Below are 461,373 nucleotides of genomic sequence, written 5' to 3'. Positions count from 1 at the left end.
GGCTGTATACAGAAACAAGCTCTTGACGGAATTCCCGAACGGACTGTATGCCACTCCATTATCCGATCCTGACTTCGAATGGAACTTCAGGCACATGCCACTCCTACAGGATTCACTCTATAATGCCGCTTACAATGCTTATCAGCAGGCAGATGTAAATACGGTAAGAGAGAATTATCAGGCAATGAAATCGAAATACCCGTTGACGGATATGATGCCTAAATTTGCATTCCTCAATGCATTATCCTATGCGCAGACCCGTGATGTAAAAGGATTAGGCGACAACCTCACCGAATTGATTAACAAATATCCGAAAGCGGATGTAACACCTATGGCTACCGAAATACTGGAACGGATAAAAGAGGGCAAAATCATCTTATCCGACGGCACCCCTATAACCCAGTTCGATTGGAGCAAGGCATATCTAGGGGATAATGAACTGACGGATGAGAAAGGAAAAGTGCTGGCTTACAGCGACAGTCTCGATACCGAATATTTATTACTACTAATGTCTAAATCGAATACAATAGACCGGAACGAACTGTTGTATCAGGTGGCAGATTATAATTTCTCCAATTATGTGATACAGACTTTTGACCTTAGCTTCGATACCGATCCGCCATATGATATCCTACAGATAAAAGGCTTTGAGTCGTTTGCCAATATTCGTTCGTATATGAATAAGGCATTCGCTGCGGGCGGACTGATGCATAAAATGGACACATCTATCCTTGCATTGCCTATTTCAGTGATGAATTACACGGATATGCTGCCTCGCCTCGGACTGAATCAATATATGGAATTCTTTGCTGAGCATTTCCAGAATCAATTACCGCAATTAATTGCTTACTGGAATGATAAGGGTACGATAGAAAATCTGGCTGAACAACAACCGGAAGTAGCTGAGGAAGTAGAAGAACCGGAAGAAACACTTGAACCAAAAACTCCAGTAAAACCTGTAGCTCCGGAGAAAGAAGATTTAGCTAAGGCAGAACCGGAAAAACCTGTCAACCACAAACAAATAAATGCCGATGATCTTCTCAGCAGGGAACAACTCGATAAACTGGGAGATGTAAATGACATTATAGAATCGGTTGAAGATATTGTAAATAATCCTGTCGACGGGCTAAGAGGTCTGTTTAACCAGTATAAGAACAGAAATAACCTGACCAAAGAAGAAAAGGCCGAGTTGAAGGAACAACAACGTCAGGAAAAACAGCGGAAAAAAGAATTGAAAGCTATAGAAAAGGCTCGCACAGACTCGATCAATAAAGTAGAAAAGTTACGCGCCGATTCTATTTCAAGGGCTGAAAAGGTTATCGAAGATTCTATAAAAGCCGTTGAAAAACAGAGGCAGCAGCAAATTGAATTGGAAAAACGACAGAAAGAAGAAGCTGCTAAAGCAGCCATAAAAGCCAAAGGAGAAGAACGTAAGCAAAAAGAAGAAGATCGCAAAGCCCGTATCCGCGAGCAGGAAGAACGCCGTCGCCAACTTGAAAAAGAAAGGAAAGAGAAACAAAAACAACGGGAAGAAGAGCGTAAAGAAAAAGAACGACTGCAAAAGGAACGCCGACGCCAACTCGAAAAAGAGCGTGATGAAAAAATAAAAGCCCGTGAAGCCGAACGCAAAGAAAAAGAAAAACAAGCGGAAGAAAAGAGGAAACAATAGACAAAAAGAAAAAATAAATTCCGTTTTTGGTTACCTTAGTTAAAAAACTTTGCATTAATAGTTGAAATGACAAAAAAAAATGATTAATTTGCCATGCGAAAAACATAAGGTATTACCTTCATCCATAAAAAACTGAGTATATGAACGAGAACCTAGAGCCCAAATTGCCTGCGGGAAACCCTTCTGACGAAATCAAAGCTGAGGAAACAACACCACTGGAAGCAAAGATTGATGCGGTAGACGATGTATCTGCTGAAAAAGAAGGGACGGTTGAAGAACCACAAGCAGCAGAAGAAGTTCAGCCTGTAGCTGAAACTGTGCAACCACAAGAACCGGAACCTGCAAAAGAAACTACCGATGCAACAACTACAGAACCCGCATCGGAAGAAGAAGTTGCGCCTGTCGAAAAAGAAGAAGAACAGGCCGAAACTACAAAACCTGCAGAACCTCCGGTCAATAATGCTGAACCTGCGAAAGAAGAATCGAAAGAAGAAAGCAATCCTGAACAGGAAGAGACCGGCCTAGAGACTCCTTCGGCAAAACATGCGTCTTTGTCAAAGGATGAGATAATTGAAAAACTTAAGAATCTGGCTTCGCAGCAGGAACTACCTTCACGTGCAGAAGTAGAATCGCTGAAACAGGCATATTATAAGCTGCGTTCGGCGACTGTTGAGGCAGAAAAGGCTGCCTATACAGAGGCCGGCAACGATGCCGAAAGCTTTACCCCTACCCCCGATCCAAGTGAAGATGTGGTAAAGACTTTCCTGAATGACATAAAAGAAAAACGTGCAAGTCATGCAATAGCTGAAGAGCGGCAGAAAGAAGAAAATTATACCAAGAAACTTCAGATAATAGATTCGATCAAGAATATTACAGAGAGTTCCGACGATTTCAATAAACTGTATAAAGAATTCAAGGATCTGCAACAACAATGGAACGAAATAACGTTGGTTCCCCAGTCGAAGGTTAAAGAATTATGGAAATCATATCAGATCTATACCGAAAAGTTCTACGACCTGATAAAGATCAACAATGAATTCCGCGATTACGATTTCAAGAAAAATCTTGAACTGAAAAATTCCATCATTGAGGCGGTAGAAAAATTACTGGACGATGCAGATGCAGTATCTGCTTTTCATCAGTTACAGAATTTCCATCAGCAATGGCGCGAAATAGGCCCTGTGGCAAGGGAATTGCGTGAAGAAACATGGACACGTTTCAAAGACGCATCAACTGCTATCAACAAAAAATATCAGACTCATTTCGAATCTCTGAAAGGTAAGGAAGAGGAAAATCTGGCTGAAAAGACGGCTATCTGTGAAACGTTGAAAGCAATCGACTACTCCACTCTCAACTCATTCAAAGACTGGGATGAGAAGAGTAAGGAAGTAATTGCTTTACAGGCTAAATGGAAAACAATCGGATTTGTTCCTAAAAAGGTAAACACCCAGATATTTGAAGAATTCCGCGCATTGTGCGATACTTTCTTTGAGAAGAAGAGCGAATTCTTTAAGGGAATAAGGGATGAAATGGATATCAATCTGGAGAAGAAACGCTCTCTCTGCGAACAGGCGAAGATGCTTAAAGACAGTACCGAATGGAAATCTACTGCCGACAAGCTAATAGCCATTCAGAAAGAATGGAAAAAGATAGGCCCTGTTCCGCGTAAATATTCAGATGCTATCTGGAAAGAATTTGTAACGGCATGCGACTATTTCTTTGAACAAAAGAAGAAAAACGAGTCTACCCAGAAAACTGAAGAACTCGAAAATCTGGTAGCAAAGAAAGAAATCATCGAAAAAATAAATAATATAGACCAGTCTCTGGATGCGACCGAAGCAATAGCACAGGTCCGCGCCCTTGCTGACGAGTGGCACAAGATCGGATTCGTTCCGTTCAAAGAAAAAGACAAAATCTATAAAGAATTTCATCAGGCTGTAGATGCTCATTACGACAGGCTTAAAGTGGACAAGACTGAACGCAGGTTCGAATCCTTCAAATCCAATATGAAAGATATGTCGAAGCAGGATAATCCTAAGCGGGCTTTATACAAAGAAAGAGACCACCTGATGCATCAGTACAATAAGGTGAAAACCGATCTGCAGACATATGAGAATAATATGAATTTCCTCTCTATCTCGTCTAAAGGCGGCGGCGGTTTGTTGAAAGACATTACGCTCAAAATCGAAAACCTGAAGAATGAAATGGATTTACTGGTGAAGAAAATCGAAGCGATAGACGAAAGTCTGAACGAACTGGAGAAATAACAAATACTCTTCTATAAAATTAAGGGATACTTCAAGAAAGTATCCCTTTTTCATATACCGGAATACCGTCCTGTTCGGAATATTATTCTATATTTGCTTTCTGTTAATATTATAATATTTTGAAATCTTATGAAACAAACATCTGTTATTTTATCTTTATTTGTGTTTCTATTCTTACTATCGTGTAATACCAAAAATAAACAGTCGGCTGAAAGCACTTCCGCTGAGCCTGCAGCTTTTCAAAATCCTCTACCCGTAGCATTCGGCGATCCTTTTATACTGAAAGCTTCTGACGGGAAATATTATATGTACGGCACAGATAACGTAATGGACGGATACGGTGTCAGTATATCTACAGACCTTGTGAATTGGGAAGACGGAGGACGCATCTACAGGGGAAATACTCCCGAATCGTGGACGGTTTCCAACTTCTGGGCACCGGAAGTTTATGAAATAGACGGGAAGTATTATATGCTGTTCAGCGCCGACTGGAAACATAATCCGACAAACGAACTTGAAAATTTCCGTATCGGAGTAGCTGTATCGGATAGTCCGACAGGACCTTTCAAAGAAATGATGGACAGACCTATATTCGACCCGGGCTATCCTGTAATAGACGGTAACCTGCTTTTCGAAGATGGTAAAGTATACCTGTACTATTCCCGTTGCTGTTACAAACACCCTGTAGAAAGTGAAATTTCGGAATGGGCAAAGAAGCAGGGATGGTATGATGAAATAGAGGAAAGCTGGATATACGGAGTCGAAATGAAGCCTGATTTCTCCGATATTATCGGCGAACCGCAATTGCTACTACGCCCGCCTGTAAAAATGGACGACAAGCAGGCCGAATGGGAAAGCAGATCGGTGACATCGCATGAGGTAAACCGCAGATGGACAGAAGGCTCGTATATTTTCAAAGAAGGTGATACTTATTATATGATGTATTCTGCCAATTACTTTGGCGGTAAAAATTACGCAGTAGGTTATGCTACTTCAAAAAGTCCTTTAGGGCCGTTTACAAAGGCTGATAATAATCCCGTTCTCCAGAAAAACACCGAAGCAGGAGGTGTAGTTACAGGAACCGGACATTGCATGATGTTCAAGAACAATGACCAGATGTATTGCGTTTACCATGGACGTACCGAGGCTACAGGAGAAGAGCGGCTTGTGTTTATCGATAAAATGGAAATACTTCCCGACGGGAAACTGGTAGTACATGGGCCTACGACTTCCCCGCAATCGATAAATCCTTAAAAATTACGGCGCAAAATATAAGAAATCAGCCTTCATCCGAGCAAAACTTAGATCGGTATTTAAGATATTATAAGATATAAAATCTTATATTTTACTTACATTTGTATATATCACTTATTAGAACTGTCTGTATGGAAAATAATAAATTTCTCACTCTCATCCGCGACGGAATATGTAATAACTGGGAGCGTCCCGCATTGACTGATTACAATGGAGAGACATACTTATATAAGGACTTTGCAAAGAAGATGGCTCAACTACATATCTTATTCGATAATCTTGAAATACAGAAAGGCGATAAGATTGCTATATGCGGCCGAAATTCGGCTAACTGGGCTGTAGGCTTTTTCGCTTCTCTTACCTATGGAGCGGTTATTACAACTATACTCCACGATTTCAGCGGCGAGAGTATCCATATGCTGGTAAACCACTCCGAAGCCAAAGTTCTCTTTGCCGACGAATATGTATGGTCGAAACTCGATCCTGTAAAAATACCCACCGTGTCGACAATCATTATGATAGATGATTTCTCGGCGCAAAAATCACGTTCTGCCAAATTTTTGGAATCCTGTTCCAATCTCGAGCAGGCTTTCACCCGTAAATATCCTGACGGATTTACACAAAACGACGTGGTTGTACATGACGAGTCACCTGAAGAACTGGCTGTCTTGAACTATACATCGGGGACTACAAGTAATCCGAAAGGGGTTATGATACCTTATCGCAGCCTGTGGTCAAACACCCGTTTTGCTATCGATATGATCCCGTTTGTAAAGGAGGGTGACGGTATCGTGTGCATGCTGCCGATGGCGCATATGTACGGGTTGGCTTTTGAGGTATTACTCTCGATTGCCAAAGGATGCCATATCCACTACCTTACGCGTGTTCCTTCACCGCAAATTATCATGGATGCCTTTGCTAAGGTAAACCCTACGCTGGTGCTGGCAGTGCCTCTTATCATCGAAAAGATTATACAGACAAGGGTATTTCCTCAATTCAAGAAGCAGCCGGTAAAATTCCTGTTGAATATTCCTTTTGCCAGAAAGAAAATATACAAGAAAGTTGCTGAGAAACTGATACCCGTCTTCGGAAATAAGCTGGTAGAAGTAGTTATCGGCGGAGCAGCTCTGAATAAAGAAGTGGGTGCTTTCTTATCAGAAATACGTTTCCCATATACTGTGGGATACGGCATGACCGAATGCGGCCCGCTAATCTCCTATGAATACTGGGAAACATACAAACCGGGTTCCTGCGGACGTCCTGTAGACCGGATGAGTGTACGCATAGAATCATCGAATATGGAAACCGAAGCAGGTGAGATCATCGTAAAAGGACAAAACATTATGCTCGGTTATTACAAGAATGAAGAAGCTACCAAGCATGCATTCGATGCAGGCGGATGGCTACGTACAGGCGATCTCGGAGTGATGGACAGGGATAATTTCCTGTTTATACGCGGACGTAGCAAGACAATGATACTTAGCGGATCGGGGCAGAATATTTATCCGGAAGAGATAGAGGATTATTTCAATAACTCGCCATATGTTGCCGAATCGCTTATTATAGAGGAAAATGGCAAGCTAATAGCACTTATTTATCCTGATAAGGATTATTTCAAAGCTCACGATGTAAAAGAAGAAGATTATTCTGCTATTTTTGTGGCGGAATTGAAAGCGATAAACAAACGCCTGCCCGGATATAGTCAGGTGGTGAATTTCAGACTACAGGATCAGGAGTTTGAAAAGACGCCGAAAAGGAGTATTAAGCGGTTTTTGTATCAGAAATAAGTATATGAGTTATAAGTTATGAATTATAAGTTATGAGTGTAGTAAAAGACAAAAGCTTTACTTTCGCAATTCAAATCGTCGATACTTATAAATTCTTAACTGATAACAAAAAAGAATATATACTTAGTAAACAGTTGTTACGAAGCGGTACTGCTATCAGAGCGTTGATTCGGGAGGCTCAAAATGCAGAAAGTAAAGCCGATTTTGTACATAAAATGGGTATTGCCCAAAAAGAATGTGATGAAACGATATATTGGATTGAATTACTAAAAGAAACGGAATATTTGGACATAAACAAATTTAAAACTTTGCATTATAATGCTACCGAAGTATTAAAGATGCTCCGAAGTATAATAGTAACAACAAAAAAAACTTATAATTTATAATTCATAACTTATAACTAATATAATGTCTGACGATAAAAAAATTATTTTTTCAATGATTGGCGTAGGTAAAATATACCCGCCACAAAAACAAGTATTAAAAAACATTTACCTTTCTTTCTTTTACGGGGCAAAAATCGGTATCATCGGTCTTAACGGATCGGGTAAATCAACTTTGCTGAAAATGATAGCCGGACTCGATAAGGAATATCAGGGTGAAATAGTATCTGATAAAGGATATTCGGTAGGATACCTTGAACAGGATCCGAAACTCGATCCCACCAAAACAGTAAAAGAAATTGTTCAGGAAGGTGTGCAGCCAATCATGGACATTCTCAAAGAATATGAAGGCATCAACGAAAAATTCGGATTGCCTGAATATTACGAAGATCCTGACAAAATGGATTCCCTTTTTGCCCGTCAGGCGGAGTTGCAGGATAAAATAGATGCTTCCGATGCATGGAACATAGATAATAAACTGGAACGTGCCATGGATGCATTACGCTGTCCGCCGGAAGACCAGTTATGTGCAAACCTCTCGGGGGGAGAAGCACGCCGCGTAGCACTTTGCCGCTTGTTACTACAAGAACCGGATGTATTACTACTCGATGAGCCTACCAACCACCTCGATGCTGAATCTATCGACTGGTTGGAACAACATCTGCAACAATATAAAGGCACGGTTATCTGTATCACGCACGACCGTTACTTCCTTGACCATGTAGCCGGCTGGATTCTCGAACTCGACCGTGGCGAAGGTATCCCGTGGAAAGGAAACTATACTTCTTGGCTCGAACAGAAGACCAAACGTATGGAGCAGGAAGAAAAGCAGGCCAGCAAACGCCGTAAGACACTGGAGCGGGAGCTCGAGTGGGTACGCATGGCCCCTAAAGCCCGTCATGCAAAAGGTAAAGCCCGTCTTAACGATTACGAAAAGATGCTCAATGCCGACCAAAAGGAACGCGAAGAAAAACTCGAAATATTCATACCTAACGGCCCACGCCTTGGTAATAAGGTTATCGAAGCACATGGTGTAAGTAAGGCTTTTGGTGATAAACTGTTGTTCGATAATCTCGAATTTATGTTGCCGCCTTCCGGTATTGTAGGTATTATAGGACCGAATGGTGCCGGTAAAACTACATTGTTCCGCCTGATACAGGGATTGGAAAAGGCAGATAAAGGTACTTTCGAAGTGGGTGAAACGGTGAAGATCGGATATGTAGACCAGTCTCATACCGATATAGACCCGAATAAGAGTGTTTATCAGGTTATTTCAGGAGGAAGCGAATTTGTCCGCGTAGGCGGAAAAGATATAAATGCCCGTGCCTATCTGTCGCGTTTCAATTTCTCGGGAGGAGATCAGGAGAAGCTGACAGGTGTACTTTCCGGTGGAGAGCGTAATCGTCTGCATCTCGCTTTAACACTTAAGTCGGAAGCAAATGTACTTTTACTCGACGAACCTACCAATGATATAGACGTAAATACTTTGCGCGCATTAGAGGAAGGTTTGGAGAACTTTGCAGGCTGTGCAGTTGTTATATCTCACGACCGCTGGTTCCTCGACCGTATATGTACGCATATTCTGGCATTTGAAGGGAACTCGGAAGTCTTCTTTTTCGAAGGAAGTTACAGCGAATACGAAGAGAACAAAAAGGCCCGTATGGGTAATGTGGAACCAAAACGTATCCGTTATCGCAAATTGATAAATTAAAAAATAGTAACTTTGTGCAGCTATATCAGAGTTACGGACATCTAATATATATGAAAATCAAGGGCGGATTGACTTATATTTGCTCTTGATTTTTATGAATTATAAATAGGACAATGGCTAAACCTGTTTCAAACTTTATTATGAATATATCCCGCTCCCGGCCCATCGGTTTATACCCGGCCAAAGAGAACGGATTGCCGATGCAGGTAAATTATCCAACTATTCTTTCAGGAAGACAACATTTACATTTTGTACGGTTAACACTTAAGATGCGAATCTTAACATAAATAAAAGCAACAGATAATCAGATGATTTATACATCACAACATAATATGAGCAGAAAGATGATACTTTTATTATCTTTCTTTTGCATTGCCTGTTGTACCATGTTTGCGCAATCGCTTACTGTAGTGCGTGGTGTTGTCCGCGATGCAGTAACAAGAGAGAAACTGCCATTCGTAACCGTATCTTTCGACGATACATCTATCGGCTCTTTTTCAGATGAAGACGGAGAATTCAGAATAAGCAACAGGGGAAATCATACATCTATTACAGCAAAGCTCCTTGGCTATAAAACAGAAAGAATTTCGGTACCTGTAGGAAAGACAACCAGTCTTGAAATTAACCTTATACCTGAAGACCAAGAACTGAAAGAAGTAGTCGTACGTCCGCAGAAGGAAAAATATTCGAAGAAAAACAATCCGGCTGTAGAACTCATAAAGAAGGTAATAGCCCGCAAAAAAGAAAACAGTATATCGGATCTCGAATACTATCAATATAAAGAATATGAACGGATATTCTTTGCCCTGAACGATTATCACCCGGATATGCCGTTGCTGAAAAGGTATAAATTCTTACCTAATTATGCGGATACATCCTTAATCGATAAAAAGATCATACTTCCTTTTTCGGTAAGGGAAAAAATAACGGATGTATTTTACAGAAAAGAACCGGAATCTGCCAAACGCATTGTGAAAGGCTATCATATCGAGGGAATCGACCAGACTTTCGACACGGAAGGTCTCGATGCTATTATTAAAGAAGTATTTAAGGATGTATCCATATATGATAATTCCATTAATTTGTTATTACAACCCTTCGTAAGCCCATTAAGTGACCACAATGCTATAAACTTTTACCGCTGGTATATATCAGACACTGTAAAAATAGAGCAGGACAGATATGTAAAACTGGACTTTGCACCATTCAACTCACGCGATATCGGTTTTACAGGAAACCTCTATATATCTCTCGATAGCATGTTTGCAGTAAAACGCGCAGTAATAAGGACGCCTAAGAAAATGAATATAAACTTTGTTCAGGAGCTTATTATCTGGCACGATTTTAAAAAGACGGCAGAGAACAAATGGATTCCTATGGAAGAGCGGATGGCGATAGATGTCACGCTGGTAGATGCAATAAAATTCTATATAGACAAGACTAAAACCTATCAGGATTTTGCTGTAAACCAATCTATGGAACCTGTCTTTCTTCTATCGGCACCGGAAGCTTTCGAAAAGGATTATGAAAACAGACCGAAAGAATTCTGGACTGAAAACCGTCCGCCCGAGCATAAAAAGGATTACAAGATGGACCAGATGCTCGAAGATATCAATAAAGTAGCCTTATTTAAAGTTCTATTGAAAGCCGGGAATATTATATCCAGCAGCTATTTCCCTACATCTAAAAATCCCGATGACAGTAAAGTAGATATAGGAACTATCCCTACTTTCTACAGTTATAACAAGACAGAAGGAAACCGTTTCAGATTGACATTATCCACCACGAAGAACCTGCATCCTCATCTGTATTTCTATGGCTACGGGGCATATGGAACCCGTGACAAGAAGTTCAAATATTATGGTGAAGCTACCTGGGCTTTCAATAAGATAGAGAAGCATAAAGACGAGTATCCGAAAAACAACCTGATCGTAGCCTATAAGTATGATATAAATACACTTGGGCAACGGTACACGCAGGCCGAAAGGGATAATATACTCATGTCGATACAAGCATCAGGCAAGTCGAAAATGACCTATAACCGCCAGACACAGATAGCATGGGATAAAGAATTTTACGGAGGATTTTCATTCAAGCTTTCAGGGCAGACATTCGACGAGCGACCAGCCCGTAATATCATCTTTGAGAAGAGGGATGAGAACGGTAATATCTATAATGTGGACAGGGTAAAGACTACAGAAGCTATGCTTGCCCTGCGTTATGCCCCTAACGAGAAATTTTTCCAGCAACGCAGGAAGAGACATTCTATTCCTTCTCCGAGGCTGGTAACCAATCTGACCCATACAATGGCCTTGGAGAATTTTCTTGGAGGCGATTATCATTACAATAAGACTTCTTTTTCTTTAGCCAAACAGTTTTGGGTAGCGCCATATGGTAAGTTGTACCTTAATGTGCAAGGTGAAAAAATATGGGGTGAAACTCCATTCCCATTCCTGATTACTCCGAGTGCAAACAACTCATATACCATCCAACGCGGTAATTACTATCTGATAGAGCCGCTGGAATTCGTCCACGATGCACAGGCTTCGTGGGAGATCTATTATCATATGGGTGGGTGGTTATTCAACAGGGTACCTTTGCTTAAAATGCTGAAATGGCGCGAAGTATTCGGATTCAGAGGCTTTATCGGTTCTTTGAGCCATAAGAACAATCCGGAATACAACAATAATCTCTTACTGTTTCCTCAGCATACTTTTACAACATCAAGGGGGCCTTATATGGAATACAATGTAGGTATAGAAAACATCTTTAAGCTCTTCCGTATCGACTATGTACGCAGGCTCAGTTACCTGAGTCATCCCGATATAGACAGGGACGGCTTCAGAATATCATTCGAACTGAACTTCTAGCAAAATGGGATCTATATTGTCTCCTCAACATTTGCCCTATGGTCTTTGTTTAGGCTTAGCAAATTTGCGACAATTGTAACTATCAAATATTCAATTTTCCTTTGCGCCCTTGCCTAATCCCAAATTATAATTAAAAATGTTATTCCTTTACCAATTTACTGATTAATCGCTGTGCTAGCTCTGTGTTTCCTTTAAATATTAGCTTACCCTCTCTATCAAAAATAAGAAATGTTGGGAAACATGGGATTTCGATTTTTTGCATAACTGGGTCTTCAATATCAATTGATAAAGAAGGAATCTCAAACCCACTCTCAGAAAGAATTTTTGCGCCTGTATATGTATTTTCACCTTCATTTTCCATCCTGAAATGCAGGGCATATATCTTAACAGATGGATTATCTTTATACTTCTTACTTAGAGTCTCAACTCCGGGAAATTCCCTATAACAAGATCCGCAATAGGTATACCAGCAATCTAAAAGAACATACCCACCCTTATAATTAGCTAAGGATAAGGTATCTCCTTGCGGATTTTGAAATGTCAGTTTATACTGCTCACTGTTCTCAACTTTCCCGGTATATGTTTTAAAATTCCATTTATTATCCCACATATTATTTCCGTCAACTGACAACCATATTCCACATATAAACCCTACCGTACCAATTATAAAACGATATTTCTTATTTGAGACATATGTTAAGAATCCAATTAAGATACCCAATTGATGAATCAGGTAATCTAAAAAAGTTAAGTATGTTCCATAAAATGAAATAATACGCATTGGCAGTTGGAAAAATGAGCCTCCAATGAATATTGCTAAAAGGATATGTGTTTTTGGTAATTGTCCACTATATTTATATAAAATATAGAAAGTATAACAAAAATATAATGAAAAACCAGCTAGGGAGCATATATTAGAGCCATTTAAAAAGCCTATTCTGAAATAATCTCCTCTCAATGGTGAAATTACCACCATAATAATAAGAGAAAATAATCCAATAAGGAAATAGAGGTATTTTTTCTTTTTTATCATATTTCTTACATATATAGGTACCCGGTTTCGGGTACCCGTGAAAATTAAAACTTAAGCTTATCAATTTTAGTCATATATAATACGGGTAATAACACATTTCTTATCACATGTTCCTAACCATAAAAAACCACAACCTTTTGTTTTGCAGGTGCTTTCTTGACATTCATAGTAATATGAAGGATTAATTGGACAATCGTTTGCCAATGCACCTGTACCACAGTCTCAATCTTTTGTTTCTGGACCTTCAGAGCCCGTTTTTAAAATGGGACCATTTGAAGTATATCGCTTCATTTCACCTCTAATATTTACCATTTCAGCGCCATCTTGAGCAATTCCCCAAATGATATCATTGTTCCAGCCCAATTCTTCTTTTGCATACTCCATCCATTTATATGAAAATATCTCATCTTCTTTTGTTAGTTCTCTTTCATATATATCTTCATTTTCAAGTAAGAAGGTATAAAGTAGCTGAATATGCTCTTTTTCCTTTTCCTTCCATTCCAATGTTAATACCTCTTGTATTTTTTGCTTCCAGAAATTAACTTTTTGTTCAGGAGTAAATGCTACAAAAGCAGCCTTTTGATACGAGCCATCACTTACATTCAGCCAATCATCTGAATTTTGACTATAATGTGTTAAGACCTATCATGTTCATGTCTAATATCTCCTGTCATATCTAATGTTCTGTTTAGGAGTGTGGGGTTAAAGTTTAAACAAGATGTCAACAATGAGAAGTCTAAAACCAAGTATAGGTATTGATCTTTTATAATTCTCCACATATCTTATTATAAAAATCAGTTATACAGTAAACTGAGGGCATTGTATTTACATTTGTAAATATAAGTAAAAATAATTAAAAAAAGAGTTATTATAATATTTAGGATTTAAATTCAAAGAGGAATGAAGGAATGATGTAATGGTCCATATGTGTTGAATAAGGTTATCGATTGTTATAAAAAACTGGTAATGAGCAAAACGCATTATTTATCTTCACCGCTTGATAATGGTAGTACAAAACGTTGGTATTTCAAATAAAATGGAGCCTGTTTTTGATCCATCATATTAATATTACAAATTAGAAGAATGTATCTGCTACCCGCATCAGTATTTCTTGCGGGTCGAGTGGATTTTTCTTAGGCAGGTCTTTAGGAACAAGCACTTTCAAGCCTTTGGGTATTATTTTCACGTGTATTTCAGTACCCATTTCTACAGGGTCACCGTCGATATGCATCACTCCGGCCGATTCGCGTTTTATAGTAGCTTCATTGGTGATAAGCTCAATCATTTTATTGTTCTCGTCTATCTTTTTTGCAAACAATTGTAGTGAAGTCTGCGGAACATCCAATATAGATAAAGGCTTGAGTATGGCAATATTCATCATCCCATCCTGAATATCGGCATGGGGAGCTATATGAGCATTGTATCCGTACTGCGAAGCATTAGCACATGTAACCACAAAAGCTTCATCCTTTATTGTTCCTTCAGGACAAATGATCTCATATGTCTGAGGCTTTTGCTTTATAAATGTCTCCAGCATATTTTTGATATACATGAAAGAACCCCGACTCTTCTTACCGGAAGACATGGCCGCCACTTCGGCATCGAATCCCATTCCACAGGTACAGAAGAATATACGCTCATTATTTACCTTTCCATAATCTATCGAGATTATGTTTTCTTCAAGAATGGTATTCATAGCTTTCTTGGCATCGACAGGAATATTCAGATCGCGTGCCAAACCATTACCTGAACCTAAAGGAATGATTCCCAAAACAATATCAGAATCAACCAATGTACGGGCAACCTCATTTACCGTCCCGTCGCCACCGACAGCAACTACATAGTCCACTTTGTCTTCAATTGCCTGCTTGGCAATTTCCGAACCGTGGCCTGCATAGCCGGTAATAAATATATGAACATCAAACTTATGAGGATCAAAAGTTTCTGCTATCTTCCGCGGCAGATTTTGCTTCGACGATGTACCTGATTTAGGGTTGATTATTACATATATCTTCTTCTTCGCACTCATTTTCTGGAAACTTAACGAAATTATAATACAAATGTAATATATTAACAACGACAGTCCAAATAGTAAGTCTGCTTATAAACGAGAATATCAGGATAAATACTCATCTATCCTGATATCTACTATTAAATTGAATTTATTTATTCATTATAACAATCTGCTGTCTTACAGACTCTTCATGTATAGCCTCTAATACAACGCGCATAAATTCGGGATTCATGCCCATACCTTCCGCCTGCGAAATGCGTTTACTCAATATTTCATCATACCGATCGGTTTGCACGATAGTCATGTTGTGCTCTTTCTTGAAAGTACCGATCTCGCATGAAATGCGCATACGTTTTGCAAGCAGTTCTAACAATTGTTCGTCGATTTCGTCAATCTGCCTACGCAATATAGACAAATCTTCTGTCGATTGTTTGCCGTCGCGTATAATAAGGCCGTCAAGGATTTCCTTAAGCCTTTCTGGAGTCACCTGCTGCGAAGCATCGCTCCATGCGTTATCAGGGTCACAATGTGTTTCAATAATCAATCCTTCGAAGTTCAGGTCCATAGCTTGTTGAGATAATGGCTGGATAAGGTCGCGCTTACCACCGATATGGCTCGGGTCACAGATGATCGGCAAATCTGGGTAACGGCGTTTCAGTTCGATAGGTATATGCCATTGCGGCAGGTTGCGATAAATCTTTTTATCGTATGAACTGAAGCCGCGGTGTATAGCACCCAGCTTAGTAAGCCCCACATTGCTTAGGCGCTCCAATGCTCCGATCCAGAGTTCGAGGTCTGGATTCACCGGATTCTTTACCAGTACCGGAATATCTACTCCTTGCAAAGCCTCTGCTATTTCCTGCACAGCAAAAGGATTAGCCGTAGTACGGGCACCTATCCAAAGCATATCGATGCCGTATTTCAGAGCTTCGTAAACATGCTTCTGTGTAGCTACCTCAGTAGAAACATACATGCCTGTTTCCTGCTTCACTTTTTTCAGCCATGCAAGACCTTCGCTACCCACTCCTTCGAAGCCTCCGGGCTTTGTGCGGGGTTTCCATATGCCTGCACGAAGAATTTTTATACCGTCAGCCGCAAGTTGACGGGCTGTATTCATTACCTGCTCTTCTGTTTCGGCACTGCAAGGCCCTGCAATTACCAAAGGACGTTTCGGGTCGATACCCGGTAGTAAGATTGATTCCAGTTTCATTGTTTCTATTTTTTATGATTATTATTTTACATTTAATGACATTAATATATTATCTGAATAGTTCTCATTTCCATTCCTGAAATAGTTTTTGCGTACACCATCAACAGTAAATCCCCATTTTTTATATAAATTTATTGCAGTCAGGTTATCGGAGAATGTTTCTAAAACCAATATCTCCAATTCAGGATTCTTTTTTGCCCATGATATCATACTCTCGAAAAGTATATTCCCTAAACCATTTCCGCGCCAATCTTCCAATATACTGATACCCAAAACAGCAACATGCTTCATCTTTCGGTTTTGATAGCCTGTAGCATTGAATGTTGCCAGAATCTTTTCATTATCTACAGCAACCAGTAAAAGGCTGTTCTCTTTCTGATGAGATTTAATCCAATCGGCTTCTTCTTCCGGTGTAGGATTAAATTCATTTTCATACGAACACATATAATCGCTGGTTCTCAGATAAGATTTTGCAGCGTCAATTAAAGCCTGCGCATCTTCGCAAACCGCTTCACGGATTACGATATTCTTACCATTCTTAAGAGTGATATGTTGTGGTGCAAATCTCATTCTTCCAGTTTCTTAATTCTGTTTAAAGCCTCTCTAAGCATATCTTCATTACAACAAAGCGAAATACGGATATACCTCTCTCCTTTACTGCCGAAAATAAACCCGGGGGTAAGAAATACTTTCGCATTATATAATATGTTATCTGCCAGTTCTTCGCTACTTTTTAGGGTATCCGGAATTTTACCCCAAAGGAACATCCCTACCTGATTTTTATCGTAAGTGCAACCCAGTACATCCATTATTTCGCCCGCATATTTACGGCGACGGGCATAGAGTTCTATATTATTCTTCCTATGCCACTCGTCCGAATTGTTTAAGGCGGCAATAGTAGCCAATTGCATAGGTTTCAGAATTCCGCTTTCTATATTGCTTAATACTTTCAGAATCCAGCTTATAAATTGTGCATTTGCTACGACCAATCCTATACGCCAGCCCGGCATATTATGCGATTTACTCATCGAGTTAAGCTCTATACATATATCTTTTGCCCCCTCTACCTGCATAATGCTAAGCGGATTTTCGTTCAGTATCAGGCTATACGGATTATCATGAGCAATTATGATGCCATGTTTTTTACCAAAGGCTACCAGTTTTTCAAACAGTTCTAATGAGCCGTTTGCCCCCGTAGGCATATTCGGATAGTTAACCCACATCAGTTTAATACCTGACAAATCCTTATTTTCCAACGCTTCGAAATCGGGTTGCCAGTTGTTATTCTCATCCAAATCGTATGTATGTATCTTTGCACCCACCATTTTACTTACCGATGTATATGTCGGATAACCCGGATTCGGTACCAATACGCCATCGCCCGGATTGAGGAATGCCAGCGAAATATGTAGAATTCCTTCCTTAGAACCGATAAGCGGCTGAATTTCTTTTGAAGAATCAAGAGTCACATCATACCATCTTTTATACCAGTCGGCAAAAGCTTCTCTTAGTTCGGGCAATCCTACATGCGGTTGGTAACCGTGAGCATCACTTTTTGCAGCAGATTCACTCAATGTATGGATTGTTTCTTCCGAAGGTGGCAGGTCGGGGCTGCCTATTCCCAGACTAATTACATTTTGTCCGGCGGCATTCATTTCCGCTACTTCCCTTAGTTTCTTTGAGAAATAGTATTCCTGAACGGTATTAAGCCTGTCGGCGGGTATTATTCGTTTCATATTTTTAGCTGTTAGCTATTAGCCTGTAGCCTCTAGTTTTTGTTTTACAATAATTAACTATATTTAGTTAAAAGGTAACAAAAGTAACGTTTTTCGCACATTTCTGTATTCCATTACTTTTTAACTTAATTATCTGTTTTACATATAGATAAATATCTTTTTTATTCTTTACTAAGTTTTTCTTTATAAAAGACAGCCTACATCTCGCTTTGTCTGCCTTCGGGATATTCACCCAATGTTTTCAGTTCGCTAATCAACGGACGAATAGCATCGAGAGACTGATGATAACGTTCGATATCGGTGAATTTAAGGTCTACATAAAACTGGTATTCCCATTCGTGACCGACAATCGGCAACGACTGTATCTTTGTAAGGCTGATACCGTAAAAGGAAAATACAGATAATACTTTCGACAGGCTGCCTTCGCTATGAGGGAGTGTGAATACGATAGATGATTTATTTATAACATCATTCTTTTGTATCTCTTCCACAATCCACTTATTACCAAAAACAAGAAAGCGAGTAAAATTGTGCTTATTCGTCTCAATTCCCCTCGCCAGTATATTCAATCCATACATTTCTGCCGCTCTCACCCCACATATGGCCGCCATGCCGGGCAACTGCTTCTCTGCAATATCTTTCGCAGCAAGAGCCGTATCGCCATATTCCACAACCTTTACACCCGGTAAGGTATCCAGAAAGTTTGTGCATTGCATCAGTGCGATAGGATGCGACTGTATTTCTTTGATATCGTGTATAGTCTGTCCTGGAAGAGCAGCCAGACAATGGGAAATGCGCTGTTTGAACTCACCTGCAATGGGAAGTTTATTCTCTTTCAGCAAATCGTAATTACCTAATAGGCTGCCTGCTATGGTATTCTCGATAGCCATTACACCGACTGTATTCGGCTCCTTCTTAATGGTGGTAAAGATATCCCTGAAAGTTGCGCATGGCACGATTTCAACTTCCTCTTCGAAATAATTCTCTGCGGCAATGCCGTGATAGGCTCCTAATTCTCCTTGTATCGCTACTCTTTTCATATGGTTGTGTAATTGTCAAAAAAAAATCCCGTCATATCTGACAGGATTCTATATATCTGATTGTTTTATTTCACTCTCATTTATTACATACAAAATCCTGTTTCACCTTGCTAAAAAAGTAAAAGTAAAAAAAGAAAAAGTATGTAGAAAAGTTCTTCATTTCAATAGTTGTTATTCTATTATGGATACAAAAGTAATATTTTTTTGAATAAAACAAACGTTTTATCTTTTTTATTTGACAAAAATTAAAATATGGCAGTTATAACGCTCCTGAGTAGCTTTTCACTTCCACTTTGCTACATGCTGCACTCTCTGCCCGTCATCATAGGTATACTGACTTAAAGAATGCTCTTTGGACTGTATTACCATATAAATCATCGGTTCGTCGGAAGAATTCCTCATACTCCTCTTCCCAGCCGGCGCAACGCGAATCACACTACCTTCGGTAACAGGAAAGCAGTCGTCATCTACCTGAAAATCGCCTGAGCCTTTCAGTATAATATAAGTTTCCTCATCCTGCGTGTGTATATGAAAATAATTTAAATCGGCATGTGGCGGAAGCGAATTGAAGGAGATTTCGGTTCCCGTTGCTTTCGTTGCATCTTTGAGAAATACCTTACCTTTAATCTCCTGTCCTATCTTCGGATGCATAAGAGAATAATCAGCTAACTGTTCAAGACTTCCGATATTGATAGCCGTATAATTCGGATTTTCCGATAGTTTCTTTATTTCTTTCATATTTTCTGGATTAAAAGATAGAACTAAGTTAAAAACAATAATCGGATAATATAGAAAGAATAATTGCTTTATATGCAAGTGAAATAGTAAATTAAACCAAATGTGACAATATTTAAATATTTATCTAAATAATTTGCTATTTCAAAAAATATAATAACTTTGCATTTCAAAGTTCTTTTTAAAACATAATATAAAATGAAAGTAAAACTAATACTTCCCGCTTTAACAGAAGCCGAGAGCCCGTTCTGGAGACCGATAAAATACTCGCTATTTCCTCCATTGGGCTTAGCTACACTGGCTGCATTCCTCTCGCCCGACGATGAAATCGATCTGCAGGATCAACATGTAGAACACCTCAATCTGGACGATGAACCCGATTTAGTACTTATTCAGGTATATATTACAAATGCATTCCGTGCATACAAAATTGCCGACCACTATCGCGCAAAGGGAGCATATGTACTCCTCGGCGGGTTGCATGTAACTTCATTGCCCGACGAAGCTTCACAACATGCTGATACAATATTTCTTGGTCCTGCCGAGGAATCTTTTCCGCGCTTTCTGGAAGATTTCCGAGCAAAAAGGCCGCAAAAAGTATATCGTTCATTTGTGCGAACTTTGCATGGGTTACCGCCTTCCCGACGCGACCTTATTAAAAGGAACCGCTATCTGGTGCCGAATTCGTTGGTAGTGACACGCGGTTGTCCGCATCATTGTGATTTTTGTTATAAGGATGCTTTTTTCGTTGGGGGAAAATCTTTCTATACACAATTAGTGGATGATGCCTTAGCTGAAATAGAGCGGTTACCCGGAAAGCATCTCTATTTCCTCGATGATCACTTGCTGGGAAATCCGAGGTTTGCCGATGAACTGTTTGAAGGGATGAAAGGTATGAACCGTGTATTTCAAGGGGCGGCAACAATAGATTCGATACTCAATGGCGACCTGATAGAAAAAGCAGCGGAAGCCGGACTAAGGAGCGTGTTTGTAGGGTTTGAAACTTTCTCTCCCGAAAATCTCCGTATGAGCAATAAGAAGCAAAACATAGCCAGAAGCTATACCGATGCAGTCAACCGCTTGCACTCACTCGGCATTATGATAAACGGTAGTTTCGTCTTCGGGCTCGACCACGATGACAAAGATGTATTCCGCCGCACTGTGGACTGGGGTGTGGAGAATGCTATAACCACTTCTACATATCATATTCTTACGCCTTATCCGGGCACACGCTTGTTTAACGATATGGAATCGGCAGGGAGAATCCTTTCCCGCAATTGGGATCGATACGATACGCGGCATGTTGTATACAAAACGAAGGGATTGAGCGCAATAGAACTTGAAGAAGGTTATAACTGGGCTTATAAAGAATTTTATAGCTGGTCAAATATATTTGCAGCCTCCGGTAAACACGAATCGATAAAACATCAATTCAAGCACTTATTCTATACGGGAGGATGGAAAAAATTCGAGCCGTTATGGAATTTCATTATTAAAACGGGAGGGCTTAATACTATGTTGCCTTTACTGGAGTCATTATTAAGTAAAGTAAATAGTAGAAAGACAGAGCCTGTATTTGAGAAAAAGCTTATCGGTGAAAAAATCTGATAATAATCTATTCTACAGCAACTTCTTTATTTTTCAGGAGTTTAGAGAATTCTTCCTTAGTCCCGTTAAATACATTCAGGTCTACCACTGTATGTATTCCTTTAACCCTGCCGCGATTGGTAAATTGCCAGAACATCCAGTCGCGCTTATCCGGTAGATTAGGCTTGGATAATATATTACGTATCCAAATAGGATTATCAGGAAAGCGGTTTACAAGATAATTACGGTAAAATTCGTTGGTAGTATATATAATAACTTTCTGTTGATAATGATCTTCGATTATTTCAAAATACTTTGTTATTTCACCTATCAGATCCTCCTTACGGTTTTCAGCTGCACAATTACCTCCATATTCCAGATCGATTATAGGCGGTAAATCTATACTATCGCGCGGTACATAATGTATATAATTGCGTGCCTGCTCTTCACCGTCTTTACAGAATGTAAAAAAATGGTATGCACCCGAAAGTATTTTGTTCTGACGCGCTTCGCGCCAGTTGAGCTGAAACATGGAATCCTTGTGATTACCTCCTTCGGTAGCCTTGATAAAAGCGAACTGCACCGATTTTTTATCCAGCTTGTCCCAGTCTATCTTTTGCTGATGGTGTGATACATCGATTCCCTGCACCGGATATTCGGTGAACGAGGGATAATTAAGGCGTATATATCCGTTCATGAAAGCCATATATACTCCCGCGCCGATGACAACTATCATAGCAACAACCGATATAGAGTATAATGTAATCTTTACTCGCATAAGGGATTATTTCATTGAACAACGAAGTTATGATTATTTTTTCTTTTCGCATATTATATTTTTGTATATATTTGAAGAGTATTAATAATCTTTTTTAACAATAAAATTGTAATTCCATGACAGAATACAGCAATCAAGGCTATCAGGAACCTGTGCAGCAGACTAATAGCTGGGAAACTCCAACTAAGCCGCCAAGGCCTAACAATAATTTAATCTTAGCTATACTAGCAACAGTTTTCAGTTTGATCACCTGTTGCGGCTATGTTAGTTGCATCGGATTCATTTTAGGGATCATTGCAATAGTGTTCTCTACGCAGGTAGATTCCAAATATTTTGCAGGCGACTATGCCGGAGCCGAAAGTGCAGCCAAGAATGCCAAACTTTTGTCATTGATCGCTATCGGTACCATAGTACTTTCAGTAGTATGGATCATTGTTTCCATTATTCTTGCAGGCGGTATCTCTGCTATAATGGATCAGTATCAGACCATAATGGATCAATACAGCTAATCAACATCTTAACATTTTAAATACAGAAAGGTAATTTCATCGGAATTACCTTTCATTTTTTTATGAAGAAATACATCCTGCTTATACTTGCCATATTATTCCCTATTATTATAATTGTCGTATATTACGCCATGTATAATATAGCAGGAGATAATTCTGCCTGCACATTCAAATCAGCTACAGGATTGGAATGTCCGGGATGCGGCGGGCAGCGGAGCTTACATTTCCTGTTACACGGTGATGTCCTACAGGCTATAAGATACAATGTGTTTTTTGTGGTTGCAGGGCCTTTCCTTGCTTATTTTTACTATCTGGCTGTCAGGGTATATATATTAGGACAGGAGAAGTATTTGAAAAGCTTCATGTTCAAACCCTGGTTCGGCTATACATTATTGATAACGGTTATCTGCTTTTTTATTTTAAGGAATATCCCCGTATGGCCGTTTACTTATCTGGCACCCCCACAATAAAAAAAGTGGCCGAGGCCACTTCCTGTTTATATTATATTACTTTCTTAAATCTTTCCAAAAACACTTTAGCCTGATCAATGGTGAGACAGAGCGGAGGAAGCAAACGGAATACATGAGTTCCGGTAGCACCTGTAAATACTTTCTCTTCGAATAAAAGTTTCGTGCGTTTTTCTTTTATCGGTTCATCAAACTCCATACCTATCATAAGCCCACGACCGCGCACTTCCTTTATTTGAGGAAATTTTCTCAATTCTTCCATCAGAAACTGACCGACATTGTAGGCATTCTCAACAAGTTTTTCTTCCTTCATAATATCGAGAACCGCAATTGCAGCAGCACAGGCCAGATGATTCCCCCCGAATGTAGTTCCCAGCTGCCCGTATACAGCCTTAAACATCGGATGAATAAGTACGCCCGACATAGGGAAACCGTTACCGATACCTTTTGCTACTGTTATAAGATCGGCTTCTATTCCTGCATATTGATGAGCGAAAAACTTACCGCTACGCCCGTATCCGGATTGTATTTCGTCTAAAATAAGTACCGTGCCTGTTTCGGTACAAACTTCACGAAGTTTTCTCAGAAAATCATCGTATGGAATCTGAATACCTGCAACTCCCTGAATACCCTCGATAATTACCGAACAGTATTCTTTACTTGCTAGTTCTTTACGTACAAATTCGATATCATTGAACGGAGCAAACACAACATTATCGGACTGGTTCACCGGAGCAGAGTATGCCGGAATATCCGTCGTAGCTACTGTAACGGATGTACGTCCATGGAATGCTTTTTTGAAAGACAGGACTTTCTTACGCCCGTTATGAAATGAAGCCAGTTTTATAGCATTTTCGTTAGCCTCCGCGCCCGAGTTTATCAAGAACAGGTTATAATCAGGGTAACCGCATTGTTCTCCTAACTTCTGAGCTACTTCTCGCTGAAGCATATTTATAACGGAGTTGGAATAAAAACCGATTTTATTCAATTGCTCCGTAACCTTTGCAACATAATACGGATGTGAATGTCCTACAGAGATCACAGCATGCCCCCCGTAAAGATCGAGGTATTCATCACCCTTATCGTCGTATACATAACATCCCTCGCCTTTTACGATATTGATATCGAACAGCGGAAATACGTCAAATAGTTTCATTTCTTTATATGTTAGTTATTGATTTCTTTTATTGTTTCTATAAGTTTTTCCTGATTTAAAATATACATTCCCAGTCTGTCTTCCGATATTCCGTCTTTCAATTTGTATGAATAACGAGGTTGGTCATCCTCTCCGGTTATTTCCATATACCTGAATTGAATATTCGAAATATGCCTCAATTTATCTGCCACTTCAACAATATGCGTAGATATTGCAGAATAAGAATTTTGAACTTCTGTAAAGGCGGAAATAACAGCCAGAGAACCGTCATATGCATCTTTTACATTTGTCCCGCGAAAAAGTTCGTCAAAGATAACCAGCATATTATTACCCTTTAGCCTTTTTGCTATATGTTTTATCCTCAATACCTCTGAATAAAAATGGCTAAAGCCGGTATTCAGGCTATCGGATATATTTATAGTCGTATATAATCCCGTAAACGGACTGAAAATCATTTTAGCAGCAGGAACGGGAAAACCCGTATGAGCCAGATAAAAAGCGATTCCTAAAGATTTGAGAAATGTTGATTTGCCTGCCATATTAGGACCCGAAATAAAGAGCAGATTATTTTCAGAATTAAGCCTTACATCGTTCTTTACCGGAGACTCGATAAATGGATGAAAGATGCCTTCAATATAAATATTATACTCTTCATTTAATTCGGGGTATGAGAAATTATACTTTCGGGCGGCTTTTGCCACTGCCCTGAATACATCGTATTCGTATATCAAATTCAGGAAAAAGAGTACTTCTTGTTTATGAGTATAACGAAACATATAATCGAACTGTGCTATCTGGAACATTCCCAGCTTTTCCATGCTCCCGATTTTCGCTATCTCCACATATTCATCTAATTTAAACAGACGAAAAATCTCCTCATTATTTTTGAGGATAAGAGCAGGACATTCCTTTTCGGAGAGCGTCTTTGCAAAATTGTGCAAAGTATTCATCAACTCGATGAAATAATCAATCCCCCTCTCTATAATATAATAATCATTATTGGGTTTGATTTTATAGGCTATTCCTTTCTCGATAGCAAAAAATCTAGATGGAGCCTGTGTCGGATAATTGCCGTAATTGAGGTAATGTTCGATAAAGTCAAGCGAATTTTTATCTATATCTAATGTTTTTGCCTCTTCCGAAAACTGGAAGAAAGCAATAGCGCCTTTTCTTTCCTTTATCTTATCATAATCACTTAAAGGAGCTTCAAGAAAGCTGTAAAGCTTATTTTTACCACCAATACTGACCGCAAAATTGAGCATATCGAACAGAGATTTATTATTTTTAATTGTCTTAAAAATTTCCAAATCCTTCAAAGTCTGATTGTCAACTTCAAATCCCATGTCTAATTATTATTTACAGAAAATATTATTTTTCTATCCCGTCGATGAGTTCTATCAACCCTTCTTTTTTAATTATATACATGCCTAAACGCACATCTGATATACCGTCCTTCAGTTTGTAAGTATACACAGGATGACCGTCTTTTTCCAGTATCTCGAAATAAGAAAACTCGATGCCTTTATTTGATTTCAGTTCTTTCGTTACTTCTACAATATGTGAAGAAACCACAAAGAATGAACTTTTTATCTTGGTAAAAGCATTTACTACGGCCAATGTACCGTCGTATGCATCTTTTACGTTCGTACCCCTGAATAACTCGTCGAAAATGACGAGCATATTTCTGTTCGTCTTCAACCCATAAGCTACATCTTTTATCCTCATCACCTCGGCATAAAAATGGCTATAGCCCGAACTCAGATTATCGGAAATATTTATCGTAGTGCATAGTCCGGACAACACGCTTAGCCTCATCTTCTTGGCAGGAACGGGAAAACCGACATGTGCCAGATATGCCGATAGGCCAAGTGCCTTAAGAAATGTGGATTTGCCCGCCATATTCGGCCCTGATATAAATAAAAGGTTCGAAGGCTGTATAAAACCCATATCATTCGGAATCGCATTTTCCACAAACGGATGATAAAGACCTTCTATTTCGAATGTGCTTTCATCCGCGGGAAGCATTTCTGCATATGAAAGCCCGTATTTCTCTGCAGCTTTGGCTATGGATAAAAATGCATCGTATTCATATATCAAGTCGAGAAAGAATAAAATCTCTTTCTTATGTGTCGAACGAAACATATAGTCCAATGTAGAACTGTCATATGCCTTTATCTTCTTTATATTAAGCACTTCTTTAAATTCCGGTCGTGAGAATATCTTTAAAACCTCTTCATTGTTTTTTTCCAGTAACTTCGGAAAATTGTTATTCTTAATAACTTTTGCCAGTGTCAGTGAAAATTTATGAATAGTCTTCAATAGGTCCACTGTCGACGTTACCCCTTTCTGTACCAGATAATATTCCGTATTCGTACTTATCTTATCTGCAATCATACGCTCGAAAGCGGTAAACCAAGTAGGTATACGGGTAGGATAATCACCGTGCCGGATGTAATATTCCGTAAAATCCAATGAATCTTTATCCACTTTTAATCCTTCAGGCAAATGCTTCTGAAAAAAAGCGATTGTATCCGTACGTTCTGTTATCTTTTTCAGGTCGGTCAAAGGATTAGATAAGAAACCGTAAAGCACTCTCCGCCCGCCATAGCACTGAGTGAAATTGAACAGGCTGAATACAGATGTACCGTCCTTGACTGTGTCAAAGATTTCCATATCTTTCAGGGTTTGTGAGTCTACTTCGAATTTCATATCAATAATCCTTTCATATATTTCGTTATTGTATCCATGGTAACATCCCAGTTTAAACGGGATTGGGAATCAAGGTAAGCAGATAATGCCATTTCTTTATAGAGTATCTCATTATGAAATATTCCATAAATTTGCTTAGAATATTCTTCCGGATAGACATTCGGGTTTAAGATAACACCGTTTGATTCGTTGATAATAGACGCTATTCCACCTGTTTTAGCAGAAATACACGGTACCCCGTATGACATTGCTTCTGAAAAAACAACTGGTGTACAATCGGCTCTCGACGGCATAAATAAAAAGTGGCTTTGTTGAATTATGCCTTCCAGCTTTGCCATACCCTCTTTTGTACTTTTATCTATCCGTCCGTGATTAATTATATATGGCGGAAAAGATGATTCATCAGGGATTTCATCCAGACCCACAATATGTAGCTCTGTCGGCTGATTCATTTTTTCATTCAAATACTTAACAGCCTCAACTGCTATATCTCCGCCTTTACGATGCCATTCTACACCAAGAAAAAGTAATTTGCAAACATCATATTGTCTTTTTTCAATAACAGCCTGTATATCTTCAAATGATAAATGAGTTGACACATTCGCCCCGAACGGAACAACTTTTATCTTATCCGGATCGATACCATAATCATTTACAGCGCTATCGGCTGCCCATTGCGAACTATAGATAATTAAATCGCAATTTAGTAGAGCATGTTTTTCCGACTCCATTCCTTCTTTTATATACTGTAAACTTGCGTTATCAAACCAATGGTAATAGTTTAGCATAGAAGCGAAAGTGGCATCTGTAAAAAACACTTTCGGTATTTTAGTTTCCAAATAAGCCAAAGGAATAGAACTAGGTGAAAATATAATATCCGTATCAGGTTTTAATTGATCTAAAATCTGATACGCATAACCTTTCCCAACTTCAGGAGAACGATCTGTCCAATATAATTTATTGCGTCCGTATATTTTTTTTCTTAGTCTTACCGAAAGGGGAATATTCTCTTTCAGATCAGTTATGTAATCGACATTCGCTCTCTTTTCCAGATTCTTGGCCATGAACCATACCAATCCCGACCAATATTTAATATCGATTGATGGAAAAGTAGTAACGAATGTTATATTCATAATATCTTTTTGTTTTTTAGAAAGCCGAAGCTTTTAGCTTCAAACCTTCAGTTTCTTCCAGCCCGAATATCAGGTTCATATTATGTACTGCCTGTCCCGATGCTCCTTTTACCAGATTATCGATACAGGAAAGGATAAGCAGTTTATTGCCATGCTTTTCGAGATGCAATGCGCATTTATTTGTATTTACAACCTGTTTTAGATCGATATTCTTATCGGAGATTACTACAAACGGGCTGTCTTTATAGAAATCCTTATATAACTTTTCGGCATCTTCGAATGTACCCTCAAAATTCAGATAAGTAGAAACAAATATTCCTCTTGTAAAATTTCCACGGACAGGGATAAAGTTAATATCCTGATTAAAGTCAGCTTGTAACTGGCTCAAAGATTCCCGTATCTCGGTCAGATGCTGATGTTCAAAAGCCTTATATACAGAAATATTATTTTCCCTCCAACTAAAATGAGAGGTAGCCGAAGGCTTCACTCCTGCCCCGGTCGAACCTGTAATTGCATTTATATGAACTTCAGAATTCAGTAATCCGGCTTTTGCTAACGGCAGTAACCCTAATTGTATAGCTGTGGCAAAGCATCCGGGATTAGCGATATTAGATGTTTTTTTTATTGCTTCTTTATTCAGTTCCGGTAAACCATAGGTAAACTTATTACCTTTAGCTTTGTGACGGTAATCGGTTGACAAGTCGATGATTTTCAGATGTTCCGGAACTTCGTTCGCTTCCAGAAACTTCTTTGTATCGCCGTGAGCAGTACAGAAAAACAATACATCAATTTTATCATATGGTAACTGGTCGGTAAAACTCACATCAGTATCTCCTAACAATCCGCTATGAACGTCGGTGAGTTTGTTCCCTGCGTTGCTGGTACTGTTTACAAATACTAAATCGACTTGTGGATGATTGAGTAATACCCTTATCAGTTCGCCGGCAGTATAGCCTGCCCCGCCTATTATTCCTGCTTTTATCATGGTTATATTTTTATTGGAACACAGAGTAAAAAGAGTAATAGGAGTATTTTTCTTTATAAAGCTCTTTTCTACCCTTTTTACTCTGTGTTTATAAAATAAACTTATATCGAATATCTTTTTATTCCGTCTTTCAACGATTTCACATTAAAATTAATTAAATAGCCGATTCTACATCCCGATAATTTCAGATATGTAAATAATTGTGCTGTATGAATTGGATGTAATTCCGCAACTGCCTTCAATTCCAGAATAATTTTATCTTCCACAAGTAAATCTATTCTGTATCCCGCTTCTATCTCAATCCCCTTATATTCAATAGGCATTTCTTCTTGGCGTGTTACAGACAATCCGCTTTCCGCTAATTCATAGAAAAGACATTCTTCATATACTTTTTCAAGCAGTCCAGGACTTAAGGCTGTATGTACTTCATATGCACATTTTAATATCCTCCCTGTCAGTTCTTGTTCTTGAAACATAAAAAACTCTTTTCTACTCTTTTTACTCTGTGTTTAATTAATCCTCCTACTTCCCGTTCTTCTTCTGCACGCTATGAAATATCTTCGTTGGAATGCCGTAAATTTTAGTAAAACCTTTTGCATCGTCAGATGTCCAAGCTTTATTTACTTCACCGTATTCCCCGAAATCGGCTTTCATCAAATCGAAATCACTTTCTACACCTATAAGGACATAATGATAAGGTTGCAATTTTATGCTTACCCTACCCGTTACATTCTGCTGCGAACTGCTAAGGAAAGCCTCTATATCGCGCATCACAGGTTCTAGATATTGCGCCTCGTGAAGAAACATACCGTACCAGTTGCCAACCTGCTCTTTCCAATATTGCTGCCATTTGGTAAGCGTATGCTTTTCCAGCATTTTATGCGCATTGATAATCACAATAGGCGCAGCAGCCTCAAAACCGACACGACCTTTGATACCGATAATCGTATCGCCGATATGCATGTCGCGCCCAATAGCATATGCCGAAGTGATTTCTTCTATCTTTTGAATAGCTTTTACCTTATCTGTATATTTTTCACCGTTTACAGCGGCTATTTCACCCTGTTCGAAATCGATAGTCAACACTTCCGAATCATGTTTTTTCAACTGTGACGGATAAGCTTCTTCGGGTAAAGTCTGTTCCGATTTCAATGTTTCCTTTCCCCCGATACTCGTCCCCCAAAGCCCTTTATTGATGGAATATTCCATTTTAGTGAAATCGGCCTCGTAGCCATGCTCTTTGAGATAATTAATTTCATATTCACGGGTAAGGATCATATCGCGGGTAGGCGTAATAATTTCTATACCGGGAGCAAGCACATCGAAAGTGAGATCGAAACGCACCTGATCGTTCCCTGCACCTGTACTCCCGTGAGCAACGGCATCTGCACCGATTTCCTTTGCGTAATTGATTATGGCAATTGCCTGAAAGATACGCTCAGAACTTACAGATATCGGATATGTACCGTTACGCATTACATCCCCGAAAATCATATATTTGATACTCTTTTCGTAATATTCCTGAGTGATATCGAGGCTCACATGCTTTACAGCGCCGAGTTTATAGGCTTTTTCCTCAACTACTTTCAATTCTTCAGGAGTAAAGCCTCCGGTATTGGCAATGGCTGTATATACATCATATCCCATATCAGCAGACAGGTATTTGGCGCAAAACGATGTATCCAATCCCCCGCTGAATGCTAAAACGACTTTCTTTTTCATATATGTGTGTTTATTTTAATTTCTTTTTTAATTCCTTTATCAGGTCTTTCACTTCTTTCTTTTCTTTCTGCTTAGCAGGATCGAAAAGCATAGCCGTACAGATACAGTACTTCCTGTCGGTACGGGTCAGTATATCATAATTGACGCAGCCCTGACAGCCCCGCCAGAATGCTTCGTCATCGGTAAGTTGAGCGAACGTCACAGGAACATAGCCCAGTTCGGTATTTATTTTCATTACCGCAGCGCCAGATGTGAGCCCGAATACTTTTGCTTCAGGAAACATTGCGCGCGCTAAAGAAAATGCATGTTGCTTGATTTTCTTTGCCAAACCGTGTTGTCTGAATTTATCAACTACTATCAATCCCGAATTAGCTACATACTGTTTGTTTCCCCATGATTCCACATAGCAAAATCCGGCAAATTCATCACCCATAAGGGCAATGATAGCCTTGCCCTCTTTCATTTTCAATTCAAGATATTCCGGCGAACGCTTTGCAATACCGGTACCGCGCACTTTGGCAGCGGCTTCTATCGTATCAAGAATAGTCTGTACATATCCGATATGACCTTCGTTGGCTATTTGTATAGTGAGTTGTTGCTCCATTGGCTTTTCTACCACAAGTTCTTCTAAGTTGTTCATCGACGTATCGTTATTCAATATTCGGTATAAATACAGAAAGCGAAGCCATTACTTCCTCTCTGCTTATATTCTCTCTCGGAATGAGGAGTATGGTGTCGTCACCGGCTACCGTACCCAGTATATATCGTGTTGACTTACGGTCAATCTCTCCGGCAATAGCCATTGCATAGCCCGGACGGGTTTTGATAACAGCCAACTGCCCCGAGAATTCGATGCTGACAAAACCGAATGAAGACAATGGGATGTCATCATCCTGTAAGTTCTGCATTGATTCGGATAATTGATATACATAACTGCCCTTTGCCGTCGGCACCTTTACTATTTTAAGCTCTTTAATATCGCGCGACAATGTGGCCTGAGTCAATTCAAAGCCTTTATCTACAAGCAATTTCAAAAGCATATCCTGACTACCTACTTCATTAGCCTGTAGCACTTCCTTTATTATCTTGTGTCTGTATTTCTTTGTCATAAGGTATAAATATACAATATAAAATGCAAAAATATACATTTAACTGCATATTTAAAAACTTTAATGTATAAAAATTGAGAAAATAGAATAATAAAATTGGATATAAACGACGTCTATGAAAGAATATATTTTACTTCTTTGAATGCAAATTTATTTATAGTTCCGTCTTCCGTTTCCAGAACAAGCATTCCATCAGATTGCACATCTAAAATACGGGCTTTAAAATCATGAGTTCCGTCATTGTATAAATAATAACCCTTGCGACGGAATAATAATTTTTTATACTTATCTATGACATCGGATATCTTTCGATCTTTTACCTCACGGTAATAATGAAAAATTTTATCCCTGACATTTTCCAGAATAATTTCCAGATCAAAATCAGTTCCTGTTATCTGCTTCAATGAAACAGGATTCGGAGCATTACTTACAAATTCTTCCTGATTTATATTTATACCTATTCCCACAACAGACTGTCCGATATATTCGCCGAGCAATGTATTTTCAATCAGTATACCGCATATCTTTTTCTCCTGCCAGTATATATCATTAGGCCACTTTATAGATATATCTTTTGTATATTTCTGCAAACATTCCGCTACACCTAAAGAAACAAACTGCGAAATAATAAACTGTTCGCTTGCCTTTATCGTATCCGGATAAAAAACAATACTGAACAAAAGATTTTTACTCCTTTCCGACTCCCAGCCGTTTCCTCTCTGCCCTTTTCCTGAAGTCTGAAAATCTGCATAGATAACAGTTCCCTCTTCCAGCTTTTCTTGCAACAAAAGTTCTTTCAAACAATTATTTGTAGAATCTGTTTCTTTTATATGCATAATCGGCGGCATTACGATATTCAGATATTTTTCATATTATGATATTCTATCTGCTTTACTTTCGGCAATTTCTTTATCACCTCATCGACCGAATGCTGAATAAGCTCATGAATAAGTGAATCGGGCACATCGCTCTCTATCACAATAGTATTCCAGTATTTCTTATTAGAATGATAACCCGGTCTTATACCGTTATAACGTTCTCTTAAATCGATAGCTTTTTCCGGATCGCATTTTACATTTAGCCAAATCTCCCCATCTCTCGATTCCAAACCCATATAGGCGAACATTTTATCCATTACCTTGAATACCAATGTATCGTCACCGAAAGGGAATGTTTCAATAGCACCTTTCATAGAGATACATGCCTCTCTTGCTTCTTCTATATTCATATATTATCAGTTTACGGGCGCCAGAAAGGCATCATCTATATGTTGTATTTCAAATTTCTTTCCTGTCCAGATCGAGGCAATTACATCGAAGCGGGCGGGCAAATCTATATCATATTCCCTAAGGTAAAAGTCTGCAGCCTCAACAATACGCTTTATCTTTCCTTTCGAAACCGCTTCTTCGGGATTTCCCCATTGGTCGGAACTACGCGTCTTTACTTCCACAAAAACGATATACTCGTCATCTTGGGCGATAATATCGATTTCGTATCTCTCATATAACCAGTTACGTTCGATTATCTCATAACCATTCTGTCTGAGATAGTTCTCCGCGGCGTCCTCTCCTTTTTTACCTAAATCGTTATGCTCGGCCATGTATGGGAGTTATGAATTATAAGTTATGAGTTATGAGTTATGAGTTATGAGTTATGAGTTATGAGTTATAAGTTATAAGTTATCAACTTTCCATTCGCATAAACCGGAACCAGATTCACCGTATTTTCAGTCAGACAATAATCTACCGAGTCCTGCAGATTATTTGCTTCCAAACGTTTGATATGCTCTGTACGATCGATATATTTACGCACATCGGGCAATGCTTCTTGCCACATTGAAAGGGCAACCTGCACAGCATCCGAAGCGGAAGTATAGCCTTTATCTATCAATTTTGCTGCTAGTGCTCCGCCAAAAAGCGTATCTTCGATATTAAATCGGTTATTCCATCCGGCACAAAGTACGATTACATCTTTCTGCTTACTTACACAAAAATCAACCAACGCATCGATATTCGAAAAAGCGCCGATAGTCAATATATCCGAGTCCTTAGCCATATCAATTGCCTGTGTGCCGTTTGTAGTGGTGAACACTACATCCTTTCCATTTACTTTTTCAGCCGTATAATCGAAAGGTGAATTCCCGAAATCGGCAAACTCGCAACGCTTCACATTGCGTTCCGCCCCCACCAGAAAACCTCTTGATTTATAATCCTGCGCCTCTTCTATCGAAGCAACCGGAATAATAGATTTCGCTCCGTTTTTCAATGCAGCGCACATAGTAGTAGTTGCCCTGAATATATCGACCACAACTGAAATATGATTATTATCGCTAATGTAATAAGGATAAAGAGCCGGTGAAAAACAAATCTCTACTATCATTCTTTCAATGCCGCTTTTATTCGTGTCAGTTTTATCATAAGTCCTTCCAGTTGGTCTAGAGGAAGCATATTTGCCCCGTCGGACAAAGCATTTGCCGGATCGAAATGTGTTTCGATAAACAATCCGTCTACCCCTGTCGCAATTCCGGCCTTGCACATTGTTTCAATTAACTGCGGCTGCCCCCCTGTCACTCCTGAAGCCTGATTGGGCTTTTGCAGACTGTGAGTAGCATCGAGTACTACAGGAAATCCAAACTCCTTCATTTCAGGGATTCCACGGAAGTCCACAACCAAATCGGAATATCCGAACGACGTTCCCCTATCAGTAATTATCACATTATTATTGCCCGAATCTACCACTTTCTGAGCAGCAAATTTCATACCTGACGGAGCAAGAAACTGCCCTTTTTTAATGTTTACTATTTTTCCCGTTTCGGCAGCGGCTATCAGTAATTCTGTCTGTCGGCAAAGGAATGCAGGAATCTGCAATACATCTACATATTCGGCAGCAAGGGCCGCCTCATGCGTTTCGTGTATATCAGTAACTGTAGGGATGCCGAATGTTTCTCCTACTTTGCGTAATATCTTTAAAGCCTTTTCATCACCAATACCCGTAAAAGAATCGACACGGGAACGGTTAGCTTTACGGTACGATCCTTTAAATACATAGGGTATATTTAGTTTCGAAGTTACATCGACTACTTTCTCGGCAATGCGAAGCGCCATTTCTTCTCCCTCGATTACACAAGGGCCCGCAAGCAGGAAGAAATTATCATTCTTTAAGTCTGCAATATTCATTTTAGTCTGATTAGAGTATTTTGTTAAAACTGTATCAAAGATACAAAGATTATGCCTTTCTACGAAGCCGTGCATTACTTTTATGGCAGTCTGTTGATTATCAGCACATATCCATATAAAGTCAGATTTATTGTCATAAAAACGGATATGGCTAAAATAACAAATATCATTTGGCCTTTTAAGCAAAGTCAGATAACCTTTCCGTAATTTGCCTGTTAAAAATAAATTCTTTTTATTTACATATTAAATTTAAAAAAGCCTTATGAGTAAATCGGATACTATTGTTTACAACTACATGGATACCTTTTTCTGCTGTCATGTGGAAAAAGACAAGCTTTGCGAAGAGATGGTTACAGAACATATGCTGGTGTATATCTGTTCCGGTGAAATGATCCTGCAGACCAGAGAAAAGCGCATGACATTTAAAAAAGGCGATGCCGTGTTTATGAAGCGTAATCATCTGGCAAAAAAGACAAAAGCACCTACAAAAAGCGGAGAACCATTCAAAGGCTTATTTCTGCAGTTGAGAACTCCGTTTCTTAAATCGCTATTGGCAGAAGCAAAATTTCCCGTATCGATAAATTCTTATTCTACAAACAGGGATAAAAATTATAAGCTATTGCCGAAGCATCCTTTTATCACGGGACTGTTTATGTCACTGGAACAATATTTCGATTCACAGACTTATCCGTCGAAAGAACTGATGACCATAAAGCTTAAAGAAGCTGTGCTTGCACTTTTGGAAGCCGATCCTTCTTTGGCCAGCGTATTATTCGACTTTGCCGAGCCGTGGAAAATGGATCTGTCCGATTTCATGAACAAAAATTACCGATGTGATATGTCTTTAGAAGAATTTGCGCACTATACAGGGCGCAGCCTGACTTCTTTCAAACGGGATTTCTTCAATATATTTCAGGAAACACCGGGCAAGTGGCTGGTAAAACAAAGACTGCACGATGCTTACAACCAGATTGTAAACAGAAAACAGAAACCTTCGGAAATATATCAGGAAGTCGGATTCAAGAATTTATCACATTTTTCTAAGGCTTTCAAGAAAGAATTCGGACGTTCGCCGGCAAATATGGACTTTTAAGCAAACACACATTGAGCTTATAAGCAAAATTAGTTTATACTATTTTATTTACATTTGCCATTGGTATAATAAGTGCTATATCTTAAGGAAGTTAAAAAAAACGCTTGTTTTTTGTTAAATTGAAGAATATTATATAGCATTGTATCTGTTTGTAAATATCATGAACACAGATAATAGAAGAGATTTGGTCATGGAAATCATCATAAGCGGTAGCTATAGTAAAAAGAATCAATTTGCTCTATAAATAAAACACTTATCAAAAATTTGAATATCATTATGGAAACATCAGTAAAACTTTATTCACTGAGTTACAAAGAGGCAAAAACTTATATGTTTGCTCTTCTGTTCATAGCCGGGAATATAGCTCTCCCTCAACTCTGCCACTTGGTACCGGGCGGAGGCCTTACATGGCTGCCAATCTATTTCTTTACGCTGATTGCTGCATATAAATACGGATTCCGTGTGGGTTTGCTTACAGCTATTCTTTCTCCGCTGCTAAACAATGTGTTATTCGGTATGCCTCCGACTGCCGACCTTCCTATCATATTAATCAAATCTTCATTGCTTGCAGGCGCTGCCGCATATGCCGCTCACCGTTTCGAAAAAGTATCACTATTAGCAATCCTAGGCGCAGTATTGGCTTATCAGATGGTAGGAACACTTGCCGAGTGGGCTATCAAGGCTGACTTTTTTGTTGCTTTACAGGATTTCCGTATCGGCATTGCGGGAATGCTTGTTCAGGTATTCGGTGGTTTTGCAGTATTGAAAGCAATTTCTAAACTCTGATTGAATAATAACAATGTACGATAAAACATTCGAAGAAGTATTGGAGCGGTTCCGCACAATTGCTTTTTCCGAACAGTTCGATATGATTGTGGCTATTGCTAACGGAGGTATCATTCCCGCGGCAATAATCAATCAGCGATTCGGTGTAGAGATACAGTTATTGAAAATCAATCTCAGGGACAGTAATCAGAAACCTCTGTACGACAGTCCGCAACTGATGGCTCCTATCGATTTTGAGTATAAAGGCAAAACAATCCTGCTTGTTGAAGACAGGGTAAAAACCGGAGCATCTCTCACTAAAGCGTGCGAACTTCTTAAAGAAGCTAAACTAATTAAAACATTCGCTGTGAACGGCAAAGCAGACTATTCGTTATACGACGAAAGCTGTTTTAAGTTCCCCTGGCTATTATAAAATTTATGCAAAAAATATACCTTGTTATTGCATCGCTGTTTCTGTCTATACAAAATATTTCTGCCGACGAAACACCCGATGCAGTGGTTCGTGATTCCATACAACTGGGAGAAGTTATAGTTACAGGCAGTCGCCCGGCGGTTAGTGTAAACAATCTGCCGATGAGCATTACTGTTGTAGGAACCAGACAAATTGAAAATCGTTTCGAACCGTCGCTCTTGCCGATTATTACAGAAGAAGTTCCCGGACTATTTATCACCTCGCGTGGAATTATGGGATACGGTGTTTCCAACGGTTCGGCGGGCGGGATGACAATACGCGGCATAGGAGGAAGCCCGACGGGGCAAGTGCTGATGCTGATAGACGGACATCCGCAATATATGGGATTAATGGGGCATCCGTTGGCTGATTCCTATCAGACGCTGATGGCTGAACGGGTTGAAGTTGTACGCGGGCCTGCATCTGTTCTTTACGGGTCGAATGCGATGGGCGGCGTCATCAACATAATTACCAAAAAGCAGTTATATGACGGTGTAAAAACCGGTGTCCGCACCATGTACGGCTCATATAATACGCTTAGTACGGAAGTCAACAATGCCGTACGTTCGGGTAAATTTAACAGTTATGTTTCTCTAAGTTACAACCATACCGACGGTCATAGATTGAATTCGAATTTCGACCAGTATAGCGGATATGCAAAGATCGGTTACGATTTTAACCCTAACTGGAAATCATTTGTAGACCTCGACCTGACAAAGTTCGATGCTGCGAATCCGGGTACGGAAGCCGTTCCGATGATAGATAACGATGCAAAAATCACCCGTGGTGTAACATCGTTTTCTTTAGAGAACAGCTATGACAGGACATCCGGCGCACTAAAGTTCTTTTATAATTTTGGAACGCATAAAATAAACGACGGATATACAGCAGGCAAACAGCCTTTGATCGAAAGATTTAAATCAAATGACAGGATGTTAGGCGTAACATTCTTCCAGACATATAGCTTTTTTACAGGCAACCAAACAACGGCAGGCATCGACTATCAGCATATCGGAGGCCATGCATGGAATACATTTCTCGACGGACGTGAAAATGCGGATATTGTAAAGAAAAGTTTCAACGAAATAGCAGGGTATCTCAATTTTCAGCAAACGTTCATCGAAAAGCTGGTATTCAATGCAGGAATCAGGGTCGACCACCATGCACATACAGGCACGGAATGGATTCCCCAGTTCGGATTGAGTTACATAGCCACCGGCAATACAGTTGTGAAGGGTATTGTAAGCAAGGGATTCAGAAATCCTACTATCCGCGAAATGTATATGTTCCCGCCTCAGAATCCCGATCTGGAACCTGAGAGTTTGATGAACTACGAATTATCCGCTTCGCATAAGATGTTGAATAAGGCTCTGAATTTAGATTTGAGCCTCTATTACATAAAAGGCGATAACAGTATAATAAGCGTACCAAAATCAGGAAGTGCAGGAATGATATATATGAACACGGGAGAGATAGAAAACTATGGAGTAGAATTTGCTGCCCGTTACCATATCAACCCGCATCTGAATATATCAGCTAATTACAGTTGGTTGCATATGGAAAATAAAGTAGTTGCGTCACCCGAGCATAAGCTATATGCCGGAATAAATTATTCGAAAGACAAATGGAGCCTTTCGACAGGTATACAGTATATCAACAATCTGTATACGCAGCTTGCCAACGAAAGGACAAAGACACCAGAGCTCAAAGATTCATTTGCTCTTTGGAATGTAAGAGCAGCCTATAAACCGGTAAGAATGGTAGAACTATTTGCCAAAGGTGAAAACCTGCTGGCACAGAAATATGAAATAAACGCAGGATTCCCGATGCCACGGGCAACCGTATTCGGCGGTGTGAATCTGAATTTTTAATTAAACAAATAAACCAAAATTATATAAATTATGGATAGAAGGAATTTTTTAAGAGCAATAGCACTCACAGGAGCTGCCGCCACAATAAAGGCGAGCGGAAATATCAGCATATTATCAGAAAAACTTGTTAGTTCCGAATCGGCTGCCGCAGTAGATATGGTTGCCGTAATGGGTGGTGAACCCGAAGTGATGTTCAGGCGCGCCATGACAGAATTGGGAGGAATGGGTAAGTTCATTAAAAGAGGCTGGTCGGTTGTTGTAAAACCGAATATCGGCTGGGACAAAACACCGGAACAATCGGGTAATACAAATCCGAAGCTGGTAAGCGAAGTTATCCGCCAGTGCCTTGCAGCAGGAGCTAAAGAAGTTATCGTATTCGACCACACATGCGACGACTGGCTCAAATGCTATAAAAACAGCGGAATAGAAGCTGCCGCTAAAGCCGCAGGCGCAAAAGTTCTCCCTGCACACGAAGAGTCTTACTACAAAAGTGTATCATTGCCAAACGGCGTGAAACTGAAAAGTGCGAAGATACATGAAGCTATCCTCAATTGCGATGCATGGATAAACCTGCCTGTACTGAAACATCATGGTGGAGCGAATCTTACGATGTCTATGAAAAACTACATGGGTATCGTTTGGGACAGACGAATTTTCCATAGTACAGACTTGCAGCAATGCATTGCAGACATATGCACATACCCGAAAAAGCCCGTACTGAATATTGTGGATGCATACAGGATAGTGAAGACTAACGGGCCTCAGGGACGTTCTACTTCCGATGTGGTAAATCCGAAAGGTTTATTTATTTCACAGGATATAGTAGCCGTAGATACGGCCGCTGCCAAATTTTTTAATCAGGTAAGAGATATGCCTCTCGACCATGTAAAACATCTGTCTCATGGGCAGACGATGAAACTTGGTACTATGGATATCGATAAACTGAATATTAAGAGAATTAAAATCTAATCTTATTAAAGATCAACTATGCTAAAAAAACTTCGGGTAGGTATTTCTGTTATCCTATTCGCCCTGATAACGTTCTACTTCCTTGACTTTGCCGCGCTGATGCCCGATGCATTCCATGCGCTGGCACATATACAATTCATACCTGCCATATTGGGAGGAAGCTTCATTATACTGGCGGTATTGATTGTATTTACCTTACTTTTCGGACGGGTTTACTGTTCATCAGTCTGTCCAATGGGCATCTATCAGGACATTGTAGCGTGGATATCTAAAAAGACGGCAAAAAAGAAGAAAAGATATAAATTCAGCAAAGCGAAGAATATATTAAGATGGTCGGTAGTAGTTTTAGTACTGATTACATTCTTTGCCGGATATCCTGTCCTGTTAGGATTGGTAGACCCGTATAGCGCATACGGACGGATTATCACCAACGTTTTCAAGCCGGTTTATATGGCAGGTAACAATGTGCTGGAATCTATCTTTACCAGCTTCGGCAATTACACATTCTATAAAATGGATGTAGTGATTCTCAGCATGTTTTCTTTTATCATTGCTATTATAACTTTTCTGGCTATCGGTTTCTTTGCATGGAAATACGGCCGCACGTTCTGTAATACGATATGTCCTGTTGGTACTTTACTCGGATTTATCAGCAAATTTTCATTTTTCAAGGTACGAATGAACGAAAATTTGTGTAACAACTGCGGCAAATGCGCTATGAAATGTAAAGCATCGTGTATCGATGTTAAGAATCATACTGTAGATTATAGCCGTTGCGTAGATTGTTTCAATTGCTTAGATAGCTGTTCCCGTAATGCTATAAAGTTCGCTCCATATAAGAAAAAGGTAGTAAAAACTGAGATAGTAGAAACAACCGATACAGGTAAGCGTCAGTTTCTTGCCACTGCAATTACTACAGCTGTTTCCGTTCCCGCGGTGCTGGCTCAAGAGCAGGTAACTAAGATAATAAGAGGAGAAAATATTCCGACACGGCAAACTCCTTTGACCCCTCCCGGTGCTCAAAGTCAGGAACATTTGTTGCATCATTGTACATCCTGTCATCTATGTATCAGCCGTTGCCCATCGAGGGTTATCAAGCCTGCCTTTATGGAATATGGAATAGGCGGAATCATGCAGCCGGTAATGACTTACGAGAAAGGTTTCTGTAATTATAATTGTACAGTGTGTGCAGATGTATGCCCAAACCGAGCCTTACTTCCGTTGACAATGGAAGAAAAGCATATGACTCAGATAGGACGTGTTGTGTTTGTAGAAGATATCTGCATCGTTAAAACAGAAAACACCAATTGCGGGGCATGTGCCGAACATTGCCCTACTCAGGCTGTGACTATGATACCATACGAAGGACATGAGGGATTGACGATACCGCATACTACTCCCGATATTTGTGTGGGCTGTGGTGGTTGTGAGTTTATCTGTCCTGTACGGCCTAACCGTGCTATCTTCGTAGAGGGAAATGTTGTTCACCAGCAAAGAAAGGCTTTCGAAGTAGAAGAAAAAGTAGAAGAAAAGATAGACGATTTCGGTTTCTGATATTTTTTTCACAAGAATAAAAGCTCCTGTTATCTATTGGTAACAGGTGTTTTCCTTTATACAACAATCAAATCATTAGTCTTTTGTTCCCGACATAATACCCGAATCGATATCGCTGTTATTAATCCGTTTATTTGCACTTCTAAATTGTTTCCCGAAGTTTATATTGAAATTACACTTTACAAAAAACATCTGTGTCATATTTTTTGTATGAATCTGTGATTTTACCGGATTGAGAGCAGACCAGTTTTCATTATCCGCTTTATAGGTCTTGGTGAAAGGGCAGAATACACCTAACATCACCGTCCAGTTCGGTTGCTTATATCCGGCGGTAACGGTAGTCATCAGCTCTCCTTTACTCAATTGCTCGCCGTACATAAACCGGTTAGGAGGAGTTATCGTTGAGAAATTCAAGAGATAATTTTTGTAGGAGAAATCCAGATTTACACGAAGTTCTTTTATTGTATAAGTATGCAGGTAATTATTCCCTTCGCTTATATAGCGATTTATCTTCGGTGTAACGGACAAGCTTATATAATCCTTCCACGGCTTCAACTTCAATGTCAATTCAGCCGACAGATTCTGAAAAGCCTTCTGATTTTCATAAGTACGGACGAACAATCCGCTTTCGTAAATTACCGATTCCATTATCGGTTTATACTGATAGTCATATGTCACCAACAATTCCGCTCCCCAGATTCCCTTATCATAACCAGCCGTAAAGTTTTGCCCCAATGAACGGAACGATTTCAGATTTGGATTTCCTTTACGCTCCTGCATCGGATCTATTATCTGTGCCACATCATTCAGATATGCAAGAGAGGGAATATTGTTCTGCAGCCCGATGCGATACCGGAAAAACAAGTCATTATCTGCACTATATGTAACTTGTGCCGTTGGCTGAAATGAATATTTACTCGTACCGTTTCCGTCCTGACTGTAATAAAATCGCGATACTGTAAGGTTCGCCATATATCCGAAATGTCTTATTTTCCCCTGATATTCGGCATAGGCACTGCTTTCGGCCTGCCTCATGGCAACATCGGCAACAGTAGTACCGCCATATTGATTTCCGGTATAGGCTTGAAGGTGTTTCAATCCGCCTGTAAATTTGCTACTACCTATGTTTTTTTCATAGATACCTTCGGCTATCAGGGAATATTTATCTCCAGATATCTTTGAATATATATCCGTTTCCGTTACACTTTCGCGTTGTTCCTGATATATTCGGGTATTCTTAGTGCCAATATATGTACCTACAACATTAAATATAAGCAACTGGTTATCTTTCATATTCTTCTGAAAATATAAATCGAGTGCGGGAGAATTTGAGCGCTCGGTAGTATGGTCGTAAACCGAGAGAGGAATATCACTGCCGGAAGTATAGAGTTTGCTCCTGCGGTCTTCGTATGCTGCGGGAAAATCAAGGTAAGTATATCTCAGCTGGGCATTAAAGAAATAGCTTTCTTTTTTCTGGAGGCTGTAATTCACATTCGAAGTCAGTTTACTTTTATCGAAAGCGGTAGGCTCTCCTATTTCCAGTCGATTTACCTCATGGTCGGGATATACAAAAGTTTCGTCGTATTCTCGTGTCCAATCTTGTTTACGGCGCTGATAACTGATATTCGCGGAAAACTCGGATTTCTTATTATTGAACTTCATAGATAACATATCGTCAGCGGATGTCTTCTTAGAACTGAGCCCATGCATCGAACCTCCCCTGATATTACCACCCGATTCGGAATGGCGCGTAATATAATCGATTACAGCCGAAGCATTTCCATAGCGTGCGCCGGGTGAATCGTGATATTCCACACGCACAACGTCCTCGGGCTTAATGGCAGTTATCTCGGTGCTGGTTACCTGTATACCGTTTATGCGTAATTGTACTTCACCATTGCCCGATACCATTACTTCGCTGGTAATAGGATCTATCATAATGCGAGATAATTGCATTTTCTTCAACAGATCCAATCCGTCTGTTGAAGATTTTATGAGGTTTTGCGATGGCAAAATGAGTTTACGGTCAACTTTATTTATGATTGATTTAGCGGCAATCGTTACTTCATTTAGCATTATAGATGATGGATGCAGCATGATTTCGAGAAAACTTCCGGAAGCATCAAGTACCTGAACAGGTACATATGAGGTCTTATAGCCTATAAAAGAAGTTGAAAGTAAATAATTTCCGTTCAATATATTCGATATTTTGAACATTCCATTCTCGTCGCTAGTTACCCCGTCCACAAGAGTTGAATCTTGCTTGAGTAAAGAAATATTAGCAAATTCTACCGGGCATTTGTCGTTCGCATCCAAAACTTTTCCTTTGATACTTAACTGTTGTGCAGAAAGAGGCTGTAACAGGATAAGCACAGCCGCAAAAAATGATAAAAGTGATTTTGTTTTCATATTTGTTGATTATTATGTTTTATACCGACCGTTTGGTTTAAATTGCATTTGAAATTTATATAAAAAAGTTATAAGTAGTTATGAATAAAATATATGATTAATTGTTATTTTGTACTATTTGCTGAAAACCGACCAAACGGTCTGTAATTGTTCAAAAAAAAGCTGCTGTTTGCTAATAGCAGCCGTGAAATTCGTAAGAATCTATTTCAAGCCTTTTATCTGAATGTCCGTGACCTATATAAGATCGATACTTGGACGGATTAAGAGTCCATTCCAATTCGAGTTCTTCCAGTAAACGGATAATCAGATAGATAAAGGTTTGTTTCATGTGTTGTATGTTTTTTCTCAGATCCATCATCGTAATATTATTTAAATGGTTTATAGTTTTCGGATAAAACATCCTCTACCATTTATGACGAATGACTGGATTACATATTTTAAGTAAAAAGAAGTTTTCTTTGAAAAAAATTTCAATTAAAATATATACAGCTGAAAAATTGAATTTTAAATTCAGTAAACAGACAGCCCCCAGCCCACAAGCAACTTATACAGGTTATCCCAACTTCTTTTCAGTTCGGATAGCGTTTCTTCATTCGGTTTGTGACTGATAGTAGATAGGGAAACTCCATCACTCAGGTAAATAAACATTCTAGCTATGTCCTCATCGGGCAAGGCGGATTTGATCTCTTTGTTTTTCTTCGCCCGAAAAACGGCACTACTCCATGCCTGAAGTTCCTTCTTGCGCTGGGCATTGTGGATTTCCGTAAAACGGGGAACTTTACGGGATGCTTCGGAAATAAAAACAAATAAGTTAGCTTCATTATCTCCCAAATCATCTATTTCATCGGACGGCTGATTTAAACGATCAAGGTATGTATGATAAAAATCTTTTAGTGAGGTAGTGGGAAAACCGCTATAATCGGTAATTATCTCATGGTTATAGAAATATTTTACAACCTCCTCGAAAACAGCCTCTTTACTCTCGAAATAATGGTAAAATGCACCCTTTGATAATCCGGTTTTATCTACGATTTCTTTCATTGTCACCTCTTTGAAGCTTTTCTGAAGAAATAACTGAAACGATTTTTTAAGAATGTAATCCCTTGTTTCTTTCATAATCCGACCAATTGGTCTGTAAATATAAATATATTTATAAAAAATAAAAAGAGACTTCCGGCTGAAAGCCTCTTTAAATACATCGTCTTTTTCTTCTATCTGTTTTTGTAAACCACTTTACATTCGATACGCCACTGTTGTGGAAACAGATTTTCTTTCATATACCTATACGGTCGGCCATTTGCCAGCGACATAAGTTTACGTTCACGTCCAGCAAAAATTCCGGTATTGTTTATAATGGTAAGGGCTTCCGATTTGTAGTCCATATCAGATTGCTTGATAAGGTCTTCGAGCCCGCTCCAGTCTTCACCTTTCCAATCAATGAAGAAGAGAGATTCCGGACAATCGATACCCCTGTGTATCTGATCCTTAAAATCAAAGGCCTGCTTCATTGTCATATTCTCATTGTCAATATAGATACCATCCACAGAAGTAAAAGCAGTTATATAAATACCCATCAGCGACTTAGTGTTGTCTTCAATGATCTGCTTCACTTTATGCCTTATGGTTTCTATATCATTGGGATCGGCAAGCCTGTATGATCCCGGATTTTTTTCCGGCAATTGTATATCATAAAGAGTAGCTTCTCTAACCTCAGCCTCAGAACTTATTACCGGACGGGAAGTTTTCAGTTCTGCATATTCAACAGGCAGGCTGGCAGGAACCTGCTCGTACTTTACTTCTTCCCTTATCTGGTTCTCTACAAGATGAGAGTAATTATACAAAGGAAATCCTCCTATTTGATTCAATTCCACCCTCATATCCAGCATAGAATTGTCCATCCACGATTCGTACGGAACGCTTGTCTGATAGAATATATTCTTCTGCGGATTGAGGCTGGCAACCGGTATTCTGAACGACTGTTCGGCATAGTTCATATCCGAAAGATAGAAACCCTGCTTCCCTTGTCCGATTAACACCACATTCTGGAGAGGTAGCATATTGGTTGTCGATCTGATGATAGGAGTTAAAGTCAATGAATCACCCACCTCGACATAATAGTCCTGCAAATTTAAATACATGCTGATGTTTACATCTTTATTATCATGCTTAAATTCGACATCTTTAAATTTAACCCCGCTACTACCCTGGGCTAATACGCTCAATTGTATGCAACATAACATTGCTAATGTCAGAGCAAAAATAATCTTCTTATTCATACAAAAATTATATGGGCTTGTTGTCTTCCGCTCCTTTTCAGAAGCTATTATTTACTTGTTTTGTCTTACACTTTTGTAAATATATAAAAAATTGGAATATACCGGATATATTCTTCACATAAAAATAGTTGTGAATCAGTACTTGTTGCTCTCTTACTTACGGCATAAAGATAATATTTTTTTCGAAAAAAGAACGTTAAACAGATCAAATCGGCTATATTTATTGTTATATAATAAATTGTAATTGTATATGAGCCGGAAAAAGAAAAAGAATTTCGTACTGGATACGAACGTAATACTGCACGATTTCAGATGCTTAGACAACTTTGAAGAAAACGATATATACCTTCCGATAGTAGTACTCGAAGAACTGGATAAGTTTAAGAAAGGCAACGATCAGATAAACTATAATGCACGCGAATTTCTCCGCCAATTGGATGCGATAACAGATGACAATTTATTCAGCAAAGGAACCTCTCTCGGCAGCGGTATGGGAAACCTGTTTGTTGAAACAGGTATAAAGGCACAAAGTCAGGTATATGAAATATTTCCTGAAAGAATTCCCGATCACCGTATACTCTCGGCTGTGCTTGAGATAGCAGAACGCGACCCTAAAACGAAGACCATACTGGTAACGAAAGATATAAACCTGCGGATGAAAGCCCGGGCTATGGGATTACTGGCCGAAGATTATATCAACGATAAGGTCGCGGATGTATTCCTTTTCGAAAAACAGCACGAAACATTCACCGATATGGATTCTTCGGTCATTGATAATCTATACGCCCATCCGGAGGGAATAGATTTCAATGAATTTGATTTGAAAAATCCGGTCATTGCCAATGAATGTTTTGTGATGAAAAACGGAAAAAAAAGTGTGCTCGCCCGTTATAATCCATTCACCAATAAGATTAAGAAAATAGATAAGCAAATCTGCTATGGCATACAGCCCCGTAATGCAGAGCAAACATTTGCAATGGAAGTTTTGCTCGACCCCGATATTAAACTCGTAGCGCTTACCGGTAAGGCCGGAACAGGAAAAACGTTACTTGCTCTTGCTTCTGCACTGAAACAAAGTGAGAATTACGACCAAATTCTTTTAGCCCGCCCTATTGTTGCCTTAGGTAATAAGGAGCTCGGATTTCTTCCCGGTGACGAAAAGCAAAAAATAGCACCTTATATGCAACCCTTGTTCGACAATCTGGCCGTCATAAAAAATCACATTGCTTATGGTGGTGCCGAATACAGGAATATCGAAGAGATGCAGAAAAACAAAAAGCTGGAAATAGAAGCTTTAGCTTATATCCGCGGACGGAGCCTCTCGGAAATGATTTGCATTATCGACGAAGCGCAGAATCTTACTCCGCACGAAATAAAGACTATTATCACCCGTGCCGGAGAAGGTACTAAAATGATTTTTGCAGGGGATTTACAGCAGATTGATTCCCCTTATCTTGATGCTCAGTCTAATGGATTGGCATATACGATAGATAAGATGAACGGACAGGATTTATTCGCGCATGTCAACCTTGTAAAAGGAGAACGGAGTAAGTTGTCTGAGATTGCAAGCACTCTATTGTAAATTCAACAAATAAAAGCGATACGTTTTATTTCAGATTGTATCTAATCTTGTATCTTTGCACGGATTAAAAAGAAACAGGATATGAGAATTTTGATACTTGGCGCCGGAAAAATGGGCTCTTTCTTCGGCGATGTTTTAAGTTTCGACCACGAACTGGCCGTATATGATACCGACCCGAGAAGATTACGGTTTATCTACAATACTGTAAGGATGAGCGATCCGAAAGAGATTGCAAACTTCGACCCCGAACTGGTTATAAATGCTGCAACTGTAAAGTATACAATCGACGCATTCAAATCCATATTGCCGTATATCAGCAAGGGTTGTATCATCTCGGATATTGCTTCGGTAAAGACGGGGTTGAAAGAATTTTATACAACAGTTGAGCAGCCGTTTGCATCTTCACATCCGATGTTCGGCCCTACCTTTGCCGACCTGCGCAACCTGAGTACACAAAGCGCTATTGTAATATCAGAATCAAGTCCTGCGGGTAAAAAGTTCTTTTTAGATTTATACAGAAGCCTGCATCTGCGGGTATTCGAATATACATTCGAAGAGCATGACGAAACAATCGCCTATTCACTATCTATACCTTTTGCTTCCACCCTTGTCTTTGCCTCTGTGATGAAACATCAGGAAGCACCGGGAACTACTTTTAAGCGTCATATGGATATTGCCAAAGGCTTATTATCAGAAGATGATTACTTGTTGACAGAAATCCTTTTCAATCCTTATACGCCTACGCAAGTAGAAGGCATACGTAAAGAACTGAAAGATTTATTAGAGATAATAGATAAAAAAGACAGTGCTGCTATGCTGCAATTCCTTACTAAAGTGAGGAAAAACATCGAAGAAAAAGAATAAATCAAATGTGCCGATTAGCAAATATGCCAATGTCCAATGAGTAAGAAGATAAGTTAATTACTTCTTATTATTACTTTTTTTCGATGATAGTATTGCAGCATGTTAAGCAATACAGATGTTACCATTAATATTTCGAATGGGAAACTGAAACGTGAATTTGTTCCGTAAGTAGCAAAAGCCTGAAGTAAAGATGCCGTCAATACTATAAGAGAAATAAAAGCTTCGGGTTTCATCTTTCTTTTCCGGCAGGCAATTATTATGTTGTAAGGGATAAGCAATACAAACAGAATTTTAATAAGCTGCAATACTATCCGTTCTCCATAATTCACATACATTACAATATCCATCGATTCAGGTACGGCAAAATTATATGCCTCCCAATATAAGGATGTTTTCCAAAAGTCGCGCCATGAAATAAATACCTGTCCTAAATAATCCACAGGATTTTTCTTTATGGTAGCGATGCTGTAATCATATAATTCTTTCGACAAATCGGGAAAAGAAAGCCCGGTAGTCGCTTTCAGTTCGGGATATGCTTGCCAGATAGTCATGGCAATTTCTCTATTCCTGATCGTGTCCGATCTGTATTTGACATAGATGTCTCCTATTTCCTGATATTCGGGGGTAGTATTACCAGCAAACCGGACGCAATTCTGAGCAAGATTGAAGCCATAGAATGTAGATGAAACGAAATAGCCTGTATTGAGTTTGTTTACATAAGACCAGCCTAAAAAGAAAAACAAGGGCATAAGTAATACCATTATATACTTTTTGAAGCCGGATTTCAGCGACTTTCGATTATGCCACACCAGTAAGACAAACAGTATTACGGCCAGATTGATATAAAATACCTTTATGAATACAAGATAACAGCATAAAAGGCTAATCCATATATATCTTCTACCCCGCGTCTTTCTCCCTTTAATAATACCGAGAAACAGATAAAATATCAGTGTAATAACCAGTAAGGTAAAAGTTTCTGTCAATATGGCAAATTCAAAGAAAACCGCAGGCAAATAACTTACTCCAAATAAAGTGGCAATTAAAGCTAGCCGCTTATCTATCTCTAAAACCAACAGTGTCTTATAAGCAAAGACAAGAGTACAAACACCCATCACCAACTGAAAAAAGACTACAACCAAATCGGACATACCGGCAAAGCACATCAACAGAGGATAACCCGGTGGACGTTCACCTTCATATCCTTCCAAATCAAAATTCATCAAACGTACAGCTAATTTGCGGTAATCTTCACTATCCGGATATTCGGTTATATGACCGTATAAGAAAAAAATTAACAGGCGAACAAATACGGCTGCGATAATAATCGTCTTTACAGGATTATTAATGCACGATTGCCATATTTTACTTAGTTGACTCAAATTTATCTATATTATAATTCAAAAATAATAAGAATTTATTCCGGAATTGATGAAGTATAAATAAAGTTCTCAAAAAACATTTCTAATAAACCCCTAATACTTTATATCTTTACAAACACAATTTTATAAACATGCTGATAGTACTTATATCATGGTTCATAATTTTCTTCGTGTTATTTACATTCGGAGATATTTTTGTTTCCCTGTATAATAAAATATGCAAACGTGAAGAAGCTTATTCAGTTTTAGATACAGTGCTATTGGGCATTTTTTTTACCGTCCTGCCACTTTCAATCATTTCGTTTTTTCTGCCGTCAAATCATTATATATTATTTGTATATATAATTATATCAGCAGTTTACTGGATATGGAAAAAGGAGAAAGCTGTATCATTCTTTAAACGCTTAAAAGAACTATCGGGCAGCATATCATTCTATCAGAGAATAATTATTGCACTCCTTTTTATCTCCATTGTACTTATAGCCCTTTGGTCGCCCAACGGTTTCGATGCCATGTCGTACCATTATGCCAATATACGCTGGAATGAGGATTATGCTGTTACACCGGGCATTGCTAACCTTGAAGACCGTTTCGGGTTCAATTCAAATCTGTTTTTGCTGGATGCCATTTTCACTTTCAGAGTATTTCTGGGTTATCCGGTCTATACGCTTCAATCCTTATTTGCAATACTTATTTTTTCATGGATATTGATTGAAGTATCCAGGTCGAAATTCGATTTAAAAAGAGTCGTCCTATTCGTTATTTCTGTCGCCTATTTCTATTACGAACACAGGGCTATCAGCGATACATCTACCGATATACTACCCGGATTGATAACATTTTATCTTGTAGCAAAGATTATTCTTTATCCTGATACATTCAAGCGGAATTATTTATTGTATATCTTTATTCCGTTTGCACTCGTAGGATTTAAGCTGTCTGCTGCCCCATTCACATTATTAAGTATCTTCCTTGCTGTAATAATTATCAGGGAAAAAAAATATAAGCCGTTAATCTTTATAGGTTCAGTTTTAGCTGTTTATTTTGCCCTGTGGATTACACGCACTGTTATTATTTCCGGATATCTTATTTATCCGTTACACGAAGTCAATCTGTTTTCTTTCGATTGGCAGGTGCCTGTAGAAACGGCGATGAAGCAACGCTACCTTATCGGCTATTATGCCAACGAATATATGGCAGAGGCTTTTCGTACGGGAATAGCCGTCCGAAACAAATATTATATCATCCTGTTATTCATTTATTTATTGACATTTATATCGATAATCATTTCATTATATAAAGCCTTTAAAAATAAGAATACGCTCCATAAATATATTTTAGCAACCCTTATCCTTTGCCTCTGCTACTGGTTCTTTTTTGCACATGATTTTCGCTTCGGAAGCGGATATGTATTCGCAGCAATATTTTTGGGATGCGTATCTTTATTAGGAGCAAAAAGATATGTTTTTCCGAAATTGAGTATAGCCGTAATATCCCTGCTGATTTTATGGATGACTGTATTTTCATTCCGCTTCGCATCCTACTACGATGAATGTTTATCGACCCAATTACATATTTCAGAAGCAAGCGACCGATTCGTACGCATGCTGATACAACCGTACTCTGTAAAAGACAAAATGGCCGCATTGAAAAACGGGGAGTCTCCCGAAGAAAATTTCTCCATTACACAATACAAATTAAATGATTCAGTATCAATCGGCATCAGCACCTACCCAAGCGGATGGTACGGCGACAGCATCCCTTGCATAGCCAATAAGGAAGGAACTCCCGATTTCTGGACTATCCCCGATATCCGGCAGATAGAAGCACGCGGAAACTGTATTAAAGACGGTTTCAGAACAAAAAAGGGATTCGTAAGTAAATAATTTATCTCCTATTCCACGAACTTTTTTCATTCTGATTGTTTTAATATATACACAGCTTGAATTAAAAAACTTAACTCGATGTTTGATAACGAAAAAAGGGCTTTTATAGCTATAGCACAAGATACAGAAATCTGCCTCGTACCCAAAATGGCAAACCGTCACGGACTGATTACCGGAGCTACAGGAACAGGAAAAACCGTCACCCTGCAAACAATGGCCGAAACGTTCAGCGAAATGGGCGTAGCCGTATTTGCTGCCGATGTCAAAGGCGATTTGTCGGGCGTGGCTGCCATGGGTGGAAACAAAGACAGCGTAACACAACGTGTAGAATCATATCATCTTACAGATAAAGGATTTAAATTTCAGGCATTTCCCGTACAGTTCTGGGATGTATTTGGTGAGCAGGGCGCACCAATCAGAGCGACCGTGGCCGATATGGGGCCATTGCTGCTTAGCCGTCTGCTTTCTCTGAACGACATACAATCGGCAGTACTAACAATCATTTTCAAAATAGCAAAAGATGAATTTTTGGAAATTATCGACCTGAAAGATTTACAGAAACTATTGGAATATGTCGGTAATAATTCTAATAAATTTACTACCTCATACGGGAATATTTCCACCGCCAGTATCGGGGCAATCCAGCGCGGATTGATAACACTTGAGAACGACGGTGCAGACTTGTTTTTCGGAGAACCTAACCTCAACATCGACGACCTCTTACAAACTGACAGCAACAAAGGAGTTATCAATATCCTTGCTGCCGACAAGCTGATGAATTCGCCGAAAGTATATACCACATTTCTGATGTGGCTGATGACAAAACTCTTCGAAGTGATGCCCGAAGTCGGCGACCCCGACAAACCGAAAATGGTTTTCTTCTTCGATGAAGCACATCTGCTTTTCACCGATGCACCGAAAGCTTTGCTGGAAAAAATAGAGCAGGTTGTACGCCTCATTCGCTCGAAAGGAATAGGAATCTACTTTATTTCTCAGACACCTGCCGACATTCCGGATTCTGTACTCGGACAACTGGGTAACCGTGTACAGCACGCACTGCGGGCATATACCCCGAAAGACCAGAAAGCGGTGAAAGTAGCCGCACAGACATTCCGTGCAAACCCGGCATTCGATACGGAAACTGCAATTTCGGAATTGGGAACGGGCGAAGCCCTTGTATCTTTCCTCGATGAAAAAGGCCGTCCCAATCAGGTGGAAAGGGCATACATATTACCGCCCGAAGGCCAGATAGGTCCATTGGATACTGCTGAGAGACTAAAAATGACACAAGATTCGCTACTTTACAGACATTATGCACAAACACAGGACAGGGAATCGGCATACGAAATCCTTACCCAACGCCTGCAAGGCACTTTAAGTGAAAAAGAACAGGCTGCACAGGAAAAAGCTGATGCAAAAGCTCTGAAAGAGCAGGCAAAAGTTCAAAAAGAACAGGAAAAAATAGAACGGCAGGAAAATGCACAAAAGAAAAAATTCTGGGGTGCATTAGCAACTACGGTTGTTGTTCCTCTGGCAAAACAGGTTATTAATTCTTTCTTTAAGGGGTCGAAGAAAAAGTAATACACACTTATTCTTTATGCAGCGAAATTTAACTTTCAATCATCATAGTTAAAAGGTGTAGCAGATACATCTTCGTTGCAATAATAACCTAAAAAACATGCTATGCATAAACACTTTGCATGGGGAATGCTTATAATATGCCTACTCTCCACATCATGTATAACATTAGTCGGTAAAAAGAATATGGATGTATCCATTTATACCGAAAATCCGATGGAAGTTGTATATGAATCCGACACATTACAATCGGAAGAAATTGAAGAGTATAACTCCGTTAAGTTAACTGTTCCCCGAAGTAAGGATTCTCTACGTTTCACTATAAAGAAGGACACTATAATTAAAGATATAAGTATAAAATCTAAATTATCAGGCCTTTACTATGTTAATATTGCATATCCGCTCCTATGGCCGGGAATGGGTATAGATCTCCTTTCCTCAAAAAGATTCTCATATAAAAACACTCTTTTATTTGATGATAGCCTGAACTTATTATCAGCTACTAATAAGGCTAAAAATATGAGACGTGATCAGAAAATAAATTTCCTCAGGCAAAAATATAAATCGGATAAAAAACTAATTAAAGAGAGGTACTTTCCACAAAAAGGTGATATTTATTTCAACCTTTCTTTCCCTCTCCTTTATCCGGGATATACCATACTGAAGCCAACCCCGACTTCTTATATGGAGAGAGGGTCGGCTCTCGGCTTTGCGGGAGGATTAGATTATTACTACAGAAATAACAGATTTGTTAACCTCTCTGCAAGCGCTACTTTTGGGGGAGATATTACTATCGGCTGTGGAGATGACGGATATGATGACAAAAGAAGGTTTAACATGTATCACATTACAGCTTCCCATAACCACCGGTTTAAAAAATTTTCATTTGGTTATGGCTTAAATCATGCATATACAGATTGGTGGAGTACTCAATATTATATTCCGGATATCTGGATTAACAAAAATGGCTATAACCAGGAAATCGCAGAACCATATACAACCAAACGTAAATACGCAACATTCGGTATGGTTTTCAACGGATATATTTATTTTTTCAATACTATTACTTTCGGTATCGTTTATAAACCTACCTTTGTAAGATTAAATTCCATTATGGAAAAAAGATTTTGTTACGAACATCAAATTAGTTTTGACTTGGCTGTCAAAATTAGACTTAACAGGAGAAAATGAATCTGCAATTATTAAAACCGACATACTGGACTGATTACGAACTGATCGATTCGGGAGAATACGAAAAACTGGAACGATTCGGCAAATACACTATCCGCCGACCCGAGCCTCAGGCTGTGTGGAGAAAATCTCTGAGTGAGCTGGAATGGGAAAACACAGCTGACGCAACTTTCAAAAGGGAAAAAAGCAAAACCTCGCAGGACGGGAACGATAAAGGCACATGGATACAAAAGAAAGGTATGCCCGACCAATGGTTTATCAGCTACAAGTATAAGGAAATGAACCTGAAATTCCGGCTTGGATTGACCTCATTCAAGCATGTCGGTATATTCCCTGAACAGGCCGAAAACTGGAATTTTATCTACGACACTATCAAAGCTACGAAAAACGCAGAGTCAAAGGTCCTCAATCTTTTTGCCTATACCGGTGGTGCATCCATTGCAGCGAAAAGTGCAGGCGCAGATGTCACTCATGTGGATTCCGTACGGCAGGTTATTACATGGTCGCGCGAAAATATGGAAGCATCTGGCCTCGACAATATCCGCTGGATAGTGGAAGATGCTCTGAAATTCTGCCGTCGTGAAGTCAAGAGAGAAAAGAAATATAACGGTATCATACTCGACCCGCCTGCATACGGACGTGGCCCTGACGGTGAAAAATGGATACTGGAAGAAAATATAGCCGAACTGATGGCGCTTTGCAGCAACCTGCTCGAAGCTAAAGATTCATTCCTTATTCTCAATCTTTATTCTATGGGATTCTCGGCCGTGATAGCTGAAAATCTGATTAAAGATTATTTTCCAAATGCAAAAATTTGTCAGTTTGGAGAACTGATTGTGCCTGAAAAATCGGGAAAACACTTACCTTTGAGTGTATATGCACGGTTTAAGCAATAAAGAATGAGCCTTAACCTTTACAATATATCAAAAAATCAAACCACAGTATTCAAAGGGATAGGAATGTTGTGTATAGTACTGCATAATTTTTTCCATTGGGCAAATACCATCGGAGAGAATGAATTTACATTCGAAAATGAACATATTTATACATTATTAATTCACCTCAAAAACGATCCGGGAGGCTTTATAAATTACTTCTTTACATACTTCGGTCATTTCGGCGTGCAGATATTCATTTTTGCAAGCGGATATGGTTTAGCAAAACAGTTTATGAATAATAAGCCCTCCGGTTATGGGAGATACATAACACCAAAACTACTGAAAATATATGTTTTAATGGTGTTTGGACTAATGTGCTATTTTGCTATCCTTTATCCTTTCGGCAGGATCAATACGGATATTTTCTTTTCGTTCGCTTCCTCAACACTCCTACTATATAATAATTTTTCATACGACACTATTCTGTATTATCCACATTCAGGCACATGGTGGTATTTCAGTCTCATAATCCAGTTGTATCTGATATTTCCGCTATTATATAATTTACTGAATAAATATAAAATGAAGGGATTTTATATTAGCTTGGTCGGCTCTGTTATTTTGATATACGTATTATTGCCATTAACAGAAAGTTTCAATTTTCCTATTTTCGGGAATTTTGTAGGTCACCTGCCTGAGTTCATTTTAGGAATAGGACTTGCCATGTTTAAGGATATACGGTTAAAATATAAAACTGTATTGCCTGCTGCTCTTATCGTATTTATTTTATCCAATTTCTATCAGTATATTCATCCCTTGAGTTTTCTTTCCGCAACAGTACTTATAATGATTTTATTATATCCGCTATGCGATAAATTACCGAAACTGATAGAAAAACCGATATACTTTATTGGTACCATCAGTATGTTTATGTTCGTAATAAATAGTATGGTACGTGCCTATACTTCCATTTATATATACGGTAAAAGCCAGTTATACATTTTTGTACTGGCACTCATACACTTATCCATAGTTATTTTTATATCATATATTGCCTGCATTATATATAAAATAACATTTTCTCCTTTACTAAATAAGGCTATAAAAGCCATTCAGAAACGTTAGTCATATATTCCTTTAATTTCATTTTTGCATCCTATATTTCCCTTTTCTTTGAAAAATCAGTACCTTTAACATGTTTTTCGCCCTATTTTTAGAAGAAAAACGCAAACTTTACGTTTATAAACAGGAAGATACAAACACAAGAAATTACAAAAATCAGATCATATGAAAAAAGCACTTACTATTGTAGGTATAATATTGGCAGTTATCATAGTAGCTATGATTTCCATACCTTTTCTTTTTAAAGACAAGATTAAGACCGCAGTATTGAATGCTGCAAATGAGCAACTGAATGCAAAAGTAGATATCAAAGATTTCGGTCTGAACCTATTCTCCAACTTTCCCAATGCAACTTTATCACTCGACGAAGCCAGCATTATCGGTGTAGGAGATTTCGAAAAGGACACCTTATTACAGGCAAAATCGGCAAGTGTGACTATCGATATCATGAGCCTTTTCGGAAGTAATTATAAAATATCCAAGATAAATTTGGATAAAGCTTCAGTTTATGCCAAAATACTGGCCGACGGGCGCGCCAATTACGATATCATGAAAGCAGATTCTACTGCTACTGAAGCCGAAGTGGAAAGCAGTACACCATTTAACCTGAGTTTGCAGAAGATAACGCTGAATGATTGCAATGTTATCTATCAGGACGATTCTACCAAAATGAAAGTTATCCTGAACAAGCTGAATGCTAATATATCGGGCGACTTTTCTGCAAGTGAAACCACTTTAAATATAGGTTCAACCATCGATGAAACGTCCTTTATTATGGACGGCATACCTTACCTGAGCAAAGTAAAAGCAAAGGCTGATGCCAAACTGAATGCCAACTTCGATAATATGAAGTTCACATTTACAGAAAGTAATCTGCAACTGAATGAGTTGAAAGCATCTATCGACGGCTCTTTTGCTATGATAGGAAAAGATTATGAAGGTATGGATTTCGATTTGAAACTGAACGCACCCGATACTCAGTTTAAAGACATTCTTTCACTGCTTCCAGCCATGTATACCAATGACTTCAAAGACATTAAAACATCCGGTACAGCATCGCTGGATGCATATATCAAAGGTCTGATGCAGGACGAAACCTATCCGGCATTCGATGTCAAGATTATGGTAAACGATGCGATGTTCCAGTATCCGTCATTGCCTAAGGCAGTAAACGATATCAATGTTGCGGTAGCAATAAATAGTAAGGGTGGTTCACTCGATAATATGGTTGTAGATATTAGTAAGTTTAGCTTCAATCTGGGCGGGAATCCTTTTAGTGGAAATCTAAACATCACTACGCCAATGAGCGACCCGAACCTTAAAGCACATGCCAATGGTACCATTAATCTGGCTATGATTAAAGAAGTTTATCCGCTCGATAAAGGAACCGAACTGAACGGTATTATTTCGGCCGATATAAATGTTGCCACAAGGATGTCAGCTATCGAGAAAGAACAGTATGAAAGCGTATCGGCATCCGGGAATCTGAAACTGAACAATATGGCATACAAAGCGACCGATATGCCGGAAGTATGGATTAATAATGCTACACTCGAATTTACACCACGTTATGTAAATCTGCCTTCTCTGGATGTGAAAATTGGCAAGAACGATATATCTGCAAATGGCCGTCTCGAGAACTTCATAGCTTATGCATTGAAAGACCAGACACTGAAAGGTCAGCTAAACATTAAATCGAGTTATCTAAATGCCAATGATTTTATCAGCAGCGAAACAGCAGGTACTGCAGCGGCCGATACAACGGCAACTTCCGAAGATATAATCATACCGAAGAATATAGACTTTGCACTGAATGCAGCATTAAACCATATCATATACGGTAAGATCAACATTACCAATATGGCGGGCGGTATGAGTATCAAAAACGGAATTTTATCACTCAATAATGTAAGTGCAAATGCATTGGGCGGTTCGTGTAAAGTGAGCGGCTCTTACAATACTTCCGACCCAAAAAATCCTAAAGTTGATTTCGATCTTGCTTTGTCTAAAGTATCTTTTGCCGAGACATTTAAATCGGTCGAATCTATTCAGAAATTCGCCCCTATCTTCGAAAATATGATAGGTACTTATTCTATGAATCTGAAATTTAATACATCTCTCGGACAATCTATTATGCAAACCCTCGCCAGCCTTACCGGAAACGGGGCACTGCAGACCAGTGACGTAAAAATAGAAAATGTGGCTGCACTGACTGCCTTATCATCGGCACTTAAGACGGATGCATTGAAGTCATTCTCTACCAAAGACCTGAATCTGCCATTTACCATTAATAATGGGCAGATTACCACTAAGCCGTTCAATATAAATATCGGTAACGGAGGCATGATGAAACTGGAAGGTTCGACTGGGCTCGACCAAAGCATCAATTATAAAGGAACTGTTACTTTACCGAAAAGCCTTGCCAATAATTATATAAACAACGTACCTATTACTATCGGCGGAACATTCTCCAGTCCGAAAATCGGTGTTGATACCAAAGCACTTGTAGGCGATGCTGCATCATCGATCATCGGTGGACTGCTCGGAGGAAAAGACAGCGATGGCAATACTGCTTCTCTTGGAGAGGAAAAAGCCAAGCAGATAGAAAAGATACGGACTGAAACAGATAATGCCGCGAAAAAATTAGTGGAAGAAGCTAAAAAACAATCGGACAACCTGATAGAAAAAGCAGGCAGCAATCCATTGGCAAAAGCAGCAGCAAAGGGTGCAGGCAAAAAACTTGTAGAAGAGGCCGAAAAACAAGCAACGAATATGAGGAATAAAGCAGAAGAGCAGATTAAGAAACTGGAAGGGGAATCAACTCCTGCCGAATAATAAAAACCTAATATATAGTTGAAATGCCGGATGTTTATCCGGCATTTTTTTGTATAAAACCATTAGCTGTTTATCTATAATGTATGGTTATTTACTGTCTGCTCTTTGAAATTTTAAATAATAAGTAAATGGTGGAATTCTGTTACTTTTGTTACTTTTGCGAATGAGTGCCTTTGCGAGATAATCATTGTTCACTGATAACTGTTGACTGCTAACTGAAAAATCCGTTACTTTTGTTACCTTTTAACTAAATTTTGTTAATGAATGTAAAATTAAAACTTTGTATCTGCTCTCAATTAAATTACCTACTTTTGCATAGATTTTAAAAAATATACATTGTGATTTCAGTAGAAGGACTAACGGTAGAGTTCGGAGGATTTACCCTTTTCGACAGCATATCGTTTGTTGTAAATAAAAAAGACAGGATAGCGCTCGTAGGCAAAAACGGCGCAGGTAAATCTACCATGCTTAAGATATTTGCAGGTATTCAGCCGCCTACAAGAGGTAACATTGCCTATCCGAAAGATTTAACTATCGGCTATCTGCCCCAGCATATGACGCTCAAAGAAGGCAATACTGTCTTTGAAGAAGCATCGCTTGCCTTTGAGCACATACAGAAAATGGAAGCTGAATTGGAATATGTGAATAAACAACTGGCAGAAAGGACAGACTATGAGTCGGATGCCTATCATAATCTGATAGAGAGATCATCTTATCTCAATGAGCAGTTTATGATGTCGGGAGGAAATAACTTTCAGGCGGAGATAGAAAAGACCCTTGCCGGGCTTGGATTCAAGCGCACCGATTTTGACCGTCCTACCAGCGAGTTCAGTGGTGGCTGGCGTATGCGTATCGAGCTGGCAAAGATATTACTCCAACGGCCTGATGTATTGCTGTTGGACGAACCGACCAACCATCTGGATATAGAATCTATCCAATGGCTCGAAAATTTTCTGGCAACGAGGGCGAATGCCGTTATCCTCGTATCACATGACCGTGCATTCCTCGATGCCGTTACACTGCGTACTATCGAGATATCTCTGGGGCGCATTTACGATTATAAAGTGCCTTATTCCAAGTACGTCGAATTGCGTAAGGAACACCGCGAGCATCAGATGCGTGCCTTTGAGAATCAGCAGAAGCAGATACAAAAAACAGAGGAGTTTATAGAACGGTTCCGCTACAAAGCGACTAAGGCCGTACAGGTGCAATCCCGCATAAAACAACTGGATAAGTTGGAACGGCTCGAAGTGGACGATGAAGATAATGCCATGCTACACCTCAAATTTCCTCCGGCGCCGCGTTCAGGTTCTTATCCGGTGATAGCAGAGGATGTAGAGAAAAGCTACGGCGACCATCTGATATTCAAGAATGTAACATTCACAATCAACAGAGGTGATAAAGTGGCTTTTGTGGGTAAGAATGGTGAGGGTAAGTCTACACTCGTAAAATGTATTATGAATGAGATAGATTTTAAAGGAAAGCTGGAACTCGGACATAATGTAAAAATAGGATACTTCGCTCAGAATCAGGCACAACTATTGGATGAAAACCTGACCGTATTCGAAACTATCGACTATGTAGCGGTTGGCGATATCCGTACAAAAATAAGGGATATACTTGGCGCTTTCATGTTTGGAGGAGAGGCTTCGGATAAGAAAGTGAAGGTATTATCAGGGGGTGAACGCAGCCGGCTGGCAATGATTCGCCTATTGTTGGAGCCGGTAAACCTACTCATTCTCGATGAACCGACCAATCACCTCGATATGCGTTCTAAAGACGTATTAAAAGGTGCTTTGAAAGAATTCGAGGGTACAGTAATAGTTGTATCGCACGACCGTGATTTCCTTAACGGATTGGTGGACAAAGTATATGAATTCGGAAATCAACAGGTAAAAGAACATCTTGGCGGCATCTATGAGTTCCTTGAAAAGAAAAAAATGGATAGCCTGAAAGAATTAGAGATAGGTACATCTAATTCTGCTTCAAAAGCTAATAATGAACAAAAAACAGTAGAAAAGCCTGAAATCAAGCTGTCGTATGAAGAACGGAAAGAACTCAGCCGTCAGATAAAACGTGCAGAAAAGCAGATATCGGAAATAGAGCAGCTTATAGAAAAGAAAGAAACCGAAAAAGCTGAAATAGAAGCTAAGCTTGCAACACCCGAAAGCGCCGCTGATACTTCTCTATTCGAAAGGCACGGGCAACTGACTAAAGAACTGGAAAATGATATGAAGCAATGGGAAGAGTTTACAACGGAACTGGAAGAGTTGAATAAAAATCAGCCATAATTCTGTACGGATAGAACTATATTCCAATAGATTTGTTAAAATGAAACTTACATACTAATAAATTAAAACTAAAAGATGAGAACAATTTATTATTTACCAATTGCTGTTCTCGCCTTTGCTTCAATAAGTTGCAAAGACAAGACTAACACTCAGACGAAAGTGGAAACAAAAAACTTTGATATTGCCAATCTGGATACGACAGCTATCCCCGGCAATGATTTTTATCAATACGCTACAGGCGGCTGGGCTAAGGCTCATCCGATAAAAGACGAATATTCAAGATATGGTTCTTTCGAACTGTTAATAGAAAACAATCAGAAACAGATTAAAGGACTTATCGAGGAACTGGGTACCACTGAGCATAAGCAAGGATCGGTAGAACAAAAAATCGGTGACCTATTTGCTTTAGGTATGGATAGTACCAAGCTGAATTCAGAAGGTGTACAACCTCTGAAAGAGCAGCTGGATGCAATAAATAAAGCATCGAGCAAAGAAGATATTATAAAGCTAGCCGGAGAATTGAGAATGTATGCAAATTCTCCTTTTTTCACTATTTATGTAGGAGCAGATGATAAAAACAGTTCGATGAACATAGTTCAGCTATATCAGGGCGGCTTGGGACTTGGCGAGCGTGATTATTACCTCGCTACCGATTCAACATCTGTTGCATTACGCAAAGGCTACTCCGAACTGATTAAAACACAGTTCGTAAATGCCGGCTACGCAGATGCAGATGCTGCAAAATCGGCAGACGCCATACTTAAAATCGAAACTGCACTGGCTAAAGACCACTTCAAGAAAGAAGACACCCGCAGGCCGGAACTTAACTATCATAAGATGAAGGTGGAAGACCTTAACAAATCTGTGGCTGCATTTGATTGGCAAATGTTTTTCGATGCTGCGGATGTCAAAGGGTTTACAGAATTGAATGTATGCCAGATAGAGCCGGTTGCTACAGCTGTAAAACTAATACAAACAGCTCCTATCGAAGACCTGAAAGTTTATCTTTCGTGGAATCTGATAAATGCAGCGGCAACTTCCCTTAGCGACGATTTTGTAAATGCTGATTTCAATTTTTACGGAAAACAGCTGAGTGGTCGTAAAGTATTGCAGCCACGCTGGAAACGAACTGTAAACATGGTAGACAATTCACTTAGTGAGGCTGTAGGGCAAATGTATGTTGCGAAGTACTTCCCTGCCGAAGCGAAAGATAAAATGCTTAAGTTGGTAAAGAACCTACAAAGCACATTAGGTGAACGCATCAATAATCTCACATGGATGAGTGCCGAAACAAAGGAAAAGGCTCAGGAAAAGTTGAATACATTTAATGTAAAAATAGGATATCCGGATAAATGGAAAGATTATACTAGCCTTGAAGTAAAGAAAGATGACAGCTACTGGGCAAACATCGTCCGTGCAAACAAGTTCTCATACAATGAGATGATAAAGAAAATCGACAAGCCTGTCGACAGGTCGGAATGGCATATGCCACCGCAAATGGTAAATGCATATTATAACCCGACAACTAACGAAATATGTTTCCCTGCCGGAATATTACAACCGCCATTCTTCTATATGGATGCTGACGATGCTGTCAATTACGGAGCAATCGGGGTAGTTATCGGCCACGAAATGTCGCATGGCTTTGACGACCAGGGCAGCAAATACGATAAAGACGGAAACCTTGCCGACTGGTGGACAGCCGACGATTCCAAGAAGTTTACCGAAAGAGCGCAGGTATTGGTTCAGCATTTCAATAATATAGAAGTATTGCCGGGGGTATTTGCCAACGGAGATTTTACCCTTGGTGAGAATATTGGCGACTTCGGCGGATTACAGATATCTTACAATGCTTTTGAAAAAACAGACCAAGCTAAAGCCGGAGAGAAAATAGACGGATTCACCCCTGAGCAACGATTCTTCCTTTCTTATGCCGGAGTATGGGCAGGAAATATCCGCGATGAAGAAATGCTTCGCAGGACAAAAACCGACCCTCATTCTCTTGGCGAATGGCGCGTAAACGGGCCTCTTCCTCATATGGATGCATGGTACAAAGCATTCGGAATATCAGAGAAAGATTCACTGTACATACCGAAGGAAAAACGTGCCGATATCTGGTAATTAACCTAAGAATACAGAAAAGAGGATGCCCGCGGACGGCATCCTCTTTCATCTCCACAAAGCGAGTAGTAGTTTAGTATATTGCTCCGCTAATTTTTAGCCAAACCTTTAGCCGTTTCCACCAGACGGACAAATTCCCGTCTGTATCCTTGTGAGTCGCTTCCGAAACCGGATTGTGCCAATTCGATAGCCTTATCATAAGAACCTTCTCCCTTGTATTCGGAATCTTTCATAACTTGCCCGAACATGGCAACAGCAGCAGCAAAGCGAAAATCATCCGATACTTCATTCCGGTAATTATCGATTAATGGCAGCTCTATTTTCTTGCTCTTATCTCCATTGGGTTGTTTGTATCTTAGCTTCACGGTAAGAAGGTCGGGATACATGCTGTTATCCAATTGTCTTTGAAGTGGCGACTTATTCTCAGCCTGATATTTCAACGGGTCAACATTCCCGGCCACATTCATTTTGACGCCTACAGGTACCACTTCATACAAAGCCGTTACGGTATGTCCGGCGCCCATTTCTCCGGCATCTTTCTTATCGTCGTTAAAGTCTTCTTTATTCAGCATGCGGGTTTCATAACCTACTAAACGGTATGCCTGTACTTTCTTCGGGTTGAATTCTATCTGTAGTTTCACATCTTTAGCGACAGTATACATAGTCGCTCCGAATTCATTAACAAGTACCTTATTAGCTTCCTGCAGATTGTCGATATAAGCATGATTTCCGTTGCCGGCCTGCGAAAGAGTCTGCATCTTACTATCCTTATAATTACCCATGCCATAACCGAGTATGGAAAGGAATACGCCGGACTTTCTCTCGGTTTCTATCATTTGCTGTAAACCCTCATTGCTGGATACTCCCACATTGAAGTCACCGTCTGTACATAATATGATACGGTTATTGCCTCCTTTAATGAAGTTCTGCTTCGCTATCTTATATGCCATTTGAATGCCTGCTCCTCCGGCTGTAGAACCTCCGGCTGATAAGTTGTTCAAAGCCTCTTTTATCTTTTGTTTGTTGGCACCCGATGTCGAAGGTAGTACCTCGCCTGCCGAACCTGCATATACTACAATGGCAACACGGTCTTTCTTCCGCAGGTTGTTCACCAAGAGTTTAAGAGATGACTTTACCAGATCGAGGCGTGTAGGCCCTCTCATAGAACCCGACACATCGATAAGGAACACAAAGTTAGAAGCCGGAAGATTATCCGAAGCCAGACTTTTAGCTTTCAGCCCTATCCTTACTAATCTATTCTGCGGATTCCAAGGACATGCGCCTATTTCCCCTGCTATTCTTACAGGATCTTCGCCCGTCGGTTCAGGGTAATCATAACTGAAATAGTTTATCAATTCCTCAATCCGTACGGCATCCTTATATGGCAACTCTCCCCGATTGATAAAGCGCCGCATATTGCTGTAAGATGCAGCATCCACATCTACGGAGAAAGTCGAAAGCGGCTCTTCTTTTACCATATGGAATTTATTCTCTGCAAACTGGCTGTATTCTTCATTCCGTTGCCTGTCGTAGGATGATTCGCGAGGCGACTCCACATAGCAAAAAACCGCTGGGGCTTCGCTTTCTTCAACAACTATTTTATGATTCGTTAATTCTATAATTTCAATTGCATGTTTATCGTCCGAAGCTTTAAGCTCGTTTGCTGACATCTGTATTTCATCCTGATCGGATATTACTTCATCATTCATTACAACAGGGGGCGCAAATATTTCTGCCTGAGGGGGCGGAGGTACAGGGTCTTCTAAAATATCTGACTGAGGTTCCACCTGAGCAATTGGAGTATCGGTAGGCGACGTAGTTTTCGTATTCTTATTACCACACGAAAACAGCATTATTCCTGATAAAACGGCTATACAAATTACAGAAGCTTTCATAGGTTATATATTTAAAATGAATATTTGTGTTTATCTCATAGATAGATTTTTGAGCCATATTCCATAACCTGTCTTCATATTTTTTTACAAGCACTTAACAAATCCGGATAATAGAATTAACTTTGATTTCAAAACTAAACGATATGGACTTCACTTTACGGGAATGGAAAGATAGCGACTTAGAAAGTCTGACAAAACATGCCAATAATTATAATATAGCAAGATTTCTAACCGATGGTTTTCCTTATCCTTATACTATAGCTGCCGGAGAAAGATTTCTGTCCAAAATAGCAATCCAAAAGCCGGCTCAAATATTCGCTATTGACGTTCATGGAGAAGCAGTAGGTTCTATTGGCATATTTCCCCAAACCGACATCCATAGTAAGAATGCAGAAATGGGCTACTGGCTATCGGAAGAATATTGGGGACACGGCATTATGCCAAGAGCAATTAAAGAGATTGTAGAATACGGATTCATAACATTCGATATCAACAGGATATTTGCCCGTCCTTTCGGCACAAATATTCAATCGCAACGTGTACTGGAAAAAGCCGGGTTTGTACTTGAAGCCGAGCTGGAAAAAGTCCTTTATAAGAATGGAGAATATTTAGATGAACTCATATATGCAAAGCGAAGGAACGATTAGAATAATAAGAGTAGAGAAGGATGATAAGGATTTTCAAAAGCTGGTATCTAACCTGAATGAAGACTTGGATTCCCGTTACGGCACAGAATATCAGTCGAAGATGAATGAGTTTAATTCTACTTCTATTCTCGATGCTGTAGTACTTGCATATAGAGATAATATAGCTGTTGGTTGCGGCGGCTTCAAGATTCTGGATGAAAGAACAGTTGAATTAAAAAGGATATATGTTAGTCCTGAATTCAGAGGTAAAGGCATTGCCGGAAAGATAGTATCCTATTTAGAGGAACAGACAGCTAAAGAGAAATTTACGATTGTTGTACTGGAGACAGGCAGTAAACAAACAGAGGCTATAAACTTATATCTGAAACAAGGCTACTCACAAATCCCAAATTTCGGGCAATATAAAGGAAATGCAAACAGTATATGTATGAGCAAAGAATTGAGCTTATGAATGGAATTGAGAACTTGAACGAACTACTGAAATCACTGGAACCGGAACTACACACGGAGGAGTTTGTGTTTTGCACATTTCCTCATGAATCGTTATCTGATAAAATGTATTTGAGCCCGATAAGTTCTTTCCAAGAAAAGGAAGGACTGACCCTGATTATTACAAAAGAATGCGCTATAGCTAATAGTATTCCTTTTGAATCGGTATTCAGCCTTATCTCACTGACTATTCATTCCAGTCTGGACGCAGTCGGACTAACCGCTGCAATAGCGGGTAAATTAGCATCAAAGAATATAAGCGCTAATGTAGTTGCAGCATATTATCACGACCATATCTTTGTCCAAAAAGAAAAGGCGAAAGAAGCTATAAAAGCGCTCAAAGAATTACAACAAGAAAGTATGAATTGAAAAAGCCTGCAACGATTTGCAGGCTCTCAGTATTTAAATCTTACAATCCACATATCTTGTACGGGCTTCTGTAATCGTACCTGTACAACCTGTGGTTTTCGGCTTCTTTATCGTCGACGAATGTCAGTGTTGCCGGATTCCATTTTACAGGACGTTTCAGTTCCGTAGCTATATTTGCCAGACAGCAAAGCGTATTAGTACTGCAGCCGACTTCTACCGAGGCAACCGGTTTCTTACGCGAACGGACACAATCTATAAAATTCTGCATGTGCGGCGAACTCACTTCAAATTCCCCGGCCTTTACTCCTTTGGTCGTCTTTTCATCTTCTTTCAGTAAAGATGGATCCGAGCAGGCGATAAATCCGCGTGAGACCTGAATCCAGCCTTTATCTCCAATAAATTTTATACCCTGACCTCCATTATCATCCCTGTAAGGCTGTTCGGTCATAATAATTCCATTCGCATATTTCATAGTCAGATACTCAGCCCCCTTATATCCCTTTGGAATATATTCCACAGGTCCTGAACCGTCCATACCTATAGCTGCTTGTGAAATATCGAACATATGTGCTCCCCAGTCTGCGGTATATCCGTTCCCGGTTTCATGGAACCAACGCCATTCTGCCCAGAAGTTTTCATTCTTCTCAGGCTCTAGCGAAATAGCAGGACATAGTGCCGAGTTATAATGTACTTTCGGGTCGTTTAACGGCCCCAGCCATTGATTAAAATTGAGATTATCGGGTACAGGTTGTTCCGGTAAGTCGAATGGTCTTGGCGGTTCACCAACCTTGGCATATATTTTTTCTATATGTCCTATCTTTCCGGCCTGCACCAGTTCTATTGCCTTGATAAATTCTTTGCTCGAACGTTGCTGGCTTCCTACCTGCAATACACGTTTATTATCCTTAACGGCTTCCACCATAGCAAGACCTTCGGTAATAGTATAAGCGAGCGGTTTCTGGCAATATACATCTTTTCCGGCACGGCAGGCCATTATTGCAGTCAGCGCATGCCAATGGTCAGGTGTAGCAATAGATACGGCATCTATATCCTTGCGATTGAGTAGATCTTCATAGAATTCGTATTTGTCGCAGCGAACAGGCATCCCTTTTTCTTTCTGCCATGCTTCGATACGCCTTCTGAATCGTTCTGTTTTTAGAGAATCGACATCACTACCGGCTACAACCTGAACTCCCGGGCAACTGCTGAAACTGGAAAAATCGGAAAGTCCCTGCTGGCCTAAACCGATAAAACCTAATACAACCCTGTCGCTGGGAGCAATACGCACTCCGTTCATCGACCAACTGGGAATAATCGTCAGACTGGCCAAACCTAAGGCTGACAGCCGGAGAAATTCCCTGCGGTTAACATCTTTCTTTTCGTCTTTTTTCATGATTTTTAGATAGATTAGTTCTGTTTATTATGGCATTATGCTGTAAATATACAATAAAAATCTTAAAGAATGATATTAGTGGTATAACAAAATAAGGCTGTATAATAACAAGATTATACAGCCTTTTCACACTACGAAATAGGACTGATATTAATTTATAATATACAGCCTATACCTAAACAACCTCACCTTAAAATAACCTAAACAACCTTTTATTTCTTATGATTAAAGAGCCATGGCACCAAACCCTTTTCTTCAAAAGCATTTAACCAACTGCCATGATTTACTCCTTTATATTCTGTATATTCGGCATCACATCCCAGTTCTTTAAGCCGCGCATAAATATCCCTCGAATTCTGTACCGGAACTATCGGGTCTTCATCTCCATGAAAAAGCCAGACTGCAGTCTGTTTCGCATACAACGGAAGCTTACTTAGATCTGTTCCACCGCATATCGGAAATGCAGCTGCAAAAGTCTGAGGCATACGCCAAAGCATTTCGAGCGTTCCCATACCGCCCATCGAAAGTCCGCCGATGTAGACCCTGCTAACATCTATCTTACCTGACGCCAACCAATCCTTTACAAGCCACATAGCTGTTTGCATTGCCTGCGTAGGCTCGTCTGTGAGGCCGAAAGTCAACTTCATCTTATTATCTATCTGATGCCTGATTACATTCGACCAGTAATTCTTAGCCGGACATTGAGGCACAATAACAATGGCAGGATAAGCAGATAGAAAATGATCTGTAAGAAACTGTTTACCGTGTACCAATTGCTTTTGATTATCATCACCGCGCTCGCCTGCGCCATGGAGCATTACTACTAATGGGTACTGTTTCGTTGCATCGTAGTTTTCGGGAAACATTACCAGATATGGTAACTCATACCCGTTTACCATGAACGACGCATTCTTAAACTGTGCAAAACCGGATACCGTACATAAAAGCAGTACAAAAAGGATATAGCTTTTTTTCATAGTTAAAATATTAATATTAAAGCTTAAAGATAACTATAAAGCTTCTCCCCTCACCCATTCCGATGTGCCGTTTTCATTAATGGCTTCTATAGCGAAATAGTAAGGCTTCGTTTTATCCATACCCGGATAGTAATACTCATTCGCATTGTGCACCATTACACAGTTATATAATTTATCCGGATCGGTACCGATATATATATTATATGCATAAGCATTATCTACCACCTGCCATTTAAACCACACATTACGTCTGTCCGTATCTCCTCGCAATGGAATAAATTGCTTTACCTTATCAGGTTTTTCTCCTGACCCAAAACCGAATGCGCGGAATCCCGATATGGCAAATTTCCCTGTCGGGATATGTATATTCTCCATCTTCAGGTAACGCGCTTTTACGGGTTTATCCAGTTCTACATAGTCGTGCGGAACGTCTGTTGTATTCTTGCTCTTATCAATCAGAACTTGCCACTTTTTCCCATCGAGGGAATAATAGACTAGATACTGATGATGAATATCTTGTTGCTTACCCATAAACCCGGCATCCTGATCGGCATAATTTATCTGTAAGGCATGCACAGTAGAAACATCTCCCAAATCGGAAATCAACCATTCGCCTTTATCGGCAGTCTTTGCACTCCAGTACGTCTTTATATCTTCATCGACTATATTATTTGCATAGAAAGTACCCAATGTAGAAGATACCTGCACAGGCTTATTATAGTTAAGAAGCATCCAACCTGTGAAACGGCTTTCTAAATGGTTAGCTTCCCCGTTAGGTATATAATGCGGATAATCTCCGAATGCCGTATTACAATACATCACATCATCCTTATCGAAGCCTGCAGGCCAGATACCGATACGCCGCTCAAAGTTATTCTTTACATTCACAACCATAGTCGACGTATGCCAGTAATTGCCCCATCTGTCTTCAAAGGTAGCCCCATGCCCGGCACCACGGATAAAACCACCTGCTTTCATACTTAATGGCAGTGACACATGCTCGAAATGCCCGAGTGGACTATCACCTATTGCTACTCCGTCACCATAATGACTGAACTCCGTTCCGGGACCTCCCCATTGCAGATAATACTTTCCGTTGTGCTTGGTCATCCATGCCCCTTCCATAAAAGGTTTTAGGAATGTATTATCCATATGTTCCCCGAAACGGTGCCAGCCGATCTTCTCGTAATCTAAAAGTAGTAGTTCTTTGCGTGTGCCTATCGGTTGAAAAGTTTGTCTATCGAGTTCTATACCATATAACGGATATACATTGCTGCTCCCGTTATACATATATAGTTTATTATCGTCATCTACAAAAAAAGCAGGATCCCAGCCTCCGATATCCAGTCGGTCTATAGCCTTACTCCACTCGTTTGCCTTAGGATTGGTACTTACCCAGATAGGAAAAAGACGCGAATAGGTAGAACCGAATACACAGAGCGAATCGCCTTGTACCCATGCAGCCGGGGCACACAGATCGTCCCATTTGTTAGGAACCTGTGCTTTTAAATCTTCAGTTAGGAATTGCCGCGAAACAAAGTTCCAATGGAGCATATCGCTACTCCACCAGTAACCTGTCTGATTCGTCGAAAAAAGGTAATAATCCCCTTTATAATTTACAATAACAGGGTCGGCAGAAGTACGGTGTTTACCCCATTTCACAGAATCGGGTATAGGGCCGTAACCATAATCTATATTGATTGGGTTACAGTATGTTTTCTGCTGGGCCGAAAGTTTCCCGACAGTGAATATTAATATAAAGATAGCGACAATGCTTACGCTTGTTCTTTTCATAATGTGTTTTAAAGAATGATTAAGAGAGCAGATTACACGCCCCCTTAATCAAATAAAGAGTATTTAATATAATACAGACGATTCAAATCCTAATTTCTTCAAACCGCTTTTTACATCAGGATGACTCATAAAGAGATTCCATAGTAATTGCGAGCGGTAATTTTCAATCATTACGGCAATAGGCCCCTGGTCTATTGCCAGATAGCGCTGCGGATACCAATCCTCAGTTTCGCTGTATGCATCATAGAAACCGTATTGTCCCCACACCTTATCACCCAAATTGTTATATAGATATCTCATTACTTTCATTGACTCTTCCGGAGTATATACAATGGAAGACAAAGCCGCAGTAGGCGAAATCACCCCATGGTCACCTTTTTCTTCCGGCTCATGGGCTGCATATCCTTTTACAGAATAACTGGCTGTAAGCCCCCAACTGTCTTCTCCATAACCTTTATAACCTTTAGGATTGCGGATACAGTAAGCACGGTTTATAAGCGTATAGTTCTTCATTTCCTGAAAGTAGTCAGCGTATTTGTCTTTCAGTCCTGTAGGATTTAGTCCAAGGAAAGAATAATGTGCCCAGAATAACGGCCCTACTCCGCTCACACTTTGATAATGCATATTCAAAGGATAACCTTCCAGTTCGTGAGGCTCGATTATCTTACCGCCCTCTGCCCAACCTTCATGGTATACCTCGGCAGGAACACCATGGGTAGGAGAACAAGCAGCAAGTACATATGTTATCAGGCATTCATTGTAGCCGCGTATCGGGAAGTTCATCTCCCACGAATGCTTTGGACTCCAATGCCAGTACAATACGTTTTTGCTATTGCGGTGCCAGTTCCAGTCTGCATTCTTCCATATTTTGTCGATACGTGCGGCCAATGCCTTTTCGGCATCCGAACCATCTACATAATACTGATGTAAGGCAAGTAAACCTTGTAAGAGAAAAGACGTTTCCACTAAATCGCCACCGTTATCTTTCTCACTGAAGCCTTTCACTTTGCCTGTCTCGCCATCCCACCAGTGAGGATATACCCCGTGGAACGAGTCAGCTTTTTCAAGAAAAGAAACAATCTTTGTCATCCGTTCCAGGCCTTGCTCACGGGTAACATAGCCACGGTCGATACCTGCAATGAGAGCCATAATACCGAATCCACTACCTCCTGCTGTTACTGTATTTTTATCATTCAGAGGATATTCGCCATCCACATGGAAGCGCTCACGGGCCATTCCACTGGTTGGTTCGGCACCATCCCAGAAATAATTGAATGTACGGCGCTGAACGCTGTCAAGCAATGCCTCGTCCGATATTTCGCTCTTTTTATCCTTATCATCTGTAGTGTTGGCAGCAGGCTTCGGTTTGCAACCAATAATTACTAGCAGCATACACAAAATAAAAGGAATATATATCTTTTTCATATTAGCTTCTTTTAGAGAATTAGTTCAGCGTAAAGCGTGCCGATTTTACATCCCGGCTGTTACCGCCTATCATCACATCAAAGTCACCCGGTTCGAAAACATAATCGAGGTCATAGTTATAAAACTTCAACAGTTCAGGTGTGATTTTAAAACTGACAGTCTTCGATTCTCCGGCTTTAATAAATACCTTTTCAAAACCTTTCAGTTCTTTTACAGGACGGGTAACACTTCCTACAATATCGCGGATATATAGCTGAACGACTTCCGCACCGTCTGCTCTACCGGTATTAGTCACCATTACACTGGCTGTAAGTTCACCGTTGCTGGTTATAGAAGTTGAACTCAGTTTTACATCACTGTAGTTAAATGTTGTATAGCTAAGTCCGTAACCGAACGGATAAAGAGGCTCGTTGTCCACATCGAGGTAATTGCTGCGGAACTTTTCAAACCATTTACCTTCCTGTAACGGACGGCCTGTATTTTTATGATTATAGAACAATGGAATCTGTCCTACATTCTTCGGGAAAGTAGCTACTAATTTACCACTAGGGTTTACATCTCCGAATAGTACATCACCTATTGCTTCAGCCGCTTCCGTGCCACCAAACCACACGTTAAGGATAGCAGGTACATTCTCATCTTCCCAAGTAAGAGTTACTGGACGGCCTGTGAATAATACTAGCACTACAGGCTTTCCGGTCTTCAATAACTCCTTTAATAAAGTCTTTTGCACATCGGGAATATCCAATTCTGTACGGCTGCTCGATTCACCGCTCATTTCGGACGATTCGCCTAATGCTGCAACAATTACATCGGCATTTCTTGAAATATCCAGTGCTTCTTTCAGCATTTCTTCATTCGAACGTGTTTCTTTATCCCGGTTCAGTGTGCGACCAAACATAGTCGCTCTTTCTTCATAGGCTGCATCGCTAATCAGGTGACTGCCTTTCGCATAAACCACCTTCGCATTACTTCCTGCAACAGCCTGTACACCTTCAACTACTGTTTTAGGCACATCCAGATTTACGGCGACGCTCCATGTACCCGGCATATTGGAACGACTATTTGCCAAAGGACCGACAACAGCGATAGTGCCTTGTTTTTTCAAAGGAAGCGTATTATTAGCATTCTTAAGCAATACAAAACTTTCAGAAGCAGTTTTACGTGCGATAGCACGATGCTCGGGTTTATATATATCTTTCTTGGCACGGTTTACATCACAGAATTTATATGGATCTGCAAATAGTCCGAGTTTATACTTAGCCTCAAGGATGAGACGGCATGCACGGTCTATCTCAGCCTGATTTACTTTTCCTTCCTGAAAAGATTTTCCTAAAGTAGCAAAACCTTCACTTACCATATCCATATCGATACCTGCTTTCAAGGCACGGGCAGATACCGTTTGTAAATCACCGATACCATGGTCAACCATTTCCAGAATTCCTGTATAATCGGTTACTACAAAGCCTTTGAAGCCCCATTTATCGCGTAGTATATCCGTCATCAGCCATTTGCTGGCAGTAGCGGGTACTCCGTCCACTTCGTTGAAAGAAGCCATAACGCTACCTACTCCTGCATCCACGGCTGCCTGATATGGATACATATATTCATTGAACATGCGGATACGGCTCATATCCACCGTATTATAATCGCGACCTGCTTCACCTGCACCGTAAAGGGCATAATGTTTTACGCAGGCCATTATATTTGAATTCAAAGTGTACGCCTTATCTCCTTCTCCCTGATAACCGCGAACCATAGCTTTTGCTATCTGTCCGCCCAAATAAGGGTCTTCTCCGCTACCTTCCGAGAAACGTCCCCAGCGTGGATCGCGGGAAATATCGACCATCGGACTGAATGTCCAGCTTATACCGTCAGCACTGGCTTCGATAGCGGCAACACGGGCTGATTGCTCGATAGCAGCCATATTCCATGTGGCAGCAAGTCCTAATGGTATGGGAAAGGCTGTTTCGTATCCGTGGATAACGTCCATACCGAAAATCAACGGGATTTTCAAGCGGCTTTCTTCTACGGCGATGCGCTGTACATCTTTAATCTTTTCTACTCCTTTTATATTAAACAGTCCGCCGACTTGCCCCTTCTTTATCTTCTCGGCAATATTACTACTCTTTGCTTGTCCGGTAGTAATATCCCCTGAACTCGGAAGGTTCAGCTGCCCGATTTTTTCTTCCAATGTCATTTTACCCATCAGATCGTCGATGAATTTATCCATCTTCGCATCTTTATTCTGCGCCTGCATGCAACCGACAACAGCCATACACGCCAGAAATACCTGTAATAATCGTCTCATCTTCATTTTTCTTATATTTAATCCTTATTCCTTTTACCTTCAATTTTCACAATTCAGGACTCTGAAAACCCAGTTTTCTCAGTCCGTCCTTAATTTCCTGATCAGCCATAAACAGGGACCATAATAAGCCTGTCCTGTAATTTTCTATCATAACCACTATCGGCCCCTGATCGATGGCAATCTGCTGGTTGTCGTACCATTGTTCGGATAAGTTGAATGCATCAATAAATCCATAGTCCGACCATAATTTGTCCCCAAGTTTGTAGTAGAAGAAGTGTAAAGCCTTCATCGATTCTTCCGGTGTATATGGCATGGAAGATAATGCCGCTGTAGGTGCAATAACACCTCTATCGTTTGTCGGAGAATGGGCGCTGTAGCCTTTATCCCCGTCGCTGGCGGTAAGCCCCCAGCAATCTGCACTGTAACCTCCGTATCCTTTTGGATTGGCAATACAGTAGTTATAGTTTATTAATGTGTGATTTGTGTTTTGTGTCCAGTAATTAGCATACTGGTCTTTCATATCTTTCGGGTTTATTCCCAAAAATGAATAATGGCTGAAGAACAAAGGACCTCCATTGTCTTCTCCTAACAGAAGCTGATAACCATAAAAAGATTTTCCGTTAGTAAAAGCACCGTTCCTCGTCCAGCCCTGTTTATATACTCCTGCTGTAATAGGATGAGTCGGTGATGATGCAGCTAAAGCATAAACTATAAGCGCTTCATTCCACCCTGATACCTTCATATTCATCTGCCATCCATAATTAGGGCTCCAATGCCAGTAAAGAGCATTTTGTCCGTCTCGTTGGAACCATGTCCATTCTATAGCTTCCCATAGTCGGGTAATATCTTCTCTTAGTTTAGTTTCCGCAGTGGTATTCGCTTTGAAATATTGTCTGGCTGTAAGTAATCCCTGAAATAGCAGCGCCGTTTCTACAAGGTCAGCCCCATCGTCATATTGGCTGAATGGTTGAGTGGCACCGGTGGCACCGTTGACCCAATGGGAAAAGACTCCGTGATAACTAGTACATTTTGTATCTAGGAATGTTACTATCTTCTGTATACGAGATAATGCATCATTTTTTGAAACAAAGCCTCTTTCGGCTGCAACAATCATTGCCATTACACCAAAGCCTGTCCCTCCTGTGGTAACGACATCACCTGATGTCGTTCTTTCGCGTGCCATGCCTGATACCGGATGACCGAATTCCCAGAAGTATTTGAATGTCTGGCTTTGTACTAAATCCAATAAATCTTCATCGGGTATGCGTGGAAATTTATCGGTCATGTCAATCGTGGTGGATATGTCATAATTCTTACCTGTGGAAAGAGTAACCCCGGCTGTAGATTTTAATCCCGGCCAGATAGATAATGTATATTTCGAATAAGAACTTAAGTTTGCAACCGGTTTTAAAGTTACTGTTTTATTATCCCCGTAGGTATATGATAATTTGATTTGCTGATTACCCTTATCCTTCAATATGATATTTCCATCTACAGTACTTTTATCAACCGCAGTAGAGAATTTCAATTCTACAGATAAATTCTGCGGATCGATATTGCTGAAAGCCTCTTGATTTGTCTTACCGTTTATGGTAATTTCTTCGAGAGTGAAATTCTCAATCGGTGGAGTATTATCATCACTACTACAAGCCTGAAGGAAAATTCCTATAAGAAGAATATATGAATAAAACCACTTCAACATATCTATTTACTTTTGTTTCAATATTATATAAGTCTTCTGTCCTAAATATTTCGGGACAGAAGACTTATATGCAATAAATTATTCAGATTCGTTTAAAATAATAATCTTGACTTCTTCCAGAGTCAATGTCCTGTTAAATACGCGCAACTGATCAATCGAACTATTATCAGATAAATGTCCCCATTCAGTAAAACGCGGAGCACCTGAAGCTATAGACATGATATCACATCCCTGCCAGCTAACCTCAGTAATATCGCCTGAAGCTGCCTCTACACCATCTATATACATCACTGCCTTTCCTTTAGTAAGGGTAAATGCAATATGTTTCCATCCCGCTACAGCAGGATCTAAATCGGCATTTTCACTATCGAGCCAACCATCAGATGTTCCATTACCGAAGTTAGCTTTGATACGCTGTTTATTTCCGGCCTGTTCGCGGAACAGCCTGATTCCGGCAGTTCTATTATTCTGTCCTTCCGGACCCATATTCGGAGTAACCGGACCTATGCTTATTATACCGGCACGATCAGGACTAGAATTCAATTTATACCAAAAAGCAACGGAAAAGTCTGCTCCTAGTGCTTCGGGAAAATCTGCGGTTTTAAATGTCAGATAACTATCTGCAGCTCCGGCATAGCATTTACCTATTCTGCCATTCGAAAAGCCCGGAGTTCCTACTACTGTTAGGTCACTGCCACTTATTTCATCTTTATAATTATCTTCGAATGTCAGATAAAGTATTTGCCCCTCTTCATTAATTGGTGGCTTAGCTGGTTCCTCCGGATAGTTGAAAGCAGGGTGGTCCATATCCTGAAAGCAGGACTGTGCTGTAAACATTAATAATGTAGCAGCCAATATCGGGTATATATATTTTTTAAGTTCCATAGTAATCTTTATTAATAGTTAGGATTCTGAACCAATACTCCATTTGATTTATCTATTTCAAGTTGAGGAATCGGCAATAATGCATGTTTGTCCTCATAGTTAGTCTTACCGGCCGCATGCAATACATCTTTTGCAATACCCCAACGTACAAGATCATAGAACCTGTCAAATTCCATAGCCAGTTCGATACGTCTTTCGTGACGAATGGCATTTCTCAATTCTGCCTGATCGGTAGTAGTTACTTCAGGCAATATTGTGTTGTCGCCTCCTCTGGCACGTGCACGAATTCTTTCCAGTAATTCCAGAGCTTCATCGGTTTTACCTCCCATTTCGTTAGCCGCTTCTGCAGCCATCAATACCACATCGGCAAATCGGATAATCCGAATATTAACCCATCCACCCTGTCGCGATGCAGAAGCATACTTATCCCGTAATGCAGGGTCGGTATAAGCCTTCTTATTAAAGTATTTTGCTATAACAGTTCCATAGGCAATAGGTTTCTCTCCCCAAGGTTTATTAGCTATAGCTCCCGGAGCATCAGCTTCAGCCTGTGATTTGTAGAAATACAATAGCGTTTCATCTTTTCGGGGATCATTCGGTTCGAAAGCATTTGCCAAAATCTCTGTCGGTGTGTGCCATCCCCAGCCTAAATCCCATTCACCGCCACCTCTGACACCTTGTGCCTGAGAAAACTGGCTGCCATATTTGTTTATATCGCTTTCAGAAGCGACTGCAGTACACTGAAACTCTAATACCGACTCGCTCGAGTTTTCCCCCGATTCTCTGAAGATCTGATTAAAAGGGGTATCCAAATTATAAATGCCTGAACTTACTACATCCATCGCTGCAGCATAAGTATTCGGCCAATCGTTGCGAGTAAGGTATGTCTTTGCATGTAAGGCTCTTGCAGCGCCCCAAGTCAAACGGCCAATGAATTTCTTCTCCCACGAAGTAGGCAATCCCTCTTCCGCAATTTTCAGGTCATCATCTATTTGCTTATAAATATCTGCTATAGAGGATTTAGGAATATTAGCCTTGGCTTCTTCACCTTCATTAATTTTAAAGTTTAACAATGGAACCTCTCCGAAAGCCCGTACAAGATTAAAGAATGCAAACGCTCTGAAAAAGTGAGCTTCAGCATAATTTATAACAAAACGGTCATTTTGCTCTTCAACCGGTACGGCCTTCATATCATCGATAACGGAATTTGCATTCTGAATCAGTTCGAAATGTGCCGACCAGTAACCTTCAATCATACCAACTTTATTGTACTGAAAGTTATCAAAATAATTGGCTTCGTTGTCGCCATCATCCGCAGAACTACCCTTTTCGGCATCTTCCGAACGGAAACCCTGTATAGCCAGAACCGGAGTTCCACTGCTTATGCTCCATCCACGGGCTTTTCCATAAAGGCCAAAAATCTTTGATTCGAATGTACCGCTAGTATCAGTTGCCGTACCCTGAGGTTTTTGGTCCAACATATCATTACATGCTGTATATGTTAATACAGTAAGTATCAGCACGAATGAAATACAAAGTTTATTTATAATATATTTTTTCATTTGTCGAGTTATTAGAAAGTTAGATTTATACCAAATGTATATACAGCAGGCATAGGATATGCGCCATTTTCGCCCACCTGATCTATGCCGAATGCCGTAGCAGTACCTCCGAGCTCAGGTGTATATCCTGTGTTCTTTTTCCAGGTCTTCAGATTCTCTATATTTGCATATACTCGTAATGATTTTACAAATATCTTATTAAGCAGGCTGGAATCGAAAGTATAACCTAATTGCAGATTTTTGATACGGAAGAAACTACCGTCTTCAATATAGTAATTCGATATCTGCCGATTTACGTCTCTTAAAAGCAATATAGGATCCCAATTGGAAGTACCTTCCCCATGCCATCTATTAAGATCGTGTTTCATATAATTGATACGGGCAAAGTTCTGGTTATCCCAATCCCTGTAAATTTCATTACCATATACACCCATCATATCTATAGAAAGGTCGAAATTCTTATATCCGAGATTGATATTAAAACCATATGTGAAGTCCGGTGTAGGATCACCTATTTTAGTTCTGTCATTTTCGTCAATCTTGCCGTCCTTATTTACATCTACAAATTTAAGATCGCCTGGAGCAACAGGGAACTGAGTATTAACAGGAGATTGTTTTATATCTTCATTATTCTGGTACACTCCTTCAACCTTATATCCGAAAAAGTGTCCGATAGGGAAACCTTCCTTGGTCCATGACATCTTACGGGCTGATGTTCCATATTGCAATGGTTGATTACCTAACAGCTTTTTCACTTCATTATTGATAGTTGTTAAATTAGCACCTAATGAATAAGTGAAATCTCCTATTTTGTCATTCCACGAAGCTGATAATTCAAATCCTTTATTCTCCACTTCTCCAATATTGGATAAAGCCGGTCTTAAACCTCCTGATCTTGGCACTTCAACTAAAATATCTTTTGTAAGTTTGCTGTAATACACAGGCTCGATACGTAATCTGTTCTTTAAAAGATTCATTTCGAATCCTACTTCCCAAGAATATGTTTTCTCCCAGCCTAAACCCATCGGGGCAACATATTTCGGTACTTTTCCCTCAATAATATTATCTCCGAATATAGCAGCACCTTCACTTACCAGCAATGGATAAGCCGGATAATCATATCCTCCGGTAGCCTGACTGCCAAGAACACCCCAAGAGCCTTTGATTTTAAGGTAATCTATGATATTCTGATCCTCCATGAATTTTTCTTCAGAAACGATCCAACCACCCCCGAAAGAGTAAAAATTGTCCCATGTATTATTTGTACGTTTAAATGCAGATGCACCGTCACGTCTGAAAGAAGCATTGAACAGATAACGGTTCTGATAATTATATAAAGCCCTTACAAGATAAGACATAGTATATTTACGGTATTGCTCTCCGTTATTGTTACGCCCTTCACCACCAAATATGCTTATCCACCATAAATCCGGATCGTCTGTAATTTCAAAATCGGAATTCGGATCCTGACTGCGTGTACCTTCTAGCCTGGAATATTCATCATAGTTGGTAGTAATACCTCCTGTAAGAGTCAGATTATGATCATCGTTGAATTTGCCCTGATATGTGAGCAAATAATCCGATTGCGCAGCAAAGCGGGTTGCTTTTGACTGGCTGACAGATGCAACATCCATGCCTGTAGGAGAGTATATTCTTTTCTGTACAGGATCGTATACTTGTACAATAGGTTTAAGACCTCTGGATTCTTCTATACCATAGTCTAAAGAGAAAGTAGCACGGAATGTAAGATTTTTCAAGATATCGAGTTCTCCGTATACATTACCGACTATGCGGTGATTAACAGCACGTGTATGTCTTGCCCGCTGCTCTACATCTACAAGGGGGTTGGTAACCTGTTGCTGGAAATCAGGAGCTGCATAAAAATATGATTTACCTGTTGTAGGGTCTTTATATTGCCCGGCAGGTACTATAGGAGCTTCCCATACAGCTGCCTGAACGCCTTTTCCGTCAGGAGGTAAGGTCTTAGCTCCGTTTACCTGAAATCCGAAACGTAAGGCTTTAGATACATTATATTCACTACCTAAAGAGATTGATACTTTACTCAACTTTTCATGCTTAATGGTACCTTCTTCCATTGTATAGCCTGCTCCCAGATAGAATCTATTCTTCTCTGAGGATCCGGTAATACTGATATTATGATTTGTAATTATACCATCCTGAAAAATTTCCTTCTGCCAGTCGGTATCTCCTGTCCAACCTGAAAAATCGTAAGGATCTGCACCCTGATACCATAGTTGTTCACTATACAATTCTTTAAATTGTGCAGCATTCACCAAGTCTATCCTATCGGCTACATGTTTGAAACCAATGGATGAATTTATATTCACCATTGTCTGTCCTTCTTTTGCTTTCTTTGTAGTGATAATTACAACACCATTCGCACCGCGTACCCCGAAGATAGCAAGAGATGAAGGGTCTTTCAGTATCTCCATAGATTCTACGTCTACAGGATTGAGGAAGTTAATATTATCCGTAAATAATCCGTCAACAACGTAAAGAGGTTTGTATCCATTAATGGAATTAGTACCACGGATACGGATTTCAGGGTCCTGTCCTGCACGGCCTGTATTCACAACCTGAACCCCTGCAATCCTACCCTGCAAATTCGCCAATGGGTTAGAAGCCGGCCTGTTTGCAATGTCCTCTGCTTTTATACTCACAATAGAACCGGTAAGGTCGCGTTTTCTGGCAGTACCATAACCGATTACTACTGTTTCAGTAAGCATTTGGGCATCGTCTTCCAATATTATATTCAATGTTGTTTGTGAACCGACTGTTACAAGTTGTGCCTTCATACCCACATAAGAGAACTCTAATATGTCGCCTGTACCGGCAGATATAGAGTATTCGCCATCGACATTAGTAATGGTTCCCGTCGTTGTGCCTTGTATACGCACGCTGACTCCGATCAAAGGCTCATCGGCAGTGTCCGTAACCTTACCGGAGATAGTCTTTGTCTGAGCATAAATACTTACAGTACCCGCCAGTAATAAGCAGGTAAGGAACAGAAAGCCTCTCATGAGAAAGGATCCTGACCCTGATGTAATTAATGTTCTTTTTGGTTTAATTTCCATAGTTTTACTTTTTATTTAAACACACATTTTCAAATAAAATCTACTATGAACGACTGAAACAGGAAGGGTAATAATTCTTTAAGATTTTTTAAGGCGTTTTTCCGTTGTTGTTTTCTTGATATAAAATTTTAGATTACCATAACTCTTTCTGGGTCGTGATATTAGATTTGCCTTCAAAATTAGGGATTATGACAAAAGTGTTTCTAAAAGTTAATACATCCTAAATACACCTATCCTATTTTTAACAATACCACCACCTCACTATCACCTCTCAAATAAAAGTAATAATCTATATATCAAATATTTAAAAACATTAATCTATATCAAGGAAAAATTCGTTTAAATTTTGTGAAGGCTGTATGTTTAACTTTTTTCGTAATCTGTAACGGCTGTTTTCTACAGCTCTGACCGATAAATTCATTAAAGAAGCAATCTCTTTTGTCTCCAGATTGAGCTTGAGGCAGGCACAAAGACGAAGGTCGGTATTGGTCAATTGTGGATATAACATCTTCATTTTTTTGAAGAAATTTGTATGTTTTTCCTCGAATTTTATCAGGAATGTTTTCCAATCGTCTTCCGAATTCATGCTATTATTTAACAGTGCATTTATTTTCTGATAGAGAGGAATCAAGGCGCTTGTTTTATTCTTCGAATAGAAATCGTCAATTATATCTTTAATCTTAAGTATTAATTCATTTTTTTGAATAATAAACGATGTTTGCGTGAGAAGTTCCGCACTCTTTTGTTCCACTTCCTGTTGGAGTTCATTGGTCAGTACCTTCAATCGTCTGGTTTCACGCAGGCGGATTTTCTGTAAATGAAGATTTCTATATCGCCGGAGGATCAGCAACCAGATGATGTATAAGACAATCATAATTAAAATCGTATACAGCATATATGCCCAGATATTCTGATACCATGGTGCTAATACCTCAAATCCGTACTCAACCGTATCTGAATAATTTCCCAAATTATCAACCGTACGCAAGATAAATTTATACTCTCCTGTCGGCAGACGAGGATATGATACGCTGCTGATTTTTTGAGGGGCAGACCATTCTTTGTCTACATTCTCCAGCATATACTGAAATGACAAATCGGAAGCAAAGGCATTGCTGGATGTAAAACTAAATGTAACGGTGTTGAAATCGTAGTGAACCTCGGAAAAATGAGCAATATCTTTATATTCTATATTACCATCCATATTATATGTACGCATTGATTCTAAATATGGCGACAATAAATAAGCATTTGTCCGGCTTTCGTCTTTTCTATGATATAATAAGAAACCGTTGTCGAGGCAAATCAGGCTGCTGGAATCACTCAATATAGATATATTCTCATACCCATTGACCAAGGATAAATTCCTACCCAGATTATAGTCTTCCAGAATAGATGCCTCATATCCATCGTAAGAAAACTTATAAATGGAAGCGCTGGTGACCGCCCAGAATAAATTATCTTTAATCGGGATTATCTGTTTCAGATTCCTGACATTATTGAAACATTTATTTAACTGTATACTCGGCACAATCTTATTTGCTATATCATCATAAGTATAAAATTGACTGTTTCCCAATAACACGATGCGTCCGCCGACTTTAAATATCTTCACCTTATAAGGGAGATCGTCGCTATTATTTCCTCCATAATATGAGAAAGTTCTGAATCCCGAGAAATCGTCTTCCAGTTTACATCTATACATTCCTCTGTTGAAATGTTCCAGCCAAATGTTTCCCAAATGGTCGAACTGTGCATTAATAATAGGCTCGGATATCTGTCCGGGACTATAAACCTGCTTTGTCTTCCGGTCAACTATTTTTATCGAACTATATGTTGATAATATAAGTAAATCCTGATCTTTTACAGTAGCTTCCGATATGTTAAATACTCCGGTACGGATTGAAAAAGCATCTGATACAGATAAGTTCTTATGTATTTCTTTCAGGCCTTTGTTATGGCAACAATATAATACATCATCTATAATTTTTAATGTCCATACCTGTCCCTGAGTACCTTCTATTAACTTCATATCTGATAATGCGTCAGAGGTTTTTAAGCCGTCATGAGTAGTATAGAAAACACCCTGATTAGTTCCGATGAACAGCTTATCATTCCAATATACACCGCTGTATACGGCACCTGTATTGCCTGTCGGATCGGTATAGCAACTCATGTTTTCTATGTATTGAATATACGCCAGCCCCCTGTCCAAAGCTGTCCAGACATTACCTAGATTGTCCTCGTACAATGAAAGTATCGTGTTGTTCTGAAGCATATTAGCAGAAGATATATGGTCCACTATATTGCCCTCAACATTGACCTGATAAATACCATCTAGAATAGTTCCGAAAAAATATATACCTTTCGAAGATAGTATTCCGCAATTCAATTCCGTAGCATGCAGCACTCCGGATAATGTCTTATTCCATTCACGGAATTCTTTACCATCGTATATATATAAGCCTTTGGTTGCCGTACCAATCAGATATTGATCTTCCTGATAAGGAAGAATAACCCGAACGTCTGTGTTATTAAAGATATCGCTTCCTTCTATTTTTTCCAGATAATCTCCTTTTAGACTGAACAGCGGGCCATTCATTTGCTGCACAAGAAATTCATCTCTAACTTTGGTCAAAAAGAGAAATCCTTTTTCGGAAGGGATTCGCTTTACTTCATTGTAATCATATACATATATAGAGTTAAACGACTGGAAATAAACATGATCATTTGTCACCCATATCTTCCAGAAATCGTCATTTTTGAAAAGTGCCTTATCTACATGATCGCTCAACGATGTATATACAAGCTTACCCGAAATATCCCTGTCCCATCTGCCAAACTCCTCATAACTTCCCGTAAATATAGTTTTATGAGATAAAACGGCAACCGAACGCGCTATAAGAGAATTCGGAAGTCGATTTAGATTCCATTCTATACCGTCGAATTCCAAAAGGCCTATATCATTACCGAAATACATAACTCCCCTTTCGTCCTGCCCTATCGACCAGTTTTTATTATCTGCGCGATATTGCTCTCTATGTAGATTTATAACATGGGGTTTGTTGGTAGAAGCAGATAATGAGATTTGGGCTAATATAGCAAAGATAATATATATCAATAATCGCATCATAATCACTCTTTAGTATCTCAAAATTACGATTTTTTTATCAAAACAACACAACGGATGACTCTTGGTTCAAACTTTAAATGTGAAACATTAACAAGAAAGGGCATTCACTTTTTATCAGAATACCCTCTCGTAAAAGACTTTATAACTATCTGATTATCGCTCCCATTGCTGCAATTCGCCTGCTGCCAACTGATAGTCTCTTTCGGTTTCGAGATACTTATCAATTGTTTCGTAATATACAGAAAGCTCCAGCAAATAATTGATAAGAGATAACTGCCCTTTATCCAGTGCTTTCTTTAATAATTCGCGGCTGTTGGTAACTTTGAGCGTCTCCTGATATTCATTGAGTAAGACGGATAGTCTGGCGGCCTTATCATATTGATTTTTAAGTGTATTCTGGAATTGCAGCTTTGTGTCGGCATGTTGCATCTGCAATGCTACAGTTTGGGCTTTCTGATGCTTTACAGTATTCTTTCCTTCCCAAAGGGGTATCGATACACCAATAGAAAAGCCCTGCAACGTAGTTCCCGAAATACGCTCACTGGTATACCCCGCCGATATCTTCGGCAGATTTAATGCTTTTGTCAGTTGCTCCTGTTTTTTGCTTAGTACAATCTCCTGCTCGGCAAGCCTGAGCGAGGGATTATTTTCCTTTACTCTTTCAAACCATTCGGCAAAATTCGGTGGAAAGAGATATACCGGATACTTATTTAGTGCAATATGAAATGACTGATCGCCGTTCATTCGCTGCAATTCGGCTTTAAGTGTATTGATTTCAACTTCATTCATCTGCAATGCCTTTTCTGTATTCAGTAAATCCAGTTTTGTCTTATTACGTTCCAGAATGTCAATATCACCCTCATCAAAACGCTTTTGATAAGCATCCGATAGTTCTTTAGCATAGGCAAGACGTTCTTTTAACTGTTCATTTACTTTTGTCTGATAAGCAAGTTCAATACAAAAATTGCGGGCTTCTTTCAATACATCCCTGCGCTGTTGATCGTAGGTCAAGTCCACTTGCCTGTTCTTACCGTCGGCCAATTGTGATTTATAACGGTAAGCTGTCGGAAAATCGAATGTCTGCGTAACTCCCAGATCGGTACGGTTTCCTTCTTCGGCAGGACTTCCCCAAAGATAGCCGAATTCGACTTCGGGATTAGCCAGATTTATTCCTGTCTTATTCCCTATCTTATCGGCATTAGCTTGTTCACGATACGCTTTCAATGTCGTATTATTGGCTTCGATGCTCTGCAAAATATTATCAAATGTATCCTGAGCATTTACAGGAAAAATACAGAGAACCGATAGTACTATTATATATATTATCTGTTTCATAACCAAAGTCTAATTTTAAACCGTTTCTATTTTTGCAGCCTTACGCTTTTTCAGTATCCTGTAAATGATAGGTACAATGTACATATTCAACATGGTAGAAGTAAGCAATCCTCCCAGAATCACTTTTGCCATAGGGCTTTGAATCTCATTTCCCGGAAGATCGCCCTGCACAGCCAGCGGTATCAATGCCAATCCTGACGACAAAGCGGTCATAAGTATAGGATTCAATCTGTCAAGCGAGCCTTGTAAAATACTCTTATTAACCGAATAACCCTTGCTGCCCAAATCGTTATAATGCGCCATAAGAAGTATTCCGTTTCGCGTAGCTATACCGAACAAGGATATAAAACCGATAATAGCCGGAATACTGATTTCCCCGGATGTAAACAGAATGGCATATACTCCTCCTATCAATGCGAGAGGCAGATTAAGCAAGATTACTGCCGATTGTGTAACATTCCTAAACTGGTTGAATAACAAAAGGAATATTATCAATATGGCAAATACAGAAGCAATCAGCAAAGTCCGCGATGCTGCCTGCTCACTCTCAAACTGTCCCCCGTATTCGATATGATAACCCTCCGGCAAAGTGATATCCGTATTTACTTTCTCCCTAATATCATTTACCACACTGCGCAAATCCCTGTCGGCAACATTAGCTGAGATAACTATCTTGCGCTGGGCATTCTCGCGATTCACCGTATTCGGGCCTGTTGAAGAAGCTATATCGGCTACATATTCGAATGGAATCTTCTTATCGCCGGCATCTATCATCAGGTTGCGTATCTTATCGGCCTTATCTTTATAATCGTCCGCTGCTTTCAATGTAAGGTCGAAGCTTTTTCCATCTCTGTAAACTTGAGATACAACTTCGCCCGAAAGCATTACAGTTACAAAGTCGGAGAATTGAGGCAACGTAATCCCGTATTTCGCCATCATTTCGCGTCGTGGAGTAATTTTAAGCTGTGGGCGTTCTACCTGCTGCTCAACAGTCAGGTCGGCCACACCATCGATACCTTCTATCGAGGATTTTATCTGATTCCCTAAAGAGTACATCCTGTTAAGGTCAGTTCCGAAAAGCTTGATAGCAATATTAGCTTTAGTTCCTGACAACATATGGTCTATACGGTGTGAAATAGGTTGACCGATTTCTACACTTATACCGGGAATGGCATTCAGTCTTTCGCGAAGTTCGGCAATCATCACTTCCTGCGAACGGTCTGAGAGAATGAACGGTGCTTCTATTTCCGAAGTATTGACGCCAAAAGAATGCTCATCTAGTTCGGCACGGCCTGTTTTCCGTCCTACAGTCTGGATTTCAGGAACGCTCAGCATCGCCTGCTCTGCCAATATACCTATCTTATCGGATTCCTCCAAAGATATCCCCGGCAATGTGTTGATAGTAACGGTAAATGAACCTTCATTAAACGGCGGAAGAAAGTTACGCCCGAATGTAAAGAACAGCACAATAGCAGATACAAGCAAAGCTCCTGTTATTGCTAACACCAGCTTCTGCTTCTCGAGTGCCCAATGCAGGCTCTTTTCATACACCGCCTTTAGCTTTCTTACGAAAGCCGGTTCCTTTTCCTCTTTATCTGTTTTGTTCTTTCCCAGTAAATAACTGCACAAAACCGGCGTAACCGTAAGCGCTACCACTGTAGAAGCGAACAAAGCTACAATAAAAGCGATACCGAGAGGTACCAGCATACGCCCTTCCATCCCGCTCAGAAAAAACAAAGGGATAAAGCTGGTTACAATTATCAGCGTGGAATTCAATATCGGCATACGTACTTCTTTCGATGCTTCGAAAACAACGGTTAGCACGCTTAGCTGTTCTTCTTTCGGTTTTTGCCTGTTTTCCCGCAAGTGCCTGAATACATTTTCCACATCTATAATAGCATCATCGACCAACGATCCGATAGCTATAGCCATACCGCCTAGGCTCATTGTATTTATGGTAAGTCCCATCATCTTCAATGCTAAAATGGATGAGAGCAAAGATAACGGTAAAGCCATAAGGGAAATGAAAGTAGTACGACCGTTCATCAAGAAGATGAAAAGGATGATAACTACAAATATAGCTCCCTCGTACAATGATTTCTGCACATTACCGATAGAGTTATTTATAAACCTTTCCTGACGGAATATATCAGTAGATATTTTTATATCGGCCGGAATATTCTTTTGCAAGTCTGCCAGTGAGGCATCCAGCTTCTCCGACAGCTCGATTGTATTTGTATTGGGTTGCTTAGTGACCGTAACCAATACGGCAGGCTTTGTCTTTTCAGAAGCCAAACCCAATTTAGGTGTCTTTGCGCCAATCTTTATTTCTGCAATATCATTCAGAAGAATAGGGCTTTCACCCGTTTTCTTTATCACCGACTTACCTAACTCCTCTGCATCAGTACTTTGTAATGCCCCTCTTACAATATATTCATTTCCATATTCATACAGGATACCTCCCGATGCATTCTGGTTCATATTCCGTGTCACCTGCAACACTTCATCAAGAGTTACGCCATAATGTTTCATCCGTCCCGGATCGAGAAGAATCTGGTATTCCTCTATATCGCCGCCAATTACTGCAACCTGTGCCACTCCGCCTGTAGACAACAGTCTCGGGCGTATTGTCCAGTCGGCAATCGTACGCAAATCGAGCAATGAGGTAGAATCAGAAGTAAGGCCGATTATCATCACTTCACCCAATATGGAGGATTGGGGGCCTAATGTAGGCTGTCCGACATTTTCAGGCAAAGCATCTCCTAGTGCGGCAAGCTTCTCCGTTACAATCTGCCGTGCTTTATAAATATCCGTTCCCCAATCGAATTCGACCCACACAACAGAAAATCCCGTAGTAGATGACGACCTTACACGGCGAACATCTGTCGCACCATTCACAGCCGTTTCGATAGGGAAAGATACAAGACGTTCCACTTCTTCGGGAGCCATTCCGTTTGCTTCCGTCATTATCACAACAGTAGGTGCATTCAAATCGGGAAAAACATCGATCTCCATATTCTTTGCGGTATACAATCCGCCGACAAGCAGGAGTACCGCCCCAATCAATACAACCAACCGGTTGTTGAGAGAGAATTGTATTATCTTATTCAACATAATCCATTCCTCCTTCTGTTAGTGTTCATGTGCATGAGGAATGGAAGATGATGCCGAGGCTAACTTGACATGATATGCTCCGTGGCTTACAACTATATCTCCCTCTTTTAAGCCCGAAATTATTTCGACAGACCGGCCGTCATTCACACCCGTTTTCACTTCTTGCTTTTTATAAGCATCGGGATGCACCTGAAGATATACGTAATACAGCCCCTGCTCTTCAGTCAATGAAGAAATCGGTATCGATAATACATTTTCCCTTGGCTGTCCTAAGAGGAAAACCTCGACATACGAACCGGATACAACCTGACCGATATTGTCAAACTCAAAATTAGCAGGCAGGTAAAACTCCTGACTATTTGTAGAGCGTCCGTACGAAACCAGCCTTCCGTTAAGGTCAGATAAACGATAAACGGTATTATCGTATGAAGTCTTGAAATTCGCTGATGTAATGGTTCCTAAATCTTTATAGTAACGCTCCGAAACATCTGCTCGAAGCTGAAGCTTTCTGTTCTGTGTGACAGTCATCAAAGCCTGCCCTATATCTACATATTGTCCTTCGGCAACCAGCTTTGTCTTGATAAAACCGCTTATAGGTGTAGATATACTTATACCCCTCGCCGTAGAACGCGATCCGGTAGCCTCATATGCAACCTTGGCATTCTCATAGTTGAGCCTGATTTCATTATACTCTTTTTGTGAAATCAGCTTATCCCCTATCAGCGATTCTGCCCGCTGGTATTCGCGTTGGGCTATTTCATAAGCCGTTTTGGATTTTAAAGTAGGATCCCCGTCAACCATGTTGCGGGAAGAAATGCTTAACAGAGATTCTCCTCCTTTTACGGCTGCCCCTTCATTTAATGATGCTTTGTTAAACGAAACAATCCCGCTGGAAGTAGCGGATATGGTAACTTCATCACCTTGTGCCGACAATATTTGCCCGCTAGTCTTTATCACCTGATGAAACTTATCAGGCTTTACTGATACAACTTCAAGTCCTACAGCTTTAGCCTGCTCCGGTGTAAATATGATTTCATCGGTATGCGCCGCTTCACTTGCCTCTGCATGGCCGTGGTCATGTGGACACTCTTCTCCTTCGGCATGCTCATGTTTATGATCGCTTGAATGATCGTGATCATGCCCTCCATGTGATTCTTTAGCATGATTATGTCCTTCATGATTGTCTGCTTTTTGAGAGGAACTACATCCCCATGATATTGCCAGCAGACAGGCAAAGTATATAATTTTCTTCATTGTGCTTATTTCTTAGATTTAGAATGCATATTGCTATAAAGGTACTCCCCTATAGAACAATAAAATAGAATACTTGTAAGACAAGTATTAACCTAGGAAATAAGACACGGGAGGTGCACGCAGGCTTCTGATCGTGCCTACGAACGGTGGAGTATAATTCTCTATATAAGGCTTCTCCTGGAAACGCTCACCGAATGCAGGAGCTTCCAGATAGAGGGCATTTAAGGTATATACAGTGAACAGTAAAGACAGGCAATTGGCGCAGGGAAGAATATCTTCGTGACTGTCATTAGCCTGACGAAGTACGATTTCTTTCAAATCACAATCTTCATGCTGATGATGATGCTTTCCCTCATGATGACAAGCGCAATCGGTTACATTATCCGTACAATGCAGATGCCTATGAACCTCATCGTGTGAGAAGCAGACAATACCGTCGTGATGAGAATGAGGCATAACAGCGTGTGCCAATAATAGCATACTGGCCAGTATCATTACAGATAGAGTGAAGAGCTGTTTTACCTTTTTCATTCTGCAAATATATGAAATTCTGTTTAACATTTTAGTTAAATCGGTGATTTAGCTGAACAATCTGTCATTTTATTACATTATACTTCTTTTATGAGAAGTTATTGATTATGTTAGCCCTTTGATTGCGGTTCATAATTTCCTACTAATTACAAATTGACACGTCATGAATAGAACAGAAAATGATTTGATAGGTAGTCTCCCTATTCCTGCGGAAGCTTATTACGGCATCCATACACAACGTGCGATGAACAACTTTCAGATTTCGGGTATAAAATTATTGAACTACCCCGAGTTTGTAAAAGCATTGGCTTATGTCAAATGGGCGGCTTCAGAAACCAATTGCCAGTTGGGAACATTGGATAAGAATATTAACGATGCTATTGTAAAAGCGTGCAAAAAGATCATTGACGGCGAATACCTCGACCAGTTTCCGAGCGATATGTTCCAAGGCGGTGCCGGAACATCTACAAATATGAACATCAATGAGGTGGTCGCAAATATAGCCTTGGAGATAATGGGGCATAAGAAAGGGGAATACCATTACTGCTCTCCTTATGACCATGTTAACCTTTCTCAGTCTACCAACGACGCATACCCTACAGCCGTTAAACTCGGCATATTATTCTATAACATAAAAGTAGAAGATGCATTGAAAGGACTTATTGAGGCTTTGAAAAAGAAAGGCGAAGAGTTCAAACATGTAATAACCATGGGGCGTACCCATTTACAGGATGCCATCCCGATAACATTAGGACAAGAACTCGATGCCTATGCTGCTACACTCGAAAAAGAGATAGAATCACTGACCCAAAATGCAGAGCAATGTCTGGAAATAAATATGGGAGCGACAGCCGTGGGTACAGGACTAAATGCTATACCCGGTTATGATAAGCTATGCGCAGAAAACCTGTCGAAAATTACAGGATTAAGATTCTACCATGCAAAAAATCTTGTCGAAGCTACTTCTAATACAGGCAGCTTTGTCGCTTACTCCTCCGCACTTAAAAAGCTGGCGACTAAGTTATCGAAGATAGGTAATGACCTACGTCTGTTAGCTTCCGGTCCACGCTGCGGCTTATTCGAGATAAATCTTCCGCCAAAGCAAGCCGGCTCGTCTATTATGCCGGGTAAAGTGAATCCGGTGATTGCGGAAGTGACATCGCAGGTATGCTTTAAAGTCATTGGGAATGATCTTGCCGTAACGCTGGCTTCGGAAGCGGGACAATTACAGCTAAACGTAATGGAACCGGTGATAACATACAGCATTCTGGAATCTCAGAATATATTGGCCAATGTGATGACCTGCCTGCAAAAGAATTGTATCGAAGGTATTACTGCCAATGAAGAGCATTGCAAAGAATTAGTAAAGAACAGTATAGGCATAGTGACAGCCCTCAATCCATATATTGGATATGAGAACAGTACAGCTATAGCTAAAGAAGCACTGGAAACAGGGCAAAGCGTATACGACCTTATATTAAAGAAGAATGTGTTGTCAAAAGAGGAGCTTGACAGGATTCTGAATCCTGAGAATATGACGGGAGTAAAATAAACGACTTATATCCAGAAATATAAAACGGAGCAAACTATTGAAGTTCGCTCCGTTTTCATTATACAAGATTATTTAAGCATCTGTTAATCTTCCTCTTTCTGGCTTGCCTCGTATTCTTTCAGCAACTTATCCTGAACATCGGACGGTACAAGCTCGTAACTTGCAAACTTCATTGTAAACGAAGCGCGCCCTCCTGTCAGTGAACTAAGTGAGATAGAATAGTTAGACATTTCTTTCAATGGTACTTTAGCATTCAGTATCTCTATTCCCCTGTCGCTTTCCATACCCATAATCATGGCCCGACGTCCCTGTAAGTCACCCATTACGTCACCCATCTTATCTGACGGAACAGTTACTGTCACATCATAAATAGGCTCGAGAATCTTCGGCCCTGCATTCTTAAATGCTTCACTAAAGGCGTTACGTCCGGCAAGCATAAAGGATATCTCATTTGAGTCTACCGGGTGCATCTTGCCGTCGTATACTACTACACGCACATCACGGGCATACGAACCTGTCAACGGGCCTTGCTCGAGGCGCGCCATAATACCTTTGAGAATAGCAGGAAGGAAACGTGCATCGATCGCACCACCCACAATACTGTTTACAAAGACAAGCTTACCACCCCAGTCGAGATCGTAAGTCTGTACATCACGTGCCTGTACTTTAAACTCCTGTCCGTTAAACTTATATGTTTCCGGCACAGGCATACCTTCTATGTATGGTTCTACCACAAGATGCACCTCACCGAACTGTCCCGCGCCCCCCGACTGCTTTTTATGGCGGTAATCGGCACGGGCTGCTTTCGTAATAGTTTCACGATACGGTATCTTCGGTTCGGAATATAGTATCGCAATCTTATCGTTGTTTTCAATCCTCCATTTCAATGTCTTTAAATGGAATTCTCCCTGACCTGAAACAATCAGTTGCTTCAACTCTTTTGAATTCTCAATCACCCACGTAGGGTCTTCCTCATGCATACGTTGTAACACTTCGTTCATTTTCTCTGTATCCTTTTCACTCTCTGCTTTTATCGCACGGCGATATTTAGGATCCGGATACTTTATGAAATTGAACTTGTTATCTGTTCCTTTAGCATTCAGTGTATTACCTGTACGCACATCTTTCAATTTCACTGTCGCACCGATATCTCCGGCTTCAAGTTCGTCGATTTTGGAACGTTGTTGCCCGGCAGGACAAAATAATTGTCCGATGCGCTCTTTCGAACCTCTGTCGGCATTCAGGAAGTCGTCCCCTTCGTGTACTTTTCCACTCATTACTTTGAAGTAAGAAACTTCACCTACATGCGGCTCTACCATTGTTTTGAAGAAGAACAGGCTGGTAGGCGCGCTACTATCCGGCTTCACTTCTTTACCTTCGGTATTTACCGGTGCCGGCTGGTCGCGAACGTAAGGAACAACATTACCAAGGAACTCCATTGTACGGCGCACGCACATATCTTTTTCGGCAGATACGCAGAAAACCGGATACAGGTCTCTGTTTACCAATCCCCAGCGTATACCCATACGCATTTCATCTTCTGTGAGTGTACCCTGGTCGAAGAATTTCTCCATCAGCGATTCTTCATTTTCGGCAGCAGCCTCAATCAGCTTCTGCTGCAGTTCGGCAGCTTTTTCCTGTTCTTCTGCCGGTATATCGAGAACCTCAGGAACTCCGCCTTCGGGTTTCCATCGGAACATCTTAAATTTCAATACATCGATAACTGCATTAAATCCTTCGCCGCAATTGACAGGATATTGGACTAATACAGCTTTTTCGCCATAATCGGCTTTAAGTTGTGAAACTACATTGTCGAAATCAGCTTTCGGATGATCCAACTGGTTCACAATAAATATCACTGGTTTGTGTAATTTCTGAGTGTATCTCAATTGGTTTATGGTACCTACTTCCATGCCATACTGAGCATTCAGTACCATCAGTGCGGTATCTGTTACATTCAGTGACGTAACTACATTTCCGACAAAATCGTCTGACCCCGGACAATCAATAAAATTAAGTTTTCTATTCATCCATTCCACAGAGAAAATGCTGGAAAAAACGGAATATCCGTATTCTTTTTCCACGGGGAAATAGTCCGAGACAGTATTTCCGTCCTTGACACTTCCTCTGCGTTTTATGACACCCGCTTCATAGAGCATGGCTTCGGCGAGAGTGGTTTTGCCAGCTCCCGAACTACCAAGAATAGCTATGTTCTTGATTTCTTGTGTTTGGTAAGTTCTCATGGCTAAAAATGTTTTACATGGTTAATATTCATATACCTTTTTACCAAATTGCCTCATTTTGAGGCGATGTTTCCAAAATTAGTGAAATGTTTCAGGAAATTGTCATTTTTATAGATTTAAAATAGCGGAATATGTTAAAAAATATCTTTTTTATTTGACATAAAAAATGAGTATATTAATTAAGCAAATATGCCCGGTACATCAATTATACAAATTACCCAAACTTAACTTCCATTTTACATTCATTAACAAAATATAGTTAAAAGGTAACAAAAGTAACGGAATTTGTAGCTATTAGCTGATAGCTTTTAGCCGTTAGCTTTTTGTATTGTAAAACTAAAAAGTAACAAAAGTAACAGGATTTACAGTTAACAGTAGTCATAAGTCAACGATAACAAGCTTGCACCTTTGCGAAGTTCTTTTTGTTAAAAGGTAACGAAAGTAACAGCATCTAAGTATTAATTAATTTATGAACATTAAAATTCTGTAACCCGTAACTAACCCATTATTTCAAAGAGCTAAAAGCTATCAGCTAACGGCTAAAAGCTATAAACAATATAGATAAAGTTTTCCTCTATATCTACCATATAAAGCCAACTTTACAATTAATCAATCAAATGAATTAAAAATATTTTTTAAAATAATTATTTAATCATTTGTTTAAATCAAATTTTCAATTTACATTTGCATTATCAACAAAAACCAGCGGCATATGGAAAAAGACATTTCAACAGAGGAGAGAATAAAGCAGGCAGCACGCAAAGTGTTTCAGGAAAAAGGATACGGACAGGCACGCACACGCGATATAGCAGACGCAGCAGGAATAAATCTGGCATTATTGAATTACTACTTCCGCAGTAAGGAAAAGCTGTTCGACATCATTATGGAAGAAAGTATGCAACAGGTGTTCGGATTGATAGTAGGTCTTGTCAATGATGAAAAGATAGGCTTGTCTGAAAAAATAGATTTGATAGTAAATCGCTATATCGATTCATTATGGGAAAACCCAAACCTGCCATTGTTTGTTCTTAGTGAAATACAGGCAAATCCTCGTAAAGTAATGGAAAAGGCAGGGTTGTCAAATCATATTATAGTGGGTAACTATCTTTACAAACAGGTGCAGGAGCAAATCGATATTAAAGGTATTAAAGGGTTGACGCCGTTACATGTTTTTGTGAATATAGTATCGATGACTGTCTTCCCTATTGTCGGCAGACCGTTATTGCTGAGTATGCATAGTCCTATGACAGATGAGGAATATAAGGATTTTGTAGATGGGCGTAGGACTCTTATCCCGATGTGGATAAAAGCTATGCTGAAAATGGATGAGTAATTTTATAGCTTATGAAAAAGTTTCTATTATTAACAATATCTCTTTCGTTGCTCCCGCTATGGGTAGCGGCTCAGGAAGTTCTTACACTGGATGCCTGCCATCGCAAAGCGAGGGAGAATTATCCTCTTATCAGGCGTTACGAACTGATTGATAAATCGAAAGAATACAATCTGTCTAATGCCGGAAAAGGCTATCTGCCTCAGGCTTCCCTTTCGGCAAAGGCGTCTTATCAGTCGGAAGTAACAAAAATTCCTATATCCGTTCCGGGCATTAATATAAAAGGCCTCAGCAAAGACCAATACTCGGCTACCATAGATGTCACACAATCGATATGGGATGGCGGTGCTATCAGTGCAAAAAAAGATATGACAACAGCCTCTGCCAATGTAGAGGAAAAACAGTTGGATGTAGATATGTATTCTATCAACGACAGGGTAAATCAGATGTATTTCGGAGTGCTTTTACTGGATGCAAAGCTGAAACAAAATGATTTATTACAGGACGAATTAAAAAGGAATTACGATCAGATTTCGAGTTATATCGAATATGGAGTAGCTAATCAGGCCGATCTGGATGCTATAAAAGTGGAACAGTTAAAGGCTGTACAGAATAAGGCGCAATTACAATCCAATAGAAAATCATATCTGAATATGCTCGCTGTAATGATCGGCGAATCGGTAAATGACAATGTAATATTGCAGACTCCGCAGGGTGAAGACCTTATTTCTTCACGGGTGAACCGTCCCGAGCTGGAACTGTTCGATGCTCAGCTGAACAGTCTCGAGGTACAGAAGAAATCAATAAAGACCGGGTATATGCCGAAGCTGGGATTATTCGTTACAGGCGGATATGGTAAACCCGGACTGAATATGCTGGAAAATGAATTTTCGCCTTATTATATCGGCGGTATACGCCTTTCATGGAATTTCGGTAGTCTGTATACTCAGAAGAACGATAAGAAACTGATTGAAGTCAATCAAAGCAATGTAATCAATCAACGTGAAACATTCCTCTTCAACACTTCTCTCGAAACCACACAGGAACAACAGGAAATACAGAAGAATCGCGAACTGCTCAAATACGACGACGATATCATATCGCTCCGTAATAATGTAAAAAAAGCTGCAGAAGCAAAAGTTGCCAACGGTACAATGACCGTCCTCGACCTGATGCGAGAAATCAACAACGAAGATATGGCAAAGCAGGATAAGATACAGCACGAAATAGAACTATTGCTATCCATATATAATCTGAAATTTACAACAAACAATTAATTATATGAAAACAATAAAACATACACTTTTCTTCGGCTGTATTCTCCTTTTGTCGGCTTGCGGCAGAGGCGACGGCGATTACGATGCATCGGGCGTATTCGAAACCACGGAAGTAATCGTATCGGCCGAAGCGAACGGAAAGATAATGCAACTCAACCTCGAAGAGGGACAACTGCTCGATGCCGGAAAAGAAGTCGGGTACATAGATACCGTACAGCTATATCTGAAAAAGATGCAGTTAATGGCAAACATGAAATCTGTCAGAACACGCTACACGGATGTTCCTCGCCAGATTGCAGCCACAAAACAACAGATATCAACGCAGAAGAATGAACTGACCCGTTTCGAAAACCTCGTAAAATCGAATGCTGCCAATCAGAAACAGGTAGACGATATTAATGCTCAGATTCTGGTATTGGAAAGGCAACTGGCTGCCCAGACCGAAACACTGGAAAATAATAACAGAGGCGTATCGGAAGAAAGTTCAGGACTGGATGTACAGGTAGCGCAATTGAACGACCAGTTGCAGAAATCCATTATCACCAGCCCGATAAAGGGAACCGTCCTATCGAAATATGCCGAGCAGGGCGAACTGGCTTCGCAGGGTCGCGCATTGTTTAAGATTGCCGATATGGACAATATGTTTCTGCGGGCGTATATCACTTCCAGCCAGCTTACCGAACTGAAAATAGGACAGCAGGTGAAAGTGTTTGCCGATTTCGGTGAAAAGGACATGAAAGATTATTCGGGCACAGTTACATGGATATCCGACAAGTCGGAATTCACCCCGAAAACAATTCAGACGCGCGACGAACGTGCCAATCTCGTATATGCGGTGAAAATAGCCGTAAAGAATGACGGTTATCTCAAAAAAGGGATGTACGGAGAGTTGAAATTAAATTAAACCAACTTAAAAATGACAGCTATGTTGAATAATCTCATCGGCTCCGATGCCGGACTCATATGGAAAGTCCTTTCCGAAAGAGGGATGATGACAATCGATGAACTGGAGAAAATAACAGGATACAGGCAAATGTACGTCTACCTGACTCTTGGCTGGCTATCGCGGGAAAATAAGATACATTATCTCGAAAAAAACGACGATCTGTATGTCGAATTGAACGGATGAAAGCAGTTTCGGTACAAAATATAAGCAAGACATACCGTACGGTAAAAGCCCTGAACGGTATCAGTTTCGATGTCGAACCGGGTGAGATATACGGTATTATCGGCCCTGACGGTGCAGGCAAGACGAGCCTTTTCCGCATCCTGACTACCATGCTGCTGGCCGATAGCGGCACCGCTACAGTCGACGGATTGGATGTAGTGAAAGACTATAAAGAAATACGCAGCCGTATAGGTTATATGCCGGGACGTTTCTCTCTGTATCAGGATTTGACGGTAGAAGAAAATCTCGAATTCTTCGCAACAGTTTTCAATACAACCATTGAAGAGAATTACGAACTGGTGAAAGATATTTATCAACAAATAGAGCCGTTCAAGAACCGCCGTGCAGGGAAATTATCAGGTGGTATGAAGCAGAAACTGGCATTGTGCTGCGCCCTGATCCATAAGCCGACCGTACTATTTCTCGATGAACCGACTACAGGTGTAGACCCCGTTTCTCGCAAGGAATTCTGGGAGATGCTCAGGAAGCTGAAAGAACAGCATATAACGATTCTTGTTTCCACGCCTTATATGGATGAAGCCACGCTTTGCGACCGAATCGCCCTCATTCAGCACGGACAATTCCTGCAAGTGGATACACCACAGAATATTATAGACGGATTTAAGGAAATACTTTGGTCGGTAAAAAGCAATCAGATGTATAAACTGTTGACTGATTTGCGGAATTATGATAAAGTAAAGACCTGTTTCACATTTGGCGAAACACATCATATCACCGTAGACAAAACACTCACAGAAGAAGAACTGAAAGAATACCTCATGAGTAAACAGCATGAGGATATAGAAATCAAGCCGATAAAAGCCAGTATTGAAGACTGCTATATGCAGCTGGCACAAAACAATGAATAATGGAAGAACACGCTATATATACGGAAGAACTAACTAAGAAATTTGGCAAATTTACGGCTGTCGACCATATTTCTTTCAGTGTGGAAAAAGGTGAGATATTCGGCTTCTTAGGAGCCAACGGTGCAGGAAAAACAACAGCTATGCGCATGTTGTGCGGACTGAGTTATCCGACGTCGGGCAAAGGCTTCGTGGCGGGTTTCGATATCGCAAAACAGCAAGAAGCCGTAAAGAAGAATATCGGCTATATGAGCCAGAAGTTTTCCTTATATGAAGACCTGAAAGTCTGGGAGAATATGCGCTTATTCGGCGGTATATACGGGATGAAGGACAAAGAGATTGCGAAGAAAACCGACGAGATACTTACCGAACTGGGCTTTATGAATGAACGCGATACCCTAGTTAAGGAATTGCCGCTAGGTTGGAAACAAAAACTGGCGTTCTCCGTTTCCATATTTCATGAACCGAAAATCGTTTTTCTGGATGAACCTACCGGCGGAGTCGACCCTGCTACGCGGCGACAGTTCTGGGAACTTATTTATCAGGCATCCGACAGGGGAATAACTGTTTTTGTAACCACCCACTATATGGACGAAGCGGAATATTGCCGCCGGGTTTCGATAATGGTAGACGGACGTATAGATGCTCTGGATACTCCGGAAAATCTCCGGCAACAATATAATGCAAAGAGTATGGATGAGGTGTTTCAGCAGTTGGCAAGGAAAGCAAAACGGGGAGAGAATTGAAAATTAACAGTTAATAATTAACAATTAATAATTTGGAATGATGAAGCGGGAAAATGCTATAAAGGATAAATCTTACTGTTTTGCTTTAAGGATAATAAGGGCTTATAAGTTTTTGAGTACAGAGCACCGTGAATTTGTTTTATCAAAGTAGATGTTGAGAAGTGGAACTGCTATCGGTGCTTTAATAAGAGAGGGCGAATATGCACAATCAACATTAGATTTTATACATAAATTAAGTATTGCTCTAAAAGAAGCAAATGAAACGGAATATTGGCTGATGCTATTAAAAGACAGCGAATATATAGATGAAAAAAGTTATGATTCTATAAAAGTAGATTGTGTAGAATTGATAAAACTGCTAACAAGTATCATTAATTCTACAAAAAGTAAATTAGAAAGGTAATTATTAATTGTTAATTATTAATTAATGAGGCAATTTTTGAGTTTTGTCAAAAAAGAATTCTTCCACATATTCCGCGATAGGCGTACTATGCTGATTCTGTTGGGGATACCTATTGTGCAGATAACGCTTTTCGGGTTTGCTATCAGTACGGAAGTGAAGAATACCAAAGTAGGTGTATTCGACCCGTCAAAAGATGTTTCTACACAGCGTATTACAGAGCAAATCAATGCCAGTGAATATTTTACCGTAACCGAAGCACTGAATAATCCCGATGATATAGACAGGGTATTTAAAGAAGGAAAAGTGAATCTCGTTGTTGTTTTCGGTGAAGATTTCAGCGATAATCTGCTGCACACGGGCGAAGCATCCATTCAACTTATTACCGACGGAACTGACCCCAATCAGGCATCTATGATATCGGGCTATGCAACCAGTATTATTTCTTCTTACCAGCAGGAGTTGATGAGAGAATACAATATTCCTTTCCAGATAATACCCGAAGTAAGAATGTTGTATAATCCACAATTGAAAAGCGCTTATAATTTTGTGCCGGGAGTAATGGGACTTATACTGATGCTGATATGCGCCATGATGACATCCATTGCCATTGTCCGCGAAAAAGAAATGGGAACAATGGAAGTGCTGCTCGCCTCCCCTATTAAGCCCATCTATATTATACTGGCAAAAATGGTTCCTTATTTTACACTATCTTTTGTAAATCTGAGTACTATATTATTGTTGTCTGTTTTCGTTCTACAGGTTCCCGTGGCGGGTAGTTTATTTTGGTTGACGATTGTTTCTCTGATTTTCATATTGGTGACCTTGTCTTTAGGACTATTAGTTTCTACCCTTGTAGATACTCAGGTAGCTGCCATGCTTGTTTCGGGAATGGGATTTATGATGCCCGTAATAATGCTTTCGGGGATGATTTTTCCTTTGGAAAGTATGCCAGTGGCTTTGCAGTGGTTCGCTAATATTGTACCTGCCCGTTGGTATATTTCGGCTGTAAGGAAACTGATGATACAGGGCGTGGATGTAATCTATATATGGAAAGAAATGGCTATTCTGGCCGGTATGGCTATATTACTGATTACTGTGAGTTTGAAGAAGTTTAAAATAAGACTGGATTAATTTAGCCATCAGTCTATATCCTTTAGCTGTTAGCAAATACAGATGAAGGGAGCTATAGGCTAATAGCTATCAGCTAAAAGCTACTAAAATGATAAAGTTTCTGATAGAAAAAGAATTCAAACAGATACTGAGGAATAAATTCCTTCCCAGACTGATAATAATATGGCCTGTGATGATGATGCTTATAATGCCGTGGGCTGCCAATCAGGAAATAAAGGATATAAACCTGAGCATTGTCGATAACGACCACAGTTCCTATTCCGAACGTTTGACTAACAAAGTTACCTCATCGGGTTATTTCCGTCTGACGGATGTTTCCCCGTCCAATACAACCGCCATGCATAGCATAGAATCGGGTAAAGCGGATATAATACTGGAGATTCAGCCCGATTTTGAAAAGAATCTGGTAAAAGACGGCTATGCAAATGTAATGATCTCGGCAAATTCTGTGAACGGAGTTAAAGGCGGACTTAGTTCATCCTATATGGCTACCATACTGAATGATTTCGGCAGTGAAATACGGGGAGAATGGTTACAGTCAGCAGGTAAAAATATCATGCCTGTAATCGATATTGTTCCGCAATACAAATTCAATCCGCATCTCGACTATAAAGTATTTATGATTCCTGCCATGATGGTCATGCTGCTCACTATGCTTGCCGGATTCCTTCCTGCACTGAATATAGTAGGAGAAAAAGAGGCCGGAACAATAGAGCAGATGAATGTCACTCCTGTCAACAAGTTCACATTTATACTCGCTAAACTGATTCCTTACTGGATAATCGGATTTATAGTGCTTATGCTTTGTTTTATCCTTGCCATGACGGTATACGGGCTGTTCCCTTCGGGGAGTATATTTACTATCTGTTTGTTTGCCAGTATATATACACTGGTTGTATCAGGGCTTGGTCTGGTTATCTCGAATTATTCCAATACCACGCAGCAGGCTATGTTCGTCATGTTCTTCTTTATGATAATCCTTATACTGATGAGCGGGATGTTTACCCCTATAAACAGTATGCCTGAGTGGGCAAAGGTGATCACTACCGTAAATCCGCTGAGATATTTTATAGAGGTAATGCGTATGGTCTATCTTAAAGGCAGTTCAATTTTAGATATGACTACTCAGATATTTGCGCTGATAGGATTCGCCTTGTTCTTTAATATCTGGGCAGTTCTTAGTTATAGGAAAACGAATTGACTTTTTAGTTACGAGTTACAAGTTACGGGTTACAAGCCGTAAAAAACTCGTAACTCGCAACCTGTAACTCGTAACTATCAATTATTTATCATCGCCGAAAATACTGCCATAACGATGATACTCGTAGGCAATACTTTGCTCTTTCAGATAATGCAGTAATTCAAGACGGCCTTCTACCAACGGCTTGTTATTGGCAATGTGCTTACCCAGTTTAGCCGCTTTCAGGTAGATGACATCCGATAAATCGGAGGTACAGGTACGGATACGTTCATACCGATCCATTTCTTCTACAAACTCATTTTCGTCCTGTACCTTCACTTGGATGCCCATTAGGGTTGAAGCAGCTTTATCTATTACCTGCAATTTCTTATCTGCACCCGATATACTTACCGTAACAGGAGTTTTAGCCATAGTCGATGCTGTAAGTATCAGCAGAACATCGCATAGATTGTCTGTTTCCTGAATACGTAGTCCGACACTCTTCAACGGCAGGTAACGGAATGTATTTTCTTCGCCGTAGATATGGTTAACATCCCTCTCCTGAGAAAATTCAGTGCCCCATGCATTCGTATAGCTTTCCTGCGCAAAATTCAGTCGGGCTTTATCTTTTTCATCGGTCAGCAGTTCGGATAAAGGAGATTTAGCGGAAACAGCCGGAACTTCTTTCTCCGTAAATTCTACAAAGCAGGATACATAATTAGGCCCTCCGGCTTTTATACCGCCGCCGAATGCCGAACGCTTCATCCCGCCGAATGGCTGACGGTTTACAATAGCACCCGTAATACCACGGTTGATGTAAAGATTTCCGGCTTCTATACTGTTTTTCCACAATAATTGTTCGTCCTCGTCCAGACTTTGCAGTCCGGCAGTCAATCCGTATTCGGATGAATTGGCATATTCGATTCCCTGCTCTAAGTCATCGATACAAACAACGGACAATAGCGGTGCAAACAGTTCATTTTGGAATGTAAAGCTAGTCGGTTTCACACCCCATTTTACAGTCGGTTTCAATATATATTTCTTCTCATCGAGGAATTCCGGAGCCACAAGCCACGATTCGCCTTCTTCGAGATGCTCGATTGCATGCAGCAGTTTATCGTTATCATTGGTAATCATCGGGCCTACCATATTCATTGTATCCCAAACGCTACCTGTGCGCATGCTTATTACAGCATCTTTCAGTTTCGATTTGAAGTTCTCATCGTTATATGTTTTTTTATCAACCAATAGCAGCGAACATGCTGAACATTTCTGCCCTGCATTACTGAATGCAGAAGATACAACATTCAATATAGCATGGTCTTGGTCACCATGTCCTGTAAGGATAATTGCATTCTTACCTCCCGTTTCGGCCGAAAGTGGTGTACGCGGGCTATTCTCCAACAGACGGAATGCCGTATCCGTTCCTCCTGTCAATATCACATGTTTAACAGACGGATGAGCAGTCAGGTAATTCAACGACGAACGGTCGGCGCTGCAAACTACCTGCAACGTATCTTTCGGCACACCTGCATCCCAGAAGCATTGAGCGAATTCCCAGGCAATAGGCAGGGCGACAGTCGCAGGTTTTAGTATAACCGTATTGCCTCCTGCCAACGCAGAAGCGACTCCACCTACAGGAATTGCCAGCGGGAAGTTCCATGGCGGAATAACAAGAATAATACCTTTTGGTGTATTCGTAACGGTTTTCAGTTCATCGAAATGCTTCATAGTAATCGGATAGAATCGGCAGAAGTCGATAGCTTCCGATACTTCCACATCTCCCTCCGTAAAGGTCTTTCCTGTGATGGCAGACATACAGCCGATCAGGTCACCACGCTTAGCGCTCAGGTTATCTGCTACCTTATGCAGTATTTCGTTGCGCTTGTTGACATCCGTCTTTCTCCACCCGGATTTATCTTCTTCGGCTATGGCGATAATTTCCTTTATCTGTTCCAATGATGAGAGATTGGCTTCACAGAAACATACCTGATCGTTGCGGCTACGGTCGTAATACTTCTTCTTATTTTCGGTCAATACTTCCTTATCGCCGATTTGTACAGGCACCACAAAGTTTTTATCATTTACCAATGTACCCCATTTGCGTAATGCTTCCAAAGCCCACTCCCTATTTTCGTGCAGGTCGAGGTCGGTATCGGGTTCGTTATGGAACACATTTATATCTTTTACAGGAATCGGTTTTTCCTTTCTATTTTGCGTGCGGAAAGTCTTCGGCTGCACACTGTCTTTCAATTTATATGCCTCAAGGAATTGATTGGCAAGGAAGTTCCATTGCGGGCTATCCAGTTTCAGATTGAACGAATAACTGAGGAAGTTATCTTTTCCGGTATTTTCATCCAAGCGACGCACAAGATACGATACTGCATTCAGAAAATGCTCTTTTTTTACCACAGGAGTATACAAAATTATCTGTTTGCCGAAATTCCTCATTACACGCGGCAGGTTATTTGCCATACCTTCGAGCATTTCGAATGTAACATACTCCGAAGTGCCGTTCCTTTCACCTAACAAGTAAGCATATGCAATGCTAAAGAAATTATGTGATGCTACACCCACATGCATTGCCTTCGCATTCTCAGGCTGTAATGCTATATCGAGGATATGCATATAATTGGCGTCCACATCTACTTTTGTGGGTAATACCGGATTCGTCCATCCGCGAAGAGAGGAGATAATGCTTTCCATTTGCAGGTTCGCACCTTTTACCAGACGCATTTTCAATGGAGCGCCGCCTTCTGCATAGCGTTTCTTGGCGAATTTGAGCAGCCGCTCTTGGAATAGACCTGCGTCAGGTAGGTAAGCCTGCACGACGATACCGGCTGTATAGTTTTTAAATTGAGGCATACTCAATACTTCTTCAAATACATCGAGCGTAAGTTCGGTATCTTTGTATTCCTCCATATCCAGATTCACGAACTTAGGTTTTGTCACTCCGTCCAAATCGGTATATGGATTGTCGATTGCCTGCTGATAGATAGTAGCTACCAACTTGCACAACTCTTTCTTATTCTGCTCGTAGCTTAACGGATGGATTTGTGCATAGATACCCGATAATTTGATGGATATATAATTGATATCCGGCTCTTTCAGTGCTTCCAGATAATGCTCGTAGCGATGCCGGGCTTCCCCGTCGCCGAGGACAACCTCACCCAAAAGGTTTACATTTTGCCCTATCTTGCCTTTCCACCTTCCTGCTAAGTGTCCCGTAAGTGCAGGACGTTCTTCCGAGATAATTATCTTATCCGTTTCTTTGCGCAACCTGTCTTTGAAGAGAGGTATGGATATACCGTCGAACAAATAGCCTATACTGGTAAACAGCCTCAACTGAAAGCGGTCGAACGAACTGAAAAAGTCAGGTACACCATACTCTTCGATAAGAAGCTTCATGCGCCTTGCCAGTTTCTTATTATCGCGAATCTGCGACGATTCGTCCAGCATTTTCGACAATAAGGTCTTATTCGCCGGAGTCTGTATCAGCGAAGCAAACTTCTTTTGTTCTTTCACCTCTTCGGGTGTTAACTCTTTTTCCGCTTTGTCAAGGAATTGTTTTGCCCATTCGAGCACTTCGGTAGACGTGATTTTTTCCATAAGGTATGAACAAAGTTAACGTGATTTATTTTTCGTGTTCTAAGTTATAGTAAAAGAGTGAGATTTATGTTAATCTAAAACAAAAAAGATAGCAGAAAAATTTAAAAAAATAGCATTATAATATCAAGAACATGAAAACCTCACTTTTAATATCATTTTTCCAAAAAATAAAAAAATCAAATCTTTTAAAATATTATTCAGGCTCATTCGTCATAAGCTATAGAGATATATCTTCAATAGTAAAATAAATGAGAAAACTAAAAGAAACATGAAATGTTTAAGAGAAAAAGGCATGAAGTCATATCTTTACGAATATTTGGACGCAAATGCAGCAACTGCGGTAAATGTAACTCTGTCTGCCCTTCAAATGCAATAGAATTAATAACAAAAGAATAATATACAGATGTGCAAAATGAATAAAAAGAAAAAGTTTTTAGGAGCATTCCTCTTCCTACTGGTATTTGCCGGTGCCATAGCAATAGTAATGTTACTCTGGAATGCCTTGATTCCATCGATCATAGGCTGGTCGGCCATAAATTACTGGCAGGCTGCCGGATTAATGATACTCTGCCGTCTTTTACTGGGTGGATTCGGACGATTCGGAAAAGGCCATTTTTGGAACAGATGCGGACAGCATGACCATAAGGCTTTTCATGAAATGAAGAGTAGAATGGAGGGGATGTCGCGCGACGAAAAGCGGGAATATATCCGCGAGCGCATGAGATGCGGGCATCCTTTCAGTGACGGATTCTTCGGGGATGGTTGTAAACCTCAGCCTGAAGATAATCAGGAATAACAAATGACAGATAATATTGCGAATGAGCACAATGTTTCCGATATATTCACGAAATATCGTGCTCAACTGAAAAACTACATCGCTAAACGCGTAATATCCAAAGAGGACGGGGAAGACATCCTGCAAAATGTCTTCTACCAACTCTCCAAAATAGACTTGATAGAAAAACCTATCGAGCAGATTTCGGCATGGCTATATTCTGTTGCCAATAACCAGATCATAGACCGCAGCCGTAAGCATAAAGAAGAAGAAATGAAAACAGTGACCAACGAAAAGGGCGAAGAGATGTTCCTTGCCGAAATCACAGGACTGTTGCTGGATGAAAGCTCTTCTCCCGAGAAAGAATACTTACGTTCGCTGGTATGGGATGAACTGGAAGTTGCTCTGGCGGAACTACCCGAAGAGCAACGGCAGGTTTTTGAACTCACTGAACTCGAAGGTTTTTCTTTTAAAGAAATATCCGAAGCTACAGGAGTAACCGTAAACACTCTAATCTCACGCAAGCGCTATGCCGTATTACATCTGCGCGATAGGCTAAAAGGCCTGTACAATGACCTTATCGGAGACGATTAGTCATTTACAGGCTCTTTACTATCTATTATAACACGAAAAATGCCCATACTTCACAATAATATTCCTTTTTGAGAAAAAAGATTATCCTTTCTTAAATCTATATTATCTTTACCTTAACAATGCTATGAGCTCACGTCTCTAAAAAAATTAGATAACTGATGTTACAATTTTCCGTCTACTCCGTTACCTTATAAAATGGAGTTAGAAAAATTCAAATCTACAGTAATACCCTTGCGCGAAAAGCTGCAGGTTTTTGCAAAAGGTATGCTAAGGAACGAGGTCGATGCAGAAGATGCCGTTCAGGAAGCTTTTTTAAGGCTTTGGAATGTACGCAACCAGCTCGATGCTCATCCTAATATAGGAGGATTTGCCATGCAGACAGTGAAAAATATATGTATAGACCGGTTGAGGAGCGAGAAACATACTATCGCCATAGACAGTATGCCTGCAGCTGAAAACTCCGAAACTCCCTATACATATACCGAACAGCAGGACAGCGTAGCCATCATACGAAGAATTATCGACTCTTTACCTGAAACCCAACGAAGAATTATGCTTATGAGGGATGTAGAAGCGTACGAACTCAGCGAAATAGCAGAAATAACGGGTGCCGAAGAAAGTACTATAAGGGTAAATCTTTCGCGGGCACGGAAAACAGTAAGGGAACGATTTATCAGTATCAACCAAACTATGCATCGAATATGATGAATGAAATAGATAACATATTAGAAAAATACTTCGAAGGACTGACTTCTCTTGAAGAAGAAAAGACGCTCCGGCAGTATTTCCGCCAACCGGAAATAGAAGAACGGCATAAAATGTATGCGCCTATGTTCAACTTTTTTTCGGAAGAAAGGAAAGAAATCAGCATAGAAAAGAAAAAAAGGAAGATTCCGCTTTATGCATGGGTAAGTATTGCTGCCAGCATACTCTTACTGATTACGGTAAAATCTATTTTCTTCGATATGAATGAAGAAGTTTCCAAATCGCTGTTGTATATAGACGGCAAAAAGATTACAAACACGGAGGCAATTAACTCTGAAGCTCTTATATCTATCGAAAACGTATCGCAGTTAGACGAGGACGTTATAGATTCGCAAATAAGCATACTCGATTCATTTACAGAATAAACAGCTGATTATGAAACAAAAAATATTTATATTATCCATAGTCGTACAATTTATTTCACTGTGTGCTTTTTCGCAAAACAGCGCTCTGAAAACAGAAGAAATGTTCGACAAATACGGAAAGCGTGAAGGTTCGGTATTACTACAGTTATCGTCGGATGTGCTATCACAAGGCAGTAATATCACCTTTTACAAAAGCCTGATACTGGACGAAAATACGCAGAACAGACAGGATATCCTGAATGCTTTGAAGTCTGATACACAAGGTAAAATAACAATATCGGAGGTAAAAAAAGACGGATTGATTGAATCGGCTTCTTACTACATAGGAAGGAATAAAACCAGCAACAGTGAGTTTATCCTGTACAAAAACAAAGGCAAGAAAATCACCCTTGTTTATCTGAAAGGCAATTTTCCGTCGGGGCATCTCGAAGTCGAGTTGAAAAAACTGAAAGACCTTTTCATCTATGTGAACAATAAACGTATTAAACTATAAACACCCATATATTATGAAACAACTCTTTACTATAGCAGCACTACTCCTGTTTACTATCTGTGTAAAAGCGGATGATATAAAGCATGTTCAGGATACAATCATCAAAACCGTTGTAACCGAAACAGTGACCGACACCATTACAGGTAACATTATAACTACCCGCACCGAAACCGAAAAAATTATCCCCACGGTAACCGAGCCCGAAAGCAAAGTGATGTACGACGGTTCATCCTATAATTTCATTTTCTCATGGAAAAAGAAAAAGAATCTCAGTCCACACTGGACAGGAATCGGCATGGGGTTCATGAATTACAGCGATATTCCTCATGGACGCTTGAAAATGAGTACTTCTCACAATTTCACGGTCAATCTGTTCGATTTCCATAAACAGATAAAAAACTCCAACTGGCTTATAGTAAGCGGCATCGGAAGCGAATGGTCACGTTATCATTTCGATGATAACTCTGCACTAACCAAAAGAGACGGGATTACCGTATTCGAACCCGCGCCGAAAGGTGTGAATTATAAAGCTACGCAATTGATTGCTTATTATGTAACTGTTCCTCTCTTGCTGGAATATCAGGTCTCGCATTTTCATGTTTCGGCTGGTGTTGTAGGGTTCTTCAAATACTATTCCAAATCGCAGGTGAAATTCAAAGATGAAGAAGGAACCCACAAGGTTAGTATGGGGCAGGATTTAAATATACGTCCAGTGGATATGAAATTCAGGTTACAGGCTGGTATACGTGGTATTAATGTCTACACCTATCTTTCACCCTTTTCTATGTTCCCGAAAGACAAAGGGCCTAAACTGAAAACATACACTATCGGCCTTATGATAGGTATTTAAACTATTCGCAAAGAAGTAAAAAAGCCCTGTGATAAATATAATCACAGGGCTTTAATCATTATAGAAGGCGCTTCACTAAACTACTATATCTTATTATTCTATATCGATTTGCTTACCTTGGTAGAAATCGAGAATTTTAGCTTTAAAAATAAATTCATATTTTGCCTGTATACGTTCCGATTTACTCTTAAGCAACTTTGTCTGTGCTTCGTTGTATTCAAAAACGGTAGATTTACCTATATCGTAACGCTCGCGGGCATACTTGAAAGATTCGTCAGATGCCTCATAGGCTTTCGTTGTCGAATTAAATTTTGCCTGTGCAGCCACAGCACTCTGGTAAGCCTGTTGAATTTCTTTATAAAGTGCAAGTTTCACATTTTCCAACGCCAAATCCATATTTTCAATCTCCAGACGGGCAGCGCGCACTTTATTTCTTGTCGCAAAACGGTTAAAGATAGGAATTCTTAAACTAAAATTCAAATATTCCGAACCAAAATCCCGTATCTGGCTGCTAAAGCTTGGATTCGATTGACCGGAAACGCTTTGGTATGAAGTTCCGTATCCTGCGTTGAAACTAAGAGTAGGCCAATAGTCCGCCTGAGCAACTTTCAGACTTCTTTTGCTGCTCAACAGTTTATATTCAGCTTCGCGTATATGCGGCTTGATACCCAAAGCCATACGGTATACATCGGCCGGAGGGAGTACACTTCCCAGATTATTAACTACCATATCATCTCCTACATTCGGCTCTTCTATATCGAATGATTCATTTGAGGGTAAATTAAGAGCCTGCGAAAGATTGAGTAAAGATAAATCCAGATTATTTTCAGCCACCGTTACGTTCAGTTCATCTTCTGCCAGCTGAGCTTTCATATCATATAACTGCGAACCCGGCACTTTGCCCGATTCCACAAGCATGCTTGTACGCTCTACCTGTAAAACACTTAACGCAGCCTGATCCTGATTAGCTTTTAATATCTCCTTTTTAAACAGGACATCCAGATAAAGCGATACCACCTCTAATTCAAGGTTTTCTTTCGCCTTTTTCAATCCTTCCACAGCAGCATATAAATTCAACTGATTAGCTTTAATCTGATTAGGAATACTAAATCCGGTAAATAAAGGCACCGAGGTAGTTACATCAAAAGATGAACGGGCCGAGTTTACCGATTCCGATATATTAGAACCGAGAGTGGAACGTCCAAAATTGAAGCTCTGTCCCAGACTTGCATTCAAATCAGGTAAACGGCTGTTTTTACTCGTACTTAAATTTATTTCTGAGTTCCTGACCTCTAACGATTGCTGTTTTAAATCTAAATTATTCCGGACGGCATAGTCGACACATTGTCTTAATGACCATCGTCCTTGTGCCTGTGTAGTTAAGGACACAAGAATTAAACTACATGTAATTAAATACTTTTTCATATGTTTTGTTTAGTGTTTAGGCTATTTCTTTGCATTTGCCACAACTTCATTGCCTCGTACTTTATCTCCTTTGTTAAGGCCTTCTTTAACTTCCACTTTTATGCCATCAGAAAGGCCAATTTTTATATGTCTTCTGTCAAATACCTGTTTATGATCGGTTGTGTCCGTCAACAGGTATACATATGAGGAATCGTTGCTAAAAGTAATAGTACTTTCCGGTATTGTCAAAATTTTCTCCACTTTATTTAGCACAATCTCTGCATTTGCACTATATCCTGCCCTTACAAGCACCGTATCAGGAATACGCGCGGCTGCTTTTATCTCGAAAAGAATGGCCCCGTTTTCTTCCACTCCTTTAGGCGCTATATATTCGAGGTCTGCGTCGAACTTCTGGCCGTCTATAGCTCCTATCGATAACTTGATTGGCATACCTGTATGAACGCGGCCTACTTCCGTTTCGTCGATCTTACCGATAAATATCATATCGTTCATATTAGCTACGGTAGCTATAGTTGTACCATCGTTGAAGGAATTCGCCTGTATAACAGAGTTACCTGCTTTGATAGGAACATCGAGTATCATTCCGGTAATGGTAGAACGTATCTGTGTATTACTATATTGCGCAGTCTTTTTAGATATACCGGTTTTTATAATATCCAGATTATCCTTCGAGTTATCCAGATCTTCTAGAGCCTTTTGGTATTCGGCTTCAGACTTATCCATTTCTTCTTTGGCTATTACATTTTTAGCATATAGGTCTTTCTGTCGCAGATACTCCAGCTCGATTTGCTTAAGGTTTATTTTTGCAACATTCACACTCGACTCGGCAGAATTCAATTGTGCTATATCCGGAACAACTTTTACGGTAGCAATAATATCTCCCTGCTTCACAAAATCGCCGGCTTCTTTTAGTACTTCGTTAATAATACCCGGTACCTGCGGTTTGATCAGGATTTCGTCACGCGGAGAAACCTTTCCTGTTGCAACAGATGTTTTTTCCACATTGCCTTCATCGACAGTAACAATTTCGTATATTACTTCTTTCGGTTGATTCTTTATAAAAAGGAATACCATCGTGCCGATAAAAAGGACGCCTATAAAGATCAACAAAACTATTTTCAGAACCTTTTTCATAATATATTAGTTTTCAATTTTTCTACTCTGTATTTTGATTAATAATAATTTCATATTTTCTGTTCAGGTTCATTCATCCCTGATCGCATCTATAGCTTTGATACTCAGAGCACGCATTGCCGGCATAAGTCCCGCAAGTACTCCGGATATAATCAGTACTACCATGGCTTTTATAGCTGTGCCGAAAGATACATATGGCGGTATAAGGAATACATCATCACCCATATTCTGACTCATAGCGACATTCAATATTTCTACAAGAACAATACCCGTAAAGAAACCTAAAAAACCGGCTAAGGCTGTCAGAACAAAACTTTCGCTCAATATTTGTTTTACTATTACAAGCGGCTTTGCCCCGAGTGCCCTCCGCACTCCGATTTCGCGCGTACGTTCCCTGACGGTTACCAGCATAATATTACTGATACCGATTATTCCCGACAGTAGCGCTCCTCCCCCAACAAACCAGATAAGGAAGTTAATCCCGATAAAAAGATTATTAAATATCTGGAATTCCTTTTCTATATTGAAGCTCCGCACTGCCTTTTCATCTGTAGGCGCTATATCGTGAGATGCCTTAAGTATATTTGTCACTTCTTCTTCTACCATTTCACCCGTGTAGCCGGATTTGGTGGTACATGCAAGAAAGTGTATTATATCCCCCTGATTAAATGCACGTTGCATTGTTGTAAATGGTAAAAACACGGTTGATTCCACATCTCCTCCGATGCTAAGCTGCGACTTCGGCCTGATAACGCCAATCACCTGAAAGTAGATTCCATTGACGCGTATATATTTACCTTCTGCAGTTTCTCCCGGCTGGAAAAGCGTTTCGTATACCTCTTTACCTATTACACAAACCTTACGGTGTCCATCAACATCCATTTGGTTGAATACACGCCCCGAAAGTATATGCTGTTGCTCTACTCCGAAATGGGCAGGATATACACCACGTGTACCATATGAACCGGACTTCTGCCCGTTGACAACGTTTTTATCCCCGCTACCGCCAAATAAAACAGGAGATATTAAATCTACCGACCTTGCTTTTTGTCTTATCAGTACCAGATCGCGGTTATTCATTTGCCAATAACGTCCTTTACGGAATCCTTTATAGGCTTCGCTCGTACGGTCTGTACCAAAGAAGCATGCATTAGATGCAAATCCGTCTACATTCTTCAATATGCCCCCTTCAAAGGCATTTCCCATACCTATAAGCAGGATAAGCATGAAAAGCCCCCATGACACCCCCATTCCCGTAAGTACGCTCCGGAACTTATTGCGGGTTATTGTCACCCATATTTCTTGCCAATTGTCTAAATCAAACATTTCTATTCTTTATATTATTCGGCTCTCATTGCTTCTATCGGGCTCACTTTGGTCGCTTTTAGCGCTGGAATCAATCCGGCTACAGTACCTGCTATAACCAGAGCCACGGTTGCGATTACAACAGTTGTAAGGTCTACAGTAGGGTCTTTGAATACAGTAGGCCCGTCCGACCCGCCGCTTGCCATTGCCGAACTTACCGCCTCCGTGACCGCTATGCCGACGACCATACCCAGATATCCGGCAACAGATGTTATCAGTATAGATTCGAAAATGATGAGTTTTAACACCGATATAGGTGTAGCCCCTATCGCCTTACGTATACCTATTTCGCGCGTACGCTCTTTTACCGTAATCAACATGATATTACCCACTCCTACAATACCTGCAAGCAGTGAAGAGACACCTATTACGATAATAAATAATGTGATAACCGAAAAGATACTTTCAGCTTCCATCATTTCCTGTGCCGTATTTCTTATATATAATGCCGATCGGTCGGTAGGGTCGAAGTTATGCAGTTTACTCATTCTTTCCCGAAGCCGTTCTATAAATTTTTCATTTTTTTCGGTTGTGTTCAGACCTTTTACTGTGAAGTCAATGGCACCGAATCCCCATCCTTTGTTATATAACATTTGGGCTGTAGTGAACGGAATATAAGCAGGAGGATTGTTGCTGAATGTATTGGAATCGTCGTAGATGCCGACTACCTGATAAGCAGTATTGTTATCGGCAATGACATATTTTCCTATAGGGTCTTCGTCTTTGAAAAGCACCTTCTTTATATCCGGACTTATAACGATTACTTTGCGGCGGTTCTCTATATCCATATAATTAAGGAAACGACCCTCTCCGCTCTTAACTTCTATATTTCTGATATAAGCAGCCTCTTCTGTAACTCCAATCAGTTGCCATGCTCCGTATTCATTTCCGTTCGCCAATGTGGTATTTTGAAATATACGTACAGATACATATTCCACTTCGGGAGTCTTATTCCTTATCAGATCATAATCTTTGTGATCAAATTTTATATTTCTGTTCGAAGGAAGCCCGTTATACGGCATAGAAGTCCATCCGGGCCAGAGTGTAACCAAGTTTTTCGCCCGGTTCGAAAAGTTGGATGTAACCCCGTTGCGCAACCCGTTTCCGGCTCCAAGGAGAATAATCAGCATAAATATCCCCCAAGCTACAGCAAGCCCTGTAAGGAAAGTCCGCAGTTTATTCTTACTGATAGTTGAAAGGATTTCGCGTAGTGAATCAAAATCGAACATAGACTGATTTTTATTACATTTCTATTACAGGATTCTCATTTATCTCTATCGAACCGATAATTCCGTCCTTAATATGGATAACACGGTCGGTAGCATTTGCTACTGCCTGTTCATGCGTAACTATAAGCATGGTTATACCATCCGTACCGTTTATTTCACGGAGGAGCTCCATAACTTCCCTTGAAGTCTTACTGTCCAGCGCCCCTGTAGGCTCATCGGCCAGTATCACCTGTGGCTGTGCGATCAAAGCACGGGCAATGGCTACACGTTGCTTTTGTCCTCCTGACAGCTCGTTAGGCAAGTGATCGGCATGGCTGGCCAGTCCCATTTTATCGAGGTATTCCATCGCCAGCTTGTTCCTCTTCTTTCGGTTCATACCCTGATAGTAAAGCGGTAAGGCGACATTTTCCAATGCATTCTTAAATGCTATCAGGTTAAAAGACTGGAAAACAAAACCGATTTTTTTATTCCTCAGTTCGGCTGCGCGTGTTTCGCTCGGTTTATTGATAAGTACATTATCGAGGTAATATTCCCCGGTGTCGTAATTATCCAATATGCCCAGAATATTCAGTAATGTAGATTTGCCCGAACCGGAGGCACCCATTATCGAAACCAGCTCACCTTTTTCTATCTCTAAATTTATACCTTTCAAAACGTGCAGTGGAGCGCCATTGTAATAGGTTTTGTTCAAATTGTTAATTCTTATCACTTTGCTTACAGTTAGATATGTAAAATATGAACATTCAAATTGTTTGTTGTGTGCAAAATCAGCCTATTGCTAAACTTTTAAATATATGTCGCAAAAAAATTAAAAAGGTTACAACATTTCTACTTTTTAACATTTTATTTGTGTGTATTATTGTATATAAAAGCTGTAAAGATACTATTAACAAAAGACATAGCTATATAAAAAGGCAATTTGATTAATTGATAATAAGATTTTTCTTCCAACCGATTTGTGAATGAATGTTAAAATATTATTAAAAGAGACTTCTCATTGACATTTTAATAAACATTTCTTAGGCTTTACGGCATTGGGTGCCTATTTTTGTGGCTAAATTTAAAAAAAATCAAAATAAACATTGCATTATTAACACATCAATCCGATAAAATTAACTAAAAGAAATGAAAAATTTATTTAAACTATTCTGTGTACTAGGGATTTCTTTAATGACGATCTCTTTTGTAGCATGTAGTGACGACGATGATCCGCAAAGCAACGAAGCGAACCTTACCGAAATGAAATTCGATGATCCGATTGTTACTGTTCAGCCCAAGATAGAAGGCAACGACATCAAATTTTATGTAGCATACAACGCTACTGCCGAAGACCTGAAAGAACTGGTTCCTACTATTACCATTTCTAATAAGGCAACTGTAAGCCCGGCTTCGGACAGTAAGGTAGACTTCTCGGGTGACCCTGTGAAATTTACGGTGACTGCTGAGGATGGGACAAAAAATGTTTATACAGCAACGGCTGTTAAAACAGCAAGTCCAGAAGCTCTTATTATAGAAATGACATTTAATGATAATCCAATTATAGTAGAACAACCTGTAATTGATGAAACAAATATTAGCTTTACTGTGGCACATAATGCTACGAATGAAGACCTAAAAGAGTTAGTGCCTACAATTACAATTTCACCTAAAGCTACTGTAAATCCGGCATCAGGAAGTAAGGTTGATTTCTCTGGAAGTGAACCTGTGAAATTTGTTGTTAAAGCAGAAAATGGAGAAGAAACAGAATATACTGTAACGCTAGTAAGACAGAAAAGTAACGAATCATTGATAACCAAAATGACTTTTGATAGTGAAATTGTGGTCGATCAACCTGTAATAGAAGATACAAATATTGAGTTTTCAGTAAAGTATACTGCTAATGAAAATGACCTTAAAGAACTTGTCCCAACGATAGAAATTTCGTCTAAGGCAACAGTTAATCCTGCTTCAGGTAGTAAAGTAGACTTCTCTGGCGATGAACCTGTAAAATTTATTGTTACTGCTGAAGATGGAGAGACAAAAACTGAGTATAGCGTAAAAGTCAATAAACTAAAAAATACAGAAGCATTAATAACTGAAATAACTTTTAGTAGCATGTTTATTGTAGGAAAATCTATAATTGAAGGAACTAATATACAGTTTATTGTATCGCCATATGCTTCTATAAGTGATTTAAAAGAATTAACTCCAAACATTAAGGTATCTGATTATGCCACTGTTGATCCAGCATCAGATAGTAAAATTGATTTCTCAAAAGGACCTGTAAAATTTACTGTCACAGCACAAGATGAAAAGAACAAAACTGAATATACTGTTTCTTATAAGATTGCAAAGAATGATTTTGAAGAATGGGTAGCAGAAAACACAGGAGGAGAAGCAAATAGATATTATAAACCATTATACGGCGATTGGAGCACTTGTAATCCGCCAATTATTTTCATGAAATTATTTGGACAGGTGAATAGATATTCTGTCACAAAAACCGATCAGGCTCATAGCGGACAAGGAGCAGCCCGTATAGAAACTTTAGGTACAAAAGGAGGAAGTAAAACGTATCCCAAAGTTGTATCAGGAACATTATTTACAGGGAAATTTATAACAGACATGAGCGAGACTCTCAATAGTACCAAATTCGGAATACCTTACACAAAGAAACCTATGGCGATAAAAGGCTATTATAAATATACTCCCGGACCAGTATTTCACCGCTGCCCTGATCCAAAAAATTATAGTGTTACTGTTATAGAAGAAAATACTACAGATAAATGTTCTATTAATGCAATCTTATATGAAATATCAGGAGATGATGACGAGTACTTAACTGGATTGAATGCCTATACATCAGACAAATTGGTTGCAAGAGCTGAACTTAAAGATGGTACGGCAAAAGCCCAATATACACCGTTCGAAATTAAGTTTGAGCCTGTTAGTGGCAAAACATACGACCCTAACAAAAAATATCGGATGGCAATCATATGCTCTTCCAGTAGTCAAGGAGATACATTCAGTGGAGCTCCAGAAAGTGTTCTCTATGTAGATGATATAGAAGTTATTTCCGAATAACATAATCCTCTCAAAATATAAAAGGCTGGCAATTAAAATTGTCAGCCTTTATTTTTATCTCCAATATCCAATCACTTCAACTTACTCAACGTCTCCTTCACCCTTCTCATTGCCTCCACAATATTCTCATCCGAAGTAGCATATGAAAAGCGGATACAATCAGGCGCTTCGAAAGCCAGTCCGCCCACACAGGCTACATGGCCTTCTTCGAGCAGGAACATAGCCAGATCGGCCGAAGTATTGATTTCTCGTCCATTATATGATTTACCGAAATAATAGTTGCACTGAGGGAAAAGATAGAATGCACCTTCCGGCTTATTCACCTTAAATCCTTCAATCTCCGATGCAAGCTTTACAATAAGATCGCGACGACGTTGAAATGCAAGGCGCATATCTTCCACACACTGTTGATCACCAAGATAGGCAGCTTCCGCAGCTTTCTGAGAGATAGACGACGGGCCCGATGAATATTGTCCCTGCAACTTTGTACAGGCTGCAGCAATCCATTTCGGAGCAGCCATCCAACCAAGACGCCAACCGGTCATCGCATAAGCTTTGGATACGCCATTGATAATCACGACACGCTCCCTGATATTTTCAAACTGGGCTATACTTTCATGTTTGCCCAGATAGTTGATATGCTCGTATATTTCGTCCGATATAATTATTATTTGCGGATATTTTGCCAGTACTGCCGCCAGACTTTCCAGTTCGGCTTTGCTATATATACTTCCCGTAGGATTTGAGGGTGAGCAGAGGATAATTGCTTTTGTTTTTGGTGTTATAGCAGCTTCTAGTTGGGCAGGCGTCATTTTGAAATTCTGCTCGATACCCGCACGAACTATTACACATTTACCTTCTGCAAGCTTCACCATTTCCACATAGCTAACCCAGCATGGAGCAGGAATGATGACCTCGTCACCGGGATTGACTATAGACAGTACGGCATTACATACATCCTGTTTTGCTCCGTTAGAACAAACAATCTGATCCGGCGAATATTTCAGTCCGTTTTCTGTTTCCAGCTTCTTGCAAATAGCCTGCCTTAATGACAAATAGCCGGGAACCGGTGAATAGAATGAAAAATTATCATCGATTGCTTTCTTCGCAGCGGCCTTTATATGATCAGGTGTAAAGAAATCCGGTTCGCCCACACTAAGATTGATAACATTCACGCCCTGTGCCTTAAGCTCGTTGCTCTTCTGAGACATGGCCAGTGTTTCTGATTCCGCAAGGCTTGCTATGCGTACTGATATTTGTGACATTCTATTATAATATTAAATTGGTTATATATTTAAATTAATCGACATTGTGCAGATTATGTCCCATACGCTCCTTCTTTGTATGCATATAGAACTCATTGTATTTGTTCGGCTCCACTTCTATCGGTACGTTCTCCACCACTGTAAGTCCGAACGATTCCAAACCTTTACGCTTTACCGGATTGTTAGTCAACAGGCGCATTTTGCATACGCCCAGTTCGCGCAGTATGGATGCTCCTATTCCATAATCACGTTCATCGGCACGGTATCCCAGGTGCAGGTTTGCATCGACTGTATCATAGCCTTCTTCCTGCAATTTATATGCTTCCATCTTAGCCATAAGTCCTATGCCGCGGCCTTCCTGATTGAGATATATTACTACACCTTTACCTTCCTTCTGTATCATCTCCATCGACTTATGCAATTGCTCTCCGCATTCGCAACGTTTCGACCCGAAGATATCTCCCGTAACACACGAAGAGTGAACGCGTACAAGTATCGGTTCGTCTTTCTCCCATGTTCCTTTTATCAGGGCTACATGATCGAGTCCGGTCGATTTTTGCCGGAACGGAATCAGGTGAAAATAACCGTATTCGGTAGGCATTTTTACCTCTACACCTTTTTCTATCAGTGATTCTCTTTCCAAGCGGTATTTTATAAGGTCGGCAACGGAAATAAGTTTCAAGTTGTATTTATCAGCCATTTCCCTTAGTTCGGGTAAACGGGCCATCTCCCCATCTTCTTTTTTGATTTCGATAAGTACACCTGCCGGATATAGCCCAGCAAGACGAGCCAAATCAACGGTAGCTTCAGTATGTCCTACACGGCTGAGAACCCCTTTATCTTTTGCTCTTAATGGGAAAATATGTCCCGGACGTCCGAAATCTTCAGGTTTAGTATCTTTACGGGTCAATGCCAAAACAGTTTGTGCCCTATCGTAAGCAGAAATCCCTGTAGTAACACCATTTTTGAGTAAATCTATAGATACCGTAAAAGGTGTTGCATGCGTAGAAGTATTGTGAGTAACCATCATAGGAAGATCGAGTTCTTCGCAACGTTCTGCGGTAAGAGGCGCACAGATAAGCCCTCTTGCATGCGTTTCCATGAAATTGATTTTTTCAGGTGTAATAGCTTCTGCTGCAATAATCAGGTCGCCTTCATTTTCGCGGTCTTCATCATCGACTACAATAACAAAGTTGCCTTTTCTTATTTCGTCGATTGCTTCTTCTACTGTGTCCAGTTTTATCTTGTCCATAATTGGAGTATATGTTGTTTATTAATTCTTATCTTTTAAATAATATCGTGTCCTTTCAATAGCGTCAGGTTCTCTTCCATCTTTTTCTTTATATACCAATAAGTCAGCGGATATGCAGCAAATGCCAATAGAGAAACTATAGTATGATATACTTTCGAACTCTTTGCTACATTTGCATAAAACATAGAATAATACACAATAGAACGTATAAAAAGAGCCAAGTATGCAATTCCAAAAGAGATTGACAAACTTGATATGTCCAGTATATAAATAATAAGTGCCAAAATATAAGCGATACCTGTAAGTATTGAACTTTTAGTGAATAACTGATAGTCTTCGGAAGCTAACTTATAGTTCTGATTACCAACAAGGTCGCTTATCTCCCCTTTTCTCTCTTTAAGTAAAATCAATGAAGCTAACTGCATATTCTTTGCATAGCCGTATTGGGCATAATTCTTATGGATATCTCTCAGATGATCATTATCCATCCCCAAAAGGTTTGCCATAGTTTCATCATCTATACCTAATTTAGATATTTCAGACATAGCAGGTATAGTATCAATAATGGCATTACGTTCATTTTCTCCAATTTTTTCAGGAGTCTTTATAAAGAATATCTTCCGGAAGAATTTACCGTAGGCTTCAGGATTGAACAAGGCCGAATCGTTCATCGCCTTATACGTAAGGAAAACGCCTAACGGGAATAAGGCAAACGAACTTAGCCACATACCCTGCCATACTTCCCATACTCCGTCACGGGCCATTTTATAACCGATATTATTGATTATATAATATACAATAAAGAGCGCCACTGATACAACGACAGGCATTCCTAAGCCCCCTTTACGTATAATTGCCCCTAAAGGAGCACCGATAAAGAAAAATATGAGGCAGGCAAAAGATAACGTGAATTTTTGATGACGTTCTACTTCATGGAACCGTATATTCTTCTGAAGTCCGGCCTTTTGTGTGGATTCCAGCATATTGTAACGGTTATTTTCCGCTTCACTGGCTGCTGACATAAGGTATTGTGACATTTGATCTTTACTGTAAGAATTAAGTAAAGAATCAAAATCAACTTTCGCTGGTAATTGTTTTGTTTTGATTTCACCTCTGACAACTCGTAGAGAATCTTCCTTTCTTTGTTTTTTCACATAAGCATCCGCATTACGATAAGAGAAGAAAGTATGTTGCCCTATAATCTTTCTGTCACGAATATTTATGCTATCGAGCCGTGAACTCATCGAATCTATGGAATGTGTGAGCTGAACGATATTTTTAGATATCTGCGTACCTTCCAGATTCGATTCGTCCATACGGTCAAATCCGGTATTAAAAGGAATGATAACTTCCTTTTCCTTAAAATTCTCACGGCTATACGGTACAAACTGATTATTTCCTCTATTACTCGATGTATTGCTCATATCCGCCTGCCGGAAGTTGGCAAACTGCTGACCATGATAGAGATTCAACAAAAGAAATGTTTTATCCTCTGATCCACGCATCAATGCAGAATCGCAGACAATAACCGCCATATTATCAAACCCTTTCGAAGTATCGTATATCATAACATCGTGCAACATTTTTGTTTCACGATCTTTTTTCTTTACATAAAGATTATAATTGGGGATATCGCTGTAAAAAGAGCCTTCGGGAATTTCCAGTTCGGGCGATTTCTGTTTAATAGAATACAGTAGTGCCCTTAGTTTTACCTGTATGCGAGGCATTGCTTCATTCTGAAAGAAGAAAGCGCCTATCGATATAAAAGCGACCAGTATTATCAAAGGTCTCATGGACTTAAGCAGCGAAACTCCGGATGCTTTAATAGCAAGTAATTCAAGGCGTTCTCCCAAATTTCCGAAGGCCATCAGAGAAGCTAAAAGCAAAGATAACGGTAAAGCCATCGGAATAAGCTGGAATGCCGCATAGACAAATAACTCGCCCAGCACTGCCATACTAAGTCCTTTTCCTACCAGGTCTTCGACATATCGCCATAAAAACTGCATCAATACAATAAACAAACATATCACAAATGTCATTGCGAAGACAGGGAGGAATGTTTGTATTACGAACGTATATAGTCGCTTAATCTTTAGCATTAATGTAGACTGTCAAATTGAGTACAAAAGTAGTAAAAAGATAAATGTTAAGGCATATAATATGGCGAAAGATGCAATTCTTAAATTTTATTAGATATTTTTCTATTGTATATGAGGATATTCCATATCGAAGTGGAAATATTTCCCATATTTTTTCATATGATGCTTGTATTATCAAAAATAATCTTCTATTTTTGCACCCGCTAACAAATAGTTGGCGGGATAGCTCAGATGGTTAGAGCGCATGATTCATAATCATGAGGTCGGGAGTTCAATTCTCCCTCCCGCTACAAGCAGAAAATCAAGCGATTACGTAATAAAGTAGTCGCTTTTTTGTGTTTTTTAGCCATAAAAACACATGAAAACACACCTATTCTAAGACGTTTGTAAGCCATTTGTGACGGTCTGTTTAGAAATTGTTTAGACTTTCTAAACGCCCTGATTAAACTAATTCAATAACGTTTTAAAAGGTAAATTATGGCAACATTTAAACCAACAGTTCAAAAAATCAGAGCAGACAAAACTTATCTTGTTTACATCAGAGTAACTAATTCACTCCGTCAGGTAGGATATATTAAAACTGATAAATATATATTTCAGGATAAAGTAAAGAACGGGGAGATAAAAGATGAAGATATTCTGGGCTATTGCTGGGAGAAAATCAGAGAGTTCAATAAAAAGCTGAATAAGCAGGATGAAACCGACAAATGGAATGTGAAGGATATTATAGATTTTGTGTCAGCAGATAAGAATGGTATATCTTTTACAGATTATTGTGATAAGTGGAAAAAACGGTAAAAACGACCCCTTAAAAACGGCGGAAAATGGCCATTAAAAAACGGTCGAAACTGACCCCTTGAAAACGGATGAAAGTGATCCCCTAAAAACGTTTCAAACTGACCCCGGCAAGGGTAATTGTTAAAAAGTTGTTCAAAGATGGTATTAAAAGTGTAAGATTTTGTTAGCTTGACCGGCGACCAAAATCAGAAGATTATGCCGAACATACCAATTAAGATGAACAAACTTAGAACCATTATCCGTTTGTATGAGGAGCAAACGGGTTTAAAGACCATCGCAGCGATGGCTCGCACCTCACGTAATACAGTAAAAAAATACGTTCAAAAGTGGAACTCTTTGAAAATGACCTACGAAGAGTTTCATGGCAAAAGTGATGCCGAGCTTCACGACCTGTTTTGTGTACCGGCTTGTATGCTTCAACCTAATCCCCGCCTGGAAGAATTGGAAGGTTTAATGCCCGATATCTGCAAAGAACTTGGACGTAAAGGAGCCACTACCCTCCAGCAATGGGATAAATATCGACAGAACCATCCTGATGGCTATGGACTTACTCAGTTCCGATTGGCTATCCAGCGTTACCGGATGATTACCAACCCTTCGATGCGGATGGAGCATAAAGCCGGGGATAAAATGTTTATCGACTATACAGGAGATAAATTATGGATATATCCTCATGGGGAATCTCCCCGTCAGGTAGAAGTCTTCGTAGCTATATTGGGCTGCAGCCTGTTAACTTATGTAGAAGCGGTTTCCAGCCAGACAAAGGAAGATTTTATATCAGCCTGTGAAAACGCTTTTTATTATTACGGTGGGGTCCCTCAGGCAATGGTTCCCGACAACCTGAAAGCAGCCGTGACAAAAGCCGGACGTTACGAATCGGTACTCAATGAAGAGTTTGAGCGTTTTGCCGAGCATTATGCCGTAACCGTTCTACCAGCCCGTGTGCGTAAACCTAAAGATAAATCAGTAGTAGAGAATGCTGTAAAATTAACATACAAAGATATCTTTACCCGGATAGAACATCTGCGTTGTCCGGACTTAAAGTCATTGAATGCGGCTATACGGTCAGCCCTTGAGATACATAACTACCAGCTTTTAAGTCGTCGTAATTACTCCCGCAGGAGTTATTTTGAGGAGATTGAGCGCGATGTATTGGGTCCGCTAAATCCGATACGTTATCAGATAAAAAAGCACATTATGGCAACAGTAGGTAAAGACGGCTATGTCCGTCTGCGTGAAGATATCCACTATTATAGCGTCCCTTATATCTATATCGGTAAAAAGCTGAAGATATCCTATACGACAAGTGATGTGGAGATATTTGACGGCTATACCTGTGTGGCTTGCCATACCCGTAACCGCCTTGAGTTTAAACATACAACCAATCCTGAACATTTGTCTCCAAAGCATAAGGCTATCCTGGAATGGTCACCTGAGACCTTTATTAAACAGGCTGCCGAGATAAATGAAGATGTCGAGTTTTACATCCGTAAGGTATTGGAGAAGAAGCGCTATGTTGACCAGGCTAATAAAAGCTGTTCGGGCATCCTGTCTTTAGCCCGTAAGGTAGGTCCTCTCAGGCTGGCTGCCGCATGCCGTCTTGCCGACAGCTATGGCAGGTATAGTTTCCTTGAGATACAGGATATACTTAAAACCCAGTCTGAACTTATTGAGGTTCCCGAAGAAACGGCAGACATCCCGGAGCATGAAAATATCAGGGGGAAAGACTATTATAAATAACCTTTAATAAATAAAACAATGAACAATCAAACATTAGACAAAATGCGTCAGATGCGCCTTTTTGGTATGCACGACGCCTTCAAGACATCACTGGAAAATACATTGAAAGAACAAATGACCCAGGATCAGTTTATAGGACACCTGGTGGCCAGTGAGTTCGACAACCGCCGAAACAGGGCTATTGAAAGGGCGGTTAAAGCTGCTTCATTCCGTTACAATGCTTCGATAGAAGAGATTGATTACACCTTTGAGCGGGGACTGGACCGTAATCAGGTTGAGCGGTTAGCTGCCCTGGAGTTTGTCGCAGAAAGTAAAGACCTGTTCATAACCGGACCCACAGGAACAGGTAAGAGCTATCTGGCTACCGCATTGGGTAATAAAGCATGCCAGGATGGATATAAGGTATTATATGCCAGTACTGCAAAACTGATGAGCCAACTGAAGATTGCAAAGGTCAAAGGCTCTGTTATAAACGACTTTAAACGTATCGAGAGGATGGACCTGCTTATACTGGATGACTTCGGTATGCAGGCTTTCGACTCTCAGGCAAGGGGAATACTGATGGATATAATAGAAGACAGGCATCAAAAGAGATCTACTATTATTACTTCGCAGGTCCCTGTTAAAGGTTGGTATGACGTTATTGGTGAGAAAACAGTTGCCGATGCCGTACTCGACCGATTAGTACATCATTCCCTGAGGGTAGAGTTATTTGGAGAATCAATCAGAAAAAGGAAAACTAAAAATGAAAATATGTATCGCTGATAAATTATGTGGGTCCGAATATAGAGATGTTGGGACTTATACCTATTTTTGTAAAATCTGTGGACCCATTACCTGGGTAGACCGATAAATATTAAGTTTAACTCGGGCTTAAATCTTCTTCTTTTAGACCCCAATCCCGAGAACAACTTTTTACTGTTTGAACGGCATAACTTCAAGGGATCATTTTCCGCCGTTTTTAAGGGGTCGTTTTTACCGTTTTTTCCATATTACCAATAAACCGTATTATATAAATTAATTATTAAAACTTTAAGATTATGAACAATGAAAAAACCTTGGACAAGTTACGCCAGATGTGCGTATCCTGGACGACTTCGGCCTGCAACCCTTTGACTCACAAGCAAGAGTTACCTTGCTGGATATCATAGAAGACCGACACGGGAAGAAGTCGACATTGATTACTTCCCAGATACCGGTCAAGGAATGGTATGATATCATAGGGGAGAAAACTATTGCTGATGCTGTATTGGATAGGATTGTACATCAATCCCTGAGAGTTGAGTTACATGGTGAATCACTAAGGCGTAAAAAGCCTAACCAGGAATGTTTATATTTGTGAAATTTAATTAGTAAAAACCGACAAAAATGATGGCTTTTTACAAACAAAAAATCTCCAAGGGGGCAATTTATATTGGAGCATGGGGGGCAATTTTAGTGTTATTTCCACTTAGAGATGATAACGATTTGTTAAAATCATCGCGAAAGCAAAATTGCCTTTAATAATATCATTTTACTATTTTAATCCAAGTCACTTTTTTCCATAACAATTCTAATGGGCCGTGTCGATGCGAACGCATCCACCAGCGGCTAAAGAAGAACTGAATAAGAAACATTCCGATACCCATTAAGAAACAGACAGTGATACCGGTGTATTTATAAAGTTCCAGACCCCAATGGTAAAACAAGAACGCTCCGATCAAAGATTGCGACAGATAGTTTGTCAAGCTCATGCGTCCATAAGAAGCCAATAAATGAAGAACGTTTTTAAATTTTGTCAGGTAATAAACAATTATTACACCTGCAAACAGTATTCCTGTAAATGCAATATTTGAAAGAGATTTTAGGATAAGGGTGGAAGGCACAAGTAGTGCTTCACGATTTATAAAATCGGGGAGAATAGCCATCAACCCGTAAATAGGGAAAAAGGAAATAACGGCAATAATGAATATTTTAATCCAAAATTTTATATTTTTTTCTGAATATGGAAATAAATTGCCGCGCCCTATTAGCATACCTATCATAAACAGTGCTGCCGTTTGCGTAACTCTTCCATGCAAAAGCATCCAGCCCATATTAGCAACATTACCTGTCCATATTGTAGTTTTGCTCAACTCAAAGAAAGAAGCTTCTTTCTGGGCTGCATTTACAATTTCCCAGTAGGGAGCATCAAATTGAGAATTAATTACGTATTCCGGATTGATGAATGCATACATTATTTGTCCCCATTCAATAGGCTGCAATAAAAGAATAATTGCTATAAGCAGGACAGTACGGGTAGAAAGTCGGCACACGGCAATAAGTACATATCCTACTAATGCATAAAGTACTAATATTTCGCCGGGAAAAAGTGTTGAATTGATACATGCAAAAACCATTAATAATACCAGACGCCATGCAAAACGCCCCCGAAAATCCCGTCCCTTTTGTATCTGGGAATTATCTTGTATGAAGAAACTAAATCCGAAGAGCAATGCAAAAATGCAGTAAGCTTTGCCAGAGAAAGTAAAAAATACACTGTCCCATATTACCCTATCTGTAAACATCAGAAAGTTGCTGGTCTCTTCCGGAAAGCTATTGAGGCTGAACCGTTCGATGAAATGGATTAGAGTAATTCCCATTACTGCGAAACCCCGTAGTACATCGGCGATATCGATACGCTTATTATTGTTTAGTGTAGGAGATGAGTACATGATTATTAGGTCAAAAATGTTTAATATGGTATCTTGTCTGGGGTGCAAATATATTATAAACCTATTACATTTTCTGAAAAATACTGTTCAATAACTAAGATAATATGACCATTAAGACATTTTAGTGATAGATTATATACTCATAACAGCCATTCCAAGGTGGACAGATATCCAAAAACTACCGAATATCATGGATAATTAATTATACATCATATAAAATAAAAACAGCTGTGAAAATAAACGTAACTACAATCTGTCTTTCTAAAGAATATAAGCGCTCCGCTATACATTTTTATTGATAAGCACATCTTCATATAATGCCCTCTCATCAATTTGCCCGTCATAAATAAAATTATTATTATTCCTTATTTTGATAAAATATACAAAATAATAAGCTGCTGCTTCAATTATATAGTATATATTAAGTATAATCTTTGTATTTTTGAATAATATCAGTAAGCTAAGGAGAGATATAAATTTGTTAATACAAAACATACATACAAACTACTCTTTTTGATCTAATGATTATATTATCATTTTTCAATGAGTAAAAATCATGGCGGCAGATAAAGAAGTAAAGGATCTTGTGCTATTAGAGCGTTTATTTAATCAATATTATAAACAGCTCAGGGCATATGCATTCCGTTTTGTAAATGATCCCGACCTGTCGGAAGATATTGTACAGGACACTTTCTTCGAATTATGGCAAAGGCGTCACAGCATTCATTTTCAGGACGATGCGGTAAAATCATATCTATTCACAGCTGTATATCATCGTTCACTGAATGTACTGAAACAAAAATTGCGTGATGCATATCCATTGAAGTCAGGTAAAGAAAATGAATATCTGGAACAATACCTTTCGTCCTATATTCAGACTTCGGAACAAAGCCTGCTTCTGAAAGAATTAGAACAGGAAATTAATATCTTTATAAAAACACTTCCCCCACAATGTCATAAAGTATTTACACTGAGCCGTACATACGGTTTAAAAAACCGTGAAATAGCCGAACAGTTAAGTATCAGTATAAAAGCTGTTGAAAAACATATCAGTAAAGCACTATTTGGATTAAAGGAATACCTGATAAAAAAAGGGTTGTTTCCTATTCTCATATTTGCCATATTTGGTCTTCTCTGAATAGCATAAAAATGGCTATCCTGAATATATTATCCAAAATAGCCATCCTTAAAATCAGAACAATAATACTTACTTTATTATCCTGTGCCGCTTCTGGTGATTTATCTTTCTATAAGCAATACTTTTTCTTTGAATGGTGAAGGATAAGTCGAAATCCAGACTTCCGGCTGAAAAGACAATTTATCTTTCTCATAACCCATAACATATACTTCTATTTTCTTCCCTGCCATATCAGTAGTGAGAGGGAAATAATATGTATAATTTGAACCTGAACGGGCATTTATATATTCCCATGGATTAGATGGATATGATACCGCCCTTGAAGGTGAACCTACGAGTTTACCATCTATCTTTAATGCAGCATAGGCGCCTTCTACTCCATGTTCTCCATTTATTGCAACCGAGATATAACTATTATCTGCAACCTCGTCCAATTTAAAATTGTTAGTCCACATTCCAAAACACTCCATTTGTCCCGAGTCTGCAAAGAGATTTGATGCCCTGAATTTTTCAGGATTAATCTTTTTACCTCCGGCATAAACTTCAAGTTCGCGTATATTCGATGGAAAAGGATTTAACTTTAAATAACGCATTTTTTTATGTACCGGAATATTCATTCTCAATCCGGATAGGAACAGCGTTGACTGCCATGTTGCCAAATCGGATGATATTGAGGCATAATTACCCTCATCTATTAACAAAGGTTCCAGCTCAAATTCGTTATTTACATGGATTACAATACTATCCACATTCATCTCCTGACCTAAATCCAAGCGGAAGCAACCTTTTTTTATCCGTTGGTCGACACCATAACGTTTACTCGGCCAAAAGCCTGTATTCCTGTCTCCGTCGAACATATACTTATCCCAAAGCCCGCGTGTAATAAAAGCAGACTGATTAAAGAAGGCATCGCGTGCCGCTTTTACTTCAGGTATATTAGTTTCTCCCGAACGTTTCAGTGACCGTACTTCCAGCGCATTATTATCCGCGGCAAAAACAGTAGCCTCATATAATGCTCTGGCATCATCGGTAATAACCGTTTCATGTAAATCTACCAGTTTTCGATAGCATGGTTGGTTCAGCGGTTTGCCTTCGAAAGAAATAGTTGTAGTTTTTCCTTTGGCTAAATCCGCATGCTCTACCCCATCTATAGTAATTTTGGAACCTTTAGTACCTTTAGCCAGCTTAATCTCGTTGGTAGATCCGGGCATTCCGAGTAATTTTATTTTCAATGGCTTATTTGGAATATTCTGTATTACTTCAAAGTCAATACCCTCAACCCCCGGTTCAACATACTGATCCGAAGTGGATGCAGCTATAAGCATTGCACGATAAGGATCTACTTTTACCTTTACAGTTTCACCATAGTTGAACGTACCGATTATCCGTTCGGTAGGATGATAAGAGCGCAATTGTACTTTAGAACTTTTTGTCAATCCTATTTCGCTGTCGAGTTTTACTTCAATCTCTTTTAGTTCCCAGCTTAGGTTCCGTAAAGTTATCAGACGGGTCTTTTTATCTCCGCGCGACACTGCATACTGGCCATATTTGTCAGGTAGAGTTATACCTTCCGTCAAAATCTTGCCATATTTACGATGTAAATTGTATATGCGCGCCAATTTAGGAAAATCACGATCTGCTAACAACCACGGGTTTGCATATATCTCCGGTGCTAAAATCAAAGAGCGGTTGAAAGCCTGCAATATCAGATCGTCTTCCCAATAATCGAGACAGGATGAGAGGCAAACACCGTGATCCTCTGTCAGGCGCTGCAATCCCGGAACCAATCCTCGGGACAATGCTCCGGCACGGTTATGCGGCGCGGTTGTCGTATTAGCAGAATGTACATCGATATATGTTTCACTCCCACCCCAGAGAAATGTTGTCGCATATGGCTCGGATTTTTTGAGGCCTAACCGATGATTCAGTAAGATAAGGTCGGGGGAATAACTACGGCAGCGTTTCATCATATCGATAAAGTCATCTTCCTTATCTAATCGCAGAGGGCCGCATACCGCATCGAATTTAAAAAGCGCCCATTCATAATCGCGGCACAATCCTATGATCTGCTCTTTACGCCTTTCTGTCTCTTCTGGTGTATCTCCGAAACCGTCGGGTCCTCCCCATAGACCTAAACGGGCGCCTATACTCTTCGCTTTTCGGTATGTAGCATCCAATCCGTTTGGAAACTGCTTCTTAAAACGAGCGGAATTTATATCCCCATAAAAATTCTTTCCGTCGATAAGGCCTGCATCAAAAGCGTAGATATCCAATATCATGCCGTATTCGTCCTGCAGATATTTAAAGAAATCAAGATTGATAAGTGTCTGTTTTTCTGTAGGCCCTTCATTCGTGTTATTAATCCAACTGAAATATTGCGCGCGAGAAGGTGACTTTTCATCCGCACCCGGATAAACTTTCTCCTGCGCATTCAATGTAGCAAATAAACACGAAAGTGCCATTAATAAAATAAATAGTCTGTTCATACCATTTTCCTCACTTTATATTGCTTATATGATTAATGTATCAAAGTATTCTATTTGCTTTTTGTATAAACCGAACTATATTCTTTCCAGATACGGTTTGCTTCTTTTACTATATCTCCAGTAGGTTGATCGGGATACTTTTTCTGGTCGAGAGTCCATTGAAAGTCCATTTTACGAACTTGCTTATCAAAAACTTTCCGGTCTAACGGTTTATTTGCCTTTATGGATTCTTCAATCATGTCCATATACAATACCCAGCGCGGACGATAGTAATCTTTTAGCAAACCATTCCACAAACGACCGGCATAATCCCGCAAGTCTCCGTCTTCCCAAGGCTGCCATATGGTGATAATAGTACGGGCATTCCGGTTGTAATATGCTTTTTCGTCAGGAGTATCTCCCCAGCCGGTAGCTTCATTTAACCATTTACCCAACATAAAGTTGGCATCACATCCTGTAACTGTATCCAGATCGTCGATCAATTTCAATATTTGCTCCCGTGCTTTTTGTAAAGAATTTAAATCCTTCTTATCATAAGCGACCGACAATTCATGAATATATTTGTGAGTTAAGGCATGCAATAATTCGCGATAAACATTTGTCAGGTCGAAACGGTATGTCGAAACATCCTTCAGTTCATCAGCACAGTCCAGCAAGCATTTTGCAGCTTCAGCCAATTCATATACATTGAAATCCCATGCAAACGGGTCTTCTTCCGTTATGGCAAATTCTACCCGGTTGTGACGGATATCCTCTTTACTACCACTGAATTTAACCATTTGCGGAGTGGTTATGAATGGAGACCACATAGTACGGGTTCTGGAATATACACTTTTCAGTAAATGATCCCATGCTTTGAGTGCCTGTGGGTTCTGAGTACTATAGCGACGGGCGGCATAGTCTTCAACCCATTTATTCAAATCGCCACTTTCGGGTTTCCATGCTTTCGAGAATATGTAATCCTGCACTACAGGGTTATAGCCTATTCCTTCGGGAATTACGCCTATTCCTTTCAGGTTATTATCCTTTTCAGACTGCCATGCCCTGTCGAATTGTTCCTGCATAGCATGAAGGTGGCCGCTCATATTCACTTTCTGATCTTCATTACAGATTACACACCATATCCATGGCTGCCCGTAAAAGCTGTCTGTTTTGTCCCATGTCGGATTTTTTTCTCCGTATAGGTCTATAACAATCGCTTTATCCTTTGGTATCCCCCGAAAGAATGCTTCCCCTTGCTCTTTTTGCCAAAAGCCCTGACGGAAATAGAAGAACCATCCTTGTAAAATCCATTTTGCATCTTTATCTACAGAAGCCATCGATTCATAAATCGCGCGGCTTGTTTTTTCAAGAAATTCAGGATCTTTACTCGGCGGATCTACTTCAATGAAACAATCGGCATCATATAGATGGTCAGTACCAAATAGTTCTGTCTGTTTCTTAATAAATAGTGATCCTATTTTAGTAAACAATGGATCGGACGGGTCTAAAAAATATGTTCCCGGAATCCCTGCCCACGAATCTATCTGCATAATTTTAGCATCGGGATAAATCTGTTTCAACTCCTTTGGTACATGTCCTGTAAAAGCCTGCAATACGGGTGTCATACCTAAAGAGCGTTGACGTTCGAGAATCTGTTTTTGCAATAAAATACGTTTATCTATCCACGATTGAGGCAAAGGCCCGGCTACTCCGTCTATATTACCCATCCATCCCCAAGGCAGATGCGCAGGACCGACAAAAAAACTATCCAAATCTTCGCGGTTAACACCGAGTTCTTTATATACCTCTGTCCATACAGCTTCCTGTCCGATAATTGCCAATGGCATATTAATTCCTTTGAGAGCCATATAATCAATCATCTTTTCCCAGCAGTCAAAATTCCACCAAGGCATAGTATAACCGAATGTGCAATAATTGAAAATATACCGATACTCGAATGGTGTTTTGATTCTGATTTTTTCTGTCGGCAAAGGCAATTTCTCAGGTAAATTCAATTGGTTATAATTCAGCGAAACCTGACATTTACAGAAATTTTCCAGATAATAATTCAAGCCGGTTGCTTTAGTCAATTCCTTATTTCCTCCGATAACTATTTTTTCTCCTTTGGCCTCGATTTCAAATACATCTGATCCGTCGGCACTTTCGATTGTTTCGAAAATGAAATTATCAGCGCGTTCGTTTAATAACCTTTTTGCCAAATCGCCTGCAGGAGTCGATTTATTACCGGTATCGCAGCTTAGAAAAAATAATTGAGAGAAGAATATTAATATAATCAGTATGTTGTTTTTCATATATCTAAGCTATTTACTTTACGAACTGCTCGTAGTCACAGACAAACTGTTGCCCTATAGGTTGATCATTCACAAAAGCCTGAATTCTTATTTTTAGATTCGTATCCACTAAAATAGGTTTCTCGTATATCGAAGATGTTGAAATCGGATTCGTTCCATCCATTGTATATCGTACAACTGCACCGGACTTATGAACTGCAATATTCACCAATAATTTATCTGTAAAAATCTCTTTCTGACGGTTGAGAATACGGTCTCTTACCGGATGCAAATAACCCTGATAGCTTACAGTAAAAGGTCTCAGCTGATAGTCTATATTCTTATATCCAACTAATTGATTATCCTTATTGAAAATGCCGAAACGTACATTTTTACTATCATCCAACTGAAGTTGAATGAATTTATCTGAGTTTGCAGTCGGCATAGTTCCGTCTGTCGTAAAGGTTATAATATGTTCAGGATTCATAGGCTCAAACTTAACAGAAGCGGTATTCGCGAAGCTATTCTCGAGGTCACTATCCAAACCATACAAAACATCTTCTCCGTTAAATCCTTGTCGATTCTGTTTTACAGGGAATAACAACTGCATAAATTTTTCATCTGTCGACCGATACCTTTTCAAATAATCTTCATAATCCTTTTTTGATTCACCATTCCATATAACCTCACTGAATGCCGGAATACGTTGATGCAAACTACTGATTTGCGACTGGTCGTTCATTTCCCATGAACACATTTGCCCCCCTAATACAGGAGCATACTTCGGTAATTGGATAGGCGATTTATAGGAAGGCGCCGCATTCCAATGGTTTTCCCATCTCCGGATATTCATACTATAGATTTTCTCGGGACTCCACCGTATACCCGGTGTGATATAGTTTGGTTTCCAAGAAGCATTGATAATGGTATATCCATGGTTAAGCAAGCTTTCTGGAACCTGATAAGCAGTTTCCCATGCTATTACCAATATATCCTTAGGTATGTCAACTTTGGCGCTTCCACTACCCGGGAAACTTTCCCATACAATGGTTTGTTTTCCATTCTTTTTCACAAAGTTGTGTAAGCGTACAATGAATTCCCAATAAATATCATGTGCATCGTCATATCCTTTTTCTTTGACATATGCCTGTACGTGTTCTCTTTTTTCAAATTCGCCTAACCAAGCCTCATCGCCTCCGATATGGAAATAAGGAGAAGTATAGAAGACGTCCATCATCTCCTTTATTATGGTTTCTACAGCGACACAGGCTTCTTCTTTAGTGATATCGATAATATACATTTTTTCATCACCAAACAACTCGGGCATTCTTTTCCGCATAAGTGTGGAGTGTCCCGGCAAATCAAATTCAGGAATAATAATCACCCCCCTGTCTTTGGCAAAAGTAACCAAGTTTTTCAATTCCTCCGTCGTATAAGCGATTCCCTTATCTGCTAATTGCGGATATGCTTTTGACGGAAAAGTGAATAACTGATCATCAGTCAAATGAATTTGCATATAACGGATTTTATACCATCGGCACAACTCTACACATTGCTTTATAGTTTCCAGCTCAACCGGTTGACGTGCTACATCGAGCATAAAACAACGGTAGCCAACTTCCGGCTGATCTTTTATCGCGCCACACGGAATTATACATTTATAATTTTGCTTTGTTATCAGTTGCAATAAAGTGGTGACGCCCATATTCACACTGTGATAATCTCTGCCTGCAACAGTTACTTTTTCCGGTAAGATTTCTATTGTATATTCTTCCTCAGCCAATCGGTTATCGATTTTGAACTGAACAGAAGCTTTTTTCTGTTGAACAGTCCCCTCTACCTGATATAAAGTTTTTGCATTATCGATAAATAAATCACACAATGGCTTAAGTGTTTTCTCTGCAGAAACACTAAAATTATTCTGTAAAATGAATGAATTTGATTCCTCTATATTCACATACTTAGGAAATGGGACTACCTGTACTGTTTCTTGTGCTATAATGGGCATTTGCACAAATAAACAAGTACATAAAAATACTATTATTTGTTTCATAATTTAGATTGTTTATCTATGAAAGTCTCTACTCTCCACCGTTGAAGATAGAGATTTTATTTCATATACGCATTAAAAAAATGATTAAGAATAGATAAGACAAATAAAATTATTCAAATCAGGAGACGCCTATACGCCTCCTGATGATACTATGAATAAATTTATTTCTTTTCGTACGGTTCTATTTCCGAAACATATTTACCGCCGACTTTACGCCATACAGTCAAACCTGTAGGAGCCACATCGGTATAAGATGTAACGTCGCGTGTGCGCTTCGAAGCAAACCACAGTTTACATTCCCACATCGTATTACCGGTTATACCCATTGCATCCTGATATTCTTTGCGACGCGTATCAGACGAACCCGGATAGAAGTGTTTTTCAGGATATCCTTTTGCTATATCAGCCGCGTTGGTTCCTACCTTGAAATAATCAAGTACCGGATAACCTGTTCTTCTTATTTCCGGGTAGATATCCCTTGCCTGAAAGAACATAGCTATATAACGCTGAGTAATAATTTGTTCCAATCCGTTCTGAGCAGTAAGTTTCACTTCATTCTGCGCCAGATAAGTATCTATTTCAGTCTGAGGGATATCAAACTTGTTCATATTGGCACGGATACCGGATTGGTAGAATTGATTCGCGTCGCCTGCAATCATGCCTTTTAAGGCAGCTTCTGCTTTTATAAACATCAATTCCGCATAAGTAAGCACATATTTCTTGCAATCATATTTTGCAAAACGCACATTTACCTGACTTATCGTATCCCGTTTCAAAGGAGAATATAATTCGATATTCATAGCCATCGGAGCTCCAACATAACGCATATCTCCTTTTTTCAGGCTCGACTTACCCGGTTCGAAGTAAACTTCCATGCGAGGATCGTTCAGACGTCCGAACATATTGACCAGCCCCGAAGCTGCAGGCCATGTATATTCATTTCTGCGGAGTTCCTCTGCCAGATCATTTGCATAGGACTCGCCAGCACCACCCGGCCATGTCATACCAAAATCTTCGTCATTTGATTCTAATACAGGGAACTGTGTCGGATTACCGAATAGTTCGGCAAGCTCTCTTTTTGCGTATTCAGGGTCTGCATCCGACATACGTACCAGCATTCTTGCCCGCAACGAGTTTGCAAACTTACGCCATTTCATCATGTCGCCTTTTGCAAAGATATCACTTCCCTTATCTATTGCCAACGGACTATCCGCATCAGTCACTATCGAACTATTTGCTTCTTTTAATCTTTCATTGATATCTTTATATATTACTTCCTGAGAATCGAACTTCGGACGGAAAGCGTCCTCGCCCGCTCCCATCTTATCTCCTTGCGTTGCCTCAAAATAAGGAACAGAGCCCAATAAATCACTCATATATAAATACGCCCATGATTTAAGAATGCCGGCAATCGCGCGATAATTTGCATGAGGTGTTTCATCTGTATTACGCATTACTTCCTCTATGCTTCTCAAAGGATTTACCTGCATATCATGATAACTCCAAAAAATATCCATATCACTCTGGTGAATAGATTGCGTAGCATTTATGCTAGTGGTATAGTACTGTACCCATTTACCGAAACCGGTTTCATAAGTTTGAGTCAATGCTCTGACTAAATATATCTGGGCAGATAAGACAGCCTGGTTATTCGACATCGAAGACTGCTTATTCGGATTTGTATTCATTTCTTCAAAGTCGCCGGTACAACTAAAAAAAAGTCCGACAATGAATAATATTATTAACTTCTTCATGTTTTTAATTTTTTATTATTAAAATTCAACCTGAATATTAAAACCTAAATTACGCGTAGACGGTAAAGAATAATATTCTACTCCTGCACCACTGTTACCCGAACCCATAGTAGATGTTTCCGGATCGAATCCCGGCAAATTGTTTTGAATCAGCCATAAATTGCGCCCTACAAATGCCAGACGCGCACTGGTTAATCCTATCCCCAACGAAGAGAGAAACTTTTTAGGCACCCGGTATCCGATAGTTAAATCTCGCAGTTTTATATAATCGGCTTTATAAAGAATTTTAGTAGTCGGTGTATTCCATGCGTCATAATAACTTTCTGCATTGATCGGTATTGTATTAGGTTTGCCAGTATCGATATCTGTACCGTCATAGATAAGTCCTCCACCATTTTTTATCGGTTCGCGTATATTTACACCATTCGAGTTAAATGCAACCGTACTGGCGTCTTTACCCGATTGAATAAAGCTCATGATAGAAGAAGATGCAATATATCCTCCATGACGGACGTCTATGGTAAAATTAAGATCGAATCCTTTATACCGGAAAGTGTTTGTTATACCGGCCATCCAATCGGGTGTTGTATTTTTATTTAACGGTAGAAGGTCCTGCCATACCGTATTGATCGGATTCCCGTCTTTTGTAAAATCCTTACCGGTATTATAAGGTGTTTTCATGCCGTTTGTTAAGTTCTGAACCATCGGATTATCTCCATATTTATCCCAAAACTCCTGACTGTCGTTTATATTCACAAATCCCCAGATAGAGCCATAATTTTCTCCCGGAATCGCACGCACTTCTATTCCGTTGAATGCACTAATATGAAGGAAATCTACACCCGGATAGAGTTCTACAACTTTAGTCTTGTTTGTTGACCAGTTTGCCGCCACATCCCAAGAAAAGTCTTTGGTATTAATTATATTAGCATCTACTTTGATTTCAACTCCTCGTGTCTTTAACAGTCCGGCATTTACCATACGGTGACGGCCTCCGGCTTCCCAAGGAATTTCAGTCTTGATAATTTGATTCCTGGCTTTATCATTAAAATAAGCAATATCCAGTCCAATGCGGTTGTTTAAGAAACGTAGATCCGCTCCTATTTCCCACGATGTCTTTTGTTCAGGTTTCAAACCTATCGGCGGCAATACATTTTCAAATGCCATAACCGCCTGCTTACCTTCTGTAGAAGTCCAGTCTATACTCCGGTTTACATATCGTCCTAGCTGATATGCGCCGGTATCGTTACCTACTTTAGCCCAGTTTACACGAACTTTTCCAAAACTCAAAATTGAATTTTTGTTTTTCATTAATTCGGTAAAAATAAAGCTTCCCGATACTGACGGATAGAAGTAAGACCAATCCGTGCTCGGTAACGTAGATGACCAATCATTACGTCCTGTTACAGTCAAATACAGGAAGTTTTTATAGCCTATATCTACATAGCTTATAACAGATTGCACTTCTTTTTCCACATATTGATATGTAGTTTTAGCCTCTTGCTTAGAGTTAGCCAGATTATATACCCCCGGGCGAAGTAATCCTCCTTCTGTAACAGCAGTTCTATAACGAGCCTGCTCATTTCTGATAGCCGTACCTAAACTTGCGACCAGCGAAAAGTCGCCGACCTGCTTATTAAAGTTGACTGAAAGATCGGCATTATATTCTTTATTCATATTGTTACCCACGCTATATCTTCCATCATTCTTTTTCCATTTGGCCGTAATTTGTTCGTAATCCGTAGAATTATAATCATTATATAAGTTTGCTTGAAGATTTAAACCCTTAAGAACTTCAAATGTGAAGCCGATCTTTCCGGTAAATTTATTACGGGTAGACGGATTGAGATTTTCATAAACACTCCAATAAGGATTTGGAGTTCCGTCATCTTTCCATGTACGAGGTTCACCGAATTCATCTTTATAATTATTTTTAAACTGACGGATATCGATACTATTAGGAAACCACATCATTCCCTCCGTAGTACTTCCTCCACCCTGTCCCGAACGACTAGGGGAATCCATCTGTGACATCAGCATCATCACATCTACTTTCAACCGATTACCCAGCTTTATCTCAGAGTTGACACTCCCGCCAATGCGTGTTAATTCGGAATTAGGGACGATATCATTCACTTTATTATGTGAAAGTGAAATACGTGTATTGGTTAATTCATTTACATATGATGCAGCAACTGTAGTGTTAACATCAAGACCTGTTTCATAGAAGTTTTTAAAGTTATCTCCATAAGGCATCCAGTCTGTAGGTATTCGTTTGCCTGTAACCGGATCTATCGGCGAGTCAAATTGTGCAATTTTACGATAATTTCCGGTAGCCGGATCAATAAAGCTGGGACCAAAACTGTTACTAAACTCTCCGATACCATTTCCTTTACCGTCTACATATTCATATTCGCCCCCTGTTCCCATACCGTACATAGTTTGATATTTTGGTAGAATTAACGGCCTGCTGAATGTAGTAGTGTGGCTTAATGACATTTTCCAACCCTTCTGATCTACCGCTCCTTTCTTGGTAGTTACCAGAATGGCTCCGTTAGAAGCACGCGAACCATACAACGCGGTAGCTGCGGCACCTTTCAGGACACTCACCTCTTCTATATCATTAGGATTTATATCTGATAACGGATTACCCCAGTCATTGAAACCACTCGGTGCCCATAATGATTCGTTCAATACGCGATTGGTCTGCTGCGGGATGCCATTGACTACCCACAACGGAGAGTTGTCATTCGATAATGATGAAATACCACGAATAACTACACGTGGAGTTCCGTCCATACCACTTGAAGAGGCAGCGATCTGAACACCCGGTATCTTACCAGCTAATCCAAGAGCCATATTGGTTTGGCCTCCAGCAAGGATTTTAGAACCATCAATCTTATCGATTGCATAGCCGAGCGATTTTTCTTCACGCTTGATACCCAAAGCTGTTACAACCACCTCTGTTAAAGCTCTGTTGTTTTCCAGCAAAGTAATCTTTATATTGTTTTCTGCTCCGATAGCAATCTCTTTTGTTTCATAACCTACATAAGACACTAGCAACGTCGCATTTTGAGGAACCTCCAGAGAGAAATTACCATCCTCATCGGTCATTGTTCCGTTAGTCGTCCCTTTCACAGATACGTTTGCTCCAATGAGCGCTTCATTATTAGGATCGACTACCGTACCGGTTATTTTTCTCTGTTGCTGTACTATTGGGGCAGGTTTCTGTGTTAAGATTATTTTCTTATTATCCACCTTGTAAGCGCAATCTGGAAGAATCTCCGATAAGATTTCATTTATCGGTTTATTACTCGCTTTTACATTGACTCTACGTGTAGTATTGATCGCATCATCGCTGTAGAAAAAAGTAAGATCGCTTTTTCTTTCTATTTCTTTTAAGACCTCTTTCACGGTAGAGTTTGTCATTTCCAGACTTATTCTTGTGGTTTGGGCATAGGTCGTGGCAGAAACATTTACCAGTACAACGGTTAACATAAATAGAACAAGCTTCATGACCCGTCTGCTTTTTTTTGTTAAGAAAAGAGATAAAACACTTTCCTTATAAAAATAATTCATAATTTTATCTGATTTTAGGTTAAACAATTACCCCGCTACGTAACAAGTAAGAGGTAGTTTTTAATTAGAAATTTAATAAATAGGTAAATGTTGGCGCATTTACCTATTTTCGTAATAGATTAAATCAGTGCTTCATAGTAAAAAAGATTTGAGGTTAGTACTATCATTATTTCAATTCTATATAAATTTTATTATCTACCAACCGGTATTTGATCGGTATGATTCTTTCCATCGCATTCATAATTTCCTCAATGCTTTCCTGATGAATAGTGAAAGACAGTCGTGTTTTTGATGCAAATTTTTCCGGGCACAGTATCTGCATATTATATCTGCCTTCCATACTGATTAAGATATCGGCCAGATAATCGTTATCAAATACTAGCTTATCTTTGATCCAGTCTGCATATAGACCAGATTTTACTTTTTCGACAGCAGTTTTTTGGTCAGACTTTCGGTAAGAAAATAATTCATCAGGCTTTAGTAAAACAGGTCTTTGGATATTTTCGCCCGATATTTTCACGCTACCACTCAGCAACGCTGTTTGAATATAATCACCAACAGCGTAATTATCTACATTAAATGTAGTACCTAATACTTCGATTGAAAGATCCCCTGTTTTTACAATGAAAGGTTTCTTTGCATCCTTTGCTACTTCAAAATAAGCTGCCCCTTCCAAAACTACTTGTCTACAGTCTGCTGCAAATATTTCAGGATAAATAAGTTTAGTTTCTGAATTCAGCCAAACGACAGAGCCGTCGGGGAGTTCAAATTTTCCTTTACTGCCTTTAGCTGTTATTAATTGGTGTTGAGTATCTACAGTATGAGCCGGTTTCAAATCAGTCTGCCATTTACCCAGCCCGAAACCGGTTGCTATTAAAATTAATGCTACCGCTGCAACTTGTATTAGTCGCTTAAAAGGGATGATCCGGTCGTTAATCTTGTTGATCGATCTTTTTTGCAAACGTTCTTGTTCTTCCTGAATACGATTTTTTAGTTTTCCCAGTGCAATATCTACCTCTAATTCATTTTGAGCAGCCACATTACACGAAAGCCACAAATCGCGGGTGTTTACGAAATCAGTTCTGTTATCGTCCGACAACTTAAGCCATTCGAGCATTATCATTTTTTCATTCAATGACGCTGAGCCGTCGAGATAACGGATGATAATTTGATTTATATCGGGTAATTCGTTTTTCATAGTTCCGTTATTTATAAGTAAAACAAAAAAAACACACTTTACCCTACCTCATCACAGTATTTTTTTATCATAAAAAATTACATAACGTTTCAAATTAATACCATCTGCCTTCGGCTATTTAGTTATATTAATATTTTACAACTCAATATTTAACTATTAATCACAAACTTAGCTAGTATTTTCTTGTTTATAATATGTAATTAAAGCGGTAAACTTTAATATGTTTATAAATTAAAAATGTTAGTTATGGAATCAAAAAACAAATCTAAAAGCAGTACAGCTAAGACAAGTGCAACTCACGAGAAAAATTCAACTCACAAAAGCACAACTCCGACAGCTTCTAAAACAGACACAAAAAAGAATTCTTCTTCAAAGAAATAATTCTTTAAAGTTTAAAAACTGCAAAGTTCAACTGTGAATACAGCAGTTGAACTTTTTTATTAAATCAAATTTAAATTACTTAGTTATGGAAAAGAAAGAGAATATGCAAAATTCAGAGTTTCACGAATTCTTTGTTGATGAATTAAAAGACATTTACTGGGCAGAAAACCATCTGGCGAAAGCATTACCAAAAATGCAGAAAGCAGCCACAAGTCCTGAATTGGCTCAGGCATTCGAAAAACATACAAAAGAAACCGAAGGGCATATCAAAACATTGGAACAAGTGTTTGAACTGTTGGGCAAAAAAGCGGAAGAAAAGAAATGCGACGCAATGGACGGTTTGCTAAAAGAAGCAAACAGCATTATAGACGACACTGAAAAAGATACTTTTGTACGCGATGCCGGCCTGATTCTGGCAGCACAGAAAGTCGAGCATTATGAAATTGCTACATATGGTACTTTAAGAATCTTCGCACGCTATCTGAAGAATCAGCAAGTGGTAAAATTACTGGAACAGACACTCCAAAACGAAAAAGATACAGATGTTACGCTTACTGAACTGGCAGAAGGTTCTATAAATAAAAAAGCAGCAAGCGAGTAACATACAATTTATTTGCACAAGTAAATATAAAAAGGAATGAATCATCATTCCTTTTTTTCTTACATTGCATACACATAGTGCTTAATAATAAAATAATGGTCTCCACCAGTAACAATTTTCTCAAACAATTACTGACTTATGATAAATAAATTAACTAGAAGACATCAAAATTACATTTACAAACCAGAGACCATTCTTCTCCACGAGATCAGATTAATGTGGATTTATCCCACTATTTACAGCTTTTAGTACTGCCCATGCCATTACATTCATTTCCAATGCCGAATTATATACCCATGGAATATTAGGTGCAGTATAATTAGCATTACTATATTGTTTCGGTTGAGGTCTTAGATTACTGTCGTAATAGGCAGGAAATCCTCCCGCATCAGACTGTCCGTCATATCCCGGAGCTGTTGCACCGAAAGTATCTCCGAACATGAAGAAATTTTTGGATTCGTTATACCATACCGTAGAAAATTTAGGATTAACGCCCTGATGAAGCTTTATTGACTGAGCAGAGCATACCTGTACAGAATTGGGCGGCAGATTATACGCTATTACTGTACCATTTGTATCATTATCTTCTCCCCATAGTTTACCGGCCAGATTTCCGAAAGGCCCGTTTACAACAGGATCATTGGGCAAATTATTTATATAATAATTGTCATCATTCCCTCCGCCGTCCTGCCATCCCAGGTAAATTCCCGACCCAAAAATACCTTCTACAAGCTTTTGAGCAGTGTACAAACCATTACTATAGCTGGTACTTGAATTATTACCATTGCCAGCAGAATTGGATGCAAAGACCAAAACACCACCGTCATTTACATATTTGGCTAATGCACTGGTCAACCCTGCGCTATTAGGTGCTTCCCATGAATAATAAAGAATAATATCAGGTTTATTAGTCGATGCCAAATGAGTTACGGCCTCAGTGGCGCTGGCCGTTTGCCATAACGTTTCAAAACCATCTGTTTTGACAACACCCTGTGTGGCTCCAAAATTAGCCGAAGAATTCAGAGCTTTGAATCTAACAGTATTAGACCACCATGAATACCAACTCCCATTAATTCCGGCACTATAATATTGTCCGATAATACCTAACTTTAACCTAGGTAAAATAATAGGAACCGTAGCAGAACACTTAGTATTTCCCTGTGGTGAATTTGAGATAATATCGATAGGAAAATCGAAATTAACCGTTGGTGTTCCCATTCCCATCATTGTAACAGGTTGCATGCCTATTTGTGCAGAAGTCCATTCGCCACTGGCTGTAAAACTGACTCCGTTCACCACAGGCGTTTTTATTGCATAAGACCCTGCTGTTCTTACATTTACTAACAAAGTTATTGTATTAGTTGCATCTAAAACATGGCCTTTTCTGTATTCTCCATTGACTTTAGTATTAAAACAGTTCATGTCATAATTTGCTGCGTTTGTGACAACCTCTATTTCAGGTTCACAGCCGGCAAGCAGTTCTATACCATCAAACTTTAATTTATCAATCTGTACATTTATAGGGGTTCCCTGACTTGGAATCTGCAGAGTTACGGGTCCTTTTTCGAGTATCACACCTGACAGGTAGAAATTGTAGCCGTTACCGGAGGTTACACTAATGGCAAAAGTACCGGGTTTAATTACATTCACTTTCAATAAAAGATAATTATCGCCTGTTGTTGCTTTTCTTTCAATATATGTACCCATAGGTTCGATATTACTACAGGCTAACGGATCGAACTGAGCTTGCCCCATTCCTCCCGATAGTTTAACCCACTCTTCGATACGCCACATATAGAGGCCTTCTTCCAGGTCTACGGCATCAGTATTTATATTGTAAACAATCATACCGGTGGCTCTTAACTTTTCATCTGCCGTAGAATCATCGCCCCAGACACCAGTACCTGTATTGAGTTTCCCTCCGTAAAGCGGAGTCAATTTGTTCCATGCCTTCAAAGATACTTTTGGAAATAATAGCCCTCTATCAGAGTTTTCTAGCGTAAGAACATCATCTTTATCAGGATTCGATGCTGTTTTCTCTTTTAATTCTAGTAATGCCCCTTTCTCCGGAACCGATCCCGAACCAATAGTAACCTGTGCATGTGAAGTAAATGTAATTGTTGTAATAGCGAATAATAATACTAACATTATTATCCGATCAAGAATGTGGTTTCGCATTTTGTTTGTCTTAGTTATTATAATTGTAATCTACCCTCTCGAAAAATATTTGTCTTATCTTGTTTTGTCTTATCTTGTATAGTTTTCTATTCTTCAATACAAATTTATTCTACCTCAAGAGAATATATCCATTATAAAATTGAAACATTAAACACTTTTTTAGTCTTTATCATATTATTTAAGACAAAGCCCAAAATCACATAATAGACTAATATCCAGTATATAAAATAAGTTATATTTAAAAAATTGTTTATGAATTTTTAGGAGTACGGCTTAACACCTATCTATATAGAAAAATACTAATATTTAGCGCTTAATTGCTATTTTTGCACATCCGGTTCTTTTTTAATACTATTTGTGAAGACAAGGGCATTGCTACCCCCTGATTTATAAACGGAGATAAATAAATTAGGAGATATTTAATTAATATTCACCTGATCAGTTTCAGCATAGATTACAAAAATAGGTTTTTTAAATATCCTGTACTACATATATCAACCTTATAAGAAAAAGAATGTCTAGAGATAATTCTGAAATAGACTACACTTTGTCGAAAATATGCCGTAACTACCTATACTGCATATTACCAAATTATATTTTATTTACTCTTTATTATTTCTATCAGGGCATAAGTCCATTGGATGTTGTAACCGGCATTTACACACTGCTTCATGTACCCTTATTTTTCATACCACTTCTTAGAATTAATCTCAGGCTTTTAAAGCGCATTGTTTTCTTATATCTGGTGCAATGTGCCCTCACTCTTTTCCCAATAGTTTGCTTTTACTGGCAGATGGCACAAATAACTGCCTTCTTATGGTATATATTAATACCCATAGCTTCACTTTTGTTTTTTTCTGGACGTACTACTTTATACTGGTGTATCTGTATAATAGTTGTAATTTGCATGGTTATTATTATAGATCCTTTTTTCCCGAAGAAATACTATCCCACCTTAACCAAGGATCAGATTACTATGATCAATATTCTGACAATAGTTTGTTGTCTTTACCTGCTTTTCTTTTTTATTTATAATCTGAATAAAATCAGTCAAATGAAGGTCAGGAAACTCATAGAAGAAGAATCGGGCAGAATAGTAGATATAGAAGAGCGAAAGGAAGTGATAAACATTAAACATAACGAGATTTATAAAAGCATAATACATTATTTCGAAAAAAAGAGACCTTATTGTAATCCTGACTTTACTGCATCACAACTAGCAAGCGCTATTAACTCAAATGTCAGCTATATATCCAAAGCCATAAAAATAAATAACGATATGAATTTTAATACATTTGTAAATGTATATCGTATCAATATGGTAAAAATTATGTTTGATAACGGTGACCACAAAAGATACACAATGAAATATATTTATCTGACATGTGGTTTTAAATATCAATCGACATTCAATAAAGTATTTAAACAAATAGTGGGAATGACTCCTACAGAGTATGTAAAAATAATTGAAGAACAGAATTAAGTTTAGGCAATTATAAACTCCAAAAATTTTCCACAAAGCACACAAAACACACTATAAAATCATCAATTTGGAAAACTTTTCTACATTTTTAAAATATTAATAACCTTACAATCAATACTTTAAAAATTATTTTGGAAAACTTTTCAAAAATACACAAAATAATAATATTCATTTTTTATTATTATATCAAATAAATAATATACCTTTGTTTTGTATATGGTTCCGGTGAAAACCGGATGAAAAGGGAATCAGGTGTAAGTCCTGAACTATCCCCGTAGCTGTAAGTTTCAATGAAAAGTTAGATTCCCATGCCACTGTCTGTTAGACGGGAAGGCGTCTAACCGGAATAAGTCAGAAGACCTGCCATGTATATTATAAGATCCGGAGCTTCGGGTGAAAAGCAACAGGGCGGAGACTTACATAGACACTTCATACATGTAACACCCTTCCTGCATTCTGCTTCGAAAACGATACTTCAACAGACTTGAAATCATTTTTATAATTCAGTATATGGAGATTGTTATTATTAAAAGAGATGGAAAGAAAGAATCTTTTTCACTCGAAAAAATCAAGAATGCGGTTGCGAAGGCATTCCTTTCAGTGGGTAGTTTTGCTACCGAAGATGTGATCACAAACATACTTAGCAGGGTTAGCATCACCAACGGCACCACCGTTGAGGATATACAAAATCAGGTAGAAGTAGCTTTGATGGCCGAAAGATATTATATGGTAGCCAAATCTTTCATGCTCTATAGGCAAAAACACCTCGAAGACAGGGAAGTGAGGGATAAACTTAATTTCCTTATGGATTATTGCGATGCTCAGAATGCTGCTTCAGGCAGTAAATATGATTCGAATGCCAATGTAGAGAATAAGAATATGGCAACCCTTATCGGTGAACTTCCTAAATCGAATTTTATCCGCCTCAATCGAAGAATGCTTACAGACAAGCTGAAAGAGATGTATGGAAAAGAGGTTTCCGACCGCTATATTCAACTACTCAATAGTCATTACATATATAAAAACGACGAAACAAGTCTCGCCAATTATTGCGCCAGTATTACCATGTATCCATGGCTGATAGGCGGTACCACTTCAATAGGCGGCAACTCAAAAGCCCCAACAAATCTCAAATCTTTCAGCGGAGGGTTTATAAATATGGTATTTATGGTATCGAGTATGCTTAGCGGCGCATGTGCGACACCTGAGTTCCTGATGTATATGAACTATTTTATCGGATTGGAATACGGTAAAGATTATTACCTGAATTCCGACAAGGTAGTAGACCTATCCACAAGGCAGCGTACATTGGAAAAAGTTCTCTCCGATTACTTCGAACAAATTGTCTACTCCATAAACCAGCCTACAGGAGCAAGAAATTTCCAGGCTGTATTCTGGAATATATCTTATTACGACAAGTATTACTTCGAAAGCTTGTTCAGTAACTTCGTGTTTCCCGATGGCAGTTCTCCGCATTGGGATTCTCTAAATTGGCTTCAGAAGTTTTTCATGAAATGGTTTAACCGCGAACGTACCCGCGCTGTACTGACTTTCCCTGTAGAAACGATGGCGCTCCTTACCGAAAACGGAGAACCAAAAGATAAAGAATATGGTGAATTCACAGCCGAAATGTATGCTGACGGACACTCTTTCTTTACATATATAAGTGACAATGCCGACTCGCTTAGTAGCTGCTGCCGGCTTCGGAATGAGATTCAGGATAACGGATTCAGTTATACACTGGGTGCAGGAGGGGTTTCCACCGGTTCGAAAAGCGTATTAACCATTAATCTGAATCGCTGCATCCAGCATGCAACAAAGAAAGGCATGCCTTATCAGTTTTTCCTTGAAGAAGTGATTGACCTCGTACATAAAGTACAGATGGCTTATAACGAAAATCTGAAATATATGCAGTCTAAAGGCATGCTGCCTCTGTTCGATGCCGGATATATCAATATGAGCCGCCAATACCTTACTATCGGGGTGAATGGGTTGGTAGAAGCCGCAGAATCCCTCGGAATTGAAATCAGCGACAATCCTCTCTATGAGGAATTTGTAGGAAATGTACTCGGGCTTATTGAAGATGCAAACAAAAGATACCGTACTAAAGAGGTGATGTTTAATTGCGAAATGATTCCGGCTGAAAATGTAGGCGTGAAACATGCCAAATGGGACAGAGAAGATGGATATATCGTAAAACGTGACTGCTACAACAGTTATTTCTATATAGTGGAAGATGAATCGTTGAATATTATAGATAAATTCAGATTGCATGGCCGCAGGTATATAGACAGGCTTACAGGAGGTTCTGCGTTACACCTCAATCTGGACGAACATCTCACCAAATCGCAGTATAATCATTTATTAAAGGTTGCCGCACAGGAAGGCTGTAATTATTTTACATTCAACATCCCTAATACTGTGTGCAACGACTGCGGGCATATAGACAAACGAAATCTTAAAGAATGTCCGTCCTGTAAGGGCAAAAACCTTGATTATCTGACAAGAATTATAGGTTATATGAAGCGTGTGAGCAATTTCTCACAAAGTAGGCAGAAGGAGGCTGCACAGAGGCATTATGCTACGGTACGTCAGCTATGATATAGTATTTCAGGAAATACCGGGAGAGGTAACACTTGCTGTTAACCTCTCCAATTGCCCCAATTGCTGCAAAAGTTGCCATAGCCCTTATTTACAACAGAATACAGGCGAAATATTATATGAGTATGTTATAGATCACCTGTTAGATAGATATGGAAATTCGATCACTTGTGTATGCTTTATGGGAGGAGATTCCGCACCTGAAGAAATAGAAAAGTTCTCCATATTAATACGTCATAAATCGAATGGAAATATAAAAACAGCATGGTATTCGGGAAAGAGTAAATTACCTGAAAGTATTTCTCCTGCCAGTTTTAATTATATAAAACTCGGGCCGTATATTGAACAATTCGGTGGACTGAACAATACTGCCACTAATCAGCGTTTTTATAAGATTGAAGATGGTGGAATGATTGACCGGACATTTTTATTTCAGATCAAAAACCGCTCCGTTACTTTTTGAAAAAGAATAAGGAATGTATTGAGGTAATATTTTCTGATACAATTTTATCCCATTTCTCATGGGATAAAGAAATTAATTATAGAAAGATACTTAATGTATTTCCTGAGAAAAGAAAGCATGAGATAGTTCTGGTTTATTTGGGAAATGAAACTTATTTTTCTCCTTTATATATCTCCTTTAAGAGCCTTGAGATAGCCGAAAGAATTAAAATCTTATAATGCATAAGTAGATAAATATAAAGTGTAATGCAATAAAAGAGCAGATTCCCTATGTAATCTGCTCTTTCGTCATTAAACTTCGTAGTGTGTTATAGTATAAGAAGTATCTATTTTAATCATCAGTCAAAAAAGATGCCGCTCAAAGTTGCATTATCCCCTCTGACCTGATTTATCCTTATTCTTACAGGCTGCTTAAGATTTAAAGTTATATATTTACCCTGCTCATAGTCGCGTATCATCTGAACCGGCATAAGCAATCTTTTGTTATCCAGATCAAATACCTCTATAGCAGAACGGCGATTCTTCTTATCCCAATCTACAAAATATAAAGATATGCGATATGATTGATCTTTACGACTATATATATCGGCCGTCATAGTCTGCTTGCAAGGTATAGGATCGAGGGTATAAAATGCTCCGAGATTCCGTATCCGGTCATCAGTATCAGACAGTAAAGCTCTCGGGTCATCAGATTTTGTTGTCCAATGAACATTCCCATTCATATTAAATTTTACCTGCTCTATAAAATCTGGTAATTGCATACGGTTCTGAAGGCTATCGAAATTACAGAGAATGTATCCTTTACTTCCATATTTGCTTTTCCAGTTCCCTTGTGTTTTATTATCTTCATTCACGGCTCCGTTATCGTAATCGTATAAAAAAGGCTCGGGTTTAAATGAAATTAAATCCCCGGAATAGTCTGCTTTAACCTGATAATTCCCTGCAGGAAAATCAGCATAATAAATAAAGTTATCGTCTTCTGATAATTTCTCTTTTCCTTCTTTATTGAATGTTACTTTTCCTATTGTACGTCCGGCTTTGGGAATCGCTACAGTAGCAACGGTATTCTCCGGTACAGAGAATGAATGTTTCCCTGACTTTATATCAAATGCAACTTCTATTTTGCCATGCGGCGTAGGTGTATGACCTTTTACCCATGTAACTTCCGATGACAGATGAGGCTTAATAATAAATTTAGCGAATCCAGCTGAAGTCGGTTTTATGCCTAAGATTTCTTCACTCAGCCATTTGGTTACTCCCGCACTCCAAGGATGTGTAAAACTTGTATAACCACATTGGTTATTTATAGGTGCATCATTTGGTTTGGAAATATCGTTCCATGAAGGGCGGAAAACTTCGAAGAAAGTTGTAGCGCCATACCGGATCTGCCCTCCCCAGCAATCATCTATAGTATTTAAAGCTTTGTCATATGAATTAGCTCTAGCCAGAGCCTGAATAATAAAATATTGATTGAATGGAGAATATGATAGCCGTTGCATACGGTTAGAAAATACCCTATCTAAAAGACGGTTTTCTTCCTCTTTATTTATAAATCCGGCATTTACTGCATCTGCTCCCGAATGAACGTTTAGCTGTTCAATCCATTTATTGTCTGCCCTTAACGAATTAATTTTCTCCTCTGCATACTTTTTATATTTAGCAGCTACTTCTTGATACCCTGCCTGCTCGAGTATTTCACTATATTCATTCCATGCTCTTATCGATAGCATTTTGTAAGCATTTTGTGATTCATCGCAGCTTGCATTTTCAAAGCCTGCTCCTAAACGCTCATCCCATCCATAAAATGATAAGCGGGGATTCTTACCATAATGCTCATATGCTATATCAAGTTTATTACAGGCATTTTCATGCATTTCATCTAATAATTCTTTATCGCCTGTGTATCTGTAATAATCGATAAGACTAAGCACCCAGTACAGCGAATAGCTGGCAATCCCATTAAACTGAGTGGAAGTATACCGCAGATTTGTCTTTACAAAATCAAAGTTCCCGAATGCAACCATCGAGGCTGCCTGCGATGTATGTGCATCTCCCGTCCACGAATGACGGTCGCTGCGCTCCATCAATATAGCACCGAAATGGTCTTGTAATAAATTCAGCTTTACTGTATATGCTCCGGTATACCAGATACGTGTTAATAAAGTATCGCTACAAGCAAAGCTGCCTTCATAATTAGTTGGCTTTATCTGGCACACAAGTCTGACAGAAGAAATATGTGCGGGCTTTTTCAGTGAATGAATATGAATCCAGCCGAAACGAACCCCTTCGTATAACTGATCATTTAGTTCCAATCTGTATGTATTTCCATAACGTACCGCAACATCCGTTTTTTTCGGATGTTGCGAACCGGCATTAAATACGGCGGGTTCATTAAATTCACTTATACTCATTTCTATTTCCCCGTCCAAGTCCTCAGATTCAAACTCGAGCCATGCTGCACTCACGCGTCCAAAATCAAACATAAGATTGCAAGCGCCGGTTACGGTTAATGTCGATGCATTTTTAACCGATACATTTTCCGAATTGTCTGCCTGCACGCTTACAGGCTTTAAGACATACACTTCGAGACTATCGGTCGGTTTCGGGTCATCCCATCTCATAGCTACCAGAGGATCCGGCGACTGAGGGACATCTACTCCGGAAAAAGTACCACTCACTGCCGGATACGGTGCATCGATATCCGGCATATCGTACTTTAGATTCCTTGTATTACAAGAAAATAGAAATATGCCTAAGAGTATAACATACAATAATCTCGTCATTTTGTCTAAGATTGGAATTATAGTTCTTTTACAATGAATGTAGACGGTTTACCACTATTATGTTTGAATACAATACTGCCATCCTGCGAAGCCTTAACATTTCCGGCCTTACCATCTATGGATATCCTATAATTACCGTCAGGTCTTAATCCGGTCATTTTAAACCCATAATTATCCGTAGATGAGATTTTCCATGAATATGTTTTAGCTTTCCAGTTTGTAATTTCCATATTGACCGGAGTATCAGATTGGGAATTAATTACCAGAGTCATCTCTTCCTTATTTTCCGGATAAAATATAAGATTAGCACCCGTTTTATTCACTCCAAAATTGTTCTTACTTTTTACAGAGAACTTATCTGTACTCATTGAATAGTCATCTACACTCAATCTTAGCTGATAATCGGTTCCACGAAGAGTGTATTTAAATTCTGTACCATTAAGCGATTTAAGCATATTAGGCTCCAGTCCCATCCGGTTCCATTTCGGACGGATTCCGTAGATATCCCTGTAAAGTGCGGTAACACTTGTACAAATACCGGCTAATATATCAGAACCTAATCCCAGTTGAGTTGTTCTGTTATATCGTTGTGAAGAGAGTCCATCTTTCTTATATTGCGCTAATATATTCCGTATATATTTGAGTGCTATTTCTTTGTTGTAATCGGCATAGGCACGGATACCCATATAACCCCATGTAGGGAAAATATCCCCATTTTCGTATTTAGGGAAAGGCCAGTTACCGTATTGCACTTCTTCTCTCTTATAAGAATCGAAGCAAAGAGGCCAATGGAACAAATTTTCCGCTGCTGTTCTTCTCTCTGCCTCATCAAGTATTATTTTTATACGTTCTTTATCGTCACATAGGCCGAAAGCAATAACTGCAAAATTTACAGGAGTAACGAAATTATCGCCATGAACAGAGCCGTCTTTATCGCGCCAATAAACATACTGTTTCTTTTCCGGTGACCAGAAGCCACCATCATTTATATGTTTATTAAAGCTTTCCTTCAGACGGGCTGCTACTGCAAAATAATACTCTGACTTTTGTTTATCACCTAAAATCAATTCGCAGTTGCCCCATAGATTAAGAGCCTCATACATCTGGGCATTCACAAATCCATTCTCGAAACTAGCCCAGACTATATCCAACCAGTCACTAGCTTTTTCTTCGGCGATGGAACTGTTTACCATCTCAAATATACCGTTATCATTGGAGTCGCGCTTTATAAGCCAGTTCAATGCTTTTTCGCAACTTTCTTTATGAGATCGCAACCAATCGATATCACCGCACAGGTCGAATTGTTCGGCTGTATTGATAATGTATCCTGTCTGAGAATCGACTGTATAACCCCAGCGAGCTTCATAATATCCTGTCTTATAATTAAATGTTCCCGCCATCTGGTCTTCATCTTCGTTATGCCAGCGCGATAGTACACGACCATCCTCTGTCATGGCATAATCTCTTTCACTATCCAGAGATGATGACATATTACGGGTATAATTTTCATCATTCAACGCCATGCCTATCTGAGAAAAGAAAGGCTCATGCAAGCATTTCCAGTTGGTTATCCAGCCATTTGCACCTACTATCGTATTGTCTACAACACCATATCTGCCTGTAGTATTGAGCAACTCACGCACAGCCTCAGCATCTATCGTAGGCAGAATACCTCTCGAATATTCGGTCGCATAATCAATATATTGTATATCAAGGTTTATAGTGGTTTTTCCTTTTTGTACATCGAAAGGAAGAAAAACATCTGCTTTTCCATGAACAAAACGATTGAGATTATAGCGCGGTTCCAGTTCCGTATCCGTTACAAACTGAGTACATGTAAATTCGTCCTTTTCACTATGTGAATATTTGGCAGCAATATATTTTCCTGCATCCTGCTTAGCTGTTATCCTTAAAGCATCTCCGGAATCAGGATTCCAAAATGTTATTCCTCCGGTGTGTACACCATAAGTATCATTCGCATTTGCCAGATATTTACACCAAACCATTCCACCATTATCCATTATGCCACCTTTCCATACCGATAAGTCTGTAAAGTTCCACTGAGGGAAAGCAACTTCCTCTAATTTTGCCAGACTGCTGTATATGCGGTCGATTTTCCAGTTTATCTTATTATCGATAAGGGTGAAAGTCCATGTTTCATTTACTGTTATAGAATTATCGCCGTATATAATATTACTTAATGTCACCCCGTCGGTGGTCTCTTTTGCCGTTACGTTTATTCCACTGATAGAAGAGAAATTGCCTCCCTTTGTTCTGAATCCGGTATATACTCCCGATGAAGACAATGTATTCTTTCCTTTAATGTCTAATTGTGTAATCTTACAACCATTTGAATAATCAATCAGGATTCTAAGACTACGATTGGCATCTGCGATTTCGATTGTTTTAGATGCCGGATTGTGAATTACTTTACCACTCCCGGCTAATCCATTGTTTTGTGCAGCAAATACCGTTGATGAATACGCAAAAAGAAATACTGATGCGAACCAAATCATTAATACACGGTACATTTTCAAATAATTTTTTTTCATAGTTTTATATTCTTTTATCATAATAAGCGATATTCTCAATAGATTCAGGGTTTATCAACATTTAATATTAAACCTGTAAACAGAGAAAACAAAAATACGATTGCATAACGAAGATCAATTGGTGAAAATGATTTTAATACCATGAAAAATGATTTTTATTATTCATAGTACAGCAAAAATAAAACGCTAGTAACATATTACAAGCGTTTTATGACAGTTATCGTATTGATGATGAATCCGATTACTTCAATACGAAAACTATATTTATATAAGATGAACCGTCTACACTGGCATTTTTTACTCTATAAGTAAGATTCCCATTCACGTCAATTGATATTTGAGTTTCATCGAATACATCATCGTCGAATCCCGTCACGTAATAATACATATCTCTTCGGGGAACAAGAGGTATTTTGTTAGGTGCACCTGTACTCCACGCCTTAGGGCCGCCAAACTGCCTTTGATATTCAGCATACAAGTCAATCGGGCCGTAAGTTCCTTCCGCACTCGTATCCAATCTCATAGATGGCATATAAAAGAAGTCGACATGACGCTTTACTTCCAGCTTTATCCACTTAGCGCCATTCCATATATAAATTCCTTCTTCAATGTTCTTGGTGGCATTGGTTTCGATATTATATACAGCCAAACCTTTATGTCTTTTCTTTTGTGTGGCATAATCAGTATCGGTCTTCTTTATTTCAGTGAAGATATCAAGTTCATTAATATCGTTTAAAATTACTCTGGGTAGTAATACCCCTCCTATATCAGACGAAACTAACCCTTCGCCACCGTCTTTTGATTTTATATCCAAAAGAGCAGCTTTTTCCGGAATTTCTCCGGAACCTATCGTAACCTGACCTTTCAGTCCGGATACAACAATTAATAATACCAAAAGTAGTATTGCTTTCTTTGTCTCCATCACTTTAAGCTTTATTGTGTCTTTATTACAAAGTTAACACATTAAAAATTTCATTTTTATAGCAGAGGTTAAAGGTATTTAGTATATTTGTGTAATATTTTATTGTTCGTTTCGCAGATTTGACGAAAAATATATAGAAAAGGATCTTTTTTGCCAAAAGTGACGTTTATAAATATTTTTCATGAAAAACAAATCGTTTCATCGAACAGTAATTAATGCCCGACTACTATGAGTTATCACAATTTAAGAGAAGTTTATATTAAGAAACTTTTAGCAGCCATTCCCGCAAATATTAAGCCTGTAGATTATCTTATGGATATTCTTAACATAAGCAGGGAATCAGTGTACAGAAGAATAAAATGCAAGGTACCCTTTACCTACGATGAGATGATAGAGTTATCATTAAAATTAGGGCTTTCATTAGATGAAATAACACCACTGGCCAATAGTAACAAAGCTATCTTTTCGCATCAGGAATATATGGAGGACCCTTCCCATCTTTTTCTGAAAGTACTTAAAGAACATTCCGAGAGCATTTCTAAAGAAGTAAAGATTGATAATAGAATATCTATAACGTCGACTAATCACTTATGGTTGATACATATTGTCGGTTTTGAAAATCTGCTGAAATTTTATTATTACAAATGGATGCATCAAATGGATGTAGCATTCTTAAAAGCATCCTATTCAGACATGATATTTCCAAAAGAAATAATGGAATTAAGCCATAATATTTCTGAAAAAATGAAACCTCTGAGAAACTCAATCTTTATTATAGATAAATGTATATTCTTCAATATTATAAACGAAATCCAGTATTATTACAGGAGAGGTCTTCTCAGCGAAGACGATTTGCTGGTGATAAGTAAAGATATGGAAAGGGTGGTCTACAAAACCGAGCAGAATATCCTGAATGGTACAAATGAAAGCGGTGCACCCCGCACCTATTATCTGTCATCGTTGAATATAGACTGCAACAGCATCTATCTAGAATATGGCGACAATGTCAGATCTTTTTTCTATACATATGGAATAAGACCTTTAGGAACAAGTAGCAAAAAGGTATGTGCTTATCATAAAAAATGGCTCAATTCCCTGAAAAAATATTCAGTACTCATATCTGCGTCTAATGAAGAGGAACAAATGAGATTTTTTGACAAACAAAAGGAATATCTCAATATGTTAGCTAACGGGGATATTATATATCCATAAGAGAACTCAGCCAAGTATAATCAAATAAAATGCTCCGCCGGATATATCCGGCGGAGCATTTTATTTGATTAGTTCATATATTACATCTCCAAGTCCACATCAAACAACTCATGCCAAGGCAATCCCTGTTTGTTTAATTGTTCCATAAACGGGTCCGGATCAAATTCTTCCACATTGTATACTCCCGGTTTACGCCAAAGGCCTTTCATAAACATAATCCCTCCGATAGTCGCAGGAACACCGGTTGTATAACTAACCCCTTGTGCCCCTGTTTCTTTATAGGCGGCTTCGTGAGAACAATTATTATATATATAATATGTACGTTCTTTACCGTCCTTAAACCCTTTTATACGACAACCTATAGATGTTTCACCTGTATAATTCTCGCCGAGTTCTCCCGGATCAGGCAATACAGCTTTTAGAAATTGAATAGGTACAATCTCAACTCCATTGTATATAACGGGGTCTATACGTGCCATACCTATATTCTGTATTACACGCAGGTGTGTAAGATATTCCTGACCGAAAGTCATCCAGAAACGGGCACGTTTCAGTGTAGGGTAGTTTTTCACAAGTGACTCCAGTTCTTCGTGATATATTACATAAGACTCTTTCGGACCTATATTCGGATAAGTGAGAGGCTTATGTATAGCATGCGGCTCTGTTTCCACCCATTTGCCATCTTCCCAGTATTTCCCTTTCTGGGTAACTTCACGAATATTGATCTCCGGATTGAAATTCGTAGCAAAAGCCTTTCCATGATCACCGGCATTACAGTCTACAATATCCAGATATTGAATTTCATCAAAATGATGTTTAGCTGCATAGGCAGTAAAAATACTTGTAACACCCGGATCGAAGCCACAACCTAGGATGGCAGTCAGTCCTGCTTCTTTAAACTTGTCCTGATATGCCCATTGCCATTTATATTCGAATTTTGCTTCGTCTTTCGGCTCATAGTTGGCAGTATCCAGATAGTTTACTCCGCATATCAGACAGGCATCCATAATAGTCAGATCCTGATAAGGCAATGCGACATTGATAACCAATTCAGGCTTAAACGAATTTAATAACCGTACCAAATCATCTACATTATCAGCATCTACCTGTGCTGTCTGTATTTTATTGCCTCCTACAGCCTTGGCAATAGCATCACATTTCGATTTTGTACGGCTGGCAAGCATTATTTCAGTAAATACATCCATATTCTGTGCAACCTTGTGAGCAACTACAGTTCCTACACCTCCCGCACCGATAATTAACACTTTTCCCATTATTACTTATTTATTTTAGTTTGTAGAATTTTCCTTTTTACAAAAATACGATTTAAATAGAATAATACTGCAATATTGATTTTTCTTAATAATTTCCTAATATCTCATCCAAACAATAGTATCGTAATCGGCCTTATATTTATCGACATTCTCATTCAAGATGTCAATATATTCTTTTTTAGTCCGGAATCCGTCTTCAAGATGTTTCCCTCTTAATTCCACCGTCTTAATACTTTGAATCTTATTCCCTTGGAACGGGGCGAATGGAAGTCCACCCTTAGCTGCTGCCGGCATTTTATTATATATTCTGTGATGGCGGTCATTTGTTATATATATTATATGGCCATTCATGATATACTCATCATACACTCCTTTATATTGAGGCTGCCACGGATGCATACCCAAAGATAAAATACTGCGGTCAGTATACTCGAATCCTCTAATATGTGCTTTCTGTATATCTCTTATCAGCAAGAAACCCGAACATATTATAAGTAAAAAAATTATAAGATAATTCAGTTTGGGATAATCAATAACCTTTTGGGGAACCATTAAGATCGTCATTAAAAAAGATGAGCTAAAAATATACCCGTTCATAAATCTTAAATCAGGTGCGGATATTAAGCCAAAAACAGTACAACAAATTAATACTACAAATAAAAAAACAAGAGAAGGATTTATCTTTATCTTTCTGATCTTGGTATACAGCAGATATAGAGGAGATAAAAAAATACCAAATACCATCAGTGTAAAACTTACTGTATTAGTTAATAATATCAGTTTATTACCATTTAGCCACACATCAAATATTCTGTGTATATATTCTCCCTTATAAATCTGAATTGCCCAATTATGAATGTGGGTTTGCTGAAAAAAGATGGTCGTTCGGGGTAATTTCCAATCGAAAGAAAATAAATCAATACTGTATACAGGATATACCAGATAGCCTGAGATTATCACATTCCGTACGCACCATAATCCGACAATCAGTACTGCAGCGGTCATTAAAAATGAAAGTTTCTTATAGTTCTTTTGTCTGAGAAGAACTATTAGTATCGCTATAGCAATCATGGAAAAAACAGCTGCAGACAATTTAAAAGTAACGAGCGTAACCGGCAACAAACAGGCTAATAAAAACTTATTTTTCCACCAATCCGGATTTTGTGATGTTTTTACCACAAAATAAAAAACGAATAAAATAGGTATTATATCTGTACTAGTGTCACACAACATCGACCTGCAAGTGAGAATTATAATAAATAAGAATATAAGCAGGATTAATGATTTTATCTTCTCTACATTTCTAAAAAGTTGAATGAATGCCCACCACAAAATAAGGATAAAAAACAAGGACTGCAATGTATAAACAGCCTCTCCGAACAAAAAGCGAAAAGAGAATAATGCCGATATCAGCAAATAATTTGAATTAAATCCAAGCCGGTCTTCCAAATTAGCAAGTCCCGGAGTAATCCTATATTCTTCATTCCACTTTATATGCTGGTAATGGTAATAAGGCCCATCGAAAAGGTTGGAAGAAAACAAAACCATTACTAAAACAGTTAATGAAAACAATACCGGTAACAGAAGTTGAGTCTTTGAAATACTTCTTAATAGGGCAGTGTACTTATTGAAACATTGAACTAATCTCCCTTTATTAATACCCCAGTATATAGTACTTATAACTATATATACCAACAGCATATATTTATTAGTAGGCAACCATAATGATGTTAAGGACAATGTAATGGTTAATCCGCATATACCAAGAATAAATGCATCCAATAAACCGTAATTTTCGTTTGATCTGCATATTTTATTATACAAAGCAACAAACATTTCGCCCCATGATATGCATACATAAAAAATTAAAGCCCAAGAAACCAAAATAGCAATCATTATATTATATATTTCATTTTTTTGAATAAAATACTTAAGTAGAATAATACCTGACAAAAGTACAATAAAAAACAAAAAAATAGCTGATCGAATAATAGTTTCATTTTACAATAAAGCCCTAATATTTAATAAATAAAAACATTCTTGTTAAGTAAAGTTTAAAAATAGTAAGTATACTTATTTTTTTTGTTTTTGGTAAGAGTAATAAAAACTAATAATGTTTATATTTGCCTCGACATTGAAAGAAGTGTCTGATGCCATAAAAAAAATGTACAGAAAGGCTTCAAAACTTACAGGTTCTGTAAAAGTTTTATTAATTTTATGACTTTTATATTTTAAGCCCTGAGCAGAGGGGAACTTCGGTAGTTAAAACTTGCCGGGCATACCCTATATAAAACGAACGGAAATAATTAAAAAACAAATATAAATAGATAAGCTTATGTCACAAATTGTTGGGCATGTTTCTCAGGTTATTGGTCCGGTGGTGGACGTATTTTTTGATACTACCAATCCCTCTCTCAATCTTCCTAACATCAATGATGCCCTTGAAATTAAAAGGCCCGACGGGCATTCTTTGATTCTCGAAGTAAAACAGCACATAGGTGAAGATACGGTTCGTGCCGTAGCTATGGACAGTACAGACGGCCTCAGCCGCGGATTAGAGGTGCAGCCGTTAGGGTCACCTATCCGTATGCCAATAGGAGAACAGATAAAAGGACGGCTAATGAACGTCGTAGGTGACGCCATAGACGGTATGTCTGCCTTAGATAAGAAAGACGGGAATCCGATACATCGGGAAGCTCCTAAATTTGATGAATTGCAAACTACCCGCGAAGTTCTTTTCACCGGAATAAAAGTAATCGACCTGCTCGCTCCTTATGCCAAAGGCGGTAAGGTAGGACTTTTTGGCGGTGCCGGTGTAGGTAAAACGGTATTGATCCTCGAATTAATTAATAATATGGCCAAAGCGCATGATGGCTACTCTGTCTTTGCTGGTGTGGGAGAACGTACCAGAGAAGGGAATGACTTGTTGCGCGAAATGATAGAAGCGAAAGTGATCCGTTACGGAGATGAATTCGAAAAAAGCATGGAAGAAGGCCACTGGGATTTATCCAAAGTAGACCCTAAAGAGTTGGAAAAGTCTCAGCTTTCTCTTGTGTTCGGTCAGATGAACGAACCTCCGGGCGCACGTTCTTCGGTAGCACTTTCAGGACTTACAATAGCCGAATCGTTCCGTGATGCAAAATCGGACGGGCCTAAAGATATACTTTTCTTCATTGACAATATATTCCGTTTCACTCAAGCAGGTTCTGAAGTATCTGCCTTGTTAGGCCGTATGCCTTCGGCTGTAGGTTACCAGCCTACTTTGGCGACTGAGATGGGTGCTATGCAGGAAAGGATCACATCTACTAAAAACGGGTCTATCACATCTGTACAGGCAGTATATGTACCTGCCGATGACTTGACCGACCCTGCTCCGGCCACAACTTTCACCCACTTGGACGCAACAACGGTACTCGACCGTAAGATTACCGAATTAGGAATATATCCGGCCGTAGACCCGCTTGGCTCCACATCCCGAAGCCTCGAACCGGGAGTTGTTGGACAGGAACATTACGATACGGCTCAACGCGTAAAAGAAATACTTCAACGTAATAAAGAGTTGCAGGATATCATTGCTATTCTGGGTATGGAAGAGCTTTCGGATGAAGATAAAATAACGGTGAACCGTGCAAGACGGGTACAACGTTTCTTATCCCAGCCGTTCAACGTGGCAGAACAGTTTACCGGAGTACCGGGAGTGATAGTGGATATTCACGATACGATCAAAGGATTCCAGACTATACTCAACGGAGATGTGGATTATTTACCTGAACAGGCATTCCTTAATGTAGGAACCATAGAGAATGCTATAGAAAAAGGTAAGAAGATATTGGCACAGGCTGCCGAATAAAATAGTAGAATATGAGAAAATCAGAACTCCAACTCAATATCATATCAGCAGAAAAGAAGCTGTTTTCAGGAGCGGTATCTTCCGTTGTTATTCCGGGTATATCGGGAAAATTCGGTGTACTGCCGGATCATGCACCTTTAATTTCACCTTTACAAAAAGGAGAGATCGTATATACGGTGAACGGAACCGAGCAAACAGTGGAAGTAAATGGTGGTATAGCAGAGGTCAACAATGGAGTTGTGACAATCTGTGTAGCGTAGGAGAATGAATTTTAAAGTCAAATTAGTTATTTCGATTATCATATTCGGTATATTATTGGGAGCCGCCATACAAGCCTTATTTTATTATGTATTCCCTCAATATTATCCGAATTGGTACGAAGGTATTTTGCTCTTTTTCCTGATATTGGAATCATTGATTCTTATATATGTCGAATCGGCCAGCAATAAAGTCACATCGAGGCAGATGCTGAATACATATATGCTGACCAAAGTGGTAAAAGTATTTGCAGCCCTGATATTTGTAGGTGCGTATGCAATTATAGTCAAGGAAAATATAAAAAGTTTTGTTCTCATATTTATGGTCTTCTATCTCTTGTTTTTGGGCTTTGAAGCCTTCCTGTTCCTGAAGATAGAGAAACGCTTAAAGAAAAAACAACAATAGTATATGAAACTCTATTTGAAATATATAACAGTCGCGGTACTACTCTTTGCATTCACTGCATTGCAGCCTGTTTTGGCACAAGACAGCCATGAAGAAAAGGTTGAGGAAGAGATGAATGTAAAAGGCCTGATACTCGATCACCTTGCCGACTCTTATGAATGGCATATGGCGACATTCGGCGATTTTCACATGACTATCCCCCTGCCTATCATCGTAAAAGGCGAAACCAGCGGATGGCATATATTTATGTCTACTAAATTTCATCACGGGCATGAAGCACATGAAGGTTTCTATATCGCACCGGAAGGAAAATATAAAGGCAAGATTGTAGAAAAAAACGCAGCCGGTGAGGAAGTTCGTCCAATAGATATATCCCTGACGAAGAATGCTACAAGCCTTATTTTCAGTTCGACATTACTTATTATTCTTATAATGAGTGTTTCCCGATGGTACAAGAAACAAGCAAAAGCGGGTGAAAGAAAGGCACCGAAAGGTTTTGTCGGATTTATGGAAATGTTCATCATGAGCGTGCAGGATGATATTATAAAACCGTGTGTGGGTAAGAATTACAGAAAATTCTCTCCGTATCTGCTAACGGTCTTCTTTTTTATCTTCCTGAATAATATACTGGGGCTTATACCGATCTTTCCCGGTGGGGCAAATGTTACGGGTAATATAGCTGTAACTTTGGTGCTTGCTGTAGCTACATTCCTTACCGTCAATTTCTTTGGCACAAAGGAATACTGGAAAGAAATATTTAATCCTTATGTACCGTCGTGGCTGAAACCTCTGATGATCCCTATAGAGATTGTCGGAGTATTTACAAAGCCTTTTGCCTTGATGATTCGTCTTTTTGCCAACATTCTGGCCGGGCACTCTATTGTACTCGGATTGACCTGTCTGATATTTGTTACGGCAAATCTGGGTACGGTTATCAATAGTTCGATGACGGTTGTTTCCATTGTACTGACAATATTTATCAGCTTTGTGGAAATACTGGTGGCTTACATTCAGGCATATGTATTTACGATGTTATCAGCCGTATTTATCGGATTGGCACAAGCGGAGCCGCATCATCAGCATGTAGAAGAAAATCATTAATAATAGAATATAGAAAACAAAAAATAATTAACTAATTAAAAGTAAAAGATTATGTTACTATCAACTTTATTACAAGCAGCAGAAGCTGCAAGCTTAACAGGTTTTGGTGCTGCACTGGGTGCAGGATTAGCTGTAATCGGAGCAGGTATCGGTATCGGTAAGATCGGTAGTTCTGCAATGGAAGGTATTGCCCGTCAGCCTGACGCTGCAGGTGATATCCGTACATCTATGATTATTGCGGCTGCACTGGTAGAAGGGGTTGCCCTGTTTGCAGTTGTGGTATGTGGATTTATTCTTTAATCGAATATATAAAAACAAAAAATCATGGATTTGCTATTACCTGAATCTGGTCTTCTTTTTTGGATGTGTATATCATTCATTGTAGTAGCTATCATTGTCGGTAAATTCGGTTTTCCCGTAATTACCAAAATGGTGGACGAACGCAAGAATTATATACAGGACTCGCTCGATGCCGCACAAAAAGCGAACGAGCAGCTTGCCAAAATAAAAGAAACAAGCGATGAGATATTATCGTCGGCCAAAACAGAACAGGTGAAAATCTTGAAAGAGGCTGCTGATACGCGCGACCGTATAATCAACGAAGCACGTGAGCAAGCTAAAGTTGCAGGGAGAAAAGAACTCGAAGAAATAAGAAAGCAGATACAAGCGGAAAAAGATCAGGCTATCCGCGACATCCGTCGTCAGGTAGCCGAGCTTTCCGTCGATGTGGCCGAAAAAGTTCTTCGCGAATCTTTAAAAACCCCTAAGGAACAAATGTCAATGATTGATCGCCTGGTTGATGAAGCTATGGTATCTAAATCTTAACTGTTATGAATGAAGGGATGATTTCGAAGCGATATGCTAAAGCCTTATTGCAGTTTGCTATAGAAAGCAAATCCGAAGACACTTTGTTTTCGGAAATGAAGAAACTGGCGGCGGTATTCAGTGCCGAACCGCGATTGCGTATGGCTATGGATAATCCTACATTGACTGCAGAAGATAAACTCGGACTGATAGGTGCTGCCCTTGGCGGCAAGGTAAGTGTTGAGTTTAAAAAGTTTGTGGAACTTGTTGTAAAGAATAAGAGAGAAACATATCTTCGGAATATTGCACTGTCATATGTCGATATATATTGTGAATCGAAACATATAAATACAGGTAAGCTGATTACAGCCACTCCTGTCGACAGTGCCGTCATACAGAAGATGAAAGGTTTGTTGCAAAAGATAAAACCCGGTACTCTCGATTTTGAAACAGTTGTTGATACGGAGATAGAAGGTGGCTTTATTCTACATATCGACACCTACAGGCTGGATGCAAGCGTTAAGACGCAGTTGAAACAGATTAAACAGCAGTTTATTGCCGAAAACAGTAAGATGATTTAACCAATTAGCTAATGAGTAAATTAGCGGATTCGAAAATGTGATTTGCTAATTTCTGAATTTTCAAATTTTCAAATTAAAATTTATGTCTGAAAATATAAAAGCAAGCGAAGTTTCCGAAGTGCTGAAAATGCAGCTGGAGAATATAAGTAGCCGCGTCCAATTTGATGAAGTGGGTACTGTACTCGAAGTAGGAGACGGTGTTGTTCGCATATATGGACTTAAGAATGCGGAAGCTAACGAACTTCTCGAATTCGACAATGGCATTATGGCTGTTGTGATGAACCTCGAAGAAGACAATGTGGGAGCCGTATTACTTGGTCCGTCCGATCAGATCAAAGAAGGATTTACAGTAAAACGTACAAAGAGAATCGCTTCTATCAAGGTAGGAGAAGGGATGCTCGGACGCGTTATTACCCCTCTTGGTGAACCGTTGGACGGCAAAGGTCCTATCACAGGCGAACTACTTGAAATGCCTTTGGAACGTAAAGCTCCGGGGGTTATCTATCGCCAGCCGGTTACACAACCGTTGCAAACAGGACTAAAAGCCGTGGATGCTATGATTCCTATCGGGCGTGGCCAGCGTGAGCTCATTATTGGTGACCGCCAAACCGGAAAGACGGCTATTGCCATCGATACTATCATAAATCAGAAATCTAATTTCGATGCAGGAGACCCTGTATATTGCATTTATGTAGCGATCGGACAAAAGGCATCGACTGTTGCCAACATTGTAGAAACGCTCAAAGAAAAAGGTGCACTCCAATATTCTATTATAATATCAGCTACTGCTGCAGAACCTGCGGCATTGCAATATTTCGGTGCATTTGCAGGAGCAGCTATCGGGGAGTATTTCCGCGATACAGGCCGTCATGCTTTAGTAGTATATGATGACTTATCAAAACAAGCGGTGGCATATCGTGAAGTATCCCTGATACTTCGTCGTCCACCGGGACGTGAAGCCTATCCGGGTGACGTATTTTATCTACACTCCCGTTTACTGGAACGTGCTGCTAAAATCATTAGCCAGCAGGAAGTTGCAGAGCAGATGAATGACTTGCCACCTAGCCTTAAGGGCAAAGTAAAAGCCGGAGGTTCACTCACAGCGCTACCTATTATCGAGACTCAGGCTGGTGACGTGTCGGCATATATTCCTACAAATGTGATTTCGATTACCGACGGACAGATATTCCTCGACGGAGACTTGTTCAACTCTGGTATTCGTCCGGCTATCAATGTTGGTATATCCGTTTCGCGTGTGGGTGGCTCTGCTCAGATAAAGGCTATGAAAAAAGTGGCCGGCACACTGAAAATCGACCAAGCCCAATATCGTGAGCTGGAAGCATTTACCCAATTCGGAGGTGACTTGGATGCCGTAACTGCAATGACTATAGACAAAGGTAAAAAGAATACTGTATTGCTGGTTCAACCACAATATGCACCGATGCCAGTAGAAAAGCAAATCGCTATACTATATTGCGGAACAAACGGTCTGTTGAGACAAGTTCCGGTAGATAAAGTACATGAGTTTGAAACTCAGTTTTTGAGAACGCTGGAAATGCAATATCAAGCCGATGTGCTGGATGTTCTGAGGAAAGGTATTATCAACGAAGATATAGAGAAGATTATCAGGCAGGTTGCACAAGATACAGCCGCCCAATACAAAAGCTGATTAAATTATGGCATCTCTTAAGGAAATAAAAAACAGAATCGGTTCGGTAAGAAGTACAAAAAAAATCACTTCGGCAATGAAGATGATTGCTTCCTCCAAGCTTCATAAGGCGCAGGCTGCGATAAATAACTTTTTACCTTATCAGGCAAAGCTGGATGCCATTCTGACCAATCTCTTATCTTCGGATACCGGCTACGATTCACCTTTTACCCAAACAAGGGAAGTGAAACGCGTTGCTATAGTTGCATTCGCCTCTAACTCGTCGCTTTGCGGTGCATATAATGCAAATGTCATTAAAGAATTCAATACGACATATAGTAAATACAGTGCTCTGGGACGGGACAACATTTTGATATATCCTGTAGGTAAAAAGATAGCCGATGCCGTAAAAAAACAAGGTCTGATATCGCAGGGAGACTACAGGGAAATGGCCGAAAAACCATCCTATCCACTTGTACAGGATTTGGCAAAAGACCTGATAAAAAAGTACATCGATAAGGAAATAGACGAAGTGGTATTGATATACCATCATTTTATTTCTACAGGTTCTCAAAAACTGAGGAATGTACTACTTTTACCATTCGACTTAAGCCATAATCAACCGGATAACTCAGCTAACAATAATACGCAGACCGATTATATTCTGGAACCTTCGAAAGAGGAGATATTGGAATCGTTAATCCCGACAGTATTATATTCTCGCTTATATGCTGCCCTGCTCGATGCCAATGCCTCGGAACATGCTGCACGTACCGTTGCAATGCAGATTGCTTCGGACAATGCTGATGAGTTGGTACAAGACTTGATTATTCAGTATAATAAATCGCGTCAGCAGGCTGTAACAAATCAGCTTTTAGATATTATCGGCGGTGCTTCTGCTTTACAAGGTTAATATATTTAAATTACCTTAAATAAAAACACTTTCAGACTCGGTCTGAAAGTGTTTTCTTCTTAATTAACCCTCTATACCTAATTACTTAAATGTAATTATTTTATTTTTAAAGGAGGAAAGATATAACTCCCCTCCTTCTTAGATAACCAGAGCAATTATCTACCAACCTGGATTCTGAACCAGATTCAAATCTCTTTGCAATTCTGACTGCATAATAGGCCAGTAATAATGTTTAGGAGCCTCAAATATTCGGATTTCTTTACAAAAACGCTCCATTCTGTACTTTTTACCGCCTACTTCGATCTTACCATTAGTATCTTCAACCGGAATCATACCATTAATCATACGCTGACATTTCGGATATGGCTGATGATACAATTCCCAATATTTTTTAGATCTTTCATTATTTGTCGACCCTGCGGCAAGCCATTGTTTTTCCTTATCTAATTCGGACTGAGTAGTCGGCTCCAGATAGAAACGGGTTTCAAAAGTTCTCTTATTTTCATAGAAGAATTCTACACGACGCTCACGCTTGATATATTCACGCATCAACTCCTTATTAGTTTTACATTCAGGTGGCATCGGCGCCATAAAGGCACGTGCTCTTACTGTATTTACCAGATCATATATTTCCTGATTAGGACTTGAAATCTCATTGACTGCTTCAGCATAGATATAAATAAATTCAGGCAGGCGCCAGATTGGAGGTGCACTGATGGAAACACTTCCAACCCTATTCCATGCTTCCTGAAAATATTTGCGAAGGTAATATCCGGTTGTTGTTGCATTATTTTCTCCAATTTTATCAGCTCCTTCTGCCGTATTGGTTGTAGAAGGATTGTTATCTCCATCGCGGAATGCAGCACCATGAAAGATGATGTCACGATAGAAACGCGGATCACGCTTAACTGAGAAATAAGGGTTTCCATCATCATAACCGTCAGATATAGCTCTATTGGCATAGATAGGATAGCCATAGCCATCAGGCCCGATATATTCATATTCATCTACCTGTTCCTGAACAGGCTGCTGACGGGAACTTCCCTTCCGGCTAGGAGGATAAACATCTCCAAACCATCCTTCATACTTATCTTTCGTTACAAACCAAACAGCTTCATTTTTAAAAGCTTCTTCATCATAATACATTCTCCATAAACGTCTGTAAACGGTAGAGTTACTTGTATTCTGATTGCCGCTATCAGTAAAATCTGTATCTGATTCCTTTGTATATAATGAATAACGAGGAACTCCATCAGCCTTAAGGTCAAGAACAGCCTTAGCTGCATCGCGTGCTGCTTCCCAACGTTTTACATCATAAGCATATTCCGATTCGAACTGCCGCTGACCAGTGTAACCATAATTAGCAGCTCCATTATACAAAGGTAAAGCAGCCACCCATCTTGAGATTGCAATCAATCCAAGACAAGCACCCTGATCTACACGTGCAAAGTGGATACCGGTTTGTCTAGGAGGTAAACGCTTGATACCTTCATTGGCATCGGCTACAATTTTCTCTATGACTGAATGAACAGACTCTTTCTGAAAATCCATAGGGTCATCGACATCTACAACATAATCCATATAAGGGATTTCACCATAGATACGCACCAAAAGGTAATGAAGATAACCTCTAAGGAAATAAACCTCACCTATTCTTTTTTGTAAATCTCCGGGATTGATAGGATCGTCCGGCGTTTTATATTTCTCGATGCCGGCAAGAATAACATTTGCTCTTCTGATAGTGTTATAGATGCCTTTCCAAAACATGTCATCGTTAGGTTGTGGTATTGTAGTAGGGCTCCAGTCTCCCGTATTATAACGGTTTGTCAAATTACCTTCAACATTAGTTCCCTCCGCTTCATCTGTTAATCCTGCTGAAGAAAAGTGCGATAGCCACGTCAAGGGAGCGTTACATCTTTTAGATCTTAAATATAAATCAGTAACAAGCTGATTCACCCTATTGTAACTCTCAAATGTTTTTGCTTCAGAAATTTGATCATCCGGCTGCTTATCCAGATATTCGCTGCAAGCGGTAAGAGATACTAACATTAATGCTATTAAGCAGATTAAGATATATTTAAAACTTTTCATATTCTTACTGATTTATTAAAATGTAATATCCACACCAAAATTAAACACCTTCAATATCGGATACCAATCTCCGCCTCCGTTCTTCATTTCAGGGTCTACGTCTACATCTCCGAGTTTGTCCCAAGTTATGAGGTTCTGAGCCTGAGCATATACTCTTACATTACTCAATCCTGCTACTTTTATTAACTTGCGAGGAATAGAATAACCGAGTTCAATATTCTTTAGCCTTATATATTTGCCGTCATACATATACAAAGTGCTGTTTTCATTTTTGTTATTGGAATGAGTACCCAGATGCAAAGCCGGATATTTGGCTGTTGCTGCGGTCTCAGGTGTCCATCTATCCAGATGTAAAGGTCTTACTCTACCTATTTTATCTTGATCGAAATTAGGGAAATCAAATACAGCAGCATCTTTCAACATGATATTACAATTTGCAGCACCCTGAAATAATACACTAAAATCGAAATCTTTATATTGCAACGTTATTGGCAAGCCGAATTGTATTTCAGGGCTACGAGGATAACCCATGGCCATACGGTCATTCATATCAGTGATTTTACCATCTCCGTCGAGGTCTTTATAGACAACATCTCCAGGAATAAGAGTACCCCATGGCTGATATTTCGATGCATTTAATCTATCGGCCTCGGCCTGATCGGCAACAAAATGGTCGAATACATAAAGCATATTTACATCCAACGGTTGACCCGTTTTTCTTCTCCAGGCATATTGATATATCACTTCATTCATGTAATCTACTTTGTTGCGGGCAAATGTGAAATTTGGCCGGATATTATACCTGAAGTCTTTACCTATTTTATCGGCCCAAGTAATTTCAAATTCAATTCCGTGATTCTTTATCCGTCCTGAATTCATGCGAGGCGACTCTTTACCGATTATTTCCGGAAAGCCTAACTTATCCGCATCTTTCAGTTCTGTTATGATATCATATCTGTCTTCGTGGAAATAATCGAACGATACCCTTAATCTTTGTTTAAAGAAATTAGCATCTAATCCTATATTTAGTTTTTTTGCTTTTTCCCAGGTCAACAATTTATTTGCTAAGCTACCTTCTCTAAAGCCTCCGGGGTTAGTCCCAAATCCGTTTTCTCCAAAATCGTAACCTTCTCCACTCTGGAAAAACTGCAAGTATCCAAATCTATCGCCCGGCAATTTATCACTACCAACCAAGCCATAAGATCCTCTGATTTTGAAAAAGTCTAACCAAGATCTGGTTCCTTCCATAAACGATTCGTTAGATAAAGCCCATCCGATAGAACCTGCCGGGAAAAAGCCATAGCGTTTTTCTTTAATGAAGTTTTCGGAACCATTATAACCAAAATTGAATTCAGCAAAATAACGGTCTGAGAAATTATAAGTAAATTGTCCGGTGAGGCCCTGATATCTGTGGTCTGCCCTGACTTTATCTCCATCATATTGTCCTTCGGTAGAACGATTGAAAAGGACTAAACCCGATACATTATGCTTTTGGTTAAAAGCTTCCTGATACATCATCTTCAACTGGTAATATGATCTGTTAGAAGGATTCTTCTGCTCAAATTTATTACCCACAGACTGGTCTGCATCATATTTATTTCCGGTAGTATATGCCCCGTTATAATATCCGGGAGTTCTGAATACACCGGTTCCGCCATCCGCATTTGAAGCTGTAAATGTAGCGTAACCAGGATATTTACGATAACCTTCATCATAAGTTTCGACCTCTCTTCTTATCCATTGCTCTTCACGTGCATCATAAGAAAATGTACCTTCTACTTTTAGTCCTTTCACTATAAAATCTAAGTCATAACCCATAGAGAAACTACCTTCAAGGGTGGTAAATTTTTGAGTATGATAACCCGAACGGGACAATTCACCCAAAAGATTGAAGCGATATAATCCGTCACCGAATAACATTCCCTGAGGATTTTTGCTTATATAGCTTACATTTGCAGGATTATCATTACTGTCTAATACAATTGGTAGATACGGAGGTTGTGTCATTGCCAGATTTACCAAGCGTCCGGCACTGGAACCAATATTCGTACGATCTGTGATGCGTGCACCTAAGTCTAGTTTAACCCAAAACTTATCCGTGATATCTACGTCAATATTCGAACGGAAATTATATTTTTTAAATTTAGGAGATGTGTCAAAGTCAGAAAGATCGACATGGTCGTAGTTTGTTCCCTGATCCATATATCCGGCCATAACAAAATAGCGTACTTTGTCAGTACCTCCACGCACAGAAAGATTATAATTCTGTTGGAAAGCCGGTTTGAACATATAGTCGAAATAGTCCCAGTCGTATCCGAGTCCATTTCTGTAGTCTGCAATCGCCTGATCAGTGAAAGGAGCTACATAATTACCCAGCGAACCATTCATTATAGCATCATTACGGCTAGCTTCATTATACAATGTTGCATAATCGGCAGAACCTAAAAGATTAGGTGTTTTTCCGACCTGATTAAATCCGACAGAAGCCTTAAAGTTTACTGTTGCCCTTTCAGAAGCCTGTCCGCGTTTAGTCCTGATTACGATAACACCATTAGCCCCTCTGATACCATAAGGTGCTGTAGAAGCGGCATCTTTAAGGATAGTAAAAGAGTCTATCTCATCTGCTGCCAGATAAGACATATCGCGTTCTACTCCGTCTACGATAACTATCGGAGATTGATCGCCATATGTAGATTTACCGCGGATAAATAATTGTGCCTTATCTGCTCCGGGTTCACCTCCGTCGAATTGGTTAACAATCAATCCCGGAAGACGTCCGGCTAGTGCATTATTTATGTTTGCAGTAGGGCTTTGCACTAGGTCTTTTGTGGTAATAGTCGCAACTGCACCGGTAATACTTTCCCTTTTCTGTGTAGTATATCCCACGACAACTACTTCATCCAATGCTTTTATGTCTTCAAGAAGCTCGACGGTCAGAGTAGTCCTTCCTTCCAGGTCTATCTGCTGGGCCTGAAAACCTATATAAGAAAAGACCAGCGTTGCATCGGCATAAGGTACTTTTAGAGTAAAGTTACCGTCAACATCGGTCATTGTGGCAATATTAGTTCCTCTTACTACCACACTAACGCCGGGCAAAGTTTCTTTTGTAGTACTATCTAATACTTTCCCTGTCACTTCTTTCCGGTCTTGAAGAGTTTCATGAACAGTAGCCGAAATATACTGTGTACCACCCATAGCTAATATTGCTAATATGAGCAGTCCAGTTCTCAGGCACTTAAACACTTTTTGGGTAAAAATGTATTTCATAATAGATTAATTAAAGTTAGTGATTTGTATTTTTTTCTTTTTTGATATAGGAGAATGAATATCAATTATATGTGATGTGTTAATCTGGGTCTTTAGTATAAGATGCACATATAATGTATTATCTCCTTTTTTTCTTTTTCATTTCTCCATAGGCACAATATTTAGGTTATTAATCTGATTAACAGGTATATGTTTAATTATCAATTATAAGCCTAAACATCAGGGATAGGGATATGAAAAAGCCGCACCGGGAAAAAATCATTTCCCCCGATGCGGCTTTTGGACACAGAAAATTGATGCAGAATATTTTTTATAATACCTGCATTATTGCTTATTAAAACTTTTTTCTTTAAACTTTGTGTGCGTGAGCTTGTGTCATGCTCTCTCTCTCTCTCTCTCTCTCTCTCTCTCTCTCTCTCTCTCTCTCTCTCTCTCTCTCTCTCTATTAAAATAGTGTTAAGTGCCAAATTTTCAGAAGAAAAAATAGCATTTATAATTGTTATAATTTGTATATTTTTTGAGGTTATATACATATATAAGAAGAAAAATTTAAAGTATTTTCAGATTTATGAAACGCAAATATACATAAAAACTAAAAAAATTAACACACAATATTAATTAATATAAAAAATATAGCAGTAAAAAAACTTGCAAAAAAGAGTATATAAATGCGCCATGGCGTATTTATATACTCTTTTGGTATTTTAAGACACTTTTTTAATTCATCTCGTTAGAGAAGGAATATGGATAATCCAATTCATTTATTCCTCTGTTCTTATTAGGTGATTCGCTCATGATGTAATTTATTGTAGCGCCTTTGAGAAGGACATCATGCGTGAAATAATTCTTAGTATGAGTCTTCTTATTTACACTGATAGAAGATATATATCTATTCTTTTTGCTGTTATTATCTGTTTTGATTATTACTTTTTTCCCATTTTCGAGATTAAGTGTTACCGATTTGAATAAGGGCGACCCGATAATATATTCATCAGTACCCGGACATACAGGATAGAAACCTAAAGCCGAAAAAACATACCAAGCCGATGTCTGGCCATTATCTTCGTCTCCACAATAACCGTCAGGATTCGGATTATATAATTTATCCATTATTTCACGAACCCAATACTGCGATTTCCACGGTTCTCCGGAATAGTTGTACAGATAAACCATATGTTGTATCGGCTGATTTCCATGTGCATATTGTCCCATATCCATCACCTGCATCTCCCTCATTTCGTGGATTACTCTCCTACTCTGCATACCTTTACTTCCCGGCACAATAAATACGGAATCCATCATCGTATTGAACTCCTTCTTACCGCCCATAATATCTATAAGACCTTTAGGGTCGTGGAAGACACAGAAACTCCAGTGCCAGCTGTTCCCTTCACAAAATACGTTGCTCCAGTCTTCAGCTTTAAAATTCTTATCGAATTCTCCATTCTCGCTACGACCGGTCATTAACTTGAACTGCGGATTATATAGATTCTTATAATTCATCGCCCTATCGGCATATATCTTTATCTCGCTCTCTGGTTTACCCAAAGCCCTGCCTAATTGATATATCGTCCAGTCGTTATAGGCATATTCCAAAGTGCGGGCTCCGTTCTGTCCAATATTGACATCGTTCGGGATATAACCTAATTTGTTGTAATGCTGATAACCCAATCGTCCGGTAGCCGATACTTTCGGATGAACATTATTCGCATCATGCTTTAATGCTTCCCATAATGTTTCTATATCATATCCCCTAAGACCTTTCATATAAGCATCGGACACTACGGATGCCGAATTATTGCCAACCATAATATTACGATGCCCGGGACTGGCCCATTCCGGTAAGAAACCACTTTCTTTATAGGCATTTACCAATCCTTCCTGCATCTTTTCGTTCATCGACGGATACATCAGATTAAGAAACGGGAAGAGGCAACGGAACGTATCCCAAAATCCTGTATCGGTAAACATATATCCCGGAAGCACTTCGCCATTGTAAGGACTGTAATGTACAATATCTCCTTTCGAATCTATTTCGTAAAAGCTACGCGGGAACAATACCGAACGATAAAAACAGGAATAGAATGTACGCAGATTATCTACATTATCATCGTTAACTTCTATACGGCCTAATGTTTCGTTCCATATATTGCGTCCTTTTTCTGCTATCTGATCGAAGTTATCGCTTGCTAATTCTTTAAGGTTCAATTCAGCCTGCTCATAACTAATGAATGATGAAGCCACGCGCGCATGCACAATCTCTCCTCTTTTTGTAGAAAAACCAATAATTGCTCCGGTATGATTTTCTTTTGCTTCCAATTCATTTTTACGAATTTCATCATCACCTACTGTAGCCTTGTATGTAAATGGCTTATCAAAAATTACTACAAAGTAATTCTTGAAATTTTCAGGTACTCCCCCACTATTCCGTGTAGTATACCCTATGATTTTATTTTGTTCCGGAATGATCTTCACATAGGAGCCCCTGTCGAAAGCATCTACAACTACATATGAATTATCCGTCTCTGGAAATGTAAAACGAAACATAGCGGCACGGTCTGTCGGCGTTATTTCGGTTGTTATATCTGAGTCAGCAAGATATACTTTATAATAATAAGGCTTTGCTATCTCTGATTTATGAGAAAACCAGCTCGCACGCTTATCCTGATTAAATACAGGCTTATCTACTATCGGCATTATAGAAAACTGGCCATAATCATTCATCCACGGGCTTGGCTGATGAGTTTGCTTAAATCCTCGTATTTTGTCAGCAGTGTAGACATAGGTCCATCCGCTTCCCATCTCGCCTGTCTGCGGCACCCAGAAGTTCATTCCCCATGGCCGAGCTATGGCAGGATATGTATTTCCGGTCGACAATTCAAATTTTGATAAAGTTCCTGTCAATATGCTTACATAATCGACAGGTTCTGTTTTCTGCTGAGCATTCGAGGTCAATGCTATAAGAATCAGTCCTAATGAAAGGAAAAGTTTACTGAGAGATTTTTTTTTCATCTTTATATTATAGTTTAAGGGTAATCCACGAGATTCTTTCCAATTACAAACATATATTATTTTATCGGTTGTTATATTACATGACTATAAATTGGCACAGAGCGAAACGCTTTTGTCAGCCTCATATACTGTCTCTGTCATGGATAGAAGATACCACTATACTGAATATTAAAGCATTAAACATATCACCAACAGGAACGGGATAAAAAGATAAGCCATATATGACTAAATCTGATTTTTCAATGTCATATATATCCTTAGAATATAACCGTAAAATTTCATTCTAAAACTTAAAATGTTTATTTTTGTAAAAATTGAACAATAAATTGAAGGCTGCAGATTTGAATTTTGTAGAAATCTGGAACGATTTCAGAGAAGGAGATAATCAATCTTTCGCTTTGCTCTTCGAAACATTCTCGGATCCCCTGTTTAAATATGGAATGAAATTTGTTTCTGATGAGGATATAGTAAAAGATTGCATACAGGATTTATTTGTTAAATTATATAATAAGCGATCTTCACTATCTGCGACATCCAATCCGAAATTCTATCTTTTGCTTTCCTTAAAAAATTTATTGATCGACACTATATCCAGAAATAAACGTTTGGCTTATTTCTCGCCTGAAGATCTGCCTTTTATTGCTACCTACCAGTATGGAGACGACGATGAGCAGGAAGAAATAAATGAAGAGATAAGGGAGAAGTTCCAAAAAGTTCTGGAAATGCTAAATCCGAGACAAAAAGAAGCGATCTATCTGAGATTTCAACAAGATATGTCTTATGAAGAAATCTCGCAACTTTTGGGTATTAACTACCAATCGGCGCGCAACCTTATACACAGGTCTATTACAAAAATAAGGGAGAATATAGACTTCTCCGTATTCATCTTGATCTTTCTTAAGGTTTTCAACTAAAATTACAGATTAATCGTAGTTCAGACCTTCTTATATCAGGGAAAATCTTTCTTTTTCATTGATTCGCATTTTTTTTCAAATTATTGAGTACAATTTGATTATTCAAATCGTTTACTCATTAAATAATTATTTGGTATGTCAACAAATCATTCTGATAAAATTATTCTTTCACTGCTAGACAACGACGCATTCATCCAATGGGTAATAAACCCCACTACGGAATCAGACGCGTTTTGGCAAAACCAGATAAACAGGGATGAAGAACTAAAAATAAGCGCTGAAACATTGAAAAATATAATAAAAAAGCTCAAAGTCGTAGAACCAAAACTATCACAGGATGATAAGATGGAGATATGGAAAAAGATTGAGCAAAATACACTTCACGTTAAAACATCGCACCGCACATTCAGAAAAATATGGTTGCGTGGTGCTTCTATTGCAGCTATGATTTCCATTCTGGCCGGAAGTTACTGGGTTCTTTTTATCAATCAGAAGAAGAAGGCCGATACAGATTATGCTGCAATAATAACAGAAATGGATAAGGATGAAAACATGCTTCGTTCCAACCATATTATACTAACGCTGCCAAGCAACGAAAAAATTGCAACCGACAGTTCCAATATTGTATATGATAAGGAAGGAGCATCGAATATACATGCTGAACAGATTGCCAAGCCGGAAGATGAAAGCAAACCACAACTAAACCAACTGACGGTCCCTTACGGAAAGACTGCTTCGCTAACATTAAGCGACGGTACTAAAATTTGGGTCAATTCAGGAAGTAATCTGATATATCCTGCGGTATTTGCTAACGATAAAAGGGAGATATTTGTTTCGGGAGAAATATATCTCGATGTAGCAAAAGATGAGAATTGTCCCTTTATCATCAAGACAAATCATATAGATGTAAATGTATTGGGCACAAAACTGAATGTATCTGCATATAATAACGACTCGTTCCAGTCGGTAGTCTTGGTTTCAGGCTCGGTAGCTGTCAAAAGTAATGAGTTGAAAGGAGACTACGAGATATTACCTAACCAGATGTTGTCATACGGAATATCATCAAAAGATGTCAATATACAAAAAGTAGATGTTAACAATCATATATCATGGATACAAGGTTATTTACTCTTGAAGAGCGAAAGTCTGGATAATGTGTTACAAAAACTGGAAAGACATTACAATATGACTTTCTCTTACGACCGTAATGCAATTAAAAGCATCAAGGTAAGTGGTAAATTAAATTTAGGTGGAGGCATAGAAGAGGTTCTCAATTATATATCGATAACCGCTCCTATAAAATATATTATAAGCGAGAAGCATATAAAAATCGAATTAAAATCTTAGCATTAAAAAAATAATTAACCTGTAACTCAATACAAATCAAGTACAAACCTTAAAAAACATTTTGCTTATGATTAATTACCTGTCACCGACATAGGTTACAAGGGTTTTTTGAAGCCGGTAAAATATGTTAACTAAATTAAAAAAGAAGAAAAATTAATTAACTTTAATCTAAGGGAATTCTATGAAACAATTCTTAAGAAAAAGCAATTCATGTAAATTAAAAAAATACTTTCGAATTATGAAAATAGGTGTTTTTTTGATGTTCCTCAGCATTGGAGTGGCTTCCGCTACTCACAGTCAGAACACGATGCTCTCTTTGAAAGTTCAGAACAAAACTCTGAAAGATGTTTTTTATGAAATTGAAAACCAAAGTGAATACATTTTTTTCTACAATGATGAGGCCGTAAATGTTAATAAACGTGTAAATGTATCTGTCAAAAAAGCTACAATCAATGAAGTTTTAGACAAAATACTCGATAAAAACTATTCGGGCTATAGAATAGTAGACCGACAGGTGATACTGTTCAAAAACGGAGTTAATCCCGAAAGTATGGCCATAAATAGTATAAAAGAAGAGCAACAGAAAAATACTGTTACCGGAACTGTCAAAACAAAGACAGGAGAACCCATTATAGGTGTTACTGTTGTTGAAAAAGGTACTACAAACGGTGTGCATACCGATGCTGACGGTAGTTTTTCCATTACGGTATCCGGACCGAATGCCGTTCTCCAGTTTTCATCGATAGGTTATACTAAAGCCGAGGAAAAAGTCGGCAGCCGAACTTCTATGAACATTATACTAGAAGAAGAGTCTACCGATCTGGACGATGTGGTCGTTATCGGCTACCAATCAGTACAGAAGAAGTTTACAACAGGTACTGTAGCCAGTGTAGATGCTAAAGAATTAGCCAATCTTCCTACAGCCAGCCTCACCGACCTGCTTGCCGGAAAGGTAACGGGTGTTGTATCGATGAATCTCGGAGGTTCTCCAGGTGGTATGGGTGGTCTTCAACTTCGTGGAAATGCTGTCATCTCGGGAAGTTTGGGTGAAGCAAACCAATTCAGTAATCCTCTTTATGTGATAGACGGTGTACCGACGACACTGGAGGAGGTAGCAGGATATGGCAAAACCAATAACGATTATCTGGCCTCATTGAATGTGGAAGACATAGAATCAATAGACATACTGAAAGATGCATCGGCCGCAGCCATTTATGGTTCGCGTGGTGCAAACGGTGTAATCATTATTAAGACTAAAAAAGGAGAGGTAGGTAAGATGAAAGTAACCCTTAAAGCCTCTACCAGTATAAATGTACGCCCCGAACTAGCAAAGACTCCTATAGGTGCAGCCGAAAGGAGAATGAAAATGGGGCTTATATATGATACGTGGGGATATGAATCATGGAGAGAAGCTCTTCCTATTATCCTTACCGATAGTTTAAATCCATCGTTTAATAACAATATGGATTATCAGGATCTTTTCTATCAGACAGCTATACAACAGATATATGATGCCTCAATAAGGGGAGGTTCCGAAGATTTGAATTACCGCTTAGGAATAGGATATTATGATGAAGAAGGTATTATAAAAAATACCGGATTAAAGAGATATACCCTTAATGCGAATATATCTCAGAAACCTTGGCAAAGGGTAAGAAACCAGACAATTATAAACGCTTCGTATCTGGATAGGGAACCGGGAGCTTCAGACCATAATTCACGTGGCAATTTCCCTGTAAAACCGTCGGAAATGAACTCTTCTCTTTTGACGCTGACTCCAGAACAAATGCATTTCCTTAAAGGCTCGCTCGAAGATTATTACCGGACTGACCGGACTATAAATGTACAGGCTACAAATATCTTAAATGTAGACCTTTGGAAAGGAGTCGGATTCAACTCTCAGGTTAGTGTGGTATATTATAATCAGAAACGTAATGAATTTCAGCCGTCTACCCTGAATAAAGAAAAACTGGGAAAAGCTAAGAGTGATCAGAATGAGCGTTTAGGAACAAATATGGAACACTATCTGAATTATACAGGCTACATAGGAAAAGATCACAATTTAAATTTCCTGTTGGGTACGTCTTACGAGTATAACCGTACCGAGTCTATGACTATGGAGGCTGAAGGTGGTTCCGGCGATATGATAAAAACTATTAACGGATACAAACAAAGTGAATTAAAGAAGTATGAAACGACTATAGGTGAGAATGCGATGTTAAGCTACTGGACACGTTTGGGCTATCGCTTTATGGATCGTTACCAGTTAGATTTTAACTACCGTAGGGATGCTTCTTCAAGATTTGGCAAGAACAACCGCTGGGGTAATTTCTATTCGGGTGGTATATTCTGGATAGTAAGCGAAGAATCTTTCATGAAGTTTGCTGAAGACTGGCTATCGTTTGCCAAACTAAAATACACGATAGGACGTAACGGAAAGCAGTTCGCTGATAACTACTTACGTTATAATATGTATAAAATGGGCTATAATGGTTTCGATAAACCATATGTAGGTACCGGTAACCTGAATCCTAGCGGATATAATGGTGTACCATCCGCCATACAAAACTTCAAAAATCTTGCTGATAATAACTTATCTTGGGAAACCAGTATACAAACCGACCTCGGTATCGATCTGGAATTCTTCAAAAACAGGCTTTACGTATCAGCCAACTATTACAATAAAAATACAGAAGACTTATTATTCGATGTTAAATTCCCGGGTTATACAGGTTTCGAACAAGTAAAATCGAATGTAGCCGGAATACGTAATACAGGTTGGGAAATATCGGTAGATGCACATGTATTTCCTCGCAATAATGATTTAACCTTACAACTCACAGCAGGGCTGGCACATAATACAAATGTAATAACCAAGCTACCTAACGACAACAGGGATTACCTGACCGATAAATATGGTTATGTAGTAGGAAAACCGGGTCCTTTATTCAGAGGTTTAATCTACGAAGGTCCGTTAAGGAGCCTCGACGATCTGCCTGTGAATCCTTTCACCGGACAAGCTCTTGATCCTACAAAAGGCGGAATATGGGGTAAGGCGGTTCCCGGCTATCCTATGTGGCGTGATGTATCAGGCGACTATCTGGTATCAGACAACTCCGATCAGGACGTAGTCTTGGCAGAATACGATCCGAACCCTAAAGTTGCCGGACACTTTAACATTAACCTCGGCTACAAAGAATGGCAATTGAGAGTAAATACACATTTTGTCTTTGGCCGCGATGTTTACGATGAAGTAAATCAACAAGTACTGGACAGGTATAACAGAGGGGCAGACTGGGCGCATATGGCCATGATAAACATACCTGATTATGACTTCTGGTCTACAACAAATCCAAATGGTTACTATCCGTCGATAATACCTCATGCAGATGGATTATCTCCTACATACGCTTTCCGCAACCAATCATCGATGTGGTGGGAAAACGGAAGTTACTGGAAGATCAATGATATCACGCTTTCATATAATTTCGACCGCAAATGGCTAAAGAAAACCTTGAAATTAGACAGATTATATGTATTCGCAACTGCATATAATGTGTGGCAATGGCAGAAATCCGACAAACTTGTGGATGCTTCCATGGTAGATTCGAGGGGGTATGCTATAGGTGATGGATATCCGCAAGCTCGCAGATATACTTTGGGTGTAAATATTGAATTTTAATAATCAGGACTAATATGAAAACAAGAATAATATTATACATTTTTGCTTTATCCATGCTATTAAATACAGGTTGTAAACTTGACTATGACCCGCTGGGTGATGCATATGGCCAACAAGTATGGAGCACAGCCAAAGGATGCGAACAAATGTTATCCGGTGCATACTCGAGGCTGCGAAAAGTCTTAATAATGGACAATCCGATGTATCTTTATGGCGACCTGCCGGCAAGTACATTGCTCATGAATAATAATTATGTAAAGAAGCAAGTTGTCGAAGGTAATTATGTAGGTTCCTATATAGCATCTTACAACTGGCTCGACTGGACTTCCTATTTCCAGGTAATCAATACAACAAACACACTCTTAAGACATCTTAACGATGTTCCTTTATCCGATTTTGATTCGTCGGAAGATGAAGCCATTAAGAAACGTGACAGGATCAGGGGAGAAGCATATTTTCTCTATGCTTATACTTATTTCCATATGGTTCGTATCTACGGAGATTTACCATTAGTTCAGGAATCGTTCGAAAGTGTAGAACAAGGGCTCGACGACGGGAATACAATTCCCCGTATTCAATCATCGGAAAAAGAGGTATTGCAGTTTATACTTAAACCTATCGACGCTTCCATATCTTTACTAACATACGATAAAAAGGGCGATGATAAATGGGCAGTACAGGCAGACCGAGCAGCAGCCCTGACGCTGAAAGCACATACTTTACTATGGCTGGCCAGGGACTTGAACAACAGCACTGAAGACTTTACTAAATATGTCAGTGAAGCGGAAAAATGTCTGGATATCGTCATGAATCAGAGCAACCGTACATTAGTAAATTATGACAATCCTGATAACGTGGAGAATATGTTTGACGGACAATCGAGTGAAGGTATTTTCGAACTACATATTTCAGTTGCCGATAATGAATCGTATCGCATAAACGGAACCAGTAAGGATCCTATACATACCGTAACATGGACGGATGCAAGTAAGGAGACATTAAACAGTATAGACGACTATATAACTCTGGATCCGGCTAAAGCATTGATGTTATATCCATCTGCCGATAAAAGAAGAAACTTATTCTTCCAAAACTTTGGTAACCAAACCGATGATACTTATGCGCCTCCTTTCATGTTGAAATATGCAGCACACGTACAGGAAGACCCTAGCGATTCAAAATATTATTTCGCTAATTCCAATGTATTAATATTCAGGCTTTCCGATTGTATTTTACTACGAGCTGAAGCTTTAACAAAATTAGGAAGGCACGGACAGGCCAAAGATCTTCTGAATCTGATTCGTGAAAGGGCTGGTATTGGAAAATATATAGGAAGCAATAGCAATCTGATAAAAGAAATATTCGAAGAACGCGCTCGTGAATTAGTAGGTGAAGGACATAGCGCATATGACCGTATCAGGAATGATTATTGGGATGGCAATGATTTTATGTCGGAGGAGCGCAAAGCTAAGAAAGGTTATTACTGGCCTGTAGATATACAAAGATTACAATCTGCAAATACATCATTATATCAGGTTCCATACTGGGTTGGTAAATTGTAAGGTGTAGATTAGATAACTTAAATAATTATTGACATATGAAAAAATATATATTATCACTCATTTTAATTGTTGCAGTAGTTTCCTGTGTAGACGATGACTACAAACTGGATGGAGGTACATCTTCACCGTATGTAAACATGTCGACTTACGACTTCCTTGCTTCAAATCATCTCTTCGATACTCTGGTAATGGCTATCGACAAAGCCGGACTTAAAGATGTAGTAAACAGCGATGTAACCTTCTTCGTAACCACACATTTTTCATTTCGTAAATACATTGACGTAATGACAGTGAGAGGACGGGCAAAATACAATGAGCCTAATTATAAATACCAGTTCGACAGCATACCAGTCGATGTGTTACACGACTCTTTATCAATGTACATTTATCCCGGCAAAATAGAAAGGCACAACATGAGTAAAGAAGGGGAAGTACTCACAAATGCAATCGGTACACAGCTGAGAATATCACTCGAACCGGGTGATGACTATACCGGAGACGGTAAACCACTGGTAGAAAAACCTGAATTTGTGTTCCTCACTTACAAACGTGGTAATTACTGGGACGAATGGGATGCCAAGAATCTCCCGGCTACGGAAATTGATACTAAAGATCGCATTCAGACGTCGGGCCTGATAAGCACAACGGGCATAATACACGTATTGCCAAACCAGCATACTTTATTCTTTACCAAAAACTAATGCCTAAAAAGAAAAAAGATGAAAAAGATTTATATACTATTATTTACGATAATTTTATTTAACAGTTGCGTAGAGGATATACCTGTAGGTTTCCTTAGCGATAATATTAGAATGCGTGAAGACACAATGGAAGTTGTGAAAGGGCTTTATGTAGTGTCCGGCATTCCGATGATAGACGGCTCCACACAGCCGTTGAAATTCGAGATATTAAGGGTTAAAGACCTGAATACAGGGAAAGACGCTCCGGAGTTCTTTAAGAATTATTCCGTCAAACTATGGAAATCTCCTTATAATCCTGATATGGATAGCACAATGGAGCTGGTAAATAAAAAATTATATGCGAAGGAAGTACCTCCTATCGAGATAAACCCGGGTAGCGGACAAATTGCTTTCAATGGAGGAACGCAATATATAGACGGAGAGCTGTATGGTGTGGATATAAAGGTTTCGAATGAGTCTGATAGCAAAGAATACACAAATTACGGAAAAATCAAATTTGTTTATCGGCCTTGGGAAGACGCTAACAACTTCGGAGAATGGATATACGGGATAGTTGCTTCCGAACCGGGGAAGAACTATACTATTGAAAATAGAAACCCACTTCCGCCGGATGAAAAAGTACAGGTACATAACAATACGCATCCAAGATTCCACATCGAAAAAGTTGCCGAACGCGACGATGTTAAAATCAAGTTGACATTCTACGATTGTAATGACAATCCATTCCCTGGTAAAGCGATAAACAGGGAGCCAAGCGGATCCAGCTATAGAAATTCATGGTTTGATAATTCTATTGAAACAGAATATCTGGATGACGGTGTCATTTTCAATTTCCCTACTGTTCCTTATCCGATATATGGAAGGCAGGATCCGGGAGGGGGCAGAAACTCTATTTCTTTGTCATACTACCAGCTACACCCATCTTATTATACTGTAACAGACGAGGCTCAGGCATTAGCCGACGAATTTGCAGCAAGAGAAGGATTAACCTTCAGTGGTATAAACCTGCATGTAAAAATAGTGTATCAGATAAATGAGCCGGGAGAATGGCACGTAAAAGTTAAATTCCGTCATGCAAAAATTAAAAAATAATTATTATGTATATCGACATGAAAATAAAATATATCCTATTGATCGTTTTATTAACGGGATTCTTTTGTACCGGATGTAACGATGACGATGATGATTTAGTTACCGGAGGGATAGTTGAAATTCCGGAAAAGCTACAGGAAGGAACATATGAGGCAGAAATACAGAATTTCAAAATAACACCCAGCCTCAATATCCTGACTTTGTCATGGAATGCTCCTGCCAATACTGAAGATCTTGACGGCTATGTGGTAGAATGGCAGGGCAGTAATGTGGATAATACATTATATACGCAGGTAATAGGTAAAGATAAAACCTCCTATACAATCGGCCATGTATATAATGAACTATATAAAGTTACGGTGAAATGTATTTCTACGGGACTGGCTTATTCTACCGGAGTCGACGAGGATATCATGCCTACATTAGACAATGTACCTCCGGGGAAAGTTGAAGATCTGGAAATGAGCATCTTTGCAGTATCTGTGGCATTGAACTGGAAAAACCCTACCGACGGAGATTTTGACAAAATATTTGTAAAAGCTATAGATAAGGCCACTAATCAGGAAGTATTTTCTGCTGAACTACAGACGAATGTCACCAATTACATGCTGGAAGGATTGGAAGAAACTACGGAATATAAAGTACTGGTTATCACTCAGGATTATAATGGAAATCAGAATTCTTACGAGAGTGAAATAAAGACACTCACAGAGGTGCAAATAGATAAATTAGCAAAACCATGGACGATTCTCGACTTCTCTTCAGAAGAAAATGGAGGTGAAGGACCAGATAATGGTCATGCAAAACATGCAATCGATAATGATAACGGAACATTCTGGCATTCCAACTGGAGTAGCGGATCGTCTCTGCCTCAATGGATTGTCTTTGACATTCATCAGGAAGTATTGCCGACAGTTCTCATAAGCTTCAGACGTAATGGTAACGGAGGTTCGCAATCTATAGTAAAAGTAGAAGGTAGCTTGGACAATGCTACATGGTATGATTTCGGAACATTCAACGTTGATCCTAATAGCGATGCCGGACAGAACTGTGTACTGAAAAATCCACAAAAAGCACGCTATTTCAAGTATACTGTTATTTCATCAAGCAGTGGATATGCTATGATACGAAATATTGAACTTAAAGCATTAGTAGAATAAAAGGCCTACTATTTGATTTGTTGATTATGAAGATGAGGCGGTATCCTAAAGATACCGCCTCATTTTATTAAATTATATATATTATGAGATATATCTCAAAAAAAGTGCCTATATTTGAACCTGAAAAAAGGATTGTTATGAATAGAAGTTTTATACGCAGACAGTATTTAATACCTGAAGACAATCTGTTTATTTATTGCATCAATATTAGAATTTAAATATATATCCTCGGAAAAGTTTTCTTTTTCGGGGATTTTTTTGATATAACAGTTAAAATCTCACTATATAATAAGAGAAGCTATGTGTAAAAAAAGTCTGGTATCTATTACTGATTATTCCAAAGAAGACATTCTGAGAATCCTGAATCTGACGAAGAAATTTGACGAGAACCCCAACAGGCGATTGCTCGAAGGCAAAGTCTGCGCCACTCTGTTTTTCGAACCGTCGACCCGTACGCGCCTAAGTTTCGAAACGGCTGTAAACAGACTTGGCGGTCGTATCATTGGCTTTTCTGATGCCGCCACCACCAGTTCATCGAAAGGCGAAACACTCAAAGATACCATAGCCATGGTAAATAATTACGCTGATATTATCATCATGCGGCACCACCTCGAAGGGGCTGCCCGCTATGCTTCGGAAGTATCGGCAATACCAATTATCAATGCCGGAGACGGGGCTAACCAGCATCCTACACAGACCATGCTCGACCTCTATTCGATCTTTAAGACTCAAGGTACTTTAGATGACCTTACAATAACAGTGGTAGGAGATTTGAAATACGGCCGCACGGTACACTCCCTGATAATAGGAATGTCGCATTTCAATCCGACTTTCAACTTCGTAGCGCCCGAAGAACTGAGGTTGCCTGAAACTTATAAAAACTTTTGCGATTCACACGGCATAAAATACCACGAGTATGTCGATTTCTCTCCTGAAGTAATCAACAGTGCCGACATTATATATATGACCAGAGTTCAGCGGGAACGTTTTACTGACCTCATGGAGTATGAAAAAGTGAAGAACATATATATCCTCCGCAAAGATATGATAAGCGAAACCAAGGAGAATATGAAGATACTGCATCCGCTTCCCCGTGTAAATGAAATCCAGCAGGATGTGGACGACAGTCCCAAAGCATATTACTTCGAACAGGCAAAAAATGGTGTATTCACCCGCGAAGCCGTTATCTGTGATGCATTAAATATTAACGTCGATTAAAGGAACAACACAATATGAAAGGACAAAGAAGAGAATTACAAGTAGCTGCACTTTGCAACGGAACAGCAATCGACCATATCCCGTCAAGCGTTGTTTTCAAAGTAGTATCTTTACTGGAACTCGAGAAAATCAATAATCCGATCACCATAGGTAACAATCTCGAAAGTAAGAAAATGATTAACAAAGGAATCATTAAGATCTCCGATAAATTCTTTGAAGAGGAGGTTATCAATAAAATAGCCCTTATTGCACCCAATGTAGTTCTCAATATTATAAAAGATTATACTGTCGTTGAGAAAAAGAGAGTGATTCTCCCACAAAAAATCAAGGGTATAGTAAAATGTAATAATCCGAAATGTATCACTAATAATGAACCTATGCCGACTAAATTTGATGTGATAGACAGTGAGAAGATAGTACTGCAATGCCATTACTGTAGTGTTAAGATAAACAAGGACGAAATTATCCTGAAATGAAACAAGACTGGAAACCGGGAACATTAATCTATCCCCTGCCTGCAGCCATGATAAGCTGCGGAAGCAATCCCGATGAATATAACATCATAACATTAAGTTGGCTGGGCACTATCTGTACAAATCCGCCTATGTGCTATATTTCGGTACGCCCTGAAAGACATTCCTATAATATCATAAAGAAGAATATGGAATTTGTCATTAACATCACCACCGAAGAGTTAGCACATACAACCGATTGGTGTGGTGTGAGATCAGGAAAAGATTTCAATAAGTTCGAGGAGATGAAGCTCACCCCCGGCAAAGCATCCATCGTTAAAGCACCCATTATAGAAGAATCACCGTTGAGCATAGAATGCAGGGTGAAGGAAATAATGAGCCTAGGGTCGCATGATATGTTCATTGCCGATGTAGTGAATGTAAAAGCCGATGATAAATATATAGACAAGGCAACCGGAAAATTCAATCTCGAAGATGCGCGGCCTATTGCCTATTCGCATGGAGAATATTATAAGATGGGGGAGAATATCGGGCATTTCGGGTGGAGTGTGAAAAAGAAATAGTGTATGTCTGATCAACGCAAACTACTCAGCCAATATCATCCTGTCCTATATTTCCTAGCTGTATGGATGAGGAGGATAAAACGATACGGCGAGTGGAATCTCGACGGATATAAATATACATCGCTTCGAACCTCGGACAAACTCCCATTCAGGGTTAAAAAACATCAGTCCGTTCTTATCCGTAAGCTGGGCGATAGCGATATGCAATTGCAGGTAAATAAGGTTAGGAATCTGAGTATTGGCATTGAACAAATCAATGGAATAATAATAAAGCCGGGTGAGACTTTCTCTTTTTGTAAACTGGTAGGATTGCCTACCCGCCGCAAAGGTTATGTTGAGGGTATGGAACTTTCTTTCGGCAAGGCCCGCCCCGGAATAGGGGGAGGATTGTGCCAGATAGCCAATCTGATACATTGGATGGTGATGCACAGTTCATTAACCATAACGGAGAGGCATCATCACTCGTTCGATCCTTTTCCCGATTGTGGACGGGTTCTCCCTTTTGGCAGCGGAGCTACTGTATTCTACAATTATGGCGATTATCGTTTTACAAACAATACGCCCCATACTTTCCAGATCAACCTGTGGTTAACGGAGAAATGCCTTGAAGGAGAGTTGCGTATAGATAAGGAACTGGATTATGCCTATCATGTGTTTGAGAAAGAGCATGAGTTCCTGAAAATAGGGGATGAGTTTTACCGTAAGAATGAGATATGGCGTAACAAGATCCTGAAATTTGAAGGAGGCAGAATAATTGACACTGAGCTATTGACGAAGAACTTTGCCCGTGTAGCTTATATTCCCGATAATTATACTATAAAGGAATAACTAAGTTTTTATACCTCTATTTCCAACCCGTCATACGAAAGGAAAACATTAGGAGGCAATGTCTTTTCTACGTCGGCATGCAGCCCCATCCGATGAGACATATGGATAAAATAAGTCCTACGTGGAGCTATCTTCCTTACTTCCTCCAATGCCTGAGCGACATTGAGATGAGACAGATGCTCACTCATATGTAACGCATTTATAACCAACACATCAAGGTTCCTCAGTTTTTGATACTCGCTATCCGGTATGGATTTTACATCTGTCAAGTAAGCAAAACTACCTATCCGGTAACCGAATATCGGCAGCATATAATGCATAATATCGATAGGCTGGATCTCTACTCCCTTAATACGGAAAGTTGAATTACTGTTTACTTCGTGCAGTCTAAAAAGCGGCACACCGGGATATTTATGTTCTATAAAGGAATAAGGTATACGTGTCCTCAATGCATCTGCCGTTATGCTGTTAGTATATATATCCACATCAGAGAACCTACAGAAAGGGCGTAAATCGTCCAATCCGCCTACATGGTCGTAATGCTCATGGGTGAGCAACACTCCGTCGATAGGGGCAAATTCTTCATTTATTATTTGCTCTCTGAAGTCGGGCCCGCAATCGAGCAACAACCTTACGTCACCTGTATTAATTAAGACAGACACCCGCAGGCGTCTGTCTTTTATATCATTCGAAGTACATACCGGGCATTTACATCCGATTTCAGGAACTCCCGTAGATGTTCCCGTTCCTAAGAACTTTACTTTCATTCTATCAATGTTATCTCCTTTTATTTATTGATGTTTAATATCCATAAATCATCAAGCGGAACTCCGAAACGACTCACCCTCCTTGTTTTCGAAACACCTTCCACATAATATTTGTACACTTCTTCGAGCTTCTGGATTGCTTCCGCTTCTGTCTGGAAACTACCCAATAGAGCCAAGTACAAATTTGTATCAGTCTTTACGACTATAGAATGTTCTCCCAAACTGTTGAACGTCCTTTTAATATAATTAGCATTGTTCAGATTCCTGAAAGAACCCAAAACAATTGCATACTTTTTCAGATAAGGCTGTTCTGTCTGGTCAACAAGTTTAACATTCATCGACCTGAACAGTTTCCAGTCAGCTTCATTAAGTTCCCTGAATGGAGTCTTAGCCGGAGAAGAAGTTATAGAAGGTGCATTTGGCACCGGTATTGACGGCCTTCTTGATGCCGGAGCCGTACCCATTGCTATTATGGTAGTATGTTCCGACACTTCTGTTGGCTCGGCCGGGGTTTCTTCTGCAGTTTCCGGTACAGCACTAGTTCTTTTTATAAATTTTATTCCCTTTATTTTCGGGTCTAACATTCCTTTTCCTATATCCGGATCCCTATCGAGCGTTTCAACACTGCCAAATAAAGCTTCCGATGCAGAAGACTGTGGATCGAGCTCCAGCGTTACAACCGGATGCAATATAGATTTTCCGCCCTGCATTATATCTGTCACGCCAACCATATTATTCATTACAGAATCCAACTGGCCTACAGTAATTGTATCTATTATGACATCAGGATCTTGTATTACGTTTGCCCGCACTGGTTCCAACGCATTATACTTGTTTACGGATTTATAAAATCCTTTATAACCTTTATCTTTATTTTGCTGAGATTTGCATGGTAAAGCAAGGAAGATAAAAACCAGTAGTAAAGTTGTGTAATTCGAAATTTTCATAAAATAATGTGTTTTGTGCCAATAATTATTGCGTGCTTATCTACCATTCAACATACAAAGATAAAAAAATAAAAATGAAACAACACTCTTGCACAAAGAAAGTTAGCAAGATTTAAACTTTTAACTATCAAACATTTAAGACGATCGATATTAAGATACCCGTTGTATCATAAAAAAGAGAGGATGAAAATCACCCTCTCTTTTTGTAATATTTTGATATATAACCGAATATATTAATATTCTCTCTGAAGTATCCACCAGTCGTTAAATGGAATACCATATTTTGCTTTCAGAGTAGCAGCATCTCCCATTTCGGCGTATTTCTGCAGAATTTCATTCTTTTTAGCAACAGCCTGATCTTTAGAATCGTAGCTTGCTATGATTACACGGTACATTCCCTGCTCGTTGCGGGCAAGTATTACACTATATCCGTCATTTCCGAATCTTTCTTTCAGTGATTCTGCACCCGGTTTCATCGCCATTGCAGCTATTACCACACTGTAAGCTTTAAGGCCCGAAGCATCGCTTTCGTAAACAGGAGTAACCTTTTCTTTCCTCACAGATTCGTTAGAGCTTGAATATGTAGGTGTTGTCGCCGGTTTAGATACTGCCGATGAATTATCTGTAGTATTTTCTTCCACTTCTCTTTCTTTCGCAGCCTCATAAACAGACTTATAAGCACTTTGTTTCGGCTTACACGATCCAAAACCTATAATGCAGGCAAGAGCCAATCCGATTCCAATTAATTTTTTATTCATAACTTTTGTATAATTATATCGTAGTTTTAACAATTAACGCAAATTTAATATATTAAGTATATAAAATAACAGTTTCGCTTAGCAAATAGTTCCTTTTTCACTTTAATTAATAAATTCAAATCCCGTATACGGTATCAATGCCTTAGGAATTCGAATTCCATCTGCCGTCTGGTTATTCTCCAGTAAAGCAGCTACAATGCGCGGAAGAGCCAATGCACTGCCGTTCAAAGTATGTACCAATTGTATCTTTTTATCTGCATCGCGGTAACGGCATTTAAGGCGATTGGCCTGAAAGCTCTCGAAATTCGATACCGAGCTGACCTCAAGCCACCTTTGCTGAGCTGCGGAATACACCTCAAAATCGAATGTAAGAGCGGATGTAAAACTCATATCGCCGCCACAAAGACGAAGTATACGCCATGGTAATTCCAACTCTTCAACAATAGTTTGCACATATGCAACCATTTCTTTCAGAGACTCATATGAATGTTCCGGCTTATCGATGCGTACTATTTCTACTTTATCGAACTGGTGTAGGCGGTTTAACCCTCTAACATCTTTACCATACGAACCTGCCTCGCGGCGAAAACATGCGGAATAGGCTGTATTTTTAACAGGTAAGTCCTTTTCTTCGAGTATAACATCCCTGTATATATTTGTAACCGGTATTTCAGCTGTAGGTATCAGATAAAGATCATCGACAGTTGCATGATACATCTGCCCTTCCTTATCGGGTAAATTGCCCGTACCATAGCCCGAGGCGGCATTCACTACATATGGCGGCTGTATTTCCAGATAACCTGCATCACGCGCTTTATCTAAGAAGTAGTTAATCAATGCCCTTTGCAAACGCGCACCTTTTCCCTTATAAACAGGGAAGCCTGCACCTGATATTTTCACTCCGAGTTCAAAATCGATCAAATCATATTTTTTTGCCAAATCCCAGTGAGGAAGTGCATCTTTACCCAAATCAGGAACTTCACCTCCGGTTCTTTCCACAACATTATCTTCGGCTGTACGTCCTTCCGGAACTTCATCTGCAGGCAAATTCGGTATTAATAATAACAAGTCCTGCAAGTCCTGCTCTGCCTGACGCAAAGCATCTTCTAATGTTTTATTTTGATTCTTCAGTTCGGATACCTTGTTCTTTGCAGCCTCAGCTTCGGATTTCTTCCCTTCCTTCATCAGTTGTCCGATATGCTTGGACAGACTGTTGGCCTCGGCAAGGCTTGCATCTAAAGTTGTCTGCGTCTTTTTTCTCAGTTGGTCCAGTTCCAATACCTTTCCAATAATCTCTTGTGCTTCGAAATGCTTTTTAGCAAGTTTCTTTATAATCAGTTCAGGATATTCACTAATCGTTTTTAGCGTCAACATATATCTGTTTATTATTTTAAGATGCAAAGTTAAAAATATTTTAAGTCTCTTCTCTATTTGTTGTCATTCTTTTTAGTTAAGGTTAATCCTATGCAAGATAAAAACACATCAGGATATATCTCTTCGCCTTATTTCCTGATAATTTTCATACATTTGTCTAATAATAAATGATTCCGAACGGACAATGATTGCAATAATTGTATCTTGGATTATAATTTTTTTCATCCTGTTTTCTGCAGGTGATTTTATATCCTATTTATATAAGCTGATTTGTAAAAGCAATGGAGACTATTCCATAACTGATCGTTTTCTGATAGGTATGTGTGCAATACTAATCCCATTATCAGCCACATCATTATTTATTCCGTCAAATCATTATGTATTGTTCGCATTCGCGGGATTAGCTTTGACATACTGGCTGTGGAGAAGAAAGCATTTTGTTGAGACTTTAAAAAATATTTTTTCAAAAATGCGAAGCTTATCTGTAATTCAACTGATAATAATAGGATTAGCCATATTTTCTATTCTCGTTCTGTGCCTGTATTCATCCTTTCTTACTTTCGACCCTAATTATTACCATTATCAGAATATCCGCTGGAATGAGGACTTTGCTGTTATTCCGGGCTTGGGAAACTTTGAAGACAGGCTTGGCTTTAATTCCAATTATCTTTTACTAAGTTCGATTTTCACCTTACGGTTTATTTTCGGTCAGGCTATTTATGGACTGCAAAGCACATTAGCCGTTATTCTGGTTGTATGGATATTATACGAAACAATAAAGAGTGGTTTTGAATTAAAGCGCATAATTTTATTAGCATTATATTTCCTACTATTTTATTTTTCGAGGGAAGCAATAGCCGATACTTCAACCGATACGATTCCCAATCTGGCGGTTTTCTATCTGATGTCGAGCCTGATATTATATCCTGCCAATTTAAAAAATAAACCGTTGTTGTATGTCTTTGTGCTCATATCGCTAATAACATTTAAGCTGCTCTTTACACCTCTGTGCCTAATAAGCTTGTATGTAATTTACCTACTGATTAAAGATAAAAAGTATAAAGAGGTTTCTTTTCTGCTTATAGCTTCAGCTACAATCGTTATTCTCTGGCTAATTCGGAATGTTATTATTACAGGATATCTCATTTATCCGTTGGGCGAGCTCGACTTATTTTCCTTCGACTGGAAAATGCCTGCTTATGTTGTAGAAAAGCAACGGGAATATATTTCTGTAATAGCAAATGGTGGATTCGATTATGCTATTCCTCATTATTTCGAAGACTTTATGAAGTCTAACCCATTGCTCTCGTGGACTACATATTTCTTTCTTTCGGTAATATCTGTTTTTGTAGTGTTGTTCTTTTATATACGTAAGAGAGGAAAGACAAATTCATCTTTATATTTCGTATTCCTTATATTATGCATAAATACGATTTACTGGTTGTTGACAGCCCGTGATTTCAGGTTTTGTGCAGGAGTATTATTCTCCATGATCTTTTTTGCTGCAGCATTACTGATTAAAGAAAATTCAAAAACGGGAAGTAAGGTTGGTACTCTTATAATTTCCATATCGGCACTTCTATTATTCCTTTCTTTTGCCAAATCGGGTAGTCAATATTATCATGCTCTGAAAGGCCGTAACATCGATAATTTTGTATCTGTTATGCTGACTGCTCCGTATTCTGAAAACTACAAAATGGAAGATTCCCGCATCTTTAAAGAGACATCCTACGGCAGAGGCTTTGAAATTATCCCGTATAAAATGAACGATAGTATTACGGTCTTCATTACCACTCACCGCAACGGCTCGTGCTTTGATGTATTCCCGTGTACGGGCGATGCGTCAATTGCCAAAGAATGGAAGATGCAGGATATAAAAAAAGTAGAAGCCAGAGGAAATAAATTACAGGACGGATTCAGGCCGAAAAAATAATAGGCTTATAGTCAATTTGTATTGTACTCGTCGACTAATAAGACGTGTTCGTCGATTTTTCGTTGCAGGCAATTGTATGTAAGCATACTTTTGTAACAAAAACCCATAAAAACAATCGTCATGGAAAAAGATTTTAAAGATAAACACTTATTTAAAAGAGGTAGGGATAATGGAAGTGGCTTTGCTATACTACTTATATTTATCGGCGGATTATTTCTGTTATTCAATCTGAATATTATTTCTGCCGAATACCGGCCGATACTTCTGTCGTGGCAGATGCTCCTGATAGGTATCGGAGTATGGAGTTTGTTGAAAAGGAATTATAGCGCCGCCATAATACTGATTGCAGTCGGAGGATTCTTTATTTATCCCAGACTATGCCATATATTGCCTGAATATTTTACGTGCGTCGATATCGATTTCAAAACATACTGGCCTGTTTTGCTTATTATCGTCGGGGCATGTTTAGTACTTAGCCGTATTATTCCCTCTTCACGAAAAAGAAACGAGCATGATCACCCATATGAACAAATAGACTACGCCCACAGATCCAAATCGGCAAATAGTGAAAATAATTCTTCGGATTATAACGAAGCTGCTTATGTAGATAAAAATGTAATGTTCGGATCGGCAGAACAAATTGTACTTTCCCGGAACTTCAAAGGCGGTGAAGGCAATGTGATGTTCGGCGAATTGATTATCGATCTCCGAAGAGCGCAATTATCCGATATGCCGGGTGTACTTGAAGCTAATGTAATGTTCGGCAGCATAGTAATCTATATACCGTCAGATTGGGACGTAGAGCTAAAAAGTAACTCTATCCTGGGTTCTTTCGAAGATAAGCGTTATCGCTCCGGTAATATAGCCGAAGGCAGTCCATGCCTTATAATCAAAGGTAGTGCCATGTTCGGCAGCGGTGAAATAAGAAATTAAGAATACGGCAAAATGAAAAACCGCCAATTGATATATATACATATATTCATCGCATTGGCAGCGGCCGTTATTCTCTTTATCTGTTTCAAACCGCTGATAAATGTACCCGAATATATATTGATAACTGATTCTGCCGTATCCGGAATAGCCTTATCGGGATTATTGCTTCTGCTAAGAAATGCAGCAAAATATGTACATTTCACCTCACTGCCGGCAAAACAGCAATTTATCAACTACGGGGCAATGGCTATCCTGTTTGTGGCCTGCTGGATAGGAGTAGAATATCTCGCTCTCTATCTGTCATTTCCCGAAAATGAATGGATATTTCTGACATCTGTTATACCTTCCCGTATTGTTATAGGATTGTTGGTGTACAGCCTGACGATAGTAATATTCACACGACTGAATAATACTGAGGAGGAAATCATTTCGGATACTGCAAATGAAGTTGAAACCCCGGAAGATAAATCTGATACACAAGAGTTGGAAAACATCGAAATACTCGAACGCATCGCTGTCAAAAACGGGCAAAAAATAGATGTTGTGTTGATATCCGAAATCATCCATCTGCAGGCCGAAGGCGACTATGTAATGATACATTCCACCAAAGGAAAATACCTGAAAGAGCAGACGATGAAATCATTCGAAAGCAGCCTCCCAACGGATAAATTCGTACGGGTACACCGTTCGAGCATTGTGAATGTAGAATTTATCTCACAGATTGAATTATTTGATAAGCAAAGCCAGTTATTGAAACTCAAAAACGGCAATCAGGTACGGATAAGCCTTAGCGGATACAAGACATTGAAGAAAACACTGGGATTATAAAAAATAAAGAAGTGAAGACTCTCCAAATATAAATGTGAGAATCTTCACTTCGTTCAACATGACAAAATATTATAAAAACTTATTTCTGTTCCGAGCTTTTTTCTTTCTCGGCTTTCCAAATTCTGTATTTTACTTCATATCCCTGAGGAGCATAGACCACAATCGGTAATTTACTGTTGTAACGGACTATTTGTGTCTGACCACTTACGAATCTGTTTTCGTTAGGTTTGTTGCATGCCATCATTGTAGAACGTGTCTGACCATTCGATTTGAATTCGTAATATGTATATCCCCACCCTTGCAAGTCTTTTTCTTCAAGTTTACCCATAAGAGTATGGTGATTGCAGTCTACACTCATCACCTTGCCCGGAATAATCTCTACCTTATAAAGGGATTCGTCCGATTTCTTTTTCAACTCTATCACGTGCCTTACCATGCCTACCTCAGCCTGAGGAAACGGCTCAAGTGCTTTTGCCCTGTCCTCTTTTTTATCCTGTGCATTCACCGATGCAGAAAACGATACTAATACAACGGCTGATAATAACCCAAGCATAGTTTTTGTAAATTTCTTCATTTCTTTATTTATTAAATTAATAACCTACAATCTTTATTTAACCTTTATCTTATAGATGAATGAAAAGTTAAAAAGCTGCTTCGCTTTAGATTTAGTAACATTTGATTGGAAGGATTTGTTTTGTGGATTTAGTGTTATATAGCAAAGAGAAGTTTATCTATATTGGAAGGTAAATTATTATCGGACAGATCTTTGAAATCTTATATAGCCAAACAGAATCACGGAAAATAAAAAAAGTAATAAATGTGTTACTTTTGTTATCTTTTACGAATTCAGTTCTTTGCAAGAAACATAGTTATCTGATAACTCCTGACTGATAACTGATATTTCCGTTACCTTTGTTACTTTTTAACTAAACATAGTTAATTTATGTAAACAAATAAAATTAAAAAGACTTATATCTTACTTATTTATGTGGTAAACTCATAACTCATAACATATAATTCATAACTAAAATAATTATCTTTGCATCCTGATATTCAAAGAGGAAAATATAAACAGATACTATATGACTAAAAAATTCAACAGAACCCTTGTTACATCGGCCCTACCCTATGCCAACGGCCCTGTACATATCGGCCATCTGGCGGGAGTTTATATCCCTGCCGACATTTATGTACGCTACCTGAGACTCAAAGGAGAGGAAGTAGTACATATCGGCGGTTCCGACGAACACGGGGTGCCTATCACTATACGTGCAAAGAAAGAGGGTGTGACGCCTCAGGATATTGTTGACAAATATCACACACTGATTAAAGAATCATTCGAAGAGTTCGGCATCTCTTTCGATATATATTCCCGTACAAGCTCGGAAATACATAAGAAAACGGCTTCGGATTTCTTCCTCAAACTATACGAAAAGGGTGATTTTGAAGAAAAGACAAGCGAACAGTATTTCGACGAAGAAGCGCAAATGTTCCTTGCCGACCGCTATATCATGGGTGAATGTCCGCATTGTGGCAATCCGAATGCATATGGTGACCAGTGCGAATCTTGCGGAACGTCACTTAGCCCGACAGACCTGAAAAACCCACGTTCGACTATCTCCGGCGCTACTCCTGTTATGCGTGAAACAAAACACTGGTATTTGCCACTGGATAAGCATGAAGCATGGCTGCGTCAGTGGATACTTGAAGACCATAAAGAATGGAAATCGAACGTGTACGGACAATGCAAATCATGGCTCGACATGGGACTTCAACCGCGTGCTGTAAGCCGCGACCTCGACTGGGGTGTGCCTATCCCGCTGCCGGATGCAAAAGGAAAAGTATTGTATGTGTGGTTTGATGCGCCTATCGGCTATATATCGAATACAAAAGAGTTGTTCCCGGACAGCTGGGAGAAATGGTGGAAATCGGAAGATACCAAGCTGCTCCATTTCATAGGAAAGGATAATATTGTATTCCACTGCATTGTGTTCCCTGCCATGCTGAAAGCAGAAGGCTCCTTTATTCTGCCGGAGAATGTTCCTGCAAATGAATTTCTGAATCTGGAAGGCGATAAGATATCCACTTCGCGCAATTGGGCGGTGTGGCTGCATGAATATCTGGCCGACTTTCCGGGACAACAGGATATCCTGCGCTACGTGCTCACGTCCAACGCTCCGGAAACAAAAGACAACGACTTCACTTGGAAAGATTTTCAGGCGCGAAACAATAATGAACTGGTAGCGATACTCGGTAACTTTATCAACCGCGCACTGGTACTTACTCAGAAATATTTCGATAATAAAGTACCGCAACTTCATGAGTTGAACGACTACGATAAGGAAACCCTTAAAGAGTTTGCGGGTGTAAAACAAGTAATCGAATCATATCTCGATACATTCCGTTTCCGCGATGCCCTCAAAGAAGCTATGAATCTGGCACGTATCGGAAACAAATATTTAGCTGATACTGAACCGTGGAAAGTAGCTAAAACAGATATGGAACGTGTGGCGACAATCATGAATATATCGCTGCAGATAACAGCGAATCTGGCTATTGTTTTCGAACCGTTTCTACCGTTCAGCGTGAAAAAAATCCGTCAGTTTATCAATATGGATAATCTTACATGGGAGCAACTCGGTAGAATAGACTTATTGCCTGCCGGACATCAATTGAACCCATCGGAACTGCTGTTTGCCAAGATAGAAGACAAAACAATAGATAAGCAGGTTCAGAAGCTACTCGATACTAAAAAGGCAAACGAGCAGGCTGTAGAGGTAAAAGTGGCTCCGCAAAAGCCGAATGTTGCTTTCGATGATTTTGCCAAACTGGATCTACGGGTTGGTAAAGTATTGGAATGCATAAAGATGCCCAAAGCCGATAAGTTGCTGCAATTCACTATCGACGACGGTATGGGTGTACGCACGATTATTTCGGGTATTGCCGCATGGTATAAACCGGAAGACCTTGTAGGAAAACAAGTATGCTTTATTGCTAACCTCGAACCGCGAAAACTGAAAGGCGTGGAATCGCAGGGAATGCTTCTATCCGTGGAAGACAGCGATGGTACTCTTTCATTGATACAACCGCCGAAAGAAGTTACTCCGGGCAGCCAGATAGGATAAACAGATACTTTAATATAAAGAAAATACCAATGAGCGGTCAAGTTGCTTATTGGTATTTTTTTATGAAAAGTTTATCTATACTTATAGGAACAAGAGTTTCCCATTCTATATTTATAGAATAAAAAAATTATAATACGCTCTTTGAAAAATAATCAATTAAAAACTTTCAGCATTCGCCATATGCCATAAGTTGAGAAAAGCCAGTTTGGTAATATCCACTACTTTATCGTAATTGATTTTATCGGCTTCGTCACTCGGCTTGTGGTAATCAGGGTGAACATCGGTATTATAGAATATAACAGGTACTCCTTTTTGCATAAACGGCATGTGATCACTTCCACCCGGAGAACTGTTAAGAGACGGGAATTCCGGACTGAGTGTCAGATTGTAAGTCGCTATGTCATTTTCAATCCACTCTTTGAAGATAGGTTTACTGTTACTGATAAATGCAGCTACATGCGAACCGTCACCGTTTTTATCCCTTCCTATCATATCACAATTGATATAGGCTTTTATCGGAATGGAGGATACCAAAGGAATTGGAATATAACTCGCATGATCTTCGACAAAATGGAATGAACCAAGCAGTCCCATTTCTTCACCGTCCCAAAGCCCGAACATCACTGTGCGTTCCGGTTTTTGACCGCTTTCGATAAAAGCTTTGGCCACCTGCAGGACAGCTGCAACACCCGATGCGTTATCGTCTGCACCGTTGTAGATACTGTCACCGGCAATTTTACGCCCCACACCCACATGGTCGAAGTGAGCCCCTATCATTACTATTTCATCACTATTCTTTCCGGGAATATAACCTAAGACATTACGAAGTTTCAGACTGCTTCCGTCCGATGCCTGATGGTTTGTCGGAGAGAAGTCCTGATAATAGTTACCCCGCCAAGGTTTTACACCCATTTCCACTAACAGATTCTTCAGGTATTCTGCAGCTTTTATTCCTCCCAGTTGCCCACCCTTACGACCTTCGAGGCTGTCGCTGGCTAATATTGAGATATAAGTCTCGGCATCCTGCCTGTTTATAACATTTAATCCTTTCTCTATCGGAGATTGTGAATAACAACAAAGAGTTATTAACAGAAATAATGATGTAATAATGTATCTCATGTCTTAAAAGGTATTTAGGTTAGCCATATTCCACATATTGAGGAAAGAAGCCTTTGTTATATCTATCAGTTTATCCCAGTTTATACGCTCTGTGTGGTCACTCGGCTGGTGATAGTCGGGATGCCCGTCGGTATGATACCAGATTAGCGGAATATCCCGCTTGGCAAATGATGCATTATCACTTCCTCCAATTGGTTTATCCCATGGCCTGTAATCGGGTTTTAGTTTCAGGTTATACTTTGTAATATCATCCTTTAGCCACCTACCAAAATCGGAGTGAGATTCAGTATAGAAATACACGACATGCTCAGGATTAGATTCATTATTATTACGCCCAATCATATCGAAGTTGAGATATCCTTTTATGGATGAAACGAAAGGGCAATTGGCAACAAAATACTCCGAGCCGAGTAGTCCTAGTTCTTCTCCGTCCCAAAATGCAAAGATGACCGTTCTCTCGGGTTTCTCGTCACTTGCGATAAAGGCTTTTGCTATTTGTAATACAGCAGATACCCCTGAAGCATTATCATCGGCACCGTTGTATATGTTATCTCCGGCTAAGCTTTCATCCATTCCCAGATGGTCATAGTGGGCTCCGACAATAACATATTCATGCTTCCTTTTGCCTTCTATATAACCTAATACGTTTCTTAATTCGAGTTTTCTAAAAGCCTGTTCTCCTTTATATTTAACTATTGAATCGGGATGTACTGAAAATCGTGTGCGCTTTTGTCGTTCCCTGCTATATGCTTCAAAGGGTTGAAAATAGGAACTATTATTTAATGGCTTTATACCCATATCCTGCAAGACTGCCTTAATATATTCAGCAGCAATACAGTTACCCTGTTTGCCGGCTTCGCGTCCCTGCAGTGCATCATTTGCAAGAAGTCCGATATATGCTTCGGCACTCTGCCTGTTGATACTTGCCAGCCCCTTTTCCTTGGGATTCTGGGCAAAAGACGAAACAGGAATCAGTAAGAGCAGGCACAGTATAATCTTATTCATGGTCAATGTAATCCTAAAAGCATATTAGCTACAATAATACATAAAACTATCAAGGTAATCACTACATACATATAATCTTTTTCGATCAAAAAAGCTATAACGGAAAAAGCCACACGTAAGATAGGAGTAGCAATCAACACACACACACCCAGTTGGATAATAGCTGCACCGTCGAAAGTGAGTACACGAGGTATAATTGTTGTCAATTCCCGTAAATAATGTTCTACGCCCGGAAATGGTTGTCCGTCGGGCGTAGGGCTATAATGCGACATGGATATACCATGGTTCTGATAAACGTATATAATACCGCCAAAAAGCGTAATACCACAGGCTAGCATTACTCCATAGCGAAGCAACTTCCCAATAAGAAGCTCCATATCTCTTTCGGCCCAGAATTCCTTTGTAAATATATTCATCGTCTTAGAGTTTACCGGTTATACCATTATAGATCATAGATATTGCCAAGAAGAATATGACAACACTAAAGAGCAGACGCAATTTCTTTACATTCGTCCTCGGCAGTATCTTCGAACCGAAGAATGCTCCTAATAATACTCCCACGACAATAGGCATCGCCAATCCCGGGTCTATATATCCACGTTGCAGATAAATAACCGCACTTGCTGCTGCTGTCACTCCGACCATGAAATTACTGGTAGTAGTTGATACTTTAAATGGTATCTTCATCGCCGTATCCATCGCCAGAACTTTCAATGCTCCGGAACCAATACCTAACAAACCGGATAAGACTCCGGCAATTGTCATGAGTGAATATCCGCCAAGAACATTATGCACATTATACTTTTCAACTCCACCGCCTTTAGTGGGATAAGAGCCGTTGAGTTTCAACTTTACTCCAAGCTTATCACCGGGCGCCGCATAATCTATATTCTCTTCCTTTTTACTTATAGAACGTACAGCCGAGAATATCAAAACACATCCGAAAATGATAGCGATATATACTTTATCTAGATACATAGCCACTATCGCACCAATTACCGCTCCTGTTGTAGTCGCTATTTCGAGGAACATACCGATACGTACATTTGTAATACCTTCTTTGATATAGGCGGCAGCAGCACCGGAAGAGGTTGCTATAGAGGTAACCAACGCCGCACCGATTGCATAACGCATATCTACTCCAAATCCCAATGTAAGTAATGGGATTACTACAACTCCTCCGCCCAAGCCTGTCAACGATCCGATAAGACCTGCAACGCAGGCTCCGAAAAACAGAATGATGGAGAACACTTCTAAACTCAAATCCATTTCATTTACTTTTTAACTGCTGTAAAGTTACAACTTCATCTTATAAAGAAGGTAAACACGCGGAGATATTATACAGTTGAGCCTGTAAGTAAATTTTTATGCTATATAATACAAAAAGATGCACCGTCTATGATACATCTTGCCATGAATTTGATACCTGATTATAAAAACAGGTATTTTTTACATATATAATTATCTATATAAAGACAAAGGGACTGAAAGTATATTTGTCCTTATATTTTCTTAATAATTTGTGTTATGTCAACCAAACTAAAAGCTTCTCTGAAAATTCTTAGTATTTCCGAATATGTATTTGAATATTCCCGTTCCACTTCCAGACTATGGGTATCGAACGGACGACATTCATTAATTTTAGTCTCGGATGTACTTCCAATGTTATAAATCTTTCCCATAAACTTACTTTTTAATAGTTAATTACTATGATTACCAAATAAAATAAAACACAGTTATAACTTATTTTGAAACATATCTACTCTTCAAATTATTTATATATAGCACTATATAAACAAATATAACCATAAGATTATACTTTTCAAAACTTTTGATTCGAAAAATATAATATTCAAATACCATACATTTCAGTAAAATATAACAAATTAATTATCAATACATTAAAATAAGCAAACAAAGGCATTTAATGAATATAACAACTATTACCTTAGTTTCAGTAATTAACATTTGAAAGAATATTATTTATTATCGAAACAAAAATCGAAACTTTTCTTATTTAGCCATCTTAGATGTTCTTTATTATACTTAAAAACTTTATCTAAGTTCATTTGTTTATCTAATAGTCGGTTTAAAATTTAGAGAAACATGAAACAGCTTATTTTATCGCTTTTATTTAGCATAATCACTATCTCTATGGTACAGGATGACAAGACCCTATACGATTTTAAGGTAAAGGATATAGACGGGAAAGAATTTGATCTTTCGGCATTAAAAGGTAAGAAAGTCCTGATAGTTAATGTAGCTTCGAAATGTGGCTTAACTCCTCAATACACAAAGTTACAAGAATTATATGAGAAATATAAAGATAAGAACTTTGTAGTTATCGGATTCCCGGCAAACAACTTTAATGGGCAGGAGCCGGGGACAAATGAAGAAATCAAAACATTCTGTACATTAAATTACAATGTTTCTTTCCCTATGATGAGCAAGATCGATGTTGTAGGCAAAAATAAAGCGCCCATATATAAATGGCTTACAGAGAAGTCTGAAAATAAAAAGATGAATGCAGAAGTACAATGGAACTTTCAAAAGTTTATGATAGACGAAAACGGACATCTGGTCGATTTTGCTTCACCACGTGAAGATCCTTTCTCTGATAAAATAATAAAATGGATTGAGGAATAAAACGACAAAAGCATCCAGCTCTGTTACTGAATGCTTTTCCAATATATTTATATAGTTAATCTAAAAATTGTTCCGCTTTCTCGATGTAGTTACCCCCCGATATATCATATATAAAAACAATATGGATAAAACTATCGGTAAAGAAACGTCACCTACCGGAGCTCCCACATTACCCGGATTAGACCATTCGTCTTCGCCCGGAAGAAAAGGGTCCACCCAACTGCTAGATCTCGCCATAAAACCGCGGGCAGGTGCTGCCATTGCCGATGTTTGAGTATCACTGGCAATAGATCTCTTCTCTTTTTTCAAATATGAGGTGGAAGGTAATTCTTTAGTAACCATGACCGGAGCCGCAACATCAGAGACCTCGTCCGCATGCATATGCAGAGAAGGCAGAGTCATGAAGCTAAAGAACATCGCCCATAATAATATTATTCGTAGTTTCGTTTTCATCTATTCCTGTTTTTCGTACGCTTGCTTGTGTGTAATTATATATTCGTATTAGTTTTGTAAGTTCACGAATTTAACCGCATGGTTTCTCTTTCCTACTATTTTCGCGATATAAGTACCCAAATTTAGTGGTTTTACATATCGAAATTCTGTTCCTGTTTCAGTAGACAATAACTCATTTATTTTTGTCCGTCCCATTAAACGTCCCTGAACATCATAAATAATAACATCACTATTTATATCATTTTCATTCAGCCCTTTAATATAAAGTGTAAATTCTTTATTTTTGTAATAGCAATATATCTCCGATTCTTCATTGTTTATTATACCTTTACCCTCATCATAGAAACGGAGCACAAACCTATTGTCATTCAAATCTTTTTCTGTATCATTAGAAGCTTCGGAAACGAATGTATATTCCGTTTCAGGAGTTAATTCTATTGTTTTATTATCCATATATCTGTCAACCAGCCAAACACCAGGAACAGCCGCCACATTTTCCAGACCATAAAACTTAAGAGTCACTTCCTGTGTAGTTGCAGGAGGAACAAAGAATAAAGCAAGCTCTTTTGTCTTGGTGGGAATTCCATTACCAAGCAAGCTTACCTGATCTCCAATTGATTTTGTAAATACTATAGCTTTACTCTTTTCAAAAGATGTCTTTGTTGATTTGCCATTGATAACATCTTCATATCTTTCGAAATCTTCTGAGATACCTTTTCTTGTATCGTATACATCTTGTTTATTAAATCCTGGTAAAGCATTATCATTAAATACAATTGTCGTGCGGTCTGCTTTATCTGCGTTAGCAGCTTTTGCCTCCACTATAAACCAGTCCTTCATTATTTCATCATTATTACCGGAAGCTTTTGTTGAAGCACTTTTTGTAAAACGTGGAAATCCAAAAACTTGTAAAGCCGAATCTATCTTAATTTCAACTTCCCTACTTGTTTGTAAGCAGAACATCTGCATAGGCGCAATTACATGTGTCAATGGATTGATAGTTGTCACAACCGGCTTGCCTGGTCTGGAGTCCTGTATTTTAGCTTCAACATTAGAAGATCCTGCATCTCTACTAACAAAATCATAAGTAGTCTTATACCGATATACATTATCTTTTTTATCATATTTTACTAATGCATGATTTATTAACCAATATTTGGCCCGTATATCGGCAGTAGGAGCTTTAGATGATATAGTAACATTTTTGCTGGCTCCTGGAGGTGTAAATAATGTAGATTCAAATCCATTTAGAATATTAGCAGCTTCTGCCAGTTCAGGATATACATTACTTGAATTAGGACTTACCTCAAATCCTAATAATGGATTCAAGCTAATAGGCGCCATAAATGGATTACCTAAAAAGTTTAAACCTGCTTCTAACTTTACAACCACTGGAGTTGTATTAAATTTTTCCTGATCCATCAATTCATACCTTGACCTATTCTTATCTTTTCCATTCTTATCTTTTTCCATCCAACGTGAATTACTAAGTCCTTTCAACGGTCTGTTGGTCTTATTATATACGTTGTATGAAGATGATACAGGCTCTTTCGTTGTTGCATTAAATATATTCAAAGTATTATCATATAAGAAACGACTGAAGTTATCCATCCGCTGCTCTCCTGTAAGAAGCTCATCTTCCGGTACAGATAAATAATCTTGGAATACGCTTCTATTGAAGACATAACCACCTCGCGCACGTCTTTCATTAGATATACCAGTCAGATTATTATTCTCAAAGAAATCCCATCTATAATTAATATTTTCCGGTCCGGTTTTATGATCGGCATGGGAAACTTCCATACTCATAAAATATCCGCGACCACCCTGCATTCTAAAAAACGGATCGACGATAGGGCCTTCATATGATGTAATACTACCACCATTAGGCTTTGTTAACGTATGATAGAACATATAATCTGCTCCCAATTGCTCGAATGGAGGTGTAAATCCTGTGAGATAATTCCAACCTTCGCCCTGCACATGAGTATCCTCAGTCCTTAGAGAACCACCAAATGTATCTTCATGAGGCTCTGGTCTGTCTGAATTTTCATTTTTAAACAATCCATGATCACCTGCTGCGGTACCAGCTGCGGCAGGATCATAGTGATAATATTGCCAGTTTAGCTGGCTATAACGAGCTAAAGCCAATGGATCTCCTTTAGTTGCAGAATGTACATCATTTATTCTTACATGTGCACTGTTCATGCGATCAGTAGCATTTATGTCATATGATGCATTTATTGCAAAACGATTATCTTGGTCAGCACGGATATAATCGACAGACATAGCAACTGTTGTATCTACTACCAAATAGCCGGTCTTTCTCCAGTCGTCTAGATATCTATCACTCGCATCTTTTACTGGCTTACCTTTTTCTACACTAATAGTTGGGAAGTTTATCCAGTTTGTTTTTTTCTGCAAAGTTCTGCTCCATGTAGTACCTGTAGCATCGTCATTCGTTGCATAAATCCGCTGCAACGTTGCACTATCTCTATTAAGAGTAGTGCTCCATTGAGGCTTGCCAACAAACGCAATAACACCGTCATCCTCTACATTATCTTTCCCCACAAAAAGCTGAGGTGTCTCTTCCTCACTTATGCGAGCAGGATTTTTAGCATTAATAAAATCTTTTGTTATTTCCGTACGTCCTTTTTGCTTAATAGATGCTCCGGTAGCAAATTTTGCAGAACCATCTATATACAAAGCTGTAGAACCACTTTCTCCTTTTGTTCCTGTAGCCTTATACTGAACGTACATTTTACCCTTTGAATAAAATATCACATCCGATTGTCCTTTAACCAATAAAGGTAAGAGAAGTAATACGACTAATACTAATCGAAGTTTCATTATTGTAGTTTTATAAAAGTCAGTCAAAATCAATATGTTATCCTAAAATAAATAATCATAAGGAAGACAGTTGATAAAGTTTAATGTATCCTCAAATTCTCTACAAAGATAATTCTTTTTTTCTTATAATGAAGAATCTAAGCCATTTTTTGCTTTAAAAATGACGATTTTTTCACCGTAGAGAAAAAACACCCTTAAGCAATTGCTAATCAATCACAAATGCCGTCCTCTCAATAAGTCATTTACAGTCTTGACAGGGTTGAATGTTTCGATAGGAACTTCCACAAAAATAGTGCTCCAATCCGACATTGCTCCATTCCATAAACCCGGCAATTCCAACGCTTTTATTTCTTTCCCGTTTTTAGACTTGATTGAAATAAAACCAGTGTTATAATCAACATAATTTTTCAGGTTGAAATGGTAACCCCTGTAATCTTTGACGCTGCATACAATATCCACAGGATTGAAATGCGTACCCCGCTCGAACATACTCTTTTTTGATGCATCAGACATATCGATCTGCGAACTTTCCAGTATCTGCGGAGAGATGGTCTTATCCGAATTCACCGCCAAGAAAGGGCCGCCACCCGGCTCACCGACATTTTTAACCATACCGCACACACGGCACGGGCGATCCAGTTTACGCTTGAGGTAGAGTACCAGCTCTGCATCTTCAAGAAGCTTGGTATCCGGATTCTTTATGTTCAGCTTTTCCTGAAGAAAATAAAGAATCTCGAGCAATTCATCATGTGTATATTTTCCACTATCGATGAGCCTTAAATACTCAAAGATTTTTTCTTGTGTTTTTACCAGCACGCCTGCCAGTATTTTTTTATATTTTGTTTCTATTTCTTTATTCTTATCCGGAACTGTATTGTCTACATTTTTTATAAAAATAATATCAGCATCCAGATCGTTCAGGTTTTCTATCAGTGCTCCGTGTCCACCCGGCCTGAACATCAGCTTTCCATTATCCCTTACCGGCTCATTGTCAGCGCCTACAGCAACTGTATCCGTACCGGGTTTTTGTTCGCTGAAACTAATATTATAAGAAACGGACAAATCCTCTTCTTTCTTTTCTTTTTTCGACTTTATCAATTCCTCAAAAAGCGACCTGTGCTCCGGTGATACCGTAAAATGAATATTGACCTCTCTCTTTTCATTCATCGCATATAGATACCCTTCTTGTAAATGCTCTTCAACGGGAGTTCTAGGACTATCGGAATAGCGATGAAATTTAAGTAATCCTTTCGGCAGGTTACCGTAATTCAATCCTCTTGGCATCAATAAATTCTTCACGATAGCTTTATAGCTGCCCTCAGCAATTAATTCTTTTATGTTCATCCCCTCGTTGCGCAAACAGGCTGCATTCAACTCTTCGTAAAAGGCGAATTTCTCAAGACCTCCAAAGAAAGTTTTTTCAAACTCAGTTTCCGGTGCGTTATAAGGGGCATCGAGGAATTCAAACAAATCTTTAAACATCCGGCTGGCCGCTCCCGACGCCGGAACAAATTTCATTATTGTTCGTCCCGAAGCCTTGTACGCGTCCCATGCATCCAGATATTCTTCTTCCCGGTCGGGAGGAATCACTTTAATTCCTTTTTCGACTGAAGCAGGGGCCGATATTTCCAGAAAAGGAAATCCACTTTTAAAATCGTCAATCTGTTTTTGGAATTCTTCCGGGGAAATTCCTTTTTCCTCTAAAAAAAGCTTGTCTGAGTCAGTTATCATAGTCTATTATTATCTAAAATAAAGTCTATTGCAAAACTAAGAAAAATATCGAAGAATTACTGCAATTGTCTAAAAAATTCCCATATTACAATGCCTCCCGCAACCGAAACATTCAGTGAATGTTTGGTGCCGAACTGGGGAATCTCAATACAACAATCACACATATCGACGACTTCCTGACGGACGCCTTTTACTTCATTTCCTAAAACGATTGCGTATTTTTTTGTTGTGTCCAGTATTAAATCATTTAGCATAATGCTGCTCTCAGCCTGCTCTATTGCACAAAGAATAAAATTCTTTTCTTTCAGTTCCTTTATTGCGTTTTCAGTATTTTCATAATAACACCAATCTACCGAGTTTTCTGCGCCTAAAGCAGTTTTATGAATCTCCGCATTTGGCGGGCAAGCTGTTATTCCGCACAAATAAACCGCTTCAAGCAGAAAAGCATCTGATGTACGAAAAACCGCCCCGATGTTATTAAGACTCCGTATGTTATCCAGAACAACAATCAGGGGCGTTTTTTTTGCCTCCTTAAATTTCTCTATAGAAATCCGATCCAACTCAGTTATCTTTTTGACTCTCATAACTTCAGTCTATCAAGATAACACTTGCGAATTCTACTTGCCCTCCTATTGGAGGATTACGCTTCGATATTTTTACTTCAACGCTCTCTATCCGCGTATACTTTTCTTTAAGACGACAGATAATGCGTTTCGCTGCATGCTCAAGTAACTTTGATGGTATTAAAATTTCATTTTTAACATCTTCGTATATATCGGCATAGCTTACCGTATCCTCAATGTCATCCGTAGACGCGGCTTTCGAGAGATCGAGCTGAATTTTCAGATTAACTATAAATACATTTCCAACAGCAGTTTCTTGCGGAAAAACTCCATGATTGGCATAAAAAGTCAGATTCTCTAATAATATAAAACTTTTCACAATGTTATGCTATTAAATTATTTCCAACAAAGATAAATATATATCCATTTATTGAAACCCGGCTTAACTATAAAAAACGACATATATGCACTCAGACCTCTAAAATTACATGTTATAAACTATTAAAGCGACACTATTTTTTTGTCACAAATTCACAGTTCTGATGAATTTTAACTAAGTTTGTTTCCTAAACTTAACCAACCTGTAAAAAATGGCAAAAATTAAAGAAGTTATCACTACAGCAAACACACACAACATTCTTGCATCAGGCACAAAAATAACAGGTGATGTACATGCTGAAGACGATTTCAGGATCGATGGCAGCATAGAGGGGAGCATTCATTGCAAAGGGAAAATAATACTGGGAAACAGTGGCTATGTGAATGGAAATATAGAATGCACTAATGTTGAAATATGGGGAGAACTAACGGGAAACATCTTATGTTTCGAAAACGTTATACTCAGAGCTTCTTCTCTCCTGAACGGCGATATAAAAACAAAGTCTATAGAGATAGAGCCCGGAGCCAGATTTGAAGGAAAATGTTCAATGTATAAAGAACAACATATTGATTAATATTTTAATCTAAAATAATTATGAGCAATACAATTCATAAGAGACTAAACGCTTTGCGTAGTTTCATGGAAGAAAAAGGCCTACATGCCTTCATTATCCCAACTACCGATTCGCATCTTAGCGAGTATCCTGCATTACATTGGGCTGCCAGAGAATGGATAAGCGGCTTTACCGGTTCCGCCGGAACGGTAGTTGTTACAAGAGAAAAAGCCGGACTATGGACTGATTCACGCTATTTTCTTCAGGCTGAGACAGAACTTGAGGGATCGGGAGTTGATCTTTTTAAAGACGGGTTACCTACAACCCCTACCATGGAAGAATGGCTTGGCAGTGAACTTGGCAGAGGTGAATCTGTGGGGATAGACGGAAATGTATATGCTGCAAAAGAAGCTTTTAATTTAAGTCATAAACTGAATATGAAAGGACTACATCTGATAAGTGATTATGATCCTTTCGCTAGCATATGGCACGACAGGCCAGCCATACCTACCAATCCGATATTTGTATTGCCGGAAAAATACACCGGAGAAGCAGCCAGCAAGAAAATCGCACGTATATGCGACATTATCGAAAAGCAGGGCGCAGAATCATTGCTTGTAGCTGCGCTCGATACTATAGCCTGGATATTCAATATCAGGGGAAATGATGTAAAATGCAATCCTGTAGCGGTAAGTTACGCTTACATTTCACGAAAGGAAACAGTATTATTCATCGACCCCAAGAAATTAACAGCAGAAACATCCGATTATCTGAAATCGGAGGATGTAACAATAGCCGAATATTCAAAGATATACGATTATGTAGCTAAAATACAAACCTCTGTATGCCTCGACAGTAATAAAGTCACTTTCAGTTTATACAATACCATTCCGTCAGACAACAGGATTATAGATATTCCGTCTCCTGCCGACCTGATGAAAAGCATCAAAAACGAAACAGAGATACAAGGCTTCAAAAATGCAATGGAGCGCGACGGTGTAGCTTTGGTCAGATTCTTTATGTGGCTGGAAAAAGCTATTCCACAGGGTGGTGTTACTGAAATTATGATACCGCAGAAGCTGGTGGAATACCGTAGCCAGCAAGATAATTTCGTAGGCGAAAGTTTCGACACCATATCAGGATACGGCCCTAACGGCGCTATTGTACATTATCACGTATCGGAAAAGAGTTCGCTTGAAGTAAAAGCCGAAGGCTTTCTGTTAATCGATTCGGGGGCACAATATTTTGACGGTACTACCGATATTACACGTACTGTAGCGGTAGGTCCTCTTAGTGAACAAATGAAAAAGGATTATACCATGGTACTAAAAGGCCATATCGATCTGGCTACAGCTATCTTCCCACAAGGAACACGTGGAAGCCAACTCGACATCCTTGCCCGTAGAACCATGTGGGATAATGGTATCAATTATCTGCATGGTACCGGACACGGCATAGGACATTTCCTGAATGTACACGAAGGCCCGCAAAATATACGCATGAATGAAAATCCGACAACTATGCTGGTCGGTATGGTTACCTCTAACGAACCAGGACTGTACAGAGCGGGACAATACGGAATACGTACCGAAAACCTCATTCTTACACAACATGAGACAACAACAGAGTTCGGAGACTTTTATTCATTCAAAACATTAACTCTTTGCCCGATAGACACTACTCCTGTAATAAAGGAAATGCTTACTGCAGAAGAAATTTCATGGCTGAATGAATATCACAAATTTGTATATGACCGTCTTTCGCCACTGCTGACAGAGGATGAAAAACGCTGGTTAAAGGACAAAACAAATGAAATATAATATTCTTCTACTTTTGAGCCTCTTCCTGATTATCAAGGCAGAGGCTCAAAACAATAAAAACGAAAAAAGTGCGGGTTTCAATCTGGAATTAAATATTCCTTCCCAGAAAAACAATAGGATGTATCTGGGATATTACTGGAATGGCGCAACATATGCCCGCGACTCTGTCGTATTATCATCCGAAGGTAAGGCAAAACTTAATCTCGCTGAAGAACTTTCTGCCGGACAATATTTTCTCTATGCAGAGCCCGATTTTCGTGTCGATCTCCTTTTGGATAAAGGAGAAAATAATATTCATTTATTTGTAGACGAAAAGGATTTCTCTAAAAGCACCGCAACCGGAAGCCCTAACACAGTACTACTGTGGAAATATCTGACAGACATCCAGCAAAAGGATAGTGAAAGGCTTGAAATAGAGACCCAACTTGAAAATGATGCTATAACTTTACAAAAGAGGAAAGAACTGGAAGACCGGAAAAACAAGCTGGACGAAAGCGCATCTGCATATACCGAATCTGTTATAAAAAATAATACAAATAACTGGTTTGGTGTTTTTCTTAAAGGGATGCAACCGATATCCCTACCCTATCCACAACCAAAGGATGAAAATGAATTTCTTAAAAATAAGGAATATGGGAAAGTCCATTATTTTGATAATGTAGACCTTACCGATCCACGGCTGTGGCGCACCAATTATTTCACCAGCTATATAGATACTTATCTGAATCAATGGGCAGACCAGATACCTGATTCACTGGCGGTAGCCGCAAGTCGTCTGGTAGCAAAAACCAAGGGTAATGACTATTGTTTTAGGGAAATGCTATCGAGGTTGACTAACGAATCGTTGAAAAGTACAAGGATGGGCGATGAAAATATTTGGGCGAAGCTTGCGGAAGACTATATCTTCGATAAAGATGTGATATGGATAGACAGTACGCAGAATTCGGAATTACGCCGAAAATACGAACTCATAAAAAATAACCGTATTGGAATGAAGGCTCAGAATCTTGAACTTCAAACTATGGAGGGAAAAACAATAAACACGAACGAGATTCCTGCCGAATTTCTGATACTGTATTTTTACGATCCGGAATGCGGTCATTGCCAGACTTCTACCCCAAAACTTCACAATGGATTATATGCCAAATATAAAAGCAAAGGTGTGGAAGTTGTTGCAATAGATATAGTAAATAACAAACAAAAATGGGAAGCATTCGTTAATAATAAGAAGCTGACAGATTGGATAAATTGCGCTGACCCCGAATATAAATCAAATTTTTGGATGAATTACGATACTTCCGGCGTACCGTCTGTCTATGTCTTGAATAGAAATAAAATAATACTGGCAAAGATGCTGGACGAGGAGAACCTCGAAAAGCTTTTTAAATATTATATAAAAGATTAAAATGGCACTTGTTAAAGAAGTTAGAGGGTTTATACCCGAAATTGGCAAAAATACTTATCTGGCCGAAAATGCAACTATTATCGGCGATGTTGTTATAGGAGATGATTGCAGCATATGGTTTAACACTGTCCTCCGCGGCGATGTAAACTCGATCAGGATAGGCGACCGTGTAAACATACAGGACGGCAGCGTATTACATACTTTGTATCAAAAATCGGTAGTGGAAATCGGCGATGATGTATCCGTTGGGCACAATGTGGTAATACACGGAGCTAAAATAGAAAATGGAGCATTAATTGGTATGGGAGCTATCGTTCTCGACCATGCGGTTATCGGCGAAGGAGCTATAATAGCGGCAGGCTCTGTTGTATTGAGTGGCACGCAGGTAGAACCCGGTAGCATCTATGCAGGCGTACCGGCAAAATTCGTAAAAAAAGTGGACCCGGATCAGGCAAAAGAAATGAATCAGAAGATTGCGAAAAATTACCTGATGTATTCGGGCTGGTTCAAAGAAGAAGAGTAACAACCAAAGAATTGGAAGAAGTTTTAATACGCAAAATTGAAGACAAAGAATCGGGCATTTTGGAAGACATGCTCTATGAGGCCATTTTTCAACCGGAAGGCGCAGAAAAACTACCACGCGATATAATACGGCAACCTGACATCTATGTATATATAGATAATTTCGGTAAACAAAAAGATGATTACTGCCTTGTTGCCGAAACCGGAGGTAAAATAGCTGGGGCCGTATGGATCAGAATACTCGCAGGAGAGGTGAAAGGGTTTGGGAATATAGATAATTCCACACCTGAATTTGCCATATCTTTATTTAAAGAGTATAGGGGACAGGGATATGGCACTTTGCTGATGCAAAAGATGATAGAATACATGAAGGCACATGGCTATAAGGAGACATCACTAAGTGTGGACAAGAATAATTACGCAGTTAAAATGTACCGTAAGTTAGGCTTCGAAATTATAGAAGAAAGGGAGCATGATTATTTAATGGTACTGAATCTGAGATAGTATTATCGGTATCTTATTAGCCGGCCATTCTTATTTTCAACAAAAAAAATTCCGATGCATGGCATCCTTATAAATGCAACAATATTCCTTGGTTGTATGTTAATTGGTATATACATTACATCATAAACCAATCAGGAACATTATGAAAAAGGAAGTTCTTAAAAAATTGACAGCCCAACCCGGTGAAAAGCATAAGGTATCGGATTTCAAAACCGACTTTACTGCAGGGCTGAATAAAGAAGATGCAAAGAATTTACTTGCGGAAAATACAGAGAAACTCGCAAAACTTCAGGATAAATTATATGCACACGACCGCTATTCCATTCTTGTTATTTTTCAGGCAATGGATGCCGCCGGAAAAGACGGCACAGTAAAACATGTAATGTCGGGTATCAATCCGCAAGGCTGTCAAGTCTATTCTTTCAAACAACCTTCGGCAGAAGATCTCGATCATGATTACCTTTGGCGCATCAACAAATGCCTTCCCGAAAGAGGTCGTATCGGGATATTCAACAGGTCGCACTATGAAGATGTACTAATAGCAAAAGTACATCCGTCCATTGTATTGAATGGAAAACTTCCCAAGATTAATAAAATAGAGGATATCGATGACAAGTTCTGGAAAAACCGTTACAGGCAAATCAACGACTTCGAACGCCATCTGATTGAAAATGGAACTATCATTCTTAAATTTTTCCTGAATGTTTCGCACGAAGAGCAGGAAAAACGTTTTCTTGCCCGACTCGACGACGAATCGAAAAACTGGAAATTTTCGGCGGCCGACCTTAAAGAACGTGAATTCTGGAACGATTATATGAAAGCGTATTCCGATATGCTCACACATACATCTACCGACAATGCGCCATGGTATGTCATTCCGGCCGATAATAAATGGTTTATGCGCTATGCTGTAGGACAAATAGTGTGTGACCGAATAGAAGAACTAAAGCTCCATTACCCTATCCTGAGTGAAACGGCTAAGCAGGAAATAGAAAATGCAAAGAAGATATTAACTCTACAGAATCCTGATGAATCAGTACCTAAGGGGACGGTAACCCAAAAACATCAGAAAGTAAGGACTATAAAAGACAAACAGGAGGCTAAGTCTGCAAAAAGGTCAAAGAAAAAAAATTAAATATGACAAAAGCCGTAAGAAAGAAATATTCATGCGGCTTTATTTATAGTCTTAATTTGAGAACTTACAACTTATAACTCATAACTTATAATTATTTACAGCCACTTCTTCTTTTTAAAATATATAAGAATAACTGCTACTGCAAAAATCATTAATCCGACAGAAAATTCGTAACCATATTTCCATTTCAATTCCGGCATAATTTCAAAATTCATACCATAAACACTGGCAATCAATGTCGGTGGCATAAATATTACCGAAATCACGGTAAACATCTTTATAATCTTATTCTGTTCGATGTTTACAAACCCGAGGAAAGTATCCTGTAAATAATCCAGTCGGTCGAAACTAAAACGGATATGCTCTAATAAGGAATTTATATCTTTGATGAGAATTGTAATCCTGCCATGCAGTTCCTTCGGCATCAGTTCGCTTCTCAGCATACTTGATACGGCACGCTGTTTATCAATAATATTTTCACGGAGTAGCATTGTCTTTTCCTGAAGGTTCTTAATCTCCATCAAGAGTTCCTCATCCGCTTCCTGAATACTGATACTATTACTCAAAGTGGTAATCTCCAGCGTCATATCCTCTACCATATCGGCATCTATCTCTACGCGTGTCTCCAGTATAGCAACAAATACATGATAGCCCGTCGGATAGTTTTTCGGATTGGCCGATATCTTTTTTATCGTTTCATGAAAAGAAGTCAAATCCTCTCCACGTACAGTAATAAGGATGTTATTTTTAAGAATAAACGAAACAGGTTCCCTTTCGAAATTACCAAGCAGGAAGTTTGAGTTTACAACGAGAGAATCAGCCGTTTCCATATAACGGGACGACATCTCGATCTCGACCATCTCTTCCTCTTCCTGTATATATATTTTCAGATAATCTTCAAGTTCGTTTTCTATCTCTTCGTCTACATTGTTAAGGTCAATCCAGAGGAAGTTTTTGATAGGAGTAGTCTTGAGGAATTCAATGCTACGGCTCATTCTTATAGCATTGTCTTTATGGTAAAATAGTTTTACTTCTGACATGAGCTCTCTTTTTTTAAGTGTATGTACTCTATTTCTTCTCGCTGTCTCTCCCGGGCAGAAAAGTGGAAACAATATTTGTCAACTCTTCGAAATCTGCAACCGAGAGCCTTTCGGGTCGTTCGCCAAAAATAGGTTTCGAATATGCTTCACAGTCTTTCCCGAGTAGTGGCCTCATAGAATTTCGTAATGTCTTACGTCTCTGATTAAATCCGGTTTTCACAACCGTTTTAAAGAGCTTTTCATCACAACTGAGACTTTGGCGATTGTTTCTGACCAGCTTCACTACTGCCGATTTCACCCTCGGAGGAGGGTCGAACACCTTTTCACTCACCGTGAACAGGTATTCAATATCGTACCATGCCTGAATCAGTACACTTAATATACCATATGTTTTTCCACCGGGTTTAGCAGCTATACGTTCAGCTACTTCTTTCTGCAGCATACCCGAACAACATGGTATCTGGTTCTTATAATCAAGTACTTTAAAAAATATCTGAGAGGATATATTGTACGGATAATTTCCTATAACACAAAATTGACCGGGATAAATCTCTGATAAATCCAACTTAAGAAAATCATCTTCAATAATATGTCCGCGCAAAGCCGGATAATGCTCATTCAAGTAAGGTACAGAATCTCTGTCCAGTTCCACAACAGTAAGATTTCTTTCTTTTTCGATCAGAAACTGAGTAAGCACACCCATTCCAGGTCCCACTTCGATAACCGGCACACTGCTAAAATCGTCGAGCGTATCCGCTATACGGCGTGCAATATACAGGTCTTTCAAAAAGTGCTGGCCTAAGAATTTCTTTGCTCTTACTACTGTCATGCTCAACAATTATCATTATATTTGCTGGCGCAAAGGTAGTGTTTTATTGGTAAAAACTGCTTCTGTTCCCACGATTAATAAAAAGAAAATGCAATTTTACAAATAAGGATGGAAGATTCAGCCGAAGCAACAAAGCCTAAAAAAAAATCCTTACTGAATACGTTTGTTAAAGTAGTTTTACCCTTATTACTCGGGATAGCTATAGTATATTACCTCATCAGCAAGATAGACCCTGACGAATTATGGACTGTACTTAAAAGCGCTAATTGGGGTATTTTGTTATTCTCCCTTATATTTGGCTTATTAGGAAATATTATCAGAGGATATCGCTGGAAATTATTCATTAACCCATTGGGTTATTCACCCAAAATATCAAATCTGATATATGCTATCCTTGGCGGTTATGCCGTTAACTTTGCTTTACCTCGCGCAGGCGAAATATGGAAATGCGGAATAGTAGCCAAAGAGGAAAAAATACCGTTCACTAAATTATTCGGCACTATGATTTTAGACCGGATATTCGATATGGCGACCGTTGTGCTATTATGCCTTGCTGCATTCCTTATAAACATGCAGTTTTTCGTGGCTCAACTCGAGCAAAACAAATCAACATTCGACCTGATTATGATGATACTGAAATCTCCAGTATTATACATTGCCCTTGTAGCTGCCGTGATAACAACATACATTGTCTTCCGCTTCTTTAAGGAAAATATAATAGTAAAGAAAGTCAAAAGCTTCATCAAAAGCATGATTGCGGACATGAAAGCCATTTGGCGCATGGATAGTAAATGGAAACTGCTTCTGTGTACTATCGGAATCTGGGGCTCATACTTCCTGTATTTCTATATTACATTTTTTGCATTCGGTTTCACTAAGGATTTAGGCATTACAGCCGGACTTATAGCATTCGCCCTAAGCAGTTTAAGCATGGGAGTACCGTCTAACGGAGGATTAGGACCTTGGCAAATAGCTGTGGTTGCCGCTCTTATGCTTTATGGAATCAATGAACTGAATGCCACAGCATTTGCCACCGGAGTATTTGCTATCCAATCGCTTTGGGTGATCCTTTGCGGATTATTCGGAATAGCAGCTTTGGCCTTGAAAAAACAAAAGTAAATCAAAATTAATCATATAAGTAATGTTTGCCATTTTTCTGTGCTGGTTTCTGATAGCCGTTACATTTATTTCTCTAGGAGATTTTTTCATCTTCATTTATAATAAACTGTGTAAAAAGAAAGAGAGATATTCGGTGACAGATACCTTATTTTTAGGTATGATTTTTATACTCATACCACTTTCAATTTCTTCTTTCTGGCTACCGTCAAATCATTACATACTTTTAGCTTATTTTATCTTTTCAGTTCTATATTGGGCTATAAGATATAAATACTTTATCTTTTGCTTAAAACAGGTCAAAAGAAAGATTAAAAGCCTTTCCGTTTATCAACTTATAGTAATATTATTAGCAATCCTTTCCGTAGGACTGCTTTCCGTCTATTTAGGCGGACAATGGCTGTCCCACGATTCATTTTATTATCATCAGGCTGCAATCAGATGGAATGAAGAGTATGCAATAGTTCCGGGGCTAGGGAATGTAGAAGAAAGGTTTGGATTCAACTCCAATTATTTACTGATATCAGCAATTTATACACTTCGGTTTATCTTCGATGAGCCTATTTATGGTTTCCAGTCATTTATGTGTGTTGCTGTATTGGCTTGGATCGTAACTGAAACATTTAGGTCGGGATTTGAAGTAAAAAGGGTGATTATATTACTATTATACACAGGGTTTATACTTATGGATAGAAATGTCCTGGGGGTGACTTCAACTGACATCATACCAAATCTGACCATCATTTATTTGGCGATGAAAACTGTATTATATCCTCATCAGGTAAAAAAGAAATTGCTATTCTATGTAGCTATCCCTATTGGACTCGCCACATTTAAACTATCGATTATCTTTATTGCATTATCGGGCGTACTGATATTTTTCTGGCTTATAAAACAGAAAGATTATAGAACAGTATCTTTCTTATTTTCAACAGCTTTTGCAATCATCGGATTGTGGTTTATCCGAAATGTTATTATTTCCGGCTATCTTGTACATCCTCTCTATCAAATCGACTTATTCTCTTTCGACTGGAAAGTGCCTGCACACATATTGATAAGGGAGACACATGATATAGCCGCTCATGCCCGATATGAATATATGGCAAAAATTTGGGAAGATTTCCTGGCATTCAGAGTATGGAAAGAATTCTCATGGCATATACCACTGTATGCACTTAGCCTAGCATCTATGATATTTATTACAGCTAAAATAATAAAGAAAAAGAAAGAAATAAACAAGATTTACCTCTATATGGCAGCCATACTTGGTATAAACATTATTTACTGGCTGGCAACAGCTCCATCTATTCGTTTTGGCTATGGATATGTATTTTCATTGATATTTTTAGCTATAACACTTATGTTTTACCGGAATAGATATGATAATTATAAACTTAATATACTAATCATTAGTCTCGAATCTAAGAATGGCAAAAGATACGGGACAGCTGATTTCTGTAAATATATATCCATTATTTTGTTTGGCTTCATATTCATACAATCATATAAAAGCATATCTGATTACAGACATTTTCTCAGAGAATATTGTGGCTATAGTAAATCTCAGTCAAGTCGAAAACCATTTTATGCACCTTACTCTACCACAGAACAGATAATGGAGACCAGTAAAATAATGGAAATTCCCGGGCCTCCTTTCGAACCATATGAAATCAACAATGGCATAACTATATACATTGCCACCGAAGAAAGAGGATTTATCTACGATGTTGTACCAGCAACCAGCAATGAAGCAAGAGGGGCGCAAAGTTTCAAAAAACTGGAGGCAAGGGGTAAATCAATACAAGACGGATTCAGGTCGAAAGAAAACTATAAATAGCCAATATCAGCATATTGCCACCATATCAATCGAAAATAATATAAAAACATATAGATACAGCATCCAAAGCATTGATATTTTCCTATCTTTGTTACTATTCGTAAATTTTAAAACATAACCATTATGTCGAAAGAGATACTTAAACTAAAACCGCAACAATTGTGGAAACACTTCTATGGCCTCACCCAGATTCCACGTCCGACAGGACAAATGAAAGAGGTCACAAAATTCGTTATTGACTTTGGTAAATCCCTTGGCTTAGACGTTAAGCAGGACAAAACAGGCAATGTACTGATCACAAAGCCTGCCACAAAGGGCATGGAAAAAGTGCCAGTAGTTATCCTTCAATCACATTTGGATATGGTTCCTCAAAAGAACTCCGATGTGAAGCATGATTTTACTAAAGACCCTATAGAAACCCAAATCGACGGTAACATTGTAAAAGCCAAATCGACTACACTGGGTGCCGACAACGGTATCGGTGCCGCTGCGATGATGACCGTACTGGAAGATAAAAAACTGAAACACGGCAAAATAGAGGCCTTATTTACTGTTGATGAAGAGGTCGGTATGGTAGGAGCTACAGGACTGAAAAAAGGATTCCTGTCGGGCAATGTATTGCTTAATCTCGATACGGAAGAAATCGGTGAATTGTGCGTAGGTTGTGCCGGTGGTGCCGATGTAAATGCAGACTGGGAATTTAAAGATGCAAAAGTTCCGGAAGGAGATATAGCCTATAAAATAACTCTGAAAGGACTTCGCGGAGGGCACTCAGGAACAGAAATACACCTTGGGCGTGCCAACGCAAACAAACTGATGTTCTACTTCCTGAAAGAAGCAGTGAGCAACTATGAAGTACGTCTTTCATCGATCGACGGCGGTTCGCTCCGGAATGCTATACCACGAGAGGCAGTTGCCGTAGTTACTCTACCGGAGGAAGACGAAAAAGACTTTGCAAAACTGGTAAAGAAATACGAAAAGATATTTAAAGAAGAATACAAAGCTGTAGAACAAAATCTTTCGTTCAAAGCAGCTAAAGCGGATTTACCAAAAACTCTTATTCCTGAAGAAATACAGGACAGCCTGATCAACGCCGTTGTGGGTTGTCAGAATGGTGTTATCAGTATGCTAACCGATTTTGAAGGTATAGTGGAAACGTCTACTAATCTTGCCTCTGTGAAATCAGAAGCAGGACGTATATCTGCAAAAATGCTTGCCCGTAGTTCCTCCGAAACACGTAAAGATGAAATATGCTCCAGCTTGGAAAGTGTATTTGCTCTTGCAGGTGCGAAAGTATCCATTGAAAACGGATATCCGGGATGGCAGCCGAATGCTCATTCGGAAACATTGGCTATGATGGCTAAACTATACGAAGATATGTACAAGGAAAAAGCCCACGTAGTAGTTGTACACGCAGGACTGGAATGCGGAATCATATTGGGAAGTACACCGGGGTTAGATATTGTATCGTTCGGGCCGACAATATTGAACGCCCATTCCCCTGACGAATTCGTTGAGATAGATACTGTAGAAAAATTTTACTATTATTTGGTGAAAACCTTAGAAAAGATTAAATAAAAAGAAAGAATGGCAGGAGTAATTCCTGCCATTCATCATATTTGGGCGATAATTGCTAAAACGGGATACGGTCGGCTTCTTCCAAGCCCTTTGATGTAACATTAAATTCTCCGCTAATATTATTTTCTTCATTTCCCAACTCGCCCGTAAGTAAATATCGGTTGCCTGCTAGAAAGTTTCCTTTATAAATAACTTTTTCGCCAAGAGAAGAACCGGCATCATTAGCCGACTGTGTCCAGTATATTATTTTGACAGTTATATCATTCGACCGGGCAATGAAACGCGGCCCGATATATTTAAGTTCTTTAAATTTATCTACTGATATGCCCGGACTCGGTGTCGTAATCGGAGAATTGTCTGCTTTTTGTGTAGGAACCTTATCTTTAATGCCAAAACCATAATAATAGGGCTCTACCACACATAACATAAAGTTACATCCATTCGGAATAAAACATGTTTCTGCATCCGTAATATTCACCAATATTTCCGACCACATAGGTTGTAGTTTAATATCTACAGACTGGTCATTCTTTCCATCAACACTAAAGTCCTTATTTTCCAGATACATTTCATAATTATCGCTACCGGTAGCAACCCATGCATTACCAAAACAATAATCCGAATTGAAATTATCATGCTCAATAATAGGGTGATTCGATAATAGTCTATGAGATATTACAGATATCTTATAATTCCCTTTTGGTAATTCGAACTTAATCAGAGGCAACTTAGCTTCATCGTGAAGAACAGCTTTACCTGTCTCATCATAAATCGTATATTTATAAGAACGAACAATATTTTCATCCGCTTTCTCACTATTTAGAGGGGAAGTATCGTGCGAAAAATTCGAAATATTGAATGTCACCGGATATTTCTTTTCATCGATTCCAGAATCTGTATCGTTACTACTACATGAAGCAAAAAGAATAGTCACACAGACTATAGCCCAAATATAACGTAGCTTTTTCATAGGAAAACTGTTTGTAAAGATTCATCAAAAATCATTGTGTCTCAGCACTTACACCTTATACAAAGGTAAATATTAAAATGGTAAAAATCACCAGACACAACACATTAACCTGATTTTAACAGTGAGTTACTCCATAAGTTTGAGCCTTTCCCGTAATTCTTTCACTCCTTCCGATGCACCTTTTCTTATAAAATGAATCCCCGGTTGGTAAGTCTTCACTTCATTAGGGTCTATCAGGTAAACCGGGACACCCTGTTTTATATAGTTCAGCAATCCGGCTGCCGGATATACATTCAGTGAGGTACCTATTACAACCAGTATATCGGCCGTCTGTACTATTCTCATAGCCTTTTCGATCATCGGAACAGCTTCGCCGAACCATACAATATGAGGTCGAAGCTGGGAACCCTTCTCACATTTGTCTCCCAGATTAATTTCCGGTTTATCGGCTGTCAGGGTGTAAATCAGAGAGGGATCGGCAGTAGAGCGAACCTTATCCAGTTCTCCATGAAGATGCACAACATTTGTACTACCTGCCCTTTCATGAAGGTTATCCACATTTTGTGTAAAGACAGAAACCTTAAAGTCTTTTTCCATTTCGGCCACCCCGATATGTCCCTCGTTTGGTAATGCATCGAAAGCAGCTTTGCGTCTTGCATTATAAAAATCCAGTACAAGCTGCGGATTACGGCGAAACCCCTCGGGAGTTGCCACATCTTCGATAGAATGTTGTTCCCATAAACCACCTGAATCCCTGAATGTGGATATTCCACTTTCGGCACTCATTCCGGCACCTGATAAAACGACAATATGTTTCATAAATATTAAAAAAATGTAAGTATAATATACAAATATACTTTTTTCGCCTCTAAAGCACATGAAAGTATCATTAAAAGAATTACTTTTGTTGGCAAATTTAATTGAACAGTTAATCTTTGTTATTTCATGCCTATCATTCTGATTTACAAGATTAACTAATAAACATCAAACATATGGATAAAATAAGTTATGCTCTGGGACTAAGCATTGGCAACAATTTCCTTAGTTCAGGTATTAAAAATGTAGATTTTGAAGCTTTTCTGAAAGGAATGCAAGATGTGATAAATGAAGATGATCTTGCCATGTCATACGATGAAGCAAAACAGGTAATGAACGACTATTTCGGTAAATTACAGGAAGAAAGGCTTGAAGTAAACCTGAAGGCAGGAGAAGAATTTTTAGCTATAAATAAAAAAAGACCGGAAGTAGTAACTTTGCCTAGCGGGCTGCAGTACGAAATACTGAAAGAAGGTAACGGCCCTAAACCGAAAGCTACCGATCAGGTAAAATGCCACTATCACGGTACGCTTATCGACGGTACGGTATTCGACAGCTCTGTAGAAAGAGGTCAGCCGGCAACATTCGGCGTCAATCAGGTAATCCCGGGATGGGTAGAAGCTTTGCAACTGATGCCGGTAGGTTCTAAATGGAAATTATTTATCCCGTCAGATCTTGCGTATGGCAAAGCCGGAGCGGGACAAGCTATCGAGCCTAATTCAACACTTATATTCGAAGTAGAAATTTTAGATATTGTTTAATAATAATTTAGTTAGAACATGAAAAAAATTCAAGTTGTTGCCTTGGGAGCATTCGTTGCCTTAGGTACTTTGATTACATCTTGTGGAGGAGGCGTATCGACGAATGCTTCTCTGAAAACCGAAATCGATACTATCTCTTATGCTTTTGGTGCCAGCCTTTACGACCAAGGCTTATCTATGCACCTACAGCAACTCGGAGTTGTAAATGATACTACAGGCATTAGTGCTTTCTACAAAAGACAAATAGAAGGTGAGCAGGATTCTTTCAAAAAAGATTCATTACAAAAGGTAATGAAACACAAGGTGGACTCTATGGCAAAAGCTAACGATAGAAATATTGCAGAGTTCCTTAAAGGGCTGAAAGAAAGCATGGATGCACCGGATTCTAAATCTGCTTATTACGCAGGTGTTTCTGTAGGCGGACAAATTTCAAAACAGATGTTCCCTAATGTAATCAACCAAATGTATGGCCCGGATTCTAAAGAAAAAATGAATACAAATGCTTTCATCTCTGCGATGGCTGCCGCCATGAAGAAAGAGAACTTTGCAGTTGCCGAACCTGCAATGCTTTTCCAGATGAAGATGCAGGAAGTTCAGCAGAAACAACAGGCTAAACAGGAAGAAGAGTTAAAGAAACAATATCAGCCACAGATAGAAGAAGGACAGAAATTCCTGGACGAGAATAAGGCTAAAGCAGGTGTAGTAACACTTCCTGACGGACTTCAGTACAAGATAATCAAAGAAGGTAACGGTCCTAAACCAACCGCTTCAGACGTAGTGAAAGTTCATTATCATGGAACACTTATCGACGGTACTGTTTTCGACAGCTCTGTAGAAAGAAAGAATCCTGCTACATTCAATGTTAGCGGCGTTATCAAAGGCTGGACAGAAGTGCTTCAACTGATGCCTGTCGGCTCTAAGTGGCAGGTATATGTTCCTTACGATCTTGCATATGGAGCACAGGACAGAGGAACCATTAAACCGTTCTCTACTTTGATCTTCGATGTGGAATTATTAGGCATCGAAAATAAATAAGTTAAAGAATAGGATTTAGATAATAATTTGGCATAATATACATAAAATACCGAGCAAAAAGTCTTGTTTTTATAAAAAATATGCTATATTTGGATTAAAATAACGATAAAACGCTCAAAAAATTATGCAAAAAATTGACAAACTTGATAAGAAGATACTGGAGATTATATCACAGAATGCGAGGATTCCATTCAAAGATGTAGCTCTTGAATGTGGTGTCTCCCGTGCTGCCATTCATCAGCGCGTACAGCGTATGATTGAGATGGATGTGATAGTAGGTTCCGGCTATTTTGTTAATCCAAAAGTTTTAGGTTACAATACATGCACATATATAGGAGTAAAACTTGAAAGAGGCTCTATGTATAAGACTGTAATACCTGAACTGGACAAGATTCCTGAAATAGTAGAATCCCACTTTACTACAGGGCCATACACAATACTTATCAAGCTTTACGCCCGTGATAACGAGCATCTGATGGATTTGCTTAACAACAAGATTCAGGACATCCCGGGAGTTGTTGCTACCGAAACTATGATATCTCTCAGTCAGGGAGTGAAACGTCAGATACCTATATCTAAATCTGAATAAAAGACATTTACAGATTCTTTATACAAAAAAGGATAGCCGATAACTTCGGTTATCCTTTTTCATTTCAGACCGTCTTTACTTATAATAACATAAATATGTGAGGCAAAAGAAACAAAACCCGTAATTTTTTAATATTTTTGCATCACATTCTTTCAGACTAATTGCATACATGAAGAAAAACGTTGTATTAAGAATTATTACAAACATTTACGTCAGGAATATACTGATTATGATTGTCATTGCTTTGGTAATGGTAGCCATAGTCTTATTCTTTCTGAACATCTACACAAAGCACGACCAATCGGTAACTGTACCGTCCGTAAAAGGGCTACAGGTAGAAGAGGCCGAAGGAATCATCAAAGCCGCCAACCTCAATTACGAAGTAGTAGACTCTATATTTGCAACAGGTGGCGTACCGGGGGCTATAATCGAACAGACACCGAAAGAACAGTCGAAAGTAAAAGACGGACGCACTATTTTTCTTACCATACAAGCAAAAGGCATCCAGATGGTAGCTATACCTGAATTGAAAGACTATTCGCGCCGTCAGGCAGAAGCCCAGTTGAACTCCCTCGGATTTGATAAAATTATTATAGACGAAGTGCCATCGGCATATGCCGGAATTGTCATTTCGGTTTCCTACAAAGGAAAAACACTTACCCCAAATCAGAAAATACCTAAAGGGTCGACCATACATATGACTGTCGGAGCGGGAGGAGAATCTCTCGATGACAGTATTCCGGATATGGATATGAATGTTGACGAATCTTTCTTTGAATAATGACTGACAATTCTTTTGACGAAATAGAAGATTTACCGGAAGACGAATTAACCGCTGGACAAGACGATTCCGAATTGTTTGAACATTACCGTTTCGTAGCTGATAAAGGTCAGAGCATGATTCGTGTAGACAAGTATCTGGCCATGCATATTGTCGGGATTTCCCGAAACAGGATTCAGCAGGCTGCCGAAGCTAATTGCATTCTGGTAAACGATGTGCCGGTGAAATCCAACTATCGCATAAAGCCCTTGGATGTCATTTCGGTAGTGATGAATCGCCCGCCGCGCGAACTTGAAATAATTCCGGAGGATATACCGCTCGATATAGTATACGAGGATTATGACCTGATGGTGATAAATAAGCCTCCCGGATTGGTAGTACATCCTGGATTCGGCAATTATCAGGGAACAATGGTAAATGCGCTGGCTTACCTTTTGAAAGATACGCCCGATTACGACCCGAAAGATCCGAGATTAGGAATTGTCCACCGAATCGATAAAGATACATCAGGACTTATTGTAGTGGCTAAGAATGCCTTTGCAAAGGCACATTTGTCAGCCCAGTTTTTCAACAAGACAACCAAACGCGAATATGTAGCACTGGTATGGGGCTCTATCGCAGAAGATGAAGACCGGATAGAAGGAAATATCGGGCGCGACCTCAAAGACCGTATGCTTATGACCGTATTTAAAGATGGAGAACATGGTAAGCCTGCTGTGACGCATTATAAGGTTCTGGAACGGCTCGGATATGTTACTTTAGTACAATGCAAGCTGGAAACAGGGCGTACGCATCAGATACGTGTACACATGAAATATATCGGTCATACGCTGTTTAATGATGAACGCTACGGCGGAAATGAAGTATTGAAAGGAACTCATTTTGCTAAATATAAACAGTTTGTACAAAACTGCTTCAATATATGCCCACGTCAGGCCCTACATGCCCGCACACTCGGCTTTGTACAACCCCGGACCGGAGAAGAGCTTATGTTTGAATCCCCGATTCCGGAAGATATGAGCCGGTTACTTGAGAAATGGCGCGGATATATAGCTAACAGGGAAATATAATAACTATAATAACAATCGGGTTATGAAAAAGAACATCGCCATAGTATGGGGAGGATATTCTTCCGAAATGATAGTTTCAGAAAAGAGTATGGCCGGAATCTATTCTTTTATAGACAAAGAGAAATACAATGTTTACAAGGTAAGATTAACAAGAAGCAACTGGACCGTTACGGTCAATGAAAATACCTATCCTGTAGATAAAAACGACTTCAGTTTCTATAATCCGGACATCAATGAGAAAGTAAAATTCGACTTTGCCTATATCATCATACATGGTTCTCCGGGAGAAGACGGCCGTCTGCAGGGCTATCTCGATATGTTAGGAATTCCCTATTCAGCCTGTGGTATGATGGCTGCTTCACTTACAATGAATAAGTTTGTCTGCAACAATTTCCTTAAAAACTTTGGCATAAAAGTTGCAGATTCATTATATTTGAATAAAGATACAAAATACGACATTAACGATATTGCAGCAAAGCTTGGTTTCCCTATTTTTGTAAAACCAAATACAGGAGGTTCCAGTTTTGCAACATCTAAAATTAAGTCTCTTGAACAGTTGCAGAAGGCGATTGATATAGCTTTTGGCGAAACGCCGGAAGTAATCATGGAAAGCTTTATCAGCGGCCAAGAGTTTACATGCGGTTGTTACAAGATCAAGGACGAAGTAACAGCGCTACCGATAACGGAAATAGTTACTCCGAATGAGTTCTTTAATTATGAAGCCAAATATGAAGGTCAGGTAGAAGAAATCACGCCTGCCCGCATATCTGACGAAATGACAAAGGAAATCCAGCGACTGACTCGCCGGATATATGATCTTACGGGAGCGAAAGGCATTATAAGGGTCGATTTTATTATATCTGATTCTATTCCTTACCTTCTGGAAGTGAACACAGTTCCGGGTATGACGTTTACAAGCTTTATCCCCCAGCAGGTAGCTGCTGCAGGGCTGAATATTACAGACTTACTGACGGAAATTATTGAGAATGAATTTAACGCGATTTGATTTTACATATTATGAGTAATAAATTTGATGACATAGCACCTCTGTATGACTATGAGGTGGAACAGGCCATTAAGGATATACTGGTAGATCCGGGATTTCAACACGCGGTAAGATATATTATACCTGATATCGACTGGGATGAATTCTCTGCCGAAATGTTGAGGTATAAAACCAAAGAACAGTTTCAGGCAGAAATGATATATCCTGTTGTCACTATGCTGGGCAAAAAAGTTGCTACGAGCATCAGGGGTGATAAATGGGATACAATAGACACATCGGTTCAGCACCTTTTCCTTTCCAACCACAGGGATATAGTACTGGATGCAGGTTTGTTGAATATTCTACGCCATACGGAAGGCTTAAAAACAACCGAGATCGCTATCGGTGATAATCTTCTGATTCATCCTTGGATAGATAAACTTGTAAGGCTGAACAAAAGCTTTATAGTAAGGAGAGGGCTTTCTATTAAAGAACGGCTTATTGCATCTAAACATTTATCCGAATATATACACTATACTATTGCTTCGAAAGGTGAATCGGTATGGATTGCACAACGAGAAGGACGCGCTAAGAATGCTGACGACAGGACACAAGACAGCCTTCTGAAGATGTTAGCCCTTTATCCGGAAGACAAACCTTTCTTGGAAAGCCTGAAGGAACTGAACCTTATACCTCTTTCCATATCATATGAATACGATCCTTGTGACTACCTGAAAGCGAAAGAGTTCCAGCAAAAACGGGATAATCCTGACTTTAAAAAGACCCAGCGCGATGACTTGTTAAATATGGAGATCGGTATTTTGGGACAGAAGGGTAATGTCATATTCCGTTTCGGTAAATGTATAAATGACGAACTCGATAAGATTACAGAACCGGATAAACGCCTTCAGCCTGAATTGGCTGCCCATATAATTGACAAAGAGATACATTCTAACTATGAAATATTCCCTTGTAATTACATGGCATACGACATGTTCTACAAAGTGGACAAGTTCAAAGATAAATATACCGCAGAGCAATTAAATGACTACAAAGCGTATCTGAACAAACAGATAAAGAAGATCGATCTCGACTATATCGATTACGACTTTGTATGGGATAAGATGCTGGAAATGTATTCCAATACATTAAAGAATTACCTCGAAGCGACACAATAGAGAAGCAAATATCATTCTTTAGGTTCTTTGAGTTAGCAAATATATTCCTATATTTGTGTAACACAAATGACTCAAACTATGAAAAAGCTTCTGCTATATATAATATGCTTCCTGCTTTCTGCCGCTTGTTTTTCACAGGTAGTGAAACTAGGTGAGAATTTTGTAAACGTCCCTGTAATCAATGATAAGGTCACTTTTCTGAAAGAACTTCCATCAAAAAAAGATATCTCAACCGAAGAAAACTATAAGATACTAAAACAATGGGCGATCATAAATTACGGTAAAGACCCGTTTATTTCCAGTGTTCACCACGATCCCAAAAACAATGAATTTATAGCCAAATCGAGAATAGAACTGCTACTCCCTGCCAATGCAAAAGGTATACGCGAAAAGATGATTATGCGCTATCGTATAAACGGCTTCCTGTTTCAGGGAAAGTGTGTTTTAGAGATCACTGATATTTCCTACCTCTATGAAAGTTCCACAAAAGATAAACTGTTACCACGTATAATAAGAGCCGAAGATTTTATTACCGACAAAGCCCTTGCAATCGATGATAACCTGCAGGAATTCAGGATAAATACTCGAAAAAGCACGCTTTACTTCCTGAATGAGATATCCAAAGACTTTGAAAGTAATTTCGCCGACTAGAACTCCAGTTTTAACTGTCTCTCTGTAAGATTAAATGTCAAACGGTGATAAGGTGTGACACCATACTCCTTTATAGCTTCGCGGTGTTTTCTGGTCGGATAACCCTTATTACAATCCCAACTGTACATCGGATACTGCTTATGCAACTCGAACATATAATCATCCCTATAAGTCTTAGCCAAAACCGAAGCAGCAGCAATAGGCAACAGTTTCCCGTCACCCTTCACCACACATGTATAAGGTATATCTCCCGTCTTACAGAAACGATTACCATCGATAAGCAGATGCTCCGGCCTTATCTTTAGTGAAGCAACTGCCCGCTGCATGGCAAGAAAAGATGCATTCAGTATATTTATCTTATCGATCTCCTGATGATCGACTAAGCCCACTGCCCAAGCCAATGCTCTTTCCTCAATCAGAGGACGAAGTATATAGCGTTCTTTCTCTGACAATTGCTTGGAATCGTTCAGCGCTTCGCATTCAAAATTCTTCGGTAGAATCACAGCAGCAGCAAATACCGGTCCTGCCAAGCATCCGCGTCCGGCTTCGTCACAACCGGCTTCCGTCAAGTCTGGATATAATGATAATTCTAACATAATCAGTCTTTTTCTCCCTTTTTATATTCTCGGGTACGATGTGCCTTAAGGATTGTCTCTTCTTTTACTAATGTCACCAGATCTTCCTTAGTAATCGATTTAGAATACAAGCTATAAAGACCTCTTTTATCAAGATAAATATTTTCAATGTCATCATTTATCATTTGCTGCAGTTCCGCTTGTGTGTCTACATATCTATTTTGGCTATAGATCAAAACCTCATCGCCAGTCACATCAAACACCCTATAGATAGTAAATTTGCCACTGTCAATCGCGACTTCGTACAGATCGCCCTCAGCCGGATCGCTTACAATAGTCAACAATGATTTGTCTTGGCAAGAAGTCAGACACATAGCTAATAAAACTAAAACGGCAATCTTTAAAAGTATTATCTTATAATCAATTAAATATCTCATAAATAGCCTGTTTAAAGTTGTGTTTATATCATTTCAGAATACTATACTAACATTATTATCTGCAGGCAGAAAATCAATCTGCATATCTTCTATATTCATCATAGGTGCATCCATTATTTTAGAAAGATTCTCCATCGATCTTTTGAGCTTTGCATCTGGCTTCTCATCCCCGTAAAGATGTAGTACGAATATTTGCGCGAGTACTTCCGAAAACTGCTTCAACACATCCTGACTATATCCATAACCAAATCCTTTAAATTTTGACATAGCCAGTTTTTCAGCCAATATTCGCATACGTAGCTTATCTTCTTCTGCCAGATTAGGATTATCAGGTATCGCAGTCACATTCTTAGTCTTTATATCCATACCTTTTGCATCCAGTTCTACAAAGCGATAAGCAAATGGATAACCGGATAAGGTACCTGTTTCGATATCATAAATCGTATTCCCTTTATCTGATACGAAAGCCGTTATATCATTCGAATGAAAATGTCCGGTAAATACAGCTTTCATTCCTTTATCTGCAAAGAGATTTGCCAAACGGCTCCAGTCATATACCAAATAATCTTTAAAGAATAAAGACTGTGACATAATATGTTCGGTAAGTCCCCAATGCATCATGCCTATCACAGTTATACCTTTCTGCTTGGCTTCATCAAGTATGTCGACAATCCATTTCTCTGTTGATGCGGAAATCTTCCCACCTGAAATACTCCTTGTTTTATATTCCTTATACCGTGCTGCATCTATTGCCAGAAGCCATGTCTTGTCATTTAACGAAGCTACATAGCTCAATGATGCATCATCTCTTTTTATAGCGTTACCATAACCAAAATTGGCATAGATAGATACAAAATCATCCGGCGATATATTTTCTACAGGTAATGCCTTATCCCCTTTCAGAGCAAGGGTATTTGGCATATTGATATCATGATTACCGGGAATGACATAAACTTTTACTCCTTTATCCTGCAATGGTTTCAGCTTTTCTGCAAAATCCAAATGACTTTGCTTCTCTCCGTCTTTTGTTATATCCCCGCAGACTAACAAGACTTCTATATTACTATTCAGATAATCGGTCAAAACCTGATCGAGTACGGCAGGCACAGTTTTCACATTCTTACCACTACTCTGTATATAATTGGTAAGGGCAGTACCGTCTTCCATGAGTTTTTCAGACAAGTAATGAGTGTCAGTTATTACTCCTATCTTTAACGGTTCTTCAGCCGATAAGAATACAGACAGGACAAAGAAGAGATAAAGAAATACAGTTCTCATATCATTCCGATGGATCGTTTTTTACAATCGTTTGTATTCTGTATCTTGTAGAATCGTTAGTGATTGTTGTCAAACTGCCCGAACAGTTCGTAAAATAGATATACTCTCCCATATCCTGAAATCTGTATACCTTGCAGCCTTCATGCTCAAAGAGATAGTCTACACGATAAGTCGCATTATTATCAGGCGCTTTACGGGCAATAGGACGACCTGTGTAGCAGGAAGACATATTCGCTGCAAAACCAGCGGCTAATAAGAGGACAATCATTTTTCTCATAAGCGTTCCTTTTTATATATCAGAGTTCTGTTAACTATTCTTTTTTGATTCATTTCTCTTTCCGGCAAATATATCATACTTCCGGAATTCACATTGTAATGAACCGTTTACCAGCTGAATTTTCTTCGATGGCTTCAGGCCTATCTTATCAAAGCATTCTTTTTTATAACTGAGTATCCATGCGGAATAGCCAGTGAAAACATGTTTCAGCCGTTCTCCTAAATTCTCGTATAAGCCTGATAAGTCTTCCGGTTTTATCCGTTCTCCATATGGCGGATTAGTTACCAGTATACCATTTTCAGCAGGAGCCTTTGTATAATTTTCAAACGGCATTACTTTCAGATCGATACTACGTTCCAGTCCTGCACTCTTAATATTTTGGGCTGCTATATCAATGGCCTCGGCTGAAATATCAGATCCGTATATTTTATATTTGAACTCACGCTCTCCACTGTCATCATTATAGATAGTTTCAAAAAGGTCGGCATTAAAGTTTTTCCATTTCTCAAAAGCAAAGTTCGGCCTGTATATCCCCGGAGGTACATTCATGGCAATCATAGCCGCCTCGATAAGCAATGTACCCGAACCACACATCGGGTCGACGAAATCCGATTCGCCACGCCATCCGGTTTTCAGTATCATGCCGGCAGCCAATACTTCATTCAATGGAGCTTCTGTCTGGGCTACACGGTAGCCGCGTTTATGTAATGATTCTCCTGAACTATCGAAAGACAAAGTGCATTTATCGTGAGCCACGTGAAAGTTGATAAGCAGATCAGGATCTTTTGTATCTACAGACGGCCTTTTCTCTGTCTTCTGCATAAAGTAATCGGCAATAGCATCTTTGACCCGATAAGCAACAAACTTGGAATGAGTGAAATAATCCGAGAAAGTAATGGCATCTATGGCAAATGTACTCTCTTCCGTCAGGTGTTCATACCAGTTCATCGCCTTTACTTTCTTATATATCTCATCGGCTGTCTTTGCCTTGAACTCATATACAGGACGAAGTATTCGCAAAGCCGTGCGGCAATGTACATTAGCCCGATACATCATAGCCAGATCACCCTTAAACGAAACCATCCGCTTACCGATCTCTATGTCATTGGCACCTAAGGTTGTTAACTCTTCCGCCAGAACGTCTTCTAAACCAGCCATTGTTTTGGCTATCATTTTAAACTCTCTTCCTCTCATTACAACTTCACCTTTTTAGACTTCCCCTTCGATTCGTTATGGAATGCATCCACCGCCGTAACCACATATTTATATTCCTTTCGCCCGCCCTCATATGGCAACACAATGCTCTTGTCGCGGGTTATAGCTATGATATGCTGTGGATTGTCCAGATTCTCCTTCTCTCCTTTTGCAAAGCGGTATACAACGTAATATTGAGCAGTTTCAGGATCGTATTTATCACCGTTACTTGTCCACTGCAATGTATGAGCCGATGCCGTATAAGCCTCTTCCACTTTATTTACCTTTTTAGGTGCTTTCTTGTGCATATGTGTATATGCAGGAATGAGAGCCGGATACTTATGATAATCGCTTTTCAATCGGCTCGCAACACCCTTATAGTTATCTAGCAGTTCGTAAGCAGGCCAGAAACAATTTCCATGTACAGTCGTATAACTTCTCGAAAGCACCATCTTTTCGTTCAGTTGATTATCTCCCGAAGGCTGTGTGCTCGCATCCATAGTACGCTTCACATCCTGACCGATATACAGATGCCCGTCATAATTATTATGCGCCCACCACTCTATCAGGGTTTTATAGTCCGCCAGATTATGACCTATCTCCCAATATATCTGCGGCATATTGTAATCTATCCAGCCGTTCTTCACCCATAGTTTCACATCCGCATACAGGTCGTCATAATTCTGCAATCCGTTGGTATTGCTGCCCGAACCGTCCGGCGTACTCTTCTTATTCCGGTAAATACCGAACGGGCTGATACCGAATCTTACCCACGGCTTGTTCTTCAAGAGTGTATATTTAATGTCCTGAATCAGCATATTTACATTATTCCTCCGCCAATCCGGGAGCTGGTTGCGGGAGAATCCCTGTTTTGGCCCGTAAGTAGCGAAACTGTTATCATCCGGAAAGCCTTCTCCTGCTATAGGATACGGATAGAAATAGTCATCCATATGTATTGCATCTACATCGTAACGCATCACAATATCCTTTACCACATCGCAGATAAACTTGCGGTTTTCAGGGATACCCGGATCGAAATAGACCTTACCTCCGTATTTTACAAAGCGTTCGGGATATTTCCGGTAGATATGGTCTCTGGCAAACATATCGTTTTCGCTGGCAGATACCCGATAAGGATTGAGCCATGCATGTAACTCCATATTCCGTTTGTGGCACTCTTCTACCAGAAATTTCAACGGATCGAAGCCACCTTCGGGAGCCACACCCTGTGTGCCTGTAAGGAAAGCGCTCCACGGCTCCAGTTCCGACTTATAGAATGCATCGGCATACGGCCGCGCCTGAAAAATAATAGCATTTATGCCTTCCGCCTGAAGTTCGTTCAATGTATTCACAAAGTAGTTCTTCATTTGCGATACGGTCATTGTCCTGTACCTCGTCTGCCATGCAGTACTCAGCCATGCTCCCCTGAACTCGCGTTTGGGATGTGCTATGTCTGAAAAAGTAACACGTTGCTGTGTTTTACATGACGAGATGAGAAGAATAATTACCGCCGAAGTTAACAGGTAAAGGGCTTTATTTTTATTCATAAAAACATGTTTATTTTAAAACTTTACAAAAGTAGGAATAATAAGCAAGAACTCTTTGCTCACAGCATATTAAACACCACTTTATTGTATATTTTTACAGAATAAATTAACACTTTCATTAACACCTGTAAAATGATTTACATCTTTTAACCTTATAATGTTAAAAGGTAACAAAAGTAACGGATTATAGCTTTTTAGCCGTTAGCTTTCTTTTTATGAAAAAACTCAAAAAGTAACAATAGTAACACTTTTCAGTTGACAATGGACAAATGATAATTGACAGTGTAAAAACAGAAACGCTGTCAACTATCAATTTAAAAACTTGTAACTCCCCGCAGGGCGAAGTAACTTGTAACTACTATATCATTTGGCTCCGCCGATTTCCAATTCAAAGAGCTAAAAACTATCAGCCAATGGCTAAAAGCTTTATACATAGATAAATTTCTAAGATATATATAGCATAAAAAAGCCAGCAATACACTCGTATTTGCTGGCTTTTTTATTTTTCTTCTACTGATTAATCCTCATCGTCGTAATAATATTTACGCTTTTTCTTTTTCTTACTTGTAAAAGCAGACTTTATTTTCTTGACGACAAAACCCAATAAGACAGGTTGTAATATTTCCAATAAAACAGGATAGTAGGCTTTCAGACTACTTAACAGGCCATGCATTACACCGCCACCGCTATTAGAATCATCTTCCTCTTCTCTGCTCTTCGCTTTATGGCCGAAACCAAACTGACGCAGTACTACATTCACTACACTATGAAATATGAGTGAACCGGCATTATCTGAAAAATAAAGCCACTGCCCCGCCAAGCGGTCTTCACTTTCGGCACATTCCCGCTTTACTATAGCTTTTTCGCGGCGAAGCTCATCCAATGGGGTCAACTTATTTTTCTTCATTGTCATCCTCCTTTTCTTCTAAGCCCCTGAGAAAGGTTATAGTACCATTCAGTATAGATTGTTTAATGATCTTCCTGCAAAGGAAAACGATAAAAAGAACAAACAAGGAAAACAGAGCCATGATACCAAATCCGGCAGCGAGGCTGTTAAGCAATTCCCCGATGAAAAAGGCCATTCCTACCAAGATGAAAAATACCAAAAATGCAAGAATGAATAAAACTATCACGCCATATCCCAGACTGGAAGCGGATATCCCCAACTTCTCAAATGCATCGAGCTTAAACAGCCGTATGCGCCTGACGACATAGGTAGATAGTTCCAGTTTTGCTTCTTCAACCAGAGTATCTAAGCTTTTATCTGTCTCCTTATTACTCAACATCACTTCTCAACTCGTCTATCTTATCGCGTCCTCTGCTTGCCGCATTTTTCACATTACCTTTTACTTTGTCTACCAGACAGTTGATATCTTTCAACCATTCTTCTTTTTTGTCAGAAGCCGCAACATATCCCACTGCTGCACCTAAAGCAGCACCTATGGCTAAAAATAGTAAATTAGAGCCAGTCTTATTCATAATCTTAAAATTTAAATTTATTAGTTTTATCTATAACAAACTATTTCCTTTCAAAGTTTACTAAACGGACGTCTAATATAGTTACTTTTTTGAAAAAAAAGCATTTTTTATTTAACAAAAACATAAATCGGGAATTGAAAATCAGATAGATTCGCCAAACAGAGTCGCCGATGTATTTCCTGTAACTCTTACATTTACAAGATCTCCGATTTTGTAATTGCCCTTATCGAAGATGACAACTTTGTTCTGCGAAGTGCGGCCGAATAATTGCTCCCGCGAACGCTTGGAAAATCCTTCGACAAGCACTTCGAATACTTTACCCACATCATTCTTGTTGCTTTCCAGCGAACATTCGTTCTGTAAATCGATAATTTCCTGCAGCCTCTTTATCTTAACATCTTCCGGCACGTCGTCTTTCAGTTTTTTTGCGGCAAATGTACCCGGACGCTCCGAGTATTTAAACATAAAGGCCGAATCGAAGCAAACTTCACGCATCAAAGACAGTGTTTCCTGCTGATCCTCTTCCGTTTCGGAATGGAACCCGCACATAATATCGGTAGATATTCCACATCCCGGGATAATGCGCCTGATAGCTGCTATACGGTCGAGATACCATCCCCTGTCATATTTGCGCTTCATCACATCCAGCATACGGCTACTTCCGGACTGTATGGGTAAATGTATAAACTTACACAGATTATCGTATTTAGCTATTATTTCGAGTGTTTCGTCTGTCATATCGGTCGGATATGAAGTAGTAAAACGGATGCGCATCTGAGGTGCTTCAAGGGCAACCAGTTCAAGCAATCGGGAGAAATCAACTATCGTTCCATCGTCATTTTTATAACGGTACGAATTCACATTCTGCCCCAGTAGGGTAACTTCCTTAAAACCTTTATCCCGCAGATCGGCTACTTCGTTGAGTATGCTTTGCGGCAAACGGCTGCGCTCACGTCCGCGAGTATAGGGTACTATACAATATGAACAGACCTTGTCGCATCCACGCATAATAGATACGAAGCCGGATATATGATTCCCGCCTATACGGAGAGGAATAACATCCTTATAGGTTTCAGTCTTGGATAATACGACATTGATTGCTTTTTCGCCTTTCTCGGCGGCTCCTACCAGATTGGGCAGGTCGAGATAGGCATCGGGGCCGACTACTACATCCACATGATGTTTTTCATGCAGTTCTTCTTTTACACGTTCTGCCATACAACCAAGCACACCGATTATCATGCGGGGCTTGCGTTTTTTCTTTATGGCATTGATATACTCCAGACGCTGGATAACCCTTTGTTCGGCATTATCGCGTATCGAGCACGTGTTGACAAATACGGCATCGGCATCTTCAAGCTTATCCGTCATTGTATATCCGTCCATCTGCATTACCGATGCAACAACCTCGCTGTCTGCCACATTCATCTGGCAGCCATAGGTTTCGATGAACAGTTTCTTTTCTCCGGTTTCAGTCGTGGATTTAAAGTCCAGTCCTTTTTCGTTGTTCATAGAAATATGTTTTAATAAGTTTTATATTGAGAAATGATCTATCGCAGATCGTTTCTGTCCGGCAAAAGTACAAAGAAAAACGGAATAGTATGTCACTATCCCGTCATGGCTATGTTAATAATACTATCTATTAGGTTATTCCGGCATTGTATCCGGAAAAAGCACAACTCGCCAGGGAGTAATTCCCGGAGCTTTCAACAACAACTGTTTCTGCTTCGATTTAGATGTCAGGTCTATTTTATAGACTGATGTTTCATCTTTGCCGGTCAGTCTCATGGCTGGATAATTGTCTATTTCCAACTCAGAAATTGTGTAGTATGCTCCACCGTCTGTTTTGAATATGAAAGAATTATTGATAGTATCCGGATTATCTGCCAATGCATATTCTTTCGGCAAATTGAATTCTGTACTCTCATCGGCAATAATGAATTCTTTCAAATTGTTTTGAATCGGGAATTCGTAACGGAACTGATAGCCGTTATTGAATACCCGGAAAACTATATCGAATTTTCTTTTCGTATCTCCTTTCTCTTCTAATCCTATTACAATCTGGTTGTAGGTATTGCCGGTACCCCAAATACACTCATCCCCTTTTTTAGAGAATTGATAATTTATATTTCCAAACAGAACACCTTTGCAAGGCTCGTTATTATGAAGTGTGAAGCCAAGTTCCGATTTATCGACCATCGTCTTGCCCTCCTGTTTTACCTGATAATATGGTTTCCCTTCTTTGATTATAATTTCCAGTTTAACTTTTTTATCAGGAGATGTTAATGCTACGCTTTCGTTTTCACAGGAGTTAAAAAAAATAAAGAGAGTGATAAGAAATAAATATTTTAAAAATAAAATCTTCATTCCTGTCCTTATTGAACCAACCGGCAGGTACTAATACCTGCCAGTCGATATATTATTAATTAAAATTTCACTATTGATATCCCGGGTTTTGAGATAAATTTGTGTTACCCGATAATACATTTTGAGGAATAGGATAGACAATACGATATGGATCTGACTGAGGTTTGTCGGTATAAGCCTTAGTAAATGTTCCGAAACGCACCATATCGTTCCGTCGCCACATTTCCCAGCTTAATTCTATCATTCTCTCCTTCAGTATGTCATCCAATGTTACCGACGGTAAAGGTTCAGCATTAACTCTGTCTCGCACGTCATTTACCAATTCAAGTGCCGGTGCGGAGTTGCCCATTCTCAGTTCTGCCTCAGCCTTCATCAACAATACATCTGCATAACGGAAGAGTACCCAATCGTTGTGTACATAATCGCCGCTTCCCTGGAACTGACGATCCGGCTCGTATTTTTTCCAACGTGCGCCTGCGCGTTTATCCGCGTCAGTACCTTCGGTCATGTGCAGTTTTACATGTAGAGGAAGATATTCAAAATCGCTACCGTCTTCTGCCTTGATCAGATTACCGTCCGGACCTGTCACTTTCCCTGTATGAAAAGATAAATCCATTCGCGGATCAGGAGACGCTGTACCATATCCGAGAGCCTGCATCATTTCTATTGTGGCGCATGAACCGTTCCACGTACCCATTCCGAATGCATTGCCGTGTGTGTAATGCAACGCGCGATTGTTGATGTTTACATTCGATATGCGATACAACGACGGATCCTGAGGAATCACAAAAATATTTTCATTAGAAGTCTCATTCTTTACTTCGAAATTAGATGCATAATTAGACTGTAATGTATATCCGTCTTGAGCAAGCAGGTCGCAATAATGTTTCACCGCAGCCCATGCACCCACATCTACACCATCTACCGTGAAGGAAGTGGATCCGGCAGGATTGTTACCGGTTGTATCCCAATTGTCATCTGAATACACCTTTGCGTTGATAGCCAGTTTAGCCAGAAGAAAGTGAATTGTCGATTTTGTCATACGTCCATAGAATTCGCCCTGCTTGTTGGAGAATCCGGCTGAAATATCTGGCAGTACTTCATCAAGTTCATTTTTCACAAAAGCAAATACCTCACTTCTCTTTGACTGTTTGATTTCATTTACAGGAACATCAACTTTAGTTGAAATAGGAATACGCCCAAACTGATCTAACAGATAGAAATAGTTCAATGCACGAATGGCTCTGATTTCTGCTATATATGTATCATAAAATGCAGCAGTAGGATTATTCTTTTTAGCGTTTTCAACTATCTGCAGACTTTGGTTACATTTCCCTATAGCCACATACCTTTCCTGCCACGAGTCGTATAGAAAGTTCAACGCCGGAGTCCAGCTATGATTATGCAATGCACGGAATATACCTCCGTCGTCCCAGTCGCTTCCACGTGTTGGAATCATAGCTTCGTCGGAAGACAGTTCACTCAAATCCCATGTAGCGGTGGTCGCTAAATTCCTGATGTCATTATAGAGGCTGGCAACGGTATTCGTGTATACCAGTTCCGGAGTTTTATATGCCTCGTCTTCCGGGATCATAGTCACTGGATTTTCATCCAGCGAACAGGCACTGAACGAGAATATTATAATTGATATTGCTAGATATATTTTTTTCATGATTTCAATTTTTAGAAGTTAACACTTACACCCAATGAGAACGTACGGGCTACAGGATAGAAACGTTTGTCATCATTACCGAAAGTATTATTGCTGCTATCGAGTGTAGTACTGTTTATCATAGGTGTCAGTCCCGAATAGCTCGTAAATGTATGCAGATTGTTTACAGAAGCTGTCAGACGGATAGATTTCACCCAATTTTTAAACTTTTCCGTATTGATGTTGTAACCCAGTGTTACATAAGCAATATTCAGATAATTACCATTCTCCAGCCAGTAATCAGTGATCCTGTTGTCGTGTATATTCAGGTCGGGAGCGCCTTCCAAGAGATTGTAAGTAGGGAAGTTGTTCATATTGTTCAGCGTCATGGCTGTTCCGTTATATATCTTATGGCCGAATGCGCCATTTAACTGTGTCTGGATATCAAAGTCTTTGTAACGGAATTTAATATTTGCACCCAGATAATATTTAGGCATAACCTGTCCGGCAATATAACGGTCTTTTCCGTCTGCAAGATTAATTCCATCTTCGCCATCGATATCCTGTATGTTATATTTATTCTGCCCGTTTTCGTCTATAAGCCCGTTTGCTTTCGGCAGGTAAAATACACCGAGAGGTTGTCCTTCGAACATATAAACTACACCATTGTTTTCTTGTATACCAGCCCCTTTTACCGTGCTCAGCCTTACATAAGCGCTTGGTGTAAGCGGTTGGCCCTGATAATTACCTGTCAGAGATGTCACTTCATTTTTCTGATAAGAGAAGTTAGCGGCAATATCCAGACCTATATCTTTGGTCTTTATAGCAGAATATCCCAGCGAAAACTCAACGCCCATATTTTTCATAGAACCGATGTTAGCCAGCAGGCTTGGATACATAAACGGAGGCTGCGGCACGTTGTATGTATAGAGCAGATCGTCCGTCTTAGAACTATAGTAGTCGAAAGTTAAAGACAGTCTTTCGTCGAAAAGCAAGGCATCAAAACCTACATCGAATGTTTTCTTTGTTTCCCATTTCAAATCGGGATTTGCATTGCGCAGATAGGTATAAGCGATGGTCGGATTTCCATTAACAGTAATCAGCGAGCCACCTGTAGTTCCCAACAGCTGTAATGAGTTATATGGAGAAATAGCATCCTGATTACCTGTGATACCGTAACTTGCCCTCAATTTGAGATCGTTTACAAAAGATACATTATCTTTCATAAAGTCTTCGTTTGCCATATTCCAAGCCAGAGAGAATGAAGGGAAGAAACCCCATCTATTGTTTTCGCCCAGTTTGGATGAACCGTCGCCTCTCATATTGATAGTGGCGATATACTTGTTATCATATACATAGTTGAAACGGCCTAATAATGATATCAGTTTAAAGTTTGTCCTGAATGAAGACACATCTCCGTAATTGATTATAGCTCCGCCGCCGAGATTATCCGAGCCATGATGATCGGTTGAATAGCGGCTGGATGCGGCTCCAAATCCACGGTTTTTATATTCCTGTCCTTCGAACAATCCTAGAGCATTGATATAGTGCTTGCCTGTAGTCTTTATATAATTCAGGCTGATATTACCTAAGTAGTTCTCGTTTTTCAAATCATTTTTTTCTGCACGTCCGCCGTTTGCCAGTATCCCCGGACGGGATTTGATAGGCAGGTACACAGATGTTTCGTCATCGTTGAATGTATACGATCCGAAAGCGCTCAGTTTCAATCCTTCGATTATATTCCATGTGGCGCGTGCATGTACCGTAGCATCATATCTTCTGTTATCATTTTGAGTAGTAAGTAAATCCAGAGGATTATACACTTCACTGGCTACCGGGTCTCTCGGCCATGTACCGTCTTCGTTCGGTGTGGTAGGGAAGGTCGGATTCATAGTTACAGCTCCATAAAAAGTACTGCGCTTATCATACAAGGCAGATGCCTTTGATCTGGATGCGAACACACCCGATTCCAGTTTCAGCTTATTATCGAAGAATGATTGTGCAAAGTCCATTTTAAGGTTGTAGCGCTGTTTCGACGTTGTTTCTACAATCCCTTTCTGGTCGATAATTCCCAGCGATACATTGTAGTTGGAATCTTCATCACCTTTTCCGAATGATATCTTATGCGTCTGGGTATAGCCGGTACGGAGTATCTCATCCATAAAATCGGTGCTGTGACCGTCGTCTATAAAGTTCTTTCCGATATTATTAGCCGCATAGCGATATTCATCGGCTGTAAGCGAATGTGTTCTCTTGGCTATGGTCTGTACACCGAACATACCGTCGTAACTAAGCGATTTCACGCCATATTTGCCTTTCTGTGTAGTAACTACAATCACACCACTGGCTCCACGCGAACCGTATTGTGCTGTTTCCGATGCATCTTTGAGAATAGTAAAGCTTTCAATATCGTTTGGAGAAAGAGAGTTCAGCATATTCATATCTCCCATAACTCCATCCACAACTACCAACGGATCATTACCGCCTGATAGTGAAGTTGTACCGCGAATACGGATAGAAGGATTTACTGTAGGGTCGCTGCCCGGACTTTGTATATTTACACCAGCTACGCGTCCTTGAATAGCGTCGAGCGGATTGGTTACCACGCCCACATTCATATCTTCGCGGCTTATTTTCTGTACGGCTCCCGAAATAGAGTGCTTGCTTCCTACGGCATACCCTATGGCAACCACATCTTTCAGCATAATAGCATCTTCTTGGAGCCGGAAATCGATCCTTGTACGTCCGTTTACTTGTTCTTCCTGTTTTACAAAACCTATATAAGTAACTTCTATTGTAGCATTTGAAAGAACATTAATTTCAAATTGCCCATCTATATTTGTCATTGTTCCGTTGGTGGTGCCTTTCTCTATTACTGAGACCCCGATCAACGGTTCATTGTTGCTGTCCGTCACCGTACCCGACACTTTTATCTTCCCCCCTGTTTGAGCATTCAGACACAGAGTAGATGAAAAGAAAAATACCAGGGTAAATAAACGGAACATTTTCCTTAAACAAGAAGGAGTGAGTTTCATTTTCATGGTAATAAATTTTAAGTAATTATTCAAGATTGAAAAAGCCTAATACCTTTAATGACAAAATTAAGCCGTACTTATTTCCTTAGATAGAAATTAATATGAAATATGAAAAGTTAAAAGAATTATATACCTATTATACAAACAGTTATATTAAAAATACTTTTTAAAAATTAAAACAATTTTTAAAACAAAAAAGCACTTCCCAGAGCCTTTTTTATAAAATTTATTTATGCCGGATTCTTTTTTATACGCATTATACGGTATTCGAATTCCTCTTTGGGAACTATAGACCTGCTTTTTATTTTGGCTTTGTAAACGTAAATCGTATTGACGGAAAGATTGAGAAAACGGGCTATTTTCTCGTTGTCGTTTATACCAATCCTGATAAGGGCAAATATACGCAATTCGGGAGTCAGATTATGATCTTCGATATTAATCCTGTCGCCTTCGGGAAAAAGCTTATTGAATTCTTCCAAAAAATTGGGAAATAATCCAAGAAACGTAGAATCGAAAGAAGAGAATATATTTTCCCTTTCACTTTTAAGGTCAAATTCAGCATACAACCTGTAAATGTCATCGTATTGACGGGCTTTCAGCCTATTATCGAGTTTTTTCAGTAGACCTTCCGTCTTATCGAGGTACTCCGATTTACCATATAATGACTGAATTACATACTGGTCTTTTATAGCGTTCGATTCTTTAAGCTTTTCATTCGTAGAATTCAGTTTGTCATTAAAAGAAGATAATTCGTTCAGGTTATCCTGAATAGTCTGCTTAGCTTCTTTCAGCTTTTTATTCTGCTTGTAGTTTATTATAGAGGAAGCGAAGAACAAAGCGGATAAGATGCTTACAATTATAAGAGATATCGTGAGATTATCCCGCTGATCCTCAATGATGTTCAGCCTCTCCTTTTCAATGATAGGCAGAATAGAATTGACATCCATCATACGGTGGCGGGCATTATAAAAGTTTGCTTCTTCGAGCGCAATACCGATATAGCGGCTGGCATCTTTTATATTTCCTTTTGTGTAAAGGTATTTAGCCAGATTGGTTTTGGAGGTAGTCTCGGTTATAGCAGATCTGATATCCGAAATAGCGGATAAAGCCATGTAATATACAGCATTTTCATCGTCCGACTGGTACATATACAGGTTGCCCAGAATCGATGTGTTGATAGCAAGCTGATGATTGTCTACATCGAAAGAATAAATGAGATTGGAGTAGGTAGCTATCTTTTTAATAATGCCTGCATTGACATCTTTCAGTGCCAGAATATTATGATAATCATAAGAACTCGGGGAGAGATACATCAGAGCCGAATCGCAATATTCTATACTTTTGTTCTGATAAGCTGTTTTGTATGGCTCCGAGGTATTATAATTTACCAGATCGGAATAGAGTCGTGCGCATTGGGAATAATAAACAGACGTGAGGCTATCGGAGGCTCCGCTAACATCCGTATTATTCACTATATCGACCGCTTCTTTGAATAAACCGGAGGAAATGAAGCAAAACAATAAATTACACCGGGCAGTGAGTAGTAATTCGCGGTCTTTCAATTTTGTCGCTATCTTCTTTGTGTTTACTGCATATACATAAGCAGAATCATATTGATATGATTTGTATTCGTTGTAAATTTTATCATTCAATGAAAATTTCTCATATTCATTACTTATGTTCGACAAGCTGACCTTAAGGTCGCTTATTCTGTTTTCTTTTTGGGAATAGTATACAGTCCTGTTACTTATTTCGTTATTTAATACAGTCAATACGGAATCTGCCCGTGACTGTGAATGTAATAAATAAGGAAATAAAATTAGGAATAATAATATTCGTAATTTCATATTATTGTTAAAATGAGTTTCTTTCTCTCCGTTTTACTCTATTCTCAATAAGAAGATTATAGCTTACCAACATGCTAAGTTACTAGTTCCATTTTAATTTATCTCTATATTAAGATAAATTAAGGTCATGAAAAGCATTCTTTAAATACAAAGAAAAACGGAATACTATATCAGTATTCCGTCATGGCCATGTATATCTATTTCTCTTCTTCTACAATAAACCAGCGCGTACTGTCTTTCTCGCGTGCGGCTGCCTGTCCGGGTTGCATATCGGGAAGCTTGCGGAGTGCAGGTTCCATTTCAAGTATTTCCTCAACCGACACCAGATAGGCATCTTCGTCGTCTGATACTTCATCGTCACCAAACAATTGCCAGTCACCATCTTCATCATAAAGGACAAATGTAACGGGCGAACCATTTGTGAGGACATAGCTTGTAGTCATTATCGACTTATTTTTCGGTTCTTCTTTCAGTTTCATAATTTAATCAGTTTGAGAATAAAGATAGAGATTTTAGTTCGATAATTCCCTGTTTACCCTGCGGTTTATCCTCTCAAGCCATTTAGGCTTTCCGCTCAGGTATATAAACAATCTATGCACGGGCGGGAAGTAAAATAGTCTTGCCATTCTCTTCCGCCTTTTCACTATATCCATTAAGGGCTGGTTCAACTGCTTATAATCCTTGCCCTGTATAATCGATAAGGCCGCATTTTCCCCACTCTTAAAAGCAAAATAAAGTCCTTCTCCCGTTATAGAATCTACATATCCTCCGGCATCACCTGCCAGCAGTATATTTTTGCGGAAAGGATAATCCTGTTTATCGAACATCGGTATATAAGCACCTTTCGTTTTACAGTCAGGCATCAAATCATATTCTTTCAGTAACTTATCAAATGTTGCGGTATTTGTATGTCTGTCGCCATATCCTACTACATAACCGCGGGGATTGGGAAACTTATATAGATAACCGTTTTTTAATCTGTTGTCAAAATAAACCTGTAAGTCTTTTTTCTCGTTCTCAATCACCGTCTTTTCGAGCCATAAAAAACCTCTTTTAAAGTCAGGCTGAAGATATTTACGCACAATACTATTCGCCCCGTCGGCTCCTATGAGATAATCGCACGAAAGTTTTTTCCCGGATAATAACGAGAGATAAATCTTATCGTCTTCCTCCTCAATCTTTGTTATAATATCTGTCAGTCTTTGCCCTCCTTTTTCCTCATATTCCTTCAATAAAGTATAGTCAAAGTCGCGTCGCGATACGATGCGCAGACCTTTGTCGATGCTGTAGCTGCATATATATTTTTTCCGGTAAAACATCTTTATAGCCCTGATATCCATATAATCGTAGTTCAAACCGTTAAAGATACGGTCAACAAATGCGTGAGCCTGAGGAGTAAGCCCTCCTCCGCATATTTTCTCACGGGGAAATTCCTTCCGGTCTATAATAAGGCAGTCGCTGCCATTTTTCAGTAATGTATAACCACATGAAATACCGGCAGGTCCTGCCCCTATTATAATAGTCTTTATATGAGTTTTGTCAGGTAGCATAATCAATCATGAAATCTTAAAATTTCGGCAGGTAAAAATACAACAAAATCATAAAATCATCAAAGGCATCTCAATTTTAGTTAAAATAGCCTTAAAAAGTAAAGATTAAAAATATAATATTTGACAACTTGATAATATATCTGAATTTTGCTTCGTAAACTTGCATTCGCATTTATTATACACCAATTTATGAAAAATTTATTCATTTCCCTTTGCTTGCTTTTTTCTCTCTCGGCATGTGATATGATAGAATATCATCCCTACGACGGACGAATAAGCGGAGAAACGGGCATAAATGCCAAAAATATAGCACGGATAGAGGAAAAGTGCGCCGGAAAAAAATCGATACGGTTTGCGGTAACGGGAGATACACAGCGGGATTATGACGACACTGAAGACTTTGTAAAAGTTATCAATAAACGAAATGATATAGATTTTGTACTGCACGGAGGCGATGTCTCCGATTTCGGGCTGACCAAGGAATTCTTGTGGATGCGTGATATCATGAACAAGCTGAATGTGCCTTATGTAGTATTATTGGGTAATCACGACTGTCTGGCAAACGGGATGGAAATCTTTCAGAAAGTATATGGAGATTTTAACTATTCATTTCTTGCAGGCGATACAAAATTTGTGTGCCTGAATACAAATGCCCTCGAGTTTGATTATTCGATTGCGGTTCCCGATTTCAAATTTATCGAGCGTGAGCTTAAAGATGAAAGAGAAGAATATGCGAAAACAATCGTAGCAATGCATGTACGCCCTTATTCGGAGCAGTTCAATAACAATGTAGACCAGATATTCCAAAGTGAAATAAAGAAATACCGCAAATTACAATTTTGCCTAAATGCGCATGACCACTGGGCGCAGGTAGACGACCTCTTCGGAGATGGCGTCATGTATTACGGTACGCCGAATGTAGGGCGTCGTCAATACCTCATATTTACAATTAACGATGATGATACTTATGAACGAGAACTTATTGAATTTTAAAAATAAAATATTCGTCTGCATCATCACTCTATTATTCCCTGCCCTACTCGCCGCTCAAAACGGATACGACAGGCGCATAGAAAAATACAAGTCGCAGTGGGAAAGGTTAATCCCCAGCTACACGAAGATACAATATGCAGGCGGAATGGGGCTTATATCACTGGGTACAGGATGGGATTATGGTAAAAACAACCAGTGGGAAACAGATGTATTTCTGGGATTCCTGCCAAAATATTCGACTAAACGTTCTAAAATAACTTTTACGCTGAAACAGAATTTTATCCCATGGAAAAAGAACCTAAATAAAAAGTTTTCGATAGACCCGCTTGCTACTGGACTCTATATCAATACGATACTTGACGGGGATTTCTGGATAAGTGAGCCGGAGAAATATCCGAGCGGATATTATTCTTTTTCTACAAAAATGAGGTTTAATATCTATGTCGGGCAACGTATAACGTACAATATACCGGATGACAGGCGATTTTTCGCCAAGTCGCTTACTTTATTTTATGAGATAAGCAGTAGCGACCTTTATATAGTAAGCGCTTTTACAAACAGCTACCTGAAACCGACCGATTATCTGAAATTATCATTCGGACTGAAAGTGCAGATGTTTTAAATCAATAATATAAAAAGCAAAGCCGGATTAGAATTAATCCGGCTTTGCTTTTTATTTCTATTTATATGTTAGTCATTATAAGTAGGCAATGTAGAGTAATCTTTCGAGTACCGCAGCATTTGCTCAGTATATCCTTCGGTATATGAAATCTTCACATCCGTAATTTTTCCATCATTATCCTGCACCAGTTCAAAGACAGGATTTACAAAGCCTTTGTATGGCTTCATAATCAGTGTCTTGTAGCGATCCAATACTTCTTTATGTAATTTCTGATCTACTTTCACTGCATAATTGGCTACAATGTCTTTTGCCGCTTTAAAATCACCTTCCGACTTGATACGTTGTATTTCAGCAAGTAAATCACCGAATAATGTGCGTAATTTATCATAATCGTTTACGACAACATATGTTTTACCGTCACGTACCTTATATTCCACAACATTTTCGGCCTTTCCTTTTTCATAAACCCATTTGGCTATCAGCTGGCGGTTGCGCATGTGTGCTTCTTCGATATCCTTGCCCGGTTCGATGCGTACAAGTTGAGTCATTAAGCCGTTCATCATAAATTTATAATATTCAGCTTTGTATGCATCCGCTGTAGGAATGATACCTAGCTCCACCAATTTATTGTCGGCAAGGAAATACAGTCCGAATAAGTCGGCACGCGCTTCTTCTATCGTAGAACTGAATTCGCCTAAAGCATTCGGGTCTACTTCCGGCAATAATTTACCCGATCCGTGCCCCAGACATTCGTGCAAATCGGTATGTAATACATCGGTAATGAAACCGTATTTTTTTATCATTTCTTCTTCGACGTTCGACCACATGAACTCTTTTCCGAATCCGGTATGTGCGCCTGCAGCATCGTAAGCCTCCATGATATTCTCAATAGTCACCGATTTGGAACCATGATCTCTGCGTATCCAGTCGGCATTCGGCAGGTTGATTCCTATCGGGGTAGCCGGGTAACAGTCGCCGCCTAGTTGGGCAACCGTAATTACCTTTGCCGAAACACCTTTTACGGTCTCTTTCTTGAATCGCTTATCTACCGGGGAGTGATCTTCGAACCATTGCGCATTTGTACTGATGATTTCCGCGCGTTTTGTAGCTTCTACATTCTTGAAGTTTACAGTGGCCTCCCAACTGGCTTTAATGCCTAGAGGATCGCCGTATACTTCGGTAAAACCGTTTACAAAGTCGACCTGCGAATTCAGATCTTCTACCCATGCAACTGCATATTGATCGAATGTCTTCAAATCCCCAGTCTTATAATATGATATTAGTTTACTTATAACATCTTTTTGCTGGCTATTTTCAGCTACTTCTTCCGCTTTCTCCAGCCAGAAAACTATTTTCTCTATCGCCGGTGAATACAGTCCGCCTACTTTCCATACCTTTTCTGTTAATTTTCCGTTTTCTTTTACGAGACGGCTGTTCAGCCCGTAAGATATCGGGGTCAGGTCGGTAGTATCTTTCATGGCATTGTAAAAATCCTGTACTTCTTTCTGGGTGACACCCTCACCATAATAGTTATTGGCTGATGTCATTATCAGGTCGCCGCCCGACTGGTTCACTTTCTTAGCCATTACTTTGGCGTCGAATATCACGGGAGTAATCATCTTGATAAAATCCTCAACCGATTGTCCTTCTTTTACAGGAACAAGGTCGGCAGGCAACGCTTTTACCTGTTCTGCAAAAAACTCTTTCGAAAAGGCTGGCAGGAATTTTTCTTCCCCGTAATGGTGATGAATACCATTAGAAAACCAAACGCGCTTGAGATATACTTCCAGCTCTTTATAGTCGCTTATGCTCTTATCACCTTTATAATTGGTATAAATACCCTCCAATGTGCGGCGTATCGCCAGATTGTAGCGGTTATTCTGGTCGAAAAGGATGTCGCGCCCTTCAAGTGCGGCCATCGACAGGTAATAAACTAATTCTTTTTGTTCCAATGGTAGATTTTTAAATCCGGGAACATAATACCGCAGAATTTCCAAATCTGCAAAAGCATCCACTTCATATTTAAAATCTGCAGGAACTGTATCTGCTTCGGTCTGCTTTGCGGAAGTATTTGCTTTCTGTCCTCCGCCACAGCCGGCACACATTATCGATAATCCGGTCATAGCAATTAATACTGATTTTTTCATTTGACTGTTTTTATAATATCCTTCAATCCTTTCCACAGCTATTATAGCTGTTACGATATGCAAAGATACTAATAGTTACTAACAGGTTTGAGATAAAGATTGTTTTTTCTGAAATCGAAAATAACCGAAAAGTACCTGAAAAACTGATTCCCGAGCAGCCCAATATACATATCGTTCTCTTTGAATACAAACCATTCCGAATCGGTGAATATCACATCCTTATTTATCAGTCGGGTATTGCCTACAGCAATTGTATCCGCTTTTAAAAAATTCACTTCCGTGCGGTTCGTATCGAGGTTCTTTGCCCGTCCGGCTTTCAACTTGCTGGTATCGAGATTATATTTAGCCAGTATATTATGAGCAAAAAACAAGGTACCGTTCAATCCTGTATCTATCCAGCAATTACCCTCTATTTTATTTCCGCCGATTTCAACTACTACGGGTATAAGCAGACGACGGCCTCTGTTCTCGAATTTTATGCAATCGTATCCTTGGAGGCTGTTCAATTCTTGTGTCTTCAGTTCGCGTATATACTGATGTTCATAAGATACTTCAAGGATGCGCCTGTTAAAGAAATCCCAACCAAGTAATACACAATCATCTCCGTACCAATGCAGAAACTGACTGCCCGGCTTCATAAAGGTAGCCGACATGGTCTTAGCCCAATCCCCTACCTTGAAGCGAATTTGTTCAGTCCTCCGGATATTAGCTGTATCTTTTCTCAAACGTTCGGGAACAGCAAGCCCCCATGCCCCGATATCAAGTAATGCCTTTATAGGTACTGAATCATTTATAAGCCCGTCGAGTATAACATTGCTTTTAAAACTGTGGAAAGGTACTGCTCCGGCTGGCAGTACCCGAACTACCGTATCACTCTGGGCAATACAGAAATAAGTAAAAGAGAAGAAGAATATAAAAAAAGAAAACCTCATCGGATTCTTCTATTTTGAGACAACTTTATCTACAAAAGCTTTCAGAGATTTGTTTAATTCAATAACATCATCTTTATAGCGGGGATATTTCAATACATTCCTTACACTATGATTGGTATGACAGGCAACTCCCACCTGCGGCTCATCATAGAACTTTCCTTCAATGACCAAGCCGTTGGCAATGCATCCCGCTATATAATCCGATTGCCCGGCAAACATAGATATTTTCTTAAGCCTTTCACTTATTAAAGAAACGGCGTACTCTTTTTCCGTTTCTTCAATCCCTGCCATCGGAAGCAATAACAAGAATAAGAAATCATATTTATCAAAGGCAAGAAGCTCATCAAGCGTCAAAAACCATGCTTCGAAATGACCTCCCAGATTCCCGATATAATAATTATTCAGATAATATATTGTCTCCGACAAATGAAATTCTATTGCAAAGCCCATTTCATCAGTCAATCGGCCTGCAATCTCTTTCGGGTTTTCAAAATAGCCTTCTTTGTCAGCGTCATCCTCAGGTAGGAAGTTATTATACCATGTTTTGAAATCAGGAACATATTGATCAAAATTTATTACTTCTCTGATTGCATCATCCATGTTCAGCTCTTTTTCCTCATCAAAACCTCTGAAACCCATAATATAATAATACCAGAAATTCAGATTATCGTACCCGATATCTTTTTTGCATAACAATTTATCATTCATATATCATGTCAAGTTATTATTCACTTATGAATTTATTTATATCGCTACTAACCCTAGCCAAAGTTTTCATTACCGCCTCTTCCTGTATACGTTTTTCTGCTTCATTATCATTGAAGTCATCTTTCATTTTCTTTGACATATAATCTTCAGTTACTACAGTTGAAAACGGTACCATTCCTGTCCTGACATCCATTATCAGGACTTGGGTTGTCGCAAAAGCTTTATGTTCATCAGCCGAAAAAACTTTCAATTTTGAATACATTCCTCCTTTAATGGAATACACTAATACAATATCGGCCTGCATCCGTACTGCCGCCTCACGAATAGAAGTGAAAGATGGGGATGTGGGTAGCATCAGATCAGGTACTAAAGATACTTTTTTTACCCGCTGTTGGCCCTCCAGATTTGTAGTTAGAGTGGATAAGTATTTCTGACGGGAAGAAAGATAATCTTCATCGTATCCGTAACGCCTGTTTATCAATGGAGCATTATCCACGTTCACAATAGCTACGCGCAATTTTTCGGGGAGATAATACGACCCGTCCAATAGCATTTGAATATGCTCTTCCGAAATACGGGCATCTTTATCCGTAAATAAAGATTGAGTAATTATGCCTTCATCGGGGAATTGCACTCCAGCAACGCTTCCCGTCATATCTACCGGATAATAAACCGGAGCAGAAGCATGCCGTGCAGTATTACATGATGTGAGGGCAAAAACAAGCGAAAAAAATAAGAATGTATACGTTTTCATGGGCAGTGTGTTAAATAAAAAAATCTATTCATTATCTTCAAAGATAACGAATAGATTTATATCAATATTATATACTTCAGTATTTATCCTCTTAATACCAATAATGGTGTGTCGGAGTGGAAAAGCATCTTACGCGATATGCTCGGGCTGAACATGCGGGCGAATATATTTCGCTTGCTGGTTGTCAGTGCCAGAATCTGAATATCATCATTCTTAATATATTCGTCGAGACTTTTCAGCATGTCGTTTGTATCAATCAGTTTATAATCGAGATTAAGGCCCGGATATTGCTTCGAAAAATAATCTTTGATTCCCGCCAGTTTGATTTCATCCCACTGGTCGCCTTTCTTTATGGAGATATGTGTTAATATAATCTGTACATCCCTGTATGGCTTGAGCAATTTAGTCAGTACATCAAATGAAATCAAATCCCTTTGACTGAAGTTGGTCAGAAAAGCTACTTTTGTTACTTCTTTCAGGTCGGAGAAGTGAGTTTTCTCCGGTATTGCAATTATCGGTACATGCGTCATTTCGATCACTTCCGCCGTAACGCTACCAATAAGGTCTGCATCTTTCTGGTCTTTACCGCGGGTACCCATCATAATCAGGGCAGGCTTATATTCTTTTGTGAATGTTACTATTTCTTCTTCCGGAAGCCCTTCGCGCAATACATATGAATAGTTGACAGGTGGAAATTCCCCCTCGGAAACTTTCTTATCTATCGTATTGCACAACTTCTGGATATTCTCCTTAACTTTTTCTATAATATTCTGGAATTCCTTTTCTTCTTTTCCCTGATAAGCAAAAGCTTCTGCCATAGGCAATGCCGTAGGGTAATAAGGATTGAAATACACATGCAGAATTTTCACCTTAGCATTCAGGTCACGCGCCATGTTAAAGGCAATCTTGCAGGCCTTAAGGGAATAATCGGAAAAGTCTACAGGCACCAGTATGCGTTTTCTTCCGTCGTCTGTACGGTAGGTTTCTTCTTCGTCATAACTGAACAAATGACGGCTTTCTACCACACTCAAAGCTTTTGGAAGATCAGATTCATTGATACGGATACGAACACCCGCCGATACACCCGGATTATCGAGATCCACATCATTGATATGCACTTCGATATTCTCGCCTTCCAATACCTCTTTTAATATCTGGGCCTTTTCGTTCGTATGTATTGCCAGCGTTACCAATTTATCTCCCATAGCCGATATATTTTAAAGTTATAGTACTCAATTTTAAAAGAGATGAACACTTTCGGCATCCATCTCTCAATTATCTTTTTTTAAGCTTCCTTCGTTTCCACCATTTCTAAAGCCATATCCAAAATAGTAGTATCGTCTAGTGAAACATATCCGCCGTCCGGACCCGGTTCTATGTGAACACCGCAGCTTTGTCCCTTTTCGTAACTATAACCGCCAAAGTAGTTCCAAACCGTTTCTACAGGAATTTGCAATGACTCTGCAATCTTATGTATGCTCCCATCCGGCAAACTGTCCTTGATTTTGCGAAGCTCTTTAAATTTAATAACTTTAGTCATACTCTCTAAGTTTTAAATGGTAATTGATTAGGAATATGTTCTAAAGTTATAAAATTCTTTTTTGAAAAACAATGGGTTTCAGGAAGGAATATCAAATATTGCACTGTATATCGCAATAAATACTATCGTTAAGACAATTACAGCTATAATTACTTTTGCCCTTTCTTTGCTATAGACTGGTATTTTCAAATCATCTTTAGGAACTTTCAGAATATATCGGCGAGAGGTTAAATAAACATAATACACCAAAAAGCCTATCAATGTGCCCCACACGGCACCTCCGACAACATCGGAAATAAAATGCACCCCAAGATAGATACGCGAATAAGCCGTAGTAACGGCCCATATGATCATCGTCATGGTATAATAGCGGTAGCGGAATAGCAATGATGTAAATGCTACCACGCCAAAGCCGTTGGCTGCATGGTTGGAGATAAATCCGTATCGTCCTCCGCGATATCCTTTCACCACTTCAACAAAAGATTCGAAGTCGGGATGATGAGTAGGGCGCAACCGCTCAAAATAGGGCTTGATTACCGAGGCAGAAACGAAATCGCACAAAACTCCCACTAAAGCAGCGCATATCAGAATCAACAAAGCTTCTTTCCACTTTATTTTATATACAAATATTATAAGACCGGCAATCGCCAGTGGCAACCATACTAGTTTACCACTATAGATCCACATAAATGTGTCCCAATATTCGGTATGCTGATCATTCAGCCAAAGGAACAGGTTCCTTTCATAAGGTAAGATTTTTTCTACAAGGCTCATTTATGTGTTTTCAATATTAGACGAGGCATTATTATATCACCTCAAGTTTTTCGCGTTGTACCCAGCCGACATTACCGTTATCGATTTCTATTTCGAACCAGCTACGATCTTCTTTAGTAATATAGACCTTTGTTCCGGAATGCAAGATAAACAATTCCTTACTGTTTATATCCGGTGAACTCATTATAGATGCCGAGCCTGCCATTATTACGGCAGTATCCCTATGTTCGATTTTATTCTTTTGCCTGAAAGAGAACACATTGGCCAGTATAACGATGATCAATGACACGATCCCTATATAAAATGCTGCTTTCTTCACCACAATCAGGCGGCTGAAAAAGAAGCCGACAAGGCAAACCATAAACAGCAGGAAGGTGACGATCGCTATTACAGACCATACATTAGAACTAAACAGATTCTGCACAGCAGTAAACCATATACTCAGGAAAAAAGTATCGGCTACGAGTATCTTATCTTCTATCTTCGTGGAAAGATAATCGATATTATGGCGGGTATCCCTATCACCGGGATTGAGAAGTAATGCCCTCTCATAATTCAGGCGGGCATGTGCCAGATCATTTACCCTGAAATAGGCGTTACCGAGATTGTAATATAATTGAGATGATTCTAGCCCATTTTCCAACTGCTCTTTCTTCTGAATTTCCAGTATTTCGATAGCTTTACGGAAATCGCCTTCATTGTAAGCTATTACAGCCGGATCGGAAGAAGCTTTTGCATCAGCAGATTCAGCTTTAAGGTTAAGTGAGTCAGATGCCGCAGGTATAGAGTCCTGTGCAAAAGCAAGTGTATATATAGAAAATAAGAATAAGCAAGATAATATAATTCGTTTCATCAGTCCTTATTTTATTTTTTTGATTGTACTTTCCATTTTTCCAATTGCATCTACCGTATCGTTGTACAGATCGTCCATAGCATGTCCTGAACCTGACGGCGCATAGCGTGCAAACTCTCCGGTATCGAGAACATTCATAAACTGACTGATCAGTTCATCCCCTACTCCGTATTTACGCAATTCGTTTTCAATATTTTCGCGGTTCAGATCAGCAACAGGTATTGTAAGTTTATCACTAAGATATCCCCATACCGCACGTAGTATTTCTTCATAGAAATTATCCTGCTTCTGAGCCTGCAGGTACTGCTTAGCCTGTTTAAGACGTTTGGTAGCGACTTTATTTGCTTTTTTGGTACGCATAAGCGCTATGTCGGCATTGGCTTTGATCTGCTTCCTGTATATAATAGAAAAAACGATAAATAAGACAAACGGAATCAGATACCATAAAATATATCCTGCCGAGGCTATAATAAAGCTCTGCGGATTAGTAAACGAGTAGTTTCCTGTTTTTACATAGCGGATATCCTGTTCTACTTCCAACTCTCTCTGGCTGGAATAGCTGGTCGATACATTTTGCCCTGCGTTAGGATCTTTATCTACATTGAGCGTATAAGCAGGCGATGTAGCCGTCTTATATGCACCGCTTCTGGTATCGAAATAAGAAAACTCGATAGGCGGTATAGTAAATTTACCCGGATAGCGCGGGATAAACATATATTCTATAGTCTTAGTGCCCGACAAGCCGTTTTCTGTCAGCCGGAAGTCATTTTTTACAGTCGCATCGTATGTTTCAAAGTCTTTAGGAAACTTTATTTCCGGATTTTTTATCAATTTTAGATTACCTGTTCCGGTAATATCAAGTTTGATAGTTACGGCATCGTTTGCCTTCATTTTCTCTGCCGAAATGGACGGTTTGAATGAGAAATCTCCTACCCCGCCCGAGAAATTTGCAGGTTTGCCTTGTATAGGAAGCGCAGAAACATCTACTGTAACAGGAGAGGTTTTCAATACTTTTTTAGCCTCTGTCATCACTTCCTGCGGACCGAAGAATGTCTGAACTTTCTTTCCGGAAGCAACTTCGAATACAATTTCCATTGTTCCCGAAGGGATTGTCATCTTTCCCGAACGCTGAGGAAACAGCAGTATTTTCTTTACGTCCACGGTATAATAGTTGCGGCCATTATAATGTTCCAACGCCATTTGACGATTAGCCGGAAGCTCAAAGTCTTCTGTCATAAATCCCTCAAATTCCGGAAACTGTATTTTACCTACATCCCTGATATTTAGAACGGTATAAAAGCGGAATGTAACCGTCACGGCTTCTTGTTCTTTAACTCTCGTTTTAGAAAATATAGCCCTTACAAATGCATCATTAGCGCTCACATTACCCGAAGTAGAGGACGACGTGGTAGCCTGTACCCGTTGACCCGGCTGTGCAGGCTCGGCATTTTTATCAGGTGGCAATACTTTTATCTGAGCGGTGTTCGACTTGTAATTTCGCCCGTTCACCTTCACTGTAGCGGCAGGCAGCGTAAAAGTACCTTCTTCCTTAGCCTGCAATACGTAAGTATAGGTAACATTACTATCGGTTTTGGTCTTCCCATTTACGTACGAAGAACTGAACATACGCGATTCGGTAGGCCCGAAAAGAACCTCAAAACCGTTAATCGGTTCCGGTACATCGATGCTCTGACCTTCACCACCTCTCAGTACGTACTGTAGTTGTATCTGCGCTCCTTTTACGGTAGTATTGGGAGCACTGATGGCAATAGTAATGTCATCTGCAAATATTTTTGAAATGCTTAGAAGTAATAATATGAATAATACAAAATACTTTTTCATTACTCTATTCATTTATTTATGTTATTTTCTCTCATTTATTTCTTTTCAGACACATTTATTGTTACTTCGCGCGACTTCAATGTTTTCTTAACTTCCCTCATTACAGGCGTATCGCCGAATTGCGATTTAACTGTTTTTCCTGTAGGAACACTGAATGAAACCTCCATTGTTACAGGCTTTATTTTTAGTTCACCTACCTTTTGAGGCGTTAGCCGCACTTTTCTTAAAATAACAGTATAGTATTTATGTCCTGAATACATTACTTCTTTCATCTTGCGTATAGAATCCAATCCTGTATTCTGCACTTCGAAATCGTCAGATTCAGGCCATTGTATCGATGACATATTCCTAGCCTCAATCTTTGTATAAAAACGAAATTCAACATCCAATGCCTGTCCCTTAACGAGATCACTATCGGAAACAACAATATCGATAAATGCATCAGCATCCGAAATAGTCGGTTCTTCGTCTTCTTCTTTCTCTTGATCGGTTATCGCCGGCTCAGTTTTCAAACTGTCAGCGCTCCGTGCATTCTTTACAGACTCATTCTTATCTACTGCCCGCGTCCTTTTTCTGTCAGGTGTACAGGAAAACAATGTAATGAAAATACATCCTAATAAGGCGATTATTATATATAAATATACTTTCATTATCCCTGTTTTCTTGATGTAACTTTTCAACCTACAAAAATAATAACTTTTATATTGCTTTCAGGTCCTGAACACTTATAATTACAGGATCAATTGTTAATGTCTTTTCCGTCCTGATAGCTTCGTCGTAAATATCACCCCACATATCGCGTACTTTACGGCCTGTAGGCGTGGAGTATTCAACCGATATCTGACCTTCAGGAATCGATTTCTGTCCTATATTCTTGGGCTGGAGAATCATCCGCCTTAAATCGACAACCTTATAGGTCTTTCCGTTAATCTTTTCTTCACTAAAGTTCTGCCTCGAACGTGTGATATTTGTTGAATAGAAATCACGCATATTAGGAAAATCGGCGCTTATTATCCTCTCAATCTCTTTTGTTGTATACAACCGGTAAGTGATCAGCAACGTATCGGAAAGATTTACAGTTGTTTTCGACACTATTGTTTTAATGAAAGCATCGACTTCAGCGGTAATTTCCTTCGGAGATTTTATTTCTATCTTTACTACCTCGGATTTATATTTCTCACCAAATACTGAGACTTCCGCTTGGGGAAGTGTATATTTCCCTGCTGTCTGTGCTACGAGATAATAAGAAGATATAGTCTTGTATACGGTCATTCTTTTACCATCCTTGAAACTCACGTTCTTCGACGAAGAAACGGTAGGGCCGTAAACGATAGCGAAGCCCTGCATAGCTTTAAAAATAACCGGTACATGCGCATCATTGACACTTTCCACAATGTAGTCGACACGCACCTGTTCCCCGACAAACACTGTCTCGGGCGCTTTAATATTGATCTTAATATTTTGCCCTACAGTGACTAAAGAAAAGATAAATAATAAACTAACCAATGAGAAAAACCGATATATTGTCAAACGATTATATCTTATTCTGTTCATTACCAGTCTTTATTTTGTTTTCTGTTGTTTTCGTTCTTTTGTTTACGTTCCTGAGCCTTCGCCTGTTTCACCCGCTCCTGCGTTTCCTTTTCGTCCTGCTCTATAGCCTGCAATATTTGCTGGATATTGTCCTGGGACATCTGGTTCTCCTGCTTATCCTGTTTGTTATCTTTCTGGTCGTCTTTCGGATCTTGTTTAGGGTCTTGCTTCGGATCTTCTTTCTGGTCTTTATTCTTGTCTTGTTTGTTATCTTTATTCTGATCCTTATTTTCGTCTTCTTTATCTTTTATCATTTTCTGAACCACAGCCAGATTGTAACGCGTCTCGTCATCATTCGGATTCAAACGCAGTGCATTTTTATAAGCTTCCATCGACAGTTTCAGGTTATCCGCCTGTTGACCGCCCTGCTGTGGTTGTCCGGCCTGCTGAGCCATTTGCTGCATCTGCTGCCCTTTTTCATTGGCTTTCTTCTTTAGGAATGTGTTGCCCATATTACTCCATGCGGAGCTCATTTTTGTCTGGTCTTCATTCTCCAATGTAAGGTAATGCTGATATTCTTTTACGGCATCATCCCAACGCTGTTGTTTATAATATGTATTAGCCAGATTGAAAGAAGCCTCTTTCGAACTAGCATTTTCTTTCAAAGCCTTGTCGTATTCGGTTTCGGCGGCACCGTACCGTTGTTCATTATAGGCTTTATTTCCTGTACGAACGGCTTTTCGCACACCTTTCTGAGCCGAAAGACCGACAGTTATAAATCCGAGTAATATTATAAGTATAGTTTTCTTCATCTTTTCAAACTCCAATTTCAACAATTATTTGAACAACCTGATATTACGGAATATCCTGTTTTTCTTATCAAAAATACAGATTTCTAATAATAACAAACCTAACATAACCCATGCAAAAATCTGGAATTTCTCGTCATATTCAGAATAGGCAATACCGTCGATTTCTTTCTTCTGCAACTTCTCCAATTCGTTTTGCAGGCTTTTCAAAGCACTGTTTGAATTATCTGCATGTGCATAAAGTCCTTTTCCGGCCTTGGCTATCTGACGGCACATCTCTTCGTTCAACTTGGTAACGACAGGTTGTCCCTGTGTATCTCTCTTTACATTGGTAGAGCCTTCCGATACCGGAATCATTGCCCCCTGATTGGTACCGATACCTACAACATTGACATGCACTCCTTTTTCGGCAGCACGGGCTGCAGCTTCTTCCGCATTTCCTTCATGTCCTTCACCATCAGTTATAAGTACAATGGCTTTATCAATATCCGAGTCGTTAGAGAAACAACTCATACTGATATCGATAGCGCTTCCTATTGCCGTACCCTGCACAGGCACTAAATTAGGATCTATAGTTTCAAGGAATAATTTGGCAGACTGATTATCCGGAGTGAGCGGCAGCTGGATAAATGCCTCTCCGGCAAATACGACGATAGCCACCTTGTCATCCCTGCGTTCATCTATAATACGGGTCAGCATTTGCTTGGCTTTCGCCAGTCTGCTCGGCTTGATATCTTCGGCCATCATCGAGTTGGATACGTCGATTGCTATAACCAGTTCTATTCCTTTTTTATCCACCTTTTCCACTTTCGTTCCGAACTGCGGACGGGCAAGCACAACAATACCGAATCCGATAGCTATCAGAACTATCCAGAACTTAAGATACGAACGCTTAAGCGATAATTCGGGCATCATCCTTTTCACCAATGCCAGCGTACCTAGTTTTTCCACACTCTTTCTCTTCCGTATATTCAGGAAGATAAAGCCTATTATAAAAACAGGTATGGCAAAGAACAGATACAGATATTCAGGATTTCCAAATTTAAACATGTTTCTTTATATAGTTACGAGTTACAAGTTACAGGTATCAAGAAATAATCTTTTTCAACCTCACTTTTCACTCATTATAATTCATAATTTATAACTTATAATTTCTTTACGGTATATTCCTTAGCCACGTACGGCGAAGAATCAGTTCTAAACCGACTAAGGCCAAAGCAAGTATTGCAAACGGCAGATAAAGCTCCTTACGTTTGGTTACCGTATTCACACTTATATGCGTTTTCTCCATTTGGTCTATCTCGTCGTAAATAGCGCTCAGACTTGTATTATCCGTAGCACGGAAATACTGCCCTTTTGTGATAGCGGCGATCTCTGTCAGAGTTCGTTCGTCAAAGTCACCCGAGACCTGCATCGACTGCAATCCGTAGGGAGTCATAATCCGCGCAATGGAAGTACCCCGCGACCCTATTCCGATTGTATATACGCGTATCCCATATGAAGCTGCAAGTTCGGCAGCTGTCAAGGGTGCTATCTGCCCCGCATTATTAGAACCGTCCGTCAGCAATATTATTACCCTCGATTTCGATTTGCTGTCTTTCAGGCGGTTCACCGAATTTGCAAGACCAAGGCCGATAGCCGTTCCATCTTCTATCATACCGAATTTTACTTCGGTCAATAGATTGAGTAACACTTTATGGTCGGTAGTCAGCGGGCACTGTGTAAAACTTTCACCTCCGAATATTACAAGTCCTATCCTGTCGTTCGGACGGTCATTTATAAATTCCGCAGCAACTTTCTTAGCCGCTTCGAGACGTGTAGGCGAAAAATCCTGAGCCATCATTGTTCCTGAGATATCGAGAGCCATAACAATATCTATCCCTTCAGAATTTGATACATCCGACGAGTTTACACTCTGCGGACGAGCCAACACGATAATTACCAGTGCAATCGCAATCAATCGCAATAGAAACGGAAAATGTCTTAAGTAAACTCTTATAGTCGAGGGTGCTTTTTCGAAAGCAAAGCCGGAAGACATCTTAAAGTTTGCCTGCATTTTCCTCAACTTAAAGATGTACCACGCGATAAGCGGTATCAGCAGTAAGAGTAAATACAAATAACCAGGATTGGCATATACTATATCCATCATATGTCTTTAGCTTTGTTTTTTATCATCTTTATTTTCGGTTCCCTCCGCACTTGTTGCCGTACCGTCAGCCGCACCATCTTTCTGTTCTTCCAGTGTAGGACGTTCTTCTAGCTTCGTCTGGTTGACAAACAGGTATGCATTTACAAGGCTCAAATCATTCTCATCTGCAAACGGGCTATATTTGGCAAACTTAACAAGGTCGGCCAGTTTCAATATCTGCGACAGTCCGTCTGTAGCCGATTTAGTATCTGTAGCCAAATGAACGGCAGCAATAATATCATCCGAAATCATTTCCGGGGCATCGATATTAAAGCGCCTGTCGATATAGTGGCGAAGGATATCTGTAAGTTCGGTGTAATATTCTTTCTCCTGCCCTTTTTGCCAAAGCTTAGACGATTTGAGTTTGTCCAATTCCTGCAAGGCAACCACATGAGGCGGCAATACAACTTTTGGAGTAAAGAAGTATCCCTTATTCTTTTTACGTATATAGAAATATACAGCCAAACCGATAAGTGCGAGCACAAGGAATATTATCAGCGGAATGTACAAGTATTCCAGATAGTCCTGCCATACAAACGGTGCATCCTGTATTGTTTTGATATCCGATATCTGCAACTGCTCGAAATCAATCGAATCAGTCTGATGATTTTTCAACTGTTCCAGATAAGCCAGCGATTGCTCGGAAAGCTGGGGTGCAGATACTTTCAATCCGAAATCATTTGTACGGAGTGTATCCATCCCGTCTATCACCTGCATGTAGCGAACGTGATAGAGCGTGGAGTCGAATGAAGTTACCACATACTTCTGGCTGATAGTCATAACTTCAGTCATTACTGTATCAGGCTTCAGCATTTGCAATACTTCGATACCTCTAATCAATGTATCCGGATAGACAGGGAAAATAATATCCCGTCCTTTCGGTGCAATGACCTCCACATTTATGATTGCCTGCTCACCAATAAGTATATCCGACGGCTGAATCGTAGCCCTTACTGTCGACTTTTGCGCATAGAGCGAAAAACTCAGGCAGCAGAGCAGAGTAAGCAATAGTATATTTTTTAGTTTCAACATATTTTAGTTACGAGTTACAAGTTACGAGTTACAAGCGATATAATTTATAACTCATAATTCATAATTATTCTTTTAGCTTCTCTTCTTAAACAATGCCAGCAACGCTTTCACATAATCCTCATCCGTACGTACAGAAACACTGTCTACCTTACTTCGGTTGAATTGCGTTTGCATCCGCTCCTGTTGTTTCTGCCACCATTCTTTATATACCTGACGCACTTTGCGGGAAGAAGTGTCCACCCATCGCTCTGCACCGGTTTCGGCATCCATAACTTTCATCAGTCCGACATTAGGCAATTGCGTTTCAAGATTATCATAAACCTGTAAAGCAACAATATCATGTTTACGGTTGGCAATCGTCAGGGCATTGTTGTAATCCTGAATATCGATAAAGTCCGATATCATAAACGTAGTACAACGCTTTTTAATAACGTTGGTAAGGTATTTCAATGCCATAGCTACATCGGTCTTCGCACTCTCGGCCTGAAAGTTTATTAACTCGCGGATGATATACAGAATATGCTTCTTACCTTTTTTAGGCGGAATAAACTTCTCTATTTTATCGGAAAAGAAGATCACGCCGATTTTATCATTGTTTTGTATGGCCGAAAATGCCAGTGTAGCAGCAATTTCTGTTACAACATCGCGCTTTATGGAATGCCTTGTACCGAAATCCTGACTGGCAGACACATCTACTAACAGCATAACGGTAAGTTCCCGCTCTTCTTCAAATACCTTTACAAAAGGCTTGTTGTAGCGGGCGGTTACATTCCAGTCTATGTCACGTATATCGTCTCCATATTGATATTCGCGTACCTCCGAGAAAGCCATCCCCCTGCCCTTGAAAGCAGAGTGATACTGTCCTGCAAATATGTTGCGGGACAGGCCACGGGTCTTTATCTCAATCTGGCGTACTTTTTTTAATAATTCGCTTGTTTCCATCTTGTTATTTTAGCTGTTAGCTATTAGCCGTTAGCCAATAGCCTCAATATACATTAATAAAAAGCTAATAGCTGAAAGCTATCGGCTAAAAGCTAAAATCAAGGTACTTCAATCTTATTCAATATTTCGCTTATAATCTCTTCAGAAGTCGTATTATTCGCTTCTGCCTCATATGTCAAACCGATACGGTGACGCAATACATCGTGGCATACAGCACGAATATCTTCCGGAATCACATAACCTCTGCGCTTGATGAATGCATATGCACGGGAAGCCAAAGCCAAACTGATAGAGGCACGCGGAGAAGCTCCGAAACCAATCATGCCTTTCAGAGAGTCTAGTCCGTTTTCTTCAGGGAAACGCGTTGCGAATACGATATCGACGATATATTTCTCAATCTTTTCATCCAGATAAACATCTCTCACCACTTCGCGGGCACTAATAATTTCATCTGCTTTCATTACCGGAGATAGCTTGCCATAATCACCTGTAAGATTGTTTCTAAGGATAAGCTTTTCTTCTTCTTTCTTCGGATAATTGATTACCACTTTCAGCATGAAACGGTCTACCTGTGCTTCAGGCAGCGGATATGTACCTTCCTGTTCGATAGGATTCTGCGTAGCCATTACAAGGAATGGAGAAGGTAATTTATAAGTATTTTCCCCGATTGTTACCTGACGTTCCTGCATCGCTTCCAGTAGAGCACTTTGCACCTTAGCCGGAGCACGGTTTATTTCATCCGCCAATACGAAGTTAGAAAATACAGGCCCGTGCTTTACTAAAAACTCTTCATTTTTCTGGCTATAGATCATAGTACCTATCACATCGGCAGGCAGCAAATCAGGGGTAAATTGTATACGATGATATTTCGCATCGATTAAAGACGCTAAAGATTTTATTGCTAAAGTCTTTGCCAATCCCGGCACCCCTTCAAGTAAAATATGCCCGTCGGCCAAAAGACCTATAAGGAGTGATTCCACAAGATGCTTTTGTCCCACAATCACCTGATCCATACCGATTGTGAGGGCTTCTACGAATGAGCTTTTGCTCTGTATTCTTTCGGTAAGTTCCCGAATGTCAACCTGCGCCATACTTTTATTCTGTTTTTCGTTTATATTTCGTTGTTTGATTTTCCTGATGATAAAACAAAAATAACCTATACTTATTGTAAGTGCAAATTATTCTTATTTACTAAGCACGACAAAAATAGAAATGTTAAATCTGAAAAGCGATAATTCGGAGTTAAAAAAAATTAAGCCGGACGGGTAATCACCTCAGCAATTAATATTAATAGGTATTGAACACCATATTATTAATTTTTGTAGTTTTACAACTTACATAAATTAATACTAAGAAGACAAACATGACAAATAAATTAAGACCTAACGAACAAAGAGGAAGGTATGCAATTGCTACGATGTGGCTTATACTTGGACTTAATATATTTATCCTATTATTCAATATCAGTATTTTTATTGTAAATAAGATTATTAGCGAAAATGGATACGCATCAGAATCTACTTATTACTTATACAAAATAAACTTCTTTATATCCCGCTTCACAACACTATTATATCTTACGGTAATTATTACATCCATCATAACTTTTATAAAATGGTTCAGGCGGGCATATTACAATCTGGGGATATTGACAAACGAATGCGCATATGATGATAGCTGGGCTACAAAGGGATGGTTTATACCTATTATGAACCTATATATTCCCTACCGGATAATGATGGAATTATATGAAAAGACGGATAAATACCTATGGGAGAAACATATAATGTGTGAACATCAACAAGAGTATGAAGATAAGCTGAAACCGGGCCTGGTAAAATGGTGGTGGACTTTATATTTAATTGTAAGTATTGGTGTCTATGGATTCCAGTTTATAGTAGCATTCTTTGCACCGGAATCGACTTACGACATAATCAGAGTCCTTATATTTTCTATTGTAAGGACAAGTCTGCTAATTCTACTCGGCATCGTAACTGTACTAGTTATGAAAAACTATCAAAAAGCAGAACCCCTACTGATATAACAAGAAGAAGTGATTTAATCAATAGCAATACTTCATTAACCCAACTTTTGCAAACTCTGAATAGCAAACGAAAGATTAAATAACATATTCTCTGCAAATTCACGTTATTTTCATTTTTCGTTAAGCAAATCTATCGTATAATTTAGTATATTTGTACCGCTTTTAAAAGCAGGAGATCAGAACAAACAACATATTGATAATCAATAATATTAATTATATATTTAAGTAGAAATAATCATGATTACAATTGACAAATTCAATTTCTCAGGAAAGAAAGCGTTCGTCAGAGTTGACTTCAATGTACCATTGGATGCCGACTTCAACATCACAGACGACACCCGCATCCGTGCTGCTATGCCAACTCTTAAGAAGATTATAGCCGACGGCGGTAGTCCGATTATCGCATCTCACCTTGGACGCCCTAAAGGTGTAGAAGAAAAATACTCACTGAAGCACATACTTGCACATGTATCTGAACTTCTCGGAGTTGATGTACAGTTTGCAAACGACTGTGTAGGTGAAGAAGCCGGAGTAAAAGCTGCTGCCCTGCAACCCGGAGAAGCTTTGTTGCTTGAAAATCTTCGCTTCTACGCTGAAGAAGAAGGCAAGCCTCGCGGACTTGCAGATGATGCAAGCGATGACGAAAAAGCTGCTGCAAAGAAAGCTATCAAGGAAAGTCAGAAAGAGTTTACTAAGACACTTGCTTCATATGCAGATGTATATGTAAACGATGCTTTTGGTACGGCCCATCGTGCACACGCTTCTACAGCCCTTATCGCTGATTATTTCGATGCTGAGCACAAAATGTTCGGTTACCTGATGCAGAAAGAAATCGATGCAGTTGAAAAAGTATTGAAAGATACTGCACGTCCGTTTACTGCAATCATTGGCGGTGCTAAGGTTTCTTCAAAAATTGACATTATCGAAAACCTGCTTGATAAGGTAAACAACCTTGTTATCGGCGGAGGTATGGCATTTACTTTCATTAAAGCTGCAGGCGGCAAAATCGGAAACTCACTGGTAGAGGATGACAAACTCGATCTGGCAAACGAAATCGTGGCTAAGGCAAAAACTAACGGTGTAAATCTTGTTATCGCAAGCGATGCTAAAATAGCGGATGCATTCAGCAACGATGCTAAATCTGAATTCGCAGATGCAAATGCAATTCCTGACGGATGGATGGGACTCGATGTAGGCCCTAAAGGCGAGAAAGAAATTGCAGATGTACTTATGGCATCTAAAACAATCCTATGGAACGGCCCTGTAGGCGTATTCGAATTCGACAACTTCGCACAGGGAACTAAAGTAACTGCCGAAGCTGTTGCTGCTGCTACGAAAACCGGAGCCTTTTCGCTTGTAGGTGGGGGCGACTCTGTTGCTGCCGTTAACAAGTTCGGCCTTGCCGATCAGGTGTCTTATGTATCTACCGGTGGCGGTGCATTACTCGAATTCATTGAAGGAAAAGTTCTTCCGGGAATAAAAGCAATCAGAGGATATTGATACAATCATAATATTTTAGACAAAAGATCTTTCTTTATTAGGAAGATCTTTTGTACTTTTATAGGGACAATATATCCATATAATCAAATCTAACAATTATGAAGAAAAACCTTTTCTGTAGCTTATTTCTAATTGCCCTAATAAGCATTTCTTTCATTTCATGTTCGGATGACGATAATATCATCCCGGAGCCTGACATTACATTAAAACTAAAAGCCAGCAAAACAACGATTACACCATTTGAAAGATTAACAGTCAGTATCGACTTAGATAAAGACTTATTGTGGGAATCTTACGACAAAGTAGTATTCAGCTGTAATGGGACTTGGTGGAATGGAATCATTACAATTCCTGATAACAGTGACGAAAGAGATATAGAAATAACAGACTACAGGCTAGGAAAGAACAAAGTATCTGCTGCAGGATATAAGGACGGCGAGCTTATAGGTGAAGCAGAAATAGAATATGAAGTCATAAAGCCAACCAAAGACTTCTTTTCTATAGATTGGAAAGACTCTAACCGGAATAACCATTACTATATTACACACCGAAAAGTAGAAACAAATGACGGCTCTTTGCGATGGAATGGGATATGGCTTACTATCAGCCCATTCCCTAAAGATACCGATACCGAATATGAATATGCATGCATCGACATCATGCCTCACAGCACACAAATACACGGTTTGAACAAGACAGGAAGAACTAAAAGCGAAAGTTCTTTGTTACCGGATATAGATAATTATGATTTCTGTGCAGCAATGGATAGTGAAGATGAATCCATACAAGAAGAAGCGAGAGCTTTAACCGAATCGTTCTTTCATGAATACATCACCCTTATTTATGGCAAAAGTATTGCCAGATATGAAGGAGAAGATGTAAGAGAAACAACACTATGGGATGAATACAATAAAAGATTCAAAAATAAATTGGGTGATAATATTTACCCTCGGTACAATGAGAAATATCCTGTAGAAATATGGGAGACCCCCACTTCAAACATATGCCTGTATGCTATATACAGAAACAGATATTATATTGTTGCAGAACCCCGCTCTTAAAATATATTGATAAACAGCCTGCCTCTCGCGCAGGCTTTTTTTATTACTTCTATCTGAAAACAATCGGTATTGTATAATATACATTCACCGCCTCACCATTATGCATGCCCGGAATCCAGTCGGGCATTATACCAACTACTCGAAGCGCTTCTTTATCTGCCTTAGGTGTAACGCTCCGAACAACTTCCGGCCTTACTATTTTTCCTTTCTTATTTACGACAAAACGAACCGTCACTCTCCCCTGAAAACAGGCATCACCATCTGGCCATCTGAGATTCTCTTTTATAAATTTGAACATTTCATCGGTTCCTCCGGGAAAAGAAGGCATATATTCTGCCGTAAAGCGTATTTGCTCTCCATCGGCAATACCGTCGTCCGGTAAGCGGAAAATTATGGGTAATGTAAACTTTGTATCAATGCTGAAACCTGATTTTTTTCCCGGTATCCACTTCGGCATCGATCTGATTATTTCTACAGCCAGACTGTCACAATCAGGATGAATTCCTCTGAGAACCTGCACATCTGTAATATCTCCTGTGGCTCTTACAACGAATCGAGTAGTTACTCTGCCTTCCACTTTCGCATCTAAAGCTGATATGGGATATATCAGGTTCTTTTTTATAAACTCATACATCTTTTCCTCTCCTCCGGGAAATTGAGGGATAGTATCAAAATCTATAAATATATCGGAATCAACCCTATCTTTATCCTGAGAATAAGAAACAATACTCACCAATAAAAAAAGTAACACGAATATTTTTTTCATAGCTTATCCAATAAAGATTACTCTATATAGATAAACCTCAACAGAAAAATCCACAAAAAGAAGCGTTATATTTTCAATCAGCCTTTAATATATTCAACCCATAAGCTTTACTTATATATCTGCTATACAAAAACACAGTCTTATTTTCACTTTTATTAACAATATATAGTTAAAAAGTAACAAAAGTAACGGATTTATAGCCATTAGTTGATAGCTGATAGGTATCAGCTATCATGCTAAAATTGAAAAAGTAACAAAAGTAACATTTTGAGCGGACAATTGAGAAGTGATAATTGACAATATAAAAACATGCACGTTGTCAACTGTCAATTTAAAAAACTGTAACTTGTAACTGCCCGCAGGGCGAAGTAACTTGTAACTACTATCATTTGGCTCCGCCGATTTCCAATTCAAAGAACTCAAAGCTATCAGCTAATGACTAAAAGCTTTTCCACAATATAGATAAACCATATAGCAGAAAAATCATGAGAATAGAACTAAAAATGTAACACCCCATTTCTTTTTTCGTCTATTTATAGTACAAATAAAACATAATTATGAGGAAAGTTATCGGTGTTATTTTAGTTCTGTGTTCAGTAGTAAGCGTTTCTGCACAAATCACAACAGATGAATATTCAGAAAAAGTTACAAAATTAGATAAGCATATAGCTAAATTTCGTCAGATCAACAATTATGACAGTACGGCATATTATTTATCTGAAAAAATGAGGCTTTTCGAGATGCTACCCCAAATAGATAAAGCAAGGCAAAAAAGCAATAAATTCTTTGGTTATTATAGTCTGGCATGTGCATATGCGCTTGCAGGTAAGAAAAGCCAGTCTCTCGATGCACTGGAGAAATCAGCCAATGCGGGACTAAAAATTTATAAACACGTATTATCCGATAGTGATTTGGATAATATACGTAATGAAAAACGTTTCCCCTCGATATTGAAAATCATCAAAGAAAACAGTGACTTTATAAAGGTACTTAGAGAGGGTGGAAAATATACGAATGAAAATACACAGGATTATCCGAAATTCAGCTATGCACAACCTGACGACTATCGTCTGAAGGAAGTAAAAAAATATTTTAACCTCGACTCCATAGCAGGAAATAAGGACGAAATATCAAAGATCATAAATTTAATGGTATGGGTCAATAAGGAAGTAAAACATGGCCCTAACTGGCCTTTTTGTGAAATAGATGCTGTAGATATATACAACTATCATAAAGTGTCAGGAAACGGGGTCAATTGCCGGGCAATAGCAACAGTACTGAACGAATGTTACTTAGCAATGGGAATAAAATCGAGAATTATAGGATGCCTGCCGGAAGATAAATCTGATAATGAAAGCCATGTTATCAATTGTGTATACGCTGAATCATTGAATAAATGGCTATGGATAGACCCTACAAACAATGCATTTGTAATGGACGAAAATAATAATATGTTAAGTATAGCGGAAGTACGTGAGCGGTTGATAAATAATAAAAAGATGAAACTCGGTGACACATGTAAGAGAAACATCGAAGAATATTTATACGAATATATGGCTAAAAATCTTTTCAGGTTTCATGCTTGTGCCAAAGCGGGTTTCAATGTCGAATCAGCATACAGGAACACAAATAAAATGCAAATACAACTTGTTCCCTTGGGATACGATATGAAATCACACGGAAAGACTTTTTATGCAACCAGTGACGATGCTTATTTTTGGCAATTGCCGTAATAATAATTTACAGATAATTATCTGTACTTCTCATTATACAGGTGGTGTATAATACCGTCTACCAATCCTATTTTGGGCACATATATTTCTTCTATCCTGCATATCTTACTTATAGAAAGGAATATTTTCAGGGCGGGAATAATAACATCGGCACGATAGGTGTTAAGTTTGAAGTCCTGTATACGCTCTTCATAACTCAAGTCTTTCAGCGTATCATATAAGGTTTTTATTTCGTCATAAGTGAGGAATTCCTTTTCTCTTTTCCCCAACATCTTATGCACCTTATTTATATTGCCTCCCGAAGCAATAATAGCCCGGGGCGCATATTGCCGGCATGTATCTTTCAGCCACGATTCGAAGCGTTCTTCTTCATCCTCTTTTACGGCTTCTACAAGCATGCGCACAGTTCCCATCTGAAAAGAGTTAGAAGTAATCAGTTGCTGATTACCGTATACAACAATCTCCGTACTGCCTCCGCCTACATCCACATATAAATAATTGCGGTCTTTATCCAAAAAGTTATTCAATGCTCCCGCTTCGTATATTATATTGGCTTCTTCCTGTCCGTTGATAATCTCTATTTTTATTCCGCTTTCTTTCTTTATAATATCAGAAATTTCTTTCCCATTTTCTGCATCACGCATAGCACTTGTTGCACAAGCCCTGTAAGCTGTTACGCCGTACGATTTCATGATGTGAGAGAAACCCTGCATAGCTTCTATCAGGCGTTCTTTCTTCTCTTCGCTTATTTCATTTTTGGTAAATACATCTTCACCCAGCCGGATTGGCACGCGCAGGAAAGCGACTTTTTTGAAGTCTGCGCCCGAGGCTGTTGTTTCTATATTGTTGATCAATAATCTTATAGCATTGGAGCCGATATCTATAGCTCCGAAAATATCAGTATTCATTACGTTTCTTTATTCATGTTTTTATAAAAGTCGTATAAGACTATTTGAGAACGGCACGGCGGGTTGTCTCCTTTTTCAACATATTCGTTATTGCCAAAAGTAGTAAGATCGCGGGCTTTTTCGTTATCTGACCATTGAATATCAAAGAAGCCTTTAAGCGTATTTTTTATCTTTTTATCGAGGATCGGAGTTCCAACCTCAACCCTTCTGTCGAGATTGCGCGTCATCCAGTCGGCACTCATTATGTATACCTTCTCATCCCCATTATTATGGAAAACAGCCATGCGCGCATGTTCCAGATATTTGTCTACAATACTGATCACCCTGATATTCTCGCTCAAGCCTTTCAATTGAGGCTGAAGACAACAGGCACCCCTGACAATCAATCGTATTTCAACACCTGCCTGACTTGCTTTATAAAGCAGATTGATCATATCCTCGTCCGTCAGGCTATTGAACTTGGCATATATATATGCTTTTTTCCCATTCTGCGCATTTTTGATTTCCTGTTTAACAAGACTCTCAAATTGATCCCGCATATAATAAGGAGAGATCATCAGTTGCTTAAATGAAAAATGCTTATGTGTACTCAGCAGAAAATCGAAAACCGCCTCTGCATCGGAAACTATTTGCGAATTGGATGTAAAAAGGCCGAAATCACAATAAATCTGCGCTGTGGATTCGTTGAAGTTGCCCGTACCGATATAAGCATAACTTTTGCCTTTACGTTTTACCAGTACTACTTTGCTATGTACTTTCAATCCGTTTGCACCATGTATGACTTTTATGCCTTCCTTTTGAAGCAGTTCGGAATATTCAACATTCTGCTCCTCATCGAATCGGGCAAGCAATTCCATCAGCACAACAACTTTCTTTCCGTTTTTAGCGGCATTGATCAGGGTATTTATCACTTTTGAACGTTCAGCAACCCTGTAGAGAGTAATGTAAATACTTTCTACTTTCGGGTCTATTGCCGCTTCGCGAAGAAAATCGATAAAGTGATTGAATGTATGATAAGGGTAATTAAGCAGAATATCCTTTCTGTTAATTACCTTCAAAATACTTGAAAACGGTTTTATATCGGGATGCTGCAAAGATTCCGGACTTTTACTTTCCAAAGCAGGCTTAACCTTCGGAAACTTCATCAGGTCGCGCATCAAGTGATATCTTCCTCCGGCATCCAGACCTTCTCTATTTTTGAGTTTCAGCTTCGATGAAATTATATCCAGCAGGTCGTCAGGCATTTCCCTGTCGTAAATAAGACGTACAGGCTGTCCGTGCAATCGGTTCTGCAAGCCGTCCTCCATTTTTTCAATCAGGCTTTTCGATATATCGTCATCCAGTGTGAGCTGTGCATCCCGCATCAGTTTGAAAGTATAAGCCGAAATATTCTTATAATTGAACATAAAGAATATTTCGTCCAGACAAAGACGGATAACATCATCCAAAAAAATGATATCGTTCCTGTCCTTTGCCGAAGGGAGAACAATAAATCGCGGGCAAGAACTGCTCACAGGTATCTGTATAATAGCATAGCGGGGATTTTTACAATGCTTGCCGGAACTCATCTTTATAGCATGATAAATATTATTATCCTGCAAAAAAGGCATCCGGGTCGTTTTCTTCAAAATAAGCGGAACAAGGCGCGGACTTACAATCGTAGAGAAATATTCGTGACAAAATTGTTTCTGCCTCCTGTTTAGCTGCCTTTCATTTATAACATGGATTCCGTGCTTTTCCATTTCGCAGAGGATATTACCATAAGTCTCAATAAACTTTTTCTGAGCTTCATATACACCGGAATTGACAAGCGGCAATAGTTCCTTACCGGTATATCCGCCTGAAAATCGTGGTTGCCTCTTCCCTCTTATCTTGCTCAGGCGCACAATATTGGCCACCCGCACCTTGATAAATTCGTCCTGATTATTAGAGAAAATACCTAAAAAGCGGAGCCTTTGCATAAGAGGTACGCTCTTGTCTTGCGCCTCCTGCAACACCCTTTCATTGAAAGTAAGCCAACTTAAATCCCTGTTGTTTATCATTTATAATACCGATCTCTTTATTTGGCAGTTTATATTTATGCTACCGCATCAATTATATTCATAAAGTTATATTATTTAACTAACAAACTTATACACTGCAGGGTTTATAAATAGTTCATAATTTGTAGTTCTTGCTAATAATGTCTTTTATTTATACAAATTTTTCAGTAAATATCTCTTCGAATAAAATTTTTACTTTACCCTTCACTTCTTCCATATCTATTTTATACCCAAGCTCTTTTTCCATCGATGTTACCCCCTTATCTATAAATCCGCATGGATTGATAAGTGAGAAAAAAGATAAATCGGTATTAACATTCAGAGCAAATCCGTGCATAGTTACAAAACGGCTGCTACGTACTCCTATGGCAGCAATCTTACGGGTTTTTGATGGTATGGTTGTATCAAGCCAAACACCGGCTACACCATCGAGCCTCTCGGCAAGAATATTATAATCGGCGAGAAGGCGTATAATTATTTCCTCTAGATTGAAAATGTATTGTCGCAAACCTATACCAAAAAAATCCAAATCAAATATTGGATAACCGACAAGTTGTCCCGGACCATGATATGTTATATCTCCTCCCCTGTCGATCTGGAAAAGCGATACTCCTTTTTCTTTAAGATAGGTTTCCTGAAAAAGTAAATTTTCTTGTTTGCCATGTTTACCTATAGTAATCGTATGAGGATGCTCACAGAAAAGAAGATGATTTTGTGGCGGAATCCCTTTATCTTTCGCAGTTATAGCCTGTGCGAACAGATGCTGCTGATAATTCCATGATGTGCCGTATTCAACAATTTCAAGGTCTTCGTAGATCATAAAGTTTTCTATTTTTTTACTTTTCCGGGATTTTTATGGATGTAATCTTTCCAACTTGTAATTTTTTTATCCTGAGTGGGATTGTTTGTTTGAAAATAATGGCAAACTGCGGCTGCCAATCCATCGGTAGCATCCATCTGAGGAAGCATGTTTTCGTTCGGTATTTTCAGAAAGTTCTGTAACATATAGGCAACCTGCTCTTTCGCTGCCCTTCCATTTCCGGTAATCGACATTTTTATTTTCAACGGAGCATATTCAAAAATGGGAATATCGCGCGACAATGCCGCAGCCATTGCTACACCTTGCGCACGACCGAGTTTGAGCATACTTTGCACATTCTTTCCGAAAAAGGGAGCTTCAATAGCTAGTTCGTCGGGCAGAAACTCATCGATAAGGCTTATGATTCGTTCGAAAATACGCCGCAACTTCAGATAATGGTCATCATACTTGCTTAACTGCAGCACACCCATAGCCATGAGTTCCGGCTTATTGTTCACTACCCGCAGAACACCGTATCCCATTATCTGTGTACCGGGGTCGATCCCCAAAATGATGCGTTCTTTTTCTATCATTACAGTGCTATTTCTTCCATCAATGTGACAAATCCCAGCGCTTTATTCCCAAATCGTTCGGTTAATTCTTTTTGCAACGCCAATCCCTCTGTTTCGAACCAATGATTGAGTGTATCGATATTTTTCACCCTGAACTGGAGAGAATAACTGCTGCCATTTTCTTCGTGTTGCGGATGAATACGGGCAAAACGTGGATCGTGCAGGAAACCGCTTCCGGCTGCCCGTGGAATATGTATCTCTTTCATGTAGCTGATGTATTCATTACACACATTATCCTCTACATGAAAGGTAGTATTAAAAATTATCATCTGGCAAATAAATTGTTTATATAGCAAAAGTACGAAAAGTTTAACAGAGCTGTGCAAAAAATAAAAACCGGACAAAGAATTTTGTCCGGTTTTGCTCTACTAATTGTAACTGTAAGTTTATGCATCGACTAGCAAATAGTTGGAGAGAATATATTAACAACACGTACTTTCAGCGTATTATGAGATAATCCATAAAGCGAAGTAAGACGATTAAAAGACAGATTATCCCACGCTTCATCCGTATATAATGCTTATTGCCCAATGAACCTTCCTGACGGTCTCCTGCTGTAGTCTTTCTTCACGATTCTTATCTATGGACAATTTCTCCACCCCATTTTATTATGGCTACCTGCTTGATCCTCTCATAGGTACTGCCTTTTCCGGATTTCAAAGCATTTGTAACCGTATTTACATGAATACCCAATGTAAGTGCAACTTCCTTTTTCCAACCGTGTGGCAGGAAATCCGGCAGTCTGTTTTTTTGTACAATAGTAGTTTTTGCCATATATATTTAATCTAAAAATTTATATCTTTATGGCTTTGTGAATATTCACAAATGCAAATATACACATTTGCGAATAAATTGCAAATTAAAAGAAAGGAAATATTCACATTTGAGAACAATTATTTTATGTCCGTTAACCAGAGAATTCAGGAAATAATAGATAAAATGTATTTCGGCAATAAAAGAGCTTTCTCGAAAGCCGCAGGTATTTCCGCCAGTGTAACCGAAAACATTGTTGGTACAAGACATACAAAACCATCTTTCGATATTACAAGCAAAATCATATCCTCATTTGAGAATATCAATTCCGAATGGCTGTTAACTGGACAAGGCAATATGTTGAAATCGGAAATTCCATCACCCGTACAAAATGAAAACGTCAGCGAAGACCGGGCCGGATATCATAAGCCGTCGGGCATGTTAGCCAAACCCTTTTTCGACTCGCCTCTCTCATTGACAAAAAGCTTCACTTCAGCCATCAAAAACGATAATATACGAACCATCATAATACCTTTCATCGACAATTACGATTTTTCGTTACGCAACTCGGGCGACAGCATGCTAAACGAAAGCAATCCCAGAAAAAGCATCAAGGATCAGGATATAGTTGCCTGCAAATTTTGGAAAGACAAATCACATATCCGTTGGGGTGAAGTATATGCCCTGAGCACCAAAAACGGATACATCATAAAGAAATTGATGCCTTCCGGCATAGACGACAAAGTCAAATGTGTTTCTTACAACGAAAAAGAAGGCTATGAATCTTTTGACTTACCCCTATCGGAGATTCTTGAATGGGCGATTGTGACAGGTGTGATATCTATAAATGCATGGTAATCTCCTGCTGAAATTACTTATCATTTTATAAAACTACAATTCCGGCATACGTATCTTTTGCCACTATACTGCACTCGCAAAGGTTTAACATTGTTAAATACCTCCTTTGCAATTGCATATAAATATATATTCTATACATTTGAAATAAATACTATGAAAGCCCAAACATCCGCAACCTATGTCGAAAATAAATTCACTGATACTGCTTGTGAAGTCTCTGTCGAAATCGGAGAAAAAAGCGATTTACACCCGTTCTCAGCTAAATAGTGCCCAGAAAGAATATATTACACTGCTAAAGCTGATAGACAAACATAATATAAATGATGTGGATGAACTTTCTAAACGTTTGACAAAAGAACATCCTAAGGCATTCTTTCCGGCAACAACATCTTACCTGTACAATTTCATACTGAAAACTCTTGTAGATATCAAGCAGAATCAGGATGCAACATATAACTTATATAATAATATATCTGCTGCCAATATTCTGTATGAAAGGAATCTTTATTCCGATTATCGGGAAATGCTCGAAAAACTTATAATCAAAGCAAAAGAAATTGAAAATTATAATCTGCTCCTGATCTTGGAAAGAATGGAACTGAGCTTTTTCCTGAAAGAAGGATTCAACGGAATTTCGGAGAAAGAGATTTTGGACAAGCAGCATAAAATAAATGAAACAATAAAAGTTATCCGTCAGATAAACGAGCAGTCTACTTTATACGAACTGCTAAGGTTTTATCTGGAGTATAAACCGGTTACAAACAACATGTCGTCGCGCCAGCTATTCAACGATTTGGTTGTAAGCGAGATGAGCCTCGTATCCAATTTAAAGCACGATGTCTTCGAAATAAATAAATTGCACCAACTGTTTCAGGCACATTATCTTATCAGCACAGGCGACTATAAATCGGCTCTGAATTGTTTTATAGAATTAAACAGCATGTTTGAACGCAATCAGAAATTATGGAATAATCCGCCGATATACTATATGCTGGTACTGGAAGGCGTGCTCGAAAGTCTCCGAGGCATTCGTAAATATGACAAGATACCCTACTTTCTGGATAAGCTCAAGCATCTGACCGGGTATTCAATTTATTTTCAGGCCGAAATACAATGCATCGATTTTGTATATAGCATTGTTCCTTATACGGATATAGAAGACTATAAGAAAGGGCTGGATATTATAGGAGAGCACCGGGATTTCCTTTTCAACAAAAGAGGATTATTAACCCCGCAAAGGGATCTGCAACTATCTTTGATTATTGCCACCGTATATTTAATGACCGGAAATATCCATCTCGCTAAAAAGCAATTATCTCATATCATCTGTACCGATACATATGAAAACATCTGGCTATTCAGGCCGATACAGCTGATCAATCTGCTGATATATTATGAGTTGAACGATTTTGAATTCGTCACTTCGTCGATACGTGCCATAAAAAGACAAAACAAGATAAAAAATAAAAAATCCAATGTGGAGAAAATACTTTTTCAGTTTCTAAATACAGATTTATTCCTTTTATCAAAAACAAAAAAAGAAACACTCTACAAAAAATTTGAAAATGAACTGGAGAATATGGAATGTATAGAGGATGACAACATGCTTTTGTTAAAATTCAACTTTCCGAAGTGGATTTTGTCACATATTAATTAATTTAGAATTCTATAAGAATACAATAAATAAGCAGTTATTAAACAGTATTCGAAAGCAATAGCACCATAAACTTCAATTTTATAATTTTATTATTCATTCATTTTTTGTTTTGTTTTATTTTTTGATAAATATATCTTCACATTACAATATGATGAAATATCGAAATGTCCCTCTCTTAGTGAGAACCTAACGCTTTTTAAACCTAATGTAATTTAAAACCAGAAATTATCTTAAATCTATTAATTGAGACTGATTAAAAACTTATCACATTTTTAAATAATCCATTATATCGGTTGTAGTCCGGCTTCGACTTAAATCGACTGATAACCGGAGTTTCAATTCACAGTAACCTCTTCTACCCCGGGAAGAGGCTGAAAAAAATATATTAAAAGACTAACAGGTGTAACAAGACAAAATTGTTGCGCAGGAATATTTATTGCCCGAACCGACCGGATAGATTACAGATACGAAAAACAACTATATATACCATGAAAGAAAAAACAACGATCTAACACGCAATGCCTATGAAAAATTTTCAATTCCGAAAGACATCAGATAATCCAATATCAAAGATATTATCTGCTACCTCCTAAAAACAGAATAACGACGATGTAATTATTAAATCTTTACAACTGTATGATGAAAACAAAATGTTTCTGTAAGAAAAACACGAATATTAGAAAAACGTGCAGGATATGGCGTCTTATCGCTCTGTTCCTTTTTATTGCCGGCGTTTCTAATGCAAATGAAGCCTTTATAGATAAAGGTGAGAAAATCCAATCCTCGGATAATTCCGATATAAATACCCCCACTCCGGAAACTCTGAGCGCTAATGAACTATACAACGACCTGCAATCGTCTAAAAAGAAAAGAATCTCCGGAACAATTAAAGATGAAAAAGGAGAACCCCTTATTGGAGTAACGATTGCCGTAAAAGGAACGACAACCGGTGTAGTCACGAACTTCGACGGTATGTTTGTTATCGATGTACCCGAAGATGCAACACTTTCATTCTCATATGTCGGTTTTGTGAAACAAGAAATAAAGGTAGGCAAAGACGAGATTATTAATGTGACAATGGAAGAAGACACCAATTCCCTCAAAGAAGTGGTTGTGGTAGGGTTCGGTACACAAAAGAAAGAATCTATTGTGGGTTCAATAACTACAGTGCAGCCGGAAAAACTGCGCGTCAGTTCGTCCCGTTCCGTTAGTAATGCCCTTGCCGGACAGATATCCGGTATAATCGGTGTACAACGTTCGGGTGAACCGGGATATGATAATTCCAGTTTCTGGATCAGAGGTATAAGTACGTTTGCCGGAAACCGTTCTCCGCTCGTATTAGTAGACGGTATTGAACGCTCACTGAATAACATAGAACCTCAGGAAATAGAATCGTTCTCCGTCCTGAAAGATGCTGCTGCCAGTGCCGTTTACGGTGTAAGAGGTGCAAACGGTGTTATCCTCATTAATACTAAACGCGGAAAGATCGGTAAACCGACAGTGATGGTCAGAACCGAATATGCAATCACACAACCTGTAAGACTGCCCGAATATCTCGGAGCAGCCGATTATCTGCAACTAATGGATGATATCCGTGTCGACAATGGCGGCAGCGCTATATACGGCGACAGGATAAATAAAACAAGAACAGGCTGGGACCCCGAATTATATCCGGATGTAGACTGGATGGACGCAATTACCAAAGACAATGCATCTAATTTCAGAACGACAGTCGATATTTCGGGAGGTAGCGAAAAACTGCGTTATTCATTTGTTGCAGCTTTCTACAATGAAAGCGGGATATTGGAAAGAGATAAATCGAATGACTGGGATTCTTCTATCAAACTACAGCGTTACAACGTGCGTTCCAATGTCGATCTCGATCTCACATCCACTACCCTCCTCCGTTTCAACATCGGCGGATATATGCAGGATCGCAACTATCCACCTGAGAGTATAGATAATATATTCTCCGAAGCATTTGTTAACCCTCCGTTCGTACATCCTACAAGATACTCCACAGGTGAAATACCGCGCGTAATGGAACGTACCAACCCTTGGGCACTGGCCACTCAACGCGGATATGAAAGAGGAAGCCAAAGCAAGATAGAATCATTATTCTCTATCGAACAGGACTTAAAGATGTTGTTACCGGGATTGAGAATTAAAGGAGTATTTTCATTCGACAGATATTCCACTACTTCGGTAAAACGGGATAAAACACCATATTATCACAATCCGGCAACAGGCCGCGATGATGACGGCAACCTCATCTTAACCCTCTTATCAGGTGAAGGGCAAGATTTTCTTCAATATAGTAAAGGTGCAGAATGGGGAGACAAGAGTACATACCTGGAAGGTAATGTTTCCTACTCTCAGACATTCGATAAGCATGCTGTGGATGCGATGTTTATGTACAACCAACGTCATTACGACAACGGAGACAAACTACCTTTCCGCAATCAGGGTATAGCTGGGCGCCTTTCTTATATTTTCAATTCCCGCTATGTAGGCGAATTCAATTTCGGATATAATGGCTCTGAAAACTTTGCAAAAGGCAAACGCTACGGATTCTTTCCATCCGTAGCCGTGGGATGGATCATTTCCGAAGAATCGTTTATGTCGTCCATCAGCAAAACCATGAATAAACTGAAGCTAAGAGGCTCGATAGGTAAAGCCGGAAATGACCGTCTGGACGGACGCCGTTTTGCTTATCTGACTACCATCGGCGGTTATGCAAATGCATACACATGGGGATATAACAAAGAATGGGTACGTAACGGCCGTCAGGAAGGCGATATCGGTGTACCGACCATGACATGGGAAACCGTTACTAAAACCAACTTGGGGCTTGAAGTAGGCCTATGGAACAACATGATAGATTTGCAGGTAGATGTATTTAAAGAAAAACGTAAGGATATCTTTATGCAAAGACGTTCTTTACCTGCCACAGTCGGTATTCCTGTTCAGCCGTGGGATAATTACGGAAAAGTAGATAACAAAGGAATAGATATCAGCCTGAATTTTAATAAAAGTATAACAAAAGACCTGTTCATTTCATTTTTGGGAACATTCACTTATGCTAAGAACAAAATTATAGAAACTGACGAACCGTTTACCGTTATAGGCACCAACCGGTCTACAACAAACCGCCCTGTCGGCCAGACTTTCGGTTTGATAGCAGAAGGATTGTTTATTGACGATGACTTTGCAGATATAGAAAACGGAGTTCTCAAAGACGGTATACCGCGCCACACTTTCTCGGCCACACTTCGTCCGGGTGACATAAAATACAAGGATGTAAATAATGACGGAATAATCGATGCTAACGATAATACGGCTATAGGCGGAACATTCGACCCCGAAATAGTATATGGTTTCGGACTGAATCTGAAATATAAAAATCTCGATTTCGGATTCCTCTTTCAGGGTAACGGCCGCACGTACCGGATTATCGGACAAGGCAGCAGTTATTTCATACCAGGATCGGGGAACGGAGCTCTCGGAAATATATTCGACAATGTAAATGACCGCTGGACTACCGGCAATCCTTCACAGGACGTATTCTATCCGAGATTGCAAATGGGATACAATGCCAACAACAGTCAGGCTTCATCGTGGTGGTTAAGAAATATGAGCATGCTCAGGATGAGAAATATCGAACTGGGATATACATTGCCGCGCCATATTGCAAATAGTGCGTTCCTTAATAATGCAAGATTCTTTGTAAGGGGTAATAACCTCCTTACATTCTCCAAATTTAAGTTATGGGATCCTGAAATAGATACTTCTACAGGTGCTAAATACCCGATGATGAAAACTTTCTCATTCGGATTTGAGATTAACTTCTAAACAAAACAACTATGAATACAAAAATATTTAGATATATCATATTAAGTCTCGGGCTTATTTATTTCAGTTCTTGTTCCGACTTTCTGGATAAAGACCCGGATGATGAACTGACTCTGGAAATGGTATTCGGTGACAAAACCCGAACCGAAGAATGGCTTGCAAATGTATATAATCAGGTAGAAGACCCATATTCACTCTATGACAGAGTTGAAGCCATGGGCGACGACTATGTGGTAAATCCGGGATGGGAACAGTTCGGCATCTCTATTATTTCATATCAGACAGGCAACTGGAATCCATCCAGCAGCTGGAATCCTAATTACTGGAATATATTACCGCAAAAAATACGCGCAGCGCATATTTTCATACAGAATGCAAAGCCAAATGCGGCACAGCTATTTACCTTGAAAGAGGTGAATTATATGAAAGCCGAAGCTAAATTTCTTATAGCTTACTATCATTATCTTCTCCTCAGATATTACGGTGCTATTCCTATTCTCGACAAGATAACCGATATCTACGGCCCGGCAGAAGAAATAATGGTAGGACAGGTAACTTTCGATCAGGCTGTTGAATGGATCAATCAACAGCTGATAGATGCTGCAAAAGAACTTCCTCCGATGTATGAAGAAACGACTAAATACGGGCGGGCAACATCTATTATGTGCCACGCTATCAGAGCAAGATTATTACTATTTGCAGCCAGTCCTTTGGTTAATGGAAATCAGGATCCTATGTATGCAAACTTTACCAATAGTAAAGGTGAGAAAGTATTCGATTCGGAATTTAAATTATCCAAATGGGAAAAGGCCGTAACAGCATATGAAGATCTTCTAAAGATGGCTTTGGACAACGGACACAAACTATATTACGAATATTTGAGTGATGGCAGCATCGACCCGTTCATGTCGTACCAGAATGTATTTTTCAAAAAATTCAATGACGGCAACAAAGAAATCCTGTTTGCCCGTGCCGAAAGCATCCATTCCCTATATGAATATGTTACTCAGCCCCGAGGTACAGGCGGAACAGGTGCTGTCGGTGTAAGCCAGTTGCTTGTCGATGATTTCTTCATGTCTAACGGATTAAGGCCGATATTAGGATACAATGCCAATGGCTCACCTATTATAAATTCAGCTTCGGGCTATATCGAAAAAGGTTTTTCTACAAGCAACGAATACCGGGATACCAAATGGGCGGAATCGAAAGGTGATCCTAATGCTGATAATAATCCGGTGACGCTTGCCGGTACATACAATATGTATTGCAATAGAGAAGCGCGTTTCTATGTATCTGTTCTGTATAATGGATGCTGGTACAGAAGGGAAGGACGCGAAACACAGTTTTATAAAGATTCTCCTGACGGAGGGCCTACACATGACTCACCTTGTAACGGCTATCTGGCACGTAAGAAAGTACATCCCGATTGCGATCCGCGAAATAAGGTAAGCCCTTACCGCCCTGCTATTCTGGTACGATTGGCGGAAGTTTACCTGAGCCTTGCTGAAGCATTGAATGAAGTAAGTTATTCCGAGAAAGCTATCGAATATGTAAACCTGATAAGAGAGAGGGCCGGACTTCCACAGTATGGCAATGGTGAAGGCGAAATACCCGCCCCAAAAGATCAGGATGAACTGCGCGAAGCTATCCGCATAGAACGCAGAATTGAATTGTGTTGCGAATCGGCACTGCGCTTCGATGACATCCGTCGTTGGAAAACCGCAGATAAAATACTCAATAATAATTTCTGGGGAATGAATGCCAATGGAAAAGAAAAAAGCGATGACGACAATAACCCTGACGCATTCTTTGTAAGGAAAATCTACCAGAAGCGAATGTTCAAAAGCTACTGGATGCCGGTACCTCAGAGCGATACTGATAAAAATTCTAACTTGAGACAATTACCGGGTTGGTAAATAACAAACTAAAAAACGCAGAATATGAAAATCATATATAAAATATTTCCGGTACTTGCCGTTATGCTGCTAACAAACATATTTGTTGCATGTGACGATGATGACGATAATGGAACAGGTTTGGGAGATAATCCGCTGGTAATAGAGTCATCAGCAAGTGACATTATACTCACCGCTGAAAAAGCCAATGAAACTGCTGTCACTTTTACTTGGAACACAGGTAATGACAGAGGAGAGGGTACAACGTTAACCTACAATTTCAAGATGGATATAGCGGATAATAACTTTCAGTCATCTATTCCAAAGGAAAAAATGGGCGAAGGTGTATTTACAAAAAGCTATACTCATGAAGAACTCAATGACATGTTGCTCGATCGGTGGAAAATAAAAGCAGGAGAAGCGACAGGTATGGAAGCAAAAATTATTGCTGACGTGAATAATTCTTCAATATATCTTAAACCAGAAGTCGCTGTGGTTCCCTTTACAGTGAAAACTTATGTGACACCGCCTAAGCCGTTGTATCTTGTAGGTTCGGCAACAACTGCAGGTATGGATCCGGCAAAGGGAGTACTGATAGACGAAACGATAAATGGACGCCTCTACAGTTGGAAAGGTAATCTGAAAAAAGGGGAATTTAAACTGATACAGTCGCAGGATAATATGCTGCCCTCTTTCAATAAAGGAGATGGAGAATTTGACATTGTAGAACGGGTAGATGAATCAGAGCCGGACAATATGTTCCCTGTTGAAAAAGACGGCCTTTACGGTATGTACTTTAGCAGGAAAGATATGACGTTTATATACAAATATATGCCGTATGAAAATGTCCTTATGGTGGGTAGTTGTACTCCGGCAGGCTGGACAATAACAAATTCTACACCTATGGACTGGAGCCCTTCCGCACCTACTCTCTTTACATATACAGGATGGCTGTATGCAGGAGAGATAAAACTTCCTTTGGTAAAATCGGATGGTAGTTGGGAGATACCTTACCTGATGCCTCCTGTAAATGGCACAACAATAACAGGCGAGTGGCAGGAAATGATGTATGTACCTGAAGGAAACCCTGACAACAAATGGGTTATTCCGTCCGATCAGGCCGGTAATTACATCCTTACGGTAGATACAGAAGCGATGAAGATTAAATTTGAAAAACAGTAACAGATTATGAAAAATATATATAAACTCCTATATGGATTACCTGCCGCGCTGATTATCGGAATGGGACTCTCGTGCTCCGATGATGATAAATACAGAGTCGATCCGGTGATCGAAGGTGACTTCAAACTGACTTTCACAGCTCCTCAACCTGAAACTGAAATATTCATCGACCGCGAGAAAGAAAATGAAGCAGCCGTCACATTCTCATGGAAAATGGAAAACGACATCACTGACGTCTCAACTTTCAGCTACAACTTCGATATGGATAAGGCGGGAAATAACTTCGAAACGGTGACAAAAGTCGATAGTCTCGGTGATAAGATGACAAAAAGCTATACAAATAAAGAGCTTTTCGATTTAGTATTGAATCACTGGAAACTCAACAGTAACGAAGATTTCGAAGTCGAAGCTCGGGTTAAAGGAACGAATAGTGTCGTTGGAGCTAAAACAAAAACATCTTGGGCTACAATCAAGTTATTTATCAGAAACGGCTATAAGATCAATATTGAAAGCCCCGCAGAAGATACCAGAATCGATCTCACTGCTGATAAAGGCGATGAAAATGCTCTCGATTTTGCATGGAAAGTGGTGAATAAAAAAGATGAAGAAAATACTTCTTTTTCTCAAAAGCTCATAATTGATATAGCCGGGAATAACTTTGAATCAGCCGTTACCTTGGAAGATATTACTTCGAAAGCTTATTCACATCAGCAGCTGACCGATTTGCTGAAAAACCAATGGAGCAAAAGAGCAGGCGGATTAGTAAAAATGGAAGCTAAAGTGATAGCAGTTAATACTGAACTGACACGCGATCCGGTTGAAAAAACTTTTAAGTTCAACGTTGAAAACAATTATAAACTACCGGAAAATATCTACCCGATAGGAAGCGCTGCCCCTGCAGGATGGGACATGAATGCCATGGTAGCATTAGTACAGGATGAAAAAAATCCCAACCTATTTGTATTCGAAGGGGAACTACATGAAGGTGAATTAAAATTCCCAACCGTAAAAGGCGACTGGCTGGCAGATTTCATATTGGCTCATAATCCTCTAAATCCGGAAGAGACGTTGATTCCTATAACTACCGATTGGATGGATATTCTGATCATCAGCGGACAGGATGCCATGAATGACGGCAGTATCGACAAAAAATGGAAGATAGAAACGGCCGGTGCATACAAGGTTACCATAGACCTATTCGAGATGAAAATCAAATTTGAAAAGATATAACTAAAAACTAAATTATAAAAAATGAAGACAGTTAAATATCTTACTATTCTACTGATAACAATCGCCGTCAGTAGCGCCTATACCAAAGCAGGGACAATCGATATCGATGGAGTGAACGACAAAAAAGAAGTTTTCGAAAATGTCTATATGGTTGGTGATGCCACCCCGGCCGGATGGGATATTACAAACCCTTATCCGATGCGCAAAAGTGAAAGCAATCCCCATATATTCACATACTCCGGATTTCTAAATGCTGGAGAGATGAAACTCCCTCTCGAAAGCGGAACAGGTAACTGGGATTGCAATTATCTGATGCCCATACAGAACGGTGCAAATATTAACAGTAAGCACGTAATGTTCGTATCGAAAGGCAATCCCGATAATAAATGGGTTATATCCAAAGCAGGCATTTATAGCGTGACACTCGATACGGATAAGATGACTATCGATTTCAAAAGAGGCGACCTGATGTGTGATGAAATATTCATGATAGGCGACGCTACTCCGGCCGACTGGAATATTGAAGATCCTGTACCGATGCGTAAGAGCAGCGAGAGTCCTTATATATTCATTTTCGCAGGGCAGTTAAAAGCAGGCGAACTTAAATTGCCTTTAGCGAAAGGGTCTTGGGATTGTGATTATTTGATGCCGAAAGAGAACGGAGCAAGCATAAAAGACAAAAACCTGATGTTTGTATCGAAAGGGAAAATAGACAACAAATGGGTATTGAAAGAAGAAGGCGGATATCGTATTACGGTGGATACTAAAAAGATGTCTATCAAATTTGAGAAAGATGCTTTTCCTTACGATGGCGTATATATGATAGGCAGCGCGACCCCTGCCGAATGGAATATATCTGCTCCTACCCCTATGAAAATGGAAAAAGCAGGTATATACACCTATCAAGGTCCACTGAAAGCAGGAGAACTTAAATTCCCGCTCGAAAGCGGAACAGGAAACTGGGATTGCGACTATCTGATGCCGATAGTAGGCGGAGCAGGCGTCGAGGAAACAAGGATAAAACTTATTCCGGGAGGAAATCCCGATAATAAATTCTGGATAAGGGAAGCAGGAACATATAAAGTTTCTCTCGATACAAAAAACATGTCTATAAAGTTTGAAAAACAATAATCATTCATGCAAATTAACAGGAGGTATTTTATAAAAGCAGATACAATACTTGGAAAAATAAATTCCAAATGGTAACTTAAGCATCTCTAATACCCGGACTACCTCCTTGTATAAAAAGCGAATAATTCATTATTAAAAACACATATATGAAACGATTTACTTTATTGACAATTGTAGCAATAATTGCTACCGGCTTATTTGCCCAGATGAGTCCCGAACAAACAGAATGGTATACACCCAAACCACCTAAAGTAACACCGGGTGCCGACAAAAATCAACCGCCGTCCGATGCTATAATCCTTTTTAACGGTACAGACCTTTCCATGTGGCAAAGTGAAAAAGGTGAGGCACCAAAATGGAAAGTAGTAAACGGGGAAATGGTTGTAGTACCGGGCACAGGCTCAATCACCACGAAGAAATATTTCGGTGATTGCCAGTTGCATGTCGAATTTAAATCGCCTGCTCCTGAAAATTACACCGGACAAAACCGTGGAAACAGCGGTATCATCATCCAGACGAAGTACGAAGTACAGGTATTGGATATCGACAACAATGAAACCTATGTAAATGGTATGACCGGAAGTATTTACAAACAGCAGGCGCCATTAGCCAATGCTTATACCAAAAACGGCGAATGGCAGGTATACGACATCTACTGGAAAGCACCAAAGTTCGGCACAGGCGGCAAGCTTGAATGCCCGGCTATGATTACGGTCGTATTGAATGGTATCATGGTGCAGAACAATTATATACTCAAAGGGCATACGCCGTATGTAGGCTTCCCTGAATATAACGCTCATGGCAGGCTGCCGCTTTTACTACAGGATCACGGCACAGAAGTAGCATTCCGCAATATCTGGATAAGGGATTTATAATCAAAAAATTTCACAATTATGAGTATTTCTAGAAGATCATTCCTAAAAACAGGTTCGGCGCTGGCAGTCGGAGCAATGCTTCCTAATATAGGACACAGCAGTACGCTATCGAATATCTCTGCCAATGATATGATAAATGTTGCGCTCATCGGTTGCAAGAATATGGGCTGGGCTAACTTATCAGACTTTATGCCTCATAAAGAAGTCCGTTGCGTTGCATTATGCGATGTAGACAAAAATATATTGGCAAATGCAGCCTCTAAACTGGAAGCAGATTTCGGGCAAAAAGCCGAGTTATATAATGATTACAGAAAAGTGCTGGAACGTAAAGACGTTGATATTGTCATTATCGGCACGCCCGACCACTGGCATTGCCTGCAGTTTGTAGATGCATGCGCAGCCGGAAAGGCTGTCTATGTAGAAAAACCGATAGCCAACAGTATTGCCGAATGCGATGCAATGGTAAAAGCGGCTAAAAAATATAATACAGTCGCTCAGGTCGGACAACAGCAGCGAAGCAGTAAACACTGGCAGCAAATGGTAGAATATATCCGTGCAGGACGTCTGGGAAAAATAGGACAGGTAAATGTATGGGGTAACTTCAATTATGCTGCTATGCCTGCCCCTGTCGCCGACTCTCCCGTACCCGACGGTGTAGATTTCGACATGTGGCTGGGGCCTTCTCCTCAGCTTCCGTTCAATCAACAACGGTTCCATGGCTCATGGCGCATGTTCTGGAACTATGGCGGTGGCCTTATGACCGACTGGGGAGTACACTTGCTGGACATGGGATTATGGGGTATGGACGTGAAAACTGTGCCTAATTATACAATTGCATCGGGAGGTAAATTCTATTTCCCTGAAGGAGCACATGAAACATTCGACTCGTTGCAGGTTACATACGGTTTTGATGATTTCATTATGACATGGTCTAACAGTGCCGGAGTAGAAAGTGGTCCCTATGGCAAAAATTACGGCGTCTTATTCAAAGGAACAAATGGAACACTGGTTGCTAACCGCGACGACTGGGAAGTATACCCCGAAGGAGACAAAATCGGCAAAACAAGTATGAAAGCGGATTATCGCGACCATAAAGACCATGTTTCCAACTTCCTCGAATGTGTAAAGACACGGAATACCCAGACAGCATGTACCATAGAAAACGGAAGCCTGTGTGCCAAATATGCCCAGTTGGGTAATATTTCGGCAAGGATGGACGGAGCACGTTTAGTATACGACGACAATGCTAAAACATTCAATAATGCTGAAGCGGATAAATACTTGCGGCCTGCATACCGTAGTCCGTGGATATTTCCTGAAATATAATATTTTTTAGTGAGAGGATGCATCTGCAATAATCATTCACACCCGCTATGTGCGGTGCATCCTTTTATTTCTTTTTTAAACCTGATTATCATGAAGAATACTTTCACTTATAAAACAACACTTCTATTGGCTTTGATTTCATACAGCCTGTTCTCTTACAGTCAGGACATCTATCAGTCGAAACGCGTATCGTGGCTCGAAAAAGCCGAAACTAACAAGCCGACCCTGATAGTGACTGAGAAAAAACCTGTACAGCAGGTGAATATGGTAAAAGATGCCGATGCATTTCAGGGATGGAAAGCTGTCCGCTCTGCACCGATACAAGACTTGTACAAAGAATCGTTTAAAGCTAAAAAAACAGCTATAATCGATTTTGGAGAACATATAACCGGAACTTTCAGCTTCTCTGTAGGTATATTGCAAAACACTCCGGACGCACCTTTACGATTTAAGCTAACCTTCGGTGAGGTTCCGGCGGAAATCATGACACCTTTCGATCCTTTCCCCGAAGGCAGTCTAAGCCGTGCGTGGCTGCAGGACGAAATAATGACGGTGATGACGTTACCGGCAACAGTCACTATACCACGTCGCTTATCGTTCAGGTATGTAAAAATAGAATTACTGGCGCACTCGTCTTACGACTTCAATATCTCGGATATGAAATGCGATGCTGTTACATCTGCAGCTACCACGCCAGCCCCACTATTAAGCACAACGCCTCAGATATTTAAAGATATAGACAGAGTTGGATTAAATACGCTCAAAGAATGCATGCAGACTGTATATGAAGACGGGCCGAAAAGAGACCAGCGGCTCTGGCTAGGTGACCTCTACCTTGAAGCATTAGCCAATTACCAGTCTTTCAAACAAAACAATCTCACAAAAAGATGTATGTATCTGCTTGCTGCACTTAGTCAGCCGGAGGGATGGCTTCACGGAACAGTTTTTGAAGTTCCCGAACCTCATCCGCAATCGGGACAGAAGCTGCTAGATTATTCCTTTCTGTTTACCTCTTCATTAAAGGACTATCTGGAAGCGACCAACGACAGGGAAACAGCGGAAGACTTATGGCCTGTAGCCAAGAAGCAAATAGATATCGTAAAAAAATATGTACAGGAAAACGGATTGATGGACTTCGAACAGGCAAACCGCGAATGGTGGATTTTCTTCGACTGGAAAGATAACTTTCATCGTGAAGTACCATTGCAGGGCATATCTATTTTCGCCCTCCGCGAAACATACGAACTTGCCAAGCTGCTGAACAGGGAAAAAGAAGTAGCCGAATTACCTGCTCTGATTAAAAAGATGACAAAAGCCGCCCAGAAGAATTATTATAATCCAAAAACAGGATTCTATACAGGCTTACTGAACGATCAGGTATCATACGCCTCACAGGTATGGATGGTTCTCGGTGGCGTTCCGTCGAAGGAACAGGCACAAAAAGCGTTGAAAGCGTTACCGACAACAGAAAATGCCTGCTATCCGGGAGGGCCTTACATGTATCACTATTATGTACAGGCTTTGATAAACAGCGACTTGCCGGAAGAAGCCCGTAATGTGGTTGAAAACTATTGGGGCGGTATGTTGAAAAAAGGAGCCGATACATTCTGGGAAGTGTATGACCCTAATGATGAGTTCAGGTCACCGTACAATTTTTATCCGATGAACAGCTATTGCCATGCATGGAGCTGTACTCCGGTATACTTCATCCGGAAATATCCGGAAATATTTCAAAAATAAATTATATAGAAAACTTCGAAGTAAATATATAAATGTCAATCAAAATGATTCCGATAACTTTATAATTGAATGTAAATGAACACGAAAAGAATAGTTGTAATAGGAAGTTGTAATACAGACATGGTGGTAAAATCCGACAGGCTCCCTGTTCCCGGCGAAACCATATTGGGAGGGACTTTCTTCATGAATCCGGGAGGAAAGGGAGCCAATCAGGCCATAGCCGCCGCGCGTCTGGGTGGGAATGTAACTTTTATTGCTAAGACAGGCAATGACCTGTTCGGGCGCCAGTCGATAAAACAATATGAGGAAGAAGGCCTCGACACAGGATATATCCTCTCCGACCCTACCACACCGTCGGGCGTAGCATTGATATCAGTAGACCGCAAAGGAGAAAACTGCATAATCGTTGCATCGGGAGCTAATATGTCGCTGTGTCCTGAAGATATCAATGAAGCGGAAAGTACAATCGGGGCAGCCGATCTGTTATTGATGCAACTGGAAATTCCGATTGAAACTGTAGAGCAAGCCGCTGAAATAGCTGCAAGAAAGGGAGTAAGAGTGATACTGAATCCCGCTCCAGCACAATCATTATCGAACAGCCTGCTGAAAAATGTTTATATGCTGATTCCGAACAAGAACGAAGCCGAAATCTTATCAGGCATAAAGGTTACAGACTGGGAAAGTGCAAAGAAAGCAGCAAAGATAATAAGCAATAAAGGCGTGGACATTGTAGTGGTCACTCTCGGCTCGCTCGGTTCTTTATTGAAAGAGGGCGATAATTACTATGAAATACCGGCCACAAAGGTAGATGCAATAGATACCACCGCTGCCGGTGATACATTCTGCGGAGCAATGACTGTAGCCATATCCGAGGGTAAAAATCTGGTGGATGCTGTGAAATTCGCAACCGAAAGCGCAGCGATAACAGTAACTAAAATGGGTGCCCAGTCCTCTATTCCGTCAAGAAAAGAAGTTGACTTTAAATTAATACATTAAAAGCTTATGTTTATAGTAGATAATTATTCACTGGCAGTATTATTCTGCTTTATTACCATGCTTTGCTGGGGTTCGTGGGGCAATACCCAGAAACTCGCAGGAAAGACGTGGCGGTATGAACTCTTCTATTGGGATTATGCGATAGGGATACTTGTATTTGCTGTTATCATGGCATTTACATTAGGAAGTATAGGGGATTCGGGAAGAGGTTTTCTCGAAGATATTAAGCAAGCAGATACTGCATTTCTGGTCAGTGCACTGATAGGCGGAGTTATCTTTAATGCATCGAATATACTTTTGGCCGCCTCAACTTCTATTGCCGGATTATCAGTTGCATTCCCGTTGGGAGTGGGGTTGGCTTTAGTCTTAGGGGTGTTTATCAATTATTTCAGTACACCGAAAGGCGACCCTGTATCGTTATTCCTCGGAGTATTCCTTATTGTCATTGCTATAATACTGAACGGTATTGCAGCAAGTAAGAAAACGGCAGATAATAAATCGGATAAAAATGCGAAAAAAGGTATTCTCCTTGCTGCTTTCGCCGGAATATTGATGTCGTTCTTCTATCGCTTTGTAGCGGCAGCTATGGACCTAGATAATTTCGAGCAGCCTGCTGTGGGTAAAATTACACCCTATACTGCATTCTTTGTATTCGCGATAGGAGTATTCCTGAGTAATTTTGTATTCAATACCATTGTTATGAAAAAGCCATTTGTTGGCACCCCTGTCACCTACAAGGAATATTTCTCCGGTACATTCAGTACACATATGGTAGGAGTATTAGGCGGATGTATCTGGGCATTGGGAACCTTGTTCAGCTATATTGCTGCAGGTAAAGCCGGAGCGGCGATCTCGTATGCTTTAGGGCAGGGAGCACCTATGATTGCTGCGATATGGGGCATCTTCATCTGGAAAGAATTTAAAGGAACATCCAAGACCGTAAATCTTTTACTTACCCTGATGTTTATTCTCTTCGTCTGCGGACTCGGACTGATTGTCTACGCAGGACGGACATAAAACTAAAATAATTTATAAACAACTAATAATATGAAAAAAAACTTTTTACTGACAGCTATTGCTGCATTTTCATTAATTGCCTGTTCGGGTAAAAAGGCTGAAAAAGCCGATGCAACCGAACAGGGAACTGCCAAAAACAGCCAGCCTATCAACATCATCTTCGATACGGATATGGGCAACGACGTAGACGACGCTCTGGCGCTGGATATGTTATACAAATACATTGAAGCAGGGCGTGTCAACCTATTGGCTATTCCTACTACAAAAGTAAGTAAACATTGTGCCGAATATGTAGACATCATGAACACATGGTACGGGCATCCCGATATTCCTATCGGCATAGTAGTTAACGGTACCAAAATAGATAATGAAGATAATTTCGTGCGGGTTGTTTGCCAGATGCAAAAAGACGGTAAACCAGTCTTTGAGAGGACTGTGAAAGATTATAACGCTTTCCCTAAGTCGGTAGACCTGTACCGTAAAGTGCTGGCTGCACAGCCCGATGCATCGGTTTATATTGTTTCGGTAGGCTTCTCTACTAATCTGGCACAATTGCTGGATAGTCCGGCCGATGATTACTCACCTTTGACAGGGAAAGAACTAGTAAAGAAAAAAGTCGTACTGTTGTCGGCAATGATGGGACATTTCAAAGACCCAAATTTTCAGGAATTCAATGTGAAATGTGATGTTCCGGCGGTACAGAAAGTAATGAAAGAATGGCCGACACCTATAGTCGCCTCACCTTACGAACTGGGAGACGCCATACTCTATCCGGCATCGAGCATAGAAAATGATTTCAACTGGGGTATGCCGAATCCACTGGTAGAAGGATACAAAGCTTATCTGCAAATGCCTTATGACAGGCAAACATGGGATTTGACATCATTGCTCTACGTTGTGGAGAACGATAAAGGCTTTTTCGGCTCATCGGGTAAAGGTACTATCGAGATAGACGATAAGGCAATCAGCCGTTTTACGCCTAGCGAAAATGGAAATCATAGTTACCTGACGGTTACTCCGGAACAGGCGGAAACTATAAAGAAATACTTTATCGATTTAATAACACAGAAGCCTGCAAAATATAAAGATAAGTGATAAGTGAATCAGGTCATTGAAATGTTTGTCTATGGATCAGGCCATATTTAATCTTTGAATAATGTGAAGTTTTTGATTTTAAGATTCTAAATAATCATAGGTGATTGTGAATTTTTCATGTTAAACTTTAGGTGATTACGGGTGGAGATTATTCATAGATAATTATAGACATCGCATTTCAATATTATAGTACCGGAATTTTAAGGTTAGTAAGCTCTTAAAATCCGGTACTATTCGTTTGTATATTGGTGTATATCTTTAACGATATTAATGAGAAACCTTATTATCCGCCAATTTATATAATTCTTCTTTTTCCGACCAGATATTTATTACCTTGCCTTTGCCCTGAGGATTAATAAGTACGGCATATGGAACAGAATTAATTTGATATTCATTTTTCAAGCTAAATCCGTCATCCGATAAAGAAAGGCTACGCCACGGAACACTATGTGTTTTCAATATATCTACCCATTTCGGTTTATCTTCCGGATCATCGAGGGAAATATAGGTTATATCTAAATAATCTTTTGTGTCGTTATATATTTCTTTTATCACAGGAATAAGCCGGTGACAAGGGCCGCACCAATATGCCGAAAATACTATAAGGTTATACTTTTCCTTGTTGAGGACAATAAATTCGGCTTCGTCTGTCAATGAGTTTCTAAGCTTTACATTTGTAAAAGCAAAATCGTCAGGATTGAAATGAATATAATCCACTATTTCTTTTCCGTATTCCGACTTTTTAACCTCTTCTGTAAAGAGGTCCAAAACATCTTTTAAATCTTCTCTTTTATATTGCTTTCTGCTAAAGGCTACATCCCTCAATAAATATTTTGAATACGGATATTTTTCAATTTGCGATTTAGTATTTCCCAGACTGACTTCATAACCATCCCAATTATTAACACCAAAGTTTTTGGATCTTAGAGCTACTTCCATTTCTGTATCCTTTATATCATTCAATTCAACGCTGAAATAATCGGTTGAATAAATTATAGTCCTATCTTCGTCTACACCTACAAATAAAGGAAGTGTATCCAAATGGTTTTTCTGATACCGGGCTTTTATAGAATGTAATCTGTCGTCATAAAACAATAGAGAGTTCATATATTCTTTTTTCCCTTCCTTGAACAAAAACTCAACAAATGTTTCGACATCTGCATCGTAATCAGTCATACTCTTTTTAAGTTCAAAATAACGTATCTGTTGATTTATCGAATCAGGAATTTCGAACAGCCACTTATTGTTTTCTATTTCCTTACCTTCTATAAATATGGGCTTTCTTAAGGTTACACCCATAGATGAAAAACGCCTACACTTCAAATACAGTTTATCGTATTCTTTGCCGTCGAGCTGGAACGTCAGATGCCTGACTTCGTTTTTATTTTCAGGACTATTGCATGAAGATAATGCAGCGAGAAAAAGAATAAAAGAAAATATAAAAAGCAGTTTATCTCTCATATACTGATATTTAAGGTTTCTCAAATATAGCAAAAAAAGAACTGCAAACCTAAATCGGCTCGCAGTTCCTTCATTAATTTACAATAAGATACACATTTATCCGCTCACTCTATCACGGCAGCAAAACCGCCGTTTCTTACCATTTTTACAGGTAGTTTATCTCCTTTACTGATACTGATTTCTTTTTTACGATAGTCCATAGCCTGACGTCCGGCATTGATACCGTCTTCAAAATAAGTCATCTTATAAGACTTACCCGCATCCAGAAAATCAAAAGACAATTCTATGTTCCTTTCTTTCTCCTTATTGTTTGTCATACCGCCTATATACCATTTAGAGCCTTTACGTTTAGCTACTACAGCTACTTGTCCGGCCTCGGCTTTCAACACTTTGGTTTCATCCCATGTTACAGGAACCTGTGTAATAAATTCAGTGCAATCGGGATTTCGGTAATACAGGGTAGGATTGTCAGCCAGCATCTGAATTCCGCTTTCAAAAATTACAAAAAGCGCCATCTGATAAGCGCGGGTACCTATACTACCCGAATTAGGGCGACGCGCACCGTAAGATTCGGGCTGTGTGCTTATCATCGCACCCGGAGTATAATCCATCGGGCCTACTGCATTTCGCATAAACGGAAAGTAAATAGAATTATCGGGCGTACATCCTCCCATTTGTTCCATACCCCGCACACCTTCATAAGAGATCACATTCGGATATTTATATTCTAATCCTTTAGGGCTGAAAGAGCCGTGAAAATCAACCAGCAACTCATATTTAGCTGCTTCTTTTGCTACCCGTTCGTAATAGTTTACCATCCACTGATCGCTACGATCCATAAAGTCGATCTTTACACCTTTTACTCCCCAGTCTTTGAATACTTTGAATACATCAAAGTGGTTTTCTACGCATAGCCAAGTCAGCCAAAGGACAATACCAACATTCTTTTCTTTACCGTAACGTATGAGTTCGTGCACATCTACTTTAGGATTCGGAGTATAAGGATCGAAAACTGTTTTCGCCCATCCTTCATCCATAATGATATACTCGATACCATATTTAGATGCGAAATCGATATAATATTTATAGGTTTCGAGGTTATAACCGGATACAAAATTCACATCCGGGCCGTAAGGTGAAGCATCGTTCCACCATTCCCAGCTGACCTTTCCGGGCTTAATCCAGTTCGTTTCACTCAAGACATTCTGGGTGGCAAGTTTGCAGGTCAATGTATTCTCAATGAGTTGAGAATCGTCTTTCGTGATTACAAAATAGCGCCACGGAAAGCTTCTTGTGCCGGATGTACGGGCAATATAATCAGCTTCTTTCAGTATTTTAAGGCTACGGTCGCCATCTTCGCCAAACTCTAATGGAGCTTTAGGGAATGTGGAAACAATACCGTTCGCACCACTACTTTTAAGAAACAGACAAGGGTAATCGCTCAGGTCAGATTCTGAGATAAGGATTTTGTACTTACTCTTTGTATCGATCAGAACGGGAAGTGTGGACATCTTATCCGATGCTTTCCAGTCGCTGCTCGTCATATGAGTATACGGCTCCTCATAAGCAGTTTTAAATCTTCCTGCCTGCTGTAGATGAAGTAAATATTCGCGGGGAAAGTTAACAGTGAAATCTTCTCCCAAAACATCTATATCACCTTTCTTATCGGTTACAAAACGATAAGCTATACCATCGTCAAAGGCTCTGAATTCCACTGAGTAGTTCCCTTTGAAGGTCAATAATAACTTGTTATACTCACTTGCTATAGTTGAATATTTTAAGGGTACAATAGGCTTTATTGTTTCCGAGCCTTTTGTTTGTTTCTGGCCAGTCAGTTTCGGATTTTGCCCCAAAACTTCGCCTTTCAGCTGAAGCTGTAAATGATTATTTGTCAACAGTTCTTCTCCGTCATAAAATATACTATAATATATCTTGTCGGAAACGGTTATAACTGTTTTAATTCCCCCGTTAGGAGAAAGCAACTCTATTTTTTTCTGGGCACTCAGATTCAAAAAATAAAGGGATAAAAACAATAAGATTAAGATTCTACTTCTCATAGGTTATATGTGGGTTAATGATTATGGGTTATTCAAGAACAGCAGCCCAGCCTCCGCTTTTGGCCAATTTTATCGTAACTTTCTTTCCGGCATCCAAATTTACAATTCTTTTCTTATAATCCATCGCTACATAGTTGGCATTCGGCCCATCTTCGAAAGAAGTCAGTTTATAAGTACGTCCTTTATCGAGAAAGCTCAGGTCAAATTCGATATTCCTTTCTTTCAGTTTGCTATTTGTTATGGCTCCGATATACCATTTTTGCCCTTTCCTCTTGGCAACCACGACATACTCCCCTACTTCGGCTTTCAAAGCAATTGTCTCATCCCATGTAACGGGTACACTGGTAATGAAGTCGAAACATTCTTTTTCCTTATTGTATCGGGTCGGATTATCGGCAAGCATCTGCATTCCGCTTTCAAACACTATGAAATGAGCCAGTTGCATAGCGCGTGTACCAATAGCTGCAGGATTATAATCGCTGTTTGCATAGAACTCGGGCTGCATACTCATCATGGCACCCGGTGTATAATCCATCGGGCCTACTGCATTACGCATAAAAGGCAAATAAATACCGTTATCGGCAGTGGCTTCACCTTTCCATTCGAGCCCTCTCACCGCTTCGTATGCGAGAACATTAGGATATTTATACTCCAGACCTTTAGGACTAAATGAGCCGTGAAATAAGACGATCATTTTATTAGCTGCGGCTTCTTTCGCTGTTCGTTCGTAGAAATTAACCATCCACTGATCGTTGCGTTCCATGAAGTCAATCTTAACACCTGCAATACCCCATTGATTGTAAATCCTGAATATGCTATCCATATTGTTTTCTATAGCCGACCAATGCATCCATAAGATGATTTTTATATTTTTCTTATTCGCATATTCTATAACCTCCGGCATATTTACATTCGGATTGGCTTTGAAAGGCTCCTTGCGGCTATTTGCCCAGCCGTCGTCAATCAATGTATAAGGTATATTGCTTTCGGCAGCGAAATCTATGAAATACTTATAGGTATCCTGGTTTCTTCCCGCTGCAAAATCCACATCATACGGCATGGCATAATTCCACCAATCCCATACTGTCTGACCCGGGAGAATCCATGATGTATCCTCGATCTGCGAAGACTCGGACAGGCGGCAAACCATCGTATTCTCGATAAGTTGTCCATCTTCTTTAGTGATAAGAAAAAAGCGCCAAGGGAATGTCCTTTGCCCTGTAGTTTTGGCCATATAATCGGCTTCCTGACTAATTACAATACGGTCGCCACCTTTATACTCATGCTTTAGTGGACAACGTGGAAAGGCACCGCTTACTGAAAGATCATCCTCTCCTTTTATGAGCATAGCCGGATAATCGTGCAAGCCAGCTTCTGCGAACAATATTTTATAATTCTTTTTTGTATCTATAAGGATAGGAAGCGTCGACATTTTACTGGATGCATTGAATTCCTTTAATGGCAAATGAGTATAAGGTTCTTCATATGGTGTACCGAATGTCCTCCACACCTGTTGTAAGTGCAGAAAATAATCGTCCGGGAAATTGAAGTGAACTTCTTCGTTCATCACCTCTATATCGCCTTTTTTATTGGTAATGAAACGGTAGGCTACGCCATCGTCAAATGCTCTGAACTCTACTGAATAATCGCCTTTAAAAACAAGCAGTAATTGATTATATTCATTTTTTACAGTAGAAAACTTTAGTGGTACCACAGGGGTCATATCGTCGTTTACCTTCTTTCTTTTTTCCGATATCAACTTTGGATTCTCCCCTAAATTCAGACCTCGTAGATTAAGTTGTAAGAGATTATCTTTCATTAGTTCTGTTCCATTATACGAAACAGAATAATAGATTTTATCCGATATCTTAACAGATGTACTTATTTCCCCATTGGGTGAAGTTAATACTATATTTTCCTGAGCTTTGGAATAAGGGACGGATAAGAATAAAATAAACAGAAGTATTAAATATTTATTTTTCATATTTTGTCAAAATATATTTACAGAACGCCTCCAGTCGGAAAACCGGAGGCGCACCTTTATAAGTAATTATAATTAGTATCCCGGATTTTGAATAAATAAACTATTTGCGTTCATTTCTTCTTCAGGAATCGGTGATAAATAGTTCTGAATACTAAATTTACGATCCTGTGTTTCGGCAGAAGGCACAGTATAAGTTTTAGTATAGGTTTTATTATCAGCATTCAGTTTAGCTGTAATATCTATACCGCTTGCTTTCCTAGAAAAATCTTTTTGAGCGGTAAGCCAACGACGGGCATCGAAATAGCGGTGTTCTTCGAACGCCAGTTCAACTATACGTTCGTTTCTGCATAAGTCGAGTAACGCAGCACCTGTAGTAGTAGCAGGTATATCCGGCATTCCGGCTCTTTTACGCAGTTTGTTAAGTGTAGATATAGCTTCACCCTCATCGCCGGCTCCGATACAGGCCTCTGCATAGTTCAATAATACCTCTGCATAACGCATATATATCCATGGTATTTCCTGTTGATCTGAGTTTACAGTGAAATCATTATTTATAAACTTATTGATATAATAATTAGTATAAGAACCATTCCAGTCCTCATAAGGGCCTTTACGGGTATCGAGTCCCGGACGGGTTACTTTCTCTCCTTTATCATTTATATATTCGATTGAAACTGCCGTTTCGATAATACCTTCCGGATCCCATCCGATAGTGGCAGGTATACGTGTCTGAAACTTAGTTCCATCATAAAGAATGCTGCCTCTAAGACGAGGGTCGCGGTCTTTATACGGATTCGCCGCATGTGCCGGATTCGTCCAGTCGAACTTACTGCCGTCTTTCATCAGGAAGTAGTCTACTAACTGTTGTGTAGGGCCGTCGCTTCCCCATCCACCGTAACCGTTAGGTCCGTACCAACGGGCAAAACGTGTGTTATCCACATCCTTTGCCAGATAGAATTTCTGCCAGATTATTTCTTCATGCTTCTTGGTAATGAAGATTTCATGGTAATTCCGTGCTATCGAATCTCCTGCAGCAGGATCTTCTTTATACAACTTATATACATTAAGGTCTATAACAGCTTTTGCTGCATCTTTAGCAGCTTGCCAACGGGCCTGTCTGTTATTGTCCGTATAAGCGATTAATTCAGGATTTTTATAACCTGTAGTCCATGCATCCGGACTATTGAATAAATCACTGGCTGCATATAGTAACATCCTCGACTTAAGAGTAAGTGCAGCACCTTTGGAAGCGCGCCCGATATTAGAATCAGTCCATTTATCAGGTAATAGTTCTGCTGCCCTGTCACACTCATCAGCTACAAATTTTATACATTCTGCCAACGTATTACGAGGTACAAAAAAGTCATCGTTAAGCTTAAAGGTATTTTCGACAATCGGTACACCACCGTATATACGAATAAGATTATGATAGTGATATGCCCTGAGAAAAATGGCCTGACCTCTTATCTTTTTAATAAAATCTTTGTCGGTAATAGTGGTCACACCTTCTTCTGTGTTTTCCAGAATCATATTACATTCCCTGATGCCTTTGTAAACATCGCCCCAGTTAAACTGACGGAATCTCACTATTCCCCCCAGTTGGGCAGGAGTTACCGTACCGTTCAGCGTATATACGGGTTGTGACCAGGCATGAGTAAAACGAGCTTCGTCGCAAAGACCGGCCAAGAGTAATTCACGCGCTGAGAATCCATGTCCTGCATAATAATATTGGTTGTTGAGAAAAGCCTCGAGCAACGGAGCATCTTTATACAATGCCGACTCGCTCAATTCGTCCTTTGGTTCCAGATCCATATCTACACAGGAGCAAAATCCTGTCATCAAAACAATTAATAGGTAATATATATTTTTCATATTATTTCAACTTGATTAAAAGGTTATTGAAGCACCTATATTATACACTTTCTGTTGCGGATAAAATTGTCCGGTCTGATTATCGCCTTCAGGATCGAATACTTTCAGTTTGTCGAAAGTCAATAAGTTGAAGCCGCTTACATAAATCCTGACATCTTTTATCGGAGTCTGACCAATCAGGCTTTTAGGCAGTCTGTAACCTAATTCTATATTTTTAAGACGTATATAATCGGTACTCTTAAGGAAGAAAGTATTAGGCTGACTTCGCCAGTATTCTTCATCACGATTGTATGCTCTCGGATATTTTGCATTCGGATTACTTTCCGTCCATCTGTTATCAGCTTCTTCTTTCAGGTAGTTACCAACCTGTCCTGAGAATGTTTTAACATAGGCCGAGGCCCCTGCTGCACCCTGAAACATCAGCATTAAATCGAAGTCCCTGTAATTGAAACTGGCTGTAAATGATCCGGTGAAAGTAGGAACACTGTTCCGGTCTATTCTTACCCTGTCTTTAGAGTCTATTACATCATCACCATTAACATCTTCGAATATAACATCTCCCGGCCGCGCTCCCGAAAAGTGTGGTGTTTTATCAACTTCTTCCTGATTCTTAAATATGCCTAATGCACGGTAATATAAATTAGTATTGATTGGATGCCCTGTCGATCTCTGGTGATCTTCTACATTCGCTGCTTCGTCCCAAAACAGAATTTTATTTTTAGCATATCCTCCGTTGGCAGTAAGAGTAAAACCAACTTTATCTATCTGTCCATGGTAAGTTATATCGAAGTCAAAACCTTTATTTTCCATTCTGCCTATATTTTCCCTAGGCAAAGTCATACCTGTATATTTAGGGATAGAGGCATTTCTTGTTATCAGCATCTGGCTTCTTTTATTATAGAAAAAATCCATACCGAAAGCCAGTTTTCCTCTGAACATCTGCGCTTCAAATGCTATATTTGCCTGATTGGCAACTTCCCACGTCACATCCGGATTACCTATACGGGATGAATAAATGGCTTTGTTTTCTATATTTTCTCCCAATATCAGATTCTCACTACTATATCTGAAACTCGATAAGAATTGATAAGGGTCTATCCGGTCATTACCTGTCTGTCCCCAAGACCCTCTTAATTTGAAATAATTGATAAGAGGCAACTTTTCTTTCCAGAAATCTTCTTCAGAAGCTACCCATCCAACCATAAATCCGGGAAAGAATCCATAACGTCCCTTTTTAGGGAAAATATACGAACCGTCGTAACGTCCTACAAACTCGAACAAATACCTGTCTTTAAAACTGTAATTCAGTCGTCCGAAATAATTTTGTCTTGTTGATTCCGATGAATAACCGTTGTTGTCTTTATCTTTATCTCCTCCGGCGAATAATTCATCGATTGCATCGGAGATATAGTAGCGTCTATACGCTGAGAAAAAATCGGATGTATGTTTATTACTTTCAGTTCCAACAAGCACACTTAGATTATGAATATCGTCGAACCTCTTGTCATATTGCAGCAATGCATTCAATACCAAACTTGTTGCATCTGAAGTAGACTGATTAAGATCAGGATCGGCCTGATTAGAAGCCTGAATATATGGAACTAATACGGGTACGCCATTTTCATCGTAAGATATCTTATCCCAATTATAAGTAGTCATCAGTTTACGGAACTGCTTGGTATATTGCATCCGTTTATCATATGCTACATTAGTAGTAAATTTCAATTCCTTAATCCATGGATTCTTTACTTCCAGTTTGAAGTTAGTCTGGATATAATAGTCTTTTGTACGATTATAACCGGCGTCTTTTGAAGCACCTATCGCCGGATTGTTATTTCCCTCTACAGCAGGACCCGGTAAGCCATTAGGCCAGAAACCTATCTGTGTAGGTTTTGCCTTCATTACCACTTCGTAATAATTGGACTGAGTAAGCCCTTTTTTCTTTTCTTCACGTGCATTGATGCCTACTCCCAGATTGAAAAATTCGCTGAATTTGATATCGAAGTTACTTCTCAGATTCCACTGATCATAACGTGTTCCACTATTTTCATAGAAACCGTCCTGACCGATATTACCCGCCGAAACATAATATTTCAGATAATCTGTACCTCCATTTATTGTCAGATTTTGCTTATGCTGAGGCGAAAGGTCTTTCATTATAATATCGAACCAATCTGTATTCGGATACAGCCAAGGGTCTGAACCGTCCCTGAATTTCTGAATTTCTTCAGGAGTATATACATCAGAGTTTCCTCTGTAGTAAGCCAGTTCGTTCATCATGGTAGCATATGTAGCAGCATCAGCCATTTCCGGATAACGTGTTGCTTTAGCAAAACCCTGATTATATGAGTAAGTCACCTGCGGCCTACCGGTTTTTCCCTTTTTTGTAGTGACCAGAATAACCCCGTTCGCGGCCTGCGCACCATATATTGCGGCAGAAGCATCCTTTAGGATAGAAATGCTTTCAATATCTGCCGGATCGATACGGTCCAGTCCACCCTGACGATTAGCAACACCGTCGACAACAATCAGCGGATCATTGTTTCCCATAGTATTCTGTCCCCTGATTCGCAGAATGGCGCCGTCATTACCGGGCTCCCCGCTACGGTTGATAGCCATAAGCCCTGAAGCCTTACCAGCCAGCCCTGAAGCAAGATTTAATGCAGGGGTAGTTGTCAGGGATTCTCCTTTTATGGATGAAATAGCTCCTACAGCCGAAGCCTTCTTTTGGACACCATATCCGACAACAATAACTTCCTCCATAATCCGATTGTCTTCTATAAGCGTAATATTAAACACAGACCTGTTTGCAACCGGAATTTCCTGCGTTAGATAACCGATAAAAGAAAACTGCAAGACAGCAGACCTATCCTGTACAGTAAAATTAAATCGCCCATTCTCATCGGTCATAACTCCTACAGTGCTGCCTTTTACGGTTACACTGGCTCCGATCATCGGCTCTCCCGATTCATCCGTTACCATACCTGATACAGCAATGCCCTGCTTTATTTCATCAGGTTGATTCACTGCTTGCTCACTCCTTTTATTTGTAGGGTTAATCAATATCAGGTTTTTCTCTGTTATAACATAGTCTACACCCTCCTTTTGAAAAAGAAGGTTCAATACATCTACTACAGTTTGATCCTTGACCCGAATGCTAATTTTTTTATCGAAATCTACATTCTCATTTTCATAAATGAAACGGAATTGCGATTGATTTTCTATCTGATGAAGAACTTCCTTTATAGTTTTGTTTTTTACATCTAAGGTTAGCATCTTGGTCTGTGAATACATTGTTGCTGACACATTTAAGGAAAATAATGTCAGAAATACGACCATTAGTTTCATACATAACAATGTTTTATGGAAGAACCTATTCTCTTTAGGCTTCCGGATAGAATTATATTTCATATATTTGTGATTAGATTGTTATTTTCAAATAGTATTAGTATGCTCTTATACAGATAACAGTCGAATAATAATGGGGAATGGCGCAATCATTTCCCATTTTTTCGCTATTATCGTCTATTTATCATTTCTTCTGTGTTATTCCATAGGCGATCGGTTTTTAAAGGTTATTATTTTTGCTTTATCTTGATATTCCTTCCTTTTATTTCATATCTTATATTACTTAAACTGCGTAATGCTTCAAGGATGTCGATAAAACTTTCCTCCTGCAACACTCCTGTATAATGAATCTTGGTACTCATTTCAGCCGGCACATCTATCTCTACATCATACCAGCGTTCGAGGTTTTTACACACATCGGTCAATGACATGTTGTCCATATATAATTTGTTATTGACCCAACCGTATGTATGCGAAATATCCACTTCTGCCGGTGCCATTTGTCTGGTGGTTTTATCATAACTGATTATTTCACCCGGCTCCATTAATAATTTCTGCTTTGCATTACTAAGTTCAATCTTTCCTTCCAGTAATGAGGTCTGAATCGTATTATCGTCTTCATATGCTGCAAGGCTGAATGTAGTACCCAATACTTTCACCTGTAAGTCTGCAGGAGTATTGATTACAAAAGGCGCTTTGCTTTTTGCCACTTCGAAAAAAGCTTCACCTTTAAAGTTTACTTCACGCGTGTTTTCTTTTTTATTAAAAGAATATTCAAGATCAGTACCCACATTTAACCTCACTTTGGTTCCGTCGGGTAAAACTATGTCGGAGCGGTTACCATATGCAGTAGACATCCTTATTGTATCTGAAGCAGTATCTGTCCATTGAACATAACCCGTAAAAAACAAGGAAATAAATAAAACAACGGAAGCCGCCACGCCTGACAGTGCATATATTGTACTTCTGATACGGCGTCGCCGTATCTTTTTCTCCTGATTATAATTATTTACATTTTCCCATGCAGTATCGGCGTCGAAAGATTCAATATTATAAACATTCCGGACTTCAATCCATATTTTTTTATATTCCTCAAATAATTGTATGTTTGACGGACTCTGCGCCAGCCATTCCAAGAGAACAGGATCGGTAACCGGATTTTCTTCATTCTCAAGAAAATGTTCAGCGATATGTTGTCCAATGTTATTGTCCATTTTTATCTTTATTTATTAGTATGACACATGAAATAAAAAAAAGTCCTATTGTTTTTTGAGAAAAATTTAGAACCCTTTTAATCCGATACAGATTTTTATTCTTTGCATTGAAATCCATATCTGATTCTTAATCGTTTTTATGGAGATATTGAGTTTTTCGGAGATTTCCTTTTGCCGCAGCCCTTTTACTCTTTGCAGTATCAGCACTTCCCGGCATCGTTGTGGTAGTTCTTTAATACAATCGTTGAGCGCTTTCCGAAACTCTTCCTGTTCGAGAAACTGCTCTTCTGAAGTGTTTTCTATATCCTGAATATTTTCTAAAGGAATTTTATTCTTATTATTATCGCGGATATAATTTAATGTCATATTTCTGATCGCACTGTATAGATAAGAAGAAACGTTTGTGTATATCTCCAGCCTTTTTCTGTTGTTCCATATATTAAGGAATAATTCCTGCACTATGTCTTCCGCATCAGTCTTGCTTTTTATTATGGAAAAAGCATAACGGCATAGCGGATTATAGTAGTACATAAATAATTGGTTGTAGCTCAAATAATCACCATTTGAAATTGCGTTTATCAAATCATAATCTTTTTCGCTGCGGTTTTTCATCTAGATCTTCATTAAGGAACAAGGTATAAATGTATAAATATTTTCTGGTATACCAACATTATTTAACATAGGCGGACAAATGCCGCCACAAGACAAAAATATTACCAAGTAGTAAAATAGGTTTTTCTACTTGGTAATATTTTAAGTGAGTATTTAATAAATAAAAAATCTATTTCAAGGGAGCCAACTTTACATTCTTTATCTCAACATTCTCCGATTTAAACATCATTTTTTTAACTAGCAGGTCTGGTCGATAAGTTATCATTGTACGTTGTCCGGCTATTTCCGAATCGATAAGAACACCTCCCAGTTTATCCGTATATTTAACCACCATACGTACCGAAAACGGTTTATCCACTCCAATCAAATTTTCAATTGCATAGTTACGCGCTTCCTGAGGATTTCCTCCATTTCTCAATGATTTTTCTGCTCCGGAATAGCCTTCAAAGGATGCATTGCTATATTGCGCTACCAAATCATCTAAACGTAACTGAAATTCGCAACCTTTATTATCACCCTCTTGTGGTAAAAATGAAACAGCAAATTTCCCTTTCTTTTCTTTATTAGGTACGACATCGAACGAAAGCATAAACGATTCAGATGCCACATCGTAAAACATAGAACTCTCTAGTTTATCGGTAACCTTAACAGCCTCACCCGTTTCCGGAACCAGTTCATTCATCCATTTTGTTCCAATACGGCCATTAGGATATTGAATCATCTCATGAATAAGAAGAGGGCCTCCCCATCCGCGAACAGGCAACCATGCTGACATTAGAAAACGACCATCTGTAATTTCAGATATTGCAGGTACATTAAATCCGTTATAAAAATCTTCACCTAATGCCTTAATACTTTTATACTCCGTATTTGCAGCCGCTATAGGTTTAGACCATAAATCGACAAAACCGCCAATTATATAGTCATAATTGCCCCAGCGAAAATAAAAAGTACAATCTCCGCCAGGAGGAAAATCCTTGTTAATACAATACCACCCTCCGTCGACGGATTCGGACTGCCACATTCCTTTCGAACGGAAGCTGGCAAGCATAGTCAGTTTTCCGTCGGCATCGGTATATATCGTAGGATTTTCACTGTAGTGTATAATTCTTTTGCTCTTTTTAAAATCGGATATACCGTTCTGGCTTACAGAATATGTTGCACCCGAAGGAACTAAAGGAAATGAATTATAATCGAAGAATCCTGTTTTATTATTTTTTTCGAAATAATCCTTCAACGCCGGATACATTGTTTTCTCATCCGGATAAATACGTGAAGTGTGCAATCCATAGGAAACACACAGCTTATCTCCCACTACAAAAGGTGTTCCCGTACCAAAAGTTTCCCATTGTTCATCGATCGGCGTAGCCGGCTCATGCTCTGTCCATGTCTTAAAATCCGTTGTGGAAAGATGTTCGAAATAATGTCCTCCGCAACCGAACTTACTGGAATGATGTCTTCTATCGTATAAATAAAAAACATGGAAACGTCCATTATGAAACAATGTAGCCACATCCCCTACCCATGAATTGTGTCCTGTCGGTGTCCAATATTGCACCTGAGGCCTTTCGGCATGCTTTTTCGACATATCTCTTTCCGGCTTAATCGCGGGCATAAATATTTCAGCATTTTCCACAAATGCATGATTAAATGACCACGCCGATTTAGTTCCCCATTCAGGGTAACCGATAGGAAAATCACTGTCGACAAGTTCGCCATCCACATACATCGTCCAGTGAGGCCCGTTAAAACTAAGGATAACTTCGTGTTTTCCATAAATATTCTTTAGCATGGCAAGCGGAAATCCTATTTCCATTTTTTGCTCTTTTGGTTCTTTGTCGGGACGATGCAAAATTAAAGTAGCCTCAAGAACAGGCAGTGATCCGTCTTCCATCTTGAATGCCGGATAATTTTGGCGATTACGATCCTGTGGATTTGCCCGCCGTAAGCGAACGGACATAACTCCCGGAATATCGAGTATATTTTGCTGCCCCTCAAACTTTTGCAGATCGACATTAAACCTGACAGTAAACCCTTCTGTCGGATTTTTTGTTATAATCTCACCTGATTTAGAACCCTTATTAATCTTTCCTTGCGGAGTTCCGGACAAATCGAACTTCCACCAGTTACTTAACAAATCAATTTTTGCAGAACTTTGAGCGTAGAGATGTGATGAGCCCAAAATACAGATTAACAGAAATAAGAAAACTTTAGATTTTAGCATTTTTCTTTTAATTATATTAGACATTCAGTTTGTTTACGAAAATCATTCATACATTGCCTCAAAAGTAAAATTAATTACATACATATGCAAATAAAATATGCAAATTATTATCATACCCAGAAATAAATAAAATATTTAAGAGTAGAATATTTTAAATAAAGTCGTTACTCAAATCAATAACACAAATGATATAAATAACTAATTAATAATCATTTAAAACGAAACATATTTTTTTTATTTAAAAAATAAAGATCCATTATAATAAAATCATAATTAGTCCAATACAACCAATCATTGTAAATAAGAAAGAAATATTTTTACATTTAATTTGCATATTAAATTTTGATAGTTTACATTTGTCAAATAAATAATACGTTATCCACATAAATATTAATATGTATATGAAAAAGACTTTCCTTATTTTGCTCGCTTTAATTTTTGGTTTAAATGCGACATCATATGCTCAGGTAGTAAAAGATTATAACCCTGCTATACAACGCACAACCAATATGCAGTACTTTAAGCCGGCAGAAGAACATTTATTTGCGGGAGATTGCATGCCATTTTTCCATAACGGTACGTTTTATCTTTATTGGCTGCTCGACGAAGGGCACCACGCCGGGCTCAATGGGCTTGGTGGTCATCAATGGGCATTAAGTACAACTACAGATCTTATTAACTGGAAACACTATCCTGTCGCACTGGGTATCGATGAAGAATGGGAAAAGTCGATTTGTACCGGATCGGTAGTTGCCGACGGGAATAAAATATACGCATTCTACTCAACACGGGTGAAAGAAGGGAACGACGTACATGAACAGTTGAGTTATGCTATGAGTACGGATGGCGGTCTCTCATTCAAGAAGCAAAAACCCAATCCGTTTTATTATGCACCGAAAGAATGCATAAGCCGCGATTTCAGAGATCCACGCGCATTTAAAGATAAAGACGGGCTGTTTCATCTCTTTGTTTCGGGATATGAAAAAGATGCCGTAATTAGCGGACAGGGTGGCTATCTGGTACATCTTACTTCAAAAGATTTGAAAAACTGGACAGAAACTACATCTCCTTTAAAAGGCCAAAACGGAGTGCCTGAATGTTCGGACTACTTTAAATGGAACGATTGGTATTACCTGATATACAGCACACATGGCAATACATACTACGTAAAATCGAAACAACCTTATGGCCCGTGGGAATATCCGCCTTTCCAGCCAATGGTCGAAAAATGGGGAAACGTAGGCAAAACAGCAGAATTTAAGAACGGACGGCGCATTGTTGTATCATATATGACCAGCAAAAAGGATAATAAAGATTCGGACGGAATGATCTGGGGTGGCAATATTCTCCTGCGTGAGTTGTTTCAGGATAAAGACGGGATACTGACTGTAGGACAACTCCCTGAAGTTGCTCCCGAAATGAAAGCCATTCCTGGTCCTTCTATTCAGATTCCGGATAATTCCGGCGCTAATGCATCTATCGGTAAAGAAATACTCACCATAAATTCGACAAACGGATTTGGTATTGCCACGATGAATAAATTGCCGCGCCAGTACAGAATAACAATGACAGTTTCACCGGAAGGTAATTATGATGAAATCGGCTTATACCTAAAATCCACAGATAAGAATAAAAAAGGATATAAATTAGAGTTGAATGCGAACAAACAACTCGTAGGCCTGTTTGAAACTAATATAGAATCGGTTCTCAATCTCAGGAAACCGATAAAATTAGACATTACCGTCCTGGACGACATTATAGATGTATATATCAACAATGAACGGTGCATCGTAAATCGTTTGGCAGAACAAAAAGGAGAAAATATTATCTTCTTTGTAAAAAATGGAAAGGCTGCCTTCCAAGACATTAAACTATATCAGATAAATTAAAAAACAGATACAATGAAAATGACGCCATGTATTATAGGGATTGATTTTGGGACTACTTCCCTTTCTGCAGTTATCTTCAATACTACCAATATGCAGATTGAGAAAGTCTTTTCCCGCAATACGAATGCATATGTATCTTCTTCCAACCCACTGATAAAGGAACAATCCGTGGACCTCCTGACAAAATTATTTAATGATCTGCTAAATGAAATTGAAGGCATTCCCGATATCGAAATACTTGCTTTTGGCTTTACAGGACAAATGCACGGCATAGTCGGAGTGAATGAAGACTTTGAAGCGGTAACCGATCTGGTGACTTGGGAAGACAAAAGTGGAGAAGCTATTATATCAGGTGGGGAAAAGCTATTGAATAGAATAAAATCTATAACCGGTGACGAAACGATTTCCAATGGCTATGGCATAGTAACATTATATAAATGGCTCATTCTGGAGAATAGGGAGGACATATCCTACTTTTGTACTATAGCCGATTATTTTGCCGGACTATTGGCAAACAAAATAGTGATGAGTCCGTCCATGGCACATAGCATAGGGCTTTTTAATATCTATACTAATACATGGAATGGAGAGCTTATCGAAAACTTAGGATTAAGAGCTGATCTTTTCCCCGAAATTGTAGAAGAATCTTCCCTCATCGGCTATAGAAAAACCAAATCCGGTTCAATCCCTGTCATTTCAGCTATGGGAGATAATCAGGCCAGTTTTCTCGGGAGCGTATCGGAGAAAGCTAAATGCGCATTATTGAATGTCGGTACGGGAACCCAGTTGTCCATGCTTATAGAAAAGGAACAAAAGAGCGCATATGACAAATATATAGACGGGCTGGATACACAGTTGCGACCATATGATGAGAACTATTTCTTATTGGCTACAGGCTTTGTCAACGGAGGCTCTGTTTATAATTCACTCTTCAACTTCTTCAGGGAGTCAGGGAGAACCTTATTTAATCTCAATAAGATAGATGAAGACGAACTATGGAAAAATATGGAAAAAGCTGCGCGGGAAAGCTACCGGAACAAACAAGCCTTAAAAGTATTACCTTTGCTGGAAGGACAACGCAAGAATCCTGAGATAAAAGGAGAGATAACAAATATCGATTCGTCCAGTTTTCAACCCGGAAGTCTCATTGCAGGCTTTCTGCAAGGACTGGCAGAATATTATAAGACCGGACTTTTTCTTGAATTATCATCCCAAATAGAATATATTTGCGGAAGCGGAAACGGTCTGAAAAGAAACCCATTGTTTGTAGAAATCATAGAAAAGACTTTTGACAAACAAGTCAGGCTGACCCCCTACAATGAAGAAGCCGCTATCGGCGCCGCACTAAATGCTGCTAAAGCATTAGGAATAATAAAAAACGGAACTGAAAATGACATATATTTGTCTAATATTTCAAATAGAACATTTACCGACTAATTACACGCCAATATGAAAAACATGAATATCATTAAGCTTATCCCCGTCATGCTCGCTTTCTTAGTCATGGGATATGTAGACTTAGTAGGAATAGCAACCAATAACATCAAGATTGACTTTCAACTTTCGGATACAGTATCCAATATACTACCCTCGATGGTTTTCCTATGGTTCTTGGCACTTTCCATTCCCACAAGCATTTTGATGAATAAAATAGGACGTCACCGAACCGTTATCATAAGCCTTATTGTTACATTCCTCGCCATGGTAACTCCTCTTGTTGGTTACAACTTCTACATAATGCTGCTTTCTTTTGCACTGCTTGGAATAGGCAATACACTGATGCAGGTATCTCTTAATCCGCTGGTAACTAATATAGTCAACGGAAAACAGCTTGCCAGTGCACTTACCTTCGGGCAATTCGTAAAGGCTATCGCTTCATTCTTAGCGCCGATTATTGCGAGTTGGGCTGCAGTAAGTCTCGGCAACTGGAGATTGCTATTCCCTGTTTTCGCCGCCATATCTCTGATCCCCACCGTGTGGCTTTACTTTACATCTATCGAAGAAACTCCGGAAGATAACACTTCATCTACTTTTAAGGAATGCTTCGCCTTACTGGCAAACAAAAGCATCTTGATGCTTTTCATCGGAATTTTAGTCCATGTGGGAATCGACGTGGGAACAAACCTGACAGCGCCTAAAATATTAATGGAAAGACTAGGAATGTCGCTGGAAGAGGCCGGCTATGCCATAGTTGTCTATTTCATATTCCGTACTATCGGATGTTTCTCCGGCACATTTATTCTATCTGTGATATCGTCCCGAAAGTTCTTTATCACAAGTGTTTGCCTGATGCTTGCAGGTGTCGCCGGATTATTTTTTGCCGATACAACAATGCTTATTTACGGATGTATAGCTCTTTTAGGTTTAGGAAACTCAAATATATTCCCGATGATATTTTCACAGGCCATGCAACTGATACCTTCCAGAAATAACGAGATATCAGGGCTGATGATTATGGGTATATCGGGTGGCGCCATTTTTCCTCTGTTTATGGGCGTATTTTCCGATGCTTTGCAGAGCCAGAACGGGGCTGTTATTATCCTGACAATCTGTATTGCCTACCTGGTTTTCCTTTTTTCAAAGATAAAATAATTGCGCGTATCGAACCTAAGCTTTGTGTTCAGATGATGCATGACAGTTTTTTTATTACATTTGCATAAACAATGCAATATGTAAGCATTTATGAAAACAAAGGAAAATTATAAAACGATACTAAAGACATTACGTGATCAGATAGCAAACGGCTCTCTGCCGTTCGATTCCTTATTGCCTACCGAGAACGAATTGGCACTGAAATACGGAGTATCGCGCCCGACAATAACAAAAGTCTATAACACCTTACAGGATGAGAACTTCGTCACTAAGAAAAAAGGAGTCGGAACAAAAATAATTTTCCAAAGTAACAAAAACAACCAACTTACATTCGGATTGTTATTACCCGGAGCGGGAGAATCCGAGATCTTCTCTATTATAAGCAACCGCTTCCTGAAACACTTTCATGACGGAAAATTCAAATGCCTTTGGGAAGGCGCTACTACCGGTAATGCCGAAATAAGAAAGGATCTTACAGAGAAGTGCTCAAACGATTACATTTCACAAAAAGTAGACGGGATATTCTTTGCTCCGCTTGAGCGCATTCCTGATGCCGACCGTATCAACAAGGAGATATGTCAGAAAATTACAACTGCAGGCATACCTTTGGTCTTAATAGACAGGGATATTCTTGAATTTCCTAACCGAAGTACTTACGACTTGGTTTCGCTGGATAACTTCAATGCCGGATATACTATGGCCGAACATCTCCTCGATTCCGGTTGCTCGGTAATCAATTTTGTTTATCGTCCTAATTCTGCTTTTTCCGTTATCCTACGCCATTTAGGAGCTGCTGCTGCCGTACATAAGCGAAATATGGAATTCAACTCCACCAACATATATTGTGGAGATCCGGAAGATGCCTCCTTTGTTAAGAAAATAAGTATATCTTCCGGCAAGACGGGTATAATATGCGCCAATGACTCTACAGCAGCCATGCTGATGTCCACGATAGATACCCTCGGCATACAAACCGGAATCGATGTACTGATCGGTGGCTTCGACAATATGAAATATGCCAGCTATCTGAAATCACCGCTCACCTCATATGCCCAGCCATGCGAGGAAATTACTGATATAGCTATCGAACTAATGATGCGAAGAGTAAACGATAAAAGTATAAAACCAATAAATGTAAGTTTACTCGGGCAGATTATAATAAGAGAATCCACTTCCTTTTCAAAATAAATAGCTGATTTCCAGAAGTTACGCGCATCCAATATCAGGTCACTTGGATTTGTTTTAGCCAGCCGGTGTCAAAACCGACATAAAATTAACCTATATTCACAACATATAGTTAAAAAGTAACAAAAGTAACCGTTTTTATAGCTGTTAACTTTCATGTATGAAAATCCAAAAAGTAACAAAAGTAACAGAATTTATACTTATCACTTAGCAAAGTAGTATACTCCTAACCAATACACTAATAAAACCACTTCAAAGAACTATTTGCTAACAGCTATAAGCCATAAGCTAAAAATATATAGATAATTTCTCTATGTAAAAATCACCCTCATTTTTATATTTATTCTTTCCAAAAGATCTCCGCTATCTGTATAGGGTTTAATAAACCTCTTCCAATCTTTTGCCCACTCTTAATAAAACAAACAATAAATTTCATGTTTTATGCATACCAAAAACAAAATGCATTAATATTTTTTACATATATGAAATAAAATATTGCATATATAAAATATTATTTCATATATTTGTTTTTTAAATGATATTTTATTTACGCAAAATTGTAAATAAAAACTCAATACTTGTTTACAAGTAACACGAAAAGCACCAGACCAAGAAGCTTAATCTACATATTAATATTTGCAATATGAAAAACCGTAGCCTTTTAAGACGAAACAGTTTAGCCTGATATATAGCATACAAAACCCGGAAATTTATCATTCACTAATAAAATACGATTCCGTTAAACTTTAAATTTTTAACTATATGAAAAAAAAGCATCCATTCAAATGGCATATTCTCATATGCTTACTTTGCATCACATCTTTTGCCCATGCGCAGAAAACACTTGTACAAGGGAAAATAACCTCAGAAGAGGATGGTTTACCCATAATTGGCGCAACAATTATTGAAAAAGGAACTACCAACGGAACTACGTCGGACGAAAATGGTGATTTCTCCTTGAATGCAAACCCGTCGGGAACATTGGTTATATCGTTCATTGGATTTGTAAAACAGGAAATTACAATTAATGGAAAAACACATTTTGAGATTACATTACAAGAAGATTCCAAAATGCTGACCGACGTTATCGTCACAGGCTACATGACCCAACGCAAGGCCGACCTTACCGGAGCCGTTGCCGTTGTCGACCTCAACGACATAAAAGACATGCCGGGAGGAAATGTCATGAAAGACCTGCAAGGCCGAGTGCCGGGGTTATTTATTACTTCCGACGGTTCACCACGAAATGCCGCTACTGTAAGGATAAGGGGGCTGAGTACATTCGGTGATAACAACCCGTTGTATATAATCGACGGGGTTCCTACAAAAGCAGCCATGCACGAACTGAATGACAATGACATCGAATCCATTCAGGTACTTAAAGATGCATCCTCTGCCAGTATTTACGGGTCGCGTGCATCTAACGGAGTTATCCTGATTACGACAAAAAGAGGCAGTAAATCTACCAAGCCGAGAATCGATTACAACGGGTCGATGACTATGCAAACATATGCAACAAAAAGAGAAATGCTAAATTCTCAGCAATGGGGTGAATCTTTCTGGCGTGCATCTGTAAATGACGGTCTGGAGCCCGCTCACCAGCAATATACTTTCGACTGGCACAAAGATGCGTCCGGAAGGCCTATTCTGGATAAAGTGAATCTACCTGACTTCATCGATAAGGATCAAACAATGCGTCCTGCCGATACTGACTGGTATGACGAAGTAACCCGCACAGCCTTTTCCCATAAGCATAATGTAACGGTATCGACCGGAAATGAGCGTAGTAATTCCTTATTTTCATTGGGATATATGGGAAACAACGGTATAATAAGGACTACAAAACTCGATAAATACTCCTTACGTTTCAATTCCGATTATCAACTCATTGATAAAATCCTCAAAGTAGGAGAAAACTTCTCTGTTTCTTACCTGACCGAAGTTACCGATCCGGGCGTAATGGGACTGGCATTCATCCAGCATCCTATTGTACCGGTGCATACTGTAGACGGCAACGGTTGGGGCGGCCCTACCAGCGGCATGGGCGACAGACATAACCCTGTAAGGTTGCTGGAAGATACGAAGCAAAACAAGGAACATTTTGTACGCACATTCGGAAATGTGTATATGGATCTCCAGCCGATTAAAAATCTTGTTATCCGTACAAACTTCGGTATAGATTATGGCAACTGGTATTCCCGCACCATGAATAAGAAATATAAATCGGGAACACTCTCCTATGATAAAAACAGTGCGAAGCAGGAACAAAAACATTCTATCAACTGGACATGGACAAATACAGTCAATTACAATTTCTCTATCAAGAAAAATAATTTCGATGTCCTGGCGGCTGTAGAATCCTTAAGGGACTACAACGAAAATGTCTGGGGAAGCAGAGAAACCTTTACACTGGAAAACCCCGACTATATGTATCTCGATGCAGGTACAGCCGAGAAGAATAACGGCGGATCGGGTTCAGAGACAACCATGTTTTCTTACTTCGGTAAAATAAACTATACATACGGAAGCAAATATATGGCATCTTTCACCCTCCGCAGGGACGGGTCTTCAAAATTCGGACCGAACAACAGATACGGTACATTTCCTGCATACTCCTTGGGATGGCGACTGAGTGAAGAAAGCTTTTTCGCTGATAATATAAAGTTTGTCACCAATTTAAAACTTCGCTACGGATGGGGAAAAACGGGTAATCAGGATATATTGAGCAATGATGGTATCTACAATGTATATGTCGCTGGATACGATAACTCCTCTTATGACTTTTCTGGCAATAAAACCGGAACTCTCCCTTCGGGATATTACAGAACCAAGCGGGGAAATCCTAACCTGAAGTGGGAAGAAACAACCCAATCTAATTACGGAATCGATTTTGCTTTCCTGAATAACAAGATCAACGGATCTATCGATTATTTCGACAAAAAGACAACCGGCATTCTGATATTCCCGCCGAATGTCGCTACCGGAGGTGAAGGATACGACTACTGGGTAAATGGCGCTTCAATGAAGAACAGGGGTGCCGAGTTTATAATCTCCTACATGGATGAAACGGCAAACGGTTTCAGATATAGCATAACAGGAAACCTATCCTCTTACAAAAATAAAGTGACATACCTACCCGATGCCGTAAAGAATGCATATGGAGGAAATGGCTTCGATCAGACAATATTAGGCCGTTCGAAAGATATGATGTTCGGCTATATAGTTGAAGGCATTTTCAAAACGCAGGAAGAAGTCGATGCCCACGCAGATCAGCAGGGAAAAGCCGTTGGACGCCTCAAATATAAGGACATAAACAATGACGGATCGATTACAGACAGATACGACCGCACGTGGATAGGAAATCCTCATCCCGATTTTATCTACGGACTGAATGTAAGTCTGGCATATAAGAATTTCGATCTCAATATATTTTTTCAGGGAGTAGCAGGAGTAGATGTATACAATGACCTGAAAAGAATGACAGACTTCTGGTTCTTCGAAGCAGGCAACAACAAAGGCACCCGCCTGCTGGATGCATGGACAGCAGAAAATCCAAATTCTAAAATACCTGCCCTAAGCCTGACAAATAAGAATGACGAAGGCCGCTCTTCTACATATTTTGTAGAGTCAGGCTCTTATCTCAAACTACGGTCATTATCTGTAGGATACACCCTCCCAAAAGAATTTATCAGTAAATACAAAATGCAGAATGCAAGATTGTACCTGCAAGGGCAGAACCTGCTTACTATTACAAAGTCATGGGGTGATAATGAATTCACAGGAGTTGACCCTGAAAATGTAGGCAATGGTTATCCTAATCCGCTAAGCCTGACTTTAGGCCTGAATATTTCATTCTAAACTCAAAAACAATAACAATGAAAACAAAAATATATCATATAATCTTTACATGCACATTAGCCATAACATGCACTCTCATATCCTGCTCCGATTTTCTGGATGTAACGCCAAAAGGGATGGTTACAAAAGAAGGTATATTCAATCCCGAAGATACCGAAAAGATGGTTACCTCCGCATACTCTGAACTGGGCAATGACCATTATCAAAACCCGAATTCCAACTGGCCGCACGGCAATGTCCGTTCCGACGACGCACACAAAGGCGGTGACGGGCTGAGTGACAGCGGTGATTATCACGGCTTGGATGTATATAACGAAATGAGGGCCACAAACGGGTGGATGGACTACAGATGGTGGAAATTCTATGTGGGCATTTCCAGAGTGCACAGAGCGATGGAATTCCTGAATGGGATGAGCGAATCAGATTATCCCAATAAGCACCAAAGAATTGCCGAGATGAGATTTTTAAGAGGCTGGTACACCCTGCAGCTTAAGCTGATATGGAAATATTTCCCTTATGTAGACGAAACAATGGATGAAGCCGAATATAAATTAATCTCTAACAGGCAATACTCGAATAATGAACTATGGTCGAAAATAGCAGAAGATTTTAAGGCGGCTTCAGAAGGTTTGCCCGACTCACAGAAAGAGCCCGGCCGCCCTACCAAATTTGCTGCAAAGGCATTTTATGGCAAAACACTACTATACCAGGCATACGAACAAGATGAATCTCATCAGGTAACCAAAATCAACACAGCTCTTTTGGAACAGGTGGTCTTATTGATGGATGAAGTTATCCAGTCGAAGAAATACGGTCTTTTCGAAGACTTCGGCTATAATTTTATCGTTGATTATGACAACGGTAAAGAATCTATCTTTGCCATACAACGTTCAATGAACGATGGAACAGGAAGCGGAAGAATAGACGGTAGCAGCTTGTTGAATCATCCGATAGGGCCATACGGATGCTGCGGATTCCATATACCAAGCCAGAATCTCGTAAACGTTTTTCAGACGAGCAACGAAGGATTGCCTTTGTTTGATACATTTAATAATTACAGTCCTATCGATCCGGTAGATTTTAAGACCCATAATATCGATCCCCGACTGGATCATACCGTAGGAATTCCCGAACATATCTGGAAGTATGACAATACAACATTATATGATAAAAGCTGGGCAAGAGCGCCACAGGTTTACGGGCATTATTCTTCGATGAAAGAAGTAATGCATTATAAATGCGACTGCTTCAAAAAAGTTCCTCCATTCATGTCGAGTACAAAGAATACTGTACTTATGAGATATGCAGACGTATTGTTATTCAAAGCCGAAGCCCTTATAGAACTCAACAGACCGCAGGAAGCACTGGAACTTATAAATATGGTCAGAAGAAGGGCATCCGACAGCAGGGCTATGATTGCGTTCGATGACAACACATACGCATCTACTTACAAAATCGGGGAATATAAGCCGGGTGAAAATTGCACATGGAATCAGGATTTTGCACGGAAGGCGTTACGCTTCGAAAGAAGGTTGGAATTTGCAATGGAAGGCTACCGTTTCTTCGACTTGGTACGTTGGGGAGTGGCCGATGAAGTGATAAATAAATATCTCGAGGTGGAAAAAACCAGACGTGAATATTACAAGACCGCCAAATTTACGAAAGGCAGGGACGAATATCTACCGATTCCACAATCACAGATTAATTACAGTGAAGGTAATTTAATACAGAATTCTAAATACGAATAATGTAATACGACTCTGATATTTTTCTAAGATAAGAAAAGCCGGCCGTTTTGGCCGGCTTTTCTTATTCGCAATATTTTAATAAATTTATAGGTTGTTTGTTACAGATAAGCACTATTAAACACAAATTATCATGAAATATTTCTTGTATCGCAATCAGCCCCTTTCTTATTTGGAATACGGTAATCCGAGCGGCTTTCCCATCATAGTGCAACATGGCATGATTGCAAGTATAAAAGACGATAGCCTGTTTACGGATTGCTTGAAAAAACGTGCACGGATAATTTGTGTTGCCCGTCCCGGATATGGACAATCCTCTCCTATTTTTCTTGATAATTATAAAGAATGGGGAGAGATAATTTACAGTCTGGCCAAAGAGCTGTCTTTAGAGAAATTCGATATACTGAGTTCCTCTGCCGGATCGCCTTACGGCTATGCAATCGGCATTACCTGTCCTGATCTCGTCAGGAATATATATGTCTACAGCGGAATACCTGCTCTTTATAACGAAAACGTTCAATCGAAATGGCCATATCCGATTATAAAAGATATATCCCAGCAAGAAGCTGAGAAGATTGCATTCGATATGTTCTTCGCCAATATGCCGGAAGAAATGGCACATATCCCTTACATAGAGGATTCTATAAAAAATAATTGTTTCGGAGTAGGACAAGAATTAAGAATAAGGTTTGAAGATTGGGGATTCGACCTTTCCGACATTAAAGCCAAAGTATATATGCAGCATTGCAAACAGGATGAAATCGTACCATTCGAAACCGCAGAAATAACTGCCCGCTTATTATCCGACTGCCATCTGAATCTAGTGGATGAGGGTTCTCATTTTTCTGTCGAATCTTATCAGGATTTTATTGAGGAAACTGTTGTTCCCAATATATATGAAAGCTAAGGAATACGATAAAAATCACACATTCACCTTCTATTTTTTTAGCAAACTAAGCTTAATATACGACATCTGTTAACTTAACAAAAACAGATTCATACAACTTGTGAAAATTATTTGAAAGATATGATTTATTCGGTATATTTGCCTAACAGACTTTTTCTCTATTAAGAGATAACAATTTACTAATTCCTTACTATTGATGCCAAATACAGATTTCAACGGCAAATTAATCCAGGCGATTATTAAGGCCTGTCCATCGAAGTTGGATCAGGCAGATTGCATAATGGAAGCTACTTCTCTGAGCAAAGAATCTGCTTATCGTCGTTTACGCGGTGAAGTACCATTTACATTTACCGAAGCATGCCTTATAACTTCGAAACTAGGTATTTCTCTTGACGACATAGCTGCATCCGGAAACAGGGAACTCACTTTTCAATTAAGAATGGATCCCGACAATCTCATTCATTACAATTACCAGAAATTATATGAGCATGAGGACTCGTTCAATACAATTTTAGGCGTTGCGACCGAAGTGATGACAACATGGAATGTTGTCCCTTATTCTTTACTGTTACCTTATGATAACCTTGCTAAATTCTATATATTCAAATGGACATATCAAACCCACAACCATAATAAGAGCATCAAATATAATGAATTGAAATTGCCGGATGACATACAAGCACTTATGAAAATGCTCGGTAACCAAAATTTTGAGTCGGCAAAGCTAACGTTTATTTATGACAGGAATATATTCAAATCTTTCTTAGGTGAACTGAAACATTTTCATTTACTGAAACTAATATCAGATGAAGACTTGTCTCTGCTAAAAGAAGAATTCCTGCATTTACTTAATAAACTGGAAGGAATAGCTATGCATGGAACGGACTATGCCGGCAACCCGGTTGAAGTATATTTATCGGATATCGACTTCGAGCATAATTATACTTATATAAAGGGCGATAATGTAGAACTTGCATATATAGATAATATTTACCTGATGAATACCCTAATCTCGCTGAATCCGAAAATCAGTAAAATGCATAAATACTTTATCGAATCTCTCAGGAAATATTCTACCCTGATCAGCATCAGCGGAGGAAAAGAAAGACGGGATTTCTTTGATCAGCAAAGGGAAATGGCAAACAGCTTATTAGTGTAAAAGAGATAAGATGATATCACATATGTATAAAATAAAGAGGCTGTACTATCACACGTTCGGCCTCTCTTAATATCTATAATTTGTTGTGATCAGTATTTATCATTCAATCAATTCAAAATTATATTTTTCAAATTCGTTTCCATTGATGATTACAGCAACCTGATGAAGCCCGAGGTGAAATTTACGTGTTGTGACCAGCTTAAAAGAATGTTTTCGGATAATCTTTGTAATAGAATTTTTTGCATATTCTTTTTCGCTGATTTTGTGAACTTTCTTTGCCAGTGTTCCATTGGCTTTCTGATAGTAGATTCCGTATTCAAGCCGTATTTTAGCTTTTTCATTGTTATTGTTCAACAGGTTAAAATTAAATTCCAACGAGTTTCCAACTTTAACTTCGGGGTTTGGAATTTGGAAATTCTCAATGCTGATATTTTTAATTATACAGCCAAAGCCGAACAACGCCATCACCTCCGTATTGCCTTGTTTTAAGAGTGTCCTGCAACCATGTTTAATAATCCAGTCTACTTCTTTCGATTTCCCCTGCCATCTTTTCGCCAGATCGATCACAATTTGAGGATTATCTTTTGCAATATCGTTCAAATTATTAGCTACACTCAAGCGTACATTTTTTGCAGGGTCGTTTTTAAGATTTTCTAAAATGGGAATAATAGGTGCCGGATCTTTTTTCAGATTCGGCAAAGCCATTGCCCAGGGAAGGCGCGGACGGCAACCTTCTGATGCCAGCCGTCTTACTCCCCAATGTTTGTGTTTCGACCAGACTAACATTTGCTTCATCATTTCGTCCGGATATTTTACAATAAAAGAATGTGTAGCAAATTCGCAACTTGTAAACTGAGTGATTCTTTCTATGGCTTTTATAGAGGTTTTGTAATCGTCCAGCCCATATTGCTCAACAAAATTATCCAGAATCATACCATACTCCAATATTAAGCCGAACTTCGTATCGTCTATTTTTGAAAAATCAGGCTGTGATTTTTCCACATGGTCTAACATTTCAATTATTTTAGCGATTGCCTCTTTATAATCTGCCGGCATAAAATCTTTCAGAACTGTCGTAATATGGCTACAACGTTGTTTAAATTCCCTGTTTTCCCATTCTGCATCCATTATGCGGGAAACAAATCCACGAGCATCAAAGTCGCTGATGACAAGCTTCAAATCTTTCGCAAACCTATCGAAAAATTGCTCATTGTACATATTCTTAAAAGGTTCTGCCATATTTTTGATTTTTATGTGTTTGTTAAAAGGTTATTTTTGTTCTATCAGAAAAACATCTTATTTGAGATTAACATGCGACTAATTGAGGCTTTTGCCGAGCAACATTTCCAGCAGGAATTGAAGATTCAGTATAAGCCTACCGAATGTAATAATATTAGTATTAAAATATAAAAAGCAGCTACATATTATAGCTGCTTTTGCTCTTCCTCTTGGACTTGAACCAAGGACCCTCTGATTAACAGTCAGATGCTCTAACCGACTGAGCTAAGGAAGAATTTCATTAATTCGGGTGCAAATATAATAATATTTATTTATATGCATAGTAAACTAGATAAAACTTTTTAAGAATAATATAATAAGAAGGCTCTTTCCCGCAGCAGTTTTCCGGTAATCACCAGCGGCTCAATTCTTTTAATGCCTCATGAACAATTTCTAAACGGAAGTTTGCATTTTCCTCATCCTTATCATCTAAAAACCATATTGCCGATAATCCGGCAAAAGCGATAGTCCATTCTAAAAGATTCTTCTCCGGAATGTCTGCCATTTTGCTGATTACACTTATTTGCTTCATCAATCGTCCGTTGCCCAAAGCAATTTCTTTTTCCGGATTACATAAAACATTTACATAATCAAAAGCCCTACACCCGACTAATCCCTTAGGGTCAATAGCCAGCCAGCCCCTTTTATCAGAATAAAGAATATTCTTATGATGTATATCGCCATGAAGTACAACTACATTGTCCTGCTCATTCAATAACTGCCGGGCTATATCTCTGCATGTTTTGAAAATGCCTCCGTATTTTGTTGCCGAATTAAATAAATCCTGAAACCAAACATCCAATGTCACTAATTCAGGAAAAGGCGGCCTGCTGTTTGAATGAAGCAGTTTTACAACATCGCATATAATCTTTGTAGCTTCATCATCCTGACCGTTAAATGCCATCTCATATAAAGAACGGCTACCATCAATTCTTTCCATAAGGATAGCCATATCATCCGATTCGAATACCTGCGCCGCTCCTTTCCCGTTCCACCACACCATCAGTTTGTTTCCTCTTTCTTCTTCCGATACATATGCTATTTTCAGCATAACGGACATATTATTATGCACAACAGGTTGTAACAGGCTTGTATAAGTCTGTATACTTTCTCCGTCGGGCAATAATTCCCATTTATCGCAATAGTAATTCAGATCTTTATTCATTTGATGACTATTTTCTTATACCTGTTAAAAAAAGAGCGGCTTATCCCTGACAAGCCGCTCTCCTGTTCTGCCTAAAGATAATTAAAGTCCGTTATATGCATCGACCATATATCGGTAATAATCCTGTACTTTAGTATAATGTTTTTTCAAATGTCTCTGGCGGGCGGTTTTGACAGTTTCCTTCATTATAGTGTCTACATCCGTTATTTCTTTATTCGGGTCTAGATACTCTAAAAAATTATCCGCATTATTCATCGCTTCTGCCATATATTCATAAAAGCGCTGGAAACGGTCTTCTGCATTCTGCCCTTTCGATAATGCAGTCTTAATGGCAGGCGTTATTACCTTGTCTTTTTCACATGCTGCACGAATAGCCGCAATATCAGCTTTTACAGCTTCGGCATCAGGCTCTTCCTGTCTGCATTTCGACATAAGCTGCGACACTGCAATCAGATTAGTCTTCATCGGCACGACAACTGTAGCCAAAGGATGTGTTTTCAGGATCACTACTTCGGCACGGTCACCGGCAGCAGATGCCAGATCCATTGTGTTGTTAAAGAGGCTGTTTATATTTTCATACGAAGCCAGAAATTCGTCAAACAAGGCCGTGTATTTGGAATATGTTTCGTCATCTTCCTTATATTGTTTTGTCTTAAAATACTCTTGCACAGTATGGCAACGTTCTTTTGCGGTTTCAAATTCCTTATTAATATTGTCTATCCCTTCCAGTATAGCCGCCTTCTCAGGAAATGACGGAGCAAGGGTTGCCTTGGCCTTCATCTTGTCTACAAGGTCGGCACGCAACGGCCTTATATTATTACATGCAGCACCATAAGCGGTCGTATTAGGGTTCTGGGCAACGGAATTTATTGTATTTTCGAAACGTTCGAGGCAATCCGCTACATCCTTTATCTCACCCAGTTGCTCGTTGTAGATATCTACAACTCCATTCGTCATTTCAATTATTTTACCGGCAGTAGCTTTAGTCATTGTAGCCGGTGCAGCTTTCTTGGTTGTGCCGGTTGTTTTCTTTTGAGCAAAAGAGTTCATTGCTGTTAAAGACAAAAGTCCCGCAATAATAAGTAGGTAATGTTTCTTCATATTGTGTTAATTAGTAAATATAATATTTTGTAAAATTAATATATATTCTATAATTTAATGTTAAATAGCTAGAATAAGTTCTAAATATTGATAATTGGAAAAGGTAACAAAAGTAACATATTTTATAGCTTTAGTTTCCCTTTGCTTTATAAAGCAAAAAGGTATGATATAGATAAGCAATCTTCTCATTAATTCTCATGTAGAATTAATGAGAAGATTGCTATTACAATAACAAAAAGTAAAAATATCACTCTGGAATAATATAATATCCATTTGGAATAGAAAAATCAGATGAATTTGAAGACCACTCCCATACATTCACATTAAAAACATTCTGATGAGTAATATTTAACCCGAACTTATCTTTATAATGGAATTTTAATGTGGGTAAAATCTTCATAACATTTATAGTATTATCTTGTTCTTTGTAAAATTTAAGTTCTATAGTAGAAGTTGCTGCTATATTACAAGAAGAAGAAATTAGAATACTTTCATGAGCAGGTAAAATAATATATTTCTCATCATTTACAATTCCATCTTTTAAATAATAAAAACACATCTCTTTTTTAAATTTTTTTCCTTCAAATAAATATGTTATATATATAAATGAGCTATCAGGATATATCATTTTTTTATTTTCAGACTTGTTAATCAATTCTATTTTTGCTTCAAGGAATGGCGCATCAATTGTAACTGACTCATAGATAGATATATTTGTTGTATCTGTACCATTAGTTATTCTTTTCGTATTTAAACCCCGTCTCAATTTTGATATATCCATCTCTTGAATATCCATTTGCACTTGAGCATTAACTACGATAAAGCAATTTACTAATATTGCACATAAAATAAATATATACTTACACATTTTACTTAATTTTTAAAGGCGCATTAATAGATGTTTTCAAAAAAGAATGATTTACTCCAGGTACTATAATTTTCAGTGAATTTGCATAGTTAGCCATCATTCTTTTATAATTAGATGATGTTTTTTCCCAGGAAGAATGTTTTGCTTGAGCTGAAAGTGCCCTAATTTCTGACTGCTCCACAGACATCTTTTTCATTCTAGAAACTCCTAAATTTTTAAAATCATCCCCATGTGTGTTTTCATGAACAAAGGAGCTAACTATATCGTAAACTTGATCTGCAACACCATCTCTTGATAAGTTATTCAAATTTAATTTAATATAATTATCTGTTATTTCATTATTTATGGAAGCTACTTTGTTTTGCATTAAATATTTACCCTTGTCTGCAACCAATCTTCTATTTTGAGGATTATAATGTCTATAAATATTTACAGATGCTTTTTCAGTAATTCCAGATTTAGAATGGAGATCAGAATTTGCAACACCCATTTTATGGTCAATAGTCCCATCACCATTACTATTTTTCGACCAAGAGTTATCCTCCATAACCCTTACTTTAAAAGAATTCGGATCATTATCAGTACCTAAATAAGTTCCTTGTCTATTAGGATAATCGTCATAGTACATTCCCGTCGGGTCAATAAACTTCAATGGATTATTCGCCACATACGCATACGGACTAATCGAATAATACTTTTCCGCATGTGGATCGACCGTACTAAACCTACCTATACCCGGCTCATAAAACCTGGCACTGTAATCATACATATTCAGCTGGTGATTCTGATCCAGCTCCTTACCGTTGTACTTATACGGCTGCTTACCCTGTTCTGTTGTTGAGTTCTCTGCATAGGCCATACCGAAAGGATAGTAATGGTTGGTCTGTATGGCTGTTCCTCTTTGATCGGCTACAACACGGTTATTACCCAGATGGTCGGTCATAAAGAAATAGTAAGTACTGCCCTCTATATAGCCGCCGTCAATCAGTATGCGTTTCAGTTTGCCGTTTTCGTAGACTTTATTGCCTACATAGTCGGTGGTTTTGTCTGGCTCTACCTGTGCGGCAAACGGAGCGGTTGCCATGACGGTTGCCGTCTGCAGGTTGATATCGCTTTCGTGTATTACTTTCAGTTTCTGACCTCCTGCCGAGTACGTGTATTTTATCCGCCCTTTGGTGTGCGGGTTGGCTATCTCTATAGATTGAGGTAAATTTAAGTAATTATACTAATATAAGAAAAGGTAACAAAAATAACAGGTTTTGTAAGTGTTTATTCTTTGTTACTTTTTTACTTTTTTACGTTAAGCAAACTATATAGAGTATAGATAAAGAATCCTGCCGATAATGATAAGGGTAGGATTGTTGTTTTATAGTAGGTTGTAATTCTAAAGGACGAAAAAATAGATTGCAAATCTATTACTCAGATATCTTTTGCCAACATCTTGTTCAATATTAGTGACGCTGGATTATATAATGTTATATTTTCCTCATTAATAGTAAAACCCTGAGCAATACATTCAAACATATTATCATGGAAAGTCAAAATGTAATGTTTGTATTTATACCATTTTTCTTGATTATAATATGGATGTATTTTGTCTATATTTTGAAGCTCTTTTATAAAATCAGAATTTTTTAATTCATAGAAAGAATAAGATTTAATTCCGAGTTTACTATAGGGATGCCCCTGTATTGTTTCATTACCAGGCATTCCAAACGTATATTTAATATATTTATCAAACTTGAAAACAACTACTCCTGAATCGTATATTATATTTCTTTGATGTAATGCCAACATGTCATCTATATCCATATAGAAAACAATAAATAACTCTGTATCATTAGATATAATTGTAGGAGAAGGGGCTCCCTTATCCATACAAAACAAGCCTTTAATTTCTATTAATTCCATTTTAAAAATTATCTATATATTGAGGTGGTATCAATTCAGATAACCAAACTCCATTTTCTTCTTTATATGTGTAAGCATATGGTGACCAAGAGTAGAACTTCTCCGCTTTGGGGTCTACCGTACTAAACCTACCTATCCCCGGCTCATAAAACCTAGCCGAGTAATCATACATATTCAGCTGGTGATTCTGATCCAGCTCTTTACCATTGTACTTATACGGCTGCTTACCCTGTTCTGTTGTTGAATTCTCTGCATAGGCCATTCCGAACGGATAATAATGATTGGTCTGTATGGCTGTTCCTCTTTGGTCGGCTACCACACGGTTGTTACCCAGATGGTCGGTCATAAAGAAGTAGTAAGCGCTGCCCTCTATATAGCCCCCGTCTATCAGTATGCGTTTCAGCTTACCGTTTTCGTAGACTTTATTGCCTACATAGTCGGTAGTTTTGTCTGGCTCTACCAGTGCTGCAAACGGAGCGGTTGTCATAATCGTCTATAACACGGGGTAAATTTAACGAATTATACTAATATAGTAAAAGATAATAAAGGTAACAGATATTATTTTTTACTATTTAATTTATATTACACAATTCTAAGATTTAAAAAAATGAATACTTCCAATTACTAGAGGAAAAATTAAAATAATCCAAAATACAATTAATAGACCTTTAATAAAGGCACTTTTCCTATTTTCATTTTCCCATTGAGTTTTCACTATTTTATACTTATTTTTCGTAAAAACAAAAAATAGATTTATTACCATTACAATTATAGATAATGGAATAAATAGTAACATAAACTCTTCTTTATTATTCAGTTTAATTAGATTAGATATACTCAGTAAAAATAAAAAAACAGATAATTGCATTCCTGAAATTATAGCTGAAGCGTATATCTCAGGATTTGTTTTATCTAATTCTTTTTTTTCATAAAAAGAGCAGATGCGATAAAAAATATAATTAAATAATGACATATGTTATATTTTTAAAATGGACCAAGGAATGTAGGATAAACTATACCCCCTGTAATCTCTGTATATGGCATTAAAGCATGCGTTCGCCATTTTTCTCTCCCCGGTTCTGTAAGGAACCAATATGCAGATATTCCAGCTCCTACAGGACCCGCAAATCCAACCCCTGTCATTACGCCATCAATACTGCTTTTAAAAGTCGCAGCAGCGTCTTGCGAGTCTATTGCACTATATAAACTATAAGCATTGGTGCCTACACTTATCCATGAGAGTACGCTACTACCTGCCTTTGCATATCCGCCCAATTTAACACCTGACATAAAAGTAGCCTTAGCATTTTTCACTAGAGTTCCACTATGACTTCGTCCTCCCATATATGCCAAATTATAAGCTTTGCTTCCTAATCTAAATTTCCCTGAGTTAGCTAACTCCATATCAGACATATAATTACCCCAGATTGCTGCGGTTCCAAGTGACATAAGCCCTGTACCTAATCCGATTCCTTCTTTAGCACCGAATCCTTGAAAGTCTTTCCACGATTTTCCGTCTATACTAAAGTCTGAAGACTCGTCGTCAAAAATCGCATAATCATTTTCCGATACACTTTCTATACGTGTCCATTTGTCCCCAAACTCTTGTGAGTCGATACTTTCTCCCGATTTTAAAGCGAGCAATACTTTTTCTATTTCCTCAGGATTATTTGTAGACCACCAATCCATTCCCGTAGGATCAATATACTTCAATGGATTATTCCCTACATAGGCATATGGAGACCAGCTATAATACTTTTCCGCCAACGGGTCTACCGTACTAAACCTACCTATCCCCGGCTCATAAAACTTCGCACTATAATCATACATATTCAGCTGGTGATTCTGATCCAATTTCTTACCGTTGTACTTATACGATTGAATATCTGTACCCGTAGAAACAGCGTACAGCATCCCAATTGGATACCTACTTTACTTGAGTCTCGAATTTTTTATACGAACCATCACCTTTTTTTATTATAATAAATGGTTCTCCTTTTTTCTTGATTATAGAATCACCTATAGATGCATATTTCCATGAGTTTATATAATATGCCGAATAAAAATCATTTTCTAATCCTTCTATTTTAAATCGATAAAGATGATGATTTTTCGTATCTATATAAATATTTAAAATAACTGAACTAAACTCACTTTTTTCGTTGTACTCTGCAATACTTTCATTATTTCCTGTGCAATTATTATTAAAGATAATCTGCATAATTAAAAATAGATATAAAAGTATTTTATATTTTTTCATTTTTTATATAAATAAAATGTTGTAGGAGTATAAGAAGTCATATTAGTATATCCAAAAGGAATAGGACCTACAGTTGCTCCATGAGAATTAATTTTCCAATTATTCCCATCAACAAAAACTGGTACAGAATTTATTACGGTACCATTAGGTGTCCGACATTTCATATCCTTAAAAACTTTAACCTGATCTTTAGATTGTCCCCCTGTAATGAATGATAAACTAAAATTTTCAACATCACTTGTACCTTCCATTGAAGTAGCAGTAGGGCTTAGTGGTCCTTGGTAAACTCCAGTTTGACCTACAAACGAAGCTGATACATCAAGTCCATAGCCGAAAGCTAAAGATGGTTGAATAAAAGCCCCATCCTTTCCTATTACGCCTATTGTTATATTAAACGAAACGCCAATGCCAACAATTGCTGTTCCAGAAAAAGAATATCCGGCATAATCATTTCTACTTTTTGGCCTATTACGCTCAATTATAACCTCATTTAATTCTTGATCTTGAATAAAAACATTTCCATTTCCTCCAGGATGAATTATCATTTTCCCTTCAACCAAATTTGGCTTACCATTAGGGTTTACATGTATTGTATCTGTGCCTAATGGATCAATAATTTTAATTGGATTATTAGCTGCGTAAACATACGGAGACATAGAATAATACTTTTCTGCATGCGGATCCACCGTACTAAACCTACCTATACTTGGCTCATAAAACCTGGCACTGTAATCATACATATTCAGCTGATGATTCTGATCCAGTTCCTTACCGTTATACTTATAAGGCTGCTTACCCTGTTCTGTTGTCGAGTTCTCTGCATAGGCCATACCGAAAGGATAATAATGGTTGGTCTGTATGGCTGTTCCTCTTTGATCGGCTACAACACGGTTGTTACCCAGATGGTCGGTCATAAAGAAGTAGTAAGCGCTGCCCTCTATATAGCCGCCGTCTATCAGTATGCGTTTCAGCTTGCCGTTTTCGTAGACTTTGTTTCCTACATAGTCGGTGGTTTTGTCTGGCTCTACCTGTGCGGCAAACGGAGCGGTTGCCATGACGGTTGCCGTCTGCAGGTTGATATCGCTTTCGTGTATTACTTTCAGTTTCTGACCTCCTGCCGAGTACGTGTATTTTATCCGCCCTTTGGTCTGCGGGTTGGCTATCTCTATAGCACGGGGTAAATTTAAATAATTATATTAATATTGGAAAAGGTAACAAAAGTAACATGTTTACTTCTTATCGTTATTTATTTCCTGACCTAATATAAAATAGTATATTCTATCTCCCCTATATACATATATTGAATCTGACGATCTAGGTTTGTATATAGAATCTCCTATATGTAAAAAACTTTCAATATCACAATTACAGAACTCGTAATTACGTGTAAGTGAAGAAATAGATACTTTCTGTCCATCTGATAAATGAAAAAGAGTAGTTCCTACATATCCTTTACTCATTCCTTTATATATAATTTTTCCTTTATATAGGTTAGATGTAGTTTCCATTTCGGCATACATTAAGTCTTCTTTTTTACGTCTATTGTCCATATCTTCTTCACTATGATTATATAAATATATAACGGATAAGATTATTAATAAAGATATTATAAAATTTATTAAACTATTTTTTTTCTTCATCTTTATATGAATTAGTTTTGAAACCTTTTGTGTTATTTTCTTGAACACCTACAGTCATATTCTTAAAAATCTTACCTAATGACCCAAATAATTTATCTGTACCAACTCCGACAGATGCTCCGACCCCATAATTATCTATTTTACCACCATGTTTTGATTTCGATTGAGCTTTAGAAACACTTCCACTTACAAATTTAGACGTTGGCATTGCTACATCCAATGATATTTCTGTGGATGGACCTTCCATATCACTTCCTCTAAATCTATTCTCATTCTCCGCATGTACTGTTTCTACGACAGCATTAGCAGATAATTCAACATTCGTCTCAACACCAACTGAGCCTGTAGCATAAAATTGAGGACCACTATCTTTTCCTTTAATTACTATATACATTGATAATTTCCCTTCTGCAAATGCTCCTAAGGCAGCTTTTCCACCAACAGAAATTCCAACAGCTGTAGGAGCCATATTATACAAAGCCTCTTCTATTTTTTTACCCATAGATGCTCCGTATGGATATTTCTGATTAAGATAAGCTTGATTGACTTGTGTTTTATTTCCTAAAGGTGAAGTAATAGGAAAACCAACTTGTTTTCCATCAGGATCAATAAATTTAATTGGATTATTTGCTGTATACGCATATGGACTAATACTATAATACTTTTCCGCCAATGGGTCCACCGTACTAAACCTACCTATCCCCGGCTCATAAAACCTAGCCGAGTAATCATACATATTCAGCTGGTGATGCTGATCCAATTCCTTACCGTTGTACTTATAAGGCTGCTTACCCTGTTCTGTTGTCGAGTTCTCTGCATAGGCCATTCCGAACGGATAATAATGGTTGGTCTGTATGGCTGTTCCTCTTTGATTGGCTACTACACGGTTGTTACCCAGATGGTCGGTCATAAAGAAGTAGTAAGCGCTGCCCTCTATATAGCCGCCGTCTATCAGTATGCGTTTCAGCTTGCCGTTTTCGTAGACTTTATTGCCTACATAGTCGGTGGTTTTGTCTGGCTCTACCTGTGCTGCAAAAGGCGCGGTTGCCATAATCGTTGCTGTCTGCAGGTTGATATCGCTTTCGTGGATTACTTTCAGTTTCTGTCCTGCCGCCGAATAGGTGTATTTTATCCGCCCTTTGGTATTGAGGTTATCTATCTCTATAGATTGGGGTAAATTTAACGAATTATATTTGATTTGGGTAATCCCCTTGTTCAAATCTTTTACCATCGCCCCGTTTTTGTTGTAGGTATATTCTATGCCTGTACCCTTCTTGTCCTTGAAGTCGGCAGAGGCCGCGTTGGTCACATCGGGCGCATTGTCGGTTACGTTGATCAGCTGGTTACCGGTATACTTCATGGTCAGGTTATCTATCGACTGGTTACTGTCCAGAGATGCCGTAGCCATACCCCGCCTATGCAAGGTCATGATATTACCTTGTTTATCATAGGTATAATTTACATTATATTTTCCTCCTATGGTTACCCCGTTGTAAGCAGAATGTGTAAGCCTGGACAGGGCATCGTACTTGAAGCGGTTGCTGCGCATGGCCTCTGTGCCTGCTTTCCACTCCATACCCGAGATATTACCGCTGAAAGACCGCTTATAGTCGGAATCGGAATAGGCGTGGGCTGTCACTTTATCGTTATAGAAAAGCGTCTGGCTGAACAACGGGCTGGTTATCGACTTAGTCCATGAGCGTATGTTGTAGGTATAATTGGATTTCAGGCTGGCAGTGCCTGCTTTCTGGCTCGATTTGAGCCGGCCCTGTTCGTCGTATTCGTTCCATGCAAGAACCACTTCTGGTCCTGTGTTCAGCTTATGTTTGGTTTCTACTAGGCGTCCGGCATGGTCGTACAGGTAGCTGTAGGTTTCTGTCTGGGTGGTCTGGCCTGTGGCGGCATGTACATGCATCTTCTTTACCGGCTGGCCTGTGAAGTTGTAGGCGAGGTACTCTTTTTCGGTTCCCCCCAGATGGTTGTTGGATTTGACCTGCACGGGCTGCCCTTTGTTATCGTAGTACATCACCGAGTACAGGTAGGTGCCCGATAGGGTGCCGTCGGATTGCTGCTGGGCGGTTAGGGTGCCGGTAAGGAGTCCTTTGCTTTTATAGGCGTTTGCAGGCTGGTGATCGCCATAGCAGACGCCGTAGCCGCTTTGGGCTTTGTATTCGGTTTCTGTCGACGAAAATTCAGCCATACTACGGAAATTATAGTTATCGTAATAATTGACAGACAGAATCTTAGGGTTCTCTATACTCAATGTATTTAACGAGCCGGCAGTCTGGCCCACCTTTACGTTGTATCCCTGATGGGTACCTGAACTGGTAAATTCGGCCCTGATTATATAATTATCGAAACGTCCGGCTTTTATTGTAGCCTTATTCACGGTTGTACATATTCCCGTCAGCACCGGACGCCCGAAAGCATCAGGAATAGAGAATGCCCATTCTCCTTTGAGGCGTTGTTCTCCATCCTGGGTGAAAATAAGGCGGTCGGCCTTGTCGTAGACGTAGAAAATACTATCCGCTCCGGGAAGCTTTTTTATGACACAACGGTTACGGTTGTCGTATTTGTAGAGGTATCCGAGCAGTTCAATCAGTTCGCCTTTAACACCAACTTTATTGATGGTATCGGCGGCCAGGGGTGGTAACACATAACTCAAGTTACCAAAGTCATCGTATACATAGTAAGTATCGTGTGCGCTTCCATTGATCTGGCGGGTGAGGACTACCTGTCCCAGCTTGTCTTTAAATTCATAGGTGATGTTATCGTCTTCGTCTGATAATTTGGTAACATATAACTCGCCGGCGGCATAAGGTGTACTGCTTTTGGAAAGCCCTGTGGATGTTCCCGAGCCGGTTACCTTAAACAATACGCAGGATAATTCTCCGCTGGCGGTATTGGTCAGATATTCTGTCCTGACGGATTTTTTACCTGTATACCATTCTTTACCGGGACCGTATTGTTCCCGGATGCGGTTCAGGGGCGAAGGTTCATATACAGGTTTGGAATAAGCTGAATCTTTATTGTAAGTGGTAAGGGCTTTTTCCTTGAAACTCGCGAAGGACTGGTAAGCTCCATTATTGCCCGGCACCACGGCCGGTAGCCAGCTATTGCTTTCACGCCCCAAGCCGTCGTATTGCTGATAGCTTACCAGGTCGGCTACAGAAGGGGTGATACCGCGCTGAACAACCTGTTCGGGACGGCCCAGCCCGTCGAAGTACTGGATGCTTTCCATGTAGCGACTGCCTTCGGCGTTGGTATAGGTCTTGGTCTGGATATAGTTCTGACTGCTACTCAAGGAGCTGCTCTTGCCTGCGAAGGGGTCACAGGTAGAGGGATTGACACTCAGTGTTAGGGATTTACCTGTTGCGGCTGTAAAAACAAAGCCCGGCTTGAGCTGGATGGTCTGACAGGCCAGCTCGCTACCGCCTTGTGTATGCTCACTGCTAAGGATTATACTGCTTTGAGACGATAATCCCACAGATAATAATAAGAAATATAAAGAAAAGATATATTTTTTCATAGTATGTAGATTACTGGTTCTGATAATGATACTTGTATTCCTGAACGGTCTTGCCATTGACATCTTTAGTACGTAGCAGACGTCCGAAACTGTCGTATTCGTAATAATTTATTAATCCAGATGGGGTAGTAATATCAGTTACACCCACTAATGGCTGGTAATTAAATATAGTTACAAAAGCTTTAGGTAACTTATTACGTAATAGATTCAATTTAGCCATATCTGGAGGGTTGGTATTTGAAAATGCTTCCGCTGTCATGCCCAATTGTGCTTCCACTTCGGCTAAAGTAGCGTTCTTTATCTCTGCTACCGGGTAAAGCTTATTGAATGACCATAGATAGGTAGTTATTAATCCGTCAAGACTCGTAAATTGTAAAAGATTGCCTTTTGTATCATATTCGTCATACGTAATGATTGTTCTTAAATCTGAAACGCCAGAAGTGGATGACTGAATAGAGGATGGTAAAACGGAGTTATCATAAATAATTTTTATCCTGCTTGTCTCCAGATTATCCATTTTTTGAACAGACTCTATAACTGTAGACATCATATTTTTACTATACAATTGTGAGCCTGATAACGGGTAAAAAACTTCATTTGTCAACTTCTTACCTGAACTACTTGTTTTTGTGGTTAATTTTATCCTGTTAAATTGGTCATATTCATATGTTTCTTTTACTATATATTCTTTCTCTTTTATCTCCTTTGCTACCAACAAGTCTGTTCCCATATGAATTTTATACTTGATATAATCGTATAGTTGTGAAACATGATTGTATACATTATATGTATCTGATAGATTAATTGATTCATTTATATAAAAACCTTCAGAAAATGTTACTTTCTGTTCCACCTTCATCCCCTCAAAATAACTGTTATTCGGAGTTGGATTATAGGTATAGATTTCTTCCTTTATGATAGTATTTTGATTATTAAATATTTTTCGGTTAGTTAGTACTGGTTGATATCCAATTTTATATTCATTTATTTTCAATTTGTAATATGGAGTGCCGTATTTTGACCAATAACTTATTCCCACTTGGCCACCAAGACTCATAGAACCTGAGGCATATTGTTGTGGTATACTGTAACTTGAAATAATTTTCCCATTACTATTATATCCACTTTCAGTTTCTTCATATGTATATTTTGTTACTGTATTATAATAAACTCTGAAATCACCATAATCAGAATCTATCAAATCGGTAGCAAAGGTTCTTACACCATCGTATCTGTAGCCCGGTGTACATCCGCCACAAGGTTGGTATAATTTCGATATTGATACACTGGTATTTGTAAAATGCGCTTCGGTCATTTTAAGGTTTTCATATCCTATACCGTTTTCTTCTTCGCCGTATTTGTATTCTGTAACTAGTTGAGGACTATTAGAATCAGCGGTCGAAATTATCTTCTTTATCCTTTGTCCTCCTCCTGTTATATATGTTTTAGCATATTTATCGTAATAACATTTATGGGGTTCGTAAATATATTCTGTTCGGCCACCAGTAGGATATGTTATTGTTTTTAGAGAAAAATAATGCGGTCTTAGATTTTTCTTCCTGTCAAATGCGTAACTAGAAACCTCTGAGGATGCCCAGTCTCCAATACTTCTCATTACTTCTGTGTATTTATCTATTGAATATAATATATTATAATTCTTAAATTTATCATGAAGGAAGTATTTAGATGTTACTGAACTTGGATTTTTTGCTGCCTCATTTGTATAATAACCCCATTGATCTGATGTAACTGTAAGGTTCGTTTTTATAGGGGGATCGTAATATGTCAGAGTATATTTTTTTTCAACATTTACAGCATCCATTACTTTTACTTCTTTCAAAAGGCAATGCCAGCTTGAAATTGTAGGTTTATCATACTCAAATTTTATCTTTTTTATTAATGCACCTTTTTTATCTTTAATAGTTATTTCGTTAACTATATTCTTAGGTAAGCCACTTGCTCCTCTTGTAAAAGTTATTGTCTCATTATCAGTATTTATAGTTGATATCATCAACTCTTCATAATAGATTTTTGACATTGAATTATAAATTAGCCTATTAGGTTTGATACTGGCATCGTTATATGGAGTTACGCCTACATGGCTAGCATATGCATAAGCCTGATTTATAGTCACTCCCGTTGAATAACGTGATAAAGTTGTATATCTCTGATATGTGAAATTGACTGTTTCATTATAAGGAGTAACTATTTTAGAGGCGACCCATGCCGAATTTTCCTTTTCCCCTGTGTTGCCATCTATTACAACTGTTTCAATATTAGCTGCCGTACCTCCGAAATAATATTTATTACCTTGATCATCATCAATGATAATTTCAGAGTATGCACTATTCACTGATATTTTATGAGGCTTTTTTTCAATTATTTGTGGACTTCTATTTTGTCCCAATATAAAATGACCGTTATTATTATACAACATATAAGTAAAAAGGTCATATTCAGAGTCAAAATAACTATTAACCGCACTAAATAAAGGAGCAGGATAGTTTTTAGAATGGAATAATCTTGATAAATACTGATCGCTTTTAAATTTTGACTGCCTTGATTCATTATCAAAGTTTACCATACTGAACATCGAATATTTATTATCCGGTTTTCCGTTTATTTTGCGAGTCACTCTGGCTCCTCCGGCACTTAAGCTCCAACCAGCTCCTACATCTCCATCTATTTTTGCGTCCTTAACTCCATCAGATGTGATATAGTAACATTCAGGATCATATTTTATCCCCGAAGCATGATAAGATAAATTGACAGGTATGACTAAATCTTTCAGTTTTATTTCATATAAGGGTATATTTATTTCTGCTGTTCCTGTATATTCATTTACTGGATATTCTACATATTTTTCAAAAATTTGAGATTGAGGTGAGGATGGTATAACTTTAGGAATATAATCTTGAGCATTTACCGGAATTATATATATTATCTGGATAATTATCCATGTTATTATTTTTCTCATAGTATTTCATCTTCATTTTACTTTTTAATAACCACCTGATTAACCGTAATCCCATTAGCCGTAATCCTCAACACATAATTTCTCGGATGCAACACCGAACAGTCGATCGTCTGGTGGTATGTACCTTTGACCTGTCTTTCGGCCTTGGTCCTCCTGACTGGCATGCCGTCCATAGAATATAGTTCGAAGGATACCTGCGCATCCTGCTTCAACTCATATTCAAGATTCATAACCGATTCTACCGGATTGGGATAAATCCTGCACTCGAGGATATCTTCAAGCTTTACTGTTTTGCTATCAACTGCTTGTTCCTGTTGTTGCTTTTCTTTATTTTCCATATCCCACATCTCTTCCAACAGAGCCAGATTCTCCGGATCGGTATCCAGATAAAGATGATCCTGCGGTGGAAAGAAAAAGGCGGTGGAGAAAACCTCTGTGCTGTCCGACTGATTTAAGCTCCTGACTGTCTCGAAAACCGGATAGCGGTAACCTTTGCTATACCAGCGGCAGGTCTCCACAAGGCGTACTTCCTGATTGGGAGTGTTGACTGCATTATCCTGCGGTATATTCTCTATGGTCTGCACTGTCTTTAATCTCAGTACTGGATCCAGGGTGTCGCCTGTAGGAAGGACAAGCTTACCGTAGGCATCGGCTTTGGTTGTTACCTGTCCCCGTGTATGGATGGGGATAGTTGATGAATAAAGGCCTTTGGATTCGTAATCCGAAACTACGGCATCCCCGTAATTGAAAGGATAGGTAACATGCAATACAGGACGGGTATATTTCAGTTCTACTGCAGGGTTTTCATGACCTGTCTGGCAGAGGCTGTCGCCATGCATATGGTAATAATACATCGTGTTGTGTTCTGTGCCAACGATCAGTTCGTTTTCTGCTGTTTTATCTTTCCTGAAGTGTTTATCTCCTAAGATGTAGATGCTGTCGCCCTGTACAGGAGGCAACTCATAACTGAGGGTATAGGCTTCATTCAGGGTCTTCAGGTTGCTGAAGTCCCAAAGGCGGTTGGTGCCCGAGGGTCCGGGATCGCGGTATTCAACCTGTTGTTTGACAAGGGTATCTCCTGAACGCAGGTGGTAATGATGACTGCTAAGCTGGCTATGGCAGGGTAAGGACAGAAATCCGACGGCCAAAAGCAACAATGTGTATGATTTCATATATGAATCGGTTAGATATTTATTTTAGTGTTTTATGTTAGTCTCCTGTCAGGAATCAATCAGACCAGATTTTTATATAAACTGCATCAATCTGGCTTTATTAATCATAGTATAGATAATTATTTTTATTGTCTCCCGGGTTTTGTCTTGCAGGAAATGCAAATATAACAAGTTTTAAGAAATGTACACACTTTAAAATATATTATTTATATACAGACAACATGTAATGCTATACTCTATTTTCCATTAATAAATAAAAAGCAGTTATCGTGATTGATAACTGCTTTATTTTCTTGCTCTTCCTCTTGGACTTGAACCAAGGACCCTCTGATTAACAGTCAGATGCTCTAACCGACTGAGCTAAGGAAGAGTGTTTTCCTTTAAAAGTGACGCAAAAATAGGCCTTATTTCTGAATTATGCAATATCTTTACGCAAAAAATTTAATAAGAATGACAAAAGTACTTGGTATGGGCAACGCCCTTATAGACGTGTTAGCCGTTATAGAAAACGATAATATACTGGAACTCCTCGGATTACCGAAAGGCAGTATGCAGCTTATCGATGAAAGTAAATTGAAAATAATTTCGAAAGAAATCGATAAACTAGACAAAAGCATTGTTTCGGGTGGTTCGGCTTCCAACACAATTATAGGCTTAGCGCATTTAGGTATACAAACCGGATTTATCGGACGCATCGGTACCGATTTCTACGGCACATATTACAAGGACGACCTGCGTAAAAATAATGTAGAATCTCATTTAACCGAAGTAAACGAAGCATCCGGCGTAGCATCTACCTTTATATCTACAGACGGAGAACGCACTTTCGGTACTTATCTCGGCGCAGCTGCTTTGCTACAGGCCGGCGAGTTAAAGAAAGAAGATTTCACGGGCTATGATTATTTCTACATCGAAGGGTATCTGGTGCAAAGCCATGAACTGATAAAGAAAGCAATAATACTGGCCAAAGAAGCGGGTGCCACAATTATGTTGGATATGGCCAGCTACAACGTGGTAGAAGAAAATCGCGATTTCCTATTGGAAATCATCCCCGAATACGTCGATATTATTTTCGCGAATGAAGAAGAATCCAAAGCTTTGCTCGGCTCAGAACCTGAGAAGGCCATTTCGGAATTAGCCGGAATGGTGAATATCGCTATTGTAAAGACAGGTGAGAAAGGCTCATGGATACAGCAAGGCGAAGAAAAAGTTTTTGTTCCCGCCCATAAAGTCAATTGTGTCGATACAACGGGTGCCGGCGACCTCTATGCTGCCGGCTTCATTTACGGACTAATAAATGACTGCACTTTAGAGACATGCGGAAAAATAGGAACGTTGCTTGCTGCAAATGTAATCGAAGGAATAGGTGCTAAAATCTATGAAAATAAGTGGAGTGAACTCAACAATGAGATAAGCAATATGATTGCAAATGGAAAATAAACTGAATGATAAAGTAATCTTCATCACCGGAGGAGCAAATGGAATAGGAAAAAGCATCGTCACTGCATTTTGTAAAGAGAATGCCGATGTTTTTTTCTGTGATATCAATGATGAGGAAGGCAAACAGCTTTGTAATGATTTAAAAGATTATAAATGTACTTTCATCAAGACTGATGTATCGGATAAAGACCAATTGGAGAATGCGATAACTTCGGTATTAAATCAAAAAGCAGATATTGACATCCTGATAAATAATGCCGGGGTGAGTTGGTTCGGCTCTATACTAGATATTTCTGTTGAGAAGTTTGAGAAAGTATTAGACACAAATCTGCGTCCGGTATTTATTACAGCTAAAATACTCGCATCGCACAAGGCCAAAAGCAAAATAGGCAAAAAATATGGCCGCATTATCAATATGGCTTCTACCCGCTATCTGATGAGCGAGCCCGACTCAGAAGCATATGCCGCTTCAAAAGGAGGAATAGTTTCTCTTACACATGCACTGGCTAACTCTCTGAGCAAGTATAATATTACGGTCAACTGTATCAGTCCGGGCTGGATCGATACCGGGCATTATGGAGAGCTCCGCCCCGTAGATCACCAGCAACATCCGTCAAACAGAGTCGGTGTACCCGAAGATATAGCACGGATGTGTATTTTCCTTTGCCAACCGGAAAACAATTTCATCAACGGACAGAATATTGTCATAGACGGAGGGATGACCAAGAAAATGATTTACGAAGAATAAAACACTATCTTTACTAAAATATACCTTAATTATTAAACCATAAATACCACAAAAATGACATTATATGATATAGCGATTATCGGCGGGGGGCCTGCCGGTTATACTGCGGCAGAAAGAGCTGCGGCAAACGGGATGAAAACAATCCTTTTCGAGAAAAACGCGTTAGGTGGCGTATGCCTTAATGAGGGTTGCATCCCAACAAAAACACTACTATATTCCGCCAAAACCCTCGACAGTGCAAAGAGTGCTGCAAAATACGGAATCACTGTAGAAGGACAACCGTCTTACGATCTTAACAAGATTATAGCACGTAAGCAAAAGACGGTGCGTAAACTCGTGGCAGGGATTAAACAAAGGCTAGCAGCACATGAAGTGGAAATAGTCAATCAGGAAGCTCACCTTGAGGGTGAAGATGAAAACCAGAATATCATTATAGCGTCGGATACCGAAACTTATAAAACTAAATATGTTTTACTCTGTACGGGCTCAGAAACAATCATACCACCTATAAAAGGCCTCGACGAAAGCGGCTACTGGACATCGAAAGAAGCACTCGACAACAAAGAAGTTCCTCAATCGCTTGCGATCATCGGCGGGGGCGTTATAGGCATCGAGTTTGCATCATTCTTCAATAGTCTGGGTGTAAAAGTAAGCGTTATCGAAATGCTTCCGGAAATACTCGGAAATATGGATAAGGAACTTTCTGCCATGCTGCGTGCCGAATACACTAAAAGGGGAATAGACTTCCACATCGATACCAAAGTTACGGAAATAAAAGACGGACACGTAATAGTAGAAAAAGACGGACAACCATCCACTGTCGAGGCAGCACAAATACTACTGAGCACAGGCAGACGTCCGGTAACATCCACGCTGAATCTGGAAAAGCTGAATATAGAAATGTTCCGCAATGGAGTGAAAGTCGATGAGTTTATGCGCACCTCGCATCCGTTTGTATATGCCTGCGGCGATATCACAGGGCATTCGTTGCTGGCCCACACAGCTGTACGCGAAGGAGAAGTAGCCATAAACCACATTGCCGGAAAAGCGGACAATATGAGTTACAAAGCCATTCCGGGAGTAGTATATACCAATCCCGAGATAGCAGGAGTAGGACAAACAGAAGAAGAACTGTCAGCTAAAGGAATCAGCCATAAAGTACTGAAACTGCCTATGGCCTATTCGGGACGTTTTGTAGCCGAAAATGAACTTGGAAACGGCATGTGCAAACTGATTATAGCAGAAGATGATAAAATAATCGGTTGCCATATGCTGGGTAATCCGGCTTCGGAATTAATAGTTATCGCCGGAATTGCCATTGAGAAAGGATTCACTGTAGATGAGTTCCGTAAGATTGTATTCCCTCATCCTACTGTCGGCGAAATTATACATGAAACATTATTCGCCTGATTTCTAAACCTTTTACTATCCCACTTTGTTTTATCCTCAAAACAAGGTTATGAAAAAAATTATATTCACATTCATCACGGCAATGTTGATATCTGCCGGATGTAAAACGCAACAAGACCCGGCGAAAGCCGCAGCGGAACAAGCCGAACAAAAACTGTGGGCAGACAAAGCAGTTCAGGCATTGAACGACAGGGAATTTGTACTTGAAGCAGACCGTATCGATTTCAAATACGGACGTTTTGTATATGTAAATGCAAGTACGAATTTTATCTCCATGCATGATAATAAAGCTACTATTCAAATGGCCTTCAATTCACCGTATGCAGGTCCTAACGGAATAGGCGGTATCACTGTCGACGGCACTGTATCGGGCGTGAAAATGGAAACCGATAAAAAAGGGAATATTACCTTCGAAATGATGGTACAGGGCGTAGGGGTATCCGCGAATGTTATACTCCAGATGACAGCAGGAACAAACCAGTGCCGTGCTACCGTCAGTCCTAATTTCAACAGTAACAGGATAAATTTCACAGGGAATTTATACCCCGAAGAGGAATCAAATGTGTATAAAGGCAGGGCGTTGTAATATAAATAAACTAGGGGCTGCGCTATAATCCGTGCAGCCCTCTACTTTTATTCTAACTAATAAATCTTTTTGCCGTCATATCTCTTAAAAAATGTTTCATAAATTATGGTCTTCGTGGCTTTTATATTTAATAATTTCTAATTAAATTTGATGTATAAACCTAAGAACTATGGAACAAAGAAAAGGAAACAACCTATTGGTACTCTTTTTATGCACCTTTGGATTAGGATATATTTTTAATTTTAAAGGCTCGGCATTTTATATGTTTTTGGTATTGTTTGTTATTTTGCTTATGGCTAATTTTGTGGTGATGTTCAAAGAAAAAAGGAAAGGCAATAAAAAAATATCAGAATAATAATACCTATATATTTATTGTAATTTCTGCAAAGATTTATCGGAATTACCTGCTCAATATTAAAAAAATTTGAGCGTGTATCATATTGTCTATTCACACTTTTTTATATAGAAACATCAATCGCTTAAGCGTAAGAATCTCCGATTATTATATTATTTAAATTCTTACCAATTTTCGGATTTTTGTTTTGGTCACAACTTACAGCATAGTATCTATATAAGACCTTTGCTCCTGAAAAAATTCACGTCTTTGCAATTCGCCCGAAACAGATATCTGTGTAGAAAAACGCAGAAGCGATTTTATCCATGTCTTCTGGCTTTTATTCACTCTTTGATTTTGCGACGAAAGATAATCGAGGCAAAATATTCCGATAGAAGATACATTAAAATTCTCACTTTCGAGAAAAGTATAGCTGCAATCGAACGATATATGCGACAAATAGATACCCATCTCTTTACCGTTGAGAGATAAGCCTTTTGCCGCACATAGTTCGATGTCTTTTATTAGCTTATACATTTCTTCTTTTATTTTTACTATATCCGATTGGTTTATCATTCCCAGATACTGGAAATATTTTACAATACCTATATAATCCTTAAACATTTTTTGGTCCAGTATCATCAAACTCTTAAAATCATGTACACTGGCTGTAGAAGCTTTCTGCGCAACAAATATCTCTTTCGGGAAATTTACTTCCGAAAAGGTCTTCATTTTATATCCGCTACTTGTTTCGGAAAACAATTGAGAATAGAGAATGTATACATACACTTTTGACAAATACTCATAATTGTACATAAACTCCTGAGGAATGGTATTATGAGCCCTGTACAGAAATACAGAAGGATCGTCTTTTATATATTCCACACTGTTGATTATGCGGTACAGCATCTTGCAATAATTATCCACAGGATTTTCAGACACAAATGTATCAAAGTGGAAAGCATAGGTATCGTCTTCCCTTATTCCCATTAATAAATCCAACGATATACCATTCTTTCGGCAAATAGTGGTTGCCTCATCTAAAGTAAATGGAATCTCTCCTCTCAATCGACGATATACGGCCTCCTTACCCAAAGGTAACAGATTCATCAAAAAAGAGGCAGTAGTTTCTTTTTCGGGTGTTTTTTCTTTCAGGATCTTTATAAGTTCCTCGTTAATAGACTGCATCTGGGTAGCTTGTTAATGTATTATATAGTAGTATATCAGACATGCTAAGGTACGACTATTTTTATTACAAAAATGACATTTAGCTATTCTTAACCAATGTTTTAAACGTCAATTTTAACACATTGGAAAGTAAAAAAACTGCATGTAATTACACAAGCAGTTTCGCATAAAATATATGTATCGATTTATTCCTAGCTTTGGCGTGGATCAATCCCCCACATCAGTTTGTTTCGCAACGTATTATAAAAAGAATTTCCCTTACGCTTAATGACATTAAGTGTAAAATCCGCTTTCTTTATTGTCAGTTCCGTACCCGTATTGAAAATATTGGAACGGCCGTCCAGTGAAATAAGGAAGTTTTCATTGCGGCTCTCCACTTTCAGTGTAATTATACAATCGTCAGTAACCACTAATGGGCGATTACTCAGGCTATGAGGCGCAACTGCTGAGATCACAAAATTGGAAGCAGTAGGGGTCATTACAGGCCCGCCCACACTGAGCGAATAGGCAGTTGAGCCTGTAGGTGTAGCAATTATCAGTCCGTCAGCTTCGTATGAGTTCAGGTATTCATCATTTATGTATGCATGTACCGTAATCATGGAAGCCGTATCCTGTTTCAGTATAGCTATTTCATTCAGTGCATAATTGAATCCGTGATAATCGCGGTGTTCGGTAGATAGTTGCAATTGGCTCCGGTGTTCTATACGGTAGTTTCCCGAAAAAATATCCTTAAAGGTATCTTCGAGGTCTTTTTCTCCTACATCTGCCAGAAAACCAAGGCGACCCGCATTAATTCCAAGTATAGGGATATTCTTTTTGCCGATTGCCGAAGCCGTGCGAAGAAATGTACCGTCACCTCCTATGCTGACCACTATATCTACATCGAAGTCATCATTCGTTATAATGCCGGCAACGTCGTATTGCATTTTCAGTGTATCTTTCAGATAATTGTAGAACTTTTCCTGAAGATATATTTCCGTATTATTCTCCTGCAGTATCCTGAATAAATTCTTTACCTGTTCCGTCTTCTGATGCTTACTTCCGAATATAGCAATCTTCATATTCTCATGTTTTTAATGAAATATCCGTTTTATCCAAAATAATCGTCAGCCGGGCTGTTAATAAATTGGAACTGATACCCTCTATTTCATCAATTCGTATTACCTTTGCGTGTCACATTACTATGCAAAGTTGCTAAAAAGTTTTAACTTAATAATGATAGTTTTTAGTATTTGATATAAAGAGAGATCATTTTAATTGTTATCTATGACAAAACTTAGTGTAAATATTAATAAGATAGCGACTTTACGCAACGCGCGCGGAGGCAATGTTCCGGATGTACTCAAGGTTGCCCTCGATTGTGAAAAATTCGGCGCACAAGGTATTACTGTGCATCCCCGCCCAGATGAAAGGCATATACGCTTTAAGGATGTATATGACCTGAAATCACGGATAAGCACCGAGTTGAATATAGAAGGATACCCTTCACACAAGTTTATAGACCTCATAACGACTATACGTCCGACGCAAGTAACGCTTGTTCCGGATGCACCCGATGCCATAACATCGAACGCAGGCTGGGACACTATTGAAAATCAGCAGTTACTTTCCGATCTTATCGATGAATTCCACGAAGTAGGTGTCCGCACTTCGATTTTCACAGGAACAGACCCGAAAATAATTGAATATGCAGCAAAAACGGGTACTGACCGTATAGAATTATATACCGAGCCGTATGCAGTAGGTTATACAAAAAATAGGGATGAAGCTGTCGCTCCCTTTGTAGAAGCAGCGCGATTAGCTAAGAAATTAGGACTCGGAGTAAATGCAGGACACGACCTGAGCCTTGAAAATCTGCATTTCCTATACAAAAATATTCCATGGCTGGATGAAGTATCGATAGGTCATGCACTGATCAGCGACGCATTGTATCTTGGACTGGAAAAGACAATAAAAGCATATAAAAACTATTTAAAAGAAACACCCGAACCATTACAACAATAATATGGAGGCGCAAAAAGACAGAATGATCAGTATAATAGGAACGGCAGGCTTTCACCTGTTGATTATTCTGTTCCTGTTATTTTACTATTTGAAGCCCGCACCGGCAATGCTTCGCTCCGAAGAACTCGGGGGCGTACCTGTTATGTTCGGAAATGTACCAAATGCCGGAGGAGACGATGAACCGTTCGGCAGGGGCAACGGGAATCAGAGCGCCACAGAAGCTACATCGCCAAATGTAGTGGAGGATCCTATCCCCATGGTGAAAAATACGACAAAAGAAGTGAAGCCGACCGTAACCAATACAGAAAAAACTGCCGTTACTCAGGACTTCGAAGAAACAGTCGCTATAAAAGAAGCTAAACGAAAAGCCGAAGAAAAGAAACAGCAGGAAGCTGCCGAGCAAAGAAAAAAAGCCGAAGCTGAACGTGTAGCCCAACAGGAAGCTGCTAAAAAAGGCCAGATAAATAAAGATGTGGCCGGATTGTTCGGAAACGGTACGGGCAGCGGAAGTCGTGGCGAAGGTGAAGGACAGGGCACACAAGGTGTACCTACCGGAAATGCCAGTTATGGCAAGACATCCGGTGTAGGCGGCTGGGGTTCGTTCGATCTGGGCGGTCGTAGCCTTGGTAGCGGGGGACTGGTAAAGCCAAACTATTCCGTAGATGATTACGGAACAGTAGTGGTAGATATCCTAGTGAATGCCAAAGGCGATGTAGTAGAAGCCACAATCGGAAAAGGTACGAATACACCCAACGCCAATCTGCGCAACGAAGCTGTCAGAGCGGCAAAAAGGACTAAGTTCAACGTCGTATCTTCCGTAATAAATCAAAAAGGAACAATCACATATAAGTTTAATCTAAATTAAATTGGTATGAAGACTATATTCGTATTTCTAACAACCGGTTTCGAAGAAATCGAAGCGCTGGGGACTATAGATATCCTGCGTCGTGCCGAACTGAATGTAAAATCGGTGTCGTTGACCGACAGCAAGCAGGTGATGTCAAGTCATCAGGTACTGGTTACAGCCGACCTGATGTTCGATCAGGTAGATTTCTCTATTGCCGGAATGCTGGTTTTACCGGGAGGTACTACTAATTTCAACAACCATGAAAATATGAAGAAAGAACTTCTGGCCTTTGCAAACAAGGGCGAGAAAGTTGCTGCTATATGCGCTTCGCCAATGGTATTAGGCGGTTTAGGACTGCTCGAAGGTAAAAATGCGACCTGCTACCCGGGTTTCGAACAATATCTGAAAGGAGCAAACCTGCAAACCGACAAGGCTGTAGTTGTAGACGGAAATATAACAACAGGACGGGGCCCCGGACTTACAATCGATTTTGCCCTTTGCCTCGTTGAACAACTGGCAGGGAAAGAAAAGCGTGACGCTGTAGCCGCCGGACTTTTAGTAAAGTAAAACATAATGGGAATGATGAGCTAAGCTCATCATTTCTAATATATCATCATAATAAACAATAACACGTAACTTAAAAAATGGAATTTTTACACGAAGTCTGGAACTTCTTTCTCAATCTCTTAAGAGATACGGGCGGCACGTTGGATATGCTGGTTACTGAATACGGTACATGGGTTTATGCCATATTATTCCTGATTATTTTTTGCGAAACAGGACTGGTTGTCACTCCGTTTCTTCCCGGCGATTCGCTCTTGTTTTTAGCGGGAGCTATAGCTGTAAGACCTGACAATCCGCTCCATATATATATACTTGTAGGAATACTTATCGTTGCTGCTATTATCGGCGATGCCACTAATTATACCATAGGACGGTTTTTCGGGCAAAAGCTTTTCAGTAACCCAAAGTCCAAGATATTTAAGCAAGAATATCTGGAAAAGACAAATAAGTTTTACGAGAAGCATGGAGGCAAAACAATTATACTTGCCCGCTTCGTTCCGATAGTCCGTACATTCGCTCCTTTTGTGGCCGGTATGGGTAGGATGAGTTATAAACATTTCTTCTCTTTTAACGTTATAGGAGGTATAGCATGGGTTGCTATTTTCTGTGCTTTAGGAGCCATAATAGGTAGTAATGCATGGGTAGAAAAGAATCTGGACAAAGTTGTAATTATCATTGTGATAGTCTCCATACTACCGGGCGTTTACGAGGTAGCAAAAGCAAAATGGGAATCGAAAAAAGCTGCTAAGAATAAAGCAGAAAGCTGAAATATAGAGATATTTTAGATATCTTATATCTAATAACCACTGACACTTGTAGGAATAAATACGTCCGGAGTGAAGGTGGTTTTTTATTTTACAGAAATCATAAACTACGTAAGTATGAATAATATAGTAAACATACCCGATGCGGGGAAAAAGAAAAGGCTGGTTATTATCGGAGGAGGTTTTGCCGGACTCGAACTGGCGAAAAAGGCAGATAAAAAGAAATATCAGGTAGTACTGATAGATAAGAATAATTACTATCAGTTCCAGCCTTTATTCTATCAGGTAGCAACAGGCGGACTCGAGCCGAGTTCTATCTCTTATCCGCACCGTAAGAATTTCCAGAAAAACAAAAATGTCCATTTCCGCATGTGCGAAGCGCAGTATGTAGATCCGGACAAAAAGTTTATAAGTACCAATATAGGCGATATTCCTTATAACTATTTAGTAATATCGACTGGATGCAATACGAATTACTTCGGCAATGAAAGTCTGAAAGACAGCACCTTCTCTTTGAAATCGATTTCCGAATCATTATTGGTAAGGAACAGAATACTGCTGAGCTTCGAAGAAGCATTAAATACTGATGATGAAGACGAATTGAGAGAAATACTGTCCTTCGTCATCGTGGGAGGAGGTGCCACAGGAGTAGAGCTTTCCGGAGCGCTTGCCGATATGAGAAAAGCCATATTTCCAAAAGATTATCCGGAAATAGACTTTTCGAAAATGGAAATCCATTTGGTCGACGCATCTCCGCGATTACTATTCGGCATGTCGGAAAAGTCATCTGAAAATGCTGCAGAAACACTAAAGAAACGAGGCGTTATTATTCATCAGGATATATCGGTTAAGTCTTACGATAAGCCTTATGCCACACTCAGCGACGGCAGCACTTTGCGGTCACGAAATGTTTTCTGGGTTGCCGGAGTGAAACCGAACAGTCTGAAAGGACTTGCCGATACTTCATATAATCGTGGACGGCTTGTCATCAACGAGTACAATCAGGTGGATGGCTACAATAATATATTTGCTATTGGCGATACAGCTCTACTCATTTCGGATAAAAGTCCCAAAGGACATCCGCAGGTGGCACAGGTAGCCTTGCAAATGGCAAAAAGACTGGCTAAGAACCTGAATAAATCCGAAAGCAATTCAGATTGGGATAAATTTGTATATTCCGACAGGGGTTCACTTGCTACTATCGGCCGTAATGCTGCCGTTGCCGATCTCGGAAAATTCCATTTTGGCGGCTGGTTTGCGTGGTGGCTGTGGCTAGGGGTGCATATTCTTTCCATTGTAGGGATGAGAAATAAGGTATCGGTTTTCATCGACTGGGTATGGAGTTATCTGAATTATGATGTATCTTTACGTTTGTTTATCAGACCTAAGTTCAACAAGATGTATAAAGAAGAGTAATGCCGGAAAATGCATTCCACAGGATAACCGATACAGAAGACAGGTGGTATAAGCCTTTTTGGGATATTTATACCGTTTCTTTTCCTGTATATGAACAACGGGACGAATCGCAGCAGCTTACCGCATTCAATGACGAACGTTATTATCTGCTGGCGAATATAGAAAATGATACATTGCAATTCTTCGTTGCCTGTTGGGATTTTACGGATTATGTTTATATCGAGCATTTGGCTGTCAATCCGGACTTAAGAGGGAAAAATATAGGCAGCATCATGCTCGATACCTTTGCCAAGACCGTGCAGAAAACAGTATTGCTAGAGATAGACCCTATAACAGATTCCATATCGGAAAAAAGGTTCCGGTTCTATGAAAAACTAGGCTATAAACTCAATCCTTACAAGCATGCTCATCCTGCTTATAAAGAAGGCTACAAACCTCATGAATTACTGGTTCTTAGTCTCAACAAAACATTAACAAAAGAAGAGTATAAGCAGTTTGAAAACGACCTTAAGCATATTGTAATGAAGTTCTGATATTTCCCGAACGGACTAAAATATAACATATGATTTTACTTGCAGACGGAGGTTCCACTAAAGTCGACTGGTGCCTGATAGATAACGGGCAAACGGTAAAGCAGTTTTATACTAAAGGTGCAAACCCCTTTTTCCGCACACGCGAAGAAATCAGTGAAGAATTAAAAGTCGAACTGCTCCCGCATATTTCAGACTATGATATCGATGCTGTTTATTTCTACGGTGCCGGCTGCGCTTTCCCGGAAAAGAACGAGATAATAAAAGCCGCCATTTCAGACAATTTACATATTGCTAAAATTGAAATAGGAAGCGACCTGCTTGCTGCTGCAAGAGGTTTATGCGGGCACACTAAAGGTATAGCCTGCATTATCGGTACAGGATCTAATTCCTGCTTTTATGACGGGGAAAATATACAATCAAATGTTTCTCCTTTAGGCTATGTATTAGGCGACGAGGGCAGCGGCGCTGTACTAGGGCGGCTCTTTATTGGTGCCTGCCTAAAAAATCAGTTGACTGAAGGCATAAAAGAGAAGTTCTTAACTCATTATAATCTGACTCCGGCCCTGATTCTGGAAAATGTTTACCGTCAGCCGATGCCAAACAGGTTTTTAGCGGGTTTCTCTCCTTTTATCCTGGAAAATATAAATGATAATTCAGTATACGAACTGGTATACAATGCATTCCGTGATTTCTATATCAGGAATGTTATGCAATATGATTATACGAATTATGAAATACATTTCACGGGTTCGGTTGCATACCACTACCGGAAAGTTTTACGTAAGGTGGGAGAAGACTTGAATCTTAATATAGGAAAAATAGTGCAATCACCAATGGAAGGGCTGATAAAATACCACAGTCTATAAATACTTAATTTAATCCATACCAAAAATGTCTTTTATAAAAATAACCGAGCAGCCTTCATTATACGACGATCTGGAAAACAAATCGGTGGATGAACTGCTCACCGATATAAACAGGGAAGACCAGAAGGTCGCACTGGCCGTAGAAAAAGCTATTCCGCAAATAGAAAAACTAGTCAGCCAAATTATTCCGCGCATGCAGCAAGGCGGACGGATTTTCTATATGGGAGCGGGCACGAGCGGCAGATTGGGCGTACTTGATGCATCCGAGATACCTCCTACTTTCGGGATGCCGAACACGCTTGTTATCGGACTTATAGCGGGAGGTGACAAGGCGCTGAGAAACCCGGTGGAAAAAGCCGAGGATGATATGGAAGCCGGATGGAAAGAATTACAGGCATATGATATAAATGAAAAAGATACGGTAATCGGTATTGCCGCATCGGGAACAACACCTTATGTAATCGGTGCTCTGCGTGAAGCTCGAAAGCATGGTATACTTACTGCATCTATCTCAAGCAACCCCGATTCTCCTTTGTCGCAGGAAGCGGATATTGCTATAGAGATTATTGTCGGGCCGGAGTTTGTAACGGGCAGTTCGCGTATGAAATCGGGCACGGGGCAGAAAATGGTTCTGAATATGATTACTACTTCGACAATGATTAAGCTAGGGCGGGTAAAAGGAAACCGCATGGTGAATATGCAATTGTCGAACGCTAAACTTGTCGACAGGGGCACACGCATGATAATGGACGAACTAGGATTAGATTATGAGCAGGCACAACGGTTGTTATTATTACATGGCTCGGTAAAAAAAGCGGTGGATGCATATAAAGCAGACCGGTAATAATTTAAAAATATATTCTATGAAAATAAACATACTAATAATACTTTATATAATTGCTTTCATCTTCTTCTTTTCATGTCAATTCAAAGAAGATAAGACAGCTTATCCCGAACTGAATGCTATTGCCGATAGTGTGCGCATCAAATATGTGCCTGACAGACGAGATAATGTGTATGAAATTAAAGTCACCGAGAAGGACGGAAAGCCTCTTGTAAAAGGAGTGACTTCCGTAGCAGAAGCTAAAAACGAACTCTTGGAAGAAATACGGAAGCAGAATACGGCAGCTATAGACAGCATAATAATCTTACCGGATGAAAAGGTAGGAAATAAAACATATGGAGTAGTAAATGTATCCGTAGCGGACGTACGCATGGGCACAAGCTATTCTGCCGAGATGGGTACGCAGTTATTATTAGGCGCACCCGTGCAGGTATTGCAGCATGACGGTTGGGTACGGATAAAATCAGCCGAAGGTTATGTAGCATGGATACCGGAGAACTCTTTTGTAAGGATGACAAAAGAAAAGTTTAACAAATGGACGGTTTCCCCTAAAATTATATTTACGGACGACTTTGGCTTTAGCTATGAAAATCCGAACGAAAAAGGTCAGCGGGTTTCCGACCTTGTTTTCGGCAATATGCTGAAACTGGAGAGTGACAACGGCAGATTTTATAAGGCATCTTACCCCGACGGACGTATTGCATTTATACTTAAAAGCCAGAGCCGTGTATATAAGGACTGGCAAGCTTCACTCAATATGACGGAAGAAAGTATAGTCCGTGCGGCTTTCTCGCTAAAAGGTATTCCTTATATCTGGGGCGGTACATCTGTAAAAGGAATGGATTGCAGCGGTTTCACCAAAATTGTGATGCTTATGCACGGTATTATCCTGATGCGCGATGCTTCACAACAGGTAAAAACCGGTATCCCTATGGATATATCGGACGGATATAGTAACCTGCGACCGGGTGACCTGATGTTTTTCGGGAAAAAAGCAGAAAACGGAAAGAAAGAACGGATAAGGCATGTCGCCTTCTATATAGGAAACAATGAGTTTATCCATGCTTCGGGATACATCCGTGTGGGAAGTCTGGACTCTGCCAAAGTAAATTATGATGAACTAAACACCCGCGAATTTGTGAAAGCCAGCCGTATTATCGGGGCAACCGATACGAATGGTATCTGGAGTATCGACAACAATCCGCTTTATCAACAACAACCGTAAACAGAAATACAATGAAATCGAGACGCGACTTTTTAAAGAAAACTGCCTTAGTATCGCTGACAGCAGGCATGGGTATCGGTTCACATCAGCAGTTATTTGCCCAAAAAGGAAAAGAGAAATTAACAATAGCAAAGGGAAAAATGAAGTTGAGTTTCCGTCCTTACGACCTGCAACTGAGGCATGTGTTTACAATAGCGAACTCATCGCGCACCATGACTCCTGTTGTACTGACGGAAATAGAATACGACGGTATCACCGGATATGGCGAAGCTTCTCTCCCGCCCTATCTGGGAGAAACGCAGGTATCTGTAATGGAATTTTTGAAGAAAGTTGACCTCAGCCAGTTTCCGAGCCCTTTCGAACTGGATGATATACTGACCTATATCGATAAAATAGCCGAAAATAATACCGCTGCAAAAGCTTCGGTAGATATTGCCCTGCATGACCTTGTAGGTAAAATAATGGGGCAGCCATGGTATAAAATATGGGGATTGGATAAATCCAAGACTCCGTCTACTACTTTCACAATCGGGATAGACACAATGGATATCGTAAAGGAAAAGACAAGAGAAGCCGCGCCGCTGTACAATATACTGAAAGTAAAGCTGGGCCGCGACAATGATAAGGAAATGATAGAGACTATCCGTTCGGTAACGGATAAGCCGATAGCTATAGATGCCAACCAGGGATGGAAAGACAAACATTATGCACTGGATATGATATACTGGCTAAAAGAAAGAGGCATAGTGATGATAGAACAACCCGTCCCTAAGCACAATCTGGATGATGCGGCATGGATTACAGAACGCAGCCCGCTACCGGTCTTTGCCGACGAGTCATTTCAGCGCCTAACCGATGTATTGAGGCTGAAAGGTGCATTTACAGGAGTGAACATCAAACTGATGAAATGTACGGGTATGCGCGAAGCATGGAAGATACTGACTGTTGCCCGTGCCGCCAATATGCAGGTGATGGTCGGCTGCATGACCGAAACATCCTGTGCCATATCGGCTGCCACCCAATTATCGCCAGCTGTAGATTGGGCCGACCTCGACGGCAATCTGCTGATCAGTAATGACATTTACAGAGGAACTACCGTAAAAGATGGAAAACTGATTCTTAATGACCTACCGGGAATAGGCATAGAAAAGATATAGGAAATCAAAGCCCGGATAATATTTATCCGGGCTTTTTTTACCGCATGTTTGGTATAGATGATACCTAAACCTAATGCGTAAATTATTCTGCGGGTTTTATCCTGCTTATAATTTCCCTGATGTATGTCCAGTTAGACCAACTGCCGTTCTCCATCGTCCGATAACGGTAATAGAGCAGAAAACGCTGATTCATCTTATTCTTCACATATTTATCGGGTATCTCTTCGAATATATTTGTATACAGAAAGTCTGGGTTATCAGACGGTATCGGTAATTGTTCTACTTCCAGAGTTCCGGCATCCGGATTGTAAGGTGTTATATCAACTGTTCTATCAGCATTCACTTCTATCTTTATAGTAGATTTATGTATTAATTCCGGTGTAGGCTTAGCCGGACTCGTGGTTCCCATATACATTCGTATCGCATTCGGAGAAATAGGAGAAACGGCTTTATTTGTATTCATTACCAGATTTTCATCAGGAGATGATCCATAAAAGCCTTTCATCGTATAATAACTTAGCTCTTGTGTCTCTGCATATTTATTCTTAAGGTATATACGTACCAATGCATTAAACTTTTCTGCATTAACAGTATAATCGGATACACTCTTAATTGCCAAAGGAATAAAATATATGGAATCGGGAGATAAGCCCAGCAAATTATCCGGATGAATATAGAAAGGCAGTAGTCCATACACATCTTCTTCTCCGGCTTTCAGTGTCATTGTCATAGACGGGAACCGGTAACGCCATTTTGATAATGTACGTGCATATTTTGTAGAATCTATATCGAAATTCGAAAAGTTATATTTCGGCAGCAGTATAGTATCGTCTTCCAATGTCACCGTCACATCCCTTTCGATCTTATTGGAGCCCGAACAGGATATAGAAATATTATGCAATGAATCCAGGTTATCGAACTCACAAACCAAAGAAAATACGTTTTCGGCTCGGCTTACTATATATATTTTCTTCTCGTACATTTCCTTTTCATATTGACCGTAGTCGTCACATGCTAAGAGCCCTGCCCCAATAAGCAATAGAATCAATATTCTGGTTATTATTTTCATTTTATAGTCTTTAATCATTAATAAAATTATTACCAGCCCGGATTCTGGTCCAGACTCTTCACTTTCAGTATTTCGTCTTTAGGAATAGGTAAGAAAACCATTCGTTTGTTTATAATACGGTCTCTTACAAACTTATGGTTTACAGGAGTACGGCTATAAAATCCCGGCTCAGGGAGCATGATGTTCATACCTACAATAGGTTCGCTTTCCGATTCTTCGTAAATGCCCCAGCGACGTACATCAAAATAACGTCTGTTTTCGTATAGAAATTCGATCATTCGTTCCCGCTCTATAGCAGACTGAATATCATCGCGTGTAGTTTCTTCCAATCCCGGCAGGCCTGCCCTGTAACGAATCTGATTGAAAGCCCCTCTTATTTTATCCAGATCTCTGGAAACGGTATATGTAGCTTCTCCTTCTATGCCATCGGGTAAAGTTACTGTATGTGTCTTTGTCAGGTTATTCAAAGCTTCGGCATATGAAATAAGAATTTCGGCATAGCGGATAATCGGATAAGGTTTATCTAGGCGCATACTCCCATCTCCAGCCCAAGCATCATCGGGATGTACATATTTGGTTATTACGTACCCGGTCAGGTTATAATCGGGAGTATCCGATCCCCTGTCATAACGGTCGGCATTACCACCCAGATGATATTCGATCGTCTTATTTTTACGGTCTGTTTCAGTGGTCGAATTATTGGCCCAGAAGCGTTTACTAAATCCTATTGTAGCATAAAACCGCATCTCCCGGTTTACATACATATTATAGATATTATTATTCAATGTATATCCCGAGAATTTCTTTGCGCCGCCGCTATACATTCCTTCTTCCGAATACGGATATTCCTTACTGGAATTACTTTTGTCGCGCCCGTCTATCATATAAAAAGCATCAACGACTTTTTGCGTCACACACATACCGTTCCAGCCTCCGCAAATCGTGTAGGAGAAAGAATGCTTCGTATTTTCTCTTATACGGTCAGACATACGGGCCCAGACAAACTCCTGATTCTGCACTGAAACAGCCTCCCCGTTGAACATTTCGGAATACGACCTGAAATGGTCTATCCCCCCTGCTCCTTCCGGAAACAGCGCTGAAGGTACGTTATCGGGCAATGCTGGTGTTTCTGAATCTTCCAGAACTGTATACAAGCCATATCCCATATTCATTACCCGCTCGGCAGCGGCTGCAGCGATAGCCCACCGCGTTTCATCATAAGTCTGGGACACATAATGTACACCGTCTGTAGAACGTGTCCATGAACCGAAATATCGTTTGGCAGCGTCACCTCCGTTGTAAGCAGGGCTGGCATGCTGTAGCCGTAAACGTGCTATCAATCCATAGGCTGCCCCTTTGGTAGGGCGTCCGAACTGTGTGGTAAGCGCCTTTGGCGGCATATATTTAGCGGCTTCTTCCAACTCTGAGCATATATATTCCACCGATTCGTCGTAAGTTGCACGGTGTGTATCATAATACTCAGGAGTTTCGTTATTTTCCATTACCTCATCACCTACTAGTATGACCGGTCCGAAATTCATAAGTAAATGGTAATATGCATACGCTCTAATAAAGCGGGCATAACTTAATATTTCGAACTTATCGGTAGGTTTCATGTCCACTGCTTCATCGATCCTGCTAAATAGTATATTTACCCGGCGTATTATCTTGTACATACTACTCCAGTTATCGAGACCTTTCAAATCTTCGGGCTTCACTTTTCCCAGAACTAAAGACATTCCTCTGAACTCTTCCGAGGTAAAAGATACAATCCCTTCATCCGTAGCCAGCGGCCCCGGGGTATATCCATCCGATAAAATTGCACCCTCATCCGGAAAATCAGCGGGTATAGACCATAGATATTTAGTGACATTGCGTGTGGAATGAAAGACTGAATCGTACGAGAGAGTATCCTCGTAGTAGTCCTGTACATCGAGGAAATCGCAGGAGTTCATACATAATCCTGCAAAAAGAGATATGATAATCAATTTTAGATATTTCATGTTATCCGGTTTTAGAAATGAATGTATAACTGTATTGCATAGCGAGAAGGTATCGGATAAGACTGCCCTACACTCGGTGCCAATTCCGGATCCCAAAGTTTCACATTATCCCATACCAGAAGATCGGTACCGACCAACTGGATATCCATTGCACTTACCCCACAGCGTTTCAAAAGATTAGCCGTCAAACGGTAATTCACGCTTAGTTCGCTTAATCTCAGGTATTTTGAATCGCCCATCCAGAAAGTCGAAATTTTATTATTGTTATGGTTTTCTCCATAACTCATACGAGGAAAGCGAGCATTCGGATTTTCCGTATCTTTCGTACCGGAATAAGAAGCCGGAGTCCATCTGTTGGCTGGGTCATTGGCTATTTTCAGTACATTACCGAATTCACCCCTTTCAAACGGGATATAACCCAGTCCCCAGTCTTTTTGTGTCCAGTAAAAATCTGTGCGTCCTGTACCTTTAAAAAGTACATTCAAAGTAAAATTCTTATACCGGAACTCTCCGCCGAAGCCAAACATTAAACGGGGCAGGTCGGAATAAGAAATAGGCACCTGATCGTCGTCATTCACTATACCGTCACCGTTTACATCTTTATATTTCAGGTCGCCCGGCAGTATTTTAGAACCGGTATCGTGAAAAGGACTGTTCTTAACGTCGTCTTCATCGCGAAACAAGCCAAGGCAAATATATCCTCTTCTCACATGATGAGGCCAGCCTTTATAATCCTGATACGGATATTTATCAAATCCCTTTTCCCAATCCTGTATTTCATTGGTCGCATATGTAAAATTAGCCCTGATAGTGAATCCCATATCTTTATTTATATTGTGGTTGAATGATATATTACCGTCCATACCCCAACTTTTCATACGCCCTACATTTCCGAAAGGCATATTATTGAGCCCTACATATCCGGGTATCTGTACACGCTCCTGAAAAATACCGTCGCGCTGATCTTTAAAGTAATCTACCGTAAGTTCGATATTCTGGTTGAGGAACTGTGCCTCAACCCCGATATCGAGCTTCTTTGCTTTTTCCCATACCAGATTGTCGGCTCCGATGTATTCTTCCTTTATTCCTTTATCGTTAAAGCCCCATCCGGTACCGGCATCATCTTTTATGGTCGTCAGATATGGAAATCTCTTATCAGTAATGCGGTCGTTTCCCACCAGACCGTAAGAACCTCTTATCTTAAGGTGACTCAACCAAGGGAATGCATTTTTCATAAACTCATACTGTGTCGGAATCCATCCTCCGGCTATAGCCGGGAAGAATCCGAACCGACTTCCCTTCTTAAAGTTTGCAGAACCTGTATATCCGAAATTAAGATGCAGGAAATAAGTATCTTTGAAGCTGTAGGTCAATCGTCCCGACAAACCCTGATATCTGTAAGGGAGTGCCTGCATACTGCTTTTCTCACCTTCGAATGTTTCTTTCGCATCGCTCATATAGTAATAAAGCAGGGCTCCGGCACGATGATCTTCTGCAAAAATATTGTCATAGTTTACCGTCGATTCGAAATGATATTTCCGTTTCTGCCATTGCGAATTACCATAAGTAGCATTTTCTTTTTCAAATATCTTTTTCATTTTAAGCTGACCATTCACCTCACGTCCTAAAGCACGCCATAGCTCAGGCCTTACCCATCTTTTTTCTTCAAAATAATTTTCCTGAGTCAATGCGCCTTGCGCCCGTATACTTAAGCCCTTAAGGAGAAAAGACAAATCCTGATTTAGCGTCAGCGTCAACGTATTATTAGAATTTTCTTTGTTTATCAGTCCGGTATGGTTCAGCATCACATATGGTGAATAATCGGCGTCGCCTGTAGCAAAAGCCGGAATTTTTCCGTTCGAATATTGGGTAGGTATCAATAATGGAGTAAGCCGCATCTGCGAAAGCCACAACCTGTTCGTATCCCCTATACCCGGGTCTTTTTTCCTGTTATACCAGCCATCTACCCCGAAAAACAATTTAGTAGTTTTGGTGAGGTTCATTTCTATATTTGCCCTGTATGTATACTGTTTGAAACCCACACCCGAGTTATATTTACTGGTCTTATCCTGTTTGTATGCAGCATCTTCATTCGATAAGCCGAGACTCACAAAATAATTTGCCAGCGAACCTCCACCGCGAGCATTTATATAATAAGTCTGCTGCAACGATGTTTTATTTATTATTTCATCCCTCCAGTCGACATCCGGATATAAATCCGGGTCCATACGGTTTTTTATTATATAAAGTTCAGCATCGGAATACAGGGGATCATCCCCTCTCATCACCTTAGCTTCGTTTGCTAATACGGCATAATCGTAAGCCCCAAGGTATTCTGGCATTCTGTTGAGATGTGAAACCGTCAGATTTGCACGGGCGGAAATTCGTAACTTGTCGGTGGTTCCGCGCTTTGTGGTTACCAATATAACGCCATTCGCACCGCGTACACCATATACAGCAGTAGCCGAGGCATCTTTCAATACTGAAAAGTTTTCAATATCTGCCGGATCGATTGTATTCAGATTTCCTTCCAGTCCATCGATCAGCACCAGCGCTTTATCGTTAGCACCGAATGTGCCGATTCCGCGAATCCAGAAATCCGAGATATTCTTACCCGGCTCACCTGACGACTGGCGTGTTATAACACCGGCCACACGTCCCCCGAGCATGTTAGGAAGGGATGTGGCAGGCGTTTGCAACTGTTCTACATCTACAGTGGTAACTGCACCGACAATACTGATTCTTCGCTGGGAGCCGCCCACTCCGGTTACAACCGTTTCGGCCAGTTGCTGAGATGCAGGCGACATCTTTATGAGGAGTTCGCTTTCTTCCTGCTTTATCAGGTATTCAAAATTATTGTATCCTATCATGGTTACCAACAAGATATCACCGACTGAAGCTTTGATTTTAAAAACACCTTCAGCATCGGCAAAGCTCCCCACACCGGGACGGTCTTTGAGTGATACCGTTGCTCCTGTCATGGGAGCATCGTTTTCGTCTAAAACTTTTCCTGTTATATTTACCGATTTCATCGTCTGTGCCGAGACAGATGCTGAAAACAGTAAAGACAGAAATATATATATGATTTTTTTCATTCTATCAGATTAAATAATGATTTATTGAATTATTCCAAAGTCAACTTTCTGAGCATACGGTTGTTCTCATCTTCACCGATGAAAATATTCCCATCCTTATCCACAGCTATTGCCCTCGGATTATCGAATCCGGCCTCATCCGGCGGTCCGTCGAACTGACCCCATTTGGTAGGGGTGCCTGCTATGGAACTTACTATGCCGTCGCGATTGATCTGCCTGATGCAATGATTGGTTCTATCGGCGATATATAAAATCCCGCTCTGATCGAAGCATATCTGCCGGGGCGTATTGAATTCTGCATCTGCCAGTTTTCCGTCCCTCCAGCCGGGATTTCCCGGTATACCGGCATATACATTTTGCTCCATTGTTTTGAGATTGAACGTATAGATGCAATGCCTTTTATCGTAAGTTATGTACATCATATGCGGCTCTAAGGGATCGAAAGCAAGATATGCTTCACCTTCTTTTACTAAATCCTCTTTAACCAGTTCTCCTTCTCTGGTTGTCAAATTAAATTTTATAAACTTACCATTTGTCGAACGGGTATAAGCATAACCGTCATATGGGCAATATGCAAACGAATGCTTATAATTTATCTCAAAATCCTTTTTCTTGCCACTTTGAATATCTTCAGGCGACGGGTGTCCGATCTGTCTGATACGGGGTATCCAAAGATTTACAGGATTAAGTTCATAGAAAAAATCGGATCTATCTGACGGGAAATATACAATTTGTGTATTAGGGTCTACCATAGGTGACTGAAGATGATCGCCCCCCGGGATACTTCCGGCTACCCAATCGACGGTATTTTCTTCTACATTGACCCGGGCAACCCCATCCGGATCGCCTTTCATCGAGAGAAAAATATTGCCTTCATCATCCACAGCCAGTCCGTATATATTGCCAAAGGTTGCAGTTGCAAGCGAACCTCCTGTAAACTTCGTTCCGGCATCGCGCGCTCCGGCAATCGTACTTACCATAAGCTGGGTTTTGTAACGGAACGAATCGGGAAATGCAACATTCTGGTCACCGATCTTGACGGTGATTTCACATGTATCTCCGGGAAGTCGTGGCGTGAGCACATACATTTTGTCTCCCTGTGCATTCACTACGGCTGCTTTCTTTTCATTGAAGTAGACCTGAATACGGGCTGTATCAAATCCGAAGTTTGCGCCTTCAATAATTACTTTTGTGGATATTCCTCCCGAGTCGGGAAAGAACCGTGTCAGTTCCACGGGCTTGTTGGGGTCATATTCGGACATCTTGCTGCTATTGCTGTCCGAACATGAAAAATAAACAATAAAGGTCATCAGACCGAGGAGTAAAACTCCGGCTTTTGTTTGTTTCATAAAATAGTTTTTCATGATGTTTATACATATAAGTACTATATCAAGGCATTGGACATGCATTGATAAAGGAAGAGGTTCAATTACTTAATACTTTTTCAGGTTAATGCTTTTAAGCACTCTCGGGCATTCATTAATTGTGAGGTCCGGTTAAAATACCGGAGACAGATATTTACACCTAGTAAATAGTCTTAGAAAAATTAAGATGATGTATTTTTCATAAATGATTTATTAAAGATATGGGCACTAAAAAAATTTATATATGTCTCTCTTATTATACAAAATGTTCCGGGCATTAATGACGCAAAAGTATCAACTTTCGGAATACAGGTATCGATATCTACATTACTTTTATATATCGTGTCGCATATACGCATATTTTTGGCATATATGTTTACAAAATGAGAGAAAGGCAAAAAAAGATGAATAATATACAATAAGGTATATGATTTTAATTCTCTGAATATACTTTGTTGTTTCCCCTGAACTCCTTCGGGGTGCATCCGTTCTTTTTGGAAAATGCTTTGAAGAAACTTACACGATTTGAGAAACCCGACTTGAAAACAATTTCGTCGGTAGTCAGCTTTGTCTTTATCAGCAAGTCTTCTGCTATATGCAGACGACAGTTCCTTATCATATCGGCAATACTGATATCGCTTATCTCGCTTACTTTTCGATAAAGGCTGCGTGTACTGATATTCATTTTGGCAGCTATAAATCCGACCGATAAATCCGGGTCGCAGATATTTTTATCTATTATTTCCAGTATTTCTTTAATCAGCTTATTGTCTTCCTTATGTGTAAATTTACCATTCGACAATTCAAAAGCACTGAAAGAGGAAGAGAAATAATTTTTCAGCGTTTCCTTACGGCTAATCAGATGTTGCACAGACGATTTCAGGTAATCGACATTGAAAGGCTTGGTTATGTATAACTCTGCCCCCGCATCCATACCTTCTATCTGCTGCTGCATTTCATGATTTGCCGACAACAATATGAGCGGTATATGCGAGGTCTGGTTGTCGGACTTAAGTTCTTTAGTAAAAGTGAGTCCGTTAGGCCCCTGCATCATCACATCGGAGATTATTATATCGGGATGCGCTTTTGTTATTATAGCCTTTGCATCGTCTGTATTTAGAGCCCACAGGACATTGAAGCTTTCATTAAAGATATCGTTTATCAGCCATAGTATTTCCTTTTCGTCATCTATAACGAGCATTATCGGTTTGTTATAATCTATTTCATTTGCCGGCAGCCATAGTTCGATAGGATCATTATCTTTTTCGGGCTTTGCTTCATACACATTCACTTCCTTTATGCTGTCGGTGCTAATCTCTAATAATGGCAATACAATGCGGAAATGTGTCCATTCGTTTATGGTACTTTCAATTTCGATCTTACCTTCGAGCGTATTCACCATACCCGACGATATAGCAAGCCCAAGCCCGTTGCGCGACCACAAATGATCGGTATTATCCGTTTTCTCGAAACTGTCGATAATGCTGTACCTGTCAAATACCTTCGATATGTTTTCTGCTTTGATACCTTTTCCGGTATTCGATATAGTAACATACAGGTTATCATCATTAACAGAAGCACTTACCTTTATACTGCCGTTTACAGACATATACTTAAAAGCATTGGAAATAAGATTTGTGAAAACAGTAGCCAAGAAATTTGCATCGGAATTCCATTTCAATGACGACGGTATATTCTTTTCAAAATTCACTTTTCGCGATTCTGCAAGTACGACAAAAGAATTAGTCACCTCTTCCAGTAAACCGGAAACATCCACCTTTTCTATATGCGGCTTCCGGTGGTTGGTGTCGATACGCCGAAACTCTATCAGATCCTGTATGAGTAGGTTTAAACGCTCGGCATTTTGCCGTATCACCTTTATATAATGAACGATAGAATCATCCACATTCTTGTTGCTGAGTATGCGGCTGCATGGGCCATATATCAGGGTAAGCGGAGTACAGAACTCGTGTGCTATATGAGTGAAGAACCGCAACTTCGATTCGTAGATATCCTCTTTATGCTGTTGCTCGATTTTCTTAAGCAGATTGTTTTTCTTTGTGCGGTTTATATGGATTAACTTGCGTACCGCTATTCCCACTATAGCCAGAAGCAGGAATATATAAATAATGTATGCAAGGGTAGAACGGTACCATGGCGGCAATATCCTGATCTTCAGTTTATATACCGGGCTATCCTTTTCTGTAGTTTTATTGAAATATTTTACATGAAGGGTATACTCTCCGGGGCTGAAGTTTGTAAGAGACAGCACATTGGAGTTTCCTTTATCTATCCAGTTGTCGCTGAGTTCTTCCAGTTTATAACTATAGATATAATTGTTGCCGTTTAAATAATCGAGCGCTATAAACGAAACAGAAAAGAAACTCTGTGTATGATCCAGCTCCAAAACTTCCTGCGACCCTTCCAGTGAGATAAAATCGAAGATGTTATACGCTTTCCCCGACAATGTCAGGTTATCAAAGTACAGGGGAGGCATGTATTCGGGCGGGTTGAAGTTATTCTGCTGTACAGAAACAAATCCGTTTATACCTCCAAAATAAAGGATGCCCGTCCTCTCGTCTTTGAACGATGCCCCATCGCTGAATTCAAGGACGCTGAGCCGGTCGTTGAATTCATAGGTACGGAATATATCCTTTTCGGAATTGTAGTTTATAATACCCCTGTTTGTACTCAGCCAGAAAGTATTTTCAGATTCCTGTAGGATGCTGTGTATAGTATTGTTCGGGAATCCGTCAGCTTTATCGAATATCCTGCAATTCCCGTTTACATCTCTTTTTACAAGCCCTGAACTGGTACCAAAAAGATAGTTTCCATTATTATCTTTTATAATCGAGAATACCTCGTTGAGCGTTTTATTTTCATTATCCGTATTGAATTCTATCTGATTTACCTCTGATGTATATGTGTTTATCCTGAATGCCCCGTCGCCACGGTTTGCAAACCACACGGTACTATCATTTTCGGCATATACCGAAAAGAAATAATTGGAACTCATATCCCCGTTGTTCAATACCACCCTCTTTACTATTTCCAGCGCAGGTGTATCATTCTTCCACTTTATGTTAGCCTTTACAAATCCCATACCTACCGAAGCAAGCCAAAGCACGGAATCCTGCTCGTATACGCCATGGATGTATTTCAGCGTCTCATCACCATCCTGCAGCTGTACAGCCTTGATGCTGTTATCTTTGTAAGAATAATAATTGAGCCCTTGTTCATTCCCTATCCATAGTATATTCTTACTGCTGGATGCAAAAGCATAGACAGAGTTATTATTGAGGCTGCTGTTATCGGTAGTTATGCTCTCGAGTCTGCAATCGAGAATATTCTTGCGTACATCGTAATCGTATATCTTCATGATGCCGTCCCCTTTGCTGCCTATCCACATTGTATTTTCTTTGTCGAGAAACAATGCCCTTATGGGTTTACCTATACGGAGGGTAAAATCGTTAAGCAAAGTAGAGGTAATGGAATAAGATTCATTTGAATAAGTATATACGCCTTGTCCGTCCGTACCGATCCATATCACATCCTGATAGCGGTCTTTCATCATGCAAAAAACTCCGCAATTGATAGGTATTTTTTCCTTTATATAATCGTTCTCTGCTGTTTTTCTCAGGGTATATAGTCCACTGACCCTGAATCCGACAAAATAATCGTCCCTGTATTTTACAATCGAACTTATATCCCCATTCTTCAAAATTTCTTTTTTCAGATTCGATATATAAGTCACCTTTCCTAATAATAGATTTACTCCGTAAAGATCATATTTGTCATCTACATAAAAGATATTCTTTTTGTCGTTATAACTGCATATTATGTTTTCGGAATGTCTGCTGTCCGTCTTTTGCAGTAAGCTTATTTTTCCTTCCTCATCTATCTCGATATCATAACTGAACCGATACCCACCCGAGGTGACAATCCATGCTACATTCTGATGATCTATAAAGAAATCCAGCACTTTATCGAATATTGAAGCCTGCATGTATATCTTCTTGAAAAGCTTATCTGTTTTGGAATAGTAGAATATGGAATTGTTTTCCTGAAGAATATAGAAGTTGTTATTCTTATCCTTTGCGGAAAAACAAATTCTATTGAGATTTACGAAATGATCTACCGTGTTAGCTTTCCTGTCTACCCTGTCCAATCCATAATAAGTTCTTACCCACAGGACACCTTCTTCCGCCTCCGTAATATTGTCTATCAGGTTCCCCGACAGTTCCATATCTTTTTCTACAGGCTCATATACAGAAACATTACGCCCGTTGTACATATTCAGCCCGTCGCATGTTCCTATCCAGATAAGACCTCTCGAATCCTGAAACATGGATATGATGGAGTTGTTGGAAAGGTTATCCCTGTTGTTTATTTGCCGTAGGTTATAGCCTGAAACAGGCATATATGAGGACAAGATAAATAAAGCTAGTAAAATGAGGCTGGCGGTAGTCTTCATAATATTATTGTTTAGTATCGCAAGTATTAACAAAAATAGTTAAATCCTTGACTTGCGCAATTGTCCCTTTAGTTTCAGAGTAAGTATAAAAATATAAATACATACTGGATACCAATACGTTACAACCAATTTATATCGTACACATTTACGCCATTCTGATAAACATTTCCGCCACGCCGATCCCCCAATATTGCAAAATAAGCTATCTGTAAGTAAATCATGGAGATAGATAAAAAAACCTCCGGAACTTGGCAGGCATCACTAAGTTTGTAGAATTATATGATGAACGATATAAAACATAATCATCCTGCATTGACAAAAAAGCTGTATCTTTGCCCCATAAATACAGTAGGCCGGTTTGCCGCTGGCTGCCTAAGGCAGAAAGAGGAAAGTCCGGGCAACACAGGGCGCCGTACTTCTTAACGGGAAGCTGTTCGCGAGGGCAGAGTTAAGGTAACAGAAAATAACCGCCCCGAAAGGGGTAAGGGTGAAAAGGCGGGGTAAGAGCCCACCGGTCTGTATAGCAATATGCAGAGCCGTACTACTTACGGGTTGTAAGACCATGTATACCGGCGCATGTAGGACTGCTCGTCCGATGCCGGGGGGTAGGTCGCTAGAGCCTGTTGGCGACAGCAGGCGTAGATAAATGGCAAACACCTTGCAATGCAAGGCACAGAACCCGGCTTACAGGTTTACTGTATTTTTTATACTATCCAATTTGAAAACTACGGGTAAGGTATAACGGACGGGTACTGTCGGTTTATAATGCTTTGCCGAGACCCATTCGGGCATATTTTCTACAATGCGGATTACTTCCCTGTCGCATACGGGGTCGATACCGCGGATAATCGATATATCATTTATCTCTCCATTCTCCTGAATGACGAAACTGACTTCCACACGGCCTTCTATCCCTTTTTGTTCTGCTGAAAGTGGATACACCAGATTCTTTTGGATGTATTTTATCATAGCAGATTCTCCGCCGGGAAATTCGGGCTTTTGTTCGAGTGTTATCAATGGCTTTTTGTTTTCTGCATTGCTGTGAACAACAGATATATTTTCACTCTCCGAATTGGTGGTAAATCCATTATTATAGATGTAAAGAATTATGCCCGTCGCCAATAAAACAAAGGCAAATGCGGAAATTTTTATTATCCTGTAAAAATTATCTGTATCGTTCCGGTGAGCCATAATTTAAAAACTATCGTTCCTTTTTATTATATCCGTCTGCTACTACAGGCGATTCTGCGTAGCCGGTATTGCGGTAAGTATATATCTTCCCCTGCAAGCTATCTTTATAATATTCCCTTTCGAGTTCCCATATCGATACAATATATCGTAACAGACTGACCTGACTATTTACTTTGGGGGCAAATAAACCATAGGTTTCAAAAATATAAAATATAAATTTTTTATCACTGAATGAAAATGTTAGAAAGCTTGTGGCTCTGCCATCTCCAATATTTGCACCGCGTATATATTCCAGATTAGTAAGGCTACCGCTATACTGCATTTTTCCGTTAAAAAATATATTTATTCCATTATCGGGGGTTAGGGATATCTTAACTCTCTTAACAAAAAAATAAAGATAACAAAGAGTGGCCAGCCAGGAGCCGAAAAAGAAATACAAAAACGACCTGCTACCCAAATCGGTATAAAAAAAAGCCACTATACTTATAATCCAAAGAGGAATGAGTGCAGGAATAAGCTGTCTTAATGCATAAGGTGTAGCCAGGAACTTAAATTCTTTCACGTGTGCAATAGTTTTATTTTAGTTTATCTATATAAAAACAGATGCAAGATAAATAAATATTTGATAAATAAAACTTATTACATATCACTTAATATTTAAAAAATTATGAAATACAAAAAAGAACTTGCCGCACGGATAGTGGAACTCATCGAACACGACCTGTATGGAATCTCTGAAATATGTAAAATATTACAGATTAGCCGCAAAACATTTTACGAATGGAAGAAGACCAAACCGGAATTTGACGAAGCTGTGGAAGAGGCCGTTAACCACCGTGAAGAAGTACTTATAGCTTCTGCCCGCATGGGACTGAAACAACTGCTGGAAGGATATGTACAAAAAGAGGAACGCATCACGTATGTACCTAATAAGAACAATCCCGGGAATGATATGGAAAAAAACAGAATAGTGAAAAAGAAATTTTGTCCACCCGATTTAGGAGCTATAAAATACATTCTGGAACGCAGCGAGAAAGCTAAAGAAAAGCAGCAGACCGAACAGAAGCGTCCACTAATCATAGAAGTTCCCGATGAAGAAACTAAGCGGCAGCTTATGATTTTCCGCAAAAATGATTTCCGCACAGGCGGGGCGGAAAATCCCGAAATTGTAGAAGCTGTAGATAAAGAATTGGAAGACGAAAGGCTGGTAAAAAGGAAATTATTGCAGAAAACAGAGAAAAAGGAAAATACCCGTCACAATAATTACGAAACAAAAGAAGAACGTACAGCTGATAATTCCTCATCCTATCAATGTTTGCCTCCGGGATATTTGCGGAGAGAGTGATTATTGTATCCTGATTTTTTATGCTGTACAATCGGAAATTGCTGTGTTCCTTTCGGGCAATGCAAAGATGAACTTAATAATAAAACTACAACCAAACAAAAACAGTAAACAACTGTTACCTTTGTTACTTTTTAACTAAATATAATTAATGAATATAAAAGAAATTATGGGTTCGTGTTTTATCGATTGCTTCATTGGCACACTGGCACATTTACTAATTCGCTAATTGATTTTCGTTACTTTTGTTACTTTTTAAATAATCGGACGCTGACGATAGCTATTTTACAACAATATACAATAGATATACGTTTCCTATTAAGAAATACTTAAAATGTTAGAAGAACAGATTATCTTTGTTTATATTTTAGATACTGAATGATCGAAAAAATAACAAATTTTGTAAAACGTATTATCCGCTTCCTTTCGTATGACATCTGGCGCATAAACAAGAAAGACAAGTCGTCGCGGAGAATCGGTTTTTACAACATAATAAAGTCATTTATCCTTGCTATACGCAATATAGACGGGGCACAGCTTTTCACACGTGCATCGGCGCTTACCTACAGTACGCTGTTGTCGATTGTGCCGTTGCTCGCCGTATTGTTTGCCATTGCACGTGGATTCGGTTTTCAGAATATCGTCAAAAGCCAGCTATTCAGTTATTTTGCAGGACAGGAGGAATTGCTTAATAAGGCGACCGCATTTATCGACAAATCGATAGAATATGCGCAGGGCGGAGTCTTTCTCGGGATAGGTGTCATATTGCTGCTTTATACCGTCATCAACCTGCTGTCTAATATTGAAGACAACTTCAATAAAATGTGGCAGGTGAAAAACGGACGGTCTTACTTCCGCATGTTTACCGATTATCTGGCGCTTATCATTATAGCTCCTGTATTTCTGATTTGCAACGCAGGGATTACGATTGTACTAAATTCAACGGCGGAACAGCAATATATCTTAGGACTTGTTATCAGTCCTATTATGAAGATAATACCTTTCGTTATTACTATCCTGCTGTTTACCATTCTGTACATATATATTCCCAATACTAAGGTCAAGTTCAAGAGCGCCTTATTCGGAGGTATCTTCACCGGAGTTGCTTTTCAGGTATTCCAGATGCTGTATATCAGCGGTCAGATATGGATATCGAAGTATAATGCCATTTACGGTAGTTTTGCCGCATTGCCTTTACTATTGTTATGGATTCAGCTGACATGGTTCTTCGTGCTGTTCGGCGTGCAACTATCCTTTGCTTTCCAGAATGTGAATAAGTTCAGCTTTGAGCATGAGACATCCAATATCAGCCGCCGATACAGGGATTTTGTAACATTGCTGATTATGACCCTGATTATTAAGCGATTCGAAAAAGGTCACACTCCTTATATTGCCGACGAACTATCCGAGTATTATAAGATACCTACTAAACTGACCAGCGATACATTATTCTATCTGCAGGAAATAGGGTTGTTGGTAGAAACGCCGTCGAGCGACAATCTTGTCCCCGCCTATATCCCTGCACTGGATATAAATCATATAACGGTAGGCTACATCTTTGAACAGGCTGACCTTTATGGTTCGGAAGATTTCGTTATCGACAAAGACATTGAGTTCAGGAGCGAATGGGAAACGATACTGTCGATACGCGATCCGCAAAATGTCAAATGCAATAATACATTGCTAAAAGACTTATAACCCTCATGCACTGCAAACCCGCCACTAACAAATGAAATCAGGGATACTCAATCTAACTGAAGGGAAGATATTCTCCACCCTGATACGCCTTGCTTTACCGCTTATGGGAACAAGCTTCCTGCAAATGGCATACACCCTCATGGCTATGTCGTGGGTGGGAAGGCTGGGTACGGTATCTCATCCCGAAATTGCTACAAAGTCGGAGGCTGCTATCGGTGCTATTGGCATGCTATTGTGGCTGACTTCTTCGGTGGCCTATCTGGCAATGATAGGTTCGGAAGTAGCAGTAGGGCAATCTATCGGCGCCAAGAAAATGAAACGCGCCGCTATTTATGCATCACATTCTACTACCACGTCAATTACATTGGCTATTGTATGGGTATCGATACTGTTTGTCTTTGCCAATCAGATATTATCCTTTTTCAAACTTGAAGCCGATATTACGGAAGATGCCGTGCTATATCTCCGTATACTGACTATCAGCCTGCCGTTCCAGTTTCTTTCCTATAACTTTACAGGAATCTATAACGGAGCAGGGCGAAGCGTAATACCGTTCCGCAACAATGCAATGGGGCTGGTACTGAATATGATATTAGACCCGATACTTATGTTCTGGATGGGGCTCGGACTGCACGGTGCAGCTATAGGAACAGTTGTGGCGCAGCTGTTTGTATTCTCATTGTTCTATTATCAGATAAGAATCGGGAATCGGATACTCGGCAAGTTCTCTTTCTTCATCAAGCCGAAAGGAATGTATCTGAAGCGAATCTTCTTCCTCGGTGCACCGGTTTCTATAATGAATTCACTATATGCAATCATCAATATGAATCTGGCGCGCGTAGCTTCTATACATGGAGGACATCTGGGGCTAATGACACAAACAACAGGCGGGCAAGTCGAAGCCGTCACATGGAATACATCGCAGGGATTTTCCACGGCTCTGAGTGCTTTTGTCGCCCAGAACTACGCAGCCAATAAACTCGAAAGAGGCAAAAAGGCCTACTATTATACAATACGGGTCATGCTCAGTCTGGGGATTGTTGTGAGTATCTGTTTTATACTTTTCGGAGCGCAGATATTCGGTATCATTGTACCCGAAGAGAATGCAATGGAAGCCGGGGCGCAATACCTCTTTGTGATGGGCTTGGTGCAGATATTCATGATGTTCGAGCTTACCACGCAAGGCATGTTTAACGGTATCGGCCGTACAATAGAGCCCGCCGTTATCAGCATTACATTCAATGCACTGCGCATACCTCTGGCCTATTATCTGGCTTCGCAAATGGGAATTGTGGGTGTATGGTGGGCAATCGCAATATCTACCGTATGCAAAGGTATCATCCTGCCTACATGGTTTGCCATTGTATACAGAAGAGTAAAGAAGAAAAGGCCGAAAATAGGATAAAAAAAAGAGGCGTGTGCCTCTCCTGTTATTTATATATCTGCTGAGGATTATGCTTCAGCAAGCGTTCTTTGGCAAATGATTCATATTCGGTATCCGGACGCCCGTAATTGCAGAACGGATAGATACTGATACCGCCCCGCGGGGTGAATATACCGACCACCTCGATGTATTTGGGATTCATCAACCTGATCAGGTCTTTCATCATTATGTTTACACAGTCTTCATGAAAAGCACCGTGATTACGGAAGCTGAACATATACAGCTTCAGGCTCTTGCTTTCCACCATTTTTACATCGGGAATATAATTGATGTGGATAGTTGCAAAATCGGGTTGCCCCGTTATCGGGCACAGGCTGGTAAACTCAGGGCAGTTGAATGTTACCCAGTAGTCGTTTCCCTGATGCTTATTATCGAATGCTTCCAGCACTTCGGGAGCGTAATCGTCTTTGTATTCCGTTTTGCCACCGAGATGGCTTAATCCTTCTATTTCCATTATTTCCTTGTTTTTAAGTAACTATCCAATCCCTGTTTACGTAGCTTACACGCAGGACAATGCCCGCAACCGTCAGCTATAATACCATTGTAGCATGTCAGCGTCTGCGTACGCACAATATCAAAGACGCCGAGTTCGTCGGAGAGTTGCCATACAGCTGTTTTATCCCGCCACATCAGTGGTGTATGTATTTGAAAATGCTCGTCCATTGCCAGATTGATCGAGGTATTTGCCGACATTATAAAGGTATCGCGACAATCGGGATAACCGCTGTAGTCAGCCTCGGAAACTCCCGTTACGATATGCCGTATACCATGCGAACGCGCTATCACTGCCGCAAATGTAAGGAACAGGAGATTACGCCCCGGCACAAAAGTATTGGGATACGAGTCGGCAGGCTTTTCTTCATCCATTACGATATCACTTGTCAGTGAGTTTACGGACAACTGGCTGATTATCGAAGCATCCAACAGTTGAAAGGGAACATCCGCCTGCGCAGCAATAGCTTGAGCTACTTCCACTTCTTTAGAGTGGCGCTGGCCATAAGTAAAACACAGGGTACGGACCGAAGAGAAATTCTTCAAAGTCCAGTATAGGCACGTTGTAGAGTCTTGTCCACCTGAAAACAAGACCAAAGCCGGTTCTTTTTTATTCATTCTAATTCTTTGTTTTTTACGTGGTTGATCCTAAGATACACGGAAAGCGATCGGACTTTCGGGTACAAAAGTAGTAATTTAGGAAGATTCTCTTCAAAAAAATTTCCTTAAAAAGAATAATTGTTATACTTTTGCACTCACCAAACGACTCCGTAGCTCAGTTGGTAGAGCAAATGACTCTTAATCATTGGGTCGAGAGTTCGAGCCTCTCCGGGGTCACAATAACCCTCTCAAAACAAAGTTTTGAGAGGGTTATTTATTTATCTTATAGCATATCTAGTATACATTTAAAGAATTATCACTTTTTTTATATTAAAAGGGTAATACTTTTCTCCCCAATTGTGTTACATTTATAATGTGCAAATTTAAGATTATTTGAATACACAGAATGCCTGATTTAGAAAATGAAAAACACCGAGAAGGATTTAATTCTTGCAATAAAAAACGGAGATACAAATGCCTTTAAAAGTCTCTTTTTCAAATACAGTGAGAAACTTTGCATTTGGTCATTTAATATAACAAACAATTATTCTGTTGCAGAAGATATTGTCCAGGACTTTTTTATATGGTATTGGTTGAACAAACAGAACCTCAATTTCAACCCTTCATTTTTATCTTATGCATACAGAGCTGTCTACAATTCTTCGCTAAACTACCTGCGAGATTCTTCAAAATATATACATGACTGCGAACTGATCATTAAAGACATCGTAGAAGAAACTACTTATCATGAAGATGATACGGAAGAATTGAAGAAGTCGATGGTAAAAGCCATCGACGAACTTCCCGAACGATGCAAAAAGATTTTTGTAATGGCTACTATAGAAAAAAAGAAATATACTGAAGTTGCGAACCAATTAGGAATCTCGGTGAATACCGTGAAAGTGCAAGTATCGAAAGCATACAGAATACTTCGTGAAAAAATTTGCATGATATTATTTTAATAAAGATTTATCTATAGGATGATAATACTTTCACAAACACCCGTGCTATATAAATAAGCAGATTTGATAAAATGAAAACAATAAAAAATAATTTCGATAAATGGCAACTACTTCTCAAAGTTTTGACAAACGAAATAGAAGAAAATGATCCCTTATTTCAGGAGTGGCTGAAAAAAGATAAGGAAAATGAAAAGTTATATCATTCCCTTATCAATGACGATCAGAAGCCATTATTCGATAAAGAGAAGATGTATGCCAATATATCCCGATCGCTTTCCTTCCCTGAGAAGGATGTAAAACCAGATAAAAAGTTTTATCACCTTTCATGGCTAAAATATGCGTCCGTAATTATATTCTTGATGATTTCATCCGTTGTATTTATCCTTATCTACAATAACAATAAAGAAAATATAAAAATTGCAGATAATAATACAGATACAATCTTTGATAATAAAAAAGTAATATTGACATTAGCGAATGGTAAAATACTTGACCTAACACAAAACTTTAATTTGGAAGAAGGGAATAATTTCCTAATGAGTAACGACACACTACAAGGATTATCATATAAAAGAACAGGCAATGCAAATAAAACCGAATATCACACCCTTAGCATTCCTGTTGGTGGAGAATATGAGCTGAAACTCGAAGACGGTACCAAAGTATACCTCAATTCCGGCACAAAACTGACATACCCTTCTCAGTTTAATGAAGATAAACGTACGGTATCACTCACCGGAGAAGCTTATTTCGATGTAGCTAATAACGGCCAGCCATTTATTGTACATACAAATGATGTTGATATCAAAGTACTGGGTACATCTTTCAATGTATCAGCTTATAAGGAGGACTCTTTTGTGAATACTACATTAATAAACGGAAAAGTACAGGTAAAAGTCAATTCAAATCATTCCTTTTTTGATATGAATCCTGGTTATAACTTAGCATTTCAAAAAGAAACCGGAAAAGTGGTTAATGCAAAGGTCGATACCGAATTATATACTGCATGGCGAAAAGGCGAATTCTTTTTCAAAGGTCAGACGCTGGATCAGATATTTGCCAAGCTATCCCGCTGGTATGATTTTACCGTTGAGTATCAAGATCCTGACATCCGTTACGAGCGGTTTACTGGCGGCTGTGACAAACATAATCCTATCGATGTATTCTTAAAGCAAATAGAATTAGTAACAAATATAAAACATACCAAAAATGGCAGTAGAATAACTGTTTACCGATAAAAATAACATCCGGCCGATAGCGTTTGACCGGAATTGAGATCAAAACTGCCGCCCTGCAATTGATTTCTTATAAATGTAATTGTAATATATTTTTAATGCTATGAAAAAAAAAAGTACACGAGACGGGAAATTTCGGGAAAGACCTACAAAATCCTATTCAAAAGCCTGAAATTATTCTTTCTGTTAACATCACTCTTTTTCAGTTTCATCTTTTCAAACAAATGTTATGCCCAGACAACATCATTCAGTTTGAATATGCAAAACACAAAACTGGAAAATGTGTTTGCAGAAATACAGAAAAAGAGCGGGTTTATCCTTTTTTATAACAATGAACAGATCGATTTAAAAAAGACGGTAAGCATCAAGGCTAATAATGCTACTATTACAGAAATTCTCAACACAGTTTTATCGGGGGAATACGATTACAAAATCGACGGCAAATATATCCTTATCAGCAAACTCACCCAGCCACGAAAAGTAATGGAGGACGAGCGCAGCCTGACAGTGAGGGGGGTTGTTATGGAGAAAAGAGAACCGCCTGTACCTTTACCCGGGGTGAATATAACTGTAAAAGGTACGACCATTGGAAGCCTGACAGATGCAGACGGATTTTATACCATAAAAGCAAAAAAAGGTGATATATTGATTTTTAAAATTCTTGGTTTCCAAATCTATGAGTTTGAAGTAATAAAATCGGAAACAAATCTGATAATACCTCTGCAGGAGCAGATTTCTACTTTAGACGAAGTAGTAATAACAGGCATGACCGAGCAACAGAAAAAGCATATTGCCAGCGCGGTTTCCTTGCTTCCCATAGAATCGAATCTTGCAGGAAAGCCTATTACATCCATATCACAATCGCTGCAAGGAGGCATAACGGGATTGAATGTCACACAAGGGTCGGGATTACCGGGCGGGGATGCCGCCGCGATAAAGATACGCGGGATAAGCACATTAGGGAATTCTGACCCGCTTGTTTTAGTCGACGGCATACCTATGGATATGAATCATATCGACCCTTCTACAATAGAAAGTGTTTCGGTACTGAAAGATGCCGCCGCTGCCGCTATATATGGCTCCCGAGCAGCAAACGGTGTTATTGCCATAACCACAAAGAGAGGTAAAGTAGGGCGAGTTGTCCTCACATATGACGGTTATTTTGGTATGCAGTCACCCGTATATATGCCCAAAACGGTCGATGCCGTACAATACATGCGAATGTATAACGAGGCCAGCAGGAATGCCGGAAATGCCGAGCTATACAGGGAAGACGGGGAAATAGCCAAAACACTATCCGGCGAAGACCCTGTAAGGTATCCTGATACCGATTGGGTAGACCTGATTATCAGCAAAAACAATCCTATCACCAGTCATTCGCTGGGTGTCAGCGGCGGAAATAATCTGGCACGGTTTGCAGTTACGGCAAACTACCTCTATCAGGATGGCATGATACCGCACACATCATACGACAGGTTTACAATACGGGCAAATACGACAATAAATCTCGCTTCAAAATTCACTGTAAATCTGGATGCAATGGCAATAAGACTGAACCTCCAACGGCCCAACAGGACAACGAGCGGCGATGGCAACCGGATTCTCGAGGATATATACAGAGTGCCCCCGACAGTATTGCCAAAGTATCCGGATAATGGTTCGGGCAAAATAATTTACGGGCGTTGGGTCGATATAGTAAATCCCTTGGCGTATGCTGAGATAGGTGGAAGAGAAGATATCGAAAATATACAATCGACTATAAATATTCAACCCCGCTGGAATGTCTTCGATAATTTGAACCTAAAAGGACAATTCTTTATCCGTCTGAATAGCGACAGACAGCGGCGAAAACGCGATGTTTTCAACTTCTTCGATTACGAAACAGGCAATCATCTTCAGACATGGCAGCAAGAACGGGTATCGTCACAGGCCAGAACATTTTATCAGAGTCTGGGACTTTCCGGCGATTATTCCAAATCATTCGGCAAAAACTATCTTATGGGGATAATAGGTTACAATCAGGAAGAATACAATGCGGGAGAATGGGAAGTAAGAACCTTGGCATCCGGTTATGCAAAATTCAATTATGCCTATGACGACCGCTATTTACTGGAATTAGTCGGGCGCATCGACGGTTCCTCCCGCTTCGGGCCGGGTAAGAAATTCGGAACTTTCCCGTCCATTGCTGCAGGATGGAATATACACAATGAAAGCTTCATGAAAAACATTAAGTTTGTGAACAACCTGAAATACAGGATATCATATGGAAAACTAGGCAATGAAAACATAGGCCTATATCGTTATCAATCACTTATCGATAACAATAACGGCGAAGAAAGGAGCTTAGGCAACCCCGATATAACATGGGAAACGGTCAACATGTTCGACACCGGATTGGATATATCAATCTTGGACAACAAACTGGAATTAGTTTTGGATTATTACGATAAACTGACAGAAAATATAATTTTGGAGCCGCAGGTATCATATGTTGCAGGATTTTACGGTAATGCACCTATTAACTCTGGTGAGGTGCGAAACAGAGGCTTTGAAGTATCTCTTAATTACTATGGGAAAATCAAAGACAATTGGAATATATCCGTCAGTCCCGGATTTTCGTATAATAAAAACACTATAGAAAAACTATACGGTAACGAAGATATTTATACAGATTCGAATACGATAAACAGGGTCGGTTATCCCATAGGAAGTATTTGGGGATACGAGACCGACGGTTTACTCAAACAAAGTGATTTTGATGCTTCCGGAAATCCTTTAGTACCTGTTATGGCAAATGCGAAACCGGGCGATATCCGCTATTTGGATAGAAATAATAATGGGGAAATTGACGACGGGGATAAATCTGTTATTGGCAATCCCGTACCAAGGATCAATTACTTTGCAAACATAAAAGTCGGCTACAAGAATTTCGATCTGGAAGCTTTATTTCAGGGAGTCGGAAAATGTAATGTTGTTCTTTCCGGCATGTTTGCCTTTCCTCTCGATATGACTGCCGATGGCGGCGTACCTACAAGATTTTTTGCAGATAATTACTGGACAGAAGGACGTACCGATGCAAGATTTCCCAGACTATCGACTTCCCCTTCCGTAAACAAGCACGTTTCCGATTTTTGGTTTCAGGACGGATCATTCTTAAGAACGAAGTATATACAGTTGGGATATAATTTCGATAAGGATATAATCTCTAAAGCAGGATTAAGTTTTGCCCGGATGTATATAAATGTGCAGAACCCTTTTACTTTCACCGGCATGAAACTATTAGATCCTGAAACGAGAGGGAGCCAGTGGACTTACGGAATTCAGAGAATATATACTATCGGGGTTAATTTGAAATTTTAAATATACGTATTATGAAAAATCTATATATATACCTTATATTAATAATCTTATCCATAATCTCTATCTCTTGTGAAGATTTCCTCACAAAAGATAATCCGGGCTCATTTACCACCGATGACAAATGGTGGGAAACCGAAGAGAATGCACGAAACGCTTTGCAAATAGCATATCAGGGACTGCCGGAAGGAACATCGGGCAGAAATGCCATGCTGATAATAGGGCTAAGTGATGAAGCTGTAGGCAGACAAAATTATTCGAACGACTATCCGCAATTTACTAAAAGTCTGCAGAATTCCGATTGGGGTGTTGCTCTTCATATGTGGCAGGATAATTATATAAATATCCGTTCTGCAAACCGCTTGTTGGAGAATATTCACAGAGTGTATATGACTAATGAAGAGCTAAAGAAAAGATATATACACGAAGCAAAGGCTCTCAGGGCATTTCATCATATGGAACTGCTCTTGTATTTCGGGGGTATACCGATAGTACAAAAAACAATAACCCCTGCGGAAAACAAACTAGCCCGCAATACGGAAGAGGAATGCTATAATTTTATTATATCCGAATTCAGGGAAGCAGCAAATGGGCTTCCTGCAAAATATGATCCTGCAGATAAAGAGCGTATATCCAAAGCTGCCTGTTGGGCTTTAATAAGCCGTCTGGCACTCCACTACCATAAATATGACATTGCAGCAGAATATGCAAAAAAAATTATGGATTTACGCGAGACCGATGGAGAAGGAAATCCTACAGGTTCTCCTTTATATGAGCTATGGCCTGATTATTCGACACTTTTTACGTATAGTGGGAATAATGACAATAATAAAGAACGCATCATGATCAGGTCGTATGGTTGCAGGGATGCATGGCAAAGATTTGCACCTCACAGTCTGGGCGGAGAAATCAGCACATCTCCTACCAATTCGGCTGTAAACAACTTTGAAACAAAGCAGGGCAAAACAATATATGAATTAGGAGAAGACTCATTAGCCATCTATATAGAGACGCCTAACTATAAAAACAACAGGGATCCACGATTCGGTGTATCGGTATTATGTCCGGGTGAAATTTATGACGGGCAGGAACTCGATCCGTTTTCGGAAAACAATCTGAACCTCGACCGCATAGGATTGCAGCATTCAACTTCTACAGGATTCTGGGTCAAAAAATATCTGGATACCAGAGACCGCTACGGAGGCAGGTCACTGGATTATATGCTCATCCGTTATGCCGAAGTACTACTCAATTATGTCGAGGCGTTAATTGAATCCGGTGATTGGAAGAATCCCGATGTCATTACCTATCTCAACATGATAAGAAACAGAGCGAAGATGCCCGATGTAAATACCTCTGTATACAATACTCTGCAAAAACTGAGAGAGCTGGTAAGACGCGAACGTCAGGCAGAAACTGCTTTCGAAGGGCGGCGATTCTACGACATACGGCGCTGGAATATTGCAAATACGGTTATGAACGGGCAAGTTTACGGGGCATTCAATCCCATCACCGGTCAACCCTATGAGGTTGAAGTCCGCAAATACAGGCCGGAAAGGGATATCCGGTTTCCTATACCGAGAGGTGAAATAACATCTAACCCTAATATGAAGCAAAACCCGGGATACTAATTTTAAGTATAATTTGAATTGAGAAGCGAAAGTGTAGGCTTTCGCTTTCTGATTATTAAAGTAAAAATTGGCAGAAAACATCTTTTTTGCATAAATAGGATAATACTTTTTCCATTCACGTGTGTTACTAGTTTAAGGTAAGGAATATTGATGTTTAGCTTACACCGGAACAACCTTATCTAAGAAATGAAAAACATGTACAAATCAAGCATTTATATGATGAAGAAAAAAATGCCCTGAAATCTCATTTTTTAATATTGTGAATCTATTGCCGTAAAGAAAGAATGTCTTTCTGAAAGGTACACTTTAGATCTGTTGCCAACCACTACATCAGATTTAGAGGAGTAAAAATATTGGTCTTAACTTAAATTTAATCAGTATGAAAAAGAAGAAGAAAATTTATTTGCTGTTTAGAGCTTTGATGACTTCCATTGTCCTGATTCTGATCGTCAGCTGTAGCGACTCGGATGATAAAGGAAGTTACGATCCTTCAAAACCTGTAGAGTTTAAAAGCTTTTCCCCGACAGAAGGACCGACACGAACAGAACTTTACATTACAGGTAGTAATTTCGGATCGGATGCTTCCAAAATCCATGTAAAAATAGGAGGTAAAGTTGCGAAGGTCATCGGTTCAAACGGTACAACTATCTACTGTATGGTTCCGCGCAGAGCCTATGGCGGAGAAATTGAGATTCAGATAGATGATGAAGGAGGAAACCCTGCTGTAGAATACCAGTTTGAAAAGAAATTTAAATATACACCCATTACCACCGTTACCACTCTTTGTGGCTATGTGAACGAGTTGGGTGAATCTTCCATGATCGACGGCAACTATGAAAAAGCACAATTTGACGACCCGTTCTGGATCGAATTCGATAAAGATGGAGAAGACAAAATTCTGTATGTATGCGAACATGGCAAAGCCTTGCGAAAAATCGACCTCGGACGTGAGGATGTATCGACTGTAGTTACAAACGGTCAGGGCTCGTTTGATATCATGCAGACAATCTGCTACAGTGCCGACCGTGACACAATGTTTTTTACCGATGACAATGGTCAGAATACCCGCGATATGGTTGCTATTTCCTATGCCCTCAGAACTGAATCGTTCAGAAAAGTATATCCTTACATCTACGACAGAACAACCTATTCCGTTATCTCCCACCCCAAAGACGCAGTACTATTCTACAATACCTATTACAATGCTGCTGTAATGAAAGCCAACGGGCAATACAATACGGAGAAAAAAGAATGGGAACCCAAACAATTATACAATGTAAGGGAAAATCAAGGATCGCAAACAAAAATGGTGATGCATCCCGACGGGCGATACGCCTATCTCATGGGCTTCAATTGTGTACAAAAATCAGTATATGATAAGACCACTCAAGAACTACTAAGGCCTACCGTGCATGTCGGAACCATGAGTAATAGTGGTTATTTGGATGCTCCGGGGGCAGGCGCGCGATTTAGCTATATACATCAAGGTGTGTTCGTTAAAAACCCCGATTATGTAAAAGAAGGTAAAGATGATATTTATGATTTCTATTTATGCGATGTGGATAATCACTGTATCAGAAAGATAACTCCGAGCGGATTGGTAGAGACATACGCAGGCCGTGGTAGCGTAGGACTAGATGAACATGCTTATGGATACATTGACGGCGACCTACGCAAGGAAGCCCGTTTCTATAAACCGTCGGGAATAGCTTACGACGAAGAAGAAGAGATATTTTATATTTCGGAACGTGGAAACTGGGATGGATCGGTAGGCAACAGACGCATACGATGTATTTCAGTAGAATAGTTTAACCTTAATCCCGAACATAATATGAAGAAATATATATTAATTATTTTATGCCTTTCAATATATGCTCTCAATGCCCATTCCCAGACTGCTAAGGTCGAGGTAACAGGCAGGGTTACGGATGTAGCCGACGAACCCTTGATAGGAGCGAGTGTTTCTGTAAAAAACACGGTAGGTCTGGGTGTAATCACCGATGCTGACGGTAAATTCAAGATTACAGTCAATGCATATTCTCAATTGGTTATCACCTATATTGGTTTTGTAAAACAAGAAGTTCAGATAAAAGATACAAATACAGAACTTAAAATTGTATTGAAAGAGGATGTAAGCAATGTTATCGAAGAAGTTACCATAACAGGAACCGGACCTCAGAAAAAGGCAACCCTGACAGGAGCTATATCTACTGTGGATGTCGGTTTATTGAAGACTTCGTCTTCCAGCATCACCAATGCCTTAGCCGGAAATGTCGCCGGAGTACTGGCTATGCAGACATCAGGGCAGCCCGGGCAAAACACATCTGAATTCTGGGTACGGGGCATCTCAACATTCGGAGCAGGCTCCAGTGCTCTGGTACTGGTAGATGGTTTCGAACGAAACCTGAACGAAATTAATGTGGAAGATATCGAATCCTTCTCCGTTCTGAAAGATGCATCGACCACTGCGATATATGGTTCACGCGGAGCAAACGGCGTTATATTAGTAACTACAAAACGTGGGCGGTCGGGTAAAATATCCGTAAACGCTAAAGCAGAAGTATCATATAGTTCACGTACTTTTACACCTGAATTTGTTGACGGGCATACCTATGCTTTATTACTCAATGAAGCCAGAACAACAAGAAATCTGCAGCCGTCGTTCTCAAATCAGGAGTTAGACCTCTATCGTTCAGGACTCGATGCAGACCTGTATCCGAATGTAGACTGGCTGGACTTATTGTTAAAGGACGGAGCGCCTACCTATCGGGCCAACATCGATCTGAGCGGTGGTGGGGAAACAGCCCGTTACTTTGTTTCTACCAGTTATGTAGATGAAGGCGGTATGTTCCGTGCAGATAATGCAGTAAAGGATTACAAGACAAACACCAATTATAGCCGCTGGAACTATCGTCTCAATTTAGATATTGATATCACCAAATCAACACTGCTTAAAGTCGGGGTATCCGGAGCCTTGGAAAGACAAAACCAGCCGGGATTTAGTCAGGATGATATCTGGCATAGTGCCTTAGGGCAAAACCCCATAGCGATTCCTATTAAGTATTCCAATGGATATTTCCCATCATATGGAGAGGGAGTCAGAACAAATCCATGGGTTATGTCTACACAATCGGGATATAATGAGTCTTGGAAAAATACCATACAGACAAATGCCGTACTGGAACAGAATCTAGGTTTCATAACACAAGGACTAAAATTTACCGGGCGATTCGGTTTCGATACATTTAACGATAACAATATTCAGCGAAGAAAGATTCCTGAATTATGGAAGGCCAGCCGCAGGCGTAATTCTGCAGGAGAGATCGACTTTACGAGGGTAATGGCCGAAATGCTTATGTCTCAAAGTTCCGGATCGAACGGAAGCAGAAGAACTAACTTTGAAGCCGAACTCAATTACGATCGTGCATTCAATACAGACCACCGGGTCGGCACAACTATAAAATACACTCAGGGAGCCAATAAGAATACCGCGAATGTAGGAGATGATATACGTGCAGGCATAGAAAAACGCAACCAGACATTAGCCGGGCGATTTACTTATTCATGGAAGTCCCGTTATCTGTTCGATTTCAACTTCGGGTACAACGGTTCGGAGAATTTCGCCAAAGGTCATCAGTTCGGATTCTTTCCCGCATTTTCAGTAGCATGGAATGTTGCAGAAGAAGACTTTATTAAAAAGAAATTCGACTGGCTGACAATGTTCAAAATACGTTACTCTTACGGTGAGGTTGGTAATGATAATATTACCGACTCCAACAACAGGTTTCCGTATTTCTCTTCGTTCGTTTCGAAAGCCTATAATAAGGATGCCGATAACGGAAAAGAAAGATGGAAAGACGGATACAACTGGGGAGATATAGATAGTCCCTACCCTTTCAGCGATCTTACTTACAGCATTATATCATCTAAGGATGTTACATGGGAAAAATCTAAGAAGCACGACGTAGGACTCGACGTATATATATTCAATGATAAATTCAACCTTACCGTCGATTATTTCTACGAAAAGCGTACGGGTATATACATGGACCGCAATTATATTCCTGCTATCGTCGGACTGCAGGGAACTGTACCGAAAGCTAATCTGGGGTCTACTTTACTGAAAGGCTTCGATGGCAATTTCGCAGTTCATCATACTATCGATAAGGTGAAACTCGCATTGCGCGGTAACTTTACATATAGTAAGAATGAAATACGCGAAGCCGACGAACAGTACAGCAATTACCCTTATACTATGCGGGCCGGTTACCGAATCAATCAGAACAGAGGTTTAATAGCGGAAGGGCTGTTTAAAGATTATGAAGACATACGTGATAGCCCCACACAGACATTCGGTGACGTAATGCCAGGAGATATCAAATACAAAGATGTAAACGGAGACGGTAAAATCGACGATAACGATGTCGTTCCTATCGGTTCCACGGCAAAGCCCAATCTGATTTATGGATTAGGTCTTGCTGTAGAATGGAATAATTTCGATTTCAACATATTATTTCAGGGGGCGGGCAAGTCGTCATTCTTTATCGACGGATTCACGGTTTACCCGTTCAGTTCGGGTGACTGGGGCAATATCCTGACAGATGTAGTGAAATCTAACCGCTGGATTCTTGGAGAAAATGAAGATGTGAATGCAGAATATCCACGGCTGAGTTTTAATGGAAATGCAAATAATTACAGAAGCTCTACATATTGGCTGCGAGACGGTAAATACCTGCGCCTGAAAAACCTTGAGATAGGATACAGGCTTCCTAATAAGATAACAAACAAGATTATGTTGAAAGATGCCAGATTATACTTTATGGCAACCAACCTGCTCACTTTCTCGAAGTTTAAATTATGGGATCCCGAACTAGGCAGTTCCAATGGCCAGAGATACCCGTTAAGCAGAACTTTTACGTTAGGATTGACTATCAATATTTAATATACGACTTATGAAAATAAAACATATTATATTAAGCTTATTGCTGACTTTCAGCTTTTCTTCATGCTCCGACTTCCTTTCAGTCGACCATTATTTTGAAGACTTGCAAACCGAAGACCGTATATTTAAAAGTAGGGATTATACGGAGCAATGGTTGGCAAATGCCTACAAGCATTTATTACTCTACAATCTCGAAATAGGGCATCAGGAATATACAATCACCAACTGTGGAGATGATATTTACTATACTGAAGGAGGAAATTGCAGAAGTATGAAAGCGGGCACTTACCAGCCCGGATGGTATTTTAGCGATTGGACGCAATCTTTTCAGGGCATCCGTCAGGCATCCATACTTTTACAAAAAGTAGATATAAATGAAGATTATACTCCGGAAGAACTTGCCGACGTGAAAGCACAGGCACGTTTTGTAAGGGGATATTATTACTGGTTGCTTTTACGTAAATACGGTCCTGTTCCTATTCTTCCGGATGAAGGACTGGATTATGATGCCGAATATGATAAGCTTTCTCTCCCCCGTAATACCTATGACGAATGCGCAGACTATATCGCAAAAGAGATGGAACTGGCAGCTAAAGACCTTCCTTACAAAAGGGATATCCGCAGCGCTTCCCGTCCTACACGCGGAGCCGCACTGGCAACACGGGCAAAGGCGCTTCTGTATGCTGCAAGTCCTTTAGCCAATGGGAATACCGAAATGGCAGATTTCACCGATCATACAGGTAAGCAACTGATATCACAGACTTATGACGAAAGTAAATGGGCAAGAGCCGCAGCGGCTGCTTATGATGTAATCAACCTGAAAAGCGACGGGGCTCCTGTGTACAGGCTATATACGGCCACCAAACGTGCTACAGGTAGTGTTGCTTATCCGGCAACCATAATCCCACCGCACCACCCGAAACATTCGGATAAAGATTTCCCTGCAGGATGGGCGAATATAGACCCTTTCGAATCATATCGCTCGTTGTTTAACGGAGACTTATACGTAGTAGAAAATCCGGAACTGATATTTTCACGGGGAGAGAATCAGACATACTATGAGTATGGAATCGTTTCATTAACAAGGCATCAGATGCCTCAGGGACTGGGCGGATTCAATTGTCACGGAATAACCGGAAAGCAATGCGATGCATACAGCATGAACGATGGAACGCCTTTCGATACTAAAAACAGTATGAAAGGTTTTGTTACGGCAGACGAAGAAACAAAAGGCATATATCCACCGCTGAAAGAAGGTGTCTGGAAAGAATATGCTAATCGCGAACCACGGTTCTATGCTTCTGTAGCATACAACGGTGCTGTATGGCCCGGAGCCAGCGCACGCCAGACCGATTACCTGAACAAACGTGCATGGTATTACAGGGGTGAACTTGAAGGACGTGACTCAGGCGAACGCTGGCTGCCTACCGGTATAGGAATGATGAAATTCGTTAACCCTAAAGATAATGAACTGGGAGGAGGAAGAATTTATCCGAAAGTTGACCTTGCCATTCGTTATGCCGACATCCTGTTGATGTATGCCGAAGCCCTGAACGAATTGACATCTACATATCAGATTCCGTCATGGGATGGAACGGAAACATATCCTATTTCCAGAAATACACCCGATATCAGTAGTGCACTTTCTCAAGTACGCATAAGAGCGGGAGTTCCCGATTTTACAGCCGATATATATGCCGACTACAATAAGTTGCAGAAAGCAATTAAGCGTGAACGTCAAATCGAGTTAATGGGTGAAAATCAGCGTTTCTTCGATGTCAGACGTTGGAAAGATGCTCCTGTAGAAGAATCTCAGATAATGTACGGCTGTAATACCCTGATGACGACAGAGAATGCCGAAAAGTTCTACGACAGGGTAGAAATACCGCAATTCCCGACAACCTTTACCCGCAAGATGTATTTCTGGCCGGTCAGTTTTACCGAGTTGCAAAGAAATAAGAACCTGACTCAGATACCGGGATGGCAAACATACGACTGATATTGTTAAACAATTAATATCAAAGAAAATAAGATGAAAAAATTATATATTTATATAGTACTGTTAAGTGCATTATTCGCATTTCATTCCTGCAATGATGATGTGGACGACGAATTATACACCCAAATGGTCGGACTGAAAGCCCCTATCCACGGCGATGGCGTCTCAAATGTATACTTACGCTATAAGCCCGAAGGTATTGTTTCATATAATCTGCCTGTAGTAATTAGCGGAACCCAAAAGAATAAAAAAGATCTGGAAATTAAAATCGGAGTTGACAATGATACATTGCCTATTCTGAATCAGGAGAATTTCGCCAATCGTACAGACCTGTATTACAGGCAACTGGATGAAAAACATTTTAGTTTTCCTTCGCCTGTATGTAAAATGCCCTCAGGTTCAAGTATAGAAAATTATGTAATAGATTTTAATTTGGGCGACCTCGATATGGTAGATAAATGGGTATTGCCTTTAACCATACAGGACGACCCGTCTTATATCTCTAATATGCGAAAGGGATGGAGAAAAGCATTGCTTTACATCCGGCCTTTCAATGATTACTCCGGAAATTATTCGGCTACCAATATGTTTGTATACTACGCTGATGAAACAAATTTCTATATCACGATGAACACTCGTCAGGCGAATGTAGTAAGTGATAATACAGTTTTTTTCTATGTCGGTGTTACCGAAGAACTGGATAAAAACAGAGGCATATACAAAATACTGGCCACATTTGAAAATGGGAAAAAAGATGACAAAGGCGTGGTAAAAGGAAATTTAACCGTGAGAGCTGAAAACAGTGCAATCGGCTTCAAACTGATTGGTCAACCAACCTATGAAATACGGGAAGAAAAAGATGCTGTTATACCATATTTGTTGAACCGCTATATTACACTAAATATGGAATACAGATATAATGACATTACAAAAGTAGAGGGAGATGTTTTGCCATACAGGGCTAAAGGATCGATGGTTTATCACCGCAAAATAAATACGTTGATTCCGGATGAAGATCAGGCAATTGTCTGGTAAAACATGAAGGTGGAAGGTGCTGTATAATTTTACAGCACCTTCTCAATATACAGCTAATAAAGACTATATAAACAGGATTTACATATGAAAAACAATATGGACAGAAGGAAATTTCTGAAGAGATCGATAATCGGGGCTACCGCCCTTACGATCATCCCCCGCCATGTCATGGGCAACGGGTTCATACCGCCCAGCGACCAGCTGACAAAAGGCATCATCGGTACAGGCGGCATGGGACGCGGACACCTAAATTATGCAGGAACCCGCCTTGTAGCAGTCTGCGATGTGGATAAGAAGCATCTCGAACTGGGCAGGCAGCTTGTCTCCGAACGTATTGCGGCTTATCATGACTTCCGCGAACTGATACTGGACAAAAACGTGGATATCGTGCATATTGCCACTCCGCCGCACTGGCACGGAATCATGTCCGTAGAAGCGGCTAAGGCGGGCAAGGATATATGGTGTGAGAAACCGATGACACGTACCATCGGTGAGGGTAAAAGAGTGATGGAAGCGGTAAAGCAGTACGGGGTCAAGTTCCGCCTGAATACATGGTTCCGATTCGCTGACAGCTTCTACGGGCTGGGTACGCCTGTGCGACCTCTCAAGAAACTGGTACAGAGCGGAATGCTCGGATGGCCGCTGAAGGTTACTATAAGCAAGCATACGGGCTTCGACTGGAAGTTTTTCTGGGTGGGGAAGGAAAACCTAGCACCGGAAACGGTACCGGCGGAACTGGATTATGATATGTGGCTCGGGCCTGCGCCTTACAAGCCTTACAACAGCCACCGCGTACACCAGACGTTCCGGGGATACTGGGATTACGACGGCGGTGGTTTAGGGGATATGGGGCAGCATTATATAGACCCTGTACAGTATCTGTTGGGGAAAGACAATACCAGCCCTGTGAAGGTGGAGGTGGATGCTCCGCAGCAGCATCCGGATGCGATCGGCACATGGCGTTCGATTACATATACTTATGACGACGGGTGCCAGATCGTCCTCTGGGGAGGTGACTACGGCAATCCGGATACGCCGTATATATCGGGACCGAACGGCAATGTATACAAGAACTTCGTCTGTGATATCCCGGACTGGGAAAAGAAGCTGGCTGCTTATCCGGAACCGGAGGAGCAGGTGACTGACTTTATCGAGAGTGTGAAGACGCGCAAGCCTTTTGCACTGAACGAGCAGAACGGCTTCCGTTCGTCTACTATTGTCAACATGGGAGTGGTAGCCCTCAGGCTGAACCGTACCTTGCATTTTGATCCTGTCAAACTGGAGTTTAAGAACGATGAGGCGGCAAACAGGTTGTTGGACCAGCCGATCAGAAGCCCGTGGAATATTTAACCTGTTTACTGATTTGAAATGAATAAGATAATACAAGCAAGCATGAAAAAAATATATATACTGTCGGCTGTACTGATGTGTTGCTCACTGGTATACGGGCAGTTCCCGGCCAACAGGACGGCTAAGACCATTGTAGCGGATGTGCTGGCACAGATGCCCGCCCAGCAGCCCCAACAATACAACAACCAGATGAAGGACCTTGCCTCTACAGGGGAGGAAGGGGTATTGCAGCTGGTAAAGATGATGAACCTGCAGGATGGTAATGCGGCGGTGGAGTATGCTTTGAGCGGGCTGTCGCACTATGTATCGGCGGAAGGTATGGAAGGGCAGAGGCTGGTAACGGCTAATGCTTATATCAAGGCCCTGGATATGGTCAGCGACCGGGAGGTGAAAGCTTTTATTATACGTCAACTGGAGGTTATGGGAAAAGGGGAAGCGGTGGAGAAGCTTTCGTCTTTTCTGGATAACGAATCATTGGGCGGACCTGCGGCGGCGGCCTTGTCGGCTATCGATACGCCGGAATCGAGAAAGGCGTTGTTGTATGCTTTGAATGCAGCGACAAGTGACAAGACTGCGCAGCCTGTTATACTGGCTATGGCCAAGCTTAAAATGAGTGAGGCGGAGAATGCATTGATTCTGTTGGCGGATTCGCCGGATGCCAATAAGAGGAAAGTGGTATTGTATGCTCTCAGTCAGCTGGGTTCCAAGTTGTCTTTACCTGTCTTGGCTGAGGCGGCTGAAAGGGATAATTACTCCATGCTCAAAGAGGGTGGCAATGAGGCGTATATCGCACTTATCAAAAGGCTCTTAGTTCAGGGTGAGGTAAAGGAGGCGGAAAAGGCGGCTAACAGCCTGATGAAGAAAGCGCAGAAAGCAGGACAAACCCAGACTCGTGAGGCGGCCCTCGAAATAATGATGAAGGCTAAACCGGAGAGTGCAGGCAAATTACTACAGAATGCCCTCAAGGATAACAGCCGCAATTACAGAATGGCGGCGCTGATATTGGCTTCTGAGTATGCGAACGGGAAAATGTATGCGGAGATAGTCAAAAATCTCAAAAAACAAAAACCGGAAGTGCAAGTAGATATAATGAACTGGCTGAATATAGAGTGTGGAAATGAATTGAAAAGAAAAGCCATAAAAGATTTGGGTGCAAATGTATTTACCAGCAAATTAACCTCTACTAATTTTGATGTAAAGAAATCTGCTGTAGAAATAATCGCTAAAATCGGTAGTGAAGAAGCGATCATTTCCCTAGTCAATCTGCTGAAAAGTGAAGACAATCAGACTGTAGCATTAGCAGAAAAATTGCTGTACTCTGTTTCGGGGGATATATGTTCACACATTGCGACGATAATACCGGCAGCAACCGATGACGGAAAAATCGCCGCCCTAAAACTATTGGCAAGTCGAAAGTCAACTGATTATGCGGATAGTGTTTTGGAACAAATAAATAATAGTTCACCAGAAGTTAAGACTACAGCATATAAGGCACTAAAAGATGTAGTATCAACTGGTAATTTACCTACTCTATACAGCTTACTGGAAAATACACCTGCCGATGCAGTGACTTTTGTACAACAAGCTATAAGGAATGTACTAAAAGATATTCCGGCCGGGAAAAGACTGGAAACAATAACCGCTCAAATGAATAAGGTACAGAAAAATAAGCAATACCTGTATTATCCAATACTGACATCGACAGGCGATGCAACTGCTTTAAATATTATTTCCGAAAGGTTTTCCATAGAGAGCGGAACGGCTAAAGATGGAGCTTTTCAGGCATTATTAGGCTGGAACAGTTTACAGGTTGCCGATGAGTTATACACCATATGTATCAATCCTTCGGCTTCTACCTATTTTAATCGCGCCTTAGAAAGGTATATCCAGTTGATTTCCAATTCGGATATGACAGGAGAAAACAAGCGACTGTTCCTCACTAAAGCTATGGACATAGCCAAGACCGATGAGCAGAAGAATCAAATCCTTAGTCAACTAGGAAGAACCAATTCTTATCTCGCCATGTTACTTGCCGGACAATATCTGGATCAAAAAGCAGTACAGCAATCCGCTGCCCATACAGTAATGAATATCGCACTGAATAATAAAGACTTTACAGGGAAGAATGTAGAGAAATTATTGAATAAAGTAGCAGAAGTTCTCGATAACCCTGATGCCGGATATCAGAAGGAAGCCATCCGTAAGCATTTGGGTGAAATGCCGAAAGAAGAAGGATTTATATCCCTGTTTAATGGGAAAGACCTTAGCGGATGGAAAGGTCTCGTAGAAAACCCGATTGCACGTATGAAAATGAAACCAATCGAACTGGCTAAACAGCAAACTGCTGCCGATAAGATTGCAATAGATCATTGGAATGCAGAAAAGGGCACACTTGTATTCGACGGTACGGGAGGCAATAACCTATGTACTGAAAAGCAATACGGTGACTTTGAGATGTATATCGACTGGAAACTTGATCCTGCAGGAAAAGAAGCTGATGCCGGTATCTATCTGCGCGGTACGCCTCAGGTACAGATATGGGATATTTCCCGTAAAGATGTAGGCGCAGAAGTCGGTTCGGGTGGTTTGTACAATAACCAATCCAACCCATCGAAACCATTAAAGGTTGCCGACAATAAGCTGGGAGAATGGAATACATTCTATATCAAAATGGTTGGTGACCGTGTAACCGTAAAGCTTAACGGGGAACTGGTTGTAGATAATGTTATACTAGAAAACTACTGGGATCGCTCGCAACCGATATTCCCTATAGAACAGATCGAATTGCAGGCACATGGAAGTAAGGTATATTACCGCAATATTTTCGTGAAAGAACTGGAAAGCTTCAAACCATTCCAATTATCGGCTCAGGAAGAGAAAGAAAGCTTTAAAATCCTGTTCGATGGAACAAATATGCATAGTTGGACGGGGAATACGGTCGATTATGCCATTGAAGACGGTTGTATCTCTTTAAACCCGAAAGGCGGTCATGGAGGTAATCTTTACACTAAGGATGAGTTCTCAGATTTTACTTTCCGCTTCGAATTTCAACTGACTCCTGCGGCCAATAATGGCGTAGGAATTCGCACTCCTATGGGTGTGGATGCTGCATATGACGGTATGGAAATACAGATTCTCGATCATGACCATCCGGTTTATAAGGATATAACGCCGCTACAGGCACATGGCTCCGTATATGGTATTATAGGAGCAAAAAGAGGCTTCTTAAAACCTGTCGGAGAATGGAACGAAGAAGAGATTACTGCAAATGGAGATCATATCAAAGTAACTCTCAATGGAACGGTTATACTGGATGGAAATATAAGAGAGGCAACTAAAAACGGAACAGCGGACGGACAGCAGCATCCGGGCTTGTTCAATAAAAAAGGATATATCGGATTTCTGGGGCACGGCTCCCCTCTAAAATTCAGGAATATAAGAATCAAAGAGTTAAACAGTAGATAATAAAAGTGGGTGTAAATAACCTCTCCTGAATGTTTTTTTCGGGGGAGGTTATTTTTTATCTGTTTTAATACACTTACATAATTCCTTATTGCCTTTCTATTACCCTTTCATCCCTAGTATCTAACTTCAGAAAATCCCTTCTAACAGCATGCGCATCCATTAAAGAAGCATCATAAGGTTTCATAAGCTCAATAATACCTTCTCTATTCAACGAGGAATCGATCCATTGTTTTTCATCCATAGGAGATAATATAACGGGCATCCGGTTCGGATTCTTACCGCCGTTATGTATTTCAGCAGTAAAGGAATTGGCCTCGGTCGTTATTATGGAAAAGGTGTTGATTATATCTCCGTTTGCAGGATTTTTCCAACTGTCGTATATTCCTGCTATGGAGAATATCTCTGTATTTTTCAGATATATAAAATACGGAGTTGTAGAACTATCGGCATTATGATGATATTCGAAATAGCCTGTAGACGGTACAAGACACCGTTTCGATCTTATCGGTTCCCTGAAAGACGGCTTCTCGAATATCGACTCCGATCGTGCATTGTAAGTCATTGCACGTATCTTGTCGGCATCCTGCGGAGTCCGCTCCCAATGTGGTATTAGCCCCCAATTAAAGGCGTGCAATTCCTCACTGTTTGTCACTACATAACACAAAGGATTAGTAAAAGCGTTTATCTGATAATGCTCGTTTAAGATATCTTGATACGATTCTAGAATATCCGTTTTCAGTCCGTACCGCGAAGCAAGTGTTTGAGCATTTTTATTCATGGAGATGTAAAAGCACATATAATTACCTTTAAATAATATATTGTAGAACAAACTGAAAATCAATCGGGTTCACTTATTTACAACTAATTATAAAATGACGTCAAAGATAAGGATATTTATTTTATTTCAAGTTCCAAGCTGCTATAATTTACAATACTTCTAAATAGAATATCTGCACATCCGGTCATTATTCGGAGTTTTTTTCTTAATTTTGTATAGCCAAAATGGAGATAAAACGATATCATTTATTTAATATTCCAAATAGAAACTTAAATGTGACCTGTAATAATTACTTATAGGTGACGTATTTATTCGTCCTACTACACAGGACAGTATACAAACAATAATAAAGTTCGGAGACAATAATGATAAACATCAGTTTGTCATTGGATCTACAAGTATTACAAACACATGAAACAGCGATCATTAACATTATCACTGATGTTGTCTTTTGCTATAAATGCAATGACGCAAGTGACCATTGGTTCAGGGTATGAGCCAGAAAAAGATACACTTCTCGACTTAAAGGAAAATGCCGACGGAACTTCCACAAAAGGCATGTTATTACCGCGCGTTGCTTTGGCGCATACAAACAGTGCAGCTCCTTTGACAAAGCATACACCCGGTATGGTTCTATATAATACGTCCACTACCGGTAATGTAACCCCCGGTTATTATTACAATGATGGCACGAAATGGGTTCGGACGGAAGCCATAGAACCATGGATGGTGAGCGGAACCGATGATAAGGCGACTTCCAACAGTCAAAATATTTACCAGATGGGGAATGTAGGTATAGGCACCCGAAATCCACAATCGGTATTCCATGTAGACGGAGCCAAAGACAATGAAGAAAACGCTACAGAGGCTCAACAAGCCAACGATTTCATTATCACCCCCAACGGTAATGTCGGAATCGGGACAACATCCCCGCATGCATCCGCTGCTTTGGAAGTAAAAGCATCTGACAAAGGATTTCTAGGCCCTAAAGTAGCACTTCAGAGTGCTACGGATGTAACAACAATACCCGATCCTGCCGTTGGCTTACTGGTCTATAATCTCGGCACCGCAGCTTTAAAAACGGAAGGCTATCTTTATTGGAACGGATCAGAATGGCTGCAATTCGCCAGCGGAACCAGTAAAGATCCTCATATTACAAGTTTGGATTGTGCCAATGCAAGAATCAACCCTATATCATACAAAGCCGGGACGCCTTACAACGGAGTTTTAATTGTGCCATATACAGGAGGGAACGGCGGGTACTACCCTGCCGGCACGCCAATATCTTCGAGGGGTGTAACAGGTCTGACGGCAACATTACAGCCTGGAAGATTGGAATATGGTAATGGAGAGTTAGTTTTTACCCTATCAGGAACACCTTCTGCCTCAAGTCCTGAATTGTCGGAATTCGAAATCAAATTCTTAGATCAAATATGTACAGCCAAGGTAGGGGCTAATTCGATGTGGCAAGGTCAGCAAACATTCTGGCACGGATCGATGCGTGCTAATGTTTCCGGAGATAACAATCTCGCCAGTCATCTTATAAGCGATATGCCCATAGTGGAAGACGTTTTCAGAATGGATGCCTATTTCAGAAGTGCTTCGAATGGAGAAGTAGGTGTTGTCACTCTCGATCCCCGCATGTACAATATAACTTCCAAGCCAATAAAAATATGGGCAAGTTCCATGTCTTCCCAGGAAGGGTTCGGTTATTCAAACATTACTATACCTGCGGGAGGATATATCCAATTTGATAATGGAGTGTACCTGAGCCAGGGTAATTATTACAATAATACAACACCGAGAGTCAATCACGGACAAGAAACCGTTACTATCGACTTATTCTATAATGGAAAATGGTTTCGCCTGTATTATACAATCTGGGTGGATAATAAAGGAACATATGATGATACCGACAATACACGTGAATTATATCTTTCGGTACAAAGGCTGTATTGATATATCAATTGAACAGCCTTTCAGGATATATCTTTTGATCAATTAAGTCCTGTATCTTCAGTACTGCCTCCGGCCTGTCTTTAGCGTAAGTTATCCCGAACCATACGGAAGGTGTATTTATAAGTTTTACTTTAATTTCTCCTTGTTCAATAAGATCATTAACAAGTGTGGGGATTAAAAATTCTGCTTTGTTATTATCCTTATTATCCTCAAGAAACTGAGTAAAACTCTTTTCCGACAAATCGAAATAATCGGGTGTAAAACCCCACATATTCATTGACACAGGGGTTGTATCCGTAAGTTTCTTCCATGTGCCGTCATCTTCTTTATAGCACGGCACACCGTCTATACGTTCTATCTGGGTACGTTCCACCACTTTAGTCAGATAGTTTTCTTCATCAATCTGGCAAACGCCACGTGCAACCGTACCACTGTCCGATAAAGTATTACCCAGCAAATAACCTATCATACAGTAATTACGGCTCTTATCTGCCATCATTTTCAATTGTCCGGCCAATATCTGAAAACTCTCACGGCCGTAGAAATCATCAGCATTGATGATTCCAAAAGGTTCATTGATTACTCCTTTACCCATCAGCAACGCATGGTTCGTACCCCATGGCTTTTCCCTTTCATGATTGAGTTTAAAACCTTCCGGCAGATAATCCAGTTCCTGAAAAACTACTTCTACTTCTATCCTGCCCTGATACTTCGAAATCACTTTTTCCCTGAATTCTTTTTCAAAAGAATGTCTGATAACAAATACAATTTTGCCAAAGCCGGACTTTATAGCATCATATACTGAATAGTCCATAATAGTCTCACCATTCGGCCCAAGTCCGTCGAGCTGTTTTAGTCCTCCGTAACGGCTTCCCATTCCGGCAGCCAAAATAAATAATGTCGGTTTCATATTTTAATATTCTAATTTTTCAAGTCTTATTGTAAATATCGCATTGTAAACAGAAATTCCAATTTTTACAAAGTTAGATAATCTTCCTGTTTCACCCTAATGATCATCGGATATGTAGGTGATGCAGTCCTGCTATTCAAAACAAATAATTATCCAAAGTTGTTTTCATGTAATTCGGTTGACCTAAATCATAAAAAGTAACATAAGTAACACTATTTTCAATTTTTTACATAGTAAATCATACTATTCTAATTCCGGATAGTTTTATCCTAAATAGAGATAATTTAATATCTTCTTAATAAAAGATTCATTATATATCAAAAACATGCCCTAAAACATATTTTCTATAATATTGAATTAATAAGTTGATTAAATGACAATTAAATTCCAGAATACAAAACAATGTGTACGCACACACATTGTTTTATAAATAAATAATTGTACATTTGCATCAACCGTGTGTGCGCACACAAATCTAATAATTTAATAAGCCCACATGAAAAAAGAGAATGCCAATATACGAATAATCGATATAGCCAGGTTAGCAGGGGTTTCGACTGGAACGGTCGATCGCGTATTGCATCAGAGAGGACGGGTATCGCCTGAGAAAAAGGCTAAAGTGGAAAAGATACTCAAAGAACTGAATTACGAACCCAATATGGTTGCCCGTTTTCTGGCGTCGAAGCGCAGCTATAAATTTGCAGTAATTGCCCCGACATATTCGGAAGGAGATTACTGGGAACTGGTGTGTGAGGGTATAAATAAGGCTGAAGATGAAATGAGGAAATTCAACATCAGTGTCGAATATCTGCTTTTCAATCAGTATGACCGCTTTTCATTCCTGAAAGCAGTCGATGAGTTTAAACAAAAAGAATATGACGGTGTACTGCTCGCAACTCTTTTCGGAGAACTTGTGATCAACCTCTCGAAAGAGTTGGATGAGAAAGAAATGCCTTATATATATATCGACTCGGATATACATAAACAAAAAGACCTTGCATATTTCGGCGGGGACTCTTTAGGCAGCGGAAATATAGCAGCAAAGCTATTATTGAAAGAAATAGGCCTGGAGGCGGACATTTTTATTGCCCATGTACGGTTCAAATACAAAGAAATATCGGTACAGATGAAAACCCGCGAAAAAGGCTTTCTGAAGTGCCTTGCCGAAAGTAATTATAAAGGTAAAATTCATCACTTAGAGATAAATCCCGACGATTATACCGGAAGCCTGCCTGCACTTCGGAAGATAGTAAACGAAAACAAAGGCTTGGTTGGAGGAATCGTGCTCAACTCCCGCATATATGAACTGGTGAATATGCTGGATAAAATGGAGGAAACTTTAAAAGAAAGAATACGCCTGATAGGGCATGATGCTATCGACCGGAACGTAAAAGCACTCAAAGACGGGAAAATATCTTTTATACTTTCTCAACGCCCCGAATTACAGGGTTATGATGCGATAAAAGCTTTTTCCAATTATTTCCTGTTTAAACAAGTGCCCCAAAAGACAAATTTTATGCCGATAGACATTCTTATTAAAGAAAACATAGATTACTATAACAATTATAAACTATAGATATGAAAAACACCTTATTCAACATCGACGGAAAAGTAGTCCTTATTACCGGAGGATATGGAATTCTGGGCTCGCAAATGTCGGAATATCTGGCATCGGAAGGTGCTAAAGTCGTTATTTTGGGACGTTCTCAGGAAAAAGGAGAAGCTCTTGCAAACAAAATCAGGGCCAAAGGGCATGAAGCCATGTTCCTTATTTCGGATGCACTTAACGAAGAGAATCTCGAACAGAATAAAGCCGATATTCTGAAAGCTTATGGCAAGATAGATGTCCTTATCAATGCCGCTGGAGGAAATATACCGGGTGCAACCATTCCACCCGACAAAACCATTTTCGATGTAAATACAGAGGCTCTGAAAAATGTTATTGACCTCAACCTTTTCGGAACCATCACCCCTACCCTTGTTTTTGCTAAAGCAATGGTAGACGGAGGAAAGGGAAATATTATAAACATAGCTTCCATGTCATCGTTCCGTCCGCTCACCCGTGTTATGGGTTACGGGATGGCAAAAGCTGCCGTTGCCAATTTTACCGAATATATGGCGGGAGAATTATCAACCAAATTCGGCGATAACTTCCGCGTAAATGCTATTGCTCCGGGATTTTTCATTACCGATCAAAACCGGAACCTTATGCTTAATCCGGACGGCTCTTATACCGAACGTGCAAAATCTGTAATCGCGCATACACCTTTCCGTCGTTTTGGCAGATCGGAAGAGCTTTTGGGCGCTATCCATTATCTGGTGAGTGATGCTTCCAGTTTTACCAATGGATCAATACTAGTTGTAGACGGGGGATTTAACAGCTATTCCATCTAAATAATTAGCAAATTAGTATATTCGGAAATTAAATAAGAATTTGCTAATTGGCACATTTACTAATTTACAAATTTTCTATATATGATACTCAGTGAACAAACATGGCGTTGGTACGGGCCGAATGATCCCGTAGCATTAGCCGATATAAAACAAGCCGGAGCAACCGGAATAGTTACAGCCCTGCACCACATCAAAAACGGTGAAGTATGGACTGTCGAAGAAATACAAAAACGTAAAGAAATCATAGAAAAAGCAGGTCTGACATGGTCGGTCGTGGAAAGCATTCCGGTACACGAATACATCAAGACACAGGAAGGAAATTACAAAGAGTATATCGAAAATTATAAAGAGAGCATCCGCAATCTGGCGAAATGCGGTGTGATGATTGTCACATACAATTTCATGCCTGTACTGGACTGGACACGTACCGACCTTGCTTATACCATGCTAGACGGTTCAAAAGCCTTACGCTTCGAACGTGCAGCATTTATGGCTTTCGAACTGTTTATCCTGAAACGTCCGGGAGCGGAAAATGAGTATTCTTCCGAAGATATCGCGAAAGCTAAAGCTCGATATGAGAGTATGACACAGGAAGACAAAGACCTACTCATCAGAAACATGATTGCAGGATTACCCGGAGCAGAAGAGAGCTTTACGCTACAAGAATTTCAGGCACAACTGGACAGATATAAGAATATCGATGCCGAAACATTAAGAAAAAACCTGATATATTTTGTCAGCGAAATAGCCCCCGTAGCCGACGAAGTCGGAGTTAAATTAGCTATTCATCCCGATGATCCTCCATATCCCATACTCGGCTTACCACGAATATTAAGCAAAGAATCAGACTTCGAAAAACTGGTTGCCGCCGTGCCGAATGCTTCAAACGGACTATGTTTTTGTACCGGCTCATTTGGTGTGCGCGCCGACAATGACCTGCCGAATATGATAAAGCGACAAGGCGACAGGGTGAACTTTGTTCATCTTCGCTCTACACAACGCGATGCCGAAGGCAATTTTTATGAGGCTAATCACTTGGAAGGCGATGTTGATATGTACGGCGTAATGAAAGGATTACTGGAAATACAGCAAAAACGGAATATCTCTATCCCATTCCGTCCCGACCACGGCCACCAGATGATTGATGACCTCAATAAAAAGACGAATCCCGGTTACTCTTGTATCGGCCGCCTAAGAGGATTGGCAGAACTCAGAGGATTGGAGCTCGGTATAGCAAAGACATTATATAAATAAATTCAGCCGATAGCAATTAGCTGTCAGCCATTAGCAGACAATTCTGATTAACGGCTAAAAGCCAAAAGCCAAAAAATATGAAACAGTTTTTAGACGATAACTTCGTATTGCAAAACGAAACCGCAGAATACCTGTATCATCAGCATGCAAAACATCTGCCTATCATAGACTACCACTGTCATCTCGACCCAAAGCAGATAGCAGAAGATTACCGTTTTGATAATCTGGGTGAAATCTGGCTCGGGGGCGACCACTATAAATGGCGCGCGATGCGTGCAAACGGTATAGCCGAACGTTTCTGCACGGGAAAAGAGACAAGCGATTGGGAAAAATTCGAAAAATGGGCTGAAACCGTTCCTTACACCATGCGCAACCCGCTTTATCACTGGACGCATCTGGAACTGAAAACAGCTTTTGGCATTACAAAAATTCTGAAACCCGAAACCGCAAAGCAAATATTCGATGAATGTACGGCAAAGCTTCGTACTCCCGAATTCTCGGCTCGCGGACTTATGAAGCATTACAATGTTGAGGCTGTTTGTACAACCGATGACCCGATAGACTCACTGCAATATCATATAGCCTTGAAGAATGAAGGCTTTTCTATAAAAGTACTGCCTACATGGCGCCCCGATAAAGCGATGGCAGTAGATAATCCGGAATCATTCAGAGCATATATGGAAAAACTCTCTGAAGCATCGGGTATTACTATCAGCAACTATGGTGATATGATAGACGCATTGCACAACAGACATGATTTCTTTGCCAGTGTAGGATGCAAACTATCCGACCACGGTATAGAAGAATTCTACGCAGAAGATTATACCCAAGCCGAGATAGATAACATATTCAACAAGGTATATGGAGGAAAAGAACTTACACAGGAAGAAATCGTTAAGTTCAAATCCGCCGTTTTATTCGACGGGTCAATCATGGATTGGGAAAAAGGCTGGACACAACAATTCCACTATGGTGTAATACGTAACAATAATACCCGCCTGTTTAAGCAGGCAGGGCCGGATACTGGTTTCGATTCTATAGGAGACTTTACAGTCGCCAAGTCTATGGCGAAATTTCTCAACAGGCTCGATACTGATAACAAGCTGACAAAAACGATCATCTACAATCTGAACCCGCGTGATAATGATCTGGTTGCTACAATGATAGGAAATTTCCAAGATGGAACTATAGCAGGCAAAATACAATTCGGTTCGGGCTGGTGGTTCCTCGATCAGAAAATGGGAATGGAAGCGCAGATGAATTCATTATCTAATTTAGGGTTGCTCAGTCGCTTTGTCGGCATGTTGACTGATTCGCGTAGCTTCCTTTCATATCCTCGTCATGAGTATTTCCGCCGTATTCTTTGCAACCTAATCGGAACGGATGTTGAACAAGGATTACTCCCTGCATCCGAATTGGATTTCTTAGGTAAATTGGTAGAAAATGTATCTTATTATAATGCGAAGGAGTTTTTCAAATTTTAGCATCAGTTCGTTAAGTAAACCATTATAATTAACATAAGGCTTTCTTATATAATTTGTTTACTTTGATTTTGTTTTACATGTAAACTAAAACATTAAGAATAATGAAAACGACAATAGAAGAACGTTGGGGCACACATCCCGAGGATGTAAAAAAATACGATACAGAACAACTGCGAAAAGAATTTCTGGGTGAAAAAATATTCGATGCCGACAGTGTCATTATGACTTATACCCACAACGACCGTCTGATTATCGGAGGTGCACTTCCTGTAAATGAGGACTTAAAACTGGAGACAGTAGACCTTATCCGTTCCGAATACTTCTGCGAACGTCGCGAATTGGGTATTATCTGTATTGAGGGTGTAGGAACTGTTTCTGTAGACGGAAAAGATTATAATATGGAATTTAAAGATGCAATATATGTTGGTCGCGGCTCGAAAGAAGTCATCTTCAAAAGTAAAGAAGCATCCAATCCTGCAAAATATTATTTTGCATCTTCTCCTGCACATAAAGAATATCCTACGACTCCGATTACATCTGACATGCGGCGCACACGCGATCTGGGTTCTCCCGCTACCTCGAACGAGCGTCTGCTAAACCAGATTATATTAAGTGAAATAGTTCCTTGCTGCCAGTTACAAATGGGAATGACCGAACTAAAAGATGGCAGCGTATGGAATACCATGCCCCCGCATACTCATTCCCGACGTATGGAAGCCTATTTCTACTTCAAAGTTCCTGCCGGACAAGCTGTCTGTCACTTTATGGGGCAACCGCAGGAAACGCGTCATATTTTTATGGGTAACGAGCAGGCGGTAATTTCTCCTTCATGGTCTATACATTCGGCAGCCGGAACCAGTAACTATACTTTCATATGGGCTATGTGCGGCGAAAACCTCGACTATGATGATATGGATACTTTCACGGCCGATAAACTACGTTAATATTTAGCATACTAAAAAACGAAGCATATGAAAAAGATAATCGGTATATTATTCGCGAGCCTTTTCCTTTTTGCCTGCTCCTCAAAAAATGAGATGAGTATTGCAGTAGAAAACCCGAGTGATTTTGACCGCATAGCCGACCTTGTGGAAATACCTATGGACAGCATCAAGGATAAAGTACTGTTGACCGATAGTGCTGTCTATGTTGTCAAAAATGAAGCAGGCGAGATAATCCCGTCCCAAATAACATACGACCGCAAACTGATTTTCCAACCGGAGTTGAAAGCCAAAGAATCGAAAAGCTTTGTTATTACAACGGATACCGCCCGTACATATGAGTCAAAAACATACGGACGCTTTATCACAGAACGCAAAGATGACTTTGCATGGGAAAACGACCGCGTAGCATTCCGCATATACGGCCCTGCGTTAGTAGAAACAGATGGACAAAGCAATGGCATCGATATTTTGTATAAACGTACCAACAACCTGATTATTGACAAATGGTATAAAGATGATTTAGCCGGAACAGCCTCATACCATGAAGACCATGGTGAAGGACTGGATAACTATAATGTCGGACGTAGTCTTGGTGCAGGTGCTATGGCTCCTTATGTAAACGACAAACTATGGATGAACGAAAACTTTGTATCGGAAGATTTATTGGATAACGGTCCTCTGCGCACTACATTTAAACTCACATATAATGACGTGAATGTAGACGGTAAGACTATTGCAGAGAATCGCACAATATCACTCGATGGAGGTTCACAGTTATCAAAAGTCATTCAGGCATATACTATAAAAGAAGCAATGCCTGTTGCCGCAGGTATTGTGAAACGTGAGAAGAACGATTCTATCATTTCGACGGATAAGTATATTATATACAGTGAACCAAAAAGTGAGAAAGCAGACAATGTATATTTAGCCCTTATCTTTCCAAATGGAATCGACAAAACAGTTATAGACAAATATGACGTAAACAATGCTAAGACAAAAAATAAAGAATCTTACTCACATGTTTTAGCTGTAACAACTCATCAGCCAAATATTCCTGTAACATATTATACCGGATACGGCTGGTCTAAATTCGGTTTCCCGACGATAGCTGACTTTGAGAAATATATAAAAGAGTTCTCCGAAGGATTGGCTAATCCCCTCATTGTAAAGTACAATAAATAATTCTATAAAAACACATGATGAAAAAAGTAGTAACATTCGGCGAAATTATGTTGCGTCTGGCAACTCCCGGATATCAAAGATTTATACAATCCAACAATCTCAACGCCACATTCGGAGGCGGTGAGGCTAACGTTGCTGTTTCGTTATCGAATTACGGCATTCCAACCGATTTTGTAACACGTCTGCCTAAGAACGATATTGCAGAATGGTGTATCTCCGATCTCAGAAAATATAATGTAGGCGTTAGTAATATCATCCGGGGCGGTAACCGCGTAGGCATCTACTTCCTCGAAACGGGAGCTGTTGCCCGCGCATCGAAAGTAGTATACGACAGGGCTAGTTCCGCCATTGCCGATATCAAACCGGGCATGGTAGACTGGAAAGAAGTTTTCAGAGATACTCAATGGTTTCATTGGACAGGCATTACGCCTGCTCTATCACAAGGCGCTGCCGAGGCCTGCCTTGAAGCGATCAAAATAGCTAATGAAATGGGCGTAACCGTTTCCACAGACCTCAACTATCGCAAAAACTTATGGAAATACGGAAAAACGGCTTCGGAAATTATGCCCGCTCTAGTAGAGGGCTGCGATATTATTCTGGGGAATGAGGAAGATGCCGAAAAAGTATTCGGTATAAAACCCGAAGGTTTCGACGTAGCCCATACGGGAGGAGAAGTGAATGCTGCTGAATTCGAATCGGTATGTACTCAATTAATGAAACGTTTCCCACGCGCCAAGAAAGTAATTATCACCCTTCGCGGTTCTATCAATGCCAATCATAACACATGGGGCGGATGCCTCTATTCAGATAAACTTTATCATTCGAAACGCTATGATATCACTCATATTGTCGACCGTGTAGGCGGAGGCGATTCTTTTATGGGGGGATTGATCTACGGACTTATCACCTATCCTGCCGACGACCAGAAAGCACTGGAATTTGCAGTCGCTGCCTCTTGTTTAAAACATACTATTTACGGAGACTTTAATCTTGTTACTGTGGCAGAAGTGGAGAATCTGATGAAAGGCGACGGTTCGGGGCGCGTATCCCGCTGATACTTTACGGGCAATCAACTAATATAAAATTAGCGTATTAAAATATGGCACGATTTTCAAGAATAATAGCCTGCCAGACAATGGCAGAAACCGGAATGGTTCCGGTATTTTACAACAGTGATCTCGAAACATCCAAGCAAGTGCTGAAAGCTTGTTATCTCGGTGGAGTACGGGCATTTGAATTCACTAACCGTGGAGACTTTGCACACGAAATATTCGGTGAACTCAATAAATGGGCTGCAAATGAATGCCCGGATATGATACTCGGTATCGGTTCGGTAGTTGATGCAGGTACAGCATCTTTGTTTTTGCAGCTTGGAGCAAACTTTGTAGTAGGCCCGCTACTCAACCCCGATATATTTAAAGTATGTAACCGGCGTCAGGTCGCTTATATACCCGGTTGTGGTTCGGTATCGGAAATAGGTTACGCTCAGGAACTAGGAGCGGAAGTGGTGAAGATATTTCCTGCCGGAAATGTAGGAGGACCGTCATACGTAAAGAATGTAAAAGCCCCTATGCCGTGGTCGAGCATTATGGTAACAGGCGGAGTAGAACCAACTGAAGAAAACCTGACCAAATGGTTCGAAGCTGGCGTTACATGTGTTGGTATGGGCTCGAATCTCTTCCCTAAAGATGTCATTGCAGCTAAAGACTGGGGTAAGATAACCGATATGTGCAGGGATGCACTTGAAATCATAGCTAAAGCAAGAAGAGTAACATGAAATATTAAACCTTAAAATACATCCATGAATACATTTAACAAGATCAATGAAAAAGTAAGCAGACACAGGTGGACAATCTGTGCTCTGCTCTTTTTCGCAACTACAGTAAACTATCTCGACAGGCAGGTATTAAGTCTGTTGCAGCCATTACTGGCAGAGCAATTCGGCTGGACAAACAGCGATTACGCCGACATTGCTGCTGTATTCCAATTTACCTATGCCATTGCCATGCTATTTGCCGGAAAGTTCATCGACTGGATGGGAACACGAAAAGGATATGCGTGGGCAATAACACTTTGGTCGGTAGGGGCAATAATACATGCCTTTGCAGTCGGCATTGGTGGAGTAGTCTCCCCCGTGTTATCTTTGGTTGGAATAATATTGCCATTTTCCGTAGTGGGATTTATGTTCGGGCGATTTGTTCTGGCTATAGGAGAAGCCGGAAACTTTCCTGCGGCTATAAAGACCGTAGCGGAATGGTTCCCTAAAAAAGAACGTTCCTTTGCTACGGGAATATTCAATTCCGGAGCAAATATAGGGGCAATACTAGCACCGCTTACCGTTCCGTGGATTGCATCTCACCTCGGATGGGAGGCTGCATTCATTATTGTGGGAGGCATCGGCTTTTTGTGGCTGATATTCTGGTTCCTCTTCTATGATTCCCCAAAGAATATGTTGAAGAAAGGGAAGATCACACAGTCGGAATACGACCATATCCATAGTGACAAAGAAGAACAGGCAATAGAAAACGGAAGTGAAAAGAGCGAGAAAGTATCATGGTTCAAGCTTCTTACTTTCCGTCAGACATGGTCATTCTTCATGGGTAAATTTATCACCGACGGTGTATGGTGGTTCTTCCTGTTCTGGCTACCCGCATACCTGAAAGTCCAATATGGAATCGAAGGAACTGCAATAATGCTTCCTTTGACTGTATTATATAGTATGACCATGGTAGGCAGTATCGGCGGAGGATGGTTTCCTGCCCACTTCATGAAGAAAGGAATGGATGCTTACAAAGCCCGTATGACAGCGATGTTCATCATTGCACTATTCCCGCTTACGGTATTGGCGGCGCAGCCTCTTGGTAGTATCAGTATGTGGTTTCCTGTTGTCATTATTGGTATAGGTGCATCTGCACATCAGGCATGGTCGGCCAATATATTTACTACCGTATCGGATATGTTCCCTAAAAAAGCCGTTGCTTCGGTTACGGGTATAGGTGGCATGGCAGGCGGTATGGGAGGAGTTATCATTACCAAAGTAGCAGGTGCTTTATTCGACCATTATCAAGCTTTAGGACAAATAGAAACGGGATACAGTATTATGTTTACATTCTGCGCCTTAGCTTACGTCATAGCGTGGGTGGTAATGAAGACATTGGTACCTAAATTTAAACCTATTACAGAGTTATAATGAAACATAGAAAGCAGGAAATAAATTTCCTGCTTTCTTTTTATATTTAGAGACTCATATCATAAATAAACTTGCCACAATCATAACCCTGTTCATACAGGTCGGTTAGTTTATCCACATCTTTTTCAATCCGGTCGACCAATATAGGCTTTTGCGGTCGAATCACAAAAACCTTTCCCTCCTCTTCCAGTTTATCGACCAGATCGAGCTGCCCATTATACAGACTGTTTCTATTGCTGAGAGCCTGACGCATAGCCGGATATTTACGATAAATAAAAGACGGAACCTTTATATCTTTGCTTTCTTTCCGGTAACCTTTGTTCCGGGTAAGCACAATCACATTTTTTGTATATCCTTGTCTAATTGCTCTTTCTATTGGTATGGAATCACAGATGCCGCCATCGAGCATCGGAATATCATCTACATAAGTTACAGGGCATAATATCGGCAGACTGCTCGATGCTTTTACAATATCTATAACACGTTCCTTATTGCCTTTTTCCTCATAATATTCAGCCTGTCCTGTCAGACAATTGGAAGTAACCATTTCGAAACGTGACGGAGATGCAAAATACGATTCATAATCGTAAGGAATGATATTATCAGGGAATTCATGAAATAACAGGTCGAAATCCATGATATTACCTTTTTTAATATAGTGCTTCAATCCTATATATTTATATTTGGCAAGCAAATCGATATTACTAAATTTTGCACGGCCCCGCTGTTTTGAAATAAAAGAAAGTCCATTGCAAGCTCCGGCTGAAACTCCTATAACATACGGAAAATTTATATTATTATCCATAAAGTAATCGAGAACGCCGCAGGTAAAAACCCCGCGCATTCCTCCTCCTTCAAGTACAAGTCCAATGTTATTCGTCTCAATCATCTTTTTCCTATATAGATAAAGATTCTAAAATTAATTAAAAATCGGGAAACGGCATAAACAAATGGCTTATTAAATGGGAAAAGCCCTGCTCCTGTCCATACAGGCTGCAGAGCTTTTATATATAGAAAGAATATCCGCTATATTATTTCTGACTTAAAACATGACTAACATCATTGTTTATATGTATCTGTTTTGTCGCCAAAAGTTCACCGTCGTAATCATAAACATGCACGAGTTGCTCCGATTGGCACGACCATGTATTCAGTTTACTGTCCCATTCTGTATAGATGAGGTTTACCATGTGTCCCTTATTATCACATTCGTAATCATACTTCTGCATACCTATCCACCCGGCTTCGCTATTCCAGTTATATACTGTCTTCTTAAAAAGTATTCCGTCAGGACTATACTGATAAACTGATTTCTTCAAAGGCCGGGAAACTTCCGTATTGTAAGATATAAATTCCTTTACTACACCTTTATCTGTCACATCCTCATTACTATAAACCACAGTTTTAGGATTACCTGCATACACATTTGCCATTGATAAAGAAAGGACTGCTGCTAAGATTATAATTATTGTTTTCATGATTGTATATTTTTGCATTTATTACTTTATTCTTCTGATTTTTATTCTTAAGCGCTTTCACTATTATGACGAGTATAATGATAAAATAGTTACAATTTTTTAAGAAAAAAATAGCAATAAATTTATAACAACCTGATTTTATGACAAATAAAAAAAAGCCTTCAAATCTGACAAATCAGTATTCAAAGGCTTCTAATATAATCGTATAGTTGCTTAATAAGCGCGCGCAAAGACAACCCGTTGGGCCGATGGCTTTCCTGTCACCATACATTTGCCCGGTGTCTTATCACCTTCGAGAGGGATGCAACGTATTGTAGCTTTTGTTTCGGCTTTTACCTTTTCTTCTGTTTCAGGTGTACCGTCCCAGTGAGCAAGGATAAAGACGCCGTCTTCAATCTTTTCCTTGAATTCGTCATAAGTATCTACAGTTATAGTCTGCTTAGCTCTGTAATCCAATGCCTTTTGATAAATATTCGTCTGAATATCATCGAGAAGATTCTTAATATACATATCGAGGCCGTCGCACGATACTGTTTCTTTCGTTAAGATATCGCGGCGGGCAACTTCCACTGTATTGTTTTCCATATCGCGGGCACCCATTGCCAGACGTACAGGCACGCCTTTAAGTTCGTATTCGGCAAACTTCCAGCCCGGCTTTCTATTATCTGCATTGTCATATTTCACGCTGATACCTAAGACTTTCAGTGATTTCACAATACCGGCTACCTTTTCATTGATTAGAGCCAACTGTTCATCTCCTTTATAGATAGGCACTATCACCACCTGATATGGAGCCAGTTTAGGAGGAAGTACAAGCCCGTTATCATCCGAATGTGCCATAATCAACGCCCCGATCATACGGGTAGATAATCCCCACGATGTTGCCCATACATAGTCCATCTTACCTTCTTTATCGGCAAACTTCACATCAAATGCTTTGGCAAAGTTCTGACCTAAGAAGTGAGATGTACCCGACTGCAAAGCCTTTCCGTCCTGCATCATCGCTTCAATGGTATAGGTTTCTACCGCTCCGGCAAAACGTTCCGAAGCAGATTTTACTCCCTTAATAACCGGCATAGCCATATGCTCCTCAGCAAATTGCGCATATACATTCAGCATCTGAATTGTTTCCGCTTCGGCTTCTTCCCTTGTAGCATGGGCTGTATGCCCTTCCTGCCAGAGAAATTCGGCTGTACGCAGGAACAAGCGCGTACGCATTTCCCAACGCACTACGTTAGCCCACTGATTCACCAGAATAGGCAGGTCGCGATACGACTGTATCCAGTTGCGGTACGTATTCCATATAATGGTTTCGGAAGTAGGACGAACAATCAGTTCCTCTTCCAACTTAGCTTCCGGGTCTACAATAACGCCCTTTCCGTCAGGGTCATTCTTAAGCCGATAATGAGTTACTACGGCGCATTCCTTTGCAAAGCCTTCCACATGGTCGGCTTCTTTACTCAGAAAAGATTTGGGGATGAACAAAGGGAAATAAGCATTCATATGACCTGTTTCTTTAAACATGTCATCTAGTTGACGCTGCATTTTTTCCCATATCGCGTATCCGTAAGGTTTGATAACCATACATCCGCGAACTGCAGAATTTTCTGCCAATTCTGCCTTCAATACCAAATCGAGGTACCACTGACTGTAATCCTTACTTCTTGGAGTCAGTTCTTTTAGTTCTTTTGCCATAGTTTATAGTTACAAGTGACGAGTTACAAGTTACAAGATGTTTTCATACCTGAATCGTCGATTTTTAAAATCGCTACAAAGTTAGTAAAAGCCGTTAATTAAAGAATATGTAAGGTAAAGATTTCTCTATATAATAAGCTTTCTTAAAAAAGTAACAAAAGTAACAGATTTATAGCCATTAGCTAGTAGCTTTTAGCCGTTAGCTTTCTTTATAAAAAAATTTAAAAGGTAACAAAAGTAACACCATTCATTTAATAATTCTGTAATTTGCAACCGCCCTCAGGGCGAAGTAACTTGTAACTATTATTTTATTGGGCTCCGCCAATTTCCATTTCAAAGAGCTAAAAGCTATCAGCTAACGGCCAACAGCTATAATACAATATAGATAAAATTGCATCAAACATTTACGCTGAAAAAGCCTATCTTTGCCTGAAATTACAGACTCATATGAAATATACCGATATACTTCTCGACTTAGACGATACGCTAATTGATACCGTTGAGAATACCCGACTGACACTGATTGAAATATACGATGATTATAATTTCGCAAGTTATTTCCCCTCATTTCAGGATTTCTATACTATCTATTATGATAATGTAAGCCGTCTGTGGGAACTTTACGGCAGAGGAAAGATTACCAAGAAAACATTGCAGCGTGAGCGTTTTGTTGCTCCTTTAAGTATTGTGGAACAAATCAGTGAAGAACAGGCTCTGGCGATCAATGACGATTTCATTGCCCGTATAATGCTGAAAGGTACTTTGGTAGAGGGAGCTAAGGAATTGCTCGATTATTTGCAATCGCGGTACAGAATACATATCCTCTCGAATGGTTTTACTGAAATGCAATATGTAAAGATGGACAGCGCAGGCCTAACTCCCTATTTCGATAAAGTAATCCTGTCTGATGTTGTCGGCGTAAATAAGCCGCATCCTGATATATTTACCTATGCGTTGAAAGAGATCGGTGTTCCTGCTGATAAAGTGATTATGATAGGCGATAATCATTTTACCGATATTGGGGGTGCCTACCACAGTGGAATAGACCAGATATGGTATAATCCGCAGGGCAAACCGACCGATGATTTTATACCGACTTATACAGTGAAAAAGCTGGATGAAATAAAGAATATACTATAAAAAAAGCCGGAAAAAAGTTTTCTATCCGGCTTTTACTATATACAATAAATAATATATTAATTCAAATATTGCTTCAGATTTTCAACCCAAACAGCAATCCGCTTATCGGTTTCGTTGTATTCGTTATCTTCATCTAGAGCAAGTCCTACAAAATGCCCGTCAACAATAGCATCCGATTCGTCAAAATTATATCCGTCTGCAGATACAGAACCTACAATCTCGACTTTTCCTTTCAATGCTTTATATAAATGATACATCGCTCCTGCAAAACTTGTTGAGAAAGAAGCACTGTCACCCAGTGAAAATAAAGCGACTTTCTTTCCCGAGAAATCCATTTTCTCCATTTTAGGCAGCAACATTTCCCAATCGTCCTGTAAATCTCCGATACCCGTTGTAGACGCTCCGAATATTAAGAAATCATATGGCTTGAGATCATCGATATTCACACTTTCTGCATTGAAAAGATCGGCGTCTCCCAATGCGGATTGTAATTTTTCTGCTACCGCTTCTGTGGCTCCGGTAGATGAGCCGTACACTATTGCAATTTTGTTCATAACAAACTAAAGAAATTATTAAACTGATTATCAATCATCTGGAATGATTTAAAACGGCGGGCGCCATAAAACTCTGGACTATCCCCCTCAAAGCCAGATACACAATAAACGCAATCCATAAAATATTGTTCGCCAAAATACCTGAAAAAGCAAAATACAATATAAAGAACGCAGCCACCGCAACCAGCATGGAATTTCGCATCTGATGCGAGGCTGTAGCCCCTACAAATACGCCGTCCCAAAGGAATGCGGAGAAGCTGGCAATAGGTATCAGGTATACCCAGAAATGGAATTGCTTGCTAAATTCGATTATATTTTGTTTGTCGGTAAGGATACCCAGTATCTGATCGAGAAACAGCACATATACAAGAGTAAAAAGCAAAGCTAATATTATACCCCATATAAATAATCTCTTTACCAGAAATTTAAGTTGCAGCCTGTTTCCAGCCCCGATAAATTTACCTGTTAATGCCTCGGCAGCATAGGCAAATCCATCCATCATATAAGAGAATAGGATAAACAGTTGCATCAATAAAGCATTGGCAGCCAGCGTATCTTTTCCTGCTTTAGCAGAGGCCGACATAAAGAAAGTGGTAACAGCAACCAGCGCCATGGTGCGGATAAATATATCACTATTCACTTTGAAGAAAGGAATGTAAGAAGAAAAATTCTTCAGTACACTAAATCTGATATATTGCTTTAACCTTCCATACTTTATGTTCCACAACAGAACGAAAGAAAGAAAACCTGTATATTGTGCACAAACCGAAGCAAGTGCCACACCTTCTATCTTCATCCCCAAGCCATAAACAAATGTAAAGCTCAGGGCGATATTTACTACATTCACACCAATGGCGACAACCATCGGTATTTTGGCATTCTGCATGCCTACATACCAACCATTGAAAGCATAAAGTCCCAATATGGCCGGAGCAGCCCAGATGTATATATAGAAATAATCCTGCGCATATTGTTTCACTGCAGGTTCACCATTGAGCAGAGAAAAACCGAGATAGGAAATAAAATACTGGAGCGATATAATAAGTATACCTGCCGTCATAGCAACAGCAAGAGAACGCAGCAGGATATTGGTCTGTTCCTGATGATCGTCGGCTCCATATGATTGGGCAGTAAATCCGCTGGTACCCATACGCAGGAAAGAGAAACTCCAGTAGATGAAATTGAAGATCATTGTTGCCATAGCAATAGCCCCGATATAGTCTTCAGAATCGAGATGCCCAACAATAAACATATCCACCATTCCCAACAGGGGTACAGTGATATTGGATATAATATTGGGTATTGCCAGCCGCAATATACTCTTATTCATAACGGGTACAAAAGTACGACTGTTAAGGGATACACACAAATGTTAAATATTAAAGTCTGATATTTGTAAAAAATTGTATCTTTACGATTGTTGTTTTTACTCATTAGAATGAAAACAATTATTAATCACTAATTACTAACTATTAATTATATATTCATGGACGTAAAAATAGAGGAAAGCTGGAAAGAACAACTGAAAGATGAATTTGAAAAGGATTATTTTATCAGGTTGACCGATTTTGTCAGGAATGAATACCGCACAAAACAAATATTTCCTCCGGCTAAACTTATTTTTAATGCTTTCGATCATACCCCCTTCAATAAAGTAAAGGTAGTAATACTCGGGCAAGACCCCTATCACAACGACGGGCAGGCGCATGGATTATCTTTCTCCGTTCCCGACAGTATACCGGCACCTCCCTCGCTGGTAAACATATTTAAAGAAATCAACCGCGATATGGGCATCCCTATTCCCCGCTCGGGTAATCTGACCCGTTGGGCAAATCAGGGAGTACTCTTACTCAATGCCACGCTTACCGTCCAGGCGCATATGGCCGGTTCGCACCAGAGAAAAGGCTGGGAAGAGTTTACCGATGCTGCCATTCATAAATTAGCCGAAGGACGCCAGAATCTTGTCTTTATCCTATGGGGATCATATGCGCAGAAGAAAGCCGCATTCATCGATACAAGCAGGCATCTTGTTTTGAGGTCGGTACATCCGTCACCATTGTCTGCACATAACGGATTTTTCGGAAATAATCATTTTAGCGAGACAAATAAATATTTAATTTCAAAAAGTATTGAACCAATTGAATGGTAAGTTTGTTATATGCAATATAACAATACTTGCTGGTATTAATAAAACAAAATCAAAGCCGCGAGAATCACTTCTGGCGGCTTCACCCTTAATTAAAATCCCTATGATGTGTAATAGGGACTTTCTTTCTTAAATATCCTTATATTTCACCTTTTGTACCCCAAGTTTCGGACGGCTTATCTCCCATCACAAATTCCAGTGTACCTCCGGCTTCGATATCTTTAAAATCTATATAGAATTTGTCATAATCCTTACCATTGAGGCTTACGCTCTGTATATATTTATTTGCTGCACTGTTGTTTTTAGCTACAATCTTGAATGTTTTGCCATCCTTAACTTTAATAGTGGCTTCGTTAACAATCGGTGAACCGAATACATACTTTCCTCCGGCAGGTTCAACCTGATAGAACCCGAGCGCAGACAAGATATACCATGCCGACATCTGGCCTACATCTTCATTACCTGAAAGTCCTGCAGGTTTGTCGTGATATAATACAGATAAGACTTGGCGTACTTTATCGGCAGTCTTCCACGGCTGGCCGATGTATGGATACATATACAGAATATGATGGCTAGGTTCGTTACCATGCGCATACTGCCCGATCAGACCGCTGATATCCGGAGAAGCATGTTCACCAAGCGAACCTTCTACAATAAACAGAGAGTCGAGTTTCTGAGTGAATTTCTCCTTGCTTCCGAAAAGATCTACAAGACCTTTTATATCGTGAGGCACAAGCCATGTATATTGCCAAGCATTCCCTTCTGTGTAATCGTTATCGCGGTGAACTGATTCGAACGGATTGAACGGTTCCTTAAATTTACCGTCAGAAGACAAACCTCTCATGAAACCTGTAGACTTATCGAAATAATAAGTATAAGCCTTACTGCGTTTAAGGAAATATTCATAATCTCCTGTTTTTCCCATTTGCTGGGCAACCTGTGCTATTGTCCAGTCTGCAATGGCATATTCCATACATTTAGAAAGGCCTTCACTTTCACCTTTATCATATGGTATATAGCCATATTCTTTCATATACTTCAAGCCTCTTTCGTCCAGCATAGCTGAATTCTTCATAGCTTCGAATGCCAGTTCCTTATCGAAACCGCCGTAACCTTTCAGTATGGCATCGGCAACAACTGATATCCCCGGATTACCTACCATACAGTCGGTTTCGCAACCCATAAGATGCCATACAGGAAGTTTGCCCTGCTCCTTATAGATAGTAAGCATTGTATTAATGATGTCACTCATCTTTTCGGGATGAATGATTGTCATCAGCGGATGAGCGGCACGGTAAGTATCCCACAATGAAAATGTAGTATAATTCTTAAATGCGCCTTTTTCGTGCATTTTGGCATCCGAACCTCTGTAATCATTGTTTACATCACAAAACTCGGACGGAGCAATCATTGTATGATATAGTGCTGTATAGAATACGCGTTTTGTTACATCGTCGGCAGAAATAACGATCTTGCTTAATTCGTCGTTCCATGCTTTGTCGGCATCAGCTATTGTCTGTTTGAAATCCCAGCCCGGAAGTTCACTCTTCATGTTCAGCTTCGCATTTTCGATGCTGACAGGCGATAATGCTACTTTGATATATATTTCTTCCTTATCTTTTGTATCGAATAAAGCCTGACCGAAAACACCAACTGCTTTCAGTTCGGTTCCCTCTTTTGCTTCTTCACCTTCCGACAATATGAATTTCTTCATCGGTTTGGAGAATGAAGCGGTGAAGAATACCCGCTGATCGTTAGCCCATCCTTTAGAATAACGATAACCCGAAATAGTAGAGTCATTCTCATATTTGAGATATGTTTCTACCGGACTATCCCAGTTCAGACTGCTTTTCAGGTCTATTATAACCTGAGCATTATCCGATTGAGGGAAAACATATTTATGAAAACCGACTCTTTTTGTAGCTGTAAGTTCTACATCTACATTGTACCTATCGAGATGTACAGCATAATAACCGGCTTTAGCTGTTTCCTTATCATGGCTGAATTGAGAATACATACCCGAATTAGGGTCAGATATCTCACCTTTCCCCAGCTTAACATCTCCCACTACGGGCATGAAAGCTATATCCAAAAGGTCGCCTATACCCGTACCACTCAGATGCATATGCGTGAATCCCCAGATAGTAGAGTCCGATATATGGTATCCCGATGTCCAGTCCCAGCCTCCTGTAATATTGGTCGGGCCGAGTTGTACCAATCCGAACGGAACATCTGCCCCCATAAAGACATGTCCATGATCACCTGTTCCTATATATGGGTCGACATATTGTGTGAGATTTAACGATTCCTTACTTTTATCCGATTCGTCGCAAGAATAGAATAAAGCACAAGTTATTAAGCCCAGAGAGGCTGTTTTAATAATCTTATTGATATTCATTTTATATTAGGTTTATGTATAATATTCAAAATATTAGATTCCCTTTTCTACGGGCACTCTTCTCTGTTTTCATAATCTGAAAACTCAGGCACTTTATGCATTATTGAATTGATGACAAAAATAAAGAATAATCTTAAATAAACGGACATTTATCTGCCATTTAATTATTTATAACAGATAATATACAATAAGTAGTATAGGCAATATTTGTGATAACCATGAGTAACTTGTATGATAAAACAAAAAAAAGAAAGGCTGCAAGAAATTCAATCTTGCAGCCTTTTTATCTATATTCTTTTTTTATCAGGATACTCTCAACGATTTACCCGGACGCAATATTGTTCTGGTAGTAATACTATTCAGCGAACAGATTTTATTTATAGATGTTCCGTATTTACGAGCAATAGCACCCAATGTATCCCCGGATTTCACACGGTGATAACTCACGCTGCCCGATGCATACTTATTCTTTACATTCGAATTGGAACGTGTGGCTGAAGAAGCTAGCAGTTTAACATTCACACCTTTCGAACTTCTGTTGAAACTTTTAGGAGTGACTGTATAAGTATCTTTGTGGCAAACTTTATTCTCAAAATCGACAATAAATGTCGGATTGATCGGATTTCCTAGGAAACGGAATTCCAGATGCAGATGCGAACCTGTCGAACGTCCTGTATTTCCACCCAATGCTATCGGATCTCCCGATTTTACTACATCGTCTTCGTTTACCAAAAACTTGGACAAGTGTCCGTATACGGTTTCCAGTCCGTTAGGATGACGAAGAGCCAGATAATATCCATACCCGCGACGCTCATATTGCTTTACACGTACTTTCCCGTCGAATGCCGCATAGATAGTGTCTCCCGTCTGTACTTTCAGGTCGATGCCGTAATGCATTCTGCGACGACGCGGCCCGTAATTGGAAGTTATATGACCCATTGTAGGCATTGTAAAATTGGAAAGATTGACAGTAAAAGTATCGGGTATATTTTCTATCGAACGGTAAGCATTAACGTAACGGTTGTTCCAAATGCCGCCGTATAGTTCTTCTGCAGGTATTTCATCTGCTGAGAGGATACGTTCCTCTTGTACTTCCTTTAATATGGACAAGTCCCGCTTAATCTTGATTCCGTCTGCGTAAAGGTCATTAGCACTCATGCGGCTATGACGTTGCTTGTATTTGAGTTCGACTCTGTCAGTATTAGATTCCGCGTTGTTGTCAGTATTTTGAGCGAAACTACTCATCGGTAGTAAAAACATTGCTGCTAAAGGTAGTAGTCTTAGCTTTTTAAAGCTCTTTGTAAAAATATTTGTTCTTCCTTGCATAATTACTTTAAATCTCGTCACATGCATACAAGTGTGCAAGTGTGGATAGTTTATAATCAAAAATCTCATTATCTGCAAAAAAGCGTTTGAGTTCCACTTTGGCTGATTCGGCTGAATCTGAAGCATGAACAATATTCTCCTGTGCACTCATCGACAGGTCTCCTCTTATTGTTCCTGCTACAGCCTCCCTTCCGTCGGTCACACCAATTATAGAACGCACGACTTTTGCAGCATCGATACCTTCCCAACACTGAACAACTACGGGGCATACTTTCATAGAATTTTTGACACGCTCGAAAAAGGGCCTGTCTTTAAGATGTGCGTAGTGTTCATTTAGAATGGCATCGGTCATTTGTATCATTTTCGTTCCCGCCAAACGTAAACCTTTCTTTTCGAAGCGGGAGATGACCTCTCCTATCAGCGATCTCTGAACGCATGAAGGCTTTAAAATAACGAGGGTTTTCTCCATAATTTAGCTTCGATACTAGTAAGATTTCATTTATATAACTGTCAAATATAGAACTTATTTCAAAAGTGAGCAACTTTAACACGTTGAAAAAAAGACATTTTAACAGGATTGAAAACATGTTCTACAGCAGATTATTAATTAAACTGCTTATAAATAAGGAAATAACGGTTGAAGCATCAACCATTATTTTTAACGATTAATAACTTAGAGAATTTATTGTTGTAAGTCTATGTAAGCTTATATTTTAGTTTAAAATAAACTATTCTTTAAACATTTCATCGAAATCCACGACCTGTTTTCCGGGTAAAACCTGATTTAAAACCACACCTATAATTGAGGCCAAGGCCATACCTTCGAGTGAAAATACTTTTCCTATATGAATGGCCGCTCCGCCGATACCGATAACCAGTATCACCGATGCAATAATAAGATTGCGTTTACGGCTGAAATCCACTTTATTCTCGACAAGCATACGCAATCCGCTGGATGCAATGATACCAAACAGGAGAATGGAAACCCCGCCCATTACAGGAGTAGGGATAGTGGTAAGCAATGCAGCAATCTTACCGCAGAAACCGAATAATATAGCGAAGACTGCTGCCCCGACAAACAAATAGATACTGAATGCCCGCGTAATAGCCAATACACCGATATTTTCACCGTATGTAGTCACGGGAGGACCGCCAATACCCGCAGCGATCATTGTGGCAATACCGTCACCCAGCATAGATTTATCCAGTCCGGGATCTTTTATTAGATCTTTGCCCACTACTTTGCTCAATACCAGCTGATGCCCGATATGCTCTGCAATAGGGACAATGGCAACAGGCACCATCATCAGTAATATGCGCCAAGTAAAAGACGGAGTATAATCTACAAAAGGAATTTCGAATGGTGGTAACTGTATCCATTTGGCGTCTGCTACGGGCTGCATATCCACAATGCCAAAGACTACAGAAAATATATAGCCCCCTATAATACCGACCAGAACCGGAATAACGCTCAGGAATCCACGGGTAAAAATGGCCGTAAGTATAGTTATCGTAAGAGTAATCAGTCCTACCCAGACATATGTCAGGTCATATTCTCCTGCCGGATTGTTGGTAGACATATTTACTGCCGTTACCGATAATCCCAGACCTATAACCATAATAACAGGCCCCACCACTACCGGTGGCAATAATTTCATCAACCAGTTCGTTCCGGCTTTAGCAATTATCAACGCTACAATAGAGTATGTAACCCCGACAAGGAAACTGCCGACAAGGAAACTCCCCATACCGACACCTGATGCAGGATCGAGTTCTAATGCTTTAACGGCAATGATAGGATTAATAAAAGCAAATGAAGAACCGAGATAAGAAGGCACTTTACCTTTTGTGATTACGATGAATACCAATGTTCCTATACCGCTGGAAATAAGAGCCACTGCAGGACTCATTCCCGTAAGAGCAGGTACAAGGACGGTTGCCCCGAACATGGCAAACAAATGTTGTATACTCAACAGTAACCATTGCGCCGGTTTCGGCTTGTCCTTGATACCTAATACTATCTTTTTTTCTTCTATCATAATGAATTTTTTTCTGTTATCGATACAGCATAAAAAAAGCCGAGAATCAAATATCGGCTCTGTATTTAAAGATCTTTCTTATCATTTTATCATCTGATCATCCCTTCAACTAAAGGTTGGACTGAGAATCAGGCGCAAATGTAATAATTATTTGGAACACAGATATATTTCCTCTCATTTTATTTTGTAAATAATTAGCTATCAGCCCCGTTGCTTAGATTAACAGAAGTCTTTTTTATATACTGAACAATCTTTCACATTATTTACACTGATAGCCCTCTATTTTCCTTGCTTTTCGAAAAACAAACTACGGAGAGTTGCTGTTCTATCACAGAATTAAATATAAGTACAAACTATTCAAATAATAGATTAGATTATGAAAAAGATTATTTTATCGGGTGCAGTAGCTGTAGCACTTTTGTTCTCTTCCAATATAATGGCTCAGGATATTCCAACTAAGGCAAAACAGGAAACCAAACAGGAAATAAAAAAAGCTAAACTAAATTTGGAAGAAGCCAGACATGATGCCAAAATCCATGCAAACGAAGCTAAAGTAAAAGCTGAAAAAGGAATCCAGGACGCAAAAAAAGATACTAAAGCTACTGAATTGAAAGTAAAGAAAGAAGCGAAGAATGTATTGAATAAATCGGAACAGGATGCAAAGACTGTAAAATCCGATGCTAAAAAAGCTTGGGATAAAAAAGAAAATAAATAATTTTAGGTGTAAAAAAGAAGGGCAGATCGAAAAGACCTGCCTTTTTTATTAATTCAACCGACTGACTTCCTTCACACCTTTTATTGTCCTTAATTTCTTTATCAGACCGTTCAGCATATCCGTATTATTCAATATTACGGATACATTTCCATGAAACAGCCCGTCATTAGAATCGATACTAATAGCACGCATGCTGACTCCGGCTTCCTTTGAAATAATAGACGTCAGATTATTTATAATGCCGATATCGTCATTCCCTATTACCCGTAAGGTAACCGTATATGTAGAGCCCGACTTCCCTGACCAGCGGGCAGGTATTATCCTGTATCCGAAACGGAAAAACATATCATGTGCATTCGGGCAGTTTTTGCGGTGTATTTTTATGCCCTGCGAAGATACGAACCCAAATATTTCATCTCCGTAAATAGGATTACAGCATTTGGCCAGCTTATAATCTACTCCTGTAAGGTTTTTATCCAATATAAGTTCTTCTTTACCAAGCGTTTCCTTTATTATGTCGAGATTCTGCGGCACATAGCTTCCGGCACTGACCGCTTCATGTTTATCATGCTGTTCGGTTTCTTTTTTCTCCAGTTCTATATACTGGTCGATCACCGAATTTATATCGAGGCTTTCCTCGGCAATCTTGATATAGAAATCCGTAATGGTTTTGAAGCCAAGTTTCTTAATCAAACGCATCATTATCGATTCGTTGATTTCTATCTTACGATTTTTGACACGTCGCTTGAGCATTTCCTTGGCGATCTCTACCTGTTTATTCGCTTCTTCTTTCAGGCTTTGACGAATACGGTTCTTAGCTTTCGATGTGACTACAAAACCGAGCCAGTCACGTTTCGGTGATTGGTTAGGCGATGTGAGTATTTCCACCTGATCGCCATTTTGTAATTTGTAGCGGATTGGTACATTCTTACCGTTCACCTTGCCCGATACACAAGTGGAGCCGATACGCGAATGTATAGCGAAAGCAAAGTCGAGAACAGTGGCGCCATTGGGCAACTTATGTAAATCGCCTTTAGGAGTGAATACATATATTTCATCGTCGTATAGATCGAGCTTGAAATTATCCAGCTTTTCTTCCGAATCCATACTTTTATTCTCCAGCATTTCGCGCAGATTGGTCAGCCAGTCATCCATTTTCGACTGGCTTTTCACACCTTTATATTTCCAGTGGGCGGCAAGCCCGCGCTCTGCTATTTCATCCATGCGCTTTGTACGGATTTGCACTTCCACCCAGCGCGATTCGGGTCCCATTACCGTAATGTGCAATGATTCGTATCCATTGCTTTTAGGTATGGATAACCAATCCTTCAACCGTTTCGGATTGGGGGTGTACATATCGGTTGCAATAGAATATACCTGCCAGCATTCAGCTTTTTCTTTATCCTTGTGCGAATTCAGAATAATACGTATGGCAAACAAGTCATATATAGATTCGAAATCTATCTTTTGCTTCTTCAATTTATTATTAATGGACGAAATGGATTTCACCCGCCCTTTAATATCATACTTCAGTCCGGTTTCTTTCAGACGCGCGTCTATCGGTGCTATAAACGAGGCAATATATTTATCGCGGGCAACTTTACTCTCGCTCAGTTTGCTCACAATATAGTTGTAAGCTTCAGGGTCGGTATATTTCAGATAGAGGTCTTCAAATTCGGTCTTAATATTATACAGCCCTAACTTATGCGCCAGCGGGGAATAGAGATATGATACTTCTATTGCAAGCTGCATACGATATTGCTCGGTATATTTTTCTGCACAACGAAAGCGATGTAAACGGCTGGCAATCTTAATAAGGATAACCCGCATATCTTCGGCCAGGGAAATGAGAAGTTTAATGTAATTATCGGAAGCTATAGCCGACTCATTCTTCTCCAATGCGTTGACTTTAGCTAGTCCGTCGACGATATCTGCAATATCTTTTCCAAACAACTTTTGAATCTCTTCAATCGTGATCGATTTGCGGATAAAAGGCCTGTATAGAACCAAAGCGATGATAGAAGCACTTTTCAACCCGAGTTCTTCCATCAGTATAATACATGTACTTACCGTCAGGTCGGTAATACTTCCTATTTCCTCATCTTTGCGGTATACGTCCTCGGCAATTGCCTTTTTCACTACCGGCCGCAGTTTTCCTAATTCTGTATCCGTAAGATTTATATAAAGACCTTTCATCAGTCTTTTGAACTTAGAATAGGTCAGTCCGTCCGCATTATATGTAGGGTTGTTATTATCCATGAGTTGCATAATAAATTTAAAGGGGATAATACATTTTTGATAACCGGGTGTAAAATTAATTCTTTTCCGGCACTATGATGCTATTTTTTGGCATATGTTTTCTTTAAAACTTCAAATAGCACCAAAGAGTTGTGAAAGAAAGCTAATTTAATATAACAGGCAAACAAAAAGAAGTTTTTCAATCTCTTCATGCGTCGATTATTATCTTAATTTTGCACTATATATAAACAGATAATATTTGCGATATGAAAACCGATTATACAAAACTTGAAAAGGATAACTCTTTCAAAAAAAGCTATATAAACAGTACTCTTTGGTGGAAAAACATCCTGCTGGCGCCTCCCATACTTCTGCTTTTCGGCGGACTGATAGGTATTATATATATCTTTCATCTTGACAAACTCGTATCGTGGTATATATTGCCATATCTGATACTGTTCGTTGTAGGCACTATTTTATTGAAAGCTACAAAAAAGTATCTGCAAAAAGGAATGATGACGACTCCCGGCTCATTCATCGTTTGCCTTGCAAAGCCGATAGGTGAAAAAGACGGTTATACATATGCTGCTTTTGTGAAAGATACCCACAGGCACAATAAGCATTACATCAACAATGAAACCAAAGATTTGTCATTTGATGAAATAATTGCATCCGGTCAACCCTTCACTAAAAAATCCATGCCTTTAGGCGAGAAGGAAATCTATATACGGGCATATCCAACAAAGGAAATAACAAAACGCAACGCATCGTGGCGCGAAGAAGATATATTCCCGATATTATACATCGATGATAAATATACATTTGTTATAAAGAAGAAGGACTTAATAGCTTAATTGTCAACCGTTCCTAAAACTCATAATTTATAACTCATAACTCCTAACTAAAAAACTCCTATCTTTGCATCTTTAAATAATACAAACTGTATGAAGATTCTATTGATAGGCGAATATAGCCGTGCGCACCTCACACTGGCGGAAGGCCTGCGCTCGTTAGGGCACGAAGTATTGACGGCATCGGACGGCGACGGATTTAAGAATTATCCACGCGATGTGGATCTGAGCCGTAAAAGTTCGGGGATTATAGATACCCTTTCCAGTATGATGTCGGTTCTTGGCAAGTTTAAGAAATTCAAAGGATATGATGTTGTACAGCTTATCAATCCTTGCTTTACCACACAGAACGTCAGGGTAAATAATCACCTCTATAAAAAGTTAAGAAGGAATAACGGTAAAGTGTTCATGGGGGCTTTTGGCGACGACTCCTATTGGGTTGAAGCCTGCCTCGGGAATAAGATATTCGACTACTCGGAATTTTTTGTCGACGGCAAACCCATCAATGTAGATTTCAACCAGCGCTTTATCGATAAATGGATAGGCACCCCGCTCGAAGCATTTAACCGGAGTCTGGCTCAATCGGTCGACGGTATTGTAGCCTGCCTGTACGAATATTACAAATCATACGATCCGTTTTTCCATGATAAGCTTCGCTATATCCCTTTGCCGATGAATACGGCAGAAATTGAGTTCCAACCCATTCCCAAAGAACCTGAAAAGGTAAACTTCTTTATCGGCATCAATAAAGTTAGGGAGAAATTCAAAGGCACGGATGTAATGGAGAAAGCGCTTGCCCGTGTGAAAGACAAATATCCGGACAAGGTGATTGTTACCCGTGTAGAGTCTGTCAGCTACGATGTATATCAGCAACTGATGTCACAGGCACATGTCGTACTCGACCAACTTTATTCTCATACTCCGGCAATGAATGCGCTTCTGGCTATGGCACAGGGCAAAGTAGTTGTCGGCGGAGGTGAACCGTATATATACGACTTGTATGGCGATACATCCAATCAACCGATTGTAAATGTGCATCCGCATGAAGACGATGTATTCGATAAACTGGAATGGCTGGTGCTCAACAAAAAGGATATCCCTGAGATATCACGAAAGAGCCGCGAATTTGTGGAAAAGAATCATGATTATGTTGCTGTAGCAAAGAAATATCTGGATTTCTGGACAAGATAGAACAGAAAAGGGGCTGATTACTAAAATCCGCTCCTTTTTTATTTGTAGCTTATGATTTCTTCTCCATTTTCTTTGCCTCATCCCACAAAGCATCCATCTCTGCAAGAGTCATGTCTTTCAACCTCTTGTCCAGTTTCTTTGCTTGCTGCTCAATAAAATTAAAGCGACGGATAAACTTCTGGTTGGTACGTTCCAGTGCATTATCCGGATTGACTTTATACAGGCGGGCAGTATTAATCAGGCTGAAAAGCATATCCCCGAATTCGGCTTCAATCTTATCCTCATCCATATTAGATATTTCATTTTTCAGCTCAGCTAACTCTTCGGCAACCTTTTCCCATACATCTTCTTTCTGCTTCCAATCGAAGCCTGCATTACGTGCTTTATCCTGTATACGGTGCGCCTTAGCTATAGACGGAAGTGAAGCCGGAACTCCTTCGAGTATAGTTTTATTTCCGCCTTTCTCTTTCAGCTTTAGCTGCTCCCAGGATTTCTCTACTTCTCCCGCAGTATTAGCGGCTTCGTCGCCAAATACATGCGGATGACGGAAAATGAGTTTATCGCATAGCACATTGCAGACATCGGCTATATCATATGTGCCTTTCTCCTCCCCTATCTTCGAATAGAAAAAGACATGGAGAAGGACGTCGCCTATTTCCTTTTTGATTTCGTTATCATCCTTTTTGATAATCGCTTCACATAGTTCGTAAACTTCCTCGATTGTGTTTGTGCGCAGGCTTTCATTTGTTTGCTTGGCATCCCACGGACATTTAACACGCAGCTCATCCATAATGTCGAGAAGCCTGCCGAAAGCTTCCATCTTCTGTTCTTTAGAATGCATCTCTCTTAGTGTTATATTTTTAAAGGAAAAGCAGATTCTTTCCAACCTGCTTTTTCTCTATTGTATTTATTTTACTTCTTCTCTTTTCTTTTTGAAGTTGATCAAACCTGTATTCAAAAAGTCAATATATTTAGGTATATCTTCATCATATGCATAAGACGGACCTATCGGATTTCCTGCATGGTCGAGCAATACATAATACGGCTGAGAATTTGTTCCAAATTTATGACGTTGGAGATAACTCCATTTATCACCTATTGTTTTCAGTTTTGTTGTCTTACCATTTTCTTCCACTTCAATTACTTCCGGCAGTTTCTTCTTATCATCTACCATCAATGTAATCAGCACATAGTCTTTTTCCAGCAATTGCTTAACACGAATATCCGTCCAGACCGATGCTTCCATCTTACGACAATTGACACAACCATATCCTGAAAAGTCAATCATTACAGGCTTATTGTTCTTTCGGGCATATTCCATACCTCCTTCGTAATCATCGAACGCAGCATGTACTTCTCCCTCATACAGACTGAAATCCTGCGTAAACAATGGCGGTGAAAACGCACTGATAGCCTTTAACGGCGCACCCCATAGTCCCGGTATCATATAAACAGCAAAGGCAAACGATATAATTGCCATGAAAAGCCGGGGCACGGACACATGCTTCAAGTCACTGTCATGCGGCAGCTTTAGCTTACCCAGCAGATATACTCCAAGTAAAACAAATATTACTATCCATAGCACAAGGAATACTTCGCGGTCGAGAATGCCCCAACCGTAAGCGAGGTCTGCAACGGATAAGAATTTCAAGGCTAAAGCCAATTCAAGAAATCCTAATACAACTTTTACGGAATTGAGCCACCCGCCCGATTTAGGCATACTTTCGAGCCACGACGGGAATATAGCGAATAATGAAAACGGAATAGCTAATGCCAGTGCAAAGCCAAACATCCCTATAGCAGGAGCTACAATAGAACCAGAACCGGCAGCCTGTACGAGCAATGTTCCGATAATAGGGCCTGTACACGAAAATGATACCAGTGCAAGTGTAAATGCCATGAAGAATATACTGAGTATCCCTGTCGTTGAATCAGCCTTCTGATCCATTTTGTTAGTCCACGATGAAGGCAATACAAGCTCAAACGCTCCAAAGAACGATATAGCAAACACCACCAATAAAGCAAAGAATATCACATTAAAGATTGCACTTGTAGCCAAATCATTCAGGGCGCTTGCTCCAAATATACCTGTAATAAGCAGTCCTAAAGCTACATATATAAGTATAATACCCAAGCCATATGTCATCGCATCTTTAATTGCTTTTCCCTTATTCTTTTTATTGCGCTTCAGAAAGAAACTAACAGTCATTGGTATCATCGGCCACACACACGGAGTGAGTAAAGCTATAAAACCACCACCGAATCCACCGAGAAAAATCCAAAACAATGACTGGTCGGATGTATCCCCCGCTGCGCCATATGCCCTCACCTCTTCTATCACAGGCTTCCACAAATCGCCGCTGCTTGCGGCTGGCGTATCGACCTGTACGGGAGTAGTTACAGATGCCGTATCGACAGGAGTTTCTACAACATCTTTAGTAGCCGGTTCTTCCTTTGCCACAACAGCTTCCTTAGCTGTATTATTTGCAGCGACAACTACTGTAGACGGAAGGTCTTTTGATTTAAAGTCTAAATCTATTTTTATCGGAATGCATTGCCCGTCAACTTCACTGCAAACTTGTGAGCGTAAATCTCCTTCAAGCACAAAAGCGGCCTTATCTGTGATTTTAAGCCGTTGTACAAAAGTCGCCTGTCCTTCGTAATAGCCGACTTCCATTTCGAAAATATCGTCATAAACCTTTTTCAGCTTTGAATTTATCGCCTGAAAATCACCTACCTTTGTCGCCCCTTTCAGGTTATCTATAGACAGGCTGGTGGGCATTGGTCCGCCCTCGGGAATATGTATATCATATACATGCCATGTAGGGTCGATTCTGAAATTTGCAGTCAGTTCTACCTCGCCGTTTCCTTTATCGAGAAGTTTAACTGTCCACGTCGCAGGGCTTTGTGCATATATATTTGCAAAAGTAAAAACTGATAAAATCAGGAATAAAAACGTTTTTTTCATAAACAACATCTATATAGATGACTATTATATTATTTATAAGAATGACAAAGTTAAAAATAAAGCGTATATTACAGCAGATTGATATATCCTTTTTTAGATATTTTGGATAATGAAGACTAATCTGTCTATAATCTATGCTATAAAGTATAAGAATCAAGATAAAATCCCTCAGCTTTCTTTCACCTTTACCTTTCCGTAATCGGCATAAATTAACATGTATTTACAATTTATAGTTAAAAAGTAACGAAAGTAACGGATATTACAGTTGACAATACTTCTCACAAAGACGCCAAGTCGCAAAAGGTAACAAAAGTAACATATTTCGAGTAATAATTCTGCAGCTTGTAACTGCCCGCAGGGCGAAGTAACTTGTAACTATTATTTGTTTCAAAGAACTAAAAGCTATCGGCAAACGGCCAACAGCTATAATACTATATAGATAAAGCTTTATAGTAATTCTAAGCTTTGATTCGCATAAATCATAAATTCGATTCACATAATTTAAATACTTTCATCGGGATATTTTTACTACTTTCGTATCATCAAAATTATGATAGATCAAGGTACCATAGACCGTATAATGGACGCTGCCCAGATTGTGGATGTAGTGTCGCAATATGTCACCCTCAAACGCAGGGGAATAAATTATGTGGGCCTCTGCCCTTTCCATACGGATAAAACTCCGTCATTCTATGTTTCTCCCGCTAAAAATATCTGCAAATGCTTTGCTTGTGGTGAAGGGGGAACTGCTGTTCACTTCATTATGAAGCATGAGCAGTTGTCGTATTACGAAGCGCTGAAATATCTGGCTAAAAAGTACAACATTGAGGTACAAGAACGGGAATTCACCGATGAACAGAAACAGGCTTACAACGAACGCGAAAGTCTTTTCATCCTCAATGACTATGCCCGTGATTATTTCGTCAGAACCCTGCTCGAACATATCGAGGGTAAGTCGGTAGGATTAAGTTACTTCAAAGAACGCGGGTTTAGGGAAGATATTATAGAAAAATTCCAGTTGGGCTACAGCCTCGAACAGAGGGATGCTTTTGCACAGGAAGCGCTGCGAAATGGATATAAGGAGGATTACCTCGTAAAAACGGGATTAGCTATAAAAAGTGAGCATAATAACCAATTAATCGACCGTTTCCGCGGACGTGTAATGTTTCCTGTACATACGCTGTCGGGTAAAGTAATTGCATTCGGCGGACGAATCCTCAGAAAAGCAGAGAACACAGGAAAATATGTGAATTCGCCCGAAAGTGAAATATATCACAAAGGAAACGAACTCTACGGCATCTACTTTGCCAAGCAGGCTATTACCAAGGCCGATTGCTGCTATCTGGTAGAAGGATATACCGATGTGATATCTTTTCATCAGTCAGGGATTGAAAATGTTGTGGCATCATCCGGAACCGCGCTCACACACGGACAAATACGCCTGATTCACCGCTTTACAGATAATGTAACAGTAATTTATGACGGCGACGCAGCAGGAATAAAGGCTGCCCTAAGAGGAATCGACCTGTTGCTGGAAGACGGCATGAATATCAAGGTGATACTACTGCCGGACGGAGAAGATCCCGACTCGTTTGCCAAGAAACAAAATGCCGAATCACTTACTAGATATATAAAGGATAACGAAGTCGACTTTATCCGTTTCAAAACCAAACTGTTACTCGATGAAGCAGGGAATGACCCAATAAAAAGGGCTGCTTTGATCTCCGACATCGTCGGCAGTATCTCCATTATTCCCGATAATATTATCCGTACGGTATATATCAAGGATTGCAGTATACTGCTCGATGTAGACGAACGCATCCTCGTGCAGGAAGTGACAAAGAAAAGGCTTGCCTATCTGGAAAGAACAGCACCACAGAAAATGGAAGCCGAAATGCTGGCTGTAAAAAACGATCTTTCGCAACCGGTTGTCCGAAGCGGAAGAGTATTATTAAAGAAAACGCCGATAGATAAGTTCGAACTGGCAATCCTGTATTATATTATCCGTTATGGCAAAGAATTACTGATCGAAGAAAGCGACGAAGAAAGCGGTGTAATACCGATGTCGGTCATCGATTATATAAAATTCGACCTCGAACGCGACGGCTTATGGTTCACCAATCCGCTCTACACCAAGATTCTCAATGATGCAGTGCAAAACTGCAGTGATGAATCATTTAACCCCAAGCGATATTTTCTTGCTCACCCCGATCCTGATGTAAGTAAACTGGCAGCCGAATTGCAAAGCGACAGGTACGAACTCAGCAAAGTACATATCAAACAGTTCGGAGAAAATGCAAAAAAAGAAGATACTCCGCTGGCAGAAGAAAAACACCTGACCAAAAACGTTCCGCGCGTACTTACTGAACTGAAAGATGCTTACATTTCAGTACAAATAAGGGAAATAAAAGATGAAATGGCTCTCAGGCAAAAAGAAGGAAACTGGGATGCCGCCATAGCCCTGATGCAACGGGTAAAGGAACTTGAAGAAATAAAAAAAGCATTGGCTAAGGCCTTAGGCGAACGCATCATATTAAGGTGGTAACCTGTTAACAAGACTACAAAATATAAATAACATACTCTATGAAAACAATACTGAAAGTACTCCCTATATTACTTGTATTATTACTGGCAAGCAACAATGCCCGATCACAGTTTTTTGTAGAGAAAAAGAAGACCACACATTTTCAGATAAGAGGGGGGATGAACCTGACAAATGTATCTGCGTGGAAAAATGATCATGGCTTTAAGAGCGGAAAGGTAATAATCGGATACAACGGCGGAGTAATCACCGATATCATGCTGGGCAACAGCGACGTCTATCTGCAAACAGGGCTTACCTTTACAACAAAAGGTGCTAAAGTAAAAAAGCTCTCTTTGGCAACGGACAATGTAGAAGCGAAGATGCAGGCTATGTATGTCCAATTGCCTGTCTATTTCACTTATAAATTCCATTTCCCCGGCGATACTCACTTCGGGTTTGCCATGGGGCCTTACGTGGCTTATGGTGTAGCAGGAAAAACAACCTACACATCTTTTACCGATGCGAAGGAAACCAAAATAGATACATTCGGAGATAAAGGATTATGGAACCGGCCGGATGTCGGTTTGGGGATAGAATTACAGGTGGAGTTACCAAAGTTTGTCTTTGTGGTTGGCTCTGACACAGGACTAACAAAGGCTTGGAAAAGAGAAGAGCTAAGAGATAACCTGAAAATAAGAAACAACAGCGTTTACTTTACTATAGGTTATAAGTTGTAAACACTGTTGCTTATAAAATTAGGATATTACGAATTTTTTTTGCAACGTACAGACACGAAATTTGTACGGACAAAGTCTTTTCTGTATACGCCCTGATTACCCAAACCTCTCATCCATGAATGATAAGCACCCTGAAGTGAAGTTGAACTACTGGTCCAATAGTATGATAAGTAACCATAGTCGCTTATCCCATAGGCCCCACCAAAGCTGAATCCAACCATCATACCAAAGAAACCTCCCTTGGTTACAGGAAAGCTAACCCCTACCCCTGTCGGAGCAGTATTTATCCCTACAGGTTTGCAAGGAGCTTTCATTGCAGTGCCGTGTGTTCCACGCATTTCAATAGCAGTAGGACCTATAGGTACTTTGATATCGTTCATCGTACTGTACTTGCTGGTATTCTGGATAATGTAATTCTCCAGATCAGTCCATTCCTTATCAGACGGCAGATGCCACCCTTTTGGGCATATACCCTGTATAAGAGGATGTGTCGGATAAGCCATATTGCCCTGCTCCACATTATTTGCCGGATTTTCACCGTTAGTTGCCGCAAGCCAGTTATAAAGCAACCCTACGGTATTGTCTTTTTCATATGTCGCCATATCCTTTCCGTTACCTCCCGGCGAATATATAGGCGAAGCAGGATAGATATAATTTTTTGCCGTATTACTTATTGCATAACTCAGGTTTGGAGGCGCAAGCGGACTTTGATCATATATGGTAGCCCTCATATTTTCGAGCATCCATACTCCTGCCGCTCCGAAATCGCCCGTTTTATACTTTTCGTCATCGCGGGGGTCGGTGAAAATGGAGACATTAGGAGCCAGCTCTTCTCTCTGCACAGAGCTCCATGAGCCATCTTTCCATACATATACGCCAGCATCTTCCCCTTTCCGCACTAAGCATTGATTCATATTGTAGACCACCAGACCCGTATGAGTCAGAATATCATCCGCTGTGGGAGTATCTGCCCCGGTATAGCTGTACATAGGAGATAATTTGTCTGCATCATCCAGAAATACTCTGGGCAAAAGCAATCCTTTGTCTGCATTTGTCCCCTCGGGAACATTTTCCTTGTTTTTTATTTGCAAAAGTGCTCCGGAAACAGGCTGCTCTATTACACCAATGGTTACCTGAGCATTTAATCCGAATAATGAAGAACATAAACCTGCAAGAAAAAAACATACGTAGTTGTTAATTCTCATAAAGCTGAAAGTTATAGTTTAATGAAGTGATCGTCTCCTTATTAATTTGTCTCCTAAATTATTGTGAAGTGTATATATTGTCTTTTTTTACCAAAGTGCAAATATAGATATATTTCTATAAATAAAAAACATATTTTATGTTAAAGGACTATCTATTATGCTTATAGAAAAGAAAATACCCCAAGGAAGCCTTAAAAGCAACCTCGGGGTAATTATCCGATCGATTTATATTTTTACTTGTATTTAATCCATTTAAGCATTTCGGCAATGGACACTTTTTTGCCGTACATGAGGATTCCTACGCGATATATCTTTGCTGCAAGCTTCACCATCAACACTGCGCTGGCAAACAGTATAGCCACCGAGGCCACCAATTCCCACACAGGAATCTCGTATGGCGCGCGCACCATCATTACCACCGGAGAGGTGAAAGGTATAAGCGAACACCAGAAGGCCATTGCCCCTTCGGGATTGCGGGCTGCAGCAAAGCCTGTATAGAATGCAACCATAAGTATAATCATAACCGGCATAATAAGTTGCTGCGCTTCCTGCGAATCGTTGGCTCCCGACCCGAACATAGCAAACAAAGATGCAAAAAGCAGATACCCCCCAATGAAATAAAGAATAAGGCATGCAGCTACTTGTATCCAGTTGATGCTAAAAATCCCATTAAATGAATTGTTTATATCTATGTTGCTGTTTTCCAGCATCGCCATTGCCTGTTGGGTATCCATAGAAGAAGCCATATCGACATTTACACCGAAATATATCTGTATGGCTACCATAACACCGCCACCGATTACAAGCCATACCATCAATTGAAGCAAACCGACAAGCCCGACTCCAATTATCTTACCCATCATCAGATCGAAAGGCTTAACCGACGAAATGATAACCTCGATTATGCGGTTTGTCTTTTCTTCTACAACGCTCTGCATCACCATAGACCCGTACATCATAATAAAGAAGAACATGCAAAATGTAAGTACCGTACCCGTTATGGTTGCAGCTTCTCCGAGTGTCTCAGTTTCCTTGCCTGTTTCATCCCAGCGGATAGTTGATACGTTTATCTTGTCTTTCGATTTCAGTAAATCCTGCAATTCATTCACGACCTGCGGGTCTATATTGCTTTGCGTGGTAAAATCATCTATCTTCTTCGCTTTTACGGCATCTGTAAGCACGTTGTTTATATAAGCTGTAAGTTCGCGTGGTGGCTGCTGCTTTTCCGAGAAGAAAGTTACTGCATTCGGGTTATGACCTAAATCGTCCGTTATTTGCAACAGAGCCGTAGCTGCTTCTTTTTTCTCAGCATTATTATCCGATGAAGATATGTTTACAAATTCGTAATTCTTCGATGACTCGAATAATCCGGCATACATTCCGGTATTGTCTATTACATACACCTTCTTTATATCATCATTATCACTGAGCATCATCAGTATAGTAGGCAATGCAATAACAGCTACAAACAGGAATGGAGTTAGTAAGGTGGTCAGAATAAAAGCCTTTGTCTTTACTCTGGACGAGAATTCTCTCGCTATGATTAATTTCAATGCTTTCATGGCGCCGGTTTAGATACGATTTGAATAAAAATATCATTCATAGAAGGCAATTCTTCTTCAAACGAAATAACTTCATATTTGCTTGTCACTTCTTTCAATAGTTCCGAATTGGATGCCCCGTCATTGCGTTGTATACGCAGTTCAATCGAGTCTTTATCCTGAGATTGTGATAATATCGTAAAATGGGACGATTTCATATCAAAACTCTCTCCAGCGATAGTCAGGCGGAAGATATGCTTCCTGTACTGTGCACGTATCTCTTTCACATTGCCTTGCAGTACAACTTTCGATTTATTTATCAGTGATATTTCATCGCAAAGTGCTTCTACCGATTCCATATTATGGGTGGAGAGAATAATCGTTTTTCCTTTAGCTTTCAGTTCCAATAATTCATTTTTCAACAGTTCTGCATTCACAGGGTCGAAGCCGCTGAAAGGCTCATCAAGAATATACAAATCGGGCTCATGTATCACAGTGGTGATAAACTGTATCTTTTGCTGCATACCTTTCGACAATTCCTCTACCTTTTTGTTTTCCCACGATGCAATATCGAATTTCTTCAACCAGTACTGCGTTTTTTCATGTGCCTGCTCTTTGGTGAGGCCTCTGAGGCGGGCAAGAAAAATGATATGTTCGCCAACCTTCATTTTCTTATAGAGCCCTCTCTCTTCAGGCAGATAGCCGATATTGAATACATCGTCTGCCTCGGACTCCCTGCCATTGATAAAAACTTTACCTCTGTCAGGGGCAGTAATCCGGTTGATGATACGTATAAGGGAAGACTTGCCTGCACCGTTAGGCCCCAACAACCCGTAGATACAGCCGCGGGGAACCTGTACACTAACCCCGTTGAGGGCAGTATAATCTCCGTACTGTTTTACGATATCCTGTGTTTCAAGATACAACATGCTAATTATATTATTGGTTATTCGATTTTTCTACTCTGTTAGTCGTCTGACTCTCTAAAAAATCACAAAAGAATAAAAAAATAAGCAGATATACTAATTTGTCGGTGAGTAAGTTATGCAACAGAATCTATGTCCGGTTACAAAACCGGGATGTGAAATATCTTGGAAATGCCCGTTACTACAATCTGCACACCTATACAGAATGTAAAGAAAGCCACCAGTTTGTTGATAACGAGATTACCCGATGTCCCCAGCCTTTTCATTATACGGTGCCCTTCCGAAAGAAAAATATAGAGTATTATACACATGGAAACAATAACCAAAGCTATTATTCCATAATTAGCCGTAGTTCTCAAAACATTATCTTTGATTTCGGCGGTAGCCATTAAAGTAAATATAACCGATACACTGCCGGGGCCGATACTGATTGGAAACGAAATAGGATAAAATATCTTATTTTCTATTTCATCGAGATTAATCTTATCCATTGCCTTGTGCGTGGCGTCTGTTACAGATGACCCCGAATCGGACAGCAATCCCCATGCCGTTTTGCATATAAGGATACCTCCGGCAAGCTGTATAACCGGAACCGCAAGATTAAACAAAAGTAATATCAGATGTCCGACCAAAAGACAACCCATACCGATAAACAGAACATTGACAATAATTTTTTTGATGACAGTTTTCCGCTGTACATCATCCAGATTACCAAGGAAGCCATTGACGATGAACCCGCTGCCAACCGGATTTATTACAGGGAAAAGCGCTATAAATGAAGATATAAAAGTATATAATGCCGCATCGACCGTCATATCGAAAATCTAAAGTTTTGTTACAAATACAACAGTCATCGATTATAAATAGTTCCGCATCTTTACTTATTCTTTAATTTATCTTTAAAAACTGTCTGCTCCCGTAAAAAATTGTATTTTTGCAAAATCAATATTTTTTCAATCAAATGATATTAGACCGTTTATCCATACTCAATTACAAGAATATAGAGCAAGCCGAGCTTATTCTGTCGCCCAAGATAAATTGTTTTCTGGGCAGTAACGGTATGGGTAAGACGAACCTGCTGGATGCCATTTACTATCTGTCTTTCAGCAAGAGCCATAATAATCCTATCGATTCGCAGAATATCCGCCACGATGCCGAATTTGCTGTCATACAAGGCTGGTACGAACTGGATAATAAGCAGGAAGAATTCTTTTGCAGCCTCCGCCGCAAGCAGAAAAAGCAATTCAAACGGAACAAGAAAGAATATGAACGCCTGTCTGATCATATCGGAACCCTGCCGCTTGTTATGGTATCGCCGTCCGATACGGAACTGATAAACGGGGGAAGCGACGAACGCCGCAGGTTTATGGATTTATTTCTTTCGCAGTTCGACAAAGAATACCTCCATTCCTTAATCCGGTATAACAAAGCTTTGCAGCAACGGAATGCTTTACTTAAAACAGAAGGCTACACGGATGATACATTGTTCGACCTTTGGGATGAACAACTGAGCGAAGAAGGAAAAGTCGTTTATCAAAAAAGGAAGGATTTTATTGATAAATTTATCCCTACATTCCAGAAGTTTTACGACTTTATTTGTTCGTCTAATGAAAAGGTAAAGCTGAGTTACGAATCGCATTTCGAAACAGAGGATTTTATGCAACTAATAAAATCGAGACGGCAAAGAGATATGATACTCGGCTATACTACTGTGGGTGTACATAAAGACGATCTGGATATGCAAATGGACGGCTATTCGATAAAACGCGTAGGCTCGCAGGGACAAAACAAGACATATGTTGTCGCCCTCAAGCTGGCACAATTCGATTTCCTGCATAAAGCGACATCTACTACACCGATATTATTACTGGACGATATATTCGACAAGCTGGATTCCTCCCGTGTAGAACAAATTATAAAACTGGTGCTGGATAAGGACTTCGGGCAAATCTTCGTAACAGATACCAACCGCGAACATCTGGACGAGATACTCTCCCGCACCAACAGCAATTACCACCTGTACGAAGTAGAAAACGGCGAAGTATTACAAAAAAACAGCACGATATGAGAAAACGCAATACAGAAAGTATCGGCGAAGTGCTGAGGCAATATTTCGAAGAAAATCCGTTCTTTAGACGTAAGCTTGCCGAAAGCAGGGCGGTAACAGGATGGTCTCAGTTGCTTGGTTCGATGATAAATTCATACACGACGAATATTTATTTGCGGAACGGCACCCTGTATGTATCGCTGAATTCATCGGTGTTACGCTCCGAACTATTGATGGCAAAAGACAAACTGATAACAAAACTAAATGAACATGCAGGCATGTATGTTGTTAATGATATAATATTTAGATAACAATTTATGGTAGAAATTAAACCCGAAACATTTAAGACGACTCTCCCGATACAGATTCGCTTCAGCGATATCGATGCATTGGGACATATAAATAATAATTCCTATTTCAGTTATTTCGATCTTGGCAAAACGACCTATTTCGAAAAAGTGAAAGGGCGCGCTTCTATAAGCTGGACGGACGGGCTCATTGTGGTTGCCCATATCGAAACCGACTTCTTCTCCCCTATATATTACAGGGAAGAGATAGCAGTAGATTCGAAAGTAACAAAACTGGGCGAAAAAAGCGGTGTGTTCCTTCAACAGATACGCAACACAAAAAACGGAGAGATAAAATGCCGTTGTAAAACCGTATTCGTCACCTATGATGCACATACCCAATCATCTATGCCTGTACCAGATGTGTGGAGAAAGATCATATCGGAGTATGAGGGACTGGAAGATCCGAAAGTAGCTATATAGCCACTACAAGAGATATACTAAATAATAAGAATGGGCGGAATTAATTCCGCCCATTCTTATTATTTTAAGAAGTTTTTTATTTTAAACCTTAAAAACAAAGCGAGCCGGATAAATACTTTCAGTGTTTTAACTATCTTTGCACCCAAATATACTGAAAACAACCGTTTAATAAACGATTAACACCATATACCTTTTTCATTATGAAAAGATATAACCTGATTAACAATATCTTTGGTTGGTTTAGTTTTGCTGTGGCAGCTATCGTCTACCTGATGACAATAGAACCTACTGCCAGTTTTTGGGACTGCGGAGAGTTTATCACTTCGGCCTATAAACTAGAGGTAGGACATCCGCCCGGCGCTCCGTTCTTTATGCTGACGGGTAAATTTTTCTCACTGTTTGCTTCCGACCCGTCTCAGGTAGCAATGATGATAAACAGTATGTCGGCACTGCTGAGTGCGGCAACTATTCTCTTCCTCTTCTGGACAATTACCCACCTCGCAAAAAAACTGATATATAGCGATACCGAAAAGGAAATGACTCTCGGTCAGCTGATCGCTATCATCGGTTGCGGACTTACAGGTGCTTTAACGTATACATTTACCGATACATTCTGGTTCTCTGCCGTAGAAGGAGAGGTATATGCCTATTCATCAATGTTCACTGCCTTGGTTTTCTGGCTCATACTGAAATGGGAGAACCGCGCAGACAAGGAAGGCTCTGACAAATGGCTCATTATTATAGCGTATGCAATGGGATTATCTATCGGCGTCCACTTGCTCAACTTGCTTTGTATCCCTGCCATTGTACTGGTATATTATTTCAAGAAGGCTAAAGATGTTAACGTCAAAGGTACTCTGCTTTCTTTAATCGGCTCGCTTTTCCTTGTAGTCATACTGATGTACGGTATCATTCCGGGCTTTACAAAAGTAGGTGCATGGTTCGAAAAACTGTTTGTTAACGGATTCGGATTCTCTTACAATTCCGGTTCGCTGGCATATATCCTGCTTGTTGTCATATCCATTATATGGGCTTTATACGAAACGCTTTCAAAGAAAGGAAGTATGACACGTGCGAAAGTAGCGTTTATCATCTGTATGACATTAAGCGGTGTTACCCTTATCGGCGACAATGCCTTATTGTGGATAGTACTGATGGGAGGCCTTATCGCATTCCTGTTTATAAATAAAAAAATCAATTTCAGATTTCTAAATACAACTGTCCTTTGCCTGATGGTCATATTGATAGGATATTCTTCTTTTGCACTTATCCCTATCCGCTCTATAGCTAATACTCCTATGGATCAGAACTCGCCTGAGAATGTATTTACACTGGCAAGTTATCTGAACCGTGAGCAATATGGTGACAGACCATTATTCTACGGTAAGACATACGCTTCTACCGAGAAAAGAGATCCGGCTACCGGACGCCTCGAACCGCCTGTAAGTGAAAAACAAACATTCGATAAGGTGGTAAAAAAATCACCAGACCAGAAAGACGAATATGTAGTGACAGGTACTATACCTACATACGGATATACAAATACAATGTTGTTTCCGCGCATGTATTCTTCTTCGGAAGACAGGCATCTGCTCGGATATCAGATATGGGCCGGCATAAAAGACACATCCGTACCGCCTACCATGTTCGAAAACCTGAAATTCTTCTTCGATTACCAATTGGATTTCATGTACTTCCGTTATTTCATGTGGAACTTCTCCGGCCGTCAGAACGACATACAGGCTACCGGCGGGCCTACAAACGGGAATTGGATCACAGGTATCGGCTTTGTAGACGAAATGCTCGGACGCGGGCCACAGGACAATCTTCCTCCGGATATTGCAGACAATAAAGGACACAATAAATATTATCTGTTGCCTTTGATACTCGGTATACTGGGTATTGTATATCAGTTGACAAGAGGTAAGAAAGGCGAGCAACAATTCTTAGTTACCTTCATGTTGTTCTTTATGACAGGTATTGCCATTATCGTTTATTTGAATCAGCAGCCATTCGAACCGCGCGAACGTGACTATGCATATGCAGGGTCGTTCTATGCGTTCTGTATATGGATCGGATTCGGGGTGGCTTTTTTAGCCCGTCTTCTCCGAAAGGTATTGCCGGAAACACCTGCAGCAGCAGTTGCCGCCGTTGTAACATTATTTGTACCGATACAGATGGCCGGACAAAACTGGGACGACCATGACCGTTCGGACAGATATACCATGCGCGACTTCGGGATGAATTATCTGCGAGGATGCGAACCTAACAGTATATTATTCTCAATGGGAGATAACGATACATTCCCATTGTGGTATGCACAGGAAGTAGAAGGGTTCCGGACCGATGTGCGTGTATGTAACCTGAGTTATCTGCAAACCGACTGGTATGTAGACCAGATGCGCCGTCAGGCTTACGATTCACCTGCGTTGCCTATTGACTGGGAAGAAGACCGTTACCACGGCGATAAAGGACAATCGGCATACGTATTCACCAAACGCGATATAGAACGGTTATTGACACGCGATCTGCAGGGCTCGAAAGAATCTTCTGCATGGGCGGGAAGAATCAATTATTCTGACTATTACGATACGCAAGTATTTAAAGATACGATGGAAATGGCTGATGCACTTAATATTATGAAGACAATGGATAATTATGCTCCGCGTAATCCGTATATCGACAATGGTGTTATCATACCGTCCAGCATATTTAAAATGTCTATCGACGAGTCCAAAGTAGACTGGAAGGCGATGGGTACTACACCTCAGCCTGAATTCGTAATCAATCTCGGTGACAACAAAGGTGGTATTTATCGTCAGGAGATGATGATAATGGATATGCTTTACAATATCAATAAAGACGATTGGAAACGCCCTATATATCATGCTGTGACAATCGGTGAAGCGCCATTGAGACTTACTAACCAGTCTATGCTCGAAGGTATCAATTACCGTATAACCCCGGGTGTGATCGACAGCACCGGAGTCAATACTGAAGTTATGTTCGACAACATGGTGAACAAATACAAATGGGGCGGTATTGAGAATCCTAAAGTTTATCTGGACGAAAACAACCTGAGAATGTGCCGTACATTCCGCCTGATGTTCGACAGGCTGATAAATGCATTACTCATTGAAGGTAAGAAAGATAAGGCGCTTCAGGCACTCGACAGATGTATGGAAGCTATTCCGGCCAACACAGTTCCACGCGGTGGAGAATCAGTAGCTTTTGCCGATGCGTATTACGAACTCGGTGAAACTGAAAAAGCCCGTAAAGTAATAGATGAGATTCTTTACAAGGTAGACGGCAGCCTGCAGTGGTATAAGAGCATGAAACAAGACCTGATGATAAACTGTACTTCCGAAATCAGGGAGTTAATGAATACGGAAATACAAATATTGGATACATATCAGCGTTATGATGCTGAGAGATATAATGACTATCTGGATAAAGTGACTTCCAGTACGGAAATATTCCTTAACAACAGGGTGAGTTTCAATGACCGAAGTCATCCGCTCGATTACCTGATGCGTATCACAATGAGAGGAATGTATATGTCGGAAGGCGACACTTCTGCAAGAAAAGACGCAGAAGCAAAAATAGGACAGATAGGTGGACTGATGCAGAAATTCAGGCCGGAACTTTTACAAAAATATTATAACAATAAATAAAACAGGCAGATGAAGGATTTCCGGAGCAATTCCGGCAATCCTTTTATCTGTGATGGTTTGTCATGTTGATAGAACAGCCCCCATTCATATACCGTATGCTCTTTCCCGGAGCAGTCTGGCGGAAACCTGTAGAAGGCGAGAAAACAGTTTATCTGACGTTCGACGACGGCCCTATTCCCGAAATCACACCTTGGGTTTTAGACTTACTGGATAAATACGATGTGAAAGCAACATTTTTCTGTGTAGGCGACAATGTAAGGAAATATCCGGAGATATATAAAACAATTCTCGATCGCGGGCACAAAGTCGGCAACCATACATTCAATCATATACAGGGTATCAAGACATTCTCGAAAAAATATTTGGAAAATACCATGCTGGCAACAAAGCATATCGATTCCGATCTGTTCCGTCCGCCGCACGGGCATATGAGGATAGGGCAGTACTTTACGCTTCGTAAATATTATAAGATTATCATGTGGGACGTGGTTACACGTGATTATAGTAAACTGATGACACCTGAAAAAGTATTCAATAACGTAAAAAAATATACCCGTGACGGCTCAGTCATTGTTTTCCACGACTCTATAAAATCCGAAACGAATATGAAATATGCCCTGCCCCGCAGCATCGAATGGCTGAAAAAGCAGGGGTATACATTTAAACTTCTTTGATCTATTCTATTTTTTTACCGATAATGTCTTCGGATATTCTACAGGATATAATTTCTCACCGCCAAGTAAACGAATGTAAGTTGAGAATTCCCGCTTATTTTCTGTAAGTTCAATTACCCGGCAGCCATTTTTCCCAAGATCATTATATACAGTATTTCCCCCTGAAAAGCGTCCGTAAGCCAGATAAATATCATAATAATTACCTATATAATCATTATTGTGGTCGTGTCCTACGAATGTGCCCATCACATCGCCTGCCTGACGCATAGCCGCGAACATCCCTGTATTCAGCCTTCCGTGACATTCTTTTTCATCTCTGCTGCCAATCAGCTTATCATAATTCTCCGATTTCATCACTGAATACTCGGCAAGAGGTATATGGAAAAAAGCCAGTGCCGGAAGCGGATGACCGTTATTATCTTTCGTATATGCCGCGCTTTGCCTTGCATACCATTCCACCTGATCGGTACCAAGCCAGTCATATGTGCCTACTCCCTTAATAGGTGCATATGCTCCCGAATCGAAAAAGTAGAGGACGGATTTATTCTCTTCTCCATTTGCTGATTTTACTTCTAATACATAATTACCTACTCCTTTCAGGTATTTATCTCCCGGTCTGGCTAATGTATAGGTCTTTTGCTGTACAAAATCCATAATTTCCTGACGCGACATGTCATATTCATCATCATGGTTTCCGAAAACGTAAGCCCATGGAACTTCATTTTGCTCAACGATATTAAAAACATCATCGAGACCTTCTTTGGCAGGTTTGGAGAAAATAATATCACCAGTGAAAACAACCAGATCGGGCTTTTCAACACGGAGAACTTCTTCTATCAGTTCCAAAGCAACAGCCGATGCCGGATTTTCTTTCTGGTAATGGACATCTGTAAACTGCACGATTTTAAATTTACTGTTGTCATTAAACTTTAAAACCGGGTATTGAGAATAAATAAATGTAGAAAATAATAGAAATAAGGAAACTAGTAAAATACGCATGGATTCTGTGTTTTTAAATAATTAAATAATATACTAAGATAAAAAATATAAATTAAAATTTGCAGGTTTCATTTTTTTTATATCTTTGCAAAAACAAAAAAGAAAGCAGAATGAATTTTCAAATAACAAATGCATATTGGTGGTGGCACTCTCAACTCAAAAAGTCGTGAGCCAATCCGGTATGTATTAAAATGAAAAATTATAAAATACAAAGCCTGTCGTAACTCACGATAGGCTTTTTTTATGACAGAAAAAATAAACAATATATACAATGAAAAAATTTACGGTTGACTCGAACGGTTTTTATGGAGATTTCGGAGGTTCTTACATCCCTGAGATACTTTACGATAATGTAGAGAAGTTGAAAAATACATATCTGGAGGTTATTAACGACCCCTCTTTCCAAAAGGAATATAACGACCTGTTAAGGGATTATGCAGGCCGCCCTTCTCCCCTATTTCTGGCAAAACGCCTGTCTGAAAAGTATGGCTGCAAGATATACCTCAAACGTGAAGACCTCAACCATACGGGTTCACACAAAATCAACAATGCAATAGGTCAGATACTTATTGCCCGCCGTATGGGTAAAACCCGTATTATCGCCGAAACAGGGGCTGGACAACACGGCGTTGCTACAGCTACGGTATGCGCCCTGATGAATATGGAATGTATCGTATATATGGGAAAAACCGACGTTGAACGTCAGAAATTGAATGTGCAGAAAATGGAAATGCTCGGTGCAACAGTGATTCCTGTTACAAGCGGCAATATGACCTTAAAAGATGCAACTAATGAGGCTATACGCGACTGGTGCTCAAACCCGTCCAATACCTACTATGTGATAGGTTCTACCATCGGGCCGCATCCTTATCCTGATATGGTTGCACGTCTGCAATCTGTGATCAGTGAAGAAATCCGCAAACAATTACTGGAAAAAGAAGGCCGCGAAACTCCGGATTATGTAATGGCCTGTGTAGGTGGAGGAAGCAATGCAGCCGGAACAATTTACCATTTCATTGACGAACCGGATGTAAAAATTGTACTTGCCGAAGCTGCCGGAAAAGGAATCAACTCAGGTGAATCTGCTGCAACAATACATTTGGGAAAACTGGGAATTATACATGGTTGCAAAACCCTGATTATGCAGTCGGAAGACGGACAAATAGAAGAGCCATATTCTATCTCTGCAGGTCTTGATTATCCGGGCATCGGCCCGATACATGCTCACATGGCTCATATAGGCCGTTCTACGGTACTGGCTGTAACGGACGATGAAGCGATGCAGGCTGCCTTTGAACTGACGAAACTGGAAGGAATTATTCCCGCTATAGAATCGGCACATGCTTTGGGAGCTTTGGAGAAGATGAATTTTAAAGCGGAGGATGTGGTAGTTATGTGTCTTTCGGGGAGAGGAGATAAGGATATGGAAACGTATATAGGAGCTTTTAGCCGATAGCCATTAGCTGTTAGCTTCTTTAAAAAAAATGGCATGAAAAATTATAAACAATTAGTCGTTTGGCAAAAAGGTGTTGAATTAGTTAAACTAGTTTACCTATTAACAAAAGAACTGCCTCAGGAAGAGAAGTTCGGGATTATCAGCCAAATAAACAGAGCCGCAGTTTCTATACCTGGAAATATAGCAGAAGGTAGCAGCAGAGATAGCGACAAAGATTATTGCAGATTTCTTCAGATTGCCCTAGGCTCGGCTTTCGAGCTACAAACATATTGCATTTTAATAAAAAATCTAGGATGGAATCCCTCTAAGATTGATGACACAGAAAGACTACTGGAAGAAATCATTAAAATGCTTCATAGTTTTATCAGACAAACAAAGATTCAATAATAAAGGCTAACGGCTAAAAGCTAATAGCTAAAAGCTTAAAAATATGAAATATAAAATTAACGTCAAAACAAAAAACCTCCTTGCCGACATGCAAACACCTGTAGGCATCTACCTCAAGGTAAGGGATGTATATCCCGAATCGGCATTACTGGAAAGCTCCGATTATCACGGAGGAGAAAACAGCTATTCATTCATAGGGATCAGTCCTATTGCCCGCTTTAAAGTTGACAACGATGAAATCACATATACCTATCCCGATAATACAACCAAACAGGAAACATTGTCGGGTCATCAGAAACTAACAGATAAATTCCATGATTTCATCAATCAGTTCGATGTGCAGGGAGAAAATAAAACGAATATAAACGGCTTCTTCGGCTACACTTCCTACGATGCTATCCGTTATTTCGAAGCGGTAGACCCGATAAACACAAAACTGAACAATGCCGACATTCCCGAATTTTACTATATCTTATACCGTTTCATACTTGTCATCAATCATCTGAAAAATGAGCTGACAATCGTTGAAAATATAGTTGAAGGCAGTCAGGAAAAGATGCAGGAACTCGAAGCCATTGTGATGAACAATAATATCGCATTATACAATTTCGAGGCTATCGGAACCGAACAATCGATGATTACTGACGAAGAGCATCAGGAAATGATAAAAAAAGGCATCGCACATTGCAAACGCGGCGATGTATTCCAGATTGTTCTTTCGCGTTGTTTCACACAAAAGTTTTCGGGTGACGACTTTAAGGTGTATCGCTCGCTACGCTCCATTAACCCGTCGCCTTACTTATTCTATTTTGATTTCGGTTCGTACCGTATCTTCGGTTCTTCTCCCGAAACACATTGCAAAATAACAAAAGGCAAAGCATACATAGACCCTATTGCAGGCACTTATTTCCGCACAGGAGATGACGAAAAAGACCGTATACTTTCCGAAGACCTGCTGAAAGATGAAAAAGAAAATGCCGAGCATGTCATGCTGGTAGACCTTGCCCGCAACGACCTAAGCCGTAACTGCCACGATGTAAAAGTAGAATTTTATAAGAATGTACAGTTCTATTCCCATGTTATACATCTCGTTTCACGGGTGAGCGGTATCGTAGATAAGGATAAAAATAATATATCTGTTTTTGCCGATACTTTTCCGGCAGGTACACTATCCGGTGCTCCTAAAGTGAGGGCTATGCAATTGATACGCGATATTGAGAAGCAAATGCGCGGGGTATATGGTGGCTGCATCGGGTATATCGGATTCAACGGTGACCTCAATCAGGCAATTACGATACGTACATTCCTCAGCCGTAATAATACGCTTTATTATCAGGCAGGCGGTGGCATCGTATCCAAATCGAATCCCGAAACAGAAGTAATGGAAGTAAAAAACAAACTGGGGGCATTAACAAAAGCTGTTAAATTTGCAGTAGAATTGAAAAATTAAGGCAGCTATTAGCTGATAGCCGTTAGCTATTAGCCATATGAAATAGACAATTTATAGTAACAAGCTATTAGCTAACGGCTAATGGCTAAAAGCTAAAAAAATATGAAAATACTAATTTTCGACAACTACGATTCGTTTACATACAACCTTGTGCATCTGGTCAAAGAACTTGGATTTACAGACGTGGATGTATACAGAAACGATAAAATTGCATTGGAGGATATTGCAAAATACGACAAGATAATTTTATCCCCGGGTCCCGGTATCCCGTCCGAAGCAGGACTGCTTCTCCCCCTGATAAAAGAATATGCAGGCAAAAAGCCTATACTTGGCGTATGCCTCGGACATCAGGCGATAGGAGAAACTTTCGGAGGAAAGCTCGCTAATCTGGAAGATGTATATCACGGTGTGGCAACTAAGATAATGATAACAAAACCGGATTATATTTTTGACGGATTGGATAAAGAACTGGAGGTAGGCCGTTATCATTCATGGATAGTGGAAAACAAGAATCTGCCCGAATGTATAGAAGTTACCGCAATAGACAGCAACGGGCAGATAATGGCGCTTTGCCATAAGGAATACGATATACACGGCGTACAGTTTCATCCTGAATCGGTACTAACACCTGCCGGAGAAACTATAGTGAAGAATTTCCTTAACCACTGATATTATGTACAGGAGCAGTCTTTCAATTTTCATATTCTTCATATTCTCCGTTAGCATCTCGGCACAATGCGGTTATGTAACGATTGATCCTGACGGTTATACAAATGTGAGAAAATCCCCAAGTGCCCATTCAAAAGTATTGGGAAAGATATCTCTTTATCACATTTTCAGTACACCAGACAATTCATGCCTTTATGACGGCAGTCTCGAAATCGAATATGAAAATCCGGATTGGCTCCCTATACTCATTAACGAGGAACCGGCTGAAGCAGGATATATATACCGCCCCTATGCACAGGAAATAGTAAGTCTTCCAGCCGTAAAAAAACAGATGAAAGACAGTTTGAATGCTAGTTTTTCGGATCGAAATATTAATGTAAACGTCTGCCTCACAAATAAATTTCTTATAAAAAGCATAACTATCAGCTACGGAAAAAATAAGTCCTATATATTACCGGCCGATGAAATAAAGGATGTATATTTCCTGAGTAATCCGTTAATATGTCCCCCAAATATGTACGATCAGAATTTCTGTCCTGTAAATTTATATAAGAATCCCAATAACGACGTTTATTATCTTTCAATGTCGGGAGGCGATGGCGGGGATGTTTATTCGGCAACATGGATTATAACAAAAGAGAAAGTACATTTCGACGGTAATCTGGGACATTGCTCATTTCATAACATAATACTTGATAAATAACATACTAAATCTGACAATCATGACTAAGAAAATCTTTTTAAGCGAAAACGACCTCCCGAAAAGCTGGTATAACATCGTAGCGGATATGAAAAACAAACCGCTGCCGCCCCTTCATCCGGGAACAAAAAAGCCGTTGGAAGTAAGCGACTTGGAGCCGATATTTGCAACAGAGCTTGCCAAACAGGAACTAAACCAGACCGACCGATGGATAGAAATTCCGGAGCCGATACGCGAGTTGTATAAAAACTATCGCCCTACGCCGTTGGTACGTGCTTATGGTTTGGAAAAAGCTCTTGATACTCCCGCACATATCTACTTTAAGAATGAAAGTGTCAGCCCTGTAGGTTCGCACAAACTGAACTCGGCAATAGCACAGGCATATTACTGCAAGGAACAGGGAATAACAAATATTACAACCGAAACCGGTGCAGGGCAATGGGGCGCAGCCTTATCCTATGCTGCGAATCATTTCGGCTTAGATTTAGCTGTCTATATGGTAAAGATCAGCTACCACCAAAAACCCTATCGCCGCTCGATCATGCAAACATATGGTGCAGAAGTTATCGCATCGCCAAGTATGAGTACCAAAGCCGGACGGAAGATTATTACGGAGAATCCGACATATCAGGGTAGTCTGGGAACAGCTATCTCCGAAGCTATCGAACTGGCCTTGAGAACACCAAACTGTAAATATACATTAGGCAGTGTACTGAACCATGTGGCACTTCATCAGACCATTATCGGTCTGGAAGCAGAAAAGCAAATGGAAATAGCCGGAGAATATCCGGATGTAGTCATTGGTTGCTTTGGCGGCGGTTCGAATTTCTCGGGTATCTCTTTCCCATTCTTACGGCATAAACTGACCGAAGGCAAAGATGTTCGCCTTGTTGCTGCAGAACCGGCATCATGTCCTAAACTAACCCGCGGTAAGTTCGAATATGACTTCGGTGATGAAGCAGGATATACTCCTCTTCTACCGATGTATACATTAGGACATAATTTTGCACCTGCTAATATCCATGCAGGAGGGCTCCGTTATCATGGAGCGGGAACAATTATCAGCCAGTTGAAAAAAGACGGATATATAGAAGCAGTAGATGTAAAGCAACTGGATACATTTGAAGCAGGAATACTATTTGCGAAAGCAGAAGGTATTATTCCGGCGCCGGAATCTTCTCATGCCATTTACGCAGCTATTCAGGAAGCGCTGAAAGCTAAAGAAGAAGGCAGACAAAAAACAATCCTCTTCAATTTGTCGGGACACGGACTTATAGACATGGCTGCTTACGACCGTTATTTCGAAGGTGAATTGACCAATCATGAATTGTCTGACGAAGAGATTGCGAAAACGACAGACGAATTGGAAAAACTAGTATAATACAGAGCATTTAGCTATTAGCTTGATAGCCATTAGCCCGAATATAAAATAGAAAGCTATTAGCTGGTAGCTAATGGCTAAAAGCTAAAAAATTATGAAACAGATACTAAACAGACTTTTTGAGCATCAGTACCTCAACCGCGACGAGGCTAAGGAAATTCTGACGAATATGGCTGCCGGAGGATATAACGAATCCGAAATTGCCGCCTTTATAAGCGTATTTCTTATGCGGAGCATCAGTGTGGATGAATTCCTCGGATTCTCCGATGCATTACTCGATCTGCGGGCAAATGTAGACCCACTAGCTGCGTATAACCCTATCGATATCGTAGGAACGGGAGGTGACAACAAGAATACATTCAATATATCCACTCTCGCCTGCTTTGTGACGGCGGGAGCGGGATATAAAGTTGCCAAGCATGGAAATTACGGAGCTACTTCCGTCAGTGGCGCGTCAAATGTTATGGAGCAGCACGGAGTGAAATTCACTTCAGATGTAAGTAAACTCGAAGAATCGATAGACAAGACGAACATTGCCTATATGCATGCGCCGTTGTTCAATAATGCATTAAAGGTAGTAGCGCCTGTCCGTAAAGCCTTGGGCGTACGTACATTTTTCAATATGCTGGGGCCTGTGGTGAATCCGATAAGACCAAAGCGCACGGTGCTAGGCGTATTTAACCTGAAAATGGCAAGGCTCTATTTCTATATGTATCAGCAGACAGATGTGGATTATTCCATTGTCCACAGTCTCGATGGATATGACGAAATCTCTTTGACAAGCGATTTTAAAATAATCAATAAATTTGAAGAGCGTATCTATAGTCCTGAACAGATAGGTTTCGAACGTTGTACCGAAAAAGAACTCGACGGAGGAGCAACCCCAGAGGATGCCTCGAAGATATTCGATAATGTAATTAATAACATTGCCACAAAGGCACAAAAAAACGCAGTAATAGCCAATGCGGCCACTGCCATTCAGACTATCAATCCGCAACTTTCATTCGAAGATGCAGTAGCAGAAGCACGCGAATCGTTGGAAAGTGGTAGGACTAAGGAAACATTCAGACGGTTTTTGGAGTTAAATACATGATAACTAATAAAAACTTCTGATTAAAAATAAATGGAAACAACAGAAACATATTCTAAAAACCGCGTCCGCATCGCTATCTTTTGCCTTTATTTTTGTACAGGGCTATGTTTTTCGAGCTGGGCGAGCCGTATTCCGGATATAAAAATCGCCCTCGGGCTGGGAGATGCCGCATGGGGAACAATCCTGCTGATGATACCTGTCGGGCAGATATGCGGTATGACTATTTCCGGATTTCTTATATCAAAAGTAGGGAGTAAAAAAATATTGCCGATTGCCCTGACGGGTTATGTATTCGCATTGCTATTTGTCGGTTTATCTTCCAGTGAATATGCATTGATTATAAGCCTTATCATTTTCGGATTCTTCGGAAATTTCTGCAATATTTCCATTAATACACAGGCCATAACGCTAGAAACGACATACAACAGGCCAATCATGGCATCATTCCACGGAGGATGGAGCCTTGCCGGACTCACCGGAGCCAGTGTAGGATTGCTAATGGCATCGCTTAAATTACATCCAATATATCATTTCTGCATTATCGGAGTGCTTGTTATCACTACACTGATTATCAACAGACCATATCTACAGGCAGACCTTAGAAAAGAAAAGACTCCTGAAGAAATTGCGAGTAAAAAGAGGAATAAGCCCGAGACTTTCCTTTTCCTGCTCGGTATAGTTGCATTCTGTGGAATGGCTGCCGAAGGAGCAATGTCGGACTGGAGCGGACTTTATCTGATAGATGTAGTCGGTACACGGGAAAATCTGGCGCCTCTCGGGCTAGCAGCATATATGATTACCATGGCATCGGGCAGATTCATGATTGACAAAGCTACCCAGAAATGGGGCAGGCAACGCGTTGTACAGGCAGGAGGTACGCTTATTGCTACCGGATTGTTTACAGCTGTGGCATTTCCTCATTTTGTTACCACAATTATAGCATTTATGATTATCGGTTTCGGTACGGCGGGTATTGTGCCGACTATCTATAGTATCGCCGGACAAAAGACAAGAATACCGACAAGCATTGCACTGACTATTGTTTCCAGTGTCAGTTTCCTCGGATTCCTTATGGGGCCGCCGCTTATCGGTTATATTTCAAGTGTGACAAACCTCAGATATTCATACGCACTGATAGGATTGTTCGGCATCAGCATTGTCGTATTGGCATCGCTGATAAAAGTATTCCGTTACGAAAAAAAATAAATATATGACTAACATACTGGATAAAATAATAGCCAATAAGAAGATTGAAGTTGAAAAGCAAAAATCGCAGCTTCCGCTGACCGAGTTGGAAAAGAAAATAAAAGATACACCTGTAAAATCCTTTAAAGAGGCATTAATGAATTCTGATACAGGAATCATTGCCGAATTTAAACGTCGTTCGCCGTCGCGTGACTGGATTTTTAAGGATGCAAAAGTAGAAGATGTAATCCCATTATATTCACAAAACGGGGCAAGTGCTATATCTGTACTGACCGATATGGATTTCTTCGGAGGTAACCTTGACGATTTGGTTTGTGCAAGGGAACTGACGCAAACACCGTTACTCAGAAAAGACTTCGTAGTAGACGAATATCAGCTTTATCAGGCAAAAGCAACGGAAGCTAGTGCTATACTACTCATTGCATCTGCCCTGACCATAGAGGAAGCAAAGCAACTGGCAGCTAAAGCAAAAGAGTTAGGATTAGATGTCTTACTAGAAATACATAACGAGCAGGAACTCGGACATATCAACGATAAAGTTGATGTAGTGGGCGTAAACAACCGCAATCTGGGTACCTTCGTCACCGATGTACAAATATCTTTCGACCTAGTGGATAAGATACCGGACGAGTTCGTAAAGATATCCGAAAGCGGCATATCGCAACCACAAACGGTTATTGACTTACGTGCTGCCGGATACAGAGGCTTCCTTATGGGTGAAAACTTTATGAAGACAAGTAATCCGGGCAAGGCTCTGGAAGAATTCATTAAACAATTATCATGAAAATAAAAGTCTGCGGGATGAAAAACCCCGATAATATAAAGGAATTAGCCAAGCTTCCAATTGACTTTATGGGAATGATATTTTATGAGAAATCACCCCGTTTTGCCAATGAACTGACATTTGATGATGTGAATATACTACCCCCATATATAGAAAAAGTCGGCGTATTTGTGAATGCAGGAAAAGATTATATAATGGAAAAGGTAAACAAATACAATCTCGACCTCGTACAGTTGCACGGCTCGGAATCCGTCGAATTATGCAAGGAACTAAATGAAACAATACCTGTTATCAAAGCATTTAATGTAGCCGATGCCTCAGACTTTGAGCAAACAAAATCCTATGAAGAGGTATGCAGTTATTTCCTTTTCGATACAAAGACGCCTCAACATGGAGGCTCAGGGCAAAAATTCGACTGGCAGATATTAGACTCATACACAGGCAACAGGTATTTTTTCCTTAGCGGAGGTATTTCATCAGAAGATATCGACGATATTAAGAAAATACAACACCCGAAATTTTACGGAATCGACCTCAACAGCCGATTCGAAACAGAGCCGGGATTAAAAGACATAAAACGATTACAGCAATTTATAAAAACACTCACCTATGAACAGGATTAAGCAACTATTCGAAAAGAAGCAAAAAGACATTCTTTCCATATACTTTACAGCAGGTTTCCCAAATCTGAACGATACCTGCAAAGTTATCCGCGAGCTGGAAGCTAATGGTATCGACCTGATTGAGATTGGTATTCCCTTCTCCGACCCGATGGCCGACGGCCCTACCATTCAGGATAGTGGGACGATAGCATTAAGGAACGGCATGACACTTAAAGTACTGTTCGACCAGTTGAAAGATATCCGTAAAGATGTGAATATTCCGCTGATTATGATGGGATATCTGAATCCTATTATGCAATACGGCTTTGAAAATTTCTGCAAAGAATGTAAAAACATAGGACTTGACGGGGCTATTATTCCCGACCTGCCTTTCGACGATTATATAAAAGAATACAAACCTATCGCCGATAAATACGATATAAAAATCGTAATGCTTATCACTCCCGAAACGTCAGAAGAACGCATCCGCCTTATAGATGAACATACCGATAGCTTTATCTATATGGTATCATCTGCCGCTACCACAG

Annotated in this window: 364 protein-coding genes, 4 tRNA genes, 1 other RNA gene, 4 pseudogenes and 1 riboswitch (2 of these 374 only partly in view); of the genes and pseudogenes, 189 read left to right on the top strand and 184 right to left on the bottom strand. The window is 39.6% G+C overall.

Annotated elements, in window-relative coordinates:
• The 7 genes from K348_RS0114180 to K348_RS0114150 form a co-directional block, all read left to right on the top strand.
• A protein-coding gene (locus K348_RS0114180) for a hypothetical protein (protein WP_231496792.1) crosses the window boundary here: on the top strand, positions 1–1,669 show its end. The gene continues 1,871 nt to the left of window position 1, outside the view; only the last 1,669 of its 3,540 coding nucleotides appear in the window; its start codon lies beyond the left edge, outside the window; its stop codon occupies positions 1,667–1,669.
• A gap of 140 nt (positions 1,670–1,809) precedes the next feature.
• A complete protein-coding gene (locus K348_RS0114175) occupies positions 1,810–3,936 on the top strand; it encodes a DUF349 domain-containing protein (RefSeq protein WP_029905845.1) in 2,127 nt (708 codons plus the stop codon).
• A gap of 129 nt (positions 3,937–4,065) precedes the next feature.
• Positions 4,066–5,190: a glycoside hydrolase family 43 protein gene (locus K348_RS0114170; protein ID WP_029905843.1), complete on the top strand. Its 1,125-nt coding sequence runs from the start codon at positions 4,066–4,068 to the stop codon at positions 5,188–5,190.
• A 131-nt stretch (positions 5,191–5,321) separates the two neighbouring features.
• Positions 5,322–6,977: an AMP-binding protein gene (locus K348_RS0114165; protein ID WP_029905841.1), complete on the top strand. Its 1,656-nt coding sequence runs from the start codon at positions 5,322–5,324 to the stop codon at positions 6,975–6,977.
• 32 nt (positions 6,978–7,009) lie between these two features.
• On the top strand, positions 7,010–7,363 hold the full coding sequence (locus tag K348_RS0114160; protein ID WP_029905838.1) for a four helix bundle protein: 354 nt from the start codon (positions 7,010–7,012) through the stop codon (positions 7,361–7,363).
• Positions 7,364–7,385: 22 nt separating this feature from the next.
• Positions 7,386–9,071, top strand: coding sequence for an energy-dependent translational throttle protein EttA (ettA, locus tag K348_RS0114155; RefSeq protein ID WP_029905837.1), 1,686 nt, complete (start codon positions 7,386–7,388; stop codon positions 9,069–9,071).
• A 332-nt stretch (positions 9,072–9,403) separates the two neighbouring features.
• Positions 9,404–11,941: a DUF5686 and carboxypeptidase-like regulatory domain-containing protein gene (locus K348_RS0114150; RefSeq protein ID WP_231496791.1), complete on the top strand. Its 2,538-nt coding sequence runs from the start codon at positions 9,404–9,406 to the stop codon at positions 11,939–11,941.
• Positions 11,942–12,080: 139 nt separating this feature from the next.
• Here the strand turns inward: K348_RS0114150 and K348_RS0114145 are convergent, their stop codons facing one another.
• The 8 genes from K348_RS0114145 to K348_RS0114110 form a co-directional block, all read right to left on the bottom strand.
• Positions 12,081–12,974 carry a TlpA disulfide reductase family protein gene (locus tag K348_RS0114145; RefSeq protein ID WP_029905833.1) on the bottom strand — a complete coding sequence of 298 codons (894 nt, stop codon included), beginning with the start codon at positions 12,972–12,974 and terminating at the stop codon, positions 12,081–12,083.
• Between the two features lie 222 nt (positions 12,975–13,196).
• Positions 13,197–13,580 (bottom strand): bacteriocin fulvocin C-related protein, encoded by a 384-nt coding sequence (locus tag K348_RS0114140; protein WP_156032895.1) that lies wholly within the window; start codon positions 13,578–13,580, stop codon positions 13,197–13,199.
• A 469-nt stretch (positions 13,581–14,049) separates the two neighbouring features.
• Positions 14,050–15,003: a diacylglycerol kinase family protein gene (locus K348_RS0114135; RefSeq protein ID WP_029905830.1), complete on the bottom strand. Its 954-nt coding sequence runs from the start codon at positions 15,001–15,003 to the stop codon at positions 14,050–14,052.
• A 133-nt stretch (positions 15,004–15,136) separates the two neighbouring features.
• Positions 15,137–16,198, bottom strand: a complete 1,062-nt coding sequence (locus K348_RS0114130; protein ID WP_029905829.1) for a bifunctional 3-deoxy-7-phosphoheptulonate synthase/chorismate mutase type II — start codon at positions 16,196–16,198, stop codon at positions 15,137–15,139.
• 21 nt (positions 16,199–16,219) lie between these two features.
• A complete protein-coding gene (locus K348_RS0114125; protein WP_029905828.1) occupies positions 16,220–16,768 on the bottom strand; it encodes a GNAT family N-acetyltransferase in 549 nt (182 codons plus the stop codon).
• Positions 16,765–17,934 carry a pyridoxal phosphate-dependent aminotransferase gene (locus tag K348_RS0114120; protein WP_029905826.1) on the bottom strand — a complete coding sequence of 390 codons (1,170 nt, stop codon included), beginning with the start codon at positions 17,932–17,934 and terminating at the stop codon, positions 16,765–16,767. Before K348_RS0114120 ends, K348_RS0114125 begins: the two co-directional genes overlap by 4 nt.
• 197 nt (positions 17,935–18,131) lie before the next feature.
• Complete coding sequence (locus K348_RS0114115; RefSeq protein ID WP_029905824.1) at positions 18,132–18,974, bottom strand: prephenate dehydratase; 843 nt, start codon at positions 18,972–18,974, stop codon at positions 18,132–18,134.
• Positions 18,975–19,256: 282 nt separating this feature from the next.
• Positions 19,257–19,712 (bottom strand): cupin domain-containing protein, encoded by a 456-nt coding sequence (locus tag K348_RS0114110; protein ID WP_029905823.1) that lies wholly within the window; start codon positions 19,710–19,712, stop codon positions 19,257–19,259.
• A 195-nt stretch (positions 19,713–19,907) separates the two neighbouring features.
• Here K348_RS0114110 and K348_RS0114105 point away from each other — a divergent pair, with 195 nt between their 5' ends.
• On the top strand, positions 19,908–21,317 hold the full coding sequence (locus K348_RS0114105) for a radical SAM protein (protein ID WP_051697896.1): 1,410 nt from the start codon (positions 19,908–19,910) through the stop codon (positions 21,315–21,317).
• A 7-nt stretch (positions 21,318–21,324) separates the two neighbouring features.
• Here the strand turns inward: K348_RS0114105 and K348_RS0114100 are convergent, their stop codons facing one another.
• Positions 21,325–22,074 (bottom strand): GH25 family lysozyme, encoded by a 750-nt coding sequence (locus tag K348_RS0114100; protein WP_036930575.1) that lies wholly within the window; start codon positions 22,072–22,074, stop codon positions 21,325–21,327.
• Between the two features lie 116 nt (positions 22,075–22,190).
• On the opposite strand from K348_RS0114100, the gene K348_RS0114095 reads away from it, so the two are divergent.
• Both K348_RS0114095 and K348_RS0114090 read left to right on the top strand, forming a co-directional pair.
• Positions 22,191–22,583 (top strand): CD225/dispanin family protein, encoded by a 393-nt coding sequence (locus tag K348_RS0114095; protein ID WP_029905811.1) that lies wholly within the window; start codon positions 22,191–22,193, stop codon positions 22,581–22,583.
• A gap of 62 nt (positions 22,584–22,645) precedes the next feature.
• Entirely contained in the window at positions 22,646–23,053 is a 408-nt protein-coding gene (locus K348_RS0114090; protein WP_029905809.1) for a DUF2752 domain-containing protein, read from the top strand.
• Between the two features lie 31 nt (positions 23,054–23,084).
• Here the strand turns inward: K348_RS0114090 and K348_RS0114085 are convergent, their stop codons facing one another.
• The 14 genes from K348_RS0114085 to kdsA form a co-directional block, all read right to left on the bottom strand.
• The gene (locus tag K348_RS0114085) at positions 23,085–24,206 is read right to left on the bottom strand and encodes an aspartate aminotransferase family protein (RefSeq protein ID WP_029905807.1); all 1,122 of its coding nucleotides are present in this window, start codon (positions 24,204–24,206) and stop codon (positions 23,085–23,087) included.
• An 11-nt stretch (positions 24,207–24,217) separates the two neighbouring features.
• Positions 24,218–25,549 carry a hypothetical protein gene (locus tag K348_RS0114080; RefSeq protein ID WP_029905805.1) on the bottom strand — a complete coding sequence of 444 codons (1,332 nt, stop codon included), beginning with the start codon at positions 25,547–25,549 and terminating at the stop codon, positions 24,218–24,220.
• Positions 25,550–25,574: 25 nt separating this feature from the next.
• Positions 25,575–26,915, bottom strand: a complete 1,341-nt coding sequence (locus K348_RS0114075; protein WP_029905803.1) for a hypothetical protein — start codon at positions 26,913–26,915, stop codon at positions 25,575–25,577.
• Positions 26,912–28,048: a glycosyltransferase family 4 protein gene (locus K348_RS0114070; protein WP_029905801.1), complete on the bottom strand. Its 1,137-nt coding sequence runs from the start codon at positions 28,046–28,048 to the stop codon at positions 26,912–26,914. The genes K348_RS0114075 and K348_RS0114070 overlap by 4 nt, the downstream gene beginning before the upstream one ends.
• Before the next feature lie 16 nt (positions 28,049–28,064).
• On the bottom strand, positions 28,065–29,033 hold the full coding sequence (gene argC / locus K348_RS0114065; RefSeq protein WP_029905799.1) for an N-acetyl-gamma-glutamyl-phosphate reductase: 969 nt from the start codon (positions 29,031–29,033) through the stop codon (positions 28,065–28,067).
• A gap of 101 nt (positions 29,034–29,134) precedes the next feature.
• Positions 29,135–29,509 carry a GxxExxY protein gene (locus K348_RS0114060; RefSeq protein ID WP_029905796.1) on the bottom strand — a complete coding sequence of 125 codons (375 nt, stop codon included), beginning with the start codon at positions 29,507–29,509 and terminating at the stop codon, positions 29,135–29,137.
• Positions 29,510–29,555: 46 nt separating this feature from the next.
• A complete protein-coding gene (argG, locus tag K348_RS0114055) occupies positions 29,556–30,755 on the bottom strand; it encodes an argininosuccinate synthase (protein ID WP_029905795.1) in 1,200 nt (399 codons plus the stop codon).
• A gap of 10 nt (positions 30,756–30,765) precedes the next feature.
• Positions 30,766–31,359, bottom strand: coding sequence for a GNAT family N-acetyltransferase (locus K348_RS0114050; protein WP_197027676.1), 594 nt, complete (start codon positions 31,357–31,359; stop codon positions 30,766–30,768).
• A gap of 46 nt (positions 31,360–31,405) precedes the next feature.
• Positions 31,406–31,903, bottom strand: coding sequence for an arginine repressor (gene argR / locus K348_RS0114045; protein ID WP_029905790.1), 498 nt, complete (start codon positions 31,901–31,903; stop codon positions 31,406–31,408).
• 74 nt (positions 31,904–31,977) lie between these two features.
• Positions 31,978–32,700, bottom strand: a complete 723-nt coding sequence (locus K348_RS0114040) for a biotin--[acetyl-CoA-carboxylase] ligase (protein ID WP_231496790.1) — start codon at positions 32,698–32,700, stop codon at positions 31,978–31,980.
• A gap of 20 nt (positions 32,701–32,720) precedes the next feature.
• Positions 32,721–33,092 carry an MmcQ/YjbR family DNA-binding protein gene (locus tag K348_RS0114035; protein ID WP_029905787.1) on the bottom strand — a complete coding sequence of 124 codons (372 nt, stop codon included), beginning with the start codon at positions 33,090–33,092 and terminating at the stop codon, positions 32,721–32,723.
• A gap of 6 nt (positions 33,093–33,098) precedes the next feature.
• Positions 33,099–33,464: a YraN family protein gene (locus K348_RS0114030; RefSeq protein WP_029905785.1), complete on the bottom strand. Its 366-nt coding sequence runs from the start codon at positions 33,462–33,464 to the stop codon at positions 33,099–33,101.
• Between the two features lie 65 nt (positions 33,465–33,529).
• Entirely contained in the window at positions 33,530–34,243 is a 714-nt protein-coding gene (locus K348_RS0114025; protein ID WP_029905783.1) for a 2-phosphosulfolactate phosphatase, read from the bottom strand.
• Positions 34,240–35,040: a 3-deoxy-8-phosphooctulonate synthase gene (gene kdsA / locus K348_RS0114020; protein WP_029905781.1), complete on the bottom strand. Its 801-nt coding sequence runs from the start codon at positions 35,038–35,040 to the stop codon at positions 34,240–34,242. Before kdsA ends, K348_RS0114025 begins: the two co-directional genes overlap by 4 nt.
• A 262-nt stretch (positions 35,041–35,302) precedes the next feature.
• Here kdsA and K348_RS0114010 point away from each other — a divergent pair, with 262 nt between their 5' ends.
• The 6 genes from K348_RS0114010 (at position 35,303) to K348_RS0113985 (ending at position 41,764) form a co-directional block, all read left to right on the top strand.
• A complete protein-coding gene (locus K348_RS0114010) occupies positions 35,303–36,133 on the top strand; it encodes an AraC family transcriptional regulator (protein ID WP_029905780.1) in 831 nt (276 codons plus the stop codon).
• Between the two features lie 276 nt (positions 36,134–36,409).
• On the top strand, positions 36,410–36,919 hold the full coding sequence (locus K348_RS0114005) for a hypothetical protein (protein WP_029905779.1): 510 nt from the start codon (positions 36,410–36,412) through the stop codon (positions 36,917–36,919).
• A gap of 13 nt (positions 36,920–36,932) precedes the next feature.
• The gene (locus K348_RS0114000) at positions 36,933–37,331 is read left to right on the top strand and encodes a phosphoribosyltransferase (protein WP_029905778.1); all 399 of its coding nucleotides are present in this window, start codon (positions 36,933–36,935) and stop codon (positions 37,329–37,331) included.
• Positions 37,332–37,336: 5 nt separating this feature from the next.
• Positions 37,337–39,241 (top strand): TonB-dependent receptor, encoded by a 1,905-nt coding sequence (locus tag K348_RS0113995; protein WP_029905777.1) that lies wholly within the window; start codon positions 37,337–37,339, stop codon positions 39,239–39,241.
• A 30-nt stretch (positions 39,242–39,271) separates the two neighbouring features.
• A complete protein-coding gene (locus tag K348_RS0113990) occupies positions 39,272–40,210 on the top strand; it encodes a DUF362 domain-containing protein (RefSeq protein ID WP_029905776.1) in 939 nt (312 codons plus the stop codon).
• A gap of 18 nt (positions 40,211–40,228) precedes the next feature.
• Positions 40,229–41,764 carry a 4Fe-4S binding protein gene (locus tag K348_RS0113985; RefSeq protein WP_029905775.1) on the top strand — a complete coding sequence of 512 codons (1,536 nt, stop codon included), beginning with the start codon at positions 40,229–40,231 and terminating at the stop codon, positions 41,762–41,764.
• A gap of 75 nt (positions 41,765–41,839) precedes the next feature.
• On the opposite strand, the gene K348_RS0113980 is transcribed toward K348_RS0113985, so the two are convergent.
• The 4 genes from K348_RS0113980 to K348_RS0113965 all read right to left on the bottom strand — a co-directional run bounded on the left by K348_RS0113980 (position 41,840) and on the right by K348_RS0113965 (position 46,449).
• Positions 41,840–44,173 (bottom strand): carboxypeptidase-like regulatory domain-containing protein, encoded by a 2,334-nt coding sequence (locus K348_RS0113980; RefSeq protein WP_029905774.1) that lies wholly within the window; start codon positions 44,171–44,173, stop codon positions 41,840–41,842.
• Between the two features lie 172 nt (positions 44,174–44,345).
• On the bottom strand, positions 44,346–44,501 hold the full coding sequence (locus K348_RS0113975; protein WP_156032893.1) for a hypothetical protein: 156 nt from the start codon (positions 44,499–44,501) through the stop codon (positions 44,346–44,348).
• A 182-nt stretch (positions 44,502–44,683) separates the two neighbouring features.
• On the bottom strand, positions 44,684–45,289 hold the full coding sequence (locus K348_RS0113970) for a TetR/AcrR family transcriptional regulator (RefSeq protein ID WP_029905769.1): 606 nt from the start codon (positions 45,287–45,289) through the stop codon (positions 44,684–44,686).
• Positions 45,290–45,384: 95 nt separating this feature from the next.
• Positions 45,385–46,449: a DUF3868 domain-containing protein gene (locus tag K348_RS0113965; protein ID WP_029905768.1), complete on the bottom strand. Its 1,065-nt coding sequence runs from the start codon at positions 46,447–46,449 to the stop codon at positions 45,385–45,387.
• A 250-nt stretch (positions 46,450–46,699) separates the two neighbouring features.
• Here K348_RS0113965 and K348_RS0113960 point away from each other — a divergent pair, with 250 nt between their 5' ends.
• Both K348_RS0113960 and K348_RS0113955 read left to right on the top strand, forming a co-directional pair.
• Complete coding sequence (locus K348_RS0113960; RefSeq protein WP_029905760.1) at positions 46,700–48,031, top strand: PhoH family protein; 1,332 nt, start codon at positions 46,700–46,702, stop codon at positions 48,029–48,031.
• 81 nt (positions 48,032–48,112) lie between these two features.
• Positions 48,113–48,895, top strand: coding sequence for a prephenate dehydrogenase/arogenate dehydrogenase family protein (locus K348_RS0113955; RefSeq protein WP_029905758.1), 783 nt, complete (start codon positions 48,113–48,115; stop codon positions 48,893–48,895).
• A gap of 53 nt (positions 48,896–48,948) precedes the next feature.
• On the opposite strand, the gene K348_RS0113950 is transcribed toward K348_RS0113955, so the two are convergent.
• Positions 48,949–50,277 carry a glycosyltransferase family 39 protein gene (locus tag K348_RS0113950; RefSeq protein WP_036930570.1) on the bottom strand — a complete coding sequence of 443 codons (1,329 nt, stop codon included), beginning with the start codon at positions 50,275–50,277 and terminating at the stop codon, positions 48,949–48,951.
• Positions 50,278–50,408: 131 nt separating this feature from the next.
• Between K348_RS0113950 and K348_RS0113945 the strand changes: the two genes are divergently transcribed.
• From K348_RS0113945 to K348_RS0113905, 8 genes are all read left to right on the top strand, one after another.
• Positions 50,409–52,163, top strand: a complete 1,755-nt coding sequence (locus tag K348_RS0113945) for a hypothetical protein (protein WP_029905754.1) — start codon at positions 50,409–50,411, stop codon at positions 52,161–52,163.
• Between the two features lie 78 nt (positions 52,164–52,241).
• Entirely contained in the window at positions 52,242–53,744 is a 1,503-nt protein-coding gene (locus K348_RS0113940; RefSeq protein ID WP_029905751.1) for a helicase HerA-like domain-containing protein, read from the top strand.
• Between the two features lie 102 nt (positions 53,745–53,846).
• Entirely contained in the window at positions 53,847–54,932 is a 1,086-nt protein-coding gene (locus K348_RS0113935) for a hypothetical protein (RefSeq protein ID WP_156032892.1), read from the top strand.
• A complete protein-coding gene (locus K348_RS0113930) occupies positions 54,929–55,828 on the top strand; it encodes a class I SAM-dependent methyltransferase (protein ID WP_029905747.1) in 900 nt (299 codons plus the stop codon). The genes K348_RS0113935 and K348_RS0113930 overlap by 4 nt, the downstream gene beginning before the upstream one ends.
• Positions 55,829–55,831: 3 nt before the next feature.
• Complete coding sequence (locus K348_RS0113925; RefSeq protein WP_029905745.1) at positions 55,832–56,935, top strand: acyltransferase; 1,104 nt, start codon at positions 55,832–55,834, stop codon at positions 56,933–56,935.
• 162 nt (positions 56,936–57,097) lie between these two features.
• Positions 57,098–59,767 carry an AsmA-like C-terminal region-containing protein gene (locus tag K348_RS0113915; RefSeq protein WP_029905743.1) on the top strand — a complete coding sequence of 890 codons (2,670 nt, stop codon included), beginning with the start codon at positions 57,098–57,100 and terminating at the stop codon, positions 59,765–59,767.
• 338 nt (positions 59,768–60,105) lie between these two features.
• A complete protein-coding gene (locus K348_RS0113910; protein WP_029905741.1) occupies positions 60,106–62,058 on the top strand; it encodes an ABC-F family ATP-binding cassette domain-containing protein in 1,953 nt (650 codons plus the stop codon).
• Positions 62,059–62,133: 75 nt separating this feature from the next.
• Complete coding sequence (locus K348_RS0113905; RefSeq protein WP_029905735.1) at positions 62,134–64,179, top strand: M13 family metallopeptidase; 2,046 nt, start codon at positions 62,134–62,136, stop codon at positions 64,177–64,179.
• 89 nt (positions 64,180–64,268) lie between these two features.
• On the opposite strand, the gene K348_RS0113900 is transcribed toward K348_RS0113905, so the two are convergent.
• Positions 64,269–66,074 (bottom strand): VWA domain-containing protein, encoded by a 1,806-nt coding sequence (locus tag K348_RS0113900; RefSeq protein ID WP_029905734.1) that lies wholly within the window; start codon positions 66,072–66,074, stop codon positions 64,269–64,271.
• A gap of 143 nt (positions 66,075–66,217) precedes the next feature.
• Between K348_RS0113900 and K348_RS0113895 the strand changes: the two genes are divergently transcribed.
• From K348_RS0113895 to K348_RS0113885, 3 genes are read left to right on the top strand one after another with little or no spacing between them, the layout of a single operon-like run.
• Positions 66,218–66,721, top strand: a complete 504-nt coding sequence (locus K348_RS0113895) for a GNAT family N-acetyltransferase (protein ID WP_029905733.1) — start codon at positions 66,218–66,220, stop codon at positions 66,719–66,721.
• A complete protein-coding gene (locus K348_RS0113890; RefSeq protein WP_029905732.1) occupies positions 66,699–67,172 on the top strand; it encodes a GNAT family N-acetyltransferase in 474 nt (157 codons plus the stop codon). Before K348_RS0113895 ends, K348_RS0113890 begins: the two co-directional genes overlap by 23 nt.
• A complete protein-coding gene (locus K348_RS0113885) occupies positions 67,169–67,579 on the top strand; it encodes an ACT domain-containing protein (RefSeq protein ID WP_029905730.1) in 411 nt (136 codons plus the stop codon). The genes K348_RS0113890 and K348_RS0113885 overlap by 4 nt, the downstream gene beginning before the upstream one ends.
• Positions 67,580–67,619: 40 nt before the next feature.
• Here the strand turns inward: K348_RS0113885 and K348_RS0113880 are convergent, their stop codons facing one another.
• The 14 genes from K348_RS0113880 to K348_RS0113815 all read right to left on the bottom strand — a co-directional run bounded on the left by K348_RS0113880 (position 67,620) and on the right by K348_RS0113815 (position 92,090).
• Positions 67,620–68,972: a Gfo/Idh/MocA family protein gene (locus K348_RS0113880; RefSeq protein ID WP_029905728.1), complete on the bottom strand. Its 1,353-nt coding sequence runs from the start codon at positions 68,970–68,972 to the stop codon at positions 67,620–67,622.
• Between the two features lie 212 nt (positions 68,973–69,184).
• Positions 69,185–69,949, bottom strand: coding sequence for a dienelactone hydrolase family protein (locus tag K348_RS0113875; protein WP_029905726.1), 765 nt, complete (start codon positions 69,947–69,949; stop codon positions 69,185–69,187).
• A 33-nt stretch (positions 69,950–69,982) separates the two neighbouring features.
• Complete coding sequence (locus tag K348_RS0113870; RefSeq protein WP_029905725.1) at positions 69,983–71,743, bottom strand: family 43 glycosylhydrolase; 1,761 nt, start codon at positions 71,741–71,743, stop codon at positions 69,983–69,985.
• A gap of 63 nt (positions 71,744–71,806) precedes the next feature.
• A complete protein-coding gene (locus K348_RS0113865) occupies positions 71,807–73,168 on the bottom strand; it encodes a glucoamylase family protein (protein ID WP_029905724.1) in 1,362 nt (453 codons plus the stop codon).
• A 19-nt stretch (positions 73,169–73,187) separates the two neighbouring features.
• Entirely contained in the window at positions 73,188–75,485 is a 2,298-nt protein-coding gene (gene bglX, locus K348_RS0113860) for a beta-glucosidase BglX (protein WP_029905723.1), read from the bottom strand.
• Positions 75,486–75,525: 40 nt separating this feature from the next.
• Positions 75,526–77,181: a glucoamylase family protein gene (locus K348_RS0113855; protein ID WP_029905721.1), complete on the bottom strand. Its 1,656-nt coding sequence runs from the start codon at positions 77,179–77,181 to the stop codon at positions 75,526–75,528.
• Positions 77,182–77,259: 78 nt separating this feature from the next.
• Positions 77,260–78,066: a LamG domain-containing protein gene (locus K348_RS0113850; RefSeq protein WP_051697895.1), complete on the bottom strand. Its 807-nt coding sequence runs from the start codon at positions 78,064–78,066 to the stop codon at positions 77,260–77,262.
• Between the two features lie 11 nt (positions 78,067–78,077).
• On the bottom strand, positions 78,078–79,628 hold the full coding sequence (locus K348_RS0113845) for a RagB/SusD family nutrient uptake outer membrane protein (protein ID WP_029905716.1): 1,551 nt from the start codon (positions 79,626–79,628) through the stop codon (positions 78,078–78,080).
• Positions 79,629–79,639: 11 nt separating this feature from the next.
• Complete coding sequence (locus K348_RS0113840) at positions 79,640–82,723, bottom strand: TonB-dependent receptor (RefSeq protein WP_081852580.1); 3,084 nt, start codon at positions 82,721–82,723, stop codon at positions 79,640–79,642.
• Between the two features lie 313 nt (positions 82,724–83,036).
• Positions 83,037–85,856, bottom strand: coding sequence for a triple tyrosine motif-containing protein (locus K348_RS0113835; protein WP_369793896.1), 2,820 nt, complete (start codon positions 85,854–85,856; stop codon positions 83,037–83,039).
• Between the two features lie 153 nt (positions 85,857–86,009).
• The gene (locus tag K348_RS0113830) at positions 86,010–87,191 is read right to left on the bottom strand and encodes a TolC family protein (protein WP_029905710.1); all 1,182 of its coding nucleotides are present in this window, start codon (positions 87,189–87,191) and stop codon (positions 86,010–86,012) included.
• A 15-nt stretch (positions 87,192–87,206) separates the two neighbouring features.
• Positions 87,207–90,305, bottom strand: a complete 3,099-nt coding sequence (locus K348_RS0113825) for an efflux RND transporter permease subunit (RefSeq protein ID WP_029905708.1) — start codon at positions 90,303–90,305, stop codon at positions 87,207–87,209.
• A gap of 18 nt (positions 90,306–90,323) precedes the next feature.
• Positions 90,324–91,559 carry an efflux RND transporter periplasmic adaptor subunit gene (locus K348_RS0113820; RefSeq protein ID WP_029905706.1) on the bottom strand — a complete coding sequence of 412 codons (1,236 nt, stop codon included), beginning with the start codon at positions 91,557–91,559 and terminating at the stop codon, positions 90,324–90,326.
• Between the two features lie 87 nt (positions 91,560–91,646).
• Positions 91,647–92,090, bottom strand: a complete 444-nt coding sequence (locus K348_RS0113815; protein ID WP_051697892.1) for a DUF6769 family protein — start codon at positions 92,088–92,090, stop codon at positions 91,647–91,649.
• Between the two features lie 163 nt (positions 92,091–92,253).
• Between K348_RS0113815 and aspA the strand changes: the two genes are divergently transcribed.
• Positions 92,254–93,642, top strand: a complete 1,389-nt coding sequence (gene aspA / locus K348_RS0113810) for an aspartate ammonia-lyase (protein WP_029905702.1) — start codon at positions 92,254–92,256, stop codon at positions 93,640–93,642.
• An 83-nt stretch (positions 93,643–93,725) separates the two neighbouring features.
• On the opposite strand, the gene K348_RS0113805 is transcribed toward aspA, so the two are convergent.
• A complete protein-coding gene (locus K348_RS0113805; RefSeq protein WP_029905700.1) occupies positions 93,726–95,885 on the bottom strand; it encodes a translation factor GTPase family protein in 2,160 nt (719 codons plus the stop codon).
• A 712-nt stretch (positions 95,886–96,597) separates the two neighbouring features.
• Here K348_RS0113805 and K348_RS0113800 point away from each other — a divergent pair.
• The 9 genes and pseudogenes from K348_RS0113800 to K348_RS0113760 all read left to right on the top strand — a co-directional run bounded on the left by K348_RS0113800 (position 96,598) and on the right by K348_RS0113760 (position 104,007).
• Entirely contained in the window at positions 96,598–97,218 is a 621-nt protein-coding gene (locus K348_RS0113800; protein WP_029905698.1) for a TetR/AcrR family transcriptional regulator, read from the top strand.
• Between the two features lie 11 nt (positions 97,219–97,229).
• Positions 97,230–98,492, top strand: coding sequence for a TolC family protein (locus tag K348_RS0113795; RefSeq protein ID WP_029905697.1), 1,263 nt, complete (start codon positions 97,230–97,232; stop codon positions 98,490–98,492).
• A 4-nt stretch (positions 98,493–98,496) separates the two neighbouring features.
• Positions 98,497–99,396, top strand: coding sequence for an HlyD family secretion protein (locus K348_RS0113790; protein ID WP_029905694.1), 900 nt, complete (start codon positions 98,497–98,499; stop codon positions 99,394–99,396).
• Between the two features lie 21 nt (positions 99,397–99,417).
• A complete protein-coding gene (locus tag K348_RS0113785; protein ID WP_029905693.1) occupies positions 99,418–99,621 on the top strand; it encodes a winged helix-turn-helix domain-containing protein in 204 nt (67 codons plus the stop codon).
• The gene (locus tag K348_RS0113780; protein WP_029905691.1) at positions 99,618–100,529 is read left to right on the top strand and encodes an ABC transporter ATP-binding protein; all 912 of its coding nucleotides are present in this window, start codon (positions 99,618–99,620) and stop codon (positions 100,527–100,529) included. Before K348_RS0113785 ends, K348_RS0113780 begins: the two co-directional genes overlap by 4 nt.
• 20 nt (positions 100,530–100,549) lie before the next feature.
• Positions 100,550–101,272 (top strand): annotated as a pseudogene (locus K348_RS0113775) (ABC transporter ATP-binding protein); the annotation flags it as partial.
• A 40-nt stretch (positions 101,273–101,312) separates the two neighbouring features.
• A pseudogene (locus tag K348_RS18520) lies at positions 101,313–101,675 on the top strand (four helix bundle protein).
• Positions 101,676–101,699: 24 nt separating this feature from the next.
• Positions 101,700–102,806 carry an ABC transporter permease gene (locus K348_RS0113765; protein ID WP_029905687.1) on the top strand — a complete coding sequence of 369 codons (1,107 nt, stop codon included), beginning with the start codon at positions 101,700–101,702 and terminating at the stop codon, positions 102,804–102,806.
• An 88-nt stretch (positions 102,807–102,894) separates the two neighbouring features.
• Positions 102,895–104,007, top strand: a complete 1,113-nt coding sequence (locus tag K348_RS0113760; RefSeq protein ID WP_029905685.1) for an ABC transporter permease — start codon at positions 102,895–102,897, stop codon at positions 104,005–104,007.
• A gap of 81 nt (positions 104,008–104,088) precedes the next feature.
• Here the strand turns inward: K348_RS0113760 and K348_RS0113755 are convergent, their stop codons facing one another.
• On the bottom strand, positions 104,089–107,595 hold the full coding sequence (locus K348_RS0113755) for a bifunctional proline dehydrogenase/L-glutamate gamma-semialdehyde dehydrogenase (RefSeq protein WP_029905683.1): 3,507 nt from the start codon (positions 107,593–107,595) through the stop codon (positions 104,089–104,091).
• A 273-nt stretch (positions 107,596–107,868) separates the two neighbouring features.
• Between K348_RS0113755 and K348_RS19065 the strand changes: the two genes are divergently transcribed.
• The 7 genes from K348_RS19065 to K348_RS0113725 all read left to right on the top strand — a co-directional run bounded on the left by K348_RS19065 (position 107,869) and on the right by K348_RS0113725 (position 111,437).
• A complete protein-coding gene (locus K348_RS19065) occupies positions 107,869–107,991 on the top strand; it encodes a 4Fe-4S binding protein (RefSeq protein WP_081852578.1) in 123 nt (40 codons plus the stop codon).
• Positions 107,992–108,007: 16 nt separating this feature from the next.
• Complete coding sequence (locus K348_RS0113750; RefSeq protein WP_051697890.1) at positions 108,008–108,391, top strand: alkaline shock response membrane anchor protein AmaP; 384 nt, start codon at positions 108,008–108,010, stop codon at positions 108,389–108,391.
• Between the two features lie 3 nt (positions 108,392–108,394).
• A complete protein-coding gene (locus K348_RS0113745; protein WP_029905679.1) occupies positions 108,395–108,964 on the top strand; it encodes an RNA polymerase sigma factor in 570 nt (189 codons plus the stop codon).
• Between the two features lie 195 nt (positions 108,965–109,159).
• Positions 109,160–109,669: an RNA polymerase sigma factor gene (locus tag K348_RS0113740; protein WP_029905677.1), complete on the top strand. Its 510-nt coding sequence runs from the start codon at positions 109,160–109,162 to the stop codon at positions 109,667–109,669.
• The gene (locus tag K348_RS0113735; protein ID WP_197027669.1) at positions 109,666–110,094 is read left to right on the top strand and encodes a hypothetical protein; all 429 of its coding nucleotides are present in this window, start codon (positions 109,666–109,668) and stop codon (positions 110,092–110,094) included. The genes K348_RS0113740 and K348_RS0113735 overlap by 4 nt, the downstream gene beginning before the upstream one ends.
• Before the next feature lie 10 nt (positions 110,095–110,104).
• Positions 110,105–110,587 carry a hypothetical protein gene (locus K348_RS0113730; RefSeq protein WP_029905672.1) on the top strand — a complete coding sequence of 161 codons (483 nt, stop codon included), beginning with the start codon at positions 110,105–110,107 and terminating at the stop codon, positions 110,585–110,587.
• Positions 110,588–110,600: 13 nt separating this feature from the next.
• Complete coding sequence (locus tag K348_RS0113725) at positions 110,601–111,437, top strand: hypothetical protein (RefSeq protein ID WP_029905670.1); 837 nt, start codon at positions 110,601–110,603, stop codon at positions 111,435–111,437.
• Positions 111,438–111,530: 93 nt separating this feature from the next.
• Here the strand turns inward: K348_RS0113725 and K348_RS0113720 are convergent, their stop codons facing one another.
• The 5 genes from K348_RS0113720 to K348_RS0113700 all read right to left on the bottom strand — a co-directional run bounded on the left by K348_RS0113720 (position 111,531) and on the right by K348_RS0113700 (position 117,299).
• Positions 111,531–112,862, bottom strand: a complete 1,332-nt coding sequence (locus K348_RS0113720) for a TolC family protein (RefSeq protein WP_029905668.1) — start codon at positions 112,860–112,862, stop codon at positions 111,531–111,533.
• A gap of 21 nt (positions 112,863–112,883) precedes the next feature.
• A complete protein-coding gene (locus K348_RS0113715; protein ID WP_029905666.1) occupies positions 112,884–113,996 on the bottom strand; it encodes an efflux RND transporter periplasmic adaptor subunit in 1,113 nt (370 codons plus the stop codon).
• Positions 113,997–114,065: 69 nt separating this feature from the next.
• A complete protein-coding gene (locus tag K348_RS0113710; RefSeq protein ID WP_029905664.1) occupies positions 114,066–115,322 on the bottom strand; it encodes an ABC transporter permease in 1,257 nt (418 codons plus the stop codon).
• Between the two features lie 14 nt (positions 115,323–115,336).
• Entirely contained in the window at positions 115,337–116,590 is a 1,254-nt protein-coding gene (locus K348_RS0113705) for an ABC transporter permease (protein WP_029905663.1), read from the bottom strand.
• Positions 116,591–116,603: 13 nt separating this feature from the next.
• The gene (locus K348_RS0113700) at positions 116,604–117,299 is read right to left on the bottom strand and encodes an ABC transporter ATP-binding protein (protein WP_029905654.1); all 696 of its coding nucleotides are present in this window, start codon (positions 117,297–117,299) and stop codon (positions 116,604–116,606) included.
• Between the two features lie 416 nt (positions 117,300–117,715).
• Between K348_RS0113700 and K348_RS18845 the strand changes: the two genes are divergently transcribed.
• Positions 117,716–119,653, top strand: coding sequence for a PCMD domain-containing protein (locus tag K348_RS18845; protein ID WP_081852577.1), 1,938 nt, complete (start codon positions 117,716–117,718; stop codon positions 119,651–119,653).
• A 71-nt stretch (positions 119,654–119,724) separates the two neighbouring features.
• On the opposite strand, the gene K348_RS0113690 is transcribed toward K348_RS18845, so the two are convergent.
• Genes K348_RS0113690 through K348_RS0113680 form a run of 3 tightly spaced genes read right to left on the bottom strand, consistent with a single transcriptional unit; the run spans position 119,725 to position 124,269 of the window.
• Positions 119,725–120,918: a pyridoxal phosphate-dependent aminotransferase gene (locus tag K348_RS0113690; protein WP_029905650.1), complete on the bottom strand. Its 1,194-nt coding sequence runs from the start codon at positions 120,916–120,918 to the stop codon at positions 119,725–119,727.
• A gap of 34 nt (positions 120,919–120,952) precedes the next feature.
• A complete protein-coding gene (locus K348_RS0113685; protein ID WP_029905648.1) occupies positions 120,953–122,170 on the bottom strand; it encodes a bifunctional 3,4-dihydroxy-2-butanone-4-phosphate synthase/GTP cyclohydrolase II in 1,218 nt (405 codons plus the stop codon).
• 35 nt (positions 122,171–122,205) lie between these two features.
• Positions 122,206–124,269: an LptF/LptG family permease gene (locus K348_RS0113680; protein WP_051697886.1), complete on the bottom strand. Its 2,064-nt coding sequence runs from the start codon at positions 124,267–124,269 to the stop codon at positions 122,206–122,208.
• A 216-nt stretch (positions 124,270–124,485) separates the two neighbouring features.
• Here K348_RS0113680 and K348_RS0113675 point away from each other — a divergent pair.
• From K348_RS0113675 to K348_RS19060, 5 genes and pseudogenes are all read left to right on the top strand, one after another.
• A tRNA-Met gene (locus K348_RS0113675) sits at positions 124,486–124,559 on the top strand.
• Positions 124,560–124,746: 187 nt separating this feature from the next.
• Entirely contained in the window at positions 124,747–125,067 is a 321-nt protein-coding gene (locus K348_RS0113670; RefSeq protein ID WP_029905644.1) for a hypothetical protein, read from the top strand.
• A gap of 216 nt (positions 125,068–125,283) precedes the next feature.
• Positions 125,284–126,807 (top strand): IS21 family transposase, encoded by a 1,524-nt coding sequence (istA, locus tag K348_RS0113665; RefSeq protein ID WP_036930072.1) that lies wholly within the window; start codon positions 125,284–125,286, stop codon positions 126,805–126,807.
• Between the two features lie 18 nt (positions 126,808–126,825).
• Positions 126,826–127,572, top strand: a complete 747-nt coding sequence (gene istB, locus K348_RS0113660; protein WP_029901791.1) for an IS21-like element helper ATPase IstB — start codon at positions 126,826–126,828, stop codon at positions 127,570–127,572.
• Positions 127,573–127,882: 310 nt separating this feature from the next.
• Positions 127,883–128,149 (top strand): annotated as a pseudogene (locus K348_RS19060) (ATP-binding protein); the annotation flags it as partial.
• Positions 128,150–128,315: 166 nt separating this feature from the next.
• On the opposite strand, the gene K348_RS0113650 reads toward K348_RS19060, so the two are convergent.
• A complete protein-coding gene (locus K348_RS0113650; protein ID WP_029905642.1) occupies positions 128,316–129,500 on the bottom strand; it encodes a DUF418 domain-containing protein in 1,185 nt (394 codons plus the stop codon).
• Positions 129,501–130,056: 556 nt separating this feature from the next.
• Between K348_RS0113650 and K348_RS0113640 the strand changes: the two genes are divergently transcribed.
• On the top strand, positions 130,057–130,638 hold the full coding sequence (locus tag K348_RS0113640; protein ID WP_029905638.1) for an RNA polymerase sigma-70 factor: 582 nt from the start codon (positions 130,057–130,059) through the stop codon (positions 130,636–130,638).
• Between the two features lie 101 nt (positions 130,639–130,739).
• Here the strand turns inward: K348_RS0113640 and K348_RS0113635 are convergent, their stop codons facing one another.
• The 6 genes from K348_RS0113635 to K348_RS0113610 form a co-directional block, all read right to left on the bottom strand.
• Positions 130,740–133,124, bottom strand: a complete 2,385-nt coding sequence (locus tag K348_RS0113635; RefSeq protein WP_156032891.1) for a hypothetical protein — start codon at positions 133,122–133,124, stop codon at positions 130,740–130,742.
• Positions 133,125–133,174: 50 nt separating this feature from the next.
• Complete coding sequence (locus K348_RS18515; protein WP_051697885.1) at positions 133,175–135,418, bottom strand: alpha-N-acetylglucosaminidase; 2,244 nt, start codon at positions 135,416–135,418, stop codon at positions 133,175–133,177.
• A gap of 13 nt (positions 135,419–135,431) precedes the next feature.
• Complete coding sequence (locus K348_RS0113625) at positions 135,432–137,450, bottom strand: family 20 glycosylhydrolase (RefSeq protein WP_081852576.1); 2,019 nt, start codon at positions 137,448–137,450, stop codon at positions 135,432–135,434.
• 161 nt (positions 137,451–137,611) lie between these two features.
• The gene (locus K348_RS0113620) at positions 137,612–139,204 is read right to left on the bottom strand and encodes a SusD/RagB family nutrient-binding outer membrane lipoprotein (RefSeq protein ID WP_029905632.1); all 1,593 of its coding nucleotides are present in this window, start codon (positions 139,202–139,204) and stop codon (positions 137,612–137,614) included.
• Between the two features lie 18 nt (positions 139,205–139,222).
• Complete coding sequence (locus K348_RS0113615; protein ID WP_197027667.1) at positions 139,223–142,720, bottom strand: SusC/RagA family TonB-linked outer membrane protein; 3,498 nt, start codon at positions 142,718–142,720, stop codon at positions 139,223–139,225.
• A gap of 229 nt (positions 142,721–142,949) precedes the next feature.
• On the bottom strand, positions 142,950–143,981 hold the full coding sequence (locus K348_RS0113610) for a FecR family protein (protein WP_029905630.1): 1,032 nt from the start codon (positions 143,979–143,981) through the stop codon (positions 142,950–142,952).
• A gap of 466 nt (positions 143,982–144,447) precedes the next feature.
• Here K348_RS0113610 and K348_RS0113600 point away from each other — a divergent pair, with 466 nt between their 5' ends.
• The gene (locus tag K348_RS0113600) at positions 144,448–144,963 is read left to right on the top strand and encodes a ferritin-like domain-containing protein (protein ID WP_029905629.1); all 516 of its coding nucleotides are present in this window, start codon (positions 144,448–144,450) and stop codon (positions 144,961–144,963) included.
• Between the two features lie 213 nt (positions 144,964–145,176).
• Here the strand turns inward: K348_RS0113600 and K348_RS0113595 are convergent, their stop codons facing one another.
• The gene (locus tag K348_RS0113595) at positions 145,177–147,111 is read right to left on the bottom strand and encodes a hypothetical protein (protein WP_051697882.1); all 1,935 of its coding nucleotides are present in this window, start codon (positions 147,109–147,111) and stop codon (positions 145,177–145,179) included.
• Positions 147,112–148,195: 1,084 nt separating this feature from the next.
• Here K348_RS0113595 and K348_RS19305 point away from each other — a divergent pair.
• From K348_RS19305 to nrdG, 3 genes are all read left to right on the top strand, one after another.
• A complete protein-coding gene (locus K348_RS19305) occupies positions 148,196–148,624 on the top strand; it encodes an AraC family transcriptional regulator (protein WP_197027666.1) in 429 nt (142 codons plus the stop codon).
• 200 nt (positions 148,625–148,824) lie between these two features.
• A riboswitch (cobalamin riboswitch) is annotated at positions 148,825–149,007 on the top strand.
• Positions 149,008–149,134: 127 nt separating this feature from the next.
• Positions 149,135–151,225, top strand: coding sequence for an anaerobic ribonucleoside-triphosphate reductase (gene nrdD, locus K348_RS0113580; protein WP_029905624.1), 2,091 nt, complete (start codon positions 149,135–149,137; stop codon positions 151,223–151,225).
• Entirely contained in the window at positions 151,203–151,688 is a 486-nt protein-coding gene (nrdG, locus tag K348_RS0113575) for an anaerobic ribonucleoside-triphosphate reductase activating protein (RefSeq protein ID WP_029905621.1), read from the top strand. The genes nrdD and nrdG overlap by 23 nt, the downstream gene beginning before the upstream one ends.
• Positions 151,689–152,025: 337 nt before the next feature.
• Here the strand turns inward: nrdG and K348_RS0113565 are convergent, their stop codons facing one another.
• The 3 genes from K348_RS0113565 to K348_RS0113555 form a co-directional block, all read right to left on the bottom strand.
• Positions 152,026–154,470 (bottom strand): alpha-L-rhamnosidase C-terminal domain-containing protein, encoded by a 2,445-nt coding sequence (locus tag K348_RS0113565; protein ID WP_081852574.1) that lies wholly within the window; start codon positions 154,468–154,470, stop codon positions 152,026–152,028.
• 17 nt (positions 154,471–154,487) lie between these two features.
• Entirely contained in the window at positions 154,488–157,022 is a 2,535-nt protein-coding gene (locus K348_RS0113560; RefSeq protein WP_197027665.1) for a hypothetical protein, read from the bottom strand.
• Positions 157,023–157,263: 241 nt separating this feature from the next.
• The gene (locus K348_RS0113555; RefSeq protein ID WP_051697877.1) at positions 157,264–157,944 is read right to left on the bottom strand and encodes a hypothetical protein; all 681 of its coding nucleotides are present in this window, start codon (positions 157,942–157,944) and stop codon (positions 157,264–157,266) included.
• Positions 157,945–158,172: 228 nt separating this feature from the next.
• On the opposite strand from K348_RS0113555, the gene K348_RS0113550 reads away from it, so the two are divergent.
• On the top strand, positions 158,173–159,156 hold the full coding sequence (locus tag K348_RS0113550; protein ID WP_029905616.1) for a hypothetical protein: 984 nt from the start codon (positions 158,173–158,175) through the stop codon (positions 159,154–159,156).
• 80 nt (positions 159,157–159,236) lie between these two features.
• Here the strand turns inward: K348_RS0113550 and K348_RS0113545 are convergent, their stop codons facing one another.
• On the bottom strand, positions 159,237–160,430 hold the full coding sequence (locus tag K348_RS0113545; RefSeq protein WP_029905615.1) for a saccharopine dehydrogenase family protein: 1,194 nt from the start codon (positions 160,428–160,430) through the stop codon (positions 159,237–159,239).
• Between the two features lie 96 nt (positions 160,431–160,526).
• Positions 160,527–161,978: a hypothetical protein gene (locus K348_RS0113540; RefSeq protein ID WP_156032889.1), complete on the bottom strand. Its 1,452-nt coding sequence runs from the start codon at positions 161,976–161,978 to the stop codon at positions 160,527–160,529.
• Between the two features lie 787 nt (positions 161,979–162,765).
• Here K348_RS0113540 and atpD point away from each other — a divergent pair.
• The 9 genes from atpD (at position 162,766) to K348_RS0113490 (ending at position 169,990) form a co-directional block, all read left to right on the top strand.
• Positions 162,766–164,280 carry a F0F1 ATP synthase subunit beta gene (atpD, locus tag K348_RS0113530; protein WP_029905611.1) on the top strand — a complete coding sequence of 505 codons (1,515 nt, stop codon included), beginning with the start codon at positions 162,766–162,768 and terminating at the stop codon, positions 164,278–164,280.
• A gap of 11 nt (positions 164,281–164,291) precedes the next feature.
• Positions 164,292–164,540: an ATP synthase F1 subunit epsilon gene (gene atpC / locus K348_RS0113525; protein WP_029905609.1), complete on the top strand. Its 249-nt coding sequence runs from the start codon at positions 164,292–164,294 to the stop codon at positions 164,538–164,540.
• A gap of 4 nt (positions 164,541–164,544) precedes the next feature.
• Positions 164,545–164,943 carry a hypothetical protein gene (locus K348_RS0113520; RefSeq protein WP_029905607.1) on the top strand — a complete coding sequence of 133 codons (399 nt, stop codon included), beginning with the start codon at positions 164,545–164,547 and terminating at the stop codon, positions 164,941–164,943.
• 3 nt (positions 164,944–164,946) lie between these two features.
• Complete coding sequence (gene atpB, locus K348_RS0113515; RefSeq protein WP_029905598.1) at positions 164,947–166,044, top strand: F0F1 ATP synthase subunit A; 1,098 nt, start codon at positions 164,947–164,949, stop codon at positions 166,042–166,044.
• Positions 166,045–166,095: 51 nt separating this feature from the next.
• Entirely contained in the window at positions 166,096–166,344 is a 249-nt protein-coding gene (gene atpE / locus K348_RS0113510; RefSeq protein WP_006799681.1) for an ATP synthase F0 subunit C, read from the top strand.
• Positions 166,345–166,368: 24 nt separating this feature from the next.
• Positions 166,369–166,869, top strand: a complete 501-nt coding sequence (gene atpF / locus K348_RS0113505; protein WP_029905596.1) for a F0F1 ATP synthase subunit B — start codon at positions 166,369–166,371, stop codon at positions 166,867–166,869.
• 5 nt (positions 166,870–166,874) lie between these two features.
• A complete protein-coding gene (locus tag K348_RS0113500; protein ID WP_029905587.1) occupies positions 166,875–167,429 on the top strand; it encodes a F0F1 ATP synthase subunit delta in 555 nt (184 codons plus the stop codon).
• Positions 167,430–167,511: 82 nt separating this feature from the next.
• Entirely contained in the window at positions 167,512–169,098 is a 1,587-nt protein-coding gene (atpA, locus tag K348_RS0113495) for a F0F1 ATP synthase subunit alpha (protein WP_029905585.1), read from the top strand.
• A gap of 7 nt (positions 169,099–169,105) precedes the next feature.
• The gene (locus K348_RS0113490; RefSeq protein ID WP_029905583.1) at positions 169,106–169,990 is read left to right on the top strand and encodes a F0F1 ATP synthase subunit gamma; all 885 of its coding nucleotides are present in this window, start codon (positions 169,106–169,108) and stop codon (positions 169,988–169,990) included.
• 159 nt (positions 169,991–170,149) lie between these two features.
• On the opposite strand, the gene K348_RS0113485 is transcribed toward K348_RS0113490, so the two are convergent.
• The 4 genes from K348_RS0113485 to K348_RS0113470 form a co-directional block, all read right to left on the bottom strand.
• Complete coding sequence (locus tag K348_RS0113485; protein WP_029905580.1) at positions 170,150–172,081, bottom strand: RagB/SusD family nutrient uptake outer membrane protein; 1,932 nt, start codon at positions 172,079–172,081, stop codon at positions 170,150–170,152.
• Between the two features lie 15 nt (positions 172,082–172,096).
• Positions 172,097–175,348 (bottom strand): TonB-dependent receptor, encoded by a 3,252-nt coding sequence (locus K348_RS0113480; protein WP_029905578.1) that lies wholly within the window; start codon positions 175,346–175,348, stop codon positions 172,097–172,099.
• Positions 175,349–175,560: 212 nt separating this feature from the next.
• Positions 175,561–175,881 carry a hypothetical protein gene (locus K348_RS0113475; RefSeq protein WP_029905576.1) on the bottom strand — a complete coding sequence of 107 codons (321 nt, stop codon included), beginning with the start codon at positions 175,879–175,881 and terminating at the stop codon, positions 175,561–175,563.
• Positions 175,882–176,065: 184 nt separating this feature from the next.
• The gene (locus tag K348_RS0113470) at positions 176,066–178,360 is read right to left on the bottom strand and encodes a GH92 family glycosyl hydrolase (RefSeq protein WP_029905574.1); all 2,295 of its coding nucleotides are present in this window, start codon (positions 178,358–178,360) and stop codon (positions 176,066–176,068) included.
• 314 nt (positions 178,361–178,674) lie between these two features.
• Between K348_RS0113470 and K348_RS0113465 the strand changes: the two genes are divergently transcribed.
• The 11 genes from K348_RS0113465 (at position 178,675) to K348_RS0113415 (ending at position 191,900) form a co-directional block, all read left to right on the top strand.
• On the top strand, positions 178,675–179,274 hold the full coding sequence (locus K348_RS0113465; RefSeq protein ID WP_231496789.1) for an RNA polymerase sigma factor: 600 nt from the start codon (positions 178,675–178,677) through the stop codon (positions 179,272–179,274).
• Positions 179,275–179,409: 135 nt separating this feature from the next.
• On the top strand, positions 179,410–180,621 hold the full coding sequence (locus K348_RS0113460; protein WP_051697874.1) for a FecR family protein: 1,212 nt from the start codon (positions 179,410–179,412) through the stop codon (positions 180,619–180,621).
• A gap of 238 nt (positions 180,622–180,859) precedes the next feature.
• A complete protein-coding gene (locus tag K348_RS0113455; protein WP_197027664.1) occupies positions 180,860–184,303 on the top strand; it encodes a SusC/RagA family TonB-linked outer membrane protein in 3,444 nt (1,147 codons plus the stop codon).
• Between the two features lie 14 nt (positions 184,304–184,317).
• Positions 184,318–185,865 (top strand): RagB/SusD family nutrient uptake outer membrane protein, encoded by a 1,548-nt coding sequence (locus K348_RS0113450; RefSeq protein WP_081852572.1) that lies wholly within the window; start codon positions 184,318–184,320, stop codon positions 185,863–185,865.
• Between the two features lie 35 nt (positions 185,866–185,900).
• The gene (locus tag K348_RS0113445) at positions 185,901–186,566 is read left to right on the top strand and encodes a hypothetical protein (protein WP_029905564.1); all 666 of its coding nucleotides are present in this window, start codon (positions 185,901–185,903) and stop codon (positions 186,564–186,566) included.
• 18 nt (positions 186,567–186,584) lie between these two features.
• Positions 186,585–187,658: a DUF5007 domain-containing protein gene (locus K348_RS0113440; RefSeq protein ID WP_029905561.1), complete on the top strand. Its 1,074-nt coding sequence runs from the start codon at positions 186,585–186,587 to the stop codon at positions 187,656–187,658.
• 17 nt (positions 187,659–187,675) lie between these two features.
• On the top strand, positions 187,676–188,818 hold the full coding sequence (locus tag K348_RS0113435) for a discoidin domain-containing protein (RefSeq protein WP_197027663.1): 1,143 nt from the start codon (positions 187,676–187,678) through the stop codon (positions 188,816–188,818).
• A 300-nt stretch (positions 188,819–189,118) separates the two neighbouring features.
• Entirely contained in the window at positions 189,119–190,036 is a 918-nt protein-coding gene (gene pyrB / locus K348_RS0113430) for an aspartate carbamoyltransferase (RefSeq protein ID WP_029905558.1), read from the top strand.
• Positions 190,037–190,050: 14 nt separating this feature from the next.
• Positions 190,051–190,512: an aspartate carbamoyltransferase regulatory subunit gene (locus K348_RS0113425; protein WP_029905555.1), complete on the top strand. Its 462-nt coding sequence runs from the start codon at positions 190,051–190,053 to the stop codon at positions 190,510–190,512.
• Positions 190,509–191,072 (top strand): flavin reductase family protein, encoded by a 564-nt coding sequence (locus K348_RS0113420; protein WP_029905553.1) that lies wholly within the window; start codon positions 190,509–190,511, stop codon positions 191,070–191,072. The genes K348_RS0113425 and K348_RS0113420 overlap by 4 nt, the downstream gene beginning before the upstream one ends.
• 3 nt (positions 191,073–191,075) lie before the next feature.
• Complete coding sequence (locus K348_RS0113415; RefSeq protein WP_029905551.1) at positions 191,076–191,900, top strand: VanW family protein; 825 nt, start codon at positions 191,076–191,078, stop codon at positions 191,898–191,900.
• Positions 191,901–191,908: 8 nt separating this feature from the next.
• Here the strand turns inward: K348_RS0113415 and K348_RS0113410 are convergent, their stop codons facing one another.
• The 4 genes from K348_RS0113410 to serS form a co-directional block, all read right to left on the bottom strand.
• Positions 191,909–192,667, bottom strand: a complete 759-nt coding sequence (locus K348_RS0113410) for an MBL fold metallo-hydrolase (protein ID WP_029905549.1) — start codon at positions 192,665–192,667, stop codon at positions 191,909–191,911.
• A 20-nt stretch (positions 192,668–192,687) separates the two neighbouring features.
• Positions 192,688–193,614 (bottom strand): SPOR domain-containing protein, encoded by a 927-nt coding sequence (locus K348_RS0113405; protein ID WP_029905547.1) that lies wholly within the window; start codon positions 193,612–193,614, stop codon positions 192,688–192,690.
• Between the two features lie 233 nt (positions 193,615–193,847).
• Positions 193,848–194,372: an SPOR domain-containing protein gene (locus K348_RS0113400; protein ID WP_029905545.1), complete on the bottom strand. Its 525-nt coding sequence runs from the start codon at positions 194,370–194,372 to the stop codon at positions 193,848–193,850.
• Between the two features lie 102 nt (positions 194,373–194,474).
• On the bottom strand, positions 194,475–195,746 hold the full coding sequence (serS, locus tag K348_RS0113395) for a serine--tRNA ligase (RefSeq protein ID WP_029905544.1): 1,272 nt from the start codon (positions 195,744–195,746) through the stop codon (positions 194,475–194,477).
• Positions 195,747–196,215: 469 nt separating this feature from the next.
• Here serS and K348_RS0113390 point away from each other — a divergent pair, with 469 nt between their 5' ends.
• The 3 genes from K348_RS0113390 to K348_RS0113380 all read left to right on the top strand — a co-directional run bounded on the left by K348_RS0113390 (position 196,216) and on the right by K348_RS0113380 (position 199,440).
• Positions 196,216–197,679 (top strand): hypothetical protein, encoded by a 1,464-nt coding sequence (locus K348_RS0113390; protein ID WP_156032888.1) that lies wholly within the window; start codon positions 196,216–196,218, stop codon positions 197,677–197,679.
• A gap of 120 nt (positions 197,680–197,799) precedes the next feature.
• A complete protein-coding gene (locus K348_RS0113385) occupies positions 197,800–198,612 on the top strand; it encodes a LiaI-LiaF-like domain-containing protein (RefSeq protein WP_029905542.1) in 813 nt (270 codons plus the stop codon).
• Positions 198,613–198,624: 12 nt separating this feature from the next.
• Positions 198,625–199,440, top strand: a complete 816-nt coding sequence (locus K348_RS0113380; protein ID WP_029905541.1) for a LytTR family DNA-binding domain-containing protein — start codon at positions 198,625–198,627, stop codon at positions 199,438–199,440.
• Positions 199,441–199,519: 79 nt separating this feature from the next.
• On the opposite strand, the gene eco is transcribed toward K348_RS0113380, so the two are convergent.
• A complete protein-coding gene (gene eco / locus K348_RS0113375; protein ID WP_029905539.1) occupies positions 199,520–200,014 on the bottom strand; it encodes a serine protease inhibitor ecotin in 495 nt (164 codons plus the stop codon).
• A gap of 508 nt (positions 200,015–200,522) precedes the next feature.
• Between eco and metG the strand changes: the two genes are divergently transcribed.
• Positions 200,523–202,565: a methionine--tRNA ligase gene (gene metG, locus K348_RS0113370; RefSeq protein WP_029905537.1), complete on the top strand. Its 2,043-nt coding sequence runs from the start codon at positions 200,523–200,525 to the stop codon at positions 202,563–202,565.
• A gap of 156 nt (positions 202,566–202,721) precedes the next feature.
• On the opposite strand, the gene K348_RS0113365 is transcribed toward metG, so the two are convergent.
• The 5 genes from K348_RS0113365 to K348_RS19205 form a co-directional block, all read right to left on the bottom strand.
• On the bottom strand, positions 202,722–203,684 hold the full coding sequence (locus K348_RS0113365; RefSeq protein ID WP_029905535.1) for a M28 family metallopeptidase: 963 nt from the start codon (positions 203,682–203,684) through the stop codon (positions 202,722–202,724).
• Between the two features lie 3 nt (positions 203,685–203,687).
• Positions 203,688–204,689, bottom strand: coding sequence for a M28 family metallopeptidase (locus K348_RS0113360; RefSeq protein WP_029905533.1), 1,002 nt, complete (start codon positions 204,687–204,689; stop codon positions 203,688–203,690).
• A gap of 2 nt (positions 204,690–204,691) precedes the next feature.
• A complete protein-coding gene (locus K348_RS0113355; RefSeq protein WP_029905531.1) occupies positions 204,692–205,105 on the bottom strand; it encodes a DUF1634 domain-containing protein in 414 nt (137 codons plus the stop codon).
• 4 nt (positions 205,106–205,109) lie between these two features.
• Positions 205,110–205,958 (bottom strand): sulfite exporter TauE/SafE family protein, encoded by an 849-nt coding sequence (locus tag K348_RS0113350; protein WP_036930558.1) that lies wholly within the window; start codon positions 205,956–205,958, stop codon positions 205,110–205,112.
• Between the two features lie 233 nt (positions 205,959–206,191).
• Positions 206,192–206,371, bottom strand: a complete 180-nt coding sequence (locus K348_RS19205) for a hypothetical protein (RefSeq protein ID WP_156032887.1) — start codon at positions 206,369–206,371, stop codon at positions 206,192–206,194.
• A 472-nt stretch (positions 206,372–206,843) separates the two neighbouring features.
• Between K348_RS19205 and K348_RS0113345 the strand changes: the two genes are divergently transcribed.
• Positions 206,844–207,335 (top strand): glutathione peroxidase, encoded by a 492-nt coding sequence (locus K348_RS0113345; RefSeq protein ID WP_369793899.1) that lies wholly within the window; start codon positions 206,844–206,846, stop codon positions 207,333–207,335.
• A gap of 60 nt (positions 207,336–207,395) precedes the next feature.
• On the opposite strand, the gene K348_RS0113340 is transcribed toward K348_RS0113345, so the two are convergent.
• The 5 genes from K348_RS0113340 to folB form a co-directional block, all read right to left on the bottom strand.
• Positions 207,396–207,788 (bottom strand): hypothetical protein, encoded by a 393-nt coding sequence (locus K348_RS0113340; RefSeq protein ID WP_029905525.1) that lies wholly within the window; start codon positions 207,786–207,788, stop codon positions 207,396–207,398.
• 48 nt (positions 207,789–207,836) lie between these two features.
• The gene (locus tag K348_RS18840; protein ID WP_156032886.1) at positions 207,837–210,638 is read right to left on the bottom strand and encodes a hypothetical protein; all 2,802 of its coding nucleotides are present in this window, start codon (positions 210,636–210,638) and stop codon (positions 207,837–207,839) included.
• 213 nt (positions 210,639–210,851) lie between these two features.
• On the bottom strand, positions 210,852–212,369 hold the full coding sequence (locus tag K348_RS0113330; protein WP_029905520.1) for a DUF4301 family protein: 1,518 nt from the start codon (positions 212,367–212,369) through the stop codon (positions 210,852–210,854).
• Positions 212,370–212,425: 56 nt separating this feature from the next.
• On the bottom strand, positions 212,426–212,953 hold the full coding sequence (locus K348_RS0113325) for an RNA methyltransferase (protein ID WP_029905519.1): 528 nt from the start codon (positions 212,951–212,953) through the stop codon (positions 212,426–212,428).
• A 4-nt stretch (positions 212,954–212,957) separates the two neighbouring features.
• The gene (folB, locus tag K348_RS0113320; RefSeq protein ID WP_029905517.1) at positions 212,958–213,311 is read right to left on the bottom strand and encodes a dihydroneopterin aldolase; all 354 of its coding nucleotides are present in this window, start codon (positions 213,309–213,311) and stop codon (positions 212,958–212,960) included.
• Between the two features lie 211 nt (positions 213,312–213,522).
• On the opposite strand from folB, the gene K348_RS0113315 reads away from it, so the two are divergent.
• From K348_RS0113315 to K348_RS0113290, 6 genes are all read left to right on the top strand, one after another.
• Positions 213,523–213,885, top strand: a complete 363-nt coding sequence (locus K348_RS0113315) for a polymer-forming cytoskeletal protein (protein ID WP_051697868.1) — start codon at positions 213,523–213,525, stop codon at positions 213,883–213,885.
• A gap of 20 nt (positions 213,886–213,905) precedes the next feature.
• Positions 213,906–215,684, top strand: a complete 1,779-nt coding sequence (locus K348_RS0113310; protein ID WP_029905513.1) for an aminopeptidase P family protein — start codon at positions 213,906–213,908, stop codon at positions 215,682–215,684.
• Complete coding sequence (locus K348_RS0113305) at positions 215,674–217,089, top strand: TlpA disulfide reductase family protein (RefSeq protein WP_029905511.1); 1,416 nt, start codon at positions 215,674–215,676, stop codon at positions 217,087–217,089. The genes K348_RS0113310 and K348_RS0113305 overlap by 11 nt, the downstream gene beginning before the upstream one ends.
• Position 217,090: 1 nt before the next feature.
• Positions 217,091–217,612 (top strand): gamma carbonic anhydrase family protein, encoded by a 522-nt coding sequence (locus K348_RS0113300; RefSeq protein WP_029905509.1) that lies wholly within the window; start codon positions 217,091–217,093, stop codon positions 217,610–217,612.
• Between the two features lie 11 nt (positions 217,613–217,623).
• Complete coding sequence (locus K348_RS0113295) at positions 217,624–218,115, top strand: GNAT family N-acetyltransferase (RefSeq protein WP_029905507.1); 492 nt, start codon at positions 217,624–217,626, stop codon at positions 218,113–218,115.
• Between the two features lie 142 nt (positions 218,116–218,257).
• Positions 218,258–219,250: a polyphosphate kinase 2 family protein gene (locus K348_RS0113290; RefSeq protein WP_029905505.1), complete on the top strand. Its 993-nt coding sequence runs from the start codon at positions 218,258–218,260 to the stop codon at positions 219,248–219,250.
• Positions 219,251–219,345: 95 nt separating this feature from the next.
• Here K348_RS0113290 and corA read toward each other — a convergent pair whose 3' ends face one another.
• Complete coding sequence (gene corA, locus K348_RS0113285; RefSeq protein ID WP_029905504.1) at positions 219,346–220,290, bottom strand: magnesium/cobalt transporter CorA; 945 nt, start codon at positions 220,288–220,290, stop codon at positions 219,346–219,348.
• A gap of 28 nt (positions 220,291–220,318) precedes the next feature.
• Positions 220,319–221,119, bottom strand: a complete 801-nt coding sequence (gene rsmA / locus K348_RS0113280; RefSeq protein WP_029905502.1) for a 16S rRNA (adenine(1518)-N(6)/adenine(1519)-N(6))-dimethyltransferase RsmA — start codon at positions 221,117–221,119, stop codon at positions 220,319–220,321.
• Between the two features lie 108 nt (positions 221,120–221,227).
• Between rsmA and K348_RS0113270 the strand changes: the two genes are divergently transcribed.
• The 3 genes from K348_RS0113270 (at position 221,228) to K348_RS0113260 (ending at position 225,650) form a co-directional block, all read left to right on the top strand.
• The gene (locus tag K348_RS0113270; RefSeq protein WP_036930554.1) at positions 221,228–222,238 is read left to right on the top strand and encodes a lysylphosphatidylglycerol synthase transmembrane domain-containing protein; all 1,011 of its coding nucleotides are present in this window, start codon (positions 221,228–221,230) and stop codon (positions 222,236–222,238) included.
• 22 nt (positions 222,239–222,260) lie between these two features.
• Complete coding sequence (locus K348_RS0113265) at positions 222,261–224,072, top strand: hypothetical protein (protein WP_029905498.1); 1,812 nt, start codon at positions 222,261–222,263, stop codon at positions 224,070–224,072.
• A 123-nt stretch (positions 224,073–224,195) separates the two neighbouring features.
• Complete coding sequence (locus K348_RS0113260) at positions 224,196–225,650, top strand: aminoacyl-histidine dipeptidase (RefSeq protein WP_029905496.1); 1,455 nt, start codon at positions 224,196–224,198, stop codon at positions 225,648–225,650.
• A 55-nt stretch (positions 225,651–225,705) separates the two neighbouring features.
• On the opposite strand, the gene K348_RS0113255 is transcribed toward K348_RS0113260, so the two are convergent.
• Positions 225,706–226,620 (bottom strand): hypothetical protein, encoded by a 915-nt coding sequence (locus tag K348_RS0113255; RefSeq protein WP_029905494.1) that lies wholly within the window; start codon positions 226,618–226,620, stop codon positions 225,706–225,708.
• Between the two features lie 126 nt (positions 226,621–226,746).
• The gene (locus tag K348_RS0113250) at positions 226,747–227,439 is read right to left on the bottom strand and encodes an NAD-dependent deacylase (protein ID WP_029905493.1); all 693 of its coding nucleotides are present in this window, start codon (positions 227,437–227,439) and stop codon (positions 226,747–226,749) included.
• A 173-nt stretch (positions 227,440–227,612) separates the two neighbouring features.
• Here K348_RS0113250 and K348_RS0113245 point away from each other — a divergent pair, with 173 nt between their 5' ends.
• The 8 genes from K348_RS0113245 to K348_RS0113210 all read left to right on the top strand — a co-directional run bounded on the left by K348_RS0113245 (position 227,613) and on the right by K348_RS0113210 (position 234,486).
• Positions 227,613–228,197: an FKBP-type peptidyl-prolyl cis-trans isomerase gene (locus K348_RS0113245; protein WP_029905491.1), complete on the top strand. Its 585-nt coding sequence runs from the start codon at positions 227,613–227,615 to the stop codon at positions 228,195–228,197.
• A gap of 18 nt (positions 228,198–228,215) precedes the next feature.
• Positions 228,216–229,232 carry an FKBP-type peptidyl-prolyl cis-trans isomerase gene (locus K348_RS0113240; RefSeq protein WP_029905489.1) on the top strand — a complete coding sequence of 339 codons (1,017 nt, stop codon included), beginning with the start codon at positions 228,216–228,218 and terminating at the stop codon, positions 229,230–229,232.
• A gap of 124 nt (positions 229,233–229,356) precedes the next feature.
• On the top strand, positions 229,357–229,821 hold the full coding sequence (locus K348_RS0113235; protein ID WP_006799740.1) for an Lrp/AsnC family transcriptional regulator: 465 nt from the start codon (positions 229,357–229,359) through the stop codon (positions 229,819–229,821).
• 169 nt (positions 229,822–229,990) lie between these two features.
• Complete coding sequence (locus K348_RS0113230) at positions 229,991–230,602, top strand: PASTA domain-containing protein (protein ID WP_029905485.1); 612 nt, start codon at positions 229,991–229,993, stop codon at positions 230,600–230,602.
• On the top strand, positions 230,602–231,672 hold the full coding sequence (locus K348_RS0113225; RefSeq protein ID WP_029905483.1) for an RluA family pseudouridine synthase: 1,071 nt from the start codon (positions 230,602–230,604) through the stop codon (positions 231,670–231,672). Before K348_RS0113230 ends, K348_RS0113225 begins: the two co-directional genes overlap by 1 nt.
• A 22-nt stretch (positions 231,673–231,694) precedes the next feature.
• Positions 231,695–232,678 carry a D-alanine--D-alanine ligase gene (locus K348_RS0113220; protein WP_029905481.1) on the top strand — a complete coding sequence of 328 codons (984 nt, stop codon included), beginning with the start codon at positions 231,695–231,697 and terminating at the stop codon, positions 232,676–232,678.
• Between the two features lie 11 nt (positions 232,679–232,689).
• A complete protein-coding gene (locus tag K348_RS0113215) occupies positions 232,690–233,835 on the top strand; it encodes a hypothetical protein (RefSeq protein ID WP_029905479.1) in 1,146 nt (381 codons plus the stop codon).
• Positions 233,836–233,913: 78 nt separating this feature from the next.
• On the top strand, positions 233,914–234,486 hold the full coding sequence (locus K348_RS0113210) for a DUF4468 domain-containing protein (RefSeq protein WP_036930551.1): 573 nt from the start codon (positions 233,914–233,916) through the stop codon (positions 234,484–234,486).
• On the opposite strand, the gene K348_RS0113205 is transcribed toward K348_RS0113210, so the two are convergent.
• From K348_RS0113205 to K348_RS0113130, 16 genes are all read right to left on the bottom strand, one after another.
• Positions 234,483–235,082 (bottom strand): ribonuclease HII, encoded by a 600-nt coding sequence (locus tag K348_RS0113205; RefSeq protein ID WP_029905475.1) that lies wholly within the window; start codon positions 235,080–235,082, stop codon positions 234,483–234,485. The two genes, K348_RS0113210 and K348_RS0113205, sit on opposite strands and share 4 nt — an antisense overlap.
• Before the next feature lie 2 nt (positions 235,083–235,084).
• Entirely contained in the window at positions 235,085–235,498 is a 414-nt protein-coding gene (locus K348_RS0113200) for a hypothetical protein (RefSeq protein WP_029905473.1), read from the bottom strand.
• 33 nt (positions 235,499–235,531) lie between these two features.
• Complete coding sequence (locus K348_RS0113195; RefSeq protein WP_029905471.1) at positions 235,532–236,776, bottom strand: metallophosphoesterase; 1,245 nt, start codon at positions 236,774–236,776, stop codon at positions 235,532–235,534.
• A 1-nt stretch (position 236,777) separates the two neighbouring features.
• Positions 236,778–237,053, bottom strand: coding sequence for a DUF4884 domain-containing protein (locus K348_RS0113190; RefSeq protein WP_029905469.1), 276 nt, complete (start codon positions 237,051–237,053; stop codon positions 236,778–236,780).
• Between the two features lie 30 nt (positions 237,054–237,083).
• A complete protein-coding gene (locus K348_RS0113185; protein ID WP_029905467.1) occupies positions 237,084–238,247 on the bottom strand; it encodes a class I SAM-dependent RNA methyltransferase in 1,164 nt (387 codons plus the stop codon).
• Positions 238,247–239,794, bottom strand: a complete 1,548-nt coding sequence (locus tag K348_RS0113180) for a glycoside hydrolase family 10 protein (protein WP_036930548.1) — start codon at positions 239,792–239,794, stop codon at positions 238,247–238,249. The genes K348_RS0113185 and K348_RS0113180 overlap by 1 nt, the downstream gene beginning before the upstream one ends.
• Positions 239,795–240,311: 517 nt before the next feature.
• Positions 240,312–240,701 carry a hypothetical protein gene (locus tag K348_RS0113175; RefSeq protein ID WP_029905463.1) on the bottom strand — a complete coding sequence of 130 codons (390 nt, stop codon included), beginning with the start codon at positions 240,699–240,701 and terminating at the stop codon, positions 240,312–240,314.
• Positions 240,688–241,080, bottom strand: a complete 393-nt coding sequence (locus tag K348_RS0113170; RefSeq protein WP_029905461.1) for a phage holin family protein — start codon at positions 241,078–241,080, stop codon at positions 240,688–240,690. Before K348_RS0113170 ends, K348_RS0113175 begins: the two co-directional genes overlap by 14 nt.
• The gene (locus K348_RS0113165; RefSeq protein WP_029905459.1) at positions 241,070–241,273 is read right to left on the bottom strand and encodes a YtxH domain-containing protein; all 204 of its coding nucleotides are present in this window, start codon (positions 241,271–241,273) and stop codon (positions 241,070–241,072) included. The genes K348_RS0113170 and K348_RS0113165 overlap by 11 nt, the downstream gene beginning before the upstream one ends.
• Before the next feature lie 141 nt (positions 241,274–241,414).
• On the bottom strand, positions 241,415–242,785 hold the full coding sequence (miaB, locus tag K348_RS0113160; RefSeq protein WP_029905456.1) for a tRNA (N6-isopentenyl adenosine(37)-C2)-methylthiotransferase MiaB: 1,371 nt from the start codon (positions 242,783–242,785) through the stop codon (positions 241,415–241,417).
• 135 nt (positions 242,786–242,920) lie between these two features.
• Positions 242,921–243,640 (bottom strand): glycoside hydrolase family 97 N-terminal domain-containing protein, encoded by a 720-nt coding sequence (locus K348_RS0113155; RefSeq protein ID WP_029905455.1) that lies wholly within the window; start codon positions 243,638–243,640, stop codon positions 242,921–242,923.
• A 70-nt stretch (positions 243,641–243,710) separates the two neighbouring features.
• Positions 243,711–245,312, bottom strand: coding sequence for a RagB/SusD family nutrient uptake outer membrane protein (locus tag K348_RS0113150; RefSeq protein WP_029905453.1), 1,602 nt, complete (start codon positions 245,310–245,312; stop codon positions 243,711–243,713).
• Between the two features lie 11 nt (positions 245,313–245,323).
• Positions 245,324–248,332, bottom strand: a complete 3,009-nt coding sequence (locus tag K348_RS0113145) for a TonB-dependent receptor (protein WP_156032885.1) — start codon at positions 248,330–248,332, stop codon at positions 245,324–245,326.
• A gap of 224 nt (positions 248,333–248,556) precedes the next feature.
• Entirely contained in the window at positions 248,557–250,173 is a 1,617-nt protein-coding gene (locus K348_RS0113140) for a DUF6377 domain-containing protein (RefSeq protein WP_051697864.1), read from the bottom strand.
• A 197-nt stretch (positions 250,174–250,370) separates the two neighbouring features.
• Positions 250,371–250,652, bottom strand: a complete 282-nt coding sequence (locus K348_RS0113135; protein ID WP_029905447.1) for a hypothetical protein — start codon at positions 250,650–250,652, stop codon at positions 250,371–250,373.
• Positions 250,653–250,685: 33 nt separating this feature from the next.
• Entirely contained in the window at positions 250,686–251,723 is a 1,038-nt protein-coding gene (locus K348_RS0113130; RefSeq protein WP_029905446.1) for an NAD(P)/FAD-dependent oxidoreductase, read from the bottom strand.
• A 189-nt stretch (positions 251,724–251,912) separates the two neighbouring features.
• Between K348_RS0113130 and K348_RS0113125 the strand changes: the two genes are divergently transcribed.
• Positions 251,913–252,716 carry a metallophosphoesterase gene (locus K348_RS0113125; RefSeq protein WP_029905444.1) on the top strand — a complete coding sequence of 268 codons (804 nt, stop codon included), beginning with the start codon at positions 251,913–251,915 and terminating at the stop codon, positions 252,714–252,716.
• Positions 252,691–253,338 carry a hypothetical protein gene (locus tag K348_RS0113120; protein WP_156032884.1) on the top strand — a complete coding sequence of 216 codons (648 nt, stop codon included), beginning with the start codon at positions 252,691–252,693 and terminating at the stop codon, positions 253,336–253,338. Before K348_RS0113125 ends, K348_RS0113120 begins: the two co-directional genes overlap by 26 nt.
• A gap of 68 nt (positions 253,339–253,406) precedes the next feature.
• Here the strand turns inward: K348_RS0113120 and K348_RS0113115 are convergent, their stop codons facing one another.
• From K348_RS0113115 to K348_RS0113035, 17 genes are all read right to left on the bottom strand, one after another.
• A complete protein-coding gene (locus K348_RS0113115) occupies positions 253,407–255,485 on the bottom strand; it encodes a dihydrofolate reductase (RefSeq protein WP_029905433.1) in 2,079 nt (692 codons plus the stop codon).
• 68 nt (positions 255,486–255,553) lie between these two features.
• Entirely contained in the window at positions 255,554–256,417 is an 864-nt protein-coding gene (locus tag K348_RS0113110; RefSeq protein WP_029905431.1) for an aspartyl protease family protein, read from the bottom strand.
• A 9-nt stretch (positions 256,418–256,426) separates the two neighbouring features.
• On the bottom strand, positions 256,427–257,125 hold the full coding sequence (locus K348_RS0113105) for an Imm19 family immunity protein (protein ID WP_029905429.1): 699 nt from the start codon (positions 257,123–257,125) through the stop codon (positions 256,427–256,429).
• 16 nt (positions 257,126–257,141) lie between these two features.
• Complete coding sequence (locus tag K348_RS0113100) at positions 257,142–257,879, bottom strand: hypothetical protein (protein WP_029905427.1); 738 nt, start codon at positions 257,877–257,879, stop codon at positions 257,142–257,144.
• Between the two features lie 83 nt (positions 257,880–257,962).
• Positions 257,963–259,084, bottom strand: a complete 1,122-nt coding sequence (locus tag K348_RS0113095; RefSeq protein ID WP_029905425.1) for a universal stress protein — start codon at positions 259,082–259,084, stop codon at positions 257,963–257,965.
• Between the two features lie 80 nt (positions 259,085–259,164).
• A complete protein-coding gene (locus K348_RS0113090; protein WP_029905423.1) occupies positions 259,165–259,419 on the bottom strand; it encodes a hypothetical protein in 255 nt (84 codons plus the stop codon).
• Positions 259,420–259,497: 78 nt separating this feature from the next.
• The gene (locus K348_RS0113085; protein ID WP_029905421.1) at positions 259,498–260,193 is read right to left on the bottom strand and encodes a phosphatase PAP2 family protein; all 696 of its coding nucleotides are present in this window, start codon (positions 260,191–260,193) and stop codon (positions 259,498–259,500) included.
• Between the two features lie 31 nt (positions 260,194–260,224).
• Positions 260,225–261,046 carry a tetratricopeptide repeat protein gene (locus K348_RS0113080; protein ID WP_029905419.1) on the bottom strand — a complete coding sequence of 274 codons (822 nt, stop codon included), beginning with the start codon at positions 261,044–261,046 and terminating at the stop codon, positions 260,225–260,227.
• A gap of 6 nt (positions 261,047–261,052) precedes the next feature.
• A complete protein-coding gene (locus K348_RS0113075; protein ID WP_029905417.1) occupies positions 261,053–262,888 on the bottom strand; it encodes a BatD family protein in 1,836 nt (611 codons plus the stop codon).
• A gap of 35 nt (positions 262,889–262,923) precedes the next feature.
• Positions 262,924–263,538, bottom strand: coding sequence for a BatD family protein (locus K348_RS0113070; protein ID WP_029905414.1), 615 nt, complete (start codon positions 263,536–263,538; stop codon positions 262,924–262,926).
• Between the two features lie 49 nt (positions 263,539–263,587).
• Positions 263,588–264,442: a BatD family protein gene (locus K348_RS0113065; protein ID WP_029905412.1), complete on the bottom strand. Its 855-nt coding sequence runs from the start codon at positions 264,440–264,442 to the stop codon at positions 263,588–263,590.
• Positions 264,442–265,233 (bottom strand): tetratricopeptide repeat protein, encoded by a 792-nt coding sequence (locus K348_RS0113060; protein ID WP_029905404.1) that lies wholly within the window; start codon positions 265,231–265,233, stop codon positions 264,442–264,444. The genes K348_RS0113065 and K348_RS0113060 overlap by 1 nt, the downstream gene beginning before the upstream one ends.
• A 24-nt stretch (positions 265,234–265,257) precedes the next feature.
• The gene (locus K348_RS0113055) at positions 265,258–266,280 is read right to left on the bottom strand and encodes a VWA domain-containing protein (RefSeq protein ID WP_029905401.1); all 1,023 of its coding nucleotides are present in this window, start codon (positions 266,278–266,280) and stop codon (positions 265,258–265,260) included.
• A 106-nt stretch (positions 266,281–266,386) separates the two neighbouring features.
• The gene (locus K348_RS0113050; RefSeq protein WP_029905399.1) at positions 266,387–267,370 is read right to left on the bottom strand and encodes a VWA domain-containing protein; all 984 of its coding nucleotides are present in this window, start codon (positions 267,368–267,370) and stop codon (positions 266,387–266,389) included.
• Positions 267,371–267,385: 15 nt separating this feature from the next.
• On the bottom strand, positions 267,386–268,450 hold the full coding sequence (locus K348_RS0113045) for a hypothetical protein (RefSeq protein ID WP_029905397.1): 1,065 nt from the start codon (positions 268,448–268,450) through the stop codon (positions 267,386–267,388).
• A 72-nt stretch (positions 268,451–268,522) separates the two neighbouring features.
• Positions 268,523–269,392, bottom strand: a complete 870-nt coding sequence (locus tag K348_RS0113040; protein WP_029905395.1) for a DUF58 domain-containing protein — start codon at positions 269,390–269,392, stop codon at positions 268,523–268,525.
• A 98-nt stretch (positions 269,393–269,490) separates the two neighbouring features.
• Entirely contained in the window at positions 269,491–270,483 is a 993-nt protein-coding gene (locus tag K348_RS0113035) for a MoxR family ATPase (RefSeq protein WP_029905393.1), read from the bottom strand.
• 272 nt (positions 270,484–270,755) lie between these two features.
• On the opposite strand from K348_RS0113035, the gene K348_RS0113030 reads away from it, so the two are divergent.
• From K348_RS0113030 to K348_RS0113020, 3 genes are all read left to right on the top strand, one after another.
• A complete protein-coding gene (locus tag K348_RS0113030; RefSeq protein ID WP_029905391.1) occupies positions 270,756–271,436 on the top strand; it encodes a DUF4328 domain-containing protein in 681 nt (226 codons plus the stop codon).
• 237 nt (positions 271,437–271,673) lie between these two features.
• Entirely contained in the window at positions 271,674–272,936 is a 1,263-nt protein-coding gene (gene pgk, locus K348_RS0113025; protein WP_029905390.1) for a phosphoglycerate kinase, read from the top strand.
• A gap of 98 nt (positions 272,937–273,034) precedes the next feature.
• Entirely contained in the window at positions 273,035–273,997 is a 963-nt protein-coding gene (locus tag K348_RS0113020; protein ID WP_029905389.1) for a hypothetical protein, read from the top strand.
• Between the two features lie 49 nt (positions 273,998–274,046).
• Here K348_RS0113020 and K348_RS0113015 read toward each other — a convergent pair whose 3' ends face one another.
• Positions 274,047–274,763 (bottom strand): energy transducer TonB, encoded by a 717-nt coding sequence (locus tag K348_RS0113015; RefSeq protein ID WP_029905388.1) that lies wholly within the window; start codon positions 274,761–274,763, stop codon positions 274,047–274,049.
• Positions 274,764–275,320: 557 nt separating this feature from the next.
• On the opposite strand from K348_RS0113015, the gene K348_RS0113010 reads away from it, so the two are divergent.
• On the top strand, positions 275,321–276,496 hold the full coding sequence (locus tag K348_RS0113010; protein ID WP_029905387.1) for a transglutaminase domain-containing protein: 1,176 nt from the start codon (positions 275,321–275,323) through the stop codon (positions 276,494–276,496).
• A 17-nt stretch (positions 276,497–276,513) separates the two neighbouring features.
• Here the strand turns inward: K348_RS0113010 and K348_RS0113005 are convergent, their stop codons facing one another.
• The 6 genes from K348_RS0113005 to K348_RS0112980 all read right to left on the bottom strand — a co-directional run bounded on the left by K348_RS0113005 (position 276,514) and on the right by K348_RS0112980 (position 281,651).
• Positions 276,514–277,404 (bottom strand): hypothetical protein, encoded by an 891-nt coding sequence (locus K348_RS0113005; protein ID WP_029905386.1) that lies wholly within the window; start codon positions 277,402–277,404, stop codon positions 276,514–276,516.
• Positions 277,404–279,446 carry a polyphosphate kinase 1 gene (ppk1, locus tag K348_RS0113000; protein ID WP_029905385.1) on the bottom strand — a complete coding sequence of 681 codons (2,043 nt, stop codon included), beginning with the start codon at positions 279,444–279,446 and terminating at the stop codon, positions 277,404–277,406. Before ppk1 ends, K348_RS0113005 begins: the two co-directional genes overlap by 1 nt.
• A 151-nt stretch (positions 279,447–279,597) precedes the next feature.
• Positions 279,598–280,278, bottom strand: coding sequence for a lipoyl(octanoyl) transferase LipB (gene lipB, locus K348_RS0112995; protein WP_369793898.1), 681 nt, complete (start codon positions 280,276–280,278; stop codon positions 279,598–279,600).
• Positions 280,275–280,835, bottom strand: a complete 561-nt coding sequence (ruvC, locus tag K348_RS0112990; protein WP_029905382.1) for a crossover junction endodeoxyribonuclease RuvC — start codon at positions 280,833–280,835, stop codon at positions 280,275–280,277. Before ruvC ends, lipB begins: the two co-directional genes overlap by 4 nt.
• Positions 280,836–280,837: 2 nt before the next feature.
• Complete coding sequence (locus K348_RS0112985; protein ID WP_029905380.1) at positions 280,838–281,146, bottom strand: DUF4286 family protein; 309 nt, start codon at positions 281,144–281,146, stop codon at positions 280,838–280,840.
• Between the two features lie 307 nt (positions 281,147–281,453).
• Positions 281,454–281,651: a hypothetical protein gene (locus K348_RS0112980; RefSeq protein WP_029905378.1), complete on the bottom strand. Its 198-nt coding sequence runs from the start codon at positions 281,649–281,651 to the stop codon at positions 281,454–281,456.
• Positions 281,652–281,777: 126 nt separating this feature from the next.
• Between K348_RS0112980 and K348_RS18835 the strand changes: the two genes are divergently transcribed.
• From K348_RS18835 to K348_RS0112915, 13 genes are all read left to right on the top strand, one after another.
• Positions 281,778–282,488 carry a S24 family peptidase gene (locus tag K348_RS18835; RefSeq protein ID WP_156032883.1) on the top strand — a complete coding sequence of 237 codons (711 nt, stop codon included), beginning with the start codon at positions 281,778–281,780 and terminating at the stop codon, positions 282,486–282,488.
• Between the two features lie 178 nt (positions 282,489–282,666).
• The gene (locus K348_RS0112970; RefSeq protein ID WP_029905376.1) at positions 282,667–284,145 is read left to right on the top strand and encodes a hypothetical protein; all 1,479 of its coding nucleotides are present in this window, start codon (positions 282,667–282,669) and stop codon (positions 284,143–284,145) included.
• A gap of 636 nt (positions 284,146–284,781) precedes the next feature.
• Positions 284,782–287,997: a TonB-dependent receptor gene (locus K348_RS0112965; RefSeq protein WP_197027662.1), complete on the top strand. Its 3,216-nt coding sequence runs from the start codon at positions 284,782–284,784 to the stop codon at positions 287,995–287,997.
• An 11-nt stretch (positions 287,998–288,008) separates the two neighbouring features.
• Positions 288,009–289,913, top strand: a complete 1,905-nt coding sequence (locus K348_RS0112960; RefSeq protein ID WP_029905373.1) for a RagB/SusD family nutrient uptake outer membrane protein — start codon at positions 288,009–288,011, stop codon at positions 289,911–289,913.
• Positions 289,914–289,937: 24 nt separating this feature from the next.
• Complete coding sequence (locus tag K348_RS0112955; RefSeq protein WP_029905372.1) at positions 289,938–291,074, top strand: SusF/SusE family outer membrane protein; 1,137 nt, start codon at positions 289,938–289,940, stop codon at positions 291,072–291,074.
• Positions 291,075–291,080: 6 nt separating this feature from the next.
• Entirely contained in the window at positions 291,081–292,304 is a 1,224-nt protein-coding gene (locus K348_RS0112950) for a SusE domain-containing protein (RefSeq protein WP_029905370.1), read from the top strand.
• A 21-nt stretch (positions 292,305–292,325) separates the two neighbouring features.
• On the top strand, positions 292,326–293,435 hold the full coding sequence (locus tag K348_RS0112945; RefSeq protein WP_029905369.1) for a SusF/SusE family outer membrane protein: 1,110 nt from the start codon (positions 292,326–292,328) through the stop codon (positions 293,433–293,435).
• Positions 293,436–293,581: 146 nt separating this feature from the next.
• Positions 293,582–294,310, top strand: coding sequence for a DUF1080 domain-containing protein (locus K348_RS0112940; RefSeq protein WP_029905367.1), 729 nt, complete (start codon positions 293,582–293,584; stop codon positions 294,308–294,310).
• Positions 294,311–294,328: 18 nt separating this feature from the next.
• Entirely contained in the window at positions 294,329–295,636 is a 1,308-nt protein-coding gene (locus K348_RS0112935) for a Gfo/Idh/MocA family oxidoreductase (RefSeq protein ID WP_029905366.1), read from the top strand.
• 90 nt (positions 295,637–295,726) lie between these two features.
• Complete coding sequence (locus tag K348_RS0112930; RefSeq protein WP_029905364.1) at positions 295,727–297,376, top strand: family 78 glycoside hydrolase catalytic domain; 1,650 nt, start codon at positions 295,727–295,729, stop codon at positions 297,374–297,376.
• A 75-nt stretch (positions 297,377–297,451) separates the two neighbouring features.
• On the top strand, positions 297,452–298,372 hold the full coding sequence (gene rbsK, locus K348_RS0112925; protein WP_029905363.1) for a ribokinase: 921 nt from the start codon (positions 297,452–297,454) through the stop codon (positions 298,370–298,372).
• A 6-nt stretch (positions 298,373–298,378) separates the two neighbouring features.
• Complete coding sequence (locus tag K348_RS0112920) at positions 298,379–299,389, top strand: GRP family sugar transporter (protein WP_029905362.1); 1,011 nt, start codon at positions 298,379–298,381, stop codon at positions 299,387–299,389.
• Positions 299,390–299,419: 30 nt separating this feature from the next.
• Positions 299,420–300,484, top strand: coding sequence for a nucleoside hydrolase (locus K348_RS0112915; protein ID WP_029905360.1), 1,065 nt, complete (start codon positions 299,420–299,422; stop codon positions 300,482–300,484).
• Between the two features lie 267 nt (positions 300,485–300,751).
• Here the strand turns inward: K348_RS0112915 and K348_RS0112910 are convergent, their stop codons facing one another.
• The 8 genes from K348_RS0112910 to K348_RS0112875 form a co-directional block, all read right to left on the bottom strand.
• The gene (locus tag K348_RS0112910; protein ID WP_029905358.1) at positions 300,752–301,945 is read right to left on the bottom strand and encodes a thioredoxin family protein; all 1,194 of its coding nucleotides are present in this window, start codon (positions 301,943–301,945) and stop codon (positions 300,752–300,754) included.
• A gap of 104 nt (positions 301,946–302,049) precedes the next feature.
• On the bottom strand, positions 302,050–304,002 hold the full coding sequence (locus K348_RS0112905; protein WP_029905356.1) for a glycoside hydrolase family 97 protein: 1,953 nt from the start codon (positions 304,000–304,002) through the stop codon (positions 302,050–302,052).
• A gap of 28 nt (positions 304,003–304,030) precedes the next feature.
• Complete coding sequence (locus tag K348_RS0112900) at positions 304,031–305,986, bottom strand: glycoside hydrolase family 97 protein (protein ID WP_029905354.1); 1,956 nt, start codon at positions 305,984–305,986, stop codon at positions 304,031–304,033.
• Between the two features lie 72 nt (positions 305,987–306,058).
• Complete coding sequence (locus K348_RS0112895) at positions 306,059–307,858, bottom strand: RagB/SusD family nutrient uptake outer membrane protein (protein ID WP_029905352.1); 1,800 nt, start codon at positions 307,856–307,858, stop codon at positions 306,059–306,061.
• A gap of 15 nt (positions 307,859–307,873) precedes the next feature.
• Positions 307,874–311,206 carry a TonB-dependent receptor gene (locus K348_RS0112890; protein WP_197027661.1) on the bottom strand — a complete coding sequence of 1,111 codons (3,333 nt, stop codon included), beginning with the start codon at positions 311,204–311,206 and terminating at the stop codon, positions 307,874–307,876.
• Between the two features lie 230 nt (positions 311,207–311,436).
• Positions 311,437–312,420: a FecR family protein gene (locus K348_RS0112885; protein ID WP_029905350.1), complete on the bottom strand. Its 984-nt coding sequence runs from the start codon at positions 312,418–312,420 to the stop codon at positions 311,437–311,439.
• Between the two features lie 66 nt (positions 312,421–312,486).
• Positions 312,487–313,032: an RNA polymerase sigma factor gene (locus tag K348_RS0112880; protein WP_029905349.1), complete on the bottom strand. Its 546-nt coding sequence runs from the start codon at positions 313,030–313,032 to the stop codon at positions 312,487–312,489.
• Between the two features lie 169 nt (positions 313,033–313,201).
• Positions 313,202–315,256 carry a hypothetical protein gene (locus tag K348_RS0112875; protein ID WP_197027660.1) on the bottom strand — a complete coding sequence of 685 codons (2,055 nt, stop codon included), beginning with the start codon at positions 315,254–315,256 and terminating at the stop codon, positions 313,202–313,204.
• Between the two features lie 401 nt (positions 315,257–315,657).
• Between K348_RS0112875 and K348_RS0112870 the strand changes: the two genes are divergently transcribed.
• The 8 genes from K348_RS0112870 (at position 315,658) to K348_RS0112830 (ending at position 328,591) form a co-directional block, all read left to right on the top strand.
• Entirely contained in the window at positions 315,658–317,145 is a 1,488-nt protein-coding gene (locus K348_RS0112870) for a family 43 glycosylhydrolase (protein ID WP_029905347.1), read from the top strand.
• Positions 317,146–317,157: 12 nt separating this feature from the next.
• Entirely contained in the window at positions 317,158–318,582 is a 1,425-nt protein-coding gene (locus K348_RS0112865) for a sedoheptulokinase (RefSeq protein ID WP_081852570.1), read from the top strand.
• 12 nt (positions 318,583–318,594) lie between these two features.
• Positions 318,595–319,737 carry a sugar MFS transporter gene (locus K348_RS0112860; RefSeq protein WP_029905345.1) on the top strand — a complete coding sequence of 381 codons (1,143 nt, stop codon included), beginning with the start codon at positions 318,595–318,597 and terminating at the stop codon, positions 319,735–319,737.
• Between the two features lie 90 nt (positions 319,738–319,827).
• Positions 319,828–320,925, top strand: a complete 1,098-nt coding sequence (locus K348_RS0112855; protein WP_029905344.1) for a GntR family transcriptional regulator — start codon at positions 319,828–319,830, stop codon at positions 320,923–320,925.
• A gap of 759 nt (positions 320,926–321,684) precedes the next feature.
• On the top strand, positions 321,685–324,780 hold the full coding sequence (locus K348_RS0112845) for a TonB-dependent receptor (RefSeq protein ID WP_029905343.1): 3,096 nt from the start codon (positions 321,685–321,687) through the stop codon (positions 324,778–324,780).
• 17 nt (positions 324,781–324,797) lie between these two features.
• Positions 324,798–326,528 carry a RagB/SusD family nutrient uptake outer membrane protein gene (locus tag K348_RS0112840; RefSeq protein WP_029905342.1) on the top strand — a complete coding sequence of 577 codons (1,731 nt, stop codon included), beginning with the start codon at positions 324,798–324,800 and terminating at the stop codon, positions 326,526–326,528.
• Positions 326,529–326,658: 130 nt separating this feature from the next.
• Positions 326,659–327,432 carry an alpha/beta fold hydrolase gene (locus tag K348_RS0112835; protein WP_029905341.1) on the top strand — a complete coding sequence of 258 codons (774 nt, stop codon included), beginning with the start codon at positions 326,659–326,661 and terminating at the stop codon, positions 327,430–327,432.
• Positions 327,433–327,628: 196 nt separating this feature from the next.
• Entirely contained in the window at positions 327,629–328,591 is a 963-nt protein-coding gene (locus K348_RS0112830; protein ID WP_029905340.1) for a hypothetical protein, read from the top strand.
• A 99-nt stretch (positions 328,592–328,690) separates the two neighbouring features.
• On the opposite strand, the gene K348_RS0112825 is transcribed toward K348_RS0112830, so the two are convergent.
• The 17 genes from K348_RS0112825 to K348_RS0112740 all read right to left on the bottom strand — a co-directional run bounded on the left by K348_RS0112825 (position 328,691) and on the right by K348_RS0112740 (position 346,862).
• Positions 328,691–329,830 (bottom strand): hypothetical protein, encoded by a 1,140-nt coding sequence (locus K348_RS0112825; RefSeq protein ID WP_029905339.1) that lies wholly within the window; start codon positions 329,828–329,830, stop codon positions 328,691–328,693.
• Between the two features lie 200 nt (positions 329,831–330,030).
• Positions 330,031–330,104 (bottom strand) — tRNA-Asn (locus K348_RS0112815).
• A gap of 117 nt (positions 330,105–330,221) precedes the next feature.
• Positions 330,222–331,034 carry an aminoglycoside phosphotransferase family protein gene (locus tag K348_RS0112810; RefSeq protein ID WP_029905338.1) on the bottom strand — a complete coding sequence of 271 codons (813 nt, stop codon included), beginning with the start codon at positions 331,032–331,034 and terminating at the stop codon, positions 330,222–330,224.
• Positions 331,035–331,115: 81 nt separating this feature from the next.
• Positions 331,116–332,135, bottom strand: coding sequence for a hypothetical protein (locus K348_RS0112805; RefSeq protein WP_029905337.1), 1,020 nt, complete (start codon positions 332,133–332,135; stop codon positions 331,116–331,118).
• 247 nt (positions 332,136–332,382) lie between these two features.
• Entirely contained in the window at positions 332,383–333,003 is a 621-nt protein-coding gene (locus K348_RS0112800; RefSeq protein ID WP_156032881.1) for a hypothetical protein, read from the bottom strand.
• Position 333,004: 1 nt separating this feature from the next.
• Positions 333,005–334,087 carry an RHS repeat domain-containing protein gene (locus K348_RS18830; protein ID WP_051697856.1) on the bottom strand — a complete coding sequence of 361 codons (1,083 nt, stop codon included), beginning with the start codon at positions 334,085–334,087 and terminating at the stop codon, positions 333,005–333,007.
• Positions 334,088–334,422: 335 nt separating this feature from the next.
• A complete protein-coding gene (locus K348_RS0112790) occupies positions 334,423–334,914 on the bottom strand; it encodes a hypothetical protein (protein ID WP_029905334.1) in 492 nt (163 codons plus the stop codon).
• A 1-nt stretch (position 334,915) separates the two neighbouring features.
• Complete coding sequence (locus K348_RS0112785; RefSeq protein ID WP_051697855.1) at positions 334,916–335,401, bottom strand: RHS repeat domain-containing protein; 486 nt, start codon at positions 335,399–335,401, stop codon at positions 334,916–334,918.
• A 105-nt stretch (positions 335,402–335,506) separates the two neighbouring features.
• Complete coding sequence (locus K348_RS0112780; protein WP_029905332.1) at positions 335,507–335,887, bottom strand: hypothetical protein; 381 nt, start codon at positions 335,885–335,887, stop codon at positions 335,507–335,509.
• A gap of 11 nt (positions 335,888–335,898) precedes the next feature.
• Positions 335,899–336,828 (bottom strand): RHS repeat-associated core domain-containing protein, encoded by a 930-nt coding sequence (locus K348_RS0112775; protein ID WP_029905331.1) that lies wholly within the window; start codon positions 336,826–336,828, stop codon positions 335,899–335,901.
• A gap of 13 nt (positions 336,829–336,841) precedes the next feature.
• The gene (locus K348_RS0112770) at positions 336,842–337,174 is read right to left on the bottom strand and encodes a hypothetical protein (RefSeq protein WP_029905330.1); all 333 of its coding nucleotides are present in this window, start codon (positions 337,172–337,174) and stop codon (positions 336,842–336,844) included.
• Positions 337,171–338,229: an RHS repeat domain-containing protein gene (locus K348_RS18825; RefSeq protein ID WP_051697854.1), complete on the bottom strand. Its 1,059-nt coding sequence runs from the start codon at positions 338,227–338,229 to the stop codon at positions 337,171–337,173. Before K348_RS18825 ends, K348_RS0112770 begins: the two co-directional genes overlap by 4 nt.
• Positions 338,230–338,403: 174 nt before the next feature.
• The gene (locus K348_RS0112760) at positions 338,404–338,724 is read right to left on the bottom strand and encodes a hypothetical protein (protein WP_156032878.1); all 321 of its coding nucleotides are present in this window, start codon (positions 338,722–338,724) and stop codon (positions 338,404–338,406) included.
• 73 nt (positions 338,725–338,797) lie between these two features.
• Positions 338,798–342,343 (bottom strand): DUF6443 domain-containing protein, encoded by a 3,546-nt coding sequence (locus K348_RS0112755; RefSeq protein WP_197027659.1) that lies wholly within the window; start codon positions 342,341–342,343, stop codon positions 338,798–338,800.
• Positions 342,344–342,353: 10 nt separating this feature from the next.
• Positions 342,354–345,320, bottom strand: a complete 2,967-nt coding sequence (locus K348_RS0112750) for a hypothetical protein (protein WP_029905326.1) — start codon at positions 345,318–345,320, stop codon at positions 342,354–342,356.
• A gap of 17 nt (positions 345,321–345,337) precedes the next feature.
• Entirely contained in the window at positions 345,338–346,492 is a 1,155-nt protein-coding gene (locus K348_RS0112745) for a T9SS type A sorting domain-containing protein (protein WP_029905325.1), read from the bottom strand.
• A 296-nt stretch (positions 346,493–346,788) separates the two neighbouring features.
• Positions 346,789–346,862 (bottom strand) — tRNA-Asn (locus tag K348_RS0112740).
• An 80-nt stretch (positions 346,863–346,942) separates the two neighbouring features.
• Here K348_RS0112740 and K348_RS0112735 point away from each other — a divergent pair.
• Genes K348_RS0112735 through K348_RS0112720 form a run of 4 tightly spaced genes read left to right on the top strand, consistent with a single transcriptional unit; the run spans position 346,943 to position 350,676 of the window.
• Entirely contained in the window at positions 346,943–347,932 is a 990-nt protein-coding gene (locus K348_RS0112735; RefSeq protein ID WP_029905324.1) for an adenosine kinase, read from the top strand.
• Positions 347,922–348,680: an SDR family NAD(P)-dependent oxidoreductase gene (locus K348_RS0112730; RefSeq protein WP_029905323.1), complete on the top strand. Its 759-nt coding sequence runs from the start codon at positions 347,922–347,924 to the stop codon at positions 348,678–348,680. The genes K348_RS0112735 and K348_RS0112730 overlap by 11 nt, the downstream gene beginning before the upstream one ends.
• 54 nt (positions 348,681–348,734) lie before the next feature.
• The gene (lpdA, locus tag K348_RS0112725) at positions 348,735–350,090 is read left to right on the top strand and encodes a dihydrolipoyl dehydrogenase (RefSeq protein WP_029905322.1); all 1,356 of its coding nucleotides are present in this window, start codon (positions 348,735–348,737) and stop codon (positions 350,088–350,090) included.
• 49 nt (positions 350,091–350,139) lie between these two features.
• Positions 350,140–350,676, top strand: coding sequence for a DUF4251 domain-containing protein (locus K348_RS0112720; protein WP_029905321.1), 537 nt, complete (start codon positions 350,140–350,142; stop codon positions 350,674–350,676).
• 553 nt (positions 350,677–351,229) lie between these two features.
• Here K348_RS0112720 and K348_RS18500 read toward each other — a convergent pair.
• Both K348_RS18500 and K348_RS0112705 read right to left on the bottom strand, forming a co-directional pair.
• Positions 351,230–352,198 (bottom strand): helix-turn-helix domain-containing protein, encoded by a 969-nt coding sequence (locus tag K348_RS18500; RefSeq protein WP_036930536.1) that lies wholly within the window; start codon positions 352,196–352,198, stop codon positions 351,230–351,232.
• Positions 352,199–352,389: 191 nt separating this feature from the next.
• Complete coding sequence (locus K348_RS0112705; RefSeq protein WP_029905319.1) at positions 352,390–353,259, bottom strand: NAD kinase; 870 nt, start codon at positions 353,257–353,259, stop codon at positions 352,390–352,392.
• Between the two features lie 205 nt (positions 353,260–353,464).
• On the opposite strand from K348_RS0112705, the gene K348_RS0112700 reads away from it, so the two are divergent.
• The 10 genes from K348_RS0112700 to K348_RS0112655 all read left to right on the top strand — a co-directional run bounded on the left by K348_RS0112700 (position 353,465) and on the right by K348_RS0112655 (position 362,418).
• Complete coding sequence (locus K348_RS0112700; RefSeq protein ID WP_029905318.1) at positions 353,465–354,202, top strand: pyridoxine 5'-phosphate synthase; 738 nt, start codon at positions 353,465–353,467, stop codon at positions 354,200–354,202.
• Positions 354,203–354,224: 22 nt separating this feature from the next.
• Positions 354,225–355,067, top strand: coding sequence for an energy transducer TonB (locus tag K348_RS0112695; protein ID WP_231496788.1), 843 nt, complete (start codon positions 354,225–354,227; stop codon positions 355,065–355,067).
• Positions 355,068–355,073: 6 nt separating this feature from the next.
• Positions 355,074–355,616: a DJ-1 family glyoxalase III gene (locus tag K348_RS0112690; RefSeq protein ID WP_029905316.1), complete on the top strand. Its 543-nt coding sequence runs from the start codon at positions 355,074–355,076 to the stop codon at positions 355,614–355,616.
• A 77-nt stretch (positions 355,617–355,693) separates the two neighbouring features.
• Positions 355,694–356,380, top strand: a complete 687-nt coding sequence (locus K348_RS0112685) for a DedA family protein (RefSeq protein WP_029905315.1) — start codon at positions 355,694–355,696, stop codon at positions 356,378–356,380.
• Positions 356,381–356,494: 114 nt separating this feature from the next.
• Positions 356,495–357,793, top strand: a complete 1,299-nt coding sequence (locus tag K348_RS0112680) for an NAD(P)/FAD-dependent oxidoreductase (protein WP_029905314.1) — start codon at positions 356,495–356,497, stop codon at positions 357,791–357,793.
• Positions 357,793–358,326 carry an N-acetyltransferase gene (locus tag K348_RS0112675; RefSeq protein WP_029905313.1) on the top strand — a complete coding sequence of 178 codons (534 nt, stop codon included), beginning with the start codon at positions 357,793–357,795 and terminating at the stop codon, positions 358,324–358,326. The genes K348_RS0112680 and K348_RS0112675 overlap by 1 nt, the downstream gene beginning before the upstream one ends.
• Positions 358,327–358,355: 29 nt before the next feature.
• On the top strand, positions 358,356–359,192 hold the full coding sequence (locus K348_RS0112670) for an ATPase (protein WP_029905312.1): 837 nt from the start codon (positions 358,356–358,358) through the stop codon (positions 359,190–359,192).
• Between the two features lie 25 nt (positions 359,193–359,217).
• Positions 359,218–360,036, top strand: coding sequence for an N-acetylmuramic acid 6-phosphate etherase (murQ, locus tag K348_RS0112665; RefSeq protein WP_029905311.1), 819 nt, complete (start codon positions 359,218–359,220; stop codon positions 360,034–360,036).
• Positions 360,037–360,055: 19 nt separating this feature from the next.
• A complete protein-coding gene (locus K348_RS0112660; protein ID WP_029905310.1) occupies positions 360,056–361,261 on the top strand; it encodes a C40 family peptidase in 1,206 nt (401 codons plus the stop codon).
• Between the two features lie 11 nt (positions 361,262–361,272).
• Positions 361,273–362,418, top strand: coding sequence for a dipeptide epimerase (locus K348_RS0112655; RefSeq protein ID WP_029905309.1), 1,146 nt, complete (start codon positions 361,273–361,275; stop codon positions 362,416–362,418).
• Positions 362,419–362,500: 82 nt separating this feature from the next.
• Here the strand turns inward: K348_RS0112655 and K348_RS0112650 are convergent, their stop codons facing one another.
• The 5 genes from K348_RS0112650 to K348_RS0112625 all read right to left on the bottom strand — a co-directional run bounded on the left by K348_RS0112650 (position 362,501) and on the right by K348_RS0112625 (position 374,423).
• Positions 362,501–363,487: a DUF1735 domain-containing protein gene (locus K348_RS0112650; RefSeq protein WP_029905308.1), complete on the bottom strand. Its 987-nt coding sequence runs from the start codon at positions 363,485–363,487 to the stop codon at positions 362,501–362,503.
• A gap of 29 nt (positions 363,488–363,516) precedes the next feature.
• Complete coding sequence (locus K348_RS0112645) at positions 363,517–365,490, bottom strand: RagB/SusD family nutrient uptake outer membrane protein (protein WP_029905307.1); 1,974 nt, start codon at positions 365,488–365,490, stop codon at positions 363,517–363,519.
• An 11-nt stretch (positions 365,491–365,501) separates the two neighbouring features.
• A complete protein-coding gene (locus K348_RS0112640) occupies positions 365,502–368,585 on the bottom strand; it encodes a TonB-dependent receptor (RefSeq protein ID WP_029905306.1) in 3,084 nt (1,027 codons plus the stop codon).
• A 29-nt stretch (positions 368,586–368,614) separates the two neighbouring features.
• Positions 368,615–369,934 carry an IPT/TIG domain-containing protein gene (locus K348_RS0112635; RefSeq protein ID WP_029905305.1) on the bottom strand — a complete coding sequence of 440 codons (1,320 nt, stop codon included), beginning with the start codon at positions 369,932–369,934 and terminating at the stop codon, positions 368,615–368,617.
• Positions 369,935–370,382: 448 nt separating this feature from the next.
• On the bottom strand, positions 370,383–374,423 hold the full coding sequence (locus tag K348_RS0112625; protein WP_029905304.1) for a hybrid sensor histidine kinase/response regulator transcription factor: 4,041 nt from the start codon (positions 374,421–374,423) through the stop codon (positions 370,383–370,385).
• A gap of 345 nt (positions 374,424–374,768) precedes the next feature.
• Here K348_RS0112625 and rnpB point away from each other — a divergent pair.
• An RNA gene (rnpB, locus tag K348_RS18855) (RNase P RNA component class A) lies at positions 374,769–375,126 on the top strand.
• A gap of 23 nt (positions 375,127–375,149) precedes the next feature.
• Here rnpB and K348_RS19575 read toward each other — a convergent pair.
• A pseudogene (locus K348_RS19575) lies at positions 375,150–375,392 on the bottom strand (energy transducer TonB); the annotation flags it as partial.
• Between the two features lie 232 nt (positions 375,393–375,624).
• Positions 375,625–376,176 (bottom strand): hypothetical protein, encoded by a 552-nt coding sequence (locus K348_RS0112610; protein ID WP_029905302.1) that lies wholly within the window; start codon positions 376,174–376,176, stop codon positions 375,625–375,627.
• A 105-nt stretch (positions 376,177–376,281) separates the two neighbouring features.
• Here K348_RS0112610 and K348_RS18820 point away from each other — a divergent pair, with 105 nt between their 5' ends.
• From K348_RS18820 to K348_RS0112595, 3 genes are all read left to right on the top strand, one after another.
• A complete protein-coding gene (locus K348_RS18820; RefSeq protein ID WP_051697842.1) occupies positions 376,282–376,959 on the top strand; it encodes a helix-turn-helix domain-containing protein in 678 nt (225 codons plus the stop codon).
• Positions 376,960–377,334: 375 nt separating this feature from the next.
• On the top strand, positions 377,335–378,654 hold the full coding sequence (locus K348_RS0112600; protein WP_029905300.1) for a YihY/virulence factor BrkB family protein: 1,320 nt from the start codon (positions 377,335–377,337) through the stop codon (positions 378,652–378,654).
• Positions 378,655–378,685: 31 nt separating this feature from the next.
• Positions 378,686–380,059, top strand: coding sequence for an MATE family efflux transporter (locus K348_RS0112595; RefSeq protein ID WP_029905299.1), 1,374 nt, complete (start codon positions 378,686–378,688; stop codon positions 380,057–380,059).
• A gap of 25 nt (positions 380,060–380,084) precedes the next feature.
• Here K348_RS0112595 and queF read toward each other — a convergent pair whose 3' ends face one another.
• Together queF and queC are read right to left on the bottom strand one after the other, a co-directional pair.
• A complete protein-coding gene (gene queF, locus K348_RS0112590; RefSeq protein WP_036930530.1) occupies positions 380,085–380,552 on the bottom strand; it encodes a preQ(1) synthase in 468 nt (155 codons plus the stop codon).
• A complete protein-coding gene (gene queC / locus K348_RS0112585; RefSeq protein WP_029905297.1) occupies positions 380,552–381,208 on the bottom strand; it encodes a 7-cyano-7-deazaguanine synthase QueC in 657 nt (218 codons plus the stop codon). The genes queF and queC overlap by 1 nt, the downstream gene beginning before the upstream one ends.
• Before the next feature lie 146 nt (positions 381,209–381,354).
• Between queC and K348_RS0112580 the strand changes: the two genes are divergently transcribed.
• The 11 genes from K348_RS0112580 (at position 381,355) to K348_RS0112530 (ending at position 401,166) form a co-directional block, all read left to right on the top strand.
• Positions 381,355–381,427 (top strand) — tRNA-Lys (locus K348_RS0112580).
• A gap of 185 nt (positions 381,428–381,612) precedes the next feature.
• Positions 381,613–382,152: an RNA polymerase sigma-70 factor gene (locus K348_RS0112575; RefSeq protein WP_029905296.1), complete on the top strand. Its 540-nt coding sequence runs from the start codon at positions 381,613–381,615 to the stop codon at positions 382,150–382,152.
• Positions 382,153–382,766: 614 nt separating this feature from the next.
• Complete coding sequence (locus tag K348_RS19570) at positions 382,767–383,390, top strand: FecR family protein (protein WP_369793897.1); 624 nt, start codon at positions 382,767–382,769, stop codon at positions 383,388–383,390.
• A 255-nt stretch (positions 383,391–383,645) separates the two neighbouring features.
• A complete protein-coding gene (locus tag K348_RS0112565; protein WP_197027658.1) occupies positions 383,646–386,747 on the top strand; it encodes a TonB-dependent receptor in 3,102 nt (1,033 codons plus the stop codon).
• Positions 386,748–386,758: 11 nt separating this feature from the next.
• A complete protein-coding gene (locus tag K348_RS0112560) occupies positions 386,759–388,375 on the top strand; it encodes a RagB/SusD family nutrient uptake outer membrane protein (RefSeq protein WP_029905293.1) in 1,617 nt (538 codons plus the stop codon).
• 379 nt (positions 388,376–388,754) lie between these two features.
• Complete coding sequence (locus K348_RS0112555; protein WP_029905292.1) at positions 388,755–390,182, top strand: IPT/TIG domain-containing protein; 1,428 nt, start codon at positions 388,755–388,757, stop codon at positions 390,180–390,182.
• A 24-nt stretch (positions 390,183–390,206) separates the two neighbouring features.
• On the top strand, positions 390,207–393,317 hold the full coding sequence (locus tag K348_RS0112550) for a TonB-dependent receptor (protein WP_029905291.1): 3,111 nt from the start codon (positions 390,207–390,209) through the stop codon (positions 393,315–393,317).
• Positions 393,318–393,327: 10 nt separating this feature from the next.
• Positions 393,328–395,316, top strand: coding sequence for a RagB/SusD family nutrient uptake outer membrane protein (locus K348_RS0112545; protein WP_029905290.1), 1,989 nt, complete (start codon positions 393,328–393,330; stop codon positions 395,314–395,316).
• Between the two features lie 33 nt (positions 395,317–395,349).
• Positions 395,350–396,351, top strand: coding sequence for a DUF4973 domain-containing protein (locus K348_RS0112540; protein ID WP_029905289.1), 1,002 nt, complete (start codon positions 395,350–395,352; stop codon positions 396,349–396,351).
• Between the two features lie 84 nt (positions 396,352–396,435).
• Positions 396,436–397,701: a Gfo/Idh/MocA family oxidoreductase gene (locus K348_RS0112535; protein WP_029905288.1), complete on the top strand. Its 1,266-nt coding sequence runs from the start codon at positions 396,436–396,438 to the stop codon at positions 397,699–397,701.
• A gap of 42 nt (positions 397,702–397,743) precedes the next feature.
• Positions 397,744–401,166 carry a DUF1080 domain-containing protein gene (locus K348_RS0112530; protein WP_029905287.1) on the top strand — a complete coding sequence of 1,141 codons (3,423 nt, stop codon included), beginning with the start codon at positions 397,744–397,746 and terminating at the stop codon, positions 401,164–401,166.
• An 85-nt stretch (positions 401,167–401,251) separates the two neighbouring features.
• On the opposite strand, the gene K348_RS0112525 is transcribed toward K348_RS0112530, so the two are convergent.
• A complete protein-coding gene (locus K348_RS0112525; protein ID WP_029905286.1) occupies positions 401,252–401,962 on the bottom strand; it encodes an SOS response-associated peptidase in 711 nt (236 codons plus the stop codon).
• A 393-nt stretch (positions 401,963–402,355) separates the two neighbouring features.
• Here K348_RS0112525 and K348_RS18815 point away from each other — a divergent pair, with 393 nt between their 5' ends.
• Positions 402,356–403,903: a hypothetical protein gene (locus K348_RS18815; protein ID WP_051697838.1), complete on the top strand. Its 1,548-nt coding sequence runs from the start codon at positions 402,356–402,358 to the stop codon at positions 403,901–403,903.
• Positions 403,904–403,907: 4 nt separating this feature from the next.
• On the opposite strand, the gene K348_RS0112510 is transcribed toward K348_RS18815, so the two are convergent.
• Positions 403,908–404,813, bottom strand: coding sequence for a nucleotidyltransferase (locus K348_RS0112510; protein WP_029905285.1), 906 nt, complete (start codon positions 404,811–404,813; stop codon positions 403,908–403,910).
• A gap of 496 nt (positions 404,814–405,309) precedes the next feature.
• On the opposite strand from K348_RS0112510, the gene K348_RS0112505 reads away from it, so the two are divergent.
• From K348_RS0112505 to K348_RS0112465, 9 genes are all read left to right on the top strand, one after another.
• The gene (locus K348_RS0112505; protein ID WP_029905284.1) at positions 405,310–406,389 is read left to right on the top strand and encodes a substrate-binding domain-containing protein; all 1,080 of its coding nucleotides are present in this window, start codon (positions 405,310–405,312) and stop codon (positions 406,387–406,389) included.
• 2 nt (positions 406,390–406,391) lie between these two features.
• Positions 406,392–407,207: an SDR family oxidoreductase gene (locus K348_RS0112500; RefSeq protein ID WP_029905283.1), complete on the top strand. Its 816-nt coding sequence runs from the start codon at positions 406,392–406,394 to the stop codon at positions 407,205–407,207.
• Positions 407,208–407,288: 81 nt separating this feature from the next.
• Positions 407,289–408,461 (top strand): mannonate dehydratase, encoded by a 1,173-nt coding sequence (gene uxuA, locus K348_RS0112495; protein WP_029905282.1) that lies wholly within the window; start codon positions 407,289–407,291, stop codon positions 408,459–408,461.
• Between the two features lie 77 nt (positions 408,462–408,538).
• Complete coding sequence (gene uxaC / locus K348_RS0112490; RefSeq protein WP_029905281.1) at positions 408,539–409,945, top strand: glucuronate isomerase; 1,407 nt, start codon at positions 408,539–408,541, stop codon at positions 409,943–409,945.
• A gap of 101 nt (positions 409,946–410,046) precedes the next feature.
• Positions 410,047–410,889: a 5-dehydro-4-deoxy-D-glucuronate isomerase gene (kduI, locus tag K348_RS0112485; protein ID WP_029905280.1), complete on the top strand. Its 843-nt coding sequence runs from the start codon at positions 410,047–410,049 to the stop codon at positions 410,887–410,889.
• Between the two features lie 27 nt (positions 410,890–410,916).
• Entirely contained in the window at positions 410,917–412,071 is a 1,155-nt protein-coding gene (locus K348_RS0112480; RefSeq protein WP_029905279.1) for a DUF4861 domain-containing protein, read from the top strand.
• 14 nt (positions 412,072–412,085) lie between these two features.
• On the top strand, positions 412,086–413,126 hold the full coding sequence (locus K348_RS0112475; protein WP_029905278.1) for a sugar kinase: 1,041 nt from the start codon (positions 412,086–412,088) through the stop codon (positions 413,124–413,126).
• 44 nt (positions 413,127–413,170) lie between these two features.
• Positions 413,171–413,848, top strand: coding sequence for a bifunctional 4-hydroxy-2-oxoglutarate aldolase/2-dehydro-3-deoxy-phosphogluconate aldolase (locus K348_RS0112470; RefSeq protein WP_029905277.1), 678 nt, complete (start codon positions 413,171–413,173; stop codon positions 413,846–413,848).
• A gap of 24 nt (positions 413,849–413,872) precedes the next feature.
• Positions 413,873–415,261 (top strand): MFS transporter, encoded by a 1,389-nt coding sequence (locus K348_RS0112465; protein WP_197027657.1) that lies wholly within the window; start codon positions 413,873–413,875, stop codon positions 415,259–415,261.
• A gap of 46 nt (positions 415,262–415,307) precedes the next feature.
• Here K348_RS0112465 and K348_RS0112460 read toward each other — a convergent pair whose 3' ends face one another.
• The 3 genes from K348_RS0112460 to proS form a co-directional block, all read right to left on the bottom strand.
• Entirely contained in the window at positions 415,308–416,150 is an 843-nt protein-coding gene (locus K348_RS0112460; RefSeq protein WP_029905275.1) for a patatin family protein, read from the bottom strand.
• A 142-nt stretch (positions 416,151–416,292) separates the two neighbouring features.
• Positions 416,293–416,757 carry a DUF3836 domain-containing protein gene (locus K348_RS0112455; RefSeq protein ID WP_081852567.1) on the bottom strand — a complete coding sequence of 155 codons (465 nt, stop codon included), beginning with the start codon at positions 416,755–416,757 and terminating at the stop codon, positions 416,293–416,295.
• A gap of 195 nt (positions 416,758–416,952) precedes the next feature.
• Positions 416,953–418,434 (bottom strand): proline--tRNA ligase, encoded by a 1,482-nt coding sequence (proS, locus tag K348_RS0112450; RefSeq protein WP_029905273.1) that lies wholly within the window; start codon positions 418,432–418,434, stop codon positions 416,953–416,955.
• A 447-nt stretch (positions 418,435–418,881) separates the two neighbouring features.
• Here proS and K348_RS0112445 point away from each other — a divergent pair, with 447 nt between their 5' ends.
• Positions 418,882–419,574 carry a YjjG family noncanonical pyrimidine nucleotidase gene (locus tag K348_RS0112445; protein WP_029905272.1) on the top strand — a complete coding sequence of 231 codons (693 nt, stop codon included), beginning with the start codon at positions 418,882–418,884 and terminating at the stop codon, positions 419,572–419,574.
• A 56-nt stretch (positions 419,575–419,630) separates the two neighbouring features.
• On the opposite strand, the gene K348_RS0112440 is transcribed toward K348_RS0112445, so the two are convergent.
• Both K348_RS0112440 and K348_RS0112435 read right to left on the bottom strand, forming a co-directional pair.
• The gene (locus tag K348_RS0112440; RefSeq protein WP_029905271.1) at positions 419,631–420,128 is read right to left on the bottom strand and encodes a flavodoxin; all 498 of its coding nucleotides are present in this window, start codon (positions 420,126–420,128) and stop codon (positions 419,631–419,633) included.
• A gap of 34 nt (positions 420,129–420,162) precedes the next feature.
• The gene (locus tag K348_RS0112435) at positions 420,163–421,458 is read right to left on the bottom strand and encodes an MATE family efflux transporter (protein WP_029905270.1); all 1,296 of its coding nucleotides are present in this window, start codon (positions 421,456–421,458) and stop codon (positions 420,163–420,165) included.
• Positions 421,459–421,614: 156 nt separating this feature from the next.
• On the opposite strand from K348_RS0112435, the gene ung reads away from it, so the two are divergent.
• Positions 421,615–422,277 carry a uracil-DNA glycosylase gene (gene ung / locus K348_RS0112430; RefSeq protein WP_029905269.1) on the top strand — a complete coding sequence of 221 codons (663 nt, stop codon included), beginning with the start codon at positions 421,615–421,617 and terminating at the stop codon, positions 422,275–422,277.
• Positions 422,278–422,413: 136 nt separating this feature from the next.
• On the opposite strand, the gene K348_RS0112425 is transcribed toward ung, so the two are convergent.
• The 4 genes from K348_RS0112425 to K348_RS0112410 form a co-directional block, all read right to left on the bottom strand.
• Positions 422,414–424,672: a GH92 family glycosyl hydrolase gene (locus tag K348_RS0112425; protein ID WP_029905268.1), complete on the bottom strand. Its 2,259-nt coding sequence runs from the start codon at positions 424,670–424,672 to the stop codon at positions 422,414–422,416.
• A 303-nt stretch (positions 424,673–424,975) separates the two neighbouring features.
• Positions 424,976–425,998 (bottom strand): M23 family metallopeptidase, encoded by a 1,023-nt coding sequence (locus K348_RS0112420; RefSeq protein WP_029905267.1) that lies wholly within the window; start codon positions 425,996–425,998, stop codon positions 424,976–424,978.
• A 7-nt stretch (positions 425,999–426,005) separates the two neighbouring features.
• A complete protein-coding gene (gene ndk, locus K348_RS0112415; RefSeq protein WP_029905266.1) occupies positions 426,006–426,467 on the bottom strand; it encodes a nucleoside-diphosphate kinase in 462 nt (153 codons plus the stop codon).
• Positions 426,468–426,726: 259 nt separating this feature from the next.
• Positions 426,727–428,037, bottom strand: coding sequence for a solute carrier family 23 protein (locus tag K348_RS0112410; RefSeq protein ID WP_029905265.1), 1,311 nt, complete (start codon positions 428,035–428,037; stop codon positions 426,727–426,729).
• A gap of 376 nt (positions 428,038–428,413) precedes the next feature.
• Between K348_RS0112410 and K348_RS0112405 the strand changes: the two genes are divergently transcribed.
• Complete coding sequence (locus tag K348_RS0112405) at positions 428,414–428,752, top strand: hypothetical protein (protein ID WP_051697835.1); 339 nt, start codon at positions 428,414–428,416, stop codon at positions 428,750–428,752.
• Between the two features lie 48 nt (positions 428,753–428,800).
• On the opposite strand, the gene K348_RS0112400 is transcribed toward K348_RS0112405, so the two are convergent.
• A complete protein-coding gene (locus K348_RS0112400) occupies positions 428,801–431,011 on the bottom strand; it encodes a bifunctional (p)ppGpp synthetase/guanosine-3',5'-bis(diphosphate) 3'-pyrophosphohydrolase (RefSeq protein ID WP_029905263.1) in 2,211 nt (736 codons plus the stop codon).
• 245 nt (positions 431,012–431,256) lie between these two features.
• Here K348_RS0112400 and K348_RS0112395 point away from each other — a divergent pair, with 245 nt between their 5' ends.
• Together K348_RS0112395 and K348_RS0112390 are read left to right on the top strand one after the other, a co-directional pair.
• Positions 431,257–431,844 (top strand): hypothetical protein, encoded by a 588-nt coding sequence (locus K348_RS0112395; RefSeq protein ID WP_029905262.1) that lies wholly within the window; start codon positions 431,257–431,259, stop codon positions 431,842–431,844.
• A 90-nt stretch (positions 431,845–431,934) separates the two neighbouring features.
• Positions 431,935–433,032, top strand: coding sequence for a glycosyltransferase (locus K348_RS0112390; RefSeq protein WP_029905261.1), 1,098 nt, complete (start codon positions 431,935–431,937; stop codon positions 433,030–433,032).
• 49 nt (positions 433,033–433,081) lie between these two features.
• On the opposite strand, the gene mazG is transcribed toward K348_RS0112390, so the two are convergent.
• The gene (gene mazG / locus K348_RS0112385; protein WP_029905260.1) at positions 433,082–433,873 is read right to left on the bottom strand and encodes a nucleoside triphosphate pyrophosphohydrolase; all 792 of its coding nucleotides are present in this window, start codon (positions 433,871–433,873) and stop codon (positions 433,082–433,084) included.
• A gap of 66 nt (positions 433,874–433,939) precedes the next feature.
• Positions 433,940–436,009, bottom strand: coding sequence for a cytochrome c biogenesis protein CcdA (locus K348_RS0112380; protein ID WP_369793894.1), 2,070 nt, complete (start codon positions 436,007–436,009; stop codon positions 433,940–433,942).
• 541 nt (positions 436,010–436,550) lie between these two features.
• On the opposite strand from K348_RS0112380, the gene dnaG reads away from it, so the two are divergent.
• Positions 436,551–438,545 (top strand): DNA primase, encoded by a 1,995-nt coding sequence (gene dnaG / locus K348_RS0112375; protein WP_029905258.1) that lies wholly within the window; start codon positions 436,551–436,553, stop codon positions 438,543–438,545.
• Positions 438,546–438,583: 38 nt separating this feature from the next.
• Positions 438,584–439,261, top strand: a complete 678-nt coding sequence (locus tag K348_RS0112370) for a porin family protein (protein ID WP_029905257.1) — start codon at positions 438,584–438,586, stop codon at positions 439,259–439,261.
• A gap of 26 nt (positions 439,262–439,287) precedes the next feature.
• On the opposite strand, the gene K348_RS0112365 is transcribed toward K348_RS0112370, so the two are convergent.
• The 4 genes from K348_RS0112365 to K348_RS0112350 all read right to left on the bottom strand — a co-directional run bounded on the left by K348_RS0112365 (position 439,288) and on the right by K348_RS0112350 (position 443,748).
• A complete protein-coding gene (locus K348_RS0112365; RefSeq protein ID WP_029905256.1) occupies positions 439,288–440,466 on the bottom strand; it encodes an FISUMP domain-containing protein in 1,179 nt (392 codons plus the stop codon).
• A gap of 233 nt (positions 440,467–440,699) precedes the next feature.
• Positions 440,700–442,028 (bottom strand): ABC transporter permease, encoded by a 1,329-nt coding sequence (locus K348_RS0112360; protein WP_029905255.1) that lies wholly within the window; start codon positions 442,026–442,028, stop codon positions 440,700–440,702.
• On the bottom strand, positions 442,025–442,936 hold the full coding sequence (locus K348_RS0112355; RefSeq protein WP_029905254.1) for an ABC transporter ATP-binding protein: 912 nt from the start codon (positions 442,934–442,936) through the stop codon (positions 442,025–442,027). The genes K348_RS0112360 and K348_RS0112355 overlap by 4 nt, the downstream gene beginning before the upstream one ends.
• Positions 442,937–443,073: 137 nt before the next feature.
• A complete protein-coding gene (locus K348_RS0112350; RefSeq protein ID WP_029905253.1) occupies positions 443,074–443,748 on the bottom strand; it encodes a MarC family protein in 675 nt (224 codons plus the stop codon).
• 146 nt (positions 443,749–443,894) lie between these two features.
• Here K348_RS0112350 and K348_RS0112345 point away from each other — a divergent pair, with 146 nt between their 5' ends.
• The 5 genes from K348_RS0112345 to K348_RS0112325 all read left to right on the top strand — a co-directional run bounded on the left by K348_RS0112345 (position 443,895) and on the right by K348_RS0112325 (position 450,098).
• Positions 443,895–445,001, top strand: a complete 1,107-nt coding sequence (locus K348_RS0112345) for a DNA replication/repair protein RecF (RefSeq protein ID WP_029905252.1) — start codon at positions 443,895–443,897, stop codon at positions 444,999–445,001.
• Positions 444,998–445,291 (top strand): DUF721 domain-containing protein, encoded by a 294-nt coding sequence (locus K348_RS0112340; protein ID WP_029905251.1) that lies wholly within the window; start codon positions 444,998–445,000, stop codon positions 445,289–445,291. The genes K348_RS0112345 and K348_RS0112340 overlap by 4 nt, the downstream gene beginning before the upstream one ends.
• Before the next feature lie 6 nt (positions 445,292–445,297).
• A complete protein-coding gene (locus K348_RS0112335; protein WP_029905250.1) occupies positions 445,298–445,750 on the top strand; it encodes a thioesterase family protein in 453 nt (150 codons plus the stop codon).
• Positions 445,751–445,950: 200 nt separating this feature from the next.
• Positions 445,951–449,424 (top strand): DUF2723 domain-containing protein, encoded by a 3,474-nt coding sequence (locus K348_RS0112330; protein ID WP_029905249.1) that lies wholly within the window; start codon positions 445,951–445,953, stop codon positions 449,422–449,424.
• A gap of 62 nt (positions 449,425–449,486) precedes the next feature.
• Positions 449,487–450,098 carry a polysaccharide deacetylase family protein gene (locus tag K348_RS0112325; RefSeq protein WP_029905248.1) on the top strand — a complete coding sequence of 204 codons (612 nt, stop codon included), beginning with the start codon at positions 449,487–449,489 and terminating at the stop codon, positions 450,096–450,098.
• 6 nt (positions 450,099–450,104) lie between these two features.
• Here the strand turns inward: K348_RS0112325 and K348_RS0112320 are convergent, their stop codons facing one another.
• Positions 450,105–451,097: a metallophosphoesterase family protein gene (locus K348_RS0112320; protein ID WP_029905247.1), complete on the bottom strand. Its 993-nt coding sequence runs from the start codon at positions 451,095–451,097 to the stop codon at positions 450,105–450,107.
• A 271-nt stretch (positions 451,098–451,368) separates the two neighbouring features.
• On the opposite strand from K348_RS0112320, the gene trpB reads away from it, so the two are divergent.
• From trpB to trpA, 11 genes are all read left to right on the top strand, one after another.
• Complete coding sequence (gene trpB / locus K348_RS0112315) at positions 451,369–452,553, top strand: tryptophan synthase subunit beta (protein ID WP_029905246.1); 1,185 nt, start codon at positions 451,369–451,371, stop codon at positions 452,551–452,553.
• Positions 452,554–452,586: 33 nt separating this feature from the next.
• On the top strand, positions 452,587–452,940 hold the full coding sequence (locus K348_RS0112310) for a four helix bundle protein (RefSeq protein WP_029905245.1): 354 nt from the start codon (positions 452,587–452,589) through the stop codon (positions 452,938–452,940).
• A 43-nt stretch (positions 452,941–452,983) separates the two neighbouring features.
• On the top strand, positions 452,984–454,390 hold the full coding sequence (locus K348_RS0112305; RefSeq protein ID WP_029905244.1) for an anthranilate synthase component I family protein: 1,407 nt from the start codon (positions 452,984–452,986) through the stop codon (positions 454,388–454,390).
• Between the two features lie 102 nt (positions 454,391–454,492).
• The gene (locus tag K348_RS0112300; RefSeq protein ID WP_029905243.1) at positions 454,493–455,059 is read left to right on the top strand and encodes an aminodeoxychorismate/anthranilate synthase component II; all 567 of its coding nucleotides are present in this window, start codon (positions 454,493–454,495) and stop codon (positions 455,057–455,059) included.
• A 4-nt stretch (positions 455,060–455,063) separates the two neighbouring features.
• Positions 455,064–455,762 (top strand): hypothetical protein, encoded by a 699-nt coding sequence (locus K348_RS0112295; RefSeq protein ID WP_029905242.1) that lies wholly within the window; start codon positions 455,064–455,066, stop codon positions 455,760–455,762.
• 19 nt (positions 455,763–455,781) lie between these two features.
• The gene (locus K348_RS0112290; RefSeq protein ID WP_081852566.1) at positions 455,782–457,140 is read left to right on the top strand and encodes a TrpB-like pyridoxal phosphate-dependent enzyme; all 1,359 of its coding nucleotides are present in this window, start codon (positions 455,782–455,784) and stop codon (positions 457,138–457,140) included.
• Between the two features lie 94 nt (positions 457,141–457,234).
• A complete protein-coding gene (gene trpD, locus K348_RS0112285; protein WP_029905240.1) occupies positions 457,235–458,233 on the top strand; it encodes an anthranilate phosphoribosyltransferase in 999 nt (332 codons plus the stop codon).
• A 30-nt stretch (positions 458,234–458,263) separates the two neighbouring features.
• Entirely contained in the window at positions 458,264–459,439 is a 1,176-nt protein-coding gene (locus K348_RS0112280) for an MFS transporter (protein ID WP_029905239.1), read from the top strand.
• 4 nt (positions 459,440–459,443) lie between these two features.
• Positions 459,444–460,223 (top strand): indole-3-glycerol phosphate synthase TrpC, encoded by a 780-nt coding sequence (gene trpC, locus K348_RS0112275; RefSeq protein WP_029905238.1) that lies wholly within the window; start codon positions 459,444–459,446, stop codon positions 460,221–460,223.
• The gene (locus K348_RS0112270; RefSeq protein ID WP_029905237.1) at positions 460,220–460,846 is read left to right on the top strand and encodes a phosphoribosylanthranilate isomerase; all 627 of its coding nucleotides are present in this window, start codon (positions 460,220–460,222) and stop codon (positions 460,844–460,846) included. Before trpC ends, K348_RS0112270 begins: the two co-directional genes overlap by 4 nt.
• Positions 460,833–461,373, top strand: partial view of a tryptophan synthase subunit alpha gene (gene trpA / locus K348_RS0112265; protein WP_029905236.1) — the 5' portion only. Its footprint extends 233 nt past the window's final position; the window shows 541 of its 774 coding nt (coding positions 1–541); its start codon is at positions 460,833–460,835; its stop codon lies beyond the right edge, outside the window. Before K348_RS0112270 ends, trpA begins: the two co-directional genes overlap by 14 nt.

Source organism: Prevotella sp. 10(H) (genome assembly GCF_000711235.1).
GTDB lineage: Bacteria > Bacteroidota > Bacteroidia > Bacteroidales > Dysgonomonadaceae > Dysgonomonas.
Note: the sequence above shows the minus strand (reverse complement) of the source record. Positions and strands in the feature narration are given on the sequence as shown.

Excerpts from the sequence above, each read along its gene's own strand:
- K348_RS0114175 (WP_029905845.1), top strand. The coding sequence starts at position 1,810 with ATGAACGAGAACCTAGAGCCCAAATTGCCTGCGGGAAACCCTTCTGAC.
- K348_RS0114170 (WP_029905843.1), top strand. The coding sequence starts at position 4,066 with ATGAAACAAACATCTGTTATTTTATCTTTATTTGTGTTTCTATTCTTA.
- K348_RS0114165 (WP_029905841.1), top strand. The coding sequence starts at position 5,322 with ATGGAAAATAATAAATTTCTCACTCTCATCCGCGACGGAATATGTAAT.
- K348_RS0114160 (WP_029905838.1), top strand. The coding sequence starts at position 7,010 with ATGAGTGTAGTAAAAGACAAAAGCTTTACTTTCGCAATTCAAATCGTC.
- ettA (WP_029905837.1), top strand. The coding sequence starts at position 7,386 with ATGTCTGACGATAAAAAAATTATTTTTTCAATGATTGGCGTAGGTAAA.
- K348_RS0114150 (WP_231496791.1), top strand. The coding sequence starts at position 9,404 with ATGAGCAGAAAGATGATACTTTTATTATCTTTCTTTTGCATTGCCTGT.
- K348_RS0114145 (WP_029905833.1), bottom strand. The coding sequence starts at position 12,974 with ATGATAAAAAAGAAAAAATACCTCTATTTCCTTATTGGATTATTTTCT.
- K348_RS0114135 (WP_029905830.1), bottom strand. The coding sequence starts at position 15,003 with ATGAGTGCGAAGAAGAAGATATATGTAATAATCAACCCTAAATCAGGT.
- K348_RS0114130 (WP_029905829.1), bottom strand. The coding sequence starts at position 16,198 with ATGAAACTGGAATCAATCTTACTACCGGGTATCGACCCGAAACGTCCT.
- K348_RS0114125 (WP_029905828.1), bottom strand. The coding sequence starts at position 16,768 with ATGAGATTTGCACCACAACATATCACTCTTAAGAATGGTAAGAATATC.
- K348_RS0114120 (WP_029905826.1), bottom strand. The coding sequence starts at position 17,934 with ATGAAACGAATAATACCCGCCGACAGGCTTAATACCGTTCAGGAATAC.
- K348_RS0114115 (WP_029905824.1), bottom strand. The coding sequence starts at position 18,974 with ATGAAAAGAGTAGCGATACAAGGAGAATTAGGAGCCTATCACGGCATT.
- K348_RS0114110 (WP_029905823.1), bottom strand. The coding sequence starts at position 19,712 with ATGAAAGAAATAAAGAAACTATCGGAAAATCCGAATTATACGGCTATC.
- K348_RS0114105 (WP_051697896.1), top strand. The coding sequence starts at position 19,908 with ATGAAAGTAAAACTAATACTTCCCGCTTTAACAGAAGCCGAGAGCCCG.
- K348_RS0114100 (WP_036930575.1), bottom strand. The coding sequence starts at position 22,074 with ATGCGAGTAAAGATTACATTATACTCTATATCGGTTGTTGCTATGATA.
- K348_RS0114095 (WP_029905811.1), top strand. The coding sequence starts at position 22,191 with ATGACAGAATACAGCAATCAAGGCTATCAGGAACCTGTGCAGCAGACT.
- K348_RS0114090 (WP_029905809.1), top strand. The coding sequence starts at position 22,646 with ATGAAGAAATACATCCTGCTTATACTTGCCATATTATTCCCTATTATT.
- K348_RS0114085 (WP_029905807.1), bottom strand. The coding sequence starts at position 24,206 with ATGAAACTATTTGACGTATTTCCGCTGTTCGATATCAATATCGTAAAA.
- K348_RS0114080 (WP_029905805.1), bottom strand. The coding sequence starts at position 25,549 with ATGGGATTTGAAGTTGACAATCAGACTTTGAAGGATTTGGAAATTTTT.
- K348_RS0114075 (WP_029905803.1), bottom strand. The coding sequence starts at position 26,915 with ATGAAATTCGAAGTAGACTCACAAACCCTGAAAGATATGGAAATCTTT.
- K348_RS0114070 (WP_029905801.1), bottom strand. The coding sequence starts at position 28,048 with ATGAATATAACATTCGTTACTACTTTTCCATCAATCGATATTAAATAT.
- argC (WP_029905799.1), bottom strand. The coding sequence starts at position 29,033 with ATGATAAAAGCAGGAATAATAGGCGGGGCAGGCTATACTGCCGGCGAA.
- K348_RS0114060 (WP_029905796.1), bottom strand. The coding sequence starts at position 29,509 with ATGTTTCAAGAACAAGAACTGACAGGGAGGATATTAAAATGTGCATAT.
- argG (WP_029905795.1), bottom strand. The coding sequence starts at position 30,755 with ATGAAAAAGAAAGTCGTTTTAGCATTCAGCGGGGGATTGGATACATCG.
- K348_RS0114050 (WP_197027676.1), bottom strand. The coding sequence starts at position 31,359 with ATGGAGCAACAACTCACTATACAAATAGCCAACGAAGGTCATATCGGA.
- argR (WP_029905790.1), bottom strand. The coding sequence starts at position 31,903 with ATGTATATTTTTGCATTTTATATTGTATATTTATACCTTATGACAAAG.
- K348_RS0114040 (WP_231496790.1), bottom strand. The coding sequence starts at position 32,700 with ATGCATATAAAAGAAACAGATTCTACAAATAATTGTTTGAAAGAACTT.
- K348_RS0114035 (WP_029905787.1), bottom strand. The coding sequence starts at position 33,092 with ATGAATATAGAAGAAGCAAGAGAGGCATGTATCTCTATGAAAGGTGCT.
- K348_RS0114030 (WP_029905785.1), bottom strand. The coding sequence starts at position 33,464 with ATGGCCGAGCATAACGATTTAGGTAAAAAAGGAGAGGACGCCGCGGAG.
- K348_RS0114025 (WP_029905783.1), bottom strand. The coding sequence starts at position 34,243 with ATGATAGTAGAGATTTGTTTTTCACCGGCTCTTTATCCTTATTACATT.
- kdsA (WP_029905781.1), bottom strand. The coding sequence starts at position 35,040 with ATGAATATTGCAGACTTAAAGAATGATAATTTCTTCCTGCTTGCGGGC.
- K348_RS0114010 (WP_029905780.1), top strand. The coding sequence starts at position 35,303 with ATGAGTAAATCGGATACTATTGTTTACAACTACATGGATACCTTTTTC.
- K348_RS0114005 (WP_029905779.1), top strand. The coding sequence starts at position 36,410 with ATGGAAACATCAGTAAAACTTTATTCACTGAGTTACAAAGAGGCAAAA.
- K348_RS0114000 (WP_029905778.1), top strand. The coding sequence starts at position 36,933 with ATGTACGATAAAACATTCGAAGAAGTATTGGAGCGGTTCCGCACAATT.
- K348_RS0113995 (WP_029905777.1), top strand. The coding sequence starts at position 37,337 with ATGCAAAAAATATACCTTGTTATTGCATCGCTGTTTCTGTCTATACAA.
- K348_RS0113990 (WP_029905776.1), top strand. The coding sequence starts at position 39,272 with ATGGATAGAAGGAATTTTTTAAGAGCAATAGCACTCACAGGAGCTGCC.
- K348_RS0113985 (WP_029905775.1), top strand. The coding sequence starts at position 40,229 with ATGCTAAAAAAACTTCGGGTAGGTATTTCTGTTATCCTATTCGCCCTG.
- K348_RS0113980 (WP_029905774.1), bottom strand. The coding sequence starts at position 44,173 with ATGAAAACAAAATCACTTTTATCATTTTTTGCGGCTGTGCTTATCCTG.
- K348_RS0113975 (WP_156032893.1), bottom strand. The coding sequence starts at position 44,501 with ATGAAACAAACCTTTATCTATCTGATTATCCGTTTACTGGAAGAACTC.
- K348_RS0113970 (WP_029905769.1), bottom strand. The coding sequence starts at position 45,289 with ATGAAAGAAACAAGGGATTACATTCTTAAAAAATCGTTTCAGTTATTT.
- K348_RS0113965 (WP_029905768.1), bottom strand. The coding sequence starts at position 46,449 with ATGAATAAGAAGATTATTTTTGCTCTGACATTAGCAATGTTATGTTGC.
- K348_RS0113960 (WP_029905760.1), top strand. The coding sequence starts at position 46,700 with ATGAGCCGGAAAAAGAAAAAGAATTTCGTACTGGATACGAACGTAATA.
- K348_RS0113955 (WP_029905758.1), top strand. The coding sequence starts at position 48,113 with ATGAGAATTTTGATACTTGGCGCCGGAAAAATGGGCTCTTTCTTCGGC.
- K348_RS0113945 (WP_029905754.1), top strand. The coding sequence starts at position 50,409 with ATGCTGATAGTACTTATATCATGGTTCATAATTTTCTTCGTGTTATTT.
- K348_RS0113940 (WP_029905751.1), top strand. The coding sequence starts at position 52,242 with ATGTTTGATAACGAAAAAAGGGCTTTTATAGCTATAGCACAAGATACA.
- K348_RS0113935 (WP_156032892.1), top strand. The coding sequence starts at position 53,847 with ATGCATAAACACTTTGCATGGGGAATGCTTATAATATGCCTACTCTCC.
- K348_RS0113930 (WP_029905747.1), top strand. The coding sequence starts at position 54,929 with ATGAATCTGCAATTATTAAAACCGACATACTGGACTGATTACGAACTG.
- K348_RS0113925 (WP_029905745.1), top strand. The coding sequence starts at position 55,832 with ATGAGCCTTAACCTTTACAATATATCAAAAAATCAAACCACAGTATTC.
- K348_RS0113915 (WP_029905743.1), top strand. The coding sequence starts at position 57,098 with ATGAAAAAAGCACTTACTATTGTAGGTATAATATTGGCAGTTATCATA.
- K348_RS0113905 (WP_029905735.1), top strand. The coding sequence starts at position 62,134 with ATGAGAACAATTTATTATTTACCAATTGCTGTTCTCGCCTTTGCTTCA.
- K348_RS0113900 (WP_029905734.1), bottom strand. The coding sequence starts at position 66,074 with ATGAAAGCTTCTGTAATTTGTATAGCCGTTTTATCAGGAATAATGCTG.
- K348_RS0113895 (WP_029905733.1), top strand. The coding sequence starts at position 66,218 with ATGGACTTCACTTTACGGGAATGGAAAGATAGCGACTTAGAAAGTCTG.
- K348_RS0113890 (WP_029905732.1), top strand. The coding sequence starts at position 66,699 with ATGCAAAGCGAAGGAACGATTAGAATAATAAGAGTAGAGAAGGATGAT.
- K348_RS0113885 (WP_029905730.1), top strand. The coding sequence starts at position 67,169 with ATGAATGGAATTGAGAACTTGAACGAACTACTGAAATCACTGGAACCG.
- K348_RS0113880 (WP_029905728.1), bottom strand. The coding sequence starts at position 68,972 with ATGAAAAAAGACGAAAAGAAAGATGTTAACCGCAGGGAATTTCTCCGG.
- K348_RS0113875 (WP_029905726.1), bottom strand. The coding sequence starts at position 69,949 with ATGAAAAAAAGCTATATCCTTTTTGTACTGCTTTTATGTACGGTATCC.
- K348_RS0113870 (WP_029905725.1), bottom strand. The coding sequence starts at position 71,743 with ATGAAAAGAACAAGCGTAAGCATTGTCGCTATCTTTATATTAATATTC.
- K348_RS0113865 (WP_029905724.1), bottom strand. The coding sequence starts at position 73,168 with ATGAAAAAGATATATATTCCTTTTATTTTGTGTATGCTGCTAGTAATT.
- bglX (WP_029905723.1), bottom strand. The coding sequence starts at position 75,485 with ATGAAGATGAGACGATTATTACAGGTATTTCTGGCGTGTATGGCTGTT.
- K348_RS0113855 (WP_029905721.1), bottom strand. The coding sequence starts at position 77,181 with ATGTTGAAGTGGTTTTATTCATATATTCTTCTTATAGGAATTTTCCTT.
- K348_RS0113850 (WP_051697895.1), bottom strand. The coding sequence starts at position 78,066 with ATGGAACTTAAAAAATATATATACCCGATATTGGCTGCTACATTATTA.
- K348_RS0113845 (WP_029905716.1), bottom strand. The coding sequence starts at position 79,628 with ATGAAAAAATATATTATAAATAAACTTTGTATTTCATTCGTGCTGATA.
- K348_RS0113840 (WP_081852580.1), bottom strand. The coding sequence starts at position 82,723 with ATGGAAATTAAACCAAAAAGAACATTAATTACATCAGGGTCAGGATCC.
- K348_RS0113835 (WP_369793896.1), bottom strand. The coding sequence starts at position 85,856 with ATGATGCGATTATTGATATATATTATCTTTGCTATATTAGCCCAAATC.
- K348_RS0113830 (WP_029905710.1), bottom strand. The coding sequence starts at position 87,191 with ATGAAACAGATAATATATATAATAGTACTATCGGTTCTCTGTATTTTT.
- K348_RS0113825 (WP_029905708.1), bottom strand. The coding sequence starts at position 90,305 with ATGTTGAATAAGATAATACAATTCTCTCTCAACAACCGGTTGGTTGTA.
- K348_RS0113820 (WP_029905706.1), bottom strand. The coding sequence starts at position 91,559 with ATGAAGAAAATTATATACTTTGCCTGTCTGCTGGCAATATCATGGGGA.
- K348_RS0113815 (WP_051697892.1), bottom strand. The coding sequence starts at position 92,090 with ATGAAAAAGGTAAAACAGCTCTTCACTCTATCTGTAATGATACTGGCC.
- aspA (WP_029905702.1), top strand. The coding sequence starts at position 92,254 with ATGAATAGAACAGAAAATGATTTGATAGGTAGTCTCCCTATTCCTGCG.
- K348_RS0113805 (WP_029905700.1), bottom strand. The coding sequence starts at position 95,885 with ATGAGAACTTACCAAACACAAGAAATCAAGAACATAGCTATTCTTGGT.
- K348_RS0113800 (WP_029905698.1), top strand. The coding sequence starts at position 96,598 with ATGGAAAAAGACATTTCAACAGAGGAGAGAATAAAGCAGGCAGCACGC.
- K348_RS0113795 (WP_029905697.1), top strand. The coding sequence starts at position 97,230 with ATGAAAAAGTTTCTATTATTAACAATATCTCTTTCGTTGCTCCCGCTA.
- K348_RS0113790 (WP_029905694.1), top strand. The coding sequence starts at position 98,497 with ATGAAAACAATAAAACATACACTTTTCTTCGGCTGTATTCTCCTTTTG.
- K348_RS0113785 (WP_029905693.1), top strand. The coding sequence starts at position 99,418 with ATGTTGAATAATCTCATCGGCTCCGATGCCGGACTCATATGGAAAGTC.
- K348_RS0113780 (WP_029905691.1), top strand. The coding sequence starts at position 99,618 with ATGAAAGCAGTTTCGGTACAAAATATAAGCAAGACATACCGTACGGTA.
- K348_RS0113765 (WP_029905687.1), top strand. The coding sequence starts at position 101,700 with ATGAGGCAATTTTTGAGTTTTGTCAAAAAAGAATTCTTCCACATATTC.
- K348_RS0113760 (WP_029905685.1), top strand. The coding sequence starts at position 102,895 with ATGATAAAGTTTCTGATAGAAAAAGAATTCAAACAGATACTGAGGAAT.
- K348_RS0113755 (WP_029905683.1), bottom strand. The coding sequence starts at position 107,595 with ATGGAAAAAATCACGTCTACCGAAGTGCTCGAATGGGCAAAACAATTC.
- K348_RS19065 (WP_081852578.1), top strand. The coding sequence starts at position 107,869 with ATGTTTAAGAGAAAAAGGCATGAAGTCATATCTTTACGAATATTTGGA.
- K348_RS0113750 (WP_051697890.1), top strand. The coding sequence starts at position 108,008 with ATGAATAAAAAGAAAAAGTTTTTAGGAGCATTCCTCTTCCTACTGGTA.
- K348_RS0113745 (WP_029905679.1), top strand. The coding sequence starts at position 108,395 with ATGACAGATAATATTGCGAATGAGCACAATGTTTCCGATATATTCACG.
- K348_RS0113740 (WP_029905677.1), top strand. The coding sequence starts at position 109,160 with ATGGAGTTAGAAAAATTCAAATCTACAGTAATACCCTTGCGCGAAAAG.
- K348_RS0113735 (WP_197027669.1), top strand. The coding sequence starts at position 109,666 with ATGATGAATGAAATAGATAACATATTAGAAAAATACTTCGAAGGACTG.
- K348_RS0113730 (WP_029905672.1), top strand. The coding sequence starts at position 110,105 with ATGAAACAAAAAATATTTATATTATCCATAGTCGTACAATTTATTTCA.
- K348_RS0113725 (WP_029905670.1), top strand. The coding sequence starts at position 110,601 with ATGAAACAACTCTTTACTATAGCAGCACTACTCCTGTTTACTATCTGT.
- K348_RS0113720 (WP_029905668.1), bottom strand. The coding sequence starts at position 112,862 with ATGAAAAAGTATTTAATTACATGTAGTTTAATTCTTGTGTCCTTAACT.
- K348_RS0113715 (WP_029905666.1), bottom strand. The coding sequence starts at position 113,996 with ATGAAAAAGGTTCTGAAAATAGTTTTGTTGATCTTTATAGGCGTCCTT.
- K348_RS0113710 (WP_029905664.1), bottom strand. The coding sequence starts at position 115,322 with ATGTTTGATTTAGACAATTGGCAAGAAATATGGGTGACAATAACCCGC.
- K348_RS0113705 (WP_029905663.1), bottom strand. The coding sequence starts at position 116,590 with ATGTTCGATTTTGATTCACTACGCGAAATCCTTTCAACTATCAGTAAG.
- K348_RS18845 (WP_081852577.1), top strand. The coding sequence starts at position 117,716 with ATGAAAAATTTATTTAAACTATTCTGTGTACTAGGGATTTCTTTAATG.
- K348_RS0113690 (WP_029905650.1), bottom strand. The coding sequence starts at position 120,918 with ATGTCACAAATATCAGTACGCATAGCAAGCCTTGCGGAATCAGAAACA.
- K348_RS0113685 (WP_029905648.1), bottom strand. The coding sequence starts at position 122,170 with ATGGACAAGATAAAACTGGACACAGTAGAAGAAGCAATCGACGAAATA.
- K348_RS0113680 (WP_051697886.1), bottom strand. The coding sequence starts at position 124,269 with ATGCTAAAGATTAAGCGACTATATACGTTCGTAATACAAACATTCCTC.
- K348_RS0113670 (WP_029905644.1), top strand. The coding sequence starts at position 124,747 with ATGGCAACATTTAAACCAACAGTTCAAAAAATCAGAGCAGACAAAACT.
- istA (WP_036930072.1), top strand. The coding sequence starts at position 125,284 with ATGAACAAACTTAGAACCATTATCCGTTTGTATGAGGAGCAAACGGGT.
- istB (WP_029901791.1), top strand. The coding sequence starts at position 126,826 with ATGAACAATCAAACATTAGACAAAATGCGTCAGATGCGCCTTTTTGGT.
- K348_RS0113650 (WP_029905642.1), bottom strand. The coding sequence starts at position 129,500 with ATGTACTCATCTCCTACACTAAACAATAATAAGCGTATCGATATCGCC.
- K348_RS0113640 (WP_029905638.1), top strand. The coding sequence starts at position 130,057 with ATGGCGGCAGATAAAGAAGTAAAGGATCTTGTGCTATTAGAGCGTTTA.
- K348_RS0113635 (WP_156032891.1), bottom strand. The coding sequence starts at position 133,124 with ATGAACAGACTATTTATTTTATTAATGGCACTTTCGTGTTTATTTGCT.
- K348_RS18515 (WP_051697885.1), bottom strand. The coding sequence starts at position 135,418 with ATGAAAAACAACATACTGATTATATTAATATTCTTCTCTCAATTATTT.
- K348_RS0113625 (WP_081852576.1), bottom strand. The coding sequence starts at position 137,450 with ATGAAACAAATAATAGTATTTTTATGTACTTGTTTATTTGTGCAAATG.
- K348_RS0113620 (WP_029905632.1), bottom strand. The coding sequence starts at position 139,204 with ATGAAGAAGTTAATAATATTATTCATTGTCGGACTTTTTTTTAGTTGT.
- K348_RS0113615 (WP_197027667.1), bottom strand. The coding sequence starts at position 142,720 with ATGAAGCTTGTTCTATTTATGTTAACCGTTGTACTGGTAAATGTTTCT.
- K348_RS0113610 (WP_029905630.1), bottom strand. The coding sequence starts at position 143,981 with ATGAAAAACGAATTACCCGATATAAATCAAATTATCATCCGTTATCTC.
- K348_RS0113600 (WP_029905629.1), top strand. The coding sequence starts at position 144,448 with ATGGAAAAGAAAGAGAATATGCAAAATTCAGAGTTTCACGAATTCTTT.
- K348_RS0113595 (WP_051697882.1), bottom strand. The coding sequence starts at position 147,111 with ATGTTAGTATTATTATTCGCTATTACAACAATTACATTTACTTCACAT.
- K348_RS19305 (WP_197027666.1), top strand. The coding sequence starts at position 148,196 with ATGAAGGTCAGGAAACTCATAGAAGAAGAATCGGGCAGAATAGTAGAT.
- nrdD (WP_029905624.1), top strand. The coding sequence starts at position 149,135 with ATGGAGATTGTTATTATTAAAAGAGATGGAAAGAAAGAATCTTTTTCA.
- nrdG (WP_029905621.1), top strand. The coding sequence starts at position 151,203 with ATGCTACGGTACGTCAGCTATGATATAGTATTTCAGGAAATACCGGGA.
- K348_RS0113565 (WP_081852574.1), bottom strand. The coding sequence starts at position 154,470 with ATGACGAGATTATTGTATGTTATACTCTTAGGCATATTTCTATTTTCT.
- K348_RS0113560 (WP_197027665.1), bottom strand. The coding sequence starts at position 157,022 with ATGAAAAAAAATTATTTGAAAATGTACCGTGTATTAATGATTTGGTTC.
- K348_RS0113555 (WP_051697877.1), bottom strand. The coding sequence starts at position 157,944 with ATGGAGACAAAGAAAGCAATACTACTTTTGGTATTATTAATTGTTGTA.
- K348_RS0113550 (WP_029905616.1), top strand. The coding sequence starts at position 158,173 with ATGAGTTATCACAATTTAAGAGAAGTTTATATTAAGAAACTTTTAGCA.
- K348_RS0113545 (WP_029905615.1), bottom strand. The coding sequence starts at position 160,430 with ATGGGAAAAGTGTTAATTATCGGTGCGGGAGGTGTAGGAACTGTAGTT.
- K348_RS0113540 (WP_156032889.1), bottom strand. The coding sequence starts at position 161,978 with ATGGTTTTGTTTTCTTCCAACCTTTTCGATGGGCCTTATTACCATTAC.
- atpD (WP_029905611.1), top strand. The coding sequence starts at position 162,766 with ATGTCACAAATTGTTGGGCATGTTTCTCAGGTTATTGGTCCGGTGGTG.
- atpC (WP_029905609.1), top strand. The coding sequence starts at position 164,292 with ATGAGAAAATCAGAACTCCAACTCAATATCATATCAGCAGAAAAGAAG.
- K348_RS0113520 (WP_029905607.1), top strand. The coding sequence starts at position 164,545 with ATGAATTTTAAAGTCAAATTAGTTATTTCGATTATCATATTCGGTATA.
- atpB (WP_029905598.1), top strand. The coding sequence starts at position 164,947 with ATGAAACTCTATTTGAAATATATAACAGTCGCGGTACTACTCTTTGCA.
- atpE (WP_006799681.1), top strand. The coding sequence starts at position 166,096 with ATGTTACTATCAACTTTATTACAAGCAGCAGAAGCTGCAAGCTTAACA.
- atpF (WP_029905596.1), top strand. The coding sequence starts at position 166,369 with ATGGATTTGCTATTACCTGAATCTGGTCTTCTTTTTTGGATGTGTATA.
- K348_RS0113500 (WP_029905587.1), top strand. The coding sequence starts at position 166,875 with ATGAATGAAGGGATGATTTCGAAGCGATATGCTAAAGCCTTATTGCAG.
- atpA (WP_029905585.1), top strand. The coding sequence starts at position 167,512 with ATGTCTGAAAATATAAAAGCAAGCGAAGTTTCCGAAGTGCTGAAAATG.
- K348_RS0113490 (WP_029905583.1), top strand. The coding sequence starts at position 169,106 with ATGGCATCTCTTAAGGAAATAAAAAACAGAATCGGTTCGGTAAGAAGT.
- K348_RS0113485 (WP_029905580.1), bottom strand. The coding sequence starts at position 172,081 with ATGAAAAGTTTTAAATATATCTTAATCTGCTTAATAGCATTAATGTTA.
- K348_RS0113480 (WP_029905578.1), bottom strand. The coding sequence starts at position 175,348 with ATGAAATACATTTTTACCCAAAAAGTGTTTAAGTGCCTGAGAACTGGA.
- K348_RS0113475 (WP_029905576.1), bottom strand. The coding sequence starts at position 175,881 with ATGTATATAACCTCAAAAAATATACAAATTATAACAATTATAAATGCT.
- K348_RS0113470 (WP_029905574.1), bottom strand. The coding sequence starts at position 178,360 with ATGAAAAAAAAATCTCTCAGTAAACTTTTCCTTTCATTAGGACTGATT.
- K348_RS0113460 (WP_051697874.1), top strand. The coding sequence starts at position 179,410 with ATGTCAACAAATCATTCTGATAAAATTATTCTTTCACTGCTAGACAAC.
- K348_RS0113455 (WP_197027664.1), top strand. The coding sequence starts at position 180,860 with ATGAAAATAGGTGTTTTTTTGATGTTCCTCAGCATTGGAGTGGCTTCC.
- K348_RS0113450 (WP_081852572.1), top strand. The coding sequence starts at position 184,318 with ATGAAAACAAGAATAATATTATACATTTTTGCTTTATCCATGCTATTA.
- K348_RS0113445 (WP_029905564.1), top strand. The coding sequence starts at position 185,901 with ATGAAAAAATATATATTATCACTCATTTTAATTGTTGCAGTAGTTTCC.
- K348_RS0113440 (WP_029905561.1), top strand. The coding sequence starts at position 186,585 with ATGAAAAAGATTTATATACTATTATTTACGATAATTTTATTTAACAGT.
- K348_RS0113435 (WP_197027663.1), top strand. The coding sequence starts at position 187,676 with ATGAAAATAAAATATATCCTATTGATCGTTTTATTAACGGGATTCTTT.
- pyrB (WP_029905558.1), top strand. The coding sequence starts at position 189,119 with ATGTGTAAAAAAAGTCTGGTATCTATTACTGATTATTCCAAAGAAGAC.
- K348_RS0113425 (WP_029905555.1), top strand. The coding sequence starts at position 190,051 with ATGAAAGGACAAAGAAGAGAATTACAAGTAGCTGCACTTTGCAACGGA.
- K348_RS0113420 (WP_029905553.1), top strand. The coding sequence starts at position 190,509 with ATGAAACAAGACTGGAAACCGGGAACATTAATCTATCCCCTGCCTGCA.
- K348_RS0113415 (WP_029905551.1), top strand. The coding sequence starts at position 191,076 with ATGTCTGATCAACGCAAACTACTCAGCCAATATCATCCTGTCCTATAT.
- K348_RS0113410 (WP_029905549.1), bottom strand. The coding sequence starts at position 192,667 with ATGAAAGTAAAGTTCTTAGGAACGGGAACATCTACGGGAGTTCCTGAA.
- K348_RS0113405 (WP_029905547.1), bottom strand. The coding sequence starts at position 193,614 with ATGAAAATTTCGAATTACACAACTTTACTACTGGTTTTTATCTTCCTT.
- K348_RS0113400 (WP_029905545.1), bottom strand. The coding sequence starts at position 194,372 with ATGAATAAAAAATTAATTGGAATCGGATTGGCTCTTGCCTGCATTATA.
- serS (WP_029905544.1), bottom strand. The coding sequence starts at position 195,746 with ATGTTGACGCTAAAAACGATTAGTGAATATCCTGAACTGATTATAAAG.
- K348_RS0113390 (WP_156032888.1), top strand. The coding sequence starts at position 196,216 with ATGCGAAGCTTATCTGTAATTCAACTGATAATAATAGGATTAGCCATA.
- K348_RS0113385 (WP_029905542.1), top strand. The coding sequence starts at position 197,800 with ATGGAAAAAGATTTTAAAGATAAACACTTATTTAAAAGAGGTAGGGAT.
- K348_RS0113380 (WP_029905541.1), top strand. The coding sequence starts at position 198,625 with ATGAAAAACCGCCAATTGATATATATACATATATTCATCGCATTGGCA.
- eco (WP_029905539.1), bottom strand. The coding sequence starts at position 200,014 with ATGAAGAAATTTACAAAAACTATGCTTGGGTTATTATCAGCCGTTGTA.
- metG (WP_029905537.1), top strand. The coding sequence starts at position 200,523 with ATGACTAAAAAATTCAACAGAACCCTTGTTACATCGGCCCTACCCTAT.
- K348_RS0113365 (WP_029905535.1), bottom strand. The coding sequence starts at position 203,684 with ATGAGATACATTATTACATCATTATTTCTGTTAATAACTCTTTGTTGT.
- K348_RS0113360 (WP_029905533.1), bottom strand. The coding sequence starts at position 204,689 with ATGAATAAGATTATACTGTGCCTGCTCTTACTGATTCCTGTTTCGTCT.
- K348_RS0113355 (WP_029905531.1), bottom strand. The coding sequence starts at position 205,105 with ATGAATATATTTACAAAGGAATTCTGGGCCGAAAGAGATATGGAGCTT.
- K348_RS0113350 (WP_036930558.1), bottom strand. The coding sequence starts at position 205,958 with ATGGATTTGAGTTTAGAAGTGTTCTCCATCATTCTGTTTTTCGGAGCC.
- K348_RS19205 (WP_156032887.1), bottom strand. The coding sequence starts at position 206,371 with ATGGGAAAGATTTATAACATTGGAAGTACATCCGAGACTAAAATTAAT.
- K348_RS0113345 (WP_369793899.1), top strand. The coding sequence starts at position 206,844 with ATGGTACAGGATGACAAGACCCTATACGATTTTAAGGTAAAGGATATA.
- K348_RS0113340 (WP_029905525.1), bottom strand. The coding sequence starts at position 207,788 with ATGAAAACGAAACTACGAATAATATTATTATGGGCGATGTTCTTTAGC.
- K348_RS18840 (WP_156032886.1), bottom strand. The coding sequence starts at position 210,638 with ATGAAACTTCGATTAGTATTAGTCGTATTACTTCTCTTACCTTTATTG.
- K348_RS0113330 (WP_029905520.1), bottom strand. The coding sequence starts at position 212,369 with ATGATAACTGACTCAGACAAGCTTTTTTTAGAGGAAAAAGGAATTTCC.
- K348_RS0113325 (WP_029905519.1), bottom strand. The coding sequence starts at position 212,953 with ATGAGAGTCAAAAAGATAACTGAGTTGGATCGGATTTCTATAGAGAAA.
- K348_RS0113315 (WP_051697868.1), top strand. The coding sequence starts at position 213,523 with ATGGCAAAAATTAAAGAAGTTATCACTACAGCAAACACACACAACATT.
- K348_RS0113310 (WP_029905513.1), top strand. The coding sequence starts at position 213,906 with ATGAGCAATACAATTCATAAGAGACTAAACGCTTTGCGTAGTTTCATG.
- K348_RS0113305 (WP_029905511.1), top strand. The coding sequence starts at position 215,674 with ATGAAATATAATATTCTTCTACTTTTGAGCCTCTTCCTGATTATCAAG.
- K348_RS0113300 (WP_029905509.1), top strand. The coding sequence starts at position 217,091 with ATGGCACTTGTTAAAGAAGTTAGAGGGTTTATACCCGAAATTGGCAAA.
- K348_RS0113290 (WP_029905505.1), top strand. The coding sequence starts at position 218,258 with ATGAAAAAGGAAGTTCTTAAAAAATTGACAGCCCAACCCGGTGAAAAG.
- corA (WP_029905504.1), bottom strand. The coding sequence starts at position 220,290 with ATGTCAGAAGTAAAACTATTTTACCATAAAGACAATGCTATAAGAATG.
- rsmA (WP_029905502.1), bottom strand. The coding sequence starts at position 221,119 with ATGACAGTAGTAAGAGCAAAGAAATTCTTAGGCCAGCACTTTTTGAAA.
- K348_RS0113270 (WP_036930554.1), top strand. The coding sequence starts at position 221,228 with ATGGAAGATTCAGCCGAAGCAACAAAGCCTAAAAAAAAATCCTTACTG.
- K348_RS0113265 (WP_029905498.1), top strand. The coding sequence starts at position 222,261 with ATGTTTGCCATTTTTCTGTGCTGGTTTCTGATAGCCGTTACATTTATT.
- K348_RS0113260 (WP_029905496.1), top strand. The coding sequence starts at position 224,196 with ATGTCGAAAGAGATACTTAAACTAAAACCGCAACAATTGTGGAAACAC.
- K348_RS0113255 (WP_029905494.1), bottom strand. The coding sequence starts at position 226,620 with ATGAAAAAGCTACGTTATATTTGGGCTATAGTCTGTGTGACTATTCTT.
- K348_RS0113250 (WP_029905493.1), bottom strand. The coding sequence starts at position 227,439 with ATGAAACATATTGTCGTTTTATCAGGTGCCGGAATGAGTGCCGAAAGT.
- K348_RS0113245 (WP_029905491.1), top strand. The coding sequence starts at position 227,613 with ATGGATAAAATAAGTTATGCTCTGGGACTAAGCATTGGCAACAATTTC.
- K348_RS0113240 (WP_029905489.1), top strand. The coding sequence starts at position 228,216 with ATGAAAAAAATTCAAGTTGTTGCCTTGGGAGCATTCGTTGCCTTAGGT.
- K348_RS0113235 (WP_006799740.1), top strand. The coding sequence starts at position 229,357 with ATGCAAAAAATTGACAAACTTGATAAGAAGATACTGGAGATTATATCA.
- K348_RS0113230 (WP_029905485.1), top strand. The coding sequence starts at position 229,991 with ATGAAGAAAAACGTTGTATTAAGAATTATTACAAACATTTACGTCAGG.
- K348_RS0113225 (WP_029905483.1), top strand. The coding sequence starts at position 230,602 with ATGACTGACAATTCTTTTGACGAAATAGAAGATTTACCGGAAGACGAA.
- K348_RS0113220 (WP_029905481.1), top strand. The coding sequence starts at position 231,695 with ATGAAAAAGAACATCGCCATAGTATGGGGAGGATATTCTTCCGAAATG.
- K348_RS0113215 (WP_029905479.1), top strand. The coding sequence starts at position 232,690 with ATGAGTAATAAATTTGATGACATAGCACCTCTGTATGACTATGAGGTG.
- K348_RS0113210 (WP_036930551.1), top strand. The coding sequence starts at position 233,914 with ATGAAAAAGCTTCTGCTATATATAATATGCTTCCTGCTTTCTGCCGCT.
- K348_RS0113205 (WP_029905475.1), bottom strand. The coding sequence starts at position 235,082 with ATGTTAGAATTATCATTATATCCAGACTTGACGGAAGCCGGTTGTGAC.
- K348_RS0113200 (WP_029905473.1), bottom strand. The coding sequence starts at position 235,498 with ATGAGATATTTAATTGATTATAAGATAATACTTTTAAAGATTGCCGTT.
- K348_RS0113195 (WP_029905471.1), bottom strand. The coding sequence starts at position 236,776 with ATGAGAACTGTATTTCTTTATCTCTTCTTTGTCCTGTCTGTATTCTTA.
- K348_RS0113190 (WP_029905469.1), bottom strand. The coding sequence starts at position 237,053 with ATGAGAAAAATGATTGTCCTCTTATTAGCCGCTGGTTTTGCAGCGAAT.
- K348_RS0113185 (WP_029905467.1), bottom strand. The coding sequence starts at position 238,247 with ATGAGAGGAAGAGAGTTTAAAATGATAGCCAAAACAATGGCTGGTTTA.
- K348_RS0113180 (WP_036930548.1), bottom strand. The coding sequence starts at position 239,794 with ATGAATAAAAATAAAGCCCTTTACCTGTTAACTTCGGCGGTAATTATT.
- K348_RS0113175 (WP_029905463.1), bottom strand. The coding sequence starts at position 240,701 with ATGAAGAAAAATAAGTTGACCCCATTGGATGAGCTTCGCCGCGAAAAA.
- K348_RS0113170 (WP_029905461.1), bottom strand. The coding sequence starts at position 241,080 with ATGTTGAGTAATAAGGAGACAGATAAAAGCTTAGATACTCTGGTTGAA.
- K348_RS0113165 (WP_029905459.1), bottom strand. The coding sequence starts at position 241,273 with ATGAATAAGACTGGCTCTAATTTACTATTTTTAGCCATAGGTGCTGCT.
- miaB (WP_029905456.1), bottom strand. The coding sequence starts at position 242,785 with ATGAACAACGAAAAAGGACTGGACTTTAAATCCACGACTGAAACCGGA.
- K348_RS0113155 (WP_029905455.1), bottom strand. The coding sequence starts at position 243,640 with ATGAAGATTTTATTTTTAAAATATTTATTTCTTATCACTCTCTTTATT.
- K348_RS0113150 (WP_029905453.1), bottom strand. The coding sequence starts at position 245,312 with ATGAAAAAAATATATCTAGCAATATCAATTATAATATTCTCGTTCAGT.
- K348_RS0113145 (WP_156032885.1), bottom strand. The coding sequence starts at position 248,332 with ATGAAAATGAAACTCACTCCTTCTTGTTTAAGGAAAATGTTCCGTTTA.
- K348_RS0113140 (WP_051697864.1), bottom strand. The coding sequence starts at position 250,173 with ATGAAATTACGAATATTATTATTCCTAATTTTATTTCCTTATTTATTA.
- K348_RS0113135 (WP_029905447.1), bottom strand. The coding sequence starts at position 250,652 with ATGAAACTGAAAGAAGAACCGAAAAATAAGTCGATAATGACTACAAGC.
- K348_RS0113130 (WP_029905446.1), bottom strand. The coding sequence starts at position 251,723 with ATGCTACCTGACAAAACTCATATAAAGACTATTATAATAGGGGCAGGA.
- K348_RS0113125 (WP_029905444.1), top strand. The coding sequence starts at position 251,913 with ATGAAAAATTTATTCATTTCCCTTTGCTTGCTTTTTTCTCTCTCGGCA.
- K348_RS0113120 (WP_156032884.1), top strand. The coding sequence starts at position 252,691 with ATGAACGAGAACTTATTGAATTTTAAAAATAAAATATTCGTCTGCATC.
- K348_RS0113115 (WP_029905433.1), bottom strand. The coding sequence starts at position 255,485 with ATGAAAAAATCAGTATTAATTGCTATGACCGGATTATCGATAATGTGT.
- K348_RS0113110 (WP_029905431.1), bottom strand. The coding sequence starts at position 256,417 with ATGAGGTTTTCTTTTTTTATATTCTTCTTCTCTTTTACTTATTTCTGT.
- K348_RS0113105 (WP_029905429.1), bottom strand. The coding sequence starts at position 257,125 with ATGAATGATAAATTGTTATGCAAAAAAGATATCGGGTACGATAATCTG.
- K348_RS0113100 (WP_029905427.1), bottom strand. The coding sequence starts at position 257,879 with ATGAAAACGTATACATTCTTATTTTTTTCGCTTGTTTTTGCCCTCACA.
- K348_RS0113095 (WP_029905425.1), bottom strand. The coding sequence starts at position 259,084 with ATGGGAGATAAATTGGTAACGCTGGCAATACATACGAACGAAAAGGCC.
- K348_RS0113090 (WP_029905423.1), bottom strand. The coding sequence starts at position 259,419 with ATGACTAAAGTTATTAAATTTAAAGAGCTTCGCAAAATCAAGGACAGT.
- K348_RS0113085 (WP_029905421.1), bottom strand. The coding sequence starts at position 260,193 with ATGAGCCTTGTAGAAAAAATCTTACCTTATGAAAGGAACCTGTTCCTT.
- K348_RS0113080 (WP_029905419.1), bottom strand. The coding sequence starts at position 261,046 with ATGAAACGAATTATATTATCTTGCTTATTCTTATTTTCTATATATACA.
- K348_RS0113075 (WP_029905417.1), bottom strand. The coding sequence starts at position 262,888 with ATGAAAAAGTATTTTGTATTATTCATATTATTACTTCTAAGCATTTCA.
- K348_RS0113070 (WP_029905414.1), bottom strand. The coding sequence starts at position 263,538 with ATGAAAGTATATTTATATATAATAATCGCCTTATTAGGATGTATTTTC.
- K348_RS0113065 (WP_029905412.1), bottom strand. The coding sequence starts at position 264,442 with ATGAACAGAATAAGATATAATCGTTTGACAATATATCGGTTTTTCTCA.
- K348_RS0113060 (WP_029905404.1), bottom strand. The coding sequence starts at position 265,233 with ATGAAGAAAACTATACTTATAATATTACTCGGATTTATAACTGTCGGT.
- K348_RS0113055 (WP_029905401.1), bottom strand. The coding sequence starts at position 266,280 with ATGTTTAAATTTGGAAATCCTGAATATCTGTATCTGTTCTTTGCCATA.
- K348_RS0113045 (WP_029905397.1), bottom strand. The coding sequence starts at position 268,450 with ATGTTGAAACTAAAAAATATACTATTGCTTACTCTGCTCTGCTGCCTG.
- K348_RS0113040 (WP_029905395.1), bottom strand. The coding sequence starts at position 269,392 with ATGGAAACAAGCGAATTATTAAAAAAAGTACGCCAGATTGAGATAAAG.
- K348_RS0113035 (WP_029905393.1), bottom strand. The coding sequence starts at position 270,483 with ATGGCGCAGGTTGACATTCGGGAACTTACCGAAAGAATACAGAGCAAA.
- K348_RS0113030 (WP_029905391.1), top strand. The coding sequence starts at position 270,756 with ATGACAAATAAATTAAGACCTAACGAACAAAGAGGAAGGTATGCAATT.
- pgk (WP_029905390.1), top strand. The coding sequence starts at position 271,674 with ATGATTACAATTGACAAATTCAATTTCTCAGGAAAGAAAGCGTTCGTC.
- K348_RS0113020 (WP_029905389.1), top strand. The coding sequence starts at position 273,035 with ATGAAGAAAAACCTTTTCTGTAGCTTATTTCTAATTGCCCTAATAAGC.
- K348_RS0113015 (WP_029905388.1), bottom strand. The coding sequence starts at position 274,763 with ATGAAAAAAATATTCGTGTTACTTTTTTTATTGGTGAGTATTGTTTCT.
- K348_RS0113010 (WP_029905387.1), top strand. The coding sequence starts at position 275,321 with ATGAGGAAAGTTATCGGTGTTATTTTAGTTCTGTGTTCAGTAGTAAGC.
- K348_RS0113005 (WP_029905386.1), bottom strand. The coding sequence starts at position 277,404 with ATGAATACTGATATTTTCGGAGCTATAGATATCGGCTCCAATGCTATA.
- ppk1 (WP_029905385.1), bottom strand. The coding sequence starts at position 279,446 with ATGATAAACAACAGGGATTTAAGTTGGCTTACTTTCAATGAAAGGGTG.
- K348_RS0112985 (WP_029905380.1), bottom strand. The coding sequence starts at position 281,146 with ATGATAATTTTTAATACTACCTTTCATGTAGAGGATAATGTGTGTAAT.
- K348_RS0112980 (WP_029905378.1), bottom strand. The coding sequence starts at position 281,651 with ATGGCAAAAACTACTATTGTACAAAAAAACAGACTGCCGGATTTCCTG.
- K348_RS18835 (WP_156032883.1), top strand. The coding sequence starts at position 281,778 with ATGTCCGTTAACCAGAGAATTCAGGAAATAATAGATAAAATGTATTTC.
- K348_RS0112970 (WP_029905376.1), top strand. The coding sequence starts at position 282,667 with ATGTCGAAAATAAATTCACTGATACTGCTTGTGAAGTCTCTGTCGAAA.
- K348_RS0112965 (WP_197027662.1), top strand. The coding sequence starts at position 284,782 with ATGATGAAAACAAAATGTTTCTGTAAGAAAAACACGAATATTAGAAAA.
- K348_RS0112960 (WP_029905373.1), top strand. The coding sequence starts at position 288,009 with ATGAATACAAAAATATTTAGATATATCATATTAAGTCTCGGGCTTATT.
- K348_RS0112955 (WP_029905372.1), top strand. The coding sequence starts at position 289,938 with ATGAAAATCATATATAAAATATTTCCGGTACTTGCCGTTATGCTGCTA.
- K348_RS0112950 (WP_029905370.1), top strand. The coding sequence starts at position 291,081 with ATGAAAAATATATATAAACTCCTATATGGATTACCTGCCGCGCTGATT.
- K348_RS0112945 (WP_029905369.1), top strand. The coding sequence starts at position 292,326 with ATGAAGACAGTTAAATATCTTACTATTCTACTGATAACAATCGCCGTC.
- K348_RS0112940 (WP_029905367.1), top strand. The coding sequence starts at position 293,582 with ATGAAACGATTTACTTTATTGACAATTGTAGCAATAATTGCTACCGGC.
- K348_RS0112935 (WP_029905366.1), top strand. The coding sequence starts at position 294,329 with ATGAGTATTTCTAGAAGATCATTCCTAAAAACAGGTTCGGCGCTGGCA.
- K348_RS0112930 (WP_029905364.1), top strand. The coding sequence starts at position 295,727 with ATGAAGAATACTTTCACTTATAAAACAACACTTCTATTGGCTTTGATT.
- rbsK (WP_029905363.1), top strand. The coding sequence starts at position 297,452 with ATGAACACGAAAAGAATAGTTGTAATAGGAAGTTGTAATACAGACATG.
- K348_RS0112920 (WP_029905362.1), top strand. The coding sequence starts at position 298,379 with ATGTTTATAGTAGATAATTATTCACTGGCAGTATTATTCTGCTTTATT.
- K348_RS0112915 (WP_029905360.1), top strand. The coding sequence starts at position 299,420 with ATGAAAAAAAACTTTTTACTGACAGCTATTGCTGCATTTTCATTAATT.
- K348_RS0112910 (WP_029905358.1), bottom strand. The coding sequence starts at position 301,945 with ATGAGAGATAAACTGCTTTTTATATTTTCTTTTATTCTTTTTCTCGCT.
- K348_RS0112905 (WP_029905356.1), bottom strand. The coding sequence starts at position 304,002 with ATGAGAAGTAGAATCTTAATCTTATTGTTTTTATCCCTTTATTTTTTG.
- K348_RS0112900 (WP_029905354.1), bottom strand. The coding sequence starts at position 305,986 with ATGAAAAATAAATATTTAATACTTCTGTTTATTTTATTCTTATCCGTC.
- K348_RS0112895 (WP_029905352.1), bottom strand. The coding sequence starts at position 307,858 with ATGAAAAATATATATTACCTATTAATTGTTTTGATGACAGGATTTTGC.
- K348_RS0112890 (WP_197027661.1), bottom strand. The coding sequence starts at position 311,206 with ATGAAACTAATGGTCGTATTTCTGACATTATTTTCCTTAAATGTGTCA.
- K348_RS0112885 (WP_029905350.1), bottom strand. The coding sequence starts at position 312,420 with ATGGACAATAACATTGGACAACATATCGCTGAACATTTTCTTGAGAAT.
- K348_RS0112880 (WP_029905349.1), bottom strand. The coding sequence starts at position 313,032 with ATGAAAAACCGCAGCGAAAAAGATTATGATTTGATAAACGCAATTTCA.
- K348_RS0112875 (WP_197027660.1), bottom strand. The coding sequence starts at position 315,256 with ATGCTAAAATCTAAAGTTTTCTTATTTCTGTTAATCTGTATTTTGGGC.
- K348_RS0112870 (WP_029905347.1), top strand. The coding sequence starts at position 315,658 with ATGAAAAAGACTTTCCTTATTTTGCTCGCTTTAATTTTTGGTTTAAAT.
- K348_RS0112865 (WP_081852570.1), top strand. The coding sequence starts at position 317,158 with ATGAAAATGACGCCATGTATTATAGGGATTGATTTTGGGACTACTTCC.
- K348_RS0112860 (WP_029905345.1), top strand. The coding sequence starts at position 318,595 with ATGAAAAACATGAATATCATTAAGCTTATCCCCGTCATGCTCGCTTTC.
- K348_RS0112855 (WP_029905344.1), top strand. The coding sequence starts at position 319,828 with ATGAAAACAAAGGAAAATTATAAAACGATACTAAAGACATTACGTGAT.
- K348_RS0112845 (WP_029905343.1), top strand. The coding sequence starts at position 321,685 with ATGAAAAAAAAGCATCCATTCAAATGGCATATTCTCATATGCTTACTT.
- K348_RS0112840 (WP_029905342.1), top strand. The coding sequence starts at position 324,798 with ATGAAAACAAAAATATATCATATAATCTTTACATGCACATTAGCCATA.
- K348_RS0112835 (WP_029905341.1), top strand. The coding sequence starts at position 326,659 with ATGAAATATTTCTTGTATCGCAATCAGCCCCTTTCTTATTTGGAATAC.
- K348_RS0112830 (WP_029905340.1), top strand. The coding sequence starts at position 327,629 with ATGCCAAATACAGATTTCAACGGCAAATTAATCCAGGCGATTATTAAG.
- K348_RS0112825 (WP_029905339.1), bottom strand. The coding sequence starts at position 329,830 with ATGGCAGAACCTTTTAAGAATATGTACAATGAGCAATTTTTCGATAGG.
- K348_RS0112810 (WP_029905338.1), bottom strand. The coding sequence starts at position 331,034 with ATGAATAAAGATCTGAATTACTATTGCGATAAATGGGAATTATTGCCC.
- K348_RS0112805 (WP_029905337.1), bottom strand. The coding sequence starts at position 332,135 with ATGAAGAAACATTACCTACTTATTATTGCGGGACTTTTGTCTTTAACA.
- K348_RS0112800 (WP_156032881.1), bottom strand. The coding sequence starts at position 333,003 with ATGTGTAAGTATATATTTATTTTATGTGCAATATTAGTAAATTGCTTT.
- K348_RS18830 (WP_051697856.1), bottom strand. The coding sequence starts at position 334,087 with ATGGCAACCGCTCCGTTTGCCGCACAGGTAGAGCCAGACAAAACCACC.
- K348_RS0112790 (WP_029905334.1), bottom strand. The coding sequence starts at position 334,914 with ATGGAATTAATAGAAATTAAAGGCTTGTTTTGTATGGATAAGGGAGCC.
- K348_RS0112785 (WP_051697855.1), bottom strand. The coding sequence starts at position 335,401 with ATGACAACCGCTCCGTTTGCAGCACTGGTAGAGCCAGACAAAACTACC.
- K348_RS0112780 (WP_029905332.1), bottom strand. The coding sequence starts at position 335,887 with ATGTCATTATTTAATTATATTTTTTATCGCATCTGCTCTTTTTATGAA.
- K348_RS0112775 (WP_029905331.1), bottom strand. The coding sequence starts at position 336,828 with ATGCTGTACGCTGTTTCTACGGGTACAGATATTCAATCGTATAAGTAC.
- K348_RS0112770 (WP_029905330.1), bottom strand. The coding sequence starts at position 337,174 with ATGAAAAAATATAAAATACTTTTATATCTATTTTTAATTATGCAGATT.
- K348_RS18825 (WP_051697854.1), bottom strand. The coding sequence starts at position 338,229 with ATGGCAACCGCTCCGTTTGCCGCACAGGTAGAGCCAGACAAAACCACC.
- K348_RS0112760 (WP_156032878.1), bottom strand. The coding sequence starts at position 338,724 with ATGGACAATAGACGTAAAAAAGAAGACTTAATGTATGCCGAAATGGAA.
- K348_RS0112755 (WP_197027659.1), bottom strand. The coding sequence starts at position 342,343 with ATGAAAAAATATATCTTTTCTTTATATTTCTTATTATTATCTGTGGGA.
- K348_RS0112750 (WP_029905326.1), bottom strand. The coding sequence starts at position 345,320 with ATGAGAAAAATAATAACATGGATAATTATCCAGATAATATATATAATT.
- K348_RS0112745 (WP_029905325.1), bottom strand. The coding sequence starts at position 346,492 with ATGAAATCATACACATTGTTGCTTTTGGCCGTCGGATTTCTGTCCTTA.
- K348_RS0112735 (WP_029905324.1), top strand. The coding sequence starts at position 346,943 with ATGACAAAAGTACTTGGTATGGGCAACGCCCTTATAGACGTGTTAGCC.
- K348_RS0112730 (WP_029905323.1), top strand. The coding sequence starts at position 347,922 with ATGGAAAATAAACTGAATGATAAAGTAATCTTCATCACCGGAGGAGCA.
- lpdA (WP_029905322.1), top strand. The coding sequence starts at position 348,735 with ATGACATTATATGATATAGCGATTATCGGCGGGGGGCCTGCCGGTTAT.
- K348_RS0112720 (WP_029905321.1), top strand. The coding sequence starts at position 350,140 with ATGAAAAAAATTATATTCACATTCATCACGGCAATGTTGATATCTGCC.
- K348_RS18500 (WP_036930536.1), bottom strand. The coding sequence starts at position 352,198 with ATGCAGTCTATTAACGAGGAACTTATAAAGATCCTGAAAGAAAAAACA.
- K348_RS0112705 (WP_029905319.1), bottom strand. The coding sequence starts at position 353,259 with ATGAAGATTGCTATATTCGGAAGTAAGCATCAGAAGACGGAACAGGTA.
- K348_RS0112700 (WP_029905318.1), top strand. The coding sequence starts at position 353,465 with ATGACAAAACTTAGTGTAAATATTAATAAGATAGCGACTTTACGCAAC.
- K348_RS0112695 (WP_231496788.1), top strand. The coding sequence starts at position 354,225 with ATGATCAGTATAATAGGAACGGCAGGCTTTCACCTGTTGATTATTCTG.
- K348_RS0112690 (WP_029905316.1), top strand. The coding sequence starts at position 355,074 with ATGAAGACTATATTCGTATTTCTAACAACCGGTTTCGAAGAAATCGAA.
- K348_RS0112685 (WP_029905315.1), top strand. The coding sequence starts at position 355,694 with ATGGAATTTTTACACGAAGTCTGGAACTTCTTTCTCAATCTCTTAAGA.
- K348_RS0112680 (WP_029905314.1), top strand. The coding sequence starts at position 356,495 with ATGAATAATATAGTAAACATACCCGATGCGGGGAAAAAGAAAAGGCTG.
- K348_RS0112675 (WP_029905313.1), top strand. The coding sequence starts at position 357,793 with ATGCCGGAAAATGCATTCCACAGGATAACCGATACAGAAGACAGGTGG.
- K348_RS0112670 (WP_029905312.1), top strand. The coding sequence starts at position 358,356 with ATGATTTTACTTGCAGACGGAGGTTCCACTAAAGTCGACTGGTGCCTG.
- murQ (WP_029905311.1), top strand. The coding sequence starts at position 359,218 with ATGTCTTTTATAAAAATAACCGAGCAGCCTTCATTATACGACGATCTG.
- K348_RS0112660 (WP_029905310.1), top strand. The coding sequence starts at position 360,056 with ATGAAAATAAACATACTAATAATACTTTATATAATTGCTTTCATCTTC.
- K348_RS0112655 (WP_029905309.1), top strand. The coding sequence starts at position 361,273 with ATGAAATCGAGACGCGACTTTTTAAAGAAAACTGCCTTAGTATCGCTG.
- K348_RS0112650 (WP_029905308.1), bottom strand. The coding sequence starts at position 363,487 with ATGAAAATAATAACCAGAATATTGATTCTATTGCTTATTGGGGCAGGG.
- K348_RS0112645 (WP_029905307.1), bottom strand. The coding sequence starts at position 365,490 with ATGAAATATCTAAAATTGATTATCATATCTCTTTTTGCAGGATTATGT.
- K348_RS0112640 (WP_029905306.1), bottom strand. The coding sequence starts at position 368,585 with ATGAAAAAAATCATATATATATTTCTGTCTTTACTGTTTTCAGCATCT.
- K348_RS0112635 (WP_029905305.1), bottom strand. The coding sequence starts at position 369,934 with ATGAAACAAACAAAAGCCGGAGTTTTACTCCTCGGTCTGATGACCTTT.
- K348_RS0112625 (WP_029905304.1), bottom strand. The coding sequence starts at position 374,423 with ATGAAGACTACCGCCAGCCTCATTTTACTAGCTTTATTTATCTTGTCC.
- K348_RS18820 (WP_051697842.1), top strand. The coding sequence starts at position 376,282 with ATGAAATACAAAAAAGAACTTGCCGCACGGATAGTGGAACTCATCGAA.
- K348_RS0112600 (WP_029905300.1), top strand. The coding sequence starts at position 377,335 with ATGATCGAAAAAATAACAAATTTTGTAAAACGTATTATCCGCTTCCTT.
- K348_RS0112595 (WP_029905299.1), top strand. The coding sequence starts at position 378,686 with ATGAAATCAGGGATACTCAATCTAACTGAAGGGAAGATATTCTCCACC.
- queF (WP_036930530.1), bottom strand. The coding sequence starts at position 380,552 with ATGGAAATAGAAGGATTAAGCCATCTCGGTGGCAAAACGGAATACAAA.
- queC (WP_029905297.1), bottom strand. The coding sequence starts at position 381,208 with ATGAATAAAAAAGAACCGGCTTTGGTCTTGTTTTCAGGTGGACAAGAC.
- K348_RS0112575 (WP_029905296.1), top strand. The coding sequence starts at position 381,613 with ATGAAAAACACCGAGAAGGATTTAATTCTTGCAATAAAAAACGGAGAT.
- K348_RS0112565 (WP_197027658.1), top strand. The coding sequence starts at position 383,646 with ATGCAAAACACAAAACTGGAAAATGTGTTTGCAGAAATACAGAAAAAG.
- K348_RS0112560 (WP_029905293.1), top strand. The coding sequence starts at position 386,759 with ATGAAAAATCTATATATATACCTTATATTAATAATCTTATCCATAATC.
- K348_RS0112555 (WP_029905292.1), top strand. The coding sequence starts at position 388,755 with ATGAAAAAGAAGAAGAAAATTTATTTGCTGTTTAGAGCTTTGATGACT.
- K348_RS0112550 (WP_029905291.1), top strand. The coding sequence starts at position 390,207 with ATGAAGAAATATATATTAATTATTTTATGCCTTTCAATATATGCTCTC.
- K348_RS0112545 (WP_029905290.1), top strand. The coding sequence starts at position 393,328 with ATGAAAATAAAACATATTATATTAAGCTTATTGCTGACTTTCAGCTTT.
- K348_RS0112540 (WP_029905289.1), top strand. The coding sequence starts at position 395,350 with ATGAAAAAATTATATATTTATATAGTACTGTTAAGTGCATTATTCGCA.
- K348_RS0112535 (WP_029905288.1), top strand. The coding sequence starts at position 396,436 with ATGAAAAACAATATGGACAGAAGGAAATTTCTGAAGAGATCGATAATC.
- K348_RS0112530 (WP_029905287.1), top strand. The coding sequence starts at position 397,744 with ATGAAAAAAATATATATACTGTCGGCTGTACTGATGTGTTGCTCACTG.
- K348_RS0112525 (WP_029905286.1), bottom strand. The coding sequence starts at position 401,962 with ATGTGCTTTTACATCTCCATGAATAAAAATGCTCAAACACTTGCTTCG.
- K348_RS18815 (WP_051697838.1), top strand. The coding sequence starts at position 402,356 with ATGAAACAGCGATCATTAACATTATCACTGATGTTGTCTTTTGCTATA.
- K348_RS0112510 (WP_029905285.1), bottom strand. The coding sequence starts at position 404,813 with ATGAAACCGACATTATTTATTTTGGCTGCCGGAATGGGAAGCCGTTAC.
- K348_RS0112505 (WP_029905284.1), top strand. The coding sequence starts at position 405,310 with ATGAAAAAAGAGAATGCCAATATACGAATAATCGATATAGCCAGGTTA.
- K348_RS0112500 (WP_029905283.1), top strand. The coding sequence starts at position 406,392 with ATGAAAAACACCTTATTCAACATCGACGGAAAAGTAGTCCTTATTACC.
- uxuA (WP_029905282.1), top strand. The coding sequence starts at position 407,289 with ATGATACTCAGTGAACAAACATGGCGTTGGTACGGGCCGAATGATCCC.
- uxaC (WP_029905281.1), top strand. The coding sequence starts at position 408,539 with ATGAAACAGTTTTTAGACGATAACTTCGTATTGCAAAACGAAACCGCA.
- kduI (WP_029905280.1), top strand. The coding sequence starts at position 410,047 with ATGAAAACGACAATAGAAGAACGTTGGGGCACACATCCCGAGGATGTA.
- K348_RS0112480 (WP_029905279.1), top strand. The coding sequence starts at position 410,917 with ATGAAAAAGATAATCGGTATATTATTCGCGAGCCTTTTCCTTTTTGCC.
- K348_RS0112475 (WP_029905278.1), top strand. The coding sequence starts at position 412,086 with ATGATGAAAAAAGTAGTAACATTCGGCGAAATTATGTTGCGTCTGGCA.
- K348_RS0112470 (WP_029905277.1), top strand. The coding sequence starts at position 413,171 with ATGGCACGATTTTCAAGAATAATAGCCTGCCAGACAATGGCAGAAACC.
- K348_RS0112465 (WP_197027657.1), top strand. The coding sequence starts at position 413,873 with ATGAATACATTTAACAAGATCAATGAAAAAGTAAGCAGACACAGGTGG.
- K348_RS0112460 (WP_029905275.1), bottom strand. The coding sequence starts at position 416,150 with ATGATTGAGACGAATAACATTGGACTTGTACTTGAAGGAGGAGGAATG.
- K348_RS0112455 (WP_081852567.1), bottom strand. The coding sequence starts at position 416,757 with ATGCAAAAATATACAATCATGAAAACAATAATTATAATCTTAGCAGCA.
- proS (WP_029905273.1), bottom strand. The coding sequence starts at position 418,434 with ATGGCAAAAGAACTAAAAGAACTGACTCCAAGAAGTAAGGATTACAGT.
- K348_RS0112445 (WP_029905272.1), top strand. The coding sequence starts at position 418,882 with ATGAAATATACCGATATACTTCTCGACTTAGACGATACGCTAATTGAT.
- K348_RS0112440 (WP_029905271.1), bottom strand. The coding sequence starts at position 420,128 with ATGAACAAAATTGCAATAGTGTACGGCTCATCTACCGGAGCCACAGAA.
- K348_RS0112435 (WP_029905270.1), bottom strand. The coding sequence starts at position 421,458 with ATGAATAAGAGTATATTGCGGCTGGCAATACCCAATATTATATCCAAT.
- ung (WP_029905269.1), top strand. The coding sequence starts at position 421,615 with ATGGACGTAAAAATAGAGGAAAGCTGGAAAGAACAACTGAAAGATGAA.
- K348_RS0112425 (WP_029905268.1), bottom strand. The coding sequence starts at position 424,672 with ATGAATATCAATAAGATTATTAAAACAGCCTCTCTGGGCTTAATAACT.
- K348_RS0112420 (WP_029905267.1), bottom strand. The coding sequence starts at position 425,998 with ATGCAAGGAAGAACAAATATTTTTACAAAGAGCTTTAAAAAGCTAAGA.
- ndk (WP_029905266.1), bottom strand. The coding sequence starts at position 426,467 with ATGGAGAAAACCCTCGTTATTTTAAAGCCTTCATGCGTTCAGAGATCG.
- K348_RS0112410 (WP_029905265.1), bottom strand. The coding sequence starts at position 428,037 with ATGATAGAAGAAAAAAAGATAGTATTAGGTATCAAGGACAAGCCGAAA.
- K348_RS0112405 (WP_051697835.1), top strand. The coding sequence starts at position 428,414 with ATGAAAAAGATTATTTTATCGGGTGCAGTAGCTGTAGCACTTTTGTTC.
- K348_RS0112400 (WP_029905263.1), bottom strand. The coding sequence starts at position 431,011 with ATGGATAATAACAACCCTACATATAATGCGGACGGACTGACCTATTCT.
- K348_RS0112395 (WP_029905262.1), top strand. The coding sequence starts at position 431,257 with ATGAAAACCGATTATACAAAACTTGAAAAGGATAACTCTTTCAAAAAA.
- K348_RS0112390 (WP_029905261.1), top strand. The coding sequence starts at position 431,935 with ATGAAGATTCTATTGATAGGCGAATATAGCCGTGCGCACCTCACACTG.
- mazG (WP_029905260.1), bottom strand. The coding sequence starts at position 433,873 with ATGCATTCTAAAGAACAGAAGATGGAAGCTTTCGGCAGGCTTCTCGAC.
- K348_RS0112380 (WP_369793894.1), bottom strand. The coding sequence starts at position 436,009 with ATGTTGTTTATGAAAAAAACGTTTTTATTCCTGATTTTATCAGTTTTT.
- dnaG (WP_029905258.1), top strand. The coding sequence starts at position 436,551 with ATGATAGATCAAGGTACCATAGACCGTATAATGGACGCTGCCCAGATT.
- K348_RS0112370 (WP_029905257.1), top strand. The coding sequence starts at position 438,584 with ATGAAAACAATACTGAAAGTACTCCCTATATTACTTGTATTATTACTG.
- K348_RS0112365 (WP_029905256.1), bottom strand. The coding sequence starts at position 440,466 with ATGAGAATTAACAACTACGTATGTTTTTTTCTTGCAGGTTTATGTTCT.
- K348_RS0112360 (WP_029905255.1), bottom strand. The coding sequence starts at position 442,028 with ATGAAAGCATTGAAATTAATCATAGCGAGAGAATTCTCGTCCAGAGTA.
- K348_RS0112355 (WP_029905254.1), bottom strand. The coding sequence starts at position 442,936 with ATGTTGTATCTTGAAACACAGGATATCGTAAAACAGTACGGAGATTAT.
- K348_RS0112350 (WP_029905253.1), bottom strand. The coding sequence starts at position 443,748 with ATGACGGTCGATGCGGCATTATATACTTTTATATCTTCATTTATAGCG.
- K348_RS0112345 (WP_029905252.1), top strand. The coding sequence starts at position 443,895 with ATGATATTAGACCGTTTATCCATACTCAATTACAAGAATATAGAGCAA.
- K348_RS0112340 (WP_029905251.1), top strand. The coding sequence starts at position 444,998 with ATGAGAAAACGCAATACAGAAAGTATCGGCGAAGTGCTGAGGCAATAT.
- K348_RS0112335 (WP_029905250.1), top strand. The coding sequence starts at position 445,298 with ATGGTAGAAATTAAACCCGAAACATTTAAGACGACTCTCCCGATACAG.
- K348_RS0112330 (WP_029905249.1), top strand. The coding sequence starts at position 445,951 with ATGAAAAGATATAACCTGATTAACAATATCTTTGGTTGGTTTAGTTTT.
- K348_RS0112325 (WP_029905248.1), top strand. The coding sequence starts at position 449,487 with ATGTTGATAGAACAGCCCCCATTCATATACCGTATGCTCTTTCCCGGA.
- K348_RS0112320 (WP_029905247.1), bottom strand. The coding sequence starts at position 451,097 with ATGCGTATTTTACTAGTTTCCTTATTTCTATTATTTTCTACATTTATT.
- trpB (WP_029905246.1), top strand. The coding sequence starts at position 451,369 with ATGAAAAAATTTACGGTTGACTCGAACGGTTTTTATGGAGATTTCGGA.
- K348_RS0112310 (WP_029905245.1), top strand. The coding sequence starts at position 452,587 with ATGAAAAATTATAAACAATTAGTCGTTTGGCAAAAAGGTGTTGAATTA.
- K348_RS0112305 (WP_029905244.1), top strand. The coding sequence starts at position 452,984 with ATGAAATATAAAATTAACGTCAAAACAAAAAACCTCCTTGCCGACATG.
- K348_RS0112300 (WP_029905243.1), top strand. The coding sequence starts at position 454,493 with ATGAAAATACTAATTTTCGACAACTACGATTCGTTTACATACAACCTT.
- K348_RS0112295 (WP_029905242.1), top strand. The coding sequence starts at position 455,064 with ATGTACAGGAGCAGTCTTTCAATTTTCATATTCTTCATATTCTCCGTT.
- K348_RS0112290 (WP_081852566.1), top strand. The coding sequence starts at position 455,782 with ATGACTAAGAAAATCTTTTTAAGCGAAAACGACCTCCCGAAAAGCTGG.
- trpD (WP_029905240.1), top strand. The coding sequence starts at position 457,235 with ATGAAACAGATACTAAACAGACTTTTTGAGCATCAGTACCTCAACCGC.
- K348_RS0112280 (WP_029905239.1), top strand. The coding sequence starts at position 458,264 with ATGGAAACAACAGAAACATATTCTAAAAACCGCGTCCGCATCGCTATC.
- trpC (WP_029905238.1), top strand. The coding sequence starts at position 459,444 with ATGACTAACATACTGGATAAAATAATAGCCAATAAGAAGATTGAAGTT.
- K348_RS0112270 (WP_029905237.1), top strand. The coding sequence starts at position 460,220 with ATGAAAATAAAAGTCTGCGGGATGAAAAACCCCGATAATATAAAGGAA.